Genomic DNA, 455,668 nt, shown 5'->3' with positions numbered 1-455,668 from the left:
CCACACGCACGCGCCGAACAGCAGCGCGAGCGGCACGTGCACCAGCGTCACCAGCGCGGACTTGACCAGCGCCCACGGCGTGCCGACCAGCGCGAGCAGCGGGTCGGCCGAGCTGCTGCCGCGGATCTGGCGCCGCTTGACCATGTCGCCGAAGAGGTATTCGCCCACGCGCAGCACCACCGCGAGCGCGACGGCCACCGCGCCCATGACGACGGGCATCATGACGGTCAGCGCCACCAGCGTGACCAGCAGCAGCAACCCGGTCACCTGGGCGCCGAACAGGTACCTCTTCCGCTCCGCCGGCGGCACGTGGCCGCGCGGCTGGGGCGGCGGCGTGTAGGGGCGCGGTTGCGGCGGCGGCGCCGGGTAGCCGGCCACCCGCTGGTCGGTGCGCGGCACCGGGCGCGCCGAGGTGGGCGCGGGCACGTAGGGCGGCGGCCGCTCCTCCCGCCGCGCGGGCGGCGGCGGGGGCGGGGGCGCGGGCTTGCGGTACTCGACCGGCGGCAGCAGGTCGGAGAACGTGTCCATGGCGCGCGTGCCGCTGCCGATGCGCTTGGTGCCGGTCGGCCCCTCGATCTCGTTGAACGTCGTCACCGACGGGTCGAGCTCCCTGGCCATCCGCAGCAGCTCATGGGCGCCCGGCCGGGCGGTGGGATCGACCCGCAGCGCGCGCGACAACCAGCCGCGCAGCCACGCGGGCGCCCGGTCGAGCTGGGCCCGCCCTTCCATGATGTTGAAGCAGACCGCCTCGAACGTCCCGGTGCCGAACGGGGGCGCGCCCGTGGCGGCGAAGAACACCGTCGAGGCCAGCGCGTGCACGTCGGCCGCCTGGGTGATGTCGGAGTCGCGGATGATCTCGGGCGCCAGGTAGCCGGGCGTGCCGACGAACATGCCGGTCTGGGTCAGCCGGGTCGCGTTCACCAGGTGGGCGATGCCGAAGTCGATGACCAGCGGCTCGCCGTCGACCAGCATGACGTTGGACGGCTTGAAGTCACGGTGGATCACGTCGGCCGCGTGGATGGCGACCAGCGCCTGGCACAGCCCCTGGGCCAGCCTGATGACCTGCCGCGCCTCCAGGGCGCCCTCGGTCAGCACGGTCTCCTCGAGCGTGCGCCCGGGGGCGAAGCGGGTCACGACGTAGGGCTGGCCCCCCACCAGCTCGGCGTCGATGACCTCGGCGACGTACGGGCTGCGCACCCGGCGCATGGTCTCGACCTCGCGCGTGAGCCGGTCGCGGGCCTTGAGGTCGGCGGCCACGTGCGGGTGGAGCACCTTGATGGCGACCTCGCGGCCCTCACCGTCGAGACCCAGGTGGACGACCCCCATGCCGCCCTCGCCGATCTTCCTGACGATGCGGTAGGGGCCGAGGCGTTCCGGCGCTTGGATGCTCATCGCCACCTTCCTCGGCTCAGCCGCCCTTCAGGCTGGTGAGTTGCTCTGTCACGGGTGTGACGTCCAGTGGACTCCATACACTCCCCCTTGCCGTGTCCCCGAACGTGCCGTAGGCGAGGATCAGCGAGAGCGCGGCGCCCGCCGCCAGGACTCCCGCCATCGCCATGGCCGCTGTCCTCGAGGGTACGAGCGATGAGAGCGTTCTGCGCATCTGCCGCCCCGGGCCCTCGACGCCCGGCCCCGCGCAGAGGGTCCAGAGCGCGACCGCGGCCCCCCACGCGAGGGCGTTGGCCGAGTTCATCTTGACCACCACGCTGAGCAGCAGCGTCACCGGCAGGCCGAGGATCAGGGCGTACAGGACGAGCGCGACCGTGATGCCCACGGACTTGGCCAGCGCCTGCGGCCGGGCGAAGACCCTGAACACGTCGAGGGCGGCGGACCCGGCGGGCCTGCGGCCGCTCAGCGCCGGCTGGGCGAGGTCGGCCGCGCGCAGCAGCACGGCGATCGGGATCGCCACCACCGCCACCAGGACGGGAGCCGTCACCGCCGCCACGATCATGAGGATCAGCAGCATGGCGCTCGCCACCCCGTACGCCTTCGAGCGCTGCAGCGCCTGCCCCGGACGCCCGCCCGCGTTGTACGGCTCGCGAGCGGCCTGCGGGTCCTGGGACGGGTATTGCGGCTGCGCCGGGATGTAGGGCGGCGGCTGCACGGGCACCGGGCCGTAGTTCGCCGGTTCCTGACCGGAGTTGAACCGGCCGTGGTCGACCGGCTGGGCGCCGGACCCGAGCCGGCCGTGGTCGACCGGCTGGGGGCCGGAGCTGAGCCGGCCGAACTCGGCCGAGTCCGGGCGCACGCGCCGGGTGGGCACGTCGGCCTCGTGCGGGTTGACCTGCGGGTGCGACTGCGGCTGGGGCTGGGGGTGCGGCGGAGGCTGCTGCTGCGGCCAGGGCTGGCTGGGCCCCGCCTCGCGCTGGATCTGGCGCAGCTCCTCCGGCGAGACCCGGCGGGTCGGCCACGGGTCGCCCGCGCCCTGGTCCGGCAGCGCCGCGCCCTGTTCGGGCAGCCCGGCGCCGGGCAGCGGGGCCGCCTGGTTGGGGAGCCCGGCCGCCTGGTTGGGCAGCAGCGAGACGAAGTGCGGGTCGGCGGGCGGCGCGACCGGCTGCTCCTGGCCGTCGATCAGCCGGCGCGGCGTCATCGGCGGCGTGGAGACGTCGTAGGAGGGCTTCTCCCCCACGAACGGCGGCCGCCTGGTCGGGTAGTCGTCGGGCGCGTCGGGCCGCGGGACGGTGGAGATCTCGTCGGGCCCGCCGCGCGGCGGCCTCGGCAACATGCGGGCCGTCTGCTCGGCCAGGTCGGCGGCCTTGGGCCGCTTGGCCGGGTTGCGCTGGAAGCCCGCCTTGAGCAGCGGCTGCAGCTCGGCCGGCACGCCGCTGATGTCGGCCTTGCCGGCGGTGATGTTGTAGAAGATCATCTCCAGCGTGCCCTTGCCGAAGGGCGGCTGGCCGGTGGCGGCGTAGAGCAGCGTGCCCGCCCAGGCGTGGATGTCGACCTCGGGACCGGCCTCCTGGCCCTCGATGATCTCGGGCGCGAGGTAGCCGGGCGTGCCGATGAACATGCCGGTCTGGGTCAGCCTGGTCGCGTCGACCGCCTGGGCGATGCCGAAGTCGATCAGGACGGGCTCGCCGTCGAGGATCAGCACGTTGCCCGGTTTGAGGTCGCGGTGGATCACGCCGACGGAGTGGACGACGGCCAGCGCGGAGGCCACCCCGTGGGCGAGCCGGACCAGCGCGGGCAGGTCGAGCGGCCCGTCGTCCTTGACGATCTCGTCGAGCGGACGGCCGGGCACGTAACGCGTGACGATGTAGGGACGATGACCGGTTACATCCGCATCGACCACTTCTGCGATGAATTTGCTGCGGACCCGGCGCATGGTCTCGACCTCGCGCGAAAGCCGTCGCCTGGCGACCTCGTCACCGGCGACCTCTCCGCGCAGGACCTTGACCGCCACCTGTCGCCCCTGGGGGTCGACAGCGAGGTGGACAACGCCCATCCCGCCTTCACCGAGCCGCCTGAGCAGCCGGTAAGGGCCTAGTCGGTCATCGTTCATGGCATGAAGCACCATACCGGCTTAATCCCCGCCCACGAGATGAACCATGAGGCCACATTCCCACTCGTACAACGTCCGATACGGCCTCATCGGTTTCCCATCCAACGGTCTCGAATTGGCTTCAGTTCGGCTTCGGGGCCTTCAGGTCGTCAGGGACAGGACCTCGGCGCCCTTCAGCCCGGCCAGCGCGGCGCCCGGCACGGCGAGCTTCGACCTGCGCACGCCGCTGCCGATCACCACTCTGGGATGGTCGGCGACGTGCACGTCGACCAGGACGGGCCAGTCGCCGGGCAGCCCGAGCGGGGTGATGCCGCCGTACTCCATGCCGGTCAGCTCGACCGCGTCGGCCATCGGCGCGAAGCTCGCTTTCCGGGCGTCAAGGTGCTTGCGCACCACGCCGTTGACGTCGACGCGCATCGTCGCGAGCACCATGCAGGCGGCGTAGCGGGTCTCGCCGCCGCGCTTGGCGGCCACGACCACGCAGTTGGCCGACTCGTCGAGCCGTACGCCGTAGCGCTCGCAGAACGCGGCCGTGTCGGCCAGGTCGGGGTCGATCTCCGCCACCTCGGCGCCCTCGACGCCCGGCACGGCGAACACCACCGGATCGGCCAGCAGGTCGGTGCGGTCGGTCGCGGGCACCCAGTGCAACGTCATCCTCGTCTCCTCGATCGCTCTTCCTTGACCGACCCTATGCCGGTCGAGGAAGTGGCGTGCGACGTCACGCGGACTGCAGCACCCGCTGGTGCAGCAGGGTGACGGCGCTGCGGGCCGACTCCATGGCGCCTGCCTGCCAGGCGATCAAGTGGGTGAGCCAGTCACCCGCGAAGTAGACCCTTCCGGCGGGGCGTTGCAGAAGAGTGAAGGACGAATCAAAGGACGGCCAGTACATCCAGCCTCCCTGGATGTGCTCCTGGCGGTGCCAGGCGATCGAGACGCTGGACAGCAGGTTCTGGCGGTATTTGTCGCCGTGGATCTTCCGGCCCTGGGTGAGTGCCTTCCGCCTTCTGTCCTCGGGGGTCATGGAGCCGTACAGTTCGGCGTTCTGCTCGGTGTTGTAGTAGCCGACGATCAGGCCGCGTTCGGAGTGGTAACCGTGGGAGGGGTACCAGATGTGGGTGATGTCCAGGTCGGTCTCGGTGACGCCGCCGTAGATGCGGTCCTCCAGCTCCCACCAGCGCCTGCCGTACTCCAGGCCGATCTTGCCGGCGGCGACCGGAATGGGGGTGCTCAGTGCGCTGGTGACCTGCGCTCCGAGGTTGTGCGGGATCTTGGCGAGGAGGTGCGGGGGAAGGGTGGCGATGCAGTAATCGGCCTTGACGGTGCCGCCGTCGTACGCCACCTCGACGCCGTCGTCCAGGGTCGTGATCCTGGTGACCTTGGCGCCGGTCCTGATCCGGTCGGGCCCTACGGCCTCGGTCAGTTTCCTGACGATCGCGTCCATGCCGCCGACCGGCTGGAACATGGGGGTGGCCATGTCGTAGCCGAAGTCGTTGGTGATGGCGCGGCCGGTGGCGGCGGCCAGCACGTCGTGGAGGGTGCCGGGGGGCGGGATGGGGGTGCCGCCGTCGAGCGCCGGGTACTTGGTGAAGCCGCGCCGGGGTGAGCCCTCGTAGTCGAGCTTGGGTCCGAGGTCGCCGAACCGGTGGAGGAACTCCAGCAGGCGTTGCCGGTCGTCGGCGGTGATCGCCTTGTCGAGCGCGCCGATATTTGTGGCCTTGGCCAGCAATTCTGCGACATATCCGTACATGTCGGCTCGGGCGGTGCGGGCCCGCACCGTCTTGCCGTTGGTGTGGACGTACGCGGCGGCGTTGTTGTTGACGAACGTCTCGATCGGGACGCCCAGCTCCCTGCAGTAGTCGAGGGTGACCATCCAGGGGGCGATGCGGCCGGGCCCGGCGTTGAAGTAGACGCCCTCGCCGAGCTTGACGTCCTGGGCCGGGCCGTTCAGCTCGGTCAGGCGGTCGCCGCCGCGCAGCGTGAGGTTCCTCCCGCCGGCCCTGCCCCTGGCTTCGAGCAGGGTGCAGTCGTAGCCGGCCTTGCCCAGCTCGTACGCGGCGGTCAGCCCCGCCACGCCCGCGCCGAGGATCACCACCTTGGCCGCGCCCTTGCCGCGCAGGGAGAAGTCGCCGGGGCGCGGCGCGGCGAACTCCTTGTCCTGCTCCGAGGGGGCGAGCCCGAGCGCGCCCATGGCGGCGTACATGGCGCCCGCGCCGCCCACCGCTCCGATCCCGACGAGCAGCCCCCGCCGGGTCAGCGCCGCGCCTTCCACCGTCACCCGCTCCCTAGGTCAGCAGTTACCGACATCTCAGCCGTACGGCCCGCTGCCGCAGGCCACCTGGCCGCCGATGGTGGCGAAGATCCCGAGCAGCGCCATGATCTGGCGGAAGTCGTCGGTGGTGAACTCGGTGTGCCGGGAGCCGACCGTCTTCACCCCGGGCACCAGCGCCACCGCCGCCGCGATGGCGGTCGAGTTCCACTCCACCCCCAGCGTGTACGGCGCCTCCACCCGATAAGGCGTGAAGTCGCTCAACCGGGACAGCCCACGAGCGGCGGCCTCACAGATCTTCGCCTGGGCGACGCTCGGCGGCAGCAACTCGGCCGAGAACTTGTCGATCCCCTTCTTCACCGCGACCGTCTCGACGTCGCCGAGCAGCTCGCGCGCCTCCTCGCCGACGGCCTCGTCCCCCGTCACCAGCACGACGGGCACGCCGTGGAAGCCCGCGCACGCCGCGACCAGCCGGGTCTCGCCGCACAGCTCGCCGTTGAGGTAGACGTTCTGGATCTCCTTGCCCATCCACGTGTGGTTGAGCACGCCGTGCTGGACGCCGGCCATGGCGTGGTAGCCCACGAAGCACGCGGCCTGGAACGTGCCGTCGAGCCCCTGGGCCATGCGCTGGGCCTTGCCCGGCCCCCGGATCAGGGTGGCCCGCGGGTCCAGGAGGTCGATCCGCAGGTTCTTGGTGGACCCGTGGGCGTCGTTGACCAGCACCGAGCCCGCCCCCGCGGCGAACGCGCCCTCCACGGCGGCGTTGGCGTCGGCGGTCATCAGCTCGCAGCCGCGGTCGTAGCCGCGTTTGCCGGCGTGCATCTCCTCGGGGTCGGTCAGCCCCGTCACGCCCTCCATGTCCACCGACAGGTAAACCTTCACGCAGTCAACTCCTCGCACTTCGCCGGATCCGCCCCGCGGACGGTCACGCGCCCCACGTCTCCACCCGCCGTACCTCGGCCTCGGTCATGAGACCGACCTGATCGGTCAGGAAGGCGGCCGCCTCCGCCCGCCACGGCTCGGGGATCTCCTCGATCGCCGGCGGGTAGCAGTGGTCGAGCCAGCTCGTGGACTCCTCGGTGGCCTCGAAGTGGTCGAGGGCCTTGGCGAAGAGGGACCGTTCGACGCCGGGGATCCGGGCGAGGCCGTACTCGACCATCTCCTGACCCCCGAAGGGGGCGGCCGCAGCCACTTGCGGGCCACGGGACGGTCGGCGGTGAGGGGCGTGTCCAGCGGACGGCGCTCGACGGCGGCCTGGATGAGCTCCTTGTACAGGCACTTGCCGCAGGTGCGGCAGGGGCCGTCGGTGCCGCGCAGGCACCAGCGCACCTGGTCCTTGAGCTCGGAGTTCAGCGCCAGCCGCATGGTGACGGCCTCGCTCACCCCGCCGACCGGGAGCACGATGTGCACGCCCGCGGCGGCGAACAACCGGCCCCACGCGCCGTGCGGCGCCCACATGGGGTTGTCAGGCGTGAACCGCAACAAGTAACGGTCACCGCCGAGCCAGCGTGAACCGAGTTCATAGCCGAAGCCCAGGCCGCCGAGGTTCATCCGGTCGGCCAGCAGGAGCGCCCCCGCCGCGACGGCGTGGTGCTCCGGATAGCCCGGACGCGGCTCGGCGAGGGTGAACTCCAGGTCGGAGGTGACGGTGGTGAGCTCGCGACCGGTCTGCTCGGCCAGCTTGGCCAGCACGTCGGAGCGGTAGTGCGGCCACCGGTTGGGCACCCTCGGATGCGGCATCCGCCGGAAGTGCACGAACGGCGCCGACGGATGGATGGCCGCCGCGGCCACGGAGTCCGCGCCGCCGCTGTAGGAGATGGCGAGCCGGTCCCCGGCCCGGCGCGGCTCGGCCCCGACCGGCCCGGCCTCGATGCCCCACCCGTCGTGCAGGGCCGCGGCCACCTCGGCGGAGACGGCCCGGTCGAACGTGATCCGCCGTCTGGTCCAGGGCGCCACGATCGTCCAGGCGGCCACGGCGAACAGGTCGGGGTGGGCCTCGGTGGGCACGCCGCCGATCGAGCAGGAGTTGGTGGCCAGCTTGACGGGATGTTCGTCGGCCGCCCTGCCGGTGATCTCGTCCTCGGGGTCGAGACGGAAGGTCAGCTCGCCGCCGGACCAGGTCACGCGCACGGCCGGCCCCCCTCGGGGACGCGGGCCCGCAGGTCGTCGATGGCCTGCCAGACGAGCACCTCGTTCTGGAGCACGCCGTCGAGTGCCTGCGCGGTCTCCTGCGCCAGCCGGTACGTGTCGTCGACCCTGGCCTTGTCGATCACCGGCCCGGCCGCCGGGCGGGCGTTCCGCAGCCGCTCGACCTCGCCCTGCAGGGTCGCCATCTCCCTGCGCAGGGTCTGGACCTCCCAGAGCGCGTCCCGGATGTCCTGCCGGTGGTCGGCGACGGAGATGTAACGGGAGTCGAACCACGTACGCACGGCTTTACGCAGCCGGGCGGGGACCGGGACGCGCATCATGAAACGCCACCATACTGGCAAACCCGCTTCCCCTTGGACGGCCTACTCCAAAGGGTCGCAATCGCATGGCGGCCGGGCGGTCACCGTCCGGTGAACTTGGCCTTGGCCTTCTCCGCGAAGGCCCGCATGCCGATCCTGGCGTCGTCGGTGGCGAACAGGCCGGAGAAGTGCAGGCGCTCGATCTCCAGGCCGGAGTCGAGGTCGACCTCGGCTCCCTGATCGACGGCCTGCTTGGCGGCGCGCAGCGCCACGGCCGGGCCGCCGACGAACGTGGCCGCCCACTCCAGGGCCGCCGTGTAGACCTGCTCGTCCGGCACCACCCGGTCGACCAGCCCGATGGCCAGGGCCTCGGCGGCGGGGACGTGCCGGCCGGTGAAGATCAGATCCTTGGCGCGGGACGGGCCGACGAGCCGGGGCAGGCGCTGCGTGCCGCCCGCGCCCGGGATGAGCCCGAGCAGGATCTCCGGCTGGCCGAGCCGGGCCGACTCGCCCGCCACCCTGAAGTCGGCGCACAGGGCCAGCTCGCAGCCGCCGCCCAGGGCGTAGCCGGTGACGGCGGCGATGACCGGCTTGCCGATGCGGGCCACCGTGGTGAAGCACGCCTGGAGCGTGCGGGAGTGGGTGGACATGTCGGCATAGGACATGTCGGCCATCTCCTTGACGTCCACGCCGGCGGCGAAGACCCGCTCGCCGCCGTAGAGGATCACCGCCTGCACCTGGTCGTCGGCATCGACCTGAAGCGCCGCCTCGACGAGCTCCCGTTGCGTCTGAACGTCGATCGCGTTCATCTTCGGACGGTCAAGACGGATCGTGGCGATCTGGTCGGCCACCTCGACGCTCACAAACTCACCCATGAGCCGAACCTAACAGAGCGCCCCCGCTCACCCCGCCGCGGCCGACTTCACCTCGTCGGCGGCCTTCTTACTGGTCGACACGCGTACCAGCGCCGCCGACAGGCGGGCGAGCTCGTCGCCGGAGCGGGCCAGGCGGGCCAGGCCGCGTTCCTGGCGCGGCAGCCCGAGCCGGGCCGCGCCGTCCAGCACCCGCCCGTCCAGGTGCGGCGCGACCTGCGGCCAGACGCCCTGGACCTCGCGCAGGAAGATGTCGGCGCCGGTCGGGCCGATGCCGGGGAACTCCCGGAGCAGCTCGCCGATGCGCCCGGGGTCGCCCCCGGCCTCGTCGCGCAACCTGCGCAGGTCGCCCTTCCAGCGGTCGAGCAGCAGTTCGGCGCCCCTGCCGAGCATGGTCGAGGTGCGTTCGTCGTAACGCCGGTAGTGGCCGCGGCCGAGGGCGTCCACGCGGTCCTGCCAGCTCGCCCGCGCCATGTCCCGCGGCGTGCGGTACCCGGCGGCGAACAGCTCGCGCGCCGCCGCCACCGCCACCCCGGACGAGATGCGCGCGCTGAGCAGCGTGGCCAGCACGAGGAGCTGGTACAGCGGCCGCGGCCGGTCGGCGAGCCGGATGCCCGCCTCCGCGGCGAACGTCTGGCCGCACTGTTCGAGCAGGGCGTCCAGCACGCCCTTGTCCTTGTCAGCCATGACGCTCCGCTACCCCCATGGCGGGCGCTCATCCCGGCCCGGCGCGTTTGCCTCCCTGGTCGCGGGGGAGGCGGGGGGTCTCCAGCGAGAAGGAGAGCATCGTGCTGACTTTGACTGACAACGCCGTGGTCGCGATCCGTGACCTGATGGTCGGCGAGGACGTGCCCGCGCACGCCGGCCTGCGGATCGCCGCCAAGCCGGACGAGGCGGGCGCCTTGGAGGTGTCGCTGGCGAGCACGCCGTACGCCGGGGACCAGGTCATCGAACAGGGGGACGTGCGCGTCTTCGTGGCCGAGGACGCGGCGCCCATCCTCGACGACAAGTCGCTGGACGCCCAGCCGGGCACGCCGGGGCACCCGACGTTCCGGCTGGACCGCCGCACCTGACCGGCCCTGCCGGGCTTCCGGCGGCCCGCCCGCCACCTCGGGGGCCGCCGGGAGGCCGTCAGCCGGCGGCGCGACCGGCGCGCACGGCGTCGGCCAGCTCGGCCAGCAGGCGCTCGGTCTCCTCCCAGCCCACGCAGGCGTCGGTGATGCTCTGCCCGTACGTCAGGCCCTCGGCCGGGCCGGGCTCCTGCCGCCCCGGCACCAGGAAGCTCTCCACCATCAGCCCCGCGATGCCCTTCTCGCCCGCCGCCAGGCGTCCGGCCACCTCACGCACCACCGCCGCCTGCCGTACGTGGTCCTTGCCGCTGTTGCCGTGGCTGGCGTCGATGATCAGCCGCTCCGGCAGGCCGGCCTTGGCCAGCAGCGCGAGCGCGTCGCCGATGGACTGGGGGTCGTAGTTCGGGCCGGTGCGCCCGCCGCGCAGGATGACGTGGCAGTCGGGGTTGCCGGTGGTCGAGACGACCGCGGCCCGGCCCTCGTCGTCGATGCCGAAGAAGACCTGCGGGTGCGCGGCGGCCTTCACGCCGTCGATGGCCACCTGCACGTCGCCGTCGGTGGCGTTCTTGAAGCCGACCGGCATGGACAGGCCGGAGGTGAGCTGGCGGTGCACCTGGCTCTCGGGCGTGCGCGCGCCGATCGCGCCCCAGGTGACGGCGTCGGCGATGTACTGCGGGCTGGTGGGCTCAAGGAACTCGCAGCCCACCGGCAGCCCGGTGTCGAGCACGTCGAGCAGCACCGTCCTGGCCAGGCGCAGCCCGCGCTGGACGTCGTGGCCGCCGTCGATGTCCGGGTCGTTGATCAGGCCCTTCCAGCCGATGGTGGTACGCGGCTTCTCGAAGTACACCCGCATGACCACGCATAGGGCGTCGCCGAGGTCGCGGGTGGCGGCGGCCAGGCGGCGGGCGTAGTCGAGCGCGGCCTCCGGGTCGTGCACCGAGCACGGGCCGACGATGAGCAGCAGGCGGTCGTCGTCGCCGGCGAGCACGTCGCGCACGGCGTTCCTGCTCGCCGCCACCAGCGCCTCACGCTCGGGGCCGAGCGGCTGTTCACCGATGAGCTCGCGGGGCGTGGGCAGGGGTTCGAACGAGGTGATGCGCAGGTCGCTGGTCGTGGTCATGGGCTGGTCCTCCGCTTTCGCTGGAAGTTCGAAGGCGGTACGGCCCACATCCGTGGCCCCCGGAGCCGTCCGCCTGAACGACGAAAGGCAGAGACGGGACGTCTCTGCCTTTGGGCTCCGGGTGATCAGTAAGTCAGCGCATGTGACCTTCGGCTCCACCCGGAGCCGCCACATAGCGCCAAAATCGGCTGATCACTGACATGCTGTCGACGCTAGCAGACGCCGGGTGACGGCTCCAAATCCCGTCCGCTATCCGAGATCGGATTCCCAGCCGGGTTCGCGCAGGTCGCCGAGCCCGTAGAGACCGACCAGGGTGCCGTCGGCGCGGGTGACGACGACGTGGTCGACGTTCGCGCCTTCCATGCGGGTGGCCAGGGCGTCGAGCTGCTCGCTGGGCCGTACGGTGGTGACGCCGGTGTTCATGGCGGCCTCGGCGGTGCCGGTCAGGTCGGCGCCCTTGAGCTCGCGCGACCCGATGACACCCTGCACCACCTCGTCCCGGTCCACCACGACCGCGAGCCCGGCCGGGTCGGCGACGATGCGCTCGCTGAGCTCCTCCAGCGGATCCTCCAGGTCCGCCGTGACCGGGTCGCGCCGGGCGCCGGAGCCCACCAGGACGGCCTCCCCCTCGTACGGCAGGTCGGCCGACAGCCAGTCCATCTTGCCCAGGCCGTAGTCGTGCACGTCGGCGAAGCCCAGCCGGGCCAGCCGGTGGGCGGCGCGCGGGCTCAGGTCGCAGAGCCAGTCGTGGCAGTAGACGACGACCGGGCGCGACCGGTCCAGCAGGTCGTCGGCCAGCCGGTCGAGCGAGCCGAGCGGCAGGTGCACGGCGCCGGGCAGGTGCGCCCAGGCGTACTCGCGCTCGGGCAGCACCTCGGCGAGCTGGGCGTCGCGCGTCGCGAGCAGGTCCTGGACGCCGACGCGGTCGATGATGCCGGTCATCAGGCCCTCAGCGCTCCCCCCGGCGCGGCCGCTCGGACTTGGGTCCTTCGGCGCGGTCGCCGCCCACCTTGCGCGGGCTCTTGTCCGGATCCGACTGGAGTTTCCTGGCCACGCGTTTCTTGAGCTCCTGCTCGCTCATCCCTTGCCGGTCCAGCTGCTTGCGCAACCGGCGGCGCTCGTTGTCATAGGAGTGACTTCCGGGTCGAGGCATGACAACTCCCCCTCTCCTCCGAAGGCCCGCCTACCCAGCCCCTCACCTGCTAGTCCTGGATATTCGGCCCCTCGGGGCCGGTCCGGTGGCCTGTTAAGCGATGAAAAATATCTTCGCAAAGTTCTCGCCAGAGAAGGAAAATGTTGAGACGCTGAACCGGCACCACACCCCCCAGTCAAGGAGCGGTTCATGCGCAGAGCGCTGGCGATCGCCGTCGTCGCCTTGTTGCCCTTAACCCAAGTGCCCTCGGCCAACGCCGAAGAACCCGCCGACCGGCAGCAGGCGTTCGCCGCGGCGGCCGACGAGTTCAAGGTCCCGCAGAGCGTGCTGCTCGGCGTCTCGTACCTGGAGTCACGCTGGGACGCCCACGCGGGCCAGCCGTCGAGCGACGCCGGGTTCGGCCCGATGCACCTGACCGACGCGGCCGCGTACACCGGCTCGAACCACCACGGAGAGGGCGAGGAGGACGCCCGCGGCGACGAGAGCAGGCCGCTCGCGCCCACGGCGACCCCCGCCCCGGCGGAGATCCCCGCCTCGCTGCGCACGATGGAACGCGCCGCGCAGCTCACCGGCGAGAGCCACGAGCGGTTGCGCACCGACGACGCGGCCAACATCCGCGGCGGCGCGGCGCTGCTCGCCGACTACCAGAAGAGCCTCGGCGCGCCCCTGAGCGCCAATCCCGGCGAATGGTACGGAGCCGTCGCCAAGTACTCCGGCGCCGACGAGGCCGACGCGGCCAAGTTCTTCGCCGACGAGGTCTACGCCACCATCCAGGAGGGCGCCGAGCGCACCACGGACGACGGGCAGAAGGTCACCCTGCCCAAGGTCCCGGACCTGGAGAAGATCGAGAAGTGGCTGGAGAAGCTCGGCCTGCGGCCCGCGCGGCGCGACGGCGTCGAGTGCCCGGCCTCGATCTCCTGCGAGTGGATCCCCTCGGCCTACCAGGAGCTCCCGCCGGACGACTACGGCCACTACGACCTGGCCAACCGCCCGGTCAGCCAGAAGGTCGACTACATCATCATCCACGACATGGAGGGCTACTTCCTCCCGTCGATCAGGCTCAACCAGGACCCGAACTACGGCGCGAGCTGGCACTACTCGGTCCGTTCCAGTGACGGGCACATCGCCCAGCACATCAAGACCAAGGACGTCGGCTGGCAGGCCGGCAACTGGTACATCAACGCCAAGTCCATCGGCATCGAGCACGAAGGCTTCCTGGCCGAGGGCAGCACCTGGTACACCGAGGCGATGTACCGCTCGTCGGCCCGGCTCGTCCGCTACCTGGCGCTCAAGCACGGCGTGCCGCTCGACCGCGCCCACATCCTGGGCCACGACAACGTCCCGGGCACGATCCCGAGCACCGTCCGCGGCATGCACGAGGACCCGGGGCCGTTTTGGGACTGGGCGCACTACTTCCAGCTCATGGGCGCGCCGCTGCACCAGTTCGGCGGGCCGAGGGCCGGCTCGGTCATGATCAAGCCGGACTTCGCCACCAACAAGCCCTACTTCTACGGCTGCGACCGCAAGAACCCCGAGGCGGCCTGCCCGCCGCTCAGCGCCGGCACCGTGTGGCTGCGCACCGAGCCGCGCGACGACGCCCCGCTGATCAAGGACATCGGCAAGCACCCGACCGGCGGCTCGCTCTACAGCGTGTACGACCACAGCGCCAGGGCCAGCACCGGCCAGCGCTTCGCCGTCGCCGACCGCCAGGGCGACTGGACGGCGATCTGGTACCTCGGCCAGAAGGCGTGGTTCCACAACCCGGCGAGCGCCCCGACCGCGATCCCGTCGATGGGGCTCGTCGTCACCCCGAAGCCGGGCAAGGCGACCGTGCCGGTGTTCGGGCGGGCGTACCCGGAGCAGGAGGCGTATCCGGCCGGCATCCCGTACCAGGCGGTGACGCCGCTGCAGTACACGTTCTCGGCGGGCGAGAAGTACACCCTGGCCGGGCCGGCCGCCACCGAGTACTACCGGGCGGTCACGTTCAACCTGGAGGACCACACGGTGGTCAAGGGCAAGACGAAGTACCTGGAGATCCAGTTCGGGCACCGCGTGATGTACGTCAAGGCTGACGACGTGCAGGTGACGTTCTCCGGGTGAACTCCTTGACGGCGCGCCTGGTGCTCGCGAGCGCCTCCTGAGAGGAGTCGAACGTGCGCTGGGCGACGCCGACGAACACGCAGTCGACGACGAGGAGCTGGCTGATCCTGCTGGCCAGGGCGCCGGGACGGAACTCCGTCTCGCGCCCGGCCGAGATCAGCACGTGCTCGGCCAGCTCCGCGATCGTCGAGCGCGGGTTGTTGGTGACGGCCACCGTGGTGGCCCCCGCCTCGCCCGCCCGGCGCAGCGGCTCGATCACGTCGGGGGTCTCCCCCGAGGTGCTGATGCCGATCGCCACGTCGCCCGCCTTCAGCAGGACGGCGCTGGTCAGGGCCAGGTGGGCGTCCTGGAAGGCGTGGCTGGACAGGCCGATGCGCAGCAGCTTCTGGGCGACGTCCTCGGCGACTAATCCCGAGGCGCCCACGCCGTAGGCGTCGATGCGCCTGGCCCCCACGATCGCGTCGACGACCAGGCCCAGGCGCTCGCTGGTCAGCTGGGCGACGGTGTCGTTGATGGCCTCCGACTCGGCCCTGGCCACCTTCTGGATGACCTCCGACAGCGGGTCGTCGGGCGCCAGGTCGCCGGGCACGAGCCGGTCGGGCTGCGCGGCCGCCGCCGCCAGAGCCAGCCTGAGCTGGGGATATCCGGCGAAGCCGAGCAGCCGCGCGGTGCGCACGATGGTGGCCTCGCTGGTGCCGGAGGCGGCCGACAGCTCCGTGATGGTGCTGCGCGCGACCGTCGCCGGATCTTCCAGGATGAGCCGGGCGACGGTCTGCGCGGCAGGCGTCAGGGACGGCAGGACACCGCGGACCGTGGCCACCAGATTGTCGGCCCGCAGGCCGTTCCCGCTGTCGTCCACGGTCCTGATTATGCACCGCCCGACCACCGGCCCGACCTCGTCCGGATATATCAGCGCAAGGTACCGTTCGTCATTCCCACCGGCTCCTCAGGCACGGCGATCAGTCCCAATTCCGCCGGAGTGGCAGCGAACGGGTGATGCGGGACGACCCGGACGGTGTATCCGAAAGCCCCCGTACGGTCGAGCGGCACCCGGCCCGTGAAGTGGGCGTGGCCGTCGTCCTCCAGCGACTCCAGGGCCAGCCGCGCGTACCGCGGGCGGACCAGCTCGTCGTGCGGCCCGACCTTGCCGTACGCGGCCTCGACCAGCACGTCTCCCGGCTCCAGGTCGCCGAGCGCGATCGTGGCCCGCAGCTCGACCGCGGCGCCCACCTCGGGGGCGTCGCCCACGCCCGACGCCTCGACGTGCTCGACCCGCACGCCCGGCCAGGCCCGCGTGACGCGCACCCGCCAGGCCGCGAACGCCCTGGCCGCGGCGTAGGAGTCGGCCGACAACGCGCGGGCCGACTTGGCGGCCGGGGTGTAGAGGTCGACGACGTAGTCGCGGAGCATGCGTCCGGCCAGCACCTTGGGCCCGAGCGAGGCCAGGGTGTGCTTGACCATCTCCATCCACCTGCGCGGCAGCTCGTCGAACGGCCGGTCGTAGAAGCGGTCGGACACCTCGTGCTCGATCAGGTCGTACAGGGCGCCGGCCTCCAGCTCGTCGCGCCGGTCGGGGTCGCTGACGCCGTCGGCGGTGGGGATGGCCCAGCCGTTGGTGCCGTCGTACCACTCGTCCCACCAGCCGTCGCGGATCGACAGGTTGAGCCCGCCGTTCAGCGCCGACTTCATGCCCGAGGTGCCGGACGCCTCCAGCGGCCGCAGCGGGTTGTTCAGCCACACGTCGCAGCCCTGGACCATGAGCTGGCCGAGCGTCATGTCGTAGTCGGGCAGGAAGACGATGCGGTGGCGCACGTTGTGCTGGTCGGCGAACTTGACGATCTGCTGGATCAGCTTCTTGCCGCCCTCGTCGGCCGGATGCGCCTTGCCGGCGATCACGATCTGCACCGGCTTGTCCGGGTCGAGCAGCAGCCGGGTCAGCCGCCTGGGGTCGCGCAGCATGAGCGTGAGCCGCTTGTACGACGGCACCCGCCGGGCGAAGCCGATCGTCAGCACGTCGGGGTCGAGCGCGTCGTCGATCCAGCCCAGCTCGGCGACCGAGGCGCCGCGTTCGCGCCACGACCTGCGCAGCCGCTCGCGCGCGCCCTCGACCAGCCGCCTGCGCAGCTTGCCGCGGATCTCCCAGATCTCCCGGTCGGAGATCTTCTGGATGCCCTCCCAGCCGCGGGCGCGCTCGATCAGCGAGGGCAGCTCGCGGCCCGCCAGCTCCATGAACTCGCGCCCGACCCACGTGGGCGCGTGCACGCCGTTGGTGATCGAGCCGATCGGCACCTCGTCGAGGTCGAAGCCGGGCCACAGGTCCTTGAACATCTCCCGGCTGACCGCGCCGTGCAGCTCGGAGACGCCGTTGACGCGCTGGGCCAGGCGCATGCCCATGACGGCCATGTTGAAGCGGCCGGGCTCGGCCTCGGCGCCCAGGGCCAGGATGCGCTCGACGGGCACGGTCGGCCAGGCGGAGTCGCCGCCGAAGTGGCGTTCGATCAGGTCGCAGGGGAAACGGTCGATGCCGGCGGGCACCGGCGTGTGCGTGGTGAACACCGTCCCCGCGCGGACGGCCTCCAGTGCCTCGTCGAACGACATGCGCGACTCGGTCAGCTCGCGGATGCGCTCCAGGCCGAGGAAGCCGGCGTGGCCCTCGTTGGTGTGGAAGACCTCGGGCTCGGCGTGGCCGGTGATGCGGCAGTAGGCCCTGATCGCGCGGACGCCGCCCACGCCCAGCAGCAGCTCCTGCATGAGCCGGTGGTCGGTGCCGCCGCCGTAGAGGCGGTCGGTGACGTCGCGGGCGGCGGTGTCGTTGTCGGCCACGTCGGAGTCGAGCAGCAGCAGCGGCACCCGGCCCACCTGCGCCACCCAGACCTGGGCGTGCAGGACGCGGCCCTCGGGCAGGCCGAGGCGGATCTTGACGGGTTCGTCGCCGTCCTTCAGCAGGGTCAGCGGCAGCCCGCCGGCGTCGAGCGCCGGGTAGTGCTCGAGCTGCCAGCCCTCCGGCGAAAGCGACTGGGTGAAGTAGCCGTGGCGATAGAGCAGGCCGACCGCGAGGATCGGCACGCCCAGGTCGCTGGCCGCCTTGAGGTGGTCGCCGGCGAGGATGCCGAGACCGCCTGAGTACTGGGGCATCGCGGCGGCGATGCCGTATTCGGGGGAGAAGTAGGCGATGGCGCGGGCGACGTCGGGCAGCGTCTGGTACCAGCGCGGCGACGTCATGTATTCGCGCAGGTCGTCAGCTGCGTCGGCGAGACGGCGGAGGAAACGGCGGTCGGCGGCCAGCTCGTTGAGCCGGGCCGGTGTGACGGCGCCGAGCAGGGCCACGGGATCGTGACCGACCTGTTCCCACAGGGCCGCGTCGACCTCGGCGAAGAGGTCCAGCGTCTCCGGATGCCAGGACCAGCGGAGATTGTGCACGAGCTCGCCCAGGGCGGCCATCTCCGCGGGCAGGACGGTGCGGACGGTAAACCGGCGGATAGCTCTCACGTTTCTGCACCCTACGGGCTAGGAGGGACCTCTCAGTCCTTCACCCCCAAGAAGCCCCTTCAAACCCCAGCCCGGAACAAGCATGAAGCCGGACGATTGGGGCAACTTTCCTCTTTGTTGGCTCTCCCGGGAACACACTCGGGAGGTCTATCCGCTGCTGTCCACTATTTACGTGCAAGGATCGTTACTGCCGGGGTAGGCCGTATCCAGCGGTCCCACGCGGTTGCGAAATCTTGCACATACGGAAAGCCTCCGGCGGCGCCGAGCGCGCCGTCGCAAACCCTGCGAATGCGATGATCGGACGAATTCCCATCACGGACATCTCCCCCGTCGTCGACTGCGGGCAGTGGCCCGCCAAGGCGGTCGCCGGCGAGACCTTCCAGGTCTCGGCGACCGTCTTCCGAGAGGGCCATGACGCCGTGGCCGCGGGCGTGGTGCTCACCTCGCCCGACGGACAGCGTGGCCGCCTGAAACCCATGCGCGAGCTCGCCCCCGGCACCGACCGCTGGGGCGTTGACGTGTGCCTGCCGGCCGAAGGCGACTGGATGTTCCGCGTGGAGGCGTGGAGCGATCCGATCAGGACGTGGCTGCACGACGCCGAGATCAAGATCCCGCGTGGCCTCGACACCGACCTGATGTGCGAGGAGGGGGCCCGCCTGTTCGAGCGGGCCGCCAAGGCCGTCCGTACGGCCGAGTGCCCCGCGCCCGGCGGCCAGGCGGGTCCCGGCAACGGGCACTCCAGGAACGGCATGGGCAACAGCAAGGGCAACGGCAACGGCGACAGCGCGTGCGGGCACCGGGCCGCGCTGCTGTCGGTGGCGGCCACGCTGCGGGACGAGGAGCTCGACCCGCGCGCCCGGCTGTCCATCGCCCAGCTCCCCGAGACGGCCGCGCTGCTGGCGGCGCATCCGTTCCGCGAGCTGGTGACCAGGGCGAAGCCGTACAAGGTCAGGGTCGACCGGCGCAGGGCGCTCTACGGCTCCTGGTACGAGTTCTTCCCCAGGTCCGAGGGCGCGGTCGTCACCGAGTCCGGCGTCTCGAGGTCGGGCACCTTCCAGACCGCGGCCAAGCGGCTGCCCGCCATCGCCAAGATGGGCTTCGACGTCGTCTACCTGCCGCCGATCCATCCCATCGGCCAGACCTTCCGCAAGGGCCGCAACAACACGCTCAGCCCCGAGCCCGACGAGCCCGGCTCGCCGTGGGCGATCGGCTCGGAGGACGGCGGCCACGACGCCGTCCATCCCGACCTGGGCACCCTTGAGGACTTCGACGAGTTCGTCAGCCGCACCCGCGCCCTGGGCATGGAGGTCGCGCTCGACTTCGCCCTGCAGTGCGCCCCTGATCACCCGTGGGTCAAGGAGCACCCGGAGTGGTTCACCATCCGGGCGGACGGGACGATCGCCTACGCCGAGAACCCGCCGAAGAAGTACCAGGACATCTACCCGATCAACTTCGACAGGGACCCCGAGGGCATCTTCGCCGAGGTCCGGCGGGTGCTGCGGCACTGGATGGACCACGGCGTGCGGATCTTCCGGGTGGACAACCCGCACACCAAGCCGGTGGCGTTCTGGGAGCGCCTGCTGGCCGACATCCACGCGACCGACCCGGACGTGGTGTTCCTGGCCGAGGCGTTCACCCGGCCCGCGATGCTCCAGACGCTCGCCAAGACCGGGTTCCACCAGTCGTACACGTATTACACGTGGAAGAACTCCAAGTTCGACGTGGAGACGTACCTCTCCGAGCTCTCGCACGAGACGTCCGCGTTCCTGCGGCCGAACCTGTTCGTCAACACCCCGGACATCCTGCACGAGTACCTGCAGCACGGCGGCGTGCCGGCGTTCAGGATCAGGGCCGTGCTGGCCGCTCTCACGTCGCCGACATGGGGGGTCTACTCCGGGTACGAGCTGGCCGAGAACGTTCCGGTGCGCCCGGGGAGTGAGGAATACCTAGATAGTGAGAAATATCAGTACAAGCCACGCGACTGGGCGGCCGCCGAACGCGACGGAAGGACCCTCGCCCCGCTCATCACCCATCTGAATTTGTTCCGAAGAGCGCATCCGGCGCTGCAGGAATTGCGTAACCTACGGTTCCACAGGGTCGACCATCCGGACATCGTCTGCTTCTCCAAACGGCTTCCGGGCGCCTTTGACACGGCCACACGAAGGCACGGGCTGGGCGACGTCGTTCTGGCGGTTGTCAATCTGGATCCTCACCACACCCACGAGGCGACGGTAGATCTCGACCTGCCCGCCATCGGTCTCGACTGGAACGCCGAGTTCGTCGTGGACGACGAGCTGTCGGGCGAGTCCTACCGCTGGAGGCAGAGCAACTATGTGCGTCTCGACCCTCACATCCAGCCTGCCCACATTCTCACCGTACGAGCCGCGCCACGGTAGAACAGAATTCAGCGGGGAGTCTTCAACGTGTGTGAAAGCGCCCTCCTCATGAGCCCCCTCTGGGGGAGCCCATGAGCTCCACACCCATTCCCAACACCTTTGACGAGGAAAAGCCGCGCGATCCTTACTGGTACAAGCGCGCCGTCTTCTACGAGGTTCTGATCAGGGGATTCGCCGACTCCAACGGCGACGGGACCGGGGACATCAGAGGTCTGATCAGCAAGCTCGACTACCTGCAGTGGCTGGGCGTCGACTGCCTCTGGCTGCTGCCCCTGTACGAGTCGCCGCTGCGTGACGGCGGCTACGACATCGCCGACTTCATGAAGATCCTGCCCGAGTTCGGGGATCTGGGAGACTTCGTGAAGCTGGTCGACGAGGCGCACAAACGCGGCATGCGGGTGATCGCCGACCTCGTCATGAACCACACCAGCGACGCGCATCCCTGGTTCCAGGCCTCCAGGCACGACCCGGAAGGCCCGTTCGGCGACTTCTACGTCTGGTCGGACACCGATGAGAAGTACCAGGACGCCCGGATCATCTTCATCGACACCGAGACGTCCAACTGGACCTACGACCCGGTGCGCGGCCAGTACTACTGGCACCGCTTCTTCCACCACCAGCCCGACCTCAACTACGAGAACCCGGACGTGCAGGAGGCCATGCTGGAGGTGCTGCGGTTCTGGCTGGACCTCGGCATCGACGGCTTCCGCCTGGACGCGGTGCCCTACCTCTTCGAGGAGGAGGGGACCAACTGCGAGAACCTGCCCAGGACGCACGAATACCTCAAGAGCATCAGGCGTGAGGTCGACCGGCTCTTCCCGGACCGGGTGCTGCTCGCCGAGGCGAATCAGTGGCCTTCGGACGTGGTGGAATATTTCGGCGATCCGGTAGGCGGCGGGGACGAATGCCACATGGCCTTCCATTTCCCGCTCATGCCCCGCATTTTCATGGCGGTCCGCCGGGAGTCCCGTTACCCCATTTCCGAAATTTTGGCACAAACGCCGAAAATTCCGGAACATTGCCAGTGGGGGATTTTCCTGCGGAACCATGATGAGCTGACGCTCGAAATGGTGACCGACGAAGAACGCGACTACATGTACACGGAGTACGCTAAAGATCCGCGTATGCGGGCGAATGTCGGCATCCGCCGGCGGCTGGCTCCCCTGCTGGAGAACGACCGCAACCAGATCGAGCTGTTCACCGCGCTGCTCCTGTCGCTGCCGGGCTCTCCCGTGCTCTACTACGGCGACGAGATCGGCATGGGCGACAACATCTGGCTCGGCGACCGCGACGGCGTCCGTACCCCGATGCAGTGGGATCCCGACCGCAACGCCGGGTTCTCCGACTGCGACCCCGGACGGCTCTACCTGCCCGTGATCATGGACCCGATCTACGGCTACCAGGCGATCAACGTCGAGGCCCACCAGAAGAACGCGGGCTCGCTGCTCCACTGGACCAAGCGGATGATCGAGATCCGCAAACGTCACCCCGTCTTCGGGCTCGGGGAGTTCGCCGAGCTCAACTCCTCCAACCCCAGCGTGCTCGCGTTCGTCCGGGAGCTGGGCGACGACCGGATGTTGTGCGTCAACAACCTGTCGCGCTTCCCGCAGCCGGTCGAGCTTGACCTGCGCAGATTCGTCGGCGTCTCCCCCGTGGAAACCATGGGAGGGGTCCCATTCCCGGCAATTGGCGAACTACCGTATCTTTTGACGCTTCCCGGGCATGGGTTCTATTGGTTCACACTCCCACCGGCACACACCCAGGAGGAGTAGGGCGTGAAAGAGGAGCTCCTTGCCGCATGGATCGGCCGCCAACGATGGTTCGGCGGCAAGGGGCGCCCGATCGACGATCTGTCGATCGAGTCGGACGTCGAGCTGACGCCAGGGCTCCGGCACCTGATCGTGGCCGTCTGGCAGGACGGCGCTCGTGACCGGTACCAGATCTTCCTGGGCGAGCGGCACGACCTGCCCGACCGGCTCAACCACGCCCTCATCGGCAGCCTCGGCGAGACCTACTTCTACGACGCCGTCCATGACGCCGACAGCATGAGCTGGCTGCTGGAGGGCATGGCGGGCGACGAGACCCGCAGCGGGCTGCGCATGCGGCACGCGCCCGGCGTCGTCATCGACACCTCCCAGCGCAGCCTGGTGCTGGGGGCCGAGCAGTCGAACACCTCGCTCGTGTACGGCGACTCCTACATCTGCAAGCTGTTCCGCCGGCTCATCCCGGGCGTCAATCCGGAGCTGGAGATCATCAGCGCCCTGGCCGCCCGGAGCGCGCCGAACATCGCCCAGCCGTACGGGTGGATCGAGGCCGACGTGGACGGCACGGACACCACGCTCGCCTTCATGCAGGAGTACCTGTCCAACGCCAACGACGGCTGGGACCTCGCGCTGGCCAGCGTCCGCGACCTGTACGCCTCGCTGCCGGGGGTCACCGCCGCCGAGGCGGGCGGCGACTTCGCCGCCGAGTCCGTACGGCTGGGCATCGCCACCGCCCGCGTCCACCACGAGCTGGCCGCGGCGTTCCCCACCGAGCTGGTCGAGATTCCCGAGGTCAAACGCATGGCCGAGGGCTTCCGGCGGCAGCTCGGGCGGGCCATGGCCGAGGTGCCCGAGCTACGGCGGCACGTGACGGCCCTGGAGGACGCCTACCACCAGGTGGAACTGCTCACCAGGGAGGTGCCCGTGCAGCGCGTTCACGGGGATTACCACCTGGGCCAGGTGATGCGCACGCCCACCGACTGGGTGGTGCTCGACTTCGAGGGCGAGCCGGGGCAGCCGCTGGCCGAGCGCCGGGCGCTGTCGTCGCCGCTGCGGGACGTGGCCGGCATGCTGCGCTCGTTCGACTACGCGGCCAGGCACCTGCTGGCCGACCATCCGCAGGCCGCCGAACTCCAGCCCCGGGCCGAGGCCTGGGCCGACCGCAACCGCACCGCCTTCCTGGACGGCTACCGCGAGGGCGGCGGCATGATCACGGTCGGGGACGCGGCACTGCTGCGGGCGTTCGAGCTGTCCAAGGCGGTGTACGAGGTGGTCTACGAGGCCCGCAACCGGCCGTCATGGGTCTCCATCCCGTTGGCCGCCTTCCACCCCCGCCCCGCCTGACCGGCGGGGCGCCCCGAGGCGGCCCGTGGGTCAGCGCAGCTCTTCGACCAGGCCGGGCAGGCCCTCGGCGCCGTGGCCGCGGGCGGTGCGCTGGTCGACGATCGCCTTCAGCGGCAGCAGGAGGTCGGGCTTGACCTGCTGCTCCCTGAAGGCGCGCACCAGGTTCTCCAGGCCGGACCTGTTGATCTCCAGGTTCGACACCAGGGTCGTGTAGTCGCGCGACTCGACGGACTTGACCCACTCCGGTTGCGCGGCGGCCATCGCGTTGAGCCACGGGACCAGGAGGGTGCTGGTGAATTCGGTCAACGGATAGCCGGCCGAGTCGACGAGCGCGACCGCCTCCAGGAAGCCGGCGATCTGGCCGTACATGCCGGTGAGCATGGCCAGGTCGAGAAGCGGGGCCAGGCCGGGGTCCGTGCCGACGAAGCGCGGCTCGGCCATCGCGCGGAACGCCTCCTCGAAGCGGTCGAACGCCGCCTGGGAACCGCTGTAGAGCACGAGCGCGCCGGGCCGGCCGATCATCTGGGGCACGGCCATGATGCCGCCGTCCACGTAGTCGCCGCCGCGTGCGGCCACCCATTCGGCCGCCTGGCGGGCCTCGACGGGCCGGCCGGTGGTCAGGTTCGCCACGACCCGGCCCGTCAGCGGGGTGTCGGCCAGCAGCTCGTACACGGCCGGGTAGTCGAGCACGCAGACGATCACCAGCGGGCTCGCCGCGACCGCCTCCGCCACCGTCGCGGCGCGGGTGGCGCTTCTGGCGACCAGGGGCTCGGCCTTGTCCGCCGAACGGTTCCACACGGTGACGCGGTGTCCGGCGTCCAGCAGGCTGCCGGCGAGCGCCGCGCCCATGAGGCCGAGACCGATGATGGAAATTTCTTCTGACATTTCGGGATTCCTTAGGTTCTGACTGATGCGTTCACCCTGCCCGCAGGGGGTTATGGTCTGATTCGGAGTTGGTTATGGGGGGCAGAGTGCGGTTCGGGGTGCTGGGGGCGCTCGCCGTTTGGGGGCCCGGCGGCGAGCCTGTCCAGGTGCTGGAGGTCAAGGTCCGGGCGCTGCTGGCCGACCTGCTGATCCATGCCGGGCGGCCGGTCTCCGCCGACCGGCTGATCGAGGACCTGTGGGGCGGCAGGCCGCCGGCGAACGCCCTGGCCGCGCTCCGGGTGAAGGTGTCGCAGCTGCGCCGGGTGCTGGGCGACCGGGAGCTGGTGGCGTACCGGGCGCCGGGGTACGTGCTGCGGGTCGAGCCCGAGGACGTGGACGCCGGACGGTTCGCCGACCTCGTCGGGCAGGCGCAGCGCAGCGCCGACCCGCGGACCCGCGCCGGGCTGCTGCGGCAGGCCCTCGACCTGTGGCGGGGAGCCGCCTTCGCGGAGTTCGCCGACGAGGAGTTCGCCAGGGCCGCCGTGGCCCGGCTGGACGAGCAGCGGCTGGTGGCGCTGGAGGAGCTGGCCGAGGCACGGCTCGGGCTGGGCGAGCACGGGCTGCTGGCGGCCGAGCTGGCCGACCTGGTGGCCGAGCACCCGTTCCGCGAGCGGCTGCGGGCCGCGCACGTACGGGCCCTGTACCGGGCGGGACGGCAGGGCGAGGCGCTGGCCAGCTACGCCGACCTGCGGGCGCGGCTGGCCGACGAGCTCGGGCTCGACCCCGGTCCCGAGCTGGTCGCGCTGCACCAGGCGATCCTCGAGCAGGACCCGGCGCTCGACGGGCCGGGGCGGCGGCGGACGAACCTGCCCGCGCCGCTCACCGGCCTCGTGGGCCGGGAGGAGGCGGTGGCGGAGGTGCGCGCCCTGCTGCGCGCGAACCGGCTGGTCACGTTGACGGGCCCCGGCGGGGTCGGCAAGACCCGCCTCGCGCTCGCCGCGGCGGACTCCCCGGGCCGCCCGGCTTCGGCGGCGGGGTGTGGCTGGTGGAGCTGGCGGGGCTGCGCGCCGGGGCGCCGGCGGTCGAGGTGACCGAGGCGGTCGCGGGGGTGCTCGGCCTGCGGGACGACGTGGGCGGCGCGGCGAAGGACCTGACCGCCCGGCTGGCCGGCGTGCTGGAGAGCACCCGGACGCTGCTCGTCCTGGACAACTGCGAACACGTCGTCGAGCAGGTCGCCGCGCTGGCCGGACGGCTGCTGCGGGCCGCTCCCGGGCTGCGCGTCCTGGCCACCAGCCAGGAGTCGCTGCGCATCGAGGGCGAGGCCCTGTGGAGCGTGCCGCCGCTGGGACGGGAGGCGGCGGCGGAGCTGTTCGCCGCGCGCGCGGGCATCGAGCCGGACGCCGACGTCGCCGAGATCTGCGCCCGGCTGGACGGCATCCCGCTGGCCCTGGAGCTGGCCGCGACCCGGATGCGCACGCTCACCCCGCGCCAGCTCGCCGAACGGCTGGACGACCGGTTCAGGATGCTCTCCTCCGGCCGGCGCGGCGCGCCCGCGCGGCAGCAGACGTTGCGCGCGATGATCGACTGGAGCTGGGAGCTGCTGGGCGAGGACGAGCGCGTCGTGCTGCGGCGGCTGGCCGTGCACGCCGACGGGTGCACGCTGGAGGCGGCCGAGGAGGTCTGCGCCGAGCCGGGCGTGGACGTCCTGGAGGCGGTGGCCAGGCTGGTGGACCGCTCGCTGGTGGTGCGGGCGTGGGGCGACGGGGAGCCGCGGTTCCGGCTGCTGGAGTCGGTGGCGGCGTACTGCCTGGAGCGGCTGGAGGCGGCCGGTGAGCCGGCGGAGATACGGCTCCGGCACGTGCGCCACTACACGGGCCTGGCCGAGCGGGTGGAGCCGTACCTGCGGGGGCACGGGCAGCGGCGCGCGCTCGCCCAGCTCGACGCCGAGGGCGGCAACCTGCGCGCGGCGCTGGAGACGGCGGTGCGGCTCGGCGCGGCGGCCGAGGCGCTGCGGCTGGTGAACGCCCTGGCCTGGTACTGGGTGCTGCGCGGCCGGCTGGGCGAGGGCGAGCGGGCGCTGGAGGCGGCGCTCGCGATCGCCGCGGACGACGATCCGGGCGCCCCGCAGGCCAGGGCATGGCTGGCGGGCATGCGGCTGCTGGTCGGGCAGCCGCCCGGCCCGGACGTGACGGAACTGTTCGCGGCCGTCCAGGACGCCTGGGAGCGGGCAAGGGCGCGGTGGTTCGTCGGCTTCGCCCTGTTCGGGTACGACGATCTGTCGATCAGCGGCGGAATGATCGAGACGGCGTTGTCGGAGTTCGGCGAACTGGACGACGAGTGGGGCATGGCCGCCACCCTGACCGTCCGGGCCAGATGGGCCGGGATGCGCGGCGACCTGGAGGGCATGCGGCGCGACGGCGAGCGGGGCCTCGCGCTGTTCAGGCGGACCGGGGACCGCTGGGGCGAGCTGCGGGCGGCGGAATGCCTGGGCAGCCACGCCGAGATCATCGGCGACTACGACCGCGCCGCCGGACTGCGCGCGGAGGGCCTGCGCATGGCCGAGGAGCTGGGCCTGTGGAGCTCGGTCTCCGACGCGCTGTCCCGTCTGGGCCGGATCGCCATGCTGCGGGGCGACCACGCGGCGGCCGACGACCACCACGAGCGGGCCAGGCGGCTGGCGGTGTCGCAGTCGAACCGTCCGGCCGAGGAGTTCGCCGAGATCGGGCTGGCGCTCGGCGCGCGCCGCCAGGGACGGCTCGACGAGGCCGAACGGCTGCTGCTGTCCTGGCTGGACTGGGTGCTGGACGTCTCCGGCGAGCCGGGCGCGGCGCTGATCCTGGCGGAGCTGGGGTTCGTGGCCGAGCTGCGGGGGGACGCGGCGGGCGCTCTGGAGTTCCAGCTTCGCGGGCTGGCCGCCGCCCGCAACGTGGGCGACCCGCGCGCGACCGCACTCGGGCTGGAGGGGCTGGCGGGGGCGCGGGCCCTCGACGGCCGGTACGCGGAGGCGGCGCGGCTGCTCGGGAAGGCCGCCGCGCTCAGGGCGTCCGTCGGCGCGCCGCTGCCGGCGGGCGAGCGGGGGGACGTGGACCGGATCACGGCGGTCGTGACGGCGGGCCTGGGGGCGGCGGCGCTGGCGACCTGCCTGACCGAAGGGGCCGGGATGCCGGTGGACGACCTCCTGGAGGACACCTCGGGCGCCTGATCGCCTCACATGGGGCGTGTCCGGCCACGACACGGCCAAGGATCATCCATGACGATCCCGCATACTTCTGCGATCATCCCGGGATTTTGCACATTCGGTGATTGTCGCCGTGAAAGCGGGCAGTGCCTGAGATGGACGGTCATCATAAGGCAGGGTTGGGAGCATGCCCATGAGGACAGAGCTCGACCGCCTCGCTGGCGGGGCGCACCACGATCCGCACTCCGTGCTCGGAGCACACCCGGTCGCGGGCGGCGTGGTGTTCCGCGCGCTGCGCCCGCTGGCCGAGCGGGTGCAGGTGGTGCTCGACGACGGCACGGCCCACGACATGAGACACCAGGCCCACGGCGTGTTCGAGGCCACGGTCACCGGGCTGGACAAGGTGCCCGACTACACCCTGCGGGTCCGGTACGCCGGTGGCGAGCCGTACGAGGTCAGGGACCCGTACCGGCATTGGCCCACGCTGGGCGAGGTGGACCTGCACCTCATCGGCGAGGGGCGGCACGAGCGGCTGTGGGAGGTCCTGGGCGCCCGGGTGATGGAGCACCAGGACGTGCAGGGCACCGCGTTCGCCGTCTGGGCGCCGAACGCGCGCGGCATCAGGGTCGTCGGCGACTTCAACCACTGGGACGGCACCGCCTACCCGATGCGCTCGCTCGGCCGGTCGGGCGTGTGGGAGCTGTTCGTCCCCGGGCTGGCGGCCGGTGAGCGGTACAAGTTCCAGATCCTCGGCGCCGACGGGCTCTGGCGCGACAAGGCCGACCCCATGGCCCGGCGCACCGAGGTGCCCCCGATGACCGCCTCCGTGATCGACGAGTCCTCCTACACCTGGGCCGACGACGACTGGACGGCCGCGCGGCGCGACCGGCCGGCGCAGCTCGGGCCGATGAGCGTCTACGAGGTGCACCTCGGCTCGTGGCGGCCGGGGCTGTCCTACCTGGAGCTGGCCGACCAGCTCTCCGACTACGTGGCCGACATGGGGTTCACGCACGTCGAGCTGCTGCCGGTGGCCGAGCACCCGTTCGGCGGCTCGTGGGGCTACCAGGTGACGTCCTACTACGCGCCGACGGCCAGGTTCGGCACGCCCGACGAGTTCCGGCACTTCGTGGACCGCATGCACCAGCGCGGCATCGGCGTGCTGCTGGACTGGGTGCCGGCCCACTTCCCCATGGACGACTGGGCCCTGGCCCGCTTCGACGGCACCCCGCTGTACGAGCACGCCGACCCGGCCAGGGGGGAGCACCCCGACTGGGGCACCTACGTCTTCGACTTCGGCCGCAGGGAGGTCAAGAACTTCCTGGTCGCGAACGCGCTCTACTGGCTGAAGGAGTTCCACGTGGACGGCCTGCGGGTGGACGCGGTCGCCTCGATGCTCTACCTCGACTACTCGCGCCGCGAGGGCGAGTGGACCCCCAACGTCTACGGCGGCCGGGAGAACCTCGACGCGGTCGAGTTCCTCAAGGAGATGAACTCGGTCTGCTACCGGGAGGCTCCGGGCATCTCGACCGTCGCTGAGGAGTCGACGGCCTGGCCCGGCGTCTCGCGGCCGGTGCACCTGGGCGGGCTCGGCTTCGGGTTCAAGTGGAACATGGGCTGGATGCACGACACGCTCGAATACCTGCGCCGCGAGCCGATCTTCCGCCAGTACCACCACCATCAGATGACGTTCTCCCTCATCTACGCCTATTCCGAGAACTACGTGCTGCCGCTGTCCCATGACGAGGTGGTGCACGGCAAGGGCTCGCTGCTCGGCAAGATGCCGGGGGACGAATGGCAGCGTTTCGCCCAGCTCAGGGCGTTGCTGGCGTTCATGTGGGCGCATCCGGGCAAGCAGTTGTTGTTCATGGGCGGCGAGTTCGGCCAGGGCTCGGAGTGGTCGGAGGAGCGCGGGCTCGACTGGTGGGTGCTGGAGTTCGACGGGCACAAGGGCGTGCAGCGGCTCGTGCGCGACCTCAACAGGCTCTACAAGGAGACCCCGGCGCTGTGGGAGCAGGACGCCAGACCGGAGGGGTTCCGCTGGATCGACGCCGACGACGCGTCCGGGAACACGTTCTCGTTCGTCCGGTACGCGGCCGACGGGTCGGCGGCGGCCTGCGTGGTCAACTTCAGCGGCGGTGCGCACGAGAGCTACCGGCTCGGCCTCCCCTACGGCGGTCACTGGGCGGAGGTCGTCAACACCGACGCCTACGACTACTGGGGCAGCGGCGTGGGCAACATGGGAGGGGTCGAGGCCGAGGCCGAGCCGTGGCACGGGCTGCCGTTCTCCACGACGTTGCGGGTGCCGCCGCTGGGCGCGGTGTGGCTGACCAAGGAGGCGCCGACGGAACAGTCGGGGTCGGCGGAGTCCTCAGGGTCGGCGGGGTCGTTGAACGTTTGAGGTGCGTGCGCTGAAAGTTCGGTGAGAAACGGGGCCGGACTCTGTGCTGGCGGGATAAATCGCCCTAAACTCCGAGATCATCCCCTTCGGAGGACGCGTGCGATTTCGCCCCCTGATCGTGTGCTCGATCGTGCTGGCCCTGTTATCGGCCCCCGTCCCGGCGTTCGCCGACGACCCCGCGGCGACGCCGACGCCGGCGCCCTCCCAGAGCAAGCTGGAGGAGGGCCTCGCGCTCGACGGCGACACCACCCGCGCCATCGTGGAGCTGACCGACGCCGCGCAGCACGAGCCGGTGGCCGGCGCGGCGGCGGCCCAGAGCGTCGACGTGCTGCTGCAGCCGCCGAGTCAGTCGTTCATGGTGGTGGAGGGCACCGCCGAGGAGCTGGCGAAGCTGGCCGAGGACCCGCGCGTCACCTCCATCCACCGCGACCGGACGTACGCGCCGGCCGAGGTGGGGTCCAACATCACCCAGATCGGCGCGGACAAGGCCCACGAGAAGAACCTCACCGGCGCGGGCCAGAACATCGTCGTCCTGGACACCGGGATCGACCGCGACCACCCGTACTTCGGGGGCAGGCTCGCGGGTGAGGCGTGCTTCTCGGCCGTGGAGAGCGACGTGGAGTCGCTGTGCCCGAACGGGCAGCCCCAGCAGACCGGCGAGGGCGCGGCCGACGCCACCACCGCCAAGTGCCTGTCCGGCGGCGTGAACCTGTGCGAGCACGGCACGCACGTCGCCGGCATCGCGGCGGGCAGCGGCGGCGTGGCGCCGGGCGCCGGGATCATCGCGGTGCAGGTGTTCAGCCGGGTGAACGACGAGGACACCTGCATGGGCGAGTCGTCGTGCCTGCTGGCCTTCGAGTCGTCGCTGCGGCTGGCCATGGACTACGTGGCCACGCTCACCCAGCCGGTCGCGGCGGTGAACCTGAGCCTGGGCGGCGCGTTGTCGGAGACCGACTGCGACGCCACCGAGGAGGGCGCGGTCTTCAAGCCGAAGATCGACGCTCTGCTGGCCAAGGGCATCGCGACCGTGGTCGCCGCCGGGAACGAGTTCTTCGAGGGCGCCTCCTACCCCGCCTGCGTCTCCTCGGCGGTCGCGGTCGGCGCGAACGACGGCTCCGACGCCATCGCCGACTTCTCCAACCGGGGCTCGCTGGTCGACTTCTTCGCCCCGGGCGTGGACATCCAGTCCTCGGTGCCGGACAACCAGATGGCCACGCACAGCGGCACCTCGATGGCGACGCCGCACGTCGCCGGCGCGCTGGCGCTGATGAAGGCCGCCTCGCCGCAGACGCCCGTCGCCGACCTGATCAACACGCTGAAGACCACGGGCCGGCCCTACCAGTACGAGGCCAACGGCGCCCAGGTCACCACCCCCGCCTGGACGTGGGCGCCGCCCTGGCCGGCACCGGCACCCAGCCGCCGATCACGCAGACGCCGACGACCGCCCCCACGGACGACCCCGAGCCCGACCCGACGGACGGCAGCGGCCCGACGCCCGAGCCCGACCCCACGGACGACGGGCAGCCGGCGCCGGCCCCGACGTCCTCGGTCACGCCGGTCCCGCTGCCCACCGTCACGGTGACGGTGACCGTCACGCCGACCCCCGCCCCGTCGGCCGCCGCCGTCTGCACCCGCGGCACGGCCGGCGCCAGGATGACGGCCGGCAAGTGGGCCGTGGAGATCCACCGCAGCAGCGGGACGATCCCCGACAACGCGCTGAACTGCTACCTGAAGCTGATCGGCAAGGCCAGCAAGGTGTTCCCCGAGCTGACCAAGGCGTCGTCGCTGGGCAAGGCGTATCGGGTGCTGAAGGGCACGAAGACGACCCGCGACAAGCTGGACAGCGCGCTGCTGACGGCCTGGCTCAACTGGGCGCACGGCAGGAACGGCACCACGGTGCTGACGGCCGCCGAGAAGGTGCGGCTGAGCGGCGCGGCGTCGAAGGCGGCGCTGAAGAAGGCGACGAAGAACGTGCTCAAGTCGCTCTGAGGCAGCTTCCTCAACGGAAGGGCCGACCGGCCCTTCCGTCTTCCCCGCCGCATGGCAAAAACCCGCTCAGCTTTCACTGCTTTCACTTACGTCACCGACATCACACATGTCACACCAGGGGATGGGCACCTCACACCGGACGGTCTGACCCTCGGAGGACTAAGTGAGGCTACGGTCCCTGCTCGCCGGCGCTGCCGCGCTGGCCACGACATCCGCCGTGCTCTGCGCGGCGCCACCGCTGAGCGCCGACGCGCGCGACACCGGCGACCCGGTCATCAGCCCCGCCCTGGTCGCGGAGGTCAAGGCCAAGAGCAAGGTCCGGTCGATCATCCAGCTCAAGCCGGGGCAGAACGTGCAGGCCGTGGCCAAGGATCTCGAACAGGCCTCCGAGGGCAGCCGGGTGCTGGAGGCGGCCCAGTCGCCCCATTTCTTCGTCGCCGAGCTGGACGGCAAGACGCTGGCCCAGCTCAGGAAGGACGACCGCGTCCAGGCGGTCTACAAGGACGAGCTGCGCCCGGCCGTCCTGGACACGAGCACCCGGATCATCGGCTCCGACCGGGCCAACGCGGCCGGCTGGACGGGCAGGGGCTTCACGGTGGCCGTCCTCGACACGGGCATCGACCGCGACCACCCGTTCTTCGCCGGCCGGATCGTGGACGAGGCGTGCTTCTCCTCCTCCGACGCCAGTGACGGCTCGGTCTCGCTCTGCCCGAACAGCCAGCCGAGCCAGACCGGCCCGGGGTCCGCGGACGCCGAGACCGCCCAGTGCGTCGTGAACGGCGTCAACGCCTGCTCGCACGGCACGCACGTCGCGGGCATCGCCGCGGGCCGGATGACGACCGGCGCCCCCTCCAACGGCGTCGCGCCCGCCGCGGGCATCCTGCCGATCCAGGTGTTCAGCCGCATCGACAGCGCGATGACGTGCGCGGTCATCGGCACCCAGGCGCCCTGCTTCCTCAGCTACACCTCCGACCAGAAGCTGGCGCTGGAGTACGTCGCGCGGGTGGCCGCGGCCCAGCACGTCGCCGCGGCGAACCTGAGCCTGGGCGGCGGCGGGCCGTACCGCGAGAACTGCGACTCCGACCCGAGCGCGGCGGGCCTCAAGCCGGACTTCGACACGCTGATCTCCCTCGGGGTCGCGCCCGTGGTCGCGGCCGGCAACAACGGCTTCCCCGACGGCGTCTCGGCGCCGGCCTGCATCTCCTCCGCCGTCGCGGTGGGCGCCACCGACGACCGGGACGCGGTGGCCGACTTCTCCAACCGGGGCCCGCTGCTCGACCTGCTCGCGCCGGGCGTGGGCATCAGGTCGTCGGTGCCCGACGACACCTACGCCGACAAGAGCGGCACGTCGATGGCCACGCCGCACGTGGCGGGGGCGTTCGCGCTGATGCGGCAGGCGTACCCGAACTTCACGGTGGCGCAGAGCCTGCAGCGGTTGCAGGCCACGGGCCGGAGCATCGGCTACCCCGCCGGCGGCGCCCAGGCGCGCACCGCTCGGATCGACGTGTTCAGCGCCACGGCCCCGAGCGCTCCCAAAGCCTGAGACCAGCACGTACGAGAGGGCCGGACGGGACGATCCGGCCCTTTCGCGTACCAGAACAAGAAGCGGTAACAGAACACAAGTGCCTCTCTGACATCTCTTGTCCAATATCTACACTTCTTTACACAAACGCCCCCCGACCCCCCGGAGGATCAGTTGAGACTCATGTCTCTGCTGGCCGGTGCGATCACCCTCGCCGCCACCGCTGCGACGATGGTCGCCACCCCCGCCCTGGCCGACCCCGAGTCCAAGATCGACCCGGCCGTGACCGCGGCCGGCGAGCACCGCGTCATCGTCCGCGTCCGCCAGCCCGCCCAGGTGCAGTCGGCCCTGGCCGGTGCGGAAGGGGTCAGGCAGGACAGACGGAACGTCGTGGCCACGCCGCCCGCCGAGCTGGCCGGCAAGCTCGACTTCTTCGTCTACCGCGGCACCCGCGCCGAGTTGGAGAAGGTCGCCGAGCAGGCGGACGTCGTCTCGATCCGCAAGGACCGGCTCAACGAGCCCTCGCTGGCGCAGAGCGTCCCGCTGATCGGCGCCGACCGGGCACACCGGCAGGGCTTCACCGGCAAGGGCACCGCCGTCGCGATCATCGACTCCGGCATCGACAACGACCACCCGGCCTTCGGCCGCCGCATCGCGGCCCAGGCGTGCTTCTCCGCCACCGACCCGGCCGACGGCTCGACGCCGCTGTGCCCCAACGGCAGCCAGTTCCAGATCGGCGACGGCGCGGCCAGCTCCGAGACCGAGGCGTGCCTGCGCAACGCCCCCCGGCCCGAATACGGCCTGTGCTACCACGGCACCCACGTCGCGGGCATCACCGCGGGCCAGGCGACCAAGGAGTTCCCGAACCCCGGCGTCGCCCCCAAGGCCAAGATCATCGCGATCCAGGTCTTCAGCCGCTTCGACAACTCCCCCTACTGCGGCGCCGCGGCGGCCTGCGTGCTCGCCTACGACTCCTCGGTCCTGACCGGCATGGCGTACGCGAACGTGCTGGCCGACCAGTACGACGTCGCCGCGGTCAACCTGAGCCTGGGCGGCGGCAAGTACGACACCTACTGCGACGAGGGCGACGGCGCCGACTTCAAGGCCGAGGTGGACCGTCTCCAGGCCAAGGGCGTCGCCACCGTCGTGGCCTCGGGCAACAACGGCTTCGACGCCTCCGTCTCCTGGCCCGCCTGCGTCTCCAACGTCGTGACCGTGGGCGCCACCGACAAGCAGGACGCCGTGGCCTCCTTCTCCAACCGGGGCACCATGCTCGACCTGTTCGCGCCCGGCGTCTCGATCACCGGCGCCATCAGCGGCAACGCCTACGCCACGCTGAACGGCACCTCGATGGCCGCCCCGCACGTCGCCGGCTCGTTCGCGCTGCTGCGGCAGAAGCGCGCGCACGCCACCTCCGACCAGCTCCTCGACGCGTTGAAGCGCACCGGCAAGCCCATCGCGTACGCCAGCGCGGGCACCCAGCTCACCACCCCCCGCATCAACGTCTACGCCGCCCTGCACAACCGCCACTGACCCGGCATCGGCGCAGGTTCCAGGCGGCCGCCCGCACCCGGGCGGCCGCCTGGACCTCTTCCGGGCCCGATGCAAAATGTGTCGCTTAGGGTGGCTATATGGACGCAGGCAGGGCGATCTTCGAAACCGTCGACAAGCTTCGCCAGCGGCGCACCGGCCCGCTGGTCCTGGAGCTCGATCTCACCGAGGGCCTCACGGAAGGACCGCCGTCCGACCCGGTCGCCGCGGTGTTGTCCATGCGCAAGACCCGTCTGTCGGACGCGCTGTCCGGCCTCCGGCGGGCCGGCCGGGACTCCAGGGTCAAGGCGCTGGTGGTCAAGCTCGGCGGCAACCCCATGGGCCTGGCCATGGTCCAGGAGCTGCGCGAGGCCGTCACCCGCTTCCGCGCCTCCGGCAAGCTGACCGTGGCCTACGCCGAGACGTTCGGTGAGTTCAGCGGCGGCACGGTGCCCTACTACCTGGCCACCGCGTTCGAGCGGGTCTACCTCCAGCCCAGCGGCGACGTCGGCCTCACGGGCGTGGCGATCGAGCAGCGTTTCCTGAAGGGCGCGCTGACCAAGCTGGGCGTGGAGGTCGAGGCCGGGCAGCGGCACGAGTACAAGACCGCGGTCAACACCTTCACCCAGGACCACATGACCGAGCCCCACCGCGAGTCGATGACCCGCATCGTGGAGTCGGTCGCCGAGCAGCTCGTCCGCGGCATCGCCGAGGGCCGCAGGCTCGACCCGGCCAAGGTGCGCGAGCTGGTCGACCGCGGCCCCTTCACCGCCTCCGAGGCTCGGGAGACCGGCCTGGTGGACGCCCTCGCCTACCGCGACGAGGTGTACGACGAGGTCAGGCGGGCCACGGGCGGCGAGGCCCACCTGCTGTTCGTCTCCCGGTACGCCAGGAGCGCGGCGGTGCGGAAGCTGCCGCACCCCATGGCCGACGGCATCGCGCTCGTGCACGGCAGCGGGCAGATCAGGAGCGGCCGCAGCGGACGCAGCCCGCTCGGCGGAGGCGGCGCGATGGGCTCCGACACGATCAGCGCGGCGCTGCGCGCGGCCCGCCGGGACGAGCACGTCAAGGCCGTGGTCTTCCGCGTGGACAGCCCCGGCGGCTCGTACGTGGCCTCCGACACGGTGTGGCGGGAGGTGACGCTGACCCGCCGGGTGAAGCCGGTGATCGTCTCCATGGGCGACCTGGCCGCGTCCGGCGGTTACTTCGTCTCCATGGGCGCCGACGTGATCGTGGCCCAGCCCGGCACCCTGACCGGCTCGATCGGCGTATATGGCGGCAAGCCCGTCATGACTGACTTGCTCCAAAAAATCGGGATAAATACTGAACTGGTCGCCGACGGGGTCAACGCCGGCATGTTCTCCACCGCCCGCGGCTTCTCCCCCGACCAGTGGGACCGGGTGAACGGCTGGCTCGACCGCATCTACGACGACTTCGTGGGCAAGGTCGCCCAGAGCCGCGACCTCACCCGCGAACGCGTCCACGAGCTGGCCAGAGGCCGGGTCTGGACCGGCGCGGACGCCCATGCCAACGGCCTGGTCGACGAGCTGGGCGGCCTTGAGCACGCCCTCGGCCTGGCCCGCGAGCGCGCCGGGCTCGCCGACGACGCCCCCGTGCGCGTCTACCCCAGGCTCAACCCGCTGGAGCGCCTGCGGGGCCCGGAGTCCAGCGAGGACAAGTCCGCCGCCCTTGCCAGGATGCGGCTCGACGCCTGGGGGCCGCTGGCCCGCCTGTCGGCCGAGCTGGGCCTGCCCGCCGCCGGTCCGCTCTCTTTGCCCGGTTGGTACGTCATCAGGTAATTCGATCTTGTATGCTCCCTGATCCACGGGGAGCGGAGGAGCACACGTGATCGTCAACCTCGCCGTCGCGCCGGCCCTGGCCGCCGCGCCCGCGCAGCCGCCGGTCGGCGCGCTGCCGGGCAGCGGCGCGAGCGTGGTGGCCAAGCTGTCCGGCCGGCCGGTCCAGCTCAGCTCCTACGGCACGGCCGCCCCCGGCGGCCAGTGGGCGTGGAACCCGGCCAAGGGCGTCTGGACCCGGGTGGACGGCGCGGTCAGCGTCTCCCCGGACGAGCGCCGGCAGGTGAGGCTGGCCGACCGTGCGGGCGGCGCACCGAAGGTGACCTTCCTGGACCGCCGGTCGGGCAAGGAGAGCGAGGTCGAGCTGCCCGTGCCGGAGGACCCCGAGCGGGAGGGCCAGTACCTGCGAACGCTCTGGCCCACCTGGTCGCCGGACGGCCGCCGCCTGCTGCTCAACGTGTTCGAGCCGGGCGGCGAGCCGCGTTCCGCGGGCATCGTGCTGATCGACGTGCCCTCGCTGGAGGCCCGGTTCGTCCGGATCGAGAAGGCGCTCATCACCGTGGGCGGCTTCCAGTGGACGCACGACGGCAAGGGCGTGGCCGTGCGCTGGGGCAAGAACGGCTCCTCCGCGGTCCGCCGCTACGACCTCACCGGCGCGGTCACCCGGACCTGGCACGTACGGGGACGCCCGGCCGCCTCCGGGCTCGGCACGTTCAGCCCGTCGGGCCGCCGCTTCGTCACCGCCTGCACCTCGCTGGAGAAGGCCGCCTGCGTCTGGGACACCCGTACCGGCAGGGCCGTCACCCAGGTCAAGCTGGCCTTCAGCCCGGTGTGGGGCCCGACGCTCGGCTGGTACGACGAGCGGCACCTGCTCGCCCCGGTCAAGGACGGCGTGGGCGTCGTCGACCTCACGGGCCGGGTCGTCGAGACGCTGGTCAAGGCCGGTAAGAAGACGACCCTGTATCCGCACTTCGAGCGCCGGGGCTGAAGAAGGCCGCGGCCCGCTCCAGGGCGCCGGTGTCGCGCAGGATGTCGCCGGGGCGGTTGGCGTAGCCGATGAGCGCGCCGCCCCACGACCCGAAGTACTCGGCCGACAGGCGCAGCGTGCCGATCAGCGGATCGGCCACCGACTCGTCCTCCTCGCTGATCGTGGTGACCGCCCATACGGTCTTGCCCGCCATGCGCGCCTTGAAGTCGTAGCCCGGGACGCGCATCCAGGCCGACCAATAGTCCAGGTAGAGCTTGGTGGTGGCGGAGACGCTGTACCAGTAGAGCGGCGAGACGATCACCAGGTCGGTGGCGTCGAGCGTGGCCTCGGCGAGCAGCTTCTCCGCGCCCTCGGGGACGGGGTAGACGCCGTCGCCGGAGTGGCGGATGTCCTGGAAGGGCGGCAGCGGGTGGTCGTCGAGGCGCAGCCAGCGTTGGCCGACGTCCGGCGGGAGCGCGGCGGCGGCATGCCTGGCCAGGGTCTCGGTGTTGCCGTCACGGCGGTTGCCGCCCAGGAGGAAGAGAAAACTGCGCATTCAGCATCCCATCGGCCGGTAGCGGGCGCGCAGCCGTACCAGCGGCTGGAGCGCGGGGGTGACATAGGGGACGGCGAGCACCCGGGCGACGAAGAGCGTGTGGTCGCCGGCCGGGACGACCTGGGTCGTCTCGGCCTCCAGGGCCGCCACACCGCCCTCGACCACCAGCGCCTCGGTGTGCGCCCCCCGATGGTGGGGGGTGCCCGCCAGCAGGAGGCGGGCGCTGGGACGGCCGGCGGTGGCGAAGCGGCTGGCGATCGCGGCCTGGCCGGAGGACAGCAGCGAGGCCGCCCACCGGTCCTGCCGGAGCAGCACCTCGCAGAGGTAGCCGCGGGAGGCCAGGCTGATCAGCACGAGCGGCGGCTCGGCCGAGACGGACATCAGCGCCGACACGGTCACGCCCAGGTCGTCACGCCCGTCCCGGACGGTGATCACCGCGACGCCCGCGGCCAGTTGGGCCATCGCCTCCGTGAACTCGCTCACAGCGGAGACCTCCGGCCGGAGGCCCCCGCCGCGGGCGTCAGGCGAGGCCGTTGGAGGTCAGCCATTCCTTGGCCACCGTGGCGGGCTCGTCCTTGTTGACGGAGATCTTCTGCATCATGTCGAGCAGGGACTGGGTGCTCAGCTTGGCCGAGATGCCGTTGAGCGTGGTGCGGATCGTGTCGTTCGCGCCGGACTTGAACAGCAGCGGCGTGACGTTCTGGGCGGGGAAGATGTTCTTGGTGTCCTGGAGCGGCACCAGGTTGTTGGCCAGCATCTTGGGGTCCGTGGTGAACACGTTGCCGACCTGGATCGAGCCGTCCTTCAGGGCGTCGGCCGTGGCCGGGCCCTTCGGCTCCCACTGCTTGAACTCCAGCCCGTAGACCTCCTTGAAGCGCGCCTCCCACCGCTTCTTGAACTCGGGCGGGCCGCCGACGACCATGTTCTTGGAGACCTTGGCCAGGTCCTCGATGGTGTTCAGCGACTGCTTGGTCTGGGTGTCCTTGGTGACCGAGAGGCTGTCCTTGTCCTCGGCCGGGGAGGAGTCGAGCACTTCGAGCTCGGCCGGGAGCTTCTCCTTCAGCGCCGCGTTGACCTCGTCGGTCGTCGAGGCGGTGTTCTTCAGGTCGACGAAGGCCAGCAGGTTGCCGTTGTACTCCGGAACGATGGTCAGGCCGCCGTTCTTGACCTGGTCGTAGACCGCCTCGCGGCTGCCGATGCGCGGCTTCTCCTCGACCTGCACGCCCTTGGCCTCAAGCGCCTGGGCGTAGATCGACGCGAGCAGCACGCTCTCGTCGAAGTCGAAGGAGCCGATGACGGCCTTGCCCCCGGCCGCCGCGGCCGACCCGCTGGGCGCCGCGCTCGTGGTGTCGAGCGGGTTGCCCCCACCGCCGCTCCCGCCACCGCAGGCGGCCAGCGCCAGCGTCGCCGACACGAGCACCGCCGCGGTGCCGATCATGCGTCTCATCTTGAATTTCCCTTCTAAAGCGGCAGGTAATACCGGAGACTATCGAACCTTCAGTCTCTGGCTCACCCCCGGCGAAACGGTCACCCTCTGGATGAGGGCGAACACGATCTGCACGACGAGCGCGAACAGCACAATCAGTACTGAACCCCCCACAACGCTCGCATAATCCTTGGTCGCGAAACCGTCGATCACGAACCGGCCGAGCCCCCCGAGCCCCGTGTACGCCGCGACCGTCGTGGTGGAGACCACCTGGATCGCCGACAGCCTGAGCCCGAGCAGGATCAGGGGAAGCGCCACCGGGACCAGCACCCGGCCGAGCACCTGCCCGCCGCGCAGCCCCATCCCGTACGCCGCGTCGCGCAGCTCCGGGTCGACGCCCTTGATCCCCTCGTAGGTGTTGACCAGGATCGGCGGCACCGACAGCAGCACCAGCGGGATGATCACCGGCCAGATCGAGGACGTGCCGAGCAGCAGCACGAACAGCACCAACAGGCCGAGCGTCGGCAGCGCCCTGGCCAGGTTCGCCGAGATGACGACCACGACCTCGCCCCGGCCGGTGTGGCCGATGGCCAGCCCCAGCGGCACCGCGATCAGCATCGCCAGCACCAGCGCCAGGGCCGAGAACTCCAGGTGCTCCAGCAGCCGCGCCGGGATGCCGTCGGGGCCGGCCCAGTTCGCCCCGGTGCCGAAGAAGTCGGCCAGCCAGCCGAAGAACGAGCCCAACCAGCTCACGACGTCCCCTTCCGCGCGCGCACCCAGGGGGTGAGCAGGCGCTGGGCCAGGACCAGCAGGCCGTCGGCGACCAGCGCCAGCGCGACGATCAGCACGATGCCGGTGACCACCGGCGGCATGAACGGGTTCTGGTAGGCCCGGGTGAACAGCCCGCCGAGCCCGCCCTGGCCGATCAGCGCGCCCACGCTGACCAGGCTGATGCTGGAGACCGCGACCACGCGCAGCCCGGCCAGCACCACCGGCGTGGCGATGGGCAGCTCGACCTGCAGCAGGCGGCGCATGGGCGTGAACCCCATCGCGACGGCCGACTGGCGCACGTGGTCGGGCACCGAGTTCAGCCCGTCGACCACGGCCGGGATGAGCACGGCCATGCCGTAGAAGGTCAGCGGGATGATCACGGTGGTCTGCGACAGCCCGGTCACCGAGATCAGCAACATGAACACCGGCAGCGACGGCAGCGCGTAGACGACGTTCATCAGGCCCGAGGTGGGCTGGTAGAGCCAGCGCCAGCGCACGCAGGCCAGCCCGAGCGGCAACGCCAGCACCAGCGCGGCCAGGATCGGCACCACGGACATGGTCAGGTGGTCGGTCAGCAGGTTCCTGATGCTGTCGGCGCGGCCGGTGTCCCAGTTGCGCGCGATCCACTCCCAGATGCTGGGCGGACCCTCACGCATCGGCGGCCTCCGCCAGCGCCTCGTCCAGGGCCTCCCTGGTGGCCACGCCGACGACCCTGCCGTCCTCGTCCACGGCGACCGAGCAGCCGGAGGGCGACAGCAGCGCCGCGTCCAGGGCCGAGCGCATCGAGTCGCGGCCGAGCACGAACGTCCCGTACGGCTCCAGCTCCTCGGGCCGCGACCCGGCGAACCAGCCCACGGGCCGGTCGTCGGGGGTCACGACCAGCAGCCACGGCTCGCCGCTCGCCGCCCGTTCGCGCACGGTCAGGTCGGTACGCAGCCGCAGCCCCTTCGTGGAGATGAACTGCAGCCGCCTGATCCCCCGGTCGTGGCCCAGGAACTCGCGGACGAAGTCGTCGGCCGGCTCCGACAGCAGCGTCTTGGGGTCGGCGAGCTGGGCCAGCCGCCCGCCCACGCGCAGCACGGCCACGCGGTCGCCGAGCTTGATCGCCTCGTCGATGTCGTGGGTGACGAACACGATGGTCTTGTTCAGCTCCGCCTGCAGCCGCAGCAGCTCGTCCTGGAGGCTGGTGCGGACGATCGGGTCGACCGCGCTGAACGGCTCGTCCATGAGCAGCACGGGCGGGTCGGCGGCCAGCGCCCTGGCCACGCCCACGCGCTGCTGCTGCCCGCCGGAGAGCTGGAAGGGATAGCGGCCGGCGAAGGCCGGGTCGAGGCCGACGCGTTCGAGCAGCTCCATGGCCCGCGCTCGGGCCTTCTTCTTGTCCCAGCCCAGCAGGTACGGGACCGTCGCGATGTTGTCGACGATCTTCCGGTGCGGGAAGAGGCCGGCCTGCTGGATGACGTACCCGATGCCGCGGCGCAGCGTGGGCGGGTCGATGCCGCTCACGGGCACCCCGTCGAGGAGGATCTGTCCCTCGGAAGCGTCGATCATGCGATTGATCATCCGGAGGGACGTCGTCTTCCCGCAGCCCGAAGGGCCAACCAGCACGGTGATCTCGCCGGTGGGCGCCTCAAGGGAAAGGGCGTCCACGGCGGTGGTGCCGTCTGGATAGCGTTTGGTGACAGCGTCGAATGTGATCACGCGTGACCTCTCGCTCGATGGCAGGGCCGCGGCCCCCCTGCCACGACCGCCGCATGATCTCGGTGGCCCACAAGACTACGGCGACCCGCACCCCTGTGTCCCCACGGGGGACGGCTTAAACGCTTCACTGACCAGGGAGATTTACCGGAATTTCCGATCAAGTGGTGCGCCGGGCCTGGGTGAGTTGGCATGATTACCTCCACAAACTCCAGACGCGTACCCCTCACCTCAGCGTCCGCACATTTAGCAAGAGGATCGGCCCCGTGTCCCAGCCGCTCACCGGTCAGCGCCCCCGCACAGAACTGATCGCAGAGCTCTACGACCGCCATGCCGCCGGGCTGTTCGCGTACTGCGCCGACCAGCTCGGCGATCCGGGCGCCGCGTCCGACGTCCTGGCGTCCGTGCTCGCCGGCGTCCCCGACGTCGCCCCGCCCCGTGCCGCCCTGTACGCCTACGCCCGCCGCCAGATCCACCGGCGGGACGTCGTCTACGCCCCGCCCGTCGTGGACCCGCTCATCGACCCGGCCTCGGCGCTGGTCGAGCGCGTGCTGCGCGAGCTTCGCCCGCAGCAGCGCGAGGTGCTGGTGCTGTGCGCGGTGTGCGGGCTGAGCCGGGCCGAGCTGGCCTGGGTGCTCGACGTCGCCCCCGACACCGCCGACGAGCTCGCCTTCGGGGCGGGCCACCGGTTCCGCGAGGTCCTGGACATGGCCCTGACCGCGCTGGCCGGCGGACGGATGCCGAAGCCGGTCGCCGACGTCTACGGCGCGCTCGCGGTCGCGCCGCTGCGCGACGTCCTGGGACGTCTGCCCTGGCCGGAGCCGCCCGCGATCCTGCGGGTGCACTTCGCGGGATCGGTGCCGGCCGAGCCGGGGCCGCTGTTCGTCAAGCCGCTCTGGCCCGCGCCGCCGCAGTGGCCGCTGCCGCTCGCCGAGGCCGACCCGGCCACCAGCACCGGGATCTTCCCGGCGGACCTGCTCGCGCCGCCGCCCGCCGGACGGCCGTCCGTGCACGAGGCGACGACCGCGCCGATGCCCAAGCTGCGCGACCCGCTCGGGGCGCTGGACTCGATGTGGCCGCTGCGGGACCCGGCCGCGCGGGCGGCGGCCGTACGGCCGTTCCTGACCAAGCCCCCGCAGCCCGCGCAGCCCCTGCCTGAGGTCGCGGCCCCGTCCGCCGGGCCGTTCAGCACGGGGGACTTCACCGCGCCACCCGCCGCTCCGGCCGAGGGCCGGGTGGCGGGCGCCGTCGTCCCCCCGCCCGGGGAGCGGCCCTTCTTCCTGGCCGCGCCCATACCCGCGGACGTGCTGGACGACGAGCCCATCACCCAGGAGATGCCCGCGATCAGGGACGTTCCGGCGGGTCAGGACCCGGCCCCCGCTCCCCGGCGTCCCCTGGCGGCGGAGCAGCCGGGCAAGGAGGCGGCGCCGCTGTTCACCCCGAGGTCCAGGGCCGCCGCCGAACCGGTCTACCGCATGCCCGCCCCCGAGTCACCCCACGCCCCGGCCCCATCCGCCCCGGCGCCGTCCCACCCGGCCCTGTCCGACCCGGCTCTGGCCGACCCGGCCCTGTCCGAGGATGCGGCGCCGTCCGGGCGCAGCCGCGCGGCGGACTTCGCCTTCGAGCTCGCCCGCGAGCTCGAAGCCGACCGCGCGCGCTACCCGGACCCCGCGCGCGACCTCCAGAACCCGTCCCGCCGGAAACCCGGCGCCGAGCCGGCCCGCTCGCCGGGGAGAGGCGGCGCCAAGCCCGGCGCCCGCAAGCAGCCGGCGGGCAAGAAGAAGGCCGCGGCCAGGAAGAAGGCGCTCAAGCGGCGCAGGGAACGGCACTACGACTGGGCCTGGGAGTTGATCGGGTTCCTGATCTGCGTGGCCATCGCGATGATCGTGTTCTTCTCCGTGCCGATGTTCATGGGCCCGTGAGCGCCTACATGGTGTTGACGATCAGCCCGATGTGGGTGAAGTAGTTCAGCGCGCCGAACAGCAGGAACGCCGCCCCGGCGATCCCCCAGCACACCCCGGTGACGGTCGTCACCGGGCCGCCCCTGGCCCGCAGCGCGAACGGGAACAGCACCGCACCCACCCCGACCAGCACGTACAGGCCGGAGATGAAGGTGGCCTCCAGCAGCGGCAGGTCGGCGAAGGCCCCCGAGATCGGCTCCTGCGGCGGCGCGGCGAACAGCGTGTACGTCCACCCCGCCGCCGCGATGCCGAAGCAGGCCAGCCCCATGCCGAAGACGAACAGCGAGATCGGCCCGGCCGTGCGCGCCACCAGCTTGCGCCGGTCGGGCGCCACGGTGCTCAAGCCCCAGCGTTTCCACAAGTAGAGCGCGGCGGCCAGCAGCAGCACGCCGAACGCCAGCGAGGGCTCCCCGAAGATGATGTTGTCGAACGGGAAGCCCTGCCCGGCCAGCGGCCAGGTGAGCGTCATGTGCAGCCCGGTGACCGCCAGGACGGCCCCGACCGCGCCGAACGCCAGCGCCCAGCCGTCCACGTGCTCCAGCGGGTCACCCCTGAGCAGCCGGCGGCCGAAGGAGACCACGAGCAGCAACCCGACGCCGGCGGCGACCGCCATGATCGTGTTGTAGGTGGGCATCCTGGCCCAGTCGATCTTCAACTCCGGCTGCGCCAGGACCTCCCAGAATCCACTCATACAGGGATGATTACCCTGTGCACCTTTCTCTTAACTGACGGTCACGACGCCGACAGGATCAGGCCGCTCGTCGGAACCCCGGTCCCCGCCGTGACCAGGACGTTCCGCGCGCCGGCCACCTGGTTGGCGGCCGTCCCCCTGATCTGCCGGACCGCCTCGGCGATGCCGTTCATGCCGTGGATGTACGCCTCGCCCAGCTGGCCGCCGTGCGGGTTGACGGGCAGGCGGCCGTCCAGCTCGATGCCGCCGTCCCGCAGGTAGTCGGGGGCCTCGCCGCGTCCGCAGAAGCCCAGCTCCTCCAGCTGGGCCAGGACGAACGGGGTGAAGTGGTCGTACAGGATGGCCGTCTGGATGTCCGCCGGGGACAGCCCGGACATCTTCCACAGTTGCCGGCCGACGACCGACATCTCCGGAAGGCCGCTCATGTCGTCCCGGTAGTAGCTCGTCATCATCATCTGGCCCGCGCCCGCGCCCTGCGCCGCCGCCGTGATCACCGCGGGCGACCTGCGCAGGTCGTGGGCGCGTTCGGCGGACGTCACGACCAGGGCCACCGCGCCGTCGCTCTCCTGGCAGCAGTCGAGCAGGTGCAGCGGCTCCACGATCCACCGGGACGCCTGGTGCTCCGCCAGCGTGATCGGCCGCCCGTGGAACCAGGCGGCCGGGTTGGTCGCGGCGTGCCGGCGCATGGCCACCGCCACCCGCCCGAAGTCCTCCGACGTCGCCCCGAACTCGTGCATGTACCGCCGCGCGAACATGGCGACCCACGCGGCCGGGGTCATCAGCCCGTACGGCACGTGCCAGCTCATCTCCAGGCCCTGGGAGGTGGGCTCCCCGGTCAGCCGGGCGTTCGGCTGGCCGAAGCGGCGGCCCGAGCGCTCGTTGAAGGCCCGGTAGCAGACCACCGTCCTGGCCATGCCGGTGGCCACGGCCATCGCCGCGTGCGCGACCGTGCCGCAGGCCGCGCCGCCGCCGTACTCGACGCGGGAGAAGAAGGTGAGGTCGCCGACGCCGGTCTCCCGGGCGACGGCGATCTCCTGGTTGGCATCCTGGGTGTAGGTCACCATGCCGTCCACGTCGGACGGCGGCACCCCGGCGTCGTCCAGGGCGGCGAGCACGGCCTCGGCCGCCAGCCGCAGCTCCGACCGGCCGGAGTCCTTGCTGAACTCGGTGGCCCCGATGCCCGCGATCGCGGCCCGTCCGCCCGGCATCACGCGCTCCCGGGCAGGACGAAGGTGACGGTGCCGGTGGCGTGGTCGCCCAGGCTCACCCTGCCGCGCACCTGCGCGGTGTACCGGTCGCCGTCGCGCTCGACGATCACACCGCTGAAGCTCAGCCGGTCCCCCGCGTACGCCGGGACGCCCAGTTTGACGTTGATGCTGGTGATGACCGCCTCCGGGCCCGTCCAGTCGGTGACGTAGCGTTCCACCAGGCCCATGGTGGTGAGGATGTTGAGGAAGATGTCCTTCGAGCCCTGGGCGCGGGCCTTGGCGGTGTCGTGGTGCACGGGGGTGAAGTCCCTGGTGGCCAGGGCGGTGGCGATCACCGTCGTGGGGGTCAGGTCCACGGCCAGCTCGGGCAGGGCCGTTCCGGCGGCGGGGGTCACGGCTCCTCCGGCGTCCACATCGGCAGGACGAGCTCGTCGTCCATCGACCGGTACGTCACCCGCAGGGCCATCCCGACCTCCACCTTCTCGACCGGGCAGTCCACGACGTTGCCCACGATCCGTACTCCTTCCGGCAGTTCCACCACGCCCACCACGAACGGGACCTCGCGCCCCGGCACCGGCGGATGGTGGTGGACGACGTAGCTGTAGAGGGTGCCGCGGCCGCTCACGACGGCGTGCGACCGGTTCCCCGAGCGGCAGTTCGGGCACATCGGGCCGGGCGGATGGCGCAGCTCCCCGCAGTCCGCGCAGCTCTGGACGCGCAGCTCGCCGTGCCGCGCCCCCTCCCAGAAGAACGCGGTGTCCGCGTTGACCGCCGGCCGCAGCGGGTACGGCTCCCGCGCGCGCGGGGCGGGCGCCTTCGGGCGGAACTTCAGCACCCGGAAGAGCATCTCGGCGACCGGCTGGTCGTCGTCGCCGTACCAGGTGACGTTCCAGGTGGCGAAGTAGCCCTCGCCCAGGGCGGTGCGCTTCGGCCCGGCCAGCGACGTGAAGCGGGTGCCGGGGGTCAGCAGCTCGCCGATCCTGGCGTACCGGTGGTAGGTCTGCTCGCAGTTGGTGGCCACGACCCCGGTGAAGCCCGCGGCGTCGAGCGCGGCCAGCAGGTCGTCCACCGGCGAGCGGTCCTTGGCCGGCGACCCCGGCCCCTGCATGGTCCACACCTGGGCCATCGCGGGCGGGGCCACGCCCTCCTCCAGGTAACGCGGGTTGGCGTCGCCCATGGCCGCCAGCCAGTGGCGGATCATGGGCGCGTTCACCGGGTCGGCGGCCGGGGTGCCGCGCAGCTCCCCCATCGCCATCTGCTTGCCGGCCAGCTCGTGCAGCTCCGCGTCGGTCATCGGGCCGGTCATCCCGCCGGTCGTCGCGGCGGTCGTCGGGTCGGTCATCGCGGCGGCCTCGGCAGGCTCAGGCCGAGCATCGCGATCAGCTCGCGCTGCACCTCGTTGACCCCGCCGCCGAACGTCAGCACCACCGCGCCCTTGACGGCGTGGTCCATGCGCTCGGCCAGCTCGGCCGTCTCCGGGTCCGACGGGTCGCCGTGTCTGGACACGACGTCGCAGACCAGGCGGCCGATCTCCTGCATGCGCTCGGAGCCGTAGATCTTGGTGGCCGAGGCGTCGGGCGCGCCCAGCCAGCCGAGGTCCATGTTCGCCGCGACCTGCCAGTTGAGCAGCTCGTTCGTACGGAAGGCGGCCCACACCCGGGCGAGGGCACGGCGTACGTCCGGATTGTCGGTCAGCCCGGCGTGCCTGGCCCAGGCGAGGAAGCGGTCGTAGGTCTGGCCGAGGTTGCCGGCCGGGCCGAGGGTGACCCGTTCGTGGTTGAGCTGGTTGACGATCAGGTCCCAGCCGCGGTCCACCTCGCCCACCACCATGTCCACCGGGACGCGCACGTCGGAGTAGTAGGTGGAGTTCGTGTGGTGGCGGCCGTCCATGGTGACGATCGGCGTCCAGGAGTAGCCGGGGTCGTCGGTGGCGGCGATCATCATCGTGATGCCCTTGTGCTTCTTGGCCTCGGGGTTCGTCCGGGCGGCCAGCCAGATGTACTGGGCGTAGTGCGCGCCGCTGGTGAAGATCTTCTGGCCGTTGACGACGTAGTGGTCGCCGTCCAGCACCGCCGTGGTGCGCAGGGAGGCCAGGTCGGTGCCGGCCTCGGGCTCGCTGTAGCCGATCGCGAAGTGGCACTCACCGGCCAGGATGCGCGGCAGGAACCGGTCCTTCTGCTCCCGGGTGCCGTACTGCATCAGCGTCGGGCCCACCGTCTGCACGGTGATGATCGGGTACGGCACCCCGGCGCGGGCGATCTCGTTGGCGAAGATCTGCTGCTCCAGGGGGCCGTACCCGCCCCCGCCGTACTCCTTGGGCCAGCCCAGCCCGAGCTTGCCGTCGCGGCCGAGCCGGCGGCAGTGCTCCATGTACGCCTCGCCGAACGGGTCGTCGGCGATCTTCGCGCGGTCCTCGGCGGTCAGGCAGCCGCGGAAGTACTCGCGCAGCTCGTCGCGGAGCGCGCGCTGCTCCCGGGTCAGGTCGATCAGCATCAGACGAGGGCTCCGATCAGGTCGAGCTGGGCGTCGGCGCCGCCGAGCAGGTGGGACAGGTGCTTGGCCTGCGCGAAGTGGCGGTGCAGCGGGTAGGTGACGTCGAGCCCGAGGCCGCCGTGCAGGTGCTGGCAGGTGTAGAGCGCCTTGACGGCCTCGCAGACGTGGAACGCGGCCAGCGCCACGTCCTCGTCGGCGGGCAGGCCCTCGGCCAGCCGCCACGCCGCCGACCACATGGCCACGTCGAGGGCCCGTCCGGCGATGTAGACGTCGGCGATCTGCATGGTCACGGCCTGGAACTCGGCCAGTGCCCGGCCGAACTGCCGTCTCGTCCTGATGTAGGAGGTGGTCAGGTCGAGCGCCCCGGCCAGGACGCCGCTCGCCTGCGCGGCGACGGCCACGGTGAACAGGCGTCCGGCGTCGGCGGCGGCCTCGGGCCCGGCCACCGCCTCGGCGGGCGTGCCGTCCAGCAGGACCGTGGCGGCCGGTTCGCCGGTCGAGGTGAACTCGGGGCTCGCGGGCGGCGACGCCACCAGGAACAGCCCCTCGTCCGCGGTGACCAGGACGTCGTCCGCCGGGTACGGCACCGCGACCTTGCGCCCGGTCAGCGACCAGCCGTCGCCCTCGCGGCGGGCCGCCGTGGCGGGCGGATCGGCCGGGGCCCGGCCGGGCTCGCGCCGGGCCAGGGTGCCGCGCGTGACCCGCCCTCGCTGCTCAGGGCTGCCGTGCCGGGCCAGGGCCAGCGTGCTCACCAGGACGGGCAACGCCGGCACGGCCGCCGCCCGCGCACCCACCTCGCGCAGCACCACGGCCATCTCGACCGGGCCGAGCCCGGCGCCGCCCGCCTCCTCGGCCGCGCACACGCCCAGGAGCCCGGCCTGCCACAGCGCGTCCTCGGCCGCCGGACCGCCCTCCCCCTGCTTGGCCGCCGGGCCGCCCTCTCCTTGCTTGGCCAGCACTTCGGCGGTCAGCTTCTTCAGGTCCTGCTGGGTCTCGTCCAGGTTGAAATCCATCAGCTCTCCAAGAGGTGGTGCCTGCCGTGCTCGACGAACTCGTCCTCGATCGCCTTGACGTCCACGCCGGTCAGGGGGCGCAATCCGGCCGGGGAGCGCCACCAGACGGGGTCGCCGGTCCGCCACGCCTCCTTGGCCAGGATCCGCTTGATGACCTTGTGGGAGGGGGTCTGCGGAAGTTCACTACAAATCCGGATATAGCGGGGTAAGGACTTGGGGCCCAGGTCGGTGCGCCCGGCCAGGAACGCGGTGAACGCCTCGGCGTCGAAGGGGCCGTCCAGGACCAGCGCCGCCATCACCTGGTCGCCGGCCGCCGCGTCCGGCACCGGATAGACGGCCGCCTCCACCACGCCGCCGAACTCGCGCAGGGCGGCCTCCACGGGGGCGACGGCCAGGTTCTCGCCGTCCACGCGCAGGCGTTCGGTGCCGCGTCCGGCGAAGAAGACGTGGCCGGCGGGGTCGGCGTAGGCCAGGTCGCCGGACCAGAAAGCACCGTTCCTGACGCGTTCGGCGTCCGCGTCCGGGTCGTTGTAGTAGCCCTCGAACAGGCCGGGGCCGGCGGTGTTGACCAGCTCGCCGACGGCCTCGTCCGGGTTGAGCAGGCGGCCGCCCTCGATGCGGGCGGGCTGGCACGGGCGTCCGGTGGCGGGGTCGAGGATCTCCACGCCCGCGCCCAGCCTGCCCAGGCTGCCGGGCGGGGCGCCGGGGTCGGGGGTGAAGGAGATGGCCGTCTCGGTGGAGCCGAAGGCGTCGATCACCCGGCAGCCGAACCGCTCGCCGAACCGCCTGGTCGCCACCGCGCTGCCCTCGTTGCCGAAGGCGATCCTGAGGGGGTTGTCGGCGTCGTCCTGGCGTTCGGGGGTGGCCAGGACGTAGGAGAGCGCCTTGCCGACGTAGTGCAGGTAGGTGCAGCCGTGCCGCCGTACGTCCGGCAGCAGGCCGGAGGCCGAGAACCGCCTGCGCACGGCCAGCGCCGCCCCCGAGGCCACGGCCGGGGCGTAGGCGGCCATCAGCGCTCCGGAGTGGAACAGCGGCATCGAGCAGTAGACGACGTCCTCGGGCGTGAGCAGCGCGGCCAGGCTCAGCCCCGGCAGTGCCAGCTTGCGCTGCGTGATCCGGACGGCCCTGGGCCGGCCGGAGGTTCCCGACGTGAAGATCAGCATCACCAGGTCGCCGGGAGCGGCCTCACCGGGCCGCCCGCCGCCCTCCCCCAGGGACGACACCAGGGACAGCGGCATGCTCTCCACGCCCAGCGCCTCGGCGACCGACGTGGCCGGGCCCGCGAAGGGGGCGTCCCAGAGCAGGAGGTCCACGTCGGTGGCGCGGGCATCGCGGACCAGCTCCTCGGCCGGGCGCGTCGGGTTCAGCGCGACCAGCACGTGCCCGTCGAGCGCCGCCCCGCCGAGCAGGAGGAGCAGCTCCGGGACGTTCTCCGCCAGCACGCCCACGTGCAGACCCGCGCCGCGCCCGCTCAGCCAGGCTCCCGCCGCCCGGCAGCGGGCGACGTGCTCGCGCCACGACCACACCGCGCCCTCGAACATCAGCCCAGGTCGGTCGTCCCGCGCCCGGTCGAGGAGCAGGGTCGCCAGCGTCTGCGCGATCATCGAGCCTCCAGCAAGCGCTAGGTAAGCCGAATGGCAAACTAGAACAGATTCTAATATCTGTCCAGTACCGGCCCTCTGCATAATGTTCCGACATAGTCCTGTAACGCCGTAGACATGGGCCAATACGGCCTGTTTGTGACTCGCGAGTAACAAGCCGCGTTGCCGAGAAATCAGATAACGTGTTCTTATGCGTACCTCGCCCGGGACATTCTCCGCGCCCCCCAGCGACACCGAGGGGGCCACCGAGGGCCGCGCCACGGCGGGCGGTCGCAGCGTCCGCACCCGCAGCCAGCACCAACGCCGCAAGCGCATCGTCCAGGCCGCCGCCGCGCTGGCCTCGCGCGGCGGCGTCGAGGCGATGCAGATGCGCACGGTCGCCGAGCGCGCCGGCGTGGCGCTGGGCACGCTCTACCGCTACTTCCCGTCCAAGATGGACCTGGTCGTGGCGGTCGTGGGCGAGGAGATCGACCTGCTGGAGAGCAGCATCGAGCGCCGCCCGCCCGGGGCCTCCACGCCCGCCAGCCGGGCCGTCGACGTGCTCATGCGGGCCACGCGGGGGCTGATGCGCGAGCCGGAGCTGGCCGACGCGCTGATCCGGTCGTTGATCATGGCCGAGGTCCAGACACCGTTCGGCGACCGCATGACGGGGCTGCTGCTGCGGGTGTCCGCCGACGGGCTGACGATCGACCAGGCCGGCGAGGAGCAGCTCGACCTCGCGGGCTCGCTGGCCAGCGTGTGGGTGCAGGAACTGCTGGAGATGTTGCGGGGGCGGCGCACGTACGACCAGATCCAGCGGCGCATCGAGACCGCCGCGAACCGCCTGCTGGCCGGCATCTAACCCCTTCCGGACATCTCCGTCATGCCCTAATCGGCTTTTTGTCGGTGGCGGAAGCTATACAAGGGGCATGAGCGACAAGCCGACGAGCGAAGACTTCCTCCGGCTGGCCGATCCGATGCGGCGCGAGCTGTTCGCACACTGCTACCGCATGCTGGGGTCGGTGCACGACGCCGAGGATCTCGTACAGGAGACCTATCTGCGGGCCTGGCGGGGCTACGACGGGTTCGAGGGGCGGTCGTCGCTGCGCACGTGGCTCTATCGCATCGCCACCACCGCCTGCCTGACCGCGCTCGACAGCCGCGGCCGGCGGCCCCTGCCGACCGGCCTCGGCGCCCCGAGCACCGAGGCGGCCGCGCCGCTGGTCCAGGACGGCGAGGTGCCCTGGCTGGAGCCGGTGCCCGACACGCTGGCCGGGATCGAGGCGGCCGGCGACCCCGCCTCGATCGTGACCTCGCGCGAGAGCGTCCGGCTCGCGCTTGTCGCCGCGCTCCAGCACCTGCCGCCCCGCCAGCGCGCCGTGCTGATCCTGCGCGACGTGCTCAGATGGCGGGCGGCCGAGGTCGCCGAGGCGGTCGGCCTGTCCACGGCGGCCGTCAACAGCATCCTGCAGCGGGCCCGCGCGCAGCTCAGCGAGGTCTCGCCGAGCCTCGACGACCAGGTCGAGCCGCTCTCCGCCGAGCAGCGCCACCTGCTCGACCGCTACGTCGCCGCCTTCGAGAACTACGACGTCGACGAGCTGGTCTCGCTGTTCACCAAAGACGCGATCTGGGAGATGCCCCCCTACGTGGGCTGGTACGAAGGCCCCGACGCGATCGGCGAGCTCGTCTCCACCCAGTGCCCCGCCAGCCGGCCGCACGACCTCAAACTGCTCCCCGTGGCCGCCAACGGCCAGCCCGCGTTCGCCGTCTACTTCCGCGAGGGCGACGTCTACCGCCGCTTCGCCATCATGGTGCTGGCGTTGCGCAAAGAAGGCATCAACCACGTCGCCATGTTCTTCGACCTGCGGCTTTTCGACACTTTCGGGCTACGTGCCGAGCTCCCCGCCGGAAGCGAGGCTTCCACCGGAAAGTAGAACGCGTTACAGTCGCGGCCAGAGCAACATTCTGGAGGCGACTGTGGGCACACCTGTGATCGTCGAGGCCGTTCGCACGCCCATCGGCAAGCGGGCGGGATGGTTGTCGGAGCTCAAGCCGCAGCAGGTGCTGGCCGCGGCACTGAACGGCCTGGTCCAGCGCGCCGGCATCGATCCGGCCACGGTCGGCCAGATGTTCGCCGGCTGCGTCACGCAGGCCGGCGAGCAGGGCGGCCACGTCGGCCGCCACTCGTGGCTCTACGCCGGGCTCCCCTACCAGACGGGGGTCACCACGCTCGACGCCCAGTGCGGCTCCTCGCAGCAGGCCGTGCACCTGGCGGCGGCGATGATCAGGGCAGGCGTCATCGAGGCCGGCGTCGGATGCGGGGTCGAGATGATGAGCAGGGCGCCGCTCGGCAGCAACGTGCGCCCCGCGCGGCCGCGCCCCGACGACTGGAGCATCGACCTGCCCGACCAGTTCACCGCGGCCGAACGCATCGCCCGGCGGCGGGGGCTGACCAGGGAGCGGCTCGACTGGTTCGGCGCGCGGTCGCAGCGCCTGGCGGCCAAGGCGTGGGCCGACGGGCGGTTCGAGCGGGAGATCGTGCCCGTCGGATCCGTCCGCAGGGACCAGGGGTTACGCGAGACCACGGTCGAGAGCCTGGCCGGGCTCAAGCCGGTCGCCGAGGGCGCCCTGCACACCGCGGGCACGTCCTCGCAGATCTCCGACGGCGCGGCCGCCGTGCTGGTGACGAGCGAGCAGGAGGCCCGCCGGCAGGGGTTGCGGCCCAGGGCGCGCATCCTGGCGCAGGCGCTCGTCGGCGCCGAGCCCTACTATCATCTCGACGGTCCCGTGGAGGCGACCGCGAAGGTGCTGACGGCGGCCGGGATGACCATGGGCGACATCGACAGGTTCGAGGTGAACGAGGCGTTCGCGTCCGTGGTGCTCTCGTGGGCCGCGGTGCACGAGCCCGACCTCGACCGGGTCAACGTCAACGGCGGGGCCATCGCGCTCGGCCATCCCGTCGGGGCCACCGGCGCCCGGCTCATCACCACCGCCCTGCACGAGCTCGAACGCTCCGACACCACCACCGCGCTGGTCACGATGTGCGCGGGCGGTGCGCTGGCCACGGCGACGATCCTCGAACGCCTGGCCTGATCCGCCATTCAACGCACGTGCTCGATCGGGGGAACCGGTGGGGAAGACCAGGCGCAGGCCGTACTCGGAACAGCGGCCGCAGGAGCTCGGCGGCGGGGTCTGGAGCGTGCCGGTGCCCATCCCGGGCAACCCGCTCGGCTACACGCTCGTCTACGCCGTCGAGTCGCCGCGCGGGCCGGTGCTGGTGGACGCCGGATGGAACCATCCCGACGCCTGGGAGGCGCTCAGCGGCGGCCTGGCCGCGCTCGGGCTCGACGTCGCCGCCGTGAGCGGCGTGGTCGTCACCCACTTCCACCCCGACCACGCCGGGCTGGCCGGGCAGGTCAAGGAGGCGTCCGGGGCCTGGATCGCCATGCACGAGGAGGACGCCGCGCTGGTCCGGCTCATGCACCGGTTCGCCGCGGAGGAGCACGCGAGCTTCCAGTCCGACATGCTCAGGCGGGCCGGCGCCGACCCCGGCGAGGTGCGCGAGGCGATGGGCACCCGGCCGACGCCGCCCGCACTGCCCGACCGCGAGCTGCGCGACGGCGACCTGGTGGAGCTGCCGGGCCGCAAGCTGCGCGCCGTGCACACCCCCGGCCACACGCCGGGCCACATCTGCCTGCATCTGGAGGACGCCGACCGGCTGTTCACCGGCGACCACGTCCTTCCCGACATCACCCCGCACATCGGGATCTATCCCTACGACCGGGACGACATCGATCCCCTGGGCGACTTCCTGGACTCGCTCGACCGGGTCGGCGAGCTGGGCCCCCTCGACGCCCTGCCAGCGCACGAGTGGATATTTCCCGATGTTGCCGCGCGCGCCGCCGAGATCCGCCACCATCACGAGGAGAAGCTGATCCGGTTGCGCACCCTCATGGCCGAGCGGTCGCGACCGCTGACCATCTGGGAGGTCGCCTCGATGATGACCTGGAACCGGCCCTGGGACGACCTGGCCCCCGTGCTGCGCAGCATGGCGGCCGGCGAGGCCGCGGCCCATCTGCGCACCCTGGAGACCCGGGGCCTGATCCGCCGCGTCCCGGACGTCGATCCCGTACGCTTCCAGGCTCTAGACTCCTAGACATCCGATGTCTAGGGAGAAGAGTGTGGCGGTCACCGACGCGGCCATCGACAAGATCAAGCAGATGATCCTCTCCGGGGAGCTGACCCCGGGCGACCGTCTGCCGAAGGAGGCCGACCTCGCCGAGCGGCTCGGCCTGTCGCGCAACTCGCTGCGCGAAGCCGTGCGCGCGCTCGCCCTGATCAACGTGCTCGACGTGCGCCAGGGCGACGGCACGTACGTCACCAGCCTGGAGCCGCACCTGCTGCTCGACACCATGTCGTTCGTGCTCGACCTGCACCGCGACGACACGGTGATCCAGTTCTTCGAGGTGCGGCGCATCCTCGAGCCGGCCGCGACGGCCCTCGCCACCGAGCTGATGCGCGAGGAGGACATCGAGGAGCTGCGGCGCATCCTCGACTCGCTGCCCGCGCAGCCGACGGTCGAGGAGCTGGTCGCCAACGACCTGGAGTTCCATCAGCGCATCGCGCGCGGGTCGGGCAACAGCGTGCTCTGCTCGTTCATCGAGAGCCTGTCAGGTCCGACCACTCGGGCCCGGGTGTGGCGCGGCCTCACCCAGGAGGGCGCGATGGAGAAGACCCGCGAGCAGCACACCGCGATCTACGAGGCCATCGCCGCCCGTCAGCCGGACGTGGCGCGGTCGTGGGCCACCGTGCACGTGGCGGGCGTGGAGGCGTGGCTGCGCAAGGCCCTCGACTGATCGGCACCCGTTCCCCGGGTAGTAACCGTGTCGTGGCCGACAAACTGGAGCGATACCGCAGCAAACGCGACCCCAGCCGGACCCCCGAGCCCGTACCCGCCACCCCTCCCGAGGACGGTGGCGGCGCCGCGTTCGTCATCCAGGAGCACCACGCCCGGTCCCTGCACTGGGACCTGCGGCTGGAACGCGACGGCGTGCTGGCCTCCTGGGCGGTCCCCAAGGGCCTGCCCGCCGACCCCGGCACCAACCACCTGGCGGTGCACACCGAGGACCATCCGATGGAGTACCTCACCTTCCACGGCGAGATCCCCAAGGGCGAGTACGGCGGCGGCACCATGACCGTCTGGGACACCGGCACGTACGAGACCGAGAAGTGGTCCGAGCGCGAGGTCAAGTTCGTCCTGCACGGCCGGCGGGCCTCCGGGCGGTTCGTGCTGTTCCGGACGCGGGGCAAGAACTGGATGATCCACCGCATGGACGCCCCCGTCCGCGATCCGTTCCCCGACGTGGAGCCCATGCTGCCCACCGAGCGCGCCCGGCCGCCCAGGGACGCCGCCGCCTACGCCTTCGAGTTCGCCTGGGGCGGACGCCGGCTCCTGGTGCCCGTCGACGGCGGACGCACGACGGCCGCCCGCGAGCATCCCTGGCTGCGCCCGCTGGCCGCGTCGTTCGGCAGCCGGACGGCGGTGCTGGACGGCGAGGTGGTCACGCTGGCCGGAACCGAGATCCTGGTCGTGCACGACCTGCTGTACGACGAGGGCCGCTCCCTGGTGGACGAGCCGTTCGCCGACCGGCGAGCCGCCCTGGAGTCGCTGGGGCTGGCCGGCCCCCGCTGGCAGACCGCGCCCTCGTGGCCCGGCGAGGCGGGCGCGGTCCGGCAGGCGGCGCGCGAGCAGGGCCTGCCCGGCGTGGTGGCCAAACGCCTGGACTCCCGCTACGAGTCCGGCACGTCCACGTCCTGGCTGTTCATCCCCTCCTGAGGCCGCAAGCCCGCAGAGCACAGCGCGGAGCGGTACTTGGACGCGGAAGGCGTGCCGGATCGCCTGCTGTGATGGCCCCTCATCCAGACATGGGGGGATCCATGCAGAACATTCGCTTACGCCGGACGGTGCTGATCTTGGCGTGCGCCGTCGTGCCCTTCCTGGGCACCGGAGCCGCCTCGGCGGTCACCGCCTCCGGCCCCGACCTCACCCGGCAGTCCGCCGACACCGGGGCCAAGCCGCCGGCCAGGGACTCGACCGGCCCGCGCGGCCAGGTCCCCGGCGGCTTCGCGAGCTGGGACGCGCTCTTCACCGAGCAGACCCGGCTGAACGCCGTCGCCGACCGCGTCACGGCCGTGGCCGAGACCTCCGACGGGTACGGCGGGGTGGTCGTCGCGCCCGAGAACCACGAGGTCCGCCTGTACTGGAAGGGCCAGGTGCCCGCGCCGGTGCGGGCCGTGGTCGACGAGGGCCGGCTGACCGCCCCGGTCTCCGTGCTCCCGTCCGCCTTCTCCTACGCCGACCTCCTCGCCGAGGCCGACAGGTGGAGCGAGTCCGGGCAGGTGACGGGCGCCGCCCCCGCGGCCGACGGGAGCGGCGTGCGGCTGTCGGTCCCGGACGAGGACACCGCCCCCGACCAGCTCCAGCGGCCCGGCGGCGCCACCGCGCCGATCACGCTGGAGCGCGGCGAGCGCTTCGACCCGGCCTACAGCAGGCAGGACGACGTCCCGAGCTACTACGCGGGCGGCCGGACCTGGAACGCCAGGACCGGCTCCGGCTGCACCTCGGGGTTCGCCGTCTACGACAAGAACGGCAATCCCGGCTTCCTGACCGCCGCCCACTGCGGGGAGTTCTGGGACTCCTTCTACGACGGCGGCGGCTCGGGCAGCCCGGCGAACCGCATGGGCGACCTGCAGTGGCGGCTGCCCAAGCGGGACGCCGCGATCGTCCTGGCCGACGCCACGGCCGACGTCTTCGACGGCGGTCCCGCCGCCTCCACCAGCAACCGGGTGGTCGCGTTGTGGAAGGCGTACGTCGGCAACTTCGTGTGCAACTCGGGGGCGTCGCTGGGCGAGTACTGCCTGATCAAGGTGACCGAGACCGGGTGGAGCGGCACGTACACGAACGGGCAGTACGTCAAGCACATGGTCAGGGCCAAGAGCGTCGTCGGCGGCTGCGCCGTGGCCCACGGCGACAGCGGCGGCCCGGTCTACTCCTACACCAACTGGTTCGACGACGTCGCGGCGCAGGGCATCACGTCGGCCATCAGCAAGCCGGTCGCCTGCGGCGGGCTGGACGGCGGCCGGGTGATCGTCTTCTCCCGGGTGTGGGACGTGGCGCTGGCCTTCGGCGCGTACGTACAGGTGCACTGAACGAGGACGGCGGCCGGGCGGGGGCCCGGCCGCGGTCAGCTCAGCAGGCCCTCGCCGGCCAGCTCCAGCCACAGGTCCTCGGGGACCGGCCGGGACCACAGCGCGGCGTTGGCCAGGACCTCCTCGGGCGCGCGGGCGCCCAGCACGATCGAGGCGACCGCCGGATGGCGCAGCGGGAAGGCCATGGCCGCCTGCGGCAGGGAGACGCCGTGGCGCTCGCAGACGGCGGCGATCCGGGCGGCCCGGTCCAGCAGCGGCGCCGGCGCGGGTGCGTAGTCGAAGGTGCCCGACGGGGCCGGCGTGGCCAGGAGGCCGCTGTTGAAGACCCCGGCGGCCAGCACCCGGACGCCGCGTTCGGCGCATTCGTCCAGCAGCGGCAGCCCCGACTGGTCGAGCAGCGTGTAGCGGCCGGCGAGCATGACGACGTCGACGCCGGTCTCCCGGACGAAGCGCAGCGGCGCCTGCCACTGGTTCATCCCGACGCCGATCGCCTTGACCACGCCCTGCTCCCGCAGCTCGGCCAGCGCCGGGTACGCCTCGGCCAGCGCCTGCTCCAGGTGGTCGTCGGGGTCGTGGATGAGCGCGATGTCGATCTCCGGCAGGCCGAGCCGGGCCAGGGAGTCCTCCAGGGAGTCGCGCACGCCGTCGGCCGAGAAGTCCCATTCGCGGCCCAGCCCGACCGGGACGTCGAACATCTCGTCGTCGTCGCGCACCCGCGAGGGCACCACCAGCCGGCCCACCTTCGTGGACAGGACGTAGCCCGACCGCTCCGCGAGCGCGGCGCCCAGGCGCCGCTCGGACAGCCCCAGCCCGTAGTGGGGCGCGGTGTCGAAGAGGCGCACGCCGCGGTCCCAGGCCGCGTCGACCGTGGCCCGCGCCTGCTCGCCGGAGACCGCCTGGTACAGGTTGCCGAGCGGGGCGCCGCCGAGGCCGACGCGGGGCAGGTCGATCACGTCAGCTCCCACACCTGTCGCAGGCCGCCCGCCGACTTGTCGAAGTCGCCGTCGAGCAGGCGGTTCATCTGGCTCTGCCAGGCCCGGTCGGCGGGGTCGTCCTTGAGCGCGGCCTGCAGCGCGGCGTAGTCCTCGACCTCCACGAAGTGGAACAGGTCCAGGCCGTCGCGCCAGATGCGCCACGAGATCACGCCGTTGGCGCGCATGACGGACTCCAGAGCGGCCGGGATCTCGGCGTGCTCCCGGTCGTAGGTCTCCTCGCACCCGGGCCGGAGCCTGGTGCGCAGGGCGAGGCGTTCCATCAGTCCTGCGCCTTTCCGCCGGCGATCCTGCTGATGATCAGTGCGATGAGAATGATGCCACCGTAGATGACCGGTTGCCAGAAACCGGAGACCCCGATGAGGGTGAGGATGTTCTGGACCAGGCCGATCACCAGCACGCCGGTCAGCGCGCCGAGGACGGTGCCCTTGCCGCCGTCCATGCTGACGCCGCCGATGACGGCCGCGGCGAAGACCATGAAGATCCAGCCGTCGCCCATCTCGTTGCCGATCGCGCCGAGGCGCCCGGTCTCCAGGATGCCGGCCGTGGCGGCCAGGATCCCGCCGAGGACGAACACGCCGAACAGCACGCGGTCCACCCGGACGCCGGCGGCGCGGGCGGCGTCGGCGTTGCCGCCGATGGCGTACAGGGAGCGGCCGAGCCTGAGGTAGGTCAGGCCGAAGACGCCGGCGGCGAACAGCAGCGCGGCGATCCAGATGGCGGCGGGCAGGCCGAGCCAGGTGGCGCTGCCGAGGTAGAGCATCGAGTCGGGGAGCTGGAACAGCGTCTTGCCCTGGGTGAGCCCCTGCTGGAGGCCGTCCACGATGATCAGCATGGCCAGCGTGACGATGAACGCCGAGAGCTGGAACCTGATGATCAGGAACCCGTTGAACGCGCCGATGGCCGCGCCCACGAGCAGGGCCAGCGGGATCACCAGCCAGCCCGGCAGTCCGAGGCCGAACCCGCCCGCCGAGGCCGGGACGACCAGCATCACGGCGATGCCGGGCGCGGTGCCGACCGTCGACTCCAGCGACAGGTCGAACTTCCCGGCGATCAGGATCATCGCCTCGGCCAGCACGAGCAGCGAGATCGCCGCCTGCTGCTGCAGGACGTTCGTCAGGTTGCCCGCCGTCAGGAAGGTCGGGTCGAGGAACGCGCCCACGACGAGCAGGAGCAGGATCACCGGCACCAGGGTCAGGTCGCGGAACCTGGCCAGCCTCAGCCGGGGGGCCGGAGCAGTCAAAGTGGTCACTCTTGTATGCCTTCCATCACGGCCACGAGCTCGTGGTCGGTCCAGCCACGCGGCACGTCCTTGACGACCCTGCCGTGGAACATCACCAGCACCCGGTCGCAGATGCGCAGGTCGTCGAGCTCGTCGGAGACCACGACGGCCCCCGCGCCCCGGCCGACCGCGTCCTCGACCGCGCCGAGCAGGGCCTGCTTGGCCTTGACGTCGACGCCCGCGGTCGGGTTGATCACGACCAGCGCCCTCGGGTCGTCCACGAGCGCCCGCGCGAACACGACCTTCTGCGCGTTACCGCCGGACAGGTCGCCGACGGGCTGGTCGGGCCCCTCGGTCTTGATGTCCAGGCTCTCGATCATCTGGACGGCCCTGGCCCGGCGCCGCGCGGGCGAGACCATGCCGTAGGCGCCCAGCTTGTGGGCGATCGGCAGGGTCGCGTTCTCCCCTACCGACAACATCGGCACGAAACCCTCGTGGTGCCGGTCCTCGGGCACGAACCCGAGCCCGGCGCGCATGGCGGCGGGCACGTCGCCCGGCCTGACCCGGGTGCCGTCGATCGTGACCACGCCCGTGTCCGGCTTGCGCAGCCCGACCAGGGTCTCGGCCAGGCCGACCTTGCCGCTGCTCGCCGAGCCCGCCAGGCCCACGACCTCGCCGGACCTGACCGAGATGTCCACGTCCTGGTAGCGGCCGGTCAGCGACAGGCCCGCGCCCGACAACACGACCGCCTCGCCCGGCACGCGCTGCCGGGCCTCGTACGCGGCCGTGGCCTCGCCGGTCATCGCGTTCACCAGCTCGTCCTGGGGGAACCCGGCGACCGGCCGGGTCACGATGTGCCGGGCGTCGCGGAAGACCGTGACGCTCTGGCAGATCTCGTACACCTCGTCCAGGTGGTGGGAGATGTACATCATCGTGACGCCCTGCTCGCGCAGCGAGCGCATGCGGGTGAACAGCCGCTCGATGGCCGGGCCGTCGAGCCTGGCGGTGGGCTCGTCGAGGATGATGAACCGGGCCCCGAACGACAGCGCCCGCGCGATCTCCACGAGCTGCCGCTGCTCGACGCCCAGCTCGCCGGCCAGCGCCTGCGGGTCGACGTCGACCTCGTAGGTGTCCAGCAGCTCGCGCGCCTTGGCCCGCAGCGCCCGCCAGTTGATCACCCGGCCGCGGGCGGTCTGGCGGTTGACGAACAGGTTCTCCGCGACCGTCAGCGCCGGGATGATCGTGGACTTCTGGTACACGCAGGCGACGCGCTGCCGCCAGGCGTCGCGGTCGGCCAGGGCGGGCGCCGCCTCTCCCGAGAACAGCACCTCGCCCTCGTCCGGCCGCTGGAGCCCGGTGAGGATCGACACGAGGGTGGACTTCCCCGCGCCGTTCCGGCCGACGAGAGCGTGGGTCTGGCCCTCGGCGATGGCGATCTCCGCGCCGTTCAGCGCGGTGGTCGGGCCGAAACGCTTGACGACATTTCGGGCTTTAACGTGATATTTCATCACTTGACCTGATTACCCCAGAGGTTCTGGTCGTCCACGTTGTCCTTCGTCACCAGCGGCGCCGGGAGCTGGTCCTCGAAGCCGTTGGGCAGCTGGATGATGTTGCTGCCGTGGTCGGTCGGGCCCGGCTGGAACGTCTTGCCGTCGACCGCCGCCTTGGCGTAGAAGATCGCGTACCGGGCGTAGAGGTCGGCCGGCTGCGACACCGTGGCGTCGATGTTGCCCTTGCGGATCTCCTCGAACTCCTGCGGGATGCCGTCGTTGGAGACCACGAAGACGTGCTTGGGGTCGGTCGGCGGGACCAGCAGGTTCTTCTGCTTGAGCACCTGCAGCGTCGGGGCCAGGTGCACACCGCCGGCGTGCATGTATATGCCCTTGATGTCCGGGTTCTGCTCCAGGCGGGTCTGGAGCATGGACGCCGCCTTGCTGCCCTCCCACTCGGTCGGCTCGCTGAACACCGTGATGCCGGGGAACTTGCTCTTCATGCACTCGTTGAACGCCTCGGACCTGTCGCGGCCGTTGATCGAGCTGAGCGCGCCCTCGAGCTGCACGACCTTGCCCTTGCCGCCGAGCTTCTCGCCGAGGAACTCGCACGCCTTGGTGCCGTACGCGCGGTTGTCGGCGCGTACGACCATGTAGACCTTGCCCTTGTCGGGCCGGGTGTCCACGGTCACCACGGGGATCTTCTTGTTCTCCAGCTGCTGGAGCGTGTTGGCGATGGCGCCGGTGTCCTGGGGGGCCATGACGATCGCCTTGGCGCCCTGGCCGACCAGCGCCTGCACGTTGTTGACCAGCTTGGAGACGTCGTTCTGGGAGTTCGTGGCGGGCATCAGGTCGGCCTTGAGCTCGGTCGCCATCTGCGGGACGTACTTCATGTAGGAGTTCCAGAAGTCGGAGTCGGCGCGCGGGTGGTCGATGCCCACCTTGCCGCCGCCTCCCCCTTCCGCCGTGGAGCCGCTGGTGCCGTTCGTGCCGCTGGAGCCACAGGCGGCGACGACCGCCAGCAGGGCCGCGCCCGCGACAACCGGACCGATCTTCATGGGGGGTTACCTTCCTTGGTTGGTTGGCCGGAGCCGCAGCCCCTGCATGCCGCCGTCGACCGCGAGCGCGGTGCCGGTGGTCGCGGCGGCCTCGGGACCTGCCAGATAGGCGATCGCGGCGGCGACCTCCTCGGCGCTGACCAGACGGCCCATGGGCTGCCTGGCGTTCAGCGCCGCTCGTTCGGCCTGCGGATCGTCGGCCGAGTCGAGCAGCCGCCCCACCCACGGGGTGTCGGCGGTGCCCGGGTTGACGCAGTTGACGCGGATGCCCTCACGGACGTGGTCGGCGGCCATGGCGAGGGTCAGCGACAACACCGCGCCCTTGGTCGCGCTGTAGAGCGCCCGGTCCGGCAGCCCCGCGGTGGCCGCGATCGAGCAGGTGTTGACGATGGCCGGGTGCTCCGACCTGCGCAGGTACGGCAGCGCCGCCCGGCTCACCCGGACGATGCCGAACACGTTGACCTCGAAGACCTTCCGCCACTCCTCGTCCGGGTTGTCCTCGACCGTGCCCTGGGCGCCGATGCCCGCGTTGTTGATCACGATGTCGATGCCGCCGAGCCGTTCCGCGGCCTCGGCCACCGCCACCCGCACGGACGCGTCGTCGGCCACGTCCGCCCTGATCCCCACGAAGGGGTCGCCGGGCGGGGCGAGGTCGAGGCAGGCGACCTTCATGCCGCGCGCCGCGAGCAGGGTGGCGGTGGCCAGGCCGATGCCTGAACCGCCGCCGGTCACGATGGCCTTGAGCGTCATGACGTGGCCCTCCATACCTGGCCGTCGGGGAAGGAGTGGGCGGCGATCGACGCCGCATGCATCTCGGCGCTGAAGCCGGGGGCCATGGGGGCGGTGTAGCGGCCGTTGTCGATGACGACCGGATCCACGAAGTGCTCGTGGAGGTGGTCGACGTACTCGATCACGCGGCCGTCCATCGTGCCGGTGATCGCCACGTAGTCGAACATCGACAGGTGCTGCACCAGCTCGCACAGCCCGACGCCGCCCGCGTGCGGGCAGACCGGCACGCCGAACTTGGCCGCGAGCAGCAGGATCGCCAGGTTCTCGTTGACCCCGCCGACCCGGGCCGCGTCGATCTGCAGGTAGGAGATCGCGCCGGCCTGGAGAAGCTGCTTGAAGACGATGCGGTTCTGGACGTGCTCGCCGGTGGCGACCGGGACCGGACTGATGCCCTCGGCGATGGCGGCGTGGCCGAGCACGTCGTCGGGGCTGGTCGGCTCCTCCACCCAGTGCGGCCGGTACGGGGTCAGCGCGCCGACCCACTCGATGGCCGAGGCGACGTCCCAGCGCTGGTTGGCGTCGATCGCGATCGGGTAGTCGGGGCCGCAGACCTCGCGGGCCACGCGGAAGCGGCGCAGGTCGTCGTCGAGGTCGGCGCCGACCTTGAGCTTGATCTGGCTGAAGCCCTGGTCGAGGGCCTCCTTGCAGAGGCGTCGCAGTTTGTCGTCGTCGTAGCCGAGCCAGCCGGGGGAGGTGGTGTAGGCGGGGTAGCCGGTCTCGATGAGCCGCTGGATCCGCTCTTCCTTCCCCTCTTCCGCATTTTTCAGGATCTGGAGGGCTTCGTCCTGGGTGAGCGCGTCGCTCAGGTAGCGGAAGTCGATCAGCCCGACGATCTCCTCGGGCGACATCTCCGCCAGCAGCCGCCACACCGGCTTGCCCGCCCGCCTGGCCTTCAGGTCCCACAGGGCGTTGACCACGGCGGAGATCGCCATGTGCATGACGCCCTTCTCCGGCCCCAGCCACCGCAGCTGCGAGTCGTTGACCAGCTCCTTGTACAGCGCGCCGAGGTCTTCGACGTCCCGGCCGAGCACGTACGGCTCAAGCGCCCGGATCGCTCCGGTCTGCACGTCGTTGCCGCGTCCGATGGTGAACGCGAACCCGTGACCCTCGACCCCGTCGTCGGTCTTCAGCACCACGTAGGCGGCGGAGTAGTCGGGGTCCGGATTCATCGCGTCCGACCCGTCCAGCTCCCGCGACGTGGGGAAACGCACGTCGTGCGTCTCCAGCGCGACGATCCTGTACGCCATCAGGCCTGCCCCACCGTCTGCCGCTGGCGGCCGAGCCCGTCGATCTCCAGCTCCATCACGTCGCCCGCACGCAGGTACGGCTGGCCGGGCATGCCCATCGCGACCCCGGCCGGGGTGCCGGTGTTGATCACGTCACCGGGTTCGAGCACCATGAACCGGCTCAGGTACCGCACGATCTCGGCCACGTCGAAGATCATGTCCTTGGTGCCGCCGTCCTGGCGCGGCTCGCCGTTCACCCAGAGGCGCAGCCCCAGGCGCTGCGGGTCGCCGACCTCGTCCGCCGTCACCAGCCAGGGACCCAGCGGGTTGAACGTCTCGCACGACTTGCCCTTGTCCCACTGGCCGCCGCGTTCGAGCTGGAACTCGCGCTCGGAGACGTCGTTGGAGATCGCGTACCCGGCGATCACGTCGAGGGCCTCGTCCCGGCTGTCGAGGTAGCGGGCCCGCCGGCCGATCACGACCGCCAGCTCCACCTCCCAGTCGGTCTTCACGCTGCCACGCGGCACCAGCACCTCGTCGTACGGGCCGATCACGGTGTTGGCGGCCTTCATGAACACCACGGGCTCGGCGGGCGGCTCCGCGCCGGACTCGGCGGCATGGTCGCGGTAGTTCAGCCCGATGCAGACCACCTTGCCCGGCCGGGCGATCGGCGCGCCCACCCGCAGCCCGGCGGCATCGACGACGGGCAGGTCGCCGCGCTCCAGCGCGTCACGCACGCGCGCCACTCCCCCGGAGGCGAGGAAAGCCCCGTCGATCTCGGGCTCCCCGATGTCGCGCAGGGTGCCGGAGGCGTCCATCACCACCGGCCGCTCCTGTCCGACAGGTCCCACTCGCAGCAGCTTCACACCGCACCCTTCACTTATTCATCGGATGTCTGTGTCTCAGATGCTGCTGCGACATGGCGGCACGTGTCAAGGGCGTGCAGCCGGATACATCCGATCCGTAACCCAGAACGACACCTCGAACCCCAACCAACCACCTGCATCAGCCCCCAGAGCTCCGAAGATTCCCCTCTTTTGTCGCTTACACCACCTTGAGAAACATCGGAGGTACCTCTCACTCCCCTCCCGACTCCGTGCCCCTGACCTCCCTACGCTCAGACGCCGGATCGAGGGGAACTCCAGCGCGCGGTCACGCCGGCCGGAACGCCCACCAACGTCCGACCGGGTTTCGCGCCAGGAAACGCCGGTCAGCGTGCAGCACACATGACCCCTTGTATCGGGAACTCCCGCGCGCACACCGCCACCGACAGCCCGCACGTTCCCCACCCCGAAGGCACCACCTCGCCCTCCACCAGGAGAACGACGACGGGCAAGAACCCGAAGGAATCCAGAAAAGGCCGCTAAGGGGATGGCACAGGGTTCCGCGCCAGATCCCAAAGGCGCCCCCCGAACCATGGAACCTCAAGGTCTCGGGGGTCTCGGGGGTCTCGGGGGTCTCGGGACTTCGGGACGGGGATGCAGGCCCATACGGGCAACAGGCCGCCGTACCGGCGGTACAGATCCCATACGGGTGAGGGGCCATACCCAGGGTGCAGGCCCTACGCGGGTGAGGGGCCGTACGAGCGACGGGCCGTACCAGGAGTGCAGACCCATGCGGGCATGCGAGCGCTGCCTGCCAGATGCGCCTTGTAGTTGCGGCGTGTTGTGCGCGCCGGGCGATCTCGGCCCCAGGTCCAGACTCGGCCTCGTGCTCCGGCTCGGACCCGCGCTCCGGCATGAGCCGACGCCCGAGCACGGTCTCGGGCTCGGGAGCGGGCTCGGGCTCGGGAGCGGGCTCGGACTCGGGAGCGGGCTCGGGAGCGGGGGCAGGGACGGGCTGGGGGCGGGCTGTGCGGCGGGAGCGGGAGCAGGGGCAGGGGCAGGGTGGGGCAGTGCTGTGGTGCTTGGTTTGGGGGGACGGGTGGGGAGGTGTCGAGGGTGAGGGGGTTGTCTGCGGCGGGGGTTATGGCGGGGGTGTCTGGATGGTGGGGATGGTGGCGGGGTGGGGCTACTTGACGGGCGTACAGTGGCGTAATAGAACACGTTTCAGTACGAATAAACCAAGCGCTTGATCAAGAGGTGACCGCGCGTGCATATCGACCTCGTCGACAGGGACCGTTACGCGACTTCCGGCCCACCCCACGAACAGCTCGCCTGGCTCCGGGCCAACTCCCCCGTCCACTGGCACGACGGCGAGCCCGGGTTCTGGGCGGTCACCCGCTACGAGGACGTCGTGCACGTCTCCCGCCACTCCGACCTGTTCTCCTCGGCCAAGAAGCTCGCCCTCTTCGACGAGATGCCCGAGGACCAGATCGCCCTCCAGCGGCTGATGATGCTCAACCAGGACCCGCCCGAGCACACCAGGCGGCGTTCCCTGGTCAACCGCGGCTTCACGCCCCGGACGATCGGCGCCCTCGAACAGCACATCCGCGATATCTGCGACGACCTGCTCGACAAGTGCTCCGGCGAGGTGGACTTCGTCACCGAGATCTCCGCCCCCCTCCCCCTGTACGTGATCTGCGAGCTGCTCGGCGCTCCCGCGACCGACCGCGACAAGTTGTTCTCCTGGTCGAACCGCATGATCGGCGCCCAGGACCCCGACTACGCGGCGACCCCCGAGGAGGGCTCCGGCGCCGCCATGGAGGTGTACGCCTACGCCAACGAGCTCGCGGCGCAGCGCAGAGCCGCCCCCAAGGACGACATCATCACCAAGCTCCTCCAGCCCGACGACAAGGGCGAAACCCTCGGCGAGGACGAGTTCGACCTGTTCGTCCTGCTGCTGATCGTCGCGGGCAACGAGACCACCCGCAACGCGGCCTCCGGCGGCATGCTCGCCCTCTTCGACCACCCCGACCAGTGGGACCGCCTGGTGGCCGACCCCACGCTGGCCAGGACGGCGGCCGACGAGATCGTCCGGTGGGTCTCGCCGGTCAACCTGTTCCGGCGCACGTCGATGGCGGACCAGGTGCTGGGCGGGCAGCCCATCAAGGACGGCGACAAGGTCGTGGTCTTCTACTCCTCGGCCAACCGGGACGCCTCCGTCTTCCCGGACCCGGAGGTCTTCGACATCGGACGCACCCCCAACACGCACATCGGGTTCGGCGGCGGCGGCGCGCACTTCTGCCTCGGCAACCACCTCGCCAAGCTGGAACTGCGTGTCCTGTTCGAGCAGCTGGCCAGGCGCCGGCCGCGCATCCGCCAGGCCGGCCCGGCCCGCCGCCTGCGCTCGAACTTCATCAACGGCATCAAGGAGCTCCCGGTCACGATCGCCTGACCCCGCCGAAGCCCTCCTAGGCACCGGGGACGCCCTCACGAGAACCGCCGGTGCCGGGGATGGCGAGCGATTCCGCGGCGGGCCGCGCGGATCTGGCGCAGGACGCGGACCGTGCCCTCCGGGCCGGGTTGCCAGCCGCGTTCGATCAACGCGTCGGCGACGTGCCGGAGGAGGCCGGCGATCTGGCCGGGGATGACGTCGCGGCGTACGGCGATCACGCGCCAGCCCAGCCGCCGCAGCTCCTCGCGGCGGACGGCGTCACGCTGCCGGTCCGCCGGCGAGGTGTGGTGCTCCTTGCCGTCGTACTCGACCCCCACCTGGTACGGCTCCCACCCCAGGTCGAGGTAGGCGCGCCGGCCGCCGCCCAGGGGCACGGCGAGCTGCGTGGTGGGCCTGGGAAGGCCGCCGTCGACGAGGACGACCCGCAGCCAGCTCTCCCGGGGCGAGGCGGCGCCCCCGTCGGCCAGGCTGAGCGTGTCGCGCAGCCGCCAGGAGTTGAGCGGACGACGCCACAACGCCTCCATGTCGACGCCCCGCCGCGCGAACTGGTCGAGCGCCGCCACCGCCTCCGGACGCGGCAACGACCGGGCGCAGTCGAGGGCCGTGCGCGCCATGGTGGTGAGCCGGACGCCCTGGTGGACGGTGACGTCGTCGGCGGGCGGTTCGCCCACGTACGTGACGCAGCCGGGGATAGCCAGGTGAGCGGGGGCGATCACCTCCACCGGCCAGTCGGCCTCGGGGACGGAGAGCATGCTCAGGCCCCAGACGTGTGCGGCCGTCTGCCGGCAGACGACGGCCTGCCGGCAGGACCGGGTGATGCGCTCGGCGCGGCCGAGCAACGAGAGTGCGGCGATCACGGGGTCCAGGGTGACGGCCTCACCCCGGCCCCCGCAGAGCCGAACCCCGTTCTGTGGACAACCGTCCGGCAACTCACTCGGCGGTCCGCGTCATCGCGGTGGCTGGTCGGTCCAGTCGGCGGTCACCCATATGAAGCCTCTGCCCCACGACAGGCCCCCGTCGCCGCCGTAGAGGTAGTTCGTCCGGATCACCCGTGCGCTCTCGGGGTCGACCACCATCCTGATCTCCGGCCCGCCGTCGGGGTTGGGGAAGCGCAGCTCCTGCCCGTCCTCGACCTCGCCGTCGTTCTCGACCCCGGGTGTCGCGGCGAGCGCCCGGAACGCCGCGGACCGGACCTCCGGCGGCGCCGGCAGCTCCGAGATCAGCGCGACCAGGGAGAACAGCGGGTCGCCACGCTGCTCGGAGGAGGTCATGGCGCTGGCGAGCCCGGGAAGCGCGGCGATCCGGGACGTCAGCGCCGCAGGCTCCGCCGGCAGCCCTTCGAGCTCGTCGATGCTCACCTCGGCCCCCTTGAGCCTGAGGGGGTTCGGGTCGGGCACGACGACCCCCGCGGGGGCGTCCGGCCGGCCCCTGGACCAGCGCCGTCCGTCCCGCGTGGTCCAGCTCTCACGGGTGGGGATGTCGACGCCGCGGTACTCGCGGGTGACGTGCCAGTAGCGTCCGGCGCCCTCGGGCGTGCGCTCGGCGCTCGCCGCGGCCATGAGCAGCACCTCCTTGCCCGAGGCCGGAGTGCCGGCGGGCGCGATCGCGCCCGTCGCGAGCACGGTGACGACCGCCGCGGCGGCTGCGAGGGCGAGCGCGGGCGCGAGCCATCCGGGCGAGCGCCCTGGCCAGGTACGGCTGCATGCCCTGAGCCGTGACGGAGGCCACGACCCGGTTCTCATGGCCTTCCAGTACGGGTTCCGGGCCCAGCCGGGCCAGCGCCCGGTAGTGGCGGATCTCCTTGCGCCGGTGCCTGGCGATCAGGTTGGTGGCCAGGCCGAACAGCCAGGGCCGCAATCCGCCGCGCTCCGGGTCGAACCGGTCGCGGTGGTCGAAGGCCAGCAGGAACGTCTCGGCCGTGATGTCCTCGGCGATCTGCGTGTCCAGCCGGCCGGCCACGTACAGGTAGATGTCGCGGAAATGGCGGTCGTGCACGAGGGTGAACAGCTCGGGGTCCCGCCGGTACCGGGCGGCCAGCTCGGCGTCGGTCAGCTGTTCGCCCGCTTCGGCGATCACGTTCTCGTCTCCGTCATCAGGCTGCCTTCACGAAGTGGTGGACGGTCACCCATGCTTCGCCGCAGGCCCGGATCGCCTTCCCGGGAGGCCGCCGCCGGTCAGGAGGCCAGTGTGCGCAGGGCGGGCAGGACGTCCTCGGCCAGGCGCTCGGCCTGGGCGCGCGGGTCGGGGCCGAGGGGCGTGAAGTTCATCGACGTGAACCCCAGGTCCACGAACGCCGCCAGGCGGTCGGTCACCTCAGCCGCCGAGCCGGCGACCACGCCGTCGCCCTCTGCGGGGGCGCCGATGCGGAAGGTGACGTTGTAGACGCACTCGACGGCGCGACCTGCCGACAGGATCCGGTCCCTCATGACCGCCGCCCGCTCCGGCGGCGCGAACCCCAGGGACGGGATCCAGCCGTCCGCCAGCCGGCCGGTGGCGTCGAGGGCGCGCGGCCCGTACGTGCCCAGCCAGATCGGGATGGGGCTGAGGGGCTTGGGCTCGATGGTGGCCCGATCGGTGCGGTAGCGGGAGCCTTCGTAGGTGAAGTCCGACTCGGCCCAGAGGCCGCGGATGACGTGCACGGCCTCGACCATGCCGTCCACCTTCTCGCGGGGCGTCGGCACCCCGAGCCCGAACGCGCGGAACTCATCGTCGGAGTAGCCGCCCCCGAGGCCGAGGATCAGCCGGCCGCCGGAGAGCCGGTGCAGCGTCTCGGCCATCTTGGCGACCATCGCGGGCGGCCGGTACGGCACTCCCAGCACCCGCGTCGCCACCCTGATCCGCGAGGTGGCGGCGGCCACCCAGGTCAGCATCGTCCACAGCTCGTACGTGGGCTCGCCGCCGCACGGGTGATCCGAGGCCGAGACGAAGTCGAAGCCCAGTTCCTCGGCCGCGCGGGCGTCACCCACGGGATCGGCCCCCGGCACCGCCGACGTCGATATGCCCAGTCCGAACACGACCCGCCTCCTCCGCTTTGGTTTACATGTAAACCTAGAGCGGAGGTCGGTTACACGTCAACTAAACTTCCGGGTCATGGAGCCCAACTGGCTGGACGACGCCGAGTTCCGGGCCTGGATCGGCTATCGCAGGATGCGCCTGCTGCTGGACGCCCAGGTCAACCGCGACCTCGCGAGCGATTCGGGGCTGTCGGCCCCCGACTACGACGTCCTGTCCGCGCTGACCTCCACGCCGGGCCACCGGTGGCGGCTCACCGCGCTGGCCGACCGCATGCTCTGGTCGAAGAGCCGCCTCTCCCGGCACATCTCGCGGATGGAGCAGCGGGGGCTGGTCACCCGGGAGGGGTTCGAGGGGGACGCGCGCGGGGCCGTGGTCGTGCTGACCGACGGAGGGTTGCGGGCCATCCAGGAGGCGGCGCCCGCCCATGTGGCGTCCGTGCGCAGGCACTTCATCGACCTGCTCTCGCGGGAGCAGATCGAGGTGCTCGCCACGATCGCCGAGACCGTCCTGGACCGCCTGCCGGACGGCGAGCAGGACAAACCGGGGTGACCCGGCGCGGTCAGACCTCGACCCACATCGGACGCCAGTCCGGCACCTCGTGGTAGCGCCGCAGCTCCGCCACCCCGGACAACATCCCGCCCCAGGCCGCGTACGGCGGGCGCTCGGCGTCGAAGCCGCTCTGCACGAGCGTCAGCCGCGTTTTGCCGGCGGACCCGGCGAGCTCCCAGGAGCTCACCCCGGGGCCGCCCCAGTCGACGGAGAACCGGCGCTCCGGCTCCAGCTCCAGCACCTTGGCCGGCGACGGGTCGTTCGCGAACCCGCCCATGGCGAACCGGCCGCCGACGTACGGCTCGATCTCGATCGGCATCCCGAACCACTTGGTCACCGTCTCCGAGTCGACCAGCGACTCGAAGACCTGGGCGGGCGCCGCGTCGATGGTGACCTCGGCGCGCAGCTCGCGCGCGGTGAAGTCGGCGCGCGGCGTGAGCGGGCGGCCCTCGACGTGCTCGGCCAGGCTGGCCAGCACCTGGAACCAGTACGTCTGCAGCACGCCCCGGATGCTGGCGCCGGTGACGACGTCCTGGAAGTCGAAGTGCGACTGCGACACCGAGACGATCGTCGCCGCGTCGCCGTCCTCCTCGACCGCGAGTTCGGCGGTCGTCTCGACGCCGTCCAGCAGCCAGGCGAACCGCACGCCGCGCTCGTCGGCCGACAGGACCCGCTGGTGCGGCGCGTCGCCCTCCGGCGTCGTACGGCCCCAGAACTCGAACCGGTCCGGCAGGTCCACCTCGACGTGCTCGGCCAGCCAGACCCGCGCCGCGACCGGATCGGTGATCGCGTGCCACACCTCCTTGACCGGCGCCTGGACGCGGACCTTCGCGATCATCGGCTCACTCATGCTCTTCTCCCTTGGGGTAACAGGCGACGGCGAGCTTGAAGGCGTCACCCTCAGCGCCGCCGTAACGAGTGAAAAGCTCCTGCAGCATGCCCTGCAGGTCGTTCAGGAACTGCTGGCGGCTCTCCGGACGTACGTGGATCTCTCCGGACAGGCCGATGGACGGCAACTCGGGCGCGTCCCGGTCGAGCGCGGCGATGTCGGCCTGGACCTCCTCCATGAGGTCGAGCAGGTAGCCCAGGCTCAGCTCGTCGCGCGCCTTGCGCAGCCCGATCCGCCCGACCAGCCGCGGCGACAACCAGTACGACCGGGCGCCGGCCTGGTAGATGCCCTCGTGGACGCCGCGCACCTTGCGCTCGGACACCAGCTCCACGAGACCGGCCTCGACCAGCCGTTTGACGTGGTAGTAGACCCGCTGCGGCGTCTGCCCGAGGCGTTCGGCGACCTCCGAGCAGGTACGCGGCTCGGCCAGTTGCCTCAGCACCTCGACCCGCTGGGGCTTGAGCAGCGCCTCGGCCTGCTCGATCTGTTCCAGATACAGGACATCTCTCATCGCAAAAACAATCTTTTACGTAAAAATCCTCTTTGTCAATGGGACAGACCAAGAGCGGCCGTAAGCAGCAAAAAGGCCCGCACCGGACCGGGCGGGCCAGAAGGTGGTGAACCGGCTCTAGGGCCAGGAACTGTCCTGATCGGGGTCGCCGCCGGCGGACAGCAGGCGCAGGTCGCTCTCGACCATCATCGCGACCAGCTCGTCGAACGACACCCGCGGCTCCCACCCCAGCTGCGCCCGCGCCTTCTTCGGGTCGGCGCACAGCAGGTCCACCTCCGCCGGGCGGTGCAGCGCCTGGTCGACCACCACGTGCCGCTCCCAGTCCAGCCCGGCGGCCGTGAAGGCGGCCTCCACCAGCTCCCGCACCGACTTCATCCGCCCGGTGCCGATCACGTAGTCCTCGGGGTTGGCGGCCTGGAGCATCAGGTGCATCGCCTTGACGTAGTCGCCCGCGTAGCCCCAGTCGCGGCGCGCCTCCAGGTTGCCCAGCCGCAGCTCCGTGGCCAGGCCGAGCTTGATCCGGGCCACCCCGAGAGTGACCTTCCTGGTCACGAACTCCGCGCCGCGCCGCGGCGACTCGTGGTTGAACAGGATCCCCGACACCGCGAACATCCCGTACGACTCGCGGTAGTTCTGCGTGAGGAAGTGCCCATACGCCTTGGCCACCCCGTACGGCGAGCGCGGGTGGAAGGCCGTGCGCTCGTTCTGCGGGGTCTCGGTGACCTGCCCGAACATCTCCGAGGACGAGGCCTGGTAGAAGCGGATCTGCCCCGGGGACGACGATCCCCCGCCCCGCGACACGCCCGAACACACCCGAATCGCCTCAAGCATCCGCAGGACGCCCATCCCGGTCACCTCGGCGGTCAGCTCGGCCTGCTCCCACGACATGGGCACGAACGAGATCGCCCCCAGGTTGTACACCTCGTCCGGCTGAACGCGTTCCACCGCGGAGATCAGCGACCCCTGGTCCAGCAGGTCGCCCCGCACCACCTGGACGTCGGCCAGCAGCTTGCGCATGCGCGAGACGCGCGGATTGGCCTGCCCGCGGGCCAGCCCCCACACCTCGTAACCCTGGTCGAGCAGGTGCTCGGCCAAGTAGGAACCGTCCTGGCCGGTGATGCCGGTGATCAGAGCGCGCCTGGCCAAGGGGTCCTCCAACTATCACGTAGGTACGGTGGCCCGCACCGCGTCCCTTTGGGACGGGAATGTACAGCTAAGCGCCTGGACGCAGCACCAAAGCCCACTAGAACCTGTTCCACCGAACCACGCTCGGTTACCTTAATGTCGCAGTTCGCACGGCCTGTGGAGACTGTTGTGAACAATTCCAGGTGACCTACCGAATGGTAGCCTTCTCGGACTAAGGTCATCTTTCACGGTACACGCCCGCCTCTTGGGGCCTTACCGCAGAAAACATGGGCCTACCGGCGGAGAAAGGGGTGTCCGTGAGCGAGGCGCTGCGGATCGCGCTGCTGTCCTATCGCAGCAAGCCCACCTGCGGCGGGCAGGGCGTCTACCTCCGGCACCTGAGCCGTGAACTGGTCGCGCTCGGCCACCACGTCGAGGTGTTCTCCGGTCCGCCCTACCCCGAGCTGGACGAGGGCGTCGTCCTGCGCGAGGTGCCCAGCCTCGACCTCTACCGGGACGAGGACCCGTTCAGGACCCCGAAGCTGGCCGAGTACCGCGACTGGATCGACCTTCTGGAGGTCGGCACCATGTGGACGGCCGGCTTCCCCGAGCCGCTCACCTTCACCCTGCGCGCCTACCGCGAGCTGAAGAAGCGCGTCGGCGACTTCGACGTCGTCCAGGACAACCAGACCCTCGGCTACGGCCTGCTCGGCATCCAGAAGCTGTTCCCCGTGGTCGGGACGATCCACCACCCGATCAGCGTCGACCGGCGGATCGAGCTGGAGGCCGCCACGGGCTACAAGAAGCTCACCATGCGCCGCTGGTACGGGTTCGTGAAGATGCAGTCCCGCGTCGCCCCCCGGCTCAGCCCGATCCTCACCGTCAGCGAGTCGTCGCTGGCCGACATCCACCGGGACTTCAACGTCCCGCAGGCCAACATGCGGCTGATCCCGCTCGGCGTGGACACCCGCTACTTCCACCCGCGCCCGGACAAGCCCCGCCGCAAGGGCTCGATCGTCGCGGTGGCCAGCGCGGACTCGCCGATGAAGGGCGTGGCCACGCTGCTGCGCGCGGTCGCCAAGCTCGCCACCGAACGCGACGTGAACCTGACCGTGGTCAGCAAGCCCACCCCCGGCGGCCCGACCGAGCGGCTCGTCCAGGAGCTGTCTCTGCAGGACCGGGTGCGCTTCGTCCACGGCATCTCCGACGACGAGCTGGGCGAGCTGATCGCCACCTCGGAGATCTCCGTGGTCCCCTCGCTGTACGAGGGCTTCTCGCTGCCCGCCGTCGAGCACATGGCCTGCGCCACGCCCCTGGTGGCCAGCCGTACGGGCGCGCTGCCCGAGGTCGTGGGGGACGCGGCCGTCCAGGTCCCGCCGGGCGACGCCGAGGAGCTGGCGGCCGTGCTGCGCCGCCTGCACGACTCCCCCGAGGAGCGCGAGCGGGTGGGCAAGGCCGGCTACGACCGGGTCATGGAGCGCTACACCTGGCACGTCGTCGCCAAGCGGACGGTCGAGGCGTACCGCGAGGCGATGGCGGCGCACAAGGGCCGCCGCTGACCCCCGAACGAAAAGCCCCAAGAGCTGATCAAGGAGAAGCGACAAAGTGCTGACCGTGGACTTCGACCGGCTCCCCGTGGGCCCCGGCGTGCGCGTGCTCGACCTGGGCTGCGGCGGCGGCAGGCACGCCTTCGAGGTGCTGCGCCAGGGCGCCGACGTCGTCGCCTTCGACATGGACCAGGCCGAGCTGGACAACGTGGCGGCCATGTTCGTGGCGATGGACAAGGCGGGCGAGGTGCCGCTGGGCGCGACCGGCGACACCGTCCAGGGCACGGCGCTGGACATGCCGTTCGAGGACGGCGGCTTCGACCGCGTCATCGCGGCCGAGGTGCTGGAGCACATCCCCGACGACATGGCCGCCATGCGGGAGATCTTCCGCGTGCTCAAGCCGGGCGGCACCGCGGCGATCACCGTGCCGAGCTTCCTGCCCGAGCGCATCTGCTGGGCCCTGGACGAGGACTACCACACCGCCCCCGGCGGCCACGTGCGGATCTACACGCTGGCCGAGCTGTCGGCCAAGCTCAAGTCCGTCGGCTTCGAGATCGGCCCGCACCACCACGCCCACGGCCTGCACGCGCCCTACTGGTGGATCAAGTGCGCGGTGGGCGTCAACAACGACGACCACCCGGTCGCCAAGGCGTACCACGAGCTGCTGGTGTGGGACATCATGAAGCGCCCGGCCGCCACCAGGATCGCCGAGGCGCTGCTCAACCCGCTCATCGGCAAGAGCGTGGTCCTCTACGTCAAGAAGCCATGATCTCCCGCGAGGAGGTCGTCCGCACGGCCCTCAGCATCGCGGCCATCCAGCAGGACGACGGCGGCGTGCCCTGGCCCGAGGGGCACGTGGACGCGTGGAACCACGTCGAGTGCCTGATGGGCATGTGCGTGGCCGGGCTGGCCGAGCCGGTGCGGCGCGGCTGGGAGTGGCTGGCCCGCCACCAGCGCCCCGACGGCTCCTGGCCGATGAAGCTGCTGGACGGCGTGGCCACCGAGGCGGGCGGCGAGTCCAACCACGCCGCCTACGTCGCCGCCGGCGTCTGGCACCACCATCTCGTCACCGGCGACCGCGAGCACGCCGAGCGCCACTGGCCCATGGTCAAGGCCGCGCTCGACTACGTGGTGGGCCTGCAGAGCGAGCGGGGCGAGATCGTCTGGGAGCGGGACGCCCACGGCCGGGCGGCGGCGTACGCGCTGCTGACCGGCTGCTCCTCGATCCACCAGGGCCTGCGCTGCGGCGTGCTGCTCGCCGACCACCTGGGCGACCCGCAGCCGCACTGGGAGCTGGCCGCCGACCGGCTGGCCCACGTGTTGTCGGCGCACCCGGAGGCGTTCGCCGACAAGAGCCGGTTCTCGATGGACTGGTACTACCCGGTGCTGGGCGGCGCGGTGCGCGGACGGCAGGCGTTCGAGCTGCTGGAGCGCGAGTGGTCCACGTTCGTGGTGCCGGGGCTCGGCATCCGGTGCGTGTCCGACCAGCCGTGGGTGACCGGGGCCGAGACGTGCGAGCTGGTGCTGGCCCTGGACGCCATGGGCGACCGCACGCGGGCCGCCGCGCTCTTCGCCGACGTGCAGCACCTGCGGCACGAGGACGGCTCGTACTGGACCGGCTGGCAGTTCGTCAACCGCAAGCACTTCCCGCACGAGCGCTCCGGCTACACCGCGGCCGCGGCCATCCTCGCCGCGGACGCGTTGCAGCGCCTGTCCCCCGGTTCCGGGCTGTTCCGCGACATCGCGGGCACGTCGGTGTCCGACCCGGAGGCGTGCGGGTGCGTGGAGCGTCAGTCCTTCAGGTCGGCGCCCCCGGGCTGACCCGGAGAGCAACCCGGAGGCGGGTCATCCGAAGACCTGCGCGCAGCGCCGCTCGTACGCCCGCCGCCAGCTCAGCCGGTACAGCACCCGCAGCGGCAGCGGCGCGGTCGCGAAGATGTGGGCGCGCTGCGCCTCGTCGGCCGCGTCGAGGGTCCAGGCGGCGACCATGGGCAGCTCGCGCCCATGGCTCCTGCTGACCGCCTTGCCCGCCTCCTCCCACCACTCGGGGCTGACGTGCGCGCGGATCAGCGGGACGATCCGCGATTCCTCCAGGTCGAGGTGGGCGTTGAGCAGCGTGTGCAGCGCGCGCAGGTCGGCGGCCTGCTCGGCGGGCGGGCGGCGGGGGCCGGTGAGCCGTTCGATCACCTCGTCCATCTCCTGGTGGTCGGACTCCAGCCGGTCCAGGACCTCGGTGGCCTCCGGGGCCAGCGAGCGCAGCAGGGGCCAGATGTTGGCGTCCTCGTCGGAGTGGTGGTGGTGCAGCGCGCGAAGCTGCATCGCGGTGTGCTCGTCGATGAGCGCCCTGCGGCTCCCGTCGCCGGGCGGGCAGCGGTCGAGCGCGTCGGCCAGGCGGCCGAAGTCGCGGCGCAGCGCGCGGTGGAAGGCCAGGAACAGCACGAGGTCGGGGCCGTTGCGGATGGTGTCTGTGGTCATGCCCCCACGATCGGCCCCACCTCTTCAGGGCGACTCAACGCGTACTTGAGACGCGCTCCGCCCACCACGTCAGCCCGGCTCCCGCACAGCGCGCGGCGGCCCGGTCGAAGTGGGCGCGGCGGGCGTCCCGGTCCTCGGCCAGCAGGCCGAGGAAGTAGCCGACCGGCCCGGTGGGGAAGGTGGCCTGCCCGATCGCCAGGCGGTCCTCGTACGGCAGCAGCCGCCGGTAGATCTGCCGGCATCCCGCCGCGTCGCCCATCGCCCGCCTGGCCAGGCCGGTGTAGCAGAGCGAGGGCAGCTCGCCGAAGTCGCGCGGCATCGCGTGCCAGGGTTCCCGCATGACCGGCGGCTCCCCGGCGTACACCGCCGACAGGACGCGGACGAGCTGCCGGTGCCCCGGGAACGGCGAGAACCGCTCGATCAGGTCCTCCTCGACCGGCCGCCCGGCGAACAGGTCCACGGCCACCAGCACCGAGGCCAGCGCCGACCGCGTGTGCCACAGGTTCAGCCGCTCCCCCGCCTCGGCCGCCGTGGTGTACGCCTCCTCCGCCCCCGCCACGTCGCCCTCGACGAGCCGCCGCGAGCCGAGGTAGAGCAGGTGCTGGAAGCGCGGCCAGGGCAGGTCGAGCCGTTCGATCAGCAGGCCGGCCCGGTGGGCGGCCTCGTCCGCGCCGCGCACGTCGTACAGCTCCAGGCGGGTGCGTTCCTGGATGAGCCGGCCGAGCAGTTCGAAACCGGGCAGGCCGAGGCCGGTCAGCTCGGTGGCGATGCCGTCCAGCTCGTGCATGCGTTCGGGGAGCTGGATCCCCTGGTAGCGGGCGTTCAGGGTGATCGCCAGCAGCCGCCGTCCCGCGCCGTTCGCGGTGAGCCTGCGGGCCATCGCCAGGGCCTCGGCGGTGGCGGTGTCGCAGCGCGGGTCCGCCGAACCGTCGTAGCGTTCCATGCCCAGGCAGCCCAGCAGGCGGCAGCGCAGCTCGGAGTCGCCTTCCGGAAGCCGGTCGAGGGTGGTCTCGATGCGCTCGACCACGTCCAGCTCCACGTCGCCGTAGGTGTGGAACTTCCACAGACCGGGGGCTTCCAGGCTGGTCAGCGCGCGGGCGGCGAGCTCGGGATCGCCGGTCCTGTCGGCGGCGCGCACGGCGTGGCCGCGCGTCTCGTGGGCGCCGTAGCCGTCCCCGGCGTCGAGCTGGGCCCGTACCAGGCTGAGCAGCAGCTCCACGTGGCGGACCGGGTCGGCGCCGGGCAGCCGTCCGTGGGTCTCGGCGGCCCGCCGCCACCAGGTCACGGCGTCGTCGTACGCGTGCCGCCCGGACGCCTGCCCGGCCGCCGCCGTGGCCCACCGTACGGCGTCGGCGGCTGCCGCCGGGCCCGCGGCCAGGGCGTGCGCGGCCAGCGCGGTCAGGTCGGCGGCCGGACGGCGTTCGAGCGCCCTGAGCACGGCCAGGTGCAGCTCGGTCCTGCGTCCGGCGGGCAGGTCGGCGTAGCACGTCTCCCTGACCAGGTCGTGGGCGAAGGCGTGCTCCTCGTCCAGCAACCTCAGCCCGACCGCCGCCGCCACCGCCTCCTCGACCAGCCGCACGCCGCCGTCCGCGGCCGGTTCGCCGGCCCCGGGGGTGCGGCCGGCCGTGTCCAGGGCCTCGGCCAGCAGCAGGGCGTCGGTGGCCTCGCCCGCCACCGCCGCCACCTCCAGTACCGCCCGGTAGGGCTCGGACAGCCGCCGCGACCGCTGCCGCAGCACGTCGGCGAGCCCTTCGGGAACCGCGCTGAGCGCCCGCGGCAGCCCTTCGTCGGCGGCCAGGCGCAGAGTCTCGCGGACGAACAGCGGGTTGCCCTTGGTCCGCTCGGCCAGCGCGCCGGCGTGGGCGGCGTCCAGGCCGGACAGCTCGGCCACGGCCGCGGCGTCAAGTCCGGCCAGCGGCAGCCGCAGCGCGCCGGCGCGGGCGACCATGGCGAGCGCGTCGTACATGGCGCCGGTGCCCTCGCCCGAGCGCACGGTGATGAGCACGGCGACCCGGCCGTGCTGGAGCCGGGCGAGGTCGGCGAGCAGGCCGAGCGAGGCCGCGTCGGCCCATTGCAGGTCGTCGAGCAGCACGAGCAGCGGCCGGTCGGCCGCCAGCGCGGCGAGGTAGCCGACCACGGCGCGGTGCAGCCGGAACCTGGCCTCGCCCGCCTCGGCGTGCTCCTCGGGCGCGGCGTCGTCGAGCAGCCGCCCGAGCGCGCCGGACACGGCGGCCTCGGGCGGCACGCGGGCGGCCAGGTCGCGGACGATCTGCTGCCACGGCCACAGCGGCGGCGCGCCCGACATCTCATGACAGTGCCCCCAGGCCACGAGCCAGCCGTCCGCCTCGCGCCCGCGCGCGAACTCCTCGGCCAGCCACGTCTTCCCGATGCCCGGCTCCCCGGACAACACCGCCAGCCGGGTACGGCCGCCCGCCACGTCGGCGGCCAGCAGCGCCAGCCGGGCGAGCTGGCCGGACCGTCCCACGACCACCCGGTCCGGCTCCGCCGTCCGGACCGGCCGCGTCAGCTCCACGACCGGGCGGGTGACCACCTCGCCCAGGGCGGCGTCCTGCGTGAGGATCATCGACTCCAGCCGCTGGATGCCGTGGCCCGGGTCGAGCCCCAGCTCCTCGGCCAGGTGGCGGCGGGCGGCGCGCAGGGCGTCCAGGGCGTCGGCCTGGCGGCCGAGCCGGTACAGGGCGCGGGCCAGGGCCTCCCACAGGCTCTCGCGCAGCGGATGCGCCCTGGCCAGCGACTCCAGCTCGGCCACGGCCGCCGGGTCGGGCCCGGCCGTGACCAGGCGCTGCTCGCGCACGTCCAGGCACGCCTGTTCCAGGCGTTCGATCTCCGGCCGCAGCCACGACACGTCCGCGAACTCCTCGTACGGCGTGCCGTGCCACAGCCGCAGGGCCTCGTCGTAGGCGCCCAGGCCGGCCAGGCGGGTGAACTCGGCGGCGTCCAGCCAGTGGGCGCCCAGGGCGTACCCTGGCGGCCGGTTGACCAGGACGGCCGAGGGGGCGCGCGGCGCGCGTCCGGGTTCGAGCAGGCGGCGCAGGTTCGAGACGTAGCTGTGGAGCGTTCCCGTCGCGCGCGGTGGCGGGTCGCCGTCGTACAGGCTCTCCAGCAGCGCGTCGACCGAGACGGTGGCGCCCCTGGCGATGATGAGGCGGGCCAGCAGCAGCCGTGGCCGCGGCCCGCCGACGTCGATCGGGAGGTCGTCGAGGGAGGCCGAGAAGGGGCCGAGAACGCGGAACATCACCGCCATGCGGGGATTCTCGCACGATCACCAGAAATTGCCCCCGTGCCGGAAATATCAGCTTCCGAACACCTCAGGGGCCGCGTGCCGCAGCCGGTCCAGGCTGTCGCGGGCCGCGTCGAGCGCCTTGCGTACCGGGCCGAGCAGCACGCCGTCCCGCTTGACCGGCTCGCCGTCCACCAGGACCGTGCGGACGAGACCGGGGTGCGCGGCGAGCACCACCGCCGCGGCCGGGTCCACCACGGGGGCCAGGCCCACGGTGTCGGCGGCCACCACGATGACGTCGGCCCGCTTGCCGGGCGTCAGGCTGCCGGCGCGCTCGCTCGTCCCGGTCGCGGCGGCGCCGCCGGAGGTGGCCATGGCGAGCACGTCGCGGGCGGTCAGCGGCTCGGGGCGCCCCGACTGCCGGTGCTGGGCCAGGGCGGCGCGCATCTGCGCGAACAGGTCGCCGGACGTGGCGATCTCGGTGTCCACGCTGAGCCCGGCCACGACGCCGGCCGCCTTGAGCCGTCCGGTGGCGGGCGTCCCGAGGCCGGGCATGGTCTGCTCGATCAGCGGCGACACGCTCGCGGTCACGCCCAGGTCCGCGGCGCGCTTCAGCTCGTCGTCGGCGCAGCCGGTCGCGTGCACGAGCGTGACGGTCTCGTCGAGCAGGCCGAGCTCGTCCAGCCGGGTGACGCTGCCGGCGTTGCTCAGGTGCATCGTCGTGCGCAGGCCGAGCGCGCGGGCCAGTTCCAGGTCGCGCCTGGTCGCTTCGAGCCTGGACAGCTCGGGGCCGCGGGCGGCCAGCGCCATCGTGACGCGGCCGTGGTCGTCGGGCAGCGCCGCGCGCACCCGGTGGACGTCGTCCGGCAGCGGCTCGTCGCTGTCCACGACCCACCTCATCGGGTCGGTCTGCGGCCAGCCGTAGGCGAACACGCCCCGGATGCCGCTCTCCTGCAGCGCCTCCACGGCGGCGTCGGCGTGCTCGGGGGTGTTCTGGATGTGGGCCCAGTCCACGAGCGTGGTGATGCCGGCGTCCAGGGCGGCCAGCGCGCCGAGCAGCGTGGCGGCGCGCACGTCCTCGGGGCCGATGGCCGGGCCGAGCCGCACGAAGGCCGCGCCGGCGTAGTCCATGAGGCTCCAGTCCAGGCCGAAGTGCCTGGTGGCGGACTGCCAGGTGTGCCGGTGGGTGTCCACCAGGCCGGGGAGCACGATCCCGCCGGTCGCGTCCACGACGGCCGCGGCCTCGGGCCGTTCGCCGGCGGGCAGCACGTCCGCGATGAGCCCGTCCCGTACGGCGATGGTCGCGGGCCCGTCGGGTACGGCCGGGTCCATGGTGATCAGGTGGCCGCCGAAGATGACGAGGTCGTAGGGGGGCATCTCTTCTCCTCCTGGTCCGTTCGGGAACGTCCGTAGTTCTCGCACGTCCCGCTTGTGGGCCACTGAAGAGGCGGGTTTGAGTCGGGGCCAAGTGACGCAAGGGCTTTTGCGGGTTCTTTGCCGGGGACATCCGGTGCGCCGCCGGTGAACGGCGCAATGGGGTTACTAGCTTCGTGTCTGGCCGTAGGAGGCGTCTTCGGGGGAAGCGTGGGCGACACGGGCACAACAGCGTTCTTGGACCAGGTCAGGATCGAGCCGACACTGTCCCCGGCGAGGGGGCTGCGGAGGTTTCTGGCCAAGGATCCTTCGGAGTCCGATCTGGGCCTGCGCAGGTTCCGGCTGCGCCCCGGGACTCCCCGGACAGTCTTCACGGATTCCGAGAAGTCGTACGTGTTCGGCTTCAACGCGGTGATGTCGCGGGAAGTCGAGAAGATCGAAGACCTCTCACCCGAGCAGCGGCCTTTCGGCCACGAGGGCGCGGCGGCCGCCTGCACCGTCCTCGACCTGCTCACCTTGACCCGGGGCCGGCGCCTTCACGAGCTACTGGCCGGCCCCGCCCAGCATCACCGCCACGCCGCGTACGTCGGCGCCGGACGCGGCTACGCGCTGCTGCGGCTGCGTCCGGTCTGGGGCGCGCGGCGGGCGCACCCGCTGATGCGCTGGCTGGCCGTGGACGGGTTCGGCTTCCAGTGGAGCCTGTCGCGCGCCGACCGCATGGTGGGCCGCAGGAGCATGCCCGACCTGCTCACCCGGGCCCACTGCGCGGTCTTCGACCAGGGCCTCGGCCGGCTGCTGTGGTACCACGACTGCGCCTCGCCGGACGACGTCGGCGCGCGCATCGCGGGCTTCCCGGCGAGCCGGCGGGCCGACCTGTGGAGCGGCGTGGGGTTCGCGGCCACGTACACGGGCGGCGCCGACAGCGACGAGCTGTGGTGGCTGACCGAGCACGCCGGCGCCGACGGTTTCCGCGCCCACCTGGCCCAGGGCTGCGCCTTCGCGGTCACGGCGCGGCTGCGGTCGGGGGCGCTGCCGGACCACGCGCGGCTGGCCGTGCCGATCCTGGCCGACGCCGCGCCCGACGAGGCGGCCGCCTGGACCGACCAGGCGCTGCTGGCCCTCGGCCACGACGCCCACACCCACGAGGACTTCCAGCGCTGGCAGGCCCACACCCGCCGGTCGTGGAACCGCCGTCACCGGCGCTAGACGTCCTGGCCGACGCGTTCGAGCACGCGCAGCGAGCCCTCGGCCGACACCTCGCGGAAGGCGCCCGACTCAAGGGCCCGCAGGTAGACCCGGTAGGGGGCCTGCCCGCCGTCGGCCGGGTCGGGATAGATGTCGTGGAAGACCAGCGCGCCGCCCTCCATGACGTGCGGCGCCCAGCCCTCGTAGTCGCGGGTCACCGGCTCCTCGGAGTGGCCGCCGTCGATGAAGAGCATGCCGAGCGGCGTGTTCCACAACGCGGCCACCCGGTCGGACCGCCCGACGACGGCGATCACCTCGTCCTCCAGCCCGGCGGCGGCGATGGCGGCGCGGAAGAAGGGCAGGGAGTCCATCTGCCCGAAGCGCGGGTCCATCAGGGCCGGGTCGTGGTGCGCCCAGCCGGGCTGGATCTCCTCGGAGCCCCGGTGGTGGTCGACGGTGACGACCACCGAGCCGGTGTGCCGGGCCGCCGCGCCCAGGTAGATCGCCGACTTGCCGCAGTAGGTGCCGATCTCGCAGAGCGGCCCCAGGCCGCCGTACCGGCAGGCCGCCTCGAACAGGGCCAGCCCCTCCTTCGGCGGCATGAATCCCTTGGCGTGCTCCGCTGCCTGCAGCAGCTCCGGCGGCATCGTCATAGGCATGCACCCTAGCCGAACCGAACAACATTCCAGGGACCTCTTGCCGTGCTTCTTTGCAACCTGTTCTACTTGGCACGTGAATCAGCGCGCTCGTATCGCGATGTCCGACGACGAGGTCACAGCGTTCCTGGAGGGTTCGCGCAAGGTCCAGCTCGCGACCATCAACCCCGACGGGACGCCGCACCTGGTGACCATGTTCTACGGGCTGGACGAGGGCCGCATCGCCTTCTGGACGTACGGCAAGGCGCAGAAGGCACGCAACCTGGCCCGCGACCCGCGGGTGAGCTGCCTGGTCGAGGCGGGCGACGACTACGACCAGCTCCGCGGCGTCCTCGTGTACGGCGTCGCCGAGCAGGTGGACGACCGGGACCGGGTGCTCGACATCGGCATGATGATCGCGCGCAGGATGACGCCGGGCGTGCCGGACGACCTGCTGACCCCCTATGTCGAGCAGACCGGCAGAAAACGGATCGCCTACGTCGTCGAGCGCACCAAAGTGGTCTCATGGGATCACAGGAGGCTCACATGAAGGTCAAGGTCGACGAACTGGTCTGCGAGGCCAACGCCGTGTGCATGGGGCTCGCGCCCGAGGTCTTCGAGGTGGACGACGACGACCAGCTGCACATCCTGCTCCCCGAACCACCCCCCGAGATGCAGGACCGCGTCCGCAGCGCGGTCAGGTCCTGCCCGAAAGCCGCCCTGTCGCTAGAGGACTAGCCGTAGCCGGAGGAGGAACCCCATGCGCGCCGCGATCCTGCACGCCGTAGGCAACGACAAGCTGGACATCCGCGACGACATCACCCTGGCCCCCGTCGGGCCGACCGATGTCCGCGTACGGATCAGAGCCACGGGTGTGTGCCACTCGGACCTGTCGGCCATGTCCGGCGTGCTTCCGCAGCCGGTGCCGCTGATCCCGGGCCACGAGGGGGCGGGCGAGGTGGTCGAGGTGGGCGAGCACGTCACCTCGGTCGCGCCGGGCGACCACGTCGTGATCAGCTGGCGCCCGGCCTGCCAGTCCTGCGACCTGTGCGTGGGCGGGCAGCCGTACATGTGCATGAAGTACGTCATCGAGTCCTTCAGCAAGGGCAACTTCCGCTTCGGCGGCGACAACGCGACGGCGTTCGGCATGGCGGGCTGCGGCACCTGGGCCGAGGAGGTCATCGTGCCCTGGCAGGGCGCGATCAAGATCGACGACGACGTGTCGTGGGAGGCGGCGGCCCTGATCGGCTGCGGCATCACGACCGGCGTCGGCGCCGCGATCAACACCGCCAAGGTGCGTCCCGGCTCCACGGTCGTGGTGATCGGCTGCGGCGGCGTCGGCCTGTCGGTCATCCAGGGCGCCCGCGTCTCCGGAGCCAGGACGATCCTCGCCGTCGACCCGCTGGAGTCCAAGCACGCCCTGGCCAGAAAGGTCGGCGCGACGCACGCGGTCACGCCCGAGCAGGTCCCCGAGGCCCTGAACGAGCTGACCGGCGGCAGCGGCTTCGACTACGGCTTCGAGGTCGTCGGCAAGTCGGCGACCATCCAGAGCGCCTGGCAGCTCACGCGGGCGGGCGGCGACGTCATCGTGGTGGGCGCCGGCGCGCTGGACGACATGGTCTCCATCTCCGCCTTCAGCCTGCTGTTCGAGGGCAAGAAGCTGCTGTCCAGCCTGTACGGCGAGGCCGACGTGCGGCACGACTTCCCCTACTTCGCCAAGCTCCACAAGGCGGGACAGCTCGACCTGGAATCCCTGATCAGCGCCCGCATCCGGCTCGGCGACCTGAACGACGCCGTCGCGGCCCTGCGCGGCGGCGAGGTGCTCCGCCAGATCGTCATCATGGACTAATGGGACCTACCGGGTCGGCCTCGCTGGCAGACTCGGTGCCTGGTAGCCGCTGGTGAGTGAGCACTCTCGTCGACCGGACTTCGAGTCCTGGGGTCAGATCGTGCCCTCACCGGTGGTCAGGAGTCTTTGATCGCTGATGGGATGTCGTGCCCGCCGATCGTCTGGCGTGAGCACTGGTCCATTAGTCCGCCGACCGGCTCCTGCGGGCTTCCGTGTCCTGTTGTCGATGGTGGAGGTCGTGGTGTTGTTCGTTGGAGATGACTGGGCCGAGGACCACCACGACGTCGAGGTCCAGGACGAGACCGGCAAGGTGCTGAAGCGGTTGCGGCTGCCCGAGGGCATGGCTGGGATCACCCGGTTCCACGACCTCGTCGGCCGGTTCGTCGCCGAGGACGCCGACCCGTCCCAGGTGCTGGTGTGTATCGAGGTCGACCGGGGCCCGTGGGTGCGAGCGCTGGTCGCAGCCGGATACCGGGTGTTCGGGGTCGATCCCAAGCAGGCTGCTCGGCATCGCGAGATCCTTGGCTCCTCGGGCGCCAAGAGCGACAAGGGTGACGCCCACGCGCTCGCGGACATGATCCGCACCCGACGGCATCAGCTCCGCCAGGTGGCCGGGGACTCCGAGATCGCCGAGGCGGTCAAGGTCGTCACCCGTGCTCATCAGGCGCTGCTGTGGGAACGGACCCGCCACATGCTGCGCCTGCGGGTGGCGCTGCGGGATTACTTCCCTGCCGCGCTGGAGGCCTACAGGCCCCTCGGCCTCACCTCGGACGCGGTCTTGAAACTGCTGGCCAAGGCCCCTTCCCCCGAGGCTGCGGTGAAGCTGACGCTCAGTCAGATCTCGGGAACGCTGAAGGGCCGCCGCGACATCCCCGCCAAGGCACAGGCGATCCAGGACGTCCTACGCAGCGAGCACCTGGGCCAGGCGCCGCTCGTCACGACCGCCTACGCCTCTACCGTGAAGTCGCTGGTCGCGATCATCGCTGTCCTCAACCAGGAGATCAAGACCCTCGAAGGGCAGGTCGAGGCCCATTTTGGCCGGCACCCGGACGCTGAGGTCATCCTCAGCCAGCCCGGCATCGGCGTCGTTCTCGGCGCCCGGGTGCTCGCCGAGTTCGGAGATGCCAAGGACCGCTACGCCTCCGCCAAGGCACGCAAGAACTATGCCGGAACCTCACCCATCACCCGGCAATCGGGCAAGACACGAGTGGTCCAGGCACGGTTCGTCCACAACGACCGGCTCGTGGACGCCCTCCACCTCCAGGCGTCCTGCGCCCTCTTGCACGACTCTGCCGTCCGCGCCTACTACGACCAGATCAAAGCCCGCGAGATCAGCCACAATGCCGCCCTCCGCCAGGTCGCCAACCGCTTGGTGGGCATCCTCCACGGCTGCCTCAAAACCCACAGCCCCTACGACCAGGCAACCGCCTGGTCGCACCGATCAAACGACCTCGCTGCTTGACAACAAACGTCCAGGGATGTCTGACCCCTGCCCAAGGCCGGAGAACGGGCTTCCGCTCTCCGGCCCCGGGCAGGCCGGGCAGCGATCGGCCGAACCGGTCGCAACCCATTGCTAAGGAAAGTTTCCTAACGGATACTCCGGGATGAGTGCCCACCACCCCCCAAGGAGTATCCATGCTTCGTCGCGGCCTCGCCCTGCTCTCCATCGCCTCCGCCGGCCTGCTCGCCCTCGCCGCGCCCGCCCACGCGGCCGTCGTGGACGTGACCTTCGGGCCCCTCTCGATCGGCGACTACTGTCACGCCAAGGTCAGCTCGTCCTCGTGGATCGGCTTCTACGAGTCCGGCGGCCTGCGCTGCTACACCGGCGGCCCCGGCCCGATGACCTACGCGGGCTCCGGTGACCCGTACCTGGCCTGCAAGTTCCTCACCACGGACGTGGTGATGTCCGCGCTGCGCGGCACGTCCGACGCCCTGGTCTGCCGCGTCGTGCGCTGACCGCCCTCCGGCGCGGCACGGGACGGACCGTCCCGTGCCGCACCCGGTGTCAGGAGGGCAGGAGCTGGTCGAGGGGGGTGCCGGGGTCGGCGAGCCGGGCCCGGTCCACGGGCTTGCGGGACCTGATGAGGGCCTGGGTGTGGTCGGTGACGTCCCAGACGTTGACGTTCATCGCGGCCAGCACCCTGTCCTCCTCGTCCAGCCAGAAGGCGATGAACTCGCGGGCGTCCAGGTCGCCGCGCACCACGACGTCGGGCGTGCGGCCGGGCGGGACGTGGCCGACGTACTCCATGCCCAGGTCGTACTGGTCGGTGAAGAAGTAGGGCAGGTTGTCGTAGTCGCCGTCCCGGCCGAGCATCGCGCGGGCGGCGGTGGCGGGCTGGTTGAGCGCGTTGGCCCAGTGCTCGACCCGGACGTGGTGGCCCAGCAGCGGGTGGTAGGCGTTGGCGATGTCGCCGGCCGCGAAGATGTCGGGGTCGGAGGTGCGCAGGTCGGCCCCGACCTTGACGCCGTCCTCGACGGTCAGCCCGGCGGCCCGCGCGAGGTCGGTGTCCGGTTCGGCGCCGACGCCGGCCACGACGACGTCCGCCTCGACGTGGGCGCCGTCGTCGAGCAGGACCCCGGACTCGGTGATCTCGGCGGGGCGGGCGTCGAAGAGGAAGTGCACGCCGTGCTCGCGGTGCAGCGCGGTGAACACCTGGGCGACGTGCGGCCCCAGCACGCGCAGCAGCGGCGCGGAGGCCGTCTCGATCACGGTGACCTCGGCCCCCGCGGCGCGGGCGGCGGCGGCCACCTCCAGGCCGATCCAGCCGGCCCCGAGGATCGCGACGCGGCCGGCGCCGGCCAGCGTGGCGCGCAGGCGTTCGCTGTCGTCGACGGTACGCAGGTACAGCACGTCGGGCCGGTCGGCCCCGGGAATGTCGGGACGGCGCGGCCGGGAGCCGGTGGCCAGCAGCAGCCGGTCGTAGCCGAGTTGCTCACCGTCACTGAGAGTGACCTGGTGGCCGGCCGGGTCGATGCCGGTGACCTCGACGCCCAGCCGCAGCTCGACGTCGTGCTCGGCGTACCAGGAACGGTCGTGGACGAAGATCTTGTCGCGTTCGCCGGCGCCCTGGAGGTAGTCCTTGGACAGCGGCGGCCGCTCGTACGGCAGGTGCGTCTCCCTGCCGACCAGCACGAGCCGGCCGTCGAAGCCCTCGCCGCGCAGGGCCTCTGCGGCCTTGGCGGCGGCGAGGCCGCCGCCGGCGATCACGATGGTCGCGGGTGCAGGCATGGTCGGATCTCCTCTTCCTGTCCTGTTCCTGGGCGAAGGGCGTGGTGATCGCGGCGCACGTCAGCTCCCGCCCACGCCGAGCGCGGTGAGCAGCACCAGGACGACGGTCACGACCGCGAACAGCCCATGACCCGCCACGACCGCGACGGGGAAGTGCCGTTCGGCCGGAACCGGCGAGCCGGCCGCCGCCGGGCCGGAGCCGAGCCGGGCGACCCGCGCCCGATGGACGGGGATCCACCGCGCCAGCATGACGAACCCGAGCAGCGCGACCGGCACGAGCAGCCCGAACGCGAGCCAGGCCAGCCAGCCGGCGTCGGCGAACAGGTAGACGATCCAGACGACCAGGCCCGCCGCGGCGAGCAGGAAGTGCCCGAAGAGCACGGGAGCGGGCAGCCGGGACTCACCGGTCCGCTGCTGAGCCACGCCGCCGCGGGCGATCCAGGTGCCGAGCATGTAGAAGCCGCCGACGGCGGTGACGAGCCAGGTGATCAGTGCCGCGATCTCCACGATCTTCCTTCTTTCCAGATGAGCCGTTCGTATGTCCGTAGGCGGGACCTCACCGTGGCGGGGTGGTGGTGAACCCCTCGGCCTGGGTGTCCTCGTCGGCGACCCGGACGCCGTAGCGGAAGGCGAGCTTGCCGCCCAGGTAGCCCGACACCGCGAGCACGGCCAGGCACACCGCCGACAGCACGATCTGCCCCACCGGCACGGGTCCCGGCGGCCCGCCGCCCAGCCGCCAGGCGAACCCGGCCGCGTACCCGGCGGTGACCGCCAGGTTGAGCGCCATGTGCACCAGGCCGGTACGGAAGGCGGGCGTACGGGGCGGGATGGCGAACAGGTCCAGGAACCCGACGGAGGCGGCGGCCAGCGCGCCGAGACCGCCGAGGGCGATCAGCCAGACCGACCCCTGGGCCAGGAAACCGCCCGGCGACACCACGTGCGAGGCGACGTCGAAGACCAGGCTGGCCACCCATGCCCCGATCGGCACCGTCACCAGGATCGGGTGCGCCGGATGCCCGTACGGGCCCGCCAGCACCGTCACCGGCCGCTTGGCCCGGCCGGTCAGCTCGTCCATGACCCACCTCCTATTTCACCAACAAGTCTTGGACATATTCGGCGGCGGCGTCAACCTCCCCAGTACAAAGGCATGGCTTCAGATGATTCACAAGTTTTCTAGGCGTTAAGCTGGATGCGTGACGTCCGACTCCACGAGCCTCGCGGCGGTCGCCGCGCTCAGCGACGACCTGCGCCGCAGCATGTACGAGTTCATCCGCCGCGCCGGGCGGCCCGTCACCCGCGACGAGGCGGCCCAGAGCGTCGGGATCTCCCGCAAGCTCGCCGCCTTCCACCTGGACAAACTGGTGGACGCCGGGCTTCTCGCCACCCGCTACGAACAGCCGGGCGGGCTGCGCCGCGTCGGCCGCACCCCCAAGGTGTACGAACCCTCCGAGCTCGACGTCCAGGTCAGCATCCCCCAGCGCGAACCCGTCCTGCTCGCCGACATCCTGCTCGACGCCGTGCTGGCCGAGACGCCCGGCGAGAGCGCCGGTCAGGCGGCCCGCCGCCTGGCCCGCGAGCGCGGCCACGACCTCGGCCACACCGAACGCGGCGGGCTGCGCGGCGCCCGGCTCGGCCCCGAGCGCGCGCTGACCTGCGCCCAGCAGGTCCTGGAACGTCACGGTTTCGAGCCCAGCCGCGACACCCCGACCCTGGTCCGGCTGCGCAACTGCCCCTTCCACCCCCTGGCCGCCAAGGCCCCCGAGCTGGTCTGCGGCATCAACCACGCGTTCCTGACCGGCTTCCTCGACGGCCTCGACGCCCCGGCCGTCCAGGCCACCCTGATCCCGCGGCCGGGCCACTGCTGCGTCGAGCTGGGCGTGCCGCGGGGCCCCGGCGGCGCGGAGGCGGACGCGCCGGCCTGCGCCAAGGACGGTGACGGCCCGCCACCCGCTCCGCCGGCGTCCTGACCGGTTCCGGCAAGGGTTTCCCATGGGCCCGGCCACGGCCCGCCGGGCGCTCTACCGTGGGATCGCCGGAGTGGTGACGTGGCAGGGGAAGGCGTCCGATGATCGCAGCCATCGCCAGGATCCAGACACTGTCGGCGGCGTTCGGGTACGCCGCCGCGGTGCTCACGCTGACCTGGCTGACCCAGGACGGCCGCCCGGGCGACGGGACGTACGGCGACCTGGCCATGGTCGTCATGGCCTTCCCGCTCTACCTCGCCGCCGGCCCGCTGAACGGCGCGCTCCACGCCTACGCGCCGGGGCCTCCGCACGCCTGGGACCTCGTCCTCATGGCCTGGCCGGGGATCGTCCTGGCGATCCTGCTGGCGTCGCTGCGCGGCCGCGCGGCCGGGCGGGTGCTCGGATGGCTCTCGGCGGCGGCCGTCACCCTGGTGGGAGTGGCGACCACCTTCGACGGCTGGGCGCCACGACGGCCGTACGGCTGGCCGTTCCTCGTCTGCGGGCTGATCATGATCGTCGGGTTGATGACCGCGCGCCGGCCCGCCCCGGACGTCCGGCACGGGCCGGGCCCTCGGCCGCCCGGCCCGTGACCAGCCCAGATCTACGTGGTGGAGAAGGCCGCGTCGAAGGCGGTGGCGGGCGGCGTGATGGAGTTCAGCCGCCGGATGTACCCCAGCGCCTCCCGGGCGCCGTCCAGCCGGTCCATGCCCGCGTCCTCCCACTCGATCGAGATCGGCCCGTCGTACCCGATCGAGTTGAGCGCCCGGAAGCAGTCCTCCCAGGGCACGTCACCGCGCCCGGTGGAGACGAAGTCCCACCCCCGGCGCATGTCCGCCCAGGGCAGGTGCGACGACAGCCGCCCCTTGCGCCCGTCACCGATCCGGACCCGGGTGTCCTTGCAGTCGACGTGGTAGATCCGGTCCTTGAAGTCGAGGATGAACGCCACCGGGTCCAGGTCCTGCCACACCATGTGCGACGGGTCCCAGTTCAGCCCGAACGCCGGACGATGCCCGATCGCCTCCAGCGTCCGCTGCGTCGTGTAGTAGTCGTAGGCGATCTCGCTCGGGTGGATCTCGTGCGCGAAGCGCACCCCCACCTCGTCGAACACGTCGAGGATCGGGTTCCAGCGGTCGGCGAAGTCCTGGTAGCCGGCCTCCACCATCGACGCCGGCACCGGCGGGAACATGGCCACGGTGTGCCAGATCGACGACCCGGTGAACCCCACCACCGTGTCCACGCCGAGCGCCGCCGCCGCCCGCGCGGTGTCCTTCATGTCCTCGGCCGCGGCCCGCCGCACGGACTCCGGGTCGCCCGAGCCCCAGATGCGCGCCGGCAGGATCGCCTTGTGCCGCTCGTCGATCGGATGGTCGCAGACGGCCTGGCCGACGAGGTGGTTGGAGATCGTCCACACCTTCAGGCCGTGCTTGTCGAGCTGGGCGCGCTTCTGCTCCACGTATGACGGGTCCGCCACCGCCTGCGCCACGTCGAAGTGGTCACCCGAGCAGGCGATCTCCAGGCCGTCGTAGCCCCATTCGGCCGCCAGCCTGCACACCTCCTCGAACGGCAGGTCCGCCCACTGCCCGGTGAACAGCGTTACTGGTCTCATGAGTCCTCCACAGGGGTGTACCGGCTGCCGTCGGCCGCGCTCGCCTCCACCGCCGCCAGCACGCGCTGCACCCGCAGCCCGTCGGCGAACGACGGCGCGGGGTCGGTGCCGGCCGCGACGGCCTCCAGGAAGTCCTTGATCTCGTGGGTGAAGGTGTGCTCGTAGCCCAGCCCGTGCCCCGGCGGCCACCACGCGCCCACGTAGGGATGGTCGGGCTCGGTCACCAGGATCCGCTCGAACCCGCCCCCGCCCTCGCTGAACCACAGCTCGTTCATGGACTCGAAGTCGAACGCCAGGCTGCCGAGCTGCCCGTTGACCTCGATGCGCATCGCGTTCTTGCGCCCGGTCGCGAACCTGGTGGCCTCGAAGGAGGCCAGCGCGCCGCCCGACATCCGGCCGATGAACAGCGCGGCGTCGTCGACCGTGACCGCCCCCTCTCCTCGGCACGGGACGCCGCCAGCCCCGCCGACTCCCCCGCCAGCGGACGCTCCTTGACGAACGTCTCCGTCAGCCCCGACACGCCCACCACACGCTGGCCGGTGACGAACTCGGCGACGTCGACGATGTGCGAGCCGATGTCGCCGAGCGCCCCCGCACCCGCCTTGTCCTTCTGCAACCGCCACACCAGCGGGAACTCCGGGTCCACGATCCAGTCCTGGAGGTACTGGGCGCGTACGTGCCGGATCTCGCCGAGCCTGCCCTCCTCGACGTACCGGCGGGCCAGCGCGACCGCGGGGACCCGCCGGTAGTTGAAGGCCACCATGCTCCTGCCCGGCGCCGCGGCCGCCGCCGCGACCATGGCCTCGGCCTCGGCGACGGTGTTGGCCAGCGGTTTCTCACAGATCACGTGCTTGCCGGCGCGCAGCGCGGCGATGGCGATCTCGGCGTGCGAGTCGCCCGGCGTGCAGATGTCGACGATCTGCACGTCGTCCCGCCGGACGAGCTCTCTCCAGTCCGTCTCGACGTCGGCCCAGCCGAGCCGGGCCGCCGCGGCGGCGGTCTGCTCCTTCGACCGCCCCGCCAGCACCGCCATGCGCGGCGCGAGCGGCAGGTCGAAGAACGCGCCGACGCTCCGCCAGGCCTGGGAGTGGACGCGGCCCATGAACGCGTATCCGATCATGCCCACGCCGATGGTGGTCTTGTCTGACATGCAACCCCCGATCAGGATTCGAATCCGAGCGCCAGATACTTGTCGACGTTCTCCTTGGTGATCGTCTCCGACGCGAGGGTGATCGACTGGGGAACCTGGTTCTCCACGAGGTCACTCATGCCCTTGCCCTGCGCGATCAACCTGGCGAGCCTGATGGCCGAGGAGGCCATCGTGGGGCTGTAGGTGACGGTGGCCTTGAGCACCGACGTGCCGGCCTGGATCTCCTTCATGGCGTTCAGCGAGCCGGCGCCGCCCACCATGACGAACTCGTCGCGGTTCGCCTCCTTGATGGCGGCCAGCACGCCGACACCCTGGTCGTCGTCGTGGTTCCACAGAGCGTCGATCTTCTTGTGCGCCTGCAGCAGCGAGGTCGCCACCTGGTTGCCGGTCTCGACGGTGAACTTGGCGTCCTGCTTGGCCGTGACACTGAACCCGTACGTCTTCAGCGCGTCGGCGAAGCCCTTGCTGCGGTCCTGGGTCAGCGGCAGCGTGGCGATGCCCTGGATCTCGACGATCACCGGGTTCGCGACGCCCTTGTCCTTGAGCTGCTTGCCGATGTAGTGCCCGGCCGCGACGCCCATGCCGTAGTTGTCGCCGCCGATCCACGTGCGGTAGGCCAGCTTGTCCGGGAACACCCGGTCGAGGTTGATGACCGGGATGCCCGCCTGCGTCGCCTGCAACGCGACCTGGTTCAGCTGCTGGCCGTCGTTCGGCAGGATGACCAGGGCGTTCACCTTGGCCGCGATCAGCGACTCGACGGCGGAGATCTGCTGGTTGATGTCGTTGGTCGGCTCGACGGCCTTGAAGTCGACGTCGCCGTACTGCTTGGCCGCGCTCTCGGCGTTCTTGGCGATGGCCGCGATCCAGCCGTGGTCGGCGGCCGGCGCGGAGAAGCCGATCGTCACCTTCTGGCCGGGTTCGTCGTTGCCGCTCGCGGCGGGGGCGGGCGCGGGCGCCGCCGACGAGGGAGCGGCCGCCGGCTCGTTGCTGGTGCAACCCGCCGCTAACAGCACTGCCCCGCCGACGAGGAATCCCCTGCGCGCGACGTTCTCACTCATGTTGCTCTCGCTTTCAGGTTCCGCCGCTGGAGAAGGACGGCGACGACGATGATCAGGCCCTTGGCGATCAGCTGGTCGCTGGTGTTGAGCCCGTTGAGGATGAACAGGTTCGTGATGAGGGTGAAGATCAGCAGGCCCAGGATCGAGCCGATGATCGTGCCCCGGCCTCCGGTGAGCAGGGTGCCGCCGATGATGACGGCGGCGATGGCGTCCAGCTCGTACAGGTCGCCGTGGGTGGACGAGCCTGTCGTCGTACGGGCCATGATGAGGATCGCGGCGACGCCGCAGCAGAAGCCGGACAGGGCGTACAGGAGCATCGTGTGCCTGCGTACGTCGATGCCGGCCAGCCTGGCCGCCTCGGGGTTGCCCCCGACCGCGTACGTGCGGCGGCCGAACGTGGTGCGGTTCAGGACGATCCACCCCAGCACCACGACCAGGGCGAACACGTAGACCAGCAGCGGGATGCCGAGCAGCCGCGTGGTGGACAGCTGCACGATGCCCTCGACCTGGATGAGCTGCGTCTTCCTGTCGGACATGCGCTGGGCCAGGCCGCGGGCGGCCACCAGCATGGCCAGGGTGGCGATGAACGGCACCATCCGCCCGTAGGCGATCAGCAGCCCGTTGACCAGCCCGGCCCCGGTGCCGACGAGGATCGCGCAGACGGCCATCACCACCGGCCCGTACGACTGGGTGGCCAGCGTGGTCGCCCAGACCGAGGCGAGGGCCATGACGGCGCCGACGGACAGGTCGATGCCACCGCCGATGATCACGAACGTGGCCCCGACGGTGATCACGCCGATCGTGGCGGCCAGGGCCAGGATGCTGACCAGGTTGGAGGTGGTGGCGAAGTTGTCGAACCGGGTGACCAGGCCGACGACCACGAGCAGCGCCAGCGCGCCCAGCAGGCCGAGGTGGCGGATCTCGGCGACCCCGTTCAGCAGGGACGGTCTCGGCCGGGCGACCCCGGCGGCGGGTCGTTCGGGCGCCTCAATGGGGTCGCTCATCACGCGGCCCTCCCATCCATGATCATGTCCAGTACGCGGTGCTCGTCCAGGCCGGCCGCCTCGCCCTCGTGGATGACGGCGCCCTCGCGCAGCACGAGCACCCGGTCGGCGAGGCCCAGCACCTCGGGCACCTCGCTGGAGACCAGCAGCACGCCGATGCCCTGGTCGGCCAGGTCGCGGATGACGGCGTACAGCTCGGCGCGGGCGCCGACGTCGACGCCGCGGGTGGGCTCGTCGAGCAGCAGCAGTTTGCGTCCGCCGAGCAGCCAGCGGGCGAGCACGGCCTTCTGCTGGTTGCCGCCCGACAGGGTCCTGATCGGGCGCTCGGGGTCGGGCGGGCGGATGTCGAGGAGCTCGGCCAGGCGGGCGGCCTCGGCCCGCTCGCGTCCGCGGTCGATCCACCCGAACCTGGCGAACTGCGGCAGGGTGCCGAGCGTGATGTTCGCGGTGACGCTCTGGTCGAGCAGCAGGGCCTGGGCCTTGCGTTCCTCGGGGGCCAGGCCCATGCCCTGCCGGACGGCGCCGGTCACGCGGCGGCGCGCCGGGCGGCCGGCGAGCGTGACGCGGCCGGCGGCGGGACGGGCTCCGTAGACGGCCTCCAGGATCTCGGAGCGTCCGCTGCCGACGAGCCCGGCGAGTCCGACGATCTCCCCGGCGCGCACGGAGAAGGAGACGTCGGCGAAGACGCCGGGCGCGGTCAGGTTCTCCACGCGCAGCACCTCCTCGCCGGGCGGCCGGGTCGGGCGGGGCGGGAAGACGTACTCGACGTTGCGGCCGGTCATGAGGGAGACGATGCGGGCGGTGGGCGTGTCGCGGGCGGGCAGGCCGACGGCGACGGTGCGCCCGTCCTTGAGCACGGTGACGCGGTCGCCGATCTCGCGGATCTCCTCCAGCCGGTGGGAGATGTAGACGACGGCCACGCCCTGGGCGGTGAGCTCGCGGATGATGCGGAACAGGTTGGCGACCTCGTCGTGGGCCAGGGCGGCCGACGGCTCGTCCATGATGATCAGGCGGGCGTCGTGGGAGAGGGCGCGGGCCATCGAGACGACCTGTTTGGCGGCCGGTGAGAGCCGTCCGACCTCGGTGGAGGGGCGGATCTCGCCGTGGCCGAGGCGTTCCAGCACCGCGCGGGCGGCCCGGCGGCCGGCCTGGCGGTTGACGAACCCGAAGCGGGCGTGCTCGTGGCCGAGGAAGATGTTCTCGGCGACGCTGAGGCCGTCGACCAGGTCGAGTTCCTGGTAGATGGTGGCGAAGCCGAGCCGGATGGCGTCGTTGGGGCTGGCGGGCCGGACGGGCGCGTCGTTGAAGACGATCGTGCCCTCGTCGGGCTGGTGGACGCCGGCCAGCACCTTGATCAGGGTGGACTTGCCCGCGCCGTTCTGGCCGAGCAGGCAGTGGACCTCGCCCGCCCGTACGTCGAGATCGACCCCGTCGAGCGCGCGCACGCCGGGGAACTGCTTGACGATGCCCTTCATGACCAGCATCGGGGGTCCCCTTCAGGCGTTGACGATGCGGTTGATGTTGTCCGGTGACAGGTAGTGCTCGATGGCGAGCAGGCCCGCGCCGAGAGCGGCGGCGTTGATCCCGGTGCGGCTCGGGGTGATGGACAGGTGGTGGGTGGCCAGCGGCAGTGACCGGCGGTAGATGGTCTCCCTGATGCCGGCCAGGAGGTGCTCGTGGACGCGGGACAGTGCGCCGCCGATGACGATGACCTCGGGGTTGAAGAAGTTGACCAGGCCGGCCAGCACCTCGCCGATGAGCCGGCCGGCCTCCCTGACCAGCCGCAGCGCCTGGGTGTTGCCCGCCTGGACGAGCGCGACGACGTCGGCGCCGGTCTCGGCGGCCAGCCCGAGCTCGGCGAGCCGGCGGGCGATGGCGGCGCCGCCGGCCACGGCCTCCAGGCAGGCGCTGTTGCCGCAGCGGCAGCCGGCGTCGTCGTGGCCGCTGACGCGGATGTGCCCGATGTCGCCGGCCGAGCCCTGGGCTCCTCTGTGGAGCTTGCCGTCGGCCACGATGCCGCAGCCGATGCCGGTGCCGACCTTGACGAACAGCAGGTGGCTGGTGCCGGCGAAGGCGTTGCGGTGCTCGCCGAGCGCCATGACGTTGACGTCGTTGTCGACCAGCACCTGGATGCCGTCGAAGTATTCGGGGACGGGGTAGTCGTTCCAGCCGGGCATGATCGGCGGGTTGTTGGGGCGGCCGGTGGCGAACTCCACCGGGCCGGGCACGCCGATGCCGATGGCGCGCAGCGCGGCGCGGGGCCGTCCGGCCTCGCCGAGCAGCCGGTCGAGCCGCTCGTCGACGTGGGCGAGCACTTTGTCGGGGCCCTCGCCGATCTCCAGCGGGTCCTCGCACTCGGCCAGCAGGCCGCCGGTCAGGTCCATGAGCGCGACCCGGCAGTGGGTGGCGCCGAGGTCGACGCCGGCGAAGGCGTGCTCCTCGGTGTGCAGGCGGAGCTGGCGCGGTGGACGGCCGCCGGTGGACTCGCCGCTCTCGGTCTCCTCGACGAGACCGCGTTCGATGAGCGCGTCGACCCGCTGGGAGATCGTGGATCTGGCCAGTCCGGTGAGGCGCGCGAGATCGGAACGGGTGGTCGCCGATCCGGCGCTGATGAGCGTCAGGACGTCGGCAGCCGAGCCCGGCTGGGGGGTCATGCGGGAACAATAAGATCACTCATGCGGCAAATCAAGAGCCTTGTTCGACCGAACCTCGCTGACTTATGCCGAAGATCGAACAAAGCCTGGCATGAGACGTGCGCCGAGACCCTCCCGAACGCGCGGAAGCCGGCCACCGCCCCGACGGGCGATGACCGGCTTCCGGCAGGCTCCGGCGTGGAGCGGCTAGAGCATGGCCTTCATCGAGTCGCCGGCCGTCAGCACGTACGGCTGCTCGGCCATCACCGAGCCCCAGTTGTCGGCGATCGCCTCGGGGGTGAGGTCGTCGGCCTTCCAGCCGGGCCCCTCGGCCACGAACACGCGGGCCACCCGCCCGCCGCCGACGGTGAACACCTCGCCGCTCGACTCGCACGAGTCGTGCACGAGGTAGGCGACCAGCGCGCTCACCCGCTCGGGTGTGAACTTCGCCTCGAACTCGGCCGGCAGCAGCGCCTCGGTCATCCTGGTCCAGGCGACGGGGGCGATGGCGTTGGCCTTGATGCCGTTGCGCGCGCCCTCGATGGCCAGCGTCTTGGTCAGCCCCACCAGGCCCATCTTGGCGGTGGAGTAGTTGGCCTGGCCGAAGTTGCCGAACAGGCCGGCCGGGCTGGAGGTGTTGACGATGCGGCCGTGCCCGGCCTCCTTCATCAGCGGGTAGGCGGCCTGGCTGACCAGGTACGACCCGCGTACGTGCACGGCCAGCACGCCGTCGAAGTCCTCGACGGTCATCTTCCCGAACGACTTGTCCCGCAGGATGCCCGCGTTGTTGACGACGATGTCGACCCGGCCGAACGCGTCGACGGCCGTCTGCACGAGCGCCCTGGCGCCCTCGGGGGTGGCGACGTTGTCGGCGTTGGCGACGGCCTGGCCGCCATGCTTGGTGATGAGCTCGACCACCTCGGCGGCTGGGCCGGTGGAGGCGCCGGTGCCGTCGAGCGCGCCGCCGAGGTCGTTGACCACGACCTTGGCGCCCCGCTCGGCGAGCAGGAGCGCGTGCGCCCTGCCGAGGCCGTGCCCGGCGCCCGTGATGATCGCGACCCTGTCATCGAACCGAAGCATCGAACCTCCAGAGCAAGAGAACAACATTCTGGTAGGAGTACGATAACCGACCGGCTCAGGCGCGTCTCCAGAGCTCGGGCTCACCCTCCTGCCTGCGTACCCTGCCCCGTCCGGCCAGCCATACCAGGTGGGCCAGCGTCTCGTTGTTGGCCGCCCGGCGCATGAACGGCGGGATCGTCTCCCAGGGCCGCGACCAGCTCAGCCGGGTGGCGACGTCCCAGCAGGTCACGCCGTCGTCCTCGCCGACGACCCGTTCGATCTCGGCCAGCCGCTCGTCGTGGTGCGCCAGCACGTGGTCGACGCGTCCGGCCAGCTCCAGGAAGCGGTACTCGTGGCCGGGCAGCACCTCGTCCACCTCCAGGTCGCGCACGGCGGCCAGCGAGCCGAGGTAGTCGGCCAGCGGATCGGGGCCCGACTGGGGGTGCACGGCCACGATCGGCGTGATCTTCGCCAGCACGTGGTCGCCGGAGAGCAGCAGCCTGCGCTCCGGCGAGACGAAGCACAGGTGGCCGGGCGTGTGGCCGGGGGTCCAGACGGCCCGCAGGTCCCAGCCGGGCAGGTCGAGCTTCTCACCGTCCTCGATCAGCCGGTCGGGACGGGCCATCGTGACCATGTGCCTGATCATCATCGAGGCCCCGGCCAGCTCGTCCAGGCTCAGGTCGGGCACGCCGGAGCGCCGGAGCAGGGCCCGCTCCCGCTGGACGAGCGAGTCGATGGCGTCGTCGTCGTACCGTTCGCGCACCAGGTTCGCGTCGGCCGGGTGCAGCCCGATCCAGGCGCCCGACGCCTCGCGGACGCGTCCGGCCAGGCCGTAGTGGTCGGGGTGCAGGTGGGTGACCAGGACGGCCCTGACGTCGGCGATCCCGTAGCCGGCCACGGCCAGCCCGGCGGCGAGGGCGTCGTAGGCCTCGTCGGTGTTCCACCCGGCGTCCACGATGGCCACGCCGTCGGGCAGTTCGAGGGCGTAGACCAGGACGTACCGTAGCGGGTTGACCGGGATGGGCACCGGGATCGACCACAACCCCGGCCGGACCCGCTCGACCTCCGGAACCGCCCCGCTCATCCACGCCTCGCGCTGCGCCACGTTGGAAGGAGTCACCACGAACTTAGCCATGGCCCCGAATATAGTTCTGGTCCCGAATCATGTTCTACTAGGGGTCATGAAGCTGAGCCGCGAGATCTCAGACGATGGCCGCTTCGTCCGGCAGCCGAACCGCTTCACCGAACGGCTCGGGCCGCCCGAGCCCGGCCGCTACCGGCTCTACGCCTCCTACGCCTGCCCGTGGGCACAGCGCGTGCTGATCGTCCGCGCCCTGCTCCGCCTGGAGGACCTGCTGGACGTCACGATCGTCGACCCCATCCGCGACGAGAAGGGCTGGCGGATCCCCGACGGCGGCCCGCCGTACCTGTCGGAGCTCTACCACGCGACCGAACCGGGCTACACGGGCCGCTACACCGTGCCGTGCATCTGGGACATCCAGGACGAACGCCTCGTCACCAACGACTTCCCGCAGATCACCCTCGATCTGGAGACGTCATGGGGCAGCGCGCCCGACCTGTACCCCGAACGCCTGCGCCCGGACATCGACATCATGAACGACCGCCTCTACCACGGCCTCAACAACGCGGTCTACGAGGCCGGCTTCGCCCGCGGGCAGCAGGCGTACGAGGAGGCGGTCACCCGCGTGTTCACCACGCTCGACCTGCTGGAGGTGCGCCTGGCGGAGTCGGAGTTCCTCTTCGACACGCTCACCGACAGCGACGTGCGGCTGTTCACCACGTTGGTCAGGTTCGACACGGTCTACCACGGCCACTTCAAGTGCTCGATCAGGCGGCTGACGGACTATCCGGCGTTGTGGGCGTACACCCGCAGACTCTACGCGATCCCCGCCTTCCGCGACACCACGGACTTCGACCACATCAGGCGCCACTACTACATGACCCAGACGAACATCAACCCGAGCAGGATCGTTCCGGTAGGGCCGGAACTCGACTGGAGCGTGTGACCCCCGGCCTCGGCATCGCGACGAACAGCAGCGCCGAGGCCAGCACCACCCCGGAGGCCACCCACCAGGCGGCGGACGCGCCCGTCTGCGCGGCCAGGACGCCGAGCGTGGAGTTGGCCAGCACCCCGCCCGCCTGGAGCGAGAGCGAGGACGTCGAGGTGACCGTGGTGCGCTCGGCGGCGGAGACCGCGTTGTGCTGCATCTCCAGGCAGAGCAGCCCGGTCACCGACAGCCCGGCGAACATGACGAGGTAGGCCAGCCCGGCCGCCACCAGGCCGGGCACGCCGTCCAGCCCGGCGGTGGCGGCCAGCGAGCCGACCGACAGCGCGCAGAGCACCGCGCCCACCATGGCCCCCCTGGCCGAGCTGCCGGCCAGGCGAGCCACGCGGGGGGCGAGCACGCTGCCGGTGGCGCTGGCGGCATAGCCCAGGGCCGCCACGACGGCGTAGGCCGCGCTGCCGCGCTCGGCCGTGCCGGCCAGCTCGGCCAGGCGGCCGGGGGTCAGCAGCTCGATCGTCATCAGCAGCACGCCGGACGCGGCCGCGGCGGCCATCAGGCGGCGCAGCACCGCGCCCCCGGCCGCCAGCCGGATCCCGGCGACCACCGTGGCGGGCACCTCACGCAGCACGCCCCCCAGCGAGCGCCGCGCGTGCGCCGGCTCGGGCAGCGCGAACATCACCACGACCAGCAGCACGACGGCCGCGCCCGCCCCCAGCAGCGGCGGCACGGCGAGCGGCGTCATCAGCTCCGGCGGCACCAGCATCGGGACCGCGCCGCCCAGCAGCACGCCGACGGCCAGCGCCACCGACTCCATCGCGCCGCCGCGCGCGAGGCCGGGCTTGAGGTCGGCCCCCTCACCCTCGATGCCGTGCAGCGTGTCGACGTACCAGGAGGTCGCCGGGCCGCTGGACAGGGCCCTGGCGATCCCCTTGAGCACGCCGCTGACCAGGAACATCCAGAACGCGGTGGAGACGCTCATCAGCGCCAGGCCCGCCGCGGTGAACACCGCCGAGCAGGCCAGCACCGCGCGCCGCCCGACGACGTCGGCCAGGCCGCCGGTGGGCAGCTCCAGGCTCGCGGTGACGACCGAGAAGACGGTCACCGACAGGCCGACCTCGACCAGGCCGAGGCCCCTCTCGGTCATCAGCAGCACCATGCAGGCGACCATGAGCCCCGGCGGCAGCCAGGTCAGGAAGCTGACGAGCATGTAGCGCCGCAGGGCGGAACGAGCGGTCATCGGTCCTGCTCCTCTTCGTCGTCACCGGCCTGTTCGTCGTCACCGGCCCGGGGGAAGCCCTCGCGGGGGAAGCCGCCCCGCCAGATGTGCACCTGCCGGACGTCGGGGTCGCCGGCGTAGCGGGCGGCCAGCTCGCGGAGCAGCTCCTCGACCCGCTCGTCGAACTCCAGCAGCCCGGCCGGCGGCAGCTCCACGAAGTCGTCGCTCATCCCCGCCGCCCGCACCCACTCGGGGGACCATCGGCGCTCGTCATAGCCCTGGGCGACGCGGGCGAGCGCCTCGACCTGGCGCATCCGCATGATCCGGACCGCCTCGCGGCCCTCCTCGGTGCCGGACAGCTCGCCGCTGTCCCAGGAGGTGTAGCGGTGGCGGGCCCGCCAGCGGCGCTCGCGGCCGTCGCGCCGATCGGGGTCCTCCTCGATGAAGCCGTACTTGAACAACTCACGCAGGTGGTAGCTGGTCGAGCCGGAGCTCTCGCCGACCTTGCGGCCCAGCTCGCTGGCGGTGGCCGGGCCGTCGCTGCGCAGCAGCCCGAGCAGCCGCACCCGCAAGGGGTGGGCGACCACTTTGAGCACCTGCGGGTCACTGATCGTGTACTGCTCCTCCATGAGGACGAGCATAGACCGCAAAGTCTTTTTTGCAAAGGCTATTTTGCGATCCCTGCGACCCTCCGGCCCGGCCTCCTAAACTGGGCGGATGCTTGACGACATCCGCGTGGACGACGCCGTCCTCGCCCTGCGCCCCGACTTCGCCGTGCTGGTGATGCTGGCCCACGGCCTGCGGAACGGCCCCACCGACGACCGCACCCGCGCCTGGCTGGCCGAGGCGTCGGCGTCCGAGGTGCAGGCCGACAAGATCGACGCCTGGAAGGACGCCTACCGCGCCTTCGGCGCCAAGCCGCAGCGCACCAGGCCCTCGGTCGACGCCCTGACCCGGCGCATGCCGCTGCCGGAGATCAACCGGGTGGTCGACGCGTACAACACGATCAGCGTCAAGCACGCGCTGCCCATCGGCGGCGAGGACCTCGACCATTACCAGGGCCCGGCCCGGCTGGTGCGGGCGACCGGCGACGAGCACTCGGAGGAGGCGCTCGGGCAGCCCGAGCCCGGCGAGGTGATCTGGCGCGACGACGCCGGCGTGACCTGCCGCCGGTGGAACTGGCGTCAGGTGGCGCGCACCCGGCTCACCGAGGAGACGACCAACGCGATCTTCCTCCTCGAACGCCTGGAGCCGATGTCGATGGAGGAGCTCCAGCAGGCCGGCAAGGAGCTGGCGGACCTGCTGGAGGAGCTGTCACCCGGGGTGCGGATCACCAGCAGAATCGTGCCCGGAGGGAAATAAACCTGCCGGCCATACGTTGATACCAAACAGTAACAATGGCGGCTCTCCCTGGATTGACTAGGCGGGCGTGACCTCTTCGGCGTGTCCTGAGAGGATCGTTCGAGGCGGCGCGTGCTCTTCGGCGCGCGCTGCCGGTCCGGGCGAGTAGCCTTGGACAGGTTCTCTAACATCAACGCCGATCTGCGGAAGAGGGCGATTTCCGCCGTGTCGTCTGAGTCGTCGCGGACAAACCCGCTGGCAAGCTTTGGTCAGAACGAGTGGCTTGTCGACGAGCTGTACCAGAAGTACCTTCAAGATCCAGAGTCTGTCGACAAGGCCTGGTGGAACTTCTTCGCTGACTACAACCCTGATTACGGACCGGGCCGGACCCCGGTCAGGGAGGCGGCGAACGGCACTGCGACCGCGCCCGCACCTCCCAAGGCGCCCCCGAAGGCGCCTCCGGCAGCCGAGAAGCCGAAGCAGCCGGCCACCCCGGTGCCCAAGGGCGCCGAGGAGGTGAAGCTGCGCGGCGCCGCCGCGCGCACGGCCGCCAACATGGACCTGTCCCTGACGGTCCCGACGGCGACCAGCGTCCGGGCCATCCCGGCCAAGCTGCTCATCGACAACCGCATCGTGATCAACAATCACCTCAAGCGGGGGCGTGGCGGCAAGATCTCCTTCACCCACCTGATCGGCTTCGCGATCGTCAAGGCGCTGAAGGCGATGCCGGAGATGAACTACTCCTACACGGAGGTCGACGGCAAGCCCACGCTGGTCAAGCCCGAGCATGTCGGGTTCGGCCTGGCGATCGACGTCCAGAAGAGCAACGGTGAGCGCCAGCTCCTCGTGCCCTCGATCAAGGGCGCCGAGGAGATGGACTTCCGCCAGTTCTGGGTGGCCTACGAAGAGGTCGTCCGCAAGGCCCGCGCGGGCAAGCTGGGCGTCGACGACTTCTCCGGCACCACGATCTCGCTGACCAACCCCGGCACGATCGGCACCGTCCACTCCGTTCCGCGTCTGATGCCCGGCCAGGGCACGATCATCGGCGTCGGCGCGATGGAATACCCGGCCGAGTACCAGGGCGCCTCGCCCGACACGCTGTCGCGCTTGGCCGTCTCCAAGGTCATGACGCTGACCAGCACCTACGACCACCGGATCATCCAGGGCGCCCAGTCGGGCGACTTCCTGCGCCAGATCCACCGGCTGCTGCTCGGCGAGGACGGCTTCTACGACGAGATCTTCGAGGCCCTGCGCATCCCGTACGAGCCGGTGCGCTGGGTCCAGGACATCTCGGCCTCGCACGACGACGACGTGGCCAAGTCGGCCAGGGTCATCGAGCTGATCCACGCCTACCGCGTGCGCGGCCACCTGATGGCCGAGACCGACCCGCTGGAGTACAAGCAGCGCAAGCACCCCGACCTCGACATCCAGTCCCACGGGCTGACCCTGTGGGACCTCGAGCGCGAGTTCGCCACGGGCGGTTTCGGCGGCCGTCCGCTGATGAAGCTCCGCGAGATCCTGGGCGTGCTGCGCGACTCCTACTGCCGCACGGTCGGCATCGAGTACATGCACATCCAGAACCCCGAGGAGCGGGCCTGGATCCAGGCGCGGGTGGAGAAGCCGCACGCCTCGCCCGAGCGCGACGAGCAGCTCAACATCCTGTCCCGGCTCAACACCGCCGAGGCGTTCGAGACGTTCCTGCAGACGAAGTTCGTCGGCCAGAAGCGTTTCTCGCTGGAGGGCGGCGAGTCCCTGATCCCGCTGCTCGACTCGGTGATCAGCGACGCCGCCGACGAGGGCCTCGACGAGGTCGTCATCGGCATGGCCCACCGCGGCCGGCTCAACGTGCTGGCCAACATCGTGGGCAAGTCCTACGCGCAGATCTTCGGCGAGTTCGAGGGCAACATCGACCCGCGCACCGCCCACGGCTCCGGCGACGTCAAGTACCACCTGGGCGCGAGCGGCGAGTTCACCGCGCCCAGCGGCAAGATGATCACGGCGTCCGTGGTGGCCAACCCCTCCCACCTGGAGGCGGTCGACCCGGTGCTGGAGGGCGTCGTCCGCGCCAAGCAGGACCTCCTGGAGCGCGGCGAGGAGGGCTTCACCGTCCTTCCCGTCCTCGTCCACGGCGATGCGGCCTTCGCCGGCCAGGGCGTGGTGGCCGAGACGCTCAACCTGTCGCAGCTGCGCGGCTACCGCACCGGCGGCACCGTGCACGTGGTGGTCAACAACCAGGTGGGCTTCACCACCTCGCCGGCCTCCTCCCGCTCGTCGGTCTACGCGACCGACGTCGCGCGGATGATCCAGGCGCCGATCTTCCACGTCAACGGCGACGACCCCGAGGCCGTGGTGCGCGTGGGCCAGCTGGCCTACGAATACCGCCAGGCGTTCCGCAAGGACGTCGTCATCGACCTCATCTGCTACCGCCGCCGCGGCCACAACGAGGGCGACAACCCCGCCTTCACCCAGCCGCTGATGTACGACCTGATCGACGCCAAGCGCTCGACCCGCAAGCTCTACACCGAGGCGCTGATCGGCCGGGGCGACATCACGGTCGAGGAGGCCGAGTCGGCGCTGCGCGACTACCAGGCCAAGCTGGAGCAGGCGTTCACCGAGACGCGCGAGGCGGCCAAGAAGCCCAAGGAGGCGGCCGCCATGCGGGTGCCCCCGGCCGAGGTCGTCAAGTGGTCCCACGCCGACACGCCGACGGCGATCAGCGACGAGACGCTCAAGCGCATCGTCGACACCCAGCTCAACCTGCCCGAGGGCTTCACGCCGCACCCGCGCCTGGCGCCGGTGCTGCAGCGCCGCGGTCAGATGGTCGAGACCGACTCGATCGACTGGGCGATGGGCGAGACGCTGGCGTTCGGCTCCCTGCTGATCGACGGCCACCCGGTGCGCCTGGTCGGCCAGGACTCCCGGCGCGGCACGTTCACCCAGCGCCACGCGGTGCTGGTCGACCGGATGACCGGCGCCGACCACACGCCGCTGAAGCAGTTCAACGAGGGCACCACGAAGTTCTACGTCTACGACTCGCTGCTCAGCGAGTTCGCGGCGCTCGGCTTCGAGTACGGCTACAGCGTCGTGCGTCCCGATGCCCTGGTGGCCTGGGAGGCGCAGTTCGGCGACTTCGTCAACGGCGCCCAGACGATCATCGACGAGTTCATCTCGTCCGGTGAGCAGAAGTGGGGCCAGCGGTCGTCGGTCGTGCTGCTGCTGCCGCACGGCTTCGAGGGCCAGGGCCCCGACCACTCCTCGGCCAGGATCGAACGGTTCCTGCAGGTCTGCGCGCTCGACAACATGACGGTCGCGCAGCCGTCCACGCCGGCCAACTACTTCCACCTGCTGCGCTGGCAGGTGGAGTCCAACCGGCACAAGCCGATGGTGGTCTTCACGCCCAAGTCGCTGCTGCGACACAAGGCGGCCACGTCGAAGGCGTCCGACTTCACCACCGGCACCTTCCAGCCGGTCATCGGCGACACCACGGTCGATCCGGCCAAGGTCACCCGGATCGTCCTGGTCTCGGGCAAGCTCTACTACGACCTGGCCGCACAGCGCGACAAGACGGGCCGCGACGACGTCGCGATCGTCCGTCTCGAGCGGCTCTACCCGTTCCCCACCGAGGAGCTCACCGCCGAGCTGGCCCGCTACGGGCAGCAGGCCGAGCTGGTGTGGGCCCAGGACGAGCCGGTGAACATGGGCCCGTGGCCCTACCTGACGCTGAAGCTGGCCGAAGACCCGCAGACGCTCGGCGGCCGGTCGCTGCGCCGCGTCTCGCGGACCCCGAACAGCTCGCCCGCGACGGGTTCGCACAACTCGCACGACACCGAGCTGGAGGAGATCCTCCACCAGCTCTTCGGCTGAGCAGGCCGCCAGTGAGCCCCCGGCCGTCCGGCCGGGGGCTTCTGTGTTGACCGGCAGGGTGAGGCCCCTGCCTGCACGAAGGAGAAACCCATGTACTTCACCGATCGAGGGATCGAGGAGCTGGTCGATCGGCGGGGCGAGGAAGAGGTCAGCGTGCTCTGGCTGGGCGAGCGGCTGCGCGAGTTCGTCGATCTCAACCCCGAGTTCGAGACCCCGATCGAGCGGCTGGCCACCTGGCTGGCCCGCCTCGACGACGAGGACGACGACTGACGGGATCCGCCGCCGAGACGCGATACATCTTGAGTTTTCGAGTAACGCGACATATCGTGTTCTCGTAAGAGACGTACTCGTCAAGGAGGCATACGTTCATGGAGAAGTGGACGCTCGACGCTCCCGAGCAGCTCACGTTCGGGCCGGTGGAGTCACTTGACGTGCGGATCGTCGCCGGCAGGCTGGCCGTCCTGGCCAGCGAGGGCCCGCCCACGCTGGAGCTGACGGAGATCGAGTCGGCCGCGCCGCTGCTGGTCAGCTACGACGCGCTGACCAAAGAGCTGGTCGTCACCTACGAGGGCCTGACCCTGGACGGGCTGCTCGGCTGGCTGCGGCGCGACAAGCGCAGGACCAACCTCACGCTCACCGTGCCCAGGGGGTGCCGGGTGAACACGGAGGTGGTCTCGGCGTCCACGGTGCTGGCCGGGTTCGAGCGTTCCACCCGGGTCAAGAGCGTGTCCTCGGAGGTCGTCCTCGACGGCGTGAGCGGCGAGGTGAGCGCCACCACGGTCTCCGGCTCGATCGAGAGCCGGGCCATGGAGGGCGACCTGGCGTTGAAGACCGTCTCGGGCGAGCTGACGCTGGCCGACGGCAGCCCGCGCCGGCTCAAGGCCAGCACGGTGTCCGGCCGCATCACCGCCGACCTGACGCTCCGGCCGACGAGTCATGTGACGCTCAACAGCGTCTCGGGTGCCATCCTGGTGCGGGTGCCGGAGAACGTCGAGTCCGACGTCAGCATGAGGTCCACCTCCGGCAGGCTGAGCTCGACGTTCGACGGACTGTCGGCGAACAACAGCCCCGGCTCCAAGACGCTGTCCGGACGCCTGGGGGGCGGCATGGCCTCACTGTCGGCGTACACCGTCTCGGGCGAGGTCGCGCTGCTCAAGGGAGAGAAGGAATGAGCCCTGTCTTCGGTCACGGCCGGCTCCGGCTGTACCTGCTCAAGCTGCTGGAGGAGAGCCCGCGGCACGGGTACGAGGTCATCCGGCTGCTCCAGGACCGCTTCCTCGGCGTCTACTCGCCCTCGCCCGGCACGATCTACCCGCGGCTGGCCCGCCTGGAGGAGGAGGGCCTGGTCACGCACGAGGTGGTCGAGGGCAAGAAGGTGTTCTCCATCACCGACAAGGGCCGCGAGGAGCTCAACGCCCGGCTCGACGAGCTCGACGACCTGGAGCAGGAGATCTCCGCCTCCGTGCGCGACATCGCCCGCGAGGTCAAGGAGGACGTCCGCGACACGGTGAAGTCGCTGCGCGACGAGCTGACCCGGATGGCCAAGGACGTCCGCACCGGCACCCGCGACGACGCCAAGGCGCGGGCCGAGGAGCTCAAACGGCTCAAGGAGCAGCAGAAGCGGCAGTGGATGGCGCACGCCAACCAGTGGCAGGTGGAGAGCGACCGGCTGGCCGGCGAGTGGCGCCGGATCTGGTCGGACATCTGGACCACGCTCGGCGGCGACACCGTGCGCCGGACCGAGCTCGACAGCGAGCTGGGCGAGCTGCTGGCCGACTTCGTGGCCCAGGCCCGCACGGAGGCCGCCGGCGCCGCCCTGACCACGCAGAAGCTGGACGAGCTGCACACCGTGCTCGACGAGGCGTCCGCCCGCATCCGCGACATCCTCCAGCGCTGAACCGCCGCTGAGCCGTCGTCAGGCTGAGCGCAATGAGCGTTGCGGGCGTCCGTGGCGGCGGGCCGCTCTGCGGGCGTGATAGGCGACCGGCATGTAGCGCAACCGCTCGGGCAGGCGCGCGGTCAGCATCGCCACGGCGTGCCCGAGGTGCCGCAGCCGCCGCTCGTCCCGGGCCGTCCAGCGCAGGCCGAGCTTCCTGCGCGCGGCCGGCGGCAGGGTGCCGACGGTGACGAAGTGGTTGAACTCCCCCGAACCCAGCCCCACCGGCGTCCACAGGCGGCGCAGCGGCCTCGGCAGGCCGGGCGGGGCGGGCGTGCCGCGCATGACGGCGAGCACCTCCAGCGCCGTCGGGTGCGGCTCCAGCCGTTCGGCGACCATCGTGTCGAAGTAGCGCCAGAACGCCTCCAGGTCCGCCGGCATCTCCCGCTCCGGCACCTGCAGGATCGCGCCGAGCTGCCGCGACTCGGCGTACATGCGGCGTTGCTGCTCCTCGGTGTAGGGGGTGCCGAAGTAGCGGTTGAGCGTGACGAAGCGCTCGAACAGCGACAGGTGCACCCAGGCCCACGCCTCGCCGTTCAGGGCGTGGTAGGCGCGGCCGTGCTCGTCCACGCCGCTGATGGAGCGGTGCAGCTCGCGCAGCCGCCGCCCCTCGGCCAGGCCGCCCTCACCGCCGTAGACCCACTTCTGGACGGAGGCGAGCGTGCGGTTGAGCCGCCCCCACGGGTCGTCCTTGTACGTCGAGTGCTCCGCCACGGCCGCGCCGACCGCCGGGTGCATGGTCTGGAGGACCAGCGCGCTGCCGGCCACGAGCAGGTTGCGGTATTCGCCCGCGGTGTCCCAGTGCATCGAACCCGGGCCGAAGGGCTCAACGTTCATGGTGAACGCCTCCAGGGTGATACGACGTCATTCTTCCTGTATCACCCAGAAGGCGGACAAGTAACCCTTCACTTATTCAGCTGGTAAAGACGATTTTTCCGAAGATCTCCCCCTCGGCCATGGCCGCGAAGCCGTCCCTGGCCTCGGTCATCGGCAGCGTCCGGTCGATCATCGGCCGCACGCCCGTCTGCTCCAGGAACACCGCGAGCCGCTGGAGCTGGTCGCGGGTGCCCATGGTGGTGCCGACCACGGAGAGCTGCAGGAAGAAGACGCGGTTGAGGTCGGCGGGCGGGACCGCGCCGCTGGTGGCCCCGGAGACCACGATGCGGCCGCCCGGCCTGAGCGACTTGAGCGAATGGTCCCAGGTGGCCTGGCCGACGGTCTCCATGACCGCGTCCACCCGCTCGGGCAGCCGCGCGCCCGTCTCGAAGACCTGGTCGGCGCCGAGTTCGCGGGCCCGCTCGCGCTTGCCCTCCGACCGGCTGGTCGCCCAGACCCGGAAACCGCCGGCGCGGCCGAGCGCGATCAGCGCGGTGGCGACGCCGCCGCCGGCGCCCTGCACCAGCACGGTCGAACCGGGTTCGAGCCCGGCCTTGTCGAACAGCATGCGGTACGCGGTCAGCCAGGCCGTGGGCAGGCAGGCGGCCTCCTCGAAGCTGAGCGCGGCCGGCTTGGGCACGAGGTTGCGCCGCGGCACGGCCACCCGCTCGGCGAACGTCCCGTCGTGCACCTCCGACAGCAGCGAGCGCCTGGGGTCGAGCGTCTCGTCCGCGCCCGTGCCGATGACGGCGTGCACGATGACGTCGTTGCCGTCCTCGTCCACGCCGGAGGCGTCGCAGCCGAGCACGATCGGCAGCCGGTCCTGCCTGATGCCCACGCCCTTGAGCGTCCACAGGTCGTGGTGGTTGAGGGCGGCGGCGCGTACCGAGACGGTCGTCCAGCCGTCGGGCGCCTTCGGGTCGGGGTGCTCACCGAGCGTCAGCCCGGCGAGCGGATTGTCGGGATCGGTCTGTGTGGCGGTTACGGCGAACATGGCCGCACCCTACTAACCGACCCGCCACCACCCCCGACACCGCCCCGCCCGACCGAGCCGCCGCCTCGCCTCGCGGCGTCCGGCCGGGCCTCAGTCCTTGACCGTCACCCGGATCCCGGCGAGGGCGCGGCGTCTGAACTCCTCGGAGCCGGCGACGGCGACCTCCACGTCCCCCCGGCACGTCCACTCGCCCGGACGCCCGCGCCCCTCGATCACCTTCGGCAGCCGGGCCTTCCTGACGCAGTCGGGCGTGGGCGCCAGCACGACCATCTCCCGCACTCCCCCGCCGAACCACAGCTGCGGCCCGGCCGGGCCCTCCTGGGTCATGGCACCCGGACGGGCCAGCCGCACCGATCCTTCGCCCGACAACACCAGGTACCCCTCCCGGGTCACCTTCCCGTGCAGCTCCCGCGCCAGGGCCGTGCGCTGGTCGAAGGTCAGTCCGTCGCCCCTGTCCTGCATCGCCACCCGCCAGCGTCCGAACGCGAACAGCAGCACCTGCCCACTGCCTCCGCCGGGCTGGGGCGGCCACAGGGTGACGCCGGGGCCGTAGCTCCTGATCGGCCGGCCGCCGCCGGTCACCTCGGCGACCCCGTTGTACGGCACGCCGAACTGCCGGAACCGCCCGTCGATCCACGCCCCCTGGAACGGCCGCACCCCCAGCTCGTTGAGGTCGAGGTCGGCCGGGTAGCGCACCTCGGCCTTCAGCCCGTCGGGGAAGACGACGTCGATGATCTCGTCGCGGCCCTTGGTCCTGGCCGGGATCCGCAGGGCGTTGGGGCCGTTCTCGATCCTGGTGAGGGAGCGGATGGGCGTGGTGGCGGACGGCGAGGGCGGCTCCTGCCGTGGGTCGCGGCTGAGCAGCAGGCTGACGGCCGGGATCACCAGCAGAGCCAGCACCACCGCGAGCCCGATCCACCGGCGGCGGCCGCGCCCCCTGCCTCGATGACGTCGAACTGGTCGGACACGACGTGCCTCGCCGGGTTAGTGCGGGTTGCGCCCTTCACTCCCAGTTCAGTTGAGCGACATCCACCCGCGCAAGCCCTCGAACCCGGCGAAGTCCCCGTGCGAGGTCACAACTTCACAACCTCGCCGGGATCACCAGGTGGCCACGTTGGGCCCGTCGCCCGCCACCAGGCCGACCCGCTGCCCCACGAGCTCCCGGGACATGGCGTCGGCCAGCAGCTCCGGCTCCAGCACGTGCGCGTGCGCCCGCCCGCCGGCCGGCAGGTCGACGACGAGGATGCCCTTGTCCGGCTCGCCGTCCGGGCCGTGCGCGACCGTGTAGCCGGCCACGGTGGCGGGCCCGGCGTACGAGCCCACGACGGGCACCCCGGCCGCCGTGAACACCGGGACGGCGTCCCCCGGCGGCCCGCCCGGCTCGCTGGACCACACCGCGTACGTGTGCTTCGTCAGGTGCATCCCCACGCCGGTCACCAGCCCGTGGCCCGACTGCGTGCGCAGCAGCCCGGCCATCGTGGCCGTCGAGTGCAGCACGTAGTCGCTGGCCGGGCCGCCGGCGTACGGCAGGCCGCCGGTGACCGTCAGGCCGCGCCGGTCGTACGGGTCGAGCCCGATCGCGTCGCACGCCTGCCGCAGCGCGACGGCGAAGCAGCTGTACAGGTCGAGGGCGTCCATGTCGGCCAGGCCGAGCCCGGCGCGGCGGAAGGCGGCCTCGGCGGCGGCCCCGATCGCCTGCGACGAGCCGAGCGCGGGCCGCGCCGCCACCTCCCACGTGTCCTCGGCGTACGCCCAGCCGCGCAGGTAGACCCGCCGCTCGTCCGGCACTCCCAGCCGGTCGGCCAGCTCCGCGCAGGCCAGGACGACGGCCGCCGCCTGGTCGACCTCCATGACCGCCACGGTGTTCCTGCTGTACGGCCAGCCGACGAACCGGTTGCCCTTCACCAGCTCCTCGGGCGTGCGCACGGCCCGCCGCCACGCGTGCGGGTTGGCCGCGGCCACCTCCGTCATCGGCGCCATCATCCGGCCCCGGTCGAGCATCTCCTCCTCGACCGTCATCCCGGCCGCCGCCCGCCGCGCGGTCTCCATGATCGCGTACGTGTGCACGGGCAGGAACAGGTCGTGTGCCAGCTCGGCCGGGTGCGGGGGCCGTTCCCAGCCGTAGGGCGGCTTGGGATCGGCGGCGTGGCTCCACGGCACGTGCTCGCCCGCCCGCCGGTAGGCCCGCCGGGTGGCCAGCGCCTCGGCCCCGGTGATCAGCGCGCAGTCCAGGTCGCCCGCCGCGATGCCGGCCGCGGCCGCGCCGATGAGGAGCTGCGGAGCCGTACCGCTGACCTTGGAGTAGGCGGTGTGGCGCGGCGTGGCGCCCAGGCGCTCGGCCAGCCGCCCGGTCGGCGAGTCGTACTGCCAGGAGTCGGTGTGGACGATCTGGATCGAGTCGAGCCGTCCGGCGGGCAGCCGGGCGTCATCGGCCGCCTCGCGGGCGACCGATTCCCACAGATCGAGCGGTTCCGGGCCGGGCTGCTCGCGAACGGTGCGTTGTGCGATGCCGATGAGACAGGGGGTGCGTGGATCCATACGGACATCTAACCAGAACAACATTCGGTTGATAAGTAGTGGCGTTTGATAATCAGGGTTACCACTGTTGCAGCAGAATCATCATCATGACCTTGACCTGCGAAGATGCCTTTCTGGAATACATGCGATTTCGCTATTTCCATAACGAATCGGAACCAGGTCCGACCTTTTCACGTCGCTTTCTGGCTGACGGGTTGCGCCATTCATTAGCGTGCTCAACGTTTTCCTGGCCCACCGGGGCGCAGCACCCCGCTCTGGGCCGCCGAGAACCGAGAGGAGTTCCATGCATTCCCGAGCAAGGCGCATCACGATCACCCTCGCCGTGCTGGTGTCCGCCGCTCTGGCCGCCGGCACGACCACCGGCGCCGCGGCGGAGGCGGCCTCGGCCCCCGACGTCGTGTCCAGGAACGCGGCGACCCCCGCCGAGCAGGCCGTGCAGTTCTGGACGCCCGATCGCATCAAGCTCGCCACCGACCACGACGGCGCGCTCGACGTGTCGTCCAGGGGCGTCAGGGGCGTCAGGGGCGTCACGGGCGGAAACCAGACCCCCGACGGCCCGCCCGGATCGGTCCCGCCGATCGGCGGGGAGAAGGCCAAGGCCGGCAAGAGCAGGCAGGTCAACCTGCCCAACACGGTCGGCCGGGTGTTCTTCACGCTGCCCCGGACCGACCCGCGCAACCCGAAGAACTGGCGGTACTGCTCGGCCAGCTCCGTACAAGGCAAGTACCGCAATCTGGTGGCGACCTCCGCCCACTGTGTCTACGACACCCAGAAGAACACCTTCTACGACAACTGGATCTTCATCCCGTCGTACTGGGACGGCGACAACGCGTGGGAGGGCAAGGCGCCGTACGGCATCTACGCCGCCAGGACGTTCAACGCGCACGACGACTTCGTGGTGAAGGAGGACTACGACTTCGACTACGCGTTCGTCAACGTCTACAACGGCATCAAGGTGAGCTGGGAGAAGACCGGCAACCGGTGGCGCTGGACGGTCAGGAACGTCGGCCGCCTCGGTGACAACGTCGGCGGCCAGGGCTTCACCTGGAACCGCAGCACGAAGCTGAACGTGTTCTCCTTCGGCTACCCGGCCGGCGGGCACCCCGACGGCGACAGGCCGTACACCGGCCGCACCATGAAGTGGTGCTACGGCAGGACGGCTCCGATGCCCGAGGCCAAGAAGTACGACCTGCAGGAGCAGATCGGCTTCAGGTGCTCCTTCACCGCCGGCGCCGGCGGCGGCCCGTTCATCTACGACTACCGGAACTCCTCCCGCACCGGCTACCTGGTGGGCGTGAACAGCGTCGCGTGGGACACCGACGGCAACGACCGCTACGACCACATCTCGTCGCCGTACTTCAACACCGACACCTACGACGTCTACAAGGCCGCCGCCAACCGCTGGACCGGCAACATGCCATGATCCGGCCCGGCAGTCGAGGCCCCGGATCCTCCTCGGCGGGATCCGGGGCCTTCCCGGTCCGTACGCCGCCCTCGGCGTTTCAGACGCGCGCTTCGGACCCGCGCCTCAGACCCGCGCCTCAGACGCGGAAGACCGGGCCCGTGGCGACGGCGAGGGCGCAGGCGTTGGGGAAGGTCTGCGAGTAGCGGTAGCGGTCGCCGTCCCAGACGCCCTCCGCCCGTACGTCCACCGGTTGGTAGTCGGCCGTGCAGGAGACCCCCGTCCGGCCGCTCAGACGGGCCGGGTTCCCGCCCACCTGTTCGAGAGCGGCACAGGCCGCGACCTGCCCCGGCGCGACCCGGCCAGGGGTGCACTCCAGCACGCCCTGCCGATCTCCGACGCTGATCCGGAAAAGCCTTTGGTCCTTGTGCGACGTCCGGACATCGGGCGGTCCGGTCGTGGCGTTCGCCACTGGAGCGGCGGCGAATGCGGCGCAGGAAAGCGCGGCGACGCAGAGAATTCGGTGCATAGGCGCAGCCTCTATCAGCCCTCTGACCTGGGGCAACGACCGACACGCGTGATCATTTACGCGTATCGGGAGGGATCGGCTGATGGTGTCCTTATCGCACACGGTGCACTCTTGATCAGGTAACGAATCTCTATCCGGGCTGCAATACAGGCAGTTGATCTGGAAAAATCCACCCTTACGACCCTAAGAAAGGCATTTCATGATCTCCCGGGCCAGGCAACTGGCGGCGGCCGCCCTGGGCGGCGCGCTGCTGTTGCTGCCTGCCTTCACGGGGATCGCGAACGCCGCGCCCACGAGCAGAGTCTTCGGCGTCACGCTGGCCAAGACCGCCGCCGACATGAAGAAGGTCGCCGACTACTGGCGTCCCGACCAGCTCAAGCAGGCCGACAGCTACAGCCCCGCCACGCCGGGCGCGCAGGCCGCCCCGACGTCCTCGGCGGGCGCCGCCTCCGGGCCCGCCTCGCCCGTGACGACGGTGCGGCGGACGTCCGCGACGCAGGGCCTGGCGCCGGCGCCGCCCAGGCGGGGCGGCGCCGGCAAGACCATGGGCAAGGTCTTCTTCAAGTTCGGCGCCAAGCAGTACTGGTGCTCGGCCAGTGCGGTCGCCGCCCGGAACCGCAGCGTCGTGGCCACGGCCGGCCACTGCGCGTACGACTCCCGCCAGGCCAAGGCCGCCGAATACTGGATCTTCGTCCCCAACCCCGGACCCAACGGCGAGACGCCCGACGGGATCTACGTGGGCGCCGCGCTCAGCATGCACGAGGACTGGTCCGGCAAGGGCGACTACGACTTCGACTACGCGTTCGTGACCGTCCACCGCGGGTTCGTCTGGGAGCAGGCCAAGGACGGCACGTACACGATGAAGGACGTCGGCCGGCTCCAGGACAACGTGGGCGGCCAGGGCCTGGAGATCAACAGGAAGCCGGCGGCCGCCACCATGACCGCGTTCGGCTTCCCGGCCGGCGTGCAGCCCGACGGCACGCGTCCGTTCGACGGCAAGACGCTGCGGACGTGCCAGGGCAGCGTCACGTACTGGACCGTGGCTCCCGCGCTCGACCTGCAGAAGGGCGTCCGGCTCCAGCCGTGCGCCTTCAGCCCCGGCGCCAGCGGCGGTCCCTGGCTGGTCGACTACGACGCGGCCCGCGGGCTCGGCAACCTGAACGGCGTCAACAGCCTGACCTGGAACAGGGACGCCAAGGGCGCCTACGACGCGGTGTCGTCGCCGTACTTCGACACGACCACCGCGGAGGTCTACCGACGCGCCGCCGCGCTCACCACACCGGGAAATGTGACGTAAGTCACATGCAACCAGGTGATCACGCGACGTGATCAGCTGATCCATTGATCTCGGTACGGTAACGGGGCCGCTTGGGAGCGCTGACACGATCTACCGAAAATTTCCAATCGCCCTGTCAGCGTTATAGGTTCCGGGTCGTCCGTTTGCTGAATTTCGGGGTGCAAGAGGCGCCTCCTGTCAGCGCAACCTGGAGTTACCTTGAAGCGAATCCTCCTCCCCGTCGGCGGCGCGGTCGTGGCGACCGGCCTTCTGGCCGCCGGGCTCTCCGCCACCGCCCAGGCCGACGGCGATGTCTCCCACGACCCGATGGCCGGCAACAACTCCCAGGCCGCCTCGATCGCCTCCTTCTGGATCGCCTCCAACGGCGCCGCCCTCCGCCAGGCCACGCAGTACACCTGGGACTCCAAGGAAGTGCGGAAGGTCGTCTCCAAGGGCGGCTACGACCCGGACGGCCGTCCCGGCATGACCGCGCCGACCGGCGCCCAGAAGGCCGGCGCGTCCCAGAACGTGAACCTGCCCAAGAGCATCGGCAAGGTCTTCTTCGTCGACGGCTCCGGCAAGTTCCGCTGGTGCTCGGCCACCTCCATCCAGTCGGGCAACCGCAACCTGGTCGCCACCGCCGGCCACTGCGCGTACGACACGGACAGCAACCGCGACACGCTGTCCAACTGGGTGTTCGTCCCGGGCTACTACCAGGGCAAGGCCCCCTGGGGCATCTACGTGGGCAAGCAGGCCTTCACCCACTACGACTTCGACAACTACGAGGACTACGACCGCGACTACGCGTTCGTCACCGTCTACAACGGCATCCAGTTCGACGGTGTGAAGCAGGTGGACCGCAAGGACTACGAGCGCTTCAGCGGCCCGAAGCGCGCCTGGGGCGGCCACTACTACATCCTGCTGTCCAAGGACGCCGGCCGGCTCGGCGACGCCGTGGGCGGCCAGGGCTTCGCCTGGAACCAGCCGACGGGCAAGTTCGTCCGCACCTTCGGCTACCCGGCGGCCCCGCACCCCGACGGCAGCAAGCCGTACAGCGGTGTCACGCCGAAGCACTGCTACGGCAAGACGACGGCCAAGGCCGTGGGCGCGTCCTGGCTCAAGATCGAGGAGCACGTCGGCCTGAAGTGCGCCGTGACCCCCGGCTACGACGGCGGACCGTGGCTGCTGAACTACAGCAACGCCAAGCGCCTCGGCTACGTGAACGGTGTCACCAGCACCTTCGCGGACCAGGACGGCAACGACCGCATCGACTACATCACCTCGCCGTACTTCGACGGCGAGACGGCGGCCGTGTACAAGGCGGCCACCAACTTCCCGTCCGGGAAGATCGTGGGGCCTAACGGAGAGCTCTACAAGTAAGCCCTCACCAGGGGAGAGAGGGCCCCGGCGTTGCTCCTTGCCGCCGGGGCCCTCACCTGTCCCCGCCCCCGTCGATCGACTTCGCCGGGGAAGGCGCTCCGCGCCCACAAGAGCTCAGGCTCCTTCTGATCAGGCGCCTGCCGGCGCACCCCCTCGCCTCCGGCACCATGGGCCTCCCACCGACGACGCCCAGCCGGCCACGACGGCCCTTGTACGGCCTCCCGAATCTGCAGCGTTTCGGGGCGTGATTCGCCAGCCCTTGTGGCGCAAGATGTCGGTATGACCGAGGACCAGGACGAGCCCGCGACCGCTCCCGCCCCGACGGCCCCGGAGGTCACGATCACCCTCGACCCCCACGTCAAGGCGTACGTCGACCGAGCGGTGGAGAACGGTGAGTTCGCATCCGTGTCCGCGGCCTTCAACGAGGCGATGCTGGAACGGATGCGCCGCCGCCCCCGCGTCCGCAGCTGGTGACCACGGGAGGCGCCCGTCACGGACGCAGGGCCGGCCCGCTGACTAGCGGACGGTGACGCGGTCGCCCGCCGGCGCCGCCACCGGCGAATGAGCGGCCAGGTAGCTCGCCAGCGCCCCGGTGTCGTCCGGCCCGCCGGTGTACGTGGTCGTCCCCTCCCAGCGCGGCCACCCGTCGAAGCCCGCGATGAGGCTCCAGGCGCCCGCGACCTTGATCTGCTGCGTGGCGCTCACCGGCACCCCGTCGAGCGTCATCGACATGACCTTCCCGCCGCCGAGGGTGTAGCGCAGCCCGGCGGACGGGGTCAGCACCCAGCCGGCCGGATTGGCAGTGGCCAGCAGAGCCTTGAGCTGGCCGCCGGTCATGGTCTGGACGTCGATGGCCAGCCCCGCGGGATGCACGTTCCACAGTTGCTCGAACCCGATCGGGCCGGTCGGCAGGTCCGCCTTGACGTCGTACCGGTTGACCAGCGCGACCTGCGCGCCGGAGCGCGCCCGCACCGACTCCAGCTGCGCGTCGGCCGCCAGCTCGGCCATCGGGCCGCCGGCGGCCGTACGGGTGACGGGCTCGGCGGCCTCGCCGAACGTCTCCCCGGACGGCGGGGTGTTGCACTTGAAGTAGTAGAGGACGTTGGACCGCAGGCCGTCGGGCTGGTTGATCTCGATCTGGACCGAGTAGTCACGTGAGTCCGGCGCCGACTCCCACGTGACGGTCTCCAGCAACGCCCGGTGGACGATCAGACGCTTGGCGGGCACGACGAGCGTCTTCCACTCCCCGGCGCCGACGAGGCGGTACTGGATCGTATGCTCGCCCGCCGGCAGCCCCTGGAAGTACCCGTGGACGTCGAAGCTGACCGGGCACTTCGACGCCGTGGTGCGTTCGAAGGCGATGGTCAGGCTGCCGACGTTCGCGGTGGCGTCCGAGGCGGCCTGCGCGCCCGTCGCGAGCACGCCCAGCATGAGGGCGCGCCAGCCCTCACGCGGAACCACGCGACACGAACGTCCCCCGCCCATGGACGACGACCAGCAGGCCGCGCTCCGCCAGATCCCTGACCGCACGCCGCACCGTCACCCGGGAGACGCCGTACTGGCTCGCCAGCTCCAGCTCGGCGGGCATCTTGGCGCCGGGAGCCAGCAGGCCGGAGGCGATGTCGTTCTCGACGTCCTCGGCCAGTTGCCGCCACACCAGGTTCGGCCCGACATGGTCGATGCGGTCGCTTTTGTCCACCAAGGCCATAGAAAAACACTAAGGGACGCAGAACCTACGAGGACAAATGACTACCTCATTCAAGGTATGGAGAGGTCCTATCATGTCTAGTGCTTGTATCTTCCAGGCGATCCCCCCGCGGGCCGCTGACGAGACGAAAGGAAGCACTCATGACAGACCTCTACGGCGGCAGCCTCGATGACGTGCCCTTCACCCAGCTTCGCGGCGGCGGCCCACAGGGCGAGCACATGGAGACCTGCGTCCTGATCGCCCAGATCCCCGGCATCGACGACGCCTACGCACTCCGCGACTCGAAGAACCCCGACGCCGGAACGCTCCGCTTCACCGGCACCGAGCTGCGCGCCGCCGGAATCGCCACGATCTAGCCGAGACAGGGACAGCCGACCCCTGCCCGAAACCCGGCCCCAAGGACCGAAACGAGCAGGGGCGGCCCCGCCGACCACGGGGAAGCACCATGCACTGGCACGCCTACCTGTGGACCGGCAACGGCGCCGAGCGCGGGAGAGAGGCCGAACGCCGCCCCGGCTCGCCCGGTTTCGCCACCTCGCCGCTTCCCCCGATGCGTACGGGCGACGTGCTCCCTCGATGCGTCGACGTGCAGTGGGGAGAATGGCTCCAGAGCGGCCGGTTCCTCACGATCGGCGTGATCTGCTGCCCGAACCGGCACGTCTCCCATCCATGCCCGATCAACCGCCCTCATGGACGAAGGCACCCTTCAGCCCCATAGCGCCCGATGTCTAGCATGAGAGCCATGCTGATCGACGCGGTGACCGAGATCCTTCGTGAGACCGCCGAGATCGCGATCCTCCCCCGGTTCCGCGCCCTCGCCGCCGGCGACGTCTCGGAGAAGACACCGGGCGAAGTGGTCACCGTGGCCGACCGCGAGGCCGAGGAGCTGATCAGCCGCCGCCTGCGCGACCTCCTGGACGTCCCCGTCGTCGGCGAGGAGGCGGCCTCCGCCGACCCCGCGCTCCTCTCCGCCCTGCACGACGCCCCCACCGCCTGGCTCGTCGACCCGCTGGACGGCACGGCCAACTTCGTCGCGGGACGCCCCGAGTACGCGGTGATGGCCGCCCTGGTCCGGGCGGGCCAGACGGTCGCGTCCTGGATCGTGCGACCAGCCGAGGACGACGTCTACGTCGCCGAGCTCGGCTCCGGAGCCTGGCGGAACGGCATCCCCGTCCACCGCTCCGCACCTCCCGCCGACCCCGCCCGGCTCCGCGGCGCCGCCCTCACCCGCTTCCTGGACGACGATGCCAAGGCCCACGTGACGGCCGCCGCTCCCCGCTTCGCCGCCCTCACCCCGGGGACGAAGTGCGCCGGGGTGGACTATCCCCGCCTCCTGAACGGCGACCAGGACTTCCTGCTGTTCCACCGGACGCTGCCCTGGGACCACGCGCCGGGCGTCCTGCTGCTGACGGAGGCCGGCGGCACCGCCCGCCATCTCGACGCCACCCCGTACAGCCCGTCCGTCCCCAAGCCGGGCCTGCTCAACGCAGCCGACGCGGCCTCCTGGCGGACGGTGCGCACCATCCTTCTCCCCTGACGCTCAGGGTCGCGCCTGCCGCCGGCCCTCGCTTCGCCATGCCCAAAAGCGACAAACACCCCAACTAGCCACATCGCACGCAGACCCTGTTGGGCCCGGATCCCCTACGAAATCGGGCAGATTGTCGAAACCTGAGGGATCCTGACGCGAACCTGAAGATCACCTGTGAACGACGGGCCGATTTAGACGGATGGGGCCCCAATCTGGTTCCTGTGATCTGAGTCACATTCATCCGGTCACGGAGAGCGACAGATCCCTAACGGAACTTTCGTCCCGGAGTACAGATTCCCTACAGGGCCAGCGAAAACATCTCTTTCCGGTAACATCACGCCAAAGCCTCTGACAGATAACAGCACGGTAACGGCGAAACGGGCCCTTACCGATCCCCTCAGAACGGCTTTCACCTGCGGAGATCACTGGCTATGTTCCTTGCTATCCCTTTACTGACGCATGGGACGCATGTTGCGACCCACGACAGACCAAGGAGCAGTTCCCTTGAAGCGCATCCTCATCCCCGCCGGTGGCGCCATCCTGGCTACCGGCCTCCTGGCCGCCGGCCTCGCCGGTACGGCCTCGGCCGACAGCGACATCTCCACCGACGCGATGGCGGCGAGCGCGGCCAACGCCAAGGCCATCGCCCAGTTCTGGGCCGAGAGCAACGGTGCCGCCCTCCGGGCCGCCACCGAGTCCAACGTCTGGGACAAGGCGGACGTCGCCAAGCTGCAGAGCAAGGGCGGCTACAGCGCCGACACCAAGCCGGGCACCACTGCCCCGATTGGTGAGGAGAAGAAGACCACCGCCAAGACGCAGAACGTCAACATGCCGAAGACCATCGGCAAGGTGTTCTTCGTCAACGGCAAGGGCGAGAAGAAGTGGTGCTCCGCCACCTCGCTCCAGTCGAAGTACCGCAACCTGGTCGCCACGGCCGGTCACTGCGTCTACGACACCGGCGCCAACGCCGATGTCATGTCCAAGTGGGTCTTCGTCCCCGGTTACTACCAGGGCAAGTCCCCCTGGGGCATCTACGTGGGCAAGCAGGCCTTCACCCACTACGACTTCGACGTGTACGAGGACTTCGACCGCGACTACGCGTTCGTGACCGTGTACAACGGCGTCCAGCTCGGCGCCGGCACCTCCAAGCAGGTCTCCAAGGCCGACTTCGACAAGTACCAGGGTGTCAAGGACGCCAAGGACGTCGAGATCAGCCGCGAGGAGTTCCGCAAGGGCAAGCTCGACCCCACCTCCACCGAGGCTTACTGGGTCAAGCGGGGCACCGCCCCTGAGGCGACCGGCCCCGACTTCCCCGGCGCCGAGGCCGGCAAGGTCGAGGTCAGCGAGAGCACCTACCGGGCCGCTCGGGTCGGCAAGGGCAACGGTTTCAAGTTCGGTGAGCCCGTCACCGAGATCGTGACCGACTCGCAGGCTTCCACCTACCTGGAGAACCAGAAGAAGGACGCCGCGAAGTACCCGGCCAAGGTCGTCAAGGACGCCCGCGGCAACTGGACCATCACGCACTTCTTCGTGCAGCAGTGGTACAAGCCGGGCTCGGACACCAAGTACTACAAGACCGTCTTCTTCATCATCGAAGGCTTCGCCAAGGACGCCGGTCGCCTCGGCGACAACGTCGGTGGCCAGGGCTTCGCGTGGAACCAGCCCACCGGCAAGGACGTCCGCGTGTTCGGCTACCCGGCCGCGCCGCACCCCGACGGCCACAAGAACTACACCGGCATCACGCCGAAGTGGTGCTACGGCAAGACCACCAAGAAGCTGGTCGGTTCGGCCGCCAAGAAGATCGAGGAGCACGTGGCGCTCAAGTGCGCCATGACCGAGGGCGCCGACGGTGGTCCTTGGCTCCTCAAGTACAGCAACGCCAAGCGCCTGGGCTACCTGAACGGTGTCACCAGCACCTTCAACGACCAGGACGGCAACAACCGCGTGGACTACATCTCCTCGCCGTACTTCGACGGTGAGACGAACGTCGTCTACAAGGCCGCCGCCAACGTTTGGTCCGGCAAGATCGTCTGATGACGGCTTCCGACGACCGGTCTTGACCGATCGCAGGACCGTCAGCAACCGAAGGGCTCGGCATCCGCCGGGCCCTTCGGCCTTTTCCGGGCCGGAAAGTGAAGGCGTTTGGACGCATGCGACGCCGAAACGGTGCCATCAACCCAATGTGATCTGCGTCACACTGCCCGAGCGAGCCGGATCAAGGGTGACCGCCTGGCCCGCCGGAACCGCTCACACCTTCTTTATGTTGATCAGGGCAAACAGCCTGAAGCCCGACTTCTGCCGACTCCTACGCAACAGGGACCTAAACATCACAGAACGATAACGCCCGGCTTGTCGCATCTTTTCCTCTCAAAGCGGCTACCGGATTTCAAGATCGACACTGTATGTTCCTGGCTATCCCTTTACTGACGCATGGGACGCAAGAGGCGTTCCACGACAGCGCAAGGAGTTACCTTGAAGCGCATCCTCCTCCCCGCCGGTGGCGCCCTGCTGGCCACCGGTCTGCTGGCTGCCGGCCTCGCCGGTGCCGCCCAGGCCGACCCGGACGTCGACGCCGCCGCTCTCGCTGCCAGCGAGCAGAAGGCCGCTGAGGTCCTGGACTTCTGGACCAAGTCCGACAACGCTGCCCTGAAGGGCGCTACGGCGTACTACTGGGACAACAAGGACGTCAAGAAGATCGTTCAGAAGGGTGGGTACGTCGCTGACGGCAAGCCCGGCCAGTCTGAGCCGATCGGCGCCGAGAAGACCACCACGGTCAAGTCCCAGAACGTGAACCTGCCGAAGTCCATCGGCAAGGTGTTCTTCGAGGGCCGCGACGGCAAGCTGTACTGGTGCTCCGGCACCTCGATCCAGTCCCAGTACCGCAACCTGGTTGCGACCGCTGGTCACTGCGTGTACGACATCGCCGCCAACGACGAGGTCGTCTCCCGCTGGGTCTTCGTCCCGGGTTACTACCAGGGCAAGGCTCCCTGGGGCATCTACGTGGGCAAGCAGGCCTTCACGCACTACGACTTCTCGAACTACGAGGACTTCGACCGCGACTACGCGTTCGTCACCGTGTACAACGGTGTCGGCGGCGTCCTCAACAAGGCGAAGCAGGTCACCAAGGCCGAGTTCGACGCCTACAAGGGCGAGAAGGAGCCCAAGGTCACCCAGGTGACCCGGGAAGAGTACGTCAAGGGCAAGCTCGACCCGAAGACCACCGAGTACTACTCGGTCGACCCGGGCAGCCGCGCTGAGAAGGTCGGCCCCGACTTCCCCGGCGCTGTTGTCGAAAAGGTCGAGGTCAGCAAGTCCACCTGGTGGAGGGCTCCCGTTGGCAAGGCCAACGGCGCCAAGTACGGCGAGCCGGAGACCTCGCAGGTCACCAAGCACGAGTACCTCAGCTACCGTGGCCCGGGCGAGAAGAACGTGGACTCCGCCGGCAACTACACCATCACGCGTTACTACACGCAGCAGTGGTACAAGCCGGGCACTGAGTTCAAGTTCCTCCGCACCGACTTCTTCATCTACGTTCACGAGATCAAGGACGTCGGCCGCCTGGGCGACAACGTCGGTGGCCAGGGCTTCGCCTGGAACCAGCCGACCGGCAAGTACGTCCGTACCTTCGGCTACCCCTTCGCCAAGCACCCCGACGGTTCGAAGCCCTACTCCGGCGTGACGCCGAAGTGGTGCTACGGCAAGACCGGTGCGAAGGCCACCAAGGTTCCGAGCCTGAAGATCGAAGAGCACATCTCGCTGAAGTGCGCCGTCACCGGCGGCTACAACGGCGCCCCGTGGCTCCTCAAGTACAGCAACGCCAAGCGCATGGGCTACGTCAACGGCGTGACCAGCGTTCTGTACGACACGGACGGCAACGACCGCTGGGACTACATGTCCTCGCCGTACTTCGATGGTGAGACCAACGCGGTCTACTCCTCGGCGGCGAAGGTGTGGTCGGGCAGCCTCATCCCGAAGGCCGACAGCTGATCTTCGGTATGACACCGAGTTGAGGGTCCAAACCTCCGCTCACCCCTGCTTTACCCGAAGGGCTCGGCATCTGCCGGGCCCTTCGGCCTTTCCGGCGTCAAACCGAGAAGAACCCTTACCAGAGTGACTTAAGGGTCGATAGGGTTTTGACGCCCTTCTTGACAACCCGTGTGGAGCCTCCCTTGAAGCGCCTGCTCATCCCCCTCGCTGCTGCCAGCTTGAGCGCCGCCGCGCTTGCCGTCCCCGCCGACGCCAACCCTCATTGGGTCACCGACGACCTGACCGCCAAGCCCTCGGACGCCTACAGCGCCGCGTACTTCTGGCTCGACGCCAACGGCGCCGCGCTGCGCAAGGCGACGGAGTACCAGTGGGACGCCAAGGACGTCACCAAGCTGGTCGCGGCCCGCGGCGAGGAGAACGCCGCGCCCGACGGCAAGCCCGGGCTGACCGCCCCCACCGGCGCCCCGAAGCCCAGCGCGAGCAAGAACGTCAACCTGCCCAAGACCATCGGCAAGGTCTTCTTCGTCGACAGCGCGGGCAAGTACCGCTGGTGCTCGGCGACCTCGATCCAGTCGCGGAACAGGAACCTGGTGGCGACCGCCGGCCACTGCGTCTACGAGACCGGCAAGGACGTCTACAGCAAGTGGGTCTTCGTGCCCGGCTACTACCAGGGCAAGTCCCCCTGGGGCGTCTACGTCGGCGCCTACGCCTTCACCGCGTACGACCTCGACACCTACGACGACTACGACGGGGACTTCGCCTTCGTCGCCGTGCACAACGGTTTCACCCTGGCGGGCGAGAAGCAGGTGGAGGCCAAGGAGTTCAAGGCGTGGGGGGGCGACAAGTGGATCAAGCCCCGCGAGATCGACGCCAAGGAGTTCGAGAAGTGCCTGCTGAACCTCGGCGACTGCTGGTCCGAGGGCGAGGACAAGCCGGCCGACGTCGTCGGGCCTGACTATCCGAACGCCGTGCTGGAGAAGGTCGAGGTCGGCGAGGAGGCGTACAAGGCCGCCAAGGTCGGCAAGGGGAACGGCTACAAGTTCGGCGAGCCGGTCGTCGAGCAGGTCACCAAGACCCAGCTGGACGCCTACAAGGGGCTCGGCAAGAAGGGCACCGACAAGTTCGGCAACTTCACGATCACCCACTTCTACACGCAGAAGTGGGTGAAGCCCGGCACCTCGCGGAAGTACTTCATGCCGGAGTACGTCATCGGCGTCGCCAAGGACATGGGCCGGCTCGGGGACGTCGTCGGCGGGCAGGGCTTCGCGTGGAACCAGCCGCGCGGCCAGAAGGTCACTGTCTTCGGCTACCCCGCCGCCCGGCACCCCGACGGCGACAAGCCCTACACCGGCGTGACCCCCAAGTGGTGCTCCGGCAAGACCGGCACCAAGACGTACCAGGTCAACACCTTCAGGGTCGAGGAGCACCAGGTGCTCAAGTGCTCCATGACCGCCGGCGCCGACGGCGGCCCCTGGCTCATGAAGTACGACAACGGCAAGCGCACCGGTTACGTCAACGGCGTGACGAGCATGTTCCACGACCAGGACGGCAACGACCGGATCGACTTCGTCAGCTCCGCCTACTTCGACGGCGAGGTGGCCGACGTCTACAACAAGGCCAACTACGCCGAGACCAAGAGCATCGTCGGCCCGAACGGCGAACTGCTCAAGTAGGACCACCGGTGAAGCCCCGGACCGCCGAAGAGGCGGCCCGGGGCTTCGCCCGTCCCGGGGCCGTCACACGGACGTGAGCTCGCGCGTACGCTCGCGCAACGCCATGACGGCCCGCTCGTGCTTGTAGGGCTCCAGCCGCCGCCGCAGGTCGGCCGCGTACGACCGGGACCGCGCCGACTGCAGCTCTCCGGCCAGAGCCAGCGCGTTGCCCGCCGCCTGGCACGCCTCCTCCAGCTCGCCGCACTCCAGCAACCCGGCCGCCAGCAGCGACAGGTTGAACATGCGCCCCCGCACGTACCGGGTGTCCATGTCGAGGGAGCGCCGCGCCAGCCGCACCGTGCGCTCACCCTCCCCCAGGTCGCGGAAGCAGTGGGCGAACTTGGCCGACAGGTAGGCCTCGTCGAAGTAGCTGAGCCAGCGCGGCTCCTCGGTGGGCCTGCGGGCGTCGAAGGCGAGCTCGGCCTGGTGCAGTGAGGCCCCGCAGGACCTGGGGTCGCCGAGGCCCGCGTGCGCGTGGGCCTCCAGCACCTGCGCGGAGGCCAGCAGGGTCTGGACGCCGGCCCGCCGGGCCGCGAGCTGGGCGGCCCTGGCCAGGTCGAGGGCGTGGGCCGGCTGGCCCATGTAGATGGCCTGATGGGCCATGCCGGCCAGGATCTCGCCGCCCAGGGTGTGGTCGTCGGCGCCCCTGGCCAGGCGGAGGGCCTGGATGAGGTAGCGCTGGGCCAGGCCGTGCTGCTCCATGTCGTAGGCCATCCAGCCGGCCAGGCGGGTCAGCTCGGCGGCCGCGGCGGCCAGCTGCTTGCCGGTGGACTCGCCGTAGCTGCCGTCCTTGAGCAGGGGGGAGACGGCGGTGTCGAGGTACTTCACGACGGACGAGCGGACCCGGCCGCTGCCGAAGCGGTTGTCGAGCTCGCCGAAGGACCGGGTCACCTCGTGGATCGCGGCGATGTCGGCCCTGCCCACCCGGCGCGCTCCGGTGCCGCTGGGACGCCCTTCGGGAGGCGCCGTCAGCCAGCGTATGGCTCCGACGGATCCTGCTCCGATCGCGAAGGTGGAGTCGATCAGAAACCTCCGTCTCTCCACGTCGGCCCGCCACAACGCCGTCACGGTCGCGACCCCCTCCTGCCACGTGTGGGTGAACTCCTGCCCGAGGTCGAGGGGCGTGATGTTGGTCGGCATGCCCAGATCCTCCGAGCTCACCGGGCGGCCGAGCCGCAGCGCGAATATCTCTGTGAGCAGGCACGGGACGGGATCCCGTGGCTTCTGGCCCCCGATCCACCGCAGCACGGAGCTGTGGTCGTACTTCAGCCCGGGGGTGCCGCGCGCGGCACCCAGGTCGTTGAGGCGCCTGGCCAATCCCTTGTGGGAGAAACCCGCCTCCGCGATGAGCTGCTGCAGCAGTCGGTTAGGCTCGCGTTCCATCGCTCTCCTCGTCACAGGAGTCGGCGCCCACATCCTTACAGAGCGCTATTTTTATAGCACGTTGTGTAAAGGCTTTTCGGCAGTTCCCAAAGGTCACGCGAACTCCATCGCAGTCCCCTCGCCAGCCCTGCTCGGGATCAGGATCTGGATCCGGCTCACCTGGACGGGGAGCTCATCTACCCATGCCTCGGGCGGGAAACCGCAATGCCTGCTGACCTGCGCGGAAGCGGGAAAACAAGCGAGCGGGGGCCGATCGGCCCCCGCTCGTGACGGTGGATCAGGCGCGCGCGACGCCGTCGGCGCGGGCCTGGGCGGCCACGGCGGCGGTCACCGCGGGGGCCACCCGCCGGTCGAACGGGCTCGGGATGACGTACGTGGCCGAGAGGTCGTCGCCGACGACGGCGGCCAGCGCCTCGGCGGCGGCCACCTTCATGTTCTCGGTGATCGTCGTGGCCCGCACGTCGAGGGCGCCACGGAAGACCCCCGGGAAGGCCAGGACGTTGTTGATCTGGTTGGGGAAGTCGGAGCGCCCGGTGGCGACCACCCTGGCGTGCCGGGCGGCCACCTCGGGATGGACCTCCGGGGTGGGGTTGGACAGCGCGAAGACGATGGCGTCGGGCGCCATGGACGCGATGGCCGCCTCGGAGACGGTCGAGCCGGACAGCCCGAGGAAGACGTCGGCGCCGGCCAGGGCCTCCTCGGTGGAGCCGGTGTGGCCGGCCCGGTTGGTCTCGCGGGCCAGGGCCTCCTTGACCGGGTTGAGCCCTTCGCGGCCCTCGTAGATCATGCCCTTGGAGTCGGCGACCGCGATGTCGCCGATGCCGGCGTTCAGCAGGATGCGGGTGACGGCGACGCCGGACGCGCCCGCGCCGGCCACGACGGCGCGCAGGTCGCCGAGCGCGCGGCCGGTCAGGCGGGCGGCGTTCCGCAGGGCGGCCAGGGCGACGATGGCGGTGCCGTGCTGGTCGTCGTGGAAGACCGGGATGTCGAGCAGGTCGCGCAGGCGGTCTTCGACCTCGAAGCAGCGCGGGGCGCTGATGTCCTCCAGGTTGACGCCGCCGAACGACGGCGCGAGGCGCACGACGGTCTCGACGAGCGCGTCGACGTCGGTGCAGTCGAGGCAGATCGGGACGGCGTCGACGTTGCCGAACTCCTTGAACAGCAGCGCCTTGCCCTCCATGACCGGCATGGCGGCCGACGGCCCGATGTCGCCCAGGCCGAGCACGGCGGTGCCGTCGGTGACGACGGCGACCACGTTGGAGACCCAGGTGTAGTCGTTGACCAGCGAAGGCGTCTCGGCGATGGCGGTGCAGACCCGGGCGACGCCGGGCGTGTAGGCGAGCGACAGGTCGTCGGCGTCGCGGACGGGAATGGTCGAGCGGACCTCCAGCTTGCCCCCGCGGTGGAGCGCGAAGGCCGGATCGAGGTCGAGCGGTTCGACGGAAGCAGAAGCGGGCGTGGCAGACACAGCGACCCCTGTATTCATCGGAGCGGAGCGGAAGAGACCTTCGGCGTACGAGCGCGAGTGGGCTGGCTTCGGTAGCTGCCAAGCTCCCCCTCGTCGGTCGTCTCTGAGGGGTTACGGGGGTCACCCGTCTCCCCATAGTGCCACATGGTGAGATGGTCGATGGTGTCGGAGCCGACGCCGTTCCGTTGACGCATTGTTAAACGCGGGATGACGGACCGCAGCTAAACCCCCTTTAAACTGCACAAAACGCAAGTTACGTGGCATAACTCTTTCGAGGAGGCCGTACATGGCCCTCAGCCCCAAGGGCCGCCGTGGCTACGCTGTCGGCGCGCTCGCCCTGACCGCCGCTCTCGCCCTCAGCGCCTGTGGCAGCGACACCGGAGGCTCCTCCGGCAGCACGACCGGCGCGAGCACCTCCGCGGCCGGCGGCGTGAAGCTCGTCCAGCCCGGCAAGCTCACGGTCTGCACGAACATCCCGTACGAGCCGTTCCAGTTCAAGGACGACAGCGGCAAGATCGTCGGGTTCGACGTGGACATCGTCGACCTCGCCGCGAAGAAGCTCGGCGTGACCCAGAACATCGTGGACATCGACTTCGCGGTGATCAAGAGTGGCGCCGCCATGGCCGCGGGCAAGTGCGACGTGGCCGCCGCCGGCATGACGATCACCGACGAGCGCAAGCAGAACATCGACTTCTCCGAGCCCTACTTCGACGCCACCCAGGCGCTGCTGGCCAAGAAGGGCTCGGGCGCCAAGTCCCTCGAGGACGTCAAGGCCAAGAACCTCAAGCTGGGCGCGCAGGCCAGCACGACCGGCCTCGACTACGTCAAGAAGCAGGGCTTCAACCCCACCGAGTACGCCGACTCGGCCAAGGAGCTGCTGGCCCTGCAGGCCGGGCAGGCCGACGTGATCGTCCAGGACCTCCCCGTGGTGCTGACCTGGCTGAAGAAGCCCGAGATCGCCGAGAAGTTCGAGCTGATCGCCAGCCTGGACACCGGTGAGCAGTACGGCATCGGCCTGAAGAAGGGCGCCGACCCGACCCTGCTCAAGACGATCAACGAAGAGATCACCAAGGCCAAGCAGGACGGCAACTACGAGAAGATCTACGTGAAGTGGTTCGGCAAGAAGCCCGGCGAGCTGGGCTGATCCATGGCTGACCAGCCGAAGACCGCTGAGCCCGGCCGGGCCGGGCTCAGCCCTCGGAAGAAACAGCGGATCACGCGGGCCGTCCAGTACGTCGTGCTGGCCGCCGCGCTCGTCGCTGTCGTCCTGTACGCCGACTGGGCCAGTCTCGCCCAGAACTTCGCCAAGGTCGACGTGGCCAAGCAGGCGCTGCCCGACCTGTTCACGGTCGCGCTGCGCAACACGATCATCTACACGGTGGGCGGTTTCGTCTTCGCGTTCGTGCTCGGGCTGCTGCTCGCGCTCATGCGGTTGTCGCAGGTGCGGCCGTACCGGTGGATCGCGGGTGTCTACATCGAGATCTTCCGCGGCCTGCCGGCGCTGCTCATCTTCCTGATGATCACCTTCCTGCCGCTGGCGCTGCCCGGGTTCGAGGTGCCGTTCGGCACGTACGGACAGGGCATCCTGGGCCTCGGCCTGGTCGGCGCCGCCTACCAGGCGGAGGTCTTCCGGGCGGGCCTGCAGGCGGTCCCCAAGGGCCAGACGGAGGCCGCCAGGTCGCTCGGCATGTCCGCGACCCGGGCACAGGTGACGGTGGTCATCCCGCAGGCCATCCGCATGGTGATCCCGCCGACCACCAACCAGTTCGTGTCCCTGCTCAAGGACTCCTCGCTGGTGCTGTTCCTGGGCGTCTCCGGCGAGTACGTCGAGCTGGCCAAGTTCGGCAACGACCTGGCCTCCCAGTACGCCAACGCCACGCCCATCATGGTCGCCGGCGTGACGTACCTGATCGTCACGATCCCGCTGGGCTACCTCGCGTCCCGGCTTGAGGGGCGTAAGCGGAGGAGCCAATGACGCACGCCATCGAGCTACGCGGACTGCACAAGTACTTCGGCAGGAACGAAGTGCTCAAGGGCATCGACATGACGGTCGAGCCGGGCCAGGTGGTGTGCGTCATCGGGCCGTCCGGCTCGGGCAAGTCCACGCTGCTGCGCTGCGTGAACCTGCTGGAGGAGCCCACCAAGGGCAAGGTCTACGTGCAGGGCGTGGAGGTGACCGACCCCGACGTGGACATCGACGCCGTACGACGCCGCATCGGGATGGTCTTCCAGCAGTTCAACCTGTTCCCGCACATGACCGCGCTGCAGAACGTCATGATCGCGCAGCAGCGGGTGCTGAAGCGCGGCAGGCGGGAGGCCGAGGTCGTGGCCCGGGAGAACCTGGAGAAGGTGGGCGTCGGCGCCAAGTGCGACTCCTACCCCACCCAGCTCTCCGGCGGGCAGCAGCAGCGGGTGGCCATCGCCAGGGCGCTGGCCATGAACCCCGACCTGATGCTGTTCGACGAGCCCACCTCGGCGCTCGACCCGGAGCTGGTCGGCGACGTGCTCACGGTCATGCGCAAGCTGGCCGAGGAGGGCATGACCATGCTCGTGGTCACCCACGAGATGGGCTTCGCCCGCCAGGTGGCCGACCGGGTGGTCTTCATGGACGGCGGCGTCGTCGTCGAGGACGGCGAGCCCGCCCAGGTGATCGGCGACCCGCGGCACGAGCGCACCCGCACGTTCCTGCACCGGGTCCTGCACCCGGAGGAGTGAGCCGTCCGGGCCCCCGGAGGTGCCGGGGGCCCGGCGACTCGTGTAATACTCCCGCATGGACCTGACCTCTTACGCAGAGTGGGCGGTCCGCCTGATCAACGATCCCGCCCCTCCCTCGGAGCTGACCGCCCTGCGCGCCGAGCTGGCCGCCGTGTTCGACGTCGCGGGCGACGCGCGCGCGGTGGCCGAGCGCCTCAACGCCCTGCTCGTGCGCTATCCGGTGCACCCGCGGCTGTCGGACCACGACGGCCAGGGCTGGCACCTCCACCTGGCCGAGGACTCCGCCGCCAGCGCGGTGATGGGCCTGGCGGCCGTCGTCGCCGAGGTGGGCGCCGACCGGCTGGGCCGCTGCCACGAACCGCGCTGCGCCCGCGCCTTCCTCGACACCTCCTCCAACCGCTCCCGCCGCTACTGCTCGCCCCGCTGCGCCACGCGCGCCAACGTGGCGGCCTACCGGCGCCGCAGGAGCGCCCAGGAGGGCTGAGAGGTCACCTGCGGCGCACCAGCGGCCAGTAGCGCAGCACGACGCGCCCGACGATCTCCTCGACCGGCCCGAAGTCCCAGCTGTCGCGGCGCCCGCCGGCGCGCTGGTTGTCGCTCTCCAGCCACCAGCCCCCCTCGCCGTGCCACTGGGCGCGTTTCACGATGAGCTGATCGGGGTCGCCGGGCAGCCGGGCCACGACGAGGTCACCCGGATGGACGGCGGCTCCCCGGCGGACCAGGAGCCAGTCGCCGGGGACCAGCGCGGGACGCATCGAATCGCCCTCGACACGCACTCTCATGGGCAGAGACCCCCTACTCCGCAGGCGTTGGGACCCGAGTAAGGTCGGTTGTGGACCAAGCTGATTCAGCATCAAGGAAGGACTTTCTGATGCTCGCACGACTGCTACGACCCAAGCATGTCGCTTCCGCCCACTGCGACCTGCCCTGTGGGGTCTACGACCCCGCCCAGGCCCGGATCGAGGCCGAGTCGGTCAAGGCGATCATGGAGAAGTACGAGGCCAGCGACGACCCGGTCTTCCGTACCCGCGCGCTCATCATCAAGGAGCAGCGGGCCGAGCTGGTCAAGCACCACCTGTGGGTGCTCTGGACCGACTACTTCAAGCCGCCGCACCTGGAGCAGTACCCCCAGCTGCACCAGCTCTTCTGGGAGGCCACCAAGCTGGCGGGCGCCGCGGCCGCCAAGGGCACCGTCGACGGCGGCAAGGCCGACGAGCTCCTGGCCAAGATCGACGAGATCTCCAAGATCTTCTGGGAGACCAAGGCCGCCTAAACGGCACAAAAGGCTCTGTGCGGTCCAGACCGCACAGAGCCTTTTCCGTTGATGGCGAGTCTGAATCCGCCAAGCACCTCCCGGGGGCGGTAAGTTGCAGTTGGCGTCGGAAACGCGAGGAGGAACGTGACCGAGGAAACCGAGACGCGTGCGGAGGGTGTAGCGGGCATCCGCGACGTGGTGAGCATCAGGCTCCCCGCCGCGAGTGCTTACCTGTCGGTGCTGCGCACGGCCACCGCCGGCCTGGCCGCCCGGCTTGACTTCACCCTGGACGAGATCGAAGATCTGCGCATCGCGGTCGACGAGGCGTGCGCCATGTTGCTGAGCGAGGCGGTTCCGGGCACCGACCTGACCGCCGAGTTCGAGCTGACCGGCGACGTGATGAAGGTCAGCGTCGAGGTGGCCACCGTCGGCAGCTCCGCCCCCAAGCGCGACGACTTCGCCTGGATGGTGCTGACCGCCCTGGCCGACGACGTCGACGCCGTGACCGACTCCCCCGACCGCATGGCGATCGTCCTGCGTAAGCGCCGAGGCGCAGCGAGGCCGGCGTGACGGAAAGGACTGGAGCCATGGCCACCAGCGAACACGCCGTGCCCGACAGGGTTCGCGCCCGCTTGCTCTTCGCCGAGCTGGCCGAGCTGGGTCCCGAGGAACCGCGACGCCAGCGCATCAGGGATGAGCTGGTCGAGCTTCACCTTCCGCTGGTCGAATACCTGGCCCGGCGCTTCCGCAACCGCGGCGAGTGGCTCGACGACCTCACCCAGGTCGCCACGATCGGCCTGATCAAGTCGATCGACCGGTTCGATCTCAAGCGCGGGGTGGAGTTCTCCACCTACGCCACGCCCACCATCGTCGGCGAGATCAAGCGGCACTTCCGCGACAAGGGCTGGGCGGTCCGGGTGCCGCGCCGCCTGCAGGAGCTGAAGCTCTCGCTGACGAAGGCGATCAGCGACCTGTCGCAGCGCGAGGGCCGCGCGCCCACCGTCGCCGAGCTCGCCGCCTACCTCAAGATGACCGAGGAGGAGGTGCTGGAGGGCCTGGAGTCGGCCAACGCCTACTCCACGGTGTCCCTCGACGCGCCCGACTCCGGCGACGACGACGCCCCCGCGGTGTCCGACTCACTGGGCATCGTGGACGAGTCGCTGGAGGGCGTCGAATACCGCGAGTCGCTCAAGCCGCTGCTCGAACGGCTGCCGCCGCGCGAGAAGCGCATCCTGCTGCTGCGATTCTTCGGGAACATGACGCAGTCGCAGATCGCGACCGAGCTGGGCATCTCGCAGATGCACGTGTCCCGGTTGCTGGCCCGTACCCTCGCCCAGTTGCGCGAGGGGCTGACCGCGGAGGACTAACCGTCCCCGTAGAGAGCATGGGTGGTGGGGGGCGCGAGCAGCGCCACCAGCCCGGTCAGGGCGACCACGATCAGCGGAACGCCGATCAGTGGCTGGTCCGACTGGATGAGCGTGACCCCGACGGGCAGCAGGAAGATCTGTGCCAGCACGCCCGGCGACCTCCCCCACCGCTCCGCCCGCAGCAGGCCGCCCCAGGCGACCCAGAGCAGCCCGGCCCCGATCAGCAGCCCGAAGGCCGACTCGGCGATGGCCGTGGTGAGGCTGTCAGGTGTGCTCACCACCGTCTCCACCGCGACGTAGATCCCGAGCCCGAGCGCGACGAGCCCCTCCAGGGCCACGACGACGGCGGCGACGAGCAAACTCCACGGACGCTTCGACACAGCCAAACCCTATCCGCCCCCGGGTCCGGTCCCGCCGGGGATGTTCCCCCACCCCGAACGGGTCGGCGATCAGCGGCTACGCTGGCGATATGCGCGCAATGTTGCTGGTCAATCCCAAGGCCACCACCACCAACGCCCGCACGAGGGACGTGTTGATCCGCGCGCTGGGCGCGGCCGTGGAGCTGTCGGTGGAGGAGACCGGCTACCGGGGGCACGCCGCGACGCTGGCGGCCACGGCCCGCGCCAAGGGCTTCGACGTGGTCGCGGTGCTCGGCGGCGACGGCACGATCAACGAGACCGTCAACGGCCTGCTCAACCCGGTCAACGGCCACGACGTCCCGCCGGCCGACGATCCGAGCTCCGGACGTCCGGGCCTCATCGTGATCCCCGGCGGCAGCGCGAACGTGTTCGCCCGCTCCCTCGGCCTGCCGAACGACCCGGTCGAGGCCACCGGCGCGGTCCTGGAGGCGCTGAGGGAGGGCCGGCGCCGGACCGTGGGCCTGGGGCAGGCCCTCTGGGAGGGAGAGAACCGGTACTTCACGTTCTGCGCGGGCATGGGCTACGACGCCGAGGTCGTACGGGCCGTGGAGGGCCTGCGGGGCACGGGGAGGAAGGCCACTCCTGCCCGGTATGTGAACACCGCTCTGCGGCACTATCTGGCCACGGACAAACGGCACGCCCCGATGACCCTGACCGGGCCGGGCATCCCGGCGGCCGCGGGCGTGTTCATGGCGATCATCACCAACACCTCGCCGTGGACGTACCTGGGGGCCAAGCCGGTGACGCCGACGCCCTGGGCGAGCTTCGAGACCGGGCTCGACCTGCTCGGGCTGAGGCGGATGGGGCCCGTCCAGATCGCCGGCCTGATCCGGCAGATCCTCACGGAGAGTGACGCCGTCCCGTCCGGCAAACACCTCGTCCAGCTGCACGACGAGGCCGAGTTCACCCTCACGGCCGACCGTCCCGTGGCCTTCCAGCTGGACGGGGACTACCTGGGCGAACGCGAATCCGTAACGTTCCGGTCTACCCCGAACGCGTTACAAGTTCTGGTCTAGCTGGTTACATTCGGTCATTGTGTGACGCATCCGACATCCATAACCGCCAAAACTTCGCCCCAACCCCCTTGCGTGCACTCTCCGTGGCTGGAAGGCTCAAGACTGACGTCGGAACGTAGGACCTTTAACAACCCCAAGGCCCTCCGGCCGTCAGGCGGACAACCCCGGTCCAACACCTGGATTCGGGTAATTGTTCGCGCGAGTTAGTGAAACTCTTCACAAAGTAGTAGCCGCACGGAGCCGACCAAAGGTTCCATCTACTAAGGAGTGGACGCATGGACTGGCGCCACCGAGCTGCCTGCCGTGACGTGGACCCCGAGCTGTTCTTCCCGATCGGCAACACCGGCCCTGCCCTGATGCAGATCGAAGAGGCCAAGCAGGTCTGCCGGTCCTGCCCGGCCGTCGACGCCTGCCTGAAGTGGGCGCTGGAGTCCGGACAGGACGCCGGCGTCTGGGGCGGCCTGAGCGAGGACGAGCGCCGCGCCCTCAAGCGCCGCACCGCCCGCGCCCGTGCCCGCGCCTCCGCCTGATCTGCCCAGCCTGATCTGCCCCACCTGATCCACACCTCCGATCGACCCTGCCTTCCCCGCAGGAGCCGCCCAGCTTGGCGTGATCGACGTTTCCGCCAAGACCCCGTCGCGTCGCGTACGCGGCGGCCAGGCTCGTACGGACCGGGCGCCGCCCCTGAAGGGCGGTCGCCCGGCCCCACGGAGCCTCACGCGGACGGCAACGGGATCGACAACCCCACGTGCGTGCCGCCGCCCTCCCGCGGCTCGATCGTGAGCTTGCCCGACAGCTCCCCCTCCACCAGCGTGCGGACGATCTGCAGCCCGAGACTGGTGGACTTGTCGAGGTCGAAGTCCGCCGGAAGGCCGCGCCCGTCGTCCCAGACGGTGACGTTGAGCCGGTCGGGGGCGGGCTCGACCAGCACCTCCATCCGCTTGGGACGCCCGTGCTGCAACGCGTTCTGCAGCAGCTCGGTCAGCGCCATGGCCAGCGGCGTGGCGATGAGCGAGGGCAGCACGCCGAACGCGCCCACCCGGCGGGGCGTGACCGCCGCCTCGGCCGCCGACACCTCGCCCGCCATCGCGATCACCCGGTCGGCGATCTCGTCGAAGTCGACGAACTCCTCCGGCGCGTGCGACAGCGTCTCGTGCACGATGGCGATCGAGCCGACCCGGCGCACGGCCTCCTCCAGCGCCTCGCGGCCCTCGGGCACCTGCAGGCGCCGCGCCTGGAGCCGCAGCAGGGCGGCGACCGTCTGGAGGTTGTTCTTCACGCGGTGGTGGATCTCGCGGATCGTGGCGTCCTTGGTCATCAGCTCGCGCTCGCGCCGCCGCAGCTCGGTGACGTCCCTTATGAGGACGAGCGCGCCGATGCGACCGCCGCCGACGATCAGCGGGATGGCTCTGAGCTGCACGATCGTGCCGCCCGACTCGACCTCGGTCTCCTTGGCCGCGCGCCCGCTGGCCACGATCATCAGGTCTTCGTTGATCGGCTCGTCGGAGTAGCACAGCGTCGCCGTCACCCGGCCCAGCTCGGCGCCGACCAGGTCGGCGTGCAGGCCCAGCCGCCGGTAGGCCGACAACGCGTTGGGCGAGGCGTAGGTGACCCGCCCGGCCCGGTCGAGCCGCAGCAGGCCGTCGCCGACGCGGGGCGAGCGGACCAGGATCGGCTCCTCCCCCGAGAACGGGAAGCGCCCCTCGGCCACCATCTGCGCCAGGTCGGACGCGCTCTGGAGGTAGGTCAGCTCCAGCCGGGACGGGGTGCGGGCCGAGGACAGGTTCGTGGAGCGCTGGATCACCCCGAGGAAGCGGCCCTCGCCGTTGTCGACCGCCCGGCGCACCGGGATCGTCTCCTCGCGCACCGGGACCCCCGTGGACCAGTCGGGGTCACCCTCGCGGCAGATGCGGCGCTCGTTCCAGGCGGTGTCGATGAGGTGGCGCTCGCCCTTGGCGGCCACGCTGCCGACGATGTCGTCGTGGTAGACGGTGGGGCCGGTGGTGGGGCGCATCTGGGCGATGGCGATCCAGCCGTTCTCACCGAGCAGCGGCGCCCACAGGATGAGGTCGGCGAAGGACAGGTCGGCCAGCAGCTGCCAGTCGGAGACCAGCGAGTGCAGCCAGTCGAGGTCCGCCTCGTCGAGTGCGGTGTGGCGGGCGACGAGGTCGCTGAGAGTCGGCACGAGTGCATCATGCGTGCTTTCGCCGCCAAGAGCCAAACCGACCCCCTGATCGAATGCCCAGCTCCTGGCCGGGGAAGGACTCCGCACGGCGGGACACGGGCGCGGCACGGGTGCGGCACCGTGCACCCGGCGTGACTTTCGGGGAATCTCATACTGTGAGAACCGTCACACGGCGGGATCGCTCGATCCCCACGACGGGGCTTCGCGGGCATTGCCGGAGGTGATCGACACGGGCGGGTGGCTCCTCGACGACGCGGGCCTGACACCGGCCTCGGTTGCGATCGCGCACGCTGCTGTGGATATCCTTCACAATCAGTCTGAGCTGCCCGGATTCGCGCGTACTTGGCGGTGTGCGCGCTCCGTGCGGATATGCCGTCCTCCCAGGTGGTTGACCGCTCGGGCCGATATGAGTTCCGATGATCTCGCGGTGATCAGACACGCCCTCACCGCCGTGCCAGAAGTGAAGGTGAGAGCGTGACCGACGACGGCCCCCGCGTTCCCAAGTACTACGACGTGAAACGCAGTCTTCTGGAGCTCACCAAGAGCCTGTCCGCGGGCACCGCCCTTCCTCCCGAGCGCACGCTGGCCGTGCGGTTCGAGACCTCGCGCACCACCGTCCGCCAGGCGCTGACCGAGCTGGTCGTGGAGGGCAGGCTGCTGCGCATCCAGGGCAAGGGCACGTTCGTGGCCCAGCCGAAGGTGGCGCAGGTGCTCCAGCTCACCTCCTACATCGGCGACCTGCGCACGGCGGGCCTGGAGCCGGACACGAAGATCCTGGAGATCGGCTACATCACCGCGGACGAGGCCCTGGCGCGGCGGCTGGCCATCAACCCCGGCGGCCGGGTGCTGCGCATCCACCGGCTCCGGCTGGCCAACGGCGAGCCGGTCTCGATCGACACCACCCACCTGTCCGCGCGGCGCTTCCCCGCCTGCGGCGGGAGCTGGAGGTGCACGCCTCCCTGTACGAGACGCTGCACAACGCCTACAACGTACGGCTCACGGACGCCGAGGAGATCATCGAGACCGTGCTCGCCACCCCGTACGACGCCAAGGCCCTGGGCGTGGACGTCGGCCTGCCGATGTTGCTGCTGACCCGCCACGCCTTCGACGCCGACGGCCACCCGGTGGAGTGGGCGCAGTCCCTCTACCGCGGCGACCGGTACAAGTTCGTCACGCGCCTGCGGCGTCCCTGACCGGGATGGCGGACGGCGGCTTCTAGGCTGGGACGATGAGCGTTCTCGTCGTGTCCGGCACCGACTTCGGCGTGGGCAAGACCGTCGTGACGGCAGCGGTGGCCGCCCTGGCCAGGGAGCGGGGGTCGTCCGTCGCCGTGGTGAAGCCGGCGCAGACCGGCGGCGGGCGCGACCTCGACGAGGTGATCCGGCTCTCCGGCGTGAGCACCACGTTCGAGCTGGCGCGTTTCGGCGAGCCGCGCTCGCCGGCCGCCGCGGCGCGGGTGGCCGGGGTGCCGCCGGTGTCGCTGACGGCCGCCGCCCGGTTCGTCGAGGAGCTGGCCGAGAGCAACCGGCTGGTCGTCGTGGAGGGCACCGGCGGCCTGCTGGTGCGGTTCGACGAGGACGGCGCGACGATCGCCGACCTGGCCCGGCTGGTGGGCGCGCAGGTGCTGGTGGTGGCGGGGGCCGGGGCCGGCACGCTCAACCACACGGCGCTGACCCTGGAGGCGCTGGCGCACCGGGGGCTCGACCTGGCGGGCGTGGTGATCGGGCGCTGGCCGGAGGAGGCCGGGATCGACGAGCGGAGCAACGTCGCCGACCTGGAGATGCTGGCCGCGCGGCCGCTGGCGGGAGTACTGCCCGAAGGGGTCGGGCGACTCGGCCGCGAGGCGTTCGCCCGGTCGGCGCGCGAGGGGCTGGGCGCCACGCTGGGCGGTTCCTTCGACCCGTCCGCCTTCAAGCGGCGGGTGGGGGTGCTCTAGCAGCCGGCCTCGGGCAGGCGGCAGACCTTGACGGTCATCTGGCGCGCCTGGTCGATCAGCCCGCGGAAGCCCTTGAGCGGCAGGCTTCTGGTGGGCCAGGCCGACTCGCCGACGATGTAGAGGGCCGCGCCGCGCCTGACCGCGACCGCGTGCTCGCCGCTCTCGAAGAACCGGCCGCCGGCGCGCAGGCCGTCGTCGCCCACGTCCAGGGGCTTGCTGAAGTAGCGGTGGCGGTTGACGCCCTTGCCCACGTCGGCGCAGCGCCTGAGGTCCGCGCGCAGGATGCGCATGGCGGCCTTGGCGTGCCGGACGCTCCGGTAGACGACGAGCTGCTCGTACTTCATCTCGTCCTCGCTGGAGTAGAGGACGGCCCGCGCCTCCAGCCGGCCGCCGTCCCGCCGCCGGTAGGACAGGCACGGGTCGAGCTGGAGCGGCAGCGCGACGGAGTTCTTGACGGTGTAGGTCTCCCACTGCTTGGCGGGCGGGTGCTTCTCCAGGAACAACATGCCGGGCGGTAACCCGCCCAGGACCGTGGACGCGGCCGCCAGCGCGGCGACCCCTGCTGCGAACATGCGAACCTCCCCTTGCTCTGTTTTGGAGTGAGATGTTCTGTGTGCGGCAATTGTTCGAGGGTGGGGTTAGCTCTACCGTCCACCGGCACACCAGGCCCATTTCGTGGAGGTCTGGTGGGTCAATACCTTTGACGCATGAAAGTCCCCCGTCCCTGGTCGGCGCGTGCCTGGCTCGACACGTCGCACGTGATGATCGGGCTGCCGGTCGCCATGGTGCTCGGCGGGCTGACGCTGGTGCTGGCCGTGGCCCCGCCGGTGCTGCGGCGCGGCGTCCCGGTCTTCACCCGGGTGCAGCGGTCCAGGTTCGCGGCCTTCCTCGACGTACGCATCCCGCCGCCGGTGGCGCCGGCCGGCTGGCGCAGGGCGGCCACCTGGCGGCAGATCGCCTACCACCTGCTGTCGCCCTTCGTGGGCGCGGCGGCGGCTTTCCTCGTCGCGCTGGCGTGGGGCGGGGCCGTGGTGGGGCTGCTGTCGTTCGTGCCGCCGCGGGTGCAGGCGCCGCCGCTGGTGTTCCTCGTCGATCTGCGCGATCCGGTCATCGTGGGGATCTCCATGGCGACCGGTCTGGTGCTGCTGCTGCTCGCCCCGGTCCTGGCCAGGGGCATGGCGTCGCTCGACCTGTCGGTGGCGCGCACGCTGCTCGGGCCCAGCCGCAACGAGCTGGGGCAGCGCATCGAGACGCTGACCGAGAGCCGGGCCGGGGTGATCGACGCCGCCGACGCCGAGCGCCGCAGGATCGAGCGCGACCTGCACGACGGCGCCCAGCAGCGCCTGGTCTCGCTCGCCATGAACCTCGGCCTGGCCAGGGCCACCCTCACCGACCTGCCCGAGCCCGCCCGTGAGGCGATCGAACGGGCCCACGAGGAGGCCAAGCAGGCGCTCAAGGAGCTGCGCGACTTCGTCCGCGGCCTGCATCCGGCCGTGCTCAACGACCAGGGGCTCGACGCGGCGCTGTCCGGCGTCGCGGCCCGCGCCCCTCTCCCCGTACGCCTGCGCGTCGACATCGACCGGCGCGCCTCCCCGACCATCGAGGCGGTGGCCTTCTTCATCGTGTCCGAAGCACTGACCAACATCGCCAAACACTCCGCCGCGACCAGGGCCGAGGTGATGGTCCGGCGCGAGCGCGACCGCCTGCACGTGCTCGTCCACGACGACGGCTGCGGCGGCGCCCGGCTCGACGGCGGCACCGGCCTGCGCGGCCTGGCCCAGCGCATCGACTCCGTGGACGGGACGCTGCGCCTGTCCAGCCCGTTCGGCGGGCCGACCACGATCGAGGTGGAGCTGCCGTGCGAGTAGTGCTGGCCGAGGACTCCGTCCTGCTGCGCGAGGGGCTGATCAGGCTGCTCGACGCGTCCGGCATGCGGGTGGTGGCGGCCGTGGACGAGGCCGAGGGCCTGCTGCGGGCCGTCGAGGAGCACCGGCCGGAGCTGGTGATCACCGACGTCCGGATGCCGCCCACGCACACCGACGAGGGGCTGCGCGCCGCTCTCGTGCTGCGCCGCCAGCATCCCGGCCTGGCCGTGCTGGTGCTCTCCCAGTACGTCGAGGAACGCTACGCCGCCCGCCTGCTGGCCACCGCGACCGGCGGCGTCGGCTACCTGCTCAAGGACCGGGTGGCCGACGTGGCCGAGTTCATCGACGCCCTGCGCAGGGTCGCCGGCGGCGGCACCGCCCTCGACCCCGAGGTCGTCGCCCAGCTCCTGCTGCGCGGCGACAGCGACCCGCTGGAACGGCTGACGCCACGCGAGCACGAGGTGCTCAAGCTCATGGCCGAGGGCCGCTCGAACGCCGGCATCGGCCAGGCGCTCGTGCTCAGCGAGGGCGCCGTGGGCAAGCACATCGGCAACATCTTCACCAAGCTCGACCTGCCCCTCGCGGAGGGCGATCACCGCCGGGTGCTCGCCGTCCTGCAGTTCCTCAAGATCAGGAGCATGCCGTGAGGACCATCTGGCTGACGGCGGGGGCCATGGCGACGGTGGCCGCCCTGCTGCTGTCCGTCCTGCTGGTCTGGAACGGGTTCGCCCGGGCCACCGCGCCGCAGGAGACGCGGGCCAGGTCTGTCCCGTTCACGCTGGACACGCTGAAGGTCACCACGGGCAGCGGCGAGGTGAACGTCGAGATCGTGCCGGGCCCCGCGGGAGAGCTGACGATCTACCGGTCCGTGGGGTGGACCTCGATCGACCGGCCGGTGATCACCGAGGACTGGAACGGCGACACCCTGCGGCTGGACATCCGGTGCGGGACCGCGCCCCGGCCGGACGGTCCCGTGTGCCAGGCGGACTACACGCTGCTGGTGCCCTTCGAGACCGGGGTCGATGCCCGTACGACCGTCGGCGACCTCGCGGTCAGCAACGTGGTCGGCGCCGTGCGGCTGACGACCGTGTCGGGGAACGTGCGGGCCGACGGGGTCACCGGCGAGGTCTGGGCCAGGTCCGGTTCCGGGTCCGTCTCCGGCAACTCGATGCTCGGCGGCCAGGCCGACGTCGAGACCGGCTCGGGCGACGTACGGCTCGACTTCGCCAACCCGCCCCTCACGGTCAGGGCCGTCGCGCGGGCCACCGGCGACGTGGACCTGCGGCTGCCGCCGGAGACCTACGACGTGACGACCGAGGGCCGCCGCACCGAGGTGGAGGTCGACGCGGCGAAGGGCGCGCCCAGGAAGATCGAGGCACGGGCGCCGCTCGGGTCCGTCCGCGTCTGCTGCGGATAGTGGAGATCGTCTAGGTTTGTAACCCGGCGACATCACCCGAAGGAGCCTTCATGGCCGGGATCGACACCAGCGTCCCCCACTCCGCCCGCATCTGGAACTACTGGCTCGGCGGTAAGGACAACTACGAGGTCGACAGGATCGCGGGCGACGAGTTCCTGAAGATCTTCCCAGGCATGCGCGAGGGCGCCCGCGAGTCCAGGGCGTTCCTGAGGCGCACGATCGCGTACCTGACGGCCGAGGCCGGGATCCGGCAGTTCCTCGACATCGGCACCGGCCTGCCCACCGCCGACAACACCCACGAGATCGCCCAGAGCCTGGCGCCGGAGTCCAGGGTCGTCTACGTCGACAACGACCCGCTCGTGCTGGCCCACGCCCGCGCCCTGCTGGTCGGCACGCCCGAGGGCGCGACCGACTACATCGACGCCGACGTGCGCGACCCCGGCGTGATCCTCCGTGCGGCCGCCAAGACCCTCGACCTCGGCCGGCCGGTCGCCCTCAACCTGAGCGGCATCATGGGCCACATCACCGACGACGAGAGCGCCCTCGCGATCGTCGGCGAGCTCCTGGACGCCCTGCCCGCCGGCAGCTACCTGGCGCTCAACGACGGCACGAACGTGCACAGCCAGGCCAACAGGGACGCCCACGACCGGTACAACGACAGCGGCGCGCTGCCGTACGTGCAGCGCAGCCCCGAACAGATCGCGCGCTTCTTCGACGGCCTGGAGCTCGTCGAGCCCGGTCTGGTGTCGGTGTCGCGCTGGCGACCGGCGACCGTGGGCGTGCCCGACGAGGTGGAGGGCTACGGCGCGGTCGGACGCAAGCCTTAAGATCTGTTTACTCTTATCACTGGTTGGTAAGTTCCCGGCATGGAGTCTGCGAAGCACGCCGGTGACGTCGCCGTCGCCGTGTCCAAGGCCTACGGCGTCGAGACCATGTTCACGCTCTCGGGAGGCCACGTCTTCCCGCTGTACGACGGCGCGGTCCACGAGGGCATGCGCATCCTCGACGTGCGCCACGAACAGAGCGCGGTCTTCGCCGCCGAGGCGACGGCCCGGCTGACCAGGAAGCCCGGCCTGGCCGTGCTGACCGCCGGGCCCGGCATCACCAACGGCGTCAGCGGCATCGCGACCGCGCACTTCAACGGCTCACCGGTGGTCGTCATGGGCGGCCGCGCGCCACAGTCGCGCTGGGGCAGCGGCGCCCTGCAGGAGATGGACCACCCGCCGCTGCTCGGCCCGATCACCAAGCTGTCGTTCACCGCCTCCGGCGCCGACTCGATCGGCCAGGACGTCGAGTCGGCCTTCCGCACCGCCGTCGCGCCCCAGCGCGGCCCGGTCTTCCTCGACTTCTACATGGACCACCTGTTCGCCCCCTCGCCCGCCCACGAGGTGCACACGCAGTCGCCCTCGCCGCTGGAGCCCGACCCCGACGACCTGGCCGCCATCGCCCGGCTGCTGTCCGAGGCCGAGCGCCCGGTGCTGGTCTACGGCTCCGACGTGTGGATGGACCGGGCCGAGGAGGCCGCGCGCGACTTCGCCGAGAACTGGCGGCTGCCGGTCATCCCCAACGGCCAGGGCCGCGGCATCCTGCCCGCCGGGCACGAGCTGCTCGTCACCCGCGCCCGCGGTCTGGCCTTCTCCCAGGCCGACCTGGTCATCGTGATCGGCGCCCCGCTCGACTTCCGGCTCGGCTACGGCTGGTTCGGCGGCAAGGACGGCGCGCCGCTGGCCCGCGTCGTGCACATCGCCGACGCGCCCTCGCAGCTCGCCACCCACATGCAGCCCGCCGCCAAGGCCGCGGGCGACCTGTCGGTGGTGTTGTGGAGCCTCGGCGCGGCCTGCGGCGACGCGGGGGTCAAGCCCAGCTCGTACGCGCCCTGGTTGTCGACGCTGTCCGAGGCCGCCGCCGCAGCGATCGAGGACGACGCCGAGCTGCTGGCCGCCGACACCGACCCGATCCACCCTATGCGCATCTACGGCGAGCTGGGCAAGGTCCTGGCCGACGACGCCGTGGTGATCGGCGACGGCGGCGACTTCGTCTCCTACGCCGGCAAGTACGTCGAGCCCAGGCAGCCGGGCAACTGGCTCGACCCCGGCCCGTACGGGTGCCTCGGCACCGGGCTCGGCTACTCCATCGCCGCCCGCCTGGCCCGCCCGTCCGCGCAGGTCGTGCTCCTGCTCGGCGACGGCGCCGCCGGCTTCTCCCTGATGGACGTCGACACCCTCGTCCGCCACCGGCTGCCGGTCGTCATGATCTGCGGCAACAACGGCATGTGGGGCCTGGAGAAGCACCCCATGCAACTCCTGTACGGCTACGACGTGGCCGCCGACCTCCAGCCGCAGTGCCGCTACGACCAGGTCGTGACCGCCCTGGGCGGCGGCGGCGAGCTGGTCACCAAGCCGTCGGAGATCGGGCCGGCGCTGCGCAGGGCGTTCGACTCCGGCATCCCGTACATGGTGAACATCGCCACCGACCCGCAGGTCGCCTACCCCCGCAACACGACGGGGATCTGACCCCCTACGACTTCGGCGTGGCCGTGGGGGTCGGCGACGGCGTCGGCGTCGTGCAGATGCCGTCGATGACGTAGAGCGTGACCACCTTCGTCTCCGGGACCACCGTGCCGCCGGCCGGCACCGTCTTGGTGATCCTGCGGCAGGCGGGGTCGTCGGTGGTCACGGACGAGTCGCGGACGCGCACCAGCAGCCCCGCGGCCTCGACCATCTCCTGCCCCTTGAGGAAGGGCAGCCCGGCGACCTTGGGCACCGTGATGTTCTTGACCGTCGTCGTCGGCGTGCTCGACGGCGACTTGGTCGGTCCCTTCGTGGTGGTCGGGGTGGTGGTGGGCGTGGTCGTCGGTTCCGCCGTCTCCGTCGGCTCGTCGGTCTCGTCGCGCGTGGGCGGCCTGGTGGTGGGCGGCACGGCCGTCTTCGTCGGAGTCCTCGTCGGGGGCCTGGTCTTCGTGGGACCGTTCTTCGTCGGGCCGGGGATGTCGTCGCTGTTGCCATCGTTGGAGGCCGTGACGGTCGGCGTCGGCGCGCCGGGCACCATGCCCGTCAGCGCGACCGCACCCGCGCCCACGCCGAGCACCACCGCGACCGCGAGGCCGACGACCAGGCCGGTCCTGCGCGGCGCCTTGGCGGCGCGGCGGCCACCCGGGCGGCGCTCGCCGACGGCGGCGGTGGTCTCCTCCGACGAGGCCGGCAGGTGCGCCCCCGTCTGGAACGCGCCGGCCCCGGCCGGCGGCTGTCCTCCCGGGTAGGCGGGCGGCTGGCCCGGCTGGTGGGCGGCCGTCGGCTGGGAGTGGCCCGCCTGGTAGGCGCCGGTCTGGTACGACTCGGGCGGCGCGGCCATCGTGGCGCCCGTGGCCGGCGGCGCGATCTCGGCCACCGGCGTGATCGCCTGGCCCTGCCCGGCCGCGCGGGCCGCCTCACTCATGGCCTTCGCCGTCGGGAACCGCCGGGCGGGGTCCTTCGACAGGGCCACCTCCACCAGCGTCCTGATCTGCGGCGGGATGTCGGCGGGCAGCGGCGGCGGGGCCTCGCGGATGTGCTTGAGCGCGATCGTGACCGCGCTGTCACCGTCGAACGGCCGCTGTCCCAGCAGGCATTCGTAGGCGACCACACCGAGCGCGTAGATGTCCACGGCCGGCGTGACGGGCGCGCCCTCGGCCTGCTCGGGCGCGCAGTAGGCGGCCGTGCCCAGCACCATGCCGGCGTCGGTCAGCCGGTTGGCCAGGTCGGAACGGGCGATCCCGAAGTCGGTGAGCACCAGCGTGCCGTCGCGCTGCACGAGCAGGTTGCCCGGTTTCACGTCGCGGTGGACGATCCCCTGGTCGTGCACCGCCTGCAGGGCCGAGGCGGCCTGCGCGATGAGCTCCATGGCCGCCTGCGGCGGGATCCGGCCGAGCCGGGCCAGCAGCCGGTCGAGCGGCTCCCCGTCCACGAACTTCATCACGAGGTAGACGGTGTCGCCGCTCACCCCGTAGTCGTAGACGTCGACCACGCCGGAATGGTTGATCGTGGCCATCGCCCTGGCTTCCCCCTGGAACCTGGCGACGAACCCCCGATCATCCATGCGGCCTGGGAGCAGCACTTTGACGGCGACGGTGCGGGCGAGCACGATGTCCTCGCCTCGCCACACCTCGCCCATGCCGCCGGCGCCGATGCGGGTATCCAGTCGATACCGCCCCGCCAGCGTCGTGCCTTGGGCAACCATGACTCCCCCGCTACCCCCCTACATCGGTAACCTCGCCCACCCCGCGGTTCTCCAACAAAGCGAACTTTTGTCGCGGTGAGGTAACACAGTGGTCACGGAAACCCCGAGAGTGTACCTGTCCCAGGAGCCCCATATGCCACTCATATGCCGCAAGCCGTACAAACCCTATCCTGGAGCCTTATGGGCGGTGTTGTCCGCGTTTCCTGGAGATCAGAACAGCCCTCGGTAGGCTGACCTCCATGACGCTCTCACCTGGCCTCCGCTCGCAACTGCTCACCATGGTCGAGAGATCCGACACAGCCGAGCGGGCCGGCAGCGGCGACGTGCCCGTGCTGGCCACGCCCAGGCTGCTCGCGCTGGCCGAACGGGCCACCGTCGAGGCCGTGCGCCCGCACCTGGCCGAGGGCGAGACGTCCGTCGGCACCCGGGTCGAGCTCGAACACCTGGCCGCCAGCGCCGTCGGCGACCACGTCGAGCTCACCGCCGAGCTCACCGACGTGGACGGCCGGCGCCTGGTCTTCGCCTTCGAGGCCCGCGACCGGCAGGGCACGCTCGTGGGCCGGGGCACGGTCGAGCGGGTGGTCGTCGACCGCGCCAGGTTCCTGGCCCGCCTCAGTCGATGACGGCGATCAGGTCGCCCTCCTGGATCACGTCGCCCTCGGCCACCTTGAGCTGCGACACCACGCCCTCGTCCTCGGCGAGCACGGGGATCTCCATCTTCATCGACTCGAGGATGACCAGCGTGTCCCCCTCGGAGACCGCCTCGCCCTCCCGGACGACCACTTTCCACACGTTCGCCACCATCTCGGCGCGTACCTCGGCCACCGGTGCTCTCCTCTTCCGACGCCACCAACAATGTCGACCGGGTCAGGCCCGCATTCGCCCGACCAGACCCGTGTCGTAGTCTCCCGCGACGAATGCCGGGTTCTCCAGCAGCTCGGCGCAGAAGGGCAGATTGCTCTTCGGCCCCTCGACGGTGAACTCCGCGACCGCCTTGCGTCCCAGCTCCAGCGCCTCGGTACGGTCGGCCCCGAGCACGCACAGCTTGGCCATCAGCGGGTCGTAGAACATGGTCACCGTGTTGCCCGCCTCGTAGCCGGAGTCGACGCGGATGCCGTCGCCGGCGGGCTCGTCCCAGGTCGTGATCCGGCCGGGCCCGGGCAGGAAGCGTTTGGGGTCCTCGGCGTAGACCCGGAACTCGATCGCGTGCCCCTCGGGCGCCACCGTGATCTCCGGGCTCTCCCCGGCGGCCACGCGGAGCTGCAGCTCCACCAGGTCGAGGCCGGTGACCAGCTCCGTGACGGGGTGCTCGACCTGCAGCCTGGTGTTCATCTCCAGGAACACGAAGTCCTGGGCGTCGGCGTCGACCAGGCACTCGACCGTGCCCGCGCCGAGATAGCCGACGGCCTCGCCGGCCCGCACGGCCGCGGCCAGCATGCGTTCGCGCAGCTCGGGGCCGATGCCGGGGGACGGCGACTCCTCGACGACCTTCTGGTGGCGGCGCTGCACCGAGCAGTCGCGCTCGCCCAGGGCCAGCACCCGGCCGTCGGGCAGGCCGAGGATCTGCACCTCGACGTGGCGGGCACGTTCGACGTAGCGCTCCAGCAGGACCGCGGGCCCGGCCAGCGCGTCGCCCGCGCCGCCCGCCGCGGCCGCCGCGGCGAACCTGGCCGCCGCCCTGGCCGCCTGCTCGAACGCCTTGGCCAGCCCGGCGTCGTCACGGGCCACGCTCATGCCGATCCCGCCACCGCCGCCGGCGGTCTTGACCATGACCGGGTAGCCGATCAGCTCGGCCGCGTCGAGCGCCGCGACCAGGTCGGTGACCGGCTCCCTGGTGCCCGCGGCGACGGGCACGCCCGCCTGCTCCATGAGGTTCCTGGCGTTGATCTTGTCGCCCATGCGGTCGATGGACTCCGGCGTCGGCCCGATCCACACGAGCCCGGCCTCGATCACCGCCCGCGCGAACGCGGCGTTCTCCGACAGGAAGCCGTAACCGGGGTGCACCGCGCCCGCTCCCGTGGCGCGGGCCGCGTCCAGCACCCTGGCAGGGTCGAGATAGCTCTGCGCGGGGGCGGCCGGGCCGATCAGCACCGCCTCGTCGGCCTCGCGCACGAACGGCAGCCCGGCGTCGGCCTCGGAATGGACGGCGACGGCACGCAGGCCCATCCGCCTGACCGTACGGATGATCCGCCGGGCGACCTCCCCCCGGTTGGCGATCAGAACGGGTCCGAGCGTCTCAGCAATCACGCGGACAACCCTATGACCGCCGTCGGCCCGTCCCCTTTCCCGTGAAGTACCGATCAACGGAGAATGATCTGTAGGAACCCCACAAAGGCGGGCAATCAGCTAGACACGGCCTCTGCCGACCACCCGGGTCAGGGCGTCGAGCGCGGCGGCGTCGTACGCACTGCCCGCCGTGAGCCCGATGCGCTCCAGCGCCGCCCCCGACCGGTCGCGGTCGGTGGACGGGCCCACCAGGTCGTCGTAGGCGTTGGCGACCCTGATGATGCGGCTGGACAGCGGCGGGTCGTCGGCGATCTCGTCGCACTGCCTCCGGACCACCTCGGCCACCCGGTCGAGCACGCCCGTCTGCCTGATCACCTCGGCCCCCAGCTCGGCGATGCGCCGCGCCTGCTCCGGATCGGCCAGCACGGTGGCGCCGCCCGGGATGGGGTCGCGCAGCGAGAGCTGGCCGATGTCGTGCATGAGGGCCGCGTACTCCAGCTCCAGCAGCTCAGGCTCGGCCATGCCCAGCTCCCGGCCGACGGCCACGGCCAGCCGGGACACCCGGCGCGAGTGGCCCGGCTCGACGTAGCCGCCGACCTCGGTGACCCGCGACAGGGCGCGGACGGTCTGCAGGTAGGTGGCGCGGATGCCGGCGTACTTGCGGAAGGCCACCTGCGTGACCAGCAGCGGCGCGGCGAACACCAGCAGCGCCACCAGGTCCATGCTGTGCGTGGCGAGCGCGAGCAGCACGCCGGAGGCGGCCACCGCGGCCCCCAGCGGGAACGCCATGTTGATCTCGTCGCGCACCGCCACCCGGAACGCGGTGCGCAGCCGCTCGGCCCGCAGCAGCGCCGCGATCAGCACGTCGACCAGCAGCGTCACCGTGATCAGCGAGACCATCACCACGAGCGCCGGCCACCAGGTGTGAGCGCCCGGCGGCGGCTTGGTGAGCTGGTAGAGCGGGTCGGCCAGCGGGCGGAAGGCGAAGGCCAGCAGCGCGCCGGTGAGCAGGCGGCGGGCCATCGCGTCGAGCCGCGGCGGCCGGCCGACGGCCAGGTGGGGCAGCGCGCCCGCGACCATCCCGGCCGCGATCACGGCCACGACCTGCAGCGCGGAGTGGCGCAACTGGTTCTGGCTGAGGTCGAGCAGCAGGGTGTAGCCGAGCGCCGCGGCGGCGCCGATGGGCGCGACCTCCCTGTTGCCCGGCATGGTCAGCCGGGCCAGCTCGCCGACCGCGATCAACGCGCCGAACCCGATGGCGATCTCGGGACGGTCGAGCCCCACGGCCGCCGTGTGCGCCACCCCCGCGACGGCGACCAGACCGGCCGCACAGATCAGCAGCAACTGGCCGGAGTCGAGCCGGCGCAGGACCGTGGTCGGCGTCCTGTCGGCGCGCCGGGCGCGCTCTGTGGTGGTCATGGCCCGCTCACGACCTGGATCGGCATCGTCGGGTCGTCGTGGTCCTTGATCGTCGCCTCGGCGGCGTCGGGCGGCGGCGCCTCGACCCGGCGCGGCGGCTGCCAGGGATTACGGTCCAGCGCCCGGATGAACGCGGCCACCATGACCGGGTCGAAGTGCGTGCCGGCGCACTTGCGCAGCTCCTCCACCGCCACCTCGACCGGGCGCGCCCCCCGGTAGGAACGGTCGGAGGTCATCGAGTCGAACGCGTCGGCCACCGCGATCACCTTGGCGAACTCGGGGATCTCGTCGCCGGCCAGGCCCATCGGGTAGCCGGTGCCGTCGTGGCGCTCGTGGTGGTGCATGATCCCGGCGTAGGCCTCGTCGAGGAAGCCGATGCCGCGGACGATCTCCAGCCCGCGCATCGGATGGAGCTGGATCGCGGCGAGCTCTCCCTCGGTGAGCGGGCCGTCCTTCTGCAGCACCTTCGTGGGCACGCCCAGCTTGCCGACGTCGTGGAGCATGCCGGCGTAGCGGATGGCGCGCAGGCGTTCGAGCCTCATGCCGATCTCCTCGGCGATCATGCTGGAGGCGAGCGAGACGCGCGTGCAGTGGCCCCGGGTGTAGTAGTCCTTGGTCTCGACGGCCTGGCAGAGCGCGGCGATGGTGGCGTCGTACGAGCGCTGCTGGGCGTGGTACTGGCCGAACGCCCACCGGGCCACGAACAGCGGCATCAGCACCAGCACCGCCGAGATCGACTGCACGGTCGCCCACAACCCGGCCACCAGCAGCCCGAACGTGCCGTAACCGAGGTAGGACAGCAGGAACTGGACCATGCCCCGCAGCGGCACCTCCGTGGCCCGCACACTGGTCGCCAGGCTGATCATGGTCAGCGTGAGCACGATGTTGAGCGGCACGAACACGGCGGTCGCGGCGGCGTAGGGGCCGATGAGGCTGTCGAACTCGTTGACCCGCGGCACCCCGACCGTGCCATGGAGCCACTCGTAGACCCAGCCGGAGGCGTAGCCGCAGATGGCGAACTGGGCGCCGTTGAACAGCCGCTTGATCAGCGGCAGCCCCGGCCGCACACTGACCGCGGCGGTGAGCCCCACCAGCGCCGCGCCCTCCGGCCCGATCAGCACGACCGCGGCCAGCGACGCCGAGAAGCTCACCGACACCGCGAACTGCTCCACGTTGAGCAGCGTCGGCATCGACTCGCACACCAGGAAGAGCAGCGCGAGCACCAGCAGGATGTCCAGATTCTCCGGCGCCACGAGCGGGCCGGAGACGATCGCGCTGTGCCCGATGAGAGCGGCCGCCGCCGCGATCACGGCGACCAGGTAGACCCTCGCGGGCCAGGGCAGGTCACGCATTGCGGCCCCCTACGGCGGTCAGGTCCAGGAAACCCCTGGCGGAAGCGCGCCGATGCCGGCCAGGACCACCATCGAGGTGACCACGATGACGGCGGCGAGCGACCGGGTGAACCTGTCCTTCAACATCCCACATGCCTCCACGTCGACTTCTGGAGCTCACGCTACAGAAGACGACGTCACCGTACGGGCCGAGCGGGAAATCGCAAGCAAAGTGTAATCAAGCAACTACCTGGCGCGACTCCGCGCCCAGGCCACGGTGCTCTTCACGCCGGTCGGCAGGTCGGTGCGCGGCTCCCAGCGAAGCCCCTCGTGGGCGGGCACCGGATCGACGGCCATCGCCGGCAGGTCGCCGACGCGCGGGGGCGCGAAGCCCGGCTTGTCGTGGGCCCCGGCCGCGTCGGCGATCAGCGAGTGCAGGCGCCTGTCGGTGGTCTGGATGCCGGTGCCGAGGTTGAAGCGGCGGCCGTTGCCCTCGCTGCCGCAGGCCCGGACGAAGCCGTCGACCACGTCGTCGACGTAGACGTAGTCGCGGGTCTGGGTGCCGTCGCCGTAGAGGACGGTGGGGGTGCCGTTGAGCAGGGCGTCGGTGAAGATCGACACGACGCCGGCCTCACCGTCGGGCGACTGGCGCGGGCCGTAGACGTTGGAGAGCACCAGCGTGGTGTACTCCAGGCCGTAGAGGGCGCGGAAGGTCGCCAGGTAGGTCTCGGCGCTCAGCTTGGAGGCCGCGTACGGCGAGCGCGGGTCGGTGGGCGCGTCGCCGGGCACGGGGATCGTGGCGGGCCGGCCGTAGACCGCCACGGACGAGGCGAACACCACCTTGCGCGTGGTGCCCTCCTTGGCCGCCGTCAGCACCGACGCGGTGCCCTCGACGTTGAGCCGGGCGTCGTGGACGGGGTCGGCGACGCTCTTGCGTACGCTGATCTGGGCGGCCAGGTGGCAGATGACCTCGGGCCGCAGCTCGGCCGCCAGCCCGATGATCGCCGGGTCGCGCACGTCGAGGACGTGCAGGCTGAAACGGTCGCTCTCGGCGGCGTTGACCAGGTTGTCCCTGCTGCCGGAGGACAGGTCGTCTACGGCGACGACCTCGTGTCCGTCCGCGAGCAGGCGGTCGACGAGATTCGACCCGATGAAACCGGCACCACCGGTGACTAGGACGCGCATGGCGTGAATCCTAGTCGGCCAGCTCCGACCTCACCTGCTCGATCCGCGCCAGCACCTTGGAACGCAGATCGGCGGGGACGGGATCGCAGCCGCAGTGCTTGGCCACGAGCGCCTTGACCGCCTTGTCGAGGTCGTACTCCTTCAGGCACGGGCTGCACTCGTCGAGATGCACGCGGATGTCGGAGACGTCACCCTCGGTCAGCTCGCCGTCGAGATAGGCGTAGACCTTGTCCAGCACCTCGCGACAGTCGGTGTCGTGCGGGTTACCACAGCTCATTTCGATCCCTCCGAGGGGACCAGGCCGCGCTCGCGGGCGTAGTCCTCAAGGAGGCCCCGGAGCTGCCTGCGTCCCCGATGCAGCCTGGACATCACGGTGCCGATGGGAGTGCCCATGATGTCGGCGATCTCCTTGTAGGGGAAGCCTTCGACGTCGGCGAGGTAGACGGCGATCCTGAACTCTTCCGGCAGCGCCGCGAGCGCCTGCTTGATGTCGCCGTCGGGGAGGTGCTCCAGCGCCTCGACCTCGGCCGACTTCAGCCCGCTCGAGGTGTGGGACTCGGCGCGCGCGAGCTGCCAGTCCTCGATCTCCTCGGTGCCGGACTGCTTGGGCTCACGCTGCTTCTTGCGGTAGCTGTTGATGAACGTGTTCGTCAGGATCCGGTAGAGCCACGCCTTGAGGTTCGTGCCCTCCTGGAACTGGTGGAACGACGCGAATGCCTTGGCGAAGGTCTCCTGAAGCAGGTCCTCCGCGTCCGCTGGATTCCGGGTCATCCGGAGCGCGGCGGAGTAGAGCTGTTCGAGATACGGCATGACGTCGCGCTCGAACCGCTCGCTGCGCTGCTCCAGAGTCTCCGCGCCTGTCGCGGGCACCGGACCCACCCCCTAAGATCACCGGTGGCCGGCTGTGGCGGTACACCGTACTCAGGGGAGAATACCCGCTGGCCGATGACCTCCTGGTCATCGGGGCGCGGTCTTTCCAATGTGAGCATGCTCGTCGCAACACGCCCGCGCCCTTGTCTGTTCCCGCAAGATAGAAGGTACAGAGGACCCGGTGCGGGGAACGTCCATACGTACCGGCTGGTAGCCCTTTTTCCGGAACTCAGGAGTCGCGTGTGCTGCCCATTCCGGCCGAGGAACTGAACGGCTCTGGGACGCTCGGGCCGTACTGGACCTTCTACCGCGCCGTCGCCGCCGAGCAACTGAACCGCTGGCTCCCCGGCGAACCGTCGGTGATCCTCGATCTGTCCGGCGGCCGCGGACGCTGGTCCGGCCAGGCCGCGAGGGCGGGACACCGGGTGATCGAGGTGCTCGACTTCCGCCGGACCGTGGACGCGCAGTCCCGTTTGCGGGACGCCGACCGGGTTCGGCACGTACGCGCCGATGATCTGGCTTTTCTTCCCGATGAGAGCGTCGACGCGGTGGTCGCCGAGGAACGCGCGATGTCGATCGAGCTCATGGCCGAGTCGGCGATGAGCGACGTGGCCAGGGTGCTGCGTCCGGGCGGGCGGGCGCTGGTGTGCGTCGACTCGCTGGTGCTCGGCATGGCGATCCTGGCCGAGCAGGAGCAGTGGCAGCACCTGCGGCAGACCGGCGAGGTCATGCTGGTGCCCTGGCCCGACGGCAGCATCACGCGCTGCTTCAGCAGCGGCCAGCTCCGCGAGCTGCTGATGGGGGCCGGGCTGGAGGTGGAGTGGATGCGGCCGCGCACGGTGTTGTCGCCGTCCACGGTTGACCACGTGCTCGGGTCCGACGGGCGGGCCCTGACCTGGCTCGTGCGCACCGAGCTCGACGCCCATCCCGACGACGACGACACGGTGGGCATCCACCTGGTGGCCAGCGCGCGCAAGAGCTGACCCGCCGCCCGGCTTTCCGAGGGCCGCCGTTCTCCGTGACCGGCGGCCTTCGGCTGCGGCGGCCGGTCAGCTGTGCGGCCGGTCAGCGGCGGCGTTCGCGTTTCCCCTGGCACTGCACGCAGCGGGCGGCCTCCGGGCGGGCCTCCAGCCTGCCCTCGGGCACCGGCTTGTCGCAGTCGACGCACCTGCCGTACGCGCCTTCGTCCAGGCGCCTGATCGCCTCGGTCACCGCGCGGCGTTGCGCGGTCGCCACGGTGAGCATGGCCTGCGCGCGGTCGGCGTCGGTGAGGTCGGAGCCCGCGTCGGCCGCCGAGTGCTCGCGGATCGCGACGGGGTCGCCCTGAAGGACCCCGATCGAGCGGTCCAGCTCCGCGAGCATGTCTTCGAGCCGCTTACGAGCGGTCGTGACGTCCACGAATCCGCACCTCCGGGTGAAAAGGGGGAAGCCCGCGGCTAGGACTCCCCGGTTGTCCCGCCCGGCGCAATTAGGGGCATGTTGTGGCGGTGACACCGAGTGAACGGTCGCATCGCTTTCCTCACCGAATGCCCACTTACCATGCTTCTTACACCTTTAGAAAAGGCTGGCTTCCTCCTCGTCGGGAAGCGGTTTGATGAGATCCGGCCCATTGTTCCGGACATTATTGACATCAGTAGAAACGGGATATGCCGCCAGCCTCCCGGCCTCCGCGGGCACCAGGAGTCGTGAGGCGCGCTCGGTGTCGGTGAGGCCCGGGTCGAGCCAGTCGGCCCAGCGGTCGCGCTCGATCATCATGGGCATCCTGTCGTGGATGCGGCCGAGCTGGTCCTCCGCGTCCGTGGTGATGACCGTGCAGGTCACCAGCCACTTGAGCGGGTCGTCGTCGTCGCGGGTGCGGTCCTTCCAGAACTCGTACAGGCCGGCCATGGCCAGCACGCCACCGTCGGCCGGGTGGATGAAGTACGGCTGCTTCTTCTTCTCGCCCTCGACGGCCATCCATTCGAAGTAGCCGTCGGCCGGGATCAGGCACCTGCGCTTGGCGAACGCCTGCCGGAACGACGGCTTCTCGGCCAGCGTCTCGGCCCTGGCGTTGATCAGCCGGGAGCCGATCGACGGGTCCTTGGCCCAGACCGGCACGAGGCCCCACCTGACGATCCTGAGCTGCCGGACCGCGTGCTCGTCCTCCTTGGAGGTCCGGCTCATGACCGCGTAGACGTTCTTGGTGGGGGCGACGTTGAAGTCGGCGCCCAGCTCCTTGTCGGGCTCGCCGTCGAGCTCGACCTGGAACTCCTCCAGCAGTTCGTGCTTCTTGCGCGCCGAGGCGTATCTACCGCACATGTCCCCACATTGCCATACGTCCGGGTCTCGCTTCGCGGCTTCGCCTCCGGCCGGGGCGGCTCGGCTTCACGGAAGGGCGACGCGTCGTCCACAGGCTGTGAACGCGCCGTACCAGGCCCAGTAGGCTTTGGACATGCCCGCTCAGCACTGGCCCGCGCCGACGGCCGACACGCCCGTCAACGCCTCCGTCCGCCTGCCCGGCTCCAAGTCCGTCACCAACCGGGCGCTGCTGCTCGCCGCGCTGGCCGACGGTCCGGGCGTCGTGCGCCAGGCGCTGCGCAGCCGCGACGCCGACCTCATGGTGTCGGCCCTGCGCGCGCTCGGCGCCACGCTGACGGCCGTGCGCGAGACCACCGACGCGGTCGACTGGGAGGTGACGCCGGGCCCGGTCCGCGGCGGCGCGCGCATCGACGCCGGGCTGGCGGGCACGGTCATGCGGTTCGTCCCGCCGATGGCGGCGCTGGCCGACGGCTCGGTCTTCTTCGACGGCGACCCCTACGCCCGCAGGCGTCCGATGGGCCCGATCCTCGACGCCCTGCGCGCGCTCGGGGCGCGCATCGACAACGACGCGCTCCCGTTCACCATCACCGGGCCGCTGACCGGCGGCGAGGTCACCATCGACGCCTCCGGCTCCTCGCAGTTCGTCTCGGGGCTGATGCTGACGGCCGCGCGGTTCGCGAAGGGCGTGACGATCCGGCACGTCGGCCCGCCGGTGCCCTCCCAGCCGCACATCGAGATGACCGTCCACATGCTGCGCGAGGCCGGGGTCAGGGTCGACGACACCGAGCGCGACGTGTGGCGGGTCGAGCCGGGCCCGATCGCGGCCAGGGACATGACGGTCGAGCCCGACCTGTCCAACGCGGCGCCGTTCCTGGCCGCCGCGCTGGTCACGGGCGGCACGGTCACGGTCCCCTGCTGGCCGGCGGAGACCACCCAGCCGGGCGACGCGCTGCGCGGCCTGCTCACCACCATGGGCGCCACGGTGACCCGCGACGGCGACGACCTGGTCGTCACCGGCACGGGCGAGGTCAAGGGCCTCGACGCCGACCTGCACGAGGTGGGCGAGCTGACCCCCACGATCGCCGCGCTGGCCGCCCTGGCCACCACGCCGAGCCGCATCCGCGGGGTCGGCCACCTGCGCGGCCACGAGACCGACCGGCTGGCCGCGCTGGCCACCGAGATCAACGCCCTCGGCGGCGACGCGGAGGAGACGGCCGACGGCCTGCTCATCCGTCCCCGCCCGCTGCACGGCGGCGTGTTCCACAGCTACGACGACCACCGCATGGCCACGGCCGGGGCCGTGATCGGCCTCGCGGTGCCGGGCGTGGAGGTGGAGAACATCGCGACGACCGCCAAGACGTTGCCGGAGTTCGTCCAGATGTGGGCGGCGATGCTGGAGGCCCGATGAGCGGCGATGATCGCGCGTTTCGCGGCAGGCGGCGGGGGCACTTCGCAGGAGGGTCAGGCGTGAGAGGAAGCGAGCGCATGGGAGCGGACCGCTGAGAAAGCGGGAGTACGACGAGGACGACGTACGGGTCAGGCCGGGCAAGGGCTCGCGCCCGCGCACCCGCATCCGTCCCGCGCACGAGGACGCCGTGGAGGGCTTCGTGGTCGCCGTCGACCGGGGCCGCTACACCACCCTGGTCGAGCCCGAGCGCGGCCACAAGCGCAAGCAGCAGCAGCGCCGGCTCGTGGTCGCCATGAAGGCCCGCGAGCTGGGCCGCAAGGGCATCGTGGTCGGCGACCGGGTGGCCCTGGTCGGCGACGTGTCGGGCCGCCCCGACACGCTGGCCAGGGTGGTCCGTGTGGAGCCGCGCACCTCGATGTTGCGCCGCTCGGCCGACGACACCGACGACACCGACGGCATCGAGCGCCCGGTCGTGGCCAACGCCGACCAGCTCGTGATCGTCACGGCGCTGGCCGACCCGCCGCCCAGGCCCCGGATGATCGACCGGATCCTGGTGGCGGCGTTCGACGCCGGGATCGACGCCCTGCTCTGCCTGACCAAGTCCGACCTCGCCTCGCCGGACGAGCTGGTCGCCCTGTACGAGCCGCTGGGCGTGCCGCACATCGTGGTCCACAAGGGCGGCTCCCTCGACGAGCTGCGCGACCACCTGGCCGGCCGCATCAGCGTGCTGGTGGGCCATTCGGGCGTGGGCAAGTCCACCCTGGTCAACGCCCTGGTGCCCGATGCCAACCGCGCGGTCTCGCACGTCAACGCGGTCACCGGCCGCGGCCGCCACACCTCCACCTCGGCCGTCGCGCTGGAGCTGCCCGAGGGCGGCTGGATCATCGACACGCCGGGGGTGCGCAGCTTCGGCCTGGCCCACGTGTCGGTCGAGACCGTGCTGGCCGCCTTCCCCGACCTGGTGGAGGGCACGGTCACCTGCCCGAAGGGCTGCACCCATCTCGGCGACGGCTGCGCGCTCGACGCCTGGGCGGCCGCGGGCAACGCCGACCCGACCCGCCTGGAGTCGCTGCGCCGCCTGCTGTCCAGCCGCGAGGGTGCCCCCGACGAGCCCGCCGCCTGATCACCGGCCGTTCAGGGGCGGTTGGGGCGCAGCGTCCAGGTGACGGTGAGGCTGGAGACCAGGGTGCCGGCCGCGTCGCGCACGTCGACCAGCACGTCGAAGACCGGCCGCTCGCCGGCGTCCAGCTTGCCGACGACCTCCTCCCTCGAGGCGGCCACCCGCGCCTCGGCCCGCACCTCCCCCAGGGCCACCTTCCGGAACTCGATGGTCGCCGTCGTGGGCAGCGGCACGCTGCGGCTGAGCTGGTCGCCGAACCTGGACAGCACCGCCGCGCCCGACGCCGACTCGGCCAGGGTGAACAGCGTGCCCGCGTGCGGCCCGGCCACGTGGTTGTGCAGCTCGGGCCGGTCGGGCAGCCGGCATTCCGCCCGGCCGTCCTCGACCGAGTCGAACACGATCCCCAACGTACGGGCGAATGGAACGGTTTCGAGAAGGAAGGCACCTACATCAGTGGACATAGGAGACATGTTACTGGTCAGTAGGTGAAAAGGGAGTTACCAGAAAAGGGGCGCCGGTGACTGATGTCCGGCACGACCGACGCGATAGCGTGGCTGACCGTGCAGGGTTACAACGACGATCTACGCCTCGCTCACGTCATGGCGGACGCCGCCGACGACCTGACCATGCGGCGCTTCAAGGCGGTCGACCTCAAGGTCGAGACCAAGCCCGACCTGACGCCGGTCAGCGACGCCGACCGCGCCGTCGAGGAGGCCATCCGCGGCACGCTGCGCCGGGCCCGGCCGCGTGACGCGGTGGTGGGCGAGGAGTTCGGCAAGACCGGGTGGGGAGCCCGGTCGTGGATCATCGACCCCATCGACGGCACCAAGAACTACGTGCGCGGCGTGCCCGTGTGGGCCACGCTGATCGCCCTCATGGAGTACGGCAAGGTCGTCGTCGGCCTGGTGTCGGCCCCCGCGCTCGGCCGTCGCTGGTGGGCGGCGACCGGCGGCGGCGCCTGGACCGGCAGGAGCCTGGCCAAGGCCTCCAGGATGAGCGTCTCCTCGGTCACCAGGCTGGAGGACGCCTCCTTCTCCTACTCCAGCTTCGGCGGCTGGGAGAAGCTCGGCAAGCTGGACAACTTCCTCGACCTCGGCCGCGCCTGCTGGCGCACCCGCGCGTACGGCGACTTCTGGTCGCACATGATGGTCGCCGAGGGCTCGGCCGACGTGTCCGCCGAGCCGGAGCTGTCGCCCTGGGACATGGCGGCCCTCACCGTGATCGTCGAGGAGGCCGGCGGCGTCTGGACCGACCTCGCCGGCGTGCGCGGCCTGGAGGGCGGCAGCCTGGTCTGCACGAACGGCGCCCTCCACGACGAGGTGCTGAACCGGCTCAACGGCACCACGATCACCTCCTGAGAGCCCGCTTCAGGCCGTCTCGAAGTCGGTGCACAACCATCGGTGGCCGTGCCGCTCCAGCCGTACGGCCAGAACGTGACTGCGCTCGCCGCAGTGCACCAGCACGCACATCTCGACGGCCCCTTCCCGCGGCTCCTTGACGTGCGGGCTCCCGACGAACGGCGGCCGATCGGCGGAGATCATCTGCCCGGCCCTGACGAGGTCGCGGTAGGCCCGGCCGGTGAGCCGGTCGGCCACCGACTCCGGCGGGCGGCGACCCGTCAGCACCTCGGCCAGCGCCTGCCCGAGCTGGCGCAGCCTGCGTTCGTCGGGCCGGGCTCCGGGCGGCCCCCAGACCAGCGGGGTCAGGGCCAGTGCGCCGTGCGTGGGGTCGTCCGCCATGCGCCCTCCAATTGACTCAGGGGGAAGAAGGAAACGCCTTAATGAGTTTTCGGCCGGGGCCGCCGGATACGAAATCCGCCAACTTTACCCGGCCGTCGTCCTCTTTCCTCCCCTTGGGCGGAGAAATGCTTCGCGCGGCTGGATCCCCTATTTCTTTATCGGTTGTTCAGAGCGACAACACCCGGGCGACCGCATTCAGCAACGAGTCGCGGTAGGAGGCTCCGTACAGCACCACGTGCACCAGCAGCGGATGGAGCTGGTGCAGCGGCACCCGCTCCCGCCACCCCGGCGCGAGCGGGAACTCCTCCTGGTACGCCCCCATCACCCGATCCAGGTACGGCAGCCCGAACAGGGCGAGCATGGCCAGGTCCGTCTCCCGGTGCCCGCCGTGGGCCGCCGGATCGACGAGCACCCCGGTGCCGCCGGACCACAACACGTTCCCGCTCCACAGATCCCCATGGACGCGGGCGGGTGGCTCGGGCGGCCCGGCCACCTCGGCGAACCGCTCCACCGCCCGCTCGACCAGCCTCACGTCCGCGGCCGGCAGCCGCGCCCGGCGCAGGAACGGCATCACCCGCCGGGTCGCGTAGAAGGACGGCCAGTCGCCGTCGGGCGAGTTGTCCATGGGCAACTCGGCGATGAACCCCGGCCAGGGCGCGCCGAACCCGGCCGCCCCGGCGCGGTGCAGACGGGCCAGGTCACGGCCGAACCGCAGGGCCGCCTCGGCGGTGGGCGCCTCCTGCGGCACCCACGACAACACCAGCCGGTCGGGGCCGGCCTCCACGACCTCGGGCACGGTGATCGCCTCGCCCAGCCAGCGCAACCCGGCGGCCTCGGAGGCGAACACGTCGGAGGCAGGACCGATCTTGGCGAACACCTGCCGCCCGTCCTCCAGCACGCCGCGCTGCAGCCGGCGGCCGTGGGAGGAGCCGAGGTCCTCAGTCGATCTCATCGGCGATGTGCGCGGCCACGCCCTTCGAGGCCGTCTCCAGCATGGTCAGCACCTCCTCGAAACCCTCGCGGCCACCGTAATAGGGGTCGGGCACCTCGGCGCCGTCCGGCGCGCCGGGGTCGAACGAGCGGAACAGGCGCACCTCGACGTCGGCGGGCGCCAGGCGGCGCAGGTTGGCCGCGTTGTCCCGGTCCATCGCCAGCACCAGGTCGTAACGGTCGAACCAGTCATGCGTGAACTGCCTGGCACGGTGGGCGGCGCCGTCGTAGCCGTGCTCGGCCAGGATGCCCAGCGCCCGCTCGTCCATCGGATCGCCGGCGTGCCAGCCGCCGGTGCCCGCGCTCTCGACGACTACCCGGCCGCCGAGCCCGCGCTCCTCCAGGGTCCGGCGGAGCACCACCTCCGCCATCGGGGAACGGCAGATGTTGCCCATGCACACGAGACACACGCGATAGCTCATGCATCCCATCTTCGCTGGTCACATTGATGGAGACGACCAGGGGCGTTCACCGAACGTTCACCCTTGTTGGGGGGTCTGAGTCACTTTGCCTGCATAACTTCATGGACGACTAAGGACCAAGTGAGGGGAACCCAACCGTGAAGTATGCAGGCCGGCTCGCCGCCGTCGCCGTCGTCGGCGCGCTCTCGCTCGCTGCGTGCGGCACAGACAACAACAGCTCCGGGGGCACGAACGGCACCAGCTCCGCCAGCGCCCCCGCCGCGGGCAACGACAACGGCCTGAGCGGCACCATCAACGCCGCCGGCTCGTCGGCCCAGGCCAACGCGATCGACCAGTGGAAGAAGGACTTCCAGGCCAAGAACTCGGGCGTGAGCCTGAACTACCAGCCGAGCGGTTCGGGTGCCGGTGTGCAGTCGTTCATCGCGGGCACGGTCGACTTCGCGGGTTCGGACTCCGCTCTCAAGGACGACAAGGGCGAGCCCGCCCAGGCCGACGCCCGGTGCAAGACCGGCAAGGCCATCAACATCCCGATGGTGACCGGCCCGGTCGCGGTGGTCTACAACCTCCCCGGCGTGGACGGCCTGCAGCTGTCGCCCAAGACCATCGGCGGCATCTTCGACAGCAAGATCACCAAGTGGGACGACGCGGCCATCAAGGCCGACAACCCCGACGCCAAGCTCCCGTCCACGCCGATCTCGGCCTTCCACCGCTCGGACGAGTCGGGCACCAGCGACAACTTCACCAAGTTCCTCAAGGCGACCGCCGGCTGGCCGTACGAGCCCGCCAAGGCGTGGCCCGCCGAGGCCAAGGGCCAGGGCGCCAAGGGCTCGGACCAGGTCGCGGCCAGCGTCAAGAGCACCGAGGGTTCCATCGGCTACGTCGAGCTCTCCTTCGCCGAGAACTCCCAGCTCAGCAAGGCCAAGGTGGCCAACGGCTCCGGCGAGTTCGTCGAGCTGACCGCCGACAGCGCGGCCAAGACGGTCGAGACCGCCGAGATCACCGGCACCGGCAACGACCTGAAGCTGAGCATCGACTACGCCACCAAGACGGCGGGCGCGTACCCGATCGTGCTGGTGACGTACGAGATCACCTGCGAGAAGGGCCTCGCGCCCGAGCAGGCCAAGATTGTCAAGGAGTTCCTCACCTACACCTCCAGCGACGAGGGCCAGGCCGCGCTGAAGGAGCTCGGCTACGCCCCGCTCGCGGGCGAGCTGCTCACCAAGGTCCGCACCGCCGTCGGCGCGATCTCCTAGCACAACATGACGACCAACGTTCGTACCCGTGGGGGCGGGCCGGCCACGCGCCGGTCCGCCTCGCGGCGCAGCCATGGTGAAGGCCCCTTCAAGTTCGTCTCCACCGGTGCCGGCGTCCTGCTGCTGGGGATCATGGCGGCCATCGCCGTCTTCCTCATCAGCGAGGCCGTCCCGGCCCTGCAGGCGAACAAGGGCAACTTCTTCACCGACCTGATCTGGGAGCCCAACGGTAGCCAGGTCTTCGGCATCGGCGCGCTGGCCTTCGGCACCGTCCTCAGCTCGGCGATCGCGCTGGTCATCGCCACCCCCATCGCGGTGGGCGTGGCGCTGTTCATCTCCCACTACGCGCCCCGCCGCCTGGCCGGGCCGCTCGGCTACCTGGTCGACCTGCTGGCCGCCGTGCCCAGCGTCGTCTACGGCCTGTGGGGCGTGACGTTCCTGGTGCCGCTGCTGCGCACGCCGTCGCAGTGGCTCAACGAGCACCTCGGCTGGTTCCCGCTGTTCTCCGGCGAGGGGGCCATCGGCGGCAAGACCATGCTCGCCGGCGGCATCGTCCTGGCGATCATGATCCTGCCGATCATCGCGGCCATCTCGCGCGAGGTCTTCCTCCAGGCCCCGAAGATGAACGAAGAGGCGGCCCTGGCGCTCGGCGCCACCCGCTGGGAGATGATCAGGATGGCCGTGCTGCCGTTCGGCCGGCCCGGTGTCATCAGCGCCGCCATGCTCGGCCTCGGCCGCGCGATGGGCGAGACCATCGCGGTCGCGCTGATCTTCCCCGCCACCTTCGACCTCAGCTTCGAGATCCTCACCCCGCACGCCAACAGCATCGCGGCCAACATCGCCAACGGCTTCGGCGAGGCCACGCAGGTCGGCCGGGGCGCGCTGATCGCCTCCGGTCTGGTGCTGTTCGTCATCACGCTGCTGGTCAACATGGGCGCACGCATGGTGATCAACCGGCGCAAGGAGTTCAGGGCGGTGGGGTCATGACCATCCAGCACATCTCGACCGGCCGCCGGATCAAGGACAGGTTCGTCCAGGGGCTGGTCTACCTGGCGTTCGCGCTGGCCGTGGTACCGCTCATCTCGGTCCTCTGGCTGGTGATCTCGAACGGCCTGGCCCGCTTCGACCTGGAGTTCCTCACCCACTCGATGCGGAACATCGGCGCCCGGGACGTCGGCGGCGGCGCCTACCACGCCATCATCGGCACCTTGGAGCAGGTCCTGCTGGCCTCGCTCATCTCGGTCCCGATCGGCCTGTTCACCGCCATCTACCTGGTCGAGTACGGCCACGGCGGCCGCCTGAGCCGGGCCATCAGCTTCTTCGTGGACGTCATGACCGGCGTCCCTTCAGTCGTTTCCGGCCTGTTCATCCTCGCCTTCTGGGTGCTCTTCCTGGGCAACCCGTTCTCCGGCTTCGCCGGCGCGCTGGCGCTGTCGATCCTGATGATGCCGACCGTGGTCAGATCGGCCGAGGAAATGCTCCGGCTGGTGCCCAACGACCTGCGCGAAGCCTCGTACGCGCTGGGCGTGGCCAAGTGGCGCACGATCCTGAAGGTCGTGCTGCCGACCGCGTTCACCGGCATCGTCACCGGCGTCATGCTGGCCGTCGCCCGCGTGGCCGGCGAGACCGCGCCGCTGCTGCTCACGGTGTTCTTCACCGACTCCATCAACAACGATCCGTTCAGCGGGCCGCAGATGGGCCTTCCGCTCTTCGTCTTCGACCAGGCGGCCCGTCCCAACGACACCGCCATCGACCGCGCCTGGGCCGGAGCCCTCACGCTGATCCTGATCGTCATGCTGCTCAACCTGGTGGCGCGCCTGATCGCCTGGTGGCGCAGGCCCGCCAGGGGCCGATAGGGGGTAACCGCCACAATGTCCAAGCAGATCCAGGTCTCGGGCCTCGACGCGTACTACGGTTCGCACAAGGCGATCGAGGACGTGTCGATGACCATCGAGCCGCGCTCGATCACCGCGTTCATCGGCCCGTCCGGATGCGGCAAGTCGACGTTCCTGCGCACGCTCAACCGCATGCACGAGGTGATCCCCGGCGCCCGCGTCGAGGGCAAGGTCATGCTCGACGGCGAAGACCTGTACGCCCCCACCGTCGAGCCCGTCTCGGTCCGGCGGATGGTCGGCATGGTCTTCCAGCGCCCCAACCCGTTCCCCACGATGTCGATCTACGAGAACGTGGCCGCCGGGCTCCGCCTCAACGGCCGGGTCGGCAAGTCCACCCTCGACGGCGTCGTGGAGGAGTCGCTGAAGGGCGCCAACCTCTGGAACGAGGTCAAGGACCGGCTGAACAAGCCCGGCGCCGGCCTGTCCGGCGGTCAGCAGCAGCGCCTGTGCATCGCCCGCGCGATCGCGGTCAAGCCGCAGGTCCTGCTCATGGACGAGCCGTGCTCGGCGCTCGACCCGATCTCGACGCTGGCCATCGAGGACCTGATGGCCCAGCTCAAGGAAGAGTTCACGATCGTGATCGTGACCCACAACATGCAGCAGGCCGCCCGGGTCAGCGACCGGACCGCGTTCTTCAACCTGGCCGCCCAGGGCAAGCCCGGCAAGGTCATCGAGATGGACGAGACCTCCCGCATGTTCACCAACCCTTCAGAGAAGGCAACAGAGGACTACATCACGGGACGCTTCGGCTGATGACCCCACAGCAGGCGGCATCCACGATGAACGGGGACACGCGGACCAAGCCCGTACTGCTCATCGCCGACCCCGATGACGCCGTGGTCGATGACCTCGTCACGGCGCTGGAACGCGAGGGCGTGGCCGTCACCGGCGCGCCGGACGGCGCCCAAGGGCTGCTCCAGGCGGGGGCGCTGCAGCCGGACGTGGTGCTCGTGTCGGCCACGCTCCCGGTCATCGACGCGGTCGACTTCGTCCGCGCGGTACGGCTCGCGCGAGCCGTACCGGTCCTGCTCGGCGTCGGCGAGGGGAACGCCGAGCAGGCCGTACGCGCGCTCGCGGCGGGGGCGGCGGCCTGCGTGGCCCGGCCGTACCGGGTGCCGGAACTGCTGCCGTTCATCCAGGCGGCCTCCCCGAGTCCCGCAAGGTGCTGGCCGTCGGCGGCGTCGAACTGGACGTCCAGGCCTACCAGGTACGCGTCGCGGGCCGCGCCGTGCACCTCCCGCTGCGCGAGTTCGAGCTGCTGCAGTACCTGATGCGCAACGCCGACCGCACGGTCACCCGCGAGCAGATCATGCGGCACGTGTGGCACGCCGCCGCGACCACGTCGACGAACACGATCGCGGTGCACGTCAAACGGCTGCGCGCGCGCCTCGGCGACAACGACGACCAGCTCATCCAGACCGTGCGCGGCGTCGGCTACCGGCTGGTCACGCCCGGCACTTCCGGAAGTCCCGCATGATCCGCGCGGCGACGCCCTCGACGGTCGCGATGCCGTCCCCCACCTCGGCGCTGCCCTCGGTGAGGACGGCGACCGCGTAGTCGTGGCCGCGGCCCCGGATCAGCCCCACGCTGACCGTGGCCCAGCGCCCGTTGGAGACGCGCTTCAGCCAGCCGTTCTTCAGGCGCACGCGCTCGCCCGCGCAGGCCGCGGCGGAGACGCCCCAGTCCTGGCCGCGGACGACCGCGCCCATGAGTTCGAGCGCCTGCGCGCGCTCCTTGGCCTTGAGCGGGCTCTTCCCGGACACCAGCGCCTTCATCAGGCGGACCTGGTCGTCCACCGACGTCTCGGTGATGCCCCAGCAGTAGAGGTCGACGCAGTCCCCCGGGACGCCCCTGGTGTGCCTGAGCCCGAACCTCCGGCCGGCCTCGGTGAAGCCCGCCGCGCCTCCGATCCGCAACCACAGGCGGTCGGCCGCGTGGTTGTCGCTGTAGCGGATCATCAGGTCGGCGTCGCGCCTGACGGACTCGGGCAGCTTGCGCCACGGTTTCCCGAGCAGAAGCGCCATCAGGATCTGGACCTTGGCCGTGCTGGCGGTGATCAGCCGTTCACCTGGGTGGTAGCGGTAGACGCGGCCGGTCGTCAGATCCCTGACCATGGCCGTGACCGGGCCCGGCCGGCCCGCCAGGAAGCGGTCGAGCCGCTTGGTGATCTTCTTGGCCGGGACGGGTTTCACCGCCTTCGGCTTCTCGGCCGGGACCTTCCCGGCGATCGCCGGGGGGCCGAGGCGGTGCGGCATGCGTACCGGCCCTGACGCGGCGCGCACGTTGAGCGCGCTCGCCGTCCCCGGCACCACCGCGTGCGCGCTCGCCGTCCCCGGCGTCGCGTACGTGGCCGGCGCCGTCCCCGCGGCTCTGCCCGGGGCGAGCAGCGGTGGCAGGAGGGCGAGCGCGAGGGCCAGCCGTGGAAGCGTCCTCACGCTGCCCGCGATCATGCGGTGAATTATCACGAAAAATGGCAACACCGCGCTACGAGTCACCGGAAATCATCTTCACCTTCTCACCACTCCACAAAGAACCCGACCACCGCGAAGACGCGCGATGTGGCCACTGGTACGATTCCCCTCTTTCGGGGTTTCCCAGCACTCTCGGGGCAAAAGTGACAACGGGGCCGAGTTATCCGCAGTATCAGGGGCAACAGCAGCAACAGTGGCCGGCCATGCAGCCGCCGCCACCACCACCTCCACCCAATCCTCTTCCTCCGCCCAGACGCCGGACCGGCTTCTGGGTCACCATGGGCATCGTCTCGCTCGTGGTGGCGATCGCCGTGGGCGCCGGCGTCGGTCTCGTCCTGCGCGGGCGCATCGGCGGCGTCGAGGACCCGCTGCGCCGGCAGGAGGCGTCGGGCAAGGGCGACCCGAACGCCGTGGTCGTCACCGACCAGGAGATCGAGAAGCTGGTCTACGAGCACGGCAAGGCGCTGAGCAGCGGGAACGCCGACGCGTTCACCTCGATCTTCGACAAGGACAACGCGGCGCTCGTCCGCGACCAGCGCAAGGTGTTCACGAACCTGCGCAAGGTGCCGCTCAGCGAGGCGTCGTACAAGGTGATGCGCCGCGAGGGCCGCGCCGAGGACAGCTTCGGGCGGGCCCTGAAGTTCACTCAGGACGTCGCGTTCGTCCACCGGTTCGCCGGCATCGACCTGCGGCCGGTCTCGGAGTGGTACCGCTGGACGCTGGAGAAGGCGTCCAAGGACGCGCCACTGGTCGTCACCAAGGTGGACGGCGCGCCGCCGCCCATGGTGAGCGAGGGCTCCAAGTCCATGTACTACCCGGGCCCGTGGGACATCTGGCCCGACATCGCCGTGGTCCGCGCGGGCGCGAGCATCGTCCTGGCCCGTCCCCAGGACGCGGCCATGGCCAGGCGCGTCGCCCCGATGGTCGCCAGTGCGGCGAAGAAGAACCTGGACTTCTGGAAGCGCAACGGCGACGCCACGGCGCCCGTCCCGGCCGGGTTCGTGGTCGCGCTGGTCGAGGGGCAGAGCCAGCTCGGCAACCTGTTCCGCAAGGAGAAGGCACACGAAGCGGGCGTGTCCATCCCCATGCTCGCCTGGGCCTCCCTGGGCGACGACGTCAAGGTCGGCGGCACCCGGGTGGTCATGGACACCACCTCGTCCTTCTTCCGGTCGTCCGAGGGCATCCTGGAGATCAGCACGCACGAGCTGGCCCACTCCCTCCTGGCCGGGCTGGACAGCGCCGACTTCTCCCTCTTCGGCAAGCCGAACTGGGTCGTCGAGGGCTTCGCCGAGTACTCCGCCAACCGCGGCCACCCGATCAACCAGAACATCCGCTTCCAGGAAGGCCACGCCTACCTGGCCGGCCGCCTCAGCACCCAATTCTCGGGACGGCTCCCCGACAACTCGTCATGGGACGCCAACGGCATGACGAACGTGCACTACCTGATGGGACACCTGGCCATGCGCTACATCGCCCAGCGGTACGGCGAGCAGAAGCTGACCGGCGCGGTGGTCGCGGCCTACCGGGCCAAGGGCGACGACAGCGAGGCGGCACTGTTCAAGGTGCTGGGCGTACGCAAGGCGGACTTCGAACGGCAGTGGGCGTCGTACGTCCGCGGGCAGCTGGCCTGAACGGGGAACAACCATGACCGACCACTCCAACACCCCACCCGGCCCGTACGGCTCCCCACCCCCCAACCCGTACGGCCAGCCGGCTCCCAACCCCGGCTCCTACCCTCCGCCCGCGCAGCCGTGGCCCCCAGAGCCCGGCCGCGTACCCCCCGCAAGGCACGGGCCCAGCCGCCTACCCACCCGCGGGCTACCCGCAACCGCCCGCCAACCCCTACGCTCCTCCTCCCCAGCCCCCGGCAGGCGCGTACGCCCCGCCTACGGGCAACCCAGCCGCATACCCCCCGCTACCAGGCAACCAACCCACGTACCCACCGCCCACGGGCAACCAGCCCACATACCCGCCGAGCCATCCCTCGCCCGGCGCCCCGTCGCCCTACGGCCAACCCCCGCAGCCCCCCGCACCCGGCAGCGGCACACCGTACGGCGGCCATCCCGCACCCCCGCAGCAGAGCCCCCGGCCCAAGTGGAAGACCGCCCTGCTGGCCACCGGCGCGGCCGTGGTCCTCCTCTCCGTCAGCACGGGCACCGCCTGGTTCGTCGCCACCACCGGCACGACCGCCGGCGGCACCACCGCATCCGGCGACGGGTCAGAATGGGACGTCCCCCTCCCCAACGCCGGAAGCTGGGACTTCACCACCGCCCTGGCCTTCGGCAGCTGGATGACCGACAAGGTCGTCATCCGCGCCCAGAAGGACGGCGTCCTGGCCTACGACCTGGCGTCCGGAAAACGCTCCTGGGGCATCCCCTCGCCGGGCGCCCAGCTCTGCGGCGCCACCCCGGACCTGTCCGGCGGCAAGGCCGCCATCGCGTACGGCAGCAGCAACTCGTGCGACCACCTGGCCGGCATCGACGCCACCACGGGCAAGCTCACCTGGAAGATCAAGATCCCGGCCGAGAAGTCCACCCTCGCGAACTCCATCAACGTCCCCCGCATCATGAGCGCCGACGGCGTGGTCGTCACCGAGCTGGACGACGCGGTGGTCGCCTACCGCCTCTCCGACGGCCGCAAACTGTGGAACGCCACGGCGGCCGCCGACGACGGCTGCCATGTGAAGGACATCAACACCGCCCCCACCCGAGTCGCCGTCATCCTCGACTGCACCTTCAGAGGCGGCACCCGCCTCCAGTACCTCGACCCCAAGACCGGCAAGATCACCAAGCAGGCCACGCTGGGCCAGCTCAGCCTCATGACCAGCCTTCTGTCAGCCTCTCCCGCCATCATCCGCAGCGAGTCCGGCGGCCAGAACAACTTCACGGTCTACTCCGACGCCGCCACCAAGGTGACCGAGTTCAAGACCCCCGAGGTGGACATGCTCGCCATGAACACCGTGGCCCTGGTCAACGGCCTGTTCGAACAGCACCGCTACACCATCCACGGCGACCGCCTCTACCTGGCCACGTTCCCGGAGAACGTCCCGCAGAGCATGCGCTCCCGCAACAAGGCTCTCGCCTACGACCTGAAGACCGGCAAGCAGCTGTGGGAGTCGTCCGGCACCCACGACACGATCCTCACCTACGTCCGCGCCGACGACCAGGGCCTGCTGGCCGTCGAAACCGGCGACCGCCGCGACCTGGCCCCCCGCCTCATCCGCCTGGACGCCGCCACCGGCAAGGCCACCGAACTGGCCACCCTCCCCCAGAAGTACGGCACCGAGGCCGAAAAGGCCCGCGTCTTCGAACGCAACGGCGTAGTGATCACCGTCCCCTGGACCTCCGTAGCCACCAAGTACGCCATCACCTACGTCAACACCAAATCCGACTGACCTCGCAACAACAGAAGGGCCCCACGCACCCAGCGTGAGGCCCTTCTCTCATCTCCCCCAACCTCCACCCCCGGCCACGTTGCACACCACCCCAGCCCTGCCACTCCCCACAGCGCCCTCATCCCTGCAACCCGAGCTTTTCGCCATCCCCGTAACCCCGGAACCGCCATTCCCAAGCCCCATCCGCCCTCACTCGCCCACCACCATCGGGCCCCACAGCCTCCCGGTCGGGCCCCGGACCAGCCCCAACAGTCGACCTCTCACCGACACGGGTCTCTCCCCTCAGGACAGCTCTCTCCACAGTCCCGCTTGATGACATTCTCGGACCTTCCCACGCAGCAGAGTCACTGACGGCCCCCACAACCCGCCCCTCACGCACGCAACCTGCCAGCCCACAAAGCCCCCTGCCGATCGCGGAGCTACACCGCAAGGGCATCCGGCTAACAACCAGACTCCCCACCGGGCTGCTCCTGAGAACCACACCAGCCCCCAACTCACTGCTGCCAACACCAGAACCACCCAGCACCGCTCTTGAATCGACGGCCCACCGAGATCAGCCCTCCGCACCTCGGGCTTGGCCGGCTGCGACGCCCTGCGTGTCTGAGAAGCCTGAAAGTGCGGTGGCGTACCCAGAATGCGTGTGCCGAAGATGCGCTACGTGCCGCAGGCCGCGACGCCCCCACATCCCCCGACACCCAGCGCCTGCTCGAGGTGCCATCACGTCACCTGCACGAGGAGATCTCCAGCTTCTGCGGGCTGGTGACACCTGAAGTCTGTCTGCGGGCGCGGGATTGGCGCCGCCGTGCGCAGGCGCGGAGTGAGTGTCGACATTCAGCGGAGACGTAGGGGCGACCCAAGGACGAGCCCAGAGAAGCATCGGCCCAGGATTCGGATACGACCCCATCATTCTCCCCGGAGGCCGGGCCCGGCCCCTCAGTCTCCTTCTAAGTGGGCGGGCTCGGACTGACTAGAGGTGGAACCGATTGGGAGTCGCCGAAGCGGTGCCTGCGCCTTGCTTGCTGCAGCGCACCCTGCGACGCGGTCCACAGGCCGATCCAGGGGCCGATCCACGGGCCAGATCCACGGGCCCGATCCACAGCGGTCCACCAGGCAGTCCCCAGGGCCGGCCCGCAGCCTCCAGTGCACCCCCGCGACAGCACCCGGACAATGAAAAACCCCGGACATGCAGAAAGGGGCCCCGACCGAAGCCGAAACCCCAACCCGGAACCCTCCCCCAAACGCGAAGAAGCCCCACACGAACCGTGTGGGGCCTCTTCGAAAGATTGTCCGGCGGTGACCTACTCTCCCACACCCTCCCGAGTGCAGTACCATCGGCGCAGAGAAGCTTAACTTCCGGGTTCGGAATGTAACCGGGTGTTTCCTTCCCGCCATAACCGCCGTAACCCTATGAAACAAACAAACAGAACTGTTTGCTGTCTCAGAATTGCCTAGTGGACGCGAGCAAAAGCTTTGAGGTCAAGTCCTCGGCCTATTAGTACCGGTCAGCTCCACACATTACTGTGCTTCCACCTCCGGCCTATCAACCCGGTCGTCTACCGGGAGCCTTACCCACAAACGTGGTGGGAGACCTCATCTCAAGGCGAGCTTCCCGCTTAGATGCTTTCAGCGGTTATCCCTTCCGAACGTAGCCAACCAGCCGTGCACCTGGCGGTACAACTGGCACACCAGAGGTTCGTCCGTCCCGGTCCTCTCGTACTAGGGACAGCTCCTTTCAAGTCTCCTGCGCGCGCAGCGGATAGGGACCGAACTGTCTCGCGACGTTCTAAACCCAGCTCGCGTACCGCTTTAATGGGCGAACAGCCCAACCCTTGGGACCTACTCCAGCCCCAGGATGCGACGAGCCGACATCGAGGTGCCAAACCATCCCGTCGATATGGACTCTTGGGGAAGATCAGCCTGTTATCCCCGGGGTACCTTTTAGCCGTTGAGCGACACCGCTTCCACACGCCGATGCCGGATCACTAGTCCCAGCTTTCGCTCCTGCTCGACCCGTCAGTCTCACAGTCAAGCTCCCTTGTGCACTTACACTCAACACCTGATTGCCAACCAGGCTGAGGGAACCTTTGGGCGCCTCCGTTACCTTTTAGGAGGCAACCGCCCCAGTTAAACTACCCACCAGACACTGTCCTCGATCCGGATCACGGACCAGAGTTAGACGTTCAAAACGACCAGAGTGGTATTTCACCAATGACTCCACCCGAACTAGCGTCCGAGCTTCCCAGTCTCCCACCTATCCTACACAAGACGCTCCAAACGCCAATGTCAAGCTGTAGTGAAGGTCCCGGGGTCTTTCCGTCCTGCTGCGCGTAACGAGCATCTTTACTCGTAGTGCAATTTCGCCGGGTCTGCGGTTGAGACAGCGGGGAAGTCGTTACGCCATTCGTGCAGGTCGGAACTTACCCGACAAGGAATTTCGCTACCTTAGGATGGTTATAGTTACCACCGCCGTTTACCGGCGCTTAAGTTCTCACCTTCGCTGTGTCACCACAACTAAGCGGTCCCCTTAACGTTCCGGCACCGGGCAGGCGTCAGTCCGTATACATCGTCTTACGACTTCGCACGGACCTGTGTTTTTAGTAAACAGTCGCTTCCCCCTGGCCACTGCGACCCCCACCAGCTCCGAGTGCAAGACTCATCACCAGCAGAGGTCCCCCTTCTCCCGAAGTTACGGGGGCAATTTGCCGAGTTCCTTAACCACAGTTCACCCGATCGCCTTGGTATTCTCTACCTGACCACCTGAGTCGGTTTAGGGTACGGGCCGCCACAACACTCGCTAGAGGCTTTTCTCGGCAGCATAGGATCATCCACTTCACCACAATCGGCTCGGCATCACATCTCAGGCTATATGGAACGCGGATTTGCCTACGTTCCGCCCTACATGCTTACCCCAGGACAACCATCGCCTGGGCTGGACTACCTTCCTGCGTCACCCCATCGCTTACCTACTACCCGATCGGATCGAGCGTTCACTCTGACCCCAAGCCCGAAGGCTTTAGGCGAGTTAAGGACTCTTAGCATCACGAGGTTCGATATGGGCGCGTTAAAGCGGGTACGGGAATATCAACCCGTTGTCCATCGACTACGCCTGTCGGCCTCGCCTTAGGTCCCGACTTACCCTGGGCGGATTAGCCTGCCCCAGGAACCCTTGGTCATCCGGCGCGAGGGTTTCTCACCCTCGATTCGCTACTCATGCCTGCATTCTCACTCGCACAGCCTCCACAACTAGATCACTCTGCTGCTTCGCCGGCTGCACGACGCTCCCCTACCCATCAACAGACACAATGTTCTGTCAATGCCACGACTTCGGCGGTGTGCTTGAGCCCCGCTACATTGTCGGCGCAGAATCACTTGACCAGTGAGCTATTACGCACTCTTTCAAGGGTGGCTGCTTCTAAGCCAACCTCCTGGTTGTCTCTGCGACTCCACATCCTTTCCCACTTAGCACACGCTTAGGGGCCTTAGTCGGTGATCTGGGCTGTTTCCCTCTCGACTACGAACCTTATCGCCCGCAGTCTCACTGCCACGCTCTCACTTACCGGCATTCGGAGTTTGGCTGACGTCAGTAACCTTGTCGGGCCCATCGGCCATCCAGTAGCTCTACCTCCGGCAAGAAACACGCGACGCTGCACCTAAATGCATTTCGGGGAGAACCAGCTATCACGGAGTTTGATTGGCCTTTCACCCCTACACACAGGTCATCCCCCAGGTTTTCAACCCTGGTGGGTTCGGTCCTCCACCCAGTCTTACCTGAGCTTCAACCTGCCCATGCGTAGATCACTCCGCTTCGGGTCTACAGCATGCGACTCAAACGCCCTATTCAGACTCGCTTTCGCTACGGCTCCCCCACACGGGTTAACCTCGCCACACACCATAACTCGCAGGCTCATTCTTCAAAAGGCACGCAGTCACATCACACAGAAGACAAGCTCCTGTAAGCTCCTACGGCTTGTAGGCACACGGTTTCAGGTACTATTTCACGACCCCTCACCGGGGCACTTTTCACCTTTCCCTCACGGTACTCGTGCACTATCGGTCATCAGGGAGTATTTAGGCTTACCAGGTGGTCCTGGCAGATTCACACAGGATTTCTCGGGCCCCGTGCTACTTGGGATCCCCTCAAGAAGCCTTCAAGATTTCGCCTACCCGGCTCTCACGGTCTACGGCAGCCCTTCCCAGAGCTTTCGACTACCTCAAAGGTTTATCACTTCTTGTGGCTTCGGCAGAAATCACCAGAGGGTCCCACGACCCCGGACATGCAACGCCTGCCGGCTATCACACACGCCCGGTTTAGCCTCATCCGCTTTCGCTCACCACTACTCACGGAATCACTGTTGTTTTCTCTTCCTACGGGTACTGAGATGTTTCACTTCCCCGCGTTACCACCAACCGCCCTATACATTCAGGCGGAGGCAACACCACATGACTGGTGCTGGGTTTCCCCATTCGGACATCCCCGGATCAACGTCTGGTTGGCGACTCCCCGAGGCTTAACGCAGCCTCCCACGTCCTTCATCGGCTCCTGATGCCAAGGCATCCACCGTGTGCCCTAAAAAACTTGGCCACAAAGATGCTCGCGTCCACTATGCAAATCTCAAACAACAAACAGCAACCACATCCACACCGAACGTTTCCGGTGCTTCAGTGGCCCTGTACTGAGGTCACAACGAACAAACAGTCCGTTTCCTCAGGACCCAACAGTGTGTCCGACACCTCGTAACCCCACAACCGCCGTTCCCACTCCTCTTACGAGGCGGTACTAGCCGGTCGGCGATCACGCCGTGCCGAGTAGCCAGTGCTCCACTAATGAGCTGCCGTGTGCAGAACATTCGCCTGCAGTCACAGCGTGGACCCCGGAGACGATGCCCCAGAGCCGATGCTCCTTAGAAAGGAGGTGATCCAGCCGCACCTTCCGGTACGGCTACCTTGTTACGACTTCGTCCCAATCGCCAGCCCCACCTTCGACCGCTCCCCCCAGCAAGCTGGTTGGGCCACGGGCTTCGGGTGTTGCCGACTTTCGTGACGTGACGGGCGGTGTGTACAAGGCCCGGGAACGTATTCACCGCAGCGTTGCTGATCTGCGATTACTAGCGACTCCGACTTCATGGGGTCGAGTTGCAGACCCCAATCCGAACTGAGACCGGCTTTTAGGGATTCGCTCCACCTCACGGTTTCGCAGCCCTCTGTACCGGCCATTGTAGCATGTTTGCAGCCCAAGACATAAGGGGCATGATGACTTGACGTCATCCCCACCTTCCTCCGAGTTGACCCCGGCAGTCCCCCATGAGTCCCCACCACCCCGAAGGGCGTGCTGGCAACATGGAGCAAGGGTTGCGCTCGTTGCGGGACTTAACCCAACATCTCACGACACGAGCTGACGACAGCCATGCACCACCTGTCACCCAGTCCGAAGAGGGCTCTGTCTCCAGAGCTTTCCGGGTGATGTCAAACCTTGGTAAGGTTCTTCGCGTTGCGTCGAATTAAGCAACATGCTCCGCCGCTTGTGCGGGCCCCCGTCAATTCCTTTGAGTTTTAGCCTTGCGGCCGTACTCCCCAGGCGGGGCGCTTAATGCGTTAGCTCCGGCACGGAACCCGTGGAAGGGTCCCACACCTAGCGCCCAACGTTTACAGCGTGGACTACCAGGGTATCTAATCCTGTTCGCTCCCCACGCTTTCGCTCCTCAGCGTCAGGTAAGGCCCAGCAAGCCGCCTTCGCCACCGGTGTTCCTCCTGATATCTGCGCATTTCACCGCTACACCAGGAATTCCACTTGCCCCTACCTACCTCTAGCCGGCCCGTATCCACCGCAGACCCGCAGTTAAGCTGCGGGCTTTCACGGCAGACGTGACCAGCCACCTACGAGCTCTTTACGCCCAATAATTCCGGACAACGCTTGCGCCCTACGTATTACCGCGGCTGCTGGCACGTAGTTAGCCGGCGCTTCTTCTGCAGGTACACGTCAACTTCGTCCCTGCTGAAAGAGGTTTACAACCCGAAGGCCGTCATCCCCCACGCGGCGTCGCTGCGTCAGGCTTTCGCCCATTGCGCAATATTCCCCACTGCTGCCTCCCGTAGGAGTCTGGGCCGTGTCTCAGTCCCAGTGTGGCCGGTCGCCCTCTCAGGCCGGCTACCCGTCGTCGCCTTGGTAGGCCACTACCCCACCAACAAGCTGATAGGCCGCGAGCCCATCCCCAACCGAAAAACTTTCCACCACCACCCGATGCCGGAGGCGGTCGTATCCGGTATTAGACCCAGTTTCCCGGGCTTATCCCAGAGTCAGGGGCAGGTTGCTCACGTGTTACTCACCCGTTCGCCGCTCGAGTACCCCGAAGGGCCTTTCCGCTCGACTTGCATGTGTTAAGCACGCCGCCAGCGTTCGTCCTGAGCCAGGATCAAACTCTCCAAACAATGCTTGGAAAAGTGGTTGAACCCAACCAAAAAGGAATCCGTCCATCCGAAGATTTGGACGGGGTTATGCATGTGTTTCATGCACTGGCTTTTAACACACTGTTGAGTTCTCAAGAAACGGACGCGTACTTCCTCACCAGAACCCGATCCCGGATCCTCGTTCAGAGGCGTTCATTTCGTCTTGCGTTCTTTCGTTGTGTCTTAATTCTTTCAGCCGTTCAAGTCTCTGTCAAATTGACCGGACTTGCTCGACCTGCTGGAATTAAGTCGCGCCCCGCTTCCGGGACAACCCCTCCAACTTACCAGCTCATTCAGACCGCTCTGAACCGTCTTGTATGAACCAGAAGGAAGTGGGATTTGCCGGGCTTCTGTTGAGGCTCTTGCGAGCCCCTCGGCCGCCCTGCGCGAAGCAACTCTAGCAGTCTCCCGCACCTAGTTCGCGCCACACAGGTAATCGTAGGGTCCTTCCCTGGCCACAAGATCTTCAAACCTTGGTCATCGCCGCCCGTACGACACCCGAAGTCAAGCGGTCAGCAAGTCATCCGCAATCGCCCCTCGGTACGAAGGTAGCCACGAGCAGACTGCGCTCTCGGAGGTGCCCGCCATGACCCGCTCGGAGTTCGACGACATCCGTGCCTTTCTCGCCGATCCGGCGACCCATGCGGGAGACCTCCTGCGCATCGCCAGGACCCTGATCGACGACCTCGAACAGGCACGCGTGCGCGAGGCCGTCCTGCGTACCCATTACCTGCGGCTGCTCACGGCGGCGCGGACGACCGTGGCCGCGGACATGGTCGGCGCGCCCGACCCGCTCGCCTTCCTCACGCGCGAGCTGGCCGAGCGCGGTCAGCTGCCCGAGGACGAGGACGCCGTGCAGCAGATCCTGTCCGACGCCCGTACGGCTGAGGCGCTGCTCGCCTGCATGCAGGAGGGGCAGCAACAGCAACAGCCGCCGGTTGTGCGGATGCGCGGGATGCGCCTGCGGCGGTGCGTCGGTGCGCACCGGACGCTCCCCCGCTGAACCGGCCGGCCCCAGCCACTGATCGCTCAGGGCTGATCCCTCAGGGGCTCAAGGCTTCGACCGGATGAGGACTGTGGCCATACCTGGCCTTGGCGACCTGGCTGTAAGACTGCGCTTATGTGGCAACGTGGGCTGAACTGGTCGGCAATCATCCTGGTCGGGATATTTGGTCTGATGTGGATCGGTGTTGTGATCTATGCGGACCAGACGTCTTCCCTGTGGGTGCGTGCCGCTCAGGTGCTCTTCGGGGCCTTGCTGCTCGGGTGGGCCGTGCTCAAGGCGGTCGTCCTGGTCAGGGATCAGGAGGGCTGAAACCGGTATCCCATTCCGGGCTCGGTCAGCAGGTGCACGGGGTGGGCCGGGTCGCGTTCGAGCTTGCGGCGCAGTTGGGCCATGTACTGGCGCAAGTAGTGCGTCTCCTTCAGATAGCCGGTGCCCCACACCTCGGTCAGCAGGTGCCGCTGGCTGATCAGTTTGCCGGGATTGCGAAGCAGGATCTCCAGGAAGTGCCACTCCGTCGGCGTCAGCCGTACGCCACCTGAGATCGTCTTGCCTGCGAGGTCGATCACGTGATCGCCCAGCCGCACTGTCGCGGGTTCCTCTTCGTGCTGGTTCGTGCGGCGGGTCACCGCGCGGATGCGGGCCAGCAGCTCGTCGATGCCGAACGGCTTGGTGACGTAGTCGTCGGCACCGGCGTCGAGCGCGTCCACCTTGTCCGTGCTGTCGGTTCGCCCCGACAACACGATGATCGGGACCTTCGTCCAGCCGCGCAGCCCCTGGATCACCTCCACGCCGTCGAGATCGGGCAGGCCGAGGTCGAGGACGACCAGGTCGGGATGCCAGTCGGCGGCCTGGCGCAGCGCCGATGCGCCGTCGGGGGCGACCGCGACCTCGTAGTGCCTGGCTGCCAGGTTGATGCGCAGAGCACGCAGGATCTGGGGCTCATCGTCGACGACGAGCACGCGGGTCACAGGGCCCTCCTCAGTGAAACCGTCATGGTGAGCCCTCCTCCGGGGGTGTCCTCAAGGAGCAGCGTGCCGCCCATCGCCTCGGTGAGGCCGCGCGAGAGTGCGAGGCCGAGGCCCACACCGGTGTGGTTGTCGCGGTCGCCGAGTCGCTGGAAGGGCATGAACACCCTTTCATGCGCTTCTGTGGGGATTCCTGGCCCCCTGTCGATGACACGCAGTTCGACATGTTCGCCGTGCCAGCTCGCGGCGACGAGCACGGGCTCGGCTTCGGGGCTGTAGCGGACGGCGTTGGCCATCAAATTCACCAGGACGCGTTCGAGCAGCGCCGGGTCGGCCTGGAACTCCGGCAGGTCGGCCGGGACGTCACTGTTGACCCGGTCCCGCAGCGGGCCGAGGTCGTCGATGGCGCGTGGCAGCACGTCCTCGACGGCGACGGGCCGCAATGTGACGCCCAGGACGCCGGCCTGGAGACGGCTCATGTCGAGCAGGTTCGCCACGAGGCGGTTCAGTTTGATCAGGGACTCGTCGGCGGTGGCCAGCAGTTCGGCGCGGTCGTCGTCGGACCAGATGATGTCGGTGTTGCGCAGGCTCTCCACGGACGCCATGGCCGAGGCCAGGGGGGTGCGCAGGTCGTGGCCGACGGCGGCGAGCAACGCGGTGCGCATGCGGTCGGCCTCGGCCAGCGGTTCGGCGCGCTCGGCCGCCTCCCGCAGGCGTTCCTGGCGCAGGGCGACGGCGGCCTCTGCGGCGAACGCCTCCAGGACGCGGCGGTCGCTGGCGTCGAGCAGCCGGCCGCGGGTCGCGAGCACCAGCCGGTCGTCGATCGTGACCACGTCGCTCCCGCCATCCGGGCCGGTGTGGTTCGGGGTGGTGGCGGGCGGGGTGGTGATCGGGGGGCCGCCGGACGTGGCGACGATGCGCCAGTCATCCGATGGATCGTCCCTTTCGAGCAGGGTCACCGCGGTCAGCCCGAACGTCTCGCGCAACCGCCCGAGCAGCGAGGCCAGCGCGGACTCCCCGCGCAGCACGTGTCCGGCCAGTGTGGAGAGCACCTCGGCGTCCGCCCTGGACCGGGCCGCTTCCCTGCTGCGCCGGGCGGCCAGGTCCACGACCGTGCTCACCATGGCGGCGACCAGGACGAAGATGGCCAGCGAGAGCACGTTCTCAGGCTCGGCGATGGTCAGGGTGTGCACCGGCGGTGTGAAGAACCAGTTGAGCAGCCCGAACGCGAGCACCGCCGCCGTGAGCGCCGGCCACATCCCGCCCACCAGCGCGACGCCGACCACCAGCAGCAGGAAGAGCAGGATCTCGCTGGGCAGGCTCAGGTCGAGCGGCGCGATCACGGCGGTGAGCGCCGGCATGGCGGCCAGGGTCAGCGCCCATCCGGCCGCCCTGCGCCGACGTGTCAGCGCTCCCCCGGACGGCGGCCGGCGGGAGCTTCCGCTGACGGCCTCGTGCGGGACCATGTGCACGTCGATCGAGCCGGACAGCGTGGCCGTCGTCATGCCCACGCCGCGGGTGAGCAGCTGCGCGAGCCGTCCTCGCCGGGAGGCGCCGAGGACGAGTTGCGAGGCGTTCACGCCGTCCGCGAACGCGATCAGCGCGCGCGGGATGTCGTCGCCCACGACCTGGTGGTAGGTGCCGCCGAGGTCCTCGACGAGTTTGCGCTGGCGTACCAGGTTGGCCGGGTCGCTCGCGGTGGACAGGGCGTCGGCCCGGGTGACGTGCACGGCGAGCAGGTCGGCGCCCTTGGTCCTGGCCGCGATGCGGGCGGCGCGGCGGACGAGGGTGTCGCCCTCAGGGCCGCCGGTGAGGGCGACGACGACACGTTCGCGGGCCTCCCAGGTGCCCGCTATGTCATGGTCGGCCCGGTACGCGATGAGCTGCCGGTCGACCCGGTCCGCCACCCAGAGCAGGGCGAGCTCCCGCAGAGCGGACAGGTTGCCGACGCGGAAGTAGTTGGCGAGGGCGGCGTCGACGCGTTCGGGCGGGTAGACGTTGCCGTGGGCGAGGCGGCGGCGCAGGGCCTCGGGTGACATGTCGACGAGTTCGAGCCGGTCGGCCCGCCGGACGAGATCGTCGGGGACGGTCTCCCGCTGCGGCAGGCCGGTGATCTGCTCGGCCACGTCGCGCAGAGACTCCAGGTGCTGGATGTTGAGCGTGGAGACGACGTCGATGCCGGCGTCCAGGATGTCCTGGACGTCCTGCCAGCGTTTGGCGTGCCGGGAACCGGGCGTGTTGGTGTGGGCGAGCTCGTCGACCAGCACGGCCGCGGGGCGGCGGGCGATGACCGCGTCGGTGTCGAGCTCGGTGAACGTGGCGCCGCGATGGACGACGGTGCGCCCCGGCACGATCTCCAGCCCGTCGAGCAGGCGGGCGACCTGGTCGCGGCCGTGGGTCTCGACATGGCCCACGACCACGTCACGTCCGCGTTCCTTGGCCCGTCGTGCCTCGCTGAGCATGGCGTAGGTCTTGCCGACGCCGGGCGCCGCACCCAGGTAGACCCGCAGCCGCCCGCGCGACGTGCTTCCCATTCCTCCAGGTTACGGCTGGTATGGCGGAGCGACTCCCCAGCCCCAGTGCGGAACCGGCGCCTCCGGAGGCGGGGTCGCGCCGGGCTGGGAGTTGTGCACGGCCAGCCGGGTGCCCCATTCGATGTAGCCGGCGAACGCGGCCCTGAACTCGGGGTCGTCGGGCAGGCCGACCTCGTCGGCGGCGTCCATGAGGAGGTTCACCCAGCGGCGGCGCTGCGGTTCGGTGATGGCCCGGCCCAGGTGGTGGGCGAGCATGTGGGAATATCCGCCGCGTTCGTGGGTGTACCGCTCAGGGCCGCCGAAGACCTCGCTGAGCCACATGGCGACGTATTTGGGGTGGTCGGGGTCCATGTGGGCGAACAGCGGCCCGATGAGGTCGTCCTTGAGTACGGTCCGGTAGAACGTCGCGGTCAGCCGTTCGAACGCCTCGGTCCCGCCCGCCCACTCGTAGATGGTCGGGACGTCTTTTTCCGTCATGTAATCATGTAATCAGCACCTGCGGCCGCAGGACAAGACTTGTCCGGAAACGACGAAGTCCCCGGTCGCCGTGTGGCGACCGGGGACTTCGGATTGGTAGCGGGGACAGGATTTGAACCTGCGACCTCTGGGTTATGAGCCCAGCGAGCTACCGAACTGCTCCACCCCGCGTCGGTGTGTTGTTATCAACTATACCGCCCTTCCGGAGTCCTCCGACCCGGCCAGGCTTGTCCGGGCGCGTCAGCGACGTAACCATGGGTCTCATGCTGCCCATGTGGGCCGATGACCTGGGCGGACACGAAGGCTCGGCTCCTGGCGCCGCCCGATACCTCTTTACAACGCCACCGGCGCCCAGGGGTCGGGGGGCGTGCAGGAGGGCAACGGCGACCATTCGAGTTTCTTGAGACGGACGATGCCGGATGGGACCTGCGGGGCCGCTGAAAAAGCAACGAGGCCCTGGCCGTCGGCCAGGACCTCGAATCTTGGTAGCGGGGGCAGGATTTGAACCTGCGACCTCTGGGTTATGAGCCCAGCGAGCTACCGAACTGCTCCACCCCGCGTCGCTGTCTTGCTTCTCAAGACTATCGGCGACGGGGGGCGGGCGCAAACCGAATGGGCTAGGTGGTGCCTCCCGCCTGTGTGCCCGAGGGTGTCGGCGTCGGTGTGGACGTGGCCGGCGGTGACGCGGACGGCGTCGCCGACGGTGAGGCGGAGGGAGAGGCCGAGGGCGACGGGGTGGCCGCCGGCTTGGCGTTGGCGCTCTCGATCTGCTTCAGCGCCTCCTCCAGCCGCTTCTGCGCCTTGCCGTACTCGTCCCAGTTCGGGGGGCTGGCCTGGAGGGCCTTCTGGGCGTCCTCGTAGGCCTTCTGGGCGTTGGAGATGGCGGTGTTCATCGCCGACGTGTTCGTCTGGTTGGGCGTGGTCTGCTGGGGCTGGGTGTTCGGCTGTTGCTGCTCGCCGCCGAAGACCTGCTCCAGCGCCTGGTCGAGGGTGTCGCCCGAGCCGACCTTGTTGCCGAACGCCACCAGCACCCGCCGCAGGATCGGGTACGGCTCCTGGCCGGTGCCGGCCTTGGTCTGCACGTAGACGGGCTCGATGTAGATCAGGCCGTTCGCGTAGGGCAGGGTCAGCAGGTTGCCGTACCTGACGTTGGCCTGGCCGAGGCCGAGGGGGCCGAGTTCGCCCGAGAACTTGTTCTGGAAGTTGTTCTGGGCCTGACCGGGGCCGGGGACCGTGGTGTTGGACGGCATGCGCAGGATGCGCAGCTTGCCGTAGTCCTTGCCCACCGTGGAGCCCGCCGCCATGAAGGCCGCCAGGTTGGGGCCTTCCCTCGGGACGAACGTCGTGGTCAGCGAGAACGACGGCTCGGACTCGTCGGGCATCGTCGCCGTCAGGTAGTACGGCGGCTGCTTGACCGACTGGTTGCCCTGCGACGGGTCGCTGGGGATGTTCCAGAAGTCCTGGGCGCTGTAGAAGGCGGCCGCGTTGGTGACGTGGTAGCGCGACAGCATGTAGCGCTGCACCTTGAACAGGTCTTCCGGATAGCGGATGTGCGCCTGGAGGTCGGGGGTCATCTGCGAGGCGGGCTTGATCGTGCCGGGGAAGGCGTTGGACCACGTCTTCAGCACCGGGTCGTTGCCGTCCCAGGCGTAGAGCGTGACCGTGCCGTCGTAGGCGTCGACCGTGGCCTTGACCGAGTTGCGGATGTAGTTGATCTCGTCCTGCGGCTGCTGGGCGACCACGCGGCGGTCGGTGGCCAGGTCGCGGGTCATGTCGCCGAGGCTCTCGCTCTGCGAGTACGGGTACGCGTTGGAGGTGGTGTACCCGTCGAGGATCCAGGTGATCCGGCCGTCGACGATCGCCGGGTAGGCGTTGCCGTCGAGGGTCAGGAACGGCGCGACCTTCTCCACCCGCTCCCGCGGGTTGCGCACGTAGAGGATCTTGGAGTTGTCGTTGACGTCGCCCGACAACAGGATGTTCATCTCGCCGTACTTGGCGGCGTAGACGAGCCGGTTGAGTGCCGAGCCGATCGGCACGCCGCCCTTGCCGGTGTAGGTGGTGTTCTGCTGTCCGGTCTGGCCGCCGGAGACCGGGTAGTCGAGCTCCTGCGGGGTCTTGGGGTTGCCGCCGGCGATGACGTACTCGGAGGAGCCGGGGTTCTCGCCGAAGTAGACGCGCGACTCCTTGAGCCCGGTCGAGGCCGCGAGGTCGCCGGTGACCGGCATGTCCTTGCTGTCGTAGGCGGGCAGACCGCCCGCGTCGACCTGGTTGCCCGGCGCGGCGACGAAACCGTAGCCGTGGGTGTAGACCAGCGCGCGGTTGATCCAGTTGTTCTGGGGCGCGGGCGGGCCGAGCAGCTCGCGGACGCCGACCACGTGGTCGACCAGTTTGCCGTCCTTGCCGGGGTAGCGGTCGACGTCGAGCTGGTCGGGGAAGCCGTAGAAGCCGCGGATGCGCTGGGTCTGCTCGAACGTGGACGACACCAGCGCCGGGTCGAGCAGGCGCACGCCGGTCACCGACTCGTCGCCGCCGGCGCTGACCTTGGTCGGGTCGGCCTGGGCGTTGTAGTCGATCACTTCGGCGTTCTGCACGTCGTAGGCTGATCGGGTGGCTTGGATGTTCCGGTCGATGTAGAGGGCTTCCTTGCCCTGCTGGTTGGGCTTGACCTGGAACTGCTCGACCAACGCCGGGTAGACGCCGCCGATCAGGATGGCCGAGAGCACGAGCAGGCCGAACGAGACGCCGGGCAGCATGCCGCCGGAGCGCACGACGCCGGCGAAGAACAGCGCGGCGCAGATCAACGCGATGATCGCGAGGATGTTCTTGGCCGGGAGCACCGCGTTGACGTCGGTGTAGGACGCGCCGTGCACGTAGCCGCGGTCGGAGAAGACCAGACCGAACCGGTCGATGTAGTAGGCGACGGCCTTGAGCAGGACGAACACGCCGAGCAGCACGGAAAGGTGGATCCGCGCGGCCCTGGAGGCGTGCACGCCCGGCGACTGCAGCCGGAAACCGCCGTAGAGGTAGTGGGTGATCGTGGCCAGGACGATCGAGATGATCACGGCGGTGAACAGGAAGTTCAGCACCATCCTGATGAACGGGTAGTCGAACATGAAGAACGAGATGTCCATGCCGAACAGCTCGTCCTTCTTGCCGAACGAGGCTCCGTTCACGAACTGCAGCCACGTCTTCCACTGCCCCGCGAACGAGGAGCCGGAGAAGAGCGCGAGCAGGCCCATGCCGACGATGAAGATCAGCTTGCGGTGGGGGTCGAGCGCCATGCGATAGCGGTCGGCTCCGCTGCCGCCGCCGAACACGGCGGGGCCGAACATCGGCCGGGTGCGGAAGGCCAGCAGCATGTTGCCGCCCGTGATGCCGACCATGAGCACCGCTCCGACGAGGAACAGCACGATCTGGGTCAGCAGCACCCCGGAGAAGACCGACGTGTAGTTGGTCGTGTCAAACCACAGGTAGTCGGTATAAATCCCAGAAAAGAGAAAAAACAGGGCCACGATCGCGACCAGCGCGATGGCCACAGGCAGAAGCAGCCGCGGCCGGCGTGGCAAGCGCATCGCCCTGCCGGCCCCTGGGGTCCGGAAGCTCAAGGCCAACCCCTCGTCGTGATGAAGAAACGGTCCGTGTCTGGCAACTTACACTGCAGCGCCAGCCGTACGGCTAACGCACGACGCTCGCCGGAAGTTTCATCCGGCCTCACAAGCGGGCACATTGCCCTTCCCGGTGCGCAGCGCGTCGAGCGCGAGCACCGCGTCGTGCAACGTGTCGGCCTTGACCAGCCGCAAGCCGTCGGGCACGGCCTTCATGGCCTCCGCGCAGTTGTCCGCGGGGGTGAGGAAGATGGTCGCGCCCGAGTTGCGGGCCCCCACCATCTTCTGGGCGATGCCGCCGATCGGCCCGACCTGGCCCTCGGTGTCGATGGTGCCGGTGCCGGCAATGCGCTTGCCGCCGGTGATCTCGCCGGGGGTCAGCTTGTCGAGTATGCCGAGCGAGAACATCAGCCCGGCGCTCGGCCCGCCGACGTCGCCCACGTTGATCTCGACGTCGAAGGGGAACTTGAACTTCTCCTGCATGAGCACACCGACGAGGGGCTTGCCGTCCTTGCTGGCGATCGGCTGCAGCGACACGTCGAGCTTCTGGCTGCCCCTGGTCACGTTGAAGGTCACGGTCTCGCCTGGCTTGTGCGCCTTGACGGTGTCTCCGACGAACTGAGAGTCGGTGGCCGGCTTGCCGTCGACCGCGTTGATCTGGTCGCCCTTCTGCAGCTTGCCGTCGGCGGGCTTGCCCTTCTCGGTGGACAGCACCGTGACGACCCGGTCGTAGTGGATCTTGAGCTCGTTGAGCGCGGCGGCCTTGGCGGAGTCTTGGGAGTTGGTCATCTCGACCGCGTTCTCCTCGTCGACCTTCTTCGCGTCGCGGCCGGGCGGGAAGATCGTCTCCTGCGGGACCACCGCCACGGTCGGGTCGATCCAGCCGCGCAACGCGGTCAGCAGGTCGATCTGGGCGGCCGGGCCGCCCTGGTAGGCCACCGTGACCAGGCTCAGCGCGCCGCTGGTGGGATAGGTCTGCCGGCCGTTGATCGAGATCACCGGCTTCTTGTCGATCTCGCCGATGGTGTTCTCGGTGGGGCCGGGACTCAGCACGACGTACGGGACCGGCCGGAACGCGCCCAGGACGCCCAGCGCGAGCACGAAGAAGCCCGCGAGCAGCAGGGTGAGGACGCGTCGTGACATGGTGATGAGCTTATTCGCAGGCGCCGACCCACTCGGTCTCGCCATCGGCGAACACCTGGTGTTTCCAGATGGGGACCTCCGCCTTGAGGTCGTCGATGAGCCTGCGTGAGGCCCTGAACGCCTCGTCGCGGTGTGGCGAGGCCACGGCGACGATCACTGCCGTGTCGCCGAGCCCCAGGTCGCCGACCCGGTGGACGGCGGCCATCGCGGTGACCGGGAAGTCGGCCGCGACCTTCTCGGCCACCCGGCGCAGCTCGTCGGGCGCCGAGGGATGGGCGGAGTAGGAGAGCCGGGTCACGGGTTTGCCGTGGTCCTGTTCGCGCACGGTGCCGATGAAGATCGCGGTGCCGCCCGCCGCGTGGTCTCCCACCGCGGCCAGCACCTCGTCCACGGACAACGGGGTGTCACGAATGCCGAGCAACCGGATGACGTCCACGGAAAGAGCCTAACCTCACGTTCCTACTGGCGACGCTTTTTACGGACCTGCCGGACGATCGCCGCGGTGCCGATGACGGCCACCGTCGCGCCGGCCGCGGTGAGCGTGGCCTCCTTGACCGGCAGCCGCCTGCCGACCACGGTGGTCCTGTTCTCGCGGAGCTCGAGGAGCTGCCGGAAGGCGGCCTCATTGGTCCACGCGGGCTTCCAGCCCGCCTCGCGCAGCGCCGAGCAGTCGACGACCCACGGATAGACGACATAGTGCAGGTCGGTGGCGGGGGCCGGGGTGATGCCGAGCCGGTGCAGGCGCTGCGCGGTGCCGAACGTCAGCCCGGCCGGCAGCTCGAACCGCCGGATCCCGGACAGCTCCTCGACCTGCTCCTGCTCCAGCCAGCCGTCGGAGCCCACGGCCACCACCCCGGTGACGGCCCCCTTGGCGGCCAGCTCCAGCGCCGAGATGAGGTCGTCGATGTGGCAGAACTGCCAGTTGGGGTTGCAGCCCTTGACCGTGAGCAGCCTCGGCGACTCGAAGTGCCGGGTGATGACCGTGTCGACGCCCGGACCGACGACCGCCGCCGGGCGCAGCACCGTGACGTCCAGGCCCGGGTGGCTGCGCAGCGACCTGCGGACCAGCGACTCGATCTCCAGGTAGTCGCCCACGACGCCGGTGTCGGGCTCGGCGGCCACCGGGGAGTCCTCCGGCAGGGGGACCTCGTTGTCGGCCGCGGCGCCGTAGACCATGGCGCTGGTGACCAGGATCACCCGCCGCACGCGGGCGGCGGCGCAGGCGGTGAGCACCGTCTGGGCTGCTCTGAGGTTGTACGCGCGCCGCTCCCCCGGGTCGGAGTCGACGGCGTAGTCACCGGCCAGATGGACCAGGACGTCGATGTCGGAGATCCGGTTCGCCAAGAGCGGATCCCGTACGTCGATCACTCTCCACGTGGCTTCCTGAATGTCGCCGCGCTCCTCGTCGATGGCCACCACTCTGCGGAAATCCGCGGAGGATGCGAGCCTCACGAGCAACTCGCGGCCGATGCCGGAGGCCGCGCCGGTGACGGCGACGACGGGTTGACGCGGGCGTTTCGAGGTAGGCACCAGGTCCTCACTTTGCACTGATCCGCCGTAGGACGACTAACGTGGCGGATGTGGACTCCTCCATCCTGCACGAGGTAGAGCGGTGACTGACCTGCCAGGTCGCGAAAACGACCCTAACGAGAACCCGTTCGCCATGTTCGGCAACCCTGAGCAAATGGCTCAGGCGATGCGCCAGTTCGCCGACATGTTGTCGGCGCCCCAGGGTTCAGGCCCTGTCAACTGGGACATGGCCAAGAACATCGCACGACACGCCGTGGTCGCCCAGGGCGATCCGAGCGTCATGGAAGGCGAGCGCCGACAGATCGTCGAGGCGCTGAGCCTGGCCGACCTGTGGCTGAACGAGGCGACGACGCTGCCGAGCGGCGTGTCCAACCCGCAGGCCTGGAGCCGGTCGGAGTGGATCGAGAACACGGTCCCCGTCTGGCGGAAGCTTTGCGAGCCCGTGGCCGAACGCATGGTCGAGACCATGGGCGGCGCGCTCGGCGGCTCCGGGCTGCCTCCGGAGGCCCAGCAGATGGCCGGGCCGCTGATGGGCATGCTCAAGCAGATGGGCGGCATGATGGTCGGTCAGCAGATCGGCCAGGCGCTCGGCTCGCTGGCGCGCGAGGTGATCGGCACGACCGACATCGGCCTGCCGCTGTCCGGCACCGCGGCGCTGCTGCCCGGCGGCATCTCGTCCTTCAGTGAGGGCCTCGAGATCCCCGCCGACGAGATCCGGCTCTATCTGGCGCTGCGCGAGGCCGCGCACCACCGGTTGTTCCAGCACGTCCCGTGGCTGCGTTCGCACCTGCTCGGGGCCGTCGAGGAATACGCCAGGGGCATCACCGTGGACACCTCCGCGCTGGAGGAGCAGATCCGCGGGCTCGACATCAACAACCCCGAGGCGATCCAGGAGGCGCTGAGCGGCGGCGCGCTGCTCAAGCCCGAGGAGACCGAGCGGCAGAAGGCCGCCCTGGCCCGTCTGGAGACGATGCTCGCCCTGGTCGAGGGGTGGGTGGCCACGGTGGTCGACCGGGCCGCCGACGGCAAGCTGCCCTCGGCGGTCGCGCTGGCGGAGACCGTACGCAGGCGCCGGGCGACCGGTGGGCCCGCGGAGCTGACGTTCGGCACGCTGGTCGGGCTGGAGTTGCGGCCCCGGCGGCTGCGCGAGGCCGCAGCGCTGTGGCGCGCGCTGGAGACCGAGCGCGGCGTCGACGGGCGCGACGCCCTGTGGGGCCACCCCGACCTCATGCCGACGGCCGAAGACCTCGACGACCCCGACGCGTTCGTACGCGGCGAGGCCGCCTGGGACATCTCCCAGCTGGAGGCCAAGCCCGACGACGAGAACGGCGACCAGGACGGCGGCCGGTGACCCTGCACGACGACGCGGTGGCGGTGCTGTCCTCCTGGACCGCGCCGACCCCCGAGGAGGAGGCGCTGCGCGTCGAGTTCCTCGGCCATCTGCGGACGTACGACGACGCCATGTGGCGCGCGTGCGCACCCGGCCACCTGACGGCCACCACCGCCGTGCTCAGCCACGACGGCGCCCGGGTGCTGCTCACGCTGCATCCGAAGGCCGGGCAGTGGCTGCCCATGGGCGGCCACTGCGAGGACTTCGACGCCACGCTGGAGGCGGTGGCGCTGCGCGAGGCCACCGAGGAGTCGGGAATCGCCGGACTTGAGCTGCTGCCCGGCCCGCTGGCCGTGGACAAGCACGAGGTCTGGTGCCATCCGCCGCGCAGCTGGCACCTCGACGTCGAGTACGCGGCCGTGGCCCCTCCTGGCGCCGAGGCCGTCATGAGCGACGAGTCGCTCGACCTGCGCTGGTTCCCCGTCGACGAGATCCCCGAGCTGTCCGACGAGGCCACGCGCCGGCTGGCCGCACGCGGACGCGCCGCGCTCGGCTCGCGCTCGCGTTCGCTCGGCTAGAGTCCTTCGCATCGTTCCAAGGGGGGCCGCGTGGAGACATCTGCCGTTGGCGGCACGATCGTGACGCCTGCCCGCAAGCCGCGGAAGCTGCCCGGCAACCTCCTGACCTGGCTGGCCGTGACACCCTTCGCGGCCTGGGCGGTGGCCAGGGTGGCCGGGCTGGAACGAGGTTCGCTGCCCACGCAGCTCATGACGGCGACGCCGTACGCGGCGGCCGGGTCCCTGGTCCCCCTCCTGATCGCCGCGGTCGGGCGCAAGCGGGCCGCGACAGCCGTCGCGCTGCTCGCCACGACCGCGCTCGGGTTCAGCGTCCTGCCCCGCGCGCTGGGCACGGCCGAGGCCACGACCGGCAGGCCGTTCAAGGTCATGACCATCAACATGTTGTTCGGCAAGGCGGACGCGCAGGTGATCGTGAACCTGGTGCGCGAGTTCGGGCCCGACGTGCTGAGCACCCAGGAGCTGACCCCCGGCGCCGTGGCCGACATGGACGCGGCCGGCCTGAAGGAGCTCATGCCCCACCGCGTGCTCGAGGACGAATGGGACGCCGGCGGGAGCGGCCTCTACTCCAGGCACCCGCTCCAGCCGCTCGACGACGTTGTGCCTCCGGTGGGCCACAAGATGCCCGCGGCCATGGTGTCGCTGCCGGGTGGGAAGCCGATCGAGTTCGTCGACGTCCATCCCTACCCGCCGCTCGGCCCCAACGTGGTCAACTGGAACGAGGCGCTCTCCAGCCTTCCTTCCGCCGGCGGCGAAACCGTGCGGATCCTCGCCGGCGACTTCAACGCCTCGCTCGACCACGCCTCGCTGCGCAGGCTGCTGGCCCGTGGGTACAAGGACGCGGCCGACCAGGTGGGCGCGGGGCTGATCCCCACGTGGCCGGCCAACAAGCGGGTGCCGCCGATCATCACCATCGACCACGTGCTGGTGGACGAGCGGGTGGGCGTCAGGGAGGTCAGCGTGCGCGATGTGCCGGGCACCGACCACCGGGCCGTGCTGGCCGAGCTCACCGTGCCCTGACGGAGGGTCAGCGGCCGGCGATCAGGGCTCGGGTGTTGTCCCAGCCTTCGAGGCCCGGGTCGAGGCGTTCGACGTCGTCGTGCGTGCGCAGGCGGTGCCATCCGGAGATCGTGGCGACCCTGCGCGGGCCCGGGGCCTGAGCTCTGAGGACGGCGACGACGTCGGGGGCGTCGAGGTCGGGGTCCGCCCAGGCGGAGAGCGGCAGTGAGCAGGCCAGCGCCACCGCGCCGCCGTCCGCCGCCGGGCAGACGGTGATCTCGGCCCGGCCCAGCTCCCTGAACAGCTTGCCGACCAGCAGCGAGGGCAGGTCGGGCGCGTCGGCGTTGATCACCGCGGCCTGGTCGCCGGACAGGCGGCCGAGGACGGCTCGCAGCGGCTCGTCCTCGTCGATCGTGATGATCTCCGTGCCGGGCCAGACGATGTCGTCGAGGCCGGGGACGGCCGTGATCAGGACCGGGGTGACGAACTCCAGACCGGCGACCATTTCGTAGGTGTCCTCGGCCACGGCCTCCAGGAACTGCCGTGGATCGACGCCGGGGGCGCCGCTTCGGCCATGCGGCCGCGTACCAGGACGGCGACGATGCGCGTCAACACTCCTCCGGTGCCGTGTGGGCCGCCGCGGAGAATCCTTCGAGGAACCCGCGCGCCCGCTCCGCCTTCGGATACTGTTCTACCAGCGCCCAGAACCCCGGGCCATGGCTCGGCACGATCAGGTGCGCGAGCTCGTGGATGATGACGTAGTTGATGACCCACTCGGGCAGGCCCTTGAGCCGGGTCGAGATCCTTATCGTGCCGTTCTCCGGGGTGCAGGAGCCCCAGCGATGCTGCTGGTTGTCGACCCATCGAACGCTCACGGGGTCGGGCCGGCCGTTGAGGTACTTCACCGACAGTTCCCTCGCCCGTTCGAGCAGGGCCTCGTCGGTCGGCCTTCGTCGTTCTTCCTTGGCGGCCAGCCGGTCGAGCATCCGGCTCACCCATTCATCCGCGTCTTCGCCGCTCAGCCAGGCAGGCAGGAGCACGATCGTCTTGTCGCCGTCGCGGTAGGCGGAGACCGTACGCCGGCGACGAGAACTGCGACGGACCTCGACTGTCTCGGGGGGCACATAAGCACGTTAGCCGAGACTGGCGAAATTCCACAGAGGGTGGACGTTGTTTTCGCTGGTCAGATGATTAAGAGCCGGTGAATTTGGGCATGCGCCTTTCCCGATGCGCCGCCAGGCCCTCCAGCAGGTCGGATGAGGCCATGGTCACAGGCTGGGCCAAGGATTCCCACCTCAGAGCGGCTGCCAGGTCTTGATGGTCTTGGTTCAGGGCGACCTTTGTGAGGCGGGTGGCGACTGGAGCCATCTCTGCGATCTTCTTGGCGATGACCGAAACCTCGGAGAGAAGGTCATTCTTCGGGAAAGATTGATTTACCAAGCCTTTATCTGCCGCTTCCGTACCCGTAAGGAGACGGCCCGTCAGGAGCATCTCCCGGGCCAGTGCCGTACCGGCTCTTCTGGGCAGCAGGTAGGTGGCGGCCATGCCCGGGTGGAGCCCGAGCCGGGTGAAGGGGGCCAGCAGTTTGGCGTCGTCGGCGGCGTAGACGAGGTCGCAGGCCAGGGCCACGCACAGGCCCGCGCCGACGGCGGGGCCGTTGACCGCAGCGACGGTGGGCACCTCCAGGTCGGCGATCATCAGCCAGGTGCGGTAGAAGGCGAGCATGCGGTCGCGCAGCGGCGGCACGGCCTCGGCGCCCCGCTCGCCGATCCATGACAGGTCACCGCCCGAGGAGAACGCGCTTCCCGCTCCGGTGACGACGACGCAGCGCAGGTCGCGGTCGGCGGCCAGGGTTGTCATGATTTCGCGCCATTCGGCCGTCATGGTGTCGGTCATGGCGTTGCGCAGGTCCGGGCGGTTGAGGGTGAGGACGACGACTCCGTCGTCTGTGCGGTCGACCAAGATCTCGCTCATGCGGCGAAGCGTAACGCTCCGCGGGGCGCGGATGTGGTTGCGGTTCCCGGCTTGCCTCGGTGGCTCCCTGGCTTGCCTCAGGATGTGGATGCGGACCCCGGCCCGCCTCAGGTGTAGATGGCTTGCCTCGGGCGCGGTGGGGCGTTGTCCACAGGGGGGCGTTACGTGGGAGGTTGTCCACAGGCGGCGCGGAACCGGCTCGGGATCTTGGTCGGACGTGCGAACCTTCCGGCCATGAGGCCACGTGTGAAGCCGGCCCTCCGGCGAATCCTCCGCGACGAGCACACCCTGCAGTACGGCGTGCATCCCCTCCGGGCCATCACGCTGACCGGCCTGACGAGATCGGTGCGTCAGTGGATCGAGGGGCTCGACGGCACCCGCGACCTGCGGAGGGTGATGCGCGACGCGGCGGCGGCCGGTCTCGATGAGCCGTGCGCCCAGGCTCTGCTCGACTACCTCGCCACGCGGGGCGCCCTGCACGACGCCGGCCCGTTCCCGGCGCCGCTGCGGGAGCTCTCCCTCGCCGAGCGGGATCGGCTGAAGCCCGACCTCGACGCGCTCGACCTGGCCTCCAACACTCCCGAGGGCGGCGTCGAGCTGCTGCGGCGTCGGCGGGAGGCGAAGGTCCGGGTCTACGGTGCCGGGCGCGTGGGGGCGCAGGTCGTCGCCCTGCTCGCGGCCGGCGGGGTCGGCGACATCCGGGTGATCGATCCCGGGCCGGTCCGGCCGGGAGACATCACGCCGGGCGGGCTGACGTGGGCCGAGGTGGGGCTGTCCCGGGAGGAGGGGGCGGCGGCGGTCGCCCGGCGGCTGCTCTCTCCCCCGCCGAAGAACGTGCCGTCCGTTCCGCCTCCGCGCGACCGCACCTCACCCCCTCGACCCGGCGGTCGGAACGCGACGCCCGCCGGTGACGCGACCGGCCGGCCAGCACGCAGCGGGCCTACGCCGTCCGGCGATACGACCGCACAGCCCAGGCGGTCCGACGGCACGACCGCACAACGCAGGCGGCCGGGCGTCACACCGTCCGGTGGCACGCCTGTACAGCCCAGACGGGCGGACGTCACGCCGTCCGGCATCGCCGCCGCGCGGGTCTCGCCTGCCACGCCACCCGTTCCGACGGTGCCGCCCACTCCGGCGGAGGTTAGCCAGGACGCCGTTCCGTCCTCCAACATCCTGGCCGGAGCTCCACATCTGGGGGACGGAACGGCACGTCCCGATCTCGCCATCCTCGCGCCTGTGGGACCTCTGGACGGGGTGCTGGTCAACGAGCTGGCCGACTTCGGCATCCCGCATCTGCTGGTGTCGGCCTTCGAAGGGCACGGGTCCGTCGGCCCGCTGGTGTTTCCCGGGGAGACGACATGCCTCCACTGTCTCGACCTGACGCGCCGCGATCACGATCCCGCCTGGCCGATCGTCACCGCCAGGCTGGGCGGCTATCCGCCCGGCGAGATCGCCTGCGACGCGACTCTCGCCACGCTCGTCGCGGCCGCCGCGACCGGCCAGGCGCTTGCTCATCTCGAAGGCCGGGCGACCTCTGTGACGAACGGCACAATGGACGTAATGCCTGATTGGTGCTGGAAAAGACGGTCGTGGAGCGGTCATCCGCAATGTCGTTGTATGCGAAACAATCCATATTCGCTAACAATGGACATGTCACCTACCAGCGACTGACGTGCTCAGGGGACGACCACGAAGGGGGAAGCGGCATCTCGGGCGAGGTTCCGCGCATGAGTGTGAGCGATCTTCCGCGCCGGGCAGTCACCCGCTCAGCCAAGTTGGCCACCCTTCCGCTCGGGTTCGCCGGGCGGGCCGCCCTCGGCCTCGGCAAGCGCATCGGCGGCAAGTCAGCAGAAATCGTGGCCCAGGAGGTTCAGCAGCGCACCGCCGAGCAGATTTTCAAGGTGCTCGGCGAGCTCAAGGGCGGGGCGATGAAGCTCGGGCAGGCACTGTCGATCTTCGAGGCGGCGCTTCCGCTGGAGATCGTCGGCCCCTACCGGGCGACCTTCACGAAACTGCAGGACGCCGCTCCTCCGCTGCCGGTCGCCACCGTCCACAAGGTGCTCGCCGAGCAGCTGGGGGACGATTGGCGCAAACACTTCCTCTCGTTCGACGACCGGCCCACGGCCGCCGCCTCGATCGGCCAGGTGCACAAGGCCGTCTGGAACGACGGGCGCGAGGTGGCCGTCAAGATCCAGTACCCGGGGGCGGGCAAGGCGCTGCTCGGCGACTTCACACAGCTGGCCCGGCTGGGAAAGATGTTCGGGGCGCTGCTGCCCGGCCTCGACATGAAGGCGCTGCTGGCCGAGCTGCGCGAGCGGATCGCCGAGGAGCTCGACTACCTTCGCGAGGCCGAGGCACAGCACGCCTTCGCGCTGGAGTACAACGGCGATCCCGACTTCCACGTCCCTGATGTGGTGGCGGCCAACGAGATGGTGCTGGTCAGCGAGTGGATGGACGGCACTCCCCTGTCGCGGGTGATCACCGAGGGCAGCAAGGAGGAGCGTGATCACGCGGGGCTGCTGTTCGTCCGGTTCCTGTTCTGCTCGCCTGCCCGGGTCGGCATGCTGCACGCCGATCCCCATCCGGGCAACTTCCGCGTGCTGGCCAACGGCAAGCTCGGCGTCCTCGACTTCGGCGCGGTCAACCGGTTGCCCGGCGGGTATCCGAAGGTCTTCGGGCAGCTCACGCGCATCTTCAACCAGGGCGACATGGACACCGTGATGACGGGTCTCCGTGACGAGGGCTTCATCCGTCAGGACATCGACATCGACCCTGACGCCCTGCGCGCTTTCCTGGCGCCGTACGTGGAGCCGACGGCCGTGGAGGAGTTCACCTTCAGCCGGGAGTGGCTGCAGGCCCAGGCCGCCAGCGTCACCGACCTCCGCCCGACGAATGTGGTTCGCCAGCTCAACCTCCCGCCGTCGTACGTGCTCATCCATCGGGTCCATGCGGCCGGTGTCGGGGTCCTCTGCCAGCTCGGCACCACGGCGCGTTTCCGTGACGAGGTGATCCGCTGGGTTCCGGGCTTCACCGACGACCCGAACGGCGAGGCACTGGCGATCGGCTGATCAGGCGGCGCTTGCGCTTGCGCTTTGTGGGCGGAGACGGCGCCTTGCTTGTGGAGATGTACGGCTAGCGTAGAGATGCGCCGCCGGCTCAGGAGATGCACGGCTGGCTCGCCGGGAAGCGAGGGTGACCGCAGCATCTACTGCCGATGCGCTCAAGCCGCGCCGCGGGATGGCGGGGAGAGGGCGAGGGCATCGGCCTCATCCTCGTCTTCCTACGCAGCTTTCCTACGCAGCCAACAGGACGTCTTGCCGGGAGGGTGTTGTTGGTCTTCCTCGACCGTCGCCCTCACTCCCGACTTCGGGCTTCGGGCTTCGGGCTTCGGGCTTCGGGCTTCGGGCTTCGGGCTTCGGGCTTCGGGCTTCGGGCTTCGGGCTTCGGGCTTCGGGCTTCGGGCTTCGGTAGGAGGGTACGGATACGCAGCAGGCCGTCGGTGATCTGCCGTTCAGGTCCGTTCGTGTAGCCTTCGGCGCCACCAGGCGCCCAGGTGCCGCTCTGTCGGTTCGAGGTCCGGATCGGGAAGAGTGCGACGGCGCAACCGTCGGTCAAGCCTGCTCACGATGCGGCGTAGTTCAGTTCGCTCGCGTGCCGGCAAACGGTCGATCTCCGACTGCAGGAAGTCACGGGAGTAGACCAGGTCACAACACGGACAGTCCGCCCGCGGAAGCAGCAACCGCTTAGCCGGCTTGCGCAGGAACTCCTCATAACGCTCAAGCGCCCGGGCGGTCGACGGAGACCATCGCCTCCTGACGTCTCCAGTGCCGGACCGGGTGGTGTCAAGGTGGCCGCTGAGCTTTGGGGCCTGAGCCCCTGAACGATGCATAGCGCGCACGACGCCTGGCGGCCTACGCGGCATCGTCCCTTCGGATCGAGATCACGTCGCCATCGTGCCATGGGCCTTTCAGCAGCGCAAAGGTGCTCCTGTATGGGCACCGCCAACTGTCGATCGAGCTTGGGCGTCAGGGGAGGCGCAGGCAGGGGTGGCCGTTTGTCGGTTGCGTCCACGGGAGTGGTGTACGAGTTTGACCTGGTCACAAGCGTGGCGGCCGTGAAACAGAGACGGCCATCGCGTGATCCTTCGAGTGCGAACAACGAAGGAGATCGAAGCGATGGCCGCAGACAACAGTGTGACGCCTGAGCAGTGGCTGGCGAAGCAGATCCAGACCGATGACCCCGACGTGTTGCGATCCATGGTCAAGGCCATGGCCGAGGCGTTGATGTCGGCCGAGGCCGACACCCTGTGCGGAGCGCCGTACGGCGAGCGCAGCAACGAGCGGACCAACGCCCGTAACGGCTACCGCCGGCGGGAGTGGGACACCCGCGCCGGCACCGTGGAACTGGCGATCCCCAAGCTGCGCTCAGGTTCCTACTTCCCCGACTGGCTGCTGGAGCGCCGCCGCCGCGCCGAGCAGGCTCTGATCAGCGTGGTGGCCACCAGCTACGTGCTCGGAGTCTCGACACGGCGGGTGGACAAGCTGGTTGAGCAACTCGGCATCAAGCACATCTTCAAAAGCCAGGTCAGCCAGATGGCCAAGGTCCTGGACGAGCAGGTCGAAGCCTTCCGCACCCGCGCGCTGGACGCCGGCTCCTACACGTTCGTCTGGCTGGACGCGCTGACGCAGAAGGTGCGTGAAGGCGGCCGGATCATCAACGTGCACTGCCTGGTGGCCACCGGGGTCAATGCCGACGGGCGGCGGGAGATCCTCGGGCTGGAGGTCACCACCGGCGAGGACGGCGCGGGCTGGCTGGCGTTCCTGCGCGGCCTGGTCGCCCGCGGCCTGTCCGGCGTGCAGTTGGTGATCTCCGACTGTCACCGCGGTCTGGTCTCGGCGATCGGCGCCGTACTGGCAGGCGCGTCCTGGCAGCGATGCAGGACCCATTACCTGCGCAACCTGCTCACCTGTGTGGCCAAGAGCGCACAGCCGTTCGTGGCCACGCTGGTGCGGACCATCTTCGATCAGCCCGACGCCGCCTCGGTGCGCGCTCAGCATGCCTGGGTGCTGGACGCGCTGGAGGCCAAGCATCCGGCTGCTGCCGAGCATCTGGACGCCGCGCGGGAGGATCTGCTGGCCTTCGCTGCCTTCCCGCGCGAGATCTGGACCCAGATCTGGTCGAACAACCCGCAAGAACGGCTGAACAAGGAGATCCGCCGCCGCACCGACGTGGTGGGCATCTTCCCCGACCGAGCCGCGATCGTCCGGCTGGTCGGCGCCGTGCTGGCCGAGCAGAGCGATGAGTGGGTCGAAGCGCGCCGCTACATGGGGTTGGACGTGCTGGCCAAAGCCCGCCTGCGATGCGTCCCCGGCGACACATCCACCCCGGCCCCGATCCCGCAGACACTGACCGCTTAACCTGCAGATACAGGATCACGCGAAGATCGATTCATACACCACGTCCGTGGACGTGACCCCGTTTGTCCGGGCTGGACTGGTCCTCGTGAGATCCGTACGGGTTGGGGCGGAGAGGTCGCTGGGGTGGCAGATCCCCATCAGACGCCGTGCCTGGACGTCGGTGCGCTTGCCCGCATCCGCGCAGCGCGCCCGTCGTACCGGTCGCAGGCGGGGCCTCGGAAAGGTGTTGGCCGACGTCGCAATGGTGTCGCTTGAGGGTTGCGCGCGGCAAGGTCATCGCTCGGCCGGCGAGGTAGGGCTGACGTTCCTGATCGCCGGTCAAGAGGATGCCCCTAAAGGACGTGCCAGGGGTGATGGTGCTGACTGCGGATCAGGGATGACGTTCCGAACCTACGCCAAGGGACGACCCCAAAGACCCTGCGGTTCAAGGGTGCGTTTCTAGATGCGGGTCAGAGGACGGCCCCAAAATCCCTGCGGATCAGGGATGACGCTCCTGGATGCGGGCCAGCGGACGGCCCCAAAGACGCGTCCGGGGCGATGGTGCCGAGTGCGGATCAAGGATGACGTTCCGAACCTACGCCAAGGGACGACCCCAGACCCTGCGGATGGGGATGACGCTCCTGGATGCGGGTCAGAGGAGAACCCTGAAGACCCCGCGGATCAGGGATGACGTTCCTGGATGCGGGCCGGGGGGACGGTCTCAAGGACGGGTCCGGGGTGATGGTGCCGGGTGCGGTCAGGGGTGGCGTTCCTGGATGCGGATCAGGTTGCCGGAAGGGTCGCGGACGGCGCAGTCGCGGACGCCGTACGGCTGGTCCATCGGCTCCTGGACGATCTCGGCGCCGCTGGTCTTCAGGCGTTCGAAGGTGGCGTCGAGGTCGTTGGTGGCCAGGTTCACGCCGGCGTAGGTGCCTTTGGCCATCATCTCGGTGATGGTACGGCGTTCGTCGTCGGTGATGCCGTAGCCGTTCGCGACCGGTGGTTGCAGGACGATGGAGGTGTCCGGCTGCCCGGCGGGGCCCACCGTGAGCCAGCGCATCCCCTTGTAGCCGACGTCGTTGCGTACCTCGAAGCCGAGGGCGTCGCGGTAGAAGGCCAGGGAGGCTTCCGGGTCGGTGTGCGGGAGGAAGCTGGAGTGGATGGTGATGTCCATGGAAGTCACGCTAATTGGGGTCAGGTAAGCGCGGTCTCTCGGTTCCTGATGGGTCTGGTCACCTGTTTCGCCACGCACGACGGCATCCCCGCGGTCGCGCTCGCCGCGCGGCGACGGTAGACGCTGGGAGGGACGCCGACCAACTCGGTGAAGCGGGTGCTGAAGCTGCCCAGCGAGGAACAGCCGACCGCGAAGCACACCTCGGTGACGCTCATGTCGCCGCGGCGCAGGAGCGCCATCGCGCGTTCGATGCGGCGGGTCATCAGGTAGCCGTACGGGGCCTCGCCGTACGCGCGGCGGAACTCGCGGCTGAGGTGGCCGGCTGACATGTTCACGCCACGGGCCAGGGCTTCGACGTCGAGCGGCTGTGCGTAGTCGCGGTCGATGCGGTCGCGAACGCGGCGCAGCAGGGCGAGGTCACGCAGGTGCTGCGCTTCGGCGGGTCTGCTGGTCACATGCGCCATCGTACGTCGGCCCGAGGTCGGCCGGGACCGTCGGCCGACCAGCTCACAGCGCGCCCTCCGCCCCATGAACCCTCCCCGACACGAGTCCGACATGCCGGAAAGCGCTGAGGCACCGAAGACAAACGAATGGAAGGCCCGGTTCCCGGCCGCGCAAGGGAAGCCACCCGAGGTCCGGATCGCGAATCACGGGAAGGAGACGGGCCAAGGCCCTCGATTGCAGGGTGCGCCGGACTCCCAGGCGACCGACCACAGCCCACCCAACAGAAGGCAGAGATCCCGCCCCTCATCAGCCGAGGACGGACGTCTCACAATTCACCCGACAAAACGCAGAGTCCGGCGTGCCCGTGACGCCTCGCCGGGGCCGGACGTCAGAACAGGTGGACGCGGATCTGCCTGACGCGCTGAGGGGTCGCCCTGCTAGTGGCCACGATCACCCCGGGTGATCTTCTTGGAGTACGGTCCAGCAACTCGCCCGGCCGAGTGCAGAGGGCTGGGCATGGAAAGAGCCGGGCGCTGGGTGCGCCCGGCTCTTCAGAGGCAGGTGAGGATCAGGAGATCCTGCGCCGGCGGCAGGACCTCCGCGATCACACCTGCTGGCTCAGCGCCTTCCGCAAGCGGTCATTGGCCCGCTTGACCTCGCGTCGCGCCCGCTGTACGCGGCTTACGCGCAGGATGAGACGCTGCTCCTCCGCTTCGCGGTGGAGAGTTTGTATTCGGTCGTTGACCAAGTCATGAAACAGATACGGCACGGCCAGGCTCCTGGTGGAAGAAGTGCTCATCGGTGTTCTTGTTCTCTCTCGCTCGTAGGGCTGGTGGGTGGTCAGGCAGCGACCGGGTGCTTGCGGGGACGCCCGCGCGGACGCTTGCGGGGAACAACCGTTCCCCTGAGGATCAGTTCGCCGCCCCAGACGCCCCAGGGCTCCTCGCGCTCCAGCGCGCGGGCCAGGCAGGCCTGCTGGATCGGGCAACCGCCGCAGAGAGCCTTGGCGAACTCGACGTCCTCGGGTGACTCTGCGAACCACAGGTCAGGGTCGGTACGACAGGGGATCTTGGCTTCGTCGATCAGGTCCATGATCGTCTTGGCCCCCATCTGCTTCTCCTTTTGATCGAGCTTTTTGATCTTGGTCGGGCACCTCGGAGGTGGTCGGGGATCGCGGAAAAACAAGAAGGCCGCGGATCCTGTGTGCGGATCCGCGGCCTGGGGGCTGCTATGTGCCGGTCAGGTTATGACCGGAGCATCCCTCCAGGGTTGCGGACCGCACAGTCCACCCTTGGTGAGCTGGTTGGTCGGGGCAGCGATACCTGCGCCATAGACAGGAACGCCTTGCGGAGCGGCGACACCCGCGTGAGCCCTCGCACGGACGGCGGGGGCCTGGATACGGGCAGACTTCTCCTGCCGCAGCTTGGCCGGCCCATCGGCGAGCCTCACCGAGTCACGGCGCGCGGAAGAGAGCCACTGCGTGGCCGACATCTGGATGCTCATCACCGGGGCTCACCTCCACTCATCAGATCGTCGGAAACAGGAGTGTCCGACTCGCTTGTCCATGACCCTAAACCGGGAAGCCAGGAAGGGGCAACATATTTTCTACCTGCGATTTTGTGACACAACCACGGTGTCACAACGTGCTGCGAACCGACTACTTCGCCACGCGGATCATCGCCTCCTGGACGACGGAGACCACGAGATCGCCCGACGCGGTGAACATCTCGCCGCGCGCGAGCCCCCGGGCGCCCGCCGACCAGGGGGCCTCCTGGGCGTACAGGAGCCAGTCGTCGGCGCGGAACGGGCGGTGGAACCACATCGCGTGGTCAAGGGACGCGCCGATCACGTTCGAAGCTCCCCAGGCCATGCCGTGGGCCAGCAGGATCGTGTCCACGAGCGTGAAGTCCGAGGCGTACGCGGCCAGCACGACGTGCAGCAGCGGGTCGTCGGGCAGCTCGGCGTCGTAGCGGAACCACACGTTGGTCTGGGCGCTGCGCAGCTCGGGGTTCAGGTGCGCCTCCCACGTCAGGGGCGAGACGTAGCGGGCGTCCACGGGGCGCGGGCGCGAGAGCCACTCCCGCAGCTCGGGGTGGTCGCCCAGCACCTCCGACATCCTGTCCTGGAACGTCGGCAGCGTCTCGGGGGCGGGCACGACCGGCGCCACCGACGCCTGGTGCTCCACGCCCTCCTCGAAGATGTGGAACGAGGCCGACATCGTGAAGATCGCCTTGCCGTGCTGGACGGCGACGATCCGGCGGGTGGTGAACGATCGGCCGTCGCGCAGGCGCTCGACGTTGTAGACGATGGGGATGGACGGGTCGCCCGGCCTGATGAAGTAGGCGTGCAGCGAGTGGACGTGCCGGTCCTTGGGGACGGTGCGGCCGGCCGCCACGAGGGCCTGCGCGGCCACCTGGCCGCCGAAGACGCGCTGGATGCGCTCCTCCGGGCTTCTGCCACGGAAGATGTCCAGCTCGATCTGCTCAAGGTCGAGCAGATCGAGCAGCTCCTTCAGCGCCTCGTTCACAGGGCCCCCTCACAGACGAATATTCCATGGACAAGTCTGACGTGCCACGCCTGTTCCCCCAAACCCGCCCTGCCTTGCCGGAATGCCCCCGTCCCGCCGTTTCGCCCGGTGGGAAAGGGACTCACGCGCGAGGGGACCGGCCGTACGTGAGCGATCTCACCCGCGGCACAGGCCGAGGACGGCCTCGCCGTAGCGGTCGACCTTGACCCGGCCGATGCCGGCGATCGACAGCAGCTCCTGCTCGGTGGCCGGCGCGCGTTCGGCGATGGCCTGGAGGGTGACGTCGGTGAAGACGACGTACGGCGGGATCTTGGCCTCCTTGGCGGTGGCCGTGCGCCAGACCTTGAGGCGTTCGAGCAGGGCCTCGTCGTAGTCGGCGGGGCAGGTCGCGCAGCGGCCGAGCTTCTGCTCGGCCGCGGCCACCAGCGTCTTGGCGCACACCCGGCAGCTCACCGGAGCCGCGACCGTGCGGCGTTCGGCGGCCGGGGTCGTGATGCGGGGCGGCGTCGAGGCGCGGCCGGTGAGCCCGTCGAGGAAGCGGGAGGGGCGGCGGCTCTTGCGCCCGCCGGGCGCGCGGGCCAGCGCCCAGGAGAGCGACAGGTGCTCGCGGGCGCGGGTGACGCCGACGTAGAGCAGCCGGCGTTCCTCCTCGATCTGCTCGGGGGTCTCGGCGTAGATGATCGGCAGCATGCCGTCGGTGACGCCGACCAGGAAGACCGCGTCCCACTCCAGGCCCTTGGCGGCGTGCAGCGAGGCGAGCGTGACGCCCTCCACCGGCGGCGCGTGCTGCTCGGAGGCGCGGCGTTCCAGCTCGGCGACGTACGCGGGCAGGTCGGCGCCCTCGGCGGCCATGTCCTCGGCCAGGTCGGCCAGCGCCTTCAGCGACTCCCACTTCTCCCTGGCCTTGCCGCCGCCGGGCGGGGAGGGGGTCAGGCCGACCCCGGTCAGGATGTGGTGCACCTCCGAGGCCAGCGGCTCGCCCGCGGCCGACCGCGCGGCGCCGCGCAGCAGCACGACCGCCTGCCGCACCTCGGGACGCTCGAAGAATCGTTCGGCGCCGCGCAGCACGTACGGGATCTCGGCCTTGGACAGGGCCTCCTCGTAGGACTCCGACTGGGAGTTGACCCGGAACAGCACGGCGATCTCGCGCGAGGGCACCCCCTTGTCCAGCAGCTTCCTGATGGCCCGCGCGACGCCGGCGGCCTCGGCGGGCTCGTCGTCGTAGTCGGAGAAGACCGGTTTGGGGCCGTCGGGGCGCTGGGCGATGAGTTCGAGGCGGTTGGGGGTCTTGGACTTGGCGATGACCAGGTTGGCCAGGTTCACGACCTGCGGGGTGGAACGGTAGTCGCGGACCAGCCTGATGACGGCGGCCTTCGGGTGCTCGACGGCGAAGTTGGTGAGGTAGCGGGGGCTGGCGCCGGTGAACGAATAGATGGTCTGGTTGGGGTCGCCGACCACGCAGATGTCGTCCCGGCCGCCGAGCCAGGTGTCGAGGAGGAGTTTCTGGAGCGGGTTGACGTCCTGGAACTCGTCCACGACGAAGTAGCGGTACTGCTGGCGGATCTGGGCCGCGACCTCCTGGTGCTCGGTCATCACGGCCGCGGTCAGTTCGAGGATGGTCTCGAAGTCGACCAGGTGGCGTTCGCGGCGGATGCGCTCGTACGACTCGTAGAGCCGGGCCACCTCCTCCGGCGAGCCGGGCGGCGTGCGGTGGTGCTTGGCGGCGGCGGCCACGTAGTCTTCGGGGCCGATCTGGGAGACCTTGGCCCATTCGACCTCGGCCGCGATGTCCCGCAGCTCGGACCGGTCGGGATTTTTCCGGATCTGGCGGCAGGCTTCGACCAGCACCGGCAACTTCGACTCGATGACCGAAGGGGCCTCGCCGCCGATCACCCGCGGCCAGAAGTAGGTGAGCTGACGCAGGGCGGCCGCGTGGAACGTACGGGCCTGGACGCCCGGCGCCCCCAGCGCCCGCAGCCGCTGCCGCAGCTCCCCCGCCGCCCGGGTGGTGAACGTCACCGCGAGCACGCTGGGCGCGTCGACCACCCCGCTGCGCACGGCGTGGGCGATGCGATGGGTGATCGCCCTGGTCTTGCCCGTGCCGGCGCCGGCGAGCACGCACACCGGGCCGCGCACCGCCTCGGCGACCTCCCGCTGTTCCGGGTCGAGGCCGCTGAGGACGTCATCCACGCTGTTCACCCGATCTTCCTCCCCGCAAGTGGCGCCGAAGCACTTTATTCTGGCAACATGCGGCCCGACGTATGTTCATAGTCACCGAGATGCAAAGGAATGGTCTCTTCCCCCACAATGGGGCCGACCATGCTGCATGGGGGGAAAGGAAGGCCGTGCGAACAGCGGTTTTCGCGGGCGCGCTGGTGCTCGCTGCCGTGGCGCTCACACCTGCCGTCGCGTTCGCGGCCGAGCCGCCCATCCCCGTGGTGACCAATCCCACAGACCCCGACGGCCTGGGCGGGCTGGCCACGGAGACCCTTTCCTACGGCCGCCTGCGCAACCAGGACATGGACGTGTGGTGGACGCCCGACGGCCAGAAGCGCCCCGGCGTCTTCCTGATCCACGGCGGCTGGTGGTCCGGCGGCGACAAGAAGTACATGAAGGAGATCACCCGTAGTTACGCCGACCTCGGGTACACGGTCTTCAACCTCAACTACCGCCTCTCCGGCGAGGCCGCCTGGCCGGCGCAGCGCACCGACGCGCTGGCCGCCATCGCCCTGGCGCGCAAGCACGCCGACCGCTGGGCCTTCGACGCGAACAAGTACGTCGTCGTCGGCTTCTCGGCGGGCGGGCACATCGCCGCCTCGGTCGGCACGTACGGCAACGGCATCGCCGGGCTGAAGGGCGTGGTCGGGCTGTCGCCGATCATCTCGCCGCTGCGCGCGTACGCCGACGGCGAGAAGACCGCGAACCACGACAAGCGCAAGCTGCGCGAGGCCGCGATCCGGCTGGCCGGCGGCTGCGAGCCCAAGGGCAAGTGCTCGCGCGTGTGGGCGAGCATGGAGGTGGCCTGGCACGCCAGCGCCAAGGACGCCCCGATGCTCACGGTGCACTCCGAGGACGAGTTCGTGCCGCCGTCGCAGAGCCAGCTGCTCAAGCAGATGCTCGGCCAGGTGGGCGTGCCGATGACGATCATGACGGCGCCGGGCACCAACCACAGCGCTCCCCTGTACCGGGAGCCGGGCGTGGCCGAGCGGGTGCAGGCCTGGATCGCCGAGCGCATCGGCTAGAGGGCCCCGGGTAGGGATTAAGCGGGCGCCTCCGCGTTGTTGCACCGAGCGCCTGATTTCCTGACCTTGGAGGGACAACCCGACATGGCGCTCACGGTCTACAGCACCACCTGGTGCGGCCCATGCAAGCGGCTGAAGTCTCAGCTCGCCCGCGAAGGCATCACGTTCAAAGAGGTCGACATCGAGCGCGACCCGGCCGCCGCCGAATTCGTCATGAGCGTCAACAACGGCAACCAGACCGTTCCGACCGTGGTGATCGAGACCGACCACGGCCGGATCGTCCGGACCAACCCCTCCGCTCGCGAGGTCAAGGCCCTGCTCGGCGCGGCCTGATCACCAGTCGCCGACGAGCTCGCCGCCGTACCACGTCTCGATCAGGCGGCGGGCTATCGACACCGGGGGCGGCAGGCGCACCTCACCCGACCGGAGCGCGGCCACCAGCTCGTCGCGGGTGAACCAGCGCGCCTCGGCGATCTCGTCGGCGTCGGGGATCAGCGCGGTCGTGGTGGCGTCGGCGAAGAAGCCGAGCATGAGGCTGCGCGGGAACGGCCAGGGCTGGCTGCCCAGGTAGCGCGGGTTGACGACGTTGACGCCGACCTCCTCGGCGACCTCGCGGACCACCGCGTACTCCAGGGACTCGCCCGGCTCCACGAAGCCCGCCAGGATCGACAGGCGCCCCTCGGGCCACTGGGGGCCGCGGGCCAGCAGGCAGCGGTCGTCCTCGTCCCTGATCAGCATGATGACCGCCGGGTCGACGCGCGGGAAGTGCTGGCTGGAGTCGTTCGGGCACACCCGGACGTGGCCGCCGGCCTGCACCGCCGTGCGGGCGCCGCAGCGCGGGCAGAACTGGTGGGTGGCATGCCAGGCCTCCAGCGCCACCGCGTGGACCAGCAGGCCCGCGTCGCGGTCGCCGAGCAGCCCGCCCACCTGGCGCAGGCCCGCCGCCACCGGACGGCCCTCGGGTGTGTCGCTCAGGCTCATCGGCATCGTCACCCGGCCGTTGAGGTCGCCGACCGGCGTGCCGGGCAGTGGCCCGGCCACCGCGAAGTAGGCCGTGCCGCCCTCGACGCCGAGCAGGTAACGCTCGCCCGGCGGCGCCTCCGCGGAGGTGTAGAGCACCGCGTGCACCTCGTCGCCGGCCCGCCGCACCAGGGTGTGGCCGTTGTCGATCACCAGCACCCTGGTACCGGGGTCGGCCCACGCCTTCTCCAGCCATCTGTCGTCGGCGCGCAGCGCCGACGATCTGTCGATGGTCCCCCGTGCCAGGAGCAGTGGGCCGATGAGTTGCTCTTCCGCGGTCTTTTCCACTGGCCGCCCCTCCCCAAGTCGCTTGTCATCCTATGACCTCGCAGTTAGCCGCCGATTAGGGTGTGCGGGCCCCGGAGCGATCATTCTCAGGCTAAGATCATCGAGTTAGGTTAGCCTTACCTGATTCCTGCGGGGGTGCCTTCGCGTTGCGGCTCTACCTGACCGCGCTCAAGCCGACGGACTCGGTGACGTACGGCTTCCTGCCCGCGGCGCGGGCCCTCGGGTGCGAGGTGACCGTCCTGACCGACCGGCCGGAGCGGCACCCCGGCTCGGTGCGTTGCGACGTACGCGACCCGCGCGCCCTGATCGACGCGGTCGAGCACCTGGGCAGGCCCGACGCGATCTTCTCCAACTCCGACCACCTTCAGGCGGAGACCGCCCTCGCGGCGTCGTACTTCGGACTTCCGGGCAAGGACTGGCGGGCCTGTCTGGCCGCCAAGAACAAGTTCCTGATGCGCCGCGGGCTCGCGGAGACCGGCGTCGAGATGGTGCGGTCCCTGCGGCTCGCGCCCGCCGATCCGGTGCCCGAGCGCCTGCCCCTGCCCGTGGTGCTGAAACCCCGCGAGGGGGTGGCCAGCGAGGACGTCGTGCTGGTCGAGGACGACCTCCCCCGCGCCGTGGCCGCGGCCAGGCGGCGGCGTCCGGGCGAGACGCTGGTCGTGGAGGAGTACCTCGAAGGGCCGCTGCGGACTCTGGAGACCCTCGGGGACGGCGCCGCGACGCGGGTGCTGGGCGGCTTCGCGACCACGCTGGGCCCGCTGCCGCACTTCGTGGAGGAGCGGCTCGACTGGGCGCCCGCCGCCGACGCCCACGTGCTCGCCGCGCTGCGGACCCTCGGGGTGGGCTTCGGCGCCTGCCACACCGAGTACGTCCTGACGCCCGCCGGCCCACGGATCGTCGAGGTGAACTACCGGGCGATCGGCGACCACTGCGACTTCCTGCTGGCCGACGTGCTGGGCGTGCCGCTGTTCGAGTGGATCCTGCGCACGCACCTCGGGGAGCCGGCGCCCGAGCCGCCGCGTCCGTCCCGGCACGGCTGTGCGGTCAGCGTGGTCGCCGACCGGCCGGGCGTCGTCAAGGAGGGGCCGCCGGAGGAGGACGTCGAGGACGGCGGCGTACGGCTGTGGCACCGGCCGCTGCGCGCCGTCGGGGACGTCATAGAGCTGACCCACACGAACCGGGACTACCTGGGCGTCATCCGGGCCGTGGGACCGGACCGGGCCCGCGTGGACGCCGCCGTCGAGCGGTACCGGGCGGCCCGGCCGTGGGTGGTCGGGTGAGGTCGCGGGAGGCGTACCTGGCCGCCCGGGTGCTGGACGCGCTGGTCCGCGAGGACTACGGCGGCCTGGCCGCCCGTCTCGACCGGACCAGGGCCGGGGCCGGGCTGCTGCTGGCCGACGGGCGGTGGGTCCGGATGGTCGCGGGATCGCCGTTCCAGGACTTCGTGGTGGCGCCGGACGAGCGGCTGGGGCTGGAGCAGGTGCTGGAGACGCTCGTGGAGGTGTCCGAGCCGGCCGACGCCGAAGGGGTGGCGGCCTTCTTCGACGAGTGCCTGACCGCCCTGTCCGCGCTGGAGCTGCACGACGCGCACGCCGGGGAGGTGCTGCGGCGCCAGCCGACGTACGAGTCGCTGGCGGCCTTCGCCGACCATCCCGTCTACCCCACCTCGCGGGCCAGGATCGGCGCCTCGGACCGCGACCTGGTGGCGTACGCGCCGGAGTTCGCGCCCTCGTTCGCGTTGCGGTGGGCGGTCGTCCCCCACGCGGGGACGGCGCTTCCCGCGGACGTGCCGCGGCCGGCGGGCGGGGGCGTGCTGTTCCCGGTGCACCCGATGGCCGTCGACGAGGTGCGGAAGATCGACGGGGTCCGGGTGCTGGCCGAGGAGGCGGTCACCGTACGGCCCACCCTGTCCATGCGGACCGTCGAGGTGGGACCGCGTACGCACCTCAAGCTGCCGTTGCCGGTGAGCACGCTCGGCGTGCGCAACCGGCGCTCGATCAGGGCGGGCACCCTGGAGGACGGCGCGCTGGCCGAGCTGCTGCTGCGCCGGCTCGCCGATCCCGGCGTGCTGCTGGCCGACGAGCAGACCTACGCGCACGCGGGCCACGAGTACCTGGCGTGGATGGTCAGGCGGCTGCCGGAGGGCCGGATCGTCCCGGTCGCGGCGCTGGCGGTGCCCGGCGTGCTGGACGGCCTCGGCCCGGACGTGCTGCCCCGCTACCTGCGCCTGCTGCTGCGCTGGAACGTGCGGCTGTTCGTCCGGTACGGCGTCGCGCTGGAGGCCCACCAGCAGAACCTGGCCCTCGTCCTGCGGGACGGCGACCTGCGGCTGCTGGTCAAGGACAACGACGGCCTGCTGGCCTCGCCGTCGAGGCTGGCGGCGGCCGGGATCGAGGTGCCGGCCTTCTCCGACGGGCGGATGCTCACCGACGACCCGCACGCGCTGGCCGACGTGTTCGTCACGATCACGCTGCACCTGGCCGCCGCGGCGGTGGCGTTCGCCGTGCTGCCGCCGGCGCGGGCGGCGGCCCTGGTGCGCGGCACGCTCGCCGAGGCGCTCGACGAGCACGGCGACCATCCCATGGCCCGGCTGCTGCGTGCCAGGACGCTCGACGCGGCCAGGCTCACCGGCAAGTCCATGGTCACCGCCGGGACGCTCGTGGCCAAGGAACGGTCCGGGGCGCGGGACGTGAACAAGTTCTACGGCATCAGTGGGCCCAACTACCTGAGGAGAGCGTGAATGGACGTCCTGGCCATCGGGGCGCCGGCCGAGGAGGCGACGCTGGCGGCCCTGCTGCGGTGCTGCGTGCGCGAGGTGGCCGGGCCCAGGGGGCTGGTCTGGCCGGCGCCGCCGTACGTGCTGCTGCGGGTGGCGGGGACGCTGCTGCGGGCCCGTACGCACGGCGGGGCCGCGCTGCGCCTCGACGGGCCGCCGGAACGCCTGGAGGGCGGCTCCTGGCAGCCGCTGACGGTCGCCGAGCTGGTCCGGCTGGCCGAGGCCGACCTGGCCGGCCGGCCGGACGAACATGCGCGCCAAGGCCGGGGAGCCGGCGCGGCGCACCTCGTCGTCGAACCCAACGGCGAGTTCGCCGGCCAGGTGGCCGCCAGCAGGGACGCCGTCGCGGCGATCCTGGCGGCCAGGGCGCGGGCCGAGCCGCCCGCCGATCCCTGGCTGGCCTCGGAGCAGGCGCTCGTGTACGGCCACCCGTTCCATCCCACCCCCAAGGCCCGCGACGGCGCGGACTGGCTGCGCTACGCCCCCGAGGCCCACGCCGCCTTCCCCCTGCGGCTGCTCGCGGTACGCGACGACGCGCTGGCCGAGGAGGGCGACCTGACGGCCCTGGACGCGCTGGGCCCGGCGCCCGCCGGACACCGGCTGCTGCCCGCCCATCCATGGCAGCTCGACCTGCTGCGTCCCGCTTTCGGCCCCGAGCTGGTCGATCTCGGGCCGGGCCCGCTCGCGGTGCCGACCTCGTCGGTGCGGACCGTGTACGTCCCGGACGCCGAGGTGTGCCTGAAGTTCTCCCTGGACGTGCGGATCACGAACTGCGTGCGCAAGAACGCCTGGTACGAGCTGGCCGGGGCCGTCGAGCTCACCTCCCGGCTGGCGCCGTTGATCGCCGAGGTCGCGGCGCGGCACCCGGCCGTCCGCTGGCTCCCCGAGCCCGGCTACCGTACGGCACGCGGGCAGCGCGAGGGCCTGGGCGTGATCGTCCGGGCGAGCCCGTGGACGGCCTGCGACCCCGGCGTCACCCCGGTCCTCGCCGCCGCCCTCGCCCTGGACGCCGCCCCGGCCGACCCCCTGGCCTGGTGGACGGCGTACGTGTCGGCGGTCGCGCTGCCGGTCGTGGACCTGTACTTCAGCCACGGCGTCGTCCTGGAGCCCCACCTGCAGAACGTGCTCGTCGGCCTGGACGCCGCCGGCCGGCCCGTCCAGGCGATCTTCCGCGACCTGGAGGGGGTCAAGCTCGTCGCGGGCCGCCACGACCTGGGCGGGCTGCACCCGGCCGTGGCCGGCGCGCTCACCCACGACCCGGCGCGGGGCTGGGCCCGCGTCGTCTACTGCCTGTTCGTCAACCACCTCACCGAGATCGCCGCCACCCTGGCGGGGCCCGACGACGAGCTGCTGCGCACGTTGTGGCGGGCCGCCCGCGACCTGCTCGCCCGCCAGGCCGCCGAGCTCGGGCAGCCGCTCCCGCTGCGCGACCTGCTGGCCGGGGCGCCGCTGCCCGCCAAGGCGAACCTGCGCGTGCGGTGGGCCAGGGCAGCCGATCGCAGCGCCGGTTACGTCCCGATCGCGAACCCGCTCGCGTGAACCGCGTCCCGGAGCGCGAACCCGCTCGCGTGAACCGTGTCCTGGAGGCCGCCGCCCGGCTGCCCGCGCTGCCCGCCTACCTCTACGACCTGCCCGCGCTCGACGAGCACGCCGCGTCGGTGCGCGCCGCGCTGGGCGAGGTCGAGCTGTACTACGCGGTCAAGGCCAACCCCGACGCCGAGCTGCTGCGGGTGCTGGCCCGGCACGTGGACGGGTTCGAGGTCTCGTCGGCGGGCGAGCACGCGCACGTCTCCGCGCTCTTCCCGGGCGTGCGGCTGGCCCTCGGCGGGCCCGGCAAGACCGACGCCGAGCTGCGGCTGCCGCACCACCGCCTGCACGTCGAGTCGCCGTACGAGCTGCGCCGCCTGCTCGCGACCGGGCTGGAGGCGGACGTGCTGCTGCGGGCCAACCCGGACCTGCCGGTCGAGGGGGCCGCGCTCACGATGGACGGCCCGTTCGGCATGGACGAGGCGGGGCTGGCCGAGTGCCTGCCGCTGTTCACCGACCGCGTACGGCTGCGCGGCCTGCACGCCCACCTGGCCAGCGGCCTGGACGCCGCCCAGCTCCTCCGGCTGGCCGGGGCCCTGCTGGAGACCGGGCATCGGGAGGTCAACCTGGGCGGGGGCATGGCGGTGTCGTACACGTCGGGCGAGCGCTTCGACTGGACGGCCTACGGCGAGGGGCTGGCCGCGCTGCGGGCCGGGCGGCGGCTGCGGGTCGAGCCCGGCAGGTCGCTCACCGCCTACTGCGGCCACTACGTCACCGAGGTCGTGGACGTTAAGCGGGTGCGCGGCCGGGCGTACGCGATCGTCCTGGGCGGGACGCACCACCTGCGCACGCCGGTGACCAAGGGCCACGACCAGCCGTTCACGATCCTGCCCACGGGCGGCGGGCCCGGGGTCGCCGGGGAGCCAGTGACGTTCGCCGGCCAGCTGTGCACCCCCAAGGACGTCTTCGCCCGGAACGTGGTGACCTCGGTGCGGGTGGGGGACCGGGTGGTGTTCGGCATGGCCGGGGCCTACGCCTGGAACATCTCCCACCACGACTTCCTCATGCACCCCCGGCCCGCCTTCCACCACCTAGGACTCTGAGGCCGGGACCGCCTCGACGAGCGCGACCAGCCCGTCGGCGTCGAGCAGGTTGACCGGCCGCACGGTCCTGTTGGCCCGGACGTAGTGGAAGGCCGCGCTCACCTTCTCCAGCGGCACCCCGGCCAGGTGCGACCACGCCAGCCGGTACGCGGCGAGCTGCACCGAGGCCGTGCGGGCCGCCTTCCCCCTGGGCGGGACGCCGGTCTTCCAGTCGACCACCTCGTAACCGCCGTCGGGCAGCTCGAACACGGCGTCCATCCGCCCCCGCACCAGCCGGTCGGCGATCATGGTCTCGAACGGCACCTCCAGGTCGACCGGCCGCCGGTCGGCCCACTCGCTCTCCTCGAACCGCTCCTGCAGCTCGGCCAGCCGCACGTCTGCCTCCTCCAGCTCCTCCAGCGGGTCGAGGTCGAAGTCGTCGATCAGCCGCTGCTGGTCCCACCGGCTCTCCAGCCACTTGTGGAACGACGTGCCCCGGCGGGCCAGCGGCGCGGGCTTGCGCGGCACCGGACGGCGGATCCTGCGGGCCAGCTCGGCCGGGTCGGTGGCCAGCGTGACGAGCGACGACACGGTCAGCTTGGCCGGCAGCTCGACGACGGTCGCCGGTTTGCGGCGGTTCAGCTCGCGCTCGCGCAGCAGCAGGTCGGTGTCGCGCTCCCAGGCCCGCAGGCGCTCCTCCTCGAACGGGCGCAGCGGCTCGTCGTCCTCGTCGGCCAGGTTGCCGGCCAGGGCGTCCTCGACCAGCCGGGCCCCGTCGAGCACCGACTCGTAGCGCAGGCCCTCGGGGGTGACCGGCCAGACGGCCTCGGCCGGCTCGGCGAGCAGCGGGTTCGTCGCGCCCTCGGCGAGGTCGCCGGCCCAGTAGGACACCCGGTCGGCCGTGTCGCGGATCTCCAGCAGGAACTCCGACGGCTCCAGCGGCTTGGTGGCGCTGCCCCAGCGGTAGCCGGAGGCGATGAGGTGGTAGTGGGCCCGGGTGACGGCGACGTACGCCAGCCGGCGCTCCTCCATCAGGTCGCGCTCACGGCACTGCTCGTCGAACGCGGCCAGCTCCTCCTTGCTCAGCCCGCCCAGCCGGGGCAGGTCGGCGGCGTCGCCGCGCAGCGGGTAGGGCAGCTTGCGCGGGTTGTCGGTCCAGCGGCTGTTCATCACCGGCGTGGCCGGGAACACGCTGCCCGTCGCGATCGTGCCCTTCGAGCTGAGAAGCTGCGACAGGCCGGGCACGACCACGATCGGCCACTCCAGGCCCTTGGAGGCGTGGACGGTCATCAGCTTGACGCTGTTGCTCTCGCCGACCCGGCCCGCCTCCAGCCCGAACTCCTCGCTCTCGGCCGCCTGGAGATAGGCCAGGAACGCGCCCAGCGTCGGGTCCTCGGCGTCGCCGGCGAACCTGGCGGCCGCGTCGATGAAGGCGTCGAGGTCGGCCCGCGCGGCGAACGCCCCGGCCGTGCCGCTGCGGGCGGCCACCTCGATGTCCAGGCCGAGCCGGCGTTCGATCTCGGTGACCAGGTCGGGCAGCGGCTGGGCGGTGTGGCCGCGCAGGTTGCGCAGCTCCTGGGCGAGCGCGACCAGCCGGGTGCGGGCCAGCGGCGAGAACGACTCCAGCCACTCGGGCCGGTCGGGCAGCTCGTCGAGCGCGTCGACCAGGCTGCCGCGCTCCTCGGCCAGGTCGGCGACCACCTGGTCGAGCGGGTCGTCGGCGCGGTGGCTCTCGCTCAGCTCGCGGGCCAGCTCCCTGGCGTACTCCCCCAGCACCCGCAGGTCGGCCGGCCCGACCCGCCAGCGCGGCCCGGCCAGCAGCCTGGCCAGCGCGTCGCCGGCGGTGGCGTCGTAGAGCACGCGCAGGGTCGCCACGATGTCGTTGACCTCGGGCACGGTCAGCAGGCCGCCGAGCCCGACCACCTCGACCGGGATGTCGCGATCCTCCAGCGCCTTGCGCAGCGCGGGGAACTGCGAGCGCTTGCGGGCCAGGATCGCGACGTCCTGGGGCTGGACGGCGAGCGTCTTCTTGCGCTCCTTCTCGCCCCAGGGCAGGCCGTCGGGGGCGGTCTCCTGGCCGAGGATCCTGGCCACGCCGTCGGCGATCCACTTCGCCTCGTCCTCGGCGGTCTCGTGGAAGGCGCAGGTGACGCGGCCCCGCTCGACCCGGTTGGGCCCCGGCACCAGCACGGGGACCTCGCGGGCCTCCATGCGCAGCGGGAGCTGGACGCGGGCGGCGACGTCGAGGACCCGGTCGCCGTTGCGGAAGCTGACGCTGAGCTGGCGGACCGGCGCCTCCTCACCGGCGCGGGTGCGGAAGTCGCGGGGGAAGCGGCGCAGGTTGCCCGCCGAGGCGCCGCGCCAGCCGTAGATGGACTGGCAGGGGTCGCCGACGGCGGTGACCGGATGGCCGCCGCCGTAGAGCGAGCGCAGCAGGACGAGCTGGGCGTGGCTGGTGTCCTGGTATTCGTCGAGCAGGACCACGGAGTAGCGGGACCGTTCGCTCTCGCCCACTTCCTTGTGGTTGGCGGCGATGCGGGCGGCCAGCGACATCTGGTCGCCGTAGTCGATGACCTCGCGGCGGCGCTTGAGCCGTTCGTACGCCTCCACCAGTGGCAGCAGCTGCTCCCTGGCCGCCTGCACGCCGACCGGCTTGCGCTGGGCCACGGTCGTGCGGCCGGGCAGCGCGCCCAGCCGGGCCTCCAGCCACTCCCCCATCCGCCGTACGTCGGCGGGCGCGCGCAGGTGCTCCGACAGCTCGCCGGCGAGTTCGAGCAGGGCGGCGGTGACCGAGGGCGGGCCCAGCTCGATCTTGTCCATCGGCCCGTCGTACAGGGCCACCACGCGCGAGGCGAGCTGCCACGACACCGCCGGGGTGACCAGGCGCATGGTGGGTTCGAGCGCCTCGCGCAGGGCGTGGTCGGTGACCAGGCGGGCGGCGTAGGCGTGGTAGGTGGACACGGTCGGCTCGTTGTCGAGCGCGCCGGGCGCGACCAGGCCCGCCTCGGCGAGCCCGGTCAGACGCTCCCTGACCCTGACGGCCAGCTCGGCCGCGGCCTTGCGGGTGAACGTCAGCCCCAGCACGTTCTCCGGTTTGACCAGGCCGTTGGCCACCAGCCAGACCACCCGCCCGGCCATCGTCTCGCTCTTGCCCGAGCCCGCGCCCGCCATGACGACCATCGGTTCGAGTGGCGCCTCGATGACCGCGGCCTGCTCGCTCGTCGGCGGCAGGATGCCGAGCTTGTCGGCCAGTTCGACCGGGTTCAGCACACCTGGCCCCCGTTGTCGTTGACCGGGCAGCTCGCCCGCGCCGCGCACGTGCGGCAGCCGTCGTTCACCTTGGCCTGGAAGAACGGGCCCGACATGCCCGTGGCGACGGTGTCGACCAGGTCCCCGGCCCAGCCGGGGTTCTTGTCGTCGGCCAGCGCGCCCTGCCGCTGCTCGGTGGCGGCGTTCTTGCCGGCCGCCTTGCCGAGCTGGACCAGCGCCGCGCCGCCGGGCTCGGTCATGCCGTGCCGGGCGAACGCGCCGAGCAGCGCGGCGAGCTGGTAGACGCCGAGCTGCGGATGGCGGTCGAGCTCTCCCGCCCTGGGCTTGGAGCCGCCGGTCTTCAGGTCGATGATCACCGCGCGGCCGTCGTCGTCGCGCTCGACCCGGTCGACCCGGCCCTTGATCTGCACGCCCTCGGAGACCGTCGCGACGAACGACTCCTCGATGGCGACCAGCTCGCGCGGGTTGTCCTTCTGCCAGCGCAGGAACTTGCCGATCATCTGCTCGGCGACCTGACGCTGCTTGCGGTTGTACCAGACGCCGCCGAAGTCGAGCTCGTTCCAGACCTGGTCGAGCCGCTCGCCCAGGGCGTCCTCGCCGGGCAGGTCGGTGGCGGCCAGCATGGCCAGCGCGTGGATGACGTTGCCGAGGCCCTGGGCGGTGCTGGTGCCCGCGGCTCCGACGGCCGTCTCCAGGAGCCAGCGCAGGCCGCACTTGGTGAAGCTCTCGACCGCGGACGGGGAGATGTTGACGATGTCGTCCGGCCAGCTCAGCGGGCGGTCGTCGGTGATGGGGGTGAGGGCGTACCAGTCGTTGGGGTGGGCGCCCTGGACCCCGGCGGCGGCCAGGCGGGCGAGCTGCCGCGCGGCGCGCTGCCGGACCTTGGCCGGTTTGGTGGGGTCGGTCACCGCGCTGCGGAGGTCGGCCACCAGCGCCGACATGGTCAGCCAGCGCGCCCGGTCGTCGACCGTGGCCGATTCGACCTCGCCCGGCATCAGCTCCGACAGGAACCGGGAGGGCCGCTCGTCGGTGTCCTCGCCGCCGACCGCCGTGACCACCAGCCGCCGCCTGGCCCGCGTGGCCGCGACGTAGAACAGCCGCCGCTCCTCGGCCAGCAGCTTGGAGGCCAGCGACGCGGCGCTCGGCTCGGCGCCCTCGACCACCTCCACCAGGTCGTCGGCGCCCAGCAACGACCCGCGCAGCCGCAGGTCGGGCCAGACCCCCTCCTGGACGCCCGCCACGACCACGATGTCCCATTCCAGGCCCTTGGAACGGTGGGCCGTCAGCACCCGCACGGCGTCGCCGTCGGGCGCGCGGTCGGCCAGCGTGTCGCCCGGGATCTCCTGGGCGGCCAGGTTGTCGAGGAACACCTCGGGGCCCGCCTTGGGCATGCGGTCGACGAACTTGGCGGCGTGGTCGAACAGCGCCACCACCGCGTCGAGGTCGCGGTCGGCCTGCGCGCCGCGGGAGCCGCCGGACAGGCTCTGCTCGGCCCAGCGCCCGCCCAGGCCGCTGGCGTGCCACACGGCCCACAGGAGGTCTTCGGCGGTGCCCTCCTGCGCGGCGGCCTCGCGGGCGGCGGCGAGCAGCTTGGCGACGCGTTCGGCGGGGAGTGCGACGTGCGGCTCGACGCGGGTGAGCTCGCGGGTGTCCTGGATCGCCGCCACCAGCAGCTCGCCGGACGACCGCGCCTCGGGCCTCTCCTCGGCGGCCGGCTCCTCCTCGGCGGCAGGCTTCTCCTCGGCTGCCAGTGCCTCGTTCTCGGCGATCTTGAGCGCCCGGCGCAGGCGGCGTACGCCGATCATGTCCGTGCCGCCGAGCGGGCCCGTCAGCAGCTCCTCGGCCACCCCCTCGTCGAGCTGCGCCGGGTCGAGCGCCACCCGCAGCATCGTGAGCAGCGGCCGCACGCCAGGCTCCTGGGCGATCGGCACCTCGTCGCCGGCGATCATCGTCGGCACCCCGGCGTTGACCAGCGCCCGCCGCAGCAGCGGCACCTGGCGCTTGGCCGAGCGCACCAGCACCGCCATGCGGTGCCAGGGCACCCCCTCGATCAGGTGCGCCCGCCGCAGCGTGTCGGCGACGATCGCGGCCTCCTGGCTGGTGCTGTCGGCCAGCAGGACGCGCACGTCGCCGGGCTCGGCGCCGGCCGCCGGGACCAGGTCGCGGTGGCCGTGCCGCTGGTCGTGGTCGGGGGCCGGGGCGATCGGCAGGCGGGCGGCGACCCGGCGCGAGGCCTCCAGCAGGTCGGCCCCGCTCCTGCGGCACTCGCGCAGCGCCACCACCGGCGCCTCGCGCCCGTCGAGCGTCCTGAACCGCTCGGGGAACTTCATGATCCCCTGGACGTCGGCGCCCCGGAACCCGTAGATCGACTGGTCGGGGTCGCCCACCGCGATCAGGTCGCGCCCGTCGCCGGCGAGCTGGTCGAGCAGGTACTCCTGGGCCGGGTCGGTGTCCTGGTACTCGTCGACGAACACGACGTCGTGGGCGGCCCGTTCGCGCTCGCGCACCTCGGGCCTGGTCAGCAGCGCGGAGGCGGCCCCGATCAGCTCGGCGTAGTCGTAGGTCTCCTCGGGGTCGAGGTCGAACCGGTCCTGGTAGCGCTCGTAGAAGCGGCCGGTGGCGATCCAGTCGCTCCTGCCGTGCAGCCGGCCGAGCGCGACCAGCCGCTCGCCGTCGAGGCCGCGCTCGGCGGCCCTGGACAGGAAGTCGCGCACCTCCTCGGCGAAGCCGCGGGTCTTGAGCGCCTCGCGCAACGACGGCGGCCAGTCGAGCGCGCCGTTCTCCAGCTCGCCGTGGAGCAGCCGGCGGATCTCCAGAAGCTGCTCGGGGCCGGTCAGCAGGCGCGGCGGCGCCTTGCCCTCCAGCACGGACTCGCGGCGCAGGAGCGCGTAGGCGTAGGAGTGGAAGGTCAGCGCCATCGGCGAGCGGGTGGTGCGCCGCAGCCGGCCGGTGACGCGCTGGCGCAGCTCCTCGGCGGCCTTGCGGCTGAAGGTGAGGATGAGCACCCGTTCGGGGTCGGCCCCGCGCCGTTCGATACGCTCGACCACGCTCTCGACGATCGTCGTCGTCTTGCCCGTGCCGGGCCCCGCGAGGACGAGGAGCGGGCCGCTCCGGTGCTCGACCACGGCACGCTGGTGTTCATCCAGCACAGGAGGCTCAACAGGGCCTCCGCTGCCACGCCGCACCAACCGCCAGGTCTGACCACTCACAGCACTAGATTCCACCAGACCACACGGACAGATCGTGCCGACTTACCCGGTCTCCCCCGCGATCCGCCTACCGTATCGAGGCAAATATCCGAATATCGTGCGACACGCCGAGCCCAGGGTTTCGCCGTGGGCGTTGCGCTGCCTGGGGCGATGTAACGTTCCGCACGATTGCCCCACACACGCAGCGTTGTCTCTTGTAACGTTGGGTTGATACTCGCGCCTCTGCTAGGGGGTTGGTCACATGCGCTGGCAGGTCCACTCCGAGACGTCGCTCTACGCCGACCAGTGGCTGGACATCCGGATCGCGGATGTGGAGCTGCCCGACGGGCGGCACCTCGATCACCGGCTGGTCCGCACCGCGCCGGCCGCGGGCGCGGTCGTCACCGACGACAAGGACCGGGTGTTGCTGATCTGGCGCCACCGCTTCATCACCGACAGCTGGGGCTGGGAGGTGCCGCTCGGCCAGGTCGACGAGGGCGAGATGCCGATGGCGGCGGCCGCCCGCGAGGTCGAGGAGGAGACCGGCTGGCGTCCGGGGCCGCTGCGCCCGCTGATGTCCGTCCAGCCGACCAACGGCTTCACCGACAGCCTCAACCACGTCTACCGGGCCGACGCGGCCACCCACATCGGCCCGCCCAGCGACCCCTGGGAGGCCGAGCGCATCGAGTGGGTGCCCCTGTCGAGCATCCGGCGCCTGGTCGAGGCCGGCGAGATCGTGTGCGCCACGACCCTGTCGGCGCTGCTCTACCTGCTCGTCGAGCGCCTTCCGGCCCCGACGCGCCCCTTCGGGTACGACCCCGGCAAGCCCTTCATGCTCTCGGACCTGCCGATCGACCTCTGAGGCCGCGCCCTCAGGAGAACAGGTGGTCGACCACGCGGGCCGTCGCCTTGCCGTCGTCCTTGGGCGCGTACGTGGCCCGGAAGGCCTCGTAGCGGTCGGCGTGCGCGGCGGCCACCTCGTCGATGGAGCGCAGCGCGTCGATCACCTCGGCCGACGTCGGCAGCACCGGGCCGGGCGCCTGCTCGGGCAGGTCGAGGTAGAGCCCCCGCTTGGAGGAGTACTTCGCCAGGTCGTAGCCGTAGAAGACGATGGGCCGGCCGGTGGCGGCGAAGTCGAACATGACCGAGGAGTAGTCGGTCACCAGGACGTCGGTGACCAGCAGCAGATCAGCCATGTCCGGATAAGTCGTGACGTCGTGCGCGATGTCGGGGACGGCGGGCATGGCCTGCATCGGATGGGCGCGTACCAGGATCTCGTGGTCGGCGCCCAGAGCCTCGCGGGCCTTGGCCAGGTCAAGCTTGACCATGGCGTTCTTGCGGTCGTAGTCGCGCCAGGTCGGCGCGTAGAGCACCACCCGCTTGCCCTCGGCCAGCCCGAGCCGTTCGCGGACGGCGGCGGCCCTGACCTCGCGCTCGGGCGAGTTGAGCACGTCGTTCCTGGGCAGGCCGCTCTCCAGGATCTCGCCCTTGTAGCCGAAGGCCCGGCGCAACACCGTGGTGGCCCACGGCGACTGCGACAGCAGCACGTCCCAGCCGCGCACCTCGGCCGCCTGCCGGTACCAGATCGGCGGACGCGGGTCGCGGGCCATGTGCGGCTGGTCGTTGCCGATGCGCTTGGCCGGGGTGCCGTGCCAGGTCTGCAGCACGACCTGGTCCTCGCGGGCGCGGAACCAGGCGGGCAGGAACGAGTTGGTGACGATGTGGCTGGAGCGGGCCAGCGCGGCGTGGTGCTCGCGGCTGCCCGCCCGCACGGCCCGCGCGCCGCCCGGCGGCACGAACGCGGCGTCCTTGACGATCCAGATGTGCTCGCGGTCGTCGCCCCTGCGCAGCCGCTCCTCGTAGATGGCGCGCACGCTGTCGGCGTAGAGCCGGCCGTCGTTGACGACGTAGACGGTCGCGTCGTGCAGCGGCTCGGTGCGCTGGGCCGGATAGAAGACGCGGCGCAGCACGTGGGTGCCGGCCACGCCGCGCTCGTCGTTGGGCCGCCCCTCCTCGACCGCGATCACCGGCACGTCGAACCGGGTGGAGATCATCCGGTACGCCCGGCTGTCGACCGTACGCGGCTCCTCGTCGAGCCCCGGCAGGGCGGCGTGGTCCATCCGGAACGGCACGATCTCGCCCGACGGGTGCCGGAAGGACATGTTCCACGTGCCCGAGGCCAGCGGAACGGGCTCGCCGAAGCGGTCCATGGACGAGGGCGTCACGCGGACGGAGAAGTCGTCGCCCGACCGCTCCATGGGCAGCGAGTACGACAGCCCCGACCGGTGGCGCAGCGTCAGCACCCGGGGGCCGGGCGCATCGGGGTAGTCGCCGCGCAGCACCAGCGTTGAGCCCTCCCAGACGGCGGAGGTGATCACCGGGCGGATGCGGTGGGCGGAGACCACGACGCGGTCGCGCCGGTCGCCGAGCACGGTGATCTCCCGGTCGCCCACCGGAGTGCGCGTCTCGACCAGGTCGGCGAGCATGACGGAGGCCGCCGGGTCGCCCTTGGGCTCGACCCAGAGCCGCCGGCCGTCCTTCTCCTGGAGCAGCGCGGGCACGGCGAGGCCGATCGACACCTCGGTGCCGCCGCCGGACGGCGTGAAGTCGGCGGCGATGCGGTGACCGCCCAGCCTGGCGTGGCCCTTGGTCACGCTGCGGCCGGGCAGGAAGATCTTGAGTTCGAGGCGTTCGTCCTGGACGGACACGCCGGTCAGCTCGGCCCTGTTGGGCTGGAGCACGACCTGCAACGCGCGGTCGGACGTCCAGACCGGACGCACCCACCAGCCGGGCTTCAGCTTGAGGCCGGCCGGGCGCTCGGGCCTGCCGATGGCCGAGCCGCGCAGCAGGCCGGTCGCCCGCGCGCCACGGCTCCAGAAGACGATCTCGGCCCGCCAGGTCGTCGCGTCGGGCACCCCCGGACGGTGGCGCAACCGCCGCCGCACGGCGTGGACCATGCCGCGCACGGCCCCGCGCCAGCGCAGCGGCCACGGGCTCAGCTCGGCGGTGAAGCCGGACCAGTCGTAGTTGCAGCCGGGCTCGCGCGCGCCGTGGGTGGCCTCGGGGGCGAGCACCCGCTTGGTGCGCATGCGGATCGGCGGCAGCCAGCGCGGCCCGCGCAGCACCACGGTCGCCCAGTTGAACCTGCGGCTGCGCACCGACAGCCCCGCCAGGTACGCGAAGCCGGTGACGCGCAGCCTGCCGTCGACCCACACGATGTCGTCGATGTGGGTCACCGGCACCATGTCGGCGCGGCGCAGCCGGTAGAGGTCGGGCGGCAGCTCGTCGCGGAAGGGCAGGTCGGCGTACCAGCTCAGGCCCTTGCGGATGCGCTTGGACGGCTCGGCCGCCGCGGTGACGACCTTGACCAGCGTCTCGCCGTCGACCAGCTCGTCGTCGGGACGGTGCTCGATCAGGTGGCAGATGACGCGGCGGGCGACGGGCAGGTCGCGCTTGACCTCCGCGGCCACGCCGGCCAGGTAGGGGCGGATCAGGGTGAGCAGCTCGCGCCGCCGCGCCGGGCCGCGCTTGACCGCGAGGTCGATGCGCGACCCCAGAGGCCCGCTGAGCACCTCGGTGTCGAACGCCGCGTCGCGGCCGCCGGGCCCGACGGCACGCATGACCGCCTCAAGAGGCTCGCCACGATCGCAGAGATCCTGGACAGCCTTGAGGCGGTCGGCGAGCGTGTCGCCGCTGTGGCGCTGGGCTGTGACGCCGGTGGCCATCGTGGAGGCACCGCCTTTCGGGCCTGTCAGTGTTCAGCCCATGGTAATGGGAGTCACATGTCACGGAATCGCCTCAACAGCGAATCCGCAGGTCAGGCCCCTTACTGAAAATCGGCTGAACGCCCGTCCCAGCGCGCCTGCCTCATGTCCACCCGTTCGCCGCGCAGCGGGGTGCCCTCCTCGCGCCAGTGGGCCAGGCATCGTCGCAGGTGGTCGGGGGCGGCGCCGCTGCCGTCGGCGTGCACGACCCGCCACCACGGGACGCCGCCGCCCAAGGTGGACATCACCTTGCCCACCTGGCGGGGGCCGCCCTCGCCCAGGTATTCGGCGATGTCGCCGTAGGCCATGACCTTGCCGGGCGGGATGCGTTCGACCAGGTCGAGCACCCGCTCGGCGAAGGGGTTCAGGGGGTCCATGCCGCCGGGCCCGCGTCGATGATCTCGTCGAACTTGCCGATCTCCATCACCGTCCCGCCGGACAGGACCTCGATCACGCCGTCGCGCAGCGCGTAGACCTCGCCGTCCTCGCCCACCAGGCGGGCGCCGAGGGCGGCCGACAGCCGCAGGAGCTGGGCCACCTGCCAGTCGGAGCCGGGCTCGCCCACGACCTGGCCCTGCCAGCGCGCCACCGCGTGCCGGCCGCCGTCGTGGCCGGCCACGATCTCCTCAGATCCGCGCAGCTCGAAACCGGCCGGCGCGATGGCCTTCGCGAGCTCCGCGAAGGCGAGTGGCGACTCGCGCACCACCCGCAGCTCGTATCCCATGACGCGCGACCATAGCGGATCTTTACCGTCCACGCGGGCGAAGTACGAGCGGTTCATCACTCCTTGCGCTGATTGAGAACGATGATCGCCCCGCAGAACGTCACCAGCGCGACCAGCACACCCCCTCCGTACAGCCACAACCGCCACGGATCGGCCCCAGGACGGGTCGGCACCGGGGAGTCCTCGCCCCGGCCGAAGTGGTCCTTTCCGGGCGCGGTCACGCTGCGCCGCTGACCGGTCAGGCGCTCGGCGGCGTTGAGCGCGGCCCCGGCGTCCACCACGCCGAACCCGGTGTTGTCGTCGTAGCCCGCGGCCGGACGGCCCCGCGCGCTGGCGGCCAGCGCCCGGGCCACCTGCTCGGGCGGCAGGGCGGGATAGCGCGACTTGACCAGCGCGGCCACGCCGGCCACGAGCGCGGCGGCCGAGCTGGTGCCGTCGGACAGCTCGTACCCGCTGGGCCGCTTGACCACGGGCACCTGCACGCCGGGCGCGCCGACGAGGACCGACAGGTTGTCGCTGCTGAACGTGGCCTTCCTGCCCTGCTTGTCGGTCGCGCCGACGCCGATCACGCCCGAGTAGCCGGCCGGGAAACTCCAGAACGAGGTGCCCTTCTCCTTTGCGTAGGGCGTCTGGCCGTCGTTGCCGACGGCGGCCACCAGCACCACGCCCTTGCTCAGCGCGTACGACACCGCCTCCCGCTCGGACCTGACCGGCCCGTAGGAGCCGATCGACATGCTGATCACCTGGGCGCCGTGGTTGGCGGCGTAGCGCAGGGCGCGGGCCAGCGAGCTCTCGGGCGACTGGAGGTCCGTGGGCGGCAGCAGGTCGAACGCCGGCTCGTCGTCGGTGGCCAGGGGCAGCGACAGGATGCGCGACTCGGGCGCGACGCCGATCAGCCCGTCGCCGGCGCCGGACCCGGCGATCAGCGCGGCCATGGCGGTGCCGTGCCGCCCCGGCCGCACCTCGCGGGCCACCGCGCCCGAGCTCATGTCGGGCCCGGTCGTGACCCGGCCCTTCAGCTCCTTGATCCCGGCGTCCACCGCGCTGTCCACGACGGCGACCGTGACGCCCTCGCCCTTGGTCACGTTCCACGCCTGCTCGACGTTGAGCGCGTCCAGCACCCATTGCTGCTCGTCCCTGACCGGGGCGGCCGTGGGCCCGAGGAGGACGAGCAACGTGGCCGCGAGCGCCCGTACGGCGGTCAGCACACGTTCCCCTGGGTGCACGGCGGAACCTTGGGGGGATCCGCCAGGAAGTAGGCGATCTGGTTGCCGACCGACTTGGCCGCCGGCCAGAGCTCGCTGTGCAGGATCTCCTCCGGGGGGATGGCGGCCCTGGTGCGCCCGTCGGCGTACCCGGCGGTGGAGAAGACGATGTACGGCCCGGCGCCCACCCAGCCGGTGCGCTGGCGCTGCTCGGTGCCGAAACGTTCGGTCACGGTGCCGGGGAAGGCCACGGGCAGCACTCCCACCCGGTCGTCCTGGCCCAGTTGCTCGCCAGCCGACACCCTGGACTCCTCGTCCTTCAGCACGGCCACGCCGACGGTGATGACGAAGGTGGAGGTCTGGTCGACGTACGTGGCGCGCAGCATCGTGACGCACCCGTGGCTGTCGAGGACCCCGGCGACGGAGGCGTCCACGCCCTTGCCGCAGTCGGTCTCGGGGGCGATGCCGACCCGCCTGGCGTACTGCTGGGCGCGGTCGAGGCCGAGGTACTTGACCTCCTCGGGGAAGACGCCCGTGGCCGGCCACGCCTGCCAGCGCCGGGCGATCTCCTCCTGCTTGTACTGGTTCTGCTCGGCCGGGGTCAGCGGGCGCGAGCGCGTCTCGTTGAGCAGCCCGATCGTGCCCAGCAGCACCACGAGGGCCGACACGGCCACGACCGCGCCGACCAGCACGACGAAGATGCGCCGAAAGCGCACGCCCTGCTGGAGGGCCGCCAGCTCGGCGCGTTCCCTGGCCGCGGTGCGCGTACGGGAGTTCGCCGCGGGCCAGGCGCGCACGCGGGACCGGCGGCCGGTCGACGCCCCGAGCGGGTTGCTGCGTCCCGATGTGGCCTCGCCGGCGCGCGGTAGCCCTGAGGTCGACCTACGTGCCTTCACCACCCTGGCCTCGTTCCCGCGTTCGGTCGGTGTCTATTTCGTCCCCGTTAGCAGGCGGATCATGCGTCGTGTGCGCCGTGGTCGCGTCTTACCCGTCTGACCAGGAAGAATATGACCGCCAGCGACGCGAGCGCCCCGCCCGCGGCGCCCGCGGCGACGGCCGCGTAGATCGTCACCCGCCGGTGGTCCCTCGTGGTGACCCTGATGGGCCCGGCCGGGCCGCCCGCCAGCGGCAGGGCGGGGTCCTGGGCCTGCGGGCCGGTCGCGGTCTCGGTGTGCGTGGCCAGGCGGGCGGCCTCGGCCAGGGCCCTGCGGGCGTTGACGACGCCGAAGCCGGTGCCGGTGTCGTAGCCGCCGGGCGGGCGGTCGTCGGCGCTGTCGGCGAGTGCCTGGACGACCAGCGGCGGCGACATTTGCGGATATTTTGCCTTGATGAGGGCGGCGACCCCCGAGACGAGCGCGGTCGCCTGCGAGGTGCCCCGGCCGACCCAGTACTCGTCGCCGGGCCCCGCGCCCATGATGTCCACGCCCGGCGCGGCCACCAGCACCGAGGAGTTCCAGTTGGAGAACGTGGCCCGGCGCAGCCGCCGGTCGGTCGCCCCCACCGACACCACGCCGGGGAAGGACGCCGGGTAGGAGTAGGGCGCGAAGTCTCCGGCGGTCTTCCTGTCGCCGTCGTTGCCGGCCGCGGCCACCAGCACGACGCCCTTGGCGATGGCGTACCGGATGGCCGCCCGTTCCTCCCTGGTCGCGAGCTCCTTGGAGATCGACATGTTGACGACGTCCGCGCCCTGGTCGACCGCGTAGCGGATGCCCCTGGCCACGACGTCCTCGAAGCGCTCGGCCGAGTTGAACTCCCTGAAGCCCGGTTCCTCGTCCTCCAGGATGACCCGCACCGACAGGACGCCGGCCTCGGGCGCGACGCCGATGACGCCCTTCCTTCCCCCGGGCCCGTGGCCGTGCCCGGCGATCAGGGAGGCCATGTACGTGCCGTGCAGCCGCGGCGGCGCGACGCCCGGCGGGTTCGCGCCCGCGGTGAAGTCGCGGCCCACGGTCACCGAGCCGGCCAGGTCGCGATGGGCCGGATCGACCCCGGAGTCGAGCACGGCCACCGTGACCCCCGCGCCCTTGGTGACGCGCCAGGCCGCGGGCAGGTCGAGCGTCTCGATCACGGCCCGCTGGCCGCCGCGCACGTCGTCGTCGGCGTAGGCGGGCGAGGCCGCCGGAAGAACCGCGAGGAGGGCCACGGGGGCGGCGGACAGCGCCTTCCCGGCGCACCGCCTCAGCACCGCCATCCCTCGGCCGCGCAGTCGGGCATCCGGGGTGTGCTGAGGTCGAGCAGCACGCGTTCGGACAGCTCGGTGGCGAAGGCGAAGATCGCCGGACGTGACTCGCCGGACGTGGTCGCGGGCCGGCCGTCCACCTGGCCCGCCGTGGTCAGCACGACGTACGGCCCGGCCTGGCGCACCGACCCGGCCTGCCGCATGGAGGGGGTGAACCGTTCGGCGACCGTGCCCGTGAAGCTCAGCGGCCGCAGCCCCGGCACGGGCTTGCCGTTGTCGGCGAACGCGCTCCTGGCCCGGACCGCGCGCGACTCGTCGGGCAGCGCCACCACGCCCACGGTGACGAGCACCCCGCGCAGCGCGTCGATGTAGGTGGCCCGCAGCACGCCCCTGCAACCAGCCTCGCGCAACGTCCTGACCGCCTTCGCGTCGACGGACCCGGCGCCGCAGCCGGTGTGCGGCGAGATGCCGATGCGCTCGGCCCGCTCCTGCCCGCCCTGCTCGGCCGCGTACGGCAGGGCCGCGGGGAAGACGCGCCCGGCGGGCCAGGCACGCCAGCGTTCCGCGACCTCGCGCGTGGCGGCGGCACGCAGCTCGGACGCGCTCGGGCCGCGGGTCAGCTCGGTGCCCGCCGCGCTCCCGGCCACCCCGGCGGCCACCGCGCAGACCAGGGTCAGCGCGGAGGACACCACCAGGGTGGGCCAGGGGCGGGCGTGGTTCACGACACCGACCTTAGGCGCCTCGGCGGGAGGTTCCCCGGAGAACGCCTCAGTAGCTGGGCAGGCTGGGGTCGACCGTCTTGACCCAGCTCAGCACGCCGCCGCCGACGTGCACCGCGTCGGCGAAGCCCGCGTTCTTGACGATCGCGAGGGCCTCGGCCGAGCGCGCGCCCGACTTGCAGTGGAGCACGATGCGCTTGTCCTGGGGCAGCTTCTCCAGGGCCGAGCCGTTGAGGAACTCGCCCTTGGGGATCAGCGTGGCGCCCGGGATGGAGACGATCTCGTACTCGTTGATCTCGCGGACGTCGACCACGTAGATGTTGTCGCCCTTGTCCATCATGGACTTGAGCTCCTGCGCGGTGATCGTGGAGCCGCTGGCGGCCTGCGCGGCCTCGTCGGAGATCGCGCCGCAGAACGCCTCGTAGTCCTCCAGCAGCTCGGTGACCGTCGGGTTCTTGCCGCACAGCACGCACTCGGGGTCCTTGCGGACCTTGACGTCCCGGTACTTCATCTCCAGGGCGTCGTAGATCATCAGTCGGCCGACGAGCGGGTCGCCGATGCCCGTCAGCAGCTTGATGGCCTCGTTGACCTGGATCGAGCCGATCGACGCGCACAGCACGCCGAGCACGCCGCCCTCGGCGCACGACGGCACCATGCCGGGAGGCGGGGGCTCGGGGTAGAGGCAGCGGTAGCAGGGCCCGTGCTCGGCCCAGAACACGCTGGCCTGGCCGTCGAAGCGGTAGATCGAGCCCCAGACGTACGGCTTGCCGAGCAGCACGGCGGCGTCGTTCACCATGTAGCGGGTGGCGAAGTTGTCCGTGCCGTCGACGATGAGGTCGTAGCCGGAGAAGATCTCCATGACGTTCTCGGTGGTCAGGGTCGCGTTGTGGACGACGACCTCGACCAGGGGGTTGATCTCGCGGACCGACGCCGCGGCGCTCTCGGCCTTCAGCCTGCCCACGTCGGACTGGCCGTGGATGATCTGGCGCTGCAGGTTGGACTCATCGACGACGTCGAAGTCGATGATGCCGAGGGTGCCGACGCCCGCCGCGGCCAGGTACATCAGGGCGGGCGAGCCCAGGCCGCCGGCGCCCACGCACAGCACCTTGGCGTTCTTCAGCCGCTTCTGCCCGGCCATCCCGACATCGGGAATGATCAGGTGGCGCGAGTAGCGGCGCACTTCGTCTACGGTCAGCTCTGTGGCCGGCTCGACCAGCGGTGGCAACGACACGTTCTACGCTCCCGTTTCAGGGGGTCACATCTCTAGCTGAAACCTACTCGGCGAGTGGGGCATTCCCCAATCTCGTCTCACCGATCAGACGGCGCGCCTCCGCCGCCACCACGCGGGGCATCTCCATCATCGCCACGTGCCCCGCCGTCGGCAGCAGCACGAGCCTGACCTGCCGGAACGTACGGGCCGCCTTCGCCGCCATGGCCGGGCGCACCAGTCGGTCGTGCCGGCCGTGGACGATGAGGGTCGGGACCGCCACCTTGGCCGCCTGGCGCCACAGGCTGTCCTCGCCCCGCCGGAAGTACTCGGCCACGATGCCCCTCGCCGAGCCGATCATGGCCTCCCCCGCGTACGGGACGTCGTCGCGCCGGCGCAGCTCCTCCACCGCGTCGGCCAGGCGTACCGGGTGGACGGCGTTCATGTTCGCCCAGACCATGGCGAAGGAGGCGTTGATGCGCTGCTCGGCGGGGAGCAGGCGCAGCTTGTCCGCGAACCACTCGCCCACCTTGGGCACGGCGGCGGCGGCCACGCGGACCGGCCCGTACCTGGGGAGCAGGTCGGGCAGGGCGGGCGAGACGAGCGTGAGCGAGCGGACCAGGTCGGGCCTGGCCGCGGCGACCCGCACCGCGACCGCGCCGCCCAGCGAGTTGCCGAACAGGTGGGCCGGGCCGGTGTGCTCCATCAGCCCGATCACCGCCGCGGCGTGGCCGGCCACCGTGTAGTCGCCGTCCCGCGGAGCCGGGGAGAAGCCCGCGCCGGGCAGGTCGAGGGCGTGGCCGGTGACGGTGTCCTTGAGCTCGTCCATGAGGTCGGTCCAGTTGGTGGCCGAGCCCGCCAGCCCGTGGACGAACACGGCCTGCTCGGCCGGGCCGCCGTCGGGGGTGGATCGCACGTGCACCGGGCCGATCATGCGTCCCGGCCAGTGAGGGACCGGCTCCACCGCTGTCATACGTCCTCCTTGTCGCTCTTCCACGATAACCAGCGCGCCCAGGCGGGGTCTGCATTCCGTACAGACGCCGCCTTTCCTTGACTTATCAGAGCATCGCTGGACATACAGCCTCAAACAGGGATGTGAGGGGGATGTCATGCTCGTCGGCCGCATCGGCACCATCGCCGCGGGCCTGGTCGCCGCGGCCCTCGCCGCAGGCGGGCTCGCCGCGCCGGGCGCGGCAGCCGCCGTCCCGCCCCCGGCCGTCCCGCCCCCGGCCGTCCTGGCCGCGCCGGGCTGCAAGTACCGGGTGCAACACGTCAGGACCTGGCTGAACGTACGTGCGGCGCCGAGGGGGCGGATCATCGACCGGCTGTACCCCGGCGACCACACGCGGGGCAGCTGCCGGCGGTTCGACGGATGGCGCAGGGCGCACGGGACCGAGCACGGCCGGCGCGGGTACGGCTTCTCCCACTACCTGAGGAAGTTCCGCCGGCGGTAGGCCGTCCCCGCGCGGGACAGACATGTGGGACAGGCCCCGAAATTTCAGCTCATAGATATCTAAGGGATCTCATGGCGGCTTAAGTGTGCGGCAAAAGCTGCCGATCACCGTTTATCGGGGTCAGCACGGGTAAGCATCAGAAGCGGACACAGTACGCAACTTGCCGGACACTCTCCGTGAGCGGCCGGAAAGTCACCGTCACTGAAATCCACCGGGGAGGCGTCATGCCATTCCCCGGACGATCCCGACGACAGAATCGTCCAGCATTTCTCATGTCTGGCGCCCCGGCGTGACACGGCGAGCATTTTCGGCGAGCCATTGTCATGCGCACGGCCGCCGCCTTCCGGCGAATGCAGCCATGTCGTCATTCCATGAGAAAGGCACGGCCGGAACTGCCGGAACCCGATGTGATGGGCACTCCGTCATATGCACATAATCGGACATATCATGGCATTTCATTCGATAGAGCTGTAATGCAAGCAATAAGATTGCTAATGCATAGCAAAATAGGGCCACTCCTGTTTGCTGTAGCTCTGTCTCGGAAATGACATTTCACGGATGGCTCATCAGCTAGTCGTTCAAGACCTGGTTCCCGGGCTCTCGGGAACGTCGAGAACGGGGCAACCAATCCTTTAGGGGGAAAACGCAATGCCCAAGCTCAAGAGTGTTATCGCAGGTCTCGCTGTCAGCACGGCGCTGACCGGCGGCGTGGTCAGCCTGGGCGCGACGACCACCGCCAACGCCAGCACCAACAACCTCACCACCCCGACGACCCTCAGCTGGGGCGATGGGGACGGCCACGGCTGGGGGCACCGTCGCCACCACCGCTGCAACAGGAACCGCCACGGCTGGGGCGGCGGCTGGGGCGGCGGCTGGGGCTGGGGCGGCGGCTGGGGTGGCGGCTGGCGCCGGCACCACCGCGGTGGCGGCGTCTGCGTCAAGATCTTCAACGAGAACACGAACGACAACACTGACACCAACACCGAGAACTAAAGGTGAGTTGCGCCCGGCGGAATGCCTGGCGCAACTCATCGACCAGACCGTGAGCTGATGGCGCGGGAATGGTGCCCGTATTCCATGGATGGTCGCTCTTCACGGCGAAGTGAATTCGGCCGGCGAGTACTGGGCTTTCGGGAGGGTCCGCACCCGGACATTGCGGGCCCGCCCGGGACTCCTTTCTCTTCTGTCTCCGCGGCAATTCCCGATGAGGGCTCCGCCGGCTTCCATGCCGGCGGAGCCCTCATTGCGTTCTCCTCCGACACCGGATCCGCGCGCGTTTCCCTCTGCCCAAGCAGTCCGAAATGTCCGATTATGCACCATGATGCTCCATAGTGTCGGACAAGAGAAGACAATGCCCGTTTGTGAGGCATTCGGTGGGATATATCCCCGGCATGGATGTTCGCTAGCGGGCATCCACGACGCTCCGCAGACATCTGGAAAGGCTCGGATTTCGCGGAGCGTCGAGTACGGGGCAATCAATCCTTTTAGGGGGAAACACAATGCCCAAGCTCAAAAGTGTTATCGCAGGGCTCGCCATGAGCACCGCGCTGACCGGCGGTGTGGTCGGCGTGGGCGCGGCCACCACCGCCTCCGGCGCCAACGCCGCCAGCGCCACCGGCGCGGCCACCGCGGCCACCCTGGCCGGCTGCTTCCGCGAGACCCGGTGCGGCTGGGGCGGCTGGGGCCGCAACTGGGGCAACCGCTGGGGCGGCGGCTGCCACCGTCGCTGCGGCGGCGGCTGGGGCTGGGGCCGCGGCGGCGGCTGGGGCTGGGGTCGCGGCGGCGGCTGGGGCTGGCGGCGTAACAACGCCCCCCGGGTCCGCGTCGTCATCCACAACTCGAACCGCAACTTCAACCACAACAACAACGTCCAGCGGCACGACGAGCACGAGCACCACGACAACTAGGCAGGAGTCCCACCCGGGGTGAGCCCGCTCAGCGAGAGCTCGCCCGAGAGGTGAGACCACGCCGACACGGAGGAGTGCCCGCATCCGGCCGACCCCGCTCCCGATGGAGAGCGGGGATCGCCCCCGGATGCGGGCACTCAACGTGTCCCCCACCCCCGCCCCGCCTCGGCCGGCCCGCCCCCTCGGGACGTCCAAGGCGGTCCGTCGTCAGGGTCGTCAGGGTCGTCAGGGTTGTCAGGGGTCGTCGTCCGTCGCTCCCCGAGAAGGCCGTCCGGAGGAACAGGTGGAACGAGTGAGTGCCCGCATTCCTGGAGGAGCTCGTTCTCGACGGGGAACGAGGGTCCGGTGGAATGCAGGCACCCGGTTGTGTGGGATCGCGGATCGCGCCCAGGTTCAGAGCCCTTGGTCAGCGTCCGTACTCGTAAGGGCGGACCTGGTAGTGGGTGTTCCCCGCGACCGCGTTCCGGTTCCGGTTCCGGTTGACGATGATGATGCGGATCCGGGGGAACCGGTGGTGACGCCAGTTACGCCCGCCCCAGCCGCCGCCGCACCACGAGCGGCGGAAGCAGCCGGACAGTGTGGTGGTGGTCGCCGCGGCGGTGACGTTGGTGGCCGCGTCGGCGCTGGTGGCCGTGGTCGCCGCACCGAGGCCGATCACCCCGCCGCTCAGCGCCGTGCTCATGGCGAGGCCGGCGATAACACTCTTGAGCTTGGGCATTGCGTTTCCTCCTAAAGGTTTGGATGCCCCGTTTATCGACGCTTCCGGATTCCCAGGAAACGACGTGGATGGTATGGCTTGCCTGGCCCGCCATCCATGACCTTGATATATCCCCATGAATAGCCAGCAAACCGCAATTGTCCACTTTTGCCGGTAGGCACAGATTCGTATGGCGAGTCGTACACAAACGCAAGTGAGGGCTCCCCGGCTGATGCCGGTGGAGCCCTCACCAGAATTTCCGCAGGGACGGAGAGAATGAATCCCCGGCGCGCTGGGCCGGAATTCAAACCGCTGTCCGAGCCCGGTACTCGGTGGTCGAATTCAGCGCGGCGCCGCCTTCATGAGGATGGCGGTCCGTCCTCGACGTCAGTCGTCGTCGTGGTCGTGGTCGCGGTCGTGGTCGCGGACCGTCGGCTTCGTGACCTCCCGCTCCGTCACCCGGTTGCGGTTGAAGTTGCGGTTGTGGATGGTGACCTTCACCTTGCCCACGCGGTTGTTGTGGTGACGGCGCCAGCCCCAGCCGCCGCCCCAGCCGCCCCAGTTGTTGCCCCATCCCCAGCCACCGCACCGGGACCTGCGGAAGCAGCCGGCCTGGAAGCTGGTGGACGTGACGACACCGGCGCTGGTGGCAGCGTCGGCGCTGGTCGCGGTGGTCGCCGCACCCAGTCCGACAAGACCGCCGCCCATGGCCGTGCTGACGGCGAGGCCTGCGAAGATACTCTTGAGCTTGGGCATTGCGTTTCCCCCTAAAGGATTGGTTGCCCCGTTCTCAACGCTCCCCGGTTGCCAGGGAACTGCCCTGGACGACTTCTGATGAGCCATCCGTGAAATGTCATTTCCTGGACGCGGGCATGGCAACACACAGCCGCCGCCTTTTTGCTATGCATTAACAGCCTTATTGCTTGGATTAAACATTTATTGACTGATATGCCATGATATGTCCGAATCTATCATGATCACCCGGACCGGCCCTCCGCCCGAGTCCCCGGCGCTCCCGGCATCTCGGCACTTGCCTTCGCCCCACCGAGAAGCGTCCACATCCACCCGATTCATCCCAGGCAATTAGTCCCGCTTATTGTGCTATGAAGACAATGTCCCCTATATGCCTAATAACCGAATTGCGACTCCCCGAGAGAACGCGTCAGCCCACGCGCACCAACCCGCCCACCCCAGAAGAACCCGCCCCTTCCCAGGCCACCCGAACGCCCCCACACCGCCCGCCCCACCGCGGCCGCGCCTCCCGCCCGCGGTCGAGCTGGGGGAGCTGCCCCCGAAGACTGACCCGGCGCAGCTCGCGTACGAGATCGACGCCCTGCGCGAGGCCGTGGTCCCCCACACCCGCCTGCTCGGCAGAGGCGAGGCCGCCTACGAGCGGGCCCCTCATCACGCCCGCGCCTCCACACCGTCCGCGCTGCGCACTCCCCACACCACCCCACCCTGCGCGCACGCCCCACACCACCCCACTCCGCGCACGCGGCCCACACCACCGCGCTCCCGCGCACGGCCCTCACCACCCCACTCCGCGCACGCCTCCACACCGCGCCAGCCACCCCAGCCGCATCTCCGCACTCCCCAGGCGCCTGCACACCGGCCGGCCCGTCCTCCAAGCCGCACCTACATCCCGAACGCGCCTCTCGTCTCGACAGCCCGCGCCTACACACGCCCGCCCTGCACGCGCCTTTACTACGCGGCCTCGTCCCAGCTCCACCCGCTCTGGGCGTGCCTGTCCGGTTGCGACCGCCGTGCCACCGCCGCCCTCGCCTCTCACCAGCCGCCAGCCCACCGCTGAGGCCGGCGCAGGGAGACAAGGGCGTCCACGAACCCGAGCAGCAGCCGTCGAGCGGCAGGGTCGTCCTGGTCACCGGCGGTTCGGTCGCGGCACCGGCGATCAGCCGCACCGCTGCGGCCATGCGGGCAGGCGGCGCCCCTGCGTCGCCGCAACGCCGCCGTTGGTGTCGGGGAAGGGGAAGGGGCGCCCGCGACCTGGGGCGCTGGGCATCGGTGGCCATCGACGTGAAGCCGTCGCACGGCCCTTCGCGGCGTCCAGAGGGTCGTCAACATGATGGCGGCGGGCAGGCCGGTGACGAGGGCGGCACCCGGGCCCGTCAGGAGAGCGACCGTCCTCGACGTCGACGGCGGGCCCCGCGCGCCTGCGGCCAGGACGGGGAAACGGCGGTGCTCGACCATCCGGCAGGACGGGGACGCGGCCGTGCTCGACAGGCCGCGACCTGCGCCAGGATGGCGGGGGAACGGATCGGTTAAGCGGACTTGCGTGCCTTGCGCTTCGGCGGGGCCTTCTCCTCCTCCTTGGCCTCCTCGGCCTCCTTCGACGCCTTGGCGGACTTGCCGCCGCCCGCCGCCTTCTTCGGTTTGGCCGGTTCGCCGGTCCGCTCCCGCTTCGCGGCCTCGACGCTGGCGCGCAGGGCGGCCATGAGGTCCACCGCCGGCCCCGCCTCTTCCTCCTCCGGCGCCGCCACGACCTCCTTGCCCGCCACCTTCGCCTCGATCACCTGCTGCAACGCCTCGCGGTACGTGTCGTGGTACTCGCTCGGGTCGAAGTCCGACTCCATGGTGGTGATCAGCGACTCGGCCATCTTGAGCTCCTGCGCCCGGACCTCGATGTCCTCCTCAAGGAACTCGAAGTCGGGGGCGCGGATCTCGTCCGGCCACAACATGGTCTCCAGGACGAACACCCCGTCCCGTACGCGCAGGGTGGCCAGCGACTCCCGCTGCCGCAACGCCACCTTGACCACGGCCACCTGTCCCGAGCTCTCCAGGGCGTCACGCAACAGCACGTACGGCTTCGCACCCTGCGCGTCGGGCTCCAGGTAATACGACTTGGCGAAGTAAATGGGGTCGATCTGCGCAGCCGGGGTGAACTGCAGGACGTCGATCCTGCGCGACGTGCTCAGCGGCAGATCCTCGAAGTCCTCGTCGGTGAGCACCACCATCTCGCCCGTGGCCAGCTCGTACCCCTTGGCGATGTCCGCGTACGGGACCTCCTCGCCGTCGACCGTGCACACGCGCTTGTAGCGGATCCTGCCGCCGTCGTCCCGGTGGACCTGGTGGAAGCTGACGTCTTTCTGCTCGGTCGCCGAGTAGAGCTTCACGGGGATGGTGACCAGCCCGAAGGAGATCGCACCTTTCCAGATGCTGCGCATGGGCACTCCTCAGCAGTAGCGGGCTCACCATATGGGCACATACCCGTCATGGGGCAACCAATGCCATACCCGATTGAACCAATGCTGGCCGTACCTGGGGAACTACCCTCCGAGCGCGACCGGTACGGCCTGGAGGTCAAGTGGGACGGCATCCGCGCGCTCGTGCACCTCGACGGCGTCCTGAGGGTGACGGGACGGCACGGCGTGGAGTACACCCGGCGATACCCCGAAATATCCGGATTCGGGGTCAAGAACGCCGTGCTTGACGGCGAGGTCGTGGCGCTGGACCGGCGTGGCAGGCCCAGTTTCGTCCGGCTCCAGCACCGTATGCACCTGACCGATCCGGAACCGGCCGTGCTGGAGCTCTACCCCGTCACGTACATGCCCTTCGACCTGCTCTGCCTGGACGGCAGGCCGCTGTTCGACCTGGCCTACCGCGACCGCCGCGCGCTCCTCGACGAGCTGGACGTCGGCGCGCCCCCGTACTTCCCCGGGGACTCCGACCTGCTCGCCGCCACGCGGGAGCAGGGCCTGGAGGGGGTGGTGGCCAAGCGCCTCGACTCCCCCTACCGGCCGGGCGTGCGCTCGCCATGGTGGATCAAGGTCAAGCACCTCAGCACGAGGGACGTCGTGATCGGCGGCTGGAAACCCGGCAAGGGCCGCAGAGCCGGCGGGATCGGCTCGCTCGTCATGGGCGTCTTCACCGGTGAAGGGCTGACGTACGTCGGCCACGTGGGAACCGGGTTCACCGACGCCATCCTGGACGACCTCCACCAGGCGCTCCAGCCTCTGGAGATCCCGCGCAGCCCGTTCACGAACGCGGTCCCGTGGAGGAATCGGTGGGTTAGGCCCGATCTCGTCGGGGAGGTGGGCTACACGATGTGGACCGACGAACTGCGGCTGAGACATCCGGTGTGGCGCGGGCTGCGCGCCGACAAGCTCCCCGCGGAGGTGACGCTGTGAAGAAGGTGCCGGTCAGGGTCGACGGGCGCGAGCTGACGCTGAGCAACCTGGACAAGGTGCTCTACCCGGAGATCGGCTTCACCAAGGCCGAGGTCATCGACTACTACAGCCGCGTGGCCCCCGTCCTGCTGCCGCACCTCGCCGGCCGGCCCCTGACCGTCAAGCGGTACCCCAACGGCGTCACCGGCCAGTTCTTCTTCGAGAAGAACGCGCCCGAGCACACGCCCGACTGGGTCAGGAAGGTCAACCTGCCTGCCCCCGGCAGCACCAAGAACCGCGAGAGCATCGACTTCGCCGTCATCGAGGACCTGCCGACGCTCGCCTACTACGCCAACCTGGCCGCGCTGGAGCTGCACGTGCCTCAGTGGCGCGTGGACGAGGACGGCGCCGCGCTGCCGCCCGACACGCTCGTGTTCGACCTGGACCCGGGCGCGCCGGCGACCATCGTGGAGTGCTGCCGGGTGGCGCTCACGCTGCGCGAGGTGCTGAAGGGCGAGGGGCTCGACGCCAGGCCCAAGACCAGCGGCAACAAGGGCATGCAGCTCTACGCCGACTGGGACTGCCGCGAGGAGCCCTCCGCGTACGCCAAGAGGCTGGCCCAGGTCCTGGAGAAGGAGCACCCCAAAGAGATCGTCAGCGTCATGGCCAAGAAGGCCAGGCCGGGCAAAGTGTTCATCGACTGGAGCCAGAACAACCCGGCCAAGACCACCGTGGCGCCGTACTCGCTGCGGGCCGGGGAGCGGCCGACGGTCTCGACGCCGCTGCTGTGGAAGGAGGTCGAGGACTGTGAACACCCCGAGGACCTGGTGTTCACCGCCCCTGACGTACTCGCCAGAGTGGAGAAGCACGGCGACCTTTTCGGCCGGGCGTAGTCTGGACCCGTCCACACCAAGAGGGGGACCGAAGATGTCGGAAATGGACACCCGCGGGGACGAAAGCGTCTACGACGAGGAGGAGGAAGAGGAGTTGTCGCCGGAGACGCCCGAGGCCGACGCCGCCGAGCAGCATCGTGAGCTGCGCCAGGACACCGAGGGGGCGCGCCGCGAGCTTCCGCTCGACGCCGACCCCGCCGACGCGGCCGACCAGGACCGCGTCGTGGACTACGACGACGACGACTACCGCTGAGCACGGGCCGCCCGCCAGACCGAGCGCGTATGACGATGACCGCCGAGGTGTCGGCTACCCGCACGTAGGATGTCGGCACAGTTCGCTGAGAGACCAATGGAGACCCGCGTGACCGCAACCCCGGACGCGAAGCCCCGGGGCACCCGGCTGCCCCGACTGGCCCGACGCCGGCAACTGCTGAGCGCCGCGCAGGAAGTGTTCGTGGAGAACGGCTACCACGCGGCCGCCATGGACGAGATCGCCGATCGGGCCGGGGTCAGCAAGCCGGTGCTCTACCAGCACTTCCCCGGCAAGCTGGAGCTCTACCTCGCGCTGCTCGACCTGCACGTCGACGACATGGTCAACCGCTGCCGCGAGGCCCTGGCCTCCACCCACGAGAACAAGCTGCGGGTGCAGGCCACGTTCAGCGCGTTCTTCGACTTCGTCTCCACGCAGGGGGAGGCGTTCCGGCTGGTCTTCGAGTCCGACCTGCGCAACGTCGCGCCGGTGCGCCAGCGGGTGGAGCGGTCCCTGCAGGAGTGCGCCGAGATGGTCAGCGCGGTCATCCAGGAGGACACCGGCTGCACCAGCGACGAGGCCCACCTGCTCGGCGTCGGCCTGGTCGGCATGGCCGAGGTGAGCGCCCGCTACTGGGTCACCGCGCAGGGCTCGATCCCCAAGGACGCGGCCGAGCAGCTCATGGCGCGGCTCGCCTGGCGCGGGATCAGCGGTTTTCCGCGTACGGCATAACCCGTTCGCTGGGCGCGATCATTCACCGCCTACGGGCCTCCGAGCGGCGACGATGGAACCGAGCGCTAACCCAGTCGACTAGGGAGCCACGATGGAAGTCAAGATCGGCGTACGCTCGGTACACCGCGAACTCGTTGTCGAGACCGACCTCTCCGCCGAGCAGGTCGAAGAGGAGATCAGGAACGCGCTGTCGGTCGATCGCGGCGTCTTCGCCATCACCGACGTCAAGGGCCGGCGCGTGGTCGTGCCGGTGGCCTCGCTCGGTTTCGTCGAGATCGGTGAGGACGAGGCCAGGCCGGTCGGCTTCGGCGGCACCCTCTAACCACCCCACAGGCGGAACAACGAGGGTACGGCCACAACCAGCCGTACCCTCACCAGCCGCGCGGGCGCGGACCACGCGCGTAAGAACCGCATGCCTCACAGGCCACATGCGTCACTGCAGGCGTCATCTGCCTCAGGGATCGCCGCGCTCGCAGGCATCACACGGCCTGCCCGCAGCCCTCACGGGCCACATGCCCCACGGCCGCTCGGTCGTCCGAGGCGGCAGCCCCGGACATGGTGGCGGTGCTGTTCGGCGTGATCCCGTCTCGGCTCGCTCGTCGGGCACCCCGCGCTTCCCCTCCGCAACACGACGCGCGAAGTCCAGCGATTCGGCCCACATCTCGTCAAGGAACTGCCGTAGCGGCGCGAGGCCCTCATGCCTGGGACGGTACAACCGTTTCGTACCCCCGCGCCGCCCCACAACCAGACCGGTCTGCTTCAACACCTGGCAGACGCGGCCGAGAGTCAGATGCCGAGGGTGGCCATCCGCTTGTTGTGGGCCTCCGTGAGCGTTGCGAAGAGGCGTGAGATGTCAGGCGTCTCGCCACCCGCCGCCCTGGCCGACTCCACCAGCAGCAACGCCAGCTCCGGCCGGGCCGTCGCCACCTGCTGTCCCTGGCTGAGCGCCTCGCCGACGAGCCGCCGGGCCCACAGCGCCAGCCGTCCGCCCGCCGTCGGATCGGCCTCGATCCCGGCCCTGACCCGCTCGACGGCGAACTGCGAGCGCGCCTCGTCCACCAGCACCTCGTCCACCAGCTTGACGATCGACGGCTCCAGGTGGCGGGCGGCCTCCCGGTAGAAGTCGAGCGCGATGCCGTCCCCCACGTACGTCTTGACCAGGGCCTGCAGCCAGTCGGCCGGCCGGCTCTGGGCGTGCCAGGCGTCCAGGGCCGCCACGAACGGCGCCATCGCCTCCTCCGGATCTGCCCCCAGCTCGGCCAGGCGGTCGCGCAGCAGGCGGAAGTGGGCGTACTCGGCCACGGCCAGCTCGCTGAGCGCGGCGCGGTCGGCGAGCGAGGGCGCCAGGGTGGCGGCGTCCTCGGTCATCCGGGCGTACGCGCTGAGCTCGGCGTAAGCTAGAACTCCGAGCAGGTCGACGACTCCAGGAGACTCGTTCATGGAGGCAGCGTACTTCCCGAAATATGCGGGAACATAAGCGAGCTCGGCCAGCGTTGTGGTATCGAGTACACTGCTCTGTGAAAGTGCGACCGCACTGTGTTAGTTCGGGGGATTCCCCCGATAACCCCCGATTCCCCGGGTGCGCGGTCGCTGATGACGCGAGAGGGCTGGCTCTACCGCGAGGACCCACGTAACGGGGGCTGTTTTCCGCCCGTTGGTCCCGGCAGGCCCGCCTTCATTTGAGACTGAGGCAGGCCACGCTGACGACTTTCCGAGACCTCGGAGTCACACCAGAAATCGCCGATGCCCTCGAGACCGAGGGTATCGTCACACCGTTCCCCATCCAGGAGATGGCGCTCCCGCTCGCCCTGAGCGGCCAGGACCTCATCGGCCAGGCGCGCACGGGCACGGGCAAGACCTACGCGTTCGGCATCGCGATGCTCCAGAGCATCGGCAAGCCGCGCAAGAACCGCAAGAAGCCCCGCGGGCTGGTCGTCGTGCCGACCCGCGAGCTGGCCGTCCAGGTCAGTGAAGACCTGGTCACCGCGGCCGGCAAGCTCGGCTCCCGGGTCCTGACCGTCTACGGCGGCCGGGCGTACGAGCCGCAGATCGAGGCGCTCAAGGCCGGGGTCGACGTCATCGTCGGCACCCCGGGCCGCCTGCTCGACCTGGTCAAGCAGAAGCACCTCGACCTCAGCCAGGTCACGTCCCTCGTGCTCGACGAGGCCGACCGGATGATGGACCTGGGCTTCCTGCCCGACATCGAGCGGATCTTCAAGCTGATCCCCGCGGAGCGGCAGACGATGTTGTTCTCGGCCACGATGCCGGGCGAGATCGTCACGCTGTCCCGCAAATACCTCAACCGTCCCACCCACGTACGCGCGGAGATGGAGAGCGGCGAGGGCGAGACCACCCCGCAGGTGCGTCAGATCGTCTGGCGCGCCCACCGGATGGACAAGATCGAGATCGTCGCCCGGCTGCTCCAGGCCGAGGGCCGCGGGCTCACCATGGTCTTCTGCGAGACCAAGCGAGCCTGCGACATGGTCGCCGAGCAGCTCGACACGCGTGGTTTCGCGGTCGCGGCCGTCCACGGCGACCTCGGTCAGGGGCAGCGCGAGCAGGCGCTGCGGGCCTTCCGGGCGGGCAAGATCGACGTGCTGGTGGCCACCGACGTGGCGGCCCGCGGCATCGACATCGACGACGTCACCCACGTGGTCAACTACGACTGCCCCTCCGACGACAAGACCTATGTGCACCGCATCGGCCGTACCGGCCGGGCCGGGCGCACGGGCATCTCGGTCACGTTCGTGGAGTGGGAGGAGCTGACCCGCTGGAAGATGATCAACCAGATGCTCGGGCTCGACTTCGCCGAGCCTGAGGAGACCTACTCCACCTCGCCGCACGTCTACACCGAGCTGAACATCCCCGCCGGCACCAAGGGCGTCCTGCCGCACGCGAGCCGTTCGCGTGCCGGGCTGTCCGCGGAGCGCATCGAGGACCTCGGTGAGACCGGCCGGGCCCGCACCCGCGGCGGCAACCGCCGGCGCGAGGAACGTGAAGAGCGCGAGGAACGCCCGGCCCGCGCCCAGCGCCAGCGTCGCCGCACCCGCGGCGGCAGGGAACTGGCCGAAACCGCACCCGCCGAGACGCCGGAGGTCGAGATCGTGGCCGCCAAGACGGAGGAGACTCCCGCCATCTTCACGCCCGACGAGGTCCAGACGGCGGCCGCCGAGCCGAAGCGCACGCGCGTCCGCAGCAGGGGGGCCGCGTCGTCGGCCATCGAGCAGGCGCTGGCCGAGACACCGGAGACCCCGGTGAAGCGGACCCGCTCCCGCAAGGCCGACCAGCCCCAGGCCGCGGACACACGTCCGCGCGAGGAGGCCGCCGAGGCGCCCGCGCGGAACCGTCCGGCCGAGGCCGCTCCCGCGGAGCCGGTCCGGAGCCGTGCGGCCGAGGTCGCGCCCGAGCCGGTGGTGAAGTCCGTGCCGGAGCCGAGCTTCCTGGCCACGCCTCCGCCGCCGGTCCGCCAGGAGCCGGAGCGGATCATCCCGCCGAGCCCGTTCGCGGTGATCTTCCAGTCGCCCGACCTGGCCACGGACGACGATGACATCGCGCCGTCCGCGGCGACCGAGCGCAAGCAGCAGCGCCGCCAGTCCCGTGGCGGTGGCGGCGGTGGCAACCGCCGTCGCGCGGGCTAGCGACAACGGAACAAGGCGCGCACCCCGTTCGCGGGGTGCGCGCCTTTTTCGTCCCTACGGCCCCAGCGCCTTTTCGTCCGTACGGTTCCAGCGCCGGGAGGGAGCCGTACGCGCCCCTCAGGGCCTCGCGGACGCGCCGGCCGACAGATGCGCCCACCCGGCACCACGGGAGCCGAGAGGCCGCCTCAGGGCGCGCCACGAGCCACTGGGGACGAGGACGTCGCCCACCCACCTCGGAAGCGCGAAAGCCGCAAAGCTCACAACTCCCCACAACTCGCCCCAGCGTCGAAGCTTTGCCGGTGTCGAGGCGCTGACCTCTGGGTATTGTTGCCCCACGTGAGTACGCCGCGATTCCTCGACCTGCCACCCGGTGTGACGCCGCAGAAGCTCGAAACGCCCCATGGCGCGTTCGCGGCTCTGGAGGCGCTTCCGGGCAGCGGCGTGGTCGAGCGCTGGCCCGCCCTCCTGGTCCCCGGCCTGACCGGCAGCAAGGAGGACTTCATCGCGGTCCTGATGACCCTGGCCCAGTCCGGCCGCCGGGTGGTGGCCGTCGACCTGCGCGGCCAGTACGAGACGCCGGGCCCCGACGACCCCGCCGCCTACACCTGCGCCGCCCTCGGGGCCGACGTCGATCTGCTGGCCCAGGCCATCGGCGGCGGCGACCCCGTGCACCTGGTGGGCCATTCCTTCGGCGGACTGGTCGGGCGTGAGGCGGTGATCGACGGGCGCACCCGGTTCGCCTCGTTCACGCTGATGAGCTCGGGCCCGGCGGCCATCGAGGGCCGGCGGGCGCGCAACGGCCGGGAGATCATGGAGGAGATCCCGGCGCTGGGGCTCGAACACCTCTGGCACCACCGGATGGAGCCCGAGGCGCTGGCCGCCGACGTCTCCGACGAGATCATGGCGTTCCTGCGCAAGCGGCTGCTGACCAACTCCCCCACCGGCCTGGCCCGCATGGCCGAGCAGGTCCTGCACGCCCACGACCGCACCGACGAGCTGCGCCAGATCGAGATCCCCACCCTGGTCCTCTACGGCGAGCACGACGACGGCTGGTCGCCGGAGACCCAGTCGGAGACGGCCGCCCGGCTCGGCGCCGACTGCGTGGTCGTGCCCGGCGCGGTCCACTCCCCCGCCGTCGAGGCGCCGGAGACGACGGCCGCCGCGCTGGTCAGGTTCTGGAACGCGGCCGAGAAGCACTATTTGGACACAAGGTCCAATGCCATGTAATCATTCACTTACTATGACGGACGAACTCGTCGTCCAGGCGCCGCGGAGCGCGACCTGGCAGGTGCACCTCGACCGTTCGATGTGGGTGGGCGGCGTACGCGGCCTGATGTTGCAGGCGCTGCACCCGCTGGCCATGCTCGGCGTCTGGCAGAACTCCACCTTCCAGGACGACCCCTTCGGCCGCCTGCGCCGCACCGCCGACTTCGTGGGCCGGGTGACGTTCGGCAGCCCGGCGGAGGCCGACGAGATCGGCAGGCGGGTGCGCGGCATCCACAAGGCGCTGCGCATCACCGATCCGCGGACCGGTCGCACGCACCGGGTGGACGATCCGGAGCTGCTGCTGTGGGTCCACTGCGCGGAGGTGTCGTCGTACCTGGAGGTGGCCAGGCGCGGCGGGCTCGGGCTGAACGAGCGGCAGGCCGACCGCTACCTGCGTGAGCAGCGCAGGAGCGCCTCCTACGTCGGGCTGCACCCCGAAGACGTGCCGGGCTCGTGCGCCGAGATGGACGCCTACTTCAAGCAGGCCCGGCCCGCCCTGCGGGTGACCGAGGAGGCGGCGGCGACCGTGCGGTTCCTGCTGTGGCCCCGGCTGCCGCGCGAGCTGCGCATGTTGTCGCCGGGCAAACCGGCCTACTTCCCCTTCGGCGCGCTCTGCTACTACACGCTGCCGGAGTGGGCCCGACGCATGTACGGCGTGCTGCCCGAGGTGCCCCCGGCGACGGTCACCGCGGCGCTGAGGGCGTTCCGGCTGGGCATGAACGCGCTGCCCGAGCCGGTGCACGACCGGGCGTTCATGCCGTCGACGCGGGCGATGCTGGCGGGCGCGCGGGCCCGGCTCGGCGCGGCCGGCTACGACGTGGGCAAGGGGCTCAAGGGCCTGACCGACCCCCGTCGCTGGCCGACGCGGGCCGCCTGACCGCTTCGCCGGGGATCAGTCGGCCAGGCCGTCCCAGGGGTTGCGGTCGGAGCCGGCGGCCTGGCCCTCCGGACAGTGGCGGCGGAAGTCGCACCACGAGCAGAGCGGGCCGGGACTGGCGGCGAACACCGTGTCGAGCTCGGCGGGAACCTGGGCCGGACCCACGACGGGACGCTCGCCCGCCCCCCGGCCCGGCGCGGCGCGCTTGGTCGAGGTGGGGGCGCCCATCACGGCGCGGTAGCGGTCGTCGGCGGTGGCGGCCTCGACGGCGATCTCCTCGGCACGGCGCAGGTGCCGGCCCAGCGACTCGTCGGTGTGGCGCCACTCGACGATCTCGCCGGTGGGCAGGTGGTGCAGCTCGACCGCCCGGCACGGCGTGCGCATCATCGTGGAGGCCGCGATGGCGTACGTGGCCAGGGCGAGGGACGAGCGGGCGTCGTCCTGGGTCAGTGGGCGGCGGCCGGTCTTGTAGTCGACCACGACCAGCTCGTCGCCGCGCCGGTCGAGCCGGTCGATGCGCCCGGACAGCGCGACCACCTTGGTACGCGTGGCGACCGTGCGCTCGACGCCGACCGGATCGTCAGCGGGATCTAACGTCGTGACATATCCGGACACGAGGTCGCGGGCCCGCCCCAGCCACTCGGCCGACTGCTCGGCGTCCCTGAACCCCTCGGTGATCCACCCGTTCGTGAGCAGGACGGCGGCCGTCAGCGGCGTGCGCCGCTCGTACGGCTCACGCCACCACGCCGCCAGCGCGTTGTGCACGCTGGCGCCGACGCTGTTGTGCGCCCAGGCGGGCCCCTTGGAGGGCTGTGGCCGGTCCAGGTAGGTGAACCGGTAGCGGCGGCGGCAGTCGAGCCAGGTGTTCAACCGCGACGGCGTGCACGCGTAGAGCCGCCGCGGCATCCCGTCCAGCGGAAGCTGGTCGTACACCTACTCGTCGCCGGGGCCGAGCTTGATGCCGGAGATCCTGGTGCCGTCGGTCAGCGGGCCCTCGTCGTCGCGGGCGGCGGCCGGGTCGCGGGTCAGCGAGCCCGACACCCAGTCGTCGAAGTGCGGCTCGAGGTCGCCGACGGTGACCTCGTCACCGTGGTTGGCCAGCACCCGCGTGTCGGCCGGGAGCGTGAACAGCCGGCCGCCGATCGAGGTGAGCTGGTCGGCCAGCGCCGGGTACTCGCCGCCGAGCTTGCCCGGCCCGTCGGCCTGCAGGGCCTTGCCGGTGAAGACGGCCCCCAGCGCCTCGCAGTAGAGCGAGATCCCGCCGGGCGAGACGCCGGGCGTCTCCATGACGTCGAGCTGGACGTCGGCGACGCCGAAGACGCCGTCGTCCTCCATGTCGATGTCGGGCCAGGTCTCCCGCCAGGTCTCCCGCCACAGCGGCTTGTCCTTGGGGTGCAGGGCGACGACCGCCTCGTCTCTGCTGGCCACCTCGATGGCCGCGCCGACGTGGTCGGGCAGGCCCGCGGTGCAGATGACGGCCAGCACCTCACGCTCGCCCACCTGCTCGAGGATCTTCCCGGCGTCACGCGCCGCGTCGATGACGATGACTTCGTCGTCGTCACCGATGATCCAGGTGTTGTTCTCGACCTTGTGCTCGGTGCCGTCGATGTCGACGACGCCCTCGGTCACCACTCGCTCGATACGCGCTGTCACGCTTCCGAACTTTAGCCCGTCTGCATGAGAGCGCGAATCGCGTTGATGATGAGTTGCACGGCGAGTGCCGAGAGCAGCAGGCCGGCGATCCTGGTGACCAGCTCCACGCCGTTCTCCTTGATGACGCGGATGATGCTGACCGAGAAGCGCATGAACAGCCACAGCAGGATGTGCACGGCCGCGATGGCCAGCATCAGCGCGGCCAGCCCGTCGGCGCGTCCCTCGGCCTGCTGGGCGAAGACGATGGTCGCCACGATCGCGCCGGGCCCGGCCAGCAGCGGCGTGCCGAGCGGGACCAGGGCGACGTTGACGTTCGAGCGTACGGTGTCGGTGCGCGGCTCGGCCGCGCCGCGCAGCAGTTCCAGGGCCACCAGCAGGAGCAGCAGGCCGCCCGCGATCTGCATGGCGGGCACCTCGACGTGCAGGTACGACAGGATGGCCCGCCCGAACACCGCGAACACCACCACCAGGCAGAACGCCGTCACCGCGGCCTGCCAGGCGATGCGCCTGCGCTCGGCGGGGGTGCGGCCGAAGGTGTAGGCGAGGAAGAGCGGGATGACGCCCGGCGGGTCCATGATCACGAACATCGTCACGAACGCCTCGACGAAGAACCTGACCCCGGACACCGCTCCCCCAACCGGCCGCCCGGGGGAGGCGATCCTGTGCTCAGCCCCGCGCCCGATCCTCCAGGCGCCGGATTTCCAGGCCCTCAGTCTTCCAGCAGCGGCGAGAACCCGCCGAACGGCACCTCGAACTCGCGGTCGCGGGCGTCCTGGAGGGACAGCTCGGCCAGCGCGATCATGCAGCCGGCCTCGGCGGGCCAGGCGATGGTCCACAACCAGTTGCCGAGCGCCTCACCGGCGTAGACGGCCCGGTCGTCGATGCCGGCCAGGCACCACATCGCCGTGGGGTGCCCCAGCACCTCGATCTTCGCGTTGGGCGGCCCCGAGTCGAACCCCTCGCCGGGGTCGGGCCCGTCGAGCCCCGCGAACGTCGCGCCGAGCCCGACGCCGGGTTCCTCGGCGATGACCAGCAGGTCGGCCGGCCCCTCGATCGGCGAGGGCCCGCTGAGCGCGACCACGCTGGCCCGCGAGCCGGTACGGTCGTCGCCGACCTCGCCGAACCCGGTCACCGTCCAGCCGGGCGGCAATGGCCAGGGCAGCCACACGGGCACCACCGAGCGTTTCCGCATGGCCTCCAGCGATTCGCCCGTAGGCGGTCTCGGAGGCTGGTACGGCAGGACGTCGCCGTGCGTGTCGCAATGGAACGCACTGGACAGGGCGCTCGACCCGTGAAGCGGGCCGAAGCACCTTGGGCAGGTAGGAGCCGCTCTCACAGCTACCCACGGTGCTTCCTCCGGCACGGTCGCGTCAAGACCGGGACCCGTTATCCCGTCGTAATCTTGGTCATGTGCGCGTAAATTGTGTCGGCGCGATCATTTTCGACGCCTCTGACCAGCTTCTTCTCGTCCGGCGTGGCCGCCCGCCGGGGATGGGCCTGTGGTCGCTCCCGGGCGGCCGGCTGGAGCCCGGCGAGACCGACGCGGACGGCGTGCGCCGCGAGGTCATGGAGGAGACCGGGCTGCGCGTCGAGGTGGGCCGCCTGGCCGGCACGGTGGAGCGTCCCGGGCCGGACGGCGTCACGTACGTGATCCGCGACTACCTGGCGACCTCCGCCGGCGGCGTGCCCGTGGCCGGGGACGACGCCGCCGACGTGCGCTGGTGCGGCCCCGGTGAGCTGGCGCTCCTCCCGCTCACCGAGGGGCTGCTCGGCTGCCTGACCGAGTGGGGCGTGCTCACCGGTTGGCGGTGAGGCTGGAGGTCCACAGGATCAGGTGGTCGGTGTCGTACGTCGTGGACCTGCCGAGCGCCACCACCTCCGTGCCGCTGATCGCCACGGCCGTCAGGGCCTGCATGCCGAGGCCGGAGAGCCGGTCCCTGGTCAGGGCCATGCGGTTCCACGACAGGCCGTCCTGGGAGACCCAGGCCGCGCTGTCGCCCTCGCCGGGGACGCCGTGCCAGCCGACCGCCACCAGGCCCTGGTCGCCCGCGGCCAGGTCGTGCACGGCCGCCGCCTGGTCCGCGGGCAGCCAGGCCGTCGTCCAGCTCTCGCCGTCGTCGTCGGACACGGCGGAGAAGGCGCGGCGCGAGCCGTCCGTGACGGCCGTACCGATGGCGACCAGCTTGTCGTGGTACGTCGTGACCTGCCGCAGCCCGGCCGACGTGGCGTCCGGCGGGGTGACCCGCTTGCGGGCGCTCCAGTTCACGCCGTCGTCGGAGAACCAGACCACGCTGTTCTCCCGGTCGGCGGCCCCCGCCCCGCCGACCGCGACGTAGCCGCCCTGGGTCGCGATCACGTCGTGGACGCGTACGCCCGAGCCGCCCTGGGGCAGCTTCATGGACCGGGTGTACTTGCGCAGGTCGGGCGTGAACCACATGGCGGCGGCCACCGAGCCCGCCTGGTCGTGGGTCTCGCCGGCCAGCACGTACCCCTTCTTGCCCGCCGCGACGGCGTGGGTGTCCAGGTAGGGCCGGTCGCGGTCGCGGGCCAGGTCGCCGGAGACCGGCACGCGCCGCCAGTTCTCGCCGTCGTCGGAGGTGACGAGCAGGGGGTCGGTGACGGCCAGGTTCGTCTGGGTGCTGCCGGCCGCCAGCCAGCCGCGTCCGCCGTGGGCGACGTCCTCCAGGATCTGCCTGCCGGGGCCGCCGAGGCTCATCGACTTCCAGCGCCGCCAGTTGCTGATCGTCCACAGGCCGGCGTCGCCGGAGGCGGCGCCGACCGCGACGTACCGGCCGCCGGCGGCCGCGAGGCGGGTGGTCTCGCGCGAGACCCTGGTCAGGCCCTCGACCTGGCCGAGCTGGACGCGGGCGGCGGCGCCGCGCGGCGGCGCGGTCATCAGCACGAGCTGGTTGTCGACGTCGGAGGCGGCCTGGTCGCCGCCGGCGAACAGGGTGCCGCCGTCGGAGATCGTGAACCCGCGCAGCGTGGCGCCCGACAGGTCGCCGAGGTCGGCCCGCTTGGCCCAGCCGCGCCCGTCGGCGCTGGTCAGGACCGTGTACTTGCCCAAGGTGGCCTGGCTGATCGCGGCCACGCCGGACCGGTAGGAGACCAGCGACTCCACCCCGGGGCTCTCGCCGCTCAGACCGCCGATGGAACCGCACTGCGACCACTGGGCGCCGGTGGGCGAGCAGTAGACGCGTACGTCGCCGTCGACCGTACGCTGCCTGGTCGGCACCAGGACGAACCGTTTGGGCAGCACGGCCACCGTGCCCGTACGCGGCTCGGCCTCGGGGAGCTGGAAGCCGGTCGCCTGCCAGCCGCGTCCGCCGTCGGACGAGCGCAGCACCCGCGAGCCGCTCCCCTCGACCGGGCGGCCGACGGCCACGACCGTGTCGCCCTGGGCGACGACCGCCCTGATCTCCTGGACGTCCAGCCCCCTGGTCTCCACGCGCTCCCAGAGCCGGCCGTCGGACGAGCGCCAGGCCGCCGGGCCGGGGCCGCCCTCCCCCGGCGTGGCGCCGACGGCGACGAAGCCGGAGGCCGTCCTGGCGATGTCGTAGATCTGGTCGCCGGGCCGGAACGCGGCCATGCCGGTCGCGTCGACGGTGGTCCAGCTGAAGCCGTCGACGCTGGTCCACAGGCCGCGCTCGCCGGACGGGCCGTCGCCGCCGCTGGCCAGCCAGCGCCCGTCGCCGCCGACCACGCGCTGGACGATGGGCGTGGAGGCGCCGCTCACCTGGCCGAGCTGCCAGTGCTTGCCGGCGTCGGGCGAGAACAGGAAGAGCGGGCGCGGGGTCGGGCTGGTGGTGTCGCTGCCCACCGCGACCACCGCGCGGCCGACGGCGACGATGTCGTTGAGCTTCTGGTTGGTGCCGACGCCGGCGGCCGGGACGGTGAACAGGTCGTCCCCCGAACGGCCGGTACCGGCCTCCAGGCGCAGTCCGGTGGTGTCGGTGTCGCTCCAGCGCCATACGAGCACCCCCGTGGCCACCAGGAGCGCCAGGGCCATGGTGAGGGCGATGGGGGCGGCCCTGCTGCCCCGGTGCACGGGGCTGGACCTGCGTACGGCGGCCGGGGCCGGGCCTCTGTGGTGCCTGCCGCCGGCGCCGCCGGGGCGCGGCGGGCCCGTGGCGACCAGCAGGTCCGGTCTGGTGGGACGCCCGCCGGGCGGGCGGCCGACCCGCCTGACCTCGGTGTCCTCCTCACCGGCCCCCTCCGGCTCGGCGGCCCGGAACCCGGGATCGCCGGAGCCGGCATCGCGGGACTCGGGATCGCGGGACTCGGGGTCGTGCGGTCCGGGGGCCTGGGGGCCGGGGGTTCGGGCTGTGGGGGCGGGGGTTGTGTGGCGGAGCTGGGGGCCTCGTCGGCGGGGAGCGGCAGGTGGTAGGGCGGCTCGCGGTAGGGCCCCGCGGCTGCCGTGCCCTCCTGGGCGCCGTCGGCGGGCCGGGCCGAGGGCCCGGCGGGCGGGGGCGCTGCGGGCGGGGGCGCTGCGGGCGGCTCCTGGCGGGGCGGGCCGCCGGCGACGAGTTTGTCCGGGCGGTTGACGATGCGCCGGGGGCGGCGGCGCGGCTCGACCTCGGGCTCGGCCGTCGGCGAGCTGTACGGTCTGCGCCCCTTGGGCGGCTCCTGCGGCGATTCCTCCGGGATCGGGGACGCGAACGGCGGCATGCCCCAAGGGGAGGTCAAGGGTAAGCCCCGGGCCCGGTCGTCGGTGGGCCCGGGCGGGGAGTGGCGGATCCTGGGCTCCCCGGAAGAGGCCCCGGCCTGCTCGGAGGAGGTCCTGGGCTGCTCGGAGGAGGTCCCGGGCTGCCTTGATGAGGTTCCGGGCGGCTCGGGAGAGGGGGGTTCCGCGGCGTCCTCAGGACGCGGGTCGTCGTCGTCCGGCGGTCGCCGTGGCGGATCGCTGGGGCCGGAGGCCACGCGCCGCACCTCCTAGTCGAACTCGTCGTACAGGTGGAACCCGTCGAATCGAACCTGGTCAACCGGGTTGCGCGGGGAAACGGTGAGCGAACGGGCCGTTTCTTACGGACCGTTCCACAAATCCCGTCCCACCTTATGCGCCTATTTTCTACCCCGTCCCACCAAAACGATCACCTCCGTGACACCCTCGCCTGTCCCACAGGAACCAGACCAGCATGCCTGAGCCGGATTGGCGAGACCTCTCTAGCGAGATTTCCCGCACCTCTCGCCTGATTTATCCAGAAATGGCACTAACTGCCCGCTTTTTGGATATATAGAACACACCAATCGCGTACACCCCGAGCTGCACCACCGTTCCCGACAGCGCCTGCCACGGGATGGGTGTCTTGCCCTGGTCCAGCGCGTCCTCCAGGCTGCCCGAGGCCGCGCTGAGCCCGAAGGCCAGCATGTTGTTCATCACGTGCAACGCGATCGGCGCCTCCAGCCCCCCGGTCCGTACGGCCAGCCAGCCCATCACCGCGCCGAAGGCGAACACGTCGAGCAGCCCCACCCACGAGTAGCCGTGCAGCGACGCGAACAGCAGGGACCCGACGAGGATCGCCCACACCGGATTGCGCACGTGCACGCCGACCGCCTGGATGAACCAGCCGCGGAAGATGTACTCCTCGGTCGCCGCCTGGAACGGCACCAGCAGCACGATCACCACGAGAGCGGGCAGGAACCGCCCCCAGCCGACCCAGCCGAACAGGTCGGAGTACCCCTCCCCGGACAACGACAGGGCCGTGACCTGCGCGATCTGGCCCAGCACCAGCGCCAGCGCGGCCAGGCCGAGGCAGCGCAGCAACCACGTCCAGCGCAGCCGTCCGGCGACCGACGACAGCGTGCCGGGCCTGCGGCGCTGGACGAGCGCGGCGGTGCCGAAGACGAGCGGCAGCACGGCCGCGATCGACAGCAGCACCATCACCAGCCCGAACACCGGATCGCCGAAGATCTGCCCGGGGTCGGTCGGCACGGGCAGGCCGAGGATCAGCTCGGCGGCCTTGCCCACGAGCAGCACGCCGGTGCCGATGACGAAGAACCCGACGCCGACGACGATCGTGCCGACGACGGCCCGCCACGGCTCGTTCGCCGGAGTGCGGGCGAGATGGTCGTAACGCACCCCTTGCGGGGTGGGCAGGAACCAGGACCGCTGCTGCGGCACGGGCGGCGGCCCATAAGGATGGACGGGCGGCCCAGGCGGCTGACTGCCATACGGCGGATTCGGTCCAGGGTTCTCCTGCATCCATACATTCTGTCTGCCGGGTGAGCATTAGTTCACAGACGGCCCACCCCTTTGGGCGGATGCTCGGAGTCGTACGGCATTTCGACCCTTCCGACTTTGGGAGCAGTCCATGTCAAGGCTGGGACCTTTCATCACCCTGGCGGCGGGCGCGGTCCTGGCCGCGGGGCTGGGCGTCGCCAGCGTCACCGCGACACCGGCGGCCGACACCGAGCCCCCCACCGGCACGGCGGCGGCGGGGTCGCCGACCGAGGCCGCCGCCGCGCCGTCCGCGTCGCTTTCCGTGTCGCCGTCCGTGTCGCCGTCCGTGTCGCCGTCCGTGTCGCCCGCCCCCACGGAGGCCGCGAAGATCCCCAAGGCCGACTACGGCGGGTACGTCAAGGGCAACGGCGGCCTGATAGCGATCTCTGTCCGCGACGGCAAGGCCGTCGGCTACTTCTGCGACGGCAGGTCGGAAGCCTGGTTCAAGGGCGGCGAGGCCGGCGGGAAGGCCGTGCTGAAGGGCCCGGGCACGGCCCGGCTGACCGCCACGCTCGGCGGCGGACGCGCCAGGGGCAGCCTGTCCGTCGGCGGCGGGCGGTGGAGCTTCACCGCGCCCGCCGTGGTCCGGCCGTCCGGGCTGTACCGGGCGACCGCGCAGGTCAGGGGCGCGAAGTTGCGGGCCGGCTGGATCCGCGTCCCGCGCCCCGGCGGCGGCTACGACCAGGTCGGCGCCGCGTTCCTGGGCCAGGACCAGGTGGAGATCCCCGGCCTGGACGCCGGGCGGCCCACCACCCCCGTGACCGTCGCCGGCGCCACGGTCCTTCCGAAGGACGTGGACGGCTTCATCGAGGAGATGCAATGACCGCCATCCACCGGCCGTCGCACCGGACGGCCGCCGTGCTCCTGATCCCGCTGCTGGCCGGCGGCCTGGTGGCGCTGGGGCTCGGCGTGTACGGCCGGGCGCACACGCCCACGGGGTTCGCGGTCGGCCCGGCCGGGTTCTCCGGCGCGCTGCCGATGAAGGCGTGGCTGACGACCGGGGCGTTCGCGCTGGCGATCGTCCAGGTGGTCTCGGCGCTGTCGATGTGGGGAAGGCTGGGGATCGAGCTCCCGGACGGCGTCCACCGCTGGTCGGGGCGGCTGGCGTTCCTCCTCACGATCCCCGTCGCCTTCCACTGCCTGTACGCCCTGGGCCTGCAGTTCGACGTGCCGCGGGTGCTGGCCCACTCGCTGCTCGGCTGCTTCTTCTACGGCGTGTTCACGGCGAAGATGCTGGCGCTGCCCAAGCGCGACGCGCCGGGCTGGACGCTGCCGGTGTTGGGCGGGCTGGCGTTCACGGCGCTGGTCGGGCTCTGGCTGACCTCGTCGTTGTGGTTCTTCACCGCGGTGGGCGTCAAGGTGTGAACGACTTCGTCCTGGACAGCCCGGCCGCCCTGCCCTTGGCGGCCACGACGAGGGCCATCTTGCGGGACGCCTCGTCGATCATCTCGTCGCCCAGCATGACCGCGCCGCGCCGCTCCACGGTGGTGTAGTGCTCGTACGCCTCCAGGATCAGCTCGGCGTGGTCGTAGTCCTCCTGGCTCGGCGAGAACACCTCGTTGGCCGCCTCCACCTGCAGGGGGTGCAGCACCCACTTGCCGTCGAACCCGAGCGCGGCGGCGCGGCGGGCGATCCGGCGGTAGCCCTCGACGTCCTTGATCTGGAGGTAGGGGCCGTCGATCACCTGGAGGTCGTGCATCCTGGCGGCCATCAGCAGGCGCATGAGGATGTAGTGGTAGGCGTCGCCCTCCTCGTAGCCGGGCGGCTGCTCGCCGACCACGAGGGTGCGCATGTTGATCGAGGCCATGAAGTCGGCGGGCCCGAACACCAGGGCCTCCAGCCGCCTGGACGACCCGGCGATGGCGTCGACGTTGACCAGGCCGCGGGCGTTCTCGATCTGGGCCTCGATGCCGATGCGGCCCACCTCGTAGCCCATCGACCGCTCGATCTGGGTCAGCAGGGTGTCGAGCCAGACGACCTCGGTCGGGTCCTGGACCTTGGGCAGGATCAGGCAGTCGAGGAACTGCCCCGCGCCCTCCACGACCTCGATCACGTCCCGGTACGTCCACATCGTGGTCAGGTCGTTGACCCTGACCGCGCGGGTCCTGCCGGTCCAGTCGCCCTCGCGCAGCGCGGTCACGACGTTCTTGCGGGCCTCGTCCTTGGCCAGCGGCGCGACGGAGTCCTCGATGTCGAGGAAGACCTCGTCGGCGGGCAGGGTCTGGGCCTTCTCCAGGAAGCGGGGGTTGCTGCCCGGCACGGAGAGCACGGAACGACGTGAGCGCATGCGCCAACGCTAACGGCTGCGGGGCGGCCCGCGGCAGGCGTCCCCCGTCTATGGGGACGATCAGCTGTTCCAGTAGCGCTGCTCGCGCCACGGGTCGCCGTAGTTGTGGTACCCGGCGCGTTCCCAGAAGCCGGGCCGGTCGCGGTCGAGCAGCCGCAGGCCCTTGACCCACTTGGCGGACTTCCAGAGGTACAGGTGCGGGACCAGCAGCCGGGCCGGGCCGCCGTGCTCGGCGGGCAGCGGGTCGCCGTCGAAGGTATGGACGATCCACGCCTTGCCGTCGCGCAGGTCGGCGAGCGGCAGGTTGGTCGTGTATCCGCCGTGGCAGTACGCCTGCGCGAACTCCGCCCCCGTGTCCACGTCGTCGAGCAGGACGTCGATCGACACGCCCTGCCAGTCGGTGTCGAACTTCGACCAGCCGGTGACGCAGTGGAGATCGGTGTGCGGGGCGCTCTGGGGTAGGTCGAGCAGCTCGTCCCAGGTCCAGACGCGTTCCCGGCCGGCCTCGGTGACCAGGGTGAACGTCCAGCCGGCGGTGTCGACGCTGGGCGTCGGGCCCGCGGACAGGACGGGGAAGCCGGGCGTGAGGTACTGGCCGGGCGGCAGGCGGTCGTCGTGCCCGCCGCGCCCCTTGAAGCCCTTGGAGACGACGGCCACGGTCAGCCACCTCCCTGCACGGGCGTCTCCAGCAGGCCGAGTCCCGGCATCGCGGCCATCATCCGGCCCGGCGCCTCCACGAGGGTCATGAGCACGTTGTCGCAGTTCGGGCAGCGCAGCACGGTGCCGGGGGCGGGGCCGTACACGGTGGCCTCCCCGAGCGGGCCGTTCATGCCGCACTGCGCGCAGACGCCCTGGGCCGCCGTCATGTCCCGGCCGAAGAACTGGGCCAGCGGGCCTGCCGCGGCGTTGCCGTCCACGGGTTGTTGCATGGTGTCTCTCCTAGCCGTACCGCTCGGTGCGGATGTCGGTGGGCGGGTAGCCCAGGGCGGTGAGGATCGCGGCGACGTGCTCGACGAACGCGGTCGGGCCGCACACGTAGGCCAGCGGCTCGTGGGCGGGCGGCCAGGCCAGCCGGACCAGCTGCGAGCGGTCCACCCGGCCCACGGGCTCGGGCCAGTCGGTGGGGGCCGAGCGGGTGTAGACGAAGGTCACCTCGCCGCCGGCGGACTCCAGCTCGTCGCGGTAGATCACCTGGCCGGGGTCGCGTACGGAGTAGATGAGCCGTACCGGGGTGCCGTCGCCGAGCCGGGCGCGGTGGCGCAGCATCGAGCGCAGCGGCACCACGCCGGACCCGCCCGCGACCAGCAGCAGCGGCCGCCGCTCCGGCATGGGCTCCCACACGAAGTAGCCGCCGATCGGGCCGCGCACCTCCACCTGGGCGCCGGCCTCGGCCACCTCCACCAGGTACGGCGACACCTCGCCCCCCGCCACCCTGGCCACGGTGATCGCGGGCCGCTCGCCGGGCGCGCCGGCCAGCGAGTACGCCCGGGTCGCCTGGTAGCCGTCGTCGGCCGTCAGCCGCACGTCGACGTGCTGACCGGCGCGGTGTCCCGGCCAGTCGGGCACGTCGAGCAGCAGCGTACGCGTCTGGTCGGCCTCCGGGACGACCTCGGCGATCGTGGCCGGCTGCCAGGTCAGTCGTCGTAGTACCGCTGTTCCCGCCATGGGTCCCCGAAGTTGTGATAGCCGGACCGCTCCCAGAAGCCGGGGCGGTCCTCGTCCATGAGCCACAGCTCGTGGATCCACTTGGCGCTCTTCCACAGGTAGTGGGCGGGCACCAGCATCCGTACCGGGCCGCCGTGCTCGGGCGGGATCGGCGCGCCCTCGTAGGCGTAGACCAGCCACGCCTTGCCGTCCACGATCTCCTCGACCGGCAGGTTGGTGGCGTAGCCGCCGTAGCTGACGGCCAGGGCGTACCCGGCCGCCCGGTCGGCGCCGGTCAGCAGCCGGTCGAGGGACACGCCCGTCCAGGTGGTGTCGAGCTTGCTCCAGTGGGTGACGCAGTGGATGTCCACGGTGATCTGCTCGGCGGGCAGCGACAGCAGGTCCGTCCACGTCCAGGTGGGCTCGCCCGCACCGCCCCTGACGGTGAACGACCACCGCTCGGTCCGGACGTGCTGCGTCGCCCCCGCGGTGAGCACGGGGAATCCCTCGGCCAGGTACTGCCCCGGCGGCACCCGCCCGGCCAGCTCCGGCCGCGGACGCCGGAAGTGTTTTCCGGCGAAGCCGCGAGAGACGATCCCCATGAATGCGGTTCTCCCCGGCACGGCACCCGGCGGACACCAGAAAAGGGCAAAGTGTTCAGCCGGTGAATCCGTGGGCGCGCAGGCGGGCGATCAGGCCGTCGATGCCGCACGGCTGGTTCCAGCCGGTCGAGGAGAAGATCTCGTCCCGACCGCCGACGGCCCGGCCGCCGGGGTCGTCGGTCACCTCGTGCAGGATCACGCCCTGCGGGGGCGTGGAATAGGCGACCGAACGTCCCTCGACGACCTTGCCGGTCGGTCTGGCGCGGTTCATGAACAGCAGCACCCGGGTGCCCGGGGGCACCGCGCGCGCGAAGTCGGCCACGCTGTGGACCGGCGTGCCCTCGTCGTCCACCGCCGCCCCTTGGTAGAAGGCGACGTCCGCGACGTCCGAGGCGGCGCCCTTGAGCCGCTCGCCGACCCGGGAGCGCATGAGGACGTACCGGGTGCGGTCCCCCGGGATGCCCTCCTCGACCACGGGCCCGGCGACCCAGCCCGTCACGTGGCCGGTGACGACGGTCTCCACCTTCCCGGCGAGCGCCTCGGGCGTCGGGGACGCCGGGTAGTCGTACAGGGTCTGCCGCAGGACGCGCGTGTCCAGCGGGCCGGTACGGGCGGAGGTCCCGCAGGCGGACGGCGGCTCGGGGCCGGTGGCGCCGCAGCCCGCGACGAGGGCGAGCACGAGGATGAACGACCGCATACCGGTGAAACGCGCGCGGGCCCCGAGCGGTTCGGGGGGTTACAGTCTGATCGTGAGCGACGACATCGCGGCCATCGAGGAGGGCGCCAAGAAGTCCGGCATCCTCTGGCTCGCCCTCGACCGCCCGCGCCTGGCCTGGCACGCCTGGCACGACGGCGCCATCTACCTCGTGACCGGCGGCGGCGAGCAGGACCTGCCGGGGCTCGGCGCGCTCGACCGGGTGCGCGTGACGCTGCGCAGCAAGGACAACGGCGCGCGGCTGGTGGAGTTCGACGCGGCGGTCTCGGTCGTCGACCAGGCCGCGGCGGCCGACGCCGTGGCGGTGCTGGCCAAGGAGCGGCTCAACGCCCCCGACAGCGAGCACCTGACCGAGCGCTGGGCCCGCGACTCGACCGTCCTGCGCCTCACGCCGGAACGCTGACGCCCGGCCGCGGCGACCCGCACCCGCCACGCGGCGACCCCACGGCGGCCGGGCTCACACCTGGGCGGTGACCTCGGCCGGCCGGTCCGGGACGGGGGCCGGCGCGCCGCCCGAGGTGGCGGTCTGGGCGAGCAGCGCGCCGCTCAGCACGATCAGCCCGCCGACGATCTGGAACATCCCCAGCGTCTCGCCGACCAGCGCCCACGCGACCACCGCGCCGCCGATGACCTCCAGCGAGGCGACCGTCGCCCCCACCGCCGCCGACAGCCGCCGCACCATGTTCATGCTGAGGATGTACGCCAGCGCGGTCGCCACCAGCACCAGCCACAGGTACGCCCCCAGCACCGGCAGGGTCGTGCCGCCCTGCGGGGCGACGGAGACCGTGAAGGCCTCCCAGGGGATGTCCCAGGGCTGCGCGAAGGGGATCAGCACGACGGCCGAGCCGACCATGCCCCAGGCGACCAGGCCGAGCAGGTCGATGTCGGGGCCCATGCTGTCGCCCATCAGGAAGTAACCGGCGCAGCACGCCCCGGCCAGCAGGCCGAGGAGCAGCCCGACCGCGTCCAGGCGCATGCCCTGCCACGCCTCGACGACGATCGCCAGGCCGACGAACGCGATCACCGCGCCGACGTACGCGGCCCCGGCCAGGCGTACCTTGCGGACCAGCCTGACCCAGGCCACCACCATCACCGGCGCCATGAACTCCAGCAGCAGCGCGATCCCCACCGGCAGCCGGGTGATCGCGACGAAGTAGAGCGACTGCACGCCCGCGACGGCCATCACGGTGTAGAGCCCGAGGAACGGCAGCCGGGCCCGCGGGATGCGCAGGGCCCGCGGCTTGACCACCGCCAGCACCGCGACCAGCAGCAGCCCGGCGCCCGCCATCCGGGTCCAGACGGCCTCGACCGGCGCCAGCCCGGCGGTGATGAGGTACTTGGCCATCGGCCCGGAGAACGCGAAACAACACGACGACACGAATGCCAGTGCGAGCCCCGCCAGCCTCATGGTCTACCCCTAGTGCCCAGTAATCAGCGTTAAATGCGTTTGATACTGACATGCCAGGCAACCGGGGCGCAACGGCGTCTCACTGTTAGCCTGGCCCACGTGAAGATCTTCGTGGCCCGGCTGGCGGGGACCCCCGTCTTCGACCCCACGGGCGATCAGATCGGCCGGGTCCGCGACGTCGTGGTAGGTCTGCGCATCACCGGCAATCCCCAGGTGCACGGCATGGTCGTCGAGGTGCAGCCGCGCCGCCGGGTGTTCCTGCCGATCACCCGCGTACGCCGCATCGAGGCCGGCGCCGTCGTCTTCACCGGGCGGCTGAACATGCGCAGGTTCGAGCAGCGCGCCTCGGAGACCCTGGTCATCGGCGAGGTGCTCGACCTGTCCGTACGCGTCGGCGACGAGCCCATGACCGTCTACGACGTCGCCATGGAGGAGACCCTGCCGTCCCGGTGGGAGATCACCAAGGTCGCGCTCTTCAAGGGCCGCCGGCGCGAGCCCAGGACGGTCGGCTGGACCGAGGTGTCCGGCTTCGACACCCTGCAGAAGGACCAGGGCGCGGCCGGGCTGATCGCCGCCTTCGAGTCGCTGCGCGCCGCCGACATGGCCAGCGCCCTGCACGAGCTGCCCAGCAAGCGGCGCATCGAGATCGCCCGCGAGCTCGCCGACGACCGCCTGGCCGACGTGCTGGAGGAGCTGCCGCCCGACGACCAGATCGGCATCCTCGGCACCCTCGAACCCGAGCGGGCCGCCGACGTCCTGGAGGAGATGAGCCCCGACGACGCCGCCGACCTGCTGCACGACCTGCCCGAGGACCAGGCGGCCAGGCTGCTGGCGCTCATGGAGCCCGGCGAGGCGGCCCCGGTGCGGCGGCTGCTGACCTACGCCGACGACACCGCCGGCGGCGTGATGACCAGCGAGCCGGTCGTCCTGCCGCCCAACGCGACGGTGGCCGAGGCGCTGGCCCACATCCGCCAGCAGGACCTGCCGCCCGCCGTCGCCGCCCAGGTCTACGTGACCAGGCCGCCCACCGAGACGCCGACCGGCACGTACCTGGGGGTCTCGCACTTCCAGCGGCTGCTGCGCGAGCCGCCCTCGACGCTGCTCGGCCGCGTGCTCGACCCCTCGCTCGACCCGATCAGGCCCGACTTCACCCTGCGCCAGGTCCACGCCTTCCTGGCCAACTACAACCTGGTCGCCGCCCCGGTCGTGGACGAGCTCGGCAGGCTGGTCGGCGCGGTGACCGTCGACGACGTCCTTGACCACCTGCTTCCCGACGACTGGCGCGAGGGGGACGACCGTGACCACTGACCGGCTCGACCAGCCTCGGGCGCTGCGCCGCTCGCTGCGCCCGCACTACGACCCCGAGGCGTTCGGCCGCCTCTCGGAACGCATCGCCCGCTTCCTCGGCACGGCCCGCTTCATCGTCTACATGACGGTGTTCGTGGCGATCTGGGTGATCTGGAACATCGCCGCTCCCCCGGCGCTCAAGTGGGACCCGTACCCGTTCATCTTCCTCACGCTGATGTTGTCGCTCCAGGCCAGCTACGCCGCGCCGCTCATCCTGCTCGCCCAGAACCGCCAGGACGACCGCGACCGCATCCAGTACGAGCAGGACCGCGAGTCCGCCGACCGCAACCAGGCCGAGATCGAGTACCTCACCCGCGAGATCGCCGGCCTGCGCCTGGCACTCAACGAGGTCGCCACCCGCGACTACCTGCGCGCCGAGCTCGGCCGGCTGCTGGAGGAGCTCAACAAACGTCAGTGACGTCGAGCCTGGCCAGCAGCGCCCGCACCTCGCCGATGTCGCCCGCGCCCAGCAGGCCGAGGAACTCGTTCTTGACCCCGCGCAGGTAGGTCGGCGTGGCCTCGGCCAGCCGCGCGGCGCCCGGCTCGGTCAGCACCGCGAACAGCCCCCGGGCGTCGTCGGAGCACGCCTCCCGCCCGACCAGCCCGTGCCGCTGCAACCGGTCGATCAGCCTGGTCAGCCCGCTGCGCGAGAGCAGCACGCGGTCGGCCAGGTCGTTCATCCGCAGCCGCCGCCCCGGCGCCTCGGCGAGCTGCGCCAGCACCTCGTACGAGGCCAGCGGCAGGTCGTGGGCCACCAGCAGCTCGGCCTCCGGGCGGCGCGCGATGCGCACCTGGGCCCGCTGCAACATCCGCCAGACCGCCAGCTCCTCGGCGGTGAGCCCCTCGTCGCGCAGCAGAGTCACGCAGTAACCTTAGACGTTGTTGCACAGACACCTAACAGCGCGGATTAACCGAGCGGCCCCCGGGTTCATACCATGGAGGGGCATTCTCACTGGCTTTCAGCGCCTGTCACACATAGACCGACTAAGGAGGGACGGCACTCCCTCGTGCCGAGACTTCGATGGCACCAACCCAGGAACAGGTGACGGTCGCCCTCGCCACCGTCATCGACCCCGAGATCCGTCGCCCGATCACGGACCTCGACATGGTCAAGAGCATCGAGATCGCCCCCGACGGCGCGGTCCGGGTGGGCGTCTACCTCACCGTGTCAGGCTGTCCGATGAAGGACACCATCACCCGCGACGTGAAGACGGCGGTCGGCAAGGTCGACGGCGTGACGGACGTCCAGATCGAGCTCGACGTCATGAGCACCGAGCAGCGCAAGGTCCTGCAGACCAAGCTGAGGGGCGACCGGGGCCCGGAGAAGGAGATCCCCTTCAACCAGCCCGGCTCGCTGACCCGCGTCTTCGCCGTCGCGAGCGGCAAGGGCGGCGTGGGCAAGTCGTCGGTCACCGTCAACCTGGCCGCCGCGATGGCCTCCAACGGCCTCAAGGTCGGCATCGTCGACGCCGACATCTACGGTCACAGCATTCCTCGCATGCTGGGCGCCGCCGAGCGTCCCACCAAGGTCGAGGACATGATCATGCCGCCGTCGGCGCATGACATCAAGGTCATCTCGGTCGGCATGTTCAAGCCCGAGGGCAACACGCCGGTCGTGTGGCGCGGCCCGATGCTCGACCGGGCGCTCCACCAGTTCCTGGCCGACGTCTACTGGGGCGACCTCGACGTCCTGCTGCTCGACCTGCCGCCGGGCACCGGCGACATCGCCATCTCGGTGGCGCAGCGGCTCCCGTCGGCCGAGATCCTGGTCGTGACCACGCCCCAGCAGGCCGCCGCCGAGGTGGCCGAGCGGGCCGGCTCGATCGCCGCCCAGACCCACCAGCAGATCGCCGGCGTCATCGAGAACATGTCCTGGCTGCCCTGCCCCCACTGCGACGAGCGCGTGGCCGTGTTCGGCGAGGGCGGCGGCCAGACCGTCGCCGACGCCCTGACCCGTACGCTGGGCGCCCGCGTCCCGCTGCTCGGTCAGGTGCCGATCGACCTGCGCCTGCGCGAGGGCGGCGACGAGGGCAAGCCGCTGGTGCTGACCGACCCCGACTCGCCCGCCGCCGCGGAGCTGCGGAAGATCGCCGCCGGTCTGAGCAAGCGCTCCTCCAGCATCAAGGGCATGCAGCTCGGCCTCTCGCCCAACCGTTCCTGACCCTCCCACGCGAAGACGGGCCCGCCCAGCGAAAGCTGAGCGGGCCCGTCGCGCGTCTGCAGGGTGTGTCAGGTCGCCTCGGAGTCGTAGGGGGGCAGCTCGCCAATGCCGAGCTCCGACGGCGGCTCAGGGGCGTCGTAGGACGCGACGGCGGCCGGCTCCAGATCTCTGGGGCGGCCGTTCCAGTCGTCCTCCAGCTCGTCGAGCAGGTGCTTGCGGACGAAGTTCTTCGGGTTGAGGTCGGCGGGGTCGAAGTTCTGGAACTCCGGCCCGAGGCCAGCCCGCAGGTCGTCGCGCGCGTTGTTGGCCATGCGCCGCAGGTTGCGCAGTGTCTTGCCCGCCTGCGAGGCGGCCTGCGGCAACTTGTCAGGACCGAAGACCAGGAGCGCGATGACGATCAGCGCTCCGACCTCCATCCACCCGAGTCCGAACACCGTACGCTCCTACCCGCAGTCCACAATCCTCTCCACAGACTAAAGGCTCCAGCCCGTGGCTGAACCGTCCCCCATGGGTCATATCACTCAGGACGGGGTGGGAGCCGGTTGATCGTCGGCGACGATGGTGAGGGTGGCGGTGCGTTCCTGGCCGGCACGCTGGTACTTGATCGTGAGCTTGGCGCCCGGCGCCTTGCTGCGGATCAACGCGATCAGCTCGTTGCCGTCCTGCAGCGCCAGGCCGTCGACCTCCAGGATGACGTCGCCCGCCTTCAGCCCGGCCTTGTCGGCGGGACCGTTGGCGTCGACCGGCTGACGGCCCTCGGCGGGCTCGGAGGCGATGCGCACGCCCTGGCCCTTGTAGTCCTTGTCCAGCACGATGCCGATCTTGGGACGCTTGGCCTTGCCCGTGGTGATCAGCTCCTCGGCCACCCGCCGCGTCTGGTTCACCGGGATCGCGAAGCCCAGGCCGATGCTGCCGCTCTGGCTGTTCACCGAACGGCTGAGCGTGGCGATCGCCGAGTTCACCCCGACCACCTCGCCCCGGCCGTTGACCAGCGGGCCGCCGGAGTTGCCGGGGTTGATGGCGGCGTCGGTCTGGATGGCGCTGATGTAGGCGGGCTCCTCGGTGGCGGCGCCCGTCTCGTCGCCGGCGATGACCGGACGGTTGAGCGAGCTGACGATGCCCGTGGTGACCGTGCCGCTGAGGCCGAGCGGCGAGCCGATGGCGATCACCGGGTCGCCCACCACGACCTGGTCGGAGTTGCCGAGGGTGATCTCCGGCGTGCCGAAGGTCTCCTCGGGCTTGACCACGGCCAGGTCGGAGCCCGGGTCGCGGCCGACGATGCGGCCCGCGGTGGTCTTGCGGTTGTTGAACATGATCCGGATCTCGCCGCCCTTGGCGGCCATGGCGACCACGTGGTTGTTGGTCACCACGTAGCCGTTCTTGATCAGGAATCCGGAGCCGGAGGCGCCCTCGGTGTTGGTGCCGTTGCCGACCTCCAGCGAGACCACGCTGGGCAGGACCCGTGCGGCCACGCCGGCCACCGAGTCGGGCGCCCTGTTGGTCGCGCCCGTCGGGGCCGGGCCGAGGCTGTAGGACGGGTCGGTGCCGCTGCTGCCCGACCTGGTCAGCAGGTACGTGCCGAGGCTGCCGAGCACGGAGGCCACCAGCGCGATGACCACGGCGATCGCGATCAGCACGCCGACGTTGAGCCCGCGCCTGGGCATCGCGCCCGCGCCGGGCCCGCCCTGGGGCGGCGGCGGGGCCCATCCCGGGCCCATGCCCAGGGCCTGCCGCGGCGGCGGCGGCTGGTTGCCGCCGTACGCACCCATGAAGGGCGGTGGCTGCATCGGCCGCGGCCCGGTCTCCGCCGGCCCGAAGGAGGGGGTCTCGTAGGTCCGCGTGCCGCCGGGGCTCTCGAACCCGCGCGGCCCGGCGGGGCTCTCGAAGGACGGGCCCTCGTACGCCCGCGTCCCCCCGTCGTGCGGCGGCACGCCATCGGAACGGCCCGGCGACTCGTACGGCGACGCACCCGGGCCGTCGGAGCGGCCCGGCGACTCGTACGGCGACGCACCCTGGCTGTCAGGGCGGCCCGACGGGTCGCCCCAGGACGCGCCGAACGAGGCGGGCGGGTCAGGCCGACGGTCCGCCTGCTCGCCCGGCTCGTCGGCGGGCAGGAACTCCGGCCGGCCCTGTGGCTCGGGGAAGTCCGACGTCGTGCGTCCTTCGCCCGGGCGCGTCTCGTCGGTCATCTACGTCTCACCACTCCTTGCTCGGCCACCGCAATCTTCGTTCTGGCGGCATACGAGGGTCATAAAAGGCTTTGTTTGTGACAAATCCCGAACCCAGATCGTATGCCCCAAGCATCGTCGACTACGCCACCCGAGTATCCCAGGCGAGCCCCCGGTTCAGGGCGTGGCGGTCGGCGGCGCGCTGGTGGCCGGCGAGTGCGGGACCCGCCAGAGCTCGACCGGCGGCGGCGAGGTCTGGGGCCCTGTGCCCGAGACCGCGAAGAAGGTGCCGAGTGCGACCGCGGCGGACACCACGCCCACCGCGACGTACGCGCCGCGCCGCCTACCGCCCCGCCCAGGGCCCGAGGCCCCAGCGGTGGCGTCCCTGCGCGGGCGGTTGTCCAGGGGCGCGATGCTGTGGGGCCCAGGAATGGGCACCCCCCGAACGTACGGGTAGGGAAAGGGCGCTCCCTCGGCGGCAGCGGCCCACCCGGCTCCGCCATGCGCAGCAGCGACATGGTGAGATCGGCCGGCATCGCCGGGCCGTCGAGCGAGCGCAGGCGCGACTTCAGCGCCCGCATCGACTCGACCTCCCGCCGGCAGTCAGCACAGAAGGTCAGGTGGGCGAGCGCGCGATCGCGCTCGGTGTGGTTCAGCTCTCCGTCGACGAGCGCCGAAACGCGTTCTTCTAGATGAGCCATATCAGACTTCCTCCCCACTGATCACGGTCGGGGGGAGTTGGGTAGTACGGGGGGCTCGATGGTCGAGCGCCTCCCGCAACTGCGCCCGGCCACGGTGAATACGGCTTCGGACCGTACCCAGCTTGACGCCGAGCGTGGCCGCGATCTCCTCGTAGGACAGGCCCTCGATGTCACACAGCACGATCGCGGCCCGGAACTCGGGGGCGAGCGCGTCGAGGGCGGCTTGGATATCGGGCTCCAGGTGGGCGTCGTCGAACGCCTGCGCCGGCGACGGCTCACGGCCGCGCAGCCGCTCGGCGGCGTCGTCGGCCAGCCCCTCGAACCGGATGCGCTGCTTGCGCCGCGCCATGTCGAGGAACAGGTTCGTCGTGATCCGGTGCAGCCAGCCCTCGAACGTGCCGGGGGTGTAGCTCGACAGCGACCTGAAGACCCTGACGAAGACCTCCTGCGTGAGGTCCTCGGCATCGTGGACATTGCCGGTAAGCCGGTACGCCAGCCGGTACACGCGTGCGGAATGAGTCCGCACCACTTCCTCCCATGTGGGAGGCGTCCAATCAGACGACACGGGAGTATCCGCCTGGTGGTCGCTTTCGTCCACCAGCACTCCTCTCTCTGGGACCACCGCTACCGTCATAGTGCCTGGTTTCGTCCCTTCGTGCGCACTGCCTGCCTTCCGGACCGGCAAAGCCCGTTTAAACCTGCAACGCCTTCGGACCGTCCTGAGTTCCCGTGCAGGCGTGACTCCCCTAGGCTGCGATCGGTGACCAATCGCACGAAAGTGGGGGGAGGAGGCCGATGACCAGTCCGGTGGAGGCCACTCTGGCCTATGCGGAGCAGTTCCATCACGAGGATGAGATCCTGCACGCGGCGCGTCAGCGCGGGCTGGAGATGGGTGCGGTGCCCATCCTTCCCGGGGGCGGGGCGGCGCTCTGCTTCCTCGCCACCGTCGTCAACGCCAAGTCGGTCGTCGAGATCGGCACCGGCTGCGGCGTCTCGGGGCTGTGGCTGCTGCGCGGCATGCGCGGCGACGGCACGCTGACCAGCGTCGACGTCGAGCCCGAGCACCAGCGGCTGGCCCGGCAGGCGTTCGCGGAGGCGGGCTTCTCCGGCGGGCGGGTGCGGCTGATCTCTGGACGGGCGCTCGACGTGCTGCCCCGGCTGTCCGATGGCGGCTACGACATGGTCTTCGCCGACGGCGCCAAGCAGGAGTACGCCGACTACCTGGCCGAGGCGGTGCGCCTGCTGCGCGTCGGCGGCGTGGTGGCCTTCGACAACGCCCTGTGGCACGACCGGGTGGCCGACCCCACGCAGCGCGACCCCGACACGGTCTCGCTGCGCGAGCTGGGCAAGCTGGTGCAGGGCGACGACCGGCTGCGGTCGGTGCTCATGCCCCTCGGCGACGGCCTGCTGGCCGCCGTGAAGATCGCCGACTAGCCAGAGCCGGGCCCCGGGTCAGCCCCGGGTCAGCCACTCCAGCAGCACGCGCACGCCGAACCCGGTCGCGCCCTTGGTCAGGGTGCCCTCGTCGACCGTGCTGCGGCCGACCCCGGCGATGTCGAGGTGCGCCCACGGGCGCTTGCCCGCGAACTCCCGCAGGAACAGTGCCGCCGTGATGGACCCCGCGCCGTAGCGGGAGCCGCTCTCGACGTTGGCCAGGTCGGCGATCGAGGACTCCAGGGCCGGGGCGTAGTCGTCGATCAGCGGCATGCGCCAGAGCCGGTCGTCGCTGGCCTGGCCGGCGGCCAGGAGCTGGGCGGCCAGGTCTTCGTCGGAGGCGTAGACGGCGCCGACGTTCCGGCCGAGCGCCACGGAGATGGCCCCGGTGAGGGTGGCGATGTCCACGACCGCGTCGGGGTCGAGCTCGGCGTCGGCGTAGGCGAGCGCGTCGGCCAGCACGAGCCGGCCCTCGGCGTCGGTGTTCAGCACCTCGACCGTGCGGCCGCCGTAGTGCCTGATGACGTCGCTGGGACGCTGGGCGGCGCCGGACGGCATGTTCTCGGCCGCGGCGATCAGGCCCGTCACGCGTACGGGGGCGCCCAGCCGGGCCAGCGCGGCCAGCACGGCGATCACCACCGCGCCGCCCGCCATGTCGGTCTTCTGGGTCTTCATGTTCTCGGTCGGCTTGAGCGACAGGCCGCCCGAGTCGAACGTGATGCCCTTGCCCACCAGCACGACGTGCCGCTCGGCCGGCTGCTCGGGGACGTAGGAGAGCTGGATCAGCCGGGGCGGCCGGACCGAGCCGCGCCCGACGGCCAGGATGCCGCCGAACCCCTCGGCCTGGAGCTGCTCCTCGTCCCACACCCGCACCGGCAGGCCCTGCTCGGCGGCGCGCTCGGCGAGCCAGGCGGGATGCTTGACCGAGGACGGCATGTTGGCCAGGTCGCGGGCCAGCGCGACGGCCTCCGCCACGACCTCGGCCCGGCGCACCGGCTCCTCGTCGGCGCCGGCGAACTCGATCGCCCGCACGCCCTTCCTGCCCTCTTTGCCGATCTTGAAGGTGTATCCGGCCAGCAGCGCCGCCTCGGCGAACGCCGCGACGTCGCCCTCGGGCGGCACCACGGTCAGCGTGTCGCGGCCCTTGACCTTGCGCGCCAGCGCCGCGCCGGCCCTGCGCAGCGCCCGCGGCGAGCCGTCGCCCACTCCGTACAGGAGCACGCGCCCGACGCCGCCCGCCCGCGCCACCGGGACCTCGACGATCTCCCCCGCCTCCCCCTTGGCCTCGTAGTGGGCCAGCAGGTCGGCGACCGGAAGGTGCAGCTCGACGTACGGCTCGACAGAGGGACGCAGGTCGGAGGTGTAGGGCACGGCCAGCAGCTCGGCACCCTCGCGAACCTCGGCGACCGCGGTGACGGTGGTCTCGATGGGCACGGAGCCCTCCAAACGTCAGCGACCCTGGCGCCGGACTTACGCCAGGGTCGGAGGATCAGGTTGTCTCGGGAGCGCTCAGCCGACGACGTTCTTCAACGCCTCGCCGAGCGCCTTTGCCTCGTCGGCGGAGATCTCCACGACGAGCCGGCCGCCACCTTCGAGAGGGACCCGCATGACTATGCCGCGCCCTTCCTTGGTGACCTCGAGCGGACCATCGCCGGTCCGCGGCTTCATCGCCGCCATGCGTGCATCCCTTCCTGCCTTGGGCTCCCGCGGCCCGCGATTTCCGACCGCCCGAGGGGGTGGTCGGCGCATTCACGTCTTCTGTGATGTCCTATTCTCCCGCATCGAGAGCCCTCATGGGTAACGATCTCCTCCCAGAATGCGTTGTCGAGGCAGGCGATGGCGTCCAAACTGGACTTCGTGCACGCTCGCGCCGCTCTCTTCGACCTGTACGGAGACCACCTGCGTTCGCGCGGTGGGCAGGCGACCGTGGCCGCGCTCGTACGGCTCATGAACCCCCTGGAAATCGCCGCTCCGGCCGTCCGCACGGCGGTCTCGCGGATGGTCCGGCAGGGCTGGTTGCGCCCGCTGCGGCTGCCTCAGGGAGCCGGCTACGGACTCACCCCGAAGTGTGTCAGGCGCCTTGATGAGGCAGCGTTGAGAATTTACCGATCAGGGACACTCGCCTGGCACGGCCGCTGGCACGTGATCGTCTTCGAGCCGGTCAGGGAGCGCCAGCGCCGCGAGCGGATCAGGGCCGACCTGACCTTCCTCGGCTACGCCTGCCTGTCGGAGACGACGTGGATCGGGCCGCGCTCCTCCATCGAGCTGGACAACCTGCTGGAGGGCGAGGGCGTGCGGGCCGACCGGTTCGACGCGGCGCTGGAGGGCGACCCGCGCGAGCTGGTGGCGCGGGCCTGGGACCTGGCGGCCATCGGCGAGGCGTACGAGCACTGGCACGCCGAAGCTGTCACGCTGATCAGCACCCTGCCCGAGGACGCCCCGCCCGACCGGGTGTTCGCCACCAGGAGCAGACTGGTGCACGGTTGGCGCAACTTCCTGTTCCGCGACCCCGGGCTGCCGGCCGAGCTGCTGCCCGCGGGCTGGCCGGGCGAGAAGGCCCGCACGTTCTTCGAGCAGGAGGCCACCAGGCTGCTGCCCGCAGCCGCCGCGTTCGTCGACAGGGAGCTCATGTGATCCGTTACGACATGGCCGACGCCGTCGCCACCCTCACCCTCGACCGGCCGGAGTCGATGAACTCGCTCACGGCCGAGGTCAAGGCCGCGCTGCTGGCGGCGGTGGGCAGGGCGGCGGCCGACCCCGAGGTCAGAGCGGTGCTGCTCACCGGCTCGGGCCGGGCCTTCTGCGCCGGCCAGGACCTGCGCGAGCACGCCGCCAACCTGGCCGCGGGCCGCGGGCTGGCCGACACCGTGCGCGAGCACTACAACCCGATCGTCGAGCTGATCGCGACCATGCCCAAGCCGGTCGTGGCGGCGGTCAACGGCGTCGCCGCGGGCGCCGGCGCTGCCCTGGCCTTCGCCTGCGACCTGCGCGTCGCCTCCGACAAGGCCAAGTTCGCGCTGGCCTTCGCGGGCATCGGGCTGGCCCCCGACTCCGGCGCGTCCTGGACGTTGCAGCGCCTGGTCGGCCGGGCCCGCGCGACCGAGCTGCTGCTGCTCGGCGAGCCGCTCGACGCGTCCGCCGCGCTCGACCTGGGGCTGGTCACGCGCGTGGTGCCCGCCGACGACCTGCCGAAGACCGCCCACGAGCTGGCCGTACGCCTGGCCGCCGGGCCGACCGCGGCCTATGCCGCCACCAAGCGCGCGCTGGCCCACTCCGCCACGCACTCGCTGGCCGACTCGCTCGCGCTGGAGGCCGACCTGCAGGACGCGTGCGTGGCCACCGAGGACCACCAGGACGCCACCCGCGCCTTCCTGGCCAAGGAACGGCCGGTGTTCAGGGGCCGCTGAGCGGCGGCGCTCAGCGGGCCAGGCAGCCCTCGATGTGGTCGTTGACCAGCCCGATCGCCTGCATCAGCGCGTACGCGGTGGTCGGGCCGACGAACCTGAACCCGTGCTTGCGCAGCTCCTTGGCCAGGGCCTTGGAGCCGGGGGTGATGGCGGGCACGTCGGCCATCGTCCGGGGCACCGGCGCGTCGGGGTCGGCGAACCGCCACACCAGCTCCGACAGGCCCTCGGGCAGGTCGAGCGCGGCCCTGGCGTTGCCGATGACGGCCTCGATCTTGGCCCGGTTGCGGACGATCCCGGCGTCGCCGAGCAGCCGTTCGACGTCGCGCTCGGTGTAGGCGGCCACCTTGACGGTCGAGAAGCCGTCGAAGGCGGCGCGGAAGTTCTCCCGCTTGCGCAGGATCGTCAGCCACGACAGGCCCGACTGGAACGCCTCCAGCGCCACGCGTTCGAAGACCTCGTCGTCGCCCTTGACCGGGCGGCCCCACTCCTCGTCGTGGTAGGTGATGTACAGCGGGTCGCCCATGCCCGGCCAGGTGCACCGGATGAGTTCGGTCACGGGCGCTCGTCCTCGTCCTTGTCCTTGCCCAGGGTCGCGCGCACGGGGTCGTCGGCGTCCTTCTCGGGCTCGTCCTGCTCGGGCTCGTCGGTCTTGGGTTCGTCGGTCTTGGGTTCGTCGGTCTTGGGTTCGTCCTGCTCGGGGACGCGCCAGTCCGGCTCCTCCGACGGGTCGCGCAGCTCCGGCTCGCCCGCCCACTCCACCGTCGCGCCGCTCGACGTGACCGGGTCGCCGGACTCCGGCAGCTCCCTGGGCGCGGTGGGCGCCTCGGGCTCGTGGTCGGTGCGCAGCCCGGCGCCGGGCGTGGCGTAGATCTCCTGGCGCGCGTGCAGCCGGCTGGACAGCAGCTCCGACACCCGCTGCTCCAGGACGGCGATCCTGGTGTCGCGGGCGCTGATGGCCTGGGCGGCCCGGCGCAGGGTCTCGTCGACGCTCTGCGTGTGGTAGCCGACCAGGTTGACCGGCAGTTGCAGCGCCATGAAGTCGACCGCCGTGAGCTGTCCGGCCTCGGGCAGGTCGAGCGGCGGGACGTCCGGCGGGAACTCGGTCAGCTCCCCGCCTCTGCCGAGGGAGACCAGGACCACGCAGGCCAGGATGGCGATCGCGGCGATGGCGAGTATGACCAGCACATTGGCATCGTACTCATATGGACGAGCACGTTCAGCGATCTACCACAAGTGCGGGCAATCGGGGCGGGCTGGTCAGCCGGTGGCCTCACCCAGCTCGGCGACGCTCGGACGGACCGGCTGCGGACGCGCCTCGAGGTGGGCGAACGCCTCCTCGACCGTGGTCGTCCAGGAGATCGCGTCGAAGACGTCGGCCCGGGTGAAGCCCTCGGCGTGCATGCCGGAGACGAGCTGCCGCAGCGGCTCGTACAGGCCCCAGGGGTCGAGGATCACCAGCGGGCGGTCGTGGATGCCGAGCACCCGCGCCGTCCAGATCTCGAACAGCTCCTCCAGGGTGCCGATGCCGCCGGGCAGCACGAGGAAGGCGTCGGAGCGGGCGTCCATGACGCCCTTGCGCTCGCGCATGCCGTCGGTGACGATCAGCTCGTCGGAGTCGGTGTCGGCCACCTCGATGTCCACCAGCACCTGCGGGATCACGCCGACCGTGAACCCGCCGGCGGCACGGGCGGCGGAGGTGACCGCGCCCATGCACGAGACCGTGGCGCCGCCGCTCACCAGCGTGTGACCACGCCTGGCGAGCTCGGCGCCCACCTCTCGGGCCAGGTCGACGTACTTCCTGTCGATGCGGAGGCTGGAGGCGCAGAAGATGCAGATGTTCACGGGCCGACAGCCTATTGGGGCTCCGCGGTCTGGGCGGCGGCGGCCTCCAGCTCCTCCTCCCGCTGGTGGGAGCGGGCCCGGTCGGAGTCGGCGATGATCCGCACGGCCTCGTCGGGGTCGTCGGTGACGGAGATCAGGTCGAGGTCCTGGGCGGCGATCTTGCCGGTGCCGAGCAGGGTGCTCTTGATCCAGTCGAGCAGGCCGCCCCAGAACTCCGAGCCCATCAGCACGACCGGGAACGAGGTGACCTTGTGGGTCTGGACCAGCGTCAGCGCCTCGAAGAGCTCGTCGAGCGTGCCGAAGCCGCCCGGAAGGGCGATGAAGCCGCGCGAGTACTTGACGAACATCGTCTTGCGCACGAAGAAGTAGCGGAACTCGATGCCGAGGTCGACGTAGTCGTTCATGCGCTGCTCGAACGGCAGCTCGATGCCGAGCCCGACGGACACCGCGCCCTCGACCTCGGAGGCGCCCCGGTTGGCCGCCTCCATGACGCCGGGGCCGCCGCCGGTGATCACCGCGTAGCCGGACTCGGCCAGCGCCCGGCCGAGCCGCCGGCCCATCTGGTATTCGGGGGTGCCCTCGGGGGTGCGGGCCGAGCCGAAGACCGTGATCGCCGCGGGCAGCTCGGCGAGCTGGCCGAACCCCTCCACGAACTCGGCCTGGATGCGCAGCACCCGCCACGGGTCCATGTGCACCCAGTCGGACGGGCCCTGCCGGTCGAGCAGCCGCTGGTCGTGGGTGGAGCTGGGGACGAGACTCCCGCGCACGACCGCCTGCCCCTGACGGCGTTCGGCTCGTTGCTTCTGTTCCATGGTGGTCACGCTAGTCCTCTCCGTACCGGCCCGCGGTGCCGTTCCCGACCCGGGCCGCGCCCGCCGAAGCGGGCACTTCGAGGATGAACGCCCAGGTCGAAGGCCAGATGAAGGCTTCGAAAAAATCTTGGGAAAAGCAGGGAACCGAATTTCGACCCCCCTGCGTCTAACTGCCGAGGGTGCTGCTCGGGACTGAAAGTGGCTTTCCCCGCCAAATGGCCGGCGAGGAAAGCCACTTTCATTTTGTCAGCCAGTTCAGCAGGGCCCGCTCGCTCTCCGTGATTTTCGGCAGCGACACGTACTCGCCCTGCTGGTGCGCCAGGTTCGGGTCGCCGGGGCCGTAGTTCACGGCCGGGACGCCGAGCGCGGAGAAGCGGGAGACGTCCGTCCAGCCCAGCTTGGCGCGCGGGGTGCCGCCGACCGCGGCGGCGAAGGCGGCGGCCACGGGATGCGTCAGGCCGGGCCTCGCCCCGGGCGCCGCGTCGAGGAAGCTCACCTCGTAGCCCTCGAACACCTCGCGCACGTGCTGCTCGGCCTGCTCGACCGTCAGGTCGGGGGCGAAGCGGTAGTTGACGGTGACCACGCACTCGTCGGGGATGACGTTGCCGGCCACGCCGCCGCTCACCGCGACCGCGTTGAGCCCCTCGTGGTACTCCAGCCCGTCGACCACCGGCAGCCGCGCCTCGTAGGCGTTGAGCCTGGCCAGCACCGGCTCGATGCCGTGGACGGCGTTGACGCCGAACCACGACCTCGCGCTGTGGGCCCGCTTGCCGGTCACGGTGACGTCGGCGCGCAGGGTGCCCTGGCAGCCGCCCTCGATCTCGCCGTCGGTCGGCTCCATCAGCACCGCGAAGTCGGCCGCCAGCCACTCGGGGTGGTCTCTGGCGACCCTGGTCAGGCCGTTGCGCTCGGCCTCGATCTCCTCGCAGTCGTAGAAGACATACGTCACGTCGCGGTTGGGGGCCGGGACGGTGGCCGCCAGCTTCAGCGCGACCGCCACGCCCGCCTTCATGTCGGAGGTGCCGCAGCCGTAGAGCAGGTCGCCCTCCACCCGGCTCGGCAGGTTGGCCGCGACCGGGACCGTGTCGAGGTGGCCCGCGATCAGCACCCGCTCGGCCCGGCCGAGGTCGGTGCGGGCCACGATCGTCTCGCCGGAGCGGTCGACCTTCAGGTGCGGCAGCGCGGACAGCGCCCGCTCGACCGCGTCGGCCAGGGCCTTCTCGTCGCCGCTCACCGACTCGATGTCCACGATCGCGGCGGTCAGCGTGCGTACGTCCTGTGTCAGGTCCAGCATCAGGTGTTCACTCCATGTTCGCGCAGCACCTCGTTGAGTGCCGCCTTGTCGTGCCGCTGCTCCGGCTCCAGACGCTTGATCACCAGCACGCACGGCAGCCCGAACGTGCCGCCGGGGAACTCCTTCTGCCGCGTGCCGCCGACCGCCACGCACCAGTCGGGCACCCTGCCCCGGGCCAGCTCCTCGCCCGTCTGGACGTCGATCACGGGGATCGTGCCGGACAGGATCGTGCCCGCCCCGATCACCGCGCCCCGGCCCACCCGCGCGCCCTCGACGATCATCGAGCGGCTGCCGATGAACGCGTCGTCCTCCACGACGACCGGCACCGCGCCCGGCGGCTCCAGGACGCCGCCGATGCCCACTCCGCCGGACAGGTGCACGTTCTTGCCGATCTGGGCGCATGAGCCCACCGTGGCCCACGTGTCGACCATGGTGCCCGAGTCCACGTACGCGCCGATGTTCGTGAACGACGGCATCAGCACCACCCCCGGCGCCAGGTACGAGCCCCAGCGCGCGATGGCGCCCGGCACCACCCGCACCCCTTCGAAGGACGTCTTGAGCGGCACCCTGTCGTGGTGCTGGAAGTCGCCCACCTGGGAACGTGCCATGCCCAGCAGCCGGAAGGCGAGCAGGATCGCGCGTTTGGCCCGCTCGTCCACCACGACCTCGCCGCCGACCAGGCGGGCGACCCTCGCCTCACCCTTGTCCAGCAGGTCGACGGCGCCGACCACCTGGATGCGCGCCTCCACGTCGGCCGGGGACAGCTCCGCGCGTCGTTCCCACAGCTCGTCCACCACCGGGGACATCACGTGACTCATGGCCACGGAGCTTATCCGGCCGGGTAGGTTCTTCAGGGTGCGCCTGCGCTTCTCCCGTGGAGTCATCACCATCGCGATCATCGTCGTGGTCCTCGCCGTCGGCGTCTCCGTGGGGCTCTACCTCCTGCTCAAGCGGGCGACGCCGCTGGTCCTCCCGGAGGCCTTCTGCATGGTGCGCACCCCCGAGGGCGTCCTGACCCTCGATCCGGAGCAGGCGCAGGTCTCGGCCACCATCGCCGCCGTCGCGGCCCGCCGCCGCCTGCCCGAGCGGGCCGTCGTGATCGCGTACGGCACCGCGCTGCAGGAGTCGAAGCTGCGCAACCTCTCGTGGGGCGACCGCGACTCGGTGGGCGTGTTCCAGCAGCGCGCGTCGCAGGGCTGGGGGCGCAAGAAGCAGCTGATGGACCCGGTCTACGCCAGCAACAAGTTCTTCGCCGCCCTGGTGAAGGTCAAGAACTACCGCAAGCTGCCGCTGGCCGAGGCGGCCCAGGAGGTGCAGCGGTCCGCGGGCGGCTACGCGTACGCGCAGCACGAGCAGGACGCCAAGATCCTGGCCGCCGCCTTCACCGGCCGGGTGCCCAGGTCCGTCCACTGCTGGTATCCGCCGCCCAAGCAGACGCCCGCGCCGCAGGCCAGGACCGCCGAGGCGCGCAAGCAGCTCGCCAGGGCGCTCGGCGACCCGGCGATCACGACGAAGAAGCGGGGCTGGCTGGTGGCGTCCTGGTCGGTGGCGTACGCGGAGAAGTACCAGCTGCGGCGCGTCGGCTACAGCGGCGCGACCTGGGTCAACGACGTCGACGCGGACGGCTGGAAGAAGGGCGGCCAGGCCGGCGACGGCGAGGTCGAGCTGTCCTGACCTCCCGCCGCAGCTCCGGCGCGGACGTCAGGTGGCGCGGGTGATGATGGTGATCGAGCCCGGCGGCAGCGGCTGGGCGTAGCTGGCGGTCCAGGCGTGCCCCTGGATGCGGTCGAAGGAGAGCAGGCGGCCGTCGGAGGCGTGGTAGTCGGCGAAGTCGAGCAGGCCGCGTTCGGGGTTGCCGGTCTCGCCCTCGCTCCTGAAGGCCGCGGTGCCGCGCTGGATCGGGAAGAACTCCACGCCCTCCATGATCAGCATGCTCTTGGCCGGGACCATGCCCTGCGTCGGCACCTCGGTCCACAACAGCACCTCGAGATGGGACGCCTCGCCCGCGGCCTTGCCCTCGCGCACCGCGACCGAGAGCCACAGGCGGCGGCGGGCGACGTCGCGCAGCAGGTATTCGATCCACTGCTGGCCCTGCCAGGAGACGTGCATCGCGCCGAGCACCCGGTAGGGGGAGCCGTGCACCTCGATCCGGTCGGCGACCTGGATCGTGCGAGGGTCGGCGTAGTCGGTGCCGGCATGCCCGGGGGCCTCGACCGGCGCCGGCAGCGGGGTCTCGACCGGAGCGACCTCGACCGGTGGCGGCGGCGCGCTCGACCGGCCCCTCCTGTCCTGCCGCATGGTGGCCACGAACGCCCCCAGCAACAACAGGACGGTGGCGATGCTCAGCCCGAGTACGACCATGGAGGTCATGCTCATCGATCAGCTCGCTCCACTCGCGGTCTGTCTCGGCAGACGCCTTTTTCAATTTGTCCGTGCGCTACGACGGGCGATCCTACTGGAGGCGGCGCACGGCCGCACTGATGCGTTCGTCGGTGGCGGTCATCGCGATGCGGATGTGCCGTCCACCAGCCGATCCGTAGAAGTCTCCCGGCGCGACCAAAATCCCGATTTCGGAAAGCTTACTCACTTGATCCCAGGCGTTCTGCCCATTCGACGCCCATAGGTACAGACCGGCGGTCGAATGGTCGATCGTCCACCCCGCCCGTTCCAGCGCGGGACGCAGCACGGCGCGCCGCGCGGAGTAGAGCTCGCGCTGGCGTTCGGCGTGCGTGTCGTCGCCGAGCGCGACCGTCATCGCGTCCTGGACCGGCTTCGGCATGAGCATGCCGGCGTGCTTGCGCGTCTCCAGGAGCCGCTTGACCAGGACGGGATCGCCCGTCACGAACCCCGCCCGGTAGCCGGCCAGGTTGGAGCGCTTGGAGAGCGAGTGGACGGCGAGCAGCCCCTCGTGGGAGCCCCCGCAGACGTCGGGATGGAGGATGGAGACCGGCTGCTCTTCCCAGCCGAGCTCGATGTAGCACTCGTCGGAGGCCACGACCGTGCCGCGCTCGCGCGCCCAGGAGACCACCTTGCGCAGATGTTCGGCGGGCAGCACGCGCCCGGTCGGGTTGCCCGGGGAGTTGATCCAGAGCAGGTCGACGTGCTCGGGGCCGACCGACAGCGTGCTGTCGGAGGCGGTGGCGGTCGCGCCGGCGAGCCGGGCGCCCACGTCGTAGGTGGGGTAGGCCAGCTCGGGGAAGACCACCCGCCGGGCGCCGAGGTAGGTCGGCAGCCAGGCGACGAACTCCTTGGAGCCGATCAGCGGCAGGACGTCCTGCTGGTCGACGGTGACGCCGTGGCGGCGCCGCAGCCAGCCCGCGGCGGCCTCGCGCAGCGCCTTCGTGCCGTGGGTCAGCGGGTAGCCGGGGCTGTCCGCGGAATCGCGCAGGGCCTGCTGGACGGCCTCGGGCACCGGGTCGACGGGGGTGCCGACCGAGAGGTCGACGATGCCGTCGGGATGCGCCAGGGCACGTTCCTTGTACGGTTCGAGCCGGTCCCAGGGGAAGTCGGGCAGCTTGTTCACGGTTCTCCAGGGTCGTTCGGGGCCGTACACGCCTGCCGCGGACACGGGCGCACGGGGCGCGCCCGACATGGACGGCCCCGGCGCACGCGACTCGCTAGTGGTCCTCGCCCTGCGGCGGCAGCGCGGCCACCACCGGGTGGTCCTTCTCGATCTTGCCGACCTTCGAGGCGCCTCCCGGCGAGCCGAGATCCTCGAAGAAGTCCACGTTCGCCTTGTAGAAGTCCTTCCACTGCTCGGGAAGGTCGTCCTCGTAGAAGATGGCCTCGACGGGGCACACAGGCTCGCACGCGCCGCAGTCCACGCACTCGTCGGGGTGGATGTAAAGCATGCGCTCGCCCTCGTAGATGCAATCGACGGGGCACTCCTCGATGCACGCCTTGTCCAGGACGTCCACGCAAGGCTGCGCGATGACGTAGGTCACCTCGAGCTCCTTTTTCTCCGCACCATGGCATGACTCTGACCGCGGTTTGCTACGCCCTAGTATTGCCGTGCTTGCCAGCTGGCCGAAACGGAGGGTGGCAAACTCATGGCCGCACGCCTCGTCGTCGCGATCACAACTCAGGACATAGGCGCACGGATCACCACTCGAAGACGCGTCCCTGAAGGCTTCCGAGACGCCGTCGGCGTGCTCGAATCCTGGACGGGCGGCGTGTTGAAAGTTCGCAAGCGGGACGGCACTTTGGTGGAGATCGACGAGGAATCGCTGGTCGCGGCCAAGGTCGTTCCGGTCGCGCCTCCTCGACCTCGGGCGAAGTAACGGTAAGTATTCGTTGTGTGACCGTACGTATCTGCGCCGCCGTAGCAGCCGTTCTCGCCAGCGCCGGATGCGGCGCGTCCACGTCCCAGTCCACATCCGAGGGGTCCAAGGACCTGCCGGTGCTCAACGTCCGGGCCGCCTCGCTGAAGCAGGGCTTCGGCACGATGGGGCGCCTGGCCGAGGCCGCCAAGCGCGAGGGCCAGCTCACCGTGATCGGCCTGCCGCACGACTGGGTGAACTACGGCGAGATCATCGACACCTTCGCCGACAAGTACGACATCAAGGTCAACGAGCTGGAACCGGGCGCCAGCAGCAGGCGTGAGCTCGACGCCGCCGCCCAGCTCAAGCCGGACGTGTTCGATCTCACTCTGGACATGGCCGTCTACGGGGCCGACAAGTTCGCGCCGTACAAGGTGACGGGCTGGCAGGACCTGCCCGACCACGTCAAGGACCCCAAGGGCGCCTGGTACGGCGTGTACGGCGGCTACATGTCGATCGGCTACGACCCGCGCGAGGTCAAGGCCCCGGCCTCGTTCGCCGACCTGCTCAAGCCCGGCTACCGCGTCGCGCTCGACGGCGACCCGCTGCGCTCGGCGGCGGCGTTCGGCGGCGTGATGGCCGCGTCCATGAAGGCCGGGGCCAGGCCGGACGCCAGGCAGGGGGTGGACCTGTTCGCCCGGCTCAAGCAGGCCGGGCAGCTCGTCGAGCCGGCCAAGGCGAACGTGATCATCGACTGGGACCACCTCAACGCGACCCGCAGCGCCGACCACGCCGACTCGTGGGAGGTGACGATCCCGCGCGACGCGCCGTTCGGCGGGTACCACGTCCAGGCGATCAGCAAGACCGCCCCGCATCCGGCCGCCGCCCGGCTGTGGCAGGAGTTCCTGTTCTCCGACGAGGGCCAGAACCTGCTGCAGAAGGGCTACGCCCGTCCGGCGCGCGGCGAGGCCATGCTCATGAAGGGCAAGCTCGACACCGAGCAGGCCGCCCGGCTGCCCAAGGCCGCCGGCCCTCCCGTGCTCATGACGATCCCGCAGACGGACGCGGCGAAGGCGTACCTCAAGCGGGAATGGAGCAAGAGCGTGGGATGAGTCCGTTGTGACTTGATATGTCGTAGAGACGATCAGGCTCTAAAGTGAACGGACAGCACGGCCACGGGGGCCCGATGTCTGACGAATGTGAGCTGATCGTCTTGCGATACGACGCACCGAGCTTGGAGCGGTGGAACAGTCGCGCCTACGACAGCAGTTTCGGGTACGTCTCCACCCAGGGCGCGCCGCTGGTCGACCTGCTCGACCCGCAGCCCGGGGAGCGCGTGCTCGACCTCGGGTGCGGCACCGGGGTGCTGACCGCGCAGATCGCCTTCAGAGGCGCGGACGTCCTGGGCATCGACGGTTCCGCCGCGATGATCGAGAAGGCGCTGGCCCAGTACCCGGGGATCGACTTCATCATCGGCGACGGCCACGACTTCACCGTGGTGGACCCGTACGACGCCGTCTTCTCCAACGCGGCACTCCACTGGATGAGCCGCGATCCCGCCGCCGTGATCGCCAGCGTCCGCGAGGCGCTGAAGCCGGGCGGCCGGTTCGTCGCGGAAATGGGCGGCGCGGGCAACTGCGCGGAGCTGACCGCCGCGATGCTGACCGCCTGGCGCGAGTACGGCCTGCGCGAGCCCGACCTGCCCTGGTACTTCCCCACGCCCGCCGAGTACGCGCGCCGGCTGGAGCAGGAGGGCTTCGTGGTCCGGCTGCTGGAGTACTTCGACCGGCCGACGCCGCTCGACGAGTGCCCCGGCGGGGCCGCCGACTGGGTGCGCATGTTCGCCTCGTCCGTGCTCGAAGGACTGCCGCCGGAGATCGTCGACCCCCTGCTCGGACGGGTCAACGAGCTGGCCGCGCCCGCCCTCCGCAGGGAGACGGGCTGGATGGCCGACTACGTGCGTCTACGCTTTGCCGCTGTTCGGCGCTGATGCGTAGTGCATGATGCGTAGGGCTGTTTTGCCGGACTATGGTCTGTTCCGTGGGCGGCGAGATGTTGGCTGCGCCGCTCCGGCGGCGTGAGGGGCTGGTGAACGGAACGGGATGAACTTCTGCCTGAGCGACCTCGTTCCACCGTTGAGGTGGAGCGACGCGTCGACGATCACGCTACTGACCGGGCAGCCGGATCTGCCGGACGCGTGGTGGCGAAGCCTGCCCATGCCGCTGGTGCTCGCGGCCATCGGCCCGGAGTCGCTGGGCGAGCTGCTGACGGAGATCGCGCTGGAGCACTGGCCGGCCGCCGCCGTCGGTGACGTCCTGCCGGCTCTGCACGTCCTGGACCCGGACGAGGCCGACGAACCCGCCGTCGCCATCGCGCTCGACCGCGCCGGGTCGTGGACGGGGCTGCTTTCGCTGACCGGGCGGGAGCTGGTGGACCAGCCGTTCATCCAGGCCCGGCCGGTGCTCAACACGCTGTTCGGGGCGGTGCTCGTCCGGCTGGCGCATCCGTACGCGGGTGGGCGGCAGGTCGAGGCGCACGTGCCGGCGGCCCCGGCGGACGCCGTCGTGGCGGCGGACGTCGCCCATGAGCCCGCGTTCCATGAGGGCAAGGCTGCCGAGGAGGCCGTCGAGGAGACGGCTGACCGTGACGGCGAGCGGGTGCTGGACGCCGACTCGGAGCCGGTCGTCGAGGAGGTCCCGCGGCCCGAGCCTGAGCCCGTGCTCGACGCCGCCGAGGAGCCCGCGCCCGAGCCCGCCGCCGAGGAGGCGGCCGCGCTGGAGGCGGAGGGTGTCGGCGGCGAGCCGGAGCCCTTCTCCCCGGCGGACCACGACGAACCCGCCGACGCCGACAGCTCCGCCGACGTCCCTGAGGTCCCTGAGGTCCCTGAGGTTTCTGAGGGGCGGGACGAGGAGCCGGCCGGGGCCGCACAACCCGAGGCACCCGCCGACCACGCCGAGCCCGACGAGGCGGACGCCGAACACCTTGAGCACAAGGCCGACACCGAGTACGCGGAGGCCGAGGACGCCGAGGCCGAGCACGCCGAGCACCAAGCGGACGCGGAGCACGCCGAACCCGACGCCGAACCCGACGAGGCCGACGAAGCCGACGCCGAGCACGAGGCGCTCATTGAGCACCCCGAGCCGGAGGCGCACGCCGAGCACCCCGGGAACGGGCAGGCCGCGGGTCCGCACGCCGAGTCCGCCGAGGTGGGCGGCGAGGAGTTGCCCGAGCTGATCGAGGCCGCGTTCGCCGGGCTCGACGACAAGAGCTGGGCCGTGGCCCAGAACCGCGTCTTCACCGACGAGCCCTCGGCGGTCGACCAGCTCGCCAGGCTGTTCGCCGTCCCCCCGGCCGACATCTCCGCCACCGAGCAGGAGCTGCGCGTCCGTCTGGACCAGTGGCTGGCCAGCGAGGAGGCCGCGCCGTACCGCGCCCACCTGGACGAGCTGCGCAGGACGCTGGGCCCGGCCGCCCCCAAGGAGCAGCTGATCGGCGCGGCCGACTGGCACGCCAGGGAGATCCGCGCGCTGGAGGTGCCGGCCTGGCAGTTCGTGCTGGCCACGCTGCCCGCGCAGCCGAATCCACCGGTGGAATTCCAGCAGCCGCACTCGGCGTTCGGCGCGATGCAACCGCCGCCGCCCTTGCCGCCGCCGCCCATGCCGGCGCCGCCGCCCCCGGCCGGCCCGCCCGGTCCGCCGCAGTTCCAGGCGTTCACGCCGGCCGCACCGCCGCCCGCGGAGGGCAACGGCGGGGGGCGGAGCAGAACAAGCCGTACCAGCCGCTCAAGGACGTCTCCCAGACCAGGCGCTGCTTCCGCCAGCCGGACGGCCGCTGGTGGCTGCGGATCGACGTGACCGCCGAGCAGCTCGCCGGCGGCGAGTGCGCCCTCCCGACGGGCTTCGCGGCCTACCTGGGCCTGTCCCCCGGTGAGAGCCGGGCGGTCAGGAGCGCGGCGGGCGAGCTGACCATGACCTGGCACGGCAGGCCGGTGCTGGAGTCCATCGAGCGCCTGCTCGTGGACGTCGGCGCCAAGGAGGGCGGCCACCTGTTCCTCACGCTGTCGGACGAGGGCGTGCTGCGCGCCCGTCACCTGCCGGTCGCCGCCCAGAACGCCGAGAGCATCACCAAGGCGCTGCGCCTGGTCGGCTACACGGCGCCGGGCGGCACCCGGGACCAGGCGGCCAGGGTGATCGCGACGAGGATCGGGCTCACCGGCCCCGTCGAGCTGCCCGACCTGCTCACCAGGCTCCGCGAACGCGGCGACCGCGACCTGCTCGCCCTCTTGGACTGACCGCCCGTGCCGCGGCTCGCGATCGGCCCTGACCTCCCAGGGGAGCTCGGCGCACTGGCTCAGCCGGTGCGCAGGGACGCCGTGGTCGCGCTGCGCCGGTTCCTGCTGAACGTCTCCGGAGCCCCGCACCCCGAGCGGGTGCGGGGCTGCCGGGACGCCAAGGTCGCCACGCTGCGTCTGGCCGACGGGCATCGCGGCGTGGTGGTCCGGCAGCGCGACGTCTACTGGCTGCTCGCCGTGCGGCCCGATCCGGAGGCGTGGTCGTACGCCCAGCGCCACCGGTACAGCGTCAACCCCGTGATCGGCGTCGTCGAGGAGTGGGACGCCGAGACCCTGGACCGGGTCGAACCCGCCTTACGCAGGTCGGCCCGCCCCTCGCGGCTGTTCGAGCAGATCTGCGACGGCGACCTGCTCGCGCTCGGCATCGACGTGCACGCGCTGCCCCTGGTCAGGCTGATCTCCACCGAGGCCGACGTGGCCGCGCTCGAACCGCTGCTGCCGCCCACCCAGTACGCGCCGCTGGCCGTCCTGGCCCGGGGCGGCACGCTGTCGGAGGCGTGGCGCGAGCTGGACAACTGGCGCGCCCGCGACGAGGAGACGGGCGCGATCGACCCCGACGACCTGCACGCGGCGCTGCTGCGCAGCCCGGACCGCGCGGTGTTCGCCGCCGACAAGGTGGAGCTCGACCGGGTGCTCGGGGCCCCGGACTGGTGCACGTTCCTGCACCCCACGCAGCACCGGCTGGCCAGGGCCGGACGGTACGAGCAGCCGGTGCTGGTCGTGGGCGGCGCGGGCACCGGAAAGACGATCATCGCCCTGCACCGGGCGGCCCACCTGGCGGCGCGGGGCAGCGGCCCGGTGCTGCTGGTGACGTTCTCGCAGAGCCTGGCCGAGGAGCTGTCCGGCCGGCTGGACGTGCTGATCGACGACGAGACCGTGCGCAAGCGCGTCGAGGTGGACAACGCCGAGCGCCTGGCCATGCGGATCGTCGCCGACGCGGAGGGACGCCGTCCCGCCCTGGTCGGCCCGGGGGCCCGGTCGCTGGCCCAGCTCACCGACGAGGCGATCAGGCTGCTGTCGATCACGACCGGCGACCTGCTGGACGACGTGGAGCCGGGACGCAAGCCGTACCGGCACATCGTGGTGGACGAGGCGCAGGACATCAGCCCGGCGCAGTGGCGGCTGCTGCGGGCGGCGGCGCCGCACGCGCACGACGACCTGTTCGTGGTGGGCGACCCGCACCAGCGGGTGACCGACACGCGGGTGGCGCTCGGCGCGGTGGGCATCCCGGCCGTCCAGCACGACCTGCGGATCTCCTACCGGCTGCCGCAGGAGATCCTGTCCTACGTGGTCCGGCTGCGCGGCGGCGGCCCGGCGAACGGCCTGGTCAAGGGCGTGGCCGAGCTGTTCGGATACCGCGCCACGCACAACGGACGGCGGCCGGTGGTCCGGGCGTACGACACGCCCGAGTCCGAACTGGCCGGGCTGCGCGCCACGGTCGGCGGCTGGCTGGCGGACGGCGTGCCGGAGGGCGAGATCGCCGTCGGGGCGCGCACCCCCACGCTGGCTCGCGCCGCCCGGGACGCTCTGGACGGGCTGGACGTGCGCGTGGCGACCTTCCAGCATCTGAAGGGCCTGGAGTTCGAACGGGTGGCGCTCGTCGGCGTGGCGGAGGGCGTGGTGCCCGGATCGCTGCCCGAGGAGCCGGCCGCGCGGGCTCGAGCGCTGCAACGCGAGCGGAGCATACTGTTCGTCGCCTGCACACGGGCCCGAACGATGCTCTATATCTCGCATTCCGGAAGGGGGAGCCCATTTCTGTCCCCCTGATCACATAGTCTGAACTGCGGATATCTTCCCTTTGCCGGTTGGACCTCAATGAACCTCAGCCTGAGCGACCTCGCGCCACCCCTGCGCTGGACCTCCCCTGGTCAGATCGCGCCGATCGTGGAGGAGCCCCAGCTGCCCGAGGCCTGGTGGCAGGCGATCCCCCTCGACCGCGCGTGCGCGATCGTCGGGACGCAGACCGTGGCGGGTCACCTGGCCGATCTGGCCGTGGCCTGCTGGGGGCACCTGCTGCTCGGCGACATCCTGCCGCTGCTGCGTTTCTCCGACCCCGCCGAGGCCGAGCGCACGCCGGAGTCGCTGGGCAAGGACGTGGTGCAGAAGCTGTTCACCGGTGTGTTCGAGCGATTGCTCGAACCCGCGCCCGCCGCCCTGCCCGTCCTGGCCCGGCCCGACAAACCCCTTCCCGAGCTGATCGACGCGGTGTTCGCCGCGCTCGACGACCGGCAGCGCGCCATCGCCCGCGACCGGCTCTACGCGGCGCAGCGCGCCACGCTCGACGAGCTGGCGCAGCGTTTCTCGGTCACCCGCGAGCGGATCAGGCAGATCGAGCGGGACCTGCGCGACCACGTGGAGGCCTGGCTGGGCTCGCCGGAGGCGGCGGCGCTGGTGGCGCACGTGACGTGGCTGAGAGGCAGGCTCGGGTCGGCGGTCCCGGCCGACGACCTCGCGGCCGCCGTGCCGTGGCACCGCGGCGACCTGCGCACGCTGGGCATCCCCGCGTGGCGGTTCATCCGTACGCTGCTGACCGGCTACGAGCAGGCCGACGGGTGGCTGGTCTCCGGCGGGGCCGACGAGCTGCGGGAGAAGACGCGGCAGCTGTTCACCGACGGGCCGCGGCCGCTCGACGAGGCGGTGTCCATGGTGGCCCAGCTCGGCGTCCGCGAGGACGTCGCCGAGCGGTGGATCCTCGCCGTGCCGCAGCTTCGGGTGCTCGGCCGGCACGTGGTGCCCTGGCCGCGCAGCATCAACGAGAAGGCCGAGGCGGTGCTGGCGGTGGCGGGCACGCCGCTGTCGCCCGAGGAGATCCAGGAACGCATCGGCGAGGACTACAGCCTGGTCGGCATCCGCAACCAGCTCACCGCCGACGAGCGCTTCCACCGGGTGGACCGGAACAAGTACGGGCTGACCAGGTGGGGCGGCGACGAGTACCTGGGCATCAGGGAGATGATCGCCAGGGAGATCGAGCGGGCCGGCGGCGAGGCCTCGGTGAGCACGATCGTGACGAACCTGACCTCCCGCTACGACGTGAGCGAGAGCTCGGTGCGCGCCTACTCGGGCGGCCCCGGGTTCGAACGCACGCAGCGGGGCTGGATCAGGGTGGCCGGGACGTCGCCGACCGGGGAGTCGGAGCCGTACCAGCCGCGCAAGGACGTCTCGGAGACGCGGCGCAGCTTCCGCTCCCGCGACGGACGGTGGTGGCACCGCGTGGACGTCAACGCCGAGCACCTGCGCGGGTCGGGCTCGCCTCTGCCGACCGGGTTCGCCGCCTACCTGGGCATGGCTCCCGGCGGGTCGCTGACCGCCTCGACGCCCTCGGGCGACGTGGTGATCAGCTGGCACAACCAGCCGACCATGGGGTCGATCCGCAACGTGCTGGCCGACTTCAAGGCGAGCGAGGGCGACCACGTGTTCCTGACCGTCTCCGACGGCGGCGAGCTGCTGACCCGCTACCTGCCCGCGGCCGCCGTGGCGATGCCGCCGCTGAACCGGGCGCTCTACCTCATCGGCTACACCGCCCCGGTGCACTCCGAGATGGAGGGGCTGCGGCTGATCGGCGCCCGCATCGGGCTGCCCGACACGGCCACCCGCGAGGAGGTGCTGGCCAGGCTGCGCGAGCGCGGGGACAGGGACATCCTCGGCTTCCTCGGCGGGTGAGGGCTAGGCTCGGGTGATGTTGCGGATCCACGACACCCGGGCCAGGCAGGTCGAGGAGATCTCGGGCGGGCGGGCGGTGCGCGTGTACACGTGCGGGCCGGCGCTGCACCGCCGCGTGCATCTGGGCGACCTGCGCACGTACGTGCTGTCCGACCTGGTCAGGAGGGTCCTGGAGGGGCGGCGTACCCGGGTCGTGGCCGGCCGGCACGTCGCCGACCTCGGGCGTCCCGGCGAGGAGCCGTCGGCGCGCGACCTGGTCCGCGCCCACGAGGAGGCGTTCGGGGACGACGCGGCCGCGCTCAACCTGCGGCCGCCGGAGCACGCGCCGCGCGCCGGGGAGACGGTCGACCTGATGATCGAGCTGGTCGCCGGGCTCGTCGAGCGGGGGCACGCCTACCCGGCACCGGACGGTTCGGTGTATTTCGACGTACGGACGTTCCCGGCGTACGGGGAGATCTCCGGCACTCGTCTGGACGACCTCAAGCCCGCCGACCCGGTCGACGCCGCCGATCCGCACAAACGTTTCCACGCCGACTGGGCCCTGTGGCGGCCCGCCCACGGCGACCAGGCCCGGGACGCGCCCTGGGGGCGGGGCCTGCCCGGCCCGCACGTGGCGTGCTCGGCGCTGTCGCTGCGTTTCCTCGGCGAACGGATCGACCTGCACCTCGGCGACGCCGGCCGGCGATTCCCGCACCACGAGGACGAGCGCGCCCAGTCGGACGCGGCGACCGGCCACGAGGTCGTGCGCCACTGGGTGCACGGCGAGCGCCCGCTGTTCGACGGGCGCGAGATGGCGGAGTCCGCGGGCAACGTGGTGCTGCTGTCCGACGTGGTGGCGGCGGGGCTCGACCCGCTGGCGGCACGCCTGGCCTTCCTCGGGCACCACTACCGGGAGCGGCCCGACCTCGACTGGGACGTCCTGCGGGCCGCCGACCGCACGGTGCGGCGGTGGCGGGCGCGGGTGGCCGAGTGGTCGGAGTCGCCCAGCGCGCCCATGGCCTCGTCGTACGCCGAGCGCGTCGGGGCGGCCCTCGACGACGACCTGGACACCCCGGCGGCGCTGGCCGTCCTGCGGGAGCTGGAGCTGGACGGGTCGGTCGCGCCCGGGTCGAAGTTCGAGACGTTCCTGCACCTGGACCAGGTGCTGGCGCTCGACCTGTCCACGGAGATCGGCAAGCCGCGGGTGCCGCCCGCCGGGGCCGGCGAGCTGCTGGCGCAGCGGGAGCGGGCGGTGGAGGCCAACGACTGGGCGGCGGCCGACCGGCTCCGGGACGAGCTGTCCGACCTGGGGGTTCGCGTCACCGACACCCCGGAGGGACAGAGCTGGGCCCTCTGACCGGGAGCCCCCGCGCGCGGCCGCTCCGACCACCTGAAACGGCCGGAGCAGTGAGCCGGTACTGCCAGACTTGTTCCAGTTCGGCAAGATGGAGGTATCGGTGAGACCCTTTGCGTGGATGCCGTGGCCTTTGCGGTGGTTCGCCCGGGTGTTGACCGTGCTTCTCGTGCTGGCGCTCGTGCTGGCCGGGGTCCTGGTGTACACGGTACGGAAGTCGTTCCCGCAGGTGGACGGGTCGCTGCGGCTGCCGGGTCTAACCGGAAAAGTCGAGATTTATCGCGATAAATCGGGGATCCCGCACATCTATGCCGACACTGCGGCCGACCTGTTCATGGCGCAGGGCTTCGTCCACGCCCAGGACCGGTTCTTCGAGATGGATTTCCGCCGCCACACCACCGCCGGACGGCTCTCCGAGCTGTTCGGCAAGGCCACGCTCGGCAACGACAAGGCGCTGCGGACCATGGGCTGGCGCCGGGTGGCCGAGCAGGAGCTGCCCGCCCTCGACCGGCAGACCCAGGACTTCCTGGCCGCGTACGCCAAAGGGGTGAACGCCTGGCTGGACGCCAACCCCAACGCCTCCGACCGGAGCCTCGAGTACTCGGTGCTCAAGCTGCAGAACGGCGAGTACCGGCCGGAGAGGTGGACCGCGGTCGACTCCGTCGCCTGGCTCAAGGCCATGGCGTGGGACCTGCGCTCCAACATGGAGGACGAGATCGACCGCGCCCTGGCGCTGACCAAGCTGCCCAAGGAGCGCGTCGACCAGCTCTACCCCGGCTACCCCTACGACCGCCACACCCCGATCGTCGGCGAGGGCGCGCTCGCCCAGGGCCGCTACGACCAGCAGGCCGAGCCGCGGATCGGCGGCGTCCGCGCGCTCTCCCAGGCCGCCGCGACGCTCGACGCCGTGCCGAGCACGATGAGCAGCGAGGAGCGCGAGGGCATCGGCTCCAACTCGTGGGTGGTCTCCGGCGAGCACACCACGAGCGGCAAGCCGCTGCTGGCCAACGACCCGCACCTGTCCCCGCAGATGCCGTCCGTCTGGTACCAGGCCGGGCTGCACTGCAGGAAGCTGTCCGAGCAGTGCCCGTACGACGTCACCGGGTTCACCTTCTCCGGCGTGCCCGGCGTGATCATCGGACACAACGACAAGATCGCGTGGGGGTTCACGAACCTCGGGCCGGACGTGGCCGACCTCTTCCTGGAGAAGGTGGACGGCGACACGTACCTGTACAAGGGCGAGCAGGTCAAGCTGGAGACGAGGCAGGAGCAGATCAAGGTCGCCGGCGGCGACCCCGTCACGATCACCGTCAAGAGCACCCGGCACGGCCCGCTGATCAACGAGGTGATGGCGGACGCCCGCCCCAGCGGCGAGGCGAACGCCGTGGCCCTGCAGTGGACCGCCCTCACCCCCGGCAGGACCGTGGACGCGATCTTCGCGCTCAACAAGGCGGGCGACTGGCCCGAGTTCCGCTCGGCGGCGGCGCTGTTCGAGGTGCCGTCCCAGAACCTGATCTACGCCGACACCAACGGCAAGATCGGCTACCAGGCGCCCGGGCGCATCCCCGTACGGGAGAAGGGCGACGGCACCTGGCCGGTGCCCGGCTGGACCGGCGAGTACGACTGGAAGGCCGCGCCCATCCCCTACGAGCAGCTCCCCACGGTGGAGGACCCGGCCGAGGGGTTCGTCGTCACGGCCAACAACGCCGTCATCGACCCCCGCCGCTACCAGCCGCTGCTGACCAAGGACTGGTCCTACGGCTACCGCTCCCAGCGCATCCGCGAGCTCGTCGAGTCCGCGATCGGCAAGGGCAAGGTCGACGCCGGGACGATGTCGGACATCCAGCAGGACACCTCCAACGAGTTCGCCGGGACGCTGGTGCCCGCGCTGCTGCGGGTGGACCTGGCCGGGGCCGCCCGCCAGGCCCGCGAGCTGCTGCGGACGTGGGACCACTCCCAGGGCCTCGACTCCGCCCCCGCCGCCTACTACAACGCGGTGTGGCGGCACCTGCTCATGCTCACGTTCGACGACGACCTGCCCGAGCAGGTGTGGCCCGCCGGCGGCGACCGCTGGTACGACGTGGTCGCCAACCTGCTCACCGCCCCCGACGACCCCTTCTGGGACGACGTGACCACCGAGAACCTCACCGAGACCCGCGACGACATGCTGCGGCAGGCGATGGCCTCGGCGTACCAGGAGCTGTCCGAGCTGTTCGGCACGGACGTCAAGTCCTGGAAGTGGGGCGACCTGCACCAGCTCGAACTGGTCAACGGCACGCTCGGCACCTCGGGCCTCGCGCCCGTGGAGGCGCTGTTCAACCGCGGCCCGTTCGCCGTGCCCGGCAACAAGGACGCGGTGAACGCGACCGGGTGGAACGTGCAGAAGGGGTACGGGGTCACGGCGGTGCCGTCGATGCGCATGGTCGTCGACCTGTCGGACCTGGACAAGTCCCGCTGGATCAACCTGACGGGCGCCTCGGGGCACGCCTTCCACGACAACTACTGGGACCAGGCCGAACCCTGGGCGCGGGGCGACCTGCTCCCGATGTACTCCAAGCCCGAGTCCGTGAAGAACGCAGCCGTCCACACCCTCACCCTCACCCCCTGACCCCCACCGCCGCCCCCTCTTCGCTGGAGGACGGGCCGGCGAGGGGCGGGTGGCGCGCCCGGTGTACGACCGTGGGTGTAGTCGAAGGCCAGACCGTGGTCCGACGCGCCCGGACCCCGGTCGCTGTCAGCATGGCCGCATGAATCGCCTCCGGTACTCCGATCGCCTCTGGTACTCCGTCGGGATCTTCCTCCTGCTCGTGGGCCTGGCGCACCTGGGCGTGCTCGTCGTGGCCGGCGGCCCGTGGGAGGGGGCCGTGTCGTGGCGCAAGCCGTTCACGTTCGGGGTGTCGTTCGGGTTGAGCGTGCTGACCCTGACCTGGGTGTCCCAGTGGTTACGGCTTCGTGCCCGCGCGTTCGTCCTCGGGGCGTTCGCGGTGGCCTCCACGGTCGAGGTGGCGCTGATCACCCTTCAGGCGTGGCGCGGCGTGCCGTCCCACTTCAACATGGAGACCCCTCTCGACACGGCCATCGCCCGCACGCTGGCCGCGTTCGGCATCACGCTCATCGTCATCGCGATCACCATGACCGTCGCCGCCTTCCGCCCGGCGCCGGAGGTCGCCCCGAGCACCCGTCTGGCCGTACGCGCCGGCTTCGCCACGCTGCTGGCGTCCATGGTCTTCGGCGGTGTGATGATCGCCCGTGGCGTCGTGGCGGTGATGACGGGCAACCAGCAGCTCGCCTACACGGTGGCCACCGCGCTCAAACCCGCCCACGCCGTGCTCATGCACGGGGTGCTCCTCCTGCCGGCCCTGTCCTGGCTGCTGTCCCGCACGCTCCCGTCCGAGGGTGCGCGGCTGCGAGCCGTACGCCTGGCCACCTGGGCGTACGTCGCGGTGGCCGCGCTGGTCTCCGGTCTGGCCGTGGCCGGGGTGGCGGTCGTGGGGCCGTCCACGGCGTCGGTGTTGTCGGCCGGGGTGATCTCGGGCCTCGCCATCGCGGCGGTCGCGCTGGGCCGCTTCAGCTCCCGCCTCGGCCAGGCGAAACATTGAGGTCGGGGTAATGGGTCAGCCGTTATGCCGTCGTCTCCGCCACCACACGGGCGCGCGCGGATAGCCACCGTCGTCCAGGTCGGCCAGCCGCTCGAACACGTTGTACGACGCCTGATGCCCGCACACGACGACCGACAGGAGCATGGCCAGCAGGTAGAGCGGGAGCATCGGCAGTCCGGCGCAGCAGGCCCACTGGGTGGCGTGCCGTCCTTCGTGCCGGATGAGCCGGTCGTCCAGCTCGTCCCACCTGGTCAGGACGACGTTCCCCACCGTGAACGCGCCCGCGACGGGGAAGCGGTAGCGGTAGCCGAAGGCGAGGATGAGCCCGTCGGGGCCGGGCCGGCGGGCCGCGCCGCCGACGAAGGAGATGAGTAGGCCGAGCGGGGTGGCGAGGTTCAGATAGTTCACCGCCCGCCGGAACCGATAGCGCCTGTTCATGCGTCTCAGTCTTGACCAATCTTGACAAGTCGGAATAATGATCTGCGTCCTGAAATCTCCCACAAGAGCAGGATTATGAGATTTTCCATCCTGGGCGCGCTGCTCGGCGCTGTTGCACTGGCCGGAGCCGGCGGAGTCGCGATCACCCAGACATCAGCCACCGATCCCCTACGTTCAACCGATTCTCCTTCCGGCGCGCAGGTGGCGTTACCCGTCGCCGCGACCCCGACGGCGACGCCCACTGCGACGCCCTCGGTCGGGGATTACACCGCCACGACGAAGGTGGTCAAGAAGAAGGGCGTCTCGTACTTGAATGTGTCCGTCAAGTACGACGGAGCGGCCCGCTTCACCGTGAAGCAGAAGGTGTGCAGGAGCAAGTCCTGCAGGAGCGCCACCGCCCAGATCCCCGTCACCACCGGGGCCGGGCAGACCACGAAGAAGCTGGGCAAGGGCACGTACAAGGCGAGGGGCAAGCCGGCCGTCAAGGTCAGGCCGCTCCCCTGGCCGACCCGCACCGTGACGGTCTCGCCGACCGCCACGGCCGCGCCGGGCGCGACGGCGACCGTGACGTCCACGGTGACCGAGCAGGCCACGGTGACCGCCACGGTGACCCAGCCCGGCCCGACCGTGACCGTGCCCGGCCCGACGGTGACCGTGCCGGGGCCGACGGAGACGGTGACGTTCACCTGTCAGCCGGCTCCGCCGACGTCCCCGCTTCCGCCGTCCGAACCGCCGACCGCCACGCCGTCGCCCTCGGTCTCGGAATCCCCGGACGTCCCGGACGCCCCGGCCCAGGCCCCCGCGCCACCGCCGAGCGACACCCCGACGCCGACCCCCACCCCGACGCCGACGCCGACGCCGACCGCGACGGACGTCCCGACCGACACCCCCACAGGCGCCCCGACCGACGTCCCCACGGACGTCCCGACGGACATCCCGACGTGCGCGCCGCCCACGGATCTCCCCTCCGAGACCCCGACCCCGACCCCGACCGTGACCTCCACGGACACCGGCGCCCCCACCGACACCCCCACCCCGCCGGAGCCCCCCACCCAGTAACCGCCGACCGGCAACACGCATGACCCCGGGCCAGGCTCAACGCCTGGCCCGAGTCATGTCCCCCGCCCACAACCCACCGCGACCGCCCTCTCACATCCGGGACGCCGCACCACCGCTGCACCAGGCCGCCAACCCCGTAGGGACGCCGCGCCACCGCTCCCATCCCTCCGGCTCGTGACCGGGTACGCCCCCGGAGGTCAGTGTGGGGCGTTTGTGGGGTGGGGTGGTGGAGTGGGGGTCAGCAGGCGGGTGAGGGTGTCGGTGAGCCAGCGTTCGTAGGTGTCGGCGTCCCAGCTCATCATCTCCCGGCCCAGCAGGTACGTCTCCGTGTGCACCAGGACGGCGGTGGTGTCGGTCAGCCAGTCGAGGTCGTGCCCGCCCGCCAGGAGCCCGTCGGCGGCCATCTTGTCCCAGAAGGCGCGCATGTTCGCGCGGGTGGCCTCGCGGCCGGCCCGGGCGGCGGCGGCCAGGTCCGGCTCGGTGGGAGCGGCCTGCAGGGCGACGGCCAGCAGGTCGCCGGCGCGTTCGGCCATCTGGCGGCCGGCCCCGGCCAGGGCGGCGATGCGCTCCTCGGCGGTGGGGGCGGTGCCGGCGCGGACGTACCAGTCGCGGCCGGTGATGTCGACGGCCGCGCCGTCACCGGCGTAGGCGACGTCGACGCAGCGTTTGAGCAGCGCGGCCTTGGTGCCGAAGCGCAGGTAGACGGTACGGTCCCCGACCTGGGCGGACTGTGCGACGGCGGTCAGGGTGGTGGCCGCGTAGCCGTTGCGGAGGAACAGCTCGGTGGCGGCGGTAAGGATCTTCTCCTCGGTGGCGGCGATGCGGGCGGCGCGCAGATCGCGCTTGACGGGGTCCGGCACAAAATGCAGTATAACTGCATCGATGCAGTGCAACTGCAAGGAGGGGATTCCCGTGTCGCACCTCCCGCGCCTGGACGGCGTGCACCACCTCAAACTTCCGGTCACCGACCTGGACCGGTCCCTGGCCTGGTACCGCTCCCGGTTCGGGTACGAGATCGACATCGAGTTCGTCGAGCAGGGCGTGCCGATGGGCTACGCGCTCGCTCATCCGCGCGGCGGTCCCGTACTGGCGCTGCGGCTGGACCCGGAGCGGGCCAAGGCCGCCGCGGGTTTCGACTACTTCGCCATCGGCGTGCCGGACAAGCAGGCCCTCGAGGATCTGGCCGCCCACCTGACCGCGTCCGGCGACCGCCACGCCGGCGTGCACGAGGCGACCATCGGCTGGATCCTGCCCGGCCTGCACGACCCGGACGGCCACGAGATCCGCTTCTACACCACCCAGCCGCTGCCCCCGCGCGAGCGGCCCGCCCCCACCGCGGCGGAGGCGGACGAGGAGCGCGGGAGCAGCGCCCCCCGTCCGGCCGAGACCTCGTGAGCCGCGACCAGGACGGGCGCCTGGAGGTCTTCGCCCGCGGCCAGGACGCCCGCCGCGGCACGGCCGGCAGCACGAGGGCGGCTGATCTCAGGGGGAACCACTCGCGGACGGAGGGCTCGAGAACGACCGGCACCGCCCGCCGAGCCCCCTCCCCACCGCCGGGCAGAACCACGACGGCAGGCTGGAGACGATCGTGATCGCCTCCGACGGCCTCAGCCCCGCGCACTCCCGGCGGCATCAGGCCAACGGCGACCGGGCCAAGCGCCGAAGGCGCGCATCCGGCGCGGGCACTCGCCCAGCAGGCGTTCGATGCACCGGGTCCGGGCGGCGACGGCAGAACCTCGAAGGCCGGTCGGTCCGCGCCCTGGGGCCGGGCTTCCGCGAGTTCTGAACCCCGCCGGTCACCTCACGGAGCAGGACCGAGCGGCCCCCGGCCAGGACGCCGCCCGGCCCCTCCTTGAGCTCGACGAAGATCGCGTGCGACTCGGTGTCGCCGATGTTCCGCCCCGCGTGCTCCTGGGCGCCGACCCACCGCGCCTGCCCCGCCTCCAGCTCCAGCTCGACCTGTTGCCCGCCCGAGGTGAGGCGGCGGCTGAAGGACGACAACGTGACCATCACGCTGTCGGGATGGCCGTGCGGGCTGGTCGAGTCGCCCGGCCGGTCACGGTAGCGCAGCACCCTGACCCGTTCGTTCTCGAAGATCACCGTGTACAGGTCCGGGTTCGTGACCACTGGATCGGCGCTCATGGACCACCTCACAAGGCGAGTCAGCTACATGGGACGACGGTACCATGATGGGCATGTCGGTACCATATGAGCAGACCGGCCGCCACCGGCAGAAGGCCCGCACCCGCGCCGCCCTGGTCGAGGCCGCCCGCCACCTGCTGGCCGACGGCGCGGACCCCACGGTCGAGGACGCCGCCGCCGCGGCCGGCATCTCCCGCACCACCGCCTACCGCTACTTCCCCAACCAGAACGCCCTGCTGACCGCCGCGCACCCGCAGATCGAACAGACCTCCCTGCTCCCCCCGGACCCGCCCGCCGATCCCGTGGCGCGGCTGGACCTGGTGATGACCGCCTTCACCCGGCTCACCCTCGACTGGGAACCACAACTGCGCACCTCGCTGCGCCTGTCCCTGCGACCGGGCGCCGGACAGCCGCACCTGCGCGGCGGCCGGGCCATCGGCTGGATCGAGGACGCCCTCACCCCGCTCCTCGACACCCACCCCGGCCTGGACGTCCACCACCTGGCCGTGGCCATCCGCGCGGCGACCGGCATCGAGTCGCTGGTCTGGCTCACCGACATCGCCGGATACACCCGGCAGCAGGCGGCCGACACCATGTGCTCGTCGGCGCGGGCGCTCCTGGTCGCCGCCCTCGACCAGCACGCCCGCCCCGCCGGCCAGGCGTAGCCGCGGGTCAGAGGTTCTTGTACCGGCCGTCGTGGTAGAGCAGCGGCGAGCCGTCCGCGGGGGTGCCGAGGGCCGTCACCTGGCCGAGCACGATCGAGTGGTCACCGCCGTCGTACACCGCCGTCGTGGCGACCTCGACCGTGGCCAGGGCGCCCGTGAACAGGGCCACCCCCGACTCCCCGCGATGGTGCTCCCACCGGGCCAGTTGCCCGTTCAGCGGACGGCCGCGGTGGGCGAAGAAGCGGGAGGCGTCCTCCATCGAGGCGTGCAGCACCGACACGCCCCACACTCCGGCCTCGATCACCGCGTCGTGGAAACGGGCCACCTTCTCGGCGCAGAAGAGCACGAGCAGGGGGTCGAGGGACACCGACGTGAAGGAGTTGACGGTCATCGCGTGGTCCACGTCGCCGAGCCGGGTCGTGACGATCGCGACTCCCGTGGCGAAGCGGCCGACGACCTTACGGTAGTTTCCCGGGTCCACATGCCGCTCTATGGAATGCACGACGTTACTTTATGCCTCTACGTCGGATTCTTTGGAGGTGGGTATCCCCGCAACAACCACGAACCCCCGCCGGATGAGGGCGAGAACATGAACGCCACCACAAGAGCCAGCAAGCCGCCATACAGGTAGACGTACCCCGCCGCACCCTGAGAGATCACCAGATCCCCGGCACTGAGTTCGAGCGTGAACGGCATCGTCACCAGCAGCCAGCCGAGCCCTACCGCGAACGCCGCCAGCTTCGTGCGCATGAGCCTGGCCGCGCCCAGCGGGAGGAGGAACAGTGCGAGCACCCACCCGATCGCCACCCACGGCACGGCGCCCTGCTGGTCGAGCGGGTGCGTGAACCCGCCCACGACGCCGAGCACGACACCCAGCACGAACAGCATGCCGTACGCCGCCCCGCCCAGCGCCGACTCCGCCTGGCTGCGATGTTCCATGGGGAACGAGGTTAGTGGATGCCCGCGAAGAGATCGTTCTCGCGGTTGTGCGGCTCGCCGAGCCCACCGGCGTCGACCGGCGGCCCCGGCACCGGCCGGCCGGGCACGCCGATGGCCAGGACGAAGTGCTCCACGCCGAGCACCTCCTGCCCGATGTTGTTGGACAGGGCGTACCACGGGCCGTCGACGGTGATCTGGGTGGCGTGGGCGCGCATGGCCTCCCGCTTGTTGCCGACCCAGGGGCGGGCGTCGATCTCGGTGGTGATGTCCTCGTCGGGGCTGCCGAAGGGGATGTCGTCGACGTCCTCGACGAGGAAGCCGGTGCCGGAGTCGTGCAGCGCCTCGGCCGTGCGCCGCATGACGGACCTGGGCACGGCCGTGTGGTAGAACTTCGCGATCTGCCACGGCTCGTCCTGGCGCGGGGCGGGCCGGCCGCCCGGGACGTAGTCGGGCTTGGCGGCCAGCTCGAAGGCGCGGCGGGCCACCCGGTGGGCCTGGATGTGGTCGGGATGGCCGTAGAAGCCGTTGGCGTCGTAGGTCACCAGCACCTGCGGGCGCACCTCGCGGATGACCTTGACCAGCTCGCCGGCCGCCTCGTCGAGGTCGGCCTGCCAGAAGGCGTGCGGCCGGTCGTTGGTGGCGACGCCCATCATGCCGGAGTCGCGCCAGCGTCCGGGTGAGCCGAGGAAGCGGTGGTCCTCGACGCCGAGCGCCTGGCAGGCCGCCGCCAGCTCCCCGATCCGGTACGGCCCGAGCAGGTCGTCGCGGTCGGCCGCCAGGTGGGCGAGGTCGGCGGGGATGACCTCCCCCTCCTCCCCCAGCGTGCAGGTCACCAGCGTGACGTGGGCGCCTTCCGCGACGTATTTGGCCATGGTCGCGCCGGTGCCGATCGACTCGTCGTCCGGATGGGCGTGCACGAGCAGGAGGCGGCGATCAGTCATAGTCATGAGCGTAACAATGGCTGGATACTGGCAGGATTGAGCCCATGAGTGAGAGCTTCCCGCGACTGTCGGCAAGGACCCGCCGGTTCACCCTGGGAGTGCCCAGGGGGTTCACGATCTCCCCCGACGGCGGACGAGTGGTCTTCCTGCGGACGAGGTCCGGCACCGACCCGGTCACCTGCCTGTGGGAGCTCGACACCGAAACCCACGTCGAACGCCTGCTGGTCGATCCCCGCACCCTCCACGCCGATGACGAGGACCTGCCGCCGGAGGAGCGGGCGCGGCGCGAGCGCAGCCGTGAGGCGGCCGGCGGCGTGGTGGCCTACGGCGCCGACGCCGCGCTGACCAGGGCGGCCTTCGCCCTGTCCGGCGGGCTCTACGTCGTCGAGCTGGCGAGCGGCGAGACCCGCAGGCTGGAGACGCCGGGCGCGGTCATCGACCCCCGGCTGTCCCCCGACGGGCGGCAGGTCGCCTACGTCACCGGCGGCGCCCTGCACGTCCAGGACCTCGACTCGGGGCGCGGCGAGGTGCTCGCCACGCCGGAGTCGCCGACCGTCACCTACGGCCTGGCCGAGTTCATCGCCGCCGAGGAGATGGACCGGATGCGCGGCTACTGGTGGTCGCCGTCGGGCGACGCGCTGCTGGTCGAGCGGGCCGACGAGGAGCCGGTCGACACCTGGTACATCGCCGACCCGGCCAACCCCTCCCGTCCGGCCGTGGCCCAGCGCTACCCGGCGGCCGGCACGCCCAACGCCCGTACCGAGCTGTTCGTGCTCGGGCTCGACGGGTCGCGGGTGGCGGTGCCGTTCGAGGAGGAGTACCTCACGACGGCCGCCTGGGACGACCACGCGCTGTCGATCGTGACGATGACGCGCGACCAGAAGACGCTGCGGCTGTTCTCCGTCGATCCGGCGACCGGCGCGTCCACGCTGGTCCGCGAGGACACCGACCCGGCCTGGGTCGACGTCGTGACCGGCGTGCCGGCGCACCTCGACGACGGCTCGCTGGTCTGGGTGGCCACGTCGGAGGGCGGCCACCGGCTGTTCGTCGGCGACCGCGCGGTCACGCCGCCCACCCTCCAGGTCCGGTCGGTGCTCGACGTCGACCACGACAGCGTGCTGTTCAGCGCCAGCGGCGGCGACCCGACCGACATCCACCTGTGGACCTGGGACGGCCACTCGCTGCTGCCGGTCTCGACCCGGTCCGGGGTGTTCTCGGGGCGGATGTCCGGCGGCGTCGGCGTGTTGTCGGAGCAGAGTCTCGACGCCGAGGGCGTCTCGACCACGGTGGTGCGGCGCGACGGCATGGCGGTCCCGATCCCGTCGTACGCCGAGCGTCCCGGGCTCGACCTGCGGGTGTCGCTGGGGCGTTCGGGCCGCCGGGAGCTGGCCACGGCCGTGGTGCTGCCGTCCTGGTACGAGCAGGGCTCGGGCCGGCTGCCGGTCCTGATGGACCCGTACGGCGGCCCGCACGCCCAGCGGGTGCTCAACCGGCGCGGCGCGTTCCTGGAGAGCCAGTGGTTCGCCGAGCAGGGCTTCGCCGTGATCGTGGCCGACGGCCGCGGCACGCCGGGCCGCGGTCCCGCGTTCGAGCGGGCGGTGCTGGGCGACCTGGCGACCCCGGCGCTGGAGGACCAGATCGACGCCCTGCAGGGCGTGGCCGAGCAGTATCCCGACGACCTCGACCTGTCGAGGGTGGCCATCCGCGGCTGGTCGTTCGGCGGCTTCCTGGCCGCGCTCGCCGTGCTGCGGCGTCCCGACGTCTTCCACGCGGCGGTGGCCGGCGCGCCGGTGACCGACTGGCGGCTGTACGACACCTGCTACACCGAGCGCTACCTGGGCCACCCCGACGAGCAGCCCGAGGTCTACGACAACTCCTCGCTGTTCGCCGACGCGCCCAAGCTCGAACGCCCGCTGCTCCTGGTCCACGGCCTGGCCGACGACAACGTGGTGGCCGCCCACACGCTGCGCCTGTCCTCGGCGCTGCTCGCGGCCGGCCGCCAGCACAGCGTGCTGCCGCTGTCGGGCGTGACGCACATGACGCCCCAGGAGGTCGTGGCCGAGAACCTGCTCCTGCTCCAGGTCGACTTCCTGAAGAAGGCGCTGGGCTAGGCGGTCCGCAGGGCGTCGAGCAGCCTCGACGCCCCCAGGCCGATCAGCACGACCAGCCCCATGACCACCAGGAACACCCACAGGGGGGCGCCGAGGTAGGCGAGCAGGCCCTGCGCCACGGCCAGGATCAGCACGCCGAGCACGGTGCCCGCCACGCCGGCGCGCTCGCCGTACGGGCTGGTGCCTCCCAGGAGGACGGCGGCGAGCGCGAACACGGTGCTGTAGAGCCCCTGGTCGCCCGGGGGCGCCGCGCCGAGACGCAGGAGCAGCGCGATGCCGCCCGCGGCGGCGAGCATGCTCGACCCGGCGAGGCCGAGCACCGCGCCGGGCCAGCCGGCGCCCAGCTCCTTGCGCACCTCCTGCCGGTTCCACAGCAGGCCGCCGGCGATCGAGACGACCGCGAACACGGCGAACCCCAGCGGGCCGGGATAGAGCGCGGCGGTCGCCAGCGGGATCGCCCCGTCGCCGAGCAGCGCGACGGCCAGGGCCTCGCACACGACGGCCGCCCCGAGGGTGACGGCCCAGGCCGGGGCCGACAGCAACATCGTGAACACGCTCATGGCGGCCCCCAGGAGCCCGGCGAGCACGAGCGCGAGCAGCATCGCCAGCGGCAACGGCACCCCGGCGCCCGCCGTGAACGCCACGAAGGCGCCGCTCGCGGCGGCGACCGCGCCCACGGCCAGATTGGGCGTGCCGGTGCGCAGCGACAGGCCGAACCCCATGACGATCAGGCCGAGCTGCCCGGCGTGGGCGAGGATGTCGAGCAGGCGGTCACTCACCGTAGTGATCAGGACGAGCGCCAGGCCCAGCAGGGCGAGAAGTGCGAGCACGCCTTCCCATGCGCGCTGCCAGGTGCTCACTCCGACGATGCTGACAGCGCCGGACGATCATCGCAACCCCGCGGGCGCTACCGCGGCGCCGCCCGCTCCAGCAGCCCCTGGAGCACGGACTGCTCCTCAGGCGTGAGCGCGGCCAGCGGCGAGCCCTCGGTCAGCAGGCCCAGCAAGCGCTCCCGCAGGCCGGCGCCCTCCTGGGTGAGCACGAGCAGCTTGGCCCGCCGGTCGCCCGGATGGGGGCGGCGCTCCACGACCCCCTGCCGCTCCAGCCGGTCGATGACGAACGTGGCGTTGGATGGCTCGCACCCCATGCGCCCCGCCAGGTCGCTCATGGTCATCGGGCCGGTCAGCTCGCGCAGCGCCACCGCCTGGGCGGTGGTGAGGTCGAGCGCGGCCGCGCGTTCCCTGACGTGCCCCTCGATCTGCCTGGCGAGCGTGCCCACCAGGCCGCAGAGGTTCCGCTCGGCCGCGGCCCGCGCTTCGGCTTCGGACGTTGTCATACCCCAAAACTACCTCAAGCTTGGATGTTTGCAGCTTTAAAGGTTCTAGTTGTAAGTTTCCGCCATGAGCACTTCTGCGAGCCTTCGCCTGCGCCGCCCTGCCACCCTCCGGTCGCTGCGGGTCGGCGACCTCAAGGTCACGTTCGTGCCGGACGGGAGCGTGCGGCTCAAGCCGTACGGCTGGCTGCCGGGCACGACCGAACGCGACTGGGCCGTGCACGCCGACCACCTGGACGAGACCGGCAACCTCGTGGCGGGCATCGGCGGCCTGCTGGTGGAGGCGGGCGAGCGGGCCCTGTTGATCGACGCGGGGGTGGGCCCGGTGCACCAGCCGGACGACCCCGCCGACCCGCTGATCGGCGAGCTGCGCGGCGGCGACCTGCCGGCCAACCTCGCCCGGCTGGGCCGCCGTCCCGAGGACGTCGAGGCGGTGGCCTTCACCCACCTGCACATCGACCACATCGGCTGGGCCTGGCACCCTGCCGCCGGCGGGCCCGCGTTCCCGTCCGCCGAGTACCTGTTCGCCGAGCCGGAATGGACCGAACGCCACCGGACCCTGGACTTCGGCACGCCGGAGGAGGCCCTGACGACCATGGCTCCCCGGGTAAGGACGTTCGGCGACGGCGAGGAGATCTTCCCGGGTGTGCGGGCCACGTCCGCGCCCGGCCACACCGCCGGGCACACGGCCTACACGATCACCTCGGGCGGACAGCGGCTGCTGGCCTTCGGCGACGCTCTGCACTCCCCCGTGCAGGTGCGCCACCCCGAGTGGCCGGCGGGCTCCGACCTGGACCGCGTGGAGTCGACCGTGCACCGGCGGCGGCTGGTCAAGGAGCTGCTGCGACCCGACACGATCGGCTTCGGCATCCACTTCGCCGACGTGGTCTTCGGCCGTGCACGGGACACGGCCGAAGGACCGGTCTGGGAGCCCGTGGCCTAGGGAGTGGTGGCGGGGGTGCCGTGCCAGCTCGCCCACAGGGCCGCGTACGAGCCGCCCTCGGCGACCAGCTCCTCGTGCGGGCCCAGCTCGGTGATCCGGCCGCCCTCCACGACGGCCACCCGGTCGGCGTCGTGCGCGGTGTAGAGCCGGTGGGCGATGGCGATCACCGTACGGCCCTCCAGCACGGCGGCCAGCGAGCGTTCCAGGTCGCGCGCGGCCCGTGGGTCGATCAGCGAGGTGGCCTCGTCGAGCACCAGCGTGTGCGGGTCGGCGAGGACCAGCCGCGCCAGCGCGAGCTGCTGCGCCTGCGCGGGCGGCACGGCCGTGCCACCGGACCCGACCTCGGTCTCCAGCCCCTCGGGCAGCGTCTCCACCCAGCCGAGCGCGTCGACCGCGGCCAGCGCCGCGCGCACCGCCGCGTCGTCCGCGCCGGGGCGGGCGATCAGCAGGTTGTCGCGGACGGTGCCCTTGAAGACGTGGTGCTCCTGGGTGACCAGCGCGACATGCCCGCGCAGGTCGTCGAGCGGCAGGTCGACCAGCGGCACGCCGCCCACGCTGACCTCGCCGGTACGCGGCCCGTGGATGCCGGCCAGCAGCCGCCCGAGCGTGGACTTGCCGGCCCCCGACGGGCCCACCATGGCCAGCCGCTCGCCCGGCTCGACGGTCAGCGACACGCCGTGCAGCACGTCGCGGCCCTCGCGGTAGGCGTACCTGACGTCGTCGGCCCTCAGCAGCTCGCCGGCCGGGCGGGCGGCGGAGGGCTCGCGGTCGTCGGGCACGTTGGCCACGCCGAGCAGCCGGGCCATGGCCGCGCCGCCCACCTGGAGCTCGTCGATCCACATGAGGAACCGGTCGAGCGGGTCGATGAGCTGCTGGGCGTAGACCAGGGCGGCGGTGACCTGCTGGACCGTCACCCAGTCGTTGGTGTAGAACAGGCCGCCGACCAGGAGCGTGGAGACCACCGGGATCACGTAGCCGAGCTCGACCGCGGGGAACCAGATCGTCCGCAGGCCCAGGGTGTAGCGCTCGGCGGCGTAGGAGCGGCGGATGTCGCCGTCGGTGCGCTCGCGCCGGCGTTGCTGGAGGCCGAGCGCCTCCACGGCCCGCGCGCCCTCGACGGTCTCGGCCAGACCCTCGGTCATGTCGGCGTACGCGGCGTTCTCGCGCAGGTAGCCGTCGCGCGCCCGCTGGAGGTACCAGCGGGTCGCGAACCAGATCAGCGGGCCGGCGACCAGCATCGGCAGCATGAGCTGCGGGCTGACCAGCACCAGCGCGCCCATGGTGATCACGAAGGTGACCAGCGCGATGAGCGTCTCGGGCACGGCGTGCCGGACGGTCCTGGACAGCGAGTCGACGTCGCGGGAGGTACGGGTGATCAGGTCGCCGGCGCCCGCCCGCTCGACCGTGGACAGCGGCAGGCCGAGCACCCGGTCGACGAACTCCTCGCGCAGCTCGGCCAGCACCCTCTCCCCCAGCCTGGCCGAGGCCAGCACGGCGAAGCGGACCAGCAGGCCCTGGAGGAACAGGAACGCGCCGATGACGACGGCCACGAGCAGCCCGTCGACCTCGCCGCCGTCCTGGACGGTCTGGACCAGGCTGCCGAGCTGCCACGGCACGACGAGCCCGGCGACGGCGGCCAGGCCGTGCAGGGCCAGGGCGACGGTGAGCTGCCGCGGGTACTTCAGCGTCAGCCTGCGCGCGTAGGCGCGCACCTGTTTCCGGTCGGCGACCGGCAGGATCTCGCGGGCCACGGTCAGCCCTCCCCTCGGGTCACGGTCGCGGCGTATTCGGGGGACGCGTCCAGCAGGTGCCGGTGTGTCCCCTCGGCCAGCACCCGGCCGCCGGCCACGTAGACCACGTGGTCGGCGCGGTCGAGCACCAGCGGGCTGGTCGTGCAGATCATGGTGGTGCGGCCCGCGCGCGCCTTGGCCAGCCGCTCGGCGATGCGGGCCTCGCTGTGGGCGTCGACGGCGCTGGTGGGCTCGACCAGGATGAGCACCTCGGGGTCGGCGACCAGGGCCCGCGCCAGGCGCAGCCGCTGCTGCTGACCGCCGGAGAACTCGCGCCCGGCCTCGGACACCTCGGCGTCGAGGCCGTCGGGCAACGCCTCGACGATGTCCTCGGCGCAGGCGGCGTGCAGGGCCTCGCGCACGTCCTCGTCGGTGGCCGCGTCGCGGACGTCGAGCTCGGTCCTGAGCCTGCCGGTGAACAGGCGGGCGTCGTTGCCGGCGACCAGGATGCGCGCGCGGATCTCGGCCATCGGCAGCGTGGCCAGCTCGACGGCGCCGAAGGTGACGTCGCCCGGCGCGTACCGGCCGAGGCGGTCGGCGATGGCGGCGGCCTCCTCGGGGGCGTCGGCCGCGACGGCGGTGAGCATGCCCGGCTGGAGGGTGACGCCGCTGTAGGAGTCGCGCAGCACGCCGCCGCCGCTGGTCTCGGTGCCGCCGGCGACCTCGGGCTCGATCGCCAGGATGCGGATGACGCGGCGGGCCGCGACATGGCCCTTGGTGAGCTTGTCAGCGGCCTCGGTCAAGGTGCGCAGCGGGCCGATGAGGAAGGCGGCGTAGCCGTAGAGCGCGACGAGGTCGCCGGTGCTGATCTCGCCGCCGACCGCGAACGTGGCGCCGATGCCGGTGACGGCCGCGATGAGCAGACCGGGCAGCAGGATCTGGGCGCCTTCGAGCAGCGACTCGACCCGGGCCACGCCCACGCCGGCATGGCGCACGCGCTGGGACTCCTCACCGTAGCGGCCGGCGAACACGTGCTCGCCGCCGATGCCGCGGAGCACCCGCAGGCCGGCCACGATGTCGGCGGCCCTGGTGGACAGGTCGCCGGTCAGCTCGCGCTGCCGCTTCTGCCGCCGGTGCAGCGGCTTGAGCAGCGGCGAGACGGCGACCGCCATGAGCGGCACGCCGAACAGCACGAGCAGCCCGAGCGGGACCGAGGTCGTCAGCAGGATCACGGTGACCGCGACGATGGCCACGACGGAGCCGACGCCGCGCAGCAGGATGTCCATGGAACTGCCGATGTGGGCGATGTCGGAGTTGCCGACGCTGACGACCTCGCCGGTCGAGACCTTCTTGGGCAGCGTCGCCCCGAGCCTGGCGGCCTGCCGCGCGGTCACCTGAACGGTGCGGTAGGCCGCCGACAACCAGTTGAACACCGCCATCCGGTGCCGCATGATCCCGGTGAAGGCCTGCAGCAGCCCCAGCCCGAGCAGGATCGACGCCCAGGTCAGCAGCGCCCCGGTGTCCTTGGCGGTGACCGCGTCGATGCCCTTGCCGAGCACCGCGGGCACGAGCGCCTGCACCAGCCACCACAGGGTGGCGAAGCCGATGCCGGCGAGCAGGGCACGCCCCTGACGCCGCGCGTTCCACCACAGGTAGCGGAACGGGCTGCGGATGTCGGGCAGGCCGGGATCGGCCTCAGGAAGGGAGCGCATAGCCTGACAAGGTTGACAAGCCATCGACCGGCCCGGCAAACGGTTTTTCGCCTGGCTAACGATCGGGCACGTGCCGGAACGTGCGCACGGTGTAGAGCAAAGTGACCAGGGCGGTCAGCGCGAGCAGCAGGTAGCCCACGGTGTACGACCCGGACGCGCCGTAGACGGCCCCCATCACCAGCGGCGGGAAGTACCCGCCGAGGCCGCCGGCCGCGCCCACGAGCCCTGTCACCGTCCCCACCTTCGACGCCTCGACCAGCTTGGCCACCAGGGCGAAGACGCCGCCCGTGCCGAGCCCGAGGAAGAAGGCGATGAGCACGAAGCACGCCCCGGCGGGCACCTCGGCGGGCGGCCTGAACGACAGCGCGACCGCCATCACGACCGTCCCGGCCAGCGAGATGAGCAGCACCCTGACCGGCCCGACCCGGTCGGACAACGTGCCGCCGATCGGCCGGGCGGCGACGGCGGCGATCGAGAACCCGGCCGCCCGCAGCCCGGCGCCCGTCTGGGCGAAGTGGTAGACGTTCTGGAGCAGGGTCGGCAGGTACGTCGAGAACGCCACGAAGCCGCCGAAGGTGACGGCGTACAGGAAGGCGCACTGCCAGGTGGCCCTGAGCTTGGTGGCCTCGCGCATCCTGGGCAGGGCCGGGGCGGTGGCGGGCGACCAGGCGGGCGAGTCGCGGCTGCCGCCGATCATGATCACGCCCATCAGGGCGAGCACCGCGGCCATGAGCAGGTGGGTCGGGAACCGGCCGAAGTCCTCCACCAGGCGGGGGGTGAAGAACGCCGACAGCGCGGTCCCGCCCATGCCGGCGCCGAACACGCCGGTGGCGAACCCTCTGCGGGCGGGCTCGTACCAGGCGTTGACGAACGGGATGCCGATGGCGAACGACGTGCCGGGGATGCCCAGGAGGAACCCCCAGAACAGCAGCCACCCGTACGACTCGGACCAGCCCACGAACAGGACGGGCACGATCGACACGAAGCAGATGATCGCGAACATGCGCCGCCCGCCGAGCCGGTCGGCCAGCACACCCACGGGGATGCGGCCGAGCGAGCCGACCAGCACCGGGATCGCGACCAGCAGCGAGGTCTGTGTCGCGGACAGGTGCAGTTGCCTGCTGTAACTGCCCGACAGGGGACCGATGAGGTTCCAGGCCCAGAACGTCACGGCGAAGGCCGCCGTGGCCAGCGCCAGGTTCCGCACCTGACCTTTACGAAGCGCAGACATACACCCTGTGTAACAGAGGGTCACTATCTGTGATGAAGTGGGGGTATGAGCGCCGAGGATCTCCTGCTGAAGACCGGTCGGTTCCTCCGCAGATCGGCCACCAGTGGTGACCTGCGGACCCTCTACCTGAAAGGCGGCACGGAAGGCGACGCCTTCTACCGCGACCGGTGGAGCCACGACAAGGTGGTGCGCTCGACGCACGGGGTGAACTGCACGGGCTCGTGCTCGTGGAAGGTGTTCGTCAAGGACGGCATCATCACCTGGGAGACGCAGGAGACCGACTACCCGGGCGTGGGCCCCGACCGGCCGGAGTACGAGCCGCGCGGCTGCCCGCGCGGCGCGGCCTTCTCCTGGTACACCTACTCGCCGACCCGGATCCGCTACCCGTACGCGCGGGGCGTGCTGGTCCAGCTCTACCTGGAGGCGCGGGAGCGGCTGGGCGACCCGGTGGCCGCCTGGGCCGAGGTCACCACCGATCCGGGGAAGCGGGCGAGCTACCAGGGCGCCCGCGGCCGGGGCGGGCTCGTCCGGGTGACCTGGGACCTGGCCGTCGAGATGATCGCCGCGGCGCACGTGCACACCATCCAGGCGTACGGGCCCGACCGGGTCGCGGGGTTCTCGCCCATCCCGGCGATGTCGATGGTCTCCCACGCCGTCGGCTCCCGGTTCGTGTCGCTGATCGGCGGCACGATGCTCTCCTTCTACGACTGGTACGCCGACCTGCCCGTGGCCTCGCCGCAGGTGTTCGGCGACCAGACCGACGTCCCGGAGTCGGCCGACTGGTGGGACGCCGCGTACCTGATGATGTGGGGCTCCAACGTCCCGGTCACCCGCACGCCGGACGCCCACTGGATGGCCGAGGCGCGCTACCGGGGCCAGAAGGTCGTGGTGGTCTCGCCCGACTACAGCGACGCGGCCAAGTTCGCCGACGAGTTCCTGAGCGTGCGTCCCGGCACGGACGGCGCCCTGGCCATGGCCATGGGCCACGTGCTGCTGAAGGAGTTCTTCGTCGACCGCGAGGTGCCCTACTTCACCGACTACGTCAAACGCTGCACCGACCTGCCCTTCCTGGTCACGCTGCGCGAGCACGGGGACGCGTACGTGCCGGACAAGTTCCTCACGGCCAAGGACCTGGGCTCGGCGGAGGAGGCGGCCGAGTGGAAGACCGTGCTGATGGCCGGGTCCGGCGAGCCGGTGGTCCCGAACGGCTCGGTCGGCTTCCGCTGGACCGATTCCGGCGAGGGCCGCTGGAACCTCGACCTGGACGTCGACCCCAAGCTCACCCTGTACGGCGGCGAGTCCGCCCAGCTCCTGCTGCCGCGCTTCGACGGCGAGGGCGCCCTGCGCCGGGGCGTGCCGGTCGCCCGCGTCGGCGACCGGCTGGTGACGACCGTGTTCGACCTGCTGCTCGCCCAGTACGGCGTCCCCAGGCCGGGCCTGCCGGGGGTCTGGCCCGGCGGGTACGACGACGCGGCCGAGCCGTACACGCCGGGCTGGCAGGAGCCGGTCACCGGCGTCCCGGCCCAGCGGGTGGTCAAGATCACCCGCGAGTTCGCCAGGACGGCCGAGACCACCCGCGGCCGATGCATGATCATCATGGGCGCGGGCGCCACCCAGTGGTTCCACGGCGACACCATCTACCGGGCGTTCCTGTCGCTGCTGCTGCTGACCGGCTGCCAGGGGCGCAACGGCGGCGGCTGGGCCCATTACGTCGGCCAGGAGAAGTGCCGTCCGCAGAGCGGCTGGGCGGTGCTGGCCGGCGCGCTCGACTGGTCGCGCCCGCCCCGGCAGGCGCCCGGCACGCCGTACTGGTACCTGCACACCGACCAGTGGCGTTACGACCGGTTCGACGCGGGGGCCCTGACCTCGCCGCTCGGGCCCGGCGCGTTCCGCGGCAGGCACACGGCCGACCTGGTGGCCGAGGCCGTGCGCAACGGCTGGATGCCCATGTCGCCCGCCTTCGACCGCAACCCGCTGGAGCTGGGCGAGCAGGAGGACCCCGTGGCGTACACGCTGGAGGAGCTGCGGCAGGGCAGGCTCCGGCACGCCGCCGAGGACCCCGACGACCCGGCCAACTGGCCGCGGGTGCTGACCCTGTGGCGGTCGAACCTGCTCGGCTCGTCGGCCAAGGGCAACGAGTACTTCCTGCACCACCTGCTCGGCGCCACGTCCAACCTGGAGCACCCCGACGCCGAGGCGCCGAGGGGGAAGCTGGACCTGCTGCTCACGCTCGACTTCCGGATGACGTCCTCGACGGTCTACTCCGACATCGTGCTGCCCGCCGCCACCTGGTACGAGAAGTACGACCTGTCCTCGACGGACATGCACCCGTTCGTGCACGCGTTCAACCCGGCCATCTCGCCGCCCTGGGAGACCAGGACGGACTTCGCGGCCTTCCACGCCATCGCCAGGGCCTTCAGCGCGCTGGCCAAGGAGCGGCTGGGGGTGCGCAAGGACGTCGTGGTGGTCCCGTACCAGCACGACACGCCGGGCGAGACCGGGCAGCCCGGCGGGCGCGCGCCCGGCGCGCCGGAGCCGACGCTGAAGGTGGTCGAGCGCGACTACGGCGCGGTCGCGGAGAAGCTGGCCGCGCTCGGCCCGCTCACCGAGCAGCTCGGCCTCCAGGTCAAGGGCGTGACCTTCATGCCGGACGAGGAGGTCGCCTGGCTCGGCCAGCGCTGCGGCCTGGTGCCGCGCGGCGTGGCCAAGGGCCGTCCCGAGCTGGACACCGACGCCAAGGCGTGCGAGACGATCCTCGCGCTGTCCGGGGTGAGCAACGGCAGGCTGGCCGCCCAGGGTTTCCGCCAGCTCGCCCGGCGCACCGGCCGCAGCTTCGACGACCTGATGGACGAGGGCCACCGCATCGTCTTCGCCGACACCCAGGCCAGGCCCACGCACGTCGCGGCCAGCCCGGAGTGGTCGGGCAAGGAGGCGCACGACCGCCGCTACTCGCCGTTCACGATCAACGTCGAGAACGGCAAGCCCTGGCACACGCTCACCGGCCGCATGCACTTCTTCCTCGACCACGACTGGATGCACGAGTACGGCGAGGCCCTGCCGGTCTACCGCCCGCCGCTGGACATGGCCGAGCTCTTCGGCGAGAGCGCCACCCTGCGCTACCTGACCCCGCACTCCAAGTGGTCGATCCACTCCGAGTACCAGGACAACCTGCTCATGTTGTCGCTGTCGCGCGGCGGCCCGACCATCTGGATGTCCACCGAGGACGCGACCCGGCTCGGCATCGCCGACAACGACTGGATCGAGGCGGTCAACCGCAACGGCGTCGTGGTGGCCAGGGCCATCGTGTCCCATCGCATGCCGCAGGGCACGGTCTACATGTTCCACGCCCAGGACCGCCTGATCGACGTGCCGAAGTCGGAGGAGACCGGCCGCCGCGGCGGCATCCACAACGCGCTGACCAGGGTGCTGATCAAGCCCACGCACATGATCGGCGGCTACGCCCAGCTCTCGTACGCCTTCAACTACCTCGGCCCCACGGGCAACCAGCGGGACGAGGTCACCACCATTCGCCGCAGGTCGCAGGAGGTGCGCTACTGATGAAGATCATGGCTCAGATCGCCATGGTGATGAACCTGGACAAGTGCATCGGCTGTCACACCTGTTCCGTCACCTGCAAACAGACCTGGACCAATCGTCCCGGCGTCGAGTACGTCTGGTTCAACAACGTCGAGACCCGCCCCGGCCAGGGCTACCCCCGCCGGTACGAGGACCAGGAACGCTGGCGGGGCGGCTGGAAGCTCGACCGCAGGGGCCGGCTGACGCTGCGCGCCGGCGGGCGCTTCCGCAAGCTGGCCAACATCTTCGCCAACCCGCTCATGCCCTCCATCCAGGACTACTACGAGCCCTGGACCTACGACTACGAGAACCTGACCCGCGCCCCGCTCTCCGACGACGTCCCGGTGGCGCCGCCGCGGTCACTGATCAGCAACGAGCCCATGAAGATCCGCTGGAGCGCGAACTGGGACGACAACCTGGGCGGCGACCCGTCCCCCGACCCGGTGCTGGGGAAGGTGTCGGAGCAGGTCAGGCTGGAGTTCGAGCAGGCGTACATGTTCTACCTGCCGCGCATCTGCGAGCACTGCCTGAACCCGTCCTGCGTGGCCTCCTGCCCGTCGGGGGCCATGTACAAGCGGGCCGAGGACGGGATCGTCCTGGTGGACCAGGACAGTTGCCGGGGCTGGCGGATGTGCGTGACGGGGTGCCCGTACAAGAAGGTGTACTTCAACCACCGGACCGGCAAGGCCGAGAAGTGCACGTTCTGCTATCCGCGGGTCGAGGTGGGGCTGCCGACGGTGTGCTCGGAGACCTGCGTGGGCCGGCTGCGCTACCTCGGGGTGCTGCTCTACGACGCCGACCGGGTGAGCCAGGCCGCCTCCGTGGCGGACGAGCGGGACCTGTACGAGGCCCAGCTCGGCGTCTTCGTCGACCCCGACGATCCGGCCGTGGCCGCGGCGGGGCTGCCCGCCGACTGGATCGAGGCGGCCCGCAGGTCCCCCGTCTACGACCTGATCATGAAATATCGCATAGCGCTCCCCCTGCACCCGGAGTACCGGACGTTGCCGATGGTCTGGTACGTCCCGCCGCTCTCCCCCGTCGTGGACGCCCTGGCGAACACCGGGCACGACGGCGAGGACGCGGACAACCTGTTCGCCGCCATCGAGTCGCTGCGCATCCCCGTGGAGTACCTGGCCGAGCTGTTCACCGCGGGCGATCCCGTGCCGGTGACGGCCGCGCTGCGCCGCCTGGCCGCGATGCGCTCGTACATGCGGGGGGTCAACCTGGGGCAGGAGCCGGTCCTGCCGGACACCGGCCTGAGCGAGGACGACATCAAGGCCATGTACCGCCTGCTGGCCCTGGCCAAGTACGACGAGCGGTACGTGATCCCGACCGCGTACGGCAACGTGCCCGGCGTGGTCGAGGAGGCCGGCTGCAGCCTCGACTACTACGGCGGCCCCGGCATGCAGGCCCCCTTCGGTGAGGCGTCGGGCAAGCCGCTGCCGGTCTCCGTCGAGTCCTTCCACGGGCTCAAGGACCGCCAGACCAGCGACGAGATCACCCACGACCGGGTGAACCTCCTCAACTGGGACGGCCGGGGCATCCCAGCAGGACTCTTCCCCCCGAAAAAGGGGAAATCATGAACAAGGCCGTGATCTGGCAGGCCGCCGCGCACCTGCTCGCCTATCCCGACGAACGTTTCCACCGCCGCCTGCCGCTGATCAGGGAGGCCGCCGAGCCGCATTTCGCGGCGTTCCTGGGGCGGATCGCGGACATGGAAGCGGGCGACCTGGCCGCGCACTACGTCGAGACGTTCGACCTGAACCGGCGCTGCTGCCTCTACCTGACCTACTACACCGACGGCGACACCCGCCGCCGCGGCGTGTCCCTGGCCGCGCTCAAGCAGCGTTACCGTGTGGCCGGCTGGGAGCTGATGGACGACGAGCTGCCCGACTTCCTGCCGGTCGTGCTGGAGTTCGCGGCGCTCGACCCGTCCGGGGTGACGCTGCTGAGGGAGCACCGCGTCGGGCTCGATCTGCTGCTGTCGGCCCTGTCCGAGCTGGGCTCGCCGTACGCGGAGGTGATCGGGGCGGTGTGCGCGGCCCTGCCGCCGCCCACGGCCGCCGAGCGCGCCGCGGCGCACCGGCTGGCCGCCGGCGGGCCGCCGGCCGAGACCGTGGGAGGGTACCGATGAGCTGGGGCGAGAGCATGTTGTGGGTGGTCGCGCCGTACGTCACCCTGGTGATCTTCATCGGCGGCCTGATCTGGCGGTACAAGTACGACAAGTTCGGCTGGACCACCCGCTCGTCGCAGCTCTACGAGAGCCCGCTGCTGCGCGTGGCCAGCCCGGTGTTCCACTACGGCCTGATCTTCGTGATCATCGGGCACGTGACGGGCCTGCTCGTCCCGCTCTCCTGGACGGACGCGATCGGCGTGTCGAACGAGGCGTACCACGCCAACGCCCTGATCTGGGGCGGCCTGGCCGGGCTGGCCACGCTGGTGGCGCTGGTCCTGCTGGTCTACCGCCGCCGGACGAACGGGCCCGTCTTCCTGGCCACGACGAAGAACGACAAGACCATGTACGTGGTGCTCGCCGCGGCGATCGTCGCGGGGGTGGTGACGACGGTGGCCGGGTTCGTCCCGAGCGAGGTGAGCTACCGGACGACGGTCGCCCCCTGGTTCCGCGGCATCTTCGTGCTCGACCCGGACGCCATCGCGATGGGGCACGCGAGCATCCTTTACAAGGTGCACACCGTGATCGGGATGGCGTTGTTCGTGCTTTTCCCGTTCAGCCGCCTCGTGCACGCCCTTTCGGCCCCGATCACCTATTTGTTCCGCCCTTACATCGTGTATCGGGCCCGGTCCCGATAGCGCGCCGCGACGCCCGGAACGGGGGCCGGTGCGTCAGAATCGTTGGCTGTGGAGCACGGGTACACCAACAGCACGGTCGGCGACGGCGCTCTGGTCGTCAAGTGTTACCAGGGCCCGGAGGCCGCCTTCAGGCTGAGCACGGAGAGCAGGTACCTGCGTCGGCTGCGCGGCCGGCTGCCGGTGCCGCGCGTCCACCAGATCACCGCCACGAGCCTGACCACCCGCTTCGTGGCCGGCGCCCACGGCCAGGACCTGCTCGACGAGGGCCGCGCCGCCGAGGTGCTGGCCGAGTGCGGCCGGGTCCTGGCCCGCATCCACCGCCTCGGCATCGTGCACGGCGACTACGGGCCCCAGAACCTGCTGTTCGACCCCGCCACGTTCGAGACCACCGCGATCCTCGACTGGGAGTGGGCCCATCCGGGCCGGCCGGTGGAGGACCTCGCCTGGTGCGAGTGGATCGTCCGCAGCCACCACCCCGAGCACGCCTCCCTGCTGCCGCGCTTCTTCGACGCCTACGGCGGCCCGGTGCCGTCCTGGGCCGAGCGGCAGGCGTCGATGGTGGCGCGCTGCCGCGACCTGTTGGAGTTCTGCGGCCGGTGGGAGCCGGGCGGGGGCGGGGAGAAGTTGTGGCGCGAACGCCTCGACCTCACCGCCGCCTGGAGCGCCTGACGCGTCCCGCGGTGTCCGGGCCCCGGGGGCGAGGCCCGGACGTCCTCGACCCCGATCAGCCGCAGTGGCTCCAGCCGCTGGTCCACACGTACGGCGACTCGTCCCAGGCGCCGCCCCACTTGACGCAGGTGTTCACGGCGGACAGGATCACCGGCCCCGCGTACGACTTGAACTCACCGGCGTCGGTCTTGGTCGCGCCGCCCTGCACGGTCAGCGTCGCCCGCATCCACCGGGTGTACGGCGTCTTGTTGACCGTCACCACGCAGTTCTTGCCGGTGCCGGAGTTGTAGGACAGGTAGATCGTGCCCAGCGCCGTGCTGCCCGACTTGAACGGGTGCGAGTCGATGACGCGGAACCCGGACCCGCACACGCCGGCCGGGTCCACGGCGGCGACGGCGGCCTGTGCGGGCAGGGCGCTCGCCAGACCGCAGGCGAGCACGCCCGCGGCGAAGAGCGTCTTGGTGATCGTGCGCATGTTCATCCTTACTGTCGCTCTTGAACGCCCGTCAGCTTCGCGCAGCGAGTGATCAAGAAAGCGAACAGCAGGCGAACAACACACAAATGCGATTTCGGTTCCCCCGTAATCCACGGCCCTCCAGCTCGCCCGGAGGACGACCGCGCAGGTGCGGCGGGTCGCCCCGGCACCCCGGCGAGGCACGTGATCTCCGCCACAGCGGCGTCGAAGACCGGGCGGGTCTCGTGCGACATGCGCCCTGCTTTGGGGCAGGATCCCAGCCATGGTGTCGGTATTGCAGAACGTCGCGATCGACTGCGCGGACCCGTACGAGCTCGCCCGGTTCTGGAGCGAGGTGACCGGCTGTCCGGTTCACCCGGAGGACCGTCCGGGTGACGAGGAGACGCGGGTGATGCTGAAGGAGGGCCCGATCCTGCACTTCAACAAGGTGCCGGAGCCGAAGGCGGCCAAGAACCGGCTGCACCTGTGCCTGCGCCCCGACTCCACGCGCGACGAGGAGGTCGAGCGCCTGGTGCGCCGGGGCGCCACCCTGATCGCCGACCTGCGCGAGCCGGACGGCACGGGCTGGGCGGTGCTCACCGACCCCGAGGGCAACGAGTTCTGCGTCCTGCGCAGCGCCTCGGAGCGCGCCGGGACGGCCCCGCACCCCTGAGCCGTCCCGCGTGACCGCGCACCCGCACGGCCCCTGTCAGGGCCGTGCGGGCCTCAGCCCTTGATGGAGATGAGCTGCCGCAGGTGCGCCACGACCGTCACCAGGTCCCGCTGCGCGGCCATCACCGACTCCAGGTCCTTGTACGCCCCCGGGATCTCGTCGATCACCCCGGGATCCTTGCGGCACTCGACCCCGAACGTCTGCTCCTCCAGGTCCTTGACCGTGAACGTCTTCTTGGCCTTGGTCCTGCTCATCTTCCGCCCCGCCCCGTGCGAGGCCGAGTTGAACGCCCGCGGGTTCCCCAGCCCCTTCACGATGTACGTGCCGGTGGCCATCGAGCCCGGGATGATCCCCAGGTCCCCGCTCCCCGCCCGGATCGCCCCCTTACGGGTGACGAGCACGTCCACCCCGTCGTAGCGCTCCTCGGCCACGTAGTTGTGGTGGCAGGAGATGGGCTGGTCGAAGGTGATGCCGGGGAGGTGGCGGCGCAGCACGTCGCAGACCAGGCCCATCATCAGCGCCCGGTTGCGGCGCGCGTAGTCCTGGGCCCAGTACAGGTCGCGGCGGTAGGCGTCCATCTCCGGGGTGTGGCCGAGGAACACCGCCAGGTCCCGGTCCACCAGGCCCTGGTTGTGGGAGAGGCCGCGGGCCACCCCGATGTGGTGCTCGGCCAGTTCCTTGCCGATGTTGCGCGACCCCGAGTGCAGGACCACCCACACCCAGCCCTCGTCGTCGGCGCACACCTCCAGGAAGTGGTTGCCGCCGCCGAGCGTGCCCATCTGCGCCTCGGCCCGCTCGCGGCGGGCGCGGACGGCCGGGGCCAGATCGTCGAACTCGCGCCAGAACTCCGCCCACCCGGCCGTCCGCATCCCGTGCACCTTGCCGGGATCGACGGGCCGCTTGTGGTGCTGGAAGCCGACGGGGACCGCCTGCTCCAGCTTCCCCCGCAGGTAGGCCAGGTTGTCGGGCAGCTGCGACGCCTTGAACGACGTCTTCACGGCGGTCATCCCGCAGCCGATGTCCACCCCGACGGCCGCCGGCGACACCGCGTCCTTCATCGCGATGACCGACCCGACCGTCGCCCCCTTGCCGTGGTGCACGTCGGGCATGACGGCGACGCCATGGACCCAGGGCAGGTTGGCCACGTTCCGCAACTGCTGCATCGCCTGCGGGTCGACCGTCTCCGGCTCCGCCCACATCCGCAGCGGATGCCTGGTGCCGCTCACCTCGTTGTACGCCATGTCGCCTCCTCCCGGCCGCCTTCAAGAACACGATCTATCTGGCCAGACACGACATACCCCCTGCAACCGAATTAGTACGGCCCCCGGCCCCGGAGATCTTGGCAAGCCCGGCCCGGTTCCCTGCTCCATTGGCTATGGTGACCGTGGTGTGCCGACATACACCCTGTATGCGCGCACCCGGGAGATATACCGTTGAGAACGGCCCGACCCCTCCGACCGCTCATGGCCGGGCAGCAGCTCGCCGTCGCGGAGAAAACGGGGCGCACATGATCGCCGTCGCCGACCAGCCGGACGAGCATCCGCTGGTCCACCAGGCGCTCGTCTACTCCACCGACGCCGGCTTCCTGGCCGCGGCCGTCCCCTTCTGCCGCGACGGGCTGGCCGCGCGGGAGAGGGTGCTCGCGGTCACCACGGCCGCCAACATCGACCTGCTCGCGCGGGCCCTCGGCGGTGACGCGGGCGAGGTCGAGTTCGTCGAGGCCGGCGGCTGGTACGACGCCCCGGGCCGCACCCTGGCCTCCTACGGCCGCTACCTCGACGCGTACCGGCACGCCCATCCTCGCGTCAGGGTGCTCGGCGAGCCCGTCTGGCACGGCCGCACACCGGCCGAGGAGGCCGAGTGGACCCGGTACGAGTCGGTGGTCAACGCCGCGTTCGCCGTCCAGCCGGCCTGGATGGTCTGCGCATTCGACGCGCGCGCGGTGCCGGACCGGATCGTCGCCGGCGCCCGCCGTACCCATCCGGGGCTGCTGACCGGTGACGGCCCCCGCGCCAGCACCGATTACGTCGAGCCCGAGTCCTTCAGCTGCGTCTCCGACCACGACCCGCTGCCGCCTCCGCCGCCCGGGGCCACCGGGCTGCGCTTCGACGGCGACCTGCACCGCGTGCGCCGGCACGTGCGGACGACCGCCGAACGGCTCGGCCTGTCCCGCGCCATGACCGACCGCCTGCTGCTGACCGTCAACGAGGTCGCCGCCAACGCCGTCGAGCACGGCGGCGGGCACGGCGACCTCGCTATCTGGACCGACGGGAACGCCGTCGTGTGCGACGTCACCGACCCGGGCAAGCTGACGGCCGTCCTGCCCGGCTACCTGCCGCCCGCCCCGACCGCCCCGCGCGGGCACGGCCTGTGGGTGGTGCGCCAGCTCTGCGACCTGCTCCAGGTGCGTTCAGAGCCGGCCGGGACCCGCTTCCGCCTGCGCCTGCTGCGCGACTGACGGCACGGGCCGCCGCAGGGCTCAGCGCTTGGGGCCGGCGTCCGTCCAGCCGGCCTCCAGGACGGCCTCGGAGCTCGACACCGTGCCCGGCTCAAGGGCCTTCTGCGGGCCGCGCGGCTCGACCACGACGCTCTCGGTGCCCAGCGCCCGCCCGGTGGCCTCGTCGAAGATCAGGCGGCTCTCCCGCACGCCGGTGCGCTCGTCGCTCTGCTGGATGGCCGCGGCCGTGCCGGTACGGCCCTCGGCGTCGGTGACGTTCTCGATGACCTTGACGGAGTCGAGCCCGGCCAGCATGCGGAAGGCGGCGCCGCGCACCTGCGGCGTCACCGGCATGGAGACGATCAGCCCGACGCTGACCGTGAACAGCCAGGTGTCGGAGGACATCTCCACGCTGGACGACTCGGTCGAATGCCCGTCGTAGGAGTCGAGCAGCCACTTCTTCAGCTTCGCCGGCTCGTCCGGCAGGCCGCGCAGGTCCTTCATCGTGACGTTGCGGCCGAGCCAGAACACCTTGTCGCCGTCCACCAGGGGGCTGTGCGAGGTCGTGGCCTTCCCGGGGGCGGTCCGCAGGGTCAGCGGGGCCACCTTCTTCATCGGCACGACCACCTCGATCCCGGCGGGCGAGCCCGCCTGCTCCCAGGCCAGCCGGTCGGCCTCCCCGGCGGGCACCGCGCCGAGCCTGCGCGTGCGGCTCCACTGCTCGCCGCCGGTCGCGCGCGGCGTCCACTCCTCGTTGCGCTGCTGGTCCAGGACCAGGTATCCGCCCTTGACGGCGGGGTAGGCGTGCCTGCTCACCGTCACGGTGTACCACCAGTCGCCGGTACGGTCGGGCTGCCGGTCGGCCTTCTCCGCGGCGGCCAGCAGCACCTCCCTGGCCGACAGCGTGACCTTCCGCGGCGTCGCGGACGCGCTCTGCCCGGCCTGCGGAGCCTGCTTCCGGGGCGCCGGCGCCGCGTTCCCCGCCACCACGACGGCCACCGCGGTCGCCCCCGCCGCGAGGGCCGCGAGCCCCCACACCGGCCGTCCGGCCGCGCGCCGCCGCCGGGACCCCCGCGGCCCGGACATGGCGCGCGCGAGCTCGGCGGCCCTGGTGCGCTCGTCCACCGGCCGGTCGCCGAGGTGCGCGGGCCGCGCGGCCCGGAGTTCGTCCATCGGGTTCATGACCACTCCTCGCTGAGGTTGCGCACGTAGTGACGGGACGGTTCGGCGGACTCCATGGCTCGTGCGAGCCGTTTCCTGGCCCGGTGCAGCCGGACGCGGAAGGCCGCCGACGAGCAGCCGACGACCCGGGCGCCCTCCTTGGGCGACAGCCCGTGCCAGGCGACCAGCATGAGCACCTCACGGTCGTCCTCGTGCAGCTCTGCCAGCGCCCGCAGCACGCCCATGCGCTCGGTCACCTGCTCGGCCACGTCCGGGCGGCCGTCCTCGGTCCACGAGCTCAGCTCGGCGGCCAGCGCGTCCCTGCGCGCCTGCGAGCGGGCGTCGTCGCGTAGGAGGTTGCGCGCCACGCCGAGCAGCCACGGCAGCGGCGGCTCCGGCACGTCGTCCAGCCGCCGCCACGCGATGGCGAACGTCTCGCTCACCACCTCGTCGGCCACCTGCCGGCCCGCACGACTGACCGCGTAGGCCCACACCCGTTGTCGGCATTCGTCGTACATGCCGGTGAAACGGTGGGAATCATCCGTCACCGCGCAGCCCCTTCGTCCCTGGTGCGTTCTTCTGACACCGGGAAGTGGGGCGAACACCCCCGTTGTTACAGCTCGTTCGGAAATCTCCAGATGTGCCGCGAGCCGTCCGTACGCAGAAGCCCCGCCCCGGTGTGTACCGGGACGGGGCCTGCTCGACCTGCCTACTTGGCGTTGGCCTTGAGGTAGTCGCTGTTCATCTGGGCGATCGTGTCCAGCGGGATGCCCTTGGGGCACACCGCCGTGCACTCGCCGGTGTTCGTGCAGCCGCCGAAGCCCTCGGCGTCCATCTGGTCCACCATGGCCTTCGCGCGGGTCAGGCGCTCGGGCTGGCCCTGGGGCAGCAGGCTGAGGTGGGTGATCTTGGCGGCGGTGAACAGGGAGGCCGAGCCGTTCGGGCAGGCGGCCACGCAGGCGCCGCAGCCGATGCAGGTCGCGGCGTCGAACGCGGCGTCGGCGTCCTCCTTGCGCACCGGGACGCTGTGCGCGTCCGGGGCCGAGCCGGCCGGGACCGAGACGAAGCCGCCCGCCTGGATGATGCGGTCGAACGCACTGCGGTCCACGACCAGGTCCTTGACCACCGGGAACGGCGCGGCGCGCCACGGCTCGATGGTGATCTCGGCGCCGTCCTCGAAGTGGCGCATGTGCAGCTGGCAGGTCGTCGTGGCGCGCTGCTCGCCGTGCGCCACGCCGTTGATGACCATGCCGCACATGCCGCAGATGCCCTCGCGGCAGTCGTGGTCGAAGGCGATCGGGTCGTCGCCCTCCACGATCAGCCGTTCGTTCAGCACGTCCAGCATCTCCAGGAACGACATGTCCGGGGACACGTCCTCCACCCGGTACGTCACCATGCGTCCGGCGTCCGAGGGGGCGCTCTGACGCCAGACCTTGAGGGTCAGGTTCACTTGTAGCTCCGCTGGGTCATCTTGACGTAGTCGTACTCGAGCGGTTCCTTGTGCAGCACCGTCTCGCCGGAGGGCGTGCGCTCCCAGGCCGAGACGTGCGCGAAGTGCTCGTCGTCGCGCAGGGCCTCGCCGTCGGGGTCCTGCGACTCGGCGCGGAAGTGGCCGCCGCAGGACTCGGTGCGGACGAGGGCGTCCAGGCACATGAGCTCGGCCAGGTCGAAGAAGTCGGCGACGCGGCCGGCCTTCTCCAGGACCTGGTTCAGCTCCTCGGCGGTGCCGGACACCTTGACGTTCTTCCAGAACTCCTCGCGCAGCTCGGGGATGCGCTCCAGGGCCTTGCGCAGCGACTCCTCGGTGCGCTCCATGCCGCAGTAGTCCCACATGAGCTTGCCCAGCTCGCGGTGGAAGGAGTCGGGGGTGCGGGTGCCGTTCACCGACATCAGGCGGTCGATCCTGGTCCGGACCTTGATCTCCGCCTCGGCCACGGCCTCCTCGTCGACCTCGCCGTACGGGCCGTTGGCCAGGTAGTCGCCGATCGTGGTCGGGAGCACGAAGTACCCGTCGGCCAGGCCCTGCATCAGCGCCGAGGCGCCGAGCCGGTTCGCGCCGTGGTCGGAGAAGTTGGCCTCGCCGATCACGAACAGGCCGGGGATCGTGGACTGCAGGTCGTAGTCCACCCACAGGCCGCCCATCGTGTAGTGGACGGCGGGGTAGATGCGCATCGGCACGTCGTACGGGTTCTCGCCGGTGATGCGCTCGTACATCTCGAAGAGGTTGCCGTACTTCTTCTCCACGGCGTCGCGGCCGAGCCGGCCGATGGCGTCGCGGAAGTCGAGGTAGACGCCGAGCCCGCCGGGGCCGACGCCGCGGCCCTCGTCGCAGACGTTCTTGGCCGCGCGGGAGGCGATGTCACGGGGGACGAGGTTGCCGAAGGCCGGGTAGATGCGCTCCAGGTAGTAGTCGCGCTCCTCCTCCGGGATGTCCCCGGGGGCCCGGTCGTCGTCCTTGAGCAGCGGCACCCACACGCGGCCGTCGTTGCGCAGCGACTCCGACATCAGCGTCAGCTTCGACTGGTACTCGCCGGAGACCGGGATGCAGGTCGGGTGGATCTGCGTGTAGCACGGGTTCGCGAAGTATGCCCCGCGCTCGTGCGCCCGCCAGATGGCCGTCGTGTTGCAGCCCTTGGCGTTCGTGGACAGGAAGAACACGTTGCCGTAACCGCCGGTGGCCAGCACCACGGCGTCGGCCAGGTGCCGCTCGATCTCGCCGGTCACCATGTCGCGCACGATGACGCCGCGCGCCCGGCCGTCGGAGACGATCAGGTCGAGCATCTCGTGGCGGGTGTGCATCTCCACGGTCCCGGCCGCGATCTGCCGCTCCAGCGCCTGGTAGGCGCCCAGCAGGAGCTGCTGGCCCGTCTGGCCGCGGGCGTAGAACGTACGGGAGACCTGGGCGCCGCCGAACGAGCGGGTGTCCAGCAGGCCGCCGTACTCGCGGGCGAACGGCACGCCCTGGGCCACGGCCTGGTCGATGATGTTCACCGACACCTGGGCCAGGCGGTAGACGTTCGACTCGCGGGCGCGGAAGTCGCCGCCCTTGACGGTGTCGTAGAAGAGCCGGTAGATCGAGTCGCCGTCGCCGCGGTAGTTCTTGGCGGCGTTGATGCCGCCCTGGGCGGCGATGGAGTGGGCACGCCGGGGCGTGTCCTGGTAGCAGAAGGACTTGACGTTGTAGCCCAGCTCGCCCAGGGTCGCCGCGGCCGAGCCGCCCGCCAGTCCGGTGCCGACGACGATCACGTTGAGCTTGCGCTTGTTGGCCGGGTTGACCAGCTTGGCGCTGAACTTCCGCTTCTCCCACCGCTCCTCGATGGGACCGGCGGGCGCCTTGGTGTCCCGGATCTCCGAGCCTTCGGTGTACTTCACTTCACAACTCCGAACGTGATGGCGAGGGGCGGGGCCAGGAAGCCGATGACCAGGACCGCCGAGACCAGGGCGGCCGTCAGGCGCAGGCCACGGTAGCGGCTGCGGTTGGCCCAGCCCAGCGTCTGGAACGCGCTCCAGATGCCGTGCCGCAGGTGCAGGCCGACCATGACGACGGCCACGAGGTAGATGAGGGTCACCCACCAGCGGGAGGCGTCGAAGCCGGCGACCATGCGGTCGGCGGGCTCGGAGTCGAAGCCCTTGGGGTTGACGACGCCGAAGGTCAGGTCGAGCAGGTGCCAGACCAGGAACAGCAGGATCGTCAGGCCGCCGAACCGCATGATGTGCGTGGCATAGCCGTTGGCCTGCGACTTCTTGGCCACGTACTTGACCGGGCGGGCCTTGGCCGCCTTGCGTGCCAGCGAGATCGCGGCCCACATGTGCAGCACGACCGAGACGACGAGCCCGATCTCCAGGATCGTCAGCACCGTCCGGTACGGCGCGATGGGCTCGAGAAGCGTGCGCAGCGCGACGGCGTACTCGTTGAACGAGTCCTTGCCGAGGAAGATCTTGAGGTTGCCCAGCATGTGCAGGACGAGGAAGGACACCATCACGGCGCCCGTGACGGCCATGACGACTTTCTTGCCGTTCGACGAGCTCAGGAACCGGCTCGGCTTCTTGGACGTCGGTGCGGGCGAGGCACCCTTGGGGGCGTTAACAGGCGCGGTGGCGGCGCCGCGCTCTATCGTGGCAGTCACGTTTGAACGCTAGGTATCCAGCAATGATCCGTCCAAGTCATCGCGGATCTGGTTTCCATAGCTTCCGGCTATGATGCTTGGTTTATACGGTCGGCATAAGGAAAAATGCTCGGCCGGTGCGAGGAAAATCACATGCAGTTGCAGCAGCTCGCCTACTTCGTCGCGGTCGCGGAGACCAGGCACTTCACCCAGGCGGCCGAGCGCATGCGGGTCGCCCAGCCCTCGCTCAGCAAGCAGATCAAGGCCCTGGAGAACGACCTCGGCGCCCCGCTGTTCTCCCGCGCGCGCGGCAACGTCACGCTGACGGCCGCGGGCGAGGCGCTGCTGCCGCTGGCCCGCCGGATGCTGGCCGACGCCGACACCGCCCGGCAGGAGGTGGCCGAGCTGGCGGGGCTGCGCCGGGGCCGGGTGCGGCTGGGGGCCACGCCGTCGTTGTGCGCGGGCCTGCTGGCCGACGCGCTGGCGCGCTTCCACCGGGCGTACCCGGGGGTGGAGCTGCTGGTGGAGGAGGGCGGCTCGCGTGACCTGGTCAGGGCGCTGGCCAGGGGGCAGCTCGACCTGTCGCTGATCATCATGCCGCTGCAGAGCGACGACCCGTCGCTGGTCACCGAGGAGATCCTGCGGGAGAACCTGGTCGTGGTCGCGCCCTCCCACGAGCGGGCGCGGGGGCCGTACCTGCGGATCGAGGACCTGCGCGGCCGGCAGATGGTGATGTTCAGGCGCGGTTACGACCTGCGCGAGGCCACCCTCACCGCCTGCCGCCAGGCCGGGTTCGAGCCCAGGTTCTCGGTGCAGGGCGGCGAGATGGACGCGGTGCTGCGGTTCGTGGAGGCGGGGCTCGGCGTGGCCGTGGTGCCGTCGATGGTGCTCGACGGGCGGCCGGGGCTGTCCGGCACGCCGCTGGCCCCGCCGGGCCTGAGCCGGACGATCGCCCTGGCCCACCGCAAGGACGTCGAGCCGACCAGGGCCGCGCAGGCGTTCCGGGAGACCCTGCTCGCCTTCGTGGTCGAGGCCGGCCAGGAAGGCACGCTTCCGCAAGGGGTCGAGCTCATCGCAGAATGAGCAGCAACAGCCCGACTCCCCCGGGAAGGCATCGTGTGACGGCAAACCTCAACGAGCCGCTGACACTGCTCCTCATCGAGGACGACGACGGCGACGCCTTCCTCGTCGAAGAACTGCTCAACCAGGCCGAGGCACCACCGACGATCTTCTGGGCGCGCAGCCTCCAGGAGGCCAAGACCAAGCTCGACCCGACGATCCAGTGCGTTCTCGTCGACCTCACCCTGCCCGACGCCAGCAGGCTGGAAGCGCTGGAGGAGGTGCTGGCGCTCGCGCCGCACGCGGCCGTGCTGGTCCTCACCGGCCTCAGGGACGTGCACGTCGGCGTTGCCGCCGTGCAGGCGGGCGCCCAGGACTACCTGGTCAAGCAGGACATCGACGCCCGCCTGCTGGCCAGGTCGATCAGGTACGCCATGGAGCGCAAGCGCGCCGACCTGGCCCAGCTCAGGCTGTTCGAGGCCGAGCTGACCGCGAAGGAGAACGCCCGCCTGGAGAGCGGCCTGCTGCCCGTGCCCCTGCTGCGCACCGAGGCGATCACGCACCAGATCCGCTACCTGCCGGGCAACCAGGGAACCCTGCTGGGCGGCGACTTCCTCGACATGGTCCAGACCCCCGACGGCGCGGTGCACGTCGTGGTGGGTGACGTCTGCGGCCACGGGCCCGACGAGGCCGCGCTCGGCGTGGCGCTGCGCATCGCCTGGCGCACGCTGGTGCTGGCCGGGCAGACCGACGACACGCTGCTGCGCACGATGGACGCCCTCCTGCGCGCCGAGCGCAAGGCGCCCGAGATCTTCACCACGCTCTGCATGGCCACGTTCACGCCCGACCTGCGCCAGGCCCGGATGCGCGTGGTCGGGCACCCGCCGCCGGTGCTGGTCCGCGACGGCGTGCCCGCGGTGGTGGACGGCACGCCCTCGGGGCCGCCGCTCGGCATCTTCCCCGACGCCGAGTGGACGGTCATCGACGTGCCCCTGGGCGAGGAGTGGTCGATCATGCTCTACACCGACGGCCTGATCGAGGCGGCCGTCGGCGGGCAGAAGGAGCTGCTCGGCGTCGAGGGCCTGGTGGGGCTGGTACGCGAGCACGGCGTGATCGACCTCGACCGGCTGATCAAACACGCCGGAACGCTCAGCGACGATCTCGCGGTGGTCCTGGTGTCGAGGAGGAAGGCATGAGCATCCATCCGCTGCCGCCGCCGAACCTGCCGACCGGGCTCGGCAGGCTGCCGGCGGCCCGCTGGTTCCTGGCCATCGGCGTGCTGGCGGGGTTCGCGTTCGCGACCGGCGTGGTGGTCACCATGTCGATGATCGCGCACGCGCGGGCCATGGGGCCGAGGCCCGAGGTGGCCGCCCAGCTCGACCGGCTCAACGTGGCGCTGATCGTGCTGTTCGGGGTGCTGCTGGCGGGCGGGGCGGGCCTGGCGTTCGTCGTCAGGTACGCCGTGCTCAAGCCCATCGACCAGCTCACCGAGCAGGTCCGCACGGTCGCCGCCGGCGACTTCGACCACCGGCTCGGCGTCGACCGGCCGGCCGAGCTGAGCGAGCTGTCCAGCCACGTCGACTCCATGCGCCGCCGCATCGTCTCGGCCTGGCGCGGGGCCGCCGACCAGGCCGACGAGCTGCGCCGGTCCAACGGCGAGCTGGAGCAGTTCGCCTACGTCGCCAGCCACGACCTGCAGGAGCCGCTGCGCAAGGTCGCCAGCTTCACCCAGATGCTGGAGCAGCGGTACGGCCCGCAGCTCGACGACCGCGCCCGCCAGTACATCCACTACGCGGTCGACGGGGCCAAGCGCATGCAGCTCCTGATCAACGACCTGCTCGACTTCTCCCGGGTGGGCCGGGTGAGCGGCGAACGGGTGCCGACCGACTCCGGCGAGGCCCTGGACCGGGCCCTGGAGAACCTGTCGGCCACGATCGAGGACACCGGCGCCACCGTCACCCGCGACGACCTGCCCGTGGTCGAGGGCAACCGGCTGCAGCTCACCCAGCTCTTCCAGAACCTCGTCGAGAACGCGGTCAAGTTCCGCTCCGAGGCCCCGCCGCGCGTACGCCTGACGGCCGAGCGGAAGGGCGACATGTGGGAGTTCAGCTGCTCCGACAACGGCATCGGCGTCGACCCCAAGTACGCCGACCGCATCTTCCTGATCTTCCAGCGCCTCCACCCCCGGGACGTGTACCCCGGCACCGGCATCGGCCTGGCGCTCTGCCGGAAGATCGTCGAGTACCACGGCGGGCAGCTCTGGCTCGACGCCGCGCCGGCCGGCCAGGGCACGACGTTCCGCTGGACGCTGCCGGCGGCGGGGGGCGACGCATGACGGACTGGCGCCCGATCGACGTGCTCCTCGTGGAGGACGACCAGGGGGACATCCTGCTCACCAGGGAGGCGTTCGACCTCAACAAGGTGCGCAACCGGCTCAACGTGGTCAACGACGGCGAGCAGGCGATGGCGTACCTGCGGCGGGAGGGCGTCTACGCCGGCGCGCCCCGGCCCGACCTGATCCTGCTCGACCTCAACCTGCCCCGGATGAACGGCCTGGAGGTGCTGAGCGAGGTCAAGGCCGACGCCACGCTGCGGACGATCCCCGTGGTGATCCTGACGACCTCCGAGGCGGAGGAGGACATCCTGCACAGCTACCGGCTGCACGCCAACGCCTATGTCGCGAAGCCGGTGGATTTTGAGCAATTTATCCGTGTTGTCCGGCAAATAGATGATTTTTTCGTGACCGTAGTGAAGCTGCCGGCACCCGGTCCGCGGCCCTGACGCGTATACGTGACAGGAATCACAGTGGGTCATCGAAAAAGTGAGTGACCCCGCTCACAAAATCGTATGCGGTCGTCGTAACGTATCCCCCACCAATGCGCGCCCAGAGCGGTACCGCACCCGCCGTACGCGCGCCCAGCGAAACGAACCCGGACCCCCCTGTGTGCAGGGTCCGCGGGAGGTGGAGAGGTCCGCGATGACCCAGACGACGCCCGAAGCCCCGATCAGAAGGCAACGTGCCCAGGTGAAGGTGCGCACGCTGCGCACCGACAGGTGGTGGCTGGTCCCGCTGCTCACGTTCCTCGGGCTCAGTTCGTTCCTCATCTACGGCGTGTGGGCGATCATCGACGGCAGTTATTTCGTCGATCCGTACATCGCCCCGTTCGCCTCGCCCTGTCTGACCACGGCGTGCCCCGAGGGCGCGCGGCTGTTCGGGTGGGCGCCGATCGGCGACTGGTTCACCCTGCCGCCGGGGCTGCTCATCCTCGGCCTGCCGGGCGGGTTCCGGCTCACGTGCTACTACTACCGCAAGTCGTACTACCGGTCGTTCTGGCTGTCGCCGGCCGCGTGCGCCGTCCAGGAGCCGCACGGCAAGTACACCGGTGAGACCCGGTTCCCGCTGATCCTGCAGAACATCCACCGGTACTTCTTCTACGCGGCCATCGTGATCGGCCTCGTCCTGGCCTACGACGCCGTCCTGGCGCTGGTGCACAAGCCGCAGGGCCTCGGCACCTGGATCCTGGTCGTCAACGCCGTGCTGATCAACACGTACACGCTGTCGTGCCACTCCTGCAGGCACATCACCGCGGGCAGGCTCAACCACTTCTCCCGTCACCCGCTGCGCTACAAGGCCTGGACGTTCGTCTCCAAGCTCAACGCCAAGCACCAGCAGCTCGCCTGGGCCTCGATGTTCTCGGTCATGATCGCCGACTTCTACGTCCGCATGGTCGCCAAGGGCGTCATCGCCTTCCCGTTCGCATAAAGGACTTCTTCCAGTGGAAATCGAGCGTCACGAATACGACGTCGTCGTCATCGGTGCGGGCGGCGCCGGGCTGCGAGCCGCCATCGAGGCCCGTCAGCAGGGCAAGCGCACGGCGATCGTCTGCAAGTCGCTGTTCGGCAAGGCCCACACCGTCATGGCCGAGGGCGGCGCGGCCGCCGCGATGGGGAACGTCAACTCCGACGACAACTGGATGGTGCACTTCCGTGACACCATGCGGGGCGGCAAGTTCCTCAACAACTGGCGCATGGCCGAGCTGCACGCCAAGGAGGCCCCCGACCGCGTCTGGGAGCTGGAGGCCTGGGGCGCGCTGTTCGACCGCACCAAGGACGGCAAGATCAGCCAGCGGAACTTCGGCGGTCACGAGTACCCGCGGCTCGCACACGTGGGCGACCGTACCGGCCTGGAGCTGATCCGCACCCTCCAGCAGCGGGTCGTCGCGCTGCAGCAGGAGGACTTCGAGACGCACGGCGACCACGAGGCCTACATCAAGGTCTTCGCCGAGTGCACGGTCACCCGCCTGCTGAAGGACGGCGACCGCATCTCCGGCGCGTTCGGCTACTGGCGCGAGACCGGCAACTTCCTGCTCTTCGACGCCCCCGCCGTGGTCCTGGCCACCGGCGGCATCGGCAAGTCGTACGTCGTCACCTCCAACTCCTGGGAGTACACCGGCGACGGCCACGCCCTGGCCCTGCTCGCCGGCGCCAACCTGATCAACATGGAGTTCATCCAGTTCCACCCCACCGGGATGGTCTGGCCGCCGTCCGTGCGCGGCATCCTCGTCACCGAGTCCGTCCGGGGCGACGGCGGCGTGCTGCGCAACTCCGAGGGCAAGCGCTTCATGTTCGACTACATCCCCGAGGTGTTCAAGGACAAGTACGCCACCACCGAGGAGGAGGGCGACCGCTGGTACACCGACCAGGCCAACAACCGGCGCCCGCCGGAGCTGCTGCCGCGTGACGAGGTGGCCCGCGCGATCAACTCCGAGGTGAAGGCCGGCCGCGGATCCCCCCAGGGCGGCGTCTTCCTCGACGTCTCCACCCGCCTGCCGGCCGAGGAGATCAAGAAGCGGCTGCCGTCGATGCACCACCAGTTCAAGGAGCTGGCCGACGTCGACATCACCGCCGAGCCCATGCAGGTGGGCCCGACCTGCCACTACATCATGGGCGGCGTCGAGGTCGACGCCGACACCGGCGCGGCGGCCGTGCCCGGCCTGTTCGCGGCGGGCGAGGTGTCCGGCGGCATGCACGGCTCCAACCGGCTGGGCGGCAACTCGCTGTCCGACCTGCTGGTGTTCGGGCGGCGCGCGGGCGCGGGCGCGGCGGCCTACGTCGACGGGCTCAAGGCCCGTCCCAAGGTCGTCCAGGAGCTGGTGGACGCGGCCCGCGAGGAGGCCCTGGCGCCCCTCCAGCGCGACGGCGAGAACCCGTACGAGGTGCACCACGAGCTGCAGCGGACGATGAACGAGCTGGTCGGCATCATCCGCAAGGCCGAGGAGGTCTCCGAGGCCATGGAGGTCGTGGAGAAGCTCAAGGAGCGCGTGCGCCAGGTCGGCGCGGCCGGCTCGCGGATCTACAACCCCGGCTGGCACCTGGCCATCGACCTGCGGAACATGGTCCTGGTCTCCGAGTGCGTGGCCCGCGCCGCCCTCCTGCGCGAGGAGAGCCGCGGCGGCCACACCCGCGACGACTTCCCCGGGATGAACCCGGAATGGCGCCGCAAGCTGCTCGTCTGCTCCACCGAGGACGGCAACGACGTCCAGGTCGTGGAGAAGGTCCAGCCGTCCATGCGCGGCGACCTGATCACCCTGTTCGACAGGGACGAGCTGAAGAAGTACCTCACCGACGAAGAGATGGCCGAGTTCGACGGGATTGCCAAATGAGTTACAAGGCGAAGTTCAAGGTCTGGCGTGGTGAGGGCGGCGAGGGCAAGCTCGAGGACTTCACGGTCGAGGTGAACGAGGGCGAGGTCGTCCTCGACATCATCCACAGGCTGCAGGCGACGCAGGCCCCCGACCTGGCCGTGCGCTGGAACTGCAAGGCCGGCAAGTGCGGCTCGTGCAGCATGGAGATCAACGGCAAGCCGCGCCTGGGCTGCATGACCCGGATGTCCACCTTCTCCGAGGACGAGACCATCACGGTCACCCCGATGCGGACCTTCCCCGTCATCAAAGACCTGGTCACCGACGTGTCCTTCAACTACCAGAAGGCCCGCGAGATCCCCTCGTTCACCCCGCCGGCGGGCGTCCGGCCCGGCGAGTACCGCATGCAGCAGGTCGACGTCGAGCGCTCGCAGGAGTTCCGCAAGTGCATCGAGTGCTTCATGTGCAACAACGTCTGCCACGTGATCCGCGACCACGAGGAGAACAAGCCGGCCTTCGCCGGTCCGCGTTTCCTCATGCGGATCGCCGAGCTGGACATGCATCCGTACGACGTGGCCGACCGGCAGGAGTCCGCCCAGGAGGAGCACGGGCTCGGCTACTGCAACATCACCAAGTGCTGCACCGAGGTCTGCCCCGAGCACATCAAGATCACTGACAACGCGCTGATCCCGATGAAGGAGCGCGTGGCCGACCGCAAGTACGACCCGCTGGTCTGGCTGGGCAACAAGATTTTCAAGCGCGCCAAGTAGGCGACACAGCGGAAGCGGGGGCCGGATCCGTCCGGCCCCCGCTTCCGCGTTCCGCTACTTGCGGCCCCAGCGCTTCTTCCGGTGCTTGGGGTCCTGCATCTCCTTGGTGGCGCCCTCCGGGGGCTGCGGCGGCAACGGCTGGACGACCGTCGCGGCGTCCCCCTCCGGCGGCAGGTACGGCGGCGGCTGGTACCCCTCCGGCGGCCCCGGCTGCTCGCCCTGCGGCCGACCCGGCGGGCGGGGCTGCACCGGCTGCTTCGGCTCGAACAGGGACGGGCCCTGCTGCCAGGGCTCGGAGTCGCCGCTCTCGGCCGCCGCCGCCGGGGCGAGCGGGAACTCCCGCTCGTCCTCGTACGGCTTCCCGCCGCCCGGCGGGATGTCGCCCGGCGGCTGCTCGGCCGGGATCAGCGGCTCGAACGGGTCACGGTAGTCCTGGGCGGGCTGCGGCGGCTCGTTGTAGGAGTCGAACTCGTCCGGGTGCAGCACGACGGGCTCGGGTGCGGTCGCCGGCATGGTGGCGGGCATGGTCGGCGCCGGCTCGGGCGGGTAGCCGCCCTGGGGCCCGTACGGGTCGTGGTAGGCCGGGTCGTGGTGGACCGGGCCGTAGCCGGGCTGGCCGGTCGGGTAGGTCTGGATCGGGACGAAGCTGATGATCGGCGCGTACGCCGTGCCGCCCGGGTAGCCGGGGGCGGGGAAGGACGCCGTGGCGTAACCGGGTCCGGCGGGGTAGCCGGGCGGCGGCGCGTCCGGGCGGCCCATCGGGGAGCCCATCGGGGGCCCGCCTTGCGCACGGCCGCCGCGTGGGCCATGCGGCGCAGCCGTCCCTCGAAGATGAGCACCGCGAACAGCGCGAGCAGGACCAGCACCAGCGCCGGGATGCTGAGCTTCTGCGTCAGCGACTTCTGGTCGAACTCCGGCGCGGCGTTGCGCACCTCGAGCTGGACCGAGTCCGTGCTCGCGGCGGTGTCGGCCGTCAGCGACGGGGGCGTGGTGGGCGGGTCCGTGGGCGCCACGGACGGCATCTCGACGGACGGCTCCGTCGTCTGCTCCGTGGGCAGCGGCCCGGCCGTGGTCTGCGCGGTGGGCAGGGGCGCCAGCGGCTGCTGCGTCGTCTCCTGGACGGGCGGCGGCGTGGGCGCCGTGGTGGTCTTGGGCGGCTTCGGGGCCTTCGTGGTCTTCGTCGGGCTCGCGGTGACGGTGTGGGTGATCGTCGTCTCCGGAGCCTCCTCCGGCGTGGGCGTGCCTAACGTCGTCGTGACCGTGACCGTGGTCTGCGGATCGCAGGTCTGGCCCGCGTCGCACGGCTCCACGGCCGGGTCGAACGCCGCGCGACCGACCGAAGCGCTCGCGCTCTGACCGACGAAGGGAGCCACGCCGGCGCCCGTGAGCCCGAGCGCCAGCACGATCGCGGACACGGCCGTCGCTCGCGTGCGTGCCACCGGAGCCCTCCGCATAGTCCCGGAACCATGGTCAAGGGAATACTAGTCGGGTCAAAGCAACAGTAAAGACGGAATTACCATACGTTTCGCGGCTTATGGCGGCGTTTTGCTCGCGTAACCAGCCACAAGGCCCCCAGCAGGACGCCGATCGCCCCGATGACCAGCGAGAAGCCGCGCGGCCCGTCCAGCGGGCTGGCGTACGCGACCGGACGAATCGGTTTCCGCGCCTCCACGACCTGCACCGGCCACGGCGCCCCGGCCCCCGACTGCGGCGCCAGGCTCACCACCCCGCCGCCGGGAACCGCACCCGCCTGCACCCCGCCGAACCCCGACACCGCACCACCGACGCCCCCCGGCACCATGCCTCCAGGCGTCATGCCCCCTGGGATGCCACCGGGCATCATGCCCCCGGCGACGCCTCCTGGCGCCACACCCCCGGCCACGCTCCCCGGGGCCACACCTCCGGCCACGCTCCCCGGTGGCATGCCGCCGGGCAGGCTTCCCGATACCGCGCCGCCGGACAGGCTTTGATGTGTCGTCCCGGGCACCCCGCCCTGCTGCAGCCCTGCCGCGCCGGACAACCCTCCGTGCGCCGCACCACCGGGCAGGCTCCCCGCCAGCCCGCCCGGCAAGCCGCTCGCCGCGCCGCCAGGCAGGCTTCCTGCCGTCAGGCCGCCGGGGAGGCCGCGTTGTGCCGTCCCCCGCGCGCCGCCGGGCACGCGGCCGGTCGCTCCGGGGACAGCGCCCTGGCCCATGCCGCCCGCCCGCGGGAACGCCCCCAGGGTTCCGCCCGTGCCTCCCGCCCGCGGTGCCCGCGCCACGCCCCCGCCGCCGACGCGCGGGAGCGCCCCTCGGGCTCCACCGGTGATCGGCGAGCCTGCGGCCCCTCCGGGGAGGACGCCCCTTCCCGCCGTCGTCCCGGCCGCGCCGGGGAGGACGCCTCGCGCCTTCCCCCCGCCCCCGGCGCCAGCCCGGCGACGCCTCCACCCGTCCCCGCCAGAAGCCCGGCGGCGCCCGGCTGCCGCCCCCGTGCGCCTGGCACCTGCCGGCCCGGCCGCCGCCGCTTGTGGGGAGCCGTGGCCGGAACGGGCACCGCCTGACCGCTGATCGTGGCGGCCTCGCGCGGCATCTCCTCGGCCACCTGCATGGACGTGGTCCTGTTGATGGTGGTCAGCCCACCGGAGGGCGTCCGCATCCTGGCCACCGCGGCGAGCACCACCTCCTTGGCCCCCTCGGGTGCCTGGAAGGTCACGTCCAACGCCCGCTCCCCGTAGACCGTCCCAAGGGCGCAGACCTGCGCGCCGGGCAGCGTACCGCCGCCGGAAGCCGCACCCTCCTCGCCGGCCAGCGCCCGCGCGGCCAGCACCCCGGCCGCCTGCCGCCCACCACCGACCTGCCCCCCACCCGGACCCCCCTCGGCCGGAAGCATCCCCTGACCGTCCTCAGCCCGAGGAACGCCCCGACCGCCCTCGGCCCACAGCGCGCCCTGACCGCCCTCAGCCCACGGCGCGCCCTGTCCGGCCTCGGCGCGCGGCGCCCTCTGTCCGGCCTCGGCGCGTGGCATCCCCTGGGCCGCGCGCTCCGGCGGCATCCACTGACCGGCCCCGACGTGCGGGGAGTCCGGCGCGCCCGGACCGAACTGTGCCGCCTCCCGGTCGGCCCCCACCTGCGGCGCGCCGCGACCGGCCTCCGCCCGGGTCAGGCGCCCGCCCCGCGACGGCCGCCACGTCTCCGGTTCCTCCGGGAACGCCCCGACATCCGGATCCGTCACACTTCCGGCGCTCCACGGCCCCGGCACGGGTTCCCCTTCAGATGCCGGAACCAGCCCGCCCCCACCAAAACCCTCGGAGTCCTCAGCCCCATCGGCCGACAGCCGGGAAGCGCCGGAGGACGACGGGCAGGCCAACCCCGACAACGCCGCCGCCGGGCTGGTCGCCACCGCGATCTTGGCCCCCTTGCCCATCCCGTTGAGCCGGACCCTGAAACGCTGGACGTCACCCGTCCTGATCCACTGCCCCACCCCCTCGGGGCCGCTCACGCGTTCGAGCACGAGCGTCACCCCCGCCGCCGCCACGGGCACGGAGGGCAACGCCACCAGGATCAGCGCTCCAGAAAGGATCCAGCCACGCCGCATCACTCCACTCCCCCACTGCGACAAATCACGTGTAGTAATCGTTATGTCACAGAGAGAGACGGTCTAATCCTGCTGGAGCAGACTCTCCACGGTCTTCATGATCGGCAGATCGGCCCCCAGCCACTCCACGTCGTAGTACTCCCCCGGCCCCAGCCAGCGAAGAGCCAGGTGCTCACGGGCCTCGGGCGTGCCGGAGGTGAGCGTGGCCAGCCAGACGCGCAGGACGTACCCCTCCGACAGCGCCCAGTCCTCGCCCACGCGCGCGCCCACCGCGATCTCCACGCCGAGCTCCTCGCGGCACTCCCGGACCAGCGCGGCGACCTCGCTCTCCCCCGGATCCACCTTGCCGCCGGGGAACTCCCAGCCTCCGGCCAGCGCGGCGGGCGCGGCGCGCTGCGCGGCCAGCACCCTGCCGCCGGGGGCGACGATCACCGCCGCGACCACGATCGTGCTCATGCGTTCGTCATCCTCATAGTGCGGGATTCTGCAGCTTCTTGAGCTGGTCGAGCACATCGGGGTTCTGCAGGGGACGGGTGAAGCCCACCTTGTTGTCACGCGCCTGGTAGCTCGTGACCTTGATCGGCCCGCAGAGCGTGCACCGGGCCTCCAGCATCTTGCCCTTCGACACGATCAGCCCGACGTGGCCGGGGTTGTCGGCCGACGTGCCCGGACCGGCGTTGAAGAACACCAGGTCACCGGGCTGTTCCTGGCCCGCTAACACCTTCACCCCGAACGGCCACTGCGTGAACGTGGTGCGCGGGATGCTCAGCCCGGCGGCCCGGTAGGCCGCGTAGATGATGCCCGAGCAGTCGAACGCGTCCGGTCCGGTGCCGCCCCACAGGTACGGTTTTCCGCGCTGCGCCAGCGCGTACTGCAGGATCTTGGCCACGACGTCGCTGGGCGCGGCCGCCACCAGGGGGTCGTCGCACTCCTCGGAGGCCTGCGGCGGCACCTCCACCTCACCCGACTTGGCGTACTTCCTGGCGATCTCCTCGACCTGGTCGACGTACCACCAGGCGCGGTTGTAGGTGAACAGGGCCCGCCGGACGTTCTCGGGCGCGCCGTTACGCTTGAGCATCTTGGCGGCCCCGAGGATGGCGTCGGCGGGGTTGTAGACGTCGCCCACGCCGTCGCCGTCGCCATCGGAGGCGTACCCGTTGAACGTCGAGGAGATCGGGATCTGCGCCTTGCCGCCCCAGGTCGAGATCAGGAACTGCATCGGCCCGGCCGCGCCCGCGTAGTTGGTGCCGCTCTTGACGCCGGGCAGGTCGGAACGGCCGTGGTCGGTCTCGCGCTTGCCCACGGCGGCCAGGATGGTCCACTGGACGCCGATCTTCTTGCCCCACTTCTTGTACAGGTCGAGGTATTCGCCCGGGATGTCGGCGGCGCCCGAGTCGGACACCTCCTGCACCTGGGTGCCGCCCTCGCAGTCGACCGAGCCCTCGCCGCCGCCGTTCAGGAAGGACGGCATCGTGACCAGCAGCATCGGCGAGATGATGATCGCGGCCAGGAGCAGGATCCCGGCGAGACCGAGCAGCAGCGCCAGGCGGGTTGGGGAGGGCTTCACCGCTAGCTGTCCCCGTCCTGGCCCTCGGTGGCGGGCAGCACGTCGAAGATCCGCCAGTCGGCGCCGAGCTGGCTCACCGTGACCGCCAGGTCCTCGACGTCCTGCCTGTTGCCGCTCTTCGCGGTGACCTGTCTGGTCTCGGTCACGACGAAGACGATGGAGGTCTTCTCGATCTGCCTGATCTCCTTCAGCCTGGCCGTGGCCTGGGAGACGATCTGGTCGTCGCGGTTCTGCTGGACGGTGCCCGCCGAGGTGAGCGTCCGGGCGAGGATGTTGCCCAGCTCGGCGGTGGTGAACGTCTTGACCCTCGTGGCGTACGCCGCCGGTTCCTCGTCGTACCTGAAGGTGCCGTAGACGGCGGTGAAGCGCTCGGCGAGGTCCGCCGCCGCGGCGAGCTGCTCCTTCTTCATCGGCAGGTACGAGTAGACGTCGAACGGCGCGGCGCTGGCCGTGGCCAGCGGCTTGCTCGCCGCCGTGGGCGCGGACGCGGACGTCGCGCCCGTTGCCGGGGCCTGCTCGGGCGGATCGTCCGAGCTGGGCCACATCGTGAGGTAGACGCCGACCGCGGCGATGACCACGACGATGGCGGCGAAGGCCAGCCCGCGCTTGTCACCGGACTGAGCCACTGTCAGTCCTTGCCTCGGTTGGGCTTGAGCCAGAACGGCACCGACGGATCGTCACCCGAACCGCCGTTGCCGCTGCCGCGCAGCCACAGCGGCGGCGCCTCGGACGAGCGGGACGACGGCTCGTCCGAGCCGAAGATCCTGGACCCCGACGACGCACCGGACGGCCGGGACGCAGACCCTCCGGACCTGGACCCGCCACCGTTCCGCGACCCGCCTCCGTTCCTGGATCCGCCACCGTTCCTGGACCCGCCACCGCCTCCGCCGAGAAGCCCGCCGGACCCGCCGGACCCGGCCCCCGAACCGCCGCCGAACAGCCCGCCACCGGAGCCACGCGACCGCGACCCCGAGGACGGCGAGCCACCCGACCCGCCCGACCCGCCGAACCGGGAGCCCCGCGAGCCGCCCGACGACCCGTTACGCGAGCCGCCCGAAGCACCGCCGCGCGAGGCCCATCCGCCGCCCGACCGCCCGCCGAACCAGCCACCGCCGCCGGCACCGCTGCTGGAACCGCCGCCGGAGGCCGTGGCCCCCGAGGCCATGCCCCCGGACGGGGTGCCGCCCGCCGCAGCGCCACCGGAGCCGCCGGCCGCGGCGCCGCGCGTCCTGCCGGACTGGCCGCCGAGGTTGAGCGGGGGCGCGGTGCCCCTGCGGGGTTCGAGCGGGGGCCTGGCCCCCGCCTTGCCGCCGTGCTGGTCGGTGTCGAGCGGCGCGGCCGCCACCGGCATGCGGGTGCCGGCCGAGACGCCCTCGCCCTCCTCGCCGCGCATCCGCGCCTGGGCGACCGCGGCCCCGGCCGCCGCGCCCGCGCCGCTGCCGGCCGCCGCCGCCCTGATGAGCGGCTCGGCCTTGCGCAGGCCCCACCGGCCGAGCTTGGCCCCGGCGACCGGCGGCAACACGTTCGCGGCCCGCTCCAGGACGGGCGAGCTCGCGGCGTCGCCGAGCATGCGGGTGGTGACCGTGTGGCCGCTCAAGGACGCGAACAGGTGCTGGAACGGACGCCGGTAGAAGAACACCGCGATCGTCAGCAGGGCCATGAACAGCACCTGGAGCCCCCAGGGCATGGCCGTGGAGATGATCAGCGCATACCCGTAGACCAGGACGCTGAGCACGAGCGTCAGCACCGCCTGCCTGAGCAGCGTGCCGACGAGCATCTCAACCCACCGCATGGCGATGATGCGCCCGCTGCCCGGATGTACGCCGACCAGCAGGAACACCGGCCCGAGTATCAGCAGCAGCAGGAAGCCCACCTTGAGCACCAGCAGCGAGACCGCCACCAGGAAGATCAGCAATCCGGCCACCACCGCCGCGATGAGCGCGCCGACGGCCACGCCGAGCCTGCTCGACCAGTCGCGGCCGGAGAAGACGGTGTAGCGGGAGTCGTTCTTGAGCAGCTCGGCGACCTTGGCGTACTCGGCCTGGTGGGCGGCGATGTCGGGGGCAGGCTGGCCGGCCACGGCGGGGGCGATCGACTGGGTCTCCAGCATCTTGCGCCCGAAGTCGCGCACGATCGGCTGCTGCGGGTCGGAGGTGCCGAACATGCCCACCAGCCACGGCTTGCAGACCAGCGTGGACCACAGGGCGTCGGCGTTCTGGTCGACGCCCGCGGTGCCGACCTGGCCGTAACCGCCCGGTTTGACCTGCGGGTTCGTCTGGCCGGGTGGCGGCAGGCAGGACGCGCCGCCGGCGCCCGGCAGGCCGGAGAAGGCGGAGTTGACCACCTCGCCCGTCTTGTCGGTCACGACCTTGCCGAGCCCGGTGAAGTCGCCGGGCCTGCTGAAGAACCACACGGCCACGGTGACCGCGAGGACCATCCAGATCACGCCTTCGGCGGTGGTGGTGGCCCGCTTGCGGATCAGGCCGTACCAGGCGAGCCAGATGGCGCCGAGGATCACGATCGGCCGCAGGAACGGCCAGTACATGGCCTCGGACAGGTTCTGGACGATGTCGTCGACGACGTCTTTGATCGACTGGAGCGGCCCTTCCGTCGCGGCCGCCTGGTACGTCGTGATCGTCAGCCGGTCGATGGCCTTGGCCGCGGTGAAGACGCCGTTGGCCCACATGTTGCCGAGCACGGCGACGTAGTCGGAGCAGCCGAGCCCGTGGGTCTGCCAGAACTGGCCGGCCATGCCGAACTGGCCGTAGTTCGTCGTCGGGGCCTGGACGCCGCCCGCGGGAGGCGGCGGCTGGATCATGCCGTCGGTGCCGCCGCCGATCATCTCGGGGTTGAGCGGCCCCGACAGGTCACAGGGCGCCGCGGCGACGGGCGTGGAGAAACCGCCCACCACCAGCGGAACCACGAGGACGGCACTGACGAGCGCGAGCGCCAGCGCCAGTCGTCGGGATAGTCGGATCTTCATGACCGTACCTCCTGCGCCCTGCCCACGCCCCCTCGAAGATCATCATGCCCGCCACCGTCTGGTTTGTCGTGTGTCGGGTTCGTGTCGAGCCAGCGGAGCAGTTCTTCGGAGATCAGGTCTACTCCGATGCGCCCGGCTCTGCCATCCAGATCACGGAATACGCATTCGCCGTTGCCGAGCGAGCGGAGCACGGCCTTGTGCTCCTCCGACGGCTCCACGCCGAGCAGCGACATGACGTGGTCCACCTCCACCCTTTCGGTGGAACGGAACGCGAACACCGAGGACAGACAGTTGGTCACCTGCTCGTTCAGCAGGTCTCCGGCGTTCTGGGAGACCAGGACGAGCGCGGTGTTCCTGGACCGGCCCATGCGGCTGACCTCGGGGACCAGCTTGGCGCCCTCCGGCGTGGAGGTGATGGCCCACGCCTCGTCCAGGAAGATCGCCTTGGGGGCCCGCCGGTCGAGGCCGTTCATCAGCCTGCGGGCGAACTGCGAGACCAGGTAGAGCAGGGCCACCGACAGTCGCTGCTCGTAGGAGTAGTCGTCCCTGGTCGTGGCGACGTCCGGCAGCGTCAGGCCGCCCAGGGTGAACACGGTGGTCCACCCCTCGCTGTCGATCTGGTCGCCGCCGGAGGGGTCGAAGCAGAGCCTGGCCAGGTGCATCTCCGACATGGAACGCAGCACCGCGCCCAGGTTCTTGGAGGCCGGGTCGTCGGCCTGCTCCAGGTAGTCGACCACCTTGCCCAGCGACGGGTCGGGGCCGTTGGAGACCGCGGCCACGGCCTGGATCATGGCCGACTCGCGCTCCTCCGACATGCGGGGCAGCAGCAGCCGCAACGTCTCGGTCGCCATGGTCTTCTTCGCCGCGATGTCGTCGCCGAACGAGAACGGGTCGAGCAGCCCCGGCGCCGCCGAGCCCAGCGGGATCACCCTGGCCTTGCGCCCGCGCTTCTCCAGGAGCTGGACCAGCGACTCGGCGTCGCCCTTCGGGTCGATCACCGCGACCGTGACCCCGCGCAGCGCCATCTGGTAGATCATCAGCAGCGCGAGCGTGGTCTTGCCGCCGCCCGGCTCGCCGGTGATCGCGATGGCGGTCGGCCGGTTGCGGCTCGCGGCCAGCAGCGGGTCGAAGTGCACGATGCTGCGCGCCCTGCCGACCGTCTCCCCGATATACGGCCCGAGCCAGCCCTCACTGCCGTCGTCGAGCCGGTCTCCGAGGTCGACGGTGGCCGTGGCCATGCCGCCCGCGATCGTCCGCAGCGGCTGGCGCTGGGCGTAGGCGTTGACGCGCACCTTCTCGCCCGGCAGCGTCTCGCAGAACAACGAGAACTGGTCGCCGGTCGAGTTCACCACGTCGATGCCCATGTCGCGGTAGTGCTCGACGACCGCCTCGACCCGCTGCACGCAGATGTCCTCCGTGGGGGCCGAGATGATCAGGCGGTGCCAGCCGTACACGAAGGGCAGTCGTTCCTTGGTGATGCCGTGTTCGAGCATGCGGGCCGCGTCGATCTGCTCGGCCAGCGCGATCGGCGCCTCGGCGCCCGCCTCACGGATGTGGTGGTCCATGTCGCGGGCGTGGGCCAGCTTGCGCGCGACGTCCTTCGACGCCTTGACCGGCGGGATCAGCCGCATCCTGGACGAGATCTCCACCGGGAAGGGCAGCTGGTCGGCGAAGTGCATCCACGGCTCGCCGTCGGGGAACGGCATGAGGTCGGGGAAGCGGGCGAACGACAGGTGGGCCACGTACGAGTCGCCCTGCGGCTGCACGATCCGCAGCAACGACCTGCCGTTGTGGATCTCGCCCTCGACCAGCGACTCGATCTCGCCCTTGCCCCAGCGCCGCTTCGGGCTGGCCGAGGACGGCGGGTCGCCGACCGCTCCGGCGGCGGCGTGCTGGAACAGCCAGGCCACCTCGACGGACGTGGCGTGCCTGGCGTACAGGGCACTGGACGCCAGGGCCCGGCCCAGCCGTTCGGCCGACTCCGTCCAGCGGCCGATCTCGCTGTCCGGGACGTGGTCGTCCTCCATGCCGAGCGCCTTCTCGGTCTTCTGGTAGAAGCCGAGGAGCTGGGCGAGCACGCCGCTGCCGAGCTGCTTGCCGCGCGGCCCGAGGCGGACGCCCAGGTAGACCTCCTTCGACCAGAAGTCCTTCGCCCAGACGTGCCGGTACATCTCCTCCAGGTAGTCGCGCCAGCCCGGCCCCTCGTCGGAGGTGGCGTTGAGCGCCATCGCCCACTCGGCCGCCGGGTAGGTGCGGTGCGCGACCCGCAGGTGGACCTCGGCGTCGGGCATCCTGATCGCGGCCAGCGCGATCGTGACGTTGGTGGCCAGCGCCTCGCGCTCCTCCGGCGTGACGAACTCGTAGCTGACCGTCGGAAGCCGGAAGTACGCCCACGCGCAGGTGTCCGTGAGCAGGATGCGGTCGTCGAAGTAGCGGACCGCGAGACGCTGGTGCGCTCGGGACGCCCTGCTCATGCCGCCCCCTCGGCGCATGAACGGGCCAGACCTGCTCGCATGTTCACTTAACGCTCACCGATTCTCGTGCCCGGGGGGTCACTCGCCAACTCCTCTTCGCTCGGTCGGACGGCCTGTCCGTGTGCCTGTACCGCGAAGCCTGCAACCACGACGCCGGCGAGGGCGAGGTAGGCCCGCCGTCCGGCCGCGCGCAACTGACCGGGGTCGACGATCTCCGCGCCTCCAGGCGCCAGGCCGTCCTCCCACGGGACCCTGACGATGGCCCGGCACCTGCCTCTGGCCACCGCCTCCGCCTGCTCGACATCGGCCATCGACCGCCTGCTCACGCCGTTGACGACCATCACCGCACGCCTGCGCAGCTCGCCGCAGCCGTGCCCGTCGAGCCACTCGTACGTCATCGCCACCGCCTCGGCCGCCTCCTCGCTCGCCGGGACCACCAGCACGAGCTGGTCGGCGTACGGCAGGATGCGGGCCGCGAGCGCGGCGGCCGGGTCGATGACCGACAGCTTGTAGTGGCGGTCGAGCAGGCGCATCGACTCGCCCAGGCGGTGGTCGGAGAAGAAGCTGCGGTCGGCGAGCCGCTGCTCGGCGCCCGCGTCGGTGTCGGCCGAGATCACCTCAAGGCCGGAGGCGGTGCGGGTGGTGAAGCCCCGCATCGTCAGGTAGCCGCTGACCTGGTCGAGGCCGGACAGCAGCGACGTGAGGGTCTCCGGCGTCTCGGGCTCGATCCTGCTGGTCAGCGTGGTGCCGCCGGTGTTGGCGTCGACGGCGACGATCCGGTCGTCGCGGTAGGTGGCGAAGGTGTGGCCGAGCATGAGCGCCGTCGTGGACTGGCCCGCGCCGCCGGTGCAGCCGAGCACCACGATCCGCCGGCTCCCGCCGAACACGGCCCTGGCCCTGGCCTCGTCGATCTCGGACCCGTCGGTGCGTACGCCGCCTCCGCCCACCACGACCTGGGCGATCCTGCGCCATCCGCCGGAGTCCCGGCCCACCACGGACTCGACCCTGCGCACCCGTCCCTCGGCGGGCCTGGGAACCGGCACGGGCGCCACGAACCCGGCGGCCCTGTCCCCCGGCCTGCCGCCACCGGGCCGCCGCCGCGCCGCCACGTCCCGTCCGGGTTCGCCGTACGCCTCGGAAGGTTCGGGCTGCTCGTCCGGCGCGGGTCCATCGCCGGCGGACCGGTCGGCCGGTGCCTCCGTACGTGCGCCCTCAGGCCGTTCGGCGGCCGCGTCGGCGGAAACCTCTGGGGAAGCCCTCCGCTCGGCGGCGGCATTCTCACCCTCGGAAACGCCCCGCCTCCCAGCACCGACCCTCCCGTCGGGAGTGCCCTGCCCAGCGAGGACATCCTGCCCGGCGGACGCGTGCACTTCGCCGGAGCCGGGCCGCTCGGCAGCATCCTCGCCACCAACGGGGGCTTCACTGCGGGCGGGGGCTTCGCGGTCAGCGGGCGCTTCGCTGTGGAGGGAGGCTTCGGCGCGAGCGGAGACTTCGCGGTCGGCACGAGCTTCGCTGCCAGCGGAGACTTCCCGGTCGGTGCGAGCTTCGCCCCGGTCGGAGGCTTCGGCGGGGGCGGAGACTTCTGTGGCAGCCTTGTGCGCGGTCTTGAGGGACCGTTCGGCGTCGGGCGCGTCGGGCCTCGGAGCGTCCGTGCCGGCGGCAGGAGCGGTCTCCCCGACGGGAGCGCCTTCGCCTGCCGACTCGCCCTCGCCCTTGCCCGCCGGGACACCCGCGCCCGTCCGCGCCTGCTCGCCCGGATGCACGCTTTCTCCCATGTGCGCGCTTTCTTCCAGGTGCACGCCTTCTCCCGCGTGCGCGCCCTCGCCCACATGCCCGGCTTCGCCCACATGCCCCGCTTCGATTGCGGGTGGGGTGTCGGCGGGGGGCTGGGGGTTGGGGATCTGGTCCTCAAGGCGGAGGGGTGGGCCGGAGAAGGGCTTGGCGTCGGGGTCGACCGGGGGCCAGGAACGCTGCGCGCCCAGGATCACCGTCCCGGGCGCGACCCGCGGCGGCTGCCCCTTCCTGTGCTGGTCGCGGGCGGTCGTGTTCTCGTCCTCGCGGCCCACGCCCTCGGGACGGCCGGTGACGCCCTGGCGACGCTCGTCCGTGCTCTCACGACGTCCGGTGACGTCGTCGCGGCGCTCTGCGGCGCCGCGCTCGCCTTCCGCTCGACCCGCCGCCTCACCGGGCGCGTCGGCGGTGGCGGCGAGCCGGCGCAACCGCCGCAGGGCCTCGGTGTCGATCGGCTTGCCGGCCACGGGCTTGAGCCCCTCCGCCGGCCGGATCGGCACGACCGCCCCACGGCCACCCTGCACCTCGCCCGCAGCGGAGCCCGTACGCTCGCCCGACGCCCTGCCCGTGGAGCCCCTGCGCCCGCCCGGCTGCGCCGCCTCGGAGGCAGCCCGCTCCTCGGGAACGGCGGACTCGGGAACGGCGGTCTCCGAGCCGGTCGCGTCGCGTTCGGAGCGGCGGTCGGGGGCGGCGCGGCGGGGGCGGGCCGGGAGGGCGCCGCCGGTGAGCTCGCGGCTGGCCAGCTCTCCGGCGGCGACGTCATGCTCGACCGGCGGCAGCGCCGGTCCGTTCTCATCCCCGGGGACCAGGACCAGCGGCACGTCCCGGCCGAACGCGGGGGCGGGACGGCCGGCCTGCGACCCCAGCGCGGGCGCCGTGCCCCGCCTGGTACGCGACCCCCACCCGGTACGCGCCTCGGCCACCGGCGCCTGCTGGGCGGCCGCCGCCGCGGCGGCCACGGCCGGACGGACCTGGCGCGGACCCGTGATCCGCTGTCCCTCGCGCCTGCGCTGCGGCTGGCGGGCCTTACGCGCCGCCTTCGCCTTGACCCGGACCCGAGTGGTACGCCAGATGCGCCCCGAGAACGTGACCGCCTCGGGCTCGGAGGTGGGCGCGAGCCGGTACCAGGCCTTGGGCTGGCCCAGATAGCGCAGCTGGGACTCCAGAAGCTCGGTGAGCCGCTTGCCCTCGATGACGGGACGCGTGGACAACCACGTCACGATCCCCGGCGGGACCAGGAACAGCACGTGCCACGGCATGGCCACCGGCACGCCCACCAGGATCAGCAGGAGTGACCACGGCACGAACACCCCGACGAACACGCCGATCCAGACGATGGGGAGCGGCATCGGGAGGCGAAGGTCGTAGAGCTTGTAGAGCCGCTTCTCGATGCGCCAGATGTTCGTATACGTGGGCAGGTCCACGCAGTCCTCCTCTCCACCCGCTCGTACATGACCGCCCTGGAGCGGTCTCAACCCTTTACTTGATGCCGAGAGCGCCCGCGATCGCCTTCGCCGTCACCTCGATGATGTTGGGAACGTAGAAGATCACTCCAATGGCCACAGCCAGGATGAGGAACTGGACGAAACGCGTGATCTCGCGGGTGAAGAGGAAGAAGAGCGCGACCACGGAGACGACTACCAGGAACAGCGGGGCGAAGAAGGCACGCAGGAAGTTGGCGAGCCCTCCGGTGTCAATGCCGGTCGGCGACGGCGACGGCGTCATTTCGATCAAGGTGAGCACTACGGTCTTCAACGTCACTTCTTGTCCTCCCGGGGGGTACCGAACAGCAGCGCGGCCGTGCGTCTATCCAACGGCCCGACCAGCGCCGCGGATGTCGGCGACGTACCACTTGTCGCCCTGCTTCTCCACGGTGAGGCGGTAGGCCTGCTCCAGCCGCCCACCCACGGCGGCCGGGTCGGTGGCGCTCGGCGTGGCCGGAGCGTCGCCGTTGGGCACGATCCACACCACGACCGCCTGGATCTCTCGGGTGGCACCCCCCACAGGCACCACGATGTCCTTCAGCTCCGCGAAGGTGAAGGCGCTGCCGAAGCTCGGCAGGTTCTTCCCGGCGGCCACGTAGCGCTGCAGCCCGGCGGTGTCGCCGGAGGCGTAGTCCTTGAAGAAGCCCTCCAGTTGCGGCTTGAGCTCGGCCGCCGCAGCGTCGTCGGTCTCCGGCTTCGCGAGCTGCGGCAGGTCGGCGGGGGCCGGCGCGGGAAGGATCGCCGGACGGCCCGAGATGACGAACCGCCTGCCGTTGTCGTCGCCTGAGTAGTAGATCGGGACCGACAGCATGAGCCGGCGCGGCCCGGACTGGAAGGCCACGCTCACCACGGCGTTCTGGGCGTCGGTCGCCTCGATGTCGTACGGCTGGATCGCGACGGCGGCCATCTTGCCGAAGCCGTCCCACCACATCTGCGCGTCCATACCCTCGGCCAGGAACGCGGCGAGCTTCCTGGTGCGGCTGGCCGCGTCTTCCGGGCTGAAATTCAGATAGACCCCCGCGAACTGGGCGGCGAAAGCCATGCCCTGGTCAGCGGGGAATCCCTTGTGCGCCACGGCGGCGCCATTCGTCGTCGTGGGCTCTTGCTGGGTAAACCGCTCAAATGGGGCACGAATCCCATTCACCACGATAACCACAATAAGCGCCCAGAGAATGATGCGGCCGGCCCAGACCAGCCACCGTCCGCCGCCACCGGACCAGCCGCCCCGACGTGGCCTGCGCGAGGGCGGCGCGTCGAAGTCAGCCATGTCCGGGCGCGCGGAAAGCTCGGGCTCGCCAGCGATCCGAGGATCGTGCTGGACGGTAGACCTACGAGCCATCACGCCTCCGCTCGCGCCGATCCCCCCGGTTGGCGCGGTGTCGTCCGTTGCCGATCCCCATCATCCGCGGTGAAGTAGTCACCCTATCCGGTCCCGCCATTCTTCCAGGAAAGCCACGCCCATGCTGCAGGCATGACCGCCCTGACGGCAAACCGGATCCGTATGGCAGGCGTCAGTGCCGCTTCCCGTCACTTACTGGCGGAATCACCATTTGACCAGGCCAGACGCCCATTTCCGCCTAGCGCGGCGGACATGAGTTCCTGTCCAAAACAGGCATAGATGCTCACGACCTGCGCATTTGGCATGAGAGGAGGACAGAGGGTGTTATGCACCACTTCTGGGGGTACGACAGTCTCGGCTCAGGCGGGCTCGGGGTCCTGGCTCGTGCGTGCCCGGCGACGGCTGTGCAGGTCGACGACCGTGGGCGACACCGCACGCTCCAGCGACCCCCGCAGGTCGGCGAGCATCGAGGCGGCGTCCCGCTCCCGCATGCGGCTGGCCAGCTCGTTGCGCTCGTCGACCTTCCTGCGCAGGTATGCCTCACGGTTGACGCGCAGCCCGTACATGAGCTCGACCCTGATCAGGGCCAGCTCCTCCTCCAGGCTGATGCCCGCGAGGGTGGGCGCCGGACGTCGTTTCCGGATGATGCGTCGGATCATGAGGGCCTCCCGAGTCAGCGTGATCGCCGTGACGATTCGACGCGTAGGGCCCCAAAGTGGTTGACGCGTCAGTTGTCCCGGAATCACATAATCCCGGAAGGGCCTGCGCGTTCGTCATCCGGACGATGGGCTTTCGACGGCGATCCGCCGGTAACCTAGCGTAGCGAAAGTTAGCCCACCGTGATTGGACTGATGTGATGCGTCGCCTCGCCGCCGCCCTCCTGCCCGCCGCCGCGCTCGCCGCGTTCGCCCTCTGCGCGCCCTCCCCGGCCGCCGCCGCGCCCTCCTGGGTCACCGACAGCGAGTGCACGAAGGCGGGCGGCAAGGTCTCCCCCGTCGGCCGCGGCAAGGCCGTGTGCCAGGGCGGCACGTACGCGAACGAGCTCATCCACTTCGACAAGAAGCCCGCCGGCACCGGCGGCGGCCCGCTCAGTGGCGGCGGTGGCCCGCTCAGCGGCGGCCCCGCGGCACTGCTCGGCGGGCTGCTCGGATAGCCGGATCAGACGTTGAAGCGGAACTCCACCACGTCGCCGTCGCGCATGACGTAGTCCTTGCCCTCGATGCGGGCCTTGCCCGCGGACCGGGCGCTGGCGATGGAGCCCACTTCGACCAGGTCGTCGAAGGAGACCACCTCGGCCTTGATGAAGCCGCGCTGGAAGTCGGTGTGGATCACGCCGGCCGCCTCGGGCGCCGTGGCGCCCTTGCGGATCGTCCAGGCCCTGGTCTCCTTCGGGCCGGCGGTCAGGTAGGTCTGCAGGCCCAGCGTCTCGAAACCGACCCGGGCGAGCTGGCGCAGGCCCGACTCCTCCTGGCCGACCGACTGGAGCAGCTCCAGCGCCTCCTCCTCGTCGAGCTCGACCAGCTCGGACTCGATCTTGGCGTCGAGGAAGACGGCCTCGGCGGGCGCGACGATGGCCGACAGCTGCTCCTTGAGCGCGGTGTCGGTCAGCTCGTCGGCGTCGAGGTTGAAGACGTAGAGGAAGGGCTTGGCGGTGAGCAGGTGGAGCTCGCGCAGCTCCTCCCGGTCGAGGCCGCTCTCGAAGATGGTCCTGCCGGTCTCCAGGACGGCCAGCGCGGCCTCGGCGGCCTCCAGCGCCGCCTTCTTGTCCTTGTTGTTGCGCGCCTCCTTCTGCAGGCGCGGCACGGCCTTCTCGACCGTCTGCAGGTCGGCCATGATCAGCTCGGTGTTGATGGTCTCGATGTCCCGCTTGGGGGAGATCTCGCCGTCGACGTGCGTGACGTCGGGGTCGCCGAAGACGCGGATGACCTGGCAGATCGCGTCGGTGTCGCGGATGTTGGCGAGGAACTGGTTGCCCCTGCCCTGCCCCTCCGAGGCGCCCTTGACCAGGCCGGCGATGTCGACGAACTCGACCTTGGCGGGCAGCACGCGGGCCGAGCCGAAGATCTCGGCCAGCTTGGGCAGGCGGTCGTCGGGCACGCCCACGATCCCCACGTTGGGCTCGATGGTGGCGAACGGGTAGTTCGCGGCGAGTGCGTTGCCGGTCTTGGTCAGCGCGTTGAAGAGCGTGGACTTACCGACGTTGGGCAGGCCGACGATGCCGATGGAAAGGCTCACGGACAGCGAGTTTACTTGCTGAGCAGGTGCAGGCAGGTCACCGGACGGTAGGTCCCGGGCGCCGCGCGCAGGTAGCGCTGCACGCCGGCCGGGCAGGCCGCGGGCGTGGTCTCGAAGGAGACGACGCGGGCCCAGGCCGCGGACGAGTCGCAGGCGGCCCTGGTCACGGCCGATCTGGCGACGACCTCGGCGGCCGGTCTGGCCACGCACGCGCCCGCGGCGAGCACCTGACCGCCGGGGCCCAGGCAGACGACGTCCGCTCCGCTTTCGAGCGTGTCGAGGGTGGTCGAGGGGCATTCGTCCGCGGTCGAGGCGATCGCGATGGATCTGCCGTACCAGCCGGTGCCCGCGCACGGGCGTTCCCGGCCGTCGAGCGCCACGCAGTCGCCGGGCCTGAGCACGCCGCCGCCACCGCCGGGCAGGCCGGCGTGCGGGGCCAGGAAGGACCGTACGCAGGCCGTGCGACCCAGGCCGATACGGAGCACGTCGTCGGTGTCGTCGGGGCAGTCGGCGGGCCGCGGCGGGTCGTGGGCGATGGCCAGCACCTCGAAGTCGCCGCCGTTGCAGGGGATCAGCGAGTAGCGGTCGGTGACGCAGGCGCCGGGCGTCCAGCGCAGGGTCGGGCGGGTGGCCGCCGGCCCCTCGGCCCCGGGCCCGGTGATCACGGCTCCGGCCAGGGCGATCAGGGCGATCGACACCGCGGACACGGCGACGGCGACACTCGTACCGGTAGCCATCCCAATACTGTGCGTGACGGATCAGTCGGCGCACAAGCGGATTCCGCAAGCGTGTCGGGAAGATCCAGACGCGATGTGCTGCAATCATCGTTGGAGTGGATGTCGTCTCGCTGCTCATTGGACTCGCCCTCGGACTCCTCGTCGGCTTCCTGGTCGCCAGGACCCGCGCGGCGGTACGGGTGGCCGAGGCCGACGCGCGGGCCAGGTCGGCCGCCGAGAAGCTGGTCTACGTCGAGGAGCAGCTCGCCGAACGGTTCCAGGCCCTGTCCACACGCGCCCTCGACGTCAACAACGTGCGTTTCCTCGAACTGGCCGAGACCAGGCTCTCGGCCAGCCGCGCGGAGGCCGCCGGCGACCTCGACCAGCGCAGGCAGGCCGTCGAGCACCTGGTCGAGCCGCTGAAGGACGCGCTCGCGCGGGTCGAGTCGCAGCTTCGCGACACCGAGGCCGGGCAGCGGGCGGCGCGGGCGGAGCTGGCCAAGCAGATGGAGTTCGTCCAGCAGAGCAACGAGCAACTGCGCTCTCAGACGACCGCGCTGGTCAGGGCCCTGCAGCGGCCCGAGGCCCGCGGGCGGTGGGGCGAGCTGCAACTGCGCCGGGTGGCCGAGATCGCCGGGATGCAGCGCCATTGCGACTTCGAGGAGCAGGTCGTCGAGGGCGCGATGCGGCCCGACATGGTGATCAGGCTGGCCGGCGGCAAGAACATCGTGGTCGACTCCAAGGTCTCGCTCGCGGCCTACCTGGAGGCGGCCGAGGCGGGCGACGAGTCGCTGGCCACCGTCCGGCTCGACGCGCACGCCAGGCACGTGCGCGAGCACGTCGACCGGCTGGCGGCCAAGGCGTACTGGCAGGGGTTCAACCCGTCGCCGGAGTTCGTGGTGCTGTTCATCCCGGGTGAGGCGTTCCTCGCGCCCGCGCTCGAACGCGACCCCGCGCTGCTGGAGTACGCCATGGCGCGGCGGGTGCACATCGCCACGCCGACGACGCTGATCACGATGCTGCGCACCGCCCACTACGCCTGGCAGCAGGCCGCGCTGAGCGAGAACGCGCGGGCGGTGTTCGAGCTGGGCAAGGAGCTGTACGAGCGGCTGTCGTCCCTCGGCAGGAACGTGGAGTCGCTGGGCAAGGCGCTGACGCGGGCGGTGGAGGCGTACAACAAGTCGGTCGGTTCGCTCGAAAGCCGCGTCCTGGTCACCGCACGCAAACTAAACGATCTGGGCGTCGTGGACGGCGACCTGGACGCCCCGGAGATGCTCGAAGGGCTGCCGAGACCCCTGGCCTCGCCCGAACTGCTCGAAACCACGTCTCTGATTTCGCACTCGAACGGTAAGTTGGCAGGCGGGTCGCCGTAAACGGGGGTGGGACAGTGGCAGAGAAGGGCAGGCGTTCCGGCGTCCGGCTGACCGCTCGCGGCGCCATCGCGCTCACCTTGGTCGCCACCCTGGCGGGCTATGTCCTGACCGCGGTGCTCGGCCTGTCCTACCTGGTTGGGGCCGCGTTCGTGGCGTCGAGCCTGCTCGGCGTGCTCCTGGTCAACAAGCGCGAACTGCTGTCGCTGGTGGTCACGCCGCCGCTGGTGTTCTTCTGCGCGACGCTCTTCGTCGAGCTCGGGCGCGCGTTCGGCTCGGTGTCGATCGTGCAGTCGCTGGCCCTTGGCCTGTACGGCTCGCTGACCCGCGGCGCCCCCTGGCTGTTCGCCGGATCGGCGGTCGTGCTGGCCGTCGCCTGGCGGCGCGGCCTGCGCGACAACGTGCGGGAGCTGCGCGAGGAGCTGAAGGCGGGCGCGGAGATGCCGCGCCCGCGCCAGCCGTTCGTGCCCGAGCCGGAGGGCTACTTCGAGCCCAAGGTCTACGGCACCCCGCGCGGCGACGACTAGCCGACGCGAAGGTCCTTGCGCAGCTCGTGCGGGAGCGCGAAGCGCATGCTCTCCTGCACCGACTCGACCTCGTGCACGTCGCCGAAGCCGTGGCCGGCCAGCCGCGCGAGCACCTCGTCGACCAGCTCCTCCGGCACCGACGCGCCGCTGGTCACGCCGACCGTGGTGACGCCTTCGAGCCATTCGTCCTGGATGAAGCCGGCGTTGTCCACCAGGTACGCGGCCTCGGCGCCGTAGTCCTTGGCCACCTCGACCAGGCGCTTGGAGTTGGACGAGTTCTCCGACCCGACCACGATCACGAGCTGGGCCTCGGCGGCGATCTCCTTCACCGCGACCTGACGGTTCTGGGTGGCGTAGCAGATGTCGTCGCTCGGCGGGTCGATCAGCGTGGGGAAGCGCTCCTTGAGGCGGGCGACCGTCTCGGTGGTCTCGTCGACCGACAGGGTGGTCTGCGACAGCCACACGAGCTTGTCGGGGTCCTTCACCTGGACCTTCTCGACCGAGTCGAGGCCGTCGACGAGCTGGATGTGGTCGGGGGCCTCGCCCGAGGTGCCCTCGACCTCTTCGTGGCCTTCGTGCCCGATGAGCAGGATGTCGTAGTCCTGGGCGGCGAACCGCTTGGCCTCGTTGTGCACCTTGGTGACCAGCGGGCAGGTGGCGTCGACGGTGCGCAGGCCCCGCTGCCTGGCCTCCTCGTGCACGGCCGGCGAGACGCCGTGGGCCGAGAACACCACGATCTCGCCCTCGGGCACCTCATCGGTCTCCTCGACGAAGATGGCGCCCCTGGCCTCCAGCGTCCTGACGACGTGGGTGTTGTGCACGATCTGCTTGCGGACGTAGACCGGCGCGCCGTACTGCTCCAAAGCCTTCTCGACCGCTACCACGGCTCGATCGACTCCGGCACAGTAGCCGCGCGGCTTGGCTACGAGTACTCGGCGGGAAGTGGGGGTCTGGGGCTCCATACTTCTTATGCTACGTGGAGCGGCCATCAGGGCTGCGCGTGCGTGGTCGCCCGCCGTTTGCCAGACTGGCCGTCCAATACAGACCTCCCAGGGAGACGTCATGTCCCTCAGCGACGTGATACGCAACATCGCCAGAACCGTTACCAACAAGGACGAACTCAAGGAGAAGGCCAAGGATCTGCCGCTGTTCGTCGTCCAGACCACGCTCAGCGCGGCCGGGCAGGCGCTGCTGGTGGTGGACCGGGTGAAGAACTCCATCAAGGGGCTCGGCACGAAGGAGGAGCAGGAGGAGGAGCAGGAGTCCCGTCCCTCCGCCGCCGCGCAGGTCGCCGCTCCCCCGGCCGAGGAGGAGAAGCCGGCGCGCAAGGAGCCGGTGATCTTCACGCCGCGTCCGGAGGCCGCGCCCAACGGGTCGGCCAAGAGCAAGCCGGACCCGGTCATCTTCGCCCCCGCGGGCAAGACCGCCACCAAGCCGGAGACCGAGCCCGAGCCGGAAGCCGAGCCGAAGGCGACGACCGAGCCGAAGGCGACGACCGAGCCCAAGCCGACGACCGACGCCAAGACCGCGACCGAGCCCGAGCCGGAAGCCGTCGCCGAGACGGAGGCCCCGGCGAAGGCCGACGCGCCGGCCAAGGCCGAGGTCAAGGCCGAGGCGCCGACGGAGGCCGAGCCCGCCGCCGATGCCAAGGCCACCGCCGAGGTCGAGCCGGTCGCTGAGGCTGAGGTCGCGCCCGCGGCCGAGCCCGCCGCCAAGAGCGCCGCGAAGCCCGCCAGGAGCGCCAAGGCCACGAAGACCGCCAAGAGCACGAAGGCCGCCGCGACCACCACGACCGCCAAGCCCGCGAAGGCGACGAAGGCCGCCGCCGAGCCCGCCGCCGTCACCGAGGTCACCGAGGAGCCCGCGCCCGTCGCCGCGCCCCAGGACGGCGTACTCAAGGCCGCCGCGGAGGCCGTCACCGAGCCGGCCGCCCCCGTGGCGGAGCCCAAGGCCGTCCCGGACGACCTGGCCGAGCCGCTGCCCGGCTACTCCGAGCTGACCGTGGCCTCGCTGCGGGCCAGGATGCGCGGCAAGTCCGCCGAGCAGATCGGCGACTACCTCGCCTACGAGCGCGCCACCCAGGCCCGCGACGAGGTGGTGCGCATGTTCGAGAACCGGCTGGCCAAGCTGCAGACCGGGGAGTAGTCGTAGCGAACCCGTAGTCTTCCGCCATGACCTCGAAGACCACACCCGAGTCTCCCCTGCCGATCCGCACGGTCCTGCAGATGGTGGGCGGCTGGATCGGCAGACTCGGCACGGTGTGGGTCGAGGGCCAGATCACCGATCTGAGCGCGCGCGGCGGCACGGTGTTCCTGACCCTGCGTGACCCGGTGGCCAACGTCTCGGCCCGGGTCACGGCTCCGCGCGGCGTCTACGAGGCCGCCGAGCCGCGTCCCTCCGACGGTGCGAGGGTCGTGGTGCACGTCAAGCCGGACTTCTGGGTCAACAAGGGCTCGTTCGCCTTCACGGCGATGGAGATCCGGCCGGTCGGCGTGGGCGAGCTGCTGGCCAGGCTGGAGCGGCTGCGCCGGCTGCTGGCCACCGAGGGGCTGTTCAACGCCGACAGGAAGCGGCGGCTGCCGTTCCTGCCGGGCACGATCGGGCTCGTCTGCGGGCGTGACTCGGCCGCCGAGCGCGACGTGCTGGAGAACGCCCGACGCCGCTGGCCGGCCGTGCGGTTCAAGGTGGAGGAGGTGGCCGTCCAGGGGCCGTACGCGGTCGGGGAGGTCACCGAGGCGCTGCGCAAGCTCGACGCCGATCCCGAGGTCGAGGTGATCGTGGTGGCCCGCGGCGGGGGTTCGCTGGAGGACCTGCTGCCGTTCTCCGACGAGACGCTGGTGCGCGCGGTGGCCGCCTGCCGCACCCCCGTGGTCAGCGCGATCGGCCACGAGCAGGACAGCCCGCTGCTCGACCTGGTGGCCGACGTACGCGCCTCCACGCCCACCGACGCCGCCAAGAAGGTCGTCCCCGACGTGGGCGAGCAGCTCGCGCTGATCCGCCAGCTGCGCGACCGCGGGCGGCGGGTGCTCAACGGCTGGCTCGACCGCGAGATGTCGTGGCTGACGTCGGTGCGCTCGCGGCCGTCGCTGGCCGATCCGGTGCGCGAGCTCGAACGCCGGGCCGAGCAGGTCGACGCGCTGCGGGAGCGGGCCAGGCGCTCGCTGACCGGCTCGCTCGACCGGGCCGCCGACGATCTCACGCACCTGCGGGCCCGCCTGGTCGCGTTGTCGCCCGCGGCCACGCTGGAGCGCGGCTACGCGATCGTGCAACATCCGTCGGGCGAGGTCGTGCGCCTGGCCAAGGACGTGCCGCCGGGCACCCCGCTGACGATCAGGCTGAGCGACGACCGGCTCACGGTCCGTACGGAGGACTAGGGCACCCGCACGACGGCGGCGGCCAGCTCGGCGAGGCCGGCCTTCACATCTTCCACCGTCATTCCCCGCTCCTCCCGCTGGAACTTGATCAGCCAGGCGGTGACCGGCGCGAGCAGCGCGTCGGCCAGGTAGGCGACGTGGGCCCCCGGCCGGGCCGCGGCCAGCAGGCTCGCCAGATGCACCTGATGCACCTTGTACGGCCCGCTGTAGCGCGCCCTGCCCGGCCCGTTCTCCAGCAGCAGGAACAGGTCCTGCTGCTCCACGATGCGATCGACCAGCGCGTGCAGGAACGCCGTGACCCGCTCGGCCGGCGGCGCGCCGGGCCCGAGCGGCGGCGGGCCGCTCAGGAACGCCGCCTGGAACCGCTGCTCCCGCTCGTCGATCAGCGCGAGGACGAGACCCGCGCGGTCGCCGAACCGCCGGTAGACGGTGCCCACCCCGACGCAGGCGGCCTTGGCGACCTCGTCGAGCGAGAGCTCCTCGGCGCCGCGCTCGGCGATCATCGTGGCGGCCACCTCGATGATCTTCCGGCGGTTGCGCGCGGCGTCGGCCCGCTCGGGCTGGGCCTGCCCGACGACGGGCAGCAGTGGACGTGCGCACACGCCTGGAGCATAACTCCCTTGTGAACGGAGAGCTCTCCGGTATTCTCCGAATCGGAGAACTCTCCGATTATCAGGAGCTGAGATGACCAACTCGTTCAACCAGCAGATCATTGACGAATTCCGGGCCAACGAGGGCCGGGTGGGCGGCCCGTTCGAGGGCGCGTCGCTGGTGCTGCTCACGACGACGGGCGCCAAGAGCGGCCGGCAGACGACCACGCCGGTGATGTACCTGGCCGACGGCGACCGCTACGTGATCATCGCCTCCAACGCGGGCGCCGACAACCACCCGGCCTGGTACCACAACCTGCGCGCCACCCCCACGGCGACCGCCGAGATCGGCACCGAGACGTTCGAGGTGAAGGCGGACTTCGTCGAGGGCGACGAGCGCGACCGGCTCTACGCCCGCATGGTCGAGATCGCCCCCGGCTTCGCGGAGTACGAGGCCAAGACCAGCCGCCGCATCCCGGTGGTGGCGCTCAACCGCACCGCCTCCTGACGGATCAGAAGGGGGCGTCGTCGGCGCCCGGCTCCGAGCGCCTCGCCATGGCGGCGGCGAGCTTGACCCGGGCGCCCTGCAGCCACTCCTCGCAGACGGCCGCGAGCCTCTCGCCGCGCTCCCAGAGCTCGATCGACTGCTCCAGGGTGAGCCCGCCCGTCTCCAGGCGGCGCACCACCTCGGTCAGCTCCTCGCGGGCCTGCTCGTACGAAGGTGTCTTCTCGTCTGCCACGGCCACCACCCTAGACGCCGCCGCGCCCGGCCAGGGTCACCCCTTGGCGCGCTGCTGCAGGAGCCCGGCCAGCTCGGTCAGCTCGGGCCAGTCGGCCGTGCCGGTGATCACGAGGGTGACGTCGGGGAGCACCCGTACGAGCGAGCGCTGGTTCTTGTCCTCGCGGAAACGCCTCTCCCAGGTCACCCCGCCCACCTGCTGGCTGCCGGACGGCTTGGCGATGCCGGTCATGCGGTTGGCGAACTCGGCGGCCGGCTTCTCGTCGCTCTGGGCGAACATGGCGTGCTGCCGCTTGGCGGTGGCGTAGCCCAAATAGAGCACCTGAGCGCCGTTCTCGCCCTTGGCGATCCTGTTGCTGTTGGGCACCCAGCCCGCCGGGTCCTTCTGCGGGGACCACACCTGGTAGGGCACGCCGTGCCCGAAGTTGGCGACGGTGATGGAGTAGTCGAGCCGCGGGATGTGCTCCTCGCGGCTCTGCGGGGCGACGAGCATGAAGAGCCCCACGCCCGCCAGGCACACGAAGAGGGCTACCGCGTAGCCGTAGAAACTTTGGCTGAACCGTCGCACACTTGGCGAGGTTACCCGCTGGAGGGCGCGGTCGCCGAAGCGGCGGGCCTGATCTGGCCGATGATCGCCAGCACGTCGTCGACCATCGCGCCGTCGCCGGAGAAGACGATCTCGCTGACGGCCGCGGCCAGGGCGCCGGTGACCACGACGACGAGCGCGGGCTCGCCCTCGAACAGGGCGGCGTTGCGCTGGGCCCACGTCCGCAGCCTGTCGCGCATGACCACCTCGAAGCCGGGCGGGCCGTCGCCGCGCAGGAACAGGGCGGCCAGCTCGCGTTCCTCCAGGCAGCCTTCGAGGTAGGCGCGGGCGGCGTCGATGAACACCCGCATGGGGTCGCCCTCGGCGGCGGCACGGGCCGTGCGGGCGGCCTGCTTGGTGCGCTGGGCCTGGCGGGCCTGCCATTCCTCCCACAGCGTGAGGTAGAGGTCGGCCTTGCCGGAGAAATGGTGGTAGAGGCTGCCCACGCTGGCGTCGGCCCTGGCGACGACGTCCGTCACGCCGGCCTCGGCGAACCCCTTGGAGACGAAGACCTCCCGCGCGGCGGCCAGCAGCGAGCTCCGCGTCGCAGCCCCCCGCTCGGACGTGCGAGGCTGGGTCACCGCGTGTTCCACTTCGCTCATTCGATCTCCTCCACGGCGGGGGCGCATGTCCATGGTGGAGGCGAGATCTCCTACGCGCACGCGATATGGCGCAAAATCCGGTCTCCGTCATGCGGGGCACCCATATAGATATCCCTTTTCGCCGGTCCCTGACCATCGCGCGGCGGCCCTTGTGCGGAGGGCTGAGCCGGGCTGGGCAGATTATCCCCCTCTGACCGGGAATAGACCGGCAACTACGATCGAGAGAGTTCTCAACGAGGAGGCTCAGCATGTCCGATCAGACGTCGGTACCGGCAGCGCTCGCGACGGGCGAGCACGCCCCCGACCGCAACCTGGCGATGGAGCTGGTACGCGTGACGGAGGCGGCCGCCATGGCCGCGGCCCGCTGGGTGGGCCGCGGCGACAAGAACGGCGCCGACGGCGCGGCGGTCAACGCCATGCGCCAGCTGATCAACACGGTGTCGATGAACGGTGTGGTGGTCATCGGGGAGGGCGAGAAGGACCACGCCCCGATGTTGTACAACGGCGAGCGCGTCGGCGACGGCAGCGGCCCCGACTGCGACGTGGCGGTGGACCCGATCGACGGGACCAGGCTGACGGCGCTCGGCATGCCGGACGCGGTGTCGGTGATCGCGGTGAGCGAGCGCGGCTCGATGTACGACCCGTCCGCGGTGTTCTACATGGAGAAGCTGGTCACCGGGCCGGAGGCGGCCGACGTGGTGAACATCGAGGCGTCGGTGGCCGACAACATCAACGCGGTGGCCAGGGCCAAGCACTGCTCGCCGTCCGACGTCACGGTGGTCGTCCTGGACCGGCCGCGGCACGAGAAGCTGGTCAAGGAGATCAGGGAGACGGGCGCGCGGATCAAGTTCATCGTCGACGGCGACGTGGCCGGCGCGATCATGGCGGCCCGCGCGGGCACCGGCATCGACCTGATGCTGGGCATCGGCGGCACGCCCGAGGGCATCGTGGCCGCGTGCGCGCTCAAGTGCCTGGGCGGCGTGATCCAGGGCCGGCTGTGGCCGCGCGACGACGCCGAGCGCGGCAAGGCCATCGACGCCGGGCACGACCTCAGCCAGGTGCTCACCACGAACGACCTGGTCAGGTCGGACGACGTGTTCTTCGCCGCGACCGGCATCACCCAGGGCGAGCTGATGCAGGGCGTGCGGTTCAGGTCGGGCGCGGCGGTGACCAGCTCGCTGGTGATGCGCGGCCGGTCGGGGACCATCAGGAAGATCGAGAGCGAGCACCAGCTCTGGAAGCTGCGCGCCTACAGCGCGATCAACTTCGACACGGCCGGCTGACCCGCCTCACCGGCGGCGTTTGCGCTTGGGCGGTTCCTTGACCTTGATGTCGCCGGCGAAGTTCGTGGTGCGCACCTCGACCACGGGCCCGCCGGGCTCGACCGGCTGCTTGGTCAGGCGGACGGTCTCCCCCTTGGCGACCCTGATCACCTCGAGGTCCTCGGGCACGTGGATCTCCAGGCCGCCGAAGACCAGGGTGGCGTTGATGACGATCCGGCTGTTCTGCAGGATCGCGTCGCGGAAGTCCAGCTTGGTCGTGCCGAACATGGCCGTGACGTCGAGCTCGGCGGGCACCACCCAGCGCCCGCCGCGCTGCTCCTTCTTGAAGATGGCCGACACCGGCCGGCCGTCGAGGTTCAGCGGCTGCTCCTCGGCCGGGAGCAGGTCGGCGGTGAGCCCGGCGAGGTCGCCGAGCGTGCGCGCGGAGTAGACGACGCCGAGCCGCTCCTCCAGCTCGACGAGGTCGAGCCGGCCGTCGGCGTGGGCGTCCTGGAGCACCTGCGCGATGCGTTCGCGGTCGGCGTCGGAGGCGCGCAGCTCGTGCGGCTGCGGCAGGCCGGACGCGGCCGGTGCGCGCCGGGACGTCACGAACTCCTCAGCAAGCCGCTCTCCGACTTCCTGCAGCTTCGGCAACCACGATCCCGCGCGTTCGTTCACACTTCTGACGATATCCGGCGGCCCGGGTATTCGCTCGCCCAAGAGCGGACCAACAGGGCGCACATCGGCTAATCCGCACGAGCAACGCGCCGATCTCCCGAACTGGCTCTCCGTTCACGTCGGCGTGCCGGTGGCCGTACGCCGGAATCGTCCGGGGTTTCTCGCCGTTGATCCACGCGACAGGCTTCTGACCGCTGATCCCGGGAGGTGGGCGTGCATCAACCGGCGCGATGGGGGCTCGGTGCGGCGGGGGTGGGCATCGCCGTGATCGTGGGCCTGGACGTGATCGGCCTCGACGAGACGAACCCGTTCAGGCGCACGATCAGCGAGCACGGTCTCGGCCCCGACGGTTGGATCTTCGGGCTCGCCGTGGGGCTGCTCGCGGCCGGGTCGGCGGCCATCGGCGTCTCGCTGGCGCGCAAGCGGCTGGCCGGGGCGGTCGGCACGGTCGCGCTCATGGCCTGGAGCGTGGGGCTGCTGCTGACGGCCTCGTTCCAGAAGCACGACTGGGCGGTCGGGCCGAGCACGAGCGGCAGCATCCACCGGGTCGGCAGCTTCGTGGCCTTCCTCAGCCTGCCGCTCGCCGCGCTGATCATCGCCCGGCCCTGGCGGCACCGGGAACGCCGCAGGTCGGCGACGGTGGCGTTCGGGCTGGGGGTGTGCTCGGCGCTGTGGGTCGTGGGCATCGGCGCGGCGGTGCTGATCGGCGCGGGCCGCGGGCTGCCGTGGTACCGGGTCATGCCCCTCGGCCTGGTCGAACGGGGGCTGGCGGTGACCGAGGTGGCCGCGTTGCTGGCCCTCGGGGTGTGGGCGGCCGGGCGGCTGGCGGAGGCCGAGCCCGTGCGGGCGGTCAGGCGGGCCGTAGAGCGGCGATGAGGTCTTCCACGTAACCGCGGAAGACGGCGGCCATGTCCACCTGGCCGGGGTCGATCAGCCACTGGGTCTGCAGGCCGTCCATCATCGCGATCAGGCGGTCGGCGTGGGCCTCGGCGTCGAGGCCGGCCCGGAACTCGCCGCGCTCGACGCCCGCGCGCAGCGCGTCGGCCACGTCGGCGCGCAGCCGCCGGTACCGCCGCCTGGCCCACTCGTGGCCGGGGTGGCCGGGGGTCACCGCCTCGCCGCTGATCACCGAGAAGAGCTGGACGAGGCCCGGCACCCGCGCGTTGTGGTCGACGACGTCGGCCAGGGCGCGCAGCGCGTCGGCGCCACCGCCCTCATGGCCGTCGCGCCCCGGGCCGAACCTGCGCCGGTCGAGCTCGTCGCGATAGTCGAGCACCGCGAGGAGCAGACGCTCTTTGCTCCTGAAGTGGTGGAGCAGCCCGGCTTGGGAGAGCTCGACCCGCTCGGCGATGCGGGCCAGCGAGGCGCCGCGGTAGCCGTGCTCGGCGAACTCCAGCAGCGCGACCGCCAGGATGCGCTCCTTGCGTGCCTCGCCGGTCGCGTAGCCCCGTTTCACCCAGGCACCCTATCCACCGCTGGATCTGCCGCTGGCGTACGGCCCTGAGCAGCCGCTAACCTGACTCCGCCTCACGTTTGATTCCCCCCCGATCAGGAGGCCGTCGTGCCGTCCCCGCGTGATCGCCAGGCCCGTGCCGCCACGTACGTCGTGTACGGCGTGCAGGGCCTCTCCTTCGCCACCCTGCTCGTCCAGGTGGCCAGCCTCCAGGCCGAGCTGGAGCTCACCGACGGGGCGCTCACGCTCCTGCTGCTCATCGTGCCCGTCTTCGCCGGCGTGGGCAGCGTCGGCGCGGGCACGTTCGCCGCCCGGTACGGCAGCAAGCTGCTCCTGCGGGTCGCGCAGCCCGCGGTGGCGCTCGCCGTGGTGCTCACCGGCCTCGCGCCCTCGGTGCCGCTGGCCGTGCCCGCGCTGCTGCTGTTCGGCCTGGCGGTCGGCGCGGTGGACGCGGGCATGAACATGCAGGGCGTGGCCGTCGAACGCCGGTACGGCACCGCCGTGCTGAACGGCTTCCACAGCGTGTGGAGCGTCCTCAGTCTGGCGGGGGCCCTGTGGGCGGTGTTCGCGGCCGGCCGGGTCTCGCTGGCGGTCACGATGGCGATCCCCATGGTCCTGGCGGTGGCCGGCTCGGTCTACGCCGGGCCGAAGCTGTGCACGATCGCCGAGGAGAAGGTCGAGAACGTCGTCGAGGCCGCGACCGGCAAGTTCCCCTGGCGGCCGATCATCCCGCTCTGCCTGGCCATGGGCTTCCTCTACATCGGCGACGCGGCGGTGTCGAACTTCGCGACCGTCTTCATGGGCAAGGCCCTGCTGGCCCAGGACAGCGTGGCGAAGCTGGCCTACAGCGTCTACCAGGGCGCGACGCTGGCCGTTCGGCTCGGCGGCGACGTCGCGGTCCGCCGCTACGGCCCGGCCGCCATCGTCCGGCTCGGCGGCGCGCTGGCCACGCTGGGCTTCCTCGGCGTCGTGGTGGCGCCGAACCAGCCGCTGGCGATCGTCGCGTTCGGGCTGACCGGGCTGGGGTTGTCGGTGGTCGCGCCGCAGTCGTTCTCGGCGGCGGGCAAGCTGGACCCGGCGGGCACCGGAGTGGCCATCGCCCGGGTGAACCTCTTCAACTACGTGGGCTTCATCGTGGGAGCCGCGCTGATCGGCGGCATCGCCGACGCCACGGACTGGCGGCTGGCGTTCGTCGCGCCGCTGCTGCTGGCCGGCGTGATCATCGCGCTCGCGCCGGGCTTCGCGCCCAGGCGGGCCGCCGCGCAGGCGTGAGGCACGGGCCGCCGCCTCAGCCGCGCACCTCGGCCACCTGGACGGTACGGGACTCGCGCAGCGACAGGTCGGCGGCCTCGGCGACGTACAGGGCGGCCAGGGCGTCCTCGACCGAGCACAGACCCTCGCCGCCGCGCAGGAAGGCGTCGATCTCGGCCGCGTAGGCCGGGCCGAACCTGGCGGCGAAGTCGGGCCAGGGCGGGCCGGGCGGCTTCAGGCCCTCGGCGCTGCGCAGCGGGGCGCGCGGGCCGAGCCCGGCCACCTGGGTGCCCTTCGTGCCCGCCAGCTCCATGCGCACGTCGTAGCCTGCGCCGTTGTAGCGGGAGCCCTGGAGCGTGGCCAGCGTGCCGTCGTCGAGGGTGAGCAGCGCGGCGCTGTTGTCCACGTCGCCGGCCTCCTTGAAGAACGCCGCGCCCCGGTTCGCGCCGACGGCGTGGACGGAGACGACCTCACGCCCGGTCACCCAGCGCAGGACGTCGAAGTCGTGGACGTGGCAGTCGCGGAAGAGGCCGCCGGACAGCGGGACGTACGCGGCGGGCGGCGGCGCGGGATCGGCCGTCACCAGGTGGACGCGGTGCAGCTCCCCCAGCTCGCCGGCCCGCAGCGCCGCGCGGGCGGCCCGGTAACCGGCGTCGAACCTGCGCTGGAACCCGATGCACACCCGCCGGCCCGCGCTCGCCTCCAGCACCTTGACCGTCTCGGCGACCGTGCCCGCCGCCGGCTTCTCGCACAGGACGGGGACGCCCCGCTCGCAGGCCCGGATCAGCAGCTCGGAGTGCGTGCTCGTCGGCGTGGCGATGACCACGGCGTCGGCGTCGAACGGATCTCCCGGCCTGCCGTACGGCGAGGTCCTGACCGGGTCGGCCACGATCAGCTCGTCGACCAGGGGATGTGCGGCCAGGTTCGCGGCGTGGAGCGCGCCGATCCGGCCCAGGCCCAGCAGTCCCACCCGCATGCCGCCTCCACTCCCGCTCTCCGCCTCAGTTCATGATATGTCCAGACATTCGGACTTTTAAGCCTTGCACGGCCTCCGCCGCCTGATGCACCGGCAGCCGGGCGAACCCGACCACGACCGCCGGCGGGCCGGGCGAGAACCGCATGGGCGCGACCGGCTCGGCGGCCGGGCCGACGTCCTCGGCCGCGCGGACGACCCGCAGCTCGTCCCAGCCGTCCGGCAGGTCGAGGTAGACGTGCAGCCCGGCCTGGATGCCCCGGACGCGGATCTCCGGCAGTTCCTCGGCCAGCGCCCTGACCAGGGCGTCCCGGCGGCGGCGGTACTCCCTGCGCATGCGCCGCAGGTGTTTGTCGTAGCCGCCCGTGCGCAGGAAGTGGGCCAGCGCGTACTGCTCGATGACCGGGGAGCCCAGGTCGAGCTCGCTCCTGGCGCGGCGGATCGCCTCGGCCAGGTGGGCGGGGGCGGCGACCCAGCCGAGCCGGAGGCCGGGCGCGAGCGACTTGCTGACGCTGCCGGCCAGGATCACCCGGTCGGGGGCCAGCCCCTGGAGGCAGCCGACCGGGTCGCGGTCGTAGCGGAACTCGGCGTCGTAGTCGTCCTCCAGGACCGTCCGGTCGCCCGCGCAGGCCCACTCCATGAGCGCGGCCCGCCTGGCCGGGGAGAGCACGACGCCCGTCGGGTACTGGTGTGCGGGCGTGACCAGCGCCGCGTCGCCCTCCATGGCGCCGGTGACCAGGCCCTCGCAGCCCACGGGCACCGGCACCAGGCGGGCCCCCGCCCGTTCCAGCAGCGGGACCTGGCGCCGGCTGGTGGGGTCCTCGACGACCAGGCGCAGGCCGCCGCGCCGGGCCAGGACGTGCAGCGCCAGGCTCAGCCCCTGCGCCACACCGCCCACGACGACCAGATTGTCGGGATGGACGTCGGCCGCCCTCACCCGCCGCAGGTAACCGGCCAGCTCCTCGCGCAGCTCGGGGACGCCGCCGGGGTCGCCGTAGTCGAGCGCGTCGGACGGGACGGTGGCCAGCACGTGCCGCAGGGCCGACGACCACCGCTCCCTGGGGAAGTGCCCCAGGTCGGGGGACGTGGCCCGGTGCCCCTGGTACGGCCCGCAGGCGCCGCCGTCGGCCACCGGCCAGGGACGGGCGGACCGGACGGCGCCCAGCGGGGCCACCTCGGTCCCGGCCCCCACCCGCGAGACCAGGAAACCCTCGGCCACGAGCTGCTCGTACGCCTCCACCACCACGCCCCTGGAGACCTGGAGGTCGGCGGCGAGGTCGCGGGTGGCGGGCAGGCGGGTGCCGGGCACGAGCCGCCCGAGGCGCACGCCCTCGCGCAGCTCGGCCGCGATCTGCCCGGCGATCCCTCCCGCGTCCCGATTTATCTGGATGTGCAGGTCGGCCATATTGGTCCTGTCATATAGCGGCCTATTGGACTGTTTGTACGAACCATTGTCTCCCTACGATCCTGCACATGAGAAACGGAATCGCCGGAGCCGCCACCGCCATGTTCCTGGTGGGCACCCTGGCCGGAGTGTCCGGCCTGATCGGCTCCTATCCCGTGTACGGCGGCCAGGCCGTGCGCTACCTCGCCGCCGCGCTCATCCTGCTGGTCGTCACCAGGGCGCTCGGCCTGCGGTTCGTCCGGCTGACCGGGCGCGAGACCCTGTACCTGGGCGGGCTCACCCTGCTCGGGCTGGTGGTCTTCAACGTCTGCGTCGTCGAGTCCACCCGGGCCTCGGGGCCGGCGCTGGTGGGCACCGTCCTCGGCACCGTGCCGCTGGCGCTGGCGCTGGCCGGCGGGCGTCCGGCGCCGCGGCTGCTGGTGGGCGCGTCCGTGGTGGTGGCCGGCGCGACGCTGGCGACCGGGCTGGGCAGCGGGAACCCGACCGGCCTGCTGTGGGCGCTCGGGGCGCTGGTGGGCGAGGTGAGCTTCTCCATGCTGGCCATCCCCCTGCTGCCGAAGCTGGGGGCGATCCGGGTCTCGGCGTACTCGACGGCGCTTGCCGTGCCCATGCTGGCCGTGGTCGGCCTGGTCCAGGAGGGCGCCGCCATGTTCAGGACGCCGACCGCGGCCGAGACGCTGGGCTTCGTGTACCTGGCGGTCGTGGTCACGGTCATGGCCTTCTTCCTCTGGTACACCTCGCTGCCCAGGCTCGGCCCCGGGACGGCCGGGCTGTTCGCCGGGCTCATCCCGGTCGGCGCGATCGTGACGGGGCTCGTGCTCGGCATCGCGACGCCGGGCGTCTACGACCTGGCGGGGGCCGGTCTGGTGATCGTCGGCATCCTGGTGGGGCTCACCGCGCGGCGCTCGCCGGAGCCCGTGCCGGCCCCGGGATGACCACCTGACGGGGGGCGTACCCTCTATGGACATGGACTTCGACTACACCGATCTGCTTCCCCTGGGCGCCGATGAGACCGAGTACCGGCTGATCACGTCGGAGGGGGTGCGGAAGGTCGAAGCGGCCGGGCGTACGTTCCTGGAGGTCGACCCCGAGGCCCTGCGGCTGCTCACCGAGACCGCGGTCCACGACATCTCCCACTTCCTGCGCACCTCGCACCTGGCGCAGCTCCGCAAGATCGTCGACGACCCGGAGTCCAGCGGCAACGACCGCTTCGTCGCCCTCGACCTGCTGAAGAACGCCTCGATCTCGGCCGGCGGCGTGCTGCCGATGTGCCAGGACACCGGCACCGCCATCGTCATGGGCAAGCGCGGCCGCCACGTGCTGACCGACGGCCGCGACGCCGAGCACCTCTCGCGCGGCGTCTACGACGCCTACACCAAGCTCAACCTGCGCTACTCCCAGATGGCCCCGCTGACCATGTGGGAGGAGAAGAACACCGGCAGCAACCTGCCCGCCCAGATCGAGCTCTACGCCGAGGACCCCCACGGCCACGCCGACGAGTACAAGCTGCTGTTCATGGCCAAGGGCGGCGGCTCGGCCAACAAGTCGTTCCTCTACCAGGAGACCAAGGCGGTGCTCAACGAGAAGCGCATGCTGGCCTTCCTGGAGGAGAAGATCCGCTCGCTGGGCACCGCGGCCTGCCCGCCGTACCACCTGGCCGTGGTGGTGGGCGGCACCTCCGCCGAGTTCGCGCTCAAGACCGCCAAGTACGCCAGCGCCCGTTACCTCGACTCCATCCCCACCGAGGGCTCGCCCTCCGGGCACGGCTTCCGTGACCTGGAGCTGGAGGCCAAGGTCTTCGAGCTGACGCAGAAGCTCGGCATCGGGGCCCAGTTCGGCGGCAAGTACTTCTGCCACGACGTGCGCGTGATCCGCCTGCCCCGGCACGGCGCGTCCTGCCCGGTGGCCATCGCGGTGTCGTGCTCGGCCGACCGCCAGGCGCTGGCCAAGATCACCGCCGAGGGCGTGTTCCTGGAGAAGCTGGAGACCGACCCGGCCCGCTTCCTGCCGGAGACCACCGACGAGCACCTGTCCGACGACGTCGTCCGCGTCGACCTCAACAGGCCGATGCAGGAGATCCTCGCCGAGCTGACGAAGTACCCCGTCAAGACGCGGCTCTCCCTCACCGGCCCGCTCGTCGTCGCCCGCGACATCGCGCACGCCAAGATCGCCGAGCTGCTCGACGAGGGCGGCGAGATGCCCCAGTACCTCAAGGACCACGCGGTCTACTACGCCGGCCCGGCCAAGACCCCCGAGGGTTACGCCTCCGGCTCGTTCGGCCCCACCACGGCCGGCCGCATGGACTCCTACGTCGAGCGTTTCCAGGCGGCGGGCGGCTCGATGGTCATGCTGGCCAAGGGCAACAGGTCCAGGCAGGTGACCGAGGCGTGCCAGAAGTTCGGCGGCTTCTACCTGGGCTCCATCGGCGGCCCGGCCGCCCGGCTGGCCCAGGACTGCATCAGGAAGGTGGAGGTGCTCGAATACCCCGAGCTGGGCATGGAGGCGGTGTGGAAGATCGAGGTCGAGGACTTCCCCGCCTTCATCGTCGTCGACGACAAGGGTGACGACTTCTTCACCGACCGCACCGGGCCGGTGCTGAGCATCGGGCGCAGTTAGGGCCCGAGCGCGTCGAAGGGTGCCGGGCGGCGGTCGAAGCCCCTCGGCACCGGACGACGGGGGTTGCCCTCGGGCGTCTCAGGCGGCGACGGGGGCTCGGTGGGGGGCGACGACGCTGCCGTCCGGCAGGAGCAGACCCGTGTCCTCGAACAGCACCACGCCGTTGCAGAGGAGGCTCCAGCCCTGGTCGGGGTGGGCCGAGATCACGTGCGAACGCTCACGGTCGGGCGAGTCCGCACTGGGGCATACGGGAAAGTGACTGCACATCATCGCGCACCTCTCAGATGGCGCTCCTGCTTCCTGATGTTCAAAAGGGCAACTGTCGCCCCGACGGCGTGCGAAGGTCCAGGGTGGCGCCGACCGGCTTCTTCGGCCGGCGGCGAACCTGTGTCTGGCGCATCTCCATCACGTCCTTCAACTTCTGTCGTCAGTGGTGGAACTTCGGCGTCCTACCCAGTCTCAGGGCCGGCACCGACAGTTTCAGCTGCTCGCGGGTTCTCGCCTGCTCTCATGTCCTAACCATGCCCCCGTCCCCTTTCGGCACCCTTACATCTTGCTGACGGCGTGCCGTGGTTCCTGTCATTCAGCCTGCCGTACGCCGGAAAGTGCCCTACTAGGCATCATGCACATTTATCGGGGAGAGAGGTGTGCCGAGCGTCACAGTCGCTGTGACGTGCGGTAATGCCACAAAGCGCGCATCCCGGGCAGGAATGCGCGCTGTGTCGATGTGTCAGGCGGCGTAGGACGGGTAGCCGTAGCCGACGACCTGCGAGGTCGGCCGGACGCGCTCCTCGACCTTGCCGTTGCCGGTGTTGCCCTCGATCGTGGAGATCGTGCCGTCACCGTTGTCCTTGACGACGAAGCCGACGTGCTGGATGTCGCCCAGGCTCTTGCTGCCGCTCCAGGAGAAGAAGACGACGGCGCCCGGCTTGGCCTCGGTGCCCCAGCGGTCGTTGGCGGCGAACCACTTGGCGTGGCTCACGGTGTAGGCGTCCCAGCCGACCTGCGGGCGGGCGCCGGTCTGCTCGCCGACCCAGGAGACGAACATCGAGCACCAGGCGGCGTTCAGGTAGTCCTGGCGGCTGCCGCCGTCGCGGGCGACGGTCTCGCCGGCGCGCTGGGAGTCGGCGTACCACTTCTGGAACTTGGTGCCGCCGCCGTTGGCGTCCTCGGAGGTGCCGACCTGGGCGCGGGCCGTCGCCAGCACCTGGGCGGCGGTGACGTTCACCCGGCCCTGGGCCGAACCCTGCGCGGCCGACTGCTGCGCGGCGGTCTGGGCGGCGGTCCGGTGCGCGGTCTCGGCGCTGACGGCGGCAGTGGCGCCCAGCGCGGTCGCGGCGATGGTCGCGCCGAGAGCGAGCTTGGCGATATGGGACGTGGTCATCATGGCGTGCTTGGCCATCGGGGGGTGCTCCTTTGCTCACCGTCCGCGCATGAGGCACGGCGGGTCACAGGTGTGAATCCTGCGATGGGTGATGACGACAGATCTGCGGGGGCGCCTCGACACGGCTGCCCTGCCGTCGCGTACAAACGGGTACAACAGCGCCCTGACCTGGGTAATTCCCACCCCAAGAAATCCCCACAGGACGCCTGTGCGCGGACGGCTTATGCCGTCCGCGCACAAACTGGACCCAACTGACTCCCGCCACGATGCCAAGGCGAGACCTAGGTCGCAAGTCTGATGCACTTGCGAACTACTTGCAATAGTGTCCTCCAGAGATCTACTTCGAGAGGACGGACCCATGGGGGACTACACCCTTCCCGACATGCCGTACGACTACGGCGCGCTGGAGCCCGCCATCACCGGCGAGATCCTGGAGCTGCACCACGCCAAGCACCACGCGGCCTACGTCAAGGGCGCCAACGACACGCTCGACCGCCTGGCCGAGGCCCGCGAGGGCGGCGACTTCGGCAACCTGGTGGGCCTGGAGAAGACCTTCGCCTTCAACCTGTCAGGCCACGTCCTGCACTCGATCTTCTGGGAGAACCTCTCCCCCGACGGCGGCGACCGCCCCGACGGCGCGCTCAGGGCCGCCATCGACGAGCATTTCGGCACGTTCGAGGCGTTCCAGAAGCAGCTCACCACGGCCACGGCGTCGGTCCAGGGCTCGGGATGGGGCGTGCTGGCCTGGGAGCCGCTGAGCCGCAGGCTGGTGGTCGAGCAGATCTACGACCACCACGGCAACGTCGGAATGAACACCACGCCGCTTCTCGTGTTCGACGCGTGGGAGCACGCTTACTATCTGCAGTACCGCAACGTGCGTCCGGACTACGTCGAGAAACTGTGGGGCCTCGTCAACTGGGCAGATGTGGCCCGGAGGTTCGCTGACGTAACGAGTCAGGCGGGTTGACTTAAGTTCGCAACAATTTATCGGCCCCGCCTCTACTGGTCGGTTTACACAAATAGGTAAGCTGCCTGGCATGCGTGCGCCCTCCGGTTACCTTCTCGCCGCGCGCTATCGGCTCGTGGAGCCGGTTGGTCGCGGCGGCATGGGCACCGTTTGGCGGGCGCATGACGAGTTGCTCGACCGCGACGTGGCGGTGAAGGAAGTACGGCTGCCCACCGTCCTCGACGAGGAGCTGCGCGCGGAGTTGTGCGCCCGCACCGAGCGCGAGGGCAGGGCGACCGCGATGGTGGCCCATCCGTCGGTCATCACCGTCTTCGACGTCGTGACCGAGGACGACCGTCCCTGGATCGTGATGGAGCTGCTCCGGGCCAGGTCCCTGGAGCAGCTCATCCAGGAGCACGGACCGCTCCATCCGCGCCGGGCCGCCGAGATCGGCCGGCAGATCCTCGGCGCGCTGCGGGCCGTCCACGCCAAGGGCATCCTGCACCGCGACGTGAAGCCCAGCAACGTCCTGGTGACCGAGGACCGCGCGGTGCTCACCGACTTCGGCCTGGCCGCGCTCGAAGGCGACGTCTCCATCACGCAGGCCGGCATCGTGCTCGGATCGGCCGGCTACATCGCCCCCGAACGGGTTCTCGGCTCCAAGGCCAGCCCCGCGGGCGACCTGTGGTCGCTCGGCGCGACCCTCTACACCGCCGTCGAGGGCCGGGGGCTGCACGGTCGCCGTACGGCCGCCGCCGCGCTGGCCGCGCTGACCAGTGGCGAGCCGATCCCGATGAGCAAGGCGGGCCCGCTGGCGCCCGTGCTCGACGCGCTGCTCAGGATCGATCCACAGACCCGGCTCGACTCCGTACGGGCCTCGCTCATGCTGGCCCGGGTGGCCGCGGGCGGCTCGGCGGAGGAGCCGCTGGCCCCGCGCCGGCCCGTACGCCCGGTACCCGTGGTCGCCTCACCCCCTTTCGCCCGCAGGCCCGCGCACCGCGGGCTGCACAGGGCGGAGGCCGCCGCCGCCACGCTGTCGGTCCCGCCGCCGCGCCAGGAGCGCAGGCCGGGTGAGGGCGTCCACCGCAAGCGGGTCGAACCACGTCCAAGTCCGTCCACTTATGTCCGTTTCAAGGCTGCGGTGATAAAGTTGTTCCTTCCTCGGCGGTTCTGGCCAAGAGAACTTCGCAAGCGAGGGTAAAGCACTTCCCAAGCGAGAATCGATATCTTCTTCTCATGCCGGAACAGCAGACACGCCTGCTCGCGGAGCGCTACGAGCTCATCGCCCCGCTCGGCCGGGGCACGATGGGGACCGTGTGGCGCGCCCGCGACCGCGCGCTCGGGCGCGAGGTGGCGGTCAAAGAGATCCGCCAGGACCAGGGGCTCACCGAGGACCAGCGGGCCGAGCTACGCGAGCGCATGGTCCGCGAGGGCCGCATCGCCTCGCGGATCAACCACCCGTCCGTCGCCGCCATCCACGACGTGCTCATCCAGGACGACAGCCCCTGGATCATCATGGAGCTCATCGAGGCGCGCTCCCTGGAGCAGGTGATCGAGGAGGAGGGGCCGCTGCCGCCGCGGCTCGTGGCCGAGATCGGCGTCGACCTGCTCGGCGCGTTGCGCGCCGCGCACTCCCAGGGCATCACGCACCGCGACGTCAAGCCGGGCAACGTGCTCATCACCGAGAGCGGCCGGGTGGTCCTGACGGACTTCGGCATCGCCAAGGCCGAGGGCGACTCGCGGCTCACCAAGACGGGCATGGTGATCGGCTCGCCCGGGTACACGGCCCCGGAACGTGCCAGGGGCGAGTACACCGGGCCCGAGTCCGACATCTGGTCGCTGGGGGCGACGCTGTACTTCGCGGTCGAGGGGCGGCCGGCGTACGAGCGGGCCACGATCGCCGAGACGCTGGCGGCGCTGCTCAGCGAGAGCGCCGACCCGCCCACGCAGGCCGGACGGCTCCGGCCGGTGCTGAACGGGCTGCTCAACAAGGACTACCGGCAGCGGCTCAGCGCCGCCAAGGCGGAGACGCTCATGCGGATGGTCGCCGACACGCCCACGAGCGAGATGCCGGCGCTCACGGCGGAAGCCCTGATGGCCCAGGAGGCCGCGTTGCCCGACCCCTTCACCGACTCCGGCCCCCGACGTCCCTCCGGCCCTCAGGGGCGCCCTTCAGGGGCTCAGGAGGCGTACGGGGCGGGCGCGCCGCCCGTGTCGGGCCCGCAGCCGGTGCGTCCCGCCGGGGCGCGGCCCTCAGGGCCCCAGGGGCCGGGGCCCGTGCCGTCCGGCGCGCAGGAGCCCGCCCGGAGCCCGCTGGGGGCGCCGACGATGCCCCAGAGCACCGCACCCGGTCAGCCGCCGCGGGGCGCGCGCCCGGCGCCGCCGCCGCAGGCGGGTGACACCGGCGACGACGGCGACTTCGACCCCGATCGGACCGTCAGCGTGATGCGTCCCAAGGGGCCGTTCCCGCCGGGGCCCGAGCAGGGCGGCGGCCGTCCGCCGCAGCGTCCCGACGACGAGGGGACCGTCACGACCAGGCACATCGCCTCGCCGCGGAGCGGCTCCCCCGGCCAGCAGGTCTACCCGCCGGCGCAGCAACCGCCGCACGCCGCGCGGCAGCAGGGTCCGGGACAGCAGGGTCCAGGACAGCAGGGCCCGCAGCAGGGTGGCCCGGTGCCGGGTGGGCCAGGACAGAGCCGACCGGGGCAGCCGGTGCCGTCCGCCGGCGGCCCGCACCAGGGCCAGGGCCTCGGGACCGACCTGTTCGCCATCGCCGGGCCGCCCGAGAAGCCGCCGGCGGGCAACCGCAACGGCATGCTCGTCCTCATGGCCGTGGCGGCGGCCGCCGCGGTCGTGATCGCCGTCCTCATCGTGGCGCTCATCTCCAGCTGAGCGTGCCGTCTTCGGTACGACGGCCCGTCCCCGCGCGGGGCGGGCCGGCCCCGGACTGATCGCGCGGCCGTGGGACAGACTGGAGTCATGAGCGAGTTCAGAATCGAACATGACTCGATGGGCGAGGTCCGCGTGCCGGCGGGAGCGCGGTGGCGGGCCCAGACCCAGCGGGCGGTGGAGAACTTCCCGGTCTCGGGGCGGCCGCTCGAACCGTCCCACATCGCCGCGCTCGGCCTGGTCAAGGCGGTCGCCGCCGAGGTCAACGGCGAGCTGGGCGTGATCGACAAAGACCTGGCCGAGGCCGTCGCGCAGGCCGCCGCGGACGTCGCCGACAACGAGCACGACGCCCACTTCCCCATCGACGTCTTCCAGACCGGCTCCGGCACCTCGTCCAACATGAACGCCAACGAGGTGATCGCGACGCTGGCCGAGGAGCGGCTGGGGCGGCCCGTGCACCCCAACGACCACGTGAACGCCTCCCAGTCGTCCAACGACGTCTTCCCGACCTCGATCCACGTGGCGGCCGCGATCGAGGTGACCTTCCACCTGCTGCCCTCGCTCGCCCACCTGGCCGACACGCTGCACGCCAAGGAGGCCGAGTTCGCGCAGGTGGTCAAGTCGGGCCGGACCCACCTGATGGACGCCACGCCGGTGACACTCGGGCAGGAGTTCGGCGGGTACGCCGCCCAGATCGACCACGGCGGCACCCGCGTGCGCACGGCGCTGAACCACGTACTGGAGCTGCCCCTGGGCGGGACTGCGGTCGGCACGGGCATCAACACGCCGCCCGGCTTCGCGCAGCGGGCGATCGCGAAGCTGGCCGAGGCGACCGGCATCCCCTTCCGCGAGGCCGCCGACCACTTCGAGGCCCAGGGCGCCCAGGACTCCATCGTGGAGCTGTCCGGGCAGCTCAAGGTGGTGGCCGTGTCGCTCAACAAGATCGCGAACGACCTGCGCTGGATGGGCTCGGGCCCGCGCGCCGGGCTCGGCGAGATCAACCTGCCGGACCTCCAGCCGGGCTCGTCCATCATGCCGGGCAAGGTCAACCCGGTGATCCCGGAGGCCACGGCCATGGTCGCGGCGCAGGTCATCGGCAACGACGCGGCGATCACCTTCGCCGGGGCCTCGGGCAGCTTCGAGCTGAACGTCCAGCTCCCGGTCATCGCCCGCAACATCCTGGAGTCGATCAGGCTGCTGGCGAACGTGTCCAGGCTGCTGGCCGACCGCTGCGTCGCCGGCATCACGGCCAACGTCGAGCGCCTGCGCGAGTACGCCGAGTCCTCCCCCTCGATCGTCACCCCGCTCAACAGGCACGTCGGCTACGAGGAGGCGGCCAAGATAGCCAAGCAGGCGCTGGCCGAGCGCAGGACCATCAGGGAGGTCGTCGTCGAGCGCGGCCACGTGGCCGACGGCACCCTGACCGAGGAGCAGCTCGACGCCGCCCTCGACGTGCTGTCCATGACCCGGCCGCCGACGGAGGGGTGATCCACATAGGTCGGGTCGCATCTATGTCGGCGGCACCCATGCGTCCCGGCGCGGCGAGCGCCTAGGGTTCGGAGTATGGCGAAGGAGCTGACTGGGCGGACCGCGCTGGTGACGGGGGCTGGGGGCGGCATCGGCGCCGCCTGCGCCCGGCGACTGGCCGCCGCGGGGGCCAAGGTCCTGGTGGTCGACAGGCAGGGCGAGGCGGCCGGGAAGGTGGCCGCGGAGGTCGGCGGGGTCGCGGTGGTGGCCGATCTGAGCGATCCGGCCTTCGTGGCGTCGCTGCCCGACGAGCCGGTGGACATCGTGGTGAACAACGCCGGGTTCCAGCACGTGGCGCCGGTCGAGGACTTCCCGCCGGAGGTGTTCTCCACCATGATGCGGGTGATGGTGGAGGCGCCGTTCCTGATCGCGCGCCGGGCGCTGCCCGGCATGTACGCCCGGGGGTGGGGGCGGTTCGTGAACATGTCGTCGGTGCACGGGTTGCGGGCCTCGCCGTACAAGTCGGCGTACACGACGGCCAAGCACGCGCTGGAGGGGTTCTCCAAGGTCGTCGCGCTGGAGGGGGCGGCCCACGGGGTGACGTCCAACTGCGTGTGCCCGGCGTACGTGCGCACGGCGCTGGTCGAGGCGCAGATCGACGACCAGGCCCGGGTGCACGGCATCGGCAGCGACGAGGTCGTCGAGAACATCATGCTCCAGCCGGCCGCGGTCAAGCGGCTGATCGAGCCCGAAGAGGTCGCCGAACTGGTCGCCTACCTCTGCGGCCCGCACGGCTCCTTCATCACCGGCACCTCCCTCCCCGTAGACGGCGGCTGGACGGCCCATTAGTGAGCCCGCACGGAGTGAGGCCATGAGCACGCGCTTTCTGGAGTTGTTGGCGCGGGAGGCGTCGGCGGTCGAGTTCGAGGGGCCGATCGTGGAGGCCAGGGCGCAGGGCGCCGATCCGGCCACGATCGAGGAGCTGGAGCAGGCCAAGGTCGAGGCGCTGAAGGTCAGGGCGCTGCTCAGGCGGCGGGCCAGGCGGGAGGCCGAGCTGTCGGCGCTCTACGACACCGCCGGCGACCTGGCCGCGCTGCGCGACCTCGACGCCGTGCTGGAAGCCATCGTCCACCGGGCCAGGCAGTTGCTCGCGACCGACATCGCGTACATGACGCTGCACGACCCCGAGCAGGGCGACACGTACATGCGGGTCACCGACGGGTCGATCTCGGCCAAGTTCCGGGCGCTCAGGCTGGCCATGGGCGCCGGGCTGGGCGGGCTGGTCGCGCAGACGGCCACCCCGTACGCGACCGCCGACTACTTCGCCGACGCCAGGTTCCGGCACAAGGGACACATCGACGAGGCCGTCAAGGAGGAGGGCCTGGTCGCGATCCTGGGGGTGCCGCTACGGCTGGGCCAGCGGGTGATCGGCGTGCTGATGGCGGCCAACCGCAGCGCCAGGCCCTTCCACCAGGAGGAGGTCTCGCTGCTGGCGAGCCTGGCCGCGCACGCCGCCGTCGCCATCGACAACGCCCGGCTGCTCCAGGAGACCAGGAACGCCCTGGAGGAGCTCTCCCAGGCCCACCGCACCGCCAGGGCGCACGGCGAGGCCGTCGAGCGGGCCGCGCTGGCCCACGACCGGATGACCTCGCTGGTGCTGCGGGGCGGCGGCATCGAGGACGTCGCCGCCGTGGTGACCGAGGTGCTCGGCGGGTCGCTGGCCGTGCTCGACGACCTGGGCCGGCCGATCACGGGCGACGTGGGGGAGCTGGACGCGGGCGTGTTCGAGGCGGCGCAGGCGTCCAGGGCGCTGGGGCGTACCGTGCGCAGGGGCGACCAGCTGATCGCGTCGGTGGACGTCGGCGGCGAGCCGTTGTGCACGCTCGTCCTGCGCAGCGACGACGCCGACGAGCGCATCCTGGAGCGGGCGGCGCTGGTGTGCGCGTTGCTGCTGCTGTTCAGGCGGAGCGTGGCCGAGGCAGAGGGCCGGGTCAGGGGTGAGCTGCTGGAGGACCTGATCTCGCGGCCCGACTCGCCGGGCCTGGCCGACCGGGCCCGGCGGCTCGGCGTGGACCTGCGCGCGCCGCACGTCGTGGTGGTGGCCAGGCACGGCGGCCAGCGGGAACGGGCGGCGTTCTGGGCCTCCTCGCACGCCACGGTCCGGCACGGGCTGGCGGCGGGGCGCGGCGAGGAGGTGGTGCTGCTGCTGCCGGGCGTGGACGCGGGCGGCCTCGCCCAGCGGGTGGCGGCCGAGCTGAGCGCGTCGCTGCACAGCCCGGCGACGGCGGGCGCCTCCCCGGCCCGACTCCCCGAAGCCTCGACCGGCGCGCCGACGGGCGGCTCGGGCGGGGGCGCAGCAAGCGGATCGGGAGGCGGCGCGGCGGGGGCGCGGGACGTCGCGGAGGCGTACCAGGAGGCGCGGCGGTGCGCCGAGGCGCTGCTCGCGCTCGGCCGGGCCGGCGACGGCGCGAGCCCCGCCGAGCTGGGCTTCGTCGGGCTGCTCGTGGGCGACGGCCGCGACGTGCGCGGCTTCGTCGGCCGCGTGGTCGGCGCGGTGATCGACTACGACGCCCGCCGCGGCACCGCACTCACCGACACCCTGTCGGCCTACTTCGGCACGGGCGGCTCACCCTCCCGTACGGCCGAGGCCATGCACATCCACGTCAACACCGTCACCCAGCGCCTCGACCGGATCGGCAAGCTGCTGGGCGACGGCTGGCTGGAGCCCGAACGCGCGCTGGAGATCCAGCTCGCCCTCCGCCTGCACCGGCTCGGCCACACATCCTCCCCGCAGACTGTGGGTCCCGGCCCCATATAAGTGACGCCGGTCACTCTTTACCGTGACCGGCATGGCCACTTCCATCAAGAGGATCGTCGCCGCGAGCCTGATCGGCACCACCATCGAGTGGTACGACTTCTTCCTGTACGGCTCGGCAGCCGCTCTCGTGTTCAACAAACTCTTCTTCCCCGAGTCCGATCCGCTGACCGGCACGCTGCTGTCGTTCCTCACCTACGCCGTCGGATTCGTCGCCCGCCCGCTCGGCGGCCTGGTCTTCGGCCACTTCGGCGACCGGGTGGGCCGCAAGACCCTGCTGGTGGTCAGCCTGCTGATGATGGGCGCCGCCACGTTCCTGATCGGCTGCCTGCCGACGTACGCCACGCTCGGCTCGTCGGCGGCGCTGCTGCTGACCGCGCTGCGGCTCGTGCAGGGCTTCGCGCTCGGCGGCGAGTGGGGCGGCGCGGTGCTGATCGTGTCCGAGCACGGCGACACGAAGCGCCGCGGGTTCTGGGCCTCCTGGCCGCAGGCGGGCGCGCCCGGCGGGAACCTGCTGGCCACGGGCGTGCTGGCGGTGCTGGCCGCCTGGCAGTCCGACGAGGCGTTCCTGTCGTGGGGCTGGCGGATCCCGTTCCTGCTGTCGGGGGTGCTGGTGATGGTCGGGCTGTGGATCCGGCTGACGATCACCGAGTCGCCGGTGTTCCAGCAGGCCGAGCCGGAGCCGACCGCGCCGATCGTGGGCGTGCTGCGGCACCACTGGAAGGACGTGCTCACCGCCATCGGCGCCCGTCTGGCCGAGAACATCTCGTTCTACCTGCTGACGGTGTTCGTCATCACGTACGCGAAGAACGCCAAGATCGACAACTCGACGGTGCTGACCGCGGTGCTGGTGGCCTCGGCGATCCACTTCGTCACGATCCCGATGTGGGGCGCGTTGTCGGACCGGGTCGGCCGCCGTCCGATCTACCTGGCCGGGGCCGCCGGGATCGGCGTGTGGATCTTCGCCTTCTTCCCGCTGGTGGACACGGGCAACTTCCTGGCGATCACCCTCGCGGTCACCGTCGGCCTGCTCTTCCACGGCATGATGTACGGCCCGCAGGCGGCCTTCTTCTCCGAGCTGTTCGGCACCAGGACGCGCTACACCGGCGTGTCGATCGGCGCCCAGCTCTCGGCGATCGTGGCCGGCGCGCTGGCCCCGCTGATCGCGGTGGCGCTGCTCAAGAGCTACTCCAGCAGCGTGCCCATCTCGGTCTACCTTGGCCTGGCGGCGGTGCTCACGCTGGTCGCCGTCTACACCGCCCGCGAGACCCAGGGACGCGACCTGGCCGAGAGGATCCACGCGCGATGAAGGTCACCACCCCCGCCTCACGCAGCACGTCCTGACCGTCGAGGGCAGGACGTCCGGCGAGCCCGTGCTGTTCGTGCACGGCAACGTCTCCTCCGGCGCCTTCTGGCGCGACAGCATGGCCGCGCTGCCCGCCGGCTACCGCCCGCTCGCCCCCGACCTGCGTGGCTTCGGCGACACCGACCCCGAACCGGTGGACGCCACCAGGGGCCTGCGCGACTTCTCCGACGACCTGGCCGAGCTGGTCGAGGCGCTCGGGCTCGACGGCGTGCACCTGGTCGGCTGGAGCCTCGGCGGCGGCGTCGTCCTGCAGCTCCTGCGCGACCGTCCGGCGCTGGTCAGAAGCGTCACGCTGGTCAACCCGATCTCCCCGTACGGCTTCGGCGGCACCGAGGGCCCGGACGGCACGCTCACCCACCCCGACGGCGCGGGATCGGGCGCCGGGGCGGCGAACCCGGACTTCGTGGCCCGACTGAAGGCGGGCGACATGTCCGATGAATCCCCCACGTCCCCCCGCAACGTGCTCCGCACCGGCTACGTCAAGCACCCGCAGATCCCCGACGAGGACTTCTACCTGCGCTCCATGCTCACCACCCGCGTGGGCGAGCCCAACTACCCGGGCGACGCCGCCGGCTCCCCCGCCTGGCCCGGCGTGGCCCCCGGCAAGCACGGCGTGCTCAACGCGTGCGCCCCCACCCACTTCCGCCTGGACGACCTGCACGAGATCGGTCCCAGGCCGCCCGTGCTGTGGATCAGGGGCGCCGACGACGTCATCGTCTCCGACACCTCGCTGTTCGACCTGGCCCACCTGGGCGCGATCGGCGTCGTGCCCGGCTCCCCCGGCACCCCGGCCCAGCCGATGGTGACGCAGACCAGGGCGGTCCTCGACCGCTACGGCCGCTACCGCGAGGTCGTGCTGGACGACTGCGGCCACAGCCCCCACCTGGAGCGGCCCGCCGAGTTCGGCCGCCTGCTGGCCGAGCACCTGGAGGAGGTCTGATGCTCGTCGCCCTGACCCTGGTCGCGAGCCTGCTCACCGCGCCCGCCGCGGACGGGCTGACCGTGCTCGGCGCGGAGAAGCTGATCAGCGCCACCCTCGACGACCTGACCACGGCCGGCACCACCCTGAGCGGCCACACCGACCCGGCCGACTGGGCCGGCCTGCACTCCAAGGCCACCGTCAACCCGACCGGCGTGCCCGGCACCCAGCTCGACGGCTACTTCCCCGACACCTCCACCGGCAACGCCACGCACGGCTGGAACCACGACTCCCAGTTCGTGATCAGGCTCCCCGACCGGTGGAACGGCGGCCTGGTCGTCAGCGGCACCCCGGGCAACCGGGAGCAGTACGCCAACGACTACACGATCTCCGACTGGGTGCTGTCCAAGGGTTACGCGTTCGCCGCCACCGACAAGGGCAACGTGGGCCTGACCTTCCACGAGGACGGCCGCCGCCCCGGCGACGCCATCGCCGAGTGGAACGACCGCGTCACCCAGCTCGCCGTGGCCGCCAAGGCCGTGGTCAGGCAGCGGTACGGCCGCCCGCCGGCCCGTACGTTCATGGCCGGCCTGTCCAACGGCGGCTATCTGGTCAGGTGGCAGCTGGAGAACCGCGCCTGGCTCTACGACGGCGGCGTGGACTGGGAGGGGACACTCTTCCGGGTCAAGGGCGACAACCTGCTGAACTTCCTGCCGCCCGCGCTGAAGGCGTACCCGGACGAGGCGGGCGTGCGGGCGGCCGGGTTCGCTCCGGGGTCGGAGTTCCTGTGGCCCTTCCACCGGCAGTACTACTGGGAGCTCACCCAGCAGCTCTACCAGAAGGAGCTGGACCCGTCCTACACGGGCGCGGCGGCCGACTACGACTACGACGCGCGCCGGCCGTACGCCGCGATGGCCAGGATCGGGCTGACCGGCCGGATCGCCAAGCCGCTGATCACGATCCACGGGACGCTCGACTCGCTGCTGCCGATCTCCCGCGACTCCGACGTCTACGCCGGGATGGTCGGCCCGCACCGCCCGTTCCGCTACCACCGGATCGAGGGCGGCAACCACCTCGACAGCCTCGTCGACGTCTATCCCGACCGGCTCAGGCCCATGCTCCCGGCCTTCAGGGACGCCTTCCAGGAGCCGGAGGGCTGGGTCACTCCTTGAGGTAGCGATGCCTGCCCGCGCGCGCCCAGCGCACGATGTGCCGCGCCCCGGGCAGGCGCCTGCCGAGGCGGTGGAGCGCGGTGTCCCGGCCCATGGGCGAGCGCCGCTGGGGGTCCACCGCGACGGCCGGGCGCGTCTCGACCCGGCCCCGGCCCACCTGGAGGCCGAACCGCAGCCCGATCTCCTCGTCGGACGAGCGCAGCGACGACAGCCAGGCGCCCGGCCCGAGGTGCTCCTCGCTCGGCATGTGCCGCTTGACCGGGATCTTGGCGACGAGCTGGCCGGCGAGCTTGCCCGGCACCCCGGCCTCGACCAGCGCGGGCGCGCACACCTCGCGTTCCCGGCGGCCGGTGCTGCGCAGCACCAGCTCCAGAGGCGGCCCGCCGCTCGGCGGCACGTACGGGACCGGCAGCACGACGTACACGTGGCCGTCGAGCTGGCGGACGGTCACCCCCGGCGACACCAGCGCGATCGACTCCGAGAACGAGCGCGGCTCGACGGCCAGGCCCAGCTCCCCCTTGTCCGACCAGCACGGCACCACCAGCCGCATCCTGGGCCGCTGGGCCAGCACGCCCAGGCAGTTGAGCGGCCCCTCGGCCCGGCCGACCCGGCTCCTGGCCTGGTTGGCGCCGCTGAACATGCGGACGTGCACCTCCCACTGCCCGGGGCTGAGCGGCCGGCCCATCGCCGCGCTGGTCACGTCCAGGTGGGCCTCGCCCCTGATCTGCACGCGGACCCGGCGGCGGCCGTCGGGGGAACGCTCGACGTGCTGGGTCGCCGGCAGGAAGTGCACCACGCCGGTCGCGCTGTGCCGGACGTAGACGTCGATGCGGGCCCGCTCGACGTCGGCCGTGATGTCGGTGACGTCGTCGGACAGCAGCTTGGTGTCGACCGAGCGCGGCGGGATCCAGTGCAGGCGCTCGCCGTCCACGCGGTACCGGTCGGGCAGGCCGTCGCCGGCCATGACCTCCACGGTCAGGCCGAGCACCAGGATGTGGGCGTCCCAGCGCATCTCGGTGAGCTCGGCGCGCAGGCCCGCGCGCCGGGTGGAGTTGGCGAACATGACGATCTGGTCCAGGCGTCCGCACCGGACGAACGCGGCCACCGCCCGTAGCTGGACCGGCAGGTAGCGGTCGATCCGCTCGGGGAAACGCTCGCCGACGAGCTCCTGGACGACCCGGAAGTGCATGCCCCGGTCCACGGAGGAGTCGGCGAACCTGGCGGTCAGCAGCGGCCTGAGCACGGCGGAGCGGAACCAGTAGGCGTACATGCGGTCGTGCTGGCGGCCGGCGCCGACGTAGGTGTCGATGTCGGTGAGCAGCGTGCTCAGCCCGGCCACGATCACCCGGGGGTCCTCCTCGGGCGCCTCGGGCCGCGGTCCGAGCTGGCAGCAGACCTCCTCCGCCAGGACGGCGATCACCTTGGCGTGCAGGTAGGCCCGCATCACGAACGCCTGCTCGGCCAGCCTGCCGCCGGGCATCGCGAAGCCCAGCTCGTGCTCCTCCAGGAAGGCCCGGCGGTAGAGCTGCTGCGGGACGAGCAGCGTCATCAGGCGCTCGCGCAGGATGTCGGCGCGGGCGGTGCTGCGCTCGAACGCCACCATCGGCGGCCCGTAGTCGCGGGCCAGCCGCCCGATCAGCACGTCGGCGTCGGTCTCGATCGCGCGCTCGTGCATGCGGGCCAGCGCGTCGCGCGCCAGCCGGTCGGTCTGGTCGAGGAAGTAGACGTAGTCGCCCTCCGCCGCGGCCACGCCCATGTTGCGGCCGCGAGAGGGCGACCCGGTGTGCGGCAGGTGCAGCACGCGGACGTTCTCGCGGAGATCGGCGATGGTGTCCAGCCGTTCCCCGATGCCGTCCGTGGAGCCGTCGTCCACGAAGATCACTTCGTATTCGGCGGCGGGCAGCGTCTGCTCCAGCGCGGAGCGGATGCACGCGTCCGCGGTGTCACCCGGGTTGTGGACATTGACGATCACACTGACCTTCGCACCCATGCGGCCAGCGTGCGCCGCTCATACACGATCGGGTGAGACGGCTTGCCGATTACAGAAGAAGAGTTGACCTGTTAGTACCATCCTGTGGACTGTGAGTGCCCCCACGCGCCACAGGGCGTGCCGTAGCGGCCCTTGATGTAGCCGAGGCCCCACGCGATCTGGGTGGTGGCATTGGTCTGCCAGTCGCCGCCCGCGCTGGCCATCTTGCTGCCGGGCAGGGCCTGCGGGATGCCGTACGCGCCGGAGTAGCGGTTCATGGCCCGCTCGTTCCAGCCGCTCTCCTTCTGCCAGAGCAGCTCCAGGCAGCCCCACTGGTCGGCGCCCCAGCCCTTGGCGGCGAGCATCGACCTGGCGACGGCCTTGTTGCTGCCCGGCGAGGGGTCGCTGCCCGGCGGGAAGTTCGCGGGCGGGAAGCCGCTGCCGCCCGGCGCCTTCTTCGGCACGACCCAGTTGAGCTTCTTGGTGGTGCCGCCGCGGCCCTTCTTGAGCTGGTCGGCCCGGTACGCCTGCTCGGCGGCGTTCTTCAGCGCGTCGGTCTCGGGGTCGGGAGCGAACAGGTTGCCGCCGGCGAGCGCGCCGAGCTGCTCGGCCGTGAACGGGTCGACCGGCGGCTTACCGGCGTTGTCGATGGCGCGGTAGGCGACGTAACCGCCACCGCCCACGACCACCACCAGGGACACGACGGCGACGGCGACGCGCTTGGGGGTGAAACGCGAAGGCCGGCGACGCGCCGAACGAAGGTCATCCTTCGGGGGCGCTCACTCAACTGCGGACCGGGGCTCACGATCCATGAGCTTGCCCTGTCATGGGGGGTGGTCCGCAACCGGAACGCGGGATTCGGTTGACGTTCTCTTGGCCAACCAGCAGGTAACAACCTTTTTCACGAAAAATTGTGAGTTTCGTCACAGGCTGAGAGGTGCCTCCCTTCGAGCGCCCGCACCGAAGGGAGGCCGCTTTCAGGGTTCCGCCCCATCTTCAGGATCTGATCCGCACCCGGTCACAGTTTGATGACACAACCCGGGTATAGGGGACATGGAATAATAATGTGCGCGTGGCCGGCATCCTCCTTGTAGAAGACGATCCCTCCGTCCGCACAGCCTTGGAGCTGGCGTTGACGCGGCAGGGACATTCCGTCACGTCCTATGCGACGGGCGAGGAGGCTCTGGACCACATCCGCGCCCGCCGCCCCGAGATCGCGATACTCGACGTCATGCTGCCCGGCATCGACGGCGTCGAGGTCTGCCGCCGCATCCGCAAGCTCGACCAGCTCCCCGTCATCCTGCTCACCGCCCGCGGCGACGACCTGGACGTGGTGGTCGGCCTGGAGGCGGGCGCCGACGACTACGTGGTCAAGCCGGTCGAGCCGCGGGTGCTCGACGCCCGCATCAGGGCCATCCTGCGCAGGGCCGAGTCCGCGACCTCCGACCGCATCACCTTCGGCGACCTCGTGATCGACCGTGGGGCGCTCAAGGTCACGCTGGCCAGCAAGGAGATCCACCTGACGCCGACCGAGCTGCGGCTGCTGCTGGAGCTGGTCCGGCATCCCGGCCAGGTGCTCAACCGCCGCTACCTGCTGCGGGTCGTCTGGGACCACACGCACGTCGCCGACTCGCGGCTGGTGGACGCCTGCGTCCAGCGCGTCCGCGCCAAGATCGAGCCGAGGCCGGCCGAGCCCGTCTTCATCCACACCGTGCGCGGGTTCGGCTACCGGTTCAGCCCTCCGTGATCCCGCTGCCCACCGGGCTGCGGGCGCGCCTGGTCATCACCTTCACCCTCGTCGCGGTCACCGCGTCGACGCTGGTCGCCACCATCGGCTTCGAGCTGGCCAAGACCGCGCTCGTGACCAGGGCCGAGACCACCTCCCTGGACCTGGTGACCCGGGAGCTCGGCCGGATCACCTTCCCCGTCGGCAAGCTCAGGCCGGGCGAGGCGGCGCCGTCCATGAAGGAGCTGGACCAGGTCGTCCGTACGCTGTCCAGCCCCGGCCGCAGCGTCCTGGTCGAGTACGGCAACCTGCTGTCCGCCGACGGCCCGATGACCATGAAGGACGTCCCCAACGAGCTGTACGGCCGGGCCAAGCAGAACGTCGTCACCCAGCGCAAGGTGATCGGCAACGAGCTGTGGCTCATCGTCGGCGCCGAGGTCCACCGGTTCGAGCCCGGCGTCGCCCCCGAGGCCACCGGGCTGCGCGCGTTCGTGTTCTTCCCGCTGCACGACGAGGAGGGCCAGCTCACGACGCTGCGCAACACGCTCACCCAGGGCGGCGCGGTGATCGTGCTGATCGCGCTGGTGGTGGCGCTGCTGTCGGCCCGGCAGGTGCTGCTGCCCGTACGGCGGCTCAGCGCGGCGGCGCAGGCGCTCGGCCAGGGCCGGCTGGACACCCGCCTGCCGGTGCACGGCCAGGACGAGCTGGCCGAGCTGACCGCCAGGTTCAACGACGCGGCGGCGGCGCTGGAGCTGAGCGTGTCGGAGCTGCGCTCGCTGGAGGCCATGTCCCGCAGGTTCGTGGCCGACGTCTCGCACGAGCTGCGCACGCCGCTCACCGCCATGACCGCCGTGGCCGACATGCTCTCGGAGGAGGCCGGCCGGCTGCCCGACGCGCCCGCGGAGGCTGTCCGGCTGGTGCTGCGCGAGATCGGGCGCCTGCGCGAGCTGGTCGAGCACCTGATCGAGGTCAGCAGGTTCGACGCCGGCACCGCGACGCTCAACATGGAGCCCGTGAACGTCGCCGACGCCATCCTGGACTGCCTGGAGGTGCGCGGCTGGAGCGACGAGGTGGACGTGACCGCCTCCCAGGGCCTGACCGTCAATCTCGACCCGAGGAGGTTCGACGTCATCGTGGCCAACCTGGTCGGCAACGCGCTCAAGCACGGCCTGCCCCCGGTGGAGGTCACCGCGCGCGGCACCGAGAACGGCCTGGAGGTGAAGGTGCGTGACCACGGCAAGGGCATCCCCGCCGAGGCGCTGCCGCACGTCTTCGACCGGTTCTTCAAGGCGGGCGCGGGCCGGGCCCGCAGCCAGGGCAGCGGCCTCGGCCTGGCCATCGCCCGCGCCAACGTGCACCTGCACGGCGGCACGATCTCCGTACGCGCCCAGCAGCCGGGCACCCTGTTCACGGTCTGGCTGCCGCACCAATGAAGGCAGCGATGACCGCACCGATGATCGTGCGCCGGGTCCTCGTCGCCGCCGCGGCCCTGCTGGCCATGGCGGCCTGCGGCATCTCGCCGACCGACGTCCAGACCAAGGGCGCCGCGCCGACCATCAAGCTCCCGCCGCCCTCGAAGACCATCTACCTGATCAGGAACAAGCAGCTCACGCTCGAACCCGCCGACGTCGAGAGCGGCACCGTGGGCAGCCTGCTCGGCGCCCTCTTCGCCGCCTCCGACCAGCCGCTCGGCGACCGCACCACCGAGCTGCACGGCCTGGAGTACGTCGGCATGAAGGACTCGCTCGACCCCGTGCAGCGCGACGAGATGCAGCTCCCGCGCACCTCCACGCTGACCGTGTACTTCAAGGGCGACCGGCCGCTGAGCCGGCTCGGCAAGGCCCAGATCGTCTGCACCGCGCAGCAGGACTTCGCGTTCGAGCAGGTGAAGATCGTCCGGGAGAACGACGGCCGCCCCGCCAAGGCGGAGGGGCGGCCGTACACCTGCCGCGAGCTCAGGTGAGCCCGCCGCGGCTCACATCGTGATGTCCTCCAGCATCTCCGTCACCAGGGCGGCGATCGGCGAACGCTCGGACCTGGTGAGCGTGACGTGCGCGAAGAGCGGGTGGCCCTTCAGCTTCTCCACCACCGCCACCACGCCGTCGTGCCGGCCGACCCGCAGGTTGTCGCGCTGGGCGACGTCGTGCGTGAGCACCACCCGGGAGTTGGCCCCGATCCGGCTCAGCACCGTGAGCAGCACCCCGCGCTCCAGCGACTGGGCCTCGTCCACGATCACGAACGCGTCGTGCAGCGACCGCCCGCGGATGTGCGTCAGCGGGAGCACCTCCAGCATGCCCCGGTCGAGCACCTCCTCGATCACCTCGGGCGAGGTGATCGCGCCGAGCGTGTCGTAGACCGCCTGCGCCCACGGGCCCATCTTCTCGCCCTCGGTGCCCGGCAGGTAGCCGAGCTCCTGGCCGCCGACGGCGTACAGGGGGCGGAAGACGACCACCTTGCGGTGCTGGCGGCGCTCCAGGACCGCCTCCAGGCCCGCGCAGAGCGCCAGCGCCGACTTGCCGGTGCCGGCCCGGCCGCCCAGCGAGACGATGCCGATCTCCGGGTCCATCAGCAGGTCCAGGGCGATGCGCTGCTCGGCCGAGCGGCCGTGCAGGCCGAAGACCTCGCGGTCGCCGCGGACCAGGCGGACGGACTTGTCCGGCGCGACCCTGGCGAGCGCCGATCCCTTGGCCGACAGCAGCCGCAGGCCGGTGTGCGCGGGCAGTTCCCTGCCCTCCTCCAGGTCCGCCGTGCCCTTGTCGAAGAGCGTCTCGACGTCCTCGGCCGTCACCTGCAGCTCGGCCATCCCGGTCCAGCCGGACTCGACCACCAGCTCGGCGCGGTACTCCTCGGCCGCCAGGCCGATCGAGGCCGCCTTGACCCGCATGGGCAGGTCTTTGGAGACCAGCACGACGTCGCAGCCCTCGGCCGCGAGCGAGCGCGCGACGGTCAGGATGCGCGTGTCGTTGTCGCCCGGGCGGAACCCGACGGGCAGGATGGACGGATCGCTGTGGTTGAGCTCAACCCTGATCGTTCCATCCCCTGTCGGCATCGGCTCGTCGAGCCTGCCGTGCTGAACCCGCAGGTCGTCGAGGTAGCGCAGGGCTTTCCTCGCGAAGTAGCCGAGCTCGGGATGGTGCCGCTTACCTTCCAGCTCCGTGATGACCACGATGGGAAGGACGACGTCATGCTCGGCGAAGCGCGTCAATGCCGCCGGGTCGGCCAGCAGGACCGAGGTGTCGAGCACGTACGTGCGCTTGGCCGGCTGGTGAGTAGGGTTGCTCGAGGACACTGCCACACGTTCTCCCCCGGGCGCCCATAGGTGCGGGCACCCTGCAGACGAGGTGGGAACCGGACCGGACCCGCGTCCCCGACCGCAACCTGCCGGCGGAGCCGGACTCCGGCCCCCCTCAGCAGATTTCGGTGCAAAGGCGGGCCCTCTCCGGGATGCCCGGCCTGTGGCCGGACACTTCCAACGTTACGTCCTGGATACCCGAATGTCGCATCAAGAACCGTAACGCCGGTGTCTCGCAGCGTAATCGCGCAGCGCCCGCAGGAAATCGACCCTGCGGAAGTCCGGCCAGTAAGCCTCGTGGAAGTAGAACTCGGAGTGAGCGCTCTGCCACAACATGAATCCGGACAGACGCTGCTCGCCCGACGTACGGATGAGGAGGTCCGGGTCGGGTTGGCCGCGAGTGTAGAGATGCTCCGCGATGTGTTCGACATCGAGGACCTCCACGAGGTCCTCGATGCTGGCGCCCTTACTCGCATGCTCCTGGAGGAGTGAGCGCACCGCATCGGCAATCTCACGTCTTCCTCCATACCCAACTGCAACGTTCACAATCAGGCCCGGACGGTGTGATGACGCTTCTTTTGCGTTTTTCAGGACATTGGCCGTCCGGTCGGGGAGGAGGTCGAGTGCGCCCACCGGGCTGATCCGCCAGCCCTCGTCCACGAGCTCCTGGACCACGTCCTCGATGATGCGCAGCAGCGGCTCAAGCTCCTCGCGCGGCCGGTTGAGGTTGTCGTTGGACAACATCCAGACGGTGACGACCTCGACGCCCGTCTCCCGGCACCAGCCGAGCAGCTCCGATATCTTGTCCGCGCCCTTGCGGTGGCCGGTGGCCACGTCGCGCATGCCCATGGCACGCGCCCAGCGGCGGTTGCCGTCGATGATGACCCCGACATGCCGGGGAACGCTGTCCTTGGACAGCTTGGTCTCCAGCCGGTGTTCGTACAGCCGGTAGACCAGGTCGCGCAGGCCCACGGAGTGCCTCCCCAGCGGTGCTGTGCCTTTGGTCGAATGACCCAACAGGCAATTATCACCGCGTTTCGCCCGTGCCTGCTCCCCCAATGGGATTCCTGGCGAGATCTCTTCCGCCGAGGCACCCCTCGGCCTCATGGACCAGTTCGCGGACGAACTCGGACAACTCCGCGGAGGTCAGGACGGCCCTCATGCCCACGCCGGTGGCTCCCCACGCCTCGACGTAGGCCCTGCGGGTCAGCCGCCACTGACCCGGCGCGGGCTGCCAGATGGGGATGGTGCGCAGCTGGCAGCGCAGCTCGCCGCCGCCCACCAGCCCCGAGCGGGTGCGGTAGCGGAAGGAGAACAGCTCGCTCTCCGGCTCCTCGTCGGGGAAGCGGTCGTCGGGGTCGTTCCACCGTCTGGCCGCCCCCCTTCCCTGCCGCGCCTCGTCGACCCCGCGCGCCAGGCGCGCGAGCAGCCAGCCGCACCGCTCCCCCACGCTGCCGTACGGCGTGCCGTCGCGATGAAGCTCAAGGGTGATCTCGTACGGCGTGCCGACGGTGTCCGTGCACGCTACAGGCGTGACGGTCAGGTACGATCCATCGACACAGCGTAGTCCCCCCACGCCCTTCCCCGTTTCCGGCCCCAAGTCAGCTAAACCCGTAGAAACCCCTGGCTGTGTCCCCGAGGACCAGGTCCCGGTCGGTTCCGCCGAGCAGCGCGCCGGTGACCTCCCAGACCGTCCGGTAGTCGGCCGCCTGCAGGGCCACCGGCCAGTCGCTGCCGGCCATCAGCCGGTCCGGGCCGAACAGCTCGACGGCGTGCTCCACGTACGGCCGCAGGTCCTCCACCGTCCAGTTCCGGTGGTCGGCCTCGGTGACCAGGCCGGAGACCTTGGCGTACACGTTGGGGAAGCGGGACGCGCGAGCCAGCCCGCCGGCCCACGGCTCCCACTCGTGGTCCCTGATGCGCGGCTTGGAGAGGTGGTCGATGACGATCTTCAGGGACGGGTGCCGTCCGGCCAGCGTGACCACGTGGTCGAGATGCCTGGGCAGCAGCGAGACCACGTCGAACGTCAGCCCGGCCGCCGCGAGCAGGCCCAGCGACTCCAGCACCTCGTCGCGGACCAGCCAGTCGGGATCGGGCTCGTCGTGGATCAGGTGCCGGACGCCGCGGAACTTCGGATGGGCGGCGTACCGGGCGATCGCCTCGGCGGCCTCGTCCGGGCGCAGCAGCGGGATCCATCCGACCACCGCGCCGACGAAGTCGTGGGCGTCGGCCAGGGCCAGCAGGGCGTCGGTCTCGGCGTAGGAGTCGGCGGCCTGCACCAGCACCGTCCGGTCCACACCGGCCCGCGCCAGCTCGGGGGCCAGGTCGTGCGGCGCGTAGGTCCGGTAGAGCACGCCCGCCTCGGGGGTGAGCCAGGGGTAGTCGCCGGTTTCGAGGTCCCAGAAGTGCTGGTGCGCATCGACAATCACCCCCCAAACCTAGGATGTCTCGATCTTTCAGAGCAAGGGGTGCCAGCCGTGCTGACGCCAGCCCGGCGGCTGGTGCCACTCGGTCCAGCCGAAGCCGGTGCCGCCGTCGTCGGACGCCAGCTCGCACAGCGCCCTCGGGAACTCGGCCACCGCCCCCTCGGGCGAGACCAGCGTCACGGGGGCGAACGCGACCGGCCGCACGGTCACCGCACGGCCCGGGAAGCTCAGCAGCGTCTCCGCCGGGCGGTCGCCGTCGAACCGGGTGCCGGCCGTGAAGCCGTCCGCGTGCTCGATCCCGCCGCCGGGCGGCACCGTGAACGCCGGCCACGGCAGCGGCATGCCCAGGTTGACCTGGGTGCCGTGCAGGTGGGTGCCGTCGGAGAGCCGGCCGCTGCTCCACGTCCAGGAGAGCGACCACCAGTCCCTGACGCCCCAGCTGTGGTCGCGCTCGCCGTGGCCATGGAAGGGGCGGCCGTCGACCGTCCCGGTCACCTCGCAGGGGACCTCGTAGCGGGGGGTGAGCTGGTAGCCGTACACGCCGCCGCGGGTGTGCCATTCGAGGTCGAGCGACAGGCCGGGGGCGGCCAGGCGCAGCCGCGCGGTGCGCAGCGGGTCGGGCGCGGCCAGGTCGGCCTCGTAGGCGTCGGCGGACATCGTCAGGCCGGTCGGCGGGGCCTCGTGGTCGGTGATCTCCACCAGGTCGCCGCCGCGCCGGACGAGCCGGGCCCAGAACCAGGTGCGCTTCCAGTTGGGGTAGAGCCCGATGCGGACGTATCCGCCCAGCTCACCGTCGTCGGATACGAAGTCGAGGTAGTAGGACTCGTTCCACAGCGGGTCGTCGCCCGGCCGGTGGAGCTGCTCGTCCTGCTCGCCGAGGGGCCAGTCGCCCATGTTGACGATGCGCATGCCCGGACCGCCTCCCAAGCGCTTGCTACGAAACAAGCCTAGCGGGGATCCCGGCGGAACACGAAGAACAGGCGAGCCCATCCGCGCGGCTTCCCGGCCGGCATGAGGCCGCGGGCGCGCAGCCAGGCGGCGAAGTCGTCGGCGTCGGCCCGGTAGCCGGGCGGCGGGACGGCACGGGCCGCCGCGTAGGCGGCGAACTCCGCGGCCAGGGCGGGCCCGGCGGCACGGGCGGCGTCCGGGCGGAGCCTGGCCACCACGCCGCGCCGCTTGGCGACCAGGGCGGACGCCTGCACGCGCAGCCGTCCGGTGTCGAAGCCCGCCGGCGGATCCGCCCCGGTCACCAGGCACGCGACGACCCGCCCCTGCGCCTCCGCCAGCCGCGCCCGGGCCTCCTCACTCACCGCGCCCGCCCACGGCCTGCTCCACTGAGGACATGGCGGCCCGGATGCGGGCCAGTTCGCCGGCGAGCGCGGCGTCGCCCGGGTAGTCGTCGTCCCACTCCAGCAGCACCCCGGGCGGCCTGGTCCGGGCGCACAGCTCGGTCAGCAGGCCGAGGACGGCCGGCGGCACGGCGGCGGTGTGCGTGTCGTGCCAGATGCCGTGGTGCTCGTGCCCACCGGCCACGTGCACGTACGCCAGGTGCTCCAGCGGCAGCGCGTCCAGCGCGTCCACGGCCGACAGCCCCAGGTTGACCTGGGCGGCGTACAGGTTGGCGACGTCCACCAGCAGCCCCACCCCGGTACGTTCCACCACCTCGGCCAGGAAGCGGGCCTCGGTCAGCTCGTCGTCCGGCCAGCCGAAGATCGCCGCCACGTTCTCCAGGGCCAGCGGCACGGGCAGCGCCTCCTGGGCCAGCCGCACGTTCTCCACGACGATCTCCAGCGACTCCCGCGTCCGCGGCACCGGAAGCAGGTGCCCCGCCTCCACGCCGCCCCCGCGGACGAACGCCAGGTGCTCGCTGACCAGCGGCGAGTCCAGGGCCCGCGCGCAGGCCGCGAGGTGGGCGAGCCGGGCCGGGTCCGGCGGCTCTGCGCCGCCGACGCCCAGCGAGACGCCGTGCGGGATCACCGGCACGCCCCTGGCCCGCAGCACGCGCAGCGACTCGGGCAGGTCGCCGGGGTCGATGTTCTCGGCCACCACCTCGACGAACCCGACGCCCGCCATCCGCTCGATCGTCAGGTCGAGCTCGGGCCGCCATCCGATGCCCACCCCCAGGTCCGGCATGTCAGCTCCCTCCGCCGCCGCAGCCGCCCCCGCAGCCGCCGCCTCCGCAGCCGCTCCCGCCGCCGCACCCCGCCGTGCCGCAACCGCCCGCGCCCGCGCTGTGCGACTGGTCGCCGGCACGCCGCCGCCTGGTGGCGACCGTACGGGCCGGGGAGCCGTCGAGCGCGAGGACCAGGTTGGCGTCGTTCAGCTCGCCGAGGCCGTACAGCGCGACGGCCACCGGGCCCGCGGACGTGCCCGGCGGGTGGTCCAGCTTGGCCCGGTCGAGCGCGGCCTGCCCGGAAGCGGTGAGATCGGTGGGGAACGTGCGCCGGTGTCCGGCGATGGCGGTCGGCGCGCCCACGACCGTCCCGGCCAGGACGCCGAGCGCGGCCAGGGGAAGCGGTGACGTGCCCTCGACGGCGACCGACAGCGCCTCCACGGCCGCCCCGGCGAGCGCCAGCACCGCCAGCACCCGTAACCGGACGATCAGCCGGTCCACCTGGGTGAAGGAGCCGGTGGGGTGGACGGCGCCGATCCTGCCCAGCCGGTGCCTGAGCCCGTCCATGGTCTCGCCCTGGCCCACGCGCTCCCTGATGGTGCTCGCCCACGCGCCGGGGTTGCGCTCGACCTCGTCCAGGATGGCGTCCTCGACCGGCTCGCCGGTGCTTCGCGCGCCGGCCACGTGGTGCACCCGTCCGTCGCGGGACACGCGTACGGCCCCCGAGGCCGCCAGCAGCCCGACGGCGGTGTCGGCGACGCGCCTGGGGCCGCCCGCCAGGAAGGCCAGCTCGTAGGGGCCGAGATCGTGCGGCCGGAGCTCGACGGCGGCCCCCCGGATGGCGGCGTGCTCACGCCGGACCGCGAGAACGGTGACCCCGGCCGCCCCGGCCAGCGCCACCGCGAGGATGAGAAGGAACAGATCCATACGCCCTCCCCTCGTGCGGCCCGTCGGGCCGCGTACCGGGAAGACGTATAAGGCAGGCATAAAGGTTCCGGGGGCGATCAGGACGCCCCCGCGCGGTGCGGCGGCCAGCACCGCCGCACCGCGCGCGCCCGCTCAGCCGAGCCGGTCGAGCAGGGCGTCGTACTCGTCCCACAGTTCCTTCGGCAGGTGGTCGCCGAACTTCTCGAAGTGGGCCGGGATCAGGGCCGCCTCCTCGCGCCACACGTCGCGGTCGACCGACAGCAACGTGCGCAGGTCCTCCTCGGGCAGGTCGAGGCCGTCGGTGTCGAGCTCGGCGGGCAGCAGGCCGATCGCCGTGGGGTTCGCCTTGGCCTCGCCGTTGAGGCGCTCGACGATCCACTTGAGCACGCGGCTGTTCTCGCCGAAGCCGGGCCAGATGAACTTGCCCTCGTCGTTCTTCCTGAACCAGTTGACGTAGTAGATGCGCGGCAGCTTCGCGCCCTTGACCCGGCCGATGTCCAGCCAGTGGCCGAAGTAGTCGCCCATGTTGTAGCCGCAGAACGGCAGCATGGCGAACGGGTCGTAGCGCAGCTCGCCCACCTTGCCCTCGGCCGCGGCGGTCTTCTCGGAGGCGACGTTGGCTCCGAGGAAGACGCCGTGCTCCCAGCTCAGCGACTCCGTGACCAGAGGCACGGCGGTGGCGCGGCGGCCGCCGAAGAGAATCGCCGAGATGGGCACGCCCTTGGGGTCCTGCCACTCCGGTGCGACGGTCGGGCACTGGGAGGCGGGTGTGGTGAAGCGGGCGTTCGGGTGGGCGGCGGGCTCGTCGCTGTCGGGCGTCCAGGAGCGGCCCTTCCAGTCGGTCAGGTGCGCCGGGGGCTCCTCGGTGAGCCCCTCCCACCACACGTCACCGTCGTCGGTCAGGGCGACGTTGGTGAAGATGCTGTTGCCCCAGAGGGTCTTGATCGCGTTGGCGTTGGTCACCTGGCCGGTGCCGGGCGCGACGCCGAAGAAGCCGGCCTCCGGGTTGATGGCGTACAGGCGGCCGTCGTCGCCGAAGCGCATCCAGGCGATGTCGTCGCCGATCGTCTCGACCTTCCAGCCCGGGATCGTGGGCTGGAGCATGGCCAGGTTCGTCTTGCCGCACGCGCTCGGGAAGGCGGCGGCGACGTAACGGGTCTCGCCGTCGGGCGGCGTGAGCTTGAGGATGAGCATGTGCTCGGCCAGCCAGCCCTCGTCGCGGGCCATGACGCTGGCGATGCGCAGCGCGTAGCACTTCTTCCCCAGCAGCGCGTTGCCGCCGTAGCCCGAGCCGTAGGACCAGATCTCGCGGGTCTCGGGGAAGTGGCTGATGTACTTGGTGGAGCTGCACGGCCAGGCCACGTCGTGCTGGCCCGGCCGCAGCGGGGCGCCGACGGAGTGGACGGCCTTGACGAAGCCGCCGCGCTGCTCGATCAGGCGCAGAGCCCGGTCGCCCATGCGCGTCATGATCCGCATCGACACGGCCACGTACGCGGAGTCGGTGATCTCGACGCCGAGCTGCGAGATCTCGCCGCCGAGCGGGCCCATGCAGAACGGGACGACGTACATGGTGCGGCCGCGCATGCAGCCCGCGAAGAGCTCGGAGAAGGTCTTGCGCATCTGCGCTGGAGCGATCCAGTTGTTGGTCGGGCCTGCATCCTCCTCGCGCTCCGAGCAGATGTAGGTACGGTCCTCGACCCGCGCCACGTCGCTGGGATCGGACTTGGCGTAGAAGCTGTTCGGGCGCGCGGCGAGCCGGGTGAGCGTGCCCTGCTCGACGAGGAGGTTGGTCAGGCGCGTCCACTCCTCCTCCGAGCCGTCGCACCACTCGATCCGGTCGGGCTGGGTCAGGGCTGCGATCTCGTTCACCCACGCGACCAATTCGCGATTGCTCGTCGGCGCGGGCACTTCCACGGAAACGGACACGACTGTGACTCCTCCACTCTCTCAGGGCCCAGACATCATTAACGACGAAGGCGCATGAAGGCCAATTGGCATAGACCTATTGGCGCGACCGTCGTCGCAGGCAGCGGCCCTGACGATCCGGGGAGCCTACCCAGGTCTCCGAGATTTAAAAGAGGAATTTCGCGGGGCCCGTCCAGGCCAATTCGCGTGGTCTAAACCAATTACCGAAGTGGTTTAGTCCAATTTCCGGAGCCGTTTCCGCCGGTGTTCTCAGGAATTGACGTCGGGGCCCGCGTTGCGCACTCTGTCGACGTGCTGGAGGGCGTCGCGCAGCTCGGCCAGCCAGGTGTCGGTGTTCTTGCCGACCAGGCGCACGCACCAGGCGAGCGCGTCGCTGCGGCTCCTGGCCACCCCGGCGGCGACCAGTGTGTCGAGCACCTGACGCTCCGACTGACGCAGACGCGTCATCACGGGCACGGACAGTGTGGTGAACATCACAGTCTCGCCCCCGCACCGCACGCCCCAGGAGACCTTCTGGCGGAAGCGGCGCTCCGCCTCGCGGGCGATCTCGATCCGCCGCTCGCGGGTCTCCTCCCTGAACCGGCGGGCCAGCCCCTCGATGAGGGCGAGACGCTCGGCCTCGGGGGTGTCGTCGGGCGGATCGGGCAGCGTGCCGAGCACCGCGATCTCCTCGCGGTCACGGACGATCTCAGGGGCCCCGGTGAACCACCCCTCGGGGAGCCGGCCGGTGAACCAGCCGCGGACCTGCGCGCTCATCTCTTCTGTTGACATGTAATCACGATTACACAGTTGCGCGCGAAATGCACGAGCCGAACCCACGGTTCGTGCCGAAGGTTCGTTCAGCGGACGCGGGCGGCCGCGACAGGGCTGACCCGGACGACGCCGGCCAGGTTCCGGGTGCTCAACGGGGAGATCTTGACGACGTCACCGGTACGCGGCGCCTGCAGCACCTTCCCGTTGCCCCAGTAGATCGCCACGTGCGAGATGTAACCCGGGTTCGTCGGGTCGTTGCGCCAGAAGATCAGGTCGCCCGGTTGCGCCTGTGCCAGCGGCACCTGCGGCCCGGCCACCCACTGCTGGTGGGTCACCCGCGGCATCCGTACGCCCGCCTGCCCGTACGCCCACTGCACCAGCCCCGAGCAGTCGAACGTGTCGGGCCCCTCGGCCCCCCACACGTACGGCCGGCCCAGCTTGGACACCGCGGCCTTCAGCGCCGCCGTGAGCTGTTCCACGGTCATGAACGACCCGGACGGCCAGTTCTTCGGAGTGTCGGCCCTGGGCCGCGGCTGGACGGGGTTGACGGTGGCCACCTGCGTGCCCTTGGGCATCGCGGCCAGGATGGCCCTGCGCAGCGCGTCGGAGTTCGTGCCCGGGGCGCTGACGATGAGCGCGTTGTCGCGCGGGAGGCGCAGCCGGCGCCCGGTCTCCTTGGACACGACCGCGTCGACCGCGCCGAACCCGGTGGTGGCGTACGCGCCGATGCGCAGCGGCCCGGCCGGCCCGCTCACGCGGCTGTGCAGCGCGAGCCCGCCGTCGTTGCCCAGCACGAACGAGACCGCCACGTCGCCGGAGGCCACGTTCTGCCACAGGGCGTCCGACGACGCCGTCACCTTGGGGGTGTAGGCCCGGAACGTGGACGGGTTCACCGCGAGCGTCTGCACCCGCTTGCCGTCGAGCGAGATCGAGGCCGCGTCGGCCAGCTCAAGGGCCCGTACGCCGCGCAGCCTGGCCACCTTGCGCAGCAGGTCGTCCGTGAACGGCTTGCGGGTGAGCACGAAGAGGTGGGGTTTGCGCAGCTTGCTCAGCGGCGCCACCGGCTGCTGCTCGGCACGGGACTCGGCCATGAGCGTCTGCTTCGGCACCGGTCGCGCCCGCACCACCTCGACCGGCGCCTGCTCCTCCCCCGTCTGGACCAGCACCAGCACGTCGGTGGTGAGCACGGCCACCAGCATCACCACGATGAAGGGGATGAGCCTGGATAAGTCTCGCCGTTTCCGCGTCTTCACCAGGAAGCTGAGGTCCTGCGCAATTCCAGGCGAACGCGAAAACGCCGCCGGGCCGACGTGGGCCCGGCGGTCAGGATCTGCGGGGGTCAGTTGCCGATGTACGGCACAGCCTCGAGGATCTCGACGGTGTTCTGGCGGCCGTTGGGCATCGAGTACGTCGCCTTCTCACCGATCTTCTTGCCGTTGATCGCCGAGCCGAGCGGCGACTTGGGCGAGTAGACGTCGATCGGCGCTCCGCTCTCCTCGCGGGAGGCGAGCAGGAAGGTGACCTCGTCGTCGTCGCCGACGAACCGGATCGTCACGGTCATGCCGGGGCCGACCACGCCTTCGGTCTTGGGGGCCTCTCCGACCTTGGCGTTGTCGAGGATCTGGCGGAGGTGGAAGATCCGGGCCTCCATCTTGCCCTGCTCGTCCTTGGCGGCGTGGTAGCCGCCGTTCTCCTTCAGGTCGCCCTCCTCACGGGCGGCCTCGATCTTCTTGGCGATGTCGACGCGCCCGGGGCCAGAGAGATATTCGTACTCCGCCTTCAGGCGGTCGTACGCCTCCTGCGTCAGCCATGTGACGTTCTCATCGCGAGAGTCGGCCACGGGTTCTCCTTGCTTGCCTAGGGGGCCCTGAGATCACTTGAGGATGTGGACGGTCGAATTGCGAAAGGCTAACAACTCAACCGACCGGACGCTTCCCCAAATGTCTCACTATACGAGATTGCAGTACTGGATGTGGACGGAAGTGGCCTGACCACTGGTGTCGAGGCTCTCCTTGAGCTGCTTACTACCCTCACCAGCCGGGATTCTTACTTCCTTGCTACCGACTTCCGCGTGGTAGACGTCCAGTGCCCTGATCCGGCAGACGGCCACTCTATCGTCGGGCTTGTACACCTCGAAGGTGATCTCCGCGCGCCCGGGCGCGTCGATGCTGAACGAGACGACTTGCGCCGGGGCCTCCGAGCCGCCGCCGGCCGTCATCGACCACATCACCCATCCCCAGCCACCGGCGACGATGGCCACCAGCACGCCGATCACGACATGCACGACCAGCCGGCCGCCTCTCTTCGGACGGTCGGGGAAGTCGTCGGGTGTGCCGAGAACGGGTCCGTTCCCGACATCTTCGGTGACCATGGCGGAATCTCCCTGCACTCCCTGAGCGTTATCCGAGACAATTGTCGCCCGCGGGGGGCGTGCCCTCGCGACCGCCCAGCAGAAACTAACCTCTCTGGACGAGTGACCGGTCCTCCACCGAGGAGACCCTGTGAGGAGAACGCGCCCGTGAGTGCACCCCTGAGGTTGATGGCAGTCCACGCCCACCCCGACGACGAGTCGAGCAAGGGCGCCGCCACGATGGCGCGTTACGTGCGCGAAGGCGTGGAAGTGCTGGTCTGTACCCTCACGGGCGGTGAGCGGGGTTCCGTGCTCAACCCGAAGATGGACCGGCCCGAGATCGTGGCCAACATCGGCGAGGTGCGCAGGGCGGAGATGGAGCGGGCCCGCGAGATCCTCGGGGTCCAGCAGCGTTTCATGGGCTTTGTCGACTCCGGCCTGCCGGAGAGCGAGGAGGAGGAGCTGCCCGAGGGCTGCTTCGCCGTGCAGAAGCTTGAGGACGCCACCGCCCCGCTGGTGGCCGCCGTGCGCGAGTTCCGCCCGCACGTGATCATCACGTACGACGACGACGGCGGCTACCCGCACCCCGACCACATCATGACCAACAAGGTCTCCGTCGAGGCGTTCGAGGCGGCCGGCGACCCCGACCGCTACCCCGGCACCGGCGACCCGTGGCAGCCGATGAAGCTCTACTACCAGATGGGCTTCACCAAGGAGCGCTTCGAGGCGCTGCACGAGGCCATGACCGAACGCGGGCTCGGCTCCCCGTACTCCGACTGGATCTCCCGCTGGGAGGACCGGCCCGCCAAGTGGCCGGTGACGACGCGGGTGCCGTGCGGCGAGTACTTCCAGATCCGCGACGAGGCGCTGCTCGCGCACGCCACCCAGGTCGACCCCGACGGCTTCTGGTTCGTCTGCCCGCGCGAGCTGCAGCAGGAGATCTGGCCGACCGAGGACTACCACCTGGCGCGCTCGCTCGTCGACACCGAGCTGCCCGAGGACGACCTGTTCGCCGGCATCCACGCCGAGGACGTCTCACCCGCCTGCCACTGACCGGACCACGGCATACGGGTGGCAGACTGAAGGTGTGACAGTTCTCGCAGCTGGTGATGTCAGTCCGGGTCTGCTCGGCTTCACCGTCGTCGCCCTCATCGGGCTGGCCCTCTACATCCTGATCAAGTCGATGAACAAGCAGATGTCGAAGATCCAGGTTCCGCACGAGGGCGACACGGACAAGAAAGCCGAATAGATGCCGATCGAAGTTGTCGACAACTCGACGGAGTGCCGCTTCGAGGTCCTCGTCGACGGCAAGGTCGCCGGGTTCGCCGACTATCGACTGCTGCCCACCAAAGTCGTCTTCACGCACACCGAGGTGCTGCCCGCCTACGAGGGCCAGGGCCTGGCGAGCAGGCTCGTCGACTACGCGCTGCGCACGAGCATCGACACCGGGCTGCGCATCGTGCCGCTGTGCCCCTACGTGGCCCGCTACATCGAGCGTCACCCCGAGTTCAAGGAGTACAGCGACCCGTCAGTCGCGGGGTGACCAGGCGCGTTCCAGGGCCTTGGGCAGGCCCCACCAGCCGAGCGGGGTCAGCACCTCGTCGGCGTCCACGATGCCCAGGTAGGTCCACAGGCTGACCACCGAGGTGAACAGGCCCTCGGTGGCGTCGAGGTCGTCGTCGTCCTGCTCGCCCGACTCGATGTCGCCCGACTCGGCGATGAGCCTGGCCAGGCGTTCCGGCGAGGCCAGCACCCCGGGCCCCATGCGGGCCAGCGCCGCCACCGCGGCCAGCCAGTCGGCGTGCTGGATCGCGCACAGATTGGCCAGTGCGGTGTCCTCGTGGCCGAGCTCCCCCTCCAGGTCGGCGAACTCCTCCGGCACGTCGTCATCCTCCGACAGGTCGGAGATCGGCCCGGCCACGCCCGCCGCCACCGCCAGCCACAACTCCCGGTCGTCGCCCGGCATCGGCCGGTCGTCGAACCCGGCGCAGGCGCGCAGCACGTTCGCGGGGTAGCCGGGCAGGTCCAGCAGCACGCGCAGGCGCGCGGCGGCCAGCTCCAGCTCGACCAGCGGCAGCTCGGGCGCCTTGGGCAGCTCGCCGACGATGCGGCGCAGCTCCGACAGCGCGAACGCCTCCTCCTCGTCGAGGGCGGCGAACAGCTCCTCGTCCTGCTCGTCGCTGACCGCGAAGCCGGGCACCCGGCCGTCGGGCAGCGGCGTGGCCAGCCAGTGCTCCTGGAGCTCCTCGTACGCCCGGCGGGCGGCGTGGTCACCCCGGGCCAGCGCGTCCGGATCGATCTCGCCGGCGCCGACGCGCTCCTCCAGGAAGGAGACCATGCGCCCGAACATCTCGGCCGCGACCGGACCGCGCTCGTCCTCCTCGGGCCAGACGAAGTAGCTGGGCGTCATGAGGATCGGCTCGGTGCCGGTGGACTCGACCCAGCGCTGCACGTCGCCGACGGTGGCCACGCCCGCCTCGATGGAGCTGAGCGTGGCCTTGGCGGAGTCCCAGAACGGCTGCGAGAGCGGGTTGCCCGCCGACACCATGGCCCGCCGCAGATCGGGCAGCGCCACCAGCGCCACGCCCGAGGGCACGGCCAGCAGCGCGCGGGCGACGTCCCTGCGCGTGACGGCGACCGGCGGGCGTCCGGCGTGGGCGCAGACGTAGTCGATGTCCACGCCCGTAACCTACGCCGTCCGCCCCGCCCGAGTCAGCCGCGGGGGTGGCGGCCCGGCCCCGGGGACGCGGTTTAGGGTGAGCGGGGGAGGTCCTGATGAACCGGTTGAACGACGCCACGAGCCCATACCTGCTGCAGCACGCGGGCAATCCCGTCGATTGGCACCCGTGGGGCGAGGAGGCGTTCGCCGAGGCCCGGCGCCGGGACGTGCCGCTGCTGATCAGCGTGGGCTACTCGGCGTGCCACTGGTGCCACGTGATGGCCCACGAGAGCTTCGAGGACGCCGACACGGCCGCCCTCATGAACGAGCACTTCGTCAACGTCAAGGTCGACCGCGAGGAGCGGCCCGACGTCGACGCCGTCTACATGACCGCCACCCAGGCCATGACCCAGCAGGGCGGCTGGCCGATGACGGTGTTCGCCACGCCCGACGGCCATCCGTTCTACTGCGGCACGTACTTCCCGCGGCCCCACTTCCGGCGCCTGCTGGCCGAGATCCACCGGGTGTGGACCGGCGACCGGGAGTCGGTGCTGACGCAGGGGGCCAAGGTGGTCGAGGCGCTCAACGAGAACACCGCGTTCCCGCGCGGCGCCGCTCCGCAGGCGGAGACGCTGGAGCGGGCCGTCGCCAACCTGCGGGAGTCGTTCGACCCGGTCAACGGCGGGTTCGGCGGCGCGCCGAAGTTCCCGCCGTCGATGGTCCTGGAGTTCCTGCTGCGCTCCGGCGAGCGCGAGATGAGCGGCCGGACGCTCGGGTCCATGGCCCGCGGCGGCATCTACGACCAGCTCGGCGGCGGTTTCGCGCGGTACAGCGTCGACGCCGAGTGGGTGGTCCCGCACTTCGAGAAGATGCTCTACGACAACGCCCTGCTGCTGCGGGTGTACACCCACTGGTGGAAGGCGGGCGGCGGCGACCTGGCCCGCCGGGTGGCGCTGGAGACGGCCGGCTGGATGCTGCGCGAGCTGCGTACGCCCGAGGGCGGCTTCGCCTCGGCCCTCGACGCCGACAGCGAGGGCGTGGAGGGCAAGTTCTACGTCTGGACGCCCGAGGAGCTGCGCGAGGTCCTGGGGGACGACGACGGCCGCTGGGCCACCGGGCTGTTCGATGTCACCGGCACGTTCGAGCACGGCACGTCGGTGCTCCAGCTCCCGCGCGACCCCGAGGACCAGGTGCGGTACGCCGGCGTGCGCGGCAGGCTGCTGGCGGCCAGGGAGCTGCGGGTGCGGCCGGGCCGCGACGACAAGGTCGTGGCCTCCTGGAACGGCCTGGCCGTCGCGGCGCTGGCGGAGGCCGGCGTGGTGTTCGAGCGCCCCGACCTGGTCGAGGCCGCCACGGCGGCGGCCGAGCTGCTCGCGGACGTGCACACGACCGGCGGGCGGCTGCTGCGCACCTCCCGCGACGGGCGCGCGGGCGCCAACGCGGGCGTGCTGGAGGACTACGCGAACGTGGCCGAGGGCCTGATCTCCCTCTACGGCGTGACCGGCGCGACGAAATGGCTCCGGCTGGCCGGGACACTGCTCGACACGGTCCTCGACCGTTTCTCCGACGGCTCCGGCGGCTTCTACGACACCGCTGACGACGCCGAACGGCTGTTCCAGCGCCCACAGGACCCCACCGACAACGCCACGCCCTCCGGCCAGTACGCGGCCGCGGGGGCCCTGCTCTCCTACGCCGCGCTGACCGGCTCGGCCAGGCACCGGGAGGCCGCCGCGGCCGCGCTCGCCACGGTGTCGGTGCTGGCCGACCGGCACGCCAGGTTCGCCGGCTGGGGGCTGGCCGTGGTCCGCGCGGCGCTCGACGGGCCCGTGGAGGTGGCGGTCGTCGGCAGCCCCGCCGACCCGCGTACGGCCGCCCTGCACCGGGAGGCGCTGCTGGCCGACGTGCCGGGCCTGGTGGTCGCGCCCGGCGACGGCGAGGCCGACGGGGAGCCGTTCCCGGCGCTGCTGGAGGGGCGCGGGCCGATCGGGGGCGCGCCGGCCGCCTACGTGTGCAGGGGGTTCACCTGCCGGCTGCCGGTCACCACCGTGGAGGAGCTGCGGGCCCAGCTAGCCGGTGCCTGACGGCCGGCCCAGGTTGTCGCGCTGGGTGTCACGGCCCTCGTCCGGGGGCCCCAGAGGCTGGTCTGAGGGCGCCGTGGGGGCGTCCTGGGGGCGTTCGTCCTGCCGGCCGGTCCTGCCGTTGTCGCCCGAGCCGTCGTCGGTGGGCGCCTCGGTGACCGCCGGGTCGCCGAAGGGCTGCTGCTCGGTGGGGCCTGAGTCGGGGTTGTCCCACTCGTTCTGGTCGGCGGGCGGCGGCGACTGCTGGTCGCGGACGTCGCGGCCGCGGTCGGGCGGCGAGTAGGAGGACTCGTAGCCGTACTGGGAGGGCTCGGGGAACTCCTCGACGGGCTCGCCGGCCATGGCCTCGGTCATGAACGCCCGCCAGACCTGCGCCGGGAGCTGGCCGCCGAACTGCGTGCCGTAGCCGGGGATGGTGACGGTCTCGTCGTCGCTGCGGAACATGTTCACGGCGACGGCGAGCTGCGGGACGAACCCGTTGAACCAGACGTTCTTGGAGTCGTCGGTGGTGCCGGTCTTGCCGGCGACCGGACGGTCGTAGAGGCGGGCGGCGGTGCCGGTGCCGTACTTGACGACCTGCTGCATCGCGTAGACGGTGTCGGCGGCGGCCTGCTCCTCCACCACCTTCGTGGCGACGGGCTTGACCGTCTTCTTCTCTCCCTTGCCGTCGGTCACCGACCGCACCACGTGGGCCTCCATGTGCACGCCCTTGTTGGCGAAGGTGGAGAAGCCCGAGGCGTTCTGGACGGCGCTGACCGAGGACACGCCGAGCGGGAAGGTCGCGTACGCCTGCTGCCCCTGCAACTGCTCCTTGGGGATGCCCGCGGCCTCGGCGACGGCCGCGACCTTGTCCAGGCCGACCTTCTGGCCGAGGTCGACGAAGGCCGTGTTGACGGAGTTCTGGGTGGCGCTGACCAGGTTGATCTGGCCGTAGGAGCGGCCGCTGTCGTTGGGGATGGGCTTGTCGGCCGAGGCCACGCGCAGCGGCGAGTTGCCGTCGACCCTGGTGGACAGGTCGAAGCCGTTGTCGAGCGCGGCGGCCAGCGTGTACGGCTTGAACGTCGAGCCCGCCATCCGCTTGGCCGAGAACGCGTTGTCGTAGTCGCCGACCTGGTCGTGGCGGCCGCCGTAGAAGGCGACGACCTCGCCGGTGGCCGGATCGACGGCGGCCAGCCCGGTGCGCACCTTCTTCGGCGTCGAGGCCGGGAGCACGTCCTTGACCGCCTGCTCGGCCGCCGTCATGAGCTTCTTGTCGAACGTCGTGACGATCTTCAGGCCGCCGCTGTTGATGGTCTCGTCGGAGTAGCCGCGCCGGTTGAGCTCGGCGGTGACCTGGTCGAGCATGTACTGGCCCTGGCCCTTGAGCTCGAACGGCTTCTTGGGCGCCTTGAGCGCCGGGAAACGCTCGGCGGCGGCCTGCTGACGCGACAGCGCGCCCGTCTGGCTCATGGCGTTGATCACGGCCTGCCACCGGGAGCGGGCCGCGGCGAGGTCGGCGCCCTCGGGGTCGGCGAACCGGCTGGGCTGCTGGATGACCGCCGCCAGGTAGGCGCCCTCGGCGACGGTGAGCTTGTCGACGTCCTTGCCGAAGTAGGCGCGGGCGGCCGACTGGACGCCGTTGGCGCCGCGGCCGAAGTAGATCGTGTTGAGGTACTGCTCCAGCACCCAGTCCTTCGACTTGGACTGGTCGACCTTCATCGCGATGAGGATCTCTTTGAACTTGCGGGTGACCGAGCGCTCCTGGCTGAGGCCGCTGTAGTAGTTGCGCACGAGCTGCTGGGTGATCGTGGAGCCGCCCTGGAGCTGCTGCCCGGTGACGGTGGACCAGACGGCCCGCGCGGTGCCCTTGAGCGAGACGCCGCCGTCGTTGTAGAACGAGCGGTTCTCGGCGGCGATGACCGCGTCGCGCACGTGTTTGGGCACCTTGGCCAGCTCGACGTTCCTGCGGTCGACGCCCTGCCGGGCGAGCACCGTCTTGGCGTCGCGGTAATAGATCACCGAGCCTTCGGCGGTGGCCGATTTCTGCGTGCTGTCGGGAATGGGAGTCATCGCCCACGCAATGGCGAAAAGACCGGCGAGCACGGCGATTCCGGCGCCGAAAGAGATCAACACTATTCGGAGTACGCGCCGTTTCCGCATGCCTTTTCCACCACCGCCCCGCATCCGAGACCCCCTCCGAGACACCCTCGCCCAACCCCCGCCAGCTGGGCGAATGTCAAGGGTAAACGATCGATAACGGTGCCTCGTCCCTAAGCGATGGTACGTCTAGCGCCCCCCGCGGCGCGGAACATCGGCGACCAAAGGCAGCACTCGGTAAGGAACCGGTGTGTCGAGTGCGATGATCGAAGAAGTCCTGAGCACCCCCTGAACATCCACGATTTGGTCGATGACCCTTTGCAGATCGGCATTCGTCCGCGCGACCACCCGGCACAGCAGGTCCGCGCCGCCGGTGATGGTGTGCACCTCCAGCACCTCGGGGATGTGGGCCAGCCGGTGGGCGACCGGGTCGTGCCCGGAGACCTGCCTGATCTCCATGGTGACGAACGCCGTCACGTCGTAGCCGAGCGCCACGGGCGACACGTCGGGCCCGAACCCGGTGATCACACCCTTGGCCACCAGCCGGTCGAGCCTGGCCTGGACGGTGCCGCGGGCGACGCCGAGGCGGCGTGAGCACTCCAGCACACCCAGCCGGGGCTCGGCGGTCAGCAGCGAGATCAGCCGGGCGTCCAGTTCGTCGATCGTCATGCTGTACAAGTTCTCCGACTCTGACCTGAGATAGGTGGACAGATTGTGCACTCGTTCAAGTAACTGTTGCACAACTCGTCCAGCTAAATCGAGAGTTAGGGGTATGACTGATGTCTTTCCGGTTAACGGCATGGACACCGTGGTGTTCGCCGTGGGCAACGCCCGGCAGGCCGCCCACTACTACTCGACCGCTTTCGGCATGCGACTGGTGGCCTACCGCGGGCCGGAGAACGGCAGCCGCGACGAGGTCGCCTACGTCCTGACCTCGGGCAGCGCCACCTTCGAGTTCAGGGCCTCGATCCGGCCCGGCACGGACGTGGCCAGGCACGTCGCCGAGCACGGCGACGGCGTGATCGACCTGGCCATCCAGGTGCCCGACGTGGAGGCCGGGTACGCCTACGCGGTCGCCCACGGGGCCACGGGCCTGGTGGAGCCGTACACGCTGGAGGACGAGCACGGCAAGGTGGTGATCGCGGCCATCGCCACCTACGGCGAGACGCGGCACACGCTCGTGGACAGGTCCAACTACGGGGGCGCGTACCTGCCCGGTTACGTGCCGGCCGAGCCGCTCGTCGCGCCGCCCGCGACGAAGACGGGACGCCTGTTCCAGGCGGTCGACCACTGCGTCGGCAACGTCGAGCTCGGCAAGATGGACGAGTGGGTGGAGTTCTACCGCAAGGTGATGGGCTTCACGAACATGGCCGAGTTCGTCGGCGACGACATCGCGACCGAGTACTCGGCGCTGATGTCCAAGGTCGTGGCCGACGGCACGCGGAAGGTCAAGTTCCCGCTGAACGAGCCGGCGATCAGCCGCAAGAAGTCGCAGATCGACGAGTACCTGGAGTTCTACGGCGGGCCGGGCGTGCAGCACATCGCCCTGGCCACCAACGACATCCTCACCACCGTCGACCACATGCGCGCGGCGGGCGTGCAGTTCCTCGACACGCCCGACTCCTACTACGACGACCCCGAGCTGCGCGAGCGCATCGGGCAGGTCAGGGCGCCGATCGAGGAGCTGAAGAAGCGCAAGATCCTGGTCGACCGCGACGAGGACGGCTACCTGCTGCAGATCTTCACGCAGCCGGTCCAGGACCGTCCCACGGTCTTCTTCGAGCTGATCGAGCGGCACGGGTCGCTCGGGTTCGGCAAGGGCAACTTCAAGGCCCTGTTCGAGGCGATCGAGCGCGAGCAGGAACGAAGGGGCAACCTTTAGTTTGTCCCGACTTAGTGGGGGTGATCTGGATTTCATGGCCCCACCACCACTTTCAGGGCTGATGGGGCGCCGGCGGCGGGGAGCCGCCGGCGCCTCCGGCTCTTCCCCTCCACGGTGACGAGTCGTCGGGAGCGCGTGACCCAGCGTAAGATTCCGGTCACGGGTTGAAGGGGGCTGGTTCACCTATGCGGATCAGAAGACGCGGCGCGGCCGTGCTGGTGGCGCTGATCAGCGTGCTCGCCTGCGCGCCCACCGACGAGCCGCCGCCCCGCTCGGCCGCCGGCCGCCACGCGGGCGCGCCGGGCATCGGCGACGCCGACTTCCCTCAGGACGGCAACGGCGGCTACGACGTCGCCCACTACTCGCTGACCGTCGACTACACCCCGGCGACCAAGCGGCTCACCGGCCTGACGAAGATCCGCGCCAAGGCCACTCAAGACCTGTCGAGCTTCAACCTCGACCTCACCGGCCTCGACGTCGCCAAGGTCAGCGTCGACGGCTCGCCCGCGGGCTTCTCCCGCAAGGACGGCGAGCTGACCGTGACCCCGGCCGCGCGGCTCACCGCCGGCTCGCCGTTCACCGCCGAGATCTCCTACTCCGGCAGCCCCACGCCCGCCAAGGACACCGCCAACCTGGGCACCTACGGGTTCATCCCCACCGCCGACGGCGCGTTCGTGGCCTCCGAGCCCAACGGCTCCAAGACCTGGTTCCCCAGCAACGACCACCCGGCCGACAAGGCCACCTTCGACTTCACGGTCACCGTGCCCGCCGGCCTGACCGTCGTGGCCAACGGCGAGCAGAGCGCGTCCCCGTCCACCGCGGGCGGCCGCACCACCTACCGGTGGAGCGAGCGGCACCCGATGGCCACCTACCTCGCCACAGCGACGATCGGCAAGTTCGAGGTGCGTCAGGGCCGTTCGCCGGGCGGCATCCTGACGTACGCGGCCGTCGATCCGAAGTTCAAGACCGGCCTCGACCGCGTCTACAACGTCTCGGGCGAGATCACCGACTACTGGAGCACGGTCTTCGGCCCCTACCCGTTCTCCTCGACCGGCGCCGTGGTCGACGACTACTCGGCCGGCTACGCCCTGGAGAACCAGACCAAGCCCCTCTACGGCGGCTTCGACCCCGACGAGGGCATCATCGCCCACGAGCTGGCCCACCAGTGGTTCGGCGACAGCCTGACCATCAAGCGGTGGAAGGACCTGTGGCTCAACGAGGGCTTCGCGACGTACGCGGAGTGGCTGTGGTCGGAGCACCGGGGCAAGAAGACCGCCGACACCATCTTCAAGGACTTCTACAACCGCGGCGGCAAAGACCCGATGTGGTCCTACCCGCCGGGCCGGGCCAAACCCGGTGACCTGTTCAACGAGTCGGTCTACACGCGCGGCGGCATGGCGCTGCACGCCCTGCGCAAGGCGGTCGGCGACCCGACGTTCTTCAAGCTGCTCAAGACCTGGACCGCCGAACACCGCTACGGCAACGTCACCACGCGGCAGTTCGTCGACCTGTCCGAGCGGCTGTCCGGCAAGGACCTCGACCCGCTCTTCGACGCGTGGCTCTTCCAGCCGCGCCGCCCCACCCTCGCCTGACCTGCGCCGAAACGCTTCCCGTCGGCCGGACCAAGTACAGGTGTAAGGGCGAACGACGAAGGGAGCGAGGCCAGTGCGCCTCAACGAGGACCCGGCGGCCTTCGAGGCCTTCTACCGCCGCCATGTCGACGTCGTCATGCGGTTCGTGGTGCGGCGGGTGAGCGATCCTCACCTGGCCGCCGACCTGACCGCCGACGTCTTCCTGGCGGCCCTCGACTCGGCCCACACCTACGTGCCGGGCCGGGGCAGCCAGACCGCGTGGTTGTACGGCGTGGCCCGCAACGTGGTGTCGGCCCAGCTGCGCAGGTCGGCACGGGAAGCGCGGGCGGCCGGCCGGATCGCGGGGCGGCGGCTGATGGACGACGACGACCTCGTCCGGATGGAGGAGCGGATCGACGCCGAGCGCGGCATGCGCGGCGCCCTGGAGGCCATGGCGGGCCTGCCGGAGGGCGAACGCGCGGTGCTGGAGCTCGTGGCGATCGACCAGCTCACCGTCTCCGAGGCGGCCGCCGCCCTGGGCATCAGGCAGGTGACCGCGCGGGTCCGCCTGCACCGGGCCAGACGCGCCCTGGAGAACGTCGCATCGCCGTCGGCCGTGTACGTGGAGGGACAGGCATGAACACTTTCGAGGAGCGGTTGCTGGGCGCGCTCAAGCACGAGATGGCGGCCGGGCCGGCGCAGGTCGGGGCTCCAGTCGGGGGGCAGGGCGGCACGCCGGTCGTCCGGCGGCCCCGGCGCAGGCTGGTGGGGCTGGCCGCGGCGGCCGGGGTCGCCGCGGTGGCGACGGTGGCGGCGACCGGCCTGTTCGGCGGGGCGCCGGCGTACGCCGTGACCGGGACGGCCGACGGCGGGGTGTCGGTGGAGATCAACGCATTCCGTGACCCGGACGGGCTGGCGTCCGAGCTGGCCGCGGCGGGGGTCAAGGCGGTGGTGGACTACCTGCCGTACGGGCAGGTCTGCAAGGAGCCGCGGGGGCAGCACGGGACCGCCGAGGGGCGGTTCGAGGCGAGCATCGGCAGCAGCGGGAACGGGATCTCCTTCAAGATCCCGAAGGGGCGCGTTCCCGCCGGGCAGACGCTCGTGCTGGCGGTCACCCTCGACAGGAGCGGGCCGGAGGCCCCTCCGGTCTCCACCTCGCTGCAGATCGTCAAGGGCGCGGTGGCCCCCTGCGAGCCGACCGCGATGCCCGCCCCGCCCACGGACGGCCCCACCGACCGCTCCGGCACCGGCGACGGCACCGGCGAGGGCCCCAGCTGGCACACCGAACAGGGGTGACCTCCGGGCGGCCGGCGGCTCTTCCGCCCCCCGCCCGGCACACGACCGCCCTCCCGGGCAGGCGGCGGCCTCCGCACCCTCGGCCCGCGCCCGCCCGGCGACCCTCCCGCGAGGGTCAGTCGCGGGAGGAGGTCCAGTAGGCGCCGCCGGCCAGGAGGAGGGCGGCGGCGCCTACCAGGCCGGCCTCCTGCCCGAGGGCGGCGGGCACGACCTTGAGGCGGCGGGCGAACCCCATGTGGGCGTGGTCCCGCAGCGCCTCCTCCAGGGGGCCGAACAGCGGCTCGCCGGCCTGCGACAGGCCGCCGCCGATCGTCACCAGGTCCAGGTCGCACAGGTGGGTGGCGGAGGCGATCGCGATCCCGAGCGCCCGTCCGGCCCGCCGCATGGCCAGCACGGCCACGGGGTCCCCGGCGAGCGCGTCGGCCGCCAGCGCCCGCCCGGTGACCGCCCGGTCCTCCTGGTACGCCTCCCTGCCCTCGGACGCCACCAAGGGCTCCGGGCCGCCAGTGGGGGTCCAGCCCTGGGCGAGGGCCCAGGTGGTGAGGGCGGGGCCGCGGGCGACCGCTTCCAGGCAGCCGTGGCCGCCGCAGCCGCAGCGGGGGCCGCCGTCCGGTTCGACCACGACGTGGCCGATGTGGCCGGCGTTGCCCGTGCCGCCGTTGACCAGGCGTCCGTCCAGGATCAGGCCGCCGCCGACGCCGGTGGAGACCACCATGCCCAGCATGTCGGCGCTTCCCTGGCCGGCGCCCTGCCAGTGTTCGGCGATGGCCAGGCAGATGGCGTCGTTGTGGAGGCGTACCGGTAAGCCGGGGAACCGGCCGGCCAGCCGGGCGCGCAGCGGGAAGCCGCGCCAGCCGGGGATGTTGAGCGGCGAGACCTCGCCGTCGGGCCAGGTCATGGGCCCTCCGCAGCCCACGCCCACCCCTTCGGCGCGGGCCGACAAGGGGTCGATGAGGGTCGTGAGGGTGTGCCACAGCGTCTCGGCGTCGGCGTTCTGGAGTGTGGCGGCCCGCCGGGAGGTGACCACGGTGCCGTCAGGGGCCACCAGCCCGGCGGCCATCTTGGTGCCGCCGACGTCGATCGCCAGGATCACGACAGCTCCGGCTCCGCGGTGCTGGAGAAGACCAGCACGGAGGCCGTGAGCCCGTGCACGTGGTTGTGGCCGCCGACCGGCCCGACCTCGCCCGCGGCGAAGAAGCCCGCGACGCCGATCGGTCCCAGCGTGTCGCGCAGGGCGACCGGGTCGTGGTCGGCGGTGCCGAACATCGCCGAGCCCCGGCCGTTGCACGAGAACAGCAGCGCGCCGTCGACCTTGCCGAGCTCCTCGCGGTGGGCGTCGAGCAGGTCGTACAGGTCCTCGTCGGCGGTGGCCGCGTCCCTGACCTGGAAGCGCACGGTACGGCCGATCTCCACGATGTCCCCGATGGCCACGGCCTCGCGTTCGGGGTCGATGCCGATGACTCCCCTGATGAGGAAGTCGCCGCGTTCGTGGCGTTCGGCGTACTCGTCCATGGCCACGCCGATCTGCAGGCCGGCGGCGACCAGTTCGCGGTCGTCCTCGTCCAGTTCGCTGACGATGTCCTCCAGCCGGGCCAGTGCGGGCTGACCGGCCAGTTCGAGCAGCAGGTTCTCCTCCGAGGCCGTGACCACCATGCTGGGGCCGATCGGGCGGCAGCCCTGGCTGACCACCGTACTGATCTTGATCGGCCCGCTGAGCAGGACGCCGATCGCGCCCTCGGTGTAGATCTTGCCGTCCGCGAACAGCCGTACGGACCCCCTGCCCTGCAGCCCGTTGGCCAGGCCGCCGATCAGCGGCAGGTCGCCGAGCACGTCGACCGAACGCTCCACGAACGCGTCGGTCGGGAAGGTGTACGGGTCGGCCAGCAGGATCGCCACGTGGTCGTCCCCTGTGCGCTCGGGCAGCCCGACGACCACGAACCGGTCCTCGGCCGCCAGCGTCTCCAGGGCGAACGTGGTGAGCCTGGCCCCCTCCAGGGTGGCCGCCCACGCGCTCACCGCGGGCGTCAGCTCGACCCCCTGCCCATCGCCGATCACGCCGGTGGCGCTGCATCCGATCACATGCGCCTCGGGCGCCAGCTTCATCGCGGCCTGGCCCGCTCTGGCGACGTCCTCGGGGTCCTCGCCGCAGATGAAGAAGCAGACCAGGTCGGCTTGGCCGCTGAGCCTCGACAGTGCCTGACCGACGGCGCTCTCCGCGGCCTCCACCAGGTCGGAACCCACGGCGAGGCCGTCGGCGAAGCGGCTTGTCATCAAGGCCACGCGTCTCGCCTCCCTCGACATGTGCATGTTCCCTAGGGCCGATTCTCCCCACTAAAGGGACAAGCACGCGTACGAACCGTCACGCAATAGGTCAAGATCCGAAATCTCCGCCAGATGCGAAACTCTCTGCCGCATTTCTCGCGGGGGACGTAGTCTCGATCCCGTGCATCAGCCACGTATTCTCCGCGAGTTGCGGGAGAGCGGCCACGTTCATCGCAGCGTCAAGGCCGAGGTCCGGGAAAACCTGCTGGCCAGGCTGCGGGCCGGCGAGCCCCGGTTCCCCGGCATAGTGGGCTTCGACGACTCCGTCCTGCCACACCTGGAGCGGGCGCTGCTCGCCGGGCACGACCTGGTCCTGCTCGGTGAGCGAGGGCAGGGCAAGACGCGGCTCATCCGCACGATCATCGGCCTGCTCGACGAGTGGACCCCGGTGGTCGAGGGCTGCGAGATCAACGACCATCCGTACGCCCCCGCCTGCACGCGCTGCAAGACCCTGGCGCGCGAGCTGGGCGAGGAGCTGCCGGTGGCGTGGAAGCACCGCGACGAGCGTTACGGCGAGAAGCTCGCCACTCCCGACACCTCCGTCGGCGACCTCATCGGCGACGTCGACCCCATCAAGATCGCAGAGGGGCGCACCCTCGGCGACCCCGAGACCGTCCACTACGGCCTGGTCCCCCGCACCAACCGCGGCGTGTTCTCCGTCAACGAGCTGCCCGACCTGGCCGAGCGCATCCAGGTCTCGCTGCTCAACGTCCTGGAGGAACGTGACATCCAGGTGCGCGGCTACAACCTGCGCCTGCCACTCGACATCCTGCTCATCGCCAGCGCCAACCCCGAGGACTACACCAACAGGGGCCGCATCATCACGCCGCTGAAGGACCGCTTCGGCGCCGAGATCCGCACCCACTACCCGCTCACGGTCGAGGACGAGCTCACGCTCATCCGCCAGGAGTCGGTGCCCGACATCGGGGCCGACGTGCCTGAGCACCTGATCGAGGTGATCGCCAGGTTCACCCGGCTGGTCCGCGAGTCCACGGCCGTCGACGCCCGTTCCGGCGTGTCGGCGCGCTTCTCGATCGCCGCCGCCGAGACCGCCGCGGCCTCCGCGGTGCGCAGGTCCGCGATCAAGGGCGAGGACCAGGCCGTCACGCGCGTCTGCGACCTGGCCTGCGTCGTCCACAGCCTGCGCGGCAAGGTGGAGTTCGAGGTCAGCGAGGAGGGCAGGGAGACCGAGATCCTGGCCCACCTGCTGCGCCGGGCCACGGCCGAGACGTTCAGGAGCAGGCTGGGCGGCATGGACCTGGCCCCGGTGACCGACAAGTTCGCCGAGGGCAATCAGGTGGAGTCCGGCGACATGGTGGCCGCGGCCGAGCTGCTGCACCGGATCGGTCCGGTCAGCGGCCTGGCCAAGATCATGTCCAGGCTCGGCATGGGCGCCGGCGAGGAGTCCCCCGGGCACGCCGCGGCGGCCCTGGAGTTCGCGCTCGAAGGTCTCTACCTGATGCGACGGCTGTCAAAGGAAGACCTCGACGGGGTCACGATCTACAGGACGTGAACAAACGGGCGGTTTCCCGCGTCGTAGTGTTTGGTTGATCACGACTCCGGGGGAACCGCCCATGCGCCTGCTCATCCATGCCACCGCCGTCGGCCTCGTCCTGGGTGGCCTCGCGCTTCCCGCGCAGGCTGCCCCCGCCAGGACGACCGCCAAGACCGCCTACGGTTACGCCTGGGCCGACGGCAAGGGCAGCCTGCGGATCGTCCCCATGAAGCCGGCCAAGGTGCGGCGCGGCGGCAACGTGCTCTACAGGCTGACCCCGGTCCCGGGGGCCGAAGAGCTGAAGCTCGACTACACCCGCGCCGCCTACAGCCGGGTGACGACGGCGTGCGACCTGAAGGAGACCGAGGGCCGCGTCGCGCTGGACCGCGACGGCCTGGGCCGTACGCCGTGCAAGCCCGCCCAGCTCACCGTCGGGCTCCGGCAGGGCGCGGTCCCGCTGCGGGTCGAGTACGAGAGCGGCAAGGCCGTGAAGGCTCAGGAGTTCCTGCTGAACGCCTGGCCGGAGCCGGTCACCGCGCGCGGCTCGGTCAAGCGGATCGACGACGCGACGGTCCTGTTCAGCACCGGCGGCAAGCAGATCAAGCTGGGCTACACGTACCTGACGTCCTTCTACCGGGCCACCGCCCGCTGCGGCGACCGCTGGGTGTCCGGGAAGCCGGCCGGCGTCGACAAGCGCGGGCTCGGCACGCTGCCCTGCGAGTCGGCCGATCTGACCAAGGCGCTCAAGGGGGCCGGGCGCGCGGTCCAGGTCCAGGTGAGTTATACGCCCGACGCGAACAGCGCGGTCGAGGTGTGGGAAGTGGCCAGGCGTCCGTAGACGGGCGGGGGCGGGTTGGGGTTAGCGTGGAAGCGTGATGGCCTTCCGCTACGGCGAATACCACGACGGCCCCGACCCCCTGGCCCCTCCTTACGACGTACGCGCGGCCCTCGACGAGATGGGCGACGCGATCCTGTCCGGTTCGACGCCGGTCCACGCGCTGCGCGACCTGCTCAAGCGCGGGCTGCCCGGCAGCCAGGACCGGCGGGGGCTCGACGACATGCTCAAGGAGGTCCGCAGGCGGCGCAGGGACCTGCGCGAGCGCGGGCGGCTCGACGGCACCCTCGAACGCGCGCGGGCACTGCTGGACAAGGCGATCGGGCAGGAGCGGGCCGAGCTGTTCCCCGACCCGTCCGACGACGCGCGGCTGCGCGAGGCCGGGCTCGACGGGCTGCCCGAGGACACCGCGAGCGCCATCCAGGAGCTGAGCACGTACGAGTGGCGTTCCGCGGCGGCCCGCCAGACGTTCGAGGAGCTGCGCGACCTGCTGCGGCGCGAGGTGCTCGACAGCCAGTTCAGAGGGCTCCGCGACGCGCTGGCCAACCCCGACCCCGAGGCCATGGCCCGCGTCCGGCAGATGATGTCCGACCTGAACGACATGCTGGACAGGGACACCCGGGGCGAGCACACCCAAGACGACTTTGACGCCTTTATGGCGAAATATGGCGATTTGTTCCCAGAAACACCCCGGAACCTTGAGGAGCTCGTCGACATCCTGGCCCGGCGGGCCGCCGCCACCCAGCGCATGCTGGCCTCGATGACCCCCCGCCAGCGTGAGGAGCTGTCCAACCTCATCAACCAGACCCTCGACCAGGCCGGCCTGTCCGACCAGATGCGCCGCCTCGGCGAGGCCCTGCACGCCCGCCGTCCCGACCTGGCCTGGAACGCCCCCGAGCGCCTGACCGGCGAGGAGCCCCTGGCCATGGGCGACGCCGTCACCGCCCTGGAGGAGCTGGCCGACCTCACCCAGCTGGAGACCGCCCTGCGCCAGGACTACCCGGGCGCGCGGCTCGACGACATCGACGAGGCCGCCGTACGCCGCGCCCTGGGCCGGGCGGCGGTCGACGACCTGGAGGCGCTCAAGCGCATCGAACGTGAGCTGGAGGAGCAGGGCTACCTGCTGCGCCGCCGCGGCAAGCTGGAGCTGACCCCGAAGGCGGTCCGGCGGCTCGGCGAGACCGCGCTGCGACGCGTGTTCTCCTCCCTCGACGCGGGCCGGCGTGGCGACCACGACCAGCACGACGCGGGCTCGGCCGGCGAGCTCACCGGCTCCACCCGGCCGTGGCGCTTCGGCGACGAGCAGCCGATCGACGTCGTCCGCACGCTGGTCAACGGCGTGCGCAGCGGCGGCGTGGCGACCGCCCCCCAGGACGGTCGGGCCCGGGTGCGGCTGTCCGTCGACGACTTCGAGGTCTCCGAGACCGAACGCCGCAGCGCGGCGGCGGTGTGCCTGCTGGTCGACCTGTCGTACTCGATGGCCCTGCGCGGCACGTGGGCCGCGGCCAAGCAGACGGCGCTGGCCCTCCAGGCGCTGGTGGCCTCCAAGTTCCCGCAGGACGCCGTGCAGATCATCGGCTTCTCCAACTACGCCAGGGTCCTGCAGCCCGACGAGCTGGCCGGCCTCGACTGGGACATGGTCCAGGGCACCAACCTCCACCACGCCCTCCTGATCGCCGGCCGCCATCTCGACCGCCACCCCGACTTCGAGCCGGTGGTGCTGGTGGTCACCGACGGCGAGCCGACCGCCCACCTCATGCGCAACGGCAGGTCGGCCTTCGAGTGGCCGCCGTCGCACGAGACGCTGGAGCTGACGCTGGCCGAGGTGGACAAGATGACGCGACGGCGGGCGACGATCAACGTCTTCATGCTGGCGGCCGACGACCGGCTGAAGGAGTTCGTGGACGAGGTGGCCCGCAGGAACGGCGGCCGGGTGTTCTCACCGAGCGCGGACCGGCTCGGCGAATACGTCGTCAGCGACTTCCTCCGCCTCCGCCGCTCCCGCTGACCGGAGGGAATGCCTTCGCTCATCGGCATTCCCTCCGGCGCTGGAGGCTCACTCCGCCGTACGGCTGAACGCTCGGAGACGACGGGCGGCCGTCGTCTCGATCCTGGTCTCCTCGGCCAGGTTCTCGGACAGCTCGTCCAGCGTCGCTCCACAGCGGACGTTGGACAGCACGCTTCCGCGGGGAACCGGGCTCCTGCGGACGGCCACCCAGCCTCCGGTCACGTCATGGATGTGCCAGCCGGGGTTGCCGGCCCGCACCAGCCGCACGCTCACGGCCACGGTCCCGCCACCGCTGGACGGGCCGTGGCACAGGCGGACAGCCGCACCGGCACCCGGCCCTGGGACGTCGGACGGGCCCTCAAGCACCCCGATTTCCCGGGGTTCAGTACGTCGTCATGTCGCGGCACGTGACCGAAACTACGGACGTCACCGGAAGGAAAGTCGCACGCTGTGTGCGACTTCTCTAGGGGGTCGTCCGCCGGATGCGTCGCGCCAGCGATCGCAGCGGCTCCGGAACGCGCGTATGCGCTCGCAGCAGCCCAGTGACCGTTTCGCGGGCCATCGGGTGGTACGCCGTGTGCTGCGGGGACAGCCGCTCCGCGCGCCTGAGCGAGTCGAGGGCACGATCCGGCCTGCCGGCCATGAGCTGGAGCCGGGCGAGATCGATGTAGTGGTGCGAAGACCTCTCGGGTGGGAGGGATCGGGGCGGCGTGAAGCCCTCGTTCCGCCGCAGCGCCTCGTCGGGGTCCTCCAGCTCGATGGCGGCCGCTATCTCGTGGATGCGCACGTTTCCGGGCCCGAAGGCGAGGCCGTGGTGGTTGGTGTCGCGGCCGATGCGCGAGGCGTACTCGCGCGCCGCCGCCAGGTGTTCCCACGCCTCCGTCCCTCGTGGGCGCAGCCGGGCGGACAGGATGGCGGACCTCAGGTGCATCGAGCCCAGGACGGCCAGCCCCGGTTCGCTGTCCGAGACCAGGTGGTCGAACTCCTGGTGGGCGCGTTCGAGGAAGGTGAGTCCTGTGCGGTAGGCCGCCGAGCCGAAGAACACCTGGGCCCGCTCCTCGGCGACGTAGGCGAGCAGTTCCGGTATGCCGGTCTCGCGCGCGGCCTGCGCCGCACGATCCACGGCGACGGAGACGAGATCGACGTATCCGAGGCGATAGGCGACGGACTTGGCGGCCACGAAGGCGTACATCATCATCTCGGCCACGGTCCGGCGCTTCGTGCCCTCACTACCGTGCAGGACGGCGGACAGTTCCTCGATCAGGCCCGGTAGCACCCGGCCGAGTTCTGCATAGTCGATCCTGTCGAGCAGGACGCCGACCCTGCGAACGTCATCGGCCATCGCGTCGAGCGCTCTGGGCTCCACAGCGAGCTCAGGCGGGACGTCCCAGTGGTTGAGTGCGATGCGGACGGCGGGAATGCCGGCGTGCGCCCGGTCGGCCGGTGCGGTGGAGCCCCGGTAGGGCTGTCCGGTGAGTTCGGTGACGCCGATGCGCAACGCCCTGGCCACGGCGGCGATGAACCAGGGGGTCGCGGGCTTGCTTCCTCGCTCAACCTGGGACACCAGGCTCTTGGAGCAGGGCACGAGCAGGGCCAGGCCGTCCTGTGTCAACCCGGCCAGCTTCCTGGCCTCGGCGATCCGGGGGCCGATGCCGGCGTCGTCCAGGATCAGGATGTTCGTACCGGCGGAGCTCATGGGAGTCCCCTTCCCGGGAAGCCGGCTGCTGCCTCTTGGCTCAGGGTAAGAGGTGGCCGTCCGAGAGGGAGCCGGTTCGGCGGGACGATGCGCCGGAAGGGCGAGAGGGCCGCGCTGTGCGGGGCCGTGACACCTCGTGCCCGGCGGGATGGGCGGGGGTACCGGGGGCGGCAGCCACCGGCGCGGGGGTTCGGGGGAGCTCGGCTCCCCCGAGGAAGCAGAGCCCGGAGTCCTTCAGCGCGCAGCGCCCCCAGGGCGGAGGCCCTTGCCTTTGGGGCTTTGAGGCTTTGGGGCTTGTCCTGGGGGTCTGTCAGGCTTCGATCAGGCGGGCGTAGAAGTCGAGGGCCACGTCGAACCCGTCGCGGCAGTTGCGGTGCGACCGGTAACAGGGCCGCCAGGCCGAGCTGGCCCCCACCCCCGCCCGCGCGTCCCCCAGAGCCTGCGGCACGCGCTCCGGCCGGGGCAGCAGCCCGTGGCCCAGGTAGCGGACGCCGGTCAGCTCGGTGTGCGCGCCCGCCCCACCGGAGACGAAGCGGCCGAGCCGCCAGCCGCTCTCCTCGTCCCACACCAGCGCGTGGCCGTCGGCCAGCTTGACCGTGGCGTGACGCGGATCGCAGGGGCCCTCCCACCAGTCGGCCACCTCGGCTCCGAGCAGGTCGACGACGCGCTCCACATAGCCCGCCGGCTGCTGCAGCCACTCGTCGGTGTACGGCTCGACATGCCTGATGGCCACGGACGGCACCCCCTTGTGCCCTGAAGGTAAGAAAAAAAGCGACGGTGACCAACCATACCCGTGGCGAACTTATTCCGTTGCACGTCCGTCTAGTCATTACGGACGATATTTACGTCCACCACGGGGAAGGAGGGGAGCCCATGATTGCCACGATCCTGCTGATCACCCTGATGGCCGTCGCGGTGGCGGCCACGGAGCTCATCATGCGTTGCTCCTCGCAGGTTAAAGAGAGTGTCGAGCCGCCGACCGAGATCGTCGGGGACTAGTCTCAGGCGCATGTCCCTGCTTCTCTGGCTGCACATCGGTTTCGCCATCTTCACGATCGGCCCGCTGACCGCCGCGACGATGGCGGCTCCGCGGGCCATCCGCAACAAGAACGTGCCCGTGCTGCGGAACATCCAGCGCACGACGAGGATCTACAGCCTCGCCAGCCTGGGTGTGCTGGTGTTCGGCGTGGCCCTGGGCATCGCCGTCGGGAACGGCGTGCTCGGCCTCTGGTACATGACGGCGTCGATGACGCTGTTCATCGTGGCGATCGTGTTGCTGGTCATCATCGACCGCGACCTGCGCACCGCCCTCCGCGCCCTCGAGAGCGAGAGCGCGGACGACGACGCGAAGGTGCAGAACGGCCGGATCGCCGCGATCAGCGGCCTGCTGGCCGTGATCTGGCTGGTGATCCTCTTCCTGATGGTGGTCCCGACGCCTTGACGGTGGTCCCGACGCCTTGACGATTGTCCCGGTGCCCTAGCCGAGGGCCTGGGTGAGGTCGGCGAGCAGGTCGTCGATCGTCTCGATGCCGACCGACAGGCGCACCAGGTCGCTCGGCACCTCCAGGGGCGAGCCCGCCGCGGAGGCGTGCGTCATCCTGCCCGGGTGCTCGATGAGCGACTCGACGCCGCCCAGCGACTCGCCGAGCGTGAACAGCTTGGCCCGGTTGCACACCTCCACGGCCTCGGCCTCGCCGCCCGCGACGCGGAAGGACACCATGCCGCCGAAGCGCCGCATCTGCTTGGCGGCGACCTCGTGGCCGGAGTGCTCGGCCAGGCCCGGGTAGAGCACCTGGGTCACGCCCGGGTGCGCGAGCAGCAGGTCGACGACGCGTTCGGCGTTGTCGCAGTGGCGGTCCATGCGCACGCCGAGGGTCTTGAGCCCGCGCAGCGTCAGCCAGGCGTCGAACGGGCCGGCCACCGCGCCCATCGCGTTCTGGTGGTAGGTCAGCTCGTCGCCGAGGCCCTTGTCCCGCGCGATCAGCGCGCCGCCGACCACGTCGGAGTGGCCGCCGATGTACTTGGTGGTGGAGTGGACGACCACGTCGGCCCCGAGCGCCAGGGGCTGCTGCAGGTACGGCGAGGCGAAGGTGTTGTCCACGACCAGCAGCGCGCCGTTCTCGTGGGCCAGCTGCGCCAGGGCGGCGATGTCGGCGATGCCGAGCAGCGGGTTGGTGGGCGTCTCGACCCACACGATCTTCGTCTTCTGCGTCATGGCCGCCGCCACCGCGTCGAGGTCGTGCAGCGGGACCGGGTCGTAGTGCAGGCCCCAGCGCTCGTGCACCTTGGCGAACAGCCGGTACGTGCCCCCGTACGCGTCGTTGGGGATGATCACGTGATCCTGCGGCCTGCACACCGTGCGCAGCAGGGTGTCCTCGGCGGCCAGGCCCGAGGCGAAGGCCAGCCCGCGCGCGCCGCCCTCCACGGCGGCCAGCGCCTCTTCCAGCGCCGTCCTCGTGGGGTTGGCCGAGCGGCTGTACTCATATCCCGAACGCAGGCCGCCCACGCCGTCCTGCTTGTAGGTGGACGTGGCGTAGATCGGCGGCACGACCGCGCCGGTCAGCGGGTCGGGCTCCTGACCTGCGTGGATCGCCAGGGTCTCAAAACCGTTGGTCATAGGCCCCACGTTAACGGAAAGCGGCCCGCGATCCGTTCCCCAGCGGATCGCGGGCCGGTGGCGGGGCCGTCCCCCGACGGCGCCCGCCCGGACCCGTGCGGCCATGCCCGCGCGGGCCACGTTTCACGAAGGCTCAGGCCGCCCGGGGCTCGCGGGCCGTCGCGGCCGTCGCGGCCGGGGCGGTGAGCCGTACGACCTCCACGTCGATGTGGCGGCCGCTGGTGCCCTCCGCGTCCTCACCGTTGATGCGCGAGAGCAGCACGGGGTCGGCCAGCGCGAGCAGCGCCGTGACGACCAGTCCCAACCCCAGCAGAACGAACCCGATGACAACCATGTCCTGTCCCCCTTCCGATGTGTTCCAGCATCGCCGAGGGGCCGTCGCCGCCGCCTCCGCTGAAGGGCTGGTCCGGCGGCGACCGGGTCGGCCGATCGGTTGATACGAGTTGTCCGACTTCCGGCCTACTCTCGTGACGTGGGGGATTCGAAAGGCGTCGTGTACTGGGTCCGGCGGCTGAGCGAGATCGCGATGCTCGGCTGGCTCGGTCTGATGCTGATGCTCGACCTGGTCATCGCCGTCGGCACCGGGGGGCTGCAGTGGTTCGTGCCGTTCTGCGGCGCGGCCGGGATCGCGGCGGTCGTCCTGCGCCGGCGCCACCGGCTTGAGGGCTTCTGCGCGCTGCTGGGGCTGTCCTTCGCCGTGTCGCTGGTCATCGGGTCGGTCGACGCGCCGGGCGTGCCCGGCATGGCCGAGACGGGGTCGCTGCTGATCCTCCTCATCGGCGTGCTGCGGCACGTGGAGCCGGTACGGCGGGCGGCGGTGCTGTCACTCGTGGGGCTGGCCGTGCTGATGGCCGAGTCGGCCGGGCGCGACTACCGCACGGCGGGGCTGGCGTTCGCGTTCCTGCTGTTCGCGGGGTGGTCGATGGCCGTGGGCATCGGCGGCTACCTGCGGTTCCAGCAGGAACGCCGGACCGAGGCGGTGCACTCCGTACGCCGGGCCGAACGCCTCGAACTGGCCAGGGAACTGCACGACCTCGTCGCCCACCACATCACCGGCATCGTCGTCCAGGCCCAGGCCGCGCGTACGGTCGCCGAGAACAAGCCCGAGGCCGTGCTGCCCGCGCTCGACGCGATCGCCTCGGCCGGGTCGGAGGCGCTGACCTCGATGCGGCGCATGGTCACCGTCCTGCGCACCGAGGACGAGGCCGACCGCAGGCCCGGCACGACGCTGGCCGACCTGCGGCTCCTGACCGAGCGCTTCTCGGTCGAGGGGCCGAAGGTGGCGTTCGAGATCGGGTCGGGCATCGACGACCGGACTCTGCCGCCCGAGGTGATGACGACGCTGCACCGGGTCCTGCTGGAGTCGCTCACCAACGTGCGCAAGCACGCCACCCGGGCCGCGTGGGTGGAGGCCGACCTGCGGCGGTACGAGCGGGTGGTCGTGCTGCGGGTGCGGAACTTCGGCTCGTTCGCGTCAGATCCGCGGGTGTCCCGGCTGGGCGGCGGGTTCGGGCTGGTCGGCATGGCCGAGCGGGTGGAGGCGCTGGGCGGCAGGCTCTACGCGGGCCCGTCCCCCGAGGGCCCCTGGGAAGTGATCGCCGAGTTCCCGCTCCCCTGACCCGGCCGACCGATCGGCCGTGACCTCGCCGGGTTCCCGCTCCCCCGCGGCGAAGGACCGGGCGAACTCCGTCTCGCCCAGTTCGGTGCGCAGGCGGGCGGTGATCCGGTCCACGTCATGGCGTTCGCCGGCGGGAAGGGGCGCGCCGACGGCTCGCCGGAGCGCCGAGGCCCGTCCCAGCTTCCGCGCCGCCTCCACCCGCTGCTCGTCGCGGCCCGCGATCGACAAGGCGCCCGCCAGGCCCTCCAGGGCCAGCGCGACGGCCCTCGGGTCGCCCGTCGCGCGGGCGCTGGCGTACCCCTCGCGCTGGCGGGCCAGCGCCGTCCCGGCGTCGCCGCGCTGCTCGGCCACGAACCCCCACTCGGCCATGACGAACGCCGTCCCGGGCGTCCCCCGGACCTGCCGCAGCCAGTCGAGCGCGGACAGCAGGTACGACTCCGCCTCCTCGTACCGCCCCTGCCTGCGGGCGCTCATGGCCAGGCCGAGCAGCGCGTTCTCCTCAGCCGACCGGTACGACTGCGCCACCGCCAGCCGCCTGGCCCGCCCGTGGTAGTCGTCGGACCGCTCGTAGTCGCCCGTGAGCAGCGCGAGCCGGCCGAGCGCGGCCAGCTTGAACGACACGTCGAACCCCAGCCCCTCGGCCAGCCGCAGCGCCTCGTGCCGCAGCCGGGCCGCCCGCTCGTAGTCGCCGCGGATCTCGGCCAGCCGGTCGAGGACGTCCATGGCCTCGACCTGCCCCCACTCGTCCCCCAGCGCCCGGAAGAGGGCCAGGCCGCGCTCGCCGTCGCGTTCCATCGCCGCGAGGTCACCGCGGCCCACCGCGAGCTTGGCCCGCAGGCACAGCGCCGCCGCCACCCCCCACCGGTCCCCCAGCTCCTCGTACGCCGCCAGCGCCCGCCCCACCGCGTCCCGGTGCGCCGCGTGGTCGCCGTACGCCCAGCGGACGTAGCTGAGGAACCAGTCGGCCAGCGCGGCCCCCGCACGGTCGAGCGCGGCCCGGCGTACCGGCGGGGTGGGCTCGCCGAGCAGCAGCCCGATGCCGGCCAGCCACACCGAGGCCAGGGCGGCGGCGCTGTCCTCGCCGCCCGCCGCCAGCGCCGCCTCGATCGACCTGCGGGCCTCGCGCAGCCTGCCGCGCAGGATCCAGTACCAGGCGAGTGCGTTGGCCAGGCGCAGGGGCTCCGGTCCTGACAGGGCCAGCCGCAGGTTGGCGCTCTCGGCGTCCAGCCGGTCCAGCCACTCGTGCTGGCGCGGGCCGCGCAGCTCGGCGCGGGCGGCCAGGTCGGTGTAGTAGCGGGCGTGCCGCTCCCGCAGCAGGTCGTGCTCGCCGGCCTCGCGCAGCCGTTCGAGGCAGTAGGCGGTCACCGACTCCAGCAGCCGGTAGCGGGGGCCCAGGGGGCCGCGCGCCACGGCGACCAGCGACCGGTCCACGAGCCTGGCCAGCACGTCGAGCACGTCCACGCCGGGCTCGGCGCAGACCGCCTCGGCGGCCTCCAGGGTGCAGCCGTCGGCGTGCGCGGCCAGCCGCCGCAGCACCGCGCGTTCCTCGGCGGACAGCAGCTCCCAGCTCCAGTCGATGGTGGCCCGCAGCGTGCGCTGCCGGGCCGGCGCGTCCCGCATCCCGGCGCTGAGCAGCCTGAACCGGTCGTCCAGCCGGGCGGCCAGCTCCTGTACGCCGAGCGCGCGCACCCGCGTCGCCGCCAGCTCCAGGGCCAGCGGGATGCCGTCGAGCCGCCGGCAGATGACGGCCACGGTGGGGCCGGGCTCGACCTCCGCGCGGGCCGCGAAGAGCCGTACGGCGTCGGCCTCGGCCAGCGGGTGGACGACCCGGACCCGTTCGCCTGACACGCCCAGCGGCTCCTGGCTGGTGGCCAGCACGCGCAGGCCGGGCGCGGCCCGCAGCAGCGCCGAGACGAGCCCCGCGACCTGCTCGACCAGATGCTCGCAGTTGTCCAGGACCAGCAGCGCGCTCCAGCCTGCCAGCACCCCGGCCAGCCTGGGCGCCAGCGGCACGGAGTCGTCGTCGCGCACGCCCAGCACGGCCGCCACCGCCTCGGCCACGTCGGCGCCCCCGGCCCCGGCCAGCTCCACCAGCCACACCCCGTCGGCGAACCCGCCCTGCCGCGGCTCGGCGGAGCCCTCGGGGAAGGCCAGGCGGCGGGCTGCGTCGAGGGCGAGGCGGGTCTTGCCCACGCCGCCCGGCCCGGTCAGGGTCACCAGCCGCGAGTCCGCCAGCAGGGCGGCGACCTCGGCGAGGTCGGCGTCGCGGCCGACCAGCGGGGTGAGCGGCGCGGGCAGGTTGGTGAGCGGTCCGGGGTCGGCGGCGGGCGGCTGGGCGGCCAGCGAGGGGTCGTGGCGCAGGATGGCCCGGTGCAGCGCGGCCAGCTCGGGCGAGGGGTCGAGCCCCAGCTCCTCGGCCAGCCTGACGCGCAGCTCCTCGTAGCCGGCCAGCGCCTCGCTCTGCCGGCCGCCCCGGTACAGGGCCTTCATGTGCGAGGCGCGCAGCCGTTCGCGCAGGGGGTGCCGGGTGACCAGGTCGGCGAGGTCGACGTCGTGGCCGAGCGCGAGGCGTACCTCGGCCTGCTCCTCCAGGGCCGACAGGCGCAGCTCGGTCAGCAGGGTGATCTCGGGACGGGCGAACCCCTCGTCGGCGAAGTCGGCGTAGGCCGCGCCCCGCCACAGGGCGAGCGCCTGGTCCAGCTCGCGGGCGCGCTCACGCGGGGCGGCGCCGCGGCGTCCCACGAGCGCGCGGAACCGGACGGCGTCGCAGTCGTGCGCGGCCAGCCGGTAGCCGGCCGGGCCGTGGACGACCATGGCGGGGTCGCCGAGCGCGCGGCGGAGCTGGGAGACGCGGGCCTGGAGGGTGCCGAGCGGGTTGCGGGTGGGCCGGTCGCCCCACAGGTCGTCGATCAGCCGGTCGGCGGAGACCGGTCCGCCGCCGGCCGCCAGCAGGGCGGCCAGGAGCGCGCGGACCTTGGGCTCGGCGACGTGGATCTCCTCGCCGCCGTCCGTCCAGACGGCCAGCGGGCCGAGCACCCCGAATCGCACCATGCACAGACTAACCCGTAGCCGGTCATAAGGATTTCCGTAGGGCGGTGCCGCAGGCTCCCTGTCATGACTCAGGTGACAGTTGTGGGACTCGGCCCGATGGGGTCGAAGATGGCCGAGACGTTCCTCGGCGCGGGTTTCGACGTGGCCGTGTGGAATCGTACGGCGAGCAAGACCGAACCGCTGGTCGCCCGCGGAGCCCGGCGCGCGGCCTCGGCCGCGGACGGCGACCTGCTGGTGCTCAGCCAGATCGGCTACCAGGCGATGTACGACAGCCTCGGCGAGGCCGGGCTCGACGGGAAGGTGCTGGTCAACCTCAGCTCGGGCACTCCGGAGGAGCTGCGCGCGGCGGCCCGCTGGGTGGCCGGACGGGGCGGCACGCTCATCACCGCCGGGATCATGGTCCCGCCGCCGGGCATCGGGCAGCCGGGGGCGTACTCCTTCTACAGCGGCCCGAAGGACGTGCTCGACCGGCACACGGCGACGCTGAGGGCCCTCGGCGACGTCATCCACGTCGGCGCGGACGAGGGCCTGGCGATGATGTACTACCAGTCGCTGCTGCTGATCTTCTGGTCGAGCCTGACCAGCCAGATGCACGCCATGGCGATGCTGAGCACGGCCGGGGTCTCCCCGCTGGAGTTCCTGCCGTACGTGCGGGAGACCTTCACCCAGCTCGGCGGCGACGGCGTGATGGGGTTCGCGAAGATCCTGGCCGAGGCGTTCGCCGCCGGGAGCTACCCCGGCGAGCAGAACTCGCTGCACATGCAGGCCGTGGGCCTCGGCCACGTCGTGCACGCGCTGGCCGAGGCCGGCGTGGAGACCACGGTGCCGAACGCGCTGAAGGAGCTGTTCGAGCGCGCCGACGCCGAGGGACGCGGGCACGAGGGCCTCGGCACCGTGATCGAATCGATAAGGAGACCCTGATCAGTGGTTGGCGAGGAAGGCGAGCAGGTCCTGCCGGGTGAGCAGCCCGGCGGGCTTGCCGTCCTCCAGGACGACGGCCGCGTCGGCCTTCTCCAGCGCCTCGACCGCGCGCGCGACGGGTTCACCGCTGCCGATCGTGGGTAGCGGCGCCGACATGTGGTCGGAGATCGGGTCGTCGGAGGCGAGCCTGCCGTGGTAGAGGGCCTCCAGGAGGTCGCGCTCGACGATGGAGCCGACCACTTCGGCCGCCATGACCGGCGGCTCCTCCTTCATGACCGGAAGCTGGGACACCGAGTACTCGCGCATGATCGAGATGGCCGTGCCGACCGACTCGTGCGGGTGGGCGTGCACGAACTCCGGCAGGCCCGGCCCCTTGCGCGCCAGCACGTCGCCGACCAGGCCCTCGTCGGAGCTGGTGGTCAGGAAGCCGTAGTCGGCCATCCAGTCGTCGTTGAAGATCTTCGACAGGTAGCCGCGGCCGCCGTCGGGCAGCAGCACGACCACCACGTCGTCGGGCCCCGCCTTGGCCGCCACCTGCAGCGCCGCCACCACGGCCATGCCGCACGAGCCGCCGACCAGCAGCCCCTCCTCGCGGGCCAGGCGGCGGGTCATGTTGAAGGAGTCCTTGTCGGACACCGCGATGATCTCGTCGCAGATCCCGGTGTCGTACGTGGCCGGCCAGATGTCCTCGCCCACGCCCTCCACCAGGTAGGGACGGCCGGAGCCGCCGGAGTACACCGAGCCCTCGGGGTCGGCCCCGATGATCTTCGCCCGGCCCTCCGAGACCTCCCGGAGGTAGCGGCCGGTGCCGCTGATCGTGCCGCCGGTGCCGATGCCCGCCACGAAGTGCGTGATGCGGCCGTCGGTCTGCTCCCACAGCTCGGGACCGGTCGAGTGGTAGTGGGAGTCGGGGTTGTTGACGTTGGAGTACTGGTCGGGCTTCCAGGCGTTGGGGATCTCGCGGGCCAGCCGGTCGGAGACCGAGTAGTAGGACTCCGGGTGGTCGGGCGAGACGGCGGTCGGGCAGACCACGACCTCGGCCCCGTACGCGCGCAGCACCGCGATCTTGTCCTGGGCCACCTTGTCGGGCACCACGAACAGGCACCGGTAGCCCTTCTGCTGGGCCACGATGGCCAGGCCCACGCCGGTGTTGCCGGACGTCGGCTCGACGATGACGCCACCCGGCCGCAGCGCGCCGGAAGCCTCGGCGGCCTCGATCATGCGCAGCGCGATGCGGTCCTTGACCGAGCCGCCCGGATTGAAATATTCGACCTTGGCCAGCACCTGGGCGGAGATCCCCGCCGTGACCTTGTGCAGGCGGACCAGCGGAGTGTTCCCCATGAGATCGACCAGGGAATCGTAAACGCGCACCGAGGTGTTCACCTTCTTTGCCGAAGCTTGATCAGCTTGCCCGAGGCCGAGATCCAGTGGGGGTGGCAGGCCCTCGGCTAGTTTTCAAGCAAACGCTACCGCCGAGTTCGACCGGGAGGACACTACGTGGTCTGGGCAGCAGGCATGGCACGCGCGGCCAGGAGGATCGCGATGGCGGCGGCGCTCGGAGGTGGCGGGCTCACGGCTCTGGGAGCCACGGCGTACGGCCTGCTGATCGCCGAGGGACTGCTCGCGCGCAAGGCCATCGGCCGCCCCCACGGTCTGGACGGACCGCCCTCCGACGGCGTCTACGGCGATTTCCGCGGCAGACCCCTCAAGATGGTCATGCTCGGCGATTCCACCTCGGTGGGTCTGGGCATGACCGATCCCAGCCACACCCCCGCCGTCCTGCTGGCCAACGGCGTGGCGGCGGTGGCCGAGCGGCCGGTGCACCTGCTCGTGGCGGGCAAGTCGGGCGCCCCCTCGGCCGAGCTGCCCGAGCAGGTGGACGCCGCCCTCGCCATGCGCCCGGACGTGGCGGTCATCTTCGTGGGGGCCAACGACATCATCACCCAGACGCCGCCGGCCGTGGCGGTGCGCCATCTGGCCAAGGCGGTGCGGCGGCTGCGCGAGGCGGGCGTCGAGGTGGTCGTCGGCACCTGCCCCGACCTCGGTACGGTCCGGCCCATCGCCCAGCCGCTGCGCTGGGTGACCCGGCGCTGGAGCCGTCAGCTCGCGGCGGCCCAGACCGTCGCCGTGGTCGACGCGGGCGGCCGTACCGTGGCGTTCGCCGACGTCCTGGGGCCGGAATTCGATACAAATCCGACAGAAATGTTCGGACCGGATCGTTTCCATCCATCTGACCGAGGTTACGCGCAGGCCGCTTACGCGGTGCTACCGTCGGTGTGCGCTGCGTTGGGGCTGTGGCCTGAGCCGCGGCCCGCGCGGGGCGAAGGACTGCAACCGATCTACCTTGCGGCGGCAACGGCCGCGGAGGAGCCCGGCACCGAGGTCACCGCGACCCGGGTCGACGGGCGGGCGACGGGGCTCCACGGCAAGTGGGCCACGCTGTTCCGCCGGCGGCTCGGCGAGACGCCAACCGACGCCTGAGCGCGCCCGGCGGGCGGCTCGACGATCCCACCAACGCGTGATCGTGCGCGCCGGGGGGCTTGACGACGCCTGATCCGGTCACCCTCCGAGCCTTAGCCGTCACTCCTCGTCCTCTTTTGGAGTGAATTGCCTGTGCTCCGGCCCCTCATGAAACCTTCCCTGGCCCTCGCGGGGACCCTCGCCCTGACCGCCTGCTCCGGCAGCGACGCCGCCACGGCGAACTTCCCCTCCTGGCAGAACACCCAGGTCAACGCGGTCAGCCGGATCGTGTCCGCGGCCGGTGTGGTGACCACGACGTCCATGAAGCCCGACGGCACGCTGGAGACCGTGGCGCTCGGCCTCGAAGACGGCCGGCGCCTGTGGGCGTACCCGGCCACCATGGCGGGCCGCCTGCCCGGCATGGGCGTCTCCGCCCCCGCGGTCGTGGAGACGGCCAAGGGCCGGGGGTGGTCGTGGCCCTCGACCCGGCGCGGAAGGGCCGCTGGAACGCCACCCTCATCGCCCGCGACGCCCGCTCCGGGGCGCAGAAGTGGGCCAGGCCCATGCACTCCACGTTCGGGCCGCAGCGCTGCGGCCCCTACCTGTGCGTGTCGGAGCACACCGCCCTGACCCACGCCCGGATGGTCGTGCTCGATCCCGCGACCGGCCGGGTGATGTGGAAGCTGCCCGGCATCTCCGAGGTCGAGTGGTCCGACCCGGCCCGGGTCCTGCTGCTGCGGATGGCCGCCAACCCCATGATCGAGTCCTACGACGTCAAGACCGGCAAGCTGCAGTGGCAGCAGCCGATCGAGCAGGCGCTCGGGCCGGGCATCGACCTGTCGGGCGGGTGGGCGTTCGGTTCGACCGGCGACAACCTGGTGGGCTACGTCGCCCCCTACACCAACCCCCAGACGAAGAAGGTCTCCACCTTCGGGCTGTTCTCCGTCAGGATCAGCGACGGCACGGTCAACTGGATGCGTCCCTCGGTCGTACGCGTCTACCCCAGCGGCAGCCCCGGCTACGCGCCCGTCGTCCGCCCGGTCGACCGCCAGGGCGCCTACGGCGGTTTCGCCAGGCTCGACTCCGAGACCGGCCGGGTGGTCGGCCAGATCACCGCCTCCGACGTCCCCGGCTCGGGCTGGTGGCTGGCCTTCCCCGACCGCATGGACAAACTGGGCTTCCTCAAGCACGACGCCAAGGGCAGCGCGTTCGACCTGGTCTCGGGCAAGCCCGCGCAGGTGGGCGAGGAGCGGGGCTGGTCCTTCTGCGTCACCGACCCCAAGCCGCTACCGCTGCGCGGCCAGGCCCCCGGGTTCTACTCCACGGCCGCCGTCTGCGAGTACGACCTCGGCACCGGCACCCGCGTCTCCCCCATGAACGCCCCGCCGCCCTGGTTCACCGGCAGCCAGGACGGCTGGCGCCTGTGGCGCGACGAGAAGGGCGCCGTGCACGCCGTCAACGACCACACCGCCACCGCCCCCGGCATGTACGGCTGAGGCGGGGCCCCGGGGCGCTTGCGAGGAGGACTGGAATATAGTTCTAATATCAGCGCCGGACACAAGGAGGGGCCATGCCCGAGGCAGTCATCGTCGCAACCGCGCGTTCACCGATCGGACGAGCCTTCAAGGGGTCGCTCAAGGACATCCGTCCCGACGATCTGACCGTACAGATGATCCAGGCGGCGCTGGCCAAGGTGCCCCAGCTCGACCCGAACACGATCGACGACATCATGCTCGGCTGTGGCCTGCCGGGCGGTGAGCAGGGCTTCAACATGGCCCGGGTGGTGGCGGTGCTGCTCGGGCTCGACACCGTGCCGGGCACGACCGTCACGCGTTACTGCTCCTCCTCGTTGCAGACGACGCGGATGGCCTTCCACGCGATCAAGGCGGGCGAGGGCGACGTGTTCGTCTCGGCCGGCGTCGAGACCGTCTCCCGCTTCGCCAAGGGCAACTCCGACTCGCTGCCCGACACCCACAACCCGCTCTTCCTCGACGCGACCGCCCGTACCAAGAAGACGGCCGAGGGCGGCCACACCTGGCACGACCCCCGCCAGGACGGCGTCGTCCCCGACATCTACATCGCCATGGGACAGACCGCCGAGAACCTGGCCCAGCTCAAGGGCGTCAGCCGCCGCGAGCAGGACGAGTTCGGCGTGCGCTCCCAGAACCTGGCCGAGAAGGCGCTGGCCGACGGGTTCTGGCAGAAGGACATCACCCCCGTCACGCTCCCCGACGGCACCGTGGTCAGCAAGGACGACGGCCCCCGAGCCGGCACCACGTACGAGGGGGTGGCCGGGCTCAAGCCGGTCTTCCGCCCCGACGGCACGGTCACCGCGGGCAACTGCTGCCCGCTCAACGACGGCGCGGCGGCCCTGGTCATCATGAGCGACGTCAAGGCGGCCGAGCTGGGCATCACGCCGCTGGCCCGGATCGTCAGCACCGGCGTCAGCGGGCTCTCGCCCGAGATCATGGGCCTCGGGCCGGTGGAGGCCTCCAAGCAGGCGCTGTCCCGGGCCGGGATGGCGATCGAGGACATCGACCTCGTGGAGATCAACGAGGCGTTCGCGGCGCAGGTGATCCCGTCGTACCAGGACCTCGGGATCGAGCTCGACCGGCTCAACGTCAACGGCGGGGCCATCGCCGTCGGGCACCCGTTCGGCATGACCGGGGCGCGCATCACCTCGACGCTGATCAACAGCCTGCGCCACCACGACAAGAGTCTCGGCCTGGAGACGATGTGCGTGGGCGGCGGCCAGGGCATGGCGATGGTGCTGGAGCGTCTGTCCTAGATCGTGCTCTGCGGCCCCGCGCCCGGCCTTCCCGGCCGCGCGGGGCCGTTCGCGTGCCGGCGGTCAGCCCTGACGGTCGGGCCCGGCCTGGAGCGGCGTCACGCGCACGATGACGCGCCGCTCGCTGACCATGGCCTCGCGGTAGCCGTCCCAGTCGGGGTGTTCGCCGGAGATGTCGCGGTAGTAGGCGACGAGCTGGTCCATCGCCTCCGGCAGGGAGACGATCTCGGCCGTGCCGTCGACCTGGAACCACTCGCCGAAGAAGCCGTCGGCGAGCACGCAGAGCGAGACGCGGGGATCCCGGCGGATGTTGTGCACCTTCATCGCCGTCTCGCGGGTGCTGATGACGATGTGCCCGCCGGCCACGCCCGCCAGCACCGGCGACATCTGCGGGTGCCCTCCGCGACGGCTGGTGAGCAGGACTGCGTGGTGGTTCGTCTCGATGAAGCCGAGCGCCTTGTCCAGATCCATGTCTTCATGATGACGCGCCCGTGCTCAGAGCACGGGCGCGGGGATGGGGAAGGGCTCTACATCAAGCCCATGCGGGTACGGCGGTGCCGCTCGTGCTCCAGCACGATCGCGGCGGCGTAGCCGTGGGTCAGCCCGTGCTCGTCGGCGAGCCAGTTGGCCCGCTCGTCACACCTCAGGAAGGACGGGCCGTTGTCGATGGCTTGGAACCACTCGGGGAGTTCGCGTCCCGTTATCGTGGGGACCCTTGCGATGAGCTTCGTCTGCGTCTCCGGTGAGTGGTTCAAGGACATGGGCACCTCCGCGGATTAAGGTCCTTTGCTCGACACTGCAACACCGCGCTGCGAATGGCAACCCCCCGGCCAGGCATCATTCTGTGACGGCAGGTAGATTTCCGGTCGCACAAAGAGAGGGCCCCGCCGTCACGGCGAGGCCCCCAGGAGGTGAACGATCAGTCGTCGCCGGTGAAATAGCTGATGAGGCGGAGCACCTCGAGGTAGATCCACACCAGGCTCAGCATGAGGCCGAACGCGCACTGCCAGGCGAACTTCTCCGGCACGCCCTGGCGCACGCCCTGCTCGATCGAGTCGAAGTCGAGGAGCAGGAAGAAGCAGCCGATCAGGATCATGACGATGCTGAAGATGTAGCCGAGCGGGCTGTCGGTGCGCAGGCCGAGCCCGACGCCGTTGAAGATGCCGACGAGCAGGTTGACCAGCACCAGCCCGACCACCGCGATGGCGGCCGCCATGCCGTACTTGACCAGCTTGGGTGTGACGCGGACGACCCGCAGCGAGTAGACGGTCAGCACCGCGCCGAAGGCGAAGGCCGTGCCGAGCACCGCCTGGAAGACGATGCCGCTGATGGCGCCCTCGAAGAGCTGGCTGACCTTGCCGAGGAAGACGCCCTCGAACACCGCGTAGCCCAGGATGAGCGCCGGGTTGGTGCTCTGGGTGAACGAGGCGATCAGGCCGAGGATCAGGGCCACGACGGCGGCGCCGACGGCCACCATCGGGGGGACGTTGAGCACCCACGCCGCGGCGGCGGCCACGACGAGCGCTCCGAGGGTGAGGAAGCCCCGGACGACGACGTCGTCGAGGGTCATCGCCCGGTGGGCGGGCGGGGCCGGGGGTGCGTACGACGGGGCGTCGTACATGTTCCGCAGGGTGTCGGGTGACGGGGCGGGGCCGCCCCAACCCGCGCGCTGTTGACGCGCCCTGCCGAAAACGGGGTTCTTGCTCTCCATCGCTGCCTCCTGTGGCGCCGAGCCTACGGGGCCTGGCGGCACCTAGGTCAACTCACGCTCAGATCGAAGTTCGTCGGGGGGACTTCGGCAGCGAGGACAACGAACGTGACCTCGCACGAGTTCCCGGGGCCGGGGCGGCCGTCCGGGGGGTCGGCGGCCGGGCGGCGAGTAACTGCGTGGCGACCAATTGAAACTGGCTTCTGTTGGGTTTCGTGATGAAAACGGAATCTTCCTGATGCCTCACCACACCGGGTCTTCCCGGCAAACGAGGGGAAGCATTGTGTGACGGGTTGACAGCAGTAGTGAACCACCGGATGCGACAAGACGCTTCACTCGGAGAAAACCCCAGGTCGGGGACACTTAAGAAAGGTGCCCCCGGCGGGATTCGAACCCGCACTACAACCCTTTTAAGGGGTTTGCCTCTGCCATTGGGCTACGGGGGCGCCGCAATCATACGAAACGGACCATGCTTCCGAGGAGCACAACTTCGCATCAGGCGTCACAACTGTGAAGTCTGCGGTGAAGTGATAGCGCCCCTGGCACTCTGTCCAAGAAGAGTAGACCGTCCAGATGGTCCAGTTGGTGCTGAATGCAGCGGGCTTCGAAGGCGTCCGCCTCGATGATGACCGGCTCCCCCGTGCCCGGCAAATGCCCATGTACGGTGATACGCGTCGCCCGGCGTACGTCCGCCGTGAGCCCCGCGATGGACGCGCACCCCTCGCGCCCGCCGTCCCAGTGGGAGGCGCTGGTGAGGCGAGGGTTGACCAGGACGAGCTCCCCGGCCCACGACCGGGCCCGAGGGTGGGCCCAGGCGTTGAAGGCGATCAGCCGCCACCTCAGGCCGATCTGCGGGGCGGCCAGACCCGTCATGGCCGTCTCGCCGCGCAGGGTGGCGAGGAGGTCGGCCGCGGCCCGCACGGTCTCGGGGGCCGCCGGGTCGACCGGCTCGGCCCTGGCCGACAGCGCCGGGTGCGGCGCGCCGAGCACCTGGCGCGGGGTGCCTCTGGCGCCCGTCACAGCAGGTCCGGCTCGACGGGACGGAAGGTGATCTCCGAGTCGAGCCCCGCCCCGACCGCCGCCAGCCGGCGCATGAGGGCGGCGACGTCGACGTCCTTGGGCAGCTCGACGTCGGCGATGAGCACGTAGAGGCGGCCGGTGAGCCGGGTGCTCATGCCGGTGATGTTGCCGCCGTCGGCGGCCAGCACGGCGCTGACGGCCGAGATGATGCCCGGCCGGTCGGGGCCGTGCACGGTGAGGACGTAGCCGAGGCCGCCGCCGTCGTCGCAGAAGTGCCGCCGCGCCTCGATCGCCGAGGCGGAGACCACCAGCTCGGGCGCGGTGAGCCGTTTGGTCAGCTCGGCGGAGTCGAGATCGCCGGAGACCAGCAGCATCATCGCCACGTACCCGCCGAGCAGCGTCATGGTCGAGTCCTGGATGTTCGCACCGCAGTCGGCCAGCGAACCGGTGACGGCGGCGATCACGCCGGGCCGGTCCACGCCGAGCACGGTCACCGCTGAGAGCCCCACCCGTGGTACCCCTTCCGCATTTCGTCCAGGGGTGCCGAAAACGCCCCGGCGATGCTCGCCGGGGCGCTGCCGTACCTGGGCTAGCGGCGGGTCGTCGCCACCGCGGCCCTGAACCCGTCGCGCGGATGCTCCATCTCACCCAGCGAGATGGTCTCTCGCTTGAAGAACAGGGCCAGGGTCCAGTCGACGACGACACGGACCTTGCGGTTCAGCGTCGGCACCCGCGACAGATGGTAGGTGCGGTGCATGAACCACGCAGGGAAACCGCGCAGCTTCACGCCATAGACATTGGCGACGCCCTGGTGCAGGCCCAATCCGGCGACCGATCCGACATACTTGTGGCGGTAATCGACCAGTTGCTCGCCGCGCAGGTGGCGGACGATGTTGTCCGCCAGCACCTTGGCCTGGCGCACGGCGTGCTGGGCGTTGGGGGCGCAGTACTGGCCCGGGTTCGTCACGTCGGGCACTCCGGCCGCGTCGCCGGCGGCGAAGGCGTCGCGGGTGCCGGCGACGGTCAGGGCGGCGGTGGTCCTGATCCGGCCCCGCTCGTCCAGGGGCAGGTCGCTGTCGTTGACGACCGGGCTCGGCTTGACGCCCGCCGTCCACACCAGAGTCTCGGCGTCGAACTCGGTGCCGTCGCTGAGCACGACGTGGCCGCCCTCGCACGACTCCAGCCTGGTGTCCAGCTTGACCTCGATGCCGCGTTCGCGCAGCTGCTCCAGCGTCCACTTGCCCATCTCGGGGCCGACCTCGGGCAGCACCCGGTTCGTGGCCTCGACGAGGACCCAGCGCAGGTCGGCCGGGCTGATGTTGCGGTAGTAGCGGGTGGAGTCCTTGGCCATGTCCTCCAGCTCGGCCAGCGCCTCCACGCCGGCGAAGCCGGCTCCGACCACGACGAACGTGAGCGCCCTGCGCCGCACGTCGGGATCGACGGTCGACTCGGCCACGTCGAGCAGGTGCAGCACGCGGTTGCGCAGCGCGATGGCCTCGCCGACGGTCTTGAACCCGATGCCGATGTCGGTCAGCCCGGGGATCGGCAGCGTACGCGAGATCGACCCGGCGGCCATCACGATCACGTCGTAGGCCACCTGGCGCGGCTCGCCCTCGGCGGGCTGGAAGGTGACGGCGCGCTCGGCGTGGTCGACCTTGGTCACCGTGCCGTTCAGAATGCGCACCTTGGGGAGGATCCGGCGCAGCGGGGCCACCATGTGCCTGGGCGAGAGGTTGCCCGCCGCCGCCTCCGGCAGGAACGGCTGGTAGGTCATGTAGGACTGGGGATCGATGATCGTGATGCGCGCCTCGCCGCCGCGCAGCTCGCGGTGGAGCTTGCGCTGCAGCCTGAGCGCGGTGTACAGGCCGACGTAACCGCCGCCGACGATCAAGATGTGCTTGTTCATCCTGAGGCCCCATCCCTCGTGGAATGCTTGTGAAAGCATTCACAAGCTTACGTCGGGCACTTCCGGAGAGTCCAACCCGGGGATGGTGGGACGCGTCACACCGCCAGTGACCTGGCCCGCAGGAAGACGTCGTCCAGCATCTGGGCGGTGACGCGGCCGGTGAAGGTGTTCTGCTGGCTGGGGTGGTAGCAGCCGACCAGGGTGACGGGGGCGGCGTCGTGCCGGACCTCGACCTCGACGCCGTGGCCGAACCGGGGGCGGGTGCGCGGCAGGTCGTAGCCGGCGTCCTTGAGCGCGGGCCACATGGCCTGCCAGGCGAACCCGCCGAGCGCCACCACCACCCGTACGCTCTCCGCCACCATCGCCACCTCGCGCGCCATCCACGGGAAGCAGGCGGCCTTCTCCTCCGGTGTGGGCTTGTTGGCCGGGGGCGCGCAGCGCACCGACGCCACCACCCTGGTGTCGATGAGCTCCTGGCCGTCGCCGGCGTACGTGCTGGTCTCCTTGGCCGCCAGGCCGCAGCGGTGGAGCGAGGCGAACAGCCAGTCGCCGCTGCGGTCGCCGGTGAAGATGCGGCCCGTCCTGTTGCCCCCGTGGGCGGCCGGCGCCAGGCCGACCAGCAGCACCTTCGGCCGCTCGGCCCCCCACCCGGGGACCGGACGGCCCCAGTACGTCTCGTCCGCGAACGCGCGCCGCCTCACGCGCGCCACCTCCTCGCGCCACTCCACCAGACGCGGGCAGGCGCGGCAGACGGACTGCGCGGCCGTGAGCTCCGCGAGGGTGCCGGTGGTGGAGGCGAGGCGGCGCACGTCCGCGGGGTCGTGGGCCACCGGGGTGTCAGGGGTGGCGGGGTCGCCGGGCCAGCCGGTGCCGGGTGGTACGAAGCTCATGACACCGATGGTGCCCGATCACTTCGTCCTCTCGGGCACGGGCGTGGCGGTGGTGGCGGTCGGCACGGGCGTCGCCGACGGGGCGAGGGGCGCCGTGGAGGCCGTCGGGCAGGCGGCGGGCGTGGCCGTGGGCATGCCGTTGTCGGCCATCATCTCCTGCTGCTGGACCAGCGGCAGCGGGTAGCGGTTGAGCACCGGCTCGCCGCAGGACCGGTCGACCATGTAGCCGTGGTTCTCGGGGCTGACGGTGATCGGGTTGCCGTCCTGGTCGTAGAGGTAGACGTCGGACAGCGGGCTGCCGTCCTTGGCGTACGGCTTGATGTTGTAGACGTCGAGGCCGCCGCCGACCAGCATCACGTCGGCCGGCGCCGCCATCGCGACCTGCTGGTCGTCCCGGTCGGAGAGCGTCGCCATGCCGGCGAGCAGCGCCAGCGCCGCCAGCACGTTGACGCCCGTGGCCAGCAGCGCGGCGAAGCGCCCCCCGCGGGCCCGGCCGAACCACACCGAGACCCACACGGCCACCGCCACGAGCGCCCACTCCGCCAGGTTCCCGGGGACGACGCCGCCGCCCGCCGTGATCGCCGGCAGCAGCATGGCCAGCAGGTAGCCGCGCAGCACCCACCAGCCGGGCCGCAGCTCGGGCAGGAAGGCCACGAAGCTCCGGTACGGCTTGTGCCGCAGCAGCCCGGCATGCGCCCCCGCCGCCCACGCGCGAGGCCGCGGACGGCGACTCCGCCCGCTCTGGGGACGCCCTCCGTAGGCGGCCACCAGCTCCTCCGCGTACGCGGCGGGCGGCCCGAGCCGATCCTCCAGCGGCAGGTCGGACTCGGCCGCGATCTCGGCCAGATGGTCGTCGAGGTCCTCGATCAGCTCCTCGCGGTCCGGGTGACCGGCCAGGGCGTCGCGGACGGCCTGCGCGTACTGTTCCGGCGTAGTCATGCGTGGCCCTCCTTGAGCAGGGAATCCATGGTCGCCGCGAAGGACGCCCACCGCTTGGCGGAGGTGGCGTACAGGGTGCGGCCGACCTCGTTGAGCCCGTAGTACTTGCGGTGGGGGCCCTCGTCGGAGGCCACGACGTAGGAGTTGAGCGCGCCGGCCTTGAACAGGCGGCGCAGCGTGCCGTAGACGGAGGCGTCGCCGACCTCTTCCAGGCCCGCCTCCCTGAGCCTGCGCACGACGTCGTAGCCGTAGCCGTCGCGCTCGGCGAGCACGGCCAGGACGGCCAGGTCGAGCACGCCCTTGAGCAACTGGCTGCTATCCACGCGAAGCAGAGTACTGCGCTATGCACAGTAGTGGCAACAAGAGAACCGGGCGGCTCCCGTGAGGGTGCCGCCCGGTCACATGATCAGCTTAGGCGTCGGCCTTGGCCGGGCAGGTCGCCGAGTAGTTGGCGACGCCCGACGAGGCGGCGTTCGGGCTGACGACGACGAGCTCGATGGTGCCCTTCGTCTCCTTGCTGCCGTGCGTGCCACCGACGCCCCAGGTCACGGAGAGGTCGCCGTTGACCTGACGCTCAAGGACGTTGACGTCCTTGACGCCGTTGACCACCCAGTAGTACTTGACGGTGGTCGGGCCGGTGCTGTGCAGGGTGGCCGAGAAGTCCACGCCGGGACCACGGTTGTCCTTGCACATGTCGTTGCGGGTGCCGGAGACCGACACGGCCGACACGGACGCGGTGGGCTTGGGAGCCTCGCACGCCGCGTATGACTGCGTGATCGAGTCACTGTTGTTCCGGCCGGTGACCGTCAGGGTGATCTTGCCACCCTTGGCGGCCTCGCCGCTCAGCGCCCGCTCGGGGAGCTCGACGGTCTTGGAGCCGCTGCCCGCGAAGAAGCTCTCGCCCTTGGACACGGACTCGCCGTTGACCGCCCAGGTGTACTGGACGCGCGCGGCGCCGGTCACGCTGACCGTGGCGTGCGCGCCGACCTTGCACCCGTTGTTGTTGGTGGCCGTCACCAGGTTGGTGGCCGACACCTTGACAGCGGGAGCGGGGGTCGAGTCCTTGCACCACACCTTGTAGTAGGCGCGGTTGGACAGGGCGTCATCGGGGCCGACGATCTCCAGCTGCGCCCAGCCACGCTGGCTGTGACGCGGGGAGAGGCCGAAGCCGACCTTACGCTTGTTCCAGACCTTGACCTTGCCGTGGTCGACGACGTCGCCGTTCAGGATCCAACGGTAGCGGACCCAGGTCGGGTGGTTGACGCTGATCAGACCGGTGAAGTCGATCTTGTCGCCCGGGGTGCAGACGCCCTCGTAGGACGACGGGTTGGCCCAGGCGCGAGCCGAGACCGACACGTCCTTGTCCGTACGGACGCCACCGAGGTCGACACACGAGACCGAGAAGTAGCCCTTCTTGGACGTGACCTTCTTCGGACCGAGGACCTGGACGGCCTCCCAGCCCTTGACGTCACCCTTGAAGGTCACCGACTCCTTGACGGTGACCGACTTGGTGCCGTGGCCCTTGAGCTTGACAACCTGGACCTTGCCCTTGGACCCGTCACCGTGGAGCCAACGGTAGGCGAGCTCGGTCTTGCCCTTGACCGGGACCTTGATCTTGGCCGAGAAGTTGACCTTGACCGGGCAGGAACCCTGGTAGTCCTGGTCGGCGGCCTTCGGTGCGGTGACCGAGACCTTGGAGGACTTGGCCGCGGTGGCCGTGCTGGCCTTGCCCGCCGCGGCCGAGGTCGCCGCCTGAGCGGGGCTGGCGACCAGGCCCGCTGCCATGGCGGCCAGCACGGCGGCGGAGGCGCCGAACGCCGCCGCCTTACGTGCCAACCCAACAGACATCATGTGAGAGTGCTCCATTCCGTGAGGGAAAAGACGCGCTCGGGAACGGTCGCCACGCCGGCACCTTCCGTGCACAGCAATATGGCAAAGCCCCCGTTTTGCGCCTTTACCTAATCACAATAGTGATTGCACGCTCAACACGGGTCATAGATCGGAAATGTCCGGATTTCGCTATCTCAGTCGGCGAGGGACCAGGCGATTCCGTCCAAGATGTCGTGTTCGCTGACGACGACCTGCGAAAACGCAAAACGACGCACGATCCGGTCAAGAATTAGCGCACCGGCACCAATCACGTCAACACGCCCAGGATGCATCACCGGAACCTGCGCGCGATCACCATGGGTCATCGCAAGCAGCCGCCGCGTCACCTCGTGCACCTCTTCGGCGGTGATCCTGGAGTGGTGGATGCGCTCGGAGTCGTAGGCCGGCAGGTCGAGCGCGATGCCCGCGATCGTGGTCACCGAGCCCGCCAGGCCGACCAGCGTGTGCGCCCGCTCGACGGGCACCGCCTCCTCGACCCGGTCGAGGGCCGCCTCGATGTCGGCGACGACGGCCTCCAGCGCCGGGGCCGGCGGCGGGTCGCCGGCGTCCTTCAGGTGGCGTTCGGTCAGCCGTACGCAGCCGATGTCCACCGACAGCGCGGCCTCGGCGTGCTCGGAGCCGACCACGAACTCCGTGGAACCGCCGCCGATGTCCACCACCAGGTAGGGCGGCAGCGGGCCCTGCGGCACCTCGGTCTCCGGCGAGATGCGCAGCAGGCCCCTGGTCGCCCCCCTGAACGACAGCTCGGCCTCCTCCGCCCCCGTCACGACCTCGGGCGTCACGCCGAAGATCTCACGGACGCCGTCGGCGAACTCCTGCCGGTTGCCCGCGTCGCGGGTGGCGCTCGTGGCCACCACCCTGGTCGCGACCGCGCCGTGCCGGTCGATGAGCTCCCGGTAGGAACGCATCGCCTTGAACGTGCGCTCCAGCGCGTCGGGCGCCAGCATGCCGGTGCGGTCGACCCCCTGCCCCAGGCGGACGATCTCCATCCGCCGCTCGACGTCGTGCAGCGTGTCGTCGCGGACGTCGGCGATGAGCAGGCGCACCGAGTTGGTGCCGCAGTCGATGGCGGCTACACGCATGGTCCGTCACTCCACCAGTCGGGGAGCGCGTCGAGCGCCTCCCTGCCGAACGGGTTGCTCCCCGGCACCGCCAGCTCGTGCGCCACCAGGGCGTGCAGGCACTTCACGCGCAGCGGCATGCCGCCGGTGCTCTGCATGTCGCGGGGCAGCGGCTCCATGCCCTCGTCGTGGGCCGCCTTGTCGCGCCTGGCGACGTAGTCGTCGTGCGCGGCCTGGTAGGCGGCCGCCAGGTCGGGGTCGCTTGCCAGCCTGGCCTGCATCTCGCGCATCAGGCCGGAGCCTTCGAGGGTGCCGATGGCCGAGGCGGCCTTGGGACAGGTCAGGTAGTACAGGGTCGGGAACGGCGACCCGTCGGGCAGCCGCGGCGCGGTCTCCACCACGTCGGGATTGCCGCACGGGCAGCGGTGGGCCACCCCGCGCAGACCTCTGGGCGGCCGGCCGAGCTGCCGCTGGACCGCCTCGACGTCGTCACTTTCCACTGCTGCTCTCCACCGCTCTGCGGCCCGTGCCCTTGTCGGCGGCCTCCACCGACTCCCACAGCGTCTGGTACCACGGCGGCACCTCGACGGGCTGCTTCACGGCCGTCTGCTCCTTGCCCTGCTCGGGCTCCATCACCACATAACACTTCTCGCCGGGGCCGCAGAAGTGCAGCCGCTCCTTGGCGGTGCGCCTGATCCAGTTGGGATCGTCGCTCTGCCGGTCGCGCGCCAGCAGCGTCTGCCGCTCGGCCTCGACCCTGGCCTTCTCCGCCTGCAGCTCGGCGATGCTGCGGCGCAGGCTGATGTACTCGCGCACAGGGTAGGCCAGGCTCATCGCGATCGCGCACACCACGACCGCGAGGATGGCGGCCCGCCCGGTCAGCTGCGGCCTCTTCGCCAATGCTGCACACCCCCTTCGACGTACGGCCCGCGGCCGTCAGACCTTCCCAGGCCGCGGACCGTCAGTCGAAACTAGCGCCGGAACCGCGGAAAAGCCGCGCGACCCGCGTAGCGGGCGGCGTCGTCGAGAAGCTCCTCGATGCGCAGCAACTGGTTGTACTTGGCCACGCGGTCGGACCGCGCCGGGGCGCCGGTCTTGATCTGGCCGCAGTTGACCGCCACCGCCAGGTCGGCGATCGTCGTGTCCTCGGTCTCGCCGGAACGGTGGCTCATCATGCACCGGTAGCCGCTGCGGTGGGCCAGGTCGACGGCGTCGAGGGTCTCCGACAGCGTGCCGATCTGGTTGACCTTGACCAGCAGGGCGTTGGCGGTGCCCTCGTTGATGCCGCGCTCCAGCCGCTCGGGGTTGGTGACGAACAGGTCGTCGCCGACGAGCTGCACCTTGTCGCCGAGGGCCTCGGTGATGGCCTTCCAGCCCTCCCAGTCCTCCTCGTCGAGGGGGTCCTCGATGGAGACCAGCGGGTAGTTGTCGACCAGGTCTTCGTAGAAGGCGATGAGCTCCCGCGCCGAGACGCCCTTGCCGTCGATCGTGTAGACGCCGTCCTTGTGGAACTCGGAGGCGGCCACGTCGAGGGCCAGCGCCACGTCTTCGCCCGGCACGTAGCCGGCCCGCTCGATCGCGACCAGGATCAGGTCGAGGGCGTCGCGGTTGGAGGGCAGGTTGGGGGCGAAGCCGCCCTCGTCGCCCAGGCCCGTCGCGTAGCCCTTCTCCTTCAGCACGCCCTTGAGCGCGTGGTAGACCTCGGTGCCCATGCGCACGGCCTCGCGGAACGTCTCCGCCCCGATCGGCGCGATCATGAACTCCTGGATGTCGACGTTGGTGTCGGCGTGTGCGCCGCCGTTGAGGATGTTCATCATCGGCACGGGCAGCACGTGGGCGTTGGGGCCGCCGACGTAGCGGAACAGGGGCAGGTCGGCGCTGTCGGCCGCGGCCTTGGCGACGGCGAGCGAGACGCCCAGGATGGCGTTGGCGCCCAGCTTGGCCTTGTTGGGCGTGCGGTCGAGGTCGATCATGATCTGGTCGATGATGCGCTGGTCCTCGGCCTCGACCCCGTTGATCTCCTCGAAGATCTCGTCGGTCACGGCGAGCACGGCCTTCTCCACGCCCTTGCCGCCATAGCGCTTGCCGCCGTCACGCAGCTCGACCGCCTCGAACTGGCCGGTGGACGCCCCGCTCGGCACGGCGGCACGGCCGCTGCTGCCGTCGTCGAGCACGACCTCGACCTCGACCGTGGGGTTGCCCCGGGAGTCGAGGATCTCGCGAGCGTAAACGACCTCGATGGTAGCCACGGGTTGCGCTCCTAAATCGAAAGGCAATATGCCATCAGAGCCTATCGGTACCCCGGGCCACCGGTACGGCACGGTCCAGGTGCCGGACGCCGGGCCCGTGCCGGGTCAGCCGGTCGAGGACAGGCTCCAGGCCTGGAGGCGGCCGCCCGTCGCGACGACCAGCAGCCCGTCGCCCGCCGCCAGGCCGCTGACCTTCTTGCCCGGCGCGAGGCCGCCCAGCCGCTCGCCGCGGTCGGCGTTCCACACGGTGACCCCTTCGCCGCCGCCGGCGATCATCCGGCGGCCGCCCGCGGCCGTGACGCCGGCGCCCGCCGCGCCCGTGGTGAAGCCGCGCACGAAGGCGCCGCTGGCCAGGTCGTACACGGCGGTCGAGCGGCCCGTGGTGACGGCCGCGCGGCCGTCGCCGAACGCGGCGACCGAGCGCACCTGGCCCTTGCCCTCGCCGAGCAGCCCACCGGCCGTGCCCACCAGGCCCCGGCCGGTGCCGACGAGGGCCTTGCCGCTGGCCTCGTCCCAGGCCAGGGCGGTGACCGGGCCGGCGGCCGGCCTGGCGCTGGCGACGACGCGGTTGGCGGCCAGGTCGAGCGTCACGACCCGGCCGTCGCGGCAGCCGATCACGACCGCGGGCTGCTTGCGCCACTGGCCGGACGCCAGCCGGGCCTCCGACGGGCACACCTTGCGCCACGTGCCGGGGCGGGCGTCGCCGATGCGCCAGCGCCGCACGGTCCCGTCCGTGCCCGTCCAGACCGCTGTCTGCCGGCCGCCCACCGGGACCAGCAGCAGTGAGCGCACCGGCGTTGGGCCCGCGTTCGCGAGCCGGTCGAGCGGCTCGCCGGTACGCGGGTCCCACACCTCGATCGAGTTGCCCTTCCTCTCGGCGTAGACGACGACGGGCGCGCCCTTGTGATGGCCGATGGCCATCGCCGCCACCTGGGCGCCCGGCTCGGGCCCGAACGCGGGGCCGAGCTCGACGCCGAACGCCTCCGACTGCCCGCCGGAGGACAGGCCGGAGGGCAGGCCGGCGTTCCGCCACAGCGCCCCGGCCACCACCCCCACGGCGACGAGCACGCCGATCCCGGCGGCGGCCCACCCCCGCCGCGCCCCCGGACGCGCACCGGACCGCGAAGCCCGCACCTCACCCCCGCCGTGCCGCGCCCGTCCGCGGGCGCGGCCGCGGACGTGCCCGCGCGATGCCGTACGGCCCAGCGGCCGCGCCAGCACGTCGTCGGCCGACGGCCGCGCCTGCGGCTCCTTGGCCAGGCACGCCGCCAGCACCGCGCGCAGCGGCTCGGGCACCTCACGCAGGTCCGGCTCGGCGTGCAGGATCCGGTTCAGCACGGCCGGGATCGAGTCCCGGCCGAACAGCGGCTCCCCCGTGGCGGCGAACCCGATGGTGGCCGCCCAGCTGAAGACGTCGGAGGCGGCCGTCGCGTCCTCCCCCGCGATCTGCTCCGGCGACATGTACCCCGGCGTGCCGACGACGCTGCTCGCCGTGGTGGAGAAGTCCAGGTCCTTGGCGATGCCGAAGTCGATCACGCGGGGGCCGTCCTGGCCCATCAGCACGTTGCTCGGCTTGAAGTCGCGGTGCACGATGCCCGCGCCGTGGATGGCGATCAGGGCCGTGATCGTGCCGGCCGCCAGCCGTTCCAGCTCGCCGCCGGTCAGCGGGCCGCCGTCGAGGACCAGGTCGTGCAGGGACGGCCCGTCGATGAACTCGCTGACGATGTACGGCCGCCCCTCGGCCAGCCCGCTGCCGTAGATCCGCGCCGTGCGTGAGCCCGCCACCTTGGCGGCGGTCGCGCTCTCCCGCAGGAACCGGCGGGTGGCCCGCTCGTCGCCCAGCAGGCGCGGATGCAGCACCTTGACGGCCGCGTGGCCGCCGCCCGCGTCGCGGCCGAGGAACACCGACCCCTGCCCGCCGTCGCCCAGCCTGCCGAGCAGGCGGTAGCCCGCCACCTCCCGCGGCTCCCCCGAGCGCAGCGGTCTCAGCTCTACCACCAGTCCCCCTCGGCTCGCCGGTTCAAGCCCCCGAGGATCCTGGCATTTGGTGACTTCTTCCGACAACCAGGGCGGTCAGGCGTTGGACTCCCACGCGCGTACGCGGTCGCGGTAGGCACGGGCCGCGGCACGCAGCTCGGCCTCGGGGTCCAGCCCGGCTTCCTGCGCCCGGCGTACGAGGTCGAACAGCTCGCGGGCCACACCCTGGCCGATCGCGGCCGCCAGCGCCTCGGGCGCACCGGCCCGCTCGGCCCTGCGCAGCAGCTGGGCGGCCAGCGCGAGCGCGGGCTGGCCCATGGGGACGCCGTCGAGCACCGACGGCTCGCCGCCCTTGGCCGCCCGCTCGGCCGCCTTGATCGCCTCCCAGTTGTCGTTGACCTCGTCCGCGCTCTCGGCCCGCACCGACCCGAACACGTGCGGGTGCCGCCGGACGAGCTTCTCGACGATCCCCGCGGCGACGTCGTCCATGTCGAACGTCTCGGCCACGCGGGCATGGAAGACCACCTGGAGCAGCAGGTCGCCGAGCTCCTCGCGGAGCGCCGGGTAGTCGCCCTGCTCGATCGTCTCCAGGACCTCGTACGACTCCTCCAGCAGGTACGGCACCAGCGACTCGTGCGTCTGCTTGCGGTCCCACGGGCATTCGGTGCGCAGCCGGTCCATCACCGCGACCAGGTCGAGCACCCGCGAGCCGGGCAGGTCGTACGAACCGGGCACGACCTCGATGAGCGGCGGCTCGTCGAGCGCGATGGCCGCGCGCCCGATCGCGCGCATGAAGTCCTCGTCGTCACCGGCGAGCCAGACCACCCGCTCGCGCACCGCCCGCCTGGACAGCGCGACCGCGTCGGGCACGACGACCTCCGCCTCGATCCCGGCGGCGGCCAGATAGGGAAGCTGCGGGTGGGCGGCGGAGCCGGTCAGCACGGGCCCCGAGCGCAGCGCCTGCCAGGCCTGGTCGCTCAGCAGGCCCGGCGCGACCCTGGGCGAGGTGGTGACGACGATCAGCGGCATCGGGCTAGCCCTGCTGCGGCTGCGCCTGCTGGGAGGACTTGCCGAACCGGCCCGGATCGACGAAGCCCTGCTGGGTGAACTGGCCGTAACGCGGGCTGTAGATCGGCTTGATGCTCGTCAGCTCCTTGACGAACTTCTCCTGGGCGGCCTGGTCCCGGGCGCCGCCGAGCTGGTTGCGCACCTTGACCGCGCCCAGCTCCGCGCGCAGGTAGCCGCGCGCGTCGGCCGGGCTGACGCCCCTGGCGATCAGGTTGATCTCGGGCGACTGGTACTGGCCCGGGTCCTTGAGCGCGTTGTCGACCTCGCTCTCGCTGACCTGCACGTTGTGCTTGGCCGCAAGCTGCCTGAACGCGCTCTCGTTCGCCATCCGGTAGAGCACGAACTGGGTGACGGGCACCCCGAGCTGCTCGGCCGAGACGTTGGCGCGCTTGAGGGCGGCCTCGTACGCCTGAACGTTCTTGGTCAGGTCGCGGGCCGAGATGCGCTCGCTCCCGACCACGGCCGCGGCTCCGGCCTCCATGGGCGAAGAGCAGGCGGTCAGCGCGGCGAGTCCTACCGCACCGGCGGCCACAGCCACTCGAATCGACTTCACATGCGTCCCTTTCCGAACAAAAACCGCGCTTAGCTTACCCGCGCGGGCTCAAGAAACATCGCCTCGACCAGGTCGCCGCACCATTTGAGCAGATCCAGGTCGCGCAACGGCTGCCCGCCCAGCGGCTTGGTCTTGGGAACCGGCACGAGCAACGTCTCGGCCGCCTGCTTGTAGACCGCCTTCTTGTACAGCCGGTCGAGCCTGACCTGCTGCGACTCCCGCAGCCGCGCCGGGCCGAACTTGATGTTCTGCCCCTGCAGCGTGACGTCGGTGAGCCCGGCCGAGCGCGCCTTGATCCGGAAGCGGGCCACCTCCAGCAGGTTCTCCACCTCCACCGGCGGCTTGCCGTACCGGTCGGTGAGCTCCTCGCGGACCTCGTCGATGTGGATCGGCGCGGTGATGGCCGCGATCCGCTTGTACGCCTCCAGCCGCAGCCGCTCGGAGGTGACGTAGTCGTGCGGGATGTGGGCGTTGATGGGCAGCTCGACCTTGACGTCCTGCTGCTCCTCCTGGACCTCGGCCCCGGACAGCTTGGCCTTCTGCTCCTGCACGGCCTCGGCCATCAGGCGCACGTAGAGGTCGAAGCCGACGCCCGCGATGAAGCCCGACTGCTCGGCGCCGAGCACGTTGCCCGCGCCGCGGATCTCCAGGTCCTTCATCGCGACGTACATGCCCGCGCCCATCTCGGTGTGCTGGGAGATGGTGGCCAGGCGCTCGTGCGCGGTCTCCGTCAGCGGCTTCTCCGGCGGGTAGAGGAAGTACGCGTAACCGCGTTCCCTGCCTCGCCCGACCCGACCCCTGAGCTGGTGGAGCTGGGACAGGCCGTAGTTGTCGGCCCGGTCGACGATGAGCGTGTTGGCGTTGGGCACGTCGAGGCCGGACTCGACGATCGTGGTGGAGACGAGCAGGTCGTACTCGCGTTCCCAGAACCCGACCATGATCTTTTCGAGCTGGTGCTCGTTCATCTGGCCGTGGGCGACCGCGATGCGCGCCTCGGGGACCAGCTCGCGCAGCCGCGCCGCCACCCGGTTGATCGAGGCCACCCGGTTGTGCACGAAGAAGATCTGGCCGTCGCGCATCAGCTCGCGCCGGATCGCCGCCCCGATCTGCTTCTCCTCGTACGGCCCCACGAACGTGAGGATCGGGTGCCGCTCCTCCGGCGGCGTGAGGATCGTGGACATCTCGCGGATGCCGGTCAGGCCCATCTCCAGCGTGCGCGGGATCGGCGTGGCCGACATGGCCAGCACGTCGACCTGCGTGCGCAGGTGCTTCATGGCCTCCTTGTGCTCGACGCCGAACCGCTGCTCCTCGTCGATGATGATCAGCCCGAGGTCCTTGAACCGCACCTCGGGGCTGAACAGCCGGTGGGTGCCGATGACGACGTCGACCGCGCCCGACCGCAGCCCCTCCAGCGTGCCCTTGACCTCGCCGTCGGTCTGGAAGCGCGAGATCGGCCTGATCGCGATGGGGAAGCTGGAGAAGCGCTCGGCGAAGGTGGACATGTGCTGCTGCACCAGCAGCGTGGTCGGCACCAGCACGGCCACCTGCTTGCCGTCCTGGACGGCCTTGAACGCCGCCCGCACCGCGATCTCGGTCTTGCCGTAGCCGACGTCGCCGCAGATCAGCCGGTCCATCGGGACGCCGCGCTCCATGTCGCGCTTGACCTCGTCGATGGCCTCGAGCTGGTCGCCGGTCTCGGCGTAGGGGAAGGCGTCCTCCATCTCGCGCTGCCACGGCGTGTCGGCGCCGAAGGCGTGGCCGGGCGAGGCCATGCGGGCCGAGTAGAGCCTGATCAGCTCGCCGGCGATCTCCTTGACCGCCTTCTTGGCCTTGGACTTGGCCTTGGCCCAGTCGGCGCCGCCCATGCGGTTGAGCGTGGGCGCCTCGCCGCCGACGTAGCGGGTGACCTCGTCGAGCTGGTCGGTGGGCACGTAGAGGCGGTCGCCCTTGGCGTACTCGATGACCAGGTACTCGCGGGTCGCGCCCTGGACCGTGCGCTGGACCATCTCGACGTAGCGGCCGACGCCGTGCTGCTCGTGCACGACGTGGTCGCCGACCTTGAGCTGGAGCGGGTCGACCATGTTGCGGCGGCGCGAGGGCAGCCGGCGCATGTCCTTGGTGGACGCCTTCTGGCCCACCAGGTCGAGGTGGGTGAGCACGGCCAGGCGCGGCGTGATGAAGCCGTGCTCGATCAGGCCGGTCGAGACGTGCACGACCTTGGGCTCGGGCGCCTTGTCCAGGAAACGCTGCAACCTCGCGGGCACGTCGACGCCCTTGAGCAGCTCGACCATGCGCTCGGCCGGCCCGTGGCCCTCGCTGAGCAGCACGACCGCCTTGTCCTCGGCGAGCCAGCCCTTGATGTCGGCCAGCGCCTTGGCGGTGTCGCCCCGGTAGGCCTCGGAGTCATGGGCGTCGAGCTCGACGCCGTTGCCGAACGGCGCCATCGTCCACCACGGCTGGCCCAGCGCGTCGGCGTGGCCGCGGATGTCCTCCAGCGTGCGGAAGGCCGCCGCGCCCAGGTCGATCGGCGCCTCGCCGCCGGCCGCCGCGTTGATCCAGGACGCCTCCAGGAACTCCTGCGAGGTGCGTACGAGCTCTTCGGCCCGGCCCCTGATGCGCTCGGGGTCGCACACGAACACCGCCGACCTGACCGGCAGGTGGTCGAGCAGCAGGTCCATCTCCCCCGCCAGCACCGGCGCGAACGCCTCCATGCCCTCGACCGGAATACCGTCGGAGAGCTGGTCGAGCACCTCGGCGAGGGCCGGATGCTCCTGCGCCAGCTCCCGCGCCCGCGCCCTGACCTCGCCGGTCAGCAGCAGCTCGCGGCACGGCGGCGCGAACAGGCCGTCCTCGGCCGCCTCCAGCGAGCGCTGGTCGGCCACCTTGAACCAGCGGATCTCCTCGACCGTGTCGCCCCAGAACTCCAGCCGCAGCGGATGTTCCTCGGTGGGCGGGAAGACGTCGAGCAGCCCGCCGCGCACGGCCACCTCGCCGCGCTTCTCCACCATGTCGACCCGGTGGTAGCCGTTGGTGACCAGCCGCTCGACCACCTCGTCGAGGTCGGCGTCGTCGCCCGCCTTCAGCCTGATCGGCTCCAGGTCGCCGAGGCCCTTGACGATCGGCTGGAGCAGTGCCCTGACCGGGGCGACCACCACGCCGAGCGGCCCGGCGGCGGTGTCGCCCTTGACCGGGTGCGCCAGCCTCCGCAGCACGGCCAGGCGCTGGCCCACGGTGTCGCTGCGCGGCGAGAGCCGCTCGTGCGGCAGCGTCTCCCAGGCCGGGAAGACCGCGACCGAGCTCGGCTCGACGAGGCTCGTCAGCGCCGCCGCCAGGTCCTCGGCCTCCCGGCCGGTGGCGGTGACGGCCAGCACGGTGCGCTGATCGTGCGCGGCCAGCGCGGCCACGCCGAACGGCCGCAACGCCGAGGGCGCGATCAGTGAGACGTCGCCGCCCTCTTCGAGCGCGGCGGTCAGCTTCGGGTCGGCCCCGGCCCCCAGGGCCACAAGGTCAAGCAGTCCGGAAAGACTCATCAGATACGCCCACAGCCCCACGACGGCAACACAACTACCCCCGGCCGGGTCAGGTCGCGGGGGTCTCCACCCAGCCTACTCGGGGTGCGGCACCCGGTAACCGGGGACCGACGGCCAGCGTACGGTGAGCACCACCGACTCCTCCTCGGCGACCCACGAGTGGTCCACGCCCTTGCCCCAGACCACGTAGTCGCCGGGCTCGGCCAGCAGCACGCCGCGCCCCGGCAGCTCCACCCGGAACCGGCCGCTGATCAGGACGAGCAGGGCGGTGCGCTGCTCACCCCTGACCCACTGGGCACGCTCGTCGCCCGCCGGGTGCACGCCCCACTTGATCTCGACTTCTTCACTGTGCCTTGGGTCGCCGAAGGGTTTGAAGTGACCGAGCAGCCAGCCACGGTCGCCGGCCGCGTCGATATTGGCGTTCCCCACGTAAACCTGCCCGTCCACGGGGCAGGACGCTAGCAGGGAAGTGCGTAACCGAGACGACTCGATTGATTACTGTAGGTGACATGTCTGAGGTGCGATCAGTCGCCCAGCGAGGCGACCTCTTCGGTCAACGGATCCGCGAGCACTGGGCCGGGCGGTTCAGCCGGCGGCTCGACCTACTCGTCGCGGGGTGCGCCCACGACGAGCCGCTCGACGTCGAGCCGCTGGAGGCCAGGGCCACGGGCGCCGACGAGGACCACCCGGTCATCAGAGACGTCGTGGAGGAGCGCGCCGACCTGGTGGCCTGGTCGCTCGGCGACCTGCGCTGCGTGCCGCTCCAGCACCGCGCCTACGACGTGATCCACCTGTCGTTCCTGCTCGAACGCGTCCAGCACGCCGAGCTGGTGTTCGACCGCCTGCTCCAGTCGCTGCGCCCCGGCGGCCTGGTGCTGCTGCGCATGCGCGACAGGAAGTCGGCCTACGGCCTGCTCGACCGCCTGACGCCGTCATGGCTGCGCCGGGCGTTGTGGCGCACGCTGGTCGCCCCCGGCACGCCGGGCCCGCTGCCCGTCGTCTACGAGCCGCTGGCCTCCAGCGACGGCATGCACGCCTTCTGTCTCAGCCGCGGTCTGATGATCACCGACGACGAGCGCCGGATCAGCGGCCCGGCCCGCGCCGGCCGGCTCGGCGCCGCCGCCGTCGCGCTGGTCGACCGGCTGAGCGGCGGGCGCTACCCCGCCTCCCACGACGAGATCACGATGGTGATCAGGAAGCCGCAGCATCACTTCGCCCGGCTGCTCTAGCGACAGGACGGTCCGAGCGACTAGACTCCTTTCCTACCAATTCAATCGGAATAGTTGGGATGTCGGAACCGTGGAGTGGACCCCGGACGCGCACGAGCTGGCCGACCTTGAGCTGCTGCTGTCCGGGGCGTTCGAGCCGCTGACCGGCTTCCTGGGCCACGACGACGTGCACGCCGTGCACGAGCGCGGCACGCTCGCCGACGGCACTCCCTGGCCCGCGCCGGTCACCCTCCACCTGCCCGCCGAGGTCTCGCCCGGCGACGAGGTGCGGCTGCTCGACCCCGAGGGCCTGCCGCTGGCCGTGCTCACCGTGACCGCGCGCGAGGCCGACGGCCTGACCTCGGGCCCGCTCAAGGCGCTCGGCGCGCCCGAGCACGGCCCGTTCGCCCGCCTGCGCCGCACGCCCGCCGAGGTCAGGGCCGAGCTCGGCGGACGGCCCGCGCTGGCCGTCACGATGCGCGGGCCGCTCGACGACCTCACCGAGATCACCGCCACCGCGAAGGAGCTCGACGCGGTGATCGTGCTGCTCCCCCTCTCGTACGGCGAGGCGGGCCCCGGCGTCGTCCGCGCCGCGCTGCGCGCCAAGGCGCACCTGCCGGAGGGGACCGTCGTGGTCCCGGTCCCCCTGGCGCCGCGCGCGGAGCCGGAGATCGACCTCGAACTGCGCGAGCACGTCGCCACCGCCTACGGCGCCACCGAGCACTACGCGGGCCCCGAGCCCGTCACACTCCCCGGCCCGCCCCACCGCCGCGGCCTGGTCGTCTTCTTCACCGGCCTGTCCGGCTCGGGCAAGTCCACCATCGCCCGCGGCCTGCGCGACGCCCTGCTGGAGCTCGGCACCCGCACCGTCACCTACCTCGACGGCGACGTCGTGCGCCACCTGCTGTCCAAGGGCCTGACCTTCTCCAAGGCCGACCGCGACCTGAACATCCGGCGCATCGGCTTCGTCGCGGCCGAGGCCGCCCGCCACGGCGGCCTGGCGATCTGCGCCCCCATCGCCCCCTACGCCGCCACCCGCGAGGAGGTGCGCGAGACGGTCGAGTCCGTCGGGGCCGACTTCCTCCTCGTGCACGTCGCCACGCCGCTGGCGGAGTGCGAGCGGCGCGACCGCAAGGGCCTGTACGCCAAGGCCCGCGCCGGCCTGATCCCCGAGTTCACCGGCGTCTCCGACCCCTACGAGGAGCCGGACGACGCCGACCTGGTGATCGACACCACGCACATCTCGATCGAGGCGGCCGTCTCCCAGGTCCTGGGGGCGCTGCAGTCCGGAGGGTGGGTACGTTGATCGACTTCGCACTGGTCGCCGGGTCCTTCGTCGTCGCCATCGTGGTCGGCCTGACCGGCATGGGCGGCGGGGCCCTGATGACCCCGATGATGATGTTGTTCTTCAACGTCCCGCCGCTGGCCGCGGTCTCCAGCGACCTGGTCGCCTCGGCCGTCATGAAACCGGTCGGCAGCGTCGTCCACCTGCGGCGGGGCACGGTCAACCTGCGGCTGGTCGGCTGGTTGTGCGCCGGGTCGGTGCCGGCCGCGTTCTGCGGGGTGTTCCTGGCGCGCGCGTTCGCCGTGACCGACGCGGTCAAGTACGCGCTGGGCGTGGCGCTGCTGCTGGCCGTCGTCGGCATGGCGGTCAAGGGCTGGCTCGGCGCGCGGGGCGGCTCGTCGAGCACCCACGAGATCGTCGTGCGCCCAATTCCGACCCTACTGGTCGGTACGGTAGGCGGACTGGTGGTCGGCGTCTCCTCCGTGGGATCGGGGTCGCTGATCATCGTGGCCCTGCTCGTGCTCTATCCGGCGCTCAAGGCCAACCAGCTCGTCGGCACCGACCTGGTGCAGGCCGTGCCCCTGGTCACGTCGGCCGCGCTCGGCCACCTGATGTTCGGCGACTTCAAGCTGGAGCTCACGCTCTCGCTGCTGATCGGCTCGATCCCCGGCGTCTACCTCGGCGCGCGGATCTCCTCACGCGCCCCGGGCGGGCTGATCAGAGCCCTGCTGGCGATCGTGCTGCTCGCCTCGGCGCTCAAGCTCCTGGACGTGAACAACACCCTCACCGTCGCCCTCCTCGCCCTCGCCTCGGCCGTCACCGTCGTCGGCTGGAGGGTGCGAGGGAGCGCCGTCGCCTGGAGGAGCGGCGGGAGCGCAGCGACCACAGCGGGGGAAGGCGGCGGCATGAGGCGACCGAGCCCGCCGCACGAAGTGCGGCCATGAACACCGCGAGGGAGCGCCGTCGCCTGGAGGAGCGGCGGGAGCGCAGCGACCACAGCGGGGGAAGGCGGCGGCATGAGGCGACCGAGCCCACCGCACGAAGTGCGGCCATGAGCCCTGCTAGGGCCGCGGCACGCGGGTCGAGCGGAAGTAGCGGTCGCGGGCCAGCTGGGTGAAGGCACGGGCCGCGCCCGGGTCGGAGTCGAAGCTCGTGTTGCCGCGCGGCGCCTGCGGCGAGTCGAAGTACAGCAACGCCTTGATCTGCGGATACCGCTTGATCTGTCTCAGCACC

General features: G+C 71.1%; 427 protein-coding genes, 3 tRNA genes, 3 rRNA genes and 5 pseudogenes (2 of these 438 running past the window's edge). 190 read left to right on the top strand and 248 right to left on the bottom strand.

The window, feature by feature from the left end; translation table 11 throughout:
- The 9 genes and pseudogenes from ACNF49_RS11930 to ACNF49_RS11890 all read right to left on the bottom strand — a co-directional run.
- On the bottom strand, window positions 1–1,392 hold the 5' portion of the coding sequence (locus ACNF49_RS11930) for a serine/threonine-protein kinase (RefSeq protein ID WP_482943696.1). It extends 372 nt beyond the left edge of the window; the window shows 1,392 of its 1,764 coding nt (coding positions 1–1,392); it begins with the start codon at window positions 1,390–1,392; its stop codon lies off the left edge, out of view.
- A 16-nt stretch (window positions 1,393–1,408) separates the two neighbouring features.
- On the bottom strand, window positions 1,409–3,445 hold the full coding sequence (locus tag ACNF49_RS11925; protein ID WP_498702311.1) for a serine/threonine-protein kinase: 2,037 nt from the start codon (window positions 3,443–3,445) through the stop codon (window positions 1,409–1,411).
- A gap of 198 nt (window positions 3,446–3,643) precedes the next feature.
- Window positions 3,644–4,156, bottom strand: coding sequence for a YbaK/EbsC family protein (locus tag ACNF49_RS11920; protein WP_357973317.1), 513 nt, complete (start codon window positions 4,154–4,156; stop codon window positions 3,644–3,646).
- A 64-nt stretch (window positions 4,157–4,220) separates the two neighbouring features.
- Complete coding sequence (locus ACNF49_RS11915; RefSeq protein ID WP_482943694.1) at window positions 4,221–5,777, bottom strand: flavin monoamine oxidase family protein; 1,557 nt, start codon at window positions 5,775–5,777, stop codon at window positions 4,221–4,223.
- Window positions 5,778–5,807: 30 nt separating this feature from the next.
- Window positions 5,808–6,650, bottom strand: a complete 843-nt coding sequence (locus ACNF49_RS11910) for a M55 family metallopeptidase (protein WP_482943692.1) — start codon at window positions 6,648–6,650, stop codon at window positions 5,808–5,810.
- A 43-nt stretch (window positions 6,651–6,693) separates the two neighbouring features.
- Window positions 6,694–7,226, bottom strand: a pseudogene (locus ACNF49_RS11905) (DUF6395 domain-containing protein).
- A 662-nt stretch (window positions 7,227–7,888) separates the two neighbouring features.
- The gene (locus ACNF49_RS11900) at window positions 7,889–8,236 is read right to left on the bottom strand and encodes a hypothetical protein (protein ID WP_357973329.1); all 348 of its coding nucleotides are present in this window, start codon (window positions 8,234–8,236) and stop codon (window positions 7,889–7,891) included.
- 80 nt (window positions 8,237–8,316) lie between these two features.
- On the bottom strand, window positions 8,317–9,090 hold the full coding sequence (locus ACNF49_RS11895; protein WP_352352246.1) for an enoyl-CoA hydratase/isomerase family protein: 774 nt from the start codon (window positions 9,088–9,090) through the stop codon (window positions 8,317–8,319).
- Between the two features lie 27 nt (window positions 9,091–9,117).
- Window positions 9,118–9,774, bottom strand: a complete 657-nt coding sequence (locus tag ACNF49_RS11890; protein ID WP_357973335.1) for an HhH-GDP family DNA glycosylase — start codon at window positions 9,772–9,774, stop codon at window positions 9,118–9,120.
- Window positions 9,775–9,875: 101 nt separating this feature from the next.
- On the opposite strand from ACNF49_RS11890, the gene ACNF49_RS11885 reads away from it, so the two are divergent.
- A complete protein-coding gene (locus tag ACNF49_RS11885; protein WP_352328823.1) occupies window positions 9,876–10,160 on the top strand; it encodes a HesB/IscA family protein in 285 nt (94 codons plus the stop codon).
- A 58-nt stretch (window positions 10,161–10,218) separates the two neighbouring features.
- Here ACNF49_RS11885 and ACNF49_RS11880 read toward each other — a convergent pair whose 3' ends face one another.
- The 3 genes from ACNF49_RS11880 to ACNF49_RS11870 form a co-directional block, all read right to left on the bottom strand.
- Window positions 10,219–11,277: a 3-deoxy-7-phosphoheptulonate synthase gene (locus ACNF49_RS11880; protein WP_387671125.1), complete on the bottom strand. Its 1,059-nt coding sequence runs from the start codon at window positions 11,275–11,277 to the stop codon at window positions 10,219–10,221.
- 249 nt (window positions 11,278–11,526) lie between these two features.
- The gene (locus ACNF49_RS11875; protein WP_357973341.1) at window positions 11,527–12,219 is read right to left on the bottom strand and encodes a CBS domain-containing protein; all 693 of its coding nucleotides are present in this window, start codon (window positions 12,217–12,219) and stop codon (window positions 11,527–11,529) included.
- 7 nt (window positions 12,220–12,226) lie between these two features.
- Window positions 12,227–12,430, bottom strand: a complete 204-nt coding sequence (locus tag ACNF49_RS11870) for a hypothetical protein (protein ID WP_352322071.1) — start codon at window positions 12,428–12,430, stop codon at window positions 12,227–12,229.
- Window positions 12,431–12,619: 189 nt separating this feature from the next.
- Between ACNF49_RS11870 and ACNF49_RS11865 the strand changes: the two genes are divergently transcribed.
- On the top strand, window positions 12,620–14,530 hold the full coding sequence (locus ACNF49_RS11865; protein WP_482943691.1) for an N-acetylmuramoyl-L-alanine amidase: 1,911 nt from the start codon (window positions 12,620–12,622) through the stop codon (window positions 14,528–14,530).
- Here ACNF49_RS11865 and ACNF49_RS11860 read toward each other — a convergent pair.
- Together ACNF49_RS11860 and glgP are read right to left on the bottom strand one after the other, a co-directional pair.
- Window positions 14,493–15,389 (bottom strand): MurR/RpiR family transcriptional regulator, encoded by an 897-nt coding sequence (locus ACNF49_RS11860; protein ID WP_352322067.1) that lies wholly within the window; start codon window positions 15,387–15,389, stop codon window positions 14,493–14,495. The genes ACNF49_RS11865 and ACNF49_RS11860 overlap by 38 nt on opposite strands.
- Before the next feature lie 50 nt (window positions 15,390–15,439).
- The gene (gene glgP, locus ACNF49_RS11855) at window positions 15,440–18,019 is read right to left on the bottom strand and encodes an alpha-glucan family phosphorylase (protein ID WP_482943690.1); all 2,580 of its coding nucleotides are present in this window, start codon (window positions 18,017–18,019) and stop codon (window positions 15,440–15,442) included.
- A 293-nt stretch (window positions 18,020–18,312) separates the two neighbouring features.
- On the opposite strand from glgP, the gene ACNF49_RS11850 reads away from it, so the two are divergent.
- From ACNF49_RS11850 to ACNF49_RS11840, 3 genes are all read left to right on the top strand, one after another.
- A complete protein-coding gene (locus ACNF49_RS11850) occupies window positions 18,313–20,415 on the top strand; it encodes an alpha-1,4-glucan--maltose-1-phosphate maltosyltransferase (protein WP_482943689.1) in 2,103 nt (700 codons plus the stop codon).
- Window positions 20,416–20,486: 71 nt separating this feature from the next.
- Entirely contained in the window at window positions 20,487–22,187 is a 1,701-nt protein-coding gene (gene treS / locus ACNF49_RS11845; RefSeq protein WP_352352254.1) for a maltose alpha-D-glucosyltransferase, read from the top strand.
- Between the two features lie 3 nt (window positions 22,188–22,190).
- The gene (locus tag ACNF49_RS11840) at window positions 22,191–23,522 is read left to right on the top strand and encodes a maltokinase N-terminal cap-like domain-containing protein (RefSeq protein WP_357973356.1); all 1,332 of its coding nucleotides are present in this window, start codon (window positions 22,191–22,193) and stop codon (window positions 23,520–23,522) included.
- Between the two features lie 30 nt (window positions 23,523–23,552).
- Here the strand turns inward: ACNF49_RS11840 and ACNF49_RS11835 are convergent, their stop codons facing one another.
- A complete protein-coding gene (locus ACNF49_RS11835; RefSeq protein ID WP_482943688.1) occupies window positions 23,553–24,407 on the bottom strand; it encodes an NAD(P)-dependent oxidoreductase in 855 nt (284 codons plus the stop codon).
- Between the two features lie 74 nt (window positions 24,408–24,481).
- On the opposite strand from ACNF49_RS11835, the gene ACNF49_RS11830 reads away from it, so the two are divergent.
- The 9 genes from ACNF49_RS11830 (at window position 24,482) to ACNF49_RS11790 (ending at window position 37,787) form a co-directional block, all read left to right on the top strand.
- Window positions 24,482–25,477 carry an AfsR/SARP family transcriptional regulator gene (locus ACNF49_RS11830; protein ID WP_482943687.1) on the top strand — a complete coding sequence of 332 codons (996 nt, stop codon included), beginning with the start codon at window positions 24,482–24,484 and terminating at the stop codon, window positions 25,475–25,477.
- Window positions 25,432–27,588 (top strand): ATP-binding protein, encoded by a 2,157-nt coding sequence (locus tag ACNF49_RS11825; RefSeq protein WP_482943686.1) that lies wholly within the window; start codon window positions 25,432–25,434, stop codon window positions 27,586–27,588. Before ACNF49_RS11830 ends, ACNF49_RS11825 begins: the two co-directional genes overlap by 46 nt.
- A gap of 169 nt (window positions 27,589–27,757) precedes the next feature.
- Window positions 27,758–29,962 carry a 1,4-alpha-glucan branching protein GlgB gene (gene glgB / locus ACNF49_RS11820; protein WP_482943685.1) on the top strand — a complete coding sequence of 735 codons (2,205 nt, stop codon included), beginning with the start codon at window positions 27,758–27,760 and terminating at the stop codon, window positions 29,960–29,962.
- Window positions 29,963–30,059: 97 nt separating this feature from the next.
- The gene (locus ACNF49_RS11815) at window positions 30,060–31,544 is read left to right on the top strand and encodes a S8 family peptidase (RefSeq protein ID WP_482943684.1); all 1,485 of its coding nucleotides are present in this window, start codon (window positions 30,060–30,062) and stop codon (window positions 31,542–31,544) included.
- A 2-nt stretch (window positions 31,545–31,546) separates the two neighbouring features.
- A complete protein-coding gene (locus ACNF49_RS11810) occupies window positions 31,547–31,951 on the top strand; it encodes a hypothetical protein (protein WP_482943683.1) in 405 nt (134 codons plus the stop codon).
- Between the two features lie 163 nt (window positions 31,952–32,114).
- Window positions 32,115–33,494, top strand: a complete 1,380-nt coding sequence (locus ACNF49_RS11805) for a S8 family peptidase (protein ID WP_357973371.1) — start codon at window positions 32,115–32,117, stop codon at window positions 33,492–33,494.
- Between the two features lie 162 nt (window positions 33,495–33,656).
- Window positions 33,657–35,006, top strand: coding sequence for a S8 family peptidase (locus ACNF49_RS11800; protein WP_357973520.1), 1,350 nt, complete (start codon window positions 33,657–33,659; stop codon window positions 35,004–35,006).
- Window positions 35,007–35,104: 98 nt separating this feature from the next.
- Window positions 35,105–36,802 (top strand): signal peptide peptidase SppA, encoded by a 1,698-nt coding sequence (sppA, locus tag ACNF49_RS11795; RefSeq protein WP_482943682.1) that lies wholly within the window; start codon window positions 35,105–35,107, stop codon window positions 36,800–36,802.
- Between the two features lie 46 nt (window positions 36,803–36,848).
- The gene (locus ACNF49_RS11790; RefSeq protein WP_482943681.1) at window positions 36,849–37,787 is read left to right on the top strand and encodes a TolB family protein; all 939 of its coding nucleotides are present in this window, start codon (window positions 36,849–36,851) and stop codon (window positions 37,785–37,787) included.
- Here the strand turns inward: ACNF49_RS11790 and ACNF49_RS11785 are convergent.
- The 6 genes from ACNF49_RS11785 to ACNF49_RS11760 are packed head-to-tail and all read right to left on the bottom strand — an operon-like array spanning window position 37,735 to window position 42,220.
- Entirely contained in the window at window positions 37,735–38,322 is a 588-nt protein-coding gene (locus ACNF49_RS11785) for a flavodoxin family protein (RefSeq protein WP_482943680.1), read from the bottom strand. The genes ACNF49_RS11790 and ACNF49_RS11785 overlap by 53 nt on opposite strands.
- The gene (locus ACNF49_RS11780) at window positions 38,323–38,805 is read right to left on the bottom strand and encodes a flavin reductase family protein (protein ID WP_482943679.1); all 483 of its coding nucleotides are present in this window, start codon (window positions 38,803–38,805) and stop codon (window positions 38,323–38,325) included.
- A 37-nt stretch (window positions 38,806–38,842) separates the two neighbouring features.
- A complete protein-coding gene (locus tag ACNF49_RS11775; protein ID WP_357973381.1) occupies window positions 38,843–39,769 on the bottom strand; it encodes an ABC transporter substrate-binding protein in 927 nt (308 codons plus the stop codon).
- 39 nt (window positions 39,770–39,808) lie between these two features.
- On the bottom strand, window positions 39,809–40,501 hold the full coding sequence (locus ACNF49_RS11770) for an ABC transporter permease (RefSeq protein ID WP_352352265.1): 693 nt from the start codon (window positions 40,499–40,501) through the stop codon (window positions 39,809–39,811).
- On the bottom strand, window positions 40,498–41,175 hold the full coding sequence (locus ACNF49_RS11765) for an ABC transporter permease (RefSeq protein ID WP_357973384.1): 678 nt from the start codon (window positions 41,173–41,175) through the stop codon (window positions 40,498–40,500). Before ACNF49_RS11765 ends, ACNF49_RS11770 begins: the two co-directional genes overlap by 4 nt.
- Complete coding sequence (locus ACNF49_RS11760) at window positions 41,168–42,220, bottom strand: ABC transporter ATP-binding protein (RefSeq protein ID WP_357973387.1); 1,053 nt, start codon at window positions 42,218–42,220, stop codon at window positions 41,168–41,170. The genes ACNF49_RS11765 and ACNF49_RS11760 overlap by 8 nt, the downstream gene beginning before the upstream one ends.
- A gap of 263 nt (window positions 42,221–42,483) precedes the next feature.
- Here ACNF49_RS11760 and ACNF49_RS11755 point away from each other — a divergent pair, with 263 nt between their 5' ends.
- A complete protein-coding gene (locus ACNF49_RS11755; protein WP_482943678.1) occupies window positions 42,484–44,139 on the top strand; it encodes an RNA polymerase sigma factor in 1,656 nt (551 codons plus the stop codon).
- A 4-nt stretch (window positions 44,140–44,143) separates the two neighbouring features.
- Here ACNF49_RS11755 and ACNF49_RS11750 read toward each other — a convergent pair whose 3' ends face one another.
- From ACNF49_RS11750 to ACNF49_RS11720, 7 genes are read right to left on the bottom strand one after another with little or no spacing between them, the layout of a single operon-like run.
- Window positions 44,144–44,869 (bottom strand): DUF981 family protein, encoded by a 726-nt coding sequence (locus ACNF49_RS11750; protein WP_482943677.1) that lies wholly within the window; start codon window positions 44,867–44,869, stop codon window positions 44,144–44,146.
- A 41-nt stretch (window positions 44,870–44,910) separates the two neighbouring features.
- The gene (locus tag ACNF49_RS11745) at window positions 44,911–46,077 is read right to left on the bottom strand and encodes a lipid-transfer protein (RefSeq protein WP_357973396.1); all 1,167 of its coding nucleotides are present in this window, start codon (window positions 46,075–46,077) and stop codon (window positions 44,911–44,913) included.
- Complete coding sequence (locus ACNF49_RS11740; RefSeq protein WP_358002996.1) at window positions 46,077–46,472, bottom strand: MaoC/PaaZ C-terminal domain-containing protein; 396 nt, start codon at window positions 46,470–46,472, stop codon at window positions 46,077–46,079. Before ACNF49_RS11740 ends, ACNF49_RS11745 begins: the two co-directional genes overlap by 1 nt.
- Window positions 46,469–47,419: a bifunctional MaoC family dehydratase N-terminal/OB-fold nucleic acid binding domain-containing protein gene (locus ACNF49_RS11735; protein WP_482943676.1), complete on the bottom strand. Its 951-nt coding sequence runs from the start codon at window positions 47,417–47,419 to the stop codon at window positions 46,469–46,471. The genes ACNF49_RS11740 and ACNF49_RS11735 overlap by 4 nt, the downstream gene beginning before the upstream one ends.
- The gene (locus tag ACNF49_RS11730) at window positions 47,416–48,570 is read right to left on the bottom strand and encodes an acyl-CoA dehydrogenase family protein (RefSeq protein WP_357973405.1); all 1,155 of its coding nucleotides are present in this window, start codon (window positions 48,568–48,570) and stop codon (window positions 47,416–47,418) included. The genes ACNF49_RS11735 and ACNF49_RS11730 overlap by 4 nt, the downstream gene beginning before the upstream one ends.
- Window positions 48,570–49,583, bottom strand: a complete 1,014-nt coding sequence (locus ACNF49_RS11725) for an acyl-CoA dehydrogenase family protein (RefSeq protein ID WP_357973408.1) — start codon at window positions 49,581–49,583, stop codon at window positions 48,570–48,572. Before ACNF49_RS11725 ends, ACNF49_RS11730 begins: the two co-directional genes overlap by 1 nt.
- Window positions 49,583–51,187, bottom strand: coding sequence for an AMP-binding protein (locus ACNF49_RS11720; protein ID WP_482943675.1), 1,605 nt, complete (start codon window positions 51,185–51,187; stop codon window positions 49,583–49,585). The genes ACNF49_RS11725 and ACNF49_RS11720 overlap by 1 nt, the downstream gene beginning before the upstream one ends.
- Before the next feature lie 187 nt (window positions 51,188–51,374).
- Here ACNF49_RS11720 and ACNF49_RS11715 point away from each other — a divergent pair, with 187 nt between their 5' ends.
- The 7 genes from ACNF49_RS11715 (at window position 51,375) to ACNF49_RS11685 (ending at window position 58,372) form a co-directional block, all read left to right on the top strand.
- Window positions 51,375–52,025, top strand: a complete 651-nt coding sequence (locus tag ACNF49_RS11715) for a TetR family transcriptional regulator (RefSeq protein ID WP_357973414.1) — start codon at window positions 51,375–51,377, stop codon at window positions 52,023–52,025.
- Window positions 52,026–52,092: 67 nt separating this feature from the next.
- Window positions 52,093–53,097 (top strand): sigma-70 family RNA polymerase sigma factor, encoded by a 1,005-nt coding sequence (locus tag ACNF49_RS11710; RefSeq protein ID WP_482943674.1) that lies wholly within the window; start codon window positions 52,093–52,095, stop codon window positions 53,095–53,097.
- Window positions 53,098–53,140: 43 nt separating this feature from the next.
- Entirely contained in the window at window positions 53,141–54,256 is a 1,116-nt protein-coding gene (locus ACNF49_RS11705; protein ID WP_482943673.1) for a steroid 3-ketoacyl-CoA thiolase, read from the top strand.
- Window positions 54,257–54,293: 37 nt separating this feature from the next.
- Window positions 54,294–55,319, top strand: coding sequence for an MBL fold metallo-hydrolase (locus tag ACNF49_RS11700; protein WP_357973423.1), 1,026 nt, complete (start codon window positions 54,294–54,296; stop codon window positions 55,317–55,319).
- A 25-nt stretch (window positions 55,320–55,344) separates the two neighbouring features.
- Complete coding sequence (locus ACNF49_RS11695; protein ID WP_482943672.1) at window positions 55,345–56,019, top strand: FadR/GntR family transcriptional regulator; 675 nt, start codon at window positions 55,345–55,347, stop codon at window positions 56,017–56,019.
- 32 nt (window positions 56,020–56,051) lie between these two features.
- Window positions 56,052–56,999 carry a DNA polymerase ligase N-terminal domain-containing protein gene (locus tag ACNF49_RS11690; protein WP_482943671.1) on the top strand — a complete coding sequence of 316 codons (948 nt, stop codon included), beginning with the start codon at window positions 56,052–56,054 and terminating at the stop codon, window positions 56,997–56,999.
- Between the two features lie 101 nt (window positions 57,000–57,100).
- Window positions 57,101–58,372 carry a S1 family peptidase gene (locus tag ACNF49_RS11685; RefSeq protein ID WP_357973429.1) on the top strand — a complete coding sequence of 424 codons (1,272 nt, stop codon included), beginning with the start codon at window positions 57,101–57,103 and terminating at the stop codon, window positions 58,370–58,372.
- Between the two features lie 35 nt (window positions 58,373–58,407).
- Here the strand turns inward: ACNF49_RS11685 and ACNF49_RS11680 are convergent, their stop codons facing one another.
- From ACNF49_RS11680 to ACNF49_RS11645, 8 genes are read right to left on the bottom strand one after another with little or no spacing between them, the layout of a single operon-like run.
- Window positions 58,408–59,325: an aldo/keto reductase gene (locus ACNF49_RS11680; RefSeq protein ID WP_357973432.1), complete on the bottom strand. Its 918-nt coding sequence runs from the start codon at window positions 59,323–59,325 to the stop codon at window positions 58,408–58,410.
- Window positions 59,322–59,627: an L-rhamnose mutarotase gene (locus tag ACNF49_RS11675; RefSeq protein ID WP_357973435.1), complete on the bottom strand. Its 306-nt coding sequence runs from the start codon at window positions 59,625–59,627 to the stop codon at window positions 59,322–59,324. The genes ACNF49_RS11680 and ACNF49_RS11675 overlap by 4 nt, the downstream gene beginning before the upstream one ends.
- Entirely contained in the window at window positions 59,627–60,616 is a 990-nt protein-coding gene (locus tag ACNF49_RS11670) for an ABC transporter permease (protein WP_357973438.1), read from the bottom strand. Before ACNF49_RS11670 ends, ACNF49_RS11675 begins: the two co-directional genes overlap by 1 nt.
- Entirely contained in the window at window positions 60,613–62,094 is a 1,482-nt protein-coding gene (locus ACNF49_RS11665; RefSeq protein WP_482943670.1) for a sugar ABC transporter ATP-binding protein, read from the bottom strand. The genes ACNF49_RS11670 and ACNF49_RS11665 overlap by 4 nt, the downstream gene beginning before the upstream one ends.
- Window positions 62,094–63,134 (bottom strand): sugar ABC transporter substrate-binding protein, encoded by a 1,041-nt coding sequence (locus ACNF49_RS11660; protein WP_357973443.1) that lies wholly within the window; start codon window positions 63,132–63,134, stop codon window positions 62,094–62,096. Before ACNF49_RS11660 ends, ACNF49_RS11665 begins: the two co-directional genes overlap by 1 nt.
- A 6-nt stretch (window positions 63,135–63,140) precedes the next feature.
- A complete protein-coding gene (locus tag ACNF49_RS11655) occupies window positions 63,141–63,884 on the bottom strand; it encodes an SDR family NAD(P)-dependent oxidoreductase (RefSeq protein ID WP_482943669.1) in 744 nt (247 codons plus the stop codon).
- Complete coding sequence (locus tag ACNF49_RS11650) at window positions 63,881–65,170, bottom strand: L-fuconate dehydratase (RefSeq protein WP_482943668.1); 1,290 nt, start codon at window positions 65,168–65,170, stop codon at window positions 63,881–63,883. The genes ACNF49_RS11655 and ACNF49_RS11650 overlap by 4 nt, the downstream gene beginning before the upstream one ends.
- Window positions 65,170–66,015: a fumarylacetoacetate hydrolase family protein gene (locus tag ACNF49_RS11645; protein WP_482943667.1), complete on the bottom strand. Its 846-nt coding sequence runs from the start codon at window positions 66,013–66,015 to the stop codon at window positions 65,170–65,172. The genes ACNF49_RS11650 and ACNF49_RS11645 overlap by 1 nt, the downstream gene beginning before the upstream one ends.
- A gap of 1,225 nt (window positions 66,016–67,240) precedes the next feature.
- Here ACNF49_RS11645 and ACNF49_RS11640 point away from each other — a divergent pair.
- On the top strand, window positions 67,241–68,425 hold the full coding sequence (locus ACNF49_RS11640; protein ID WP_482943666.1) for a cytochrome P450: 1,185 nt from the start codon (window positions 67,241–67,243) through the stop codon (window positions 68,423–68,425).
- Between the two features lie 35 nt (window positions 68,426–68,460).
- Here the strand turns inward: ACNF49_RS11640 and ACNF49_RS11635 are convergent, their stop codons facing one another.
- The 4 genes from ACNF49_RS11635 to ACNF49_RS11620 all read right to left on the bottom strand — a co-directional run bounded on the left by ACNF49_RS11635 (window position 68,461) and on the right by ACNF49_RS11620 (window position 71,439).
- A complete protein-coding gene (locus ACNF49_RS11635) occupies window positions 68,461–69,282 on the bottom strand; it encodes a type IV toxin-antitoxin system AbiEi family antitoxin (RefSeq protein ID WP_482943665.1) in 822 nt (273 codons plus the stop codon).
- Window positions 69,283–69,372: 90 nt separating this feature from the next.
- On the bottom strand, window positions 69,373–69,993 hold the full coding sequence (locus ACNF49_RS11630; RefSeq protein ID WP_482943664.1) for a CU044_5270 family protein: 621 nt from the start codon (window positions 69,991–69,993) through the stop codon (window positions 69,373–69,375).
- Window positions 69,890–70,501 (bottom strand): RNA polymerase sigma factor, encoded by a 612-nt coding sequence (locus ACNF49_RS11625; RefSeq protein WP_357973465.1) that lies wholly within the window; start codon window positions 70,499–70,501, stop codon window positions 69,890–69,892. Before ACNF49_RS11625 ends, ACNF49_RS11630 begins: the two co-directional genes overlap by 104 nt.
- Before the next feature lie 98 nt (window positions 70,502–70,599).
- Window positions 70,600–71,439 (bottom strand): LLM class flavin-dependent oxidoreductase, encoded by an 840-nt coding sequence (locus ACNF49_RS11620; RefSeq protein WP_482943663.1) that lies wholly within the window; start codon window positions 71,437–71,439, stop codon window positions 70,600–70,602.
- Window positions 71,440–71,515: 76 nt separating this feature from the next.
- Between ACNF49_RS11620 and ACNF49_RS11615 the strand changes: the two genes are divergently transcribed.
- Window positions 71,516–71,989, top strand: a complete 474-nt coding sequence (locus ACNF49_RS11615; protein WP_482943662.1) for a MarR family winged helix-turn-helix transcriptional regulator — start codon at window positions 71,516–71,518, stop codon at window positions 71,987–71,989.
- A 10-nt stretch (window positions 71,990–71,999) separates the two neighbouring features.
- Here ACNF49_RS11615 and ACNF49_RS11610 read toward each other — a convergent pair whose 3' ends face one another.
- From ACNF49_RS11610 to ACNF49_RS11600, 3 genes are all read right to left on the bottom strand, one after another.
- Window positions 72,000–72,839 (bottom strand): SRPBCC family protein, encoded by an 840-nt coding sequence (locus tag ACNF49_RS11610; RefSeq protein ID WP_482943661.1) that lies wholly within the window; start codon window positions 72,837–72,839, stop codon window positions 72,000–72,002.
- Window positions 72,832–73,389: a helix-turn-helix domain-containing protein gene (locus ACNF49_RS11605; RefSeq protein ID WP_352324016.1), complete on the bottom strand. Its 558-nt coding sequence runs from the start codon at window positions 73,387–73,389 to the stop codon at window positions 72,832–72,834. Before ACNF49_RS11605 ends, ACNF49_RS11610 begins: the two co-directional genes overlap by 8 nt.
- A 117-nt stretch (window positions 73,390–73,506) precedes the next feature.
- Window positions 73,507–74,535, bottom strand: a complete 1,029-nt coding sequence (locus ACNF49_RS11600; RefSeq protein ID WP_357973477.1) for a GDP-mannose 4,6-dehydratase — start codon at window positions 74,533–74,535, stop codon at window positions 73,507–73,509.
- 266 nt (window positions 74,536–74,801) lie between these two features.
- Here ACNF49_RS11600 and ACNF49_RS11595 point away from each other — a divergent pair, with 266 nt between their 5' ends.
- The 3 genes from ACNF49_RS11595 to ACNF49_RS11585 are packed head-to-tail and all read left to right on the top strand — an operon-like array spanning window position 74,802 to window position 77,882.
- Entirely contained in the window at window positions 74,802–76,073 is a 1,272-nt protein-coding gene (locus tag ACNF49_RS11595) for a glycosyltransferase family 4 protein (protein WP_357973480.1), read from the top strand.
- A gap of 46 nt (window positions 76,074–76,119) precedes the next feature.
- Entirely contained in the window at window positions 76,120–76,830 is a 711-nt protein-coding gene (locus ACNF49_RS11590; RefSeq protein ID WP_482943660.1) for a class I SAM-dependent methyltransferase, read from the top strand.
- On the top strand, window positions 76,827–77,882 hold the full coding sequence (locus ACNF49_RS11585) for a prenyltransferase (RefSeq protein WP_482943659.1): 1,056 nt from the start codon (window positions 76,827–76,829) through the stop codon (window positions 77,880–77,882). The genes ACNF49_RS11590 and ACNF49_RS11585 overlap by 4 nt, the downstream gene beginning before the upstream one ends.
- A gap of 24 nt (window positions 77,883–77,906) precedes the next feature.
- Here ACNF49_RS11585 and ACNF49_RS11580 read toward each other — a convergent pair whose 3' ends face one another.
- The 3 genes from ACNF49_RS11580 to ACNF49_RS11570 are packed head-to-tail and all read right to left on the bottom strand — an operon-like array spanning window position 77,907 to window position 83,154.
- Window positions 77,907–78,536 carry a hemerythrin domain-containing protein gene (locus tag ACNF49_RS11580; protein ID WP_482943658.1) on the bottom strand — a complete coding sequence of 210 codons (630 nt, stop codon included), beginning with the start codon at window positions 78,534–78,536 and terminating at the stop codon, window positions 77,907–77,909.
- Window positions 78,537–78,570: 34 nt separating this feature from the next.
- A complete protein-coding gene (locus ACNF49_RS11575) occupies window positions 78,571–81,801 on the bottom strand; it encodes an ATP-binding protein (RefSeq protein ID WP_482943657.1) in 3,231 nt (1,076 codons plus the stop codon).
- A 48-nt stretch (window positions 81,802–81,849) separates the two neighbouring features.
- On the bottom strand, window positions 81,850–83,154 hold the full coding sequence (locus ACNF49_RS11570) for an amidohydrolase family protein (protein WP_482943656.1): 1,305 nt from the start codon (window positions 83,152–83,154) through the stop codon (window positions 81,850–81,852).
- 156 nt (window positions 83,155–83,310) lie between these two features.
- Between ACNF49_RS11570 and ACNF49_RS11565 the strand changes: the two genes are divergently transcribed.
- Window positions 83,311–84,357 (top strand): DUF1702 family protein, encoded by a 1,047-nt coding sequence (locus ACNF49_RS11565; protein ID WP_357973498.1) that lies wholly within the window; start codon window positions 83,311–83,313, stop codon window positions 84,355–84,357.
- Here the strand turns inward: ACNF49_RS11565 and ACNF49_RS11560 are convergent.
- Complete coding sequence (locus ACNF49_RS11560; RefSeq protein ID WP_482945515.1) at window positions 84,354–84,983, bottom strand: class I SAM-dependent methyltransferase; 630 nt, start codon at window positions 84,981–84,983, stop codon at window positions 84,354–84,356. The two genes, ACNF49_RS11565 and ACNF49_RS11560, sit on opposite strands and share 4 nt — an antisense overlap.
- A gap of 85 nt (window positions 84,984–85,068) precedes the next feature.
- Between ACNF49_RS11560 and ACNF49_RS11555 the strand changes: the two genes are divergently transcribed.
- From ACNF49_RS11555 to ACNF49_RS11535, 5 genes are all read left to right on the top strand, one after another.
- Window positions 85,069–85,521, top strand: coding sequence for a pyridoxamine 5'-phosphate oxidase family protein (locus ACNF49_RS11555; RefSeq protein ID WP_357973501.1), 453 nt, complete (start codon window positions 85,069–85,071; stop codon window positions 85,519–85,521).
- A complete protein-coding gene (locus ACNF49_RS11550) occupies window positions 85,518–85,709 on the top strand; it encodes a ferredoxin (RefSeq protein ID WP_352324009.1) in 192 nt (63 codons plus the stop codon). The genes ACNF49_RS11555 and ACNF49_RS11550 overlap by 4 nt, the downstream gene beginning before the upstream one ends.
- A gap of 22 nt (window positions 85,710–85,731) precedes the next feature.
- On the top strand, window positions 85,732–86,820 hold the full coding sequence (locus ACNF49_RS11545; protein ID WP_357973504.1) for a Zn-dependent alcohol dehydrogenase: 1,089 nt from the start codon (window positions 85,732–85,734) through the stop codon (window positions 86,818–86,820).
- 241 nt (window positions 86,821–87,061) lie between these two features.
- Window positions 87,062–88,282 carry an IS110 family RNA-guided transposase gene (locus ACNF49_RS11540; protein WP_482945514.1) on the top strand — a complete coding sequence of 407 codons (1,221 nt, stop codon included), beginning with the start codon at window positions 87,062–87,064 and terminating at the stop codon, window positions 88,280–88,282.
- A 173-nt stretch (window positions 88,283–88,455) separates the two neighbouring features.
- Complete coding sequence (locus ACNF49_RS11535; RefSeq protein ID WP_357984902.1) at window positions 88,456–88,776, top strand: hypothetical protein; 321 nt, start codon at window positions 88,456–88,458, stop codon at window positions 88,774–88,776.
- Window positions 88,777–88,825: 49 nt separating this feature from the next.
- Here the strand turns inward: ACNF49_RS11535 and ACNF49_RS11530 are convergent, their stop codons facing one another.
- From ACNF49_RS11530 to ACNF49_RS11520, 3 genes are read right to left on the bottom strand one after another with little or no spacing between them, the layout of a single operon-like run.
- Window positions 88,826–90,049 (bottom strand): NAD(P)/FAD-dependent oxidoreductase, encoded by a 1,224-nt coding sequence (locus tag ACNF49_RS11530; RefSeq protein ID WP_482943655.1) that lies wholly within the window; start codon window positions 90,047–90,049, stop codon window positions 88,826–88,828.
- Window positions 90,050–90,109: 60 nt separating this feature from the next.
- Complete coding sequence (locus ACNF49_RS11525) at window positions 90,110–90,556, bottom strand: hypothetical protein (RefSeq protein ID WP_357984908.1); 447 nt, start codon at window positions 90,554–90,556, stop codon at window positions 90,110–90,112.
- Between the two features lie 49 nt (window positions 90,557–90,605).
- Window positions 90,606–91,124 (bottom strand): DUF2231 domain-containing protein, encoded by a 519-nt coding sequence (locus ACNF49_RS11520; RefSeq protein WP_357984910.1) that lies wholly within the window; start codon window positions 91,122–91,124, stop codon window positions 90,606–90,608.
- Window positions 91,125–91,242: 118 nt separating this feature from the next.
- Here ACNF49_RS11520 and ACNF49_RS11515 point away from each other — a divergent pair, with 118 nt between their 5' ends.
- Window positions 91,243–92,016, top strand: coding sequence for a helix-turn-helix transcriptional regulator (locus ACNF49_RS11515; protein ID WP_482943654.1), 774 nt, complete (start codon window positions 91,243–91,245; stop codon window positions 92,014–92,016).
- Window positions 92,017–92,114: 98 nt separating this feature from the next.
- Complete coding sequence (locus ACNF49_RS11510; protein WP_482943653.1) at window positions 92,115–92,603, top strand: hypothetical protein; 489 nt, start codon at window positions 92,115–92,117, stop codon at window positions 92,601–92,603.
- An 11-nt stretch (window positions 92,604–92,614) separates the two neighbouring features.
- Here the strand turns inward: ACNF49_RS11510 and ACNF49_RS11505 are convergent, their stop codons facing one another.
- The 9 genes from ACNF49_RS11505 to ACNF49_RS11465 all read right to left on the bottom strand — a co-directional run bounded on the left by ACNF49_RS11505 (window position 92,615) and on the right by ACNF49_RS11465 (window position 101,658).
- On the bottom strand, window positions 92,615–93,619 hold the full coding sequence (locus ACNF49_RS11505) for a sugar phosphate isomerase/epimerase family protein (protein WP_357984919.1): 1,005 nt from the start codon (window positions 93,617–93,619) through the stop codon (window positions 92,615–92,617).
- Window positions 93,616–93,996 carry a Gfo/Idh/MocA family oxidoreductase gene (locus ACNF49_RS11500; protein ID WP_482945513.1) on the bottom strand — a complete coding sequence of 127 codons (381 nt, stop codon included), beginning with the start codon at window positions 93,994–93,996 and terminating at the stop codon, window positions 93,616–93,618. Before ACNF49_RS11500 ends, ACNF49_RS11505 begins: the two co-directional genes overlap by 4 nt.
- Complete coding sequence (locus ACNF49_RS11495; protein WP_482943652.1) at window positions 93,891–94,769, bottom strand: Gfo/Idh/MocA family protein; 879 nt, start codon at window positions 94,767–94,769, stop codon at window positions 93,891–93,893. Before ACNF49_RS11495 ends, ACNF49_RS11500 begins: the two co-directional genes overlap by 106 nt.
- An 11-nt stretch (window positions 94,770–94,780) precedes the next feature.
- A complete protein-coding gene (locus ACNF49_RS11490; RefSeq protein ID WP_357984925.1) occupies window positions 94,781–95,827 on the bottom strand; it encodes an ABC transporter substrate-binding protein in 1,047 nt (348 codons plus the stop codon).
- A complete protein-coding gene (locus tag ACNF49_RS11485; RefSeq protein WP_357984928.1) occupies window positions 95,824–96,831 on the bottom strand; it encodes an ABC transporter permease in 1,008 nt (335 codons plus the stop codon). Before ACNF49_RS11485 ends, ACNF49_RS11490 begins: the two co-directional genes overlap by 4 nt.
- On the bottom strand, window positions 96,831–98,315 hold the full coding sequence (locus ACNF49_RS11480) for a sugar ABC transporter ATP-binding protein (RefSeq protein ID WP_357984931.1): 1,485 nt from the start codon (window positions 98,313–98,315) through the stop codon (window positions 96,831–96,833). The genes ACNF49_RS11485 and ACNF49_RS11480 overlap by 1 nt, the downstream gene beginning before the upstream one ends.
- A gap of 12 nt (window positions 98,316–98,327) precedes the next feature.
- Entirely contained in the window at window positions 98,328–99,485 is a 1,158-nt protein-coding gene (locus ACNF49_RS11475) for an ROK family transcriptional regulator (RefSeq protein ID WP_357984934.1), read from the bottom strand.
- A 186-nt stretch (window positions 99,486–99,671) separates the two neighbouring features.
- The gene (locus ACNF49_RS11470) at window positions 99,672–100,544 is read right to left on the bottom strand and encodes an SDR family oxidoreductase (RefSeq protein WP_482943651.1); all 873 of its coding nucleotides are present in this window, start codon (window positions 100,542–100,544) and stop codon (window positions 99,672–99,674) included.
- 55 nt (window positions 100,545–100,599) lie between these two features.
- A complete protein-coding gene (locus ACNF49_RS11465; protein ID WP_482943650.1) occupies window positions 100,600–101,658 on the bottom strand; it encodes an MBL fold metallo-hydrolase in 1,059 nt (352 codons plus the stop codon).
- Window positions 101,659–101,704: 46 nt separating this feature from the next.
- On the opposite strand from ACNF49_RS11465, the gene ACNF49_RS11460 reads away from it, so the two are divergent.
- The gene (locus ACNF49_RS11460; RefSeq protein WP_357984943.1) at window positions 101,705–102,550 is read left to right on the top strand and encodes a glutathione S-transferase family protein; all 846 of its coding nucleotides are present in this window, start codon (window positions 101,705–101,707) and stop codon (window positions 102,548–102,550) included.
- Here ACNF49_RS11460 and ACNF49_RS11455 read toward each other — a convergent pair.
- Entirely contained in the window at window positions 102,498–103,787 is a 1,290-nt protein-coding gene (locus tag ACNF49_RS11455; protein ID WP_482943649.1) for an MFS transporter, read from the bottom strand. The genes ACNF49_RS11460 and ACNF49_RS11455 overlap by 53 nt on opposite strands.
- Window positions 103,784–104,395: a winged helix-turn-helix domain-containing protein gene (locus ACNF49_RS11450; RefSeq protein ID WP_357984948.1), complete on the bottom strand. Its 612-nt coding sequence runs from the start codon at window positions 104,393–104,395 to the stop codon at window positions 103,784–103,786. Before ACNF49_RS11450 ends, ACNF49_RS11455 begins: the two co-directional genes overlap by 4 nt.
- An 88-nt stretch (window positions 104,396–104,483) precedes the next feature.
- On the opposite strand from ACNF49_RS11450, the gene ACNF49_RS11445 reads away from it, so the two are divergent.
- The 5 genes from ACNF49_RS11445 (at window position 104,484) to ACNF49_RS11425 (ending at window position 110,868) form a co-directional block, all read left to right on the top strand.
- Complete coding sequence (locus tag ACNF49_RS11445; RefSeq protein WP_357984951.1) at window positions 104,484–105,128, top strand: B3/B4 domain-containing protein; 645 nt, start codon at window positions 104,484–104,486, stop codon at window positions 105,126–105,128.
- Between the two features lie 204 nt (window positions 105,129–105,332).
- Window positions 105,333–108,971, top strand: coding sequence for a multifunctional oxoglutarate decarboxylase/oxoglutarate dehydrogenase thiamine pyrophosphate-binding subunit/dihydrolipoyllysine-residue succinyltransferase subunit (locus ACNF49_RS11440; RefSeq protein ID WP_357984954.1), 3,639 nt, complete (start codon window positions 105,333–105,335; stop codon window positions 108,969–108,971).
- A 90-nt stretch (window positions 108,972–109,061) separates the two neighbouring features.
- A complete protein-coding gene (locus tag ACNF49_RS11435) occupies window positions 109,062–109,241 on the top strand; it encodes a DUF6104 family protein (protein ID WP_352323532.1) in 180 nt (59 codons plus the stop codon).
- A 98-nt stretch (window positions 109,242–109,339) separates the two neighbouring features.
- Window positions 109,340–110,143: a DUF4097 family beta strand repeat-containing protein gene (locus ACNF49_RS11430; protein ID WP_357984957.1), complete on the top strand. Its 804-nt coding sequence runs from the start codon at window positions 109,340–109,342 to the stop codon at window positions 110,141–110,143.
- Complete coding sequence (locus ACNF49_RS11425; RefSeq protein WP_482943647.1) at window positions 110,140–110,868, top strand: PadR family transcriptional regulator; 729 nt, start codon at window positions 110,140–110,142, stop codon at window positions 110,866–110,868. Before ACNF49_RS11430 ends, ACNF49_RS11425 begins: the two co-directional genes overlap by 4 nt.
- 18 nt (window positions 110,869–110,886) lie before the next feature.
- Here ACNF49_RS11425 and ACNF49_RS11420 read toward each other — a convergent pair whose 3' ends face one another.
- From ACNF49_RS11420 to ACNF49_RS11405, 4 genes are all read right to left on the bottom strand, one after another.
- Complete coding sequence (locus ACNF49_RS11420) at window positions 110,887–111,744, bottom strand: oxygenase MpaB family protein (protein WP_482943646.1); 858 nt, start codon at window positions 111,742–111,744, stop codon at window positions 110,887–110,889.
- 76 nt (window positions 111,745–111,820) lie between these two features.
- A complete protein-coding gene (locus ACNF49_RS11415; protein ID WP_482943645.1) occupies window positions 111,821–112,777 on the bottom strand; it encodes a zinc-binding dehydrogenase in 957 nt (318 codons plus the stop codon).
- Between the two features lie 90 nt (window positions 112,778–112,867).
- Window positions 112,868–113,680, bottom strand: a complete 813-nt coding sequence (locus tag ACNF49_RS11410; RefSeq protein ID WP_482943644.1) for a hypothetical protein — start codon at window positions 113,678–113,680, stop codon at window positions 112,868–112,870.
- A 195-nt stretch (window positions 113,681–113,875) separates the two neighbouring features.
- Entirely contained in the window at window positions 113,876–115,315 is a 1,440-nt protein-coding gene (locus ACNF49_RS11405; RefSeq protein ID WP_482943643.1) for a TLP1 C-terminal extension domain-containing protein, read from the bottom strand.
- 283 nt (window positions 115,316–115,598) lie between these two features.
- Between ACNF49_RS11405 and ACNF49_RS11400 the strand changes: the two genes are divergently transcribed.
- Window positions 115,599–116,738 (top strand): trypsin-like serine peptidase, encoded by a 1,140-nt coding sequence (locus ACNF49_RS11400; RefSeq protein WP_482943642.1) that lies wholly within the window; start codon window positions 115,599–115,601, stop codon window positions 116,736–116,738.
- Between the two features lie 118 nt (window positions 116,739–116,856).
- Here ACNF49_RS11400 and ACNF49_RS11395 read toward each other — a convergent pair whose 3' ends face one another.
- Window positions 116,857–117,099, bottom strand: coding sequence for an SSI family serine proteinase inhibitor (locus ACNF49_RS11395; RefSeq protein ID WP_357984979.1), 243 nt, complete (start codon window positions 117,097–117,099; stop codon window positions 116,857–116,859).
- A gap of 346 nt (window positions 117,100–117,445) precedes the next feature.
- On the opposite strand from ACNF49_RS11395, the gene ACNF49_RS11390 reads away from it, so the two are divergent.
- From ACNF49_RS11390 to ACNF49_RS11380, 3 genes are all read left to right on the top strand, one after another.
- Window positions 117,446–118,543, top strand: coding sequence for a trypsin-like serine peptidase (locus ACNF49_RS11390; RefSeq protein WP_482943641.1), 1,098 nt, complete (start codon window positions 117,446–117,448; stop codon window positions 118,541–118,543).
- Window positions 118,544–118,741: 198 nt separating this feature from the next.
- Entirely contained in the window at window positions 118,742–119,902 is a 1,161-nt protein-coding gene (locus ACNF49_RS11385; protein WP_482943640.1) for a trypsin-like serine peptidase, read from the top strand.
- Window positions 119,903–120,181: 279 nt separating this feature from the next.
- Window positions 120,182–120,376 carry a hypothetical protein gene (locus tag ACNF49_RS11380; protein ID WP_482943639.1) on the top strand — a complete coding sequence of 65 codons (195 nt, stop codon included), beginning with the start codon at window positions 120,182–120,184 and terminating at the stop codon, window positions 120,374–120,376.
- 42 nt (window positions 120,377–120,418) lie between these two features.
- Here ACNF49_RS11380 and ACNF49_RS11375 read toward each other — a convergent pair whose 3' ends face one another.
- Both ACNF49_RS11375 and ACNF49_RS11370 read right to left on the bottom strand, forming a co-directional pair.
- Window positions 120,419–121,363 carry a 5'-nucleotidase C-terminal domain-containing protein gene (locus tag ACNF49_RS11375; RefSeq protein ID WP_482943638.1) on the bottom strand — a complete coding sequence of 315 codons (945 nt, stop codon included), beginning with the start codon at window positions 121,361–121,363 and terminating at the stop codon, window positions 120,419–120,421.
- Window positions 121,350–121,601, bottom strand: coding sequence for a GntR family transcriptional regulator (locus ACNF49_RS11370; RefSeq protein ID WP_482943637.1), 252 nt, complete (start codon window positions 121,599–121,601; stop codon window positions 121,350–121,352). The genes ACNF49_RS11375 and ACNF49_RS11370 overlap by 14 nt, the downstream gene beginning before the upstream one ends.
- A gap of 149 nt (window positions 121,602–121,750) precedes the next feature.
- Between ACNF49_RS11370 and ACNF49_RS11365 the strand changes: the two genes are divergently transcribed.
- The 5 genes from ACNF49_RS11365 to ACNF49_RS11345 all read left to right on the top strand — a co-directional run bounded on the left by ACNF49_RS11365 (window position 121,751) and on the right by ACNF49_RS11345 (window position 128,798).
- A complete protein-coding gene (locus ACNF49_RS11365) occupies window positions 121,751–121,966 on the top strand; it encodes a DUF397 domain-containing protein (RefSeq protein ID WP_357984996.1) in 216 nt (71 codons plus the stop codon).
- 386 nt (window positions 121,967–122,352) lie between these two features.
- Window positions 122,353–123,147 (top strand): inositol monophosphatase family protein, encoded by a 795-nt coding sequence (locus ACNF49_RS11360; RefSeq protein WP_482943636.1) that lies wholly within the window; start codon window positions 122,353–122,355, stop codon window positions 123,145–123,147.
- Between the two features lie 495 nt (window positions 123,148–123,642).
- Window positions 123,643–125,172, top strand: coding sequence for a trypsin-like serine peptidase (locus ACNF49_RS11355; RefSeq protein ID WP_357985002.1), 1,530 nt, complete (start codon window positions 123,643–123,645; stop codon window positions 125,170–125,172).
- Between the two features lie 438 nt (window positions 125,173–125,610).
- The gene (locus ACNF49_RS11350; protein WP_357985005.1) at window positions 125,611–127,125 is read left to right on the top strand and encodes a trypsin-like serine peptidase; all 1,515 of its coding nucleotides are present in this window, start codon (window positions 125,611–125,613) and stop codon (window positions 127,123–127,125) included.
- Between the two features lie 182 nt (window positions 127,126–127,307).
- Complete coding sequence (locus ACNF49_RS11345; RefSeq protein ID WP_357985009.1) at window positions 127,308–128,798, top strand: trypsin-like serine peptidase; 1,491 nt, start codon at window positions 127,308–127,310, stop codon at window positions 128,796–128,798.
- Between the two features lie 63 nt (window positions 128,799–128,861).
- Here ACNF49_RS11345 and ACNF49_RS11340 read toward each other — a convergent pair whose 3' ends face one another.
- Window positions 128,862–130,220 (bottom strand): NsdA family TPR-like regulatory protein, encoded by a 1,359-nt coding sequence (locus ACNF49_RS11340; protein WP_357985012.1) that lies wholly within the window; start codon window positions 130,218–130,220, stop codon window positions 128,862–128,864.
- Window positions 130,221–130,497: 277 nt separating this feature from the next.
- Entirely contained in the window at window positions 130,498–131,706 is a 1,209-nt protein-coding gene (locus ACNF49_RS11335) for an NAD(P)-dependent malic enzyme (RefSeq protein WP_357985015.1), read from the bottom strand.
- Between the two features lie 268 nt (window positions 131,707–131,974).
- Between ACNF49_RS11335 and ACNF49_RS11330 the strand changes: the two genes are divergently transcribed.
- The 4 genes from ACNF49_RS11330 to ACNF49_RS11315 are packed head-to-tail and all read left to right on the top strand — an operon-like array spanning window position 131,975 to window position 134,887.
- On the top strand, window positions 131,975–132,832 hold the full coding sequence (locus ACNF49_RS11330) for an ABC transporter substrate-binding protein (protein ID WP_482943635.1): 858 nt from the start codon (window positions 131,975–131,977) through the stop codon (window positions 132,830–132,832).
- A 3-nt stretch (window positions 132,833–132,835) separates the two neighbouring features.
- Entirely contained in the window at window positions 132,836–133,663 is an 828-nt protein-coding gene (locus ACNF49_RS11325; RefSeq protein ID WP_482943634.1) for an amino acid ABC transporter permease, read from the top strand.
- Complete coding sequence (locus ACNF49_RS11320; RefSeq protein ID WP_482943633.1) at window positions 133,660–134,403, top strand: amino acid ABC transporter ATP-binding protein; 744 nt, start codon at window positions 133,660–133,662, stop codon at window positions 134,401–134,403. Before ACNF49_RS11325 ends, ACNF49_RS11320 begins: the two co-directional genes overlap by 4 nt.
- A gap of 55 nt (window positions 134,404–134,458) precedes the next feature.
- Complete coding sequence (locus ACNF49_RS11315) at window positions 134,459–134,887, top strand: CGNR zinc finger domain-containing protein (protein WP_482943632.1); 429 nt, start codon at window positions 134,459–134,461, stop codon at window positions 134,885–134,887.
- A 4-nt stretch (window positions 134,888–134,891) separates the two neighbouring features.
- Here the strand turns inward: ACNF49_RS11315 and ACNF49_RS11310 are convergent, their stop codons facing one another.
- Window positions 134,892–135,185 carry a S24 family peptidase gene (locus ACNF49_RS11310; protein WP_352331378.1) on the bottom strand — a complete coding sequence of 98 codons (294 nt, stop codon included), beginning with the start codon at window positions 135,183–135,185 and terminating at the stop codon, window positions 134,892–134,894.
- Window positions 135,186–135,274: 89 nt separating this feature from the next.
- Between ACNF49_RS11310 and sodN the strand changes: the two genes are divergently transcribed.
- The 3 genes from sodN to ACNF49_RS11295 all read left to right on the top strand — a co-directional run bounded on the left by sodN (window position 135,275) and on the right by ACNF49_RS11295 (window position 137,025).
- Window positions 135,275–135,676, top strand: coding sequence for a superoxide dismutase, Ni (gene sodN, locus ACNF49_RS11305; RefSeq protein ID WP_352331376.1), 402 nt, complete (start codon window positions 135,275–135,277; stop codon window positions 135,674–135,676).
- Window positions 135,677–135,802: 126 nt separating this feature from the next.
- Window positions 135,803–136,228, top strand: coding sequence for an ATP-binding protein (locus tag ACNF49_RS11300; RefSeq protein WP_352352342.1), 426 nt, complete (start codon window positions 135,803–135,805; stop codon window positions 136,226–136,228).
- Window positions 136,229–136,245: 17 nt separating this feature from the next.
- Window positions 136,246–137,025, top strand: coding sequence for an RNA polymerase sigma factor SigF (locus ACNF49_RS11295; RefSeq protein WP_352352343.1), 780 nt, complete (start codon window positions 136,246–136,248; stop codon window positions 137,023–137,025).
- On the opposite strand, the gene ACNF49_RS11290 is transcribed toward ACNF49_RS11295, so the two are convergent.
- Window positions 137,022–137,405 (bottom strand): hypothetical protein, encoded by a 384-nt coding sequence (locus ACNF49_RS11290; RefSeq protein ID WP_482943631.1) that lies wholly within the window; start codon window positions 137,403–137,405, stop codon window positions 137,022–137,024. The genes ACNF49_RS11295 and ACNF49_RS11290 overlap by 4 nt on opposite strands.
- An 89-nt stretch (window positions 137,406–137,494) precedes the next feature.
- On the opposite strand from ACNF49_RS11290, the gene ACNF49_RS11285 reads away from it, so the two are divergent.
- Together ACNF49_RS11285 and ACNF49_RS11280 are read left to right on the top strand one after the other, a co-directional pair.
- Entirely contained in the window at window positions 137,495–138,460 is a 966-nt protein-coding gene (locus tag ACNF49_RS11285) for a diacylglycerol/lipid kinase family protein (protein WP_482943630.1), read from the top strand.
- A gap of 275 nt (window positions 138,461–138,735) precedes the next feature.
- The gene (locus ACNF49_RS11280; protein WP_113705541.1) at window positions 138,736–138,990 is read left to right on the top strand and encodes a WhiB family transcriptional regulator; all 255 of its coding nucleotides are present in this window, start codon (window positions 138,736–138,738) and stop codon (window positions 138,988–138,990) included.
- Window positions 138,991–139,175: 185 nt separating this feature from the next.
- Here ACNF49_RS11280 and ACNF49_RS11275 read toward each other — a convergent pair whose 3' ends face one another.
- Entirely contained in the window at window positions 139,176–140,645 is a 1,470-nt protein-coding gene (locus ACNF49_RS11275) for a histidine kinase N-terminal domain-containing protein (protein WP_357985039.1), read from the bottom strand.
- Between the two features lie 474 nt (window positions 140,646–141,119).
- On the opposite strand from ACNF49_RS11275, the pseudogene ACNF49_RS11270 reads away from it, so the two are divergent.
- A pseudogene (locus ACNF49_RS11270) lies at window positions 141,120–141,838 on the top strand (GntR family transcriptional regulator).
- 35 nt (window positions 141,839–141,873) lie between these two features.
- Window positions 141,874–142,581, top strand: coding sequence for a dethiobiotin synthase (bioD, locus tag ACNF49_RS11265; protein WP_357985045.1), 708 nt, complete (start codon window positions 141,874–141,876; stop codon window positions 142,579–142,581).
- On the opposite strand, the gene ACNF49_RS11260 is transcribed toward bioD, so the two are convergent.
- Window positions 142,578–143,153, bottom strand: coding sequence for a hypothetical protein (locus ACNF49_RS11260; RefSeq protein ID WP_482943629.1), 576 nt, complete (start codon window positions 143,151–143,153; stop codon window positions 142,578–142,580). The genes bioD and ACNF49_RS11260 overlap by 4 nt on opposite strands.
- Before the next feature lie 135 nt (window positions 143,154–143,288).
- Between ACNF49_RS11260 and ACNF49_RS11255 the strand changes: the two genes are divergently transcribed.
- The 5 genes from ACNF49_RS11255 to ACNF49_RS11235 are packed head-to-tail and all read left to right on the top strand — an operon-like array spanning window position 143,289 to window position 148,376.
- Window positions 143,289–144,449 carry a sensor histidine kinase gene (locus ACNF49_RS11255; RefSeq protein ID WP_482943628.1) on the top strand — a complete coding sequence of 387 codons (1,161 nt, stop codon included), beginning with the start codon at window positions 143,289–143,291 and terminating at the stop codon, window positions 144,447–144,449.
- A complete protein-coding gene (locus ACNF49_RS11250; RefSeq protein WP_357985055.1) occupies window positions 144,440–145,093 on the top strand; it encodes a response regulator in 654 nt (217 codons plus the stop codon). The genes ACNF49_RS11255 and ACNF49_RS11250 overlap by 10 nt, the downstream gene beginning before the upstream one ends.
- On the top strand, window positions 145,090–145,863 hold the full coding sequence (locus ACNF49_RS11245; RefSeq protein WP_482943627.1) for a DUF4097 family beta strand repeat-containing protein: 774 nt from the start codon (window positions 145,090–145,092) through the stop codon (window positions 145,861–145,863). The genes ACNF49_RS11250 and ACNF49_RS11245 overlap by 4 nt, the downstream gene beginning before the upstream one ends.
- 50 nt (window positions 145,864–145,913) lie before the next feature.
- Entirely contained in the window at window positions 145,914–146,690 is a 777-nt protein-coding gene (locus ACNF49_RS11240; RefSeq protein ID WP_482943626.1) for an SAM-dependent methyltransferase, read from the top strand.
- Window positions 146,691–146,729: 39 nt separating this feature from the next.
- A complete protein-coding gene (locus tag ACNF49_RS11235) occupies window positions 146,730–148,376 on the top strand; it encodes an acetolactate synthase (RefSeq protein WP_482943625.1) in 1,647 nt (548 codons plus the stop codon).
- Between the two features lie 4 nt (window positions 148,377–148,380).
- Here ACNF49_RS11235 and ACNF49_RS11230 read toward each other — a convergent pair whose 3' ends face one another.
- Window positions 148,381–150,078: a serine/threonine-protein kinase gene (locus ACNF49_RS11230; protein ID WP_357985067.1), complete on the bottom strand. Its 1,698-nt coding sequence runs from the start codon at window positions 150,076–150,078 to the stop codon at window positions 148,381–148,383.
- A gap of 239 nt (window positions 150,079–150,317) precedes the next feature.
- Between ACNF49_RS11230 and ACNF49_RS11225 the strand changes: the two genes are divergently transcribed.
- Window positions 150,318–150,701, top strand: coding sequence for a thioesterase family protein (locus ACNF49_RS11225; protein ID WP_482943624.1), 384 nt, complete (start codon window positions 150,318–150,320; stop codon window positions 150,699–150,701).
- On the opposite strand, the gene ACNF49_RS11220 is transcribed toward ACNF49_RS11225, so the two are convergent.
- The 7 genes from ACNF49_RS11220 to ACNF49_RS11190 all read right to left on the bottom strand — a co-directional run bounded on the left by ACNF49_RS11220 (window position 150,691) and on the right by ACNF49_RS11190 (window position 157,118).
- The gene (locus ACNF49_RS11220; RefSeq protein WP_357985073.1) at window positions 150,691–150,903 is read right to left on the bottom strand and encodes a biotin/lipoyl-binding carrier protein; all 213 of its coding nucleotides are present in this window, start codon (window positions 150,901–150,903) and stop codon (window positions 150,691–150,693) included. The genes ACNF49_RS11225 and ACNF49_RS11220 overlap by 11 nt on opposite strands.
- Window positions 150,904–150,945: 42 nt before the next feature.
- Complete coding sequence (locus ACNF49_RS11215; RefSeq protein WP_482943623.1) at window positions 150,946–152,325, bottom strand: acetyl-CoA carboxylase biotin carboxylase subunit; 1,380 nt, start codon at window positions 152,323–152,325, stop codon at window positions 150,946–150,948.
- Between the two features lie 99 nt (window positions 152,326–152,424).
- A complete protein-coding gene (locus ACNF49_RS11210) occupies window positions 152,425–153,723 on the bottom strand; it encodes an HD-GYP domain-containing protein (RefSeq protein ID WP_357985079.1) in 1,299 nt (432 codons plus the stop codon).
- Entirely contained in the window at window positions 153,720–155,075 is a 1,356-nt protein-coding gene (locus ACNF49_RS11205) for an HD-GYP domain-containing protein (RefSeq protein WP_357985082.1), read from the bottom strand. Before ACNF49_RS11205 ends, ACNF49_RS11210 begins: the two co-directional genes overlap by 4 nt.
- Window positions 155,076–155,300: 225 nt before the next feature.
- Window positions 155,301–156,239, bottom strand: a complete 939-nt coding sequence (locus ACNF49_RS11200) for an NAD-dependent epimerase/dehydratase family protein (protein WP_482943622.1) — start codon at window positions 156,237–156,239, stop codon at window positions 155,301–155,303.
- Between the two features lie 10 nt (window positions 156,240–156,249).
- Entirely contained in the window at window positions 156,250–156,516 is a 267-nt protein-coding gene (gene rsrA, locus ACNF49_RS11195; protein WP_358009517.1) for a mycothiol system anti-sigma-R factor, read from the bottom strand.
- On the bottom strand, window positions 156,513–157,118 hold the full coding sequence (locus tag ACNF49_RS11190; RefSeq protein ID WP_125648071.1) for a sigma-70 family RNA polymerase sigma factor: 606 nt from the start codon (window positions 157,116–157,118) through the stop codon (window positions 156,513–156,515). Before ACNF49_RS11190 ends, rsrA begins: the two co-directional genes overlap by 4 nt.
- A 233-nt stretch (window positions 157,119–157,351) precedes the next feature.
- Between ACNF49_RS11190 and ACNF49_RS11185 the strand changes: the two genes are divergently transcribed.
- On the top strand, window positions 157,352–158,092 hold the full coding sequence (locus ACNF49_RS11185; RefSeq protein ID WP_352322877.1) for a class I SAM-dependent methyltransferase: 741 nt from the start codon (window positions 157,352–157,354) through the stop codon (window positions 158,090–158,092).
- 82 nt (window positions 158,093–158,174) lie between these two features.
- Here ACNF49_RS11185 and ACNF49_RS11180 read toward each other — a convergent pair whose 3' ends face one another.
- Both ACNF49_RS11180 and ACNF49_RS11175 read right to left on the bottom strand, forming a co-directional pair.
- Window positions 158,175–158,507 carry a TraR/DksA family transcriptional regulator gene (locus ACNF49_RS11180; RefSeq protein ID WP_358009513.1) on the bottom strand — a complete coding sequence of 111 codons (333 nt, stop codon included), beginning with the start codon at window positions 158,505–158,507 and terminating at the stop codon, window positions 158,175–158,177.
- A 156-nt stretch (window positions 158,508–158,663) separates the two neighbouring features.
- Window positions 158,664–159,407 (bottom strand): SOS response-associated peptidase, encoded by a 744-nt coding sequence (locus tag ACNF49_RS11175; RefSeq protein WP_482943621.1) that lies wholly within the window; start codon window positions 159,405–159,407, stop codon window positions 158,664–158,666.
- A gap of 133 nt (window positions 159,408–159,540) precedes the next feature.
- Here ACNF49_RS11175 and aroA point away from each other — a divergent pair, with 133 nt between their 5' ends.
- On the top strand, window positions 159,541–160,815 hold the full coding sequence (aroA, locus tag ACNF49_RS11170; RefSeq protein ID WP_482943620.1) for a 3-phosphoshikimate 1-carboxyvinyltransferase: 1,275 nt from the start codon (window positions 159,541–159,543) through the stop codon (window positions 160,813–160,815).
- Between the two features lie 91 nt (window positions 160,816–160,906).
- Window positions 160,907–161,938 carry a ribosome small subunit-dependent GTPase A gene (gene rsgA / locus ACNF49_RS11165; protein ID WP_357985130.1) on the top strand — a complete coding sequence of 344 codons (1,032 nt, stop codon included), beginning with the start codon at window positions 160,907–160,909 and terminating at the stop codon, window positions 161,936–161,938.
- Window positions 161,939–161,949: 11 nt separating this feature from the next.
- Here the strand turns inward: rsgA and ACNF49_RS11160 are convergent, their stop codons facing one another.
- Entirely contained in the window at window positions 161,950–162,405 is a 456-nt protein-coding gene (locus ACNF49_RS11160; protein WP_358009509.1) for a DUF4442 domain-containing protein, read from the bottom strand.
- A 54-nt stretch (window positions 162,406–162,459) separates the two neighbouring features.
- Here ACNF49_RS11160 and hisN point away from each other — a divergent pair, with 54 nt between their 5' ends.
- Entirely contained in the window at window positions 162,460–163,293 is an 834-nt protein-coding gene (gene hisN, locus ACNF49_RS11155) for a histidinol-phosphatase (RefSeq protein WP_482943619.1), read from the top strand.
- 9 nt (window positions 163,294–163,302) lie between these two features.
- Here hisN and ACNF49_RS11150 read toward each other — a convergent pair whose 3' ends face one another.
- From ACNF49_RS11150 to ACNF49_RS11140, 3 genes are all read right to left on the bottom strand, one after another.
- Window positions 163,303–163,674, bottom strand: a complete 372-nt coding sequence (locus ACNF49_RS11150; protein WP_357985100.1) for an Rv3235 family protein — start codon at window positions 163,672–163,674, stop codon at window positions 163,303–163,305.
- 166 nt (window positions 163,675–163,840) lie between these two features.
- Window positions 163,841–164,626 (bottom strand): fructosamine kinase family protein, encoded by a 786-nt coding sequence (locus ACNF49_RS11145; protein WP_357985103.1) that lies wholly within the window; start codon window positions 164,624–164,626, stop codon window positions 163,841–163,843.
- The gene (locus ACNF49_RS11140; protein ID WP_482943618.1) at window positions 164,613–165,086 is read right to left on the bottom strand and encodes a low molecular weight protein-tyrosine-phosphatase; all 474 of its coding nucleotides are present in this window, start codon (window positions 165,084–165,086) and stop codon (window positions 164,613–164,615) included. Before ACNF49_RS11140 ends, ACNF49_RS11145 begins: the two co-directional genes overlap by 14 nt.
- Before the next feature lie 137 nt (window positions 165,087–165,223).
- On the opposite strand from ACNF49_RS11140, the gene pstS reads away from it, so the two are divergent.
- From pstS to ACNF49_RS11110, 6 genes are read left to right on the top strand one after another with little or no spacing between them, the layout of a single operon-like run.
- On the top strand, window positions 165,224–166,339 hold the full coding sequence (gene pstS, locus ACNF49_RS11135; RefSeq protein ID WP_357985109.1) for a phosphate ABC transporter substrate-binding protein PstS: 1,116 nt from the start codon (window positions 165,224–165,226) through the stop codon (window positions 166,337–166,339).
- Between the two features lie 6 nt (window positions 166,340–166,345).
- Window positions 166,346–167,326, top strand: a complete 981-nt coding sequence (pstC, locus tag ACNF49_RS11130; RefSeq protein WP_357985112.1) for a phosphate ABC transporter permease subunit PstC — start codon at window positions 166,346–166,348, stop codon at window positions 167,324–167,326.
- Window positions 167,323–168,195 (top strand): phosphate ABC transporter permease PstA, encoded by an 873-nt coding sequence (gene pstA, locus ACNF49_RS11125; RefSeq protein ID WP_357985115.1) that lies wholly within the window; start codon window positions 167,323–167,325, stop codon window positions 168,193–168,195. Before pstC ends, pstA begins: the two co-directional genes overlap by 4 nt.
- A 15-nt stretch (window positions 168,196–168,210) precedes the next feature.
- Window positions 168,211–168,987 carry a phosphate ABC transporter ATP-binding protein PstB gene (gene pstB, locus ACNF49_RS11120; RefSeq protein ID WP_482943617.1) on the top strand — a complete coding sequence of 259 codons (777 nt, stop codon included), beginning with the start codon at window positions 168,211–168,213 and terminating at the stop codon, window positions 168,985–168,987.
- A complete protein-coding gene (locus ACNF49_RS11115; protein WP_482943616.1) occupies window positions 168,987–169,505 on the top strand; it encodes a response regulator in 519 nt (172 codons plus the stop codon). The genes pstB and ACNF49_RS11115 overlap by 1 nt, the downstream gene beginning before the upstream one ends.
- A complete protein-coding gene (locus ACNF49_RS11110) occupies window positions 169,463–169,711 on the top strand; it encodes a winged helix-turn-helix domain-containing protein (protein ID WP_482943615.1) in 249 nt (82 codons plus the stop codon). The genes ACNF49_RS11115 and ACNF49_RS11110 overlap by 43 nt, the downstream gene beginning before the upstream one ends.
- Here ACNF49_RS11110 and ACNF49_RS11105 read toward each other — a convergent pair.
- On the bottom strand, window positions 169,680–170,669 hold the full coding sequence (locus tag ACNF49_RS11105; protein ID WP_482943614.1) for a serine hydrolase: 990 nt from the start codon (window positions 170,667–170,669) through the stop codon (window positions 169,680–169,682). The genes ACNF49_RS11110 and ACNF49_RS11105 overlap by 32 nt on opposite strands.
- 314 nt (window positions 170,670–170,983) lie before the next feature.
- Between ACNF49_RS11105 and ACNF49_RS11100 the strand changes: the two genes are divergently transcribed.
- Both ACNF49_RS11100 and ACNF49_RS11095 read left to right on the top strand, forming a co-directional pair.
- On the top strand, window positions 170,984–172,336 hold the full coding sequence (locus tag ACNF49_RS11100; RefSeq protein ID WP_482943613.1) for a hypothetical protein: 1,353 nt from the start codon (window positions 170,984–170,986) through the stop codon (window positions 172,334–172,336).
- 497 nt (window positions 172,337–172,833) lie between these two features.
- A complete protein-coding gene (locus tag ACNF49_RS11095) occupies window positions 172,834–174,099 on the top strand; it encodes an outer membrane protein assembly factor BamB family protein (RefSeq protein ID WP_482943612.1) in 1,266 nt (421 codons plus the stop codon).
- A gap of 1,285 nt (window positions 174,100–175,384) precedes the next feature.
- On the opposite strand, the gene rrf is transcribed toward ACNF49_RS11095, so the two are convergent.
- From rrf to ACNF49_RS11080, 3 genes are all read right to left on the bottom strand, one after another.
- Window positions 175,385–175,501, bottom strand: a 5S ribosomal RNA gene (rrf, locus tag ACNF49_RS11090).
- Between the two features lie 70 nt (window positions 175,502–175,571).
- A 23S ribosomal RNA gene (locus tag ACNF49_RS11085) occupies window positions 175,572–178,681 on the bottom strand.
- A gap of 323 nt (window positions 178,682–179,004) precedes the next feature.
- A 16S ribosomal RNA gene (locus ACNF49_RS11080) occupies window positions 179,005–180,525 on the bottom strand.
- The 16S, 23S and 5S rRNA genes sit together here, the layout of an rRNA operon.
- A gap of 604 nt (window positions 180,526–181,129) precedes the next feature.
- Here ACNF49_RS11080 and ACNF49_RS11075 point away from each other — a divergent pair.
- Both ACNF49_RS11075 and ACNF49_RS11070 read left to right on the top strand, forming a co-directional pair.
- Window positions 181,130–181,546 (top strand): hypothetical protein, encoded by a 417-nt coding sequence (locus tag ACNF49_RS11075; RefSeq protein WP_357987283.1) that lies wholly within the window; start codon window positions 181,130–181,132, stop codon window positions 181,544–181,546.
- Window positions 181,547–181,720: 174 nt separating this feature from the next.
- Window positions 181,721–181,858: a hypothetical protein gene (locus tag ACNF49_RS11070; protein ID WP_357987286.1), complete on the top strand. Its 138-nt coding sequence runs from the start codon at window positions 181,721–181,723 to the stop codon at window positions 181,856–181,858.
- Here the strand turns inward: ACNF49_RS11070 and ACNF49_RS11065 are convergent.
- The 9 genes from ACNF49_RS11065 to ACNF49_RS11025 form a co-directional block, all read right to left on the bottom strand.
- Window positions 181,846–182,517 (bottom strand): response regulator, encoded by a 672-nt coding sequence (locus ACNF49_RS11065; RefSeq protein ID WP_482943611.1) that lies wholly within the window; start codon window positions 182,515–182,517, stop codon window positions 181,846–181,848. The genes ACNF49_RS11070 and ACNF49_RS11065 overlap by 13 nt on opposite strands.
- Window positions 182,514–185,048, bottom strand: a complete 2,535-nt coding sequence (locus ACNF49_RS11060; RefSeq protein WP_482943610.1) for a sensor histidine kinase — start codon at window positions 185,046–185,048, stop codon at window positions 182,514–182,516. Before ACNF49_RS11060 ends, ACNF49_RS11065 begins: the two co-directional genes overlap by 4 nt.
- Before the next feature lie 9 nt (window positions 185,049–185,057).
- A complete protein-coding gene (locus tag ACNF49_RS11055; protein WP_482943609.1) occupies window positions 185,058–185,525 on the bottom strand; it encodes a group II truncated hemoglobin in 468 nt (155 codons plus the stop codon).
- Between the two features lie 94 nt (window positions 185,526–185,619).
- Window positions 185,620–185,696 (bottom strand) — tRNA-Met (locus tag ACNF49_RS11050).
- A gap of 312 nt (window positions 185,697–186,008) precedes the next feature.
- A tRNA-Met gene (locus ACNF49_RS11045) sits at window positions 186,009–186,085 on the bottom strand.
- A 57-nt stretch (window positions 186,086–186,142) separates the two neighbouring features.
- Window positions 186,143–189,061 carry a UPF0182 family membrane protein gene (locus ACNF49_RS11040; RefSeq protein WP_482943608.1) on the bottom strand — a complete coding sequence of 973 codons (2,919 nt, stop codon included), beginning with the start codon at window positions 189,059–189,061 and terminating at the stop codon, window positions 186,143–186,145.
- Window positions 189,062–189,226: 165 nt separating this feature from the next.
- The gene (locus tag ACNF49_RS11035; protein ID WP_482943607.1) at window positions 189,227–190,273 is read right to left on the bottom strand and encodes a YlbL family protein; all 1,047 of its coding nucleotides are present in this window, start codon (window positions 190,271–190,273) and stop codon (window positions 189,227–189,229) included.
- Between the two features lie 10 nt (window positions 190,274–190,283).
- Window positions 190,284–190,709: a molybdenum cofactor biosynthesis protein MoaE gene (locus ACNF49_RS11030; RefSeq protein ID WP_357987304.1), complete on the bottom strand. Its 426-nt coding sequence runs from the start codon at window positions 190,707–190,709 to the stop codon at window positions 190,284–190,286.
- Between the two features lie 23 nt (window positions 190,710–190,732).
- Window positions 190,733–191,806, bottom strand: coding sequence for an NAD-dependent epimerase/dehydratase family protein (locus ACNF49_RS11025; protein WP_498703808.1), 1,074 nt, complete (start codon window positions 191,804–191,806; stop codon window positions 190,733–190,735).
- Window positions 191,807–191,936: 130 nt separating this feature from the next.
- On the opposite strand from ACNF49_RS11025, the gene ACNF49_RS11020 reads away from it, so the two are divergent.
- Genes ACNF49_RS11020 through ACNF49_RS11010 form a run of 3 tightly spaced genes read left to right on the top strand, consistent with a single transcriptional unit; the run spans window position 191,937 to window position 194,728 of the window.
- Window positions 191,937–193,154 (top strand): zinc-dependent metalloprotease, encoded by a 1,218-nt coding sequence (locus ACNF49_RS11020; protein ID WP_357987307.1) that lies wholly within the window; start codon window positions 191,937–191,939, stop codon window positions 193,152–193,154.
- On the top strand, window positions 193,151–193,711 hold the full coding sequence (locus tag ACNF49_RS11015) for an NUDIX hydrolase (protein WP_357987310.1): 561 nt from the start codon (window positions 193,151–193,153) through the stop codon (window positions 193,709–193,711). Before ACNF49_RS11020 ends, ACNF49_RS11015 begins: the two co-directional genes overlap by 4 nt.
- A gap of 30 nt (window positions 193,712–193,741) precedes the next feature.
- On the top strand, window positions 193,742–194,728 hold the full coding sequence (locus ACNF49_RS11010) for an endonuclease/exonuclease/phosphatase family protein (protein WP_357987313.1): 987 nt from the start codon (window positions 193,742–193,744) through the stop codon (window positions 194,726–194,728).
- Between the two features lie 7 nt (window positions 194,729–194,735).
- On the opposite strand, the gene ACNF49_RS11005 is transcribed toward ACNF49_RS11010, so the two are convergent.
- From ACNF49_RS11005 to ACNF49_RS10995, 3 genes are all read right to left on the bottom strand, one after another.
- The gene (locus tag ACNF49_RS11005; RefSeq protein WP_482943605.1) at window positions 194,736–195,233 is read right to left on the bottom strand and encodes a DUF2064 domain-containing protein; all 498 of its coding nucleotides are present in this window, start codon (window positions 195,231–195,233) and stop codon (window positions 194,736–194,738) included.
- 82 nt (window positions 195,234–195,315) lie between these two features.
- Window positions 195,316–195,747, bottom strand: coding sequence for a M48 metallopeptidase family protein (locus ACNF49_RS11000; protein WP_482943604.1), 432 nt, complete (start codon window positions 195,745–195,747; stop codon window positions 195,316–195,318).
- A 151-nt stretch (window positions 195,748–195,898) separates the two neighbouring features.
- A complete protein-coding gene (locus tag ACNF49_RS10995; protein WP_482943603.1) occupies window positions 195,899–196,681 on the bottom strand; it encodes an enoyl-CoA hydratase/isomerase family protein in 783 nt (260 codons plus the stop codon).
- 234 nt (window positions 196,682–196,915) lie between these two features.
- Here ACNF49_RS10995 and ACNF49_RS10990 point away from each other — a divergent pair, with 234 nt between their 5' ends.
- The 3 genes from ACNF49_RS10990 to ACNF49_RS10980 all read left to right on the top strand — a co-directional run bounded on the left by ACNF49_RS10990 (window position 196,916) and on the right by ACNF49_RS10980 (window position 202,098).
- Window positions 196,916–198,352 (top strand): ThiF family adenylyltransferase, encoded by a 1,437-nt coding sequence (locus ACNF49_RS10990; protein ID WP_498702279.1) that lies wholly within the window; start codon window positions 196,916–196,918, stop codon window positions 198,350–198,352.
- A 56-nt stretch (window positions 198,353–198,408) separates the two neighbouring features.
- Entirely contained in the window at window positions 198,409–199,749 is a 1,341-nt protein-coding gene (locus ACNF49_RS10985; protein WP_482943601.1) for an ABC1 kinase family protein, read from the top strand.
- Window positions 199,750–200,856: 1,107 nt separating this feature from the next.
- Window positions 200,857–202,098 (top strand): IS256 family transposase, encoded by a 1,242-nt coding sequence (locus tag ACNF49_RS10980; protein WP_482942604.1) that lies wholly within the window; start codon window positions 200,857–200,859, stop codon window positions 202,096–202,098.
- Window positions 202,099–202,834: 736 nt separating this feature from the next.
- On the opposite strand, the gene ACNF49_RS10975 is transcribed toward ACNF49_RS10980, so the two are convergent.
- From ACNF49_RS10975 to ACNF49_RS10950, 6 genes are all read right to left on the bottom strand, one after another.
- On the bottom strand, window positions 202,835–203,251 hold the full coding sequence (locus tag ACNF49_RS10975) for a VOC family protein (RefSeq protein WP_358010196.1): 417 nt from the start codon (window positions 203,249–203,251) through the stop codon (window positions 202,835–202,837).
- 20 nt (window positions 203,252–203,271) lie between these two features.
- A complete protein-coding gene (locus tag ACNF49_RS10970; RefSeq protein WP_357987330.1) occupies window positions 203,272–203,715 on the bottom strand; it encodes a helix-turn-helix transcriptional regulator in 444 nt (147 codons plus the stop codon).
- A 584-nt stretch (window positions 203,716–204,299) separates the two neighbouring features.
- Window positions 204,300–204,494, bottom strand: a complete 195-nt coding sequence (locus ACNF49_RS10965; protein ID WP_357987333.1) for a hypothetical protein — start codon at window positions 204,492–204,494, stop codon at window positions 204,300–204,302.
- A 41-nt stretch (window positions 204,495–204,535) separates the two neighbouring features.
- Window positions 204,536–204,805, bottom strand: coding sequence for a WhiB family transcriptional regulator (locus ACNF49_RS10960; protein WP_125636897.1), 270 nt, complete (start codon window positions 204,803–204,805; stop codon window positions 204,536–204,538).
- A 547-nt stretch (window positions 204,806–205,352) separates the two neighbouring features.
- On the bottom strand, window positions 205,353–206,222 hold the full coding sequence (locus tag ACNF49_RS10955; protein WP_357987336.1) for an acyl-CoA thioesterase: 870 nt from the start codon (window positions 206,220–206,222) through the stop codon (window positions 205,353–205,355).
- 156 nt (window positions 206,223–206,378) lie between these two features.
- On the bottom strand, window positions 206,379–208,412 hold the full coding sequence (locus ACNF49_RS10950) for an ATP-dependent DNA helicase UvrD2 (RefSeq protein WP_357987416.1): 2,034 nt from the start codon (window positions 208,410–208,412) through the stop codon (window positions 206,379–206,381).
- Window positions 208,413–208,567: 155 nt separating this feature from the next.
- Here ACNF49_RS10950 and ACNF49_RS10945 point away from each other — a divergent pair, with 155 nt between their 5' ends.
- The gene (locus tag ACNF49_RS10945) at window positions 208,568–209,464 is read left to right on the top strand and encodes an alpha/beta hydrolase (protein ID WP_482943600.1); all 897 of its coding nucleotides are present in this window, start codon (window positions 208,568–208,570) and stop codon (window positions 209,462–209,464) included.
- A gap of 84 nt (window positions 209,465–209,548) precedes the next feature.
- A complete protein-coding gene (locus tag ACNF49_RS10940; RefSeq protein ID WP_357987343.1) occupies window positions 209,549–209,797 on the top strand; it encodes a mycoredoxin in 249 nt (82 codons plus the stop codon).
- Here the strand turns inward: ACNF49_RS10940 and nudC are convergent, their stop codons facing one another.
- A complete protein-coding gene (gene nudC / locus ACNF49_RS10935; RefSeq protein WP_482943599.1) occupies window positions 209,798–210,772 on the bottom strand; it encodes an NAD(+) diphosphatase in 975 nt (324 codons plus the stop codon). It lies immediately after the preceding gene.
- A 146-nt stretch (window positions 210,773–210,918) separates the two neighbouring features.
- Here nudC and ACNF49_RS10930 point away from each other — a divergent pair, with 146 nt between their 5' ends.
- From ACNF49_RS10930 to ACNF49_RS10915, 4 genes are read left to right on the top strand one after another with little or no spacing between them, the layout of a single operon-like run.
- Window positions 210,919–212,052: a siderophore biosynthesis protein gene (locus tag ACNF49_RS10930; RefSeq protein WP_482943598.1), complete on the top strand. Its 1,134-nt coding sequence runs from the start codon at window positions 210,919–210,921 to the stop codon at window positions 212,050–212,052.
- A complete protein-coding gene (locus ACNF49_RS10925) occupies window positions 212,049–213,512 on the top strand; it encodes an IucA/IucC family protein (RefSeq protein ID WP_482943597.1) in 1,464 nt (487 codons plus the stop codon). The genes ACNF49_RS10930 and ACNF49_RS10925 overlap by 4 nt, the downstream gene beginning before the upstream one ends.
- Window positions 213,513–215,087, top strand: a complete 1,575-nt coding sequence (locus ACNF49_RS10920) for an IucA/IucC family protein (protein ID WP_482943596.1) — start codon at window positions 213,513–213,515, stop codon at window positions 215,085–215,087.
- Between the two features lie 29 nt (window positions 215,088–215,116).
- Window positions 215,117–216,178, top strand: coding sequence for a type III PLP-dependent enzyme domain-containing protein (locus tag ACNF49_RS10915; RefSeq protein ID WP_482943595.1), 1,062 nt, complete (start codon window positions 215,117–215,119; stop codon window positions 216,176–216,178).
- On the opposite strand, the gene ACNF49_RS10910 is transcribed toward ACNF49_RS10915, so the two are convergent.
- Entirely contained in the window at window positions 216,167–219,427 is a 3,261-nt protein-coding gene (locus ACNF49_RS10910) for an ATP-dependent helicase (protein WP_482943594.1), read from the bottom strand. The two genes, ACNF49_RS10915 and ACNF49_RS10910, sit on opposite strands and share 12 nt — an antisense overlap.
- A complete protein-coding gene (locus tag ACNF49_RS10905) occupies window positions 219,421–222,576 on the bottom strand; it encodes an ATP-dependent helicase (RefSeq protein ID WP_482943593.1) in 3,156 nt (1,051 codons plus the stop codon). Before ACNF49_RS10905 ends, ACNF49_RS10910 begins: the two co-directional genes overlap by 7 nt.
- Window positions 222,577–222,877: 301 nt before the next feature.
- On the opposite strand from ACNF49_RS10905, the gene ACNF49_RS10900 reads away from it, so the two are divergent.
- Entirely contained in the window at window positions 222,878–223,477 is a 600-nt protein-coding gene (locus ACNF49_RS10900; RefSeq protein WP_357987366.1) for an NUDIX domain-containing protein, read from the top strand.
- 10 nt (window positions 223,478–223,487) lie between these two features.
- Here ACNF49_RS10900 and ACNF49_RS10895 read toward each other — a convergent pair whose 3' ends face one another.
- The 9 genes from ACNF49_RS10895 to ACNF49_RS10855 all read right to left on the bottom strand — a co-directional run bounded on the left by ACNF49_RS10895 (window position 223,488) and on the right by ACNF49_RS10855 (window position 233,386).
- Window positions 223,488–226,340 carry a CDP-glycerol glycerophosphotransferase family protein gene (locus ACNF49_RS10895; RefSeq protein WP_482943592.1) on the bottom strand — a complete coding sequence of 951 codons (2,853 nt, stop codon included), beginning with the start codon at window positions 226,338–226,340 and terminating at the stop codon, window positions 223,488–223,490.
- Window positions 226,341–226,441: 101 nt separating this feature from the next.
- Window positions 226,442–226,756 (bottom strand): MGMT family protein, encoded by a 315-nt coding sequence (locus ACNF49_RS10890; RefSeq protein ID WP_482943591.1) that lies wholly within the window; start codon window positions 226,754–226,756, stop codon window positions 226,442–226,444.
- Window positions 226,744–227,103 (bottom strand): hypothetical protein, encoded by a 360-nt coding sequence (locus ACNF49_RS10885; RefSeq protein ID WP_357987375.1) that lies wholly within the window; start codon window positions 227,101–227,103, stop codon window positions 226,744–226,746. Before ACNF49_RS10885 ends, ACNF49_RS10890 begins: the two co-directional genes overlap by 13 nt.
- A 56-nt stretch (window positions 227,104–227,159) precedes the next feature.
- The gene (locus tag ACNF49_RS10880) at window positions 227,160–228,329 is read right to left on the bottom strand and encodes a S8 family serine peptidase (protein ID WP_482943590.1); all 1,170 of its coding nucleotides are present in this window, start codon (window positions 228,327–228,329) and stop codon (window positions 227,160–227,162) included.
- Window positions 228,305–229,204, bottom strand: coding sequence for a hypothetical protein (locus tag ACNF49_RS10875; RefSeq protein ID WP_498702278.1), 900 nt, complete (start codon window positions 229,202–229,204; stop codon window positions 228,305–228,307). The genes ACNF49_RS10880 and ACNF49_RS10875 overlap by 25 nt, the downstream gene beginning before the upstream one ends.
- Window positions 229,205–229,263: 59 nt before the next feature.
- On the bottom strand, window positions 229,264–230,493 hold the full coding sequence (locus ACNF49_RS10870) for a S8 family peptidase (RefSeq protein ID WP_357987382.1): 1,230 nt from the start codon (window positions 230,491–230,493) through the stop codon (window positions 229,264–229,266).
- Window positions 230,487–231,209 (bottom strand): hypothetical protein, encoded by a 723-nt coding sequence (locus ACNF49_RS10865; RefSeq protein WP_482943589.1) that lies wholly within the window; start codon window positions 231,207–231,209, stop codon window positions 230,487–230,489. The genes ACNF49_RS10870 and ACNF49_RS10865 overlap by 7 nt, the downstream gene beginning before the upstream one ends.
- A gap of 46 nt (window positions 231,210–231,255) precedes the next feature.
- Window positions 231,256–232,437, bottom strand: coding sequence for an adenylyltransferase/sulfurtransferase MoeZ (gene moeZ, locus ACNF49_RS10860; protein WP_357987388.1), 1,182 nt, complete (start codon window positions 232,435–232,437; stop codon window positions 231,256–231,258).
- A 43-nt stretch (window positions 232,438–232,480) separates the two neighbouring features.
- A complete protein-coding gene (locus ACNF49_RS10855) occupies window positions 232,481–233,386 on the bottom strand; it encodes an alpha/beta fold hydrolase (protein ID WP_482943588.1) in 906 nt (301 codons plus the stop codon).
- Window positions 233,387–233,522: 136 nt separating this feature from the next.
- On the opposite strand from ACNF49_RS10855, the gene ACNF49_RS10850 reads away from it, so the two are divergent.
- From ACNF49_RS10850 to ACNF49_RS10840, 3 genes are all read left to right on the top strand, one after another.
- Entirely contained in the window at window positions 233,523–233,867 is a 345-nt protein-coding gene (locus tag ACNF49_RS10850; RefSeq protein WP_482943587.1) for a hypothetical protein, read from the top strand.
- Window positions 233,868–234,515: 648 nt separating this feature from the next.
- The gene (locus ACNF49_RS10845; protein ID WP_357987397.1) at window positions 234,516–234,860 is read left to right on the top strand and encodes a hypothetical protein; all 345 of its coding nucleotides are present in this window, start codon (window positions 234,516–234,518) and stop codon (window positions 234,858–234,860) included.
- 542 nt (window positions 234,861–235,402) lie between these two features.
- Window positions 235,403–235,774, top strand: coding sequence for a hypothetical protein (locus ACNF49_RS10840; protein WP_482943586.1), 372 nt, complete (start codon window positions 235,403–235,405; stop codon window positions 235,772–235,774).
- Window positions 235,775–236,180: 406 nt separating this feature from the next.
- Here ACNF49_RS10840 and ACNF49_RS10835 read toward each other — a convergent pair whose 3' ends face one another.
- Window positions 236,181–236,492 (bottom strand): hypothetical protein, encoded by a 312-nt coding sequence (locus ACNF49_RS10835; protein WP_357987403.1) that lies wholly within the window; start codon window positions 236,490–236,492, stop codon window positions 236,181–236,183.
- Between the two features lie 366 nt (window positions 236,493–236,858).
- Entirely contained in the window at window positions 236,859–237,227 is a 369-nt protein-coding gene (locus ACNF49_RS10830) for a hypothetical protein (RefSeq protein WP_357987406.1), read from the bottom strand.
- 367 nt (window positions 237,228–237,594) lie between these two features.
- On the opposite strand from ACNF49_RS10830, the gene ACNF49_RS10825 reads away from it, so the two are divergent.
- Window positions 237,595–238,281, top strand: a complete 687-nt coding sequence (locus tag ACNF49_RS10825) for a TetR family transcriptional regulator C-terminal domain-containing protein (RefSeq protein WP_482943585.1) — start codon at window positions 237,595–237,597, stop codon at window positions 238,279–238,281.
- Window positions 238,282–238,750: 469 nt separating this feature from the next.
- Here the strand turns inward: ACNF49_RS10825 and ku are convergent, their stop codons facing one another.
- Window positions 238,751–239,653 (bottom strand): non-homologous end joining protein Ku, encoded by a 903-nt coding sequence (gene ku, locus ACNF49_RS10820; RefSeq protein ID WP_357974245.1) that lies wholly within the window; start codon window positions 239,651–239,653, stop codon window positions 238,751–238,753.
- 81 nt (window positions 239,654–239,734) lie between these two features.
- On the opposite strand from ku, the gene ligD (ACNF49_RS10815) reads away from it, so the two are divergent.
- The 5 genes from ligD (ACNF49_RS10815) to ACNF49_RS10795 all read left to right on the top strand — a co-directional run bounded on the left by ligD (ACNF49_RS10815) (window position 239,735) and on the right by ACNF49_RS10795 (window position 242,792).
- The gene (gene ligD / locus ACNF49_RS10815) at window positions 239,735–240,616 is read left to right on the top strand and encodes a non-homologous end-joining DNA ligase (protein ID WP_482943584.1); all 882 of its coding nucleotides are present in this window, start codon (window positions 239,735–239,737) and stop codon (window positions 240,614–240,616) included.
- A complete protein-coding gene (ligD, locus tag ACNF49_RS10810; RefSeq protein WP_482943583.1) occupies window positions 240,613–241,488 on the top strand; it encodes a non-homologous end-joining DNA ligase in 876 nt (291 codons plus the stop codon). The genes ligD (ACNF49_RS10815) and ligD (ACNF49_RS10810) overlap by 4 nt, the downstream gene beginning before the upstream one ends.
- Before the next feature lie 43 nt (window positions 241,489–241,531).
- Window positions 241,532–241,741, top strand: a complete 210-nt coding sequence (locus ACNF49_RS10805; RefSeq protein ID WP_357974254.1) for a hypothetical protein — start codon at window positions 241,532–241,534, stop codon at window positions 241,739–241,741.
- Window positions 241,742–241,849: 108 nt separating this feature from the next.
- The gene (locus tag ACNF49_RS10800) at window positions 241,850–242,470 is read left to right on the top strand and encodes a TetR/AcrR family transcriptional regulator (protein WP_352319259.1); all 621 of its coding nucleotides are present in this window, start codon (window positions 241,850–241,852) and stop codon (window positions 242,468–242,470) included.
- Between the two features lie 91 nt (window positions 242,471–242,561).
- A complete protein-coding gene (locus ACNF49_RS10795; RefSeq protein WP_352319257.1) occupies window positions 242,562–242,792 on the top strand; it encodes a DUF3107 domain-containing protein in 231 nt (76 codons plus the stop codon).
- Between the two features lie 464 nt (window positions 242,793–243,256).
- On the opposite strand, the gene ACNF49_RS10790 is transcribed toward ACNF49_RS10795, so the two are convergent.
- Window positions 243,257–243,910: a ferritin-like fold-containing protein gene (locus ACNF49_RS10790; RefSeq protein WP_482943582.1), complete on the bottom strand. Its 654-nt coding sequence runs from the start codon at window positions 243,908–243,910 to the stop codon at window positions 243,257–243,259.
- A 350-nt stretch (window positions 243,911–244,260) separates the two neighbouring features.
- Between ACNF49_RS10790 and ACNF49_RS10785 the strand changes: the two genes are divergently transcribed.
- The 3 genes from ACNF49_RS10785 to ACNF49_RS10775 all read left to right on the top strand — a co-directional run bounded on the left by ACNF49_RS10785 (window position 244,261) and on the right by ACNF49_RS10775 (window position 248,251).
- Window positions 244,261–246,108 (top strand): DEAD/DEAH box helicase, encoded by a 1,848-nt coding sequence (locus ACNF49_RS10785; protein WP_482943581.1) that lies wholly within the window; start codon window positions 244,261–244,263, stop codon window positions 246,106–246,108.
- 336 nt (window positions 246,109–246,444) lie between these two features.
- The gene (locus ACNF49_RS10780; protein ID WP_357974263.1) at window positions 246,445–247,335 is read left to right on the top strand and encodes an alpha/beta fold hydrolase; all 891 of its coding nucleotides are present in this window, start codon (window positions 246,445–246,447) and stop codon (window positions 247,333–247,335) included.
- A gap of 13 nt (window positions 247,336–247,348) precedes the next feature.
- The gene (locus tag ACNF49_RS10775; protein ID WP_482943580.1) at window positions 247,349–248,251 is read left to right on the top strand and encodes an oxygenase MpaB family protein; all 903 of its coding nucleotides are present in this window, start codon (window positions 247,349–247,351) and stop codon (window positions 248,249–248,251) included.
- Between the two features lie 15 nt (window positions 248,252–248,266).
- On the opposite strand, the gene ACNF49_RS10770 is transcribed toward ACNF49_RS10775, so the two are convergent.
- The 4 genes from ACNF49_RS10770 to ACNF49_RS10755 form a co-directional block, all read right to left on the bottom strand.
- Window positions 248,267–249,184 (bottom strand): RecB family exonuclease, encoded by a 918-nt coding sequence (locus ACNF49_RS10770; protein WP_498702277.1) that lies wholly within the window; start codon window positions 249,182–249,184, stop codon window positions 248,267–248,269.
- Entirely contained in the window at window positions 249,185–249,904 is a 720-nt protein-coding gene (locus ACNF49_RS10765) for an MBL fold metallo-hydrolase (protein ID WP_357974272.1), read from the bottom strand.
- Window positions 249,905–249,915: 11 nt separating this feature from the next.
- Window positions 249,916–250,530 (bottom strand): MarC family protein, encoded by a 615-nt coding sequence (locus ACNF49_RS10760; protein ID WP_357704315.1) that lies wholly within the window; start codon window positions 250,528–250,530, stop codon window positions 249,916–249,918.
- An 83-nt stretch (window positions 250,531–250,613) separates the two neighbouring features.
- On the bottom strand, window positions 250,614–251,240 hold the full coding sequence (locus ACNF49_RS10755; RefSeq protein ID WP_358006826.1) for a DUF6758 family protein: 627 nt from the start codon (window positions 251,238–251,240) through the stop codon (window positions 250,614–250,616).
- A gap of 74 nt (window positions 251,241–251,314) precedes the next feature.
- Here ACNF49_RS10755 and ACNF49_RS10750 point away from each other — a divergent pair, with 74 nt between their 5' ends.
- Window positions 251,315–251,716, top strand: coding sequence for an NUDIX hydrolase (locus ACNF49_RS10750; protein WP_482943579.1), 402 nt, complete (start codon window positions 251,315–251,317; stop codon window positions 251,714–251,716).
- Here the strand turns inward: ACNF49_RS10750 and ACNF49_RS10745 are convergent.
- Window positions 251,700–253,952 carry a hypothetical protein gene (locus tag ACNF49_RS10745; protein WP_482943578.1) on the bottom strand — a complete coding sequence of 751 codons (2,253 nt, stop codon included), beginning with the start codon at window positions 253,950–253,952 and terminating at the stop codon, window positions 251,700–251,702. The genes ACNF49_RS10750 and ACNF49_RS10745 overlap by 17 nt on opposite strands.
- A gap of 1,146 nt (window positions 253,953–255,098) precedes the next feature.
- Window positions 255,099–256,025 carry a CPBP family intramembrane glutamic endopeptidase gene (locus ACNF49_RS10740; RefSeq protein ID WP_498702276.1) on the bottom strand — a complete coding sequence of 309 codons (927 nt, stop codon included), beginning with the start codon at window positions 256,023–256,025 and terminating at the stop codon, window positions 255,099–255,101.
- A gap of 190 nt (window positions 256,026–256,215) precedes the next feature.
- Here ACNF49_RS10740 and ACNF49_RS10735 point away from each other — a divergent pair, with 190 nt between their 5' ends.
- Window positions 256,216–256,947, top strand: a complete 732-nt coding sequence (locus ACNF49_RS10735; RefSeq protein ID WP_482943576.1) for a hypothetical protein — start codon at window positions 256,216–256,218, stop codon at window positions 256,945–256,947.
- Entirely contained in the window at window positions 256,944–257,489 is a 546-nt protein-coding gene (locus ACNF49_RS10730) for a DUF6529 family protein (protein WP_482943575.1), read from the top strand. Before ACNF49_RS10735 ends, ACNF49_RS10730 begins: the two co-directional genes overlap by 4 nt.
- Here ACNF49_RS10730 and ACNF49_RS10725 read toward each other — a convergent pair.
- The 6 genes from ACNF49_RS10725 to ACNF49_RS10700 are packed head-to-tail and all read right to left on the bottom strand — an operon-like array spanning window position 257,479 to window position 261,354.
- Window positions 257,479–258,411: an HpcH/HpaI aldolase/citrate lyase family protein gene (locus ACNF49_RS10725; RefSeq protein WP_482943574.1), complete on the bottom strand. Its 933-nt coding sequence runs from the start codon at window positions 258,409–258,411 to the stop codon at window positions 257,479–257,481. The genes ACNF49_RS10730 and ACNF49_RS10725 overlap by 11 nt on opposite strands.
- Window positions 258,412–258,471: 60 nt before the next feature.
- Window positions 258,472–259,068 (bottom strand): sulfite oxidase-like oxidoreductase, encoded by a 597-nt coding sequence (locus ACNF49_RS10720; protein WP_357974296.1) that lies wholly within the window; start codon window positions 259,066–259,068, stop codon window positions 258,472–258,474.
- A 2-nt stretch (window positions 259,069–259,070) separates the two neighbouring features.
- On the bottom strand, window positions 259,071–259,340 hold the full coding sequence (locus ACNF49_RS10715) for a DUF6510 family protein (protein WP_352319227.1): 270 nt from the start codon (window positions 259,338–259,340) through the stop codon (window positions 259,071–259,073).
- 10 nt (window positions 259,341–259,350) lie between these two features.
- The gene (locus ACNF49_RS10710; protein ID WP_482943573.1) at window positions 259,351–260,076 is read right to left on the bottom strand and encodes a ferredoxin reductase; all 726 of its coding nucleotides are present in this window, start codon (window positions 260,074–260,076) and stop codon (window positions 259,351–259,353) included.
- On the bottom strand, window positions 260,046–260,657 hold the full coding sequence (locus ACNF49_RS10705) for a molybdopterin-dependent oxidoreductase (protein ID WP_482943572.1): 612 nt from the start codon (window positions 260,655–260,657) through the stop codon (window positions 260,046–260,048). Before ACNF49_RS10705 ends, ACNF49_RS10710 begins: the two co-directional genes overlap by 31 nt.
- A 55-nt stretch (window positions 260,658–260,712) precedes the next feature.
- A complete protein-coding gene (locus ACNF49_RS10700; protein WP_482943571.1) occupies window positions 260,713–261,354 on the bottom strand; it encodes a hypothetical protein in 642 nt (213 codons plus the stop codon).
- A 52-nt stretch (window positions 261,355–261,406) separates the two neighbouring features.
- On the opposite strand from ACNF49_RS10700, the gene ACNF49_RS10695 reads away from it, so the two are divergent.
- Window positions 261,407–261,775 carry a hypothetical protein gene (locus ACNF49_RS10695; RefSeq protein WP_352319219.1) on the top strand — a complete coding sequence of 123 codons (369 nt, stop codon included), beginning with the start codon at window positions 261,407–261,409 and terminating at the stop codon, window positions 261,773–261,775.
- Window positions 261,776–261,829: 54 nt separating this feature from the next.
- Here the strand turns inward: ACNF49_RS10695 and ACNF49_RS10690 are convergent, their stop codons facing one another.
- Window positions 261,830–262,780, bottom strand: coding sequence for an EamA family transporter (locus tag ACNF49_RS10690; RefSeq protein ID WP_357974308.1), 951 nt, complete (start codon window positions 262,778–262,780; stop codon window positions 261,830–261,832).
- A 99-nt stretch (window positions 262,781–262,879) separates the two neighbouring features.
- Between ACNF49_RS10690 and ACNF49_RS10685 the strand changes: the two genes are divergently transcribed.
- Complete coding sequence (locus tag ACNF49_RS10685) at window positions 262,880–264,088, top strand: magnesium transporter MgtE N-terminal domain-containing protein (protein WP_482943569.1); 1,209 nt, start codon at window positions 262,880–262,882, stop codon at window positions 264,086–264,088.
- Window positions 264,078–264,545 carry a DUF1003 domain-containing protein gene (locus tag ACNF49_RS10680; RefSeq protein ID WP_357974312.1) on the top strand — a complete coding sequence of 156 codons (468 nt, stop codon included), beginning with the start codon at window positions 264,078–264,080 and terminating at the stop codon, window positions 264,543–264,545. The genes ACNF49_RS10685 and ACNF49_RS10680 overlap by 11 nt, the downstream gene beginning before the upstream one ends.
- Here ACNF49_RS10680 and ACNF49_RS10675 read toward each other — a convergent pair.
- Window positions 264,529–264,990 (bottom strand): MarR family winged helix-turn-helix transcriptional regulator, encoded by a 462-nt coding sequence (locus tag ACNF49_RS10675; RefSeq protein WP_482943568.1) that lies wholly within the window; start codon window positions 264,988–264,990, stop codon window positions 264,529–264,531. The genes ACNF49_RS10680 and ACNF49_RS10675 overlap by 17 nt on opposite strands.
- 158 nt (window positions 264,991–265,148) lie before the next feature.
- Between ACNF49_RS10675 and ACNF49_RS10670 the strand changes: the two genes are divergently transcribed.
- A complete protein-coding gene (locus ACNF49_RS10670; protein WP_357974317.1) occupies window positions 265,149–266,288 on the top strand; it encodes an Mrp/NBP35 family ATP-binding protein in 1,140 nt (379 codons plus the stop codon).
- 68 nt (window positions 266,289–266,356) lie between these two features.
- Here ACNF49_RS10670 and ACNF49_RS10665 read toward each other — a convergent pair whose 3' ends face one another.
- The 5 genes and pseudogenes from ACNF49_RS10665 to sigE form a co-directional block, all read right to left on the bottom strand.
- Entirely contained in the window at window positions 266,357–266,722 is a 366-nt protein-coding gene (locus ACNF49_RS10665) for a sec-independent translocase (protein WP_357974320.1), read from the bottom strand.
- Window positions 266,723–266,809: 87 nt separating this feature from the next.
- Window positions 266,810–268,477, bottom strand: coding sequence for a S1C family serine protease (locus tag ACNF49_RS10660; RefSeq protein ID WP_482943567.1), 1,668 nt, complete (start codon window positions 268,475–268,477; stop codon window positions 266,810–266,812).
- Between the two features lie 156 nt (window positions 268,478–268,633).
- Window positions 268,634–268,894, bottom strand: coding sequence for a hypothetical protein (locus tag ACNF49_RS10655; protein ID WP_482945739.1), 261 nt, complete (start codon window positions 268,892–268,894; stop codon window positions 268,634–268,636).
- A 200-nt stretch (window positions 268,895–269,094) separates the two neighbouring features.
- Window positions 269,095–269,157 (bottom strand): annotated as a pseudogene (locus ACNF49_RS10650) (anti-sigma factor family protein); the annotation flags it as partial.
- Between the two features lies 1 nt (window position 269,158).
- Window positions 269,159–269,791: an RNA polymerase sigma factor SigE gene (sigE, locus tag ACNF49_RS10645; RefSeq protein ID WP_352325382.1), complete on the bottom strand. Its 633-nt coding sequence runs from the start codon at window positions 269,789–269,791 to the stop codon at window positions 269,159–269,161.
- Window positions 269,792–269,952: 161 nt separating this feature from the next.
- Between sigE and ACNF49_RS10640 the strand changes: the two genes are divergently transcribed.
- The gene (locus tag ACNF49_RS10640; RefSeq protein WP_357974329.1) at window positions 269,953–270,591 is read left to right on the top strand and encodes an O-methyltransferase; all 639 of its coding nucleotides are present in this window, start codon (window positions 269,953–269,955) and stop codon (window positions 270,589–270,591) included.
- An 18-nt stretch (window positions 270,592–270,609) separates the two neighbouring features.
- Here ACNF49_RS10640 and ACNF49_RS10635 read toward each other — a convergent pair whose 3' ends face one another.
- Window positions 270,610–272,025 carry a leucyl aminopeptidase gene (locus ACNF49_RS10635; protein WP_482943566.1) on the bottom strand — a complete coding sequence of 472 codons (1,416 nt, stop codon included), beginning with the start codon at window positions 272,023–272,025 and terminating at the stop codon, window positions 270,610–270,612.
- Window positions 272,026–272,100: 75 nt separating this feature from the next.
- Window positions 272,101–272,268, bottom strand: a complete 168-nt coding sequence (locus ACNF49_RS10630) for a DUF3117 domain-containing protein (RefSeq protein ID WP_020545024.1) — start codon at window positions 272,266–272,268, stop codon at window positions 272,101–272,103.
- A gap of 159 nt (window positions 272,269–272,427) precedes the next feature.
- Here ACNF49_RS10630 and ACNF49_RS10625 point away from each other — a divergent pair, with 159 nt between their 5' ends.
- Both ACNF49_RS10625 and ACNF49_RS10620 read left to right on the top strand, forming a co-directional pair.
- A complete protein-coding gene (locus ACNF49_RS10625; protein WP_357974334.1) occupies window positions 272,428–273,225 on the top strand; it encodes a PaaX family transcriptional regulator in 798 nt (265 codons plus the stop codon).
- 11 nt (window positions 273,226–273,236) lie between these two features.
- Window positions 273,237–273,998, top strand: coding sequence for an enoyl-CoA hydratase-related protein (locus ACNF49_RS10620; protein ID WP_357974896.1), 762 nt, complete (start codon window positions 273,237–273,239; stop codon window positions 273,996–273,998).
- A gap of 10 nt (window positions 273,999–274,008) precedes the next feature.
- Here the strand turns inward: ACNF49_RS10620 and ACNF49_RS10615 are convergent, their stop codons facing one another.
- The 6 genes from ACNF49_RS10615 to ACNF49_RS10590 form a co-directional block, all read right to left on the bottom strand.
- Window positions 274,009–274,554, bottom strand: coding sequence for a DNA-3-methyladenine glycosylase I (locus ACNF49_RS10615; RefSeq protein ID WP_357974337.1), 546 nt, complete (start codon window positions 274,552–274,554; stop codon window positions 274,009–274,011).
- Entirely contained in the window at window positions 274,551–275,183 is a 633-nt protein-coding gene (locus tag ACNF49_RS10610) for a prolipoprotein diacylglyceryl transferase (protein WP_482943565.1), read from the bottom strand. Before ACNF49_RS10610 ends, ACNF49_RS10615 begins: the two co-directional genes overlap by 4 nt.
- A 72-nt stretch (window positions 275,184–275,255) precedes the next feature.
- On the bottom strand, window positions 275,256–275,840 hold the full coding sequence (locus ACNF49_RS10605; RefSeq protein WP_482943564.1) for an LOG family protein: 585 nt from the start codon (window positions 275,838–275,840) through the stop codon (window positions 275,256–275,258).
- Between the two features lie 11 nt (window positions 275,841–275,851).
- Complete coding sequence (locus ACNF49_RS10600) at window positions 275,852–276,652, bottom strand: LOG family protein (RefSeq protein ID WP_357974346.1); 801 nt, start codon at window positions 276,650–276,652, stop codon at window positions 275,852–275,854.
- A 238-nt stretch (window positions 276,653–276,890) separates the two neighbouring features.
- Window positions 276,891–277,946, bottom strand: coding sequence for a succinyl-diaminopimelate desuccinylase (gene dapE / locus ACNF49_RS10595; RefSeq protein WP_357974349.1), 1,056 nt, complete (start codon window positions 277,944–277,946; stop codon window positions 276,891–276,893).
- Window positions 277,946–278,764: a 2,3,4,5-tetrahydropyridine-2,6-dicarboxylate N-succinyltransferase gene (locus tag ACNF49_RS10590; RefSeq protein ID WP_352325370.1), complete on the bottom strand. Its 819-nt coding sequence runs from the start codon at window positions 278,762–278,764 to the stop codon at window positions 277,946–277,948. Before ACNF49_RS10590 ends, dapE begins: the two co-directional genes overlap by 1 nt.
- Between ACNF49_RS10590 and ACNF49_RS10585 the strand changes: the two genes are divergently transcribed.
- Window positions 278,763–279,620, top strand: a complete 858-nt coding sequence (locus ACNF49_RS10585; RefSeq protein ID WP_482943563.1) for a hypothetical protein — start codon at window positions 278,763–278,765, stop codon at window positions 279,618–279,620. The two genes, ACNF49_RS10590 and ACNF49_RS10585, sit on opposite strands and share 2 nt — an antisense overlap.
- 27 nt (window positions 279,621–279,647) lie before the next feature.
- On the opposite strand, the gene ACNF49_RS10580 is transcribed toward ACNF49_RS10585, so the two are convergent.
- From ACNF49_RS10580 to fdxA, 3 genes are all read right to left on the bottom strand, one after another.
- Window positions 279,648–280,322 (bottom strand): DUF4178 domain-containing protein, encoded by a 675-nt coding sequence (locus ACNF49_RS10580; RefSeq protein WP_357974356.1) that lies wholly within the window; start codon window positions 280,320–280,322, stop codon window positions 279,648–279,650.
- A 76-nt stretch (window positions 280,323–280,398) separates the two neighbouring features.
- Window positions 280,399–281,469 carry a succinyldiaminopimelate transaminase gene (gene dapC, locus ACNF49_RS10575; RefSeq protein WP_482943562.1) on the bottom strand — a complete coding sequence of 357 codons (1,071 nt, stop codon included), beginning with the start codon at window positions 281,467–281,469 and terminating at the stop codon, window positions 280,399–280,401.
- Window positions 281,470–281,563: 94 nt separating this feature from the next.
- The gene (fdxA, locus tag ACNF49_RS10570) at window positions 281,564–281,890 is read right to left on the bottom strand and encodes a ferredoxin (RefSeq protein ID WP_106240826.1); all 327 of its coding nucleotides are present in this window, start codon (window positions 281,888–281,890) and stop codon (window positions 281,564–281,566) included.
- A 105-nt stretch (window positions 281,891–281,995) separates the two neighbouring features.
- Here fdxA and ACNF49_RS10565 point away from each other — a divergent pair, with 105 nt between their 5' ends.
- From ACNF49_RS10565 to ACNF49_RS10520, 10 genes are all read left to right on the top strand, one after another.
- Window positions 281,996–282,226 (top strand): putative acetyltransferase, encoded by a 231-nt coding sequence (locus ACNF49_RS10565; protein WP_482943561.1) that lies wholly within the window; start codon window positions 281,996–281,998, stop codon window positions 282,224–282,226.
- 17 nt (window positions 282,227–282,243) lie between these two features.
- Window positions 282,244–283,317, top strand: a complete 1,074-nt coding sequence (locus tag ACNF49_RS10560; RefSeq protein ID WP_357974365.1) for an ABC transporter substrate-binding protein — start codon at window positions 282,244–282,246, stop codon at window positions 283,315–283,317.
- A 101-nt stretch (window positions 283,318–283,418) separates the two neighbouring features.
- Complete coding sequence (locus ACNF49_RS10555; protein ID WP_357974368.1) at window positions 283,419–284,195, top strand: class I SAM-dependent methyltransferase; 777 nt, start codon at window positions 283,419–283,421, stop codon at window positions 284,193–284,195.
- Window positions 284,196–284,340: 145 nt separating this feature from the next.
- A complete protein-coding gene (locus ACNF49_RS10550; RefSeq protein WP_482943560.1) occupies window positions 284,341–286,059 on the top strand; it encodes a hypothetical protein in 1,719 nt (572 codons plus the stop codon).
- The gene (locus ACNF49_RS10545; protein ID WP_482943559.1) at window positions 286,056–286,496 is read left to right on the top strand and encodes a hypothetical protein; all 441 of its coding nucleotides are present in this window, start codon (window positions 286,056–286,058) and stop codon (window positions 286,494–286,496) included. The genes ACNF49_RS10550 and ACNF49_RS10545 overlap by 4 nt, the downstream gene beginning before the upstream one ends.
- 6 nt (window positions 286,497–286,502) lie before the next feature.
- A complete protein-coding gene (locus tag ACNF49_RS10540) occupies window positions 286,503–288,323 on the top strand; it encodes a UvrD-helicase domain-containing protein (RefSeq protein WP_482943558.1) in 1,821 nt (606 codons plus the stop codon).
- A gap of 48 nt (window positions 288,324–288,371) precedes the next feature.
- A complete protein-coding gene (locus ACNF49_RS10535; protein WP_482943557.1) occupies window positions 288,372–290,216 on the top strand; it encodes a sigma factor-like helix-turn-helix DNA-binding protein in 1,845 nt (614 codons plus the stop codon).
- Window positions 290,217–290,232: 16 nt separating this feature from the next.
- A complete protein-coding gene (locus ACNF49_RS10530) occupies window positions 290,233–291,552 on the top strand; it encodes a CysS/YqeB C-terminal domain-containing protein (protein WP_482943556.1) in 1,320 nt (439 codons plus the stop codon).
- Window positions 291,553–291,670: 118 nt separating this feature from the next.
- Window positions 291,671–294,157: a penicillin acylase family protein gene (locus tag ACNF49_RS10525; RefSeq protein ID WP_482945509.1), complete on the top strand. Its 2,487-nt coding sequence runs from the start codon at window positions 291,671–291,673 to the stop codon at window positions 294,155–294,157.
- A 139-nt stretch (window positions 294,158–294,296) separates the two neighbouring features.
- Window positions 294,297–295,148, top strand: a complete 852-nt coding sequence (locus ACNF49_RS10520; RefSeq protein WP_357974383.1) for a hypothetical protein — start codon at window positions 294,297–294,299, stop codon at window positions 295,146–295,148.
- 15 nt (window positions 295,149–295,163) lie between these two features.
- On the opposite strand, the gene ACNF49_RS10515 is transcribed toward ACNF49_RS10520, so the two are convergent.
- From ACNF49_RS10515 to ACNF49_RS10500, 4 genes are all read right to left on the bottom strand, one after another.
- Window positions 295,164–295,586, bottom strand: a complete 423-nt coding sequence (locus ACNF49_RS10515; protein WP_357974386.1) for a hypothetical protein — start codon at window positions 295,584–295,586, stop codon at window positions 295,164–295,166.
- Window positions 295,587–295,849: 263 nt separating this feature from the next.
- Entirely contained in the window at window positions 295,850–296,272 is a 423-nt protein-coding gene (locus tag ACNF49_RS10510; protein ID WP_482943555.1) for a hypothetical protein, read from the bottom strand.
- A gap of 3 nt (window positions 296,273–296,275) precedes the next feature.
- Window positions 296,276–296,662, bottom strand: coding sequence for a hypothetical protein (locus ACNF49_RS10505; protein WP_482943554.1), 387 nt, complete (start codon window positions 296,660–296,662; stop codon window positions 296,276–296,278).
- A 180-nt stretch (window positions 296,663–296,842) separates the two neighbouring features.
- Window positions 296,843–297,505 (bottom strand): TetR/AcrR family transcriptional regulator, encoded by a 663-nt coding sequence (locus ACNF49_RS10500; protein ID WP_482943553.1) that lies wholly within the window; start codon window positions 297,503–297,505, stop codon window positions 296,843–296,845.
- 52 nt (window positions 297,506–297,557) lie between these two features.
- Here ACNF49_RS10500 and ACNF49_RS10495 point away from each other — a divergent pair, with 52 nt between their 5' ends.
- Window positions 297,558–298,040: a VOC family protein gene (locus ACNF49_RS10495; RefSeq protein WP_482943552.1), complete on the top strand. Its 483-nt coding sequence runs from the start codon at window positions 297,558–297,560 to the stop codon at window positions 298,038–298,040.
- A gap of 237 nt (window positions 298,041–298,277) precedes the next feature.
- Here the strand turns inward: ACNF49_RS10495 and ACNF49_RS10490 are convergent, their stop codons facing one another.
- Window positions 298,278–298,787: a cupin domain-containing protein gene (locus tag ACNF49_RS10490; protein WP_482943551.1), complete on the bottom strand. Its 510-nt coding sequence runs from the start codon at window positions 298,785–298,787 to the stop codon at window positions 298,278–298,280.
- Window positions 298,788–298,840: 53 nt separating this feature from the next.
- On the opposite strand from ACNF49_RS10490, the gene ACNF49_RS10485 reads away from it, so the two are divergent.
- Complete coding sequence (locus ACNF49_RS10485) at window positions 298,841–299,452, top strand: TetR/AcrR family transcriptional regulator (protein WP_482943550.1); 612 nt, start codon at window positions 298,841–298,843, stop codon at window positions 299,450–299,452.
- A gap of 7 nt (window positions 299,453–299,459) precedes the next feature.
- Here the strand turns inward: ACNF49_RS10485 and ACNF49_RS10480 are convergent, their stop codons facing one another.
- The 3 genes from ACNF49_RS10480 to mshB are packed head-to-tail and all read right to left on the bottom strand — an operon-like array spanning window position 299,460 to window position 301,332.
- A complete protein-coding gene (locus tag ACNF49_RS10480; protein WP_357974404.1) occupies window positions 299,460–299,954 on the bottom strand; it encodes a flavin reductase family protein in 495 nt (164 codons plus the stop codon).
- Window positions 299,955–299,971: 17 nt separating this feature from the next.
- A complete protein-coding gene (locus ACNF49_RS10475; RefSeq protein ID WP_357974407.1) occupies window positions 299,972–300,391 on the bottom strand; it encodes a DUF6113 family protein in 420 nt (139 codons plus the stop codon).
- Window positions 300,392–300,402: 11 nt separating this feature from the next.
- Window positions 300,403–301,332, bottom strand: coding sequence for an N-acetyl-1-D-myo-inositol-2-amino-2-deoxy-alpha-D-glucopyranoside deacetylase (gene mshB, locus ACNF49_RS10470; RefSeq protein WP_482943549.1), 930 nt, complete (start codon window positions 301,330–301,332; stop codon window positions 300,403–300,405).
- 44 nt (window positions 301,333–301,376) lie between these two features.
- Between mshB and ACNF49_RS10465 the strand changes: the two genes are divergently transcribed.
- Window positions 301,377–303,443, top strand: a complete 2,067-nt coding sequence (locus ACNF49_RS10465; RefSeq protein ID WP_482943548.1) for a S9 family peptidase — start codon at window positions 301,377–301,379, stop codon at window positions 303,441–303,443.
- Here the strand turns inward: ACNF49_RS10465 and ACNF49_RS10460 are convergent.
- Complete coding sequence (locus ACNF49_RS10460; RefSeq protein WP_357974417.1) at window positions 303,440–304,303, bottom strand: ABC transporter permease subunit; 864 nt, start codon at window positions 304,301–304,303, stop codon at window positions 303,440–303,442. The genes ACNF49_RS10465 and ACNF49_RS10460 overlap by 4 nt on opposite strands.
- Window positions 304,304–304,350: 47 nt before the next feature.
- On the bottom strand, window positions 304,351–304,779 hold the full coding sequence (locus tag ACNF49_RS10455; RefSeq protein WP_357974420.1) for a MarR family winged helix-turn-helix transcriptional regulator: 429 nt from the start codon (window positions 304,777–304,779) through the stop codon (window positions 304,351–304,353).
- A gap of 64 nt (window positions 304,780–304,843) precedes the next feature.
- Between ACNF49_RS10455 and ACNF49_RS10450 the strand changes: the two genes are divergently transcribed.
- A complete protein-coding gene (locus ACNF49_RS10450) occupies window positions 304,844–305,719 on the top strand; it encodes an MBL fold metallo-hydrolase (protein WP_482943547.1) in 876 nt (291 codons plus the stop codon).
- Here the strand turns inward: ACNF49_RS10450 and ACNF49_RS10445 are convergent.
- From ACNF49_RS10445 to ACNF49_RS10435, 3 genes are read right to left on the bottom strand one after another with little or no spacing between them, the layout of a single operon-like run.
- Complete coding sequence (locus tag ACNF49_RS10445) at window positions 305,716–307,470, bottom strand: ABC transporter ATP-binding protein (RefSeq protein WP_482943546.1); 1,755 nt, start codon at window positions 307,468–307,470, stop codon at window positions 305,716–305,718. The two genes, ACNF49_RS10450 and ACNF49_RS10445, sit on opposite strands and share 4 nt — an antisense overlap.
- A gap of 2 nt (window positions 307,471–307,472) precedes the next feature.
- Window positions 307,473–309,161, bottom strand: a complete 1,689-nt coding sequence (locus ACNF49_RS10440) for an ABC transporter ATP-binding protein (RefSeq protein WP_482943545.1) — start codon at window positions 309,159–309,161, stop codon at window positions 307,473–307,475.
- Between the two features lie 55 nt (window positions 309,162–309,216).
- Window positions 309,217–310,392: an MFS transporter gene (locus tag ACNF49_RS10435; RefSeq protein ID WP_357974433.1), complete on the bottom strand. Its 1,176-nt coding sequence runs from the start codon at window positions 310,390–310,392 to the stop codon at window positions 309,217–309,219.
- Between the two features lie 45 nt (window positions 310,393–310,437).
- Here ACNF49_RS10435 and ACNF49_RS10430 point away from each other — a divergent pair, with 45 nt between their 5' ends.
- From ACNF49_RS10430 to ACNF49_RS10410, 5 genes are read left to right on the top strand one after another with little or no spacing between them, the layout of a single operon-like run.
- Window positions 310,438–313,950: a nitrate reductase subunit alpha gene (locus ACNF49_RS10430; protein ID WP_482943544.1), complete on the top strand. Its 3,513-nt coding sequence runs from the start codon at window positions 310,438–310,440 to the stop codon at window positions 313,948–313,950.
- Window positions 313,950–315,551 (top strand): nitrate reductase subunit beta, encoded by a 1,602-nt coding sequence (narH, locus tag ACNF49_RS10425; protein WP_357974439.1) that lies wholly within the window; start codon window positions 313,950–313,952, stop codon window positions 315,549–315,551. Before ACNF49_RS10430 ends, narH begins: the two co-directional genes overlap by 1 nt.
- Window positions 315,548–316,102: a nitrate reductase molybdenum cofactor assembly chaperone gene (gene narJ / locus ACNF49_RS10420; protein WP_357974442.1), complete on the top strand. Its 555-nt coding sequence runs from the start codon at window positions 315,548–315,550 to the stop codon at window positions 316,100–316,102. Before narH ends, narJ begins: the two co-directional genes overlap by 4 nt.
- Window positions 316,099–316,779: a respiratory nitrate reductase subunit gamma gene (narI, locus tag ACNF49_RS10415; protein WP_357974445.1), complete on the top strand. Its 681-nt coding sequence runs from the start codon at window positions 316,099–316,101 to the stop codon at window positions 316,777–316,779. The genes narJ and narI overlap by 4 nt, the downstream gene beginning before the upstream one ends.
- 48 nt (window positions 316,780–316,827) lie before the next feature.
- Window positions 316,828–317,448 (top strand): phosphotransferase, encoded by a 621-nt coding sequence (locus tag ACNF49_RS10410; RefSeq protein WP_357974448.1) that lies wholly within the window; start codon window positions 316,828–316,830, stop codon window positions 317,446–317,448.
- Window positions 317,449–317,503: 55 nt separating this feature from the next.
- On the opposite strand, the gene ACNF49_RS10405 is transcribed toward ACNF49_RS10410, so the two are convergent.
- Window positions 317,504–317,923 (bottom strand): spore-associated protein A, encoded by a 420-nt coding sequence (locus tag ACNF49_RS10405; protein ID WP_482943543.1) that lies wholly within the window; start codon window positions 317,921–317,923, stop codon window positions 317,504–317,506.
- Between the two features lie 262 nt (window positions 317,924–318,185).
- Here ACNF49_RS10405 and ACNF49_RS10400 point away from each other — a divergent pair, with 262 nt between their 5' ends.
- Window positions 318,186–318,575, top strand: coding sequence for a VOC family protein (locus ACNF49_RS10400; RefSeq protein WP_357974454.1), 390 nt, complete (start codon window positions 318,186–318,188; stop codon window positions 318,573–318,575).
- A gap of 53 nt (window positions 318,576–318,628) precedes the next feature.
- On the opposite strand, the gene ACNF49_RS10395 is transcribed toward ACNF49_RS10400, so the two are convergent.
- Complete coding sequence (locus tag ACNF49_RS10395; protein WP_357974457.1) at window positions 318,629–319,816, bottom strand: RtcB family protein; 1,188 nt, start codon at window positions 319,814–319,816, stop codon at window positions 318,629–318,631.
- Window positions 319,817–320,082: 266 nt separating this feature from the next.
- Between ACNF49_RS10395 and ACNF49_RS10390 the strand changes: the two genes are divergently transcribed.
- Entirely contained in the window at window positions 320,083–321,033 is a 951-nt protein-coding gene (locus ACNF49_RS10390; RefSeq protein WP_482943542.1) for an anti-sigma factor RsbA family regulatory protein, read from the top strand.
- A gap of 21 nt (window positions 321,034–321,054) precedes the next feature.
- Here the strand turns inward: ACNF49_RS10390 and ACNF49_RS10385 are convergent, their stop codons facing one another.
- The 5 genes from ACNF49_RS10385 to ACNF49_RS10365 all read right to left on the bottom strand — a co-directional run bounded on the left by ACNF49_RS10385 (window position 321,055) and on the right by ACNF49_RS10365 (window position 326,300).
- Window positions 321,055–322,194, bottom strand: coding sequence for a CU044_5270 family protein (locus ACNF49_RS10385; RefSeq protein WP_482943541.1), 1,140 nt, complete (start codon window positions 322,192–322,194; stop codon window positions 321,055–321,057).
- Window positions 322,191–322,721, bottom strand: coding sequence for an RNA polymerase sigma factor (locus tag ACNF49_RS10380; protein WP_357974466.1), 531 nt, complete (start codon window positions 322,719–322,721; stop codon window positions 322,191–322,193). The genes ACNF49_RS10385 and ACNF49_RS10380 overlap by 4 nt, the downstream gene beginning before the upstream one ends.
- 161 nt (window positions 322,722–322,882) lie before the next feature.
- Window positions 322,883–323,623, bottom strand: coding sequence for a succinate dehydrogenase/fumarate reductase iron-sulfur subunit (locus tag ACNF49_RS10375; RefSeq protein WP_357974469.1), 741 nt, complete (start codon window positions 323,621–323,623; stop codon window positions 322,883–322,885).
- Window positions 323,620–325,545 (bottom strand): fumarate reductase/succinate dehydrogenase flavoprotein subunit, encoded by a 1,926-nt coding sequence (locus ACNF49_RS10370; RefSeq protein ID WP_357974473.1) that lies wholly within the window; start codon window positions 325,543–325,545, stop codon window positions 323,620–323,622. The genes ACNF49_RS10375 and ACNF49_RS10370 overlap by 4 nt, the downstream gene beginning before the upstream one ends.
- Window positions 325,542–326,300, bottom strand: coding sequence for a succinate dehydrogenase cytochrome b subunit (locus tag ACNF49_RS10365; protein WP_357974476.1), 759 nt, complete (start codon window positions 326,298–326,300; stop codon window positions 325,542–325,544). Before ACNF49_RS10365 ends, ACNF49_RS10370 begins: the two co-directional genes overlap by 4 nt.
- Before the next feature lie 132 nt (window positions 326,301–326,432).
- On the opposite strand from ACNF49_RS10365, the gene ACNF49_RS10360 reads away from it, so the two are divergent.
- From ACNF49_RS10360 to ACNF49_RS10330, 7 genes are all read left to right on the top strand, one after another.
- Complete coding sequence (locus ACNF49_RS10360; protein WP_452424401.1) at window positions 326,433–327,362, top strand: LysR family transcriptional regulator; 930 nt, start codon at window positions 326,433–326,435, stop codon at window positions 327,360–327,362.
- Window positions 327,363–327,397: 35 nt separating this feature from the next.
- Entirely contained in the window at window positions 327,398–328,534 is a 1,137-nt protein-coding gene (locus tag ACNF49_RS10355; RefSeq protein WP_357974482.1) for a PP2C family protein-serine/threonine phosphatase, read from the top strand.
- Window positions 328,531–329,673, top strand: coding sequence for a sensor histidine kinase (locus ACNF49_RS10350; RefSeq protein WP_482943540.1), 1,143 nt, complete (start codon window positions 328,531–328,533; stop codon window positions 329,671–329,673). Before ACNF49_RS10355 ends, ACNF49_RS10350 begins: the two co-directional genes overlap by 4 nt.
- Entirely contained in the window at window positions 329,670–330,119 is a 450-nt protein-coding gene (locus ACNF49_RS10345; protein WP_357974486.1) for a response regulator, read from the top strand. The genes ACNF49_RS10350 and ACNF49_RS10345 overlap by 4 nt, the downstream gene beginning before the upstream one ends.
- A gap of 196 nt (window positions 330,120–330,315) precedes the next feature.
- On the top strand, window positions 330,316–331,101 hold the full coding sequence (sdhC, locus tag ACNF49_RS10340) for a succinate dehydrogenase subunit SdhC (protein WP_357974488.1): 786 nt from the start codon (window positions 330,316–330,318) through the stop codon (window positions 331,099–331,101).
- Between the two features lie 13 nt (window positions 331,102–331,114).
- The gene (locus ACNF49_RS10335) at window positions 331,115–333,001 is read left to right on the top strand and encodes a fumarate reductase/succinate dehydrogenase flavoprotein subunit (protein ID WP_357974490.1); all 1,887 of its coding nucleotides are present in this window, start codon (window positions 331,115–331,117) and stop codon (window positions 332,999–333,001) included.
- Window positions 332,998–333,750, top strand: coding sequence for a succinate dehydrogenase/fumarate reductase iron-sulfur subunit (locus ACNF49_RS10330; protein ID WP_352324162.1), 753 nt, complete (start codon window positions 332,998–333,000; stop codon window positions 333,748–333,750). Before ACNF49_RS10335 ends, ACNF49_RS10330 begins: the two co-directional genes overlap by 4 nt.
- 54 nt (window positions 333,751–333,804) lie before the next feature.
- Here the strand turns inward: ACNF49_RS10330 and ACNF49_RS10325 are convergent, their stop codons facing one another.
- Window positions 333,805–334,521 carry a hypothetical protein gene (locus tag ACNF49_RS10325; protein ID WP_482943539.1) on the bottom strand — a complete coding sequence of 239 codons (717 nt, stop codon included), beginning with the start codon at window positions 334,519–334,521 and terminating at the stop codon, window positions 333,805–333,807.
- A 12-nt stretch (window positions 334,522–334,533) separates the two neighbouring features.
- Here ACNF49_RS10325 and ACNF49_RS10320 point away from each other — a divergent pair, with 12 nt between their 5' ends.
- The gene (locus tag ACNF49_RS10320) at window positions 334,534–335,106 is read left to right on the top strand and encodes a hypothetical protein (RefSeq protein ID WP_482943538.1); all 573 of its coding nucleotides are present in this window, start codon (window positions 334,534–334,536) and stop codon (window positions 335,104–335,106) included.
- A gap of 750 nt (window positions 335,107–335,856) precedes the next feature.
- On the opposite strand, the gene ACNF49_RS10315 is transcribed toward ACNF49_RS10320, so the two are convergent.
- The 10 genes from ACNF49_RS10315 to ACNF49_RS10270 all read right to left on the bottom strand — a co-directional run bounded on the left by ACNF49_RS10315 (window position 335,857) and on the right by ACNF49_RS10270 (window position 349,620).
- A complete protein-coding gene (locus ACNF49_RS10315; RefSeq protein WP_482943537.1) occupies window positions 335,857–337,323 on the bottom strand; it encodes a hypothetical protein in 1,467 nt (488 codons plus the stop codon).
- 63 nt (window positions 337,324–337,386) lie between these two features.
- The gene (locus ACNF49_RS10310) at window positions 337,387–337,779 is read right to left on the bottom strand and encodes a (deoxy)nucleoside triphosphate pyrophosphohydrolase (RefSeq protein ID WP_352352927.1); all 393 of its coding nucleotides are present in this window, start codon (window positions 337,777–337,779) and stop codon (window positions 337,387–337,389) included.
- Window positions 337,780–337,792: 13 nt separating this feature from the next.
- Window positions 337,793–338,890, bottom strand: coding sequence for a C40 family peptidase (locus tag ACNF49_RS10305; RefSeq protein ID WP_482943536.1), 1,098 nt, complete (start codon window positions 338,888–338,890; stop codon window positions 337,793–337,795).
- A 2-nt stretch (window positions 338,891–338,892) separates the two neighbouring features.
- Window positions 338,893–339,516 (bottom strand): hypothetical protein, encoded by a 624-nt coding sequence (locus tag ACNF49_RS10300; RefSeq protein WP_357974500.1) that lies wholly within the window; start codon window positions 339,514–339,516, stop codon window positions 338,893–338,895.
- A 2-nt stretch (window positions 339,517–339,518) separates the two neighbouring features.
- Window positions 339,519–341,873, bottom strand: coding sequence for a type IV secretion system protein (locus ACNF49_RS10295; RefSeq protein ID WP_482943535.1), 2,355 nt, complete (start codon window positions 341,871–341,873; stop codon window positions 339,519–339,521).
- Entirely contained in the window at window positions 341,870–344,347 is a 2,478-nt protein-coding gene (locus ACNF49_RS10290; protein WP_482943534.1) for an ATP-binding protein, read from the bottom strand. The genes ACNF49_RS10295 and ACNF49_RS10290 overlap by 4 nt, the downstream gene beginning before the upstream one ends.
- A 47-nt stretch (window positions 344,348–344,394) precedes the next feature.
- Window positions 344,395–347,562, bottom strand: coding sequence for a TcpE family conjugal transfer membrane protein (locus ACNF49_RS10285; RefSeq protein ID WP_482943533.1), 3,168 nt, complete (start codon window positions 347,560–347,562; stop codon window positions 344,395–344,397).
- Window positions 347,563–347,617: 55 nt separating this feature from the next.
- The gene (locus ACNF49_RS10280; RefSeq protein ID WP_357974902.1) at window positions 347,618–347,863 is read right to left on the bottom strand and encodes a hypothetical protein; all 246 of its coding nucleotides are present in this window, start codon (window positions 347,861–347,863) and stop codon (window positions 347,618–347,620) included.
- An 81-nt stretch (window positions 347,864–347,944) separates the two neighbouring features.
- Window positions 347,945–348,889 (bottom strand): conjugal transfer protein, encoded by a 945-nt coding sequence (locus ACNF49_RS10275; RefSeq protein WP_357974512.1) that lies wholly within the window; start codon window positions 348,887–348,889, stop codon window positions 347,945–347,947.
- A 431-nt stretch (window positions 348,890–349,320) separates the two neighbouring features.
- On the bottom strand, window positions 349,321–349,620 hold the full coding sequence (locus ACNF49_RS10270) for a hypothetical protein (protein WP_352352934.1): 300 nt from the start codon (window positions 349,618–349,620) through the stop codon (window positions 349,321–349,323).
- A gap of 197 nt (window positions 349,621–349,817) precedes the next feature.
- On the opposite strand from ACNF49_RS10270, the gene ACNF49_RS10265 reads away from it, so the two are divergent.
- Window positions 349,818–350,114, top strand: a complete 297-nt coding sequence (locus ACNF49_RS10265) for a hypothetical protein (RefSeq protein ID WP_357974515.1) — start codon at window positions 349,818–349,820, stop codon at window positions 350,112–350,114.
- A gap of 5 nt (window positions 350,115–350,119) precedes the next feature.
- On the opposite strand, the gene ychF is transcribed toward ACNF49_RS10265, so the two are convergent.
- Both ychF and ACNF49_RS10255 read right to left on the bottom strand, forming a co-directional pair.
- Window positions 350,120–351,196: a redox-regulated ATPase YchF gene (gene ychF, locus ACNF49_RS10260; protein ID WP_357974518.1), complete on the bottom strand. Its 1,077-nt coding sequence runs from the start codon at window positions 351,194–351,196 to the stop codon at window positions 350,120–350,122.
- A gap of 11 nt (window positions 351,197–351,207) precedes the next feature.
- Entirely contained in the window at window positions 351,208–351,933 is a 726-nt protein-coding gene (locus tag ACNF49_RS10255) for a hypothetical protein (RefSeq protein WP_482943532.1), read from the bottom strand.
- Window positions 351,934–352,028: 95 nt separating this feature from the next.
- Between ACNF49_RS10255 and ACNF49_RS10250 the strand changes: the two genes are divergently transcribed.
- Window positions 352,029–353,285: a DNA recombination protein RmuC gene (locus ACNF49_RS10250; RefSeq protein ID WP_482943531.1), complete on the top strand. Its 1,257-nt coding sequence runs from the start codon at window positions 352,029–352,031 to the stop codon at window positions 353,283–353,285.
- Window positions 353,286–353,299: 14 nt separating this feature from the next.
- Complete coding sequence (locus ACNF49_RS10245; protein ID WP_357974525.1) at window positions 353,300–353,809, top strand: DUF6542 domain-containing protein; 510 nt, start codon at window positions 353,300–353,302, stop codon at window positions 353,807–353,809.
- Here the strand turns inward: ACNF49_RS10245 and ACNF49_RS10240 are convergent.
- The gene (locus tag ACNF49_RS10240; protein WP_357974529.1) at window positions 353,806–354,771 is read right to left on the bottom strand and encodes a 4-hydroxy-3-methylbut-2-enyl diphosphate reductase; all 966 of its coding nucleotides are present in this window, start codon (window positions 354,769–354,771) and stop codon (window positions 353,806–353,808) included. The two genes, ACNF49_RS10245 and ACNF49_RS10240, sit on opposite strands and share 4 nt — an antisense overlap.
- Before the next feature lie 100 nt (window positions 354,772–354,871).
- On the opposite strand from ACNF49_RS10240, the gene ACNF49_RS10235 reads away from it, so the two are divergent.
- Together ACNF49_RS10235 and xseA are read left to right on the top strand one after the other, a co-directional pair.
- Entirely contained in the window at window positions 354,872–355,954 is a 1,083-nt protein-coding gene (locus ACNF49_RS10235; protein ID WP_482943530.1) for a DUF8129 domain-containing protein, read from the top strand.
- A gap of 26 nt (window positions 355,955–355,980) precedes the next feature.
- Window positions 355,981–357,183, top strand: coding sequence for an exodeoxyribonuclease VII large subunit (gene xseA / locus ACNF49_RS10230; protein ID WP_357974535.1), 1,203 nt, complete (start codon window positions 355,981–355,983; stop codon window positions 357,181–357,183).
- Here xseA and ACNF49_RS10225 read toward each other — a convergent pair.
- Entirely contained in the window at window positions 357,180–357,785 is a 606-nt protein-coding gene (locus ACNF49_RS10225) for a TetR/AcrR family transcriptional regulator (RefSeq protein ID WP_482943529.1), read from the bottom strand. The two genes, xseA and ACNF49_RS10225, sit on opposite strands and share 4 nt — an antisense overlap.
- A gap of 82 nt (window positions 357,786–357,867) precedes the next feature.
- Between ACNF49_RS10225 and ACNF49_RS10220 the strand changes: the two genes are divergently transcribed.
- A complete protein-coding gene (locus ACNF49_RS10220; protein ID WP_357974542.1) occupies window positions 357,868–358,281 on the top strand; it encodes a nitroreductase family deazaflavin-dependent oxidoreductase in 414 nt (137 codons plus the stop codon).
- A 4-nt stretch (window positions 358,282–358,285) separates the two neighbouring features.
- On the opposite strand, the gene ACNF49_RS10215 is transcribed toward ACNF49_RS10220, so the two are convergent.
- Genes ACNF49_RS10215 through ACNF49_RS10205 form a run of 3 tightly spaced genes read right to left on the bottom strand, consistent with a single transcriptional unit; the run spans window position 358,286 to window position 359,700 of the window.
- A complete protein-coding gene (locus ACNF49_RS10215) occupies window positions 358,286–358,513 on the bottom strand; it encodes an exodeoxyribonuclease VII small subunit (protein WP_352325447.1) in 228 nt (75 codons plus the stop codon).
- 36 nt (window positions 358,514–358,549) lie between these two features.
- Window positions 358,550–359,080, bottom strand: coding sequence for a DUF4245 domain-containing protein (locus ACNF49_RS10210; protein WP_357974545.1), 531 nt, complete (start codon window positions 359,078–359,080; stop codon window positions 358,550–358,552).
- 11 nt (window positions 359,081–359,091) lie between these two features.
- Window positions 359,092–359,700, bottom strand: coding sequence for a TetR/AcrR family transcriptional regulator (locus ACNF49_RS10205; RefSeq protein ID WP_357974548.1), 609 nt, complete (start codon window positions 359,698–359,700; stop codon window positions 359,092–359,094).
- 248 nt (window positions 359,701–359,948) lie between these two features.
- Between ACNF49_RS10205 and glpX the strand changes: the two genes are divergently transcribed.
- Complete coding sequence (gene glpX / locus ACNF49_RS10200; protein ID WP_357974551.1) at window positions 359,949–360,983, top strand: class II fructose-bisphosphatase; 1,035 nt, start codon at window positions 359,949–359,951, stop codon at window positions 360,981–360,983.
- A 6-nt stretch (window positions 360,984–360,989) separates the two neighbouring features.
- On the opposite strand, the gene ACNF49_RS10195 is transcribed toward glpX, so the two are convergent.
- Window positions 360,990–361,640, bottom strand: coding sequence for a DUF1707 SHOCT-like domain-containing protein (locus ACNF49_RS10195; RefSeq protein WP_357974554.1), 651 nt, complete (start codon window positions 361,638–361,640; stop codon window positions 360,990–360,992).
- A 213-nt stretch (window positions 361,641–361,853) separates the two neighbouring features.
- Between ACNF49_RS10195 and ACNF49_RS10190 the strand changes: the two genes are divergently transcribed.
- Window positions 361,854–362,516 (top strand): DUF998 domain-containing protein, encoded by a 663-nt coding sequence (locus tag ACNF49_RS10190; RefSeq protein WP_482943527.1) that lies wholly within the window; start codon window positions 361,854–361,856, stop codon window positions 362,514–362,516.
- Here ACNF49_RS10190 and ACNF49_RS10185 read toward each other — a convergent pair.
- The gene (locus ACNF49_RS10185) at window positions 362,491–363,096 is read right to left on the bottom strand and encodes a TetR/AcrR family transcriptional regulator (protein ID WP_357974560.1); all 606 of its coding nucleotides are present in this window, start codon (window positions 363,094–363,096) and stop codon (window positions 362,491–362,493) included. The two genes, ACNF49_RS10190 and ACNF49_RS10185, sit on opposite strands and share 26 nt — an antisense overlap.
- 105 nt (window positions 363,097–363,201) lie before the next feature.
- Here ACNF49_RS10185 and ACNF49_RS10180 point away from each other — a divergent pair, with 105 nt between their 5' ends.
- Window positions 363,202–364,365, top strand: a complete 1,164-nt coding sequence (locus tag ACNF49_RS10180) for an MFS transporter (RefSeq protein WP_357974563.1) — start codon at window positions 363,202–363,204, stop codon at window positions 364,363–364,365.
- A gap of 16 nt (window positions 364,366–364,381) precedes the next feature.
- Here ACNF49_RS10180 and ACNF49_RS10175 read toward each other — a convergent pair whose 3' ends face one another.
- Both ACNF49_RS10175 and pdxR read right to left on the bottom strand, forming a co-directional pair.
- Window positions 364,382–365,320: a Gfo/Idh/MocA family protein gene (locus tag ACNF49_RS10175; protein WP_482943526.1), complete on the bottom strand. Its 939-nt coding sequence runs from the start codon at window positions 365,318–365,320 to the stop codon at window positions 364,382–364,384.
- 25 nt (window positions 365,321–365,345) lie between these two features.
- On the bottom strand, window positions 365,346–366,722 hold the full coding sequence (pdxR, locus tag ACNF49_RS10170; protein WP_482943525.1) for a MocR-like pyridoxine biosynthesis transcription factor PdxR: 1,377 nt from the start codon (window positions 366,720–366,722) through the stop codon (window positions 365,346–365,348).
- Between the two features lie 68 nt (window positions 366,723–366,790).
- Between pdxR and ACNF49_RS10165 the strand changes: the two genes are divergently transcribed.
- Together ACNF49_RS10165 and ACNF49_RS10160 are read left to right on the top strand one after the other, a co-directional pair.
- On the top strand, window positions 366,791–367,657 hold the full coding sequence (locus tag ACNF49_RS10165) for a DMT family transporter (protein WP_357974572.1): 867 nt from the start codon (window positions 366,791–366,793) through the stop codon (window positions 367,655–367,657).
- 31 nt (window positions 367,658–367,688) lie between these two features.
- On the top strand, window positions 367,689–369,338 hold the full coding sequence (locus ACNF49_RS10160) for a fumarate hydratase (RefSeq protein ID WP_482943524.1): 1,650 nt from the start codon (window positions 367,689–367,691) through the stop codon (window positions 369,336–369,338).
- A gap of 78 nt (window positions 369,339–369,416) precedes the next feature.
- On the opposite strand, the gene ACNF49_RS10155 is transcribed toward ACNF49_RS10160, so the two are convergent.
- Both ACNF49_RS10155 and ACNF49_RS10150 read right to left on the bottom strand, forming a co-directional pair.
- Complete coding sequence (locus tag ACNF49_RS10155; protein WP_352327892.1) at window positions 369,417–369,605, bottom strand: DUF5999 family protein; 189 nt, start codon at window positions 369,603–369,605, stop codon at window positions 369,417–369,419.
- A gap of 463 nt (window positions 369,606–370,068) precedes the next feature.
- Window positions 370,069–370,740: a CHAP domain-containing protein gene (locus tag ACNF49_RS10150; protein ID WP_482943523.1), complete on the bottom strand. Its 672-nt coding sequence runs from the start codon at window positions 370,738–370,740 to the stop codon at window positions 370,069–370,071.
- 340 nt (window positions 370,741–371,080) lie between these two features.
- On the opposite strand from ACNF49_RS10150, the gene ACNF49_RS10145 reads away from it, so the two are divergent.
- From ACNF49_RS10145 to ACNF49_RS10105, 9 genes are all read left to right on the top strand, one after another.
- Window positions 371,081–371,689, top strand: a complete 609-nt coding sequence (locus tag ACNF49_RS10145) for a superoxide dismutase (protein WP_482943522.1) — start codon at window positions 371,081–371,083, stop codon at window positions 371,687–371,689.
- A 70-nt stretch (window positions 371,690–371,759) separates the two neighbouring features.
- Window positions 371,760–372,869 (top strand): serine/threonine-protein kinase, encoded by a 1,110-nt coding sequence (locus ACNF49_RS10140; RefSeq protein ID WP_357974584.1) that lies wholly within the window; start codon window positions 371,760–371,762, stop codon window positions 372,867–372,869.
- Window positions 372,870–372,904: 35 nt separating this feature from the next.
- Complete coding sequence (locus tag ACNF49_RS10135) at window positions 372,905–374,560, top strand: serine/threonine-protein kinase (RefSeq protein WP_482943521.1); 1,656 nt, start codon at window positions 372,905–372,907, stop codon at window positions 374,558–374,560.
- Between the two features lie 87 nt (window positions 374,561–374,647).
- The gene (locus ACNF49_RS10130; protein WP_482943520.1) at window positions 374,648–376,045 is read left to right on the top strand and encodes a class II fumarate hydratase; all 1,398 of its coding nucleotides are present in this window, start codon (window positions 374,648–374,650) and stop codon (window positions 376,043–376,045) included.
- Window positions 376,046–376,120: 75 nt separating this feature from the next.
- Complete coding sequence (locus ACNF49_RS10125; RefSeq protein ID WP_482943519.1) at window positions 376,121–376,873, top strand: 3-hydroxybutyrate dehydrogenase; 753 nt, start codon at window positions 376,121–376,123, stop codon at window positions 376,871–376,873.
- Between the two features lie 22 nt (window positions 376,874–376,895).
- A complete protein-coding gene (locus ACNF49_RS10120) occupies window positions 376,896–378,842 on the top strand; it encodes a helix-turn-helix domain-containing protein (protein WP_482943518.1) in 1,947 nt (648 codons plus the stop codon).
- Between the two features lie 31 nt (window positions 378,843–378,873).
- Complete coding sequence (locus ACNF49_RS10115; RefSeq protein WP_357974599.1) at window positions 378,874–380,148, top strand: MFS transporter; 1,275 nt, start codon at window positions 378,874–378,876, stop codon at window positions 380,146–380,148.
- Between the two features lie 64 nt (window positions 380,149–380,212).
- The gene (locus tag ACNF49_RS10110; protein ID WP_482943517.1) at window positions 380,213–381,145 is read left to right on the top strand and encodes an alpha/beta fold hydrolase; all 933 of its coding nucleotides are present in this window, start codon (window positions 380,213–380,215) and stop codon (window positions 381,143–381,145) included.
- Window positions 381,145–382,296 carry an alpha/beta hydrolase family protein gene (locus tag ACNF49_RS10105; RefSeq protein WP_482943516.1) on the top strand — a complete coding sequence of 384 codons (1,152 nt, stop codon included), beginning with the start codon at window positions 381,145–381,147 and terminating at the stop codon, window positions 382,294–382,296. The genes ACNF49_RS10110 and ACNF49_RS10105 overlap by 1 nt, the downstream gene beginning before the upstream one ends.
- On the opposite strand, the gene ACNF49_RS10100 is transcribed toward ACNF49_RS10105, so the two are convergent.
- On the bottom strand, window positions 382,286–384,286 hold the full coding sequence (locus tag ACNF49_RS10100) for a glycosyltransferase family 2 protein (RefSeq protein WP_482943515.1): 2,001 nt from the start codon (window positions 384,284–384,286) through the stop codon (window positions 382,286–382,288). The genes ACNF49_RS10105 and ACNF49_RS10100 overlap by 11 nt on opposite strands.
- Before the next feature lie 71 nt (window positions 384,287–384,357).
- Window positions 384,358–384,966, bottom strand: a complete 609-nt coding sequence (locus ACNF49_RS10095) for an aggregation-promoting factor C-terminal-like domain-containing protein (RefSeq protein ID WP_482943514.1) — start codon at window positions 384,964–384,966, stop codon at window positions 384,358–384,360.
- A 371-nt stretch (window positions 384,967–385,337) separates the two neighbouring features.
- Between ACNF49_RS10095 and ACNF49_RS10090 the strand changes: the two genes are divergently transcribed.
- From ACNF49_RS10090 to ACNF49_RS10080, 3 genes are read left to right on the top strand one after another with little or no spacing between them, the layout of a single operon-like run.
- Window positions 385,338–386,012 carry a response regulator gene (locus tag ACNF49_RS10090; protein WP_125636689.1) on the top strand — a complete coding sequence of 225 codons (675 nt, stop codon included), beginning with the start codon at window positions 385,338–385,340 and terminating at the stop codon, window positions 386,010–386,012.
- Window positions 386,009–387,424 (top strand): ATP-binding protein, encoded by a 1,416-nt coding sequence (locus ACNF49_RS10085; RefSeq protein WP_482943513.1) that lies wholly within the window; start codon window positions 386,009–386,011, stop codon window positions 387,422–387,424. The genes ACNF49_RS10090 and ACNF49_RS10085 overlap by 4 nt, the downstream gene beginning before the upstream one ends.
- A gap of 8 nt (window positions 387,425–387,432) precedes the next feature.
- On the top strand, window positions 387,433–387,954 hold the full coding sequence (locus ACNF49_RS10080; protein WP_482943512.1) for a hypothetical protein: 522 nt from the start codon (window positions 387,433–387,435) through the stop codon (window positions 387,952–387,954).
- Between the two features lie 12 nt (window positions 387,955–387,966).
- On the opposite strand, the gene phoH2 is transcribed toward ACNF49_RS10080, so the two are convergent.
- The 13 genes from phoH2 to ACNF49_RS10015 all read right to left on the bottom strand — a co-directional run bounded on the left by phoH2 (window position 387,967) and on the right by ACNF49_RS10015 (window position 399,799).
- Window positions 387,967–389,286 carry an RNA 5'-3' helicase PhoH2 gene (gene phoH2 / locus ACNF49_RS10075; RefSeq protein WP_482943511.1) on the bottom strand — a complete coding sequence of 440 codons (1,320 nt, stop codon included), beginning with the start codon at window positions 389,284–389,286 and terminating at the stop codon, window positions 387,967–387,969.
- Between the two features lie 207 nt (window positions 389,287–389,493).
- Window positions 389,494–390,255 carry an isoprenyl transferase gene (locus ACNF49_RS10070; RefSeq protein ID WP_357974621.1) on the bottom strand — a complete coding sequence of 254 codons (762 nt, stop codon included), beginning with the start codon at window positions 390,253–390,255 and terminating at the stop codon, window positions 389,494–389,496.
- 55 nt (window positions 390,256–390,310) lie between these two features.
- The gene (locus ACNF49_RS10065; RefSeq protein ID WP_352323267.1) at window positions 390,311–390,859 is read right to left on the bottom strand and encodes a hypothetical protein; all 549 of its coding nucleotides are present in this window, start codon (window positions 390,857–390,859) and stop codon (window positions 390,311–390,313) included.
- Window positions 390,860–390,884: 25 nt separating this feature from the next.
- Window positions 390,885–391,712 (bottom strand): amidohydrolase family protein, encoded by an 828-nt coding sequence (locus tag ACNF49_RS10060; protein WP_357974624.1) that lies wholly within the window; start codon window positions 391,710–391,712, stop codon window positions 390,885–390,887.
- A 27-nt stretch (window positions 391,713–391,739) separates the two neighbouring features.
- The gene (locus ACNF49_RS10055) at window positions 391,740–392,618 is read right to left on the bottom strand and encodes a DUF7064 domain-containing protein (RefSeq protein ID WP_357974627.1); all 879 of its coding nucleotides are present in this window, start codon (window positions 392,616–392,618) and stop codon (window positions 391,740–391,742) included.
- Between the two features lie 38 nt (window positions 392,619–392,656).
- Complete coding sequence (locus ACNF49_RS10050) at window positions 392,657–393,019, bottom strand: SCO6045 C-terminal-like domain-containing protein (RefSeq protein ID WP_357974630.1); 363 nt, start codon at window positions 393,017–393,019, stop codon at window positions 392,657–392,659.
- The gene (locus tag ACNF49_RS10045) at window positions 393,012–393,842 is read right to left on the bottom strand and encodes an MbnB/TglH/ChrH family RiPP precursor modification enzyme (RefSeq protein ID WP_482943510.1); all 831 of its coding nucleotides are present in this window, start codon (window positions 393,840–393,842) and stop codon (window positions 393,012–393,014) included. Before ACNF49_RS10045 ends, ACNF49_RS10050 begins: the two co-directional genes overlap by 8 nt.
- Window position 393,843: 1 nt before the next feature.
- Window positions 393,844–394,749, bottom strand: coding sequence for a TIGR04222 domain-containing membrane protein (locus ACNF49_RS10040; protein ID WP_482943509.1), 906 nt, complete (start codon window positions 394,747–394,749; stop codon window positions 393,844–393,846).
- Window positions 394,750–394,881: 132 nt separating this feature from the next.
- Window positions 394,882–396,675: a phosphoenolpyruvate carboxykinase (GTP) gene (locus ACNF49_RS10035; RefSeq protein WP_482943508.1), complete on the bottom strand. Its 1,794-nt coding sequence runs from the start codon at window positions 396,673–396,675 to the stop codon at window positions 394,882–394,884.
- Between the two features lie 249 nt (window positions 396,676–396,924).
- Complete coding sequence (gene abmR, locus ACNF49_RS10030; protein ID WP_482943507.1) at window positions 396,925–397,446, bottom strand: ATP-binding transcription factor AbmR; 522 nt, start codon at window positions 397,444–397,446, stop codon at window positions 396,925–396,927.
- A 68-nt stretch (window positions 397,447–397,514) separates the two neighbouring features.
- The gene (locus tag ACNF49_RS10025; protein ID WP_357974911.1) at window positions 397,515–398,627 is read right to left on the bottom strand and encodes a C40 family peptidase; all 1,113 of its coding nucleotides are present in this window, start codon (window positions 398,625–398,627) and stop codon (window positions 397,515–397,517) included.
- A gap of 140 nt (window positions 398,628–398,767) precedes the next feature.
- Window positions 398,768–399,268, bottom strand: a complete 501-nt coding sequence (gene greA, locus ACNF49_RS10020; RefSeq protein WP_352323258.1) for a transcription elongation factor GreA — start codon at window positions 399,266–399,268, stop codon at window positions 398,768–398,770.
- Between the two features lie 108 nt (window positions 399,269–399,376).
- Entirely contained in the window at window positions 399,377–399,799 is a 423-nt protein-coding gene (locus ACNF49_RS10015; protein ID WP_357974645.1) for a DUF4307 domain-containing protein, read from the bottom strand.
- Window positions 399,800–399,946: 147 nt separating this feature from the next.
- On the opposite strand from ACNF49_RS10015, the gene mca reads away from it, so the two are divergent.
- From mca to ACNF49_RS10000, 3 genes are read left to right on the top strand one after another with little or no spacing between them, the layout of a single operon-like run.
- Window positions 399,947–400,831 carry a mycothiol conjugate amidase Mca gene (gene mca / locus ACNF49_RS10010; protein WP_357974648.1) on the top strand — a complete coding sequence of 295 codons (885 nt, stop codon included), beginning with the start codon at window positions 399,947–399,949 and terminating at the stop codon, window positions 400,829–400,831.
- Window positions 400,832–400,865: 34 nt separating this feature from the next.
- Entirely contained in the window at window positions 400,866–401,027 is a 162-nt protein-coding gene (locus tag ACNF49_RS10005; RefSeq protein ID WP_352323255.1) for a hypothetical protein, read from the top strand.
- Window positions 401,028–401,321: a GNAT family N-acetyltransferase gene (locus ACNF49_RS10000; protein ID WP_357974651.1), complete on the top strand. Its 294-nt coding sequence runs from the start codon at window positions 401,028–401,030 to the stop codon at window positions 401,319–401,321.
- Here ACNF49_RS10000 and ACNF49_RS09995 read toward each other — a convergent pair.
- Complete coding sequence (locus tag ACNF49_RS09995; RefSeq protein WP_482943506.1) at window positions 401,307–402,458, bottom strand: hypothetical protein; 1,152 nt, start codon at window positions 402,456–402,458, stop codon at window positions 401,307–401,309. The two genes, ACNF49_RS10000 and ACNF49_RS09995, sit on opposite strands and share 15 nt — an antisense overlap.
- Window positions 402,459–402,553: 95 nt before the next feature.
- Between ACNF49_RS09995 and ACNF49_RS09990 the strand changes: the two genes are divergently transcribed.
- On the top strand, window positions 402,554–404,518 hold the full coding sequence (locus ACNF49_RS09990) for a thioredoxin domain-containing protein (protein ID WP_482943505.1): 1,965 nt from the start codon (window positions 402,554–402,556) through the stop codon (window positions 404,516–404,518).
- Here the strand turns inward: ACNF49_RS09990 and ACNF49_RS09985 are convergent.
- Both ACNF49_RS09985 and ACNF49_RS09980 read right to left on the bottom strand, forming a co-directional pair.
- Window positions 404,504–406,564, bottom strand: coding sequence for a transglycosylase domain-containing protein (locus ACNF49_RS09985; protein ID WP_357974660.1), 2,061 nt, complete (start codon window positions 406,562–406,564; stop codon window positions 404,504–404,506). The two genes, ACNF49_RS09990 and ACNF49_RS09985, sit on opposite strands and share 15 nt — an antisense overlap.
- A gap of 216 nt (window positions 406,565–406,780) precedes the next feature.
- Window positions 406,781–407,260: an Lrp/AsnC family transcriptional regulator gene (locus ACNF49_RS09980; RefSeq protein WP_357974663.1), complete on the bottom strand. Its 480-nt coding sequence runs from the start codon at window positions 407,258–407,260 to the stop codon at window positions 406,781–406,783.
- A gap of 130 nt (window positions 407,261–407,390) precedes the next feature.
- On the opposite strand from ACNF49_RS09980, the gene hppD reads away from it, so the two are divergent.
- From hppD to ACNF49_RS09960, 4 genes are all read left to right on the top strand, one after another.
- A complete protein-coding gene (hppD, locus tag ACNF49_RS09975; protein WP_482943504.1) occupies window positions 407,391–408,473 on the top strand; it encodes a 4-hydroxyphenylpyruvate dioxygenase in 1,083 nt (360 codons plus the stop codon).
- 185 nt (window positions 408,474–408,658) lie between these two features.
- Window positions 408,659–410,065: a M1 family metallopeptidase gene (locus tag ACNF49_RS09970; RefSeq protein WP_482943503.1), complete on the top strand. Its 1,407-nt coding sequence runs from the start codon at window positions 408,659–408,661 to the stop codon at window positions 410,063–410,065.
- 73 nt (window positions 410,066–410,138) lie between these two features.
- Window positions 410,139–410,684 carry an RNA polymerase sigma factor gene (locus ACNF49_RS09965; RefSeq protein ID WP_352352982.1) on the top strand — a complete coding sequence of 182 codons (546 nt, stop codon included), beginning with the start codon at window positions 410,139–410,141 and terminating at the stop codon, window positions 410,682–410,684.
- Window positions 410,681–411,340: a hypothetical protein gene (locus tag ACNF49_RS09960; RefSeq protein WP_482943502.1), complete on the top strand. Its 660-nt coding sequence runs from the start codon at window positions 410,681–410,683 to the stop codon at window positions 411,338–411,340. Before ACNF49_RS09965 ends, ACNF49_RS09960 begins: the two co-directional genes overlap by 4 nt.
- Window positions 411,341–411,455: 115 nt before the next feature.
- Here ACNF49_RS09960 and ACNF49_RS09955 read toward each other — a convergent pair whose 3' ends face one another.
- Entirely contained in the window at window positions 411,456–412,433 is a 978-nt protein-coding gene (locus tag ACNF49_RS09955; protein WP_482943501.1) for an ROK family protein, read from the bottom strand.
- Window positions 412,430–413,611 (bottom strand): FIST signal transduction protein, encoded by a 1,182-nt coding sequence (locus tag ACNF49_RS09950; protein ID WP_482945508.1) that lies wholly within the window; start codon window positions 413,609–413,611, stop codon window positions 412,430–412,432. The genes ACNF49_RS09955 and ACNF49_RS09950 overlap by 4 nt, the downstream gene beginning before the upstream one ends.
- 172 nt (window positions 413,612–413,783) lie before the next feature.
- Between ACNF49_RS09950 and ACNF49_RS09945 the strand changes: the two genes are divergently transcribed.
- The 3 genes from ACNF49_RS09945 to ACNF49_RS09935 all read left to right on the top strand — a co-directional run bounded on the left by ACNF49_RS09945 (window position 413,784) and on the right by ACNF49_RS09935 (window position 418,000).
- On the top strand, window positions 413,784–415,175 hold the full coding sequence (locus ACNF49_RS09945) for a sigma 54-interacting transcriptional regulator (protein WP_482943500.1): 1,392 nt from the start codon (window positions 413,784–413,786) through the stop codon (window positions 415,173–415,175).
- Window positions 415,176–415,236: 61 nt separating this feature from the next.
- On the top strand, window positions 415,237–415,995 hold the full coding sequence (locus ACNF49_RS09940; RefSeq protein WP_482943499.1) for a hypothetical protein: 759 nt from the start codon (window positions 415,237–415,239) through the stop codon (window positions 415,993–415,995).
- Window positions 415,996–416,032: 37 nt separating this feature from the next.
- Window positions 416,033–418,000, top strand: a complete 1,968-nt coding sequence (locus tag ACNF49_RS09935; RefSeq protein WP_482945507.1) for a vWA domain-containing protein — start codon at window positions 416,033–416,035, stop codon at window positions 417,998–418,000.
- 48 nt (window positions 418,001–418,048) lie between these two features.
- Here ACNF49_RS09935 and ACNF49_RS09930 read toward each other — a convergent pair whose 3' ends face one another.
- The 3 genes from ACNF49_RS09930 to ACNF49_RS09920 all read right to left on the bottom strand — a co-directional run bounded on the left by ACNF49_RS09930 (window position 418,049) and on the right by ACNF49_RS09920 (window position 420,429).
- Window positions 418,049–418,273: a hypothetical protein gene (locus tag ACNF49_RS09930; protein ID WP_482943498.1), complete on the bottom strand. Its 225-nt coding sequence runs from the start codon at window positions 418,271–418,273 to the stop codon at window positions 418,049–418,051.
- A gap of 190 nt (window positions 418,274–418,463) precedes the next feature.
- Entirely contained in the window at window positions 418,464–419,696 is a 1,233-nt protein-coding gene (locus tag ACNF49_RS09925) for a helix-turn-helix domain-containing protein (RefSeq protein ID WP_482943497.1), read from the bottom strand.
- A 310-nt stretch (window positions 419,697–420,006) separates the two neighbouring features.
- Entirely contained in the window at window positions 420,007–420,429 is a 423-nt protein-coding gene (locus ACNF49_RS09920; RefSeq protein ID WP_357974693.1) for a DUF6292 family protein, read from the bottom strand.
- 140 nt (window positions 420,430–420,569) lie between these two features.
- On the opposite strand from ACNF49_RS09920, the gene ACNF49_RS09915 reads away from it, so the two are divergent.
- On the top strand, window positions 420,570–420,695 hold the full coding sequence (locus tag ACNF49_RS09915; RefSeq protein WP_352326121.1) for a hypothetical protein: 126 nt from the start codon (window positions 420,570–420,572) through the stop codon (window positions 420,693–420,695).
- Window positions 420,696–420,705: 10 nt separating this feature from the next.
- Window positions 420,706–421,137 (top strand): DUF2269 family protein, encoded by a 432-nt coding sequence (locus ACNF49_RS09910; protein WP_358010299.1) that lies wholly within the window; start codon window positions 420,706–420,708, stop codon window positions 421,135–421,137.
- 36 nt (window positions 421,138–421,173) lie between these two features.
- On the opposite strand, the gene ACNF49_RS09905 is transcribed toward ACNF49_RS09910, so the two are convergent.
- Window positions 421,174–422,313, bottom strand: a complete 1,140-nt coding sequence (locus ACNF49_RS09905) for a cystathionine gamma-synthase (protein WP_482943496.1) — start codon at window positions 422,311–422,313, stop codon at window positions 421,174–421,176.
- A 133-nt stretch (window positions 422,314–422,446) separates the two neighbouring features.
- A complete protein-coding gene (locus tag ACNF49_RS09900; protein ID WP_482943495.1) occupies window positions 422,447–422,647 on the bottom strand; it encodes a hypothetical protein in 201 nt (66 codons plus the stop codon).
- A gap of 192 nt (window positions 422,648–422,839) precedes the next feature.
- Here ACNF49_RS09900 and ACNF49_RS09895 point away from each other — a divergent pair.
- A pseudogene (locus ACNF49_RS09895) lies at window positions 422,840–423,502 on the top strand (histidine kinase dimerization/phosphoacceptor domain-containing protein); the annotation flags it as partial.
- Between the two features lie 285 nt (window positions 423,503–423,787).
- On the opposite strand, the gene ACNF49_RS09890 reads toward ACNF49_RS09895, so the two are convergent.
- Complete coding sequence (locus ACNF49_RS09890; RefSeq protein ID WP_482943494.1) at window positions 423,788–426,982, bottom strand: AfsR/SARP family transcriptional regulator; 3,195 nt, start codon at window positions 426,980–426,982, stop codon at window positions 423,788–423,790.
- Window positions 426,983–427,054: 72 nt separating this feature from the next.
- Here ACNF49_RS09890 and ACNF49_RS09885 point away from each other — a divergent pair, with 72 nt between their 5' ends.
- Window positions 427,055–427,903 (top strand): NAD(P)-dependent oxidoreductase, encoded by an 849-nt coding sequence (locus tag ACNF49_RS09885; RefSeq protein WP_357974708.1) that lies wholly within the window; start codon window positions 427,055–427,057, stop codon window positions 427,901–427,903.
- On the opposite strand, the gene ACNF49_RS09880 is transcribed toward ACNF49_RS09885, so the two are convergent.
- Complete coding sequence (locus ACNF49_RS09880) at window positions 427,904–429,274, bottom strand: cystathionine beta-synthase (protein WP_482943493.1); 1,371 nt, start codon at window positions 429,272–429,274, stop codon at window positions 427,904–427,906. It lies immediately after the preceding gene.
- Window positions 429,275–429,400: 126 nt separating this feature from the next.
- Between ACNF49_RS09880 and ACNF49_RS09875 the strand changes: the two genes are divergently transcribed.
- The 3 genes from ACNF49_RS09875 to ACNF49_RS09865 all read left to right on the top strand — a co-directional run bounded on the left by ACNF49_RS09875 (window position 429,401) and on the right by ACNF49_RS09865 (window position 433,151).
- Entirely contained in the window at window positions 429,401–430,384 is a 984-nt protein-coding gene (locus ACNF49_RS09875) for an SGNH/GDSL hydrolase family protein (RefSeq protein ID WP_498702275.1), read from the top strand.
- Between the two features lie 446 nt (window positions 430,385–430,830).
- Window positions 430,831–431,859: a PQQ-binding-like beta-propeller repeat protein gene (locus ACNF49_RS09870; protein WP_482943491.1), complete on the top strand. Its 1,029-nt coding sequence runs from the start codon at window positions 430,831–430,833 to the stop codon at window positions 431,857–431,859.
- Between the two features lie 74 nt (window positions 431,860–431,933).
- Window positions 431,934–433,151, top strand: coding sequence for an acetyl-CoA C-acetyltransferase (locus tag ACNF49_RS09865; RefSeq protein WP_357974719.1), 1,218 nt, complete (start codon window positions 431,934–431,936; stop codon window positions 433,149–433,151).
- A 63-nt stretch (window positions 433,152–433,214) separates the two neighbouring features.
- On the opposite strand, the gene ACNF49_RS09860 is transcribed toward ACNF49_RS09865, so the two are convergent.
- From ACNF49_RS09860 to ACNF49_RS09765, 20 genes and pseudogenes are all read right to left on the bottom strand, one after another.
- On the bottom strand, window positions 433,215–433,622 hold the full coding sequence (locus tag ACNF49_RS09860; protein ID WP_482943490.1) for a PPOX class F420-dependent oxidoreductase: 408 nt from the start codon (window positions 433,620–433,622) through the stop codon (window positions 433,215–433,217).
- 56 nt (window positions 433,623–433,678) lie between these two features.
- On the bottom strand, window positions 433,679–433,912 hold the full coding sequence (locus ACNF49_RS09855) for a DUF4287 domain-containing protein (protein WP_352323556.1): 234 nt from the start codon (window positions 433,910–433,912) through the stop codon (window positions 433,679–433,681).
- 158 nt (window positions 433,913–434,070) lie between these two features.
- Window positions 434,071–434,862 (bottom strand): Bax inhibitor-1/YccA family protein, encoded by a 792-nt coding sequence (locus ACNF49_RS09850; protein ID WP_357974725.1) that lies wholly within the window; start codon window positions 434,860–434,862, stop codon window positions 434,071–434,073.
- 370 nt (window positions 434,863–435,232) lie between these two features.
- Window positions 435,233–435,305, bottom strand: a tRNA-Leu gene (locus tag ACNF49_RS09845).
- Between the two features lie 49 nt (window positions 435,306–435,354).
- Window positions 435,355–435,879 carry a peptide deformylase gene (locus ACNF49_RS09840; protein ID WP_357974728.1) on the bottom strand — a complete coding sequence of 175 codons (525 nt, stop codon included), beginning with the start codon at window positions 435,877–435,879 and terminating at the stop codon, window positions 435,355–435,357.
- The gene (locus tag ACNF49_RS09835) at window positions 435,876–436,388 is read right to left on the bottom strand and encodes a glycine cleavage system transcriptional repressor (protein ID WP_357974731.1); all 513 of its coding nucleotides are present in this window, start codon (window positions 436,386–436,388) and stop codon (window positions 435,876–435,878) included. Before ACNF49_RS09835 ends, ACNF49_RS09840 begins: the two co-directional genes overlap by 4 nt.
- 80 nt (window positions 436,389–436,468) lie before the next feature.
- Complete coding sequence (locus ACNF49_RS09830) at window positions 436,469–437,785, bottom strand: NAD(P)/FAD-dependent oxidoreductase (protein WP_357974734.1); 1,317 nt, start codon at window positions 437,783–437,785, stop codon at window positions 436,469–436,471.
- Between the two features lie 95 nt (window positions 437,786–437,880).
- On the bottom strand, window positions 437,881–438,675 hold the full coding sequence (locus tag ACNF49_RS09825) for a uracil-DNA glycosylase (protein ID WP_357974736.1): 795 nt from the start codon (window positions 438,673–438,675) through the stop codon (window positions 437,881–437,883).
- A gap of 18 nt (window positions 438,676–438,693) precedes the next feature.
- Window positions 438,694–439,614, bottom strand: a complete 921-nt coding sequence (locus ACNF49_RS09820) for a hypothetical protein (protein ID WP_482943488.1) — start codon at window positions 439,612–439,614, stop codon at window positions 438,694–438,696.
- Window positions 439,611–439,937 carry a PadR family transcriptional regulator gene (locus ACNF49_RS09815; protein ID WP_352323564.1) on the bottom strand — a complete coding sequence of 109 codons (327 nt, stop codon included), beginning with the start codon at window positions 439,935–439,937 and terminating at the stop codon, window positions 439,611–439,613. Before ACNF49_RS09815 ends, ACNF49_RS09820 begins: the two co-directional genes overlap by 4 nt.
- 88 nt (window positions 439,938–440,025) lie before the next feature.
- Window positions 440,026–441,450 carry a hypothetical protein gene (locus ACNF49_RS09810; protein WP_482943487.1) on the bottom strand — a complete coding sequence of 475 codons (1,425 nt, stop codon included), beginning with the start codon at window positions 441,448–441,450 and terminating at the stop codon, window positions 440,026–440,028.
- Window positions 441,451–441,638: 188 nt separating this feature from the next.
- Window positions 441,639–442,586 carry a Ppx/GppA phosphatase family protein gene (locus tag ACNF49_RS09805; protein ID WP_482943486.1) on the bottom strand — a complete coding sequence of 316 codons (948 nt, stop codon included), beginning with the start codon at window positions 442,584–442,586 and terminating at the stop codon, window positions 441,639–441,641.
- On the bottom strand, window positions 442,577–443,065 hold the full coding sequence (locus ACNF49_RS09800) for a DUF501 domain-containing protein (RefSeq protein ID WP_352323567.1): 489 nt from the start codon (window positions 443,063–443,065) through the stop codon (window positions 442,577–442,579). The genes ACNF49_RS09805 and ACNF49_RS09800 overlap by 10 nt, the downstream gene beginning before the upstream one ends.
- Window positions 443,055–443,465, bottom strand: a complete 411-nt coding sequence (locus ACNF49_RS09795; protein ID WP_357974748.1) for an FtsB family cell division protein — start codon at window positions 443,463–443,465, stop codon at window positions 443,055–443,057. The genes ACNF49_RS09800 and ACNF49_RS09795 overlap by 11 nt, the downstream gene beginning before the upstream one ends.
- A gap of 71 nt (window positions 443,466–443,536) precedes the next feature.
- Window positions 443,537–444,814, bottom strand: a complete 1,278-nt coding sequence (gene eno, locus ACNF49_RS09790; protein WP_482943485.1) for a phosphopyruvate hydratase — start codon at window positions 444,812–444,814, stop codon at window positions 443,537–443,539.
- Window positions 444,815–444,919: 105 nt separating this feature from the next.
- Complete coding sequence (locus ACNF49_RS09785) at window positions 444,920–446,812, bottom strand: WD40 repeat domain-containing serine/threonine protein kinase (protein WP_482943484.1); 1,893 nt, start codon at window positions 446,810–446,812, stop codon at window positions 444,920–444,922.
- A gap of 75 nt (window positions 446,813–446,887) precedes the next feature.
- A complete protein-coding gene (locus ACNF49_RS09780) occupies window positions 446,888–447,820 on the bottom strand; it encodes a nucleoside triphosphate pyrophosphohydrolase (RefSeq protein WP_357974757.1) in 933 nt (310 codons plus the stop codon).
- Window positions 447,821–447,824: 4 nt separating this feature from the next.
- Window positions 447,825–448,418 (bottom strand): annotated as a pseudogene (locus ACNF49_RS09775) (SurA N-terminal domain-containing protein); the annotation flags it as partial.
- Window positions 448,419–448,441: 23 nt separating this feature from the next.
- Window positions 448,442–451,942 carry a transcription-repair coupling factor gene (gene mfd / locus ACNF49_RS09770; protein WP_357974760.1) on the bottom strand — a complete coding sequence of 1,167 codons (3,501 nt, stop codon included), beginning with the start codon at window positions 451,940–451,942 and terminating at the stop codon, window positions 448,442–448,444.
- A gap of 75 nt (window positions 451,943–452,017) precedes the next feature.
- Window positions 452,018–452,389, bottom strand: a complete 372-nt coding sequence (locus ACNF49_RS09765; RefSeq protein WP_357974763.1) for a cupin domain-containing protein — start codon at window positions 452,387–452,389, stop codon at window positions 452,018–452,020.
- Window positions 452,390–452,451: 62 nt separating this feature from the next.
- Here ACNF49_RS09765 and ACNF49_RS09760 point away from each other — a divergent pair, with 62 nt between their 5' ends.
- The 3 genes from ACNF49_RS09760 to ACNF49_RS09750 all read left to right on the top strand — a co-directional run bounded on the left by ACNF49_RS09760 (window position 452,452) and on the right by ACNF49_RS09750 (window position 455,379).
- Window positions 452,452–453,171: a methyltransferase domain-containing protein gene (locus tag ACNF49_RS09760; protein WP_357974766.1), complete on the top strand. Its 720-nt coding sequence runs from the start codon at window positions 452,452–452,454 to the stop codon at window positions 453,169–453,171.
- 70 nt (window positions 453,172–453,241) lie between these two features.
- Window positions 453,242–454,456 carry an adenylyl-sulfate kinase gene (cysC, locus tag ACNF49_RS09755; protein WP_357974769.1) on the top strand — a complete coding sequence of 405 codons (1,215 nt, stop codon included), beginning with the start codon at window positions 453,242–453,244 and terminating at the stop codon, window positions 454,454–454,456.
- The gene (locus tag ACNF49_RS09750) at window positions 454,453–455,379 is read left to right on the top strand and encodes a sulfite exporter TauE/SafE family protein (protein ID WP_357974772.1); all 927 of its coding nucleotides are present in this window, start codon (window positions 454,453–454,455) and stop codon (window positions 455,377–455,379) included. The genes cysC and ACNF49_RS09750 overlap by 4 nt, the downstream gene beginning before the upstream one ends.
- A 117-nt stretch (window positions 455,380–455,496) precedes the next feature.
- Here the strand turns inward: ACNF49_RS09750 and ACNF49_RS09745 are convergent, their stop codons facing one another.
- Window positions 455,497–455,668 carry the end of a glycoside hydrolase family 26 protein gene (locus ACNF49_RS09745; protein WP_482943483.1) on the bottom strand. 848 nt of this gene lie beyond the right edge of the window, so the window shows 172 of its 1,020 coding nt (coding positions 849–1,020); the start codon falls outside the window, past its right edge; its stop codon occupies window positions 455,497–455,499.

It is taken from the genome of Actinomadura sp. ATCC 39365, from assembly GCF_054392275.1.
This window is presented reverse-complemented; position numbering and strand designations above follow the sequence as displayed.

Bases quoted from the DNA above. Each gene is read 5' to 3' on its own strand.
- ACNF49_RS10515 (WP_357974386.1), bottom strand. From the start codon at position 295,586: ATGAACAGGCGCTATCGGTTCCGGCGGGCGGTGAACTATCTGAACCTC.
- ACNF49_RS10405 (WP_482943543.1), bottom strand. From the start codon at position 317,923: ATGCGCACGATCACCAAGACGCTCTTCGCCGCGGGCGTGCTCGCCTGC.
- ACNF49_RS09980 (WP_357974663.1), bottom strand. From the start codon at position 407,260: ATGACGATCGACGAACTGGACGCCCGGCTGATCTCGCTGCTGACCGCC.
- ACNF49_RS10435 (WP_357974433.1), bottom strand. From the start codon at position 310,392: ATGTCTGCGCTTCGTAAAGGTCAGGTGCGGAACCTGGCGCTGGCCACG.
- ACNF49_RS10115 (WP_357974599.1), top strand. From the start codon at position 378,874: ATGGCCACTTCCATCAAGAGGATCGTCGCCGCGAGCCTGATCGGCACC.
- ACNF49_RS10080 (WP_482943512.1), top strand. From the start codon at position 387,433: ATGACCGCACCGATGATCGTGCGCCGGGTCCTCGTCGCCGCCGCGGCC.
- ACNF49_RS09865 (WP_357974719.1), top strand. From the start codon at position 431,934: ATGCCCGAGGCAGTCATCGTCGCAACCGCGCGTTCACCGATCGGACGA.
- ACNF49_RS11565 (WP_357973498.1), top strand. From the start codon at position 83,311: ATGGGGTTACTAGCTTCGTGTCTGGCCGTAGGAGGCGTCTTCGGGGGA.
- ACNF49_RS11430 (WP_357984957.1), top strand. From the start codon at position 109,340: ATGGAGAAGTGGACGCTCGACGCTCCCGAGCAGCTCACGTTCGGGCCG.
- ACNF49_RS10055 (WP_357974627.1), bottom strand. From the start codon at position 392,618: ATGCGCATCGTCAACATGGGCGACTGGCCCCTCGGCGAGCAGGACGAG.
- ACNF49_RS09820 (WP_482943488.1), bottom strand. From the start codon at position 439,614: ATGACTACGCCGGAACAGTACGCGCAGGCCGTCCGCGACGCCCTGGCC.
- ACNF49_RS10265 (WP_357974515.1), top strand. From the start codon at position 349,818: ATGCGTCGCCTCGCCGCCGCCCTCCTGCCCGCCGCCGCGCTCGCCGCG.
- ACNF49_RS11140 (WP_482943618.1), bottom strand. From the start codon at position 165,086: ATGAGCTATCGCGTGTGTCTCGTGTGCATGGGCAACATCTGCCGTTCC.
- ACNF49_RS10840 (WP_482943586.1), top strand. From the start codon at position 235,403: ATGAGCACCGCGCTGACCGGCGGTGTGGTCGGCGTGGGCGCGGCCACC.
- ACNF49_RS11875 (WP_357973341.1), bottom strand. From the start codon at position 12,219: ATGACCGGCATCATCGACCGCGTCGGCGTCCAGGACCTGCTCGCGACG.
- ACNF49_RS11800 (WP_357973520.1), top strand. From the start codon at position 33,657: ATGTCTCTGCTGGCCGGTGCGATCACCCTCGCCGCCACCGCTGCGACG.
- ACNF49_RS10165 (WP_357974572.1), top strand. From the start codon at position 366,791: ATGAGAAACGGAATCGCCGGAGCCGCCACCGCCATGTTCCTGGTGGGC.
- ACNF49_RS10790 (WP_482943582.1), bottom strand. From the start codon at position 243,910: ATGAACGAGTCTCCTGGAGTCGTCGACCTGCTCGGAGTTCTAGCTTAC.
- ACNF49_RS11570 (WP_482943656.1), bottom strand. From the start codon at position 83,154: ATGCCCCCCTACGACCTCGTCATCTTCGGCGGCCACCTGATCACCATG.
- ACNF49_RS11325 (WP_482943634.1), top strand. From the start codon at position 132,836: ATGGCTGACCAGCCGAAGACCGCTGAGCCCGGCCGGGCCGGGCTCAGC.
- ACNF49_RS11530 (WP_482943655.1), bottom strand. From the start codon at position 90,049: ATGCCTGCACCCGCGACCATCGTGATCGCCGGCGGCGGCCTCGCCGCC.
- ACNF49_RS11055 (WP_482943609.1), bottom strand. From the start codon at position 185,525: ATGACGGAAAAAGACGTCCCGACCATCTACGAGTGGGCGGGCGGGACC.
- ACNF49_RS09960 (WP_482943502.1), top strand. From the start codon at position 410,681: ATGAACACTTTCGAGGAGCGGTTGCTGGGCGCGCTCAAGCACGAGATG.
- ACNF49_RS11675 (WP_357973435.1), bottom strand. From the start codon at position 59,627: ATGGAACGCCTCGCCCTGCGCACCAGGCTCCGGCCCGGGTGCGAGGAG.
- ACNF49_RS11415 (WP_482943645.1), bottom strand. From the start codon at position 112,777: ATGTTCGCCGTAACCGCCACACAGACCGATCCCGACAATCCGCTCGCC.
- glpX (WP_357974551.1), top strand. From the start codon at position 359,949: ATGTCCGATCAGACGTCGGTACCGGCAGCGCTCGCGACGGGCGAGCAC.
- ACNF49_RS10240 (WP_357974529.1), bottom strand. From the start codon at position 354,771: ATGGAGCCCCAGACCCCCACTTCCCGCCGAGTACTCGTAGCCAAGCCG.
- ACNF49_RS10330 (WP_352324162.1), top strand. From the start codon at position 332,998: ATGAGTTACAAGGCGAAGTTCAAGGTCTGGCGTGGTGAGGGCGGCGAG.
- ACNF49_RS10125 (WP_482943519.1), top strand. From the start codon at position 376,121: ATGGCGAAGGAGCTGACTGGGCGGACCGCGCTGGTGACGGGGGCTGGG.
- ACNF49_RS10640 (WP_357974329.1), top strand. From the start codon at position 269,953: ATGACCAGTCCGGTGGAGGCCACTCTGGCCTATGCGGAGCAGTTCCAT.
- xseA (WP_357974535.1), top strand. From the start codon at position 355,981: ATGACCTCGAAGACCACACCCGAGTCTCCCCTGCCGATCCGCACGGTC.
- pstB (WP_482943617.1), top strand. From the start codon at position 168,211: ATGTCCAAGCAGATCCAGGTCTCGGGCCTCGACGCGTACTACGGTTCG.
- ACNF49_RS11445 (WP_357984951.1), top strand. From the start codon at position 104,484: ATGCTTGACGACATCCGCGTGGACGACGCCGTCCTCGCCCTGCGCCCC.
- ACNF49_RS11060 (WP_482943610.1), bottom strand. From the start codon at position 185,048: ATGGGAAGCACGTCGCGCGGGCGGCTGCGGGTCTACCTGGGTGCGGCG.
- ACNF49_RS10465 (WP_482943548.1), top strand. From the start codon at position 301,377: ATGAGTGAGAGCTTCCCGCGACTGTCGGCAAGGACCCGCCGGTTCACC.
- ACNF49_RS10440 (WP_482943545.1), bottom strand. From the start codon at position 309,161: ATGCGCTCCCTTCCTGAGGCCGATCCCGGCCTGCCCGACATCCGCAGC.
- ACNF49_RS09990 (WP_482943505.1), top strand. From the start codon at position 402,554: ATGAACCGGTTGAACGACGCCACGAGCCCATACCTGCTGCAGCACGCG.
- hppD (WP_482943504.1), top strand. From the start codon at position 407,391: ATGGACACCGTGGTGTTCGCCGTGGGCAACGCCCGGCAGGCCGCCCAC.
- ACNF49_RS11435 (WP_352323532.1), top strand. From the start codon at position 109,062: ATGTACTTCACCGATCGAGGGATCGAGGAGCTGGTCGATCGGCGGGGC.
- ACNF49_RS11505 (WP_357984919.1), bottom strand. From the start codon at position 93,619: ATGAGACCAGTAACGCTGTTCACCGGGCAGTGGGCGGACCTGCCGTTC.
- ACNF49_RS11450 (WP_357984948.1), bottom strand. From the start codon at position 104,395: ATGGAGGAGCAGTACACGATCAGTGACCCGCAGGTGCTCAAAGTGGTC.
- rsrA (WP_358009517.1), bottom strand. From the start codon at position 156,516: ATGAGCTGTGGTAACCCGCACGACACCGACTGTCGCGAGGTGCTGGAC.
- ACNF49_RS11615 (WP_482943662.1), top strand. From the start codon at position 71,516: ATGGAGCCCAACTGGCTGGACGACGCCGAGTTCCGGGCCTGGATCGGC.
- ACNF49_RS11710 (WP_482943674.1), top strand. From the start codon at position 52,093: ATGAGCGACAAGCCGACGAGCGAAGACTTCCTCCGGCTGGCCGATCCG.
- ACNF49_RS09900 (WP_482943495.1), bottom strand. From the start codon at position 422,647: ATGGTTGTCATCGGGTTCGTTCTGCTGGGGTTGGGACTGGTCGTCACG.
- ACNF49_RS10585 (WP_482943563.1), top strand. From the start codon at position 278,763: ATGGCCACGGAGCTTATCCGGCCGGGTAGGTTCTTCAGGGTGCGCCTG.
- ACNF49_RS10525 (WP_482945509.1), top strand. From the start codon at position 291,671: ATGCCGTGGCCTTTGCGGTGGTTCGCCCGGGTGTTGACCGTGCTTCTC.
- ACNF49_RS10825 (WP_482943585.1), top strand. From the start codon at position 237,595: ATGCCTAATAACCGAATTGCGACTCCCCGAGAGAACGCGTCAGCCCAC.
- ACNF49_RS11925 (WP_498702311.1), bottom strand. From the start codon at position 3,445: ATGGGCGTTGTCCACCTCGCTGTCGACCCCCAGGGGCGACAGGTGGCG.
- ACNF49_RS11240 (WP_482943626.1), top strand. From the start codon at position 145,914: ATGGCCGGGATCGACACCAGCGTCCCCCACTCCGCCCGCATCTGGAAC.
- ACNF49_RS11285 (WP_482943630.1), top strand. From the start codon at position 137,495: ATGCGCGCAATGTTGCTGGTCAATCCCAAGGCCACCACCACCAACGCC.
- ACNF49_RS10140 (WP_357974584.1), top strand. From the start codon at position 371,760: ATGCGTGCGCCCTCCGGTTACCTTCTCGCCGCGCGCTATCGGCTCGTG.
- ACNF49_RS11830 (WP_482943687.1), top strand. From the start codon at position 24,482: ATGGGGGGCAGAGTGCGGTTCGGGGTGCTGGGGGCGCTCGCCGTTTGG.
- ACNF49_RS11560 (WP_482945515.1), bottom strand. From the start codon at position 84,983: ATGCCGCCGGAGCTGCTGCAGGCAGCGGAGCACGCCAAGGGATTCATG.
- ACNF49_RS11575 (WP_482943657.1), bottom strand. From the start codon at position 81,801: ATGGCGGTGATGTTCCGCGTTCTCGGCCCCTTCTCGGCCTCCCTCGAC.
- ACNF49_RS11870 (WP_352322071.1), bottom strand. From the start codon at position 12,430: ATGCCTCGACCCGGAAGTCACTCCTATGACAACGAGCGCCGCCGGTTG.
- ACNF49_RS11595 (WP_357973480.1), top strand. From the start codon at position 74,802: ATGGGCCTACCGGCGGAGAAAGGGGTGTCCGTGAGCGAGGCGCTGCGG.
- ACNF49_RS09855 (WP_352323556.1), bottom strand. From the start codon at position 433,912: ATGTCCTTGAACCACTCACCGGAGACGCAGACGAAGCTCATCGCAAGG.
- ACNF49_RS11865 (WP_482943691.1), top strand. From the start codon at position 12,620: ATGCGCAGAGCGCTGGCGATCGCCGTCGTCGCCTTGTTGCCCTTAACC.
- ACNF49_RS11765 (WP_357973384.1), bottom strand. From the start codon at position 41,175: ATGCGTGAGGGTCCGCCCAGCATCTGGGAGTGGATCGCGCGCAACTGG.
- ACNF49_RS10290 (WP_482943534.1), bottom strand. From the start codon at position 344,347: ATGAGCAGGGCGTCCCGAGCGCACCAGCGTCTCGCGGTCCGCTACTTC.
- ACNF49_RS10625 (WP_357974334.1), top strand. From the start codon at position 272,428: ATGGCGTCCAAACTGGACTTCGTGCACGCTCGCGCCGCTCTCTTCGAC.
- ACNF49_RS11100 (WP_482943613.1), top strand. From the start codon at position 170,984: ATGGGCATCGTCTCGCTCGTGGTGGCGATCGCCGTGGGCGCCGGCGTC.
- ACNF49_RS10520 (WP_357974383.1), top strand. From the start codon at position 294,297: ATGAATCGCCTCCGGTACTCCGATCGCCTCTGGTACTCCGTCGGGATC.
- ACNF49_RS10275 (WP_357974512.1), bottom strand. From the start codon at position 348,889: ATGGCTGACTTCGACGCGCCGCCCTCGCGCAGGCCACGTCGGGGCGGC.
- ACNF49_RS10715 (WP_352319227.1), bottom strand. From the start codon at position 259,340: ATGCAACAACCCGTGGACGGCAACGCCGCGGCAGGCCCGCTGGCCCAG.
- ACNF49_RS10600 (WP_357974346.1), bottom strand. From the start codon at position 276,652: ATGGAACAGAAGCAACGAGCCGAACGCCGTCAGGGGCAGGCGGTCGTG.
- ACNF49_RS10310 (WP_352352927.1), bottom strand. From the start codon at position 337,779: ATGAGCACGATCGTGGTCGCGGCGGTGATCGTCGCCCCCGGCGGCAGG.
- ACNF49_RS10040 (WP_482943509.1), bottom strand. From the start codon at position 394,749: ATGGATCTGTTCCTTCTCATCCTCGCGGTGGCGCTGGCCGGGGCGGCC.
- pstC (WP_357985112.1), top strand. From the start codon at position 166,346: ATGACGACCAACGTTCGTACCCGTGGGGGCGGGCCGGCCACGCGCCGG.
- ACNF49_RS10175 (WP_482943526.1), bottom strand. From the start codon at position 365,320: ATGCGGGTGGGACTGCTGGGCCTGGGCCGGATCGGCGCGCTCCACGCC.
- sppA (WP_482943682.1), top strand. From the start codon at position 35,105: ATGGACGCAGGCAGGGCGATCTTCGAAACCGTCGACAAGCTTCGCCAG.
- ACNF49_RS09760 (WP_357974766.1), top strand. From the start codon at position 452,452: ATGTCTGAGGTGCGATCAGTCGCCCAGCGAGGCGACCTCTTCGGTCAA.
- ACNF49_RS09970 (WP_482943503.1), top strand. From the start codon at position 408,659: ATGCGGATCAGAAGACGCGGCGCGGCCGTGCTGGTGGCGCTGATCAGC.
- ACNF49_RS09780 (WP_357974757.1), bottom strand. From the start codon at position 447,820: ATGCCGCTGATCGTCGTCACCACCTCGCCCAGGGTCGCGCCGGGCCTG.
- ACNF49_RS09940 (WP_482943499.1), top strand. From the start codon at position 415,237: ATGCGCCTGCTCATCCATGCCACCGCCGTCGGCCTCGTCCTGGGTGGC.
- ACNF49_RS11335 (WP_357985015.1), bottom strand. From the start codon at position 131,706: ATGAATACAGGGGTCGCTGTGTCTGCCACGCCCGCTTCTGCTTCCGTC.
- ACNF49_RS10345 (WP_357974486.1), top strand. From the start codon at position 329,670: ATGACGGACTGGCGCCCGATCGACGTGCTCCTCGTGGAGGACGACCAG.
- ACNF49_RS10730 (WP_482943575.1), top strand. From the start codon at position 256,944: ATGACCGCCATCCACCGGCCGTCGCACCGGACGGCCGCCGTGCTCCTG.
- ACNF49_RS10205 (WP_357974548.1), bottom strand. From the start codon at position 359,700: ATGAGCGAAGTGGAACACGCGGTGACCCAGCCTCGCACGTCCGAGCGG.
- ACNF49_RS11475 (WP_357984934.1), bottom strand. From the start codon at position 99,485: ATGACCCCCCAGCCGGGCTCGGCTGCCGACGTCCTGACGCTCATCAGC.
- ACNF49_RS11400 (WP_482943642.1), top strand. From the start codon at position 115,599: ATGCATTCCCGAGCAAGGCGCATCACGATCACCCTCGCCGTGCTGGTG.
- ACNF49_RS10980 (WP_482942604.1), top strand. From the start codon at position 200,857: ATGGCCGCAGACAACAGTGTGACGCCTGAGCAGTGGCTGGCGAAGCAG.
- ACNF49_RS10975 (WP_358010196.1), bottom strand. From the start codon at position 203,251: ATGGACATCACCATCCACTCCAGCTTCCTCCCGCACACCGACCCGGAA.
- ACNF49_RS11200 (WP_482943622.1), bottom strand. From the start codon at position 156,239: ATGCGCGTCCTAGTCACCGGTGGTGCCGGTTTCATCGGGTCGAATCTC.
- ACNF49_RS11745 (WP_357973396.1), bottom strand. From the start codon at position 46,077: ATGCCGGGCGGACGGGCCGCGATCGCGGGCATCGGGGCCACCGAGTTC.
- ACNF49_RS10315 (WP_482943537.1), bottom strand. From the start codon at position 337,323: ATGCGGCGTGGCTGGATCCTTTCTGGAGCGCTGATCCTGGTGGCGTTG.
- bioD (WP_357985045.1), top strand. From the start codon at position 141,874: ATGAGCGTTCTCGTCGTGTCCGGCACCGACTTCGGCGTGGGCAAGACC.
- ACNF49_RS11035 (WP_482943607.1), bottom strand. From the start codon at position 190,273: ATGTCACGACGCGTCCTCACCCTGCTGCTCGCGGGCTTCTTCGTGCTC.
- mshB (WP_482943549.1), bottom strand. From the start codon at position 301,332: ATGACTGATCGCCGCCTCCTGCTCGTGCACGCCCATCCGGACGACGAG.
- ACNF49_RS10535 (WP_482943557.1), top strand. From the start codon at position 288,372: ATGAACCTCAGCCTGAGCGACCTCGCGCCACCCCTGCGCTGGACCTCC.
- ACNF49_RS11145 (WP_357985103.1), bottom strand. From the start codon at position 164,626: ATGAGATCGACTGAGGACCTCGGCTCCTCCCACGGCCGCCGGCTGCAG.
- ACNF49_RS10785 (WP_482943581.1), top strand. From the start codon at position 244,261: ATGGCGCTCCCGCTCGCCCTGAGCGGCCAGGACCTCATCGGCCAGGCG.
- ACNF49_RS11365 (WP_357984996.1), top strand. From the start codon at position 121,751: ATGACAGACCTCTACGGCGGCAGCCTCGATGACGTGCCCTTCACCCAG.
- ACNF49_RS10485 (WP_482943550.1), top strand. From the start codon at position 298,841: ATGTCGGTACCATATGAGCAGACCGGCCGCCACCGGCAGAAGGCCCGC.
- ACNF49_RS09860 (WP_482943490.1), bottom strand. From the start codon at position 433,622: ATGGATCTGGACAAGGCGCTCGGCTTCATCGAGACGAACCACCACGCA.
- ACNF49_RS10045 (WP_482943510.1), bottom strand. From the start codon at position 393,842: ATGCCGGACCTGGGGGTGGGCATCGGATGGCGGCCCGAGCTCGACCTG.
- ACNF49_RS11585 (WP_482943659.1), top strand. From the start codon at position 76,827: ATGATCTCCCGCGAGGAGGTCGTCCGCACGGCCCTCAGCATCGCGGCC.
- ACNF49_RS09825 (WP_357974736.1), bottom strand. From the start codon at position 438,675: ATGAGCTTCGTACCACCCGGCACCGGCTGGCCCGGCGACCCCGCCACC.
- glgB (WP_482943685.1), top strand. From the start codon at position 27,758: ATGAGGACAGAGCTCGACCGCCTCGCTGGCGGGGCGCACCACGATCCG.
- ACNF49_RS11460 (WP_357984943.1), top strand. From the start codon at position 101,705: ATGAAGCTGAGCCGCGAGATCTCAGACGATGGCCGCTTCGTCCGGCAG.
- ACNF49_RS10850 (WP_482943587.1), top strand. From the start codon at position 233,523: ATGCTCGTCGGCCGCATCGGCACCATCGCCGCGGGCCTGGTCGCCGCG.
- ACNF49_RS11495 (WP_482943652.1), bottom strand. From the start codon at position 94,769: ATGTCAGACAAGACCACCATCGGCGTGGGCATGATCGGATACGCGTTC.
- ACNF49_RS11075 (WP_357987283.1), top strand. From the start codon at position 181,130: ATGACCCGCTCGGAGTTCGACGACATCCGTGCCTTTCTCGCCGATCCG.
- ACNF49_RS11485 (WP_357984928.1), bottom strand. From the start codon at position 96,831: ATGAGCGACCCCATTGAGGCGCCCGAACGACCCGCCGCCGGGGTCGCC.
- ACNF49_RS11295 (WP_352352343.1), top strand. From the start codon at position 136,246: ATGGCCACCAGCGAACACGCCGTGCCCGACAGGGTTCGCGCCCGCTTG.
- ACNF49_RS11545 (WP_357973504.1), top strand. From the start codon at position 85,732: ATGCGCGCCGCGATCCTGCACGCCGTAGGCAACGACAAGCTGGACATC.
- ACNF49_RS11330 (WP_482943635.1), top strand. From the start codon at position 131,975: ATGGCCCTCAGCCCCAAGGGCCGCCGTGGCTACGCTGTCGGCGCGCTC.
- ACNF49_RS10395 (WP_357974457.1), bottom strand. From the start codon at position 319,816: ATGGCGTACAACGAGGTGAGCGGCACCAGGCATCCGCTGCGGATGTGG.
- ACNF49_RS10830 (WP_357987406.1), bottom strand. From the start codon at position 237,227: ATGCCCAAGCTCAAGAGTATCTTCGCAGGCCTCGCCGTCAGCACGGCC.
- ACNF49_RS10620 (WP_357974896.1), top strand. From the start codon at position 273,237: ATGGCCGACGCCGTCGCCACCCTCACCCTCGACCGGCCGGAGTCGATG.
- ACNF49_RS10985 (WP_482943601.1), top strand. From the start codon at position 198,409: ATGAGTGTGAGCGATCTTCCGCGCCGGGCAGTCACCCGCTCAGCCAAG.
- ACNF49_RS10400 (WP_357974454.1), top strand. From the start codon at position 318,186: ATGGTGTCGGTATTGCAGAACGTCGCGATCGACTGCGCGGACCCGTAC.
- ACNF49_RS11535 (WP_357984902.1), top strand. From the start codon at position 88,456: ATGCTTCGTCGCGGCCTCGCCCTGCTCTCCATCGCCTCCGCCGGCCTG.
- ACNF49_RS10025 (WP_357974911.1), bottom strand. From the start codon at position 398,627: ATGCTGGTGGCCGTGCTCACCACCGACGTGCTGGTGCTGGTCCAGACG.
- ACNF49_RS11750 (WP_482943677.1), bottom strand. From the start codon at position 44,869: ATGAGTGGATTCTGGGAGGTCCTGGCGCAGCCGGAGTTGAAGATCGAC.
- ACNF49_RS11480 (WP_357984931.1), bottom strand. From the start codon at position 98,315: ATGCTGGTCATGAAGGGCATCGTCAAGCAGTTCCCCGGCGTGCGCGCG.
- ACNF49_RS10855 (WP_482943588.1), bottom strand. From the start codon at position 233,386: ATGACAGCGGTGGAGCCGGTCCCTCACTGGCCGGGACGCATGATCGGC.
- ACNF49_RS10705 (WP_482943572.1), bottom strand. From the start codon at position 260,657: ATGGGGATCGTCTCTCGCGGCTTCGCCGGAAAACACTTCCGGCGTCCG.
- ACNF49_RS11310 (WP_352331378.1), bottom strand. From the start codon at position 135,185: ATGAGAGTGCGTGTCGAGGGCGATTCGATGCGTCCCGCGCTGGTCCCC.
- ACNF49_RS10895 (WP_482943592.1), bottom strand. From the start codon at position 226,340: ATGGCCACCGGCGTCACAGCCCAGCGCCACAGCGGCGACACGCTCGCC.
- ACNF49_RS09925 (WP_482943497.1), bottom strand. From the start codon at position 419,696: ATGAGCTCCGCCGGTACGAACATCCTGATCCTGGACGACGCCGGCATC.
- ACNF49_RS10430 (WP_482943544.1), top strand. From the start codon at position 310,438: ATGAGCGCCGAGGATCTCCTGCTGAAGACCGGTCGGTTCCTCCGCAGA.
- ACNF49_RS11895 (WP_352352246.1), bottom strand. From the start codon at position 9,090: ATGGGTGAGTTTGTGAGCGTCGAGGTGGCCGACCAGATCGCCACGATC.
- aroA (WP_482943620.1), top strand. From the start codon at position 159,541: ATGCCCGCTCAGCACTGGCCCGCGCCGACGGCCGACACGCCCGTCAAC.
- ACNF49_RS11230 (WP_357985067.1), bottom strand. From the start codon at position 150,078: ATGGTTGCCCAAGGCACGACGCTGGCGGGGCGGTATCGACTGGATACC.
- ACNF49_RS11880 (WP_387671125.1), bottom strand. From the start codon at position 11,277: ATGACCACGACCAGCGACCTGCGCATCACCTCGTTCGAACCCCTGCCC.
- ACNF49_RS11160 (WP_358009509.1), bottom strand. From the start codon at position 162,405: ATGTCTCCTATGTCCACTGATGTAGGTGCCTTCCTTCTCGAAACCGTT.
- ACNF49_RS11610 (WP_482943661.1), bottom strand. From the start codon at position 72,839: ATGAGTGAGCCGATGATCGCGAAGGTCCGCGTCCAGGCGCCGGTCAAG.
- ACNF49_RS10580 (WP_357974356.1), bottom strand. From the start codon at position 280,322: ATGAGCATGACCTCCATGGTCGTACTCGGGCTGAGCATCGCCACCGTC.
- ACNF49_RS11665 (WP_482943670.1), bottom strand. From the start codon at position 62,094: ATGAAATATCACGTTAAAGCCCGAAATGTCGTCAAGCGTTTCGGCCCG.
- ACNF49_RS09805 (WP_482943486.1), bottom strand. From the start codon at position 442,586: ATGCGTGTAGCCGCCATCGACTGCGGCACCAACTCGGTGCGCCTGCTC.
- ACNF49_RS10845 (WP_357987397.1), top strand. From the start codon at position 234,516: ATGCCCAAGCTCAAGAGTGTTATCGCAGGTCTCGCTGTCAGCACGGCG.
- ACNF49_RS10940 (WP_357987343.1), top strand. From the start codon at position 209,549: ATGGCGCTCACGGTCTACAGCACCACCTGGTGCGGCCCATGCAAGCGG.
- ACNF49_RS10000 (WP_357974651.1), top strand. From the start codon at position 401,028: ATGCCGATCGAAGTTGTCGACAACTCGACGGAGTGCCGCTTCGAGGTC.
- ACNF49_RS11850 (WP_482943689.1), top strand. From the start codon at position 18,313: ATGATCGGACGAATTCCCATCACGGACATCTCCCCCGTCGTCGACTGC.
- ACNF49_RS10015 (WP_357974645.1), bottom strand. From the start codon at position 399,799: ATGGTCACCGAAGATGTCGGGAACGGACCCGTTCTCGGCACACCCGAC.
- ACNF49_RS10590 (WP_352325370.1), bottom strand. From the start codon at position 278,764: ATGAGTCACGTGATGTCCCCGGTGGTGGACGAGCTGTGGGAACGACGC.
- ACNF49_RS10710 (WP_482943573.1), bottom strand. From the start codon at position 260,076: ATGGCGGGAACAGCGGTACTACGACGACTGACCTGGCAGCCGGCCACG.
- ACNF49_RS11785 (WP_482943680.1), bottom strand. From the start codon at position 38,322: ATGCGCAGTTTTCTCTTCCTCCTGGGCGGCAACCGCCGTGACGGCAAC.
- ACNF49_RS11900 (WP_357973329.1), bottom strand. From the start codon at position 8,236: ATGATGCGCGTCCCGGTCCCCGCCCGGCTGCGTAAAGCCGTGCGTACG.
- ACNF49_RS11725 (WP_357973408.1), bottom strand. From the start codon at position 49,583: ATGGATTTCAACCTGGACGAGACCCAGCAGGACCTGAAGAAGCTGACC.
- ACNF49_RS10700 (WP_482943571.1), bottom strand. From the start codon at position 261,354: ATGCGGTCGTTCATCCTCGTGCTCGCCCTCGTCGCGGGCTGCGGCGCC.
- ACNF49_RS11470 (WP_482943651.1), bottom strand. From the start codon at position 100,544: ATGCTTCGGTTCGATGACAGGGTCGCGATCATCACGGGCGCCGGGCAC.
- ACNF49_RS11225 (WP_482943624.1), top strand. From the start codon at position 150,318: ATGACGCTCTCACCTGGCCTCCGCTCGCAACTGCTCACCATGGTCGAG.
- ACNF49_RS10775 (WP_482943580.1), top strand. From the start codon at position 247,349: ATGACGGACGAACTCGTCGTCCAGGCGCCGCGGAGCGCGACCTGGCAG.
- ACNF49_RS10475 (WP_357974407.1), bottom strand. From the start codon at position 300,391: ATGGAACATCGCAGCCAGGCGGAGTCGGCGCTGGGCGGGGCGGCGTAC.
- treS (WP_352352254.1), top strand. From the start codon at position 20,487: ATGAGCTCCACACCCATTCCCAACACCTTTGACGAGGAAAAGCCGCGC.
- ACNF49_RS10130 (WP_482943520.1), top strand. From the start codon at position 374,648: ATGAGCGAGTTCAGAATCGAACATGACTCGATGGGCGAGGTCCGCGTG.
- narJ (WP_357974442.1), top strand. From the start codon at position 315,548: ATGAACAAGGCCGTGATCTGGCAGGCCGCCGCGCACCTGCTCGCCTAT.
- ACNF49_RS11730 (WP_357973405.1), bottom strand. From the start codon at position 48,570: ATGCTGATCGACCTGACCCGGGAGCAGCGCGCGCTCCGCGACGAGCTG.
- ACNF49_RS11655 (WP_482943669.1), bottom strand. From the start codon at position 63,884: ATGACGCTCAAGGCCATCGTGACCGGCGGCGGTTCAGGCATCGGCCTG.
- ACNF49_RS10385 (WP_482943541.1), bottom strand. From the start codon at position 322,194: ATGAACCCGATGGACGAACTCCGGGCCGCGCGGCCCGCGCACCTCGGC.
- ACNF49_RS10100 (WP_482943515.1), bottom strand. From the start codon at position 384,286: ATGGGTGCGAAGGTCAGTGTGATCGTCAATGTCCACAACCCGGGTGAC.
- ACNF49_RS10150 (WP_482943523.1), bottom strand. From the start codon at position 370,740: ATGGCCAAGCACGCCATGATGACCACGTCCCATATCGCCAAGCTCGCT.
- ACNF49_RS11890 (WP_357973335.1), bottom strand. From the start codon at position 9,774: ATGGCTGACAAGGACAAGGGCGTGCTGGACGCCCTGCTCGAACAGTGC.
- narI (WP_357974445.1), top strand. From the start codon at position 316,099: ATGAGCTGGGGCGAGAGCATGTTGTGGGTGGTCGCGCCGTACGTCACC.
- ACNF49_RS11405 (WP_482943643.1), bottom strand. From the start codon at position 115,315: ATGGATCCACGCACCCCCTGTCTCATCGGCATCGCACAACGCACCGTT.
- ACNF49_RS09890 (WP_482943494.1), bottom strand. From the start codon at position 426,982: ATGGTGCGATTCGGGGTGCTCGGCCCGCTGGCCGTCTGGACGGACGGC.
- ACNF49_RS09830 (WP_357974734.1), bottom strand. From the start codon at position 437,785: ATGAACAAGCACATCTTGATCGTCGGCGGCGGTTACGTCGGCCTGTAC.
- ACNF49_RS10970 (WP_357987330.1), bottom strand. From the start codon at position 203,715: ATGGCGCATGTGACCAGCAGACCCGCCGAAGCGCAGCACCTGCGTGAC.
- ACNF49_RS09935 (WP_482945507.1), top strand. From the start codon at position 416,033: ATGGCCTTCCGCTACGGCGAATACCACGACGGCCCCGACCCCCTGGCC.
- ACNF49_RS10295 (WP_482943535.1), bottom strand. From the start codon at position 341,873: ATGAAGATCCGACTATCCCGACGACTGGCGCTGGCGCTCGCGCTCGTC.
- ACNF49_RS11380 (WP_482943639.1), top strand. From the start codon at position 120,182: ATGACCGAGGACCAGGACGAGCCCGCGACCGCTCCCGCCCCGACGGCC.
- dapE (WP_357974349.1), bottom strand. From the start codon at position 277,946: ATGCTGGACCTGACACAGGACGTACGCACGCTGACCGCCGCGATCGTG.
- ACNF49_RS10690 (WP_357974308.1), bottom strand. From the start codon at position 262,780: ATGAGGCTGGCGGGGCTCGCACTGGCATTCGTGTCGTCGTGTTGTTTC.
- ACNF49_RS10565 (WP_482943561.1), top strand. From the start codon at position 281,996: ATGGCCGCACGCCTCGTCGTCGCGATCACAACTCAGGACATAGGCGCA.
- ACNF49_RS11720 (WP_482943675.1), bottom strand. From the start codon at position 51,187: ATGATCGCGCAGACGCTGGCGACCCTGCTCCTCGACCGGGCGCGGGAC.
- ACNF49_RS10725 (WP_482943574.1), bottom strand. From the start codon at position 258,411: ATGCGCTCACGTCGTTCCGTGCTCTCCGTGCCGGGCAGCAACCCCCGC.
- ACNF49_RS11340 (WP_357985012.1), bottom strand. From the start codon at position 130,220: ATGGAACGCGAGCCTAACCGACTGCTGCAGCAGCTCATCGCGGAGGCG.
- ACNF49_RS10350 (WP_482943540.1), top strand. From the start codon at position 328,531: ATGAGCATCCATCCGCTGCCGCCGCCGAACCTGCCGACCGGGCTCGGC.
- ACNF49_RS10220 (WP_357974542.1), top strand. From the start codon at position 357,868: ATGACCAACTCGTTCAACCAGCAGATCATTGACGAATTCCGGGCCAAC.
- ACNF49_RS11320 (WP_482943633.1), top strand. From the start codon at position 133,660: ATGACGCACGCCATCGAGCTACGCGGACTGCACAAGTACTTCGGCAGG.
- narH (WP_357974439.1), top strand. From the start codon at position 313,950: ATGAAGATCATGGCTCAGATCGCCATGGTGATGAACCTGGACAAGTGC.
- ACNF49_RS11580 (WP_482943658.1), bottom strand. From the start codon at position 78,536: ATGACCACAGACACCATCCGCAACGGCCCCGACCTCGTGCTGTTCCTG.
- ACNF49_RS10920 (WP_482943596.1), top strand. From the start codon at position 213,513: ATGGACGTCCTGGCCATCGGGGCGCCGGCCGAGGAGGCGACGCTGGCG.
- ACNF49_RS10135 (WP_482943521.1), top strand. From the start codon at position 372,905: ATGCCGGAACAGCAGACACGCCTGCTCGCGGAGCGCTACGAGCTCATC.
- ACNF49_RS11425 (WP_482943647.1), top strand. From the start codon at position 110,140: ATGAGCCCTGTCTTCGGTCACGGCCGGCTCCGGCTGTACCTGCTCAAG.
- ACNF49_RS11260 (WP_482943629.1), bottom strand. From the start codon at position 143,153: ATGTTCGCAGCAGGGGTCGCCGCGCTGGCGGCCGCGTCCACGGTCCTG.
- ACNF49_RS11835 (WP_482943688.1), bottom strand. From the start codon at position 24,407: ATGTCAGAAGAAATTTCCATCATCGGTCTCGGCCTCATGGGCGCGGCG.
- ACNF49_RS11280 (WP_113705541.1), top strand. From the start codon at position 138,736: ATGGACTGGCGCCACCGAGCTGCCTGCCGTGACGTGGACCCCGAGCTG.
- ACNF49_RS10900 (WP_357987366.1), top strand. From the start codon at position 222,878: ATGCGCTGGCAGGTCCACTCCGAGACGTCGCTCTACGCCGACCAGTGG.
- ACNF49_RS11235 (WP_482943625.1), top strand. From the start codon at position 146,730: ATGGAGTCTGCGAAGCACGCCGGTGACGTCGCCGTCGCCGTGTCCAAG.
- ACNF49_RS10490 (WP_482943551.1), bottom strand. From the start codon at position 298,787: ATGAGCGCCGATCCAGTGGTCACGAACCCGGACCTGTACACGGTGATC.
- ACNF49_RS10455 (WP_357974420.1), bottom strand. From the start codon at position 304,779: ATGACAACGTCCGAAGCCGAAGCGCGGGCCGCGGCCGAGCGGAACCTC.
- ACNF49_RS11455 (WP_482943649.1), bottom strand. From the start codon at position 103,787: ATGACCGCTCGTTCCGCCCTGCGGCGCTACATGCTCGTCAGCTTCCTG.
- ACNF49_RS11605 (WP_352324016.1), bottom strand. From the start codon at position 73,389: ATGAGAGATGTCCTGTATCTGGAACAGATCGAGCAGGCCGAGGCGCTG.
- ACNF49_RS09915 (WP_352326121.1), top strand. From the start codon at position 420,570: ATGATTGCCACGATCCTGCTGATCACCCTGATGGCCGTCGCGGTGGCG.
- ACNF49_RS11175 (WP_482943621.1), bottom strand. From the start codon at position 159,407: ATGTGCGGTAGATACGCCTCGGCGCGCAAGAAGCACGAACTGCTGGAG.
- ACNF49_RS10280 (WP_357974902.1), bottom strand. From the start codon at position 347,863: ATGACGCCGTCGCCGTCGCCGACCGGCATTGACACCGGAGGGCTCGCC.
- ACNF49_RS11715 (WP_357973414.1), top strand. From the start codon at position 51,375: ATGCGTACCTCGCCCGGGACATTCTCCGCGCCCCCCAGCGACACCGAG.
- ACNF49_RS10270 (WP_352352934.1), bottom strand. From the start codon at position 349,620: ATGATCCGACGCATCATCCGGAAACGACGTCCGGCGCCCACCCTCGCG.
- ACNF49_RS10990 (WP_498702279.1), top strand. From the start codon at position 196,916: ATGAGGCCACGTGTGAAGCCGGCCCTCCGGCGAATCCTCCGCGACGAG.
- ACNF49_RS10835 (WP_357987403.1), bottom strand. From the start codon at position 236,492: ATGCCCAAGCTCAAGAGTGTTATCGCCGGCCTCGCCATGAGCACGGCG.
- sigE (WP_352325382.1), bottom strand. From the start codon at position 269,791: ATGACGGTAGCGGTGGTCCCAGAGAGAGGAGTGCTGGTGGACGAAAGC.
- abmR (WP_482943507.1), bottom strand. From the start codon at position 397,446: ATGTCAACAGAAGAGATGAGCGCGCAGGTCCGCGGCTGGTTCACCGGC.
- ACNF49_RS10145 (WP_482943522.1), top strand. From the start codon at position 371,081: ATGGGGGACTACACCCTTCCCGACATGCCGTACGACTACGGCGCGCTG.
- ACNF49_RS10890 (WP_482943591.1), bottom strand. From the start codon at position 226,756: ATGGACCCCCTGAACCCCTTCGCCGAGCGGGTGCTCGACCTGGTCGAA.
- ACNF49_RS09910 (WP_358010299.1), top strand. From the start codon at position 420,706: ATGTCCCTGCTTCTCTGGCTGCACATCGGTTTCGCCATCTTCACGATC.
- ACNF49_RS10155 (WP_352327892.1), bottom strand. From the start codon at position 369,605: ATGTGCAGTCACTTTCCCGTATGCCCCAGTGCGGACTCGCCCGACCGT.
- ACNF49_RS09850 (WP_357974725.1), bottom strand. From the start codon at position 434,862: ATGGAGAGCAAGAACCCCGTTTTCGGCAGGGCGCGTCAACAGCGCGCG.
- ACNF49_RS10995 (WP_482943603.1), bottom strand. From the start codon at position 196,681: ATGAGCGAGATCTTGGTCGACCGCACAGACGACGGAGTCGTCGTCCTC.
- ACNF49_RS11465 (WP_482943650.1), bottom strand. From the start codon at position 101,658: ATGGCTAAGTTCGTGGTGACTCCTTCCAACGTGGCGCAGCGCGAGGCG.
- ACNF49_RS11390 (WP_482943641.1), top strand. From the start codon at position 117,446: ATGATCTCCCGGGCCAGGCAACTGGCGGCGGCCGCCCTGGGCGGCGCG.
- ACNF49_RS11205 (WP_357985082.1), bottom strand. From the start codon at position 155,075: ATGCGTGACCTGCCCTGGCCCGCGAGGGTCTACCTGGTCGCCGTGATC.
- sdhC (WP_357974488.1), top strand. From the start codon at position 330,316: ATGACCCAGACGACGCCCGAAGCCCCGATCAGAAGGCAACGTGCCCAG.
- ACNF49_RS11210 (WP_357985079.1), bottom strand. From the start codon at position 153,723: ATGACCACCACAGAGCGCGCCCGGCGCGCCGACAGGACGCCGACCACG.
- ACNF49_RS11020 (WP_357987307.1), top strand. From the start codon at position 191,937: ATGTTCGGCAACCCTGAGCAAATGGCTCAGGCGATGCGCCAGTTCGCC.
- ACNF49_RS11775 (WP_357973381.1), bottom strand. From the start codon at position 39,769: ATGAGACGCATGATCGGCACCGCGGCGGTGCTCGTGTCGGCGACGCTG.
- ACNF49_RS10805 (WP_357974254.1), top strand. From the start codon at position 241,532: ATGGACACCCGCGGGGACGAAAGCGTCTACGACGAGGAGGAGGAAGAG.
- ACNF49_RS10120 (WP_482943518.1), top strand. From the start codon at position 376,896: ATGAGCACGCGCTTTCTGGAGTTGTTGGCGCGGGAGGCGTCGGCGGTC.
- ACNF49_RS09950 (WP_482945508.1), bottom strand. From the start codon at position 413,611: ATGACAAGCCGCTTCGCCGACGGCCTCGCCGTGGGTTCCGACCTGGTG.
- ACNF49_RS11660 (WP_357973443.1), bottom strand. From the start codon at position 63,134: ATGAAGATCGGTCCGGTTGTCGCGGGCGCGGCCCTGCTGGCGGTCGTC.
- ACNF49_RS10255 (WP_482943532.1), bottom strand. From the start codon at position 351,933: ATGGCTACCGGTACGAGTGTCGCCGTCGCCGTGTCCGCGGTGTCGATC.
- ACNF49_RS10390 (WP_482943542.1), top strand. From the start codon at position 320,083: ATGATCGCCGTCGCCGACCAGCCGGACGAGCATCCGCTGGTCCACCAG.
- ACNF49_RS09985 (WP_357974660.1), bottom strand. From the start codon at position 406,564: ATGACTCCCATTCCCGACAGCACGCAGAAATCGGCCACCGCCGAAGGC.
- ACNF49_RS10795 (WP_352319257.1), top strand. From the start codon at position 242,562: ATGGAAGTCAAGATCGGCGTACGCTCGGTACACCGCGAACTCGTTGTC.
- hisN (WP_482943619.1), top strand. From the start codon at position 162,460: ATGTCCGGCACGACCGACGCGATAGCGTGGCTGACCGTGCAGGGTTAC.
- ACNF49_RS10965 (WP_357987333.1), bottom strand. From the start codon at position 204,494: ATGAGCACTTCTTCCACCAGGAGCCTGGCCGTGCCGTATCTGTTTCAT.
- ACNF49_RS11685 (WP_357973429.1), top strand. From the start codon at position 57,101: ATGCAGAACATTCGCTTACGCCGGACGGTGCTGATCTTGGCGTGCGCC.
- ACNF49_RS10235 (WP_482943530.1), top strand. From the start codon at position 354,872: ATGTCCCTCAGCGACGTGATACGCAACATCGCCAGAACCGTTACCAAC.
- ACNF49_RS10160 (WP_482943524.1), top strand. From the start codon at position 367,689: ATGGACTTCGACTACACCGATCTGCTTCCCCTGGGCGCCGATGAGACC.
- ACNF49_RS11150 (WP_357985100.1), bottom strand. From the start codon at position 163,674: ATGGCGGACGACCCCACGCACGGCGCACTGGCCCTGACCCCGCTGGTC.
- ACNF49_RS10630 (WP_020545024.1), bottom strand. From the start codon at position 272,268: ATGGCGGCGATGAAGCCGCGGACCGGCGATGGTCCGCTCGAGGTCACC.
- ACNF49_RS11920 (WP_357973317.1), bottom strand. From the start codon at position 4,156: ATGACGTTGCACTGGGTGCCCGCGACCGACCGCACCGACCTGCTGGCC.
- ACNF49_RS11520 (WP_357984910.1), bottom strand. From the start codon at position 91,124: ATGGACGAGCTGACCGGCCGGGCCAAGCGGCCGGTGACGGTGCTGGCG.
- ligD (WP_482943584.1), top strand. From the start codon at position 239,735: ATGCTGGCCGTACCTGGGGAACTACCCTCCGAGCGCGACCGGTACGGC.
- ACNF49_RS10960 (WP_125636897.1), bottom strand. From the start codon at position 204,805: ATGGGGGCCAAGACGATCATGGACCTGATCGACGAAGCCAAGATCCCC.
- ACNF49_RS11420 (WP_482943646.1), bottom strand. From the start codon at position 111,744: ATGAACGTTGAGCCCTTCGGCCCGGGTTCGATGCACTGGGACACCGCG.
- pdxR (WP_482943525.1), bottom strand. From the start codon at position 366,722: ATGGCCGACCTGCACATCCAGATAAATCGGGACGCGGGAGGGATCGCC.
- ACNF49_RS10360 (WP_452424401.1), top strand. From the start codon at position 326,433: ATGCAGTTGCAGCAGCTCGCCTACTTCGTCGCGGTCGCGGAGACCAGG.
- ACNF49_RS09905 (WP_482943496.1), bottom strand. From the start codon at position 422,313: ATGACCAACGGTTTTGAGACCCTGGCGATCCACGCAGGTCAGGAGCCC.
- ACNF49_RS11115 (WP_482943616.1), top strand. From the start codon at position 168,987: ATGACCCCACAGCAGGCGGCATCCACGATGAACGGGGACACGCGGACC.
- ACNF49_RS11315 (WP_482943632.1), top strand. From the start codon at position 134,459: ATGGACCTGACCTCTTACGCAGAGTGGGCGGTCCGCCTGATCAACGAT.
- ACNF49_RS11360 (WP_482943636.1), top strand. From the start codon at position 122,353: ATGCTGATCGACGCGGTGACCGAGATCCTTCGTGAGACCGCCGAGATC.
- ACNF49_RS11510 (WP_482943653.1), top strand. From the start codon at position 92,115: ATGATCGCAGCCATCGCCAGGATCCAGACACTGTCGGCGGCGTTCGGG.
- ACNF49_RS10885 (WP_357987375.1), bottom strand. From the start codon at position 227,103: ATGGGATACGAGCTGCGGGTGGTGCGCGAGTCGCCACTCGCCTTCGCG.
- ACNF49_RS11490 (WP_357984925.1), bottom strand. From the start codon at position 95,827: ATGAGTGAGAACGTCGCGCGCAGGGGATTCCTCGTCGGCGGGGCAGTG.
- ACNF49_RS10530 (WP_482943556.1), top strand. From the start codon at position 290,233: ATGTTGCGGATCCACGACACCCGGGCCAGGCAGGTCGAGGAGATCTCG.
- ACNF49_RS10670 (WP_357974317.1), top strand. From the start codon at position 265,149: ATGGCACCAACCCAGGAACAGGTGACGGTCGCCCTCGCCACCGTCATC.
- ACNF49_RS10450 (WP_482943547.1), top strand. From the start codon at position 304,844: ATGAGCACTTCTGCGAGCCTTCGCCTGCGCCGCCCTGCCACCCTCCGG.
- ACNF49_RS11735 (WP_482943676.1), bottom strand. From the start codon at position 47,419: ATGACCGACCCGACGACCGCCGCGACGACCGGCGGGATGACCGGCCCG.
- ACNF49_RS10325 (WP_482943539.1), bottom strand. From the start codon at position 334,521: ATGGGCTCCCCGATGGGCCGCCCGGACGCGCCGCCGCCCGGCTACCCC.
- ACNF49_RS10735 (WP_482943576.1), top strand. From the start codon at position 256,216: ATGTCAAGGCTGGGACCTTTCATCACCCTGGCGGCGGGCGCGGTCCTG.
- ACNF49_RS11550 (WP_352324009.1), top strand. From the start codon at position 85,518: ATGAAGGTCAAGGTCGACGAACTGGTCTGCGAGGCCAACGCCGTGTGC.
- sodN (WP_352331376.1), top strand. From the start codon at position 135,275: ATGCTCGCACGACTGCTACGACCCAAGCATGTCGCTTCCGCCCACTGC.
- mfd (WP_357974760.1), bottom strand. From the start codon at position 451,942: ATGAGTCTTTCCGGACTGCTTGACCTTGTGGCCCTGGGGGCCGGGGCC.
- ACNF49_RS10105 (WP_482943516.1), top strand. From the start codon at position 381,145: ATGCTCGTCGCCCTGACCCTGGTCGCGAGCCTGCTCACCGCGCCCGCC.
- ku (WP_357974245.1), bottom strand. From the start codon at position 239,653: ATGCGCAGCATCTGGAAAGGTGCGATCTCCTTCGGGCTGGTCACCATC.
- ACNF49_RS10660 (WP_482943567.1), bottom strand. From the start codon at position 268,477: ATGACCGACGAGACGCGCCCGGGCGAAGGACGCACGACGTCGGACTTC.
- ACNF49_RS11070 (WP_357987286.1), top strand. From the start codon at position 181,721: ATGTGGATCGGTGTTGTGATCTATGCGGACCAGACGTCTTCCCTGTGG.
- ACNF49_RS11650 (WP_482943668.1), bottom strand. From the start codon at position 65,170: ATGGCGTACAGGATCGTCGCGCTGGAGACGCACGACGTGCGTTTCCCC.
- pstA (WP_357985115.1), top strand. From the start codon at position 167,323: ATGACCATCCAGCACATCTCGACCGGCCGCCGGATCAAGGACAGGTTC.
- ACNF49_RS11255 (WP_482943628.1), top strand. From the start codon at position 143,289: ATGAAAGTCCCCCGTCCCTGGTCGGCGCGTGCCTGGCTCGACACGTCG.